Raw genomic sequence first — 445,464 nt, 5'->3', positions numbered from 1 at the left:
ATGCGTTCATGGGACCAGCACCGCCGCGCCAAGCCGGTCGAGCTCGGGGATGAGGCGCCCCTCATCGTCGGGGACGCCGACCCGTCGCGCTATACGCGCCGCGGCGTCAGCATCCGCTGGCTGGTGGGGGCGGTCACGACGGCCGTGACCTCCGTTGCGCTGATGGGCGGCGCGCTCGTTGCTGCACTCGACGGCCGTTATGTGGTCAACGCGGAAGCCGCCGTGCTTTCGCGCGAGGTGGTGGACGCGCCGCGCGCCCAGAAGGGCGACCGTGTCACGCCCGTCTATGAGGAAGTCTCCTCCCGCCGCATGATCGAAATCAGCACCATCGTCCGGCAGGGCGAGCAGGATCTCATCCAGAAGCGGCCCTATGCCGTGATCAATGCATCGCTGGTTCTGGACAAGAAGGAGATCGGCGACGTGCCGGCCTTCGATGCGCGCAAGCTGCAACAGCGGGACGACACCTCCGAGGAAGGCGCGACGGACGCCATCTACGACAAGGCGGTCGACGGCGAGATCACCGTCAGCGTCTCGTCCTTCCCGCTCGAGCAGCCGGTCGTGTTCGACGATGCGGTCACCCTCGACGAGGATGAGATCGAGCGTCAGCTGCGCGATGAGCAATATATCGACAACATGCCGATGCAGATGCCGCTTGGCGATGCGGCCGGCTTCATCGACGACACGTCCGGCACGCCGGCCAACGTGACGATCGTGCCGGAGAATGTGTCCGAGCTGGTCAAGCGCAATGAGGACGATGAGACCGCCGGGTCTGGCGACGAGTTCATCGAGCTGGTCCAGCCGGGCGATACGTTGCAGAAGATCCTTCTGGGCAGCGGCGTCGGGGAAGCTGACGTCGATGCCATCAACGACATCCTTTCCAGGCTCGGTGTCGCCAAGCTGCGAGCCGGGCAGACGCTGCGCATCGCCTTCCGGCTGGAAGAGACCGACGAGGGCGCCGCGCGCCGACCCAGCCGCTTCTCCATCTACAAGGACAGCCGCCACGTCGCGACAGTGGCGATGACCGACACCGGCGAGTTCGTTCTGGGTGAAGCGCCTCCGGGGCCGGCACCCAAGGTGGAGGACGCGCAGGTCGCGACCTCCAAGAGCAACACGCCCTCGGTGTACAAGAGCCTCTACCAGACCGCAGTGAACCACGAGCTGCCCGAGAGCGTACGCGATACGCTGCTCGCCACCTTCTCGCTCGACCTCGACTTCAACAGCCAGGTCCGCCCGGGCGACAAGTTGACGGTGATCCACTCCCAGAAGGGCGGCGACTCCGAAGAGATCCTTTATGCCGCGCTGACGGCCGGGAGCGTGGAGCGGCGGTTTTACCGGTTCAAGGCGCCGGACGGGACGGTCGACTTCTACGATGAGGACGGACGCACCGGCGACAAGTTCCTGATGCGCAAGCCCATGTCCCGCGGCGTCTTCCGCTCGGGGTTCGGGCAGCGCCGCCACCCGATCCTGCGCCGCACGCGGATGCACAACGGCGTCGACTATGCCGCCCCCCGTGGCACGCCCATCTACGCGGCAGGTGACGGTGTGGTGAAGCAGGCGGGCTGGAAGGCCGGGTATGGCCGCTGGGTCTCCATCCGCCACGCCAATGGCTACGAGACCGGCTATGCGCACCAGTCACGCATCGCAAAGGGCATCAAGCCCGGCGTTACGGTCAAGCAGGGGCAGGTGATCGGCTATGTCGGGACCACCGGCCTCTCCACCGGGCCGCACCTCCACTTCGAGGTGAAGGTGAACGGGCGCCATGTGAACCCGCTGAAGATCCGCCTGCGCCGCGGGCGGGAACTGTCCGGCGCACAGCTTGCCACCTTCCAGGCGGAGCGGGAGCGGATCGACAACATCCTCAGCGAGGAATTCCCCGTCGCGAGCCGGTAGAATTCACGGGCCTGTCGCGGCGGCCATCTGCGGCCGCGACAGCGTGCCGGCGCGGGACCGGGTCAGCGGTAAAAGGCGTCCACCAGCCCCAGCGAGACGAACGGCACATAGGTCACCAGCATCAAAATGGTGAACAGGAGGATGATGAACGGCACGTTGGTGCGCGTCGTACCCCAGATGTCCGTCCGGGCGATGGAGCAGGCCGTCACCAGAACGCTGGCCACCGGCGGCGTCTGCTGGCCGATGGCGATGTTCAGCGTCAGGATGATGCCGAACTGCACCGGATCGATGCCGATCTGGTGAACCAGCGGCAAAACGATGGGCGTCACCAGGATGATGGCAGCCGCCCCGTGCAGGATCATCCCGAGGAAGAGCAGAAGCACGTTGAGCAGCATCAGGACGAGGATCTTGTTTTCCGTCAGCGAGACGATGGCCCGTGCAAAACGCTGCGGCGCTTCGGATTCGGTGAGGTACAGGCCGAGGACCGCCGACGTGGCGACCAGAAGCATCACCACCGCCGTCTGCGTCACGCCCTCGATGAGCGCGGTGTAGAGTTCGGTGAGCTTCACCTCGCGGTAGACGAGACCGCCGATGACCAGAGCTGCCACCACCGCAAGCCCGGCGCCTTCCGTGGCGGTGACGATCCCGCCGAAGATGCCGCCCAGAATGATGACCGGGAGGAGCAGGGCAGGCCCGGCCGCAACGAACGCCTTCCACAGGCGGCACAGCGAGAACGCCTCCTCGCGCGGCAGGTCGTAGCGCACGGCGAAATAGTAGCAGAGCCCCATCATCGAGAAACCGCCGATCAGCCCCGGCACCACGCCGGCAATGAAGAGCTGCGTGATGGAGGTGTCGGCCAGCGCGCCATAAAGGATCATCGGGATCGACGGCGGAATGATGATCGCCAGCGAGGCCGAGGACGACGTGACGGCGGCGGCAAAGCGCGGCTTGTAGCCCTTGCGCTTCATGGAGGGGATCAGCACCGAGCCGATGGCCGCGACGTCCGCGACCGCAGATCCGGAGATCTCGGCAAAGAACAGCGAAACGCCCACGTTCACCATGGAGAGCCCGCCGCGCACGAAGCCGATGAGCGCAGAGGTGAAGTCGATCAGCCGGCGTGAGATGCCGCCGGTGTTCATCAGTGCGCCCGCCAGAATGAACAGCGGGATGGCAATGAGCGGGAACGACGTTGCGCCGTCGAACACGGACAGCGCCGCATCGTAAAGGCCGGGCACGCCCTTGGAGATCACCACGCCCACCAGCGCCACGGCCAGAATGGCCACCGCAATGGGCAGATTGATGGCAATCAGCAGAAGAAGAAGAACAAGAATACCGATCGTGATCACGCGCGGGCCTCCGGCGTTTCAGCCTCATGGCGGGCGGCTCTGGCGAGTTCCTCGGCAATTTCCTCATCCTCCGAGGAAACACCGGCGCGCATCGTGGCCCAGGCCGCAGGGGCCGACAGAAGCGTTGCGATAATGAAGAGTGCGGCGCCGATCGGCACCACCGACTGGGTGACCGAAAGCGGCACGTCCAGCGAGATCAGCGTGTCCGTGCCCATCACCTGCAGGATGAACCAGCCGCCATAGCCAATGGCCGAAAACACCGCGATGACGATGATGTCGCCCAGCACGAACAGCGCGAAGCGGCCCCGGACCGGGAGGGCGAGAAGGAGACCCGGAAAGCCGAGGTGCCTGCGACGCAGGGCGGCCAGGGCTGCGCCATAAAAGGTCAGCCAGGCCAGCATGATCGACGCCACCTCGTCATACCAGACGAACGACGAGTTGAAGACGTAACGCGCCACGACGGCGGCAAGGACCACCACCGCGAGGGTGACGAGAAGCGTTATGGTTAAAGCCTCGAGGATGCGTTGCAGCACCTTGGCGACGGCGGACATGGAAGGCTCCGGCTGAAGGGACTTTGGATCCGGGCCGCCACCTCAAGGCGGCGGCCCGGCGAGGGTGTGCTAGCTGCCGTTTGCAAGGCCGATGGCGCGGTCGATCATGTCCTGACCACCGTCGACCTCTTCGGCGAATGCGGCGTAGACCGGCTTGGAAGCCTCCACGAACGCCGCGCGGTCGGCGACGTTGAATTCCATGCCGCCGTCGACCAGCTCCTTTTCGAGCGCCTCGTCGTCCGCTGCACCCTGCTCACGGGCCCAGGCTTCCATCTCGCGGGCGGTCTGTTCCAGAACGTCGCGGATCTCGGGGTCCATGTTGTCGTAGGTGCGCTTGCCCATGGTGGGATAGGCCGGGGAATAGACGTGCCCGGTCTTGGACAGGTATTTCTGCACCTCGTTGAGCTTGGCTGCCTCGATGTTGGTGTAGGGGTTTTCCTGCCCGTCGATCACGCCGGTCTGCAGCGCGGTGAAGACCTCGGAAAATGCCATCGGCGTGGGGTTCGCGCCGTATTCCTCGAACATCTTCACCCGCCAGGTGGATTTGGGGGTGCGGATCTTGATGCCTTCAAGGTCGGCCGGCGTGTTGATCGGCCGCTCGTTGTTGGAGATGTGGCGCACGCCATTTTCCCACACGGCCAGAACCTTGTAGCCGTTGCCTTCCACCGTGGGTGCAATGTCGGGCCAGAAGATTTCAGCCTCGATGCGGCCCATATGGTCGCGGTCGGCCACGAGGAACGGCATGTCGAACAGCGCGAACTGGTCCGAGATCGATGACATGATCGAAGACGGCAGGGAGATCTGCAAGGTGCCGAGCTTCAGCTTCTGCAGCATCTCCTGATCCTTGCCGAGCTGCGAGGAGTCGAAGAGCTTGACGACGGCCTTGTCGCCCAGCTTCTCGTTGGCGCGCTTGGTGAACTCTGCGGCGGTGCGCTGCTGCAGCGAGCCGGTCGCGGCCGAGATGCCGAAGACGATCTCTTCCTGTGCGGCGACCTGGGTGGCGAACGCGGCAGCGGCGACGCCGGCGAGAAGCGTTGTCCAGAGCTTCATGGGGTATCCTCCGTTGGGTCAGTTTGGCCCGGTCTTAGGTGCCGGGTTGTCTGGTTGAACTCAGGGTGGTGTCAGGCCGCGTCCCGTGCGCTGGCGGCAAGGGCGCGGACGTTTGCAAGCCGGTCTGCGGCTTCAGCGAACCCGTCCGGGTTCGAGCGGCGCGACAGGCGGGAGGCCAGTTGCAGCGCCTTGATGGTGGCGCCGGGGTTGGCCTCGCCGCTGCCGGCAATGTCGTAGGCGGTTCCGTGGGCCGGGGTCGCGATCCAGAACGGGTAGCCGCCAATCAGCGTCACCCCGCGGTCGAACCCGATCAGCTTCATCGCGATCTGGCCCTGGTCGTGATACATGGTCAGCACCGCATCGAATTCGCCTTTCAGCGCACGGACATAGACCGTGTCGGACGGGATCGGCCCATCCACCCGAAACTGCTTTTCCGCGGCCTTTTTCACCGCGGGGGCGATGATGTTGTCATCCTCGGTGCCGAAGTTGCCGCCGTCGCCGGCATGGGGGTTGAGGCCCGCAACGCCGATCTTCGGGTTGGCGATGCCGGCGCCCTCCATCGTCTGGTGGGTGAGGGTGATGGCGCGCAGCAGCCGCTCTTCGGTGATCAGCCCGGCGACTTCGCTGAGCGGCACGTGGGAGGTGACGCGCGCGTTCCACACCTCGTCCAGCACATTGAATTCGGAGCCGCTGACGTCGGTGCCGATGGCGCGCTTGATGAAGCCGATCTCGTCCACGTAGGACGGATCGCCAAGGCGCATCGCGTGCTTGTTGAACGGGGTGAAGCACACCGCATCGGCGGCGCCGTCTGCTGCAAGGCGCAGCGCAAGGTCGAAGTTGGCAAGGGCCACCGATCCGCCCGCCATGCTGGACGTTCCGGTCTCGATGGCGTCCATTTCGGCGTGCGCAAGGTCGAGAAAGGCGGCGCGGTCGAAGTGTGCGGGGTCGAAGTCCGGCAGTTCCAGCGCGGTGCCGGCCTGTTCCTCGCCCAACTGCCACATCCGCCGGTCGCCGATCACCAGCCAGTCCGCGCCCTCGAAGGTTTCTTCATCGCTGAGTGCCTTGATGGCGAGCTCGTTGCCGATGCCCGACGGGTCGCCAAGCGCGAGTGCGATCAGGGGGCGGTCAGACATCAGAACAGTTCCTTGTGCGTGGCCCGGCGCGGGCAAGTTTCGAGCGTCCCGGCAATGGCCGGGCAAAAGGGGGATCGGCGGAAGGAGGCAGTGGCGGACGCGGCGCGCGCTCCAGGCGCATCAAGCGCCATCGCGCAGCCTTGCGACCGCACATTTCCTCCCGTGATCGAATGCGGCATCTTGCGTGCCGTCGGATGGCCCTGAAGGCCTGTATACAGTATGCAGCTCTGTGGCGCCTCTGCAAGAGCGTGTGCGAAACTGTGGAGCGAAACATCTTGGACGGCGACATGACCACTGCGCAGAACAGACCGATCCGGCGCAGAACCTTGCACGAAGAGGTCGTGACGCGGCTGCGTGACATGATCATCGACGGCACCCTGGAGACCGGGAGCCGGGTGAACGAAAGCGAGCTTGGCCCTGTGCTCGGGGTGTCGCGCACGCCCTTGCGCGAGGCTCTCCGCACGCTTGCCAGCGAAGGCTTGATCGAGCTGGTGCCCGCCAAGGGGGCTGTCGTGCGCCGCTTCGGCGTCGAGGAAGTGGCCGGGATGCTGGAGGCGCTGAAGGCGCTGGAAGGTTTTTGCGCGCGCGTCGGCGTTGGCCGGTGTACCGACGCGGAGATTGACGCTGTCCTCGCCCTCCACGCCGACATGGTCGTGCGCTACGAGGCGCGCGAGCGGCTGGCCTATTACAAGCTCAACCAGTCGATCCACTCGGCCATCGTGGCACTGTCGCAAAATGCCAGCCTCTGCGAGATGCACGGCCTCCTTCAGGGCCGGCTCAAGCGGATCCGCTATCTTGGCAACCACGGGCCGGACAAGTGGGCCGAAGCCATGGCCGAGCACGTCGAGATGGCCGAGGCGCTTGCCCGCCGCGACGGAGAGGCGCTTGCCAAAGTGCTGGAACTCCACATGGAAAATACGCTTGAGCGCGTTCGCGCTGTCCTCTGACCCGATGGGGCGCGCGCCTATCCTTTCGCGCACGGTCAAGGCTCCGCTCCGGCGTTAATTATCTTCGTGTCGGTTGGGCAGGAGGTAGAGCCATGGGTGCAGGACCTGATTTCATCGTCACGGGGCCTGCAATGGCGGGAAGTCGTCTTCTGTCGTCGTGGCTGGCAGCGCACCCGCGCATCAGCCTCCCGGTGGAGACAGGGCCTTGCGCTCTCGCGCCGCCATCGGCCGAAGCGCCCGCCGCCGGCTTCCGGATGCTGGGCGAAAACTCGCGGGAATTGTTGCAGACGCCGGAAGCTGCATCCGCCATCGCAGCAGTGCGGCCGGACTGCCGTATCGTTCTGGTGCTTCGCGAGCCTGTGGCCCGCGCCTTCGCCCATTTCCGGCACCAGTTCCACATGGGGCTGGAAACCACGCACGACTTTGCCGCGGCACTGGCGCAGGAGGAATTGCGCCGGGCCAAGGGGTGGTCGCCGCTCCACCTTTACCGCGCCGGCAGCACCTATCTGGACGGGGTCAGGCGGTTTCGGCTGAATTTCGGGCCGGACCGGCTGTTGGTGATCCTGCACGAGGAGATCGAGACAAGCCCGGCCGCCACCTTCGAGAAGCTGTGCTTCTTTCTGGGTCTTTGGCCCGATGAGGTGGCGGCCAACGATGCCTGGCCGCCATCCGCTGCGGGCAGCGCCGGTGTTGCAGTCGGCGCTGTGTGCAAGGGCGCGCCCGAACCGGCGTGCGCACCAGTCGCCCAGCCGCTGCATCAGCGCGCCTGGGCCCGGTTTGCCCGGACCGTGCTGCCGGCGCGAGAGCCAGATCTCTGCCCCGGGGTAGCGGCAGCACTTGCCCGCAGTTTTGCGCCGCAGGTGGACGCCATCGAAGCGGAACTCGGCCTCTCGCTCGATCCGTGGCGCACCGCTCAGCCGGCCGTCGGCGGCGCCGCCAGTGCGGCGGGCGTCTAGGCGCGCATCTCAGCCGGCCCAGGCGGCCGGGGTTGGCAGAACGCCGATCAGCGCAAAGAACGTCCAGCCGAAGAGCAGGAACGCGAACAGGGCGTGGAAGATCAGCGTCAGTGTCGTCTGCACCGGCAGCATCATGGACCGGGTGATGTGCGGTAGCGCCAGCGCGGTCCCTGTGGACTGAATGGCGCGGTGCAGCCCGAACGCCTCGGCAACGCCGAAAGCCGACAGGGCGGCAAAACCTGTGGACACCATGGCCGGCGGAATGAGCAGCAACGCCGACGCAGGGCCGGAAACGGCAGTCGCGGCGAAAAAAAACACCCCGAGCATCAGTCCATAGCCAAGGTTCGCAAACACGGTGAGGGCGATATAGAAGCGAAACGTACGCGTCAGCTCCTGATGGACGGTGAATTCCTGGCTCATGGGACAACACTCCGGTCAGCCGTCGCGCAATCGTGACAGGGGGGTGGCTTGGCGCGGCGGGCATCCTCACTCTAAGTCAGCGGCATGAAAATGGGATGGATGATTTTGATGCTGCGCCATCTTGCCGGTCTGACTGCGGCTCTGGTCCTTGGCGCGCTTCCGGCTCTGGCTGCGCCAGCAGAGATGGCCGCGGACCATGTGGCGGCCGAGCTTGTGGTGCGCAACGCGGTGACCGCACCCGGCGAAAGCACCGATATTGCGGTTCGCCATGCGCTGGCTGACGGCTGGCACACCTATTGGCTCAACCCCGGCGATTCGGGCGAGCCGCCGATGATCGACTTCACGCTTTCCAGCGGCACCACGGCCGGCCCGGTGCTTTTTCCCGTGCCCGAGCGGCTGCCCTATCCGCCCTTGATGAATTTCGGCTACAGCGGCGAATTCACGCTCCTCACCTCAGTGCCGGTTCCGGCGGACTGGCCGGCGGGCGAACCCTACCGGGTGCCGGTCCGGATCGACTGGCTGGTGTGCGAAAAGATCTGCATCCCCGAAAGTGGCACGGCCGAGCTGACCATTCCCACGGGGCCGGTGTCGCAAGCCGATTCGGGCGTCGCGTTCACCTTCGTTCAGGCCGAGTGGGCCTTGCCGGCCCAGAGCGACATGGACGCTGCCTACTCGCGCGCGGACGGGACCATCTACCTCACGGTTCCGTCCGGCGAGGGGGAAGGTGCGGTCTTCTTCCCGGAAAAGCGCGGCCTGATCGACAATGCTGCCGAACAGACCAGCGTGGACGCATCGGACGGCGAGGGGTTCACCCTTGCCGTTGCGGCAGGGCGAGGTCGGCTCGACGGCACCTTGCGCGGCGTTCTGAAAACCGATGCGGGCGCCTGGTGGATCAGTGCTTCGGGCAAGGCCGATCCGGCGCCGGTTGCAGCCGTGGCGGTTGCGGGCGCGGCATCCGCACCCGGCGGGTCCGGCGGCGGCACGCTCGCGGCGTTGGATGACGCGGCGCCGCGGGTCGCGATCGGGCCGCTGGAGGCGCTGCTGTTCGCGTTTCTGGGCGGGCTGATCCTCAATCTCATGCCTTGTGTGTTTCCGGTGCTGGCGCTGAAGGTGTTCGGGCTGGTGGAACACGCTTCGGCGCCGTTTGCGCGGCGCGCGATGATAGGCGCTGCCTACACCAGCGGCATCCTGACGAGCTTTGCTGTCCTTGCCGGCGTCCTCCTGACCCTGAAGGGGGCGGGCGTTGCCGTCGGCTGGGGCTTTCAGCTTCAAAGCCCGGTGTTCGTCGGGTTGATTGCGGCGGCGATCTTTGCGGTGGGCCTCAACCTTTCCGGCGTATTCGAGATTGGCACCGGGTTGACCCGGCTCGGCGGGCGGGGGCCGCAGGACGGGGTGGCCGGTTCGTTCGCCACCGGCGTCCTTGCCACCATCGTGGCCACGCCGTGCACGGCGCCCTTCATGGCGGTTGCCATCGGGATGGCGCTGGGGTCGTCGGCAATGTTGGCGCTGGGCGTGTTCATGGCGATGGGCGTGGGGCTTGGGCTGCCGTTCGTGCTCCTGGCGCTGATGCCGGGGCTGTCGCGCCTCTTGCCGCGGCCGGGGGCGTGGATGGTCCGCTTCAAGCAGGCGCTGGCGTTTCCGCTTTATGCCACAGCCGCGTGGCTGGTCTGGGTGCTGGCGCAGCTCGTTGGGGTGGACGCACTGTTCGGCGCTTTCCTTGCGCTTCTGCTTGTGGCGCTGGCGGCGTGGCTTCTGGGTCTTGCGCAGCGGGGCGGGGGGCGCTCGCACCGCGTTGCCGCCGTTCTGGCCGGCATCAGCCTTGTGGCGGCCGGCGTTGCGGGCTGGCCCAGCGTTTCGGCCCGTCCGCCTGCCGTGGCGGCGACCATGGCCGGCACCACCGCCTTCACGCCGCAATCGCTGGAGGCGTTGCGCGGCAACGGCCAGCCGGTTTTTCTCAACGTCACGGCGGCATGGTGCATCACCTGCAAGGTGAACGAGCGGGTGGTGTTTGAATCTGATGCGTTCGAAACGCTGCTGGCCGACACCGGCACCACCATGATGACCGCCGACTGGACGCGCCGCGATCCCGACGTCACTGCGTTGATGGACGGGTTCGGTCGCGCTGGCGTGCCGCTCTACATCTATTATCCAGCGGCCGCTGCGCCTGAAGTGCTGCCGCAGATCCTCACAATCTCCGCGCTCCAGAGCGCATTCGCGACCAGGTAAGGCCCCGTGTTGAAGCTGAAACCCACCGCCATCGCAATCCTTGCCGCGCTGACCCTCCCGTTCGCCTCCGCGCACGCCGATCCCGTGCCGGATACCGCCAACTGGGACGCGGTCACCACGGCGGCCAGAGGGCAGACGGTGGACTGGTACGCCTGGGGCGGGGAAACCCATATCAACGACTATATCGCCTGGGTCGGCTCCGAGGTGGCAACGCGCTACGGCATCACCCTGCGCCAGGTGAAGCTCACCGACACCGCCGAAGCGGTCAGCCGCGTGCTGGCCGAAACCGTCGCCGGGCAGGATGATGGCGGCGCTGTGGATCTTATCTGGATCAACGGCGAAAATTTTGTCGCGATGAAGGAAAAAGGCCTGCTCCTCGGCGGCGAATGGGCCGAAGCGCTGCCCAACCGGCCCCTCGTTGACCTTGGCCGCTACGGCGCCGCAATCCTCACCGACTTCGGCGTGCCCGTGGAGGGACAGCAATCGCCATGGGGCCGCGCCCAGCTTGTCTTTATCTACGATACGGCGCGCACCGATCCGCCCCGCACGCTGGAGGGTCTCCTCGCCTTTGCTGCGGAAAACCCCGGCCGCTTCACCTATCCGCAGCCGCCCAACTTTGTCGGCACCAGCTTTTTGAAGCAGATCCTGCTGGACACCGTGCCTGACCCCGCCGTGCTGCGGGCGCCGGCTGGCGATGGCGCAGAAGCGCTGGTTCGCGACAACCTTTTACCAGTGCTGGAGCGGCTCCATCCCGATCTGTGGCGCTCCGCCGCCGTCTTTCCGCAGAGCGTTGCGGATCTGCGCCGTCTCTTTGCCGACGGCGAAATTGCGCTGGCGTTGACGTACAACCCGTCCGATGCCGCAGCTGCCGTGGCCGATGGCCTCTTGCCGCCGACGGCAGCCATCGGTGCGTTCGAGGGGGGGACCCTCGGCAATGTCCACTTCGTCGGCATTCCGCACAACGCCGGCGACAAGGCCGGCGCGCTGGTGATTGCCAACTTCCTCCTCTCGCCCGCCGCGCAGGCCCGCAAGGCTGATATCGCCGTGTGGGGCGATCCGTCCGTCCTCGACATTGCGGCCCTGCCGGCAGCCGAACAGGCCGCCTTTGCCAGTGCCCCGACGGTGGACGCGCCGACCCTTGCCGAGCCCCATGCCTCGTGGACGGCGATCATCGAGCGGGTGTGGGACGAGGCGTTCCTGTGAGCGTCGCCGCTGGCAAGAAGCCAGCGCCCCGGCCCGGCCGCAAGGCAGCGCCCCGCAGGCGTTCGCGCTACACCAGGGCCGAGGCCGACCTTCTGTTTGCACGCCTTGCCGATGCGTTGCCCGAGCCCAGGACCGAGCTTGAGTTCCACAATCCGTTCACGCTGCTGGTGGCGGTTGTTCTGTCCGCGCAGGCAACCGATGTGGGCGTCAACAAGGCAACGCGCGGGATGTTCGCGGTGGCCGACACGCCGCAGGCAGTCCTCGACCTTGGCGAGGACAGGGTCCGCGACCTCATCAAGACCATCGGTCTCTTCAACACCAAGGCGAAGAACGTGATGGCGTTGTCGCGTATTCTGGTGGACACGCATGGTGGTGAAGTCCCCGCCGACCGGGCCGCACTGGAGGCGTTGCCGGGCGTTGGCCGCAAGACGGCCAATGTGGTGCTGAACGAAGCGTTTGGCGAACCGACCATTGCGGTCGACACGCACATCTTCCGCATCGGCAACCGGCTCGGGCTTGCGCCGGGCAAGACGCCGGATGAGGTGGAGGCGGGCCTTGAGCGAATTGTCCCGGCGCGTTTCCTGAAAGGGGCGCACCACTGGCTCATCCTCCACGGACGGCATGTGTGCAAGGCGCGGCGGCCATTGTGCGAGGCCTGTGTTGTCTACGATCTTTGCAAGTCGGCCGAACGCCGGCCACCGGCGGTGGATGGCGCAATTTCAAAGGCCTGAGGCCTTGCCGGACGGTTGCCCGCGCGGCGTTCAGCGGGCATGGTGTCACGCATCGGCCGAACCGGCCCATGGCAATGCGGACCCTTCCATGACGCCACCAGTGCCGGAGCGCTTTGCGCTTTTCCTCGACTTCGACGGAACCCTTGTCGACATCACAGACCGTCCCGACGGCGTGCTCGTTGCCGACGGCTTGCAGTCCATCATCGAAAAGGTGGTCGACCGGGCAGATGGCGCGGTGGCCGTTGTCACCGGCCGCAAGGTGGCGGACGTCGACACGTTCCTTGCAATGCCCATCGCCGCGGCCGGCATGCACGGGCTGGAGCGCCGGCCGAAACCCGGCGCCGGCATCGACCATGCCCCGCCGCCCGAAGAGATCGCCACCCTGCGCGATCGCATCCAGGCGTGGGACGGATTGGGCGACGGCGTGTCCATGGAAGACAAGGGCGCAGGCCTTGCGATCCACTATCGCGCTGCTCCCGGCCGCGAGGACGAAGTGAAGGCGCAGATGAAGGATTGGGCCGAAGACCTCCAGACCCTGCACCTCATCCACGGCAAGATGGTGGTTGAGGCCAAGGGCAAGGGCTTCGACAAGGGCGTTGCGGTCGATGCCTTCATGGAGAACCCGCCATTTGCGGGCCGCACACCGATTTTCATCGGCGACGATACGACCGACGAAGATGGAATGCGCGCAGCGCAGGCCGCCGGCGGCTTCGGAATCAAGGTCGGCGAAGGTGAGACGTGCGCCAAGTACCGCCTGCCGGACGTGCCGTCCGTGCACGACTGGCTCAGGAATATTGCGGAGGGTTTATCTTGATGGGTGATGCGGCACTGCGGGCAGGGGGCTCGGCGCAATGAGCGACAACATGGCGCTCGGCATCATCGGCAATTGCTCGATCTCCGCGCTCGTGGATATCAAGGCCCGCATCGTGTGGTGGTGCCTGCCGCGGCCGGACGGCGACCCGGTGTTTCATTCGCTTCTCGGCAGCCGGGGGGAGTCCGAAGATGGCGCCTTCGCCGTCGAGATCGAGGATTATTCCCACTCCGAGCAGCACTACATCGAAAACACCGCAATCCTGCGGACCCGGCTGATCGCGCAGGACGGGTCGGCGGTGGAGATCGACGATTTCGCGCCGCGCTTCCTGTCGCGGGGGCGGGTCTTCCGTCCGGCGCAGATCGTGCGGCGTCTGCGCCCGGTCTCCGGCCGCCCGCGCATCCGCGTCGTGCTGCGCCCCCGGTTCGACTGGGGGGCCACCAAGCCGCAGATCACCTCCGGCTCCAACCATGTGCGCTATGTGAGCGACGGCATCACGCTGCGCCTCAACACCGATGCGCCGATCACCTACATCCGTGACGAGACGTTCTTCGTCCTCGAACGGGAGTACAATTTCTTCATCGGGCCGGACGAATCCCTGTCGGAGCGCCCCGGCAACATCGGCCGCGAATTCCAGGAAGAGACCGAATATTACTGGAAGCGCTGGTCGCTTCGCCTCGGCCTGCCGCTGGAGTGGCAGGAAGCGGTGATCCGCGCCGCCATCACGCTGAAGCTCTGCACCTTCGAGGAAACCGGCGCCATCGTGGCCGCCGTAACCACGTCCATCCCCGAAGCGCCGGGCTCCGAGCGCAACTGGGACTATCGCTACTGCTGGCTGCGCGATGCCTTCTTCGTGGTCCGGGCGCTCAACAACCTGTCCGACCTCGAGACCATGGAGAATTATCTCACCTATATCCGCGATATCATCGCGCAGACGCGGGGCGACCACGTTCAGCCGGTGTTCGGCATCGGGCTCGAAGCGGACATTGTGGAATCGATGGCCGACCTGCCGGGCTTCATGGACATGGGCCCCGTGCGCGTCGGCAACCAGGCGCACGAGCACTACCAGCACGACGTTTACGGCAACATCGTCCTCGCCGCCGCCCAGGCCTTCTTCGACAAGCGCCTCCTGCGGCAGGGCTCCATGGAGGATTTCCGGCATCTGGAGGTGATCGGCGACCGCGCCTACATGCTCCACGACAAGCCCGACGCCGGCATCTGGGAACTGCGGACGCGCGAGCGTGTCCACACCTCATCGTCCCTCATGTGCTGGGCTGCGCTGGACCGGCTTGCAAAAATTGCCAACCAGCTTGGCCTCAGCCCAAAGCACTGGCGCGCCCGTGCCGACGAGGTGCACGCCAAGATCTGCAAGGAAGCGTGGAACGAAGAGGTTGGCGCCTTTGTCGAAAGCTTCGGCGGCGAGAGCCTCGATGCCTCGCTTCTGCTGATGGCCGAAGTCGGCTTCCTCGACGTGCACGATCCCCGTTTCGTCGCGACCGTCGAGCGGATCGGCGAGCGGCTGCGCCGCGGCAACCACCTTTACCGTTACGATGCAGCGGATGATTTCGGTCGCCCCGAAGTCGCGTTCAACGTGTGCACCTTCTGGTACATCGATGCGCTGGGCCGGATGGATCGGCGTGACGAAGCCCGCGAAATCTACGAAACGATGCTGTCCTGCCGCAACCACCTCGGACTTCTCTCGGAGGACGTGGATCCGCACACGAATCAGTTGTGGGGCAACTTCCCGCAGACCTATTCGATGGTTGGCATCATTAACGGTGCTGTACGCCTGTCCCGCCGGTGGGATAAGGTAATCTGAAGAGACACGGCCGCGCCGTAGCAGATCTAGAGGCACTGGGAGTCATGAATCGCATCGTCATCGTGTCCAACCGGGTTGGGCCTCTCACGGACACCGGCCGCGCCGGCGGGCTTGCCGTCGCGCTGGTCGACGTGTTGCGCGAGCGGGGTGGCTTGTGGTTCGGCTGGTCCGGTGAGGTCTCCGAGCAGGGCACTTACGGCGCGCTGAAATTCACCGAGGAAGGCACCGTCTCCACCGCCACGATCGACGTGGCGCAGGTGGACTACGATGAATTCTACGCAGGCTTTGCCAACCGCGCGCTGTGGCCGACGCTCCACTACCGCCTCGACCTGACCGACTTCGACCGCCGCCTGGAGGAGGGCTACCGCCGCGTCAACGAGCGGTTTGCCGCCCGCCTCGTGCCGCTCCTGCGGCCCGATGACATCATCTGGGTGCAGGACTACCACTTCTTCCTTCTGGGCGAGATGCTGCGCGCCGCCGGGGTCAAAAACCCCATCGGCTTCTTCCTGCACATCCCGTTCCCGGTGCCCGAAGTGCTGACCGCGCTGCCCAACCACAAGAAGATCGTGCACGCGATGCTGTCGTACGATCTCATCGGCTTTCAGACCACCAACCACCTCGCAGCGTTCGAGCGTTACCTGTTCGAAGAGGTGGGCGGCTCGCGCGAGGACGATGGCGCGATCGCCGCCATGGATCGCCGCGTCCACGCCGCAGCCTTCCCCATTGGGATCGACGCGGAGGCTTTCTCCAAGTTCCCCGAATCCAAGGAGGGCGGCGAGAACCTTGCCCTCGTTCGCGCCGAGCTGGACGACCGCAAGCAGATCGTCGGCGTCGACCGGATCGACTATTCCAAGGGTCTGCCGGAACGCTTCACCGCGTTCGAGCGCCTGCTGGAGCTTTACCCCGAGCATAAGGGCGAGGTCTCGCTGCTCCAGATTGCGCCGCCGTCCCGCTCCGAGGTGCGCGCCTACTCGCAGATCCAGCGGTTGCTGGAAGGCCTGTCCGGCCGCATCAACGGCCGCTTCTCCGACCTTGACTGGACGCCGATCCACTTCATCACCCGCTCGTTCCCGCGCCGCTCGCTGGCCGGCATCTACCGCGGCTCGGCCGTCGGCCTCGTCACGCCGCTGCGCGACGGGATGAACCTGGTTGCGAAGGAATATATTGCCGCGCAGGACCCAGAGAATCCGGGCGTTCTGGTGCTGTCCCGCTTCGCCGGCGCGGCGGAGGAGATGAGCGAGGCGGTGATCGTGAACCCCTATTCCATCGACGAGATGGCAGAGGCGCTGCGCACCGCAATCCAGATGCCGCTGGAGGAGCGCAAGGAGCGTTTCGAGATCCTCAACGACAAGGTCATGACCAACACCGCGACCACCTGGGCCCACGCGTTCCTGGACCGCCTCCTCGAAATCCACGAGCCGCCGGAAGACATCGAGCGGCAGGCGTTCTGAGCCCGGCGCCAGTCAGCCGAACGCGGCGACCAGCGCGTCCACAAATGTGCGCACCTTGGCGGTCGGCCGCCGGTTGGCGGGCGTAAGGGCGTTCATCGGACGGGCGGGCCCTTCGTGGTGCGGCAGCACGCGCACGAGCCGTCCAGACGAGATCTCGTCCGCGAGAACCAGCTCCGGCCCCAGCACAATGCCGAACCCTTCGCGCGCTGCATGGAGGAGGGTGCCCCAGTCATTGCTGCGCAGGCGCCCGCTCACCTTCGCTTCGGTCGACGTGCCGTCCCGCGAAAACACCCAGCGGCATGGCACCGATGGCGACCAGTACGCATAGTCGAGGCAATCGTGCGCCGCGAGCTCGGACGGCGCCTGCGGCATGCCGCGCGCCTCGACGTATGCCGGCGATGCGCAGGCAATCATCTTGTAGGGCCGCAGCGGCGTTGCAATCAGCGCGGTGCCGTTGACCGCGCCAATGCGGATCAGAACGTCAAAGCCGTCTTCCATGGCATCCACGTAGCGATCGCTGAGGGTCACTTCGGTCTCCACCCCCTCGTGCCTTGCCAGATACGCAGTCATCACCGGGCCGAGACAGCGGGTGCCGAAGCTCACCGGCGCGCTGATCCGCAGGAGCCCGTGGGGACGCCGGTGCATCTCCTGGGCAATGGCGTCGGCCGCCTCGGTCTCCGCCAGAATGTGCTTGCACCGCTCGTAGTAGGCTCGCCCCACGTCGGTCAGGTTCTGGCGCCTTGTGGTGCGGTTGAGGAGTGTGGTGCCGAGCCGATCTTCCAGCCGCGCCACGTGCTTGGCGACCATCTGTGCGGAGAGGCCCGTCGCCGAGGCCGCCGATGCGAAGGAGCCGAGATCCACCGCCTTCACGAAGACGCCCATGCTGGTCAGTCGATCCATTCCCAACGCTCCGTTGTTTCTGCCCAGTGATTTGCGCCATTTATCTCTATTTCGCACGCAATCATAGTCTCTTCACACAGAGGGACACAGACATGAAAATCGGAATTCTGGGCGCAGGCTTCGTCGGCCGCATTCTCGGCGAGGCGGCCATTGCGGCGGGCCACGAGGTGATGATTGCCAACTCGCGGTCGCCTGAAACGCTCTTCAGCCTGAAGAACATCCTGGGTGCCGAGGTGGGCACTGCCGAGGATGCGGCAAAGTTCGGCGAGCTGGTGATTGCAGCGGTGCCGCTGACGGCCTGCCGCAGCCTTCCGGCGGACGCGCTCCGTGGCAAGATCGTGATCGACGCGATCAACTACTACCCCGGGAGAGATGGCGCTATTCCGGCGCTCGACACCGGCGCCGAGACCACCAGCGAGATGCTTGCGTCGGCGCTGCCCGGTGCCCGCGTGGTCAAGGCGTTCAACTCGATCATGATGATCGATTTTCACCGCGACGCCCGGAAATCGGGCGCGCCGGACCGGCGTGCAATCCCGATTGCGGGGGACGATGAGGCCGCAAAGGCGGAGGTCGCCGCGCTGATGGACGCGCTTGGTTACGACGCATACGACGCGGGGCCGCTCGCGGAAGGCTGGCGTTTCGAGCGCGATCGGCCGGCCTATTGCGCCGCTCTCGACCGCGATGCGCTGGCGAAATCGCTCGCCGCCACCACGCGCGAAAGCTGGCAGGTGGCCGCCTAGTTCGCCGCCGGGTGCAGCGCCTCAGAGTTCGGGGAGCTGCACCCGGTCGTCGATCCCGCACAGGATCGTCAACAGTGCCACGCGCACCCACATCCCGTTGCGCTCCTGCCGCCAGTATTTGGCGCGCGGGTCCTGGTCGATGGCCGGGTCCAGCTCGTTGCGGCGCGGCAGGGGGTGAAGGATCGCGCAGCTTTTCTTCAGCTGCGGCAGGTGGCCCGCCGTCAGGTGATAGGCGCTGTGATCGTCCGACCGGACGGCGCCCGGCGCGTCGTACTCGTCCTGGATGCGCGTCATGTAGATTGCATCGGCCGCGGCAATGGCGCTTTCGAACGCGGTGGTTTCCTCAAAATCGACGTTGGCGGCCTTGAGGTCGGCGCGCAGATCCTCTTCGATCCGAAAGGCGGGCGGCGACGCGAACAGGATCTTGACGCCCGGGTAGTTGATCAGAAGGCGAGCGAGCGAGCGGACCGTACGGCCGCGCTTCAAGTCGCCGACCATGCATATGGTCTTGCCCTCGATGCCGCCTTCCAGCCGCAGGCTGCGCGACAGGGTGTAAATGTCGAGGAGGGCCTGTGTCGGGTGCTCGTCCGGCCCGGAACCGGCATTGATGATCGGCACCGGTCGCGGCGTTTCGTCCAGCATGGTTGCGATCCGCTCGCAAAGGCGCGGGATCGGCGAGCGCATGATGATGAGGTCGACGTAGGACGAGAAGGTGCGCAGAGAATCTTCGACGCTCTCGCCCTTGCGCTCCGATGAGGTGGACGCATCCCGGATCTCGGACGCGGTGATCCCCAGAATGTGGCAGGCGGACTGGAACGACAGGAACGTGCGCGTGGACGGCTGGGTGAAGTAGAGCATCGCCCTTTTGTGAGCGAGCAGGCTCTGGAGGTACACCATGCCCTCGCGGCTCTTGTCGAACCGGCGGATGGTTGTGGTCAGCGTGACCAGATAGTCGAGAAATGGCCGGTCGAACTGGGCCGAGGACAACACATGGCGCAACGGTGGCCGGGTCGGGGAAGGGCTATCCATCGCGGAACCTCATGTCTTGCGCGGGGAGACGCATAGCCGACCGGGCGCCGGTCGCGCTACTGCCGAAAGCAATTGTGCGTGCTCATCCGCTGGTTTTCGCGCACTGGCGGTTCTGGCAGCGCCTTGCTGTGGGGCGCATGGCTGGCGCGAGCGCAAGCGGGTTGCGCGGCGCGGGCGCCATCCCCATTGTGCGACCAATCCGGAAAACCGGCGCATCCAGAAGGCACAAAGCATGCTGCGTATCGTCATTGCCCTCGCCATCGCGGCCTTGCCGCTCGCTGCCGCGGCGCAGGATGTGCCAGCCTCGCGGGCGGAAATCTCGCTCAGCTTCGCGTCGGTGGTAAAAGCCGCGGCGCCCGCCGTGGTCAACGTTCAGGTGGCCGACACTGGCGAGGGGCGCAACGTCTACCAGGGCGACCCGTTTCTGGAGCGGTTCTTCGGCCGCCGGCGGCAGCAGCGGCAGACATCGGCGGTGGGCTCGGGCGTAATCGTCGACCCGTCCGGCCTCGTTGTCACCAACGCCCACGTTGTCGGCAATGCCAAGGAGATGACGGTCAGCTTCAACGACCGGCGCGAGTATGGCGCAACGCTCATCCTCAAGGACGAGCGGACGGACCTTGCGATCCTGAAGATCGAGGCCGATGGCCCGTTTCCCGCGGTCGAATTCGCGCCCACCAACGGGCTTGAGGTGGGTGACCTGGTGCTTGCCATCGGCAACCCCTTCGGCGTCGGCCAGACGGTGACGCAGGGGATCGTATCGGCAGTCGCCCGCACGCAGGTCGGCGTCACCGACTATCGCTTCTTCATCCAGACCGACGCTGCCATCAACCCCGGCAATTCCGGCGGCGCACTCATCGACATGGCGGGCCGTCTGATCGGGATCAACACCGCCATCTACAGCCGTTCCGGCGGGTCCAACGGCATCGGCTTCGCCATTCCGGCGGACATGGTGAACCTTGTCGTCAGCTCAGCCGCCGAGGGGCGGCGGGTCGAGCGCCCCTGGTTCGGCGCACGCCTTCAGAACATGACGCGGGAGCTTGCCGAGCAATATGCGCTGAAGCGGGTGAGCGGCGTGCTGGTGGTCAGCGTCATGAAGGACGGTCCGGCGCAGGAGGCGGGCATTCGTGTTGGCGATATCGTGGTCGGCCTTGCCGGCGAGGATGTCAGCGATCACGACACGTTCGGCTATCTGTTTGCCACCCGCGGCGTGTCGGGCACGGTGGATATCGAGGTGTTGCGCGGCGGCGAAGTCCGCACGTTCGCGCTGGCGCTGGAAGTCCCGCCCGAAACCGTCGCGCGGGACGAGCGGCGCCTCGATGGCGGATCGCCCTTTGCCGGCTCTGTGGTGATGAACCTTTCGCCCAAGGTTGCAGACGAGCTCAACATGGAGCTTTCCGCCGAGGGGGTTGCACTGGCCAAGGTGGACCGCGCGTCGATTGCCGAGCGCGTTGGGTTCAAGCGCGGCGACATCGTCTTGGAAATCAACGGCCGCAAGATTGAGACGACCGAGGCGCTCGACGCCATCACCATGCGGCGCCAGCGCTATTGGGACATCATCATCGAGCGGGACGGCCAGAAGCTGAGCCTGGTGCTGGGCAGATGAGCCTGTTCGAGGCAGCCGGGCTGGAAAAGGCGGCCCCGCGGCCACTGGCCGATGCGCTGCGGCCGCAGTCGCTGGACGAGATCGTCGGCCAGCCGCATCTTCTGGGACCCGACGGGCGGCTGACCCGCATCCTGCGCGGCGAGGAGATCGGTTCTCTGGTGTTCTGGGGCCCGCCCGGCACCGGCAAGACCACGCTGGCGCGCTTGATGGCGGCCCGCGTGAAGCTGGAATTCGTGCAGGTCTCCGCCATCTTCACCGGCGTTGCGGACCTGAAGAAGGTGTTCGAGCGCGCGCGCCATTCCCGCGCCGTCGGCCGTGGCACGCTGCTGTTCGTGGACGAGATCCACCGCTTCAACCGGGCCCAGCAGGACGCGTTCCTGCCCGTGATGGAAGACGGCACCATCACGCTGATCGGCGCCACCACCGAAAATCCGTCCTTCGAGCTCAACGCGGCGCTGATGTCCCGCGCGCAGGTGCTGACCTTCCGCGCGCTGGAGGCTGATGCACTGGGCACGCTCCTCACCCGCGCCGAGGGCGAACGCGGTCCGCTGCCGCTCAGCGATGAGGCGCGCGACAGCCTCATCCGCATGGCCGATGGCGATGGCCGCGCCATCCTCACCCTGGCCGAAGAAGTCTACCGCGTGGCAGCGCCGGAAGAGCGCCTGTCGGCCGACGATCTGCAGGGCCTTCTGCAAAAGCGTGCCCCGGTCCACGACAAGGACCGCGACGGCCACTACAACCTCATCTCGGCGCTGCACAAGTCGGTCCGCGGGTCGGACCCCGATGCAGCGCTCTACTATCTCTGCCGGATGCTGGAGGGCGGGGAAGACCCGCTCTATCTCGCCCGCCGCCTTGCGCGGATGGCGACGGAAGACATCGGCCTGGCCGATCCCCATGCGCTGACCCTCGCCATGGCCGCCAAGGACAATTACGACTTTCTGGGCTCGCCCGAGGGGGAGCTGGCGCTTGGCGAGCTGACGATCTATCTGGCGCTCGCGCCCAAATCGAATGCTGCCTATACCGCCTACAAGGCCGCCCGCCGGTTCGTGAAGGAGGCGCCATCCATGCCGCCACCGGCCCACATCCTGCCCGCGCCCACCAAGTTCATGCGCGAGGAGGGCTACGGCGCCGGTTACGAATATGACCACGACAGCCCCGAGGCCCTGTCCGGCCAGCGCTATTTTCCAGATGGTCTGGACGATCAAGTCTTCTATGAACCGACCGCTCGGGGTATAGAAGATAGCTTCAAAGAGCGATTGCGAGAAACGCGTGCCAAGCGGGCACAACGCGCCGGTGCGTCGGCGCAGACGAAAGCGAACGGTGAGTGATGTCTTCTCTGGTTGAGTTCCTGACGCTGTGGGCCGTGGTCTGGGCCGTGACCTTTGCTCTCTACATCGGCTTCGGGATTGTGGTTCAGCTTTATATCCACCGCTATCCGGAGCGGCGCATTCAGGCGAGCCGGCGCGGTGAGAAGCGCAAGTGGAAGGAGATCCGCCAGAGCGCGTGGTCGCTCACCGCAACGTGCTTCTGTCTGGCTGCCGGCCTTTATGCGCAGTATCGCGGGTGGACGCTGTTTGCGCCGCTCGACCTGTCGTGGTGGTCGGTGCCGCTGATGTTCGCGGTTTCCATCGTGGCGTTCGACACGTGGTTCTACTGGGGCCACCGGCTGATGCACTGGCCGCCGCTCTACAAGCATCACCAGTTCCACCACCGCTCCGTGGCCCCCACGGTGTGGTCGAACTATTCCGACACCATCGTCGATGCGTTCGTGATGCAGAGCTATTATCTCTGGGCGCCGCTGATCCTGCCGATCCCGGCGGTGGTGCTCATTGTTCACCGTCTGTACGACCACTTCAACGGCATGATCGGCCATTGCGGCTTCGAATTCGCGGCCTCGAAGTGGACGCGGATTCCCTCACCGATGGTGTGCACGCTGTTCCACGATCAGCACCACTCCCACTTCAAGACCAATTACGCGAACTTCTTCTCGTTCTGGGACCGCGTGATGGGCACCATCGACAAGGAATACGACAGCGGCGTGAAGAAGTGGTCCAAGGACGAGGCACCCGCCAAGGCCGAAGACGCCCACCCCGCAGCCGGCTGAGGACCCCGATGCCCGGCAATATCAGTCCCATTGCGATCGGGCTTCTGGTCGCCCTTGGCGGTGCCATCGGCGCGTCCATGCGCTTCTGGCTGTCTGTCACGCTGGCGGAGTTTCTGGGCACCCATCTTCCGGCGGCGACCTTTACCGTCAACGTGGCCGGCAGCTTCATCATCGGCTTGTTCGCAATCCTGATTGGCGGCAACCAGACGCTGACAGCCTTTGCTATGACGGGCATTCTGGGCGGGTTCACCACCTTTTCCACTTTCTCGCTGGAGACAGTGCGGTTACTGGAAGAGGGGCGGATCGTGCATGGTCTGGCCTACGCGGGCGCCAGCGTGGTCACCTGCGTGATTGCAGCGGCACTTGGCATGGCGGCCGCCCGCGCGCTCAGCTGACCGGCCACAACAGCACGCGACAACACTGGAGCAGTTCATGAGTGAGGCCCCGCGCGTCCAGCACGTCGAGGTTGGCGACGACGACGGGGGGCTGCGCCTCGACCGCTGGCTGCGCCAGCGCTTCCCCGACGTGCCGCTCGGCGCCTTGTCGAAGGTGGTGCGCACCGGGCAGCTCCGGGTTGATGGCTCGCGCGCCAAGATGGACACCCGGCTTGAGGCGGGGCAGAGCGTCCGCCTGCCGCCAATCACCGCCGGCGAGCGCATTGCGCGGCCGGTGGCCGAGGGCGATGCCGGCGCGCTGGAAGCCATGGTCCTGCACCGCGACCAGCAGCTTGTGGTGCTGAACAAGCCGTTCGGCCTGGCCGTGCAGGGGGGCTCCGGCCTCAGCCGCCACATTGACGGCATGCTGGAAGCCTGGCGCGACCGGAAGGGCCGCAAGCCGCGTCTCGTCCACCGGCTCGACCGGGACACCACCGGCGTTCTTGTGGTGGCACTCACCCGTTCTGCCGCCGCCGCCCTGTCGGAGAGTTTCAAGGGGCGGGATGCGCACAAGACCTACTGGGCGGTCACGCGCGGCCACCCGGTGCCGGCGGAGGGAAAGATCTCCACCTGGATGGCGCGCCACCCCGAGGATGGCGAGCGGATGTATGTGCCGCCAGCGAAGACCAAGGAAGCGCAGCGCGCGACCACAATGTACGAGACGCTCGACCAGTCGGGCCAGTTCTCGCTCCTGCAGCTGGAACCGGTTTCCGGCCGCACGCACCAGCTGCGGGTCCACTGCGCCCACATCGACGTGCCGATCCTCGGTGATCCGAAATATTTCAACGTCGAGAACTGGGCGCTGCCGGGCGGCCTGCAGAACCGGCTGCACCTGCATGCACGGCGGATCGTGCTGCCGCATCCCGCGGGCGGCACACTGGACGTGACGGCCCCGGTCTCCCCGCACATCACGCAGACGTTCAACGTCCTCGGTCTCTCGCCGCAGGGGTGAGCCTCGCCCGCTGGCGCCGCTCATGCCGGCGTGTGCGGCAGTTTCCGGACGGACTGTGCAGGTTCGCAGGCATTGGCCGCGATATATGCGTGGACGTCGGCCGATGGCATCGGCCGTCCGAACAGGAAACCCTGGCCGTGGGTATACCCGGCCTCCCTGGCGAATTGCAGCTGGGCATCCGTTTCGATCCCCTCGGCGACCGCGGAAAGTTCCATCAGCGTGCACATAGTCGCGATGGTCTGGAGCACCTTGTCCACGTTCTTCACCTTTCCGAGAAGGTTGAAGCAGCTGCGGTCGACCTTCAGCGCGTCGAACGAGAACGTCCACAGGTAGCTGAGGCTGGTGTAGCCCGTGCCGAAATCGTCCAGCGCAATAGCGCAGCCGAGGGCATGAAGATCTGCCAGCTGCGCTTCGACAGGTTTGGTATCCGCGATGAACAGCGACTCCGTGATTTCGAGCATCAACCGGTCGGCCGGCAGGTTCGACGCGGCGAGGGCGGTCTTGACCGTGGCCACAACATCGCTTGAGAATTGCTGGGCGGACAGGTTCACCGCAATCGACAATGGCACCGACCATGACGCGGCTGCTTCGCACGCCCGGTTGAGGGCAAGGGTGCCGAGCCGGTCCATCACGCCAAGCTCTTCTGCGACGGGGATGAACTCGGCAGGCGAGATGAAGTTGCCGGTCCCTTCGCGCATGCGCAACAGCGCTTCGAAACTGACGAGCGAGCCGTCGCTGAGGCGATGCACCGGCTGGAAGTAGATTTCGAACTCGTCATTTTCCAGCGCTTGCCGCACCAGCAGGCGCAGCGTGTTCCGATGGCGGACGGTCTCATCCATCCCTTGCTCATAAAGGACGGACCGGTCGCGGCCGGACTGTTTGGACCTGTAAAGTGCCGCCTCGGCAAAACGATGAAGGGTGACGGCGTCGATCGCGTCGTCGGGGGCGATCGCAGTGCCGAGGCTCGCGGTGACATCGACCGGCAGGTCTTCCGCCTGATGCATTTCGCGGATCGTTTGCACCAGCCGGTTGGCGAAAGCGCTGGCATCGTCAGGCGAGGTGACGCCCATCTGGATGACGCCGAATTCGTCGCCGCCAAGGCGCGCCACGAGGTCGGTGCAGCGTGTCTTGGATGCGACCACATCAGCGACGCGGTGGAGAAGGTGGTCCGCCGCCTCGTGTCCCATAAGGTCGTTGACGGTCTTGAAGCCGTCCAGATCAATGAGGTGCAATGCGATCTGCCGCGGCTTTTCCGTCACCGTGGCCAGCCGCTCGTGCAGCGCATCATTAAAGACGCCGCGGTTGGCGACCCCGGTCAGCGTGTCAAACCGGGCCAGCCGCAACGCTTCGGCATCAGCCTTCCGCCGTTTGCGGTAAAGGTTGGCCGTGGTCAGCGAGTGGGCCATCGTGAGCACACCGCCGATGGCAAAGAGTGCCGCAAGCCAGCGCCACAGGTAGAGCAGCCCCGACCGCTCGTGCGTGATATCGATGTAGATGCTGACGAGGCCGGGCTGCTTGCCGCCGAGGGTGACCGGCAGATGGATTTTCGCATACCACATGGGATATCCGGGCAGGGTGCTGCCGTAGACACTCTCGGTAACAGGTTCACCGTTTCTCAGGCGATCGAGCAGGTCAGCGTCGCTGCTTTTCAGCGACGAACTCTCATGGTCGACAAGGTTGCCTGAGGTGAAGCGAAGGTTTCCGTCAAGATCGTAGATCTTGAATTGGAGGATCGTTTCAATGCCACTGATCGCATGCAGATAGGCAAGGTCAGTTTCAGAAATCGGCTCCTCACCCAGCATGCTGGCGAGGTTGACGTCAGTGTTTTGTAGCAGCGCCTCAGAAAAAATCTTCGCTTTTGACGTCGCATCCTGCTCCAGAAGGCTCTGGATCATCCTCAGTGAAACTGAAGCGGCTGCAATAACAGTGACGCACACAATCAGGCAGAAAAGTATCTGAAAGAAATAATTTGATAGACTCGACAAAATTATCGGTCGATCATTGCTGAGTGTTGGTTGCGATTTCATGTTTAACGATAAGATTAATTATCGAGGCTGGCCGCGCTGGTCTGACGACGAACACCTCGAAATATTGTTGCTGCACTTCCGAATGACTGGAGCGCATTGGCCGCGGATGCAAGCATAAATCTGCTTCATCAGGTCAACTTAGCGGCCGGGCTGATCAATTTACGTGGACGAAGCGGCCAGAGCCACTAAAAATTACAGCCTGCGCAATGGGTTAAGGCCGTTCTCGTCCCGAGCGTCGCTTTTGCGTCGCTCGATTTCGGTCTCTGGCAGCGGGGCCAAAAGCACCGGATCGTCACATTTGGGCGGGCTGCCGCAGACCGATACCGGCCGCGGCAGCACGTCCGGTCAGGAAACGGCGTTTGCGCGCGTCATTGAAAAGACAGCGCCGACGCTCGGCCGGCAGGTGACCTGGTCGCTGGCGGTCAGCGTGCAGTCGGCCGTGCGCAACTCATTGGTGACGACGGACGTCCAGGTCAGGGCAAGGCCGGAACCGGTGCTGGTATACCGGCCGTCTGCAACCAGAACATCGCCATTCTGGCGGTGGCGGGAATTGAAGGCGCCGTCGGCGAAAGTTGCGACGAAAACACCGTCGTTGGACACCCAGCTGCCCTCAACAATCTCGGCTGGGCCGCGCGACTGGCAGCCTGCCAGTGCGGCGGCGGCACATAGCATCATGATCGAAGCACGCATGGTTTGCTTTCCCTGCTGGACAGTTGGTTTGTGCGAGAAATCAACGTGCCGCACTGCACGGGAGAGCGCAACGCCTCGGCTCGAGTTTGAACCGAAAGCCGCCGCTTTCGCGCCCGGCACAGGGCAACTTTCCTTTGTGGGCGCGCGATGACAGGCGCGAGGGCACCGCTTTCAGGTCCGGGAACAATTCTCACGAGAAATTATCAACCGAGTGGCATATGATCTGCCTGTATTATGGTTGAGACAGATCAAACGCCCGGGGCAAAGTCCGATCATGGCTGATTCGAGTTTTCGTCGGAACGGCGCCACGCCTTCCCCGGCATCGACCCTGCGTAACGCGGCAGGGCCATTTCCGGTGGAGGCGGAAGTTCTCGTCATCGGTGCGGGTGCGTGCGGGCTTACCGCCGCGCTGGCCGCCGCTGCCGAAGGCGCCGAAGTGCTGGTGCTGGAGCGCGACGCCGTGCCCTCCGGCTCGACAGCATTGTCCGCCGGGCTGGTGCCAGCCGCCGGCACCCGCTGGCAGGCCGAAGCGGGCGTGACCGACACCGCAGCCTTGCTGCATGCCGACATTCAGGCCAAGGCCAAGGGGCTTGCCGACCCTGCGGTGCTCGACGCTGCCGTGGCTGCCGCAGGGCCCGCCATCACGTGGCTTGCCGACGCGCACGGGCTGCCTTTCGAGCTGATCGACGGATTCCTTTATCCGGGCCACAGCGTGCGCCGGATGCACGCCATGCCGGAGCGCTCGGGCAGTGCGCTGGTGGACCGCCTGCGCACCGCTGCCGAAGAGGCCGGCATCACCATCGTCACGTCTTCGCAGGCCACATCCTTGCTGATGGACGGCGACCGGGTGGCCGGCGTCGGCATCACGCGGCCGGACGCCGAGGAGGACATCGGCTGCCGCCAGCTCATTCTTGCCTGCAACGGCTATGGCGGAAACCGGGCATATCTGGAGCGCCACATCCCGGAGATTCTGGGTGCCCTGTGGTTCGGCCACGATGGCAACGATGGCACGGCGCTCGACTTCGGCGAGGCGCTGGGCGCCGACATGGGTGATCTGTCCGGTCATCAGGGGCACGGCTCCGTCGCGCATCCGCACGGGATCCTCATCACGTATGCCGCCATCACCGAAGGTGGTTTTCAGGTGAATGCGGCCGGCGCGCGCTTCAGCAACGAGGCGGCCGGCTACTCCGAGCAGGCCGCGAACGTTCTGGCGCAACCGGGCGGCACGGCGTTCACCATTTTCGATGGGCGGATTGCGGACATTGCCCGCCAGTTCGAGGATTTTCAGCGCGCCGAGGCCGCCGGCGCAATCACGACGGCAAGCTCGGTTTCAGCGCTTGCGCAGGCGTGCAAGATCCCACAGGACACGCTGGAGGCGACCATGGCGGCGATAGCCGGCGCCAGGCAAAGCGGGGCGCCTGATGCCTTTGGCCGGACCTGGACCAGCCCGCCGCTTGGCGCACCTTACTGCGCCGTGCGGGTGACGGGTGCGCTGTTTCACACCCAGGGCGGCCTGCGCACCGACGGAACGGCCCGCGTCCTGCGCGGCGGGCAACCGATGGAAAACCTGTTTGCGGCGGGCGGTGCGGCCGTTGGCGTTTCCGGCCCGGCGGCGTCCGGCTACCTTTCCGGCAACGGGCTTCTGACCGCGGTCGCCATGGGGCGGGTGGCCGGGCGTGCGGCGGCTGGCAGCTGACGTGCCGCGCTTCGTTCCGCAAACGCCTGCGGGTTGCCACCTCCGCCCCGAAGTCGCTACGTCGCCACGGAGCGGCAGTGCCGCCTGGTCCCGTCAGGCGGTGCGACAATTGCCGAATTCCTGAGCGCGCCACAAGCGTCACCCCCGAGGCTCCATGACCGGATCTGATCCGACTGCCACTGCCGCCGCTGCGCGAATTTCGCCGCTGGTGCTGATACTGGCGCTTGCCATTGTCCCGGCGGTGGGACTTGGCATTGCCCGCTTTTCCTATGCGCTGATGCTGCCTGACATGCAGGCGGACCTTGGCTGGTCCTATGCGCAGGCCGGGTGGATGAACACCACAAACGCGTTTGGCTATCTGGCTGGCGCACTTCTGGCAGCCGGGGCCGCTAGGCGTTTCGGAGCAGCGATGGTCACCGTTTACGGGCTTGGTGCGTGCGTGCTTTCGCTGGCGCTGTGTGCCGTCCTGCGCGATGACACGCTTCTCAACCTCGCGCGCATTCTGGCGGGCCTTGGTGCGGGCCTTGCCTTTGTGGCCGGGGGCGTTCTTGCCGCCGAAGCCGCCATGCGCGATCCGGCGAAGGCGTCTTTCCTCCTCGGCCTGTTTTACGCGGGGCCGGGCTTTGGCATCGTCGTGTCAGGCCTCACCGTGCCCTTCGTTCTGGCCGGGGCGGGGCCGGGGTCATGGCCCTACGCCTGGGGCGCGCTGGCGTTGCTGTCGGCCCCTCTTGCGTTGGTTCTGGTGCTGGCGCTGCGGGTCGATACCGCAGCCAAAGCCAGCGCGCGGGTAAGCGTGCGGCTCTTCCCGATGGGCTCCATGCTGGCGGCCTATTTCCTCTTCGGCGTCGGTTATATCGCCTACATGACATTCATGATTGCGTTCGTGCGCGACCAGAGCAGCGCGGCGGCCCATCAGGCTCTGTTCTGGGTGGCCATCGGCGGTACGGCGATAACATCGCCGTGGCTGTGGTCGGGCGTGTTGCGCCGGCTGAAGGGCGGCCATGCCTTCAGCCTCCTGTGCAGCCTCACGGCGGCTGCCGTCAGCCTGCCGCTGCTCTGGCAGGGACCGGCAGCGCTGCTGGCGTCTGCGGCGCTCTTCGGCTGCACCTTCTTTTCGGTGGTGGCCTCCACCACCGCGTTCGTCCGGCGCAACTACGCGCCCAGCGCGTGGGGCGCCGGCATTGGCGCAATGACCGTGGTGTTCGGCATCGGCCAGATCCTCGGCCCCGCCGCGGTTGGCGCCGTAAATGACTGGCGCGGCGGGCTGTCGAGCGGGCTGGCTGCTTCCGCGGCACTTCTGTTTCTGGCAGCGCTTGTCAGCCTGACCCAGCGGGACTTTGCGCCTGCGCCCCAGCCACCGGGCGCTGGCTGACGGGAGCTTGTCGCGCGGCGTTCGGGATGCCTTCGTAGACGATGGAATCCGCGTTCGTTTCAGGTCGGAGTCAGGCCTCGCTTTCCTGCACCTCGGCGAAGTAGCGGCGGCGGATGTCGGCAAGGTCGACGCTGGGCTCGGGAATCTTCATCGCCATCGCCTCCAGCTGTTCGCGGATGATCCGCGCGATGACGAAATCGCGATACCATTTCTTGTCGGCGGGGATGATGAACCAGGGCGCGTGGTCCGGGCTGCACCTTGAGAACACGTCCTCGTAGGCGCTCACATACGCGTCCCAGAAGTCTCGCTCGGTGTAGTCGGCGACGCTGATTTTCCAGTTCTTGGCCGGATCGTCGAGCCGCTTTTCGAAGCGTTCGAGCTGCTCCTGTGGCGAAATGCAGAGATAGAATTTGAGGATGCGCGTCCCGTTGTCGAAGAGCAGCTTCTCGAAATTGTTGATGTGGTCGAACCGGGCCTGCCAGACCGGTTCCGGCGCAAGGTCCTTCACCCGCACCACCAGAACGTCCTCGTAGTGCGAGCGGTTGAAGATGGAGATCCCGCCGCGCCGGGGGGCGTGCGGGTGGATGCGCCACAAAAAATCATGGTCGCGCTCGATCTCGGTCGGCACCTTGAAGCTGACCACATGGCACCCTTGCGGGTTGAGTGCGGGTGAGAGGCGGCGGATCGTACCGTCCTTGCCCGCGGCATCCGGCGCCTGAAGGCAGATCAGAAGCCCCTGTTTGCCTTCGGCATAAAGCGCATACTGAAGCTCTCTGATCGCAACGAGGTCAGCCGCGTGGGCTGCCTTCGCCTGCTTTTTTCCGTCAGCCAGACGGGTGTCGGCAGGATCGATATCCCCGATCCGGATCTTGCCGTCGGGCGGAACGCGAAATTGCTGCGTGAAAGATTGAGCCACGTTGGATCCTTGCCTCCCGGAACGCCATCGAAACTACCCTATCGCGTTTCGGCCGCGCTTTGGCGCCTCGCGAAATTTGCCGGCGTGCGTGCCGGAGGCCTCAGCCGGCGGCCTGCCTCGGGCGCCTGAAGGCGGTGGATGCTTTCTGCCAGCGCCAGGCGGTCTGGAGGATCGTATCCACCGAGGACAGCCGCGGGGCGGGAAGGAGGGCGGAGGCCCGCGCCGTGTCCGCAATCAGGGCGGGCGGGTCGCCGGGGCGCCGTTCTGCGCGCTGCACGCGGATCGTGCGGCCGCTGACACGCTCGGCAGCGGCGATGAGTGCGCCGACGGAGATCCCGTGTCCGGTGCCAAGGTTGAGCGTTTCGCCGATGCCGCCCGCCAGGAGGTGGCGCAGCGCAGCCACATGGGCTGCGGCGAGATCGCTGACGTGAATATAGTCGCGCACGGCGGTGCCGTCAGCCGTGTCATAGTCCGTGCCGAAGACCGAGATGGCGTCCTGTTCGCCGGCAGCGACCGCCAGAAGCCGCGGAATGAGGTGGGTTTCGTGGTCGCGGCATTCGCCGATCTCGCCCTCTGGATCGGCGCCGGCAGCATTGAAATAGCGCAGCACCATGGCGGGCAGCCCGTCAGTTGCTGCCATTGCGGCGACGAGCTTTTCGGCCTCCAGCTTGGTTGCGCCGTAGGGGCTGATCGGATTTGTGGCGGTGCGCTCGTCGATCATCGCGCTGGCTGGTGCACCGTACACGGCACAGGTGCTCGACAGAACGAACGGCACGTTTCCGTGGCGCCGTGCCGCGTCCATCACGCTGAACGAACCACCGACATTCACCCGGTGGTAAAGGTGTGGCTTGTTGACCGATTCGGAGACCACCGAAAGCGCGGCAAAGTGCAGGACGCCCACCGGGCGATATTTTGCGAAGACCGCATCAAGGCGCGTTGCGTCCAGAATGTCGCCGTCTTCAAGCGGGCCCCAGCGAACCGCGAAACGGTTGCCGGTGGACAGGTTGTCGTAGGTCACGGGGATGAAACCCGCCTGAGCGAGGGCCTTGGCGGCGTGGCTGCCGATATAACCGGCGCCGCCGGTGACGATGACGTGCTGTTTCATGGTCGATCCTTTGTGGGCTGGTTGTCAGACGGCGCCGCGGCCGGTGATCACGGCACGGGCGGTGAGCGCGACGAGCATCAGGTCGAGCATCAGCGAGCGGGACGCGGCGTATGCGCTGTCGAGGGCGATCATCTTCGTGAAGCTGACTTCGGCGCGGCCGGCGACCTGCCACAGACCCGTGAGGCCCGGCTTCACGCCAAGGCGGGCAAGGGCCTCGGGCGGATAGGCCGCCACCTCCTCGGGAAGGCCGGGGCGGGGGCCAACCAGGGCCATTTCACCGCGCACGACGTTGATGAGCTGGGGCAGCTCGTCCAGCGAAAGGCGGCGCAGGAACCGGCCGACACGGGTGACGCGGGGGTCGCGCTTCAGCTTGAAGCAGACCCCGGCGCGGTCGCTCTGCGCCAGCAGCTCTGCCCGCCGGGCCTCCGCGTCCACATGCATGGAGCGGAACTTGAGGACGGTGAAGGGGACGCCGTTCTGGCCGATCCGGGTTTGCCGGAAAAGGACGGGCCCTTTTGTTTCAAGCTTGATCGCAGCGGCTACGCCGGCAAGGACCGGGGCCATCGCCAGAAGTCCGCCGCCGGCAAGGGCAAGGTCGAGGAGGCGCTTGCCGCCCACGGCGCCCACCTTGTCCGCATCACCCGCAACGCGGGCGGCAACGGCACGGGCCACGAACGTGGCGTTGCCGATGAGGTAGCGTTTTGCAAGACGCTTCGGGTCCAGGAGAAGCCGGTGGATCCACTCGATCCCGGTGCGGCGCATCCACTTCGGAGCGCGGCTGACGGAGCCGGACCAGAAATCGAACTGTGCGCCGACACCCATCACCAGCCGCGCATCGAGCCGGTGGCGATTGCGCGCCACCCACAGATCCTGAAGCGGAACCCCGAAAGCCACCAGCACGATGTCGGCGCCGGAGGCATTCACCTGCGCAATGACAGCATCGCTTTCGTCTGCGGCGAAATAGCCGTCGCGGGTGCCTGCGACCTTGAGGCCATCCACAATCCGTGCGGCGTTGGCAGCGGCTGCGTCCGCAATGCCCGGCCGGCTGCCGAGGAAGTAGATGGAGAGGCCGCGCGCTGCAGCTTCGCGGCATAGCGGCAGGAAGAGATCCGTGCCGTTGAGGTTCGCCTCGAAGCGCTCGCGCTTCAGCTTGGCGGCAAGAGAGATGCCGCTGCCATCGGGCAGCAGATGGTCGGCCCGGCCGAGCGCCCAGCGATAGGCGGGGTCTCCGGCTGCAACGTTGACCACGTGGGCGTTGACGAAGGCTGCGGTGCGGCGTGCGGTGCCTTCCAGAAGGGCCTGCACAGCATCGGACTGCGTAGCGTTGGTCAAGTCGAGACCGAACAGACGAATGGTGTTGGATTTGTTCATGACAGCGCCTTCCTGATTGGATGGCGCCATTGTTCAGCTTTGGCCCGGTTGCTGGTGGTTCCCGGCGCATAACTGATTGTGACATGCGGGCAGGGGGCGCCCCCAACCGGCGCACCGGATGTCCCGGCCGGCCCGTGCGCTATACCGCCGAATAGGCGCGATACGCTGCCGGTGTTATTGGTAAAGGCTAGGCGAACGTTTCGGGGACACTCTATGACTGGTGGTCAGATCAAAGTGGTATGGGCGCAGCCATGAAAATCCTCCTTGCCGACGATCACGAGCTTGTCCGCGACACCATGCGTGCTTTTCTGGAGCAGGAGCCGGGTCTTCACGTCACCGTTGCGCCCGACTTCGACACGGCGGCCAAGATCATCACCAGCGATGGGCCGTTCGACCTCGTGATTCTCGACTACCAGATGCCCGGCATGCATAGCCTCGAAAGCCTCAAAAAGGCCAAGGAGCTGAATTTCAACAACCCGGTGGCCATCATCTCGGGATCAATCCCTCGCTCCGTGGCGGAAGAGGCGCTTGCCGCCGGTGCTGCCGGCTTCCTTCCCAAGAGCATGGCCGCCAGCTCGCTGGTGAATGCCGTGAGGTTCATGGCATCGGGCGAACAATATGCGCCGGTGCGCTACCTCACCGAAAAGGAAGAGGCGCCCGTCAACGAGGTGGCGGCCAAGCTCAGCCCGCGGGAATTGCAGGTTGTCCGTGGCCTCTTCAAGGGACAGTCCAACAAGGAGATCGCCCGCGATCTCGATCTCCAGGAAGTCACCGTCAAGCTTCACGTCAAAACCTTGTGCCGCAAGCTCGACGCGCGCAATCGCACCCAGGCGGCGATGATCGCAAAGGACGCCGGCCTGCTCTGATCGCAGGGCGCGGCAATTGAAAACACACGGCGCTTTGCGGTGCGCCAGTTCGCGCGCGGGCTGCCTATACTTGCGCATAGAGCAGCGCGCCGGTTGCACCTTTTCGCCGTCCTCCCGCGCGCACACAGCGCCAGCCTCCACCCGTAAACCAGTCATGCATTTGACAGGGGTGGCTGATGAACACGCATGTGACGACGGCAGGATTGACGGCGGCGAGCGAAAAGGTGGCCGCCCCTGCTGAGGCCAGGGCAATGCCTGCCGCCAAGCGCAGTGTCGGACTGCGGATCTGGCGGGGGGCGTTGTCGTCCCTCACCGTGGCGCGGGTGTTCCGCGGCGGGCGCGTTGGCGACAGGGGCCGCCTGCCGCGCTACCTGATGGTGGCGTTTCTGGCCGTCTGCGGGCTCTGGGGTCCGATCGTCGCCTACGTCACGCTCGCGCCGGTGCGCTACACGTCCGAACTCGCGCTGATCCTGCCGGGGGCCGGTGCCCAGAGTTCGGTCACCGTGTCGGACATCGGGCAGGCGTCGTCAGCGGCCGCCTCGCCCTATTCCAGCTCCGCCGTCAGCCCGACCGTCACCTACAAGAGCCTTTTGATGTCCCGCGTTCTGGCCGAGCGCGCAGCGGTCGCGCTGGGCGTGACGGCGGCTGAGGTGGGGGCGCCGAAGGTCAAGCTTCAGGACCTGACGAGCCTCATCAAGGTCAGCATGAAAGGCAGCAGCCCCGAAGATGCGCATGCAAGGGCGAGCGCCATGCTGGACGCGCTCCTGGCCGAACTCGACACGCTGCGCAGCGACGAGATCCAGCGGCGCGAACAGTCCACCCAGCTGACGATCGGGCAGTACAAGGATGCGGTGGAGAGCATTCAGCGCCAGATCAGCGCCCTCCAGGCCGAATCCGGCCTGATTTCCGAGCAGCAGTACAAGGACATCGTTTCCGTCAACGAGCGGGTGCGCAAGGAACTGGCCGAAGCCCGCGCGGCGCTGACCACCGTGGAGCATCAGGCCGGTTCGCTGGTGGATCTTCTGGGCACGGGCGCTGATATGGCGGCCAGCACGTTGCGCCTTCACACCGATGCCGAATTCAAGTCGCTTGCCGGTGCGGCCGCGCAGGAGTCGGCCCTGTTCGCGGCAGCCGCCAGCCGGTTCGGCAAGAACCACCCCGCCCGCGTCAACGCCGATCTGCGTTTTCGCGGCACGCGGGCCCGGATGGTGAGCCGCGGCGTGACGCTGACCGGAATGACCCCCGATGCCATCGACAGGCAGATGGACAACCTTGGCGATGGCGAGCGGATTGCGCTCCTCTCCCGTCTCATCTCGTTGACGGCGGAAGAATCGGGGCTCCGCGCCAAGCTCGAAACACTCCAGGGCGAGCTTGACGCCGGCGAGCGCCGTGCCCTGGCTCTGGTGGACACAGCCTCAAAGCTCGACAGCCTGCAGCGGGACTACAAGGTGGCCGAAGCCGTCTTCGCTTCGGCGCTGGCGCGCACCAACACGTCGCGCGCCGACGTGTTCGCGTCCTACCCCATGGTGCAGGTGGCCGAACCGCCGACCATGCCCTGGTCGCCGTCCTCGCCCAACATCATCATCGCCATTGCGGCAGGCGTTGCCGGCACCTTCATGCTGATCTTCGGTCTCATCCTCGGGTGGATCCGCCGGCCGCTGATCGACAAGCTCACCACCCTTGCGGGCGACGCCAATGCGTAATCTCAACCCCGCCGAGAGCATCGTCTTCTGGACGCTTGCTGCCACCTGGCCGCTCTACATGCTGGGCGCCCTCTACATCGTCGGCCCCGTTCTGGCCTGGAGCCTTGGGGGTCTTGCCTGCCTCGCGCTCTTTCTGGGGCCCGCCATGCGTCGCGACCTTCGCGTTGCCGGCACCGTTCCGCCGGTCGTGTGGGCCTGGCTCGGCGGGATGGCGCTGATGCTGGTCGCCCTTTGGCTCGGCCACATCGGCGAAGGCCTCGGCCTTGGCCAGACCATCAAGTCCACCATCGGCTGGGCGAAGGGCTGGGGCATGCTGGCGCTCCTCATCCTGGCGGGGGCGGTGCTGCCAATCCGCCGCATCGCCGTGGTGCGGGCCCAGAGCGTGGTTGCGCTGATCACGCTGCTGCTGCTGCCGGCCATGCTGGCGGCGCCGTTCATCGGCTTGCCGGAGCGGATCTTCGTGTCGCCGCTCAAGGCGGCAGGCGGGCCGGGGCCGGAATATTTCACCGTCTACCTTTATACGCTCGACCCCTCCACGTGGACGCCGCGCTGGCAGTTCTATGCGCCCTGGTCGCCCTTTGCCGGCCTCCTCGGCACGGTGATCGTGATGATGGCGCTGGAGGAAAAGCGCTGGCAGTGGATCGCGATCGGCATACTTGCCGGTCTTGCGATGATCCTCCTGTCGAAGTCGCGCATGAGCCTTGTGGCGCTGGTAGTCTGCACCGTCGGTCCGCGGATGCTGCCGCTGGTTGCCAAGTCGTTCGCCTGGCAGATTGCAGCGGCCGCCATGGCGTCTCTGGCGGTTTTCGGACAGGCGCTGTTGCAGATGGTGCAGGGGGCGGTCGGCGCGTTCAAGTCCGCCCGGGCGGACTCGACGCGGGTGCGCGAAACGCTCCAGCGCATCGCCTACGATCGCTGGCAGACAGAGGCCGTCTGGTTTGGCCATGGCACCGTTCAGCCCGGCCCGCATATTGTCGAGTACATGCCCATCGGCAGCCATCACACCTGGTTCGGCCTTCTGTTCGTCAAGGGCGTAACCGGGGTGCTGGCGCTCATCGTCCCGTTCGTCTGGCAGCTCTGCCTGGCGCTGGACGACACGGTGCGCAATCCCCGGCGCGGCCGCCTGCCGCTCGGCATCATGCTGGCGCTGACCATTCTCACCTTTGGCGAGAACCTTGAGATCGAGGTCTATCTCCTGTGGCCGGCGATCCTCATTCTCGGCATCCACGCCCGCGAGATTGCCGCCGACCGGGTAGCGCGGCCTGTCCGCAGTGGCAGCGACCCGTTCAGCACGGCGCCGACTGGCAGTGCGCCTGCGTGCTAGTTGCTCCCCTACCACCGGTGAGCACACCTTCGTGGGTGTTTCGCCAAGGGCGCTGCTGGAAGCGGCCGGTGCGCAAGGGGCGTCACCGCGCGCCATTGCCCTCAGCGGCTATGCCGTCGACATTCCGAGGATCGACAGTCGCGATCGCGAGGCGATTGTGGCCTACAGTGTCCACGGGGAAGCGATGGCTTTGCGCAAGCGGGGGCCATTTTGGATCGTGTATCCTTGGGGTGGGTGGCGAGGTTTCGGACAGAGGTCATCTATTTGCGCAGCGTCTGGCAGCTCAGGACGCTGGACGTTGTCTGCTAGGAGCGAAGATGGACGAGAACGGTTCAGGGTCTGACACCCGCGCGAGGACCACGTTTGGGCGCCGGATCCGTCTCACCGTCGCTGCCATCGTGCTCATGGTGGTGGTTGCGCTGTCGGTATTCAGCGCGGAAATCTATCAGCAACTGAGAAGCCTTCAGGCGACCTCGCGCGACAATGTGCAATGGTCGATGGCGCAGCTTGAGGTGGAATACCTCATCTTCCAGGACATCGTCCACGAAGCCGATGAGGGCGAGGCGACCCTCGCCGCAGTCCGCCGCCGGTTCGACATTTTCTACAGCCGCGTCGACATTCTGGCCAACAGCGACGTGTTTGCGGTGCTGACCGCGGACCCGGAGAACGCAAGGAGCCTCAGCGCCATCCGCAGCTGGCTGGAAGAGACCGTGCCGCTGATCGACGGTCCCGACGATGCATTGGGCGCTGCGCTCCCCAACCTCGACGATGCCGTCCAGGCGCTGCGTGAGCCGATCCGCCGCATTTCCCTCCAGGGTGTCCGTCTGTTTGCGGAGGCTTCGGACAAGAGCCGGGATGCATTCTCGGCCCTGCTGTTTCAGACGGCGGCCATTGCGGGCGTCCTCATTGTCAGCCTTGGCGTTCTTCTTGGCCTGTTCATCCGCCAGAACCGGATCTCGATGCGCCGCGCAGAACAGCTCAGGCTGTCTGCCGAGCGTTTCGAGCAGACCATCAACGGTTCGCTCAACGCCATTGTGGTGACGGACGAGGCGGGCACGGTGGTGGGGTTCAATCCCGGCGCGGAACGCACCTTCGGCTATTCGCGCAACGCGGCGCTTGGCACCAGCATCAGCGCGCTCATTGTCCCGCAGCGGCACCGCGCAGCCCACGCCGCTGGCATGGAGCGCTATCGTACAACCGGCAAGGGCAACATCATCGGCAAGGGCCGGGTGGAGATCGAGGCGCGCCACGCCGACGGGCACGAGTTCATGGTGGAGCTGGCGCTGGCGAGCACAAGCGGGCCGGAGGGCAAGCGGTTCGTGGCCTATCTTCGGGACATCACCGAGCGCCTGCAAAACGAGCAGGATCTCACCGAGGCGCGCGACAAGGCGCTGGCGGCGGCACGCTCCCGCTCCCAGTTTCTTGCGGTGATGAGCCACGAAATGCGCACGCCGCTGAACGGCGTTCTGGCCGTGCTCGATCTTCTGGGCGAAACCCGGCTTGACGGCAAGCAGCGCGAATTCGTCGAAACCGCCATCGCATCGGGCGAGATCCTGCAACACCACATCGACGATGTTCTGGATATCACCCGCATCGAATCCGGCCAGTTGACGTTGCAGCCGAAGCCTTTCGACCTGGCTGCGCTGCTTGAAGAAATTGCGCGGATCAACCGTCCGTCAGCCGAGGCGCGCGTCAACACCATTTCCGTCAAGGCCGATCTGCCCGATGGCTTCGTGCTGGCCGACCGGCACCGCATCACCCAGCTCCTCCTCAACCTTGTCGGCAATGCGGTGAAATTCACCGAAGGCGGCCGCATCGAGATCCGCGCAGGCCGCGCCGGCGGTGAGGCGCCGGGCGTGTTCGACATTGCGGTCAGCGACAGCGGCATCGGGATCGACGCGGGCGACATGGAGCGTATCTTCGACGACTTCGTGACGCTGGACCCGTCCTACCGGCGCAAGGCGGCCGGCTCCGGCCTTGGTCTTTCCATCTGCCGGCGGATTGCCCGCGCCATGGGCGGCGAAATTCTGGTGGAGAGCCAGATTGCGCGCGGAAGCCGCTTCACCCTGCGGCTGCCGCTGGAGTTCGTTGCTGCCGAGGCGCCGTCCGCGCCACTGTTGCTGCACGATCCGGACGCGGCGCCGATCCGCACCGAAGCGCTGAAAGTGCTTCTGGTGGAGGACAACGAGACCAACCGCTTTGCCGCCCGCGAAATGCTGCGCCGGGAAGGGTGCGAGGTGACGGAAGCCAAGGACGGACTGATCGGCCTCAGCCTTTCGGAGCGCCAATGCTACGACCTCATCTTGATGGACATTTCGATGCCCCGTCTCGACGGGATGGAGGCGACCCGTGCCATTCGCAAGGGCGATGGGGCGTCCGCCGCGTCGCTCATCATCGGGTTGACGGCCCATGCGCTGCCCGAAGAGCAGCGCAAGCTGCGTGAAGCGGGGATGCAGGCCTGCCTGACCAAACCCCTGCGCGTGCGCGCCCTGCGGGAAACGCTGGAAGAATATTTCCCTGCCGCGGCGCAGCAGCCACCCGATCCCGAGCCGACCCCGCCGCCAGAGCCTGAGGAGGGCGAGGACCCCGTTCTGGAGCCCGAAATCATAAGCGAATTGCAGGGCGCGCTGACGCCGGCAAAACTCACGAAATTCATTGCCAAGTACCGCTCGGAGCTTCTGGCGGTCGCGGCGGAGCTTCACGCAGCGGGGGAGGACCTTGCCGTCATCCGGGCGCTGGCGCACCGCGCGGCGGGTGCCGCTTCGCTCATCGGCGCGGAAGGGTTGAAGGCAATTTTTGCCACGCTGGAAGATGTCGCCATAGACAATGAGGCGGAGTTTATAGCGCCGCTTCTGGAAGAGCTGGACAAGACAATCCCGGTCGTCTTCGCCGCGCTTGACCGGCTGGACACCGCGCCCCCGGACGAAACGGCGCCTACCGGCTGATCCCGAGGATGACGGCCGGGGTGGCGGCGGCACCCAGCGCCCGGGCCACTTCGGTGACGCTGACGACGGTGCTGTCGTAGCAGGCGATGGAATCGTAGGGCATCAGATACGGGTTGTAGCTGTCCCGGTCGGAGCGGCGCAGCAGATCTTCGATGTCGCGCTCGACCACAATGGAATCGCCGGTCACCGGGTCCCGGCTGAGCAGGATGGCCGAACGGTTGGCATTGGTGAGCTTTGCGCCGCCATAGCAGTTCATGCCGAACACCGCCTGGATGAAGCGCGTGCCGTAGCGCAGGTCCGTGGTGTCCTTCGACACGGCGGCCAGCGCATTCGCATCCGCCGGTTGCGAGAGGTTGGACATGTAGACCTTGATGCCGGGCGGCGTGACCGAAGACGGCCGGGCAAGCTCCGGCTGAAAACATTCAAGGCTACGCACCTCGATCTGGTCGCTTTCCAGAAGGATCGGATCGTTGAACGGGCGGCCGAACATGGCGGGCCGCACGTCGATCTTGCGGACCTCGCCAGCGCGTCGCAAAATCACCTGCTTGAGGTCCGCATCGGGCCGGACGCCGCCGGCCGCCTGGAGCGCGGCCGACAGGCGCCGCGAGCCGGCCACCGCGCCGATGGCGCTCTGCCGCGTGCGGTCGATGTCGCTGCCGGACACGGCGCCGACCGTCACCGCGTTGGGTTCGAATACCGCGCCGGAGACGAACACCCGCGCTGCCGCAAAGTCGGCCACGCGCACGGAAATCCGCGGCGCTTTCTCGTAAAATTCCTCGGCGACGAGTTCCTGGGCAATGGCCCGCTCCACGGCCTGCACCGTCCGTCCCTTGGCCGAAATGGCGTCGATGTACGGGAGTTTCAGCGTGCCGTCCTGGGACACCTCGTAGGATCCGGTGAACGTTTCGTCGCTGGCAATGGAGACGGTGAGAAGGTCGCCCGGCGTCAGGTGCTCCACGTCCGGATAAACGGTGGTGGCGCTGCGGCCGGCAGCAATGCCGACCCCGGATTCGCATCCCACCTGCTTGGAGACGACGGGTTTTGCGGTTTTCGGCTTTGCCGCGTCGCGATATTGGGGCTGGTAGCCAAACCCGTCAGACACCGGCTGGATGTTGCTGATCGTGTCCAACGAAGAGCAGCCTGCAACCACAGCGGCAACGCATGCAACGCTCAGATCCGCAAAGCCTTTACGCCACATAACAACTGTCGCCTTCATTTGCTCCAGGATGAAGCGTTACCATGTTCGGCGATGCCACTTAATGCGCTATTGACGCGCCGCGCCGCCAAACATCCCGAGACCTACCCTAAAGTGTAGTCCGCGCGCCAACGGGCACTTTCCGCTGTGCGTGCGCGCGCCCCGCCAATTGTTCCGCAAGTGCATAACTCTTTGCAGCGGAGAGCCATGGGGGCGGGCCGCACGGCAGCGGAGTGCAGCAGACATGACAAGGTTCCCGGCATCGGTTGAAGCCCTTGCGCTGCCGCCCGCGGCGCGCCGTCTGGCCGGCCATGTGGCAGCCTACGCCGCATCCGAAGTGTTCGCCAAGGCCTCGCGCCTGCTGACCGTGGTCGCCATGGCACGGTGCCTCGATGCCGGCGCGATCGGCGTTGCCGCCGCTGCCCTGGCCACCGGCGAAATCATGAAGGCGCTTGCCGAAAACGGTGTCGGCCAGCGGGTGATCGCAGCCCCGGCCGAAGATCTGGACGCAACGGTGAACGGCGCGCGCCGGATCTTCTGGGCGTGGTGCATTGCGCTGGCGCTTCTCCAGTGCGGCGTTGCGGGCGTGCTCTACCTTGCAGGCGGAAATGCGCTGACCGCGGGCCTCATCGCGCTTCTCGCCCTTGAATATCTGATCATGCCGGCAGCCCTGGTGCAGTGCGCGCTGGCAATGCGCGAAGGCAAGCTGCGGCAGACCGCAATCATTGCCGGTGCGCAAAATGTGGGTGCCAACGTGGTGACGGCGCTGCTGCTCATCGTGTGGCCGAGCCCGCTGGCCGTGGTGGTTGGCAAGCTCTCCACCGCGCCTTTGTGGCTGGTGGCCATGCGACGCCTGCGGCCGTGGACGGCCTCCGCCGCCCCCGCGCTGCCGGTGCGTGCCTTTGCGGGCTTCGTGCGGGCTGCCGTTGCCATCGAGCTGGTGCGGGCAGCCCGCCAGCAGGGCGACAAGCTGATCATCGGCGGCGTTCTGGGTCTGGACGCGCTGGGGGTTTATTTCTTCGCCGTCAGCGCAGGGCTTGGGCTGGCGACCTCGTTCAGCACCGCGCTGTCCACGGTGCTCTTTCCGCACCTCAGCCACAGCACCGACCGCGGGGCCGATGCCCGCCGCGCCACGCTCCTGTCGGTTGCCTTCATCGCCCCCGTCGTTTTCGCCCAGGCGCTGATGGCTCCGCTTTATGTCCCGCTCGTTTTCGGGGCCGGGTGGGGGGATGTCGCACCGCTGGTGTCGATCCTCTGCCTTGCTGCAATTCCGGCGGTCCTGTGGGCTGTCACCGCGCAATATCTCAGGGCCGACGGGCGCATCAACCAGGAGTTCGTCCGTGCCGCGCTGCTGGCTGCGGTGATGACCGTGGCGACGCTCGCCGCGGCCCCTTACGGCCTCACCGCCGTGGCCTGGACCATCCTGATTGCCGCAACGGTCAGCCACGCTGCGGTGTGCCTTCCCCTTTTGATTGCCACGCCGAAGCTGCCGCTGCGCCTTGCCGCTGCAACCGCACGCTGAAGGAGACCGAAATGCCGAAATTCTCCGTCATCATCCCCGCCTACAACGCCGAAGCCACCCTCGGCGAAACGCTGGACTCGCTCATCGGCCAGACCTTCACGGACTGGCACGCGGTCATCCTCGACGATGCCTCCACCGATGGCACCGTTGCGCTTGGCGAAGCCTTTGCCGCGAAAGACGAGCGCATCAGCGTCGTTGCCCTTGGCAAAAGCGGTCCGAGCCGTGCGCGCAACATCGGCGCCGCTCAGTTCGCCCGCGCCGACTGGCTCGCCTTCCTCGATGCGGACGACATCTTTGTGCCGGGCAAGCTGGCACGGCTGGCAGCGCTCACCAGCGGCGCGGATGCAGCGGATGCCTTTTACGGTCGCGTCGCTTTTTTCCGCGGCACCCCGCAGAGCGCGAAAACGGTGTCGAAGGTGCGTGCCGAGGCGCTGACGCCGTTCGATCTGCTTTGCGAAAACCCGGTCTGCACGTTGTCCAATCTGGTGGTCCGGACCAGCATCTTCCGCGACATCGGCGGGTTCGACCCGAAGGTCGTGCATGGCGAAGACGTGGAGATGATGATCCGCATGGCCGCCGCCGGTGGCCGGATCGAGGGCGTGGACGAAACGCTCGTCTACTACCGCGCCAGCGACGGCGGCCTGTCTGCCGACTTGCAGGCCATGCGTGCCGGCTGGCAGGCGGCGGCCAACACGGTTGGCGCCCTTGGTGTTGCCATTGCCCCCCGCGCGCTCGCGCAGGCCGAGGCGATCCACCTTCGCTATCTCGCCCGCCGCGCGTTGCGGGTGCGCACAGGCCGCTTCACTGCGCTGAAGCTGGCGGCCCGTGCGGTTCGTCTCAGCCCGCCTGCTTTCTTTTCCGATCCCCGCCGGGGTGCGCTCGTTCTTATGGCCGCCTGCGCCGAACCCTTCCTGCCCGCGGCCGCCCGCCGCCTGGCCTTCAACCATTGACCGAGGAGCCCACAATGACCTTCCCCAAAGCCTCCATCGTCGTGCCGGCCTACAACGCGGCAGCGACCCTCGCAGACACTCTCCGCTCACTCCTGGCGCAGACCTTTCAGGACATGGAAATCGTCGTCGTGAACGACTGCTCCACCGACGACACCCTTGAAGTGGCTGCCGCATTCGACGATCCGCGCATCCGTATCGTGTCCCAGCGCAATCGCGGCCTGTCCGGCGCCCGCAATGGCGGCATTGAAGCATCGCGCGGCGCCTATATCGGCTTTTGCGATGCGGACGATCTGTGGCTCCCAGAGAAGCTGGAGCGCCATGTGGCCCACCTTTCTGCCAACCCCAACCTCGGCCTCAGCTACGCAGGCTCGGAGATGATCGACGGGGCGGGCAAGCCTCTCGGCGTTCGCCAGTCGCCGCGTCTCACCGGCATCACGGCGGCGCACATCTTCTGCCGCAACCCTGTCGGCAACGGTTCGGTCGCCGTGTTCCGCCGCGAGGCGCTGGATGCGATCCGCTACCGCCCGCGGCACGAAACCGAGCGGGACTGGTGGTTCGACGAGACCTTCCGCCAATCCGAAGACATTGAAGCGTGGATGCGCTTTGCCCTGACGGCCGATTGGGACATTGCCGGCATCGACGGCCATCTCACCTTGTACCGCGTTCACACCGGCGGCCTGTCCGCCAACATTCACTGCCAGTTCGAAAGCTGGACGCGGATGCGGGCCAAGGTGGCCGACCTGTCGCCCCGGCTGGACGCATCGCACGGCGACCGCGCCGCGGCCTACCAGCTGCGCTACCTCGCCCGCCGCGCCGTGAAGATGGGCGATGGCGCGGCCGCGCTCGGCCTCATTGGGCAGTCGCTGTCCGCCTCCACCCGGCCGCTGCTGGAGGAGCCGGTCAAGACCGCCGTGACCGCCGCGGCTGCCATCGTTCTCGCCATTGCCGGACGCGACCGTTTTGCGGCCGTCGAAGCGCACATTCTTTCCGCCCGCACCGCCTGATCCTCAGAGCCAGAAAGACACAGCCATGAAATATGCCGTCGCCCACCTCATCGATGATGCCTCTTTTGGCGGGATCAACCGGATGCTCGCCCACCTCGAAGCCACCTCGGAAGATGGCGCCGTTTGCCACCGGATCGTCCGGGTCCGGCGCGGGCAGATGAACCTGCCGCAGATGCAGGCCGACGTGGTGGTCTCGCACCTGTCGACCTCATGGTCGAACATGCCGCTGTTCACCGCGCTCCGCGCCGCCTATCCGGACCAGCCGCTGATCCATGTCGAGCATAGCTACTCGGAGCGTTTCGCAGCGTTGAACGTCACCAGCCGGGCGCGGTTCGGCGCGCTGCTGAAAAGCGCCTACGCCCTGTTCGACAGGGTTGTGGCGGTGAGCGAAGCGCAGGCAAACTGGCTGGTGCGGCGCGGCTTTGTGGCGGAGCAAAAGCTGCACGTCATTCACCCCTGCGTCGACCTTGAGCCCTTCATGGAGGCTGCTTCAGCGCCGGCCCCCGGCCGTCGGATCGTCGGCGCGCTCGGCCGGTTCGACACCCAGAAGGGGTTCGACATCCTCATCAAGGCGTTCCGCGCGTTGCCGACGTCGGACATGACGCTTCATCTTTATGGCGACGGTCCGGAGCGGGAGGCTCTGGTGGCACTTGCGGCCGGTCAGCCCAACATCGTGTTCAAGGGGTTTGCCGCCAACCCGGCAGAGGCGATTGCAGAGTGCGACGTGATTGCGATGCCGTCGCGGTGGGAGCCGTTCGGCCTGGTGGCGCTGGAGGCGCTGGCCGCCAGCCGCCCCGTCATCTGCCCGCGCGCAGACGGGATGGCGTGCCATCTCGTCGCCGGTGCCATCGACGTGCAGGAGAACACGCCGGGCGGCTGGGCGGCCTGTCTGGAAGAGGTGTTTTCCGTGCCGGCCGACATCGTCGACGGAGAGCGGGTCGCATCCGAGGCGATGGCCTCCTTCGAGCGCGAGTGGACAGAGCTTCTCCAGTCCGTCACGCCCAGCGCCTCGCCCGTCGCACCGGGGGCGATCACCGGGTTTGCCGCCGCAACTCGCCAGGATTTGCACGCAGGGTGAGGGGCGGGGCCGTCCTTTGGCCTCGCTGCAACACTCCGGGCGCGCGATGCATTGGCTGCAACACCGGGTCTAGATTTCTGATGTGACGCTGATAGCGTGACGGTCACGAAAAATCACGCTTCCGGGGGCCAGGGTGGGCTGCAACTGCACTTCACGGGGACGGTTGTTTTCAACAGTCGCCGCGCTTTTGATCGTCTCCGCGCACGCGACGTCAGCGTTTGCGCAAGCACCGGGCGGTGTGCCCTGGGCAAACCCCACCACTGCGGCAGAGATCCAGGTTGCCATCGATCAGGCGCTGATTGCCAAGCGCATTCCCGGCGCCGCAGTCTCCATCCGCCAGGGTGATGTGCGGTGGACGTCGAATTCCGGCACGGCGAATGTCGCAACCGGCGCCCCGCCAACGGCCGGCACCATTTTCGCCTACCGCAGCGTGACCAAATCGTTCGTCACCACGGTCGTTCTGCAGCTGGCGGAAGAGGGGCTTGTCGGGCTCGACGATCCGGTCGGCAAATATGTCAGCGGGGTGCCGGGCGGCGACGAGATGACGATCCGCGAGCTTGCGCAGATGCGCTCGGGGCTCTTCAACTACACGCGGTCGTCCGCCTTCATCACGGAGTTGCTGGCGGACCCGGGCAGGGCCTGGACCGCCGAGGAACTGCTCTCCTACGCCGTCGACCAGCCGCTCGAGTTCGAGCCTGGCACCTCCTACGAATATTCCAACAGCAACACCGTGCTCCTTGGCCAGGTGATCTCGGCTGCCACAGGCAATGACTGGTCGGAGGAGGTCCGGCGCCGGATCTCCAGACGGCTGGGCCTGAGCTCGGTGGTCAATCAGGGCGCGGGCGCGATGCCGACGCCGAACGCCGTTGGCTATGTCGATGCCGGTGATGGCGAGGGCCCCCAATCGCTTTCCGACTTCAATGCGTCCGGCGCCGGGGCTTCGGGCGCTTTGGTGGGGGTCCTTTCGGACCTGGAGCGCTGGGGCAAGGCGGTGGGCAGCGGAGAGCTGATCGACCGGCGTGATTTCGTCGAACGGCTGAAATCGTTCGGCTCCACCGCGGCCGATCCGCAAAGCCCGGAATATGACAGCTACGGCTTCGGCATGGGCGAGATCTCCGGCTATATCGGGCACACCGGCAACGGTCTCGGCTTCGAGGCGCTGGTGATGTACGACCGGGCGAACGACCGCACGATCACCATTTTGCTGAACGCCAGCAATCCCGGCGACGGGAACGCGCCGGCCGACCTGTTCAAAGAGCTGCTGGATGTTCTGGACTGGACCGAACCGGACACCCAGCGTCAGGTCGCGGGCAATCGCCGGCGCGTGGTTGTCGACGCCGGCACCGTGTGGACCGGGCTCGTCAGCGGACCGTTTCGCACCCGCGCCGCGGTCTATGCCGACGATGGCGGTTCCGCCACTGCAAATGGCTGGGTGACGCTGGAGCCGATGCAGGACTATGTGCCTGCCATCTATGTTGGCGATGGCCGCGTGACGCTCGGCCGTGGCGGCGACATCACTGCCTCGACCGGCGGCGACGGCGCTTTCCTGGCCGCACCGCAGGGGACCGCCTCACTCTCCCTTCGCAACGTGAACATCATGATGGCTGGCGACGAGGTCAGCGGCATCGGTGTCGATGCGCGGGACAACGCGGTCGCCGAGCTGATCGACGCCAACATCAAAGGCACGGCGCTGGCGGGCCTTCATGCGGGCGGCAATGCGCCCGCGACGATCCGGGGCAAAGGCGTCGATGTCGACCTTTCCAGCGGCGATGGCGTGTGGGTCGAAGCGGACGGCTCGGTCGATCTCGCGGACAGCCGGATTGCGCTCAGTGGCGCCGGCATGGGCCTCAATGTCTCGGGCGTCGACGGCGCTGCGAAAATGCGGGGGACGGACCTTGCCGTCGAGACCATTGCGCCGGGCAGCTATGGCGTGCTCGCCTACGGGGCGGGGGCCGATGTCGCGCTCAACGGCGGCTCAGTGATGACGCGAGGCGCTGATGCCCACGCCATCGTGCTGGGCGAGGGGGCGCAGATCGCCCTCGCCGGGTTGGACGTTTCTGTGTTGGGCACGTCTTCGGCGGCGGTCGCGGCGCTCTCTCCAAACGGGCTTAGGCGCCGCCGCAATGCCGCCCGACCATTGACGCAAAATACGCTCTCCCTGACCGACAGCACGCTTTCAGCGTCGAACGGCCCGGTCGTCATGGCAGACGGAACCGCGTTGGCGCTGACGGCGTCCGGTTCGGCGCTGAACGGCGCGATCACCCGCTCCGCCAACGCCCGCATCGACCTGACACTGGCGGACGGCAGCGCATGGATGCTTCCCGCCGCCGGGACGGGGCTGCGTTCGCAGGTCGACAATCTGGTGAATGCCGGGAGCACGGTTGCGTTTGCGCCGCCGGCCGGCGCTGGCTTCCAGAGCCTGACCGTCGGCAATTATGCCGGTGCCGGTGGCGCGCTGGTCATGAACGCGCAGCTGGGGGCAGGGGGCGCGGCCGACCGCCTCATCGTCGATGGCGGACTGGCACGCGGAGAGACCCGCGTTGTTCTGGCGCCTTTCGGCGATGGTGGGCTCACCAAGGGCAACGGCATCAGGCTGATCGAGACGGCCAATGGCGGTCAGACGACGCAGAGCGCGTTCACCCTCGCAAACCGTGTCGCAAGCGGCGCGTTCGAATACGGGCTTTACCGCGGCAGCGCAGCGCGGCGCGACGACTGGTACCTGCGTTCGACGCATGGCGGCATGACCGGACCCGGCGCGCTGCCCGATTTCAGGCCGGAAGTTGCCGTGGATACCGCGCTCCCCGCCATCGCTTCGCAATATGGTCTTGCCATTCTCGGCACGCGCGACGAACGCATCTCGGCCCGTTTGCCGGGCAATCATAGCACCGCCTGGGGCCGCGCGATCGGTGAGACCGGCAGCCGGGGGGGCGGCGGCGGCACCGCGGCGGAGCGGCTGAACCGCTTCCGGAACGACGGGCCGGGCTACGATTATAATCTCGCAGGGTTTCAGGCCGGCTATGATCATCGCCTGTCGCAGCCGGGCGACACGGTGCAAAATCTGGTCGGCTTTTATGTCGGCTCGGGCCAGATCCACGGCACGGTGGATGCCGTCTATGATGGCCCGGCCGGCAAGGTCTCGATGGACGCCTATTCATTCGGCGCCTACTTCAACCATGAGCAGGCAAGCGGCTTCCGTCTCGACGCCGTCCTCCAGGGCACCTTCTACGACAACGCCCGCGCGCGCTCGAACCTCGGCGAAACGCTGGAGAATGATGGCTTCGGCATGATCGGTTCTCTGGAGGCCGGCTACCGTTTCGACCTTGGCGAAGGCTTTGCCGTCGAACCGCAGGCGCAGCTCGTCTATCAGATGCTCTCAATGGACAATGGGGCAGACAGCTACGGGCGCATCAATTTCGACGCGGCGAACGACGTTTTCGGCCGGATCGGCGCACGCCTGAGCCGTGACTGGACGCTTCCGACAGGCGAAGTGTTGACTGGCTGGGCGCGGACAAATCTCTGGCACGCTTTCGGCGATGGTTCGCAGGTCACATTTGAGGGTCTCGGCGGCGCCAATCCCGTCTCGTTCGATTCGGGGCTCGGCGGGACCCGTGTGCAGCTTGGCCTCGGCGCGTCGATTGCATTGTCCGACAGGGTGAGCCTCTTCGCGTCCGGCGACTATGATGTCCGGATCGATGATTATTCGGGCCACGCGCTTGGCGGGCGGATCGGCGCCACCGTGCGCTGGTAGGGCTGTTGCGGCTTTCGAGTGCGCCCACCGCGCATCAAGGGCCCGCCGGCCAGGCTTCCTGAAGGCGTCGCCTATCCCGCTGACGGTCATGGAGCCTGCTTTCCGGAAGCCCGGCGGAAGGCTCGGACATGGGCTCAGTTGTGTGGCTTTAGCAGGGAACGTCATCGCGAGGGAGACCCGCGCATCTCTGCCGCTGCTTTGGCCGGTCCGTCGCTCCTAGGCATAAATATTTTCTGTGATTGCGCCAAATACATTCGAATCAACGGAATGTAGGGCGTCATACATGCTCGGTATGGAAATCAGCGACTTTCCGGTAATAATTGAAGAGTGTAGTCGCCCCTCGTACACATCGCTCCACAACCGCTTCTGGCAACGACTCGATCAATGTGCACAAATATTTCCACGCAGCAGGATCCTGCGGTTGAAAGACGGATCTTGCGACCTCCGGAAAGAGCTTGCCAACCCTCTTGAAGAGGATACCGCCGCCGATGGCGGAGCCGTGAACCACATAAAGGGCGCCGAGAAGTTCCGGCTCGCCCTCGATCAGCGCGCCACCATCGGCCAGCGACGCCTCGTTTCTGCGGTCTGACTCCATGCGCAACACTGACAGGCGGTCCGCTAGCGACAGCTCCGGCCAGATGGCACGTCGTGCACGCTCGGCCTCAACAATTTCGATCGCAGCGAAAGACACGGCAGCGCACGCTCTCAGCTCGTCGATTGTCAGGTCCGCTGCCAGCAACCGCGACAGGAGCGGGTGGCGATGAAGGCCCTGATGCAAATCCTCCGTGGCGGCGCGAAGACGGTGCCGGACACTATTGTTCGAGCGGGCGCCTGAACTTGTCATTGTGCGGACTTGGGCAGTTCGAGCACGAATTTTGCGCCGTCATTGCAAGACGTGTCGAGAAAAATTCTGCCGCCGTGCAACTTCGCGATCTCGGCGCAGATCGACAAGCCGAACCCGGACCCTTCGGCATCGCAGTCGTGCACAAGGCGTTTCGATGGCTCGAATATTCGCTCCGCATAGATATCGGGAATGCCGGGTCCGTTGTCCGTGACAACGATGAGGTGATGAGAGTCCGTTTCTTCGGCTTCGACTTTCAACCGAAGCGGGCTATCGGATTTTGCGTATTTAAGAGCATTTCCGATGAGGTTGAGGAAGATCCTGACCAGAAGGTCTGGCGCGCAGTTGCAAACCGGGAGCGTGCCCGTCGTGATACTGGCGTCCGCCAAGCGGATGTCCTGCTTCATCAACTCGCAGGCATCAGCCACCAGTGTCGCGAGGTTCACCGGCTCGAAAGTCGGAGCCTGCTCCCGAAGCACAGACATTTCGAGCAGGCTTTCGGTCAGTCGCTGTAATTTTCGCGCTTGTAGCGCCGCCAATTCGCGATGCTCCCTGATACTGTCCTCATCGCCCTTGTCTTCTTCCATCCAGGTCAGTGCTGATGTAATTCCGCGTAATGGCGACTTGATATCGTGGGCCGCCATGTGTGCGAACCGGCGCAGGGATGCGTTCTCATCTCTCAAGAGAAGCTGTGACGAGACAATGTCGAGAAACTCCTGGAAGATTTCGCGGGCGGCCTGGAGTTCAGCTTCCTTCCACGGAAGGCTCTGGTCTCTGTGCTCTGCGATCCACCTGTCAAAGGATTGTCTTGGCCCGAGCGTCAGCCCGGTTTCGGGATCGGCAATCACCTTCGCATCCGGACGCCCCGCCCAGGCAATCCGCCGGGTGATCGGGCCGCGAAACCAGAGAAGCTGACACACCCGGTGCACCACAATCGGTTGCGCAAGAACTCCGCAGGCAACATCCTTATATTCTGCCGCTGCCGGATATTCGTTTTGTAGAGAAATCGTCTGAAATTGATCTTTGCCGCTTGTGTTTTCATTTATCCAGCGCATCAGATCGCGGATAAAGCTGTCCGGCGGCGTCTCGCCCGATGTGTAGAGATTTTGACCGAACAGAAAGGCAAAGCCATCAGCCCGCAGGAAATTCCGCAGGACCGGAACCAGCGTGACAACCACATTCTCGATGTTGCCGGTCTGACGCAATTCTGCGGCGAACTCGCTTTCTATCCGCCGCAGCTGGGTAATCATGTTGGCGGTTTCGGTGCGCTGTGTCTGATCGTATCGCAGCATGAGGGCGGTCGAGATTTCCTGCGCGAGCGACCAGCTGTCCGGCGGCACGGCAAGCATTTCGCTATGGTGGCAGGCTATCAATCCCCAAAGCTGACCGTTGTTGATGAGATTACAGGAAAACGAAGTTTCAGCGCCCATGTTACGAAGATAGGCAGTGTGCATGGTCGATACTGCGCGACTTATCGACCACGTCATATCCAAAACGCTTGCGTGTTCCGCCAGCGCTTGAAGCGCGACATTCTCGTCACTGGCCGTGCCGATGAAACGGTACGGGATGATGGTCATCAAATCTCTGACCTGCTTTGGAATGTCAGTATCGGGAAAGTGCATTCCCGCCATTGATGGCAATCGGCCCGTTCGGGCCTCGGCGATGACGGAACCCGACCAGTCAGGCAGGAACTTGAAGATCTTGACCCTGTCGATCTCCGTGAGTTCTTGCACTGCGGTCGCAGCAAGATGAGAAGCAATTGCAAAGCTCTCGGCTCCCATGATCTTGGAGCAGGCCGAACCGCAGCTGCGCAGGCGTTTGCGCAAGACTGCCGGCGATGCAGTATCGCTGCGGATGAACTCGATAAAGCGGTGTCCAGCGTGCGTATGGGTTACGATATCGTAGACCGCGCTAGAAGATTCGATTTGCGTGTCCAGGATTTCGTGCGCGACCTGGTTTGACCGATCGAGATCGGCGACCCGCGCGGCTATCTCAGGCGACAGAGAATTAAGAGGAGTGCCGAGAATTTCCGTTGCCGAAAGGCCGAAAAACGCATCAATATTTTCCGATGCTCCGCAAATAAGACTGTCATCTTCCACCAGAACAATCATCCCGGTGCCCTGCTGGATTGTCCCGCAGAGATGAACCTGTTCAAGATCACAGTCGCTTAGCGAAACATTTTCCGTCCGCTCGAAAAAACGGGAGAGCGATAGGGCCATTTCACACCTCGGATCTTTGGGTGAGGGGAAGTATTGACTTGATACAGGCTGCCCCAGATCGAATTATGTTGAGCGATTTTATTTTAAGTCTCGATAGTTATTCAAATAAAACTGGATATGAATTATTAAAATGCGGGTTTCATTTCAAATATTGTCGAGTACTTGAAAATTGCACTATTCTAAATATTATTCCTTGATTCTAATATAGATTGTATGTGAGAATTGAGTGTTTCAGGCATGAATGGTTTCGAAATGAGCGGCGCTTTTATTTCACCCATCTCATCTTTGCTATATCCGGTGAATCCGGACATATAGATGATCCCGATATCCGCCCATGAATCACGGATTTTCCGAGCCAGTTCAAATCCATTCATTCCATCGCCGAGGTGTATATCGGTCACCATAACGTCTATACTGTCTTCGTCGTTGACAAGGCCGATACATTCTTCTGCTGTGCCAGCCTCGACGAGCTGGTATCCAAATTGTTCCAGAGTTAAAGCCATGCCCGACCGCAATATGATGTCATCCTCGACAAGAAGAATCCGGGGCGCGCTCTGCGGGTTTTCGGCAGTAGCGTCGCGCGAAACCCGAAGCGGGACCGTGGGGGGAGGATCTCGCCGCTCAGCCACGGCGCCGGGCAATGTGAACGACACCTTCGTGCCGCGCCCTTCCTCGGTCACGAGATCGAATTTGCCGCCAGCCTGCTGAACGAAGCCGTACACCGTCGACAGGCCAAGGCCTGTCGACGTGCCCCTGGGCTTTGTGGTGAAATACGGGTCGATCGAACTGGCGGCGACATCTGCCGCCATGCCGGGTCCGTCGTCTTCGACGGCAAGCAAGTAGGCGGAGTGCGCCTCGGCCTTGCGGGCAGAAATCTTGATCTGGCTGCCGCGCCCTGAGCTCTGGATGGCATGGCGCGAATTCAGGATCAGGTTTACCAGCGCATGCTCCAACTGCTTTGGATCGCACAGAACCTGAGCGTCTTGATCGTCAATGTCTTTTCGGAGGGCGATGCCGGTGCCGAGGAGGCTGGTGACCGACGCGCTCACGGACTCGATCATTTCGGCGAGGGGGCAGGGTTCGGCGGTTCCCGGCCGGTCGGCCGCGAATGCGGTCAACCGATCCGTGAGCCTGGCGCCTCCCTGCAAAGTCCCCATCGCCGATGTCAGGCGGGCCGCGATCGGTTCCGGCAGCGCGGCCAACGGCACGGAGGCCAGCGTGTATTGCACGGATGCGAGGAGGTTGTTGATGTCATGGGCAATACCGCCGGCAAGCTGCCCGAGAGCCTCGAGGCGCCCGCGGCGCGCTTGTGACGCGCGCTCTTCTTCTGCGGCGCGGCGTTCCTCCGCCTCGGCCAGAGCTGCTTCAATGCTTGCGTTCAGCTTCTCGGCCGTGAGGCCGGCCTTGCTGAGGTAGTTGGATGCGCCAAGGCGGATGGACGATGCCGCCAGATCCTCCGAGCCGCTGCCGGTCAGAAGCAGGATCGGGCAAAGCGGCGTGCTGCGCTGGACCTGCGCGATGAGATCGAAACCTGTCTCAGCGCCGAGGAAATAATCGACGATGATACAGTCGAACGGGGTTGCCTCGGTCTTCGCGACTGCGTCCGCCGGCGTTTGCGCCCATGTCGCTGTGTGGCCACCCGCTGCCAGCAACGAACGGACGATCTCGAACGAGTCTTCCTCGTCGTCTACGACCAGGATATCTGCCATGTTTCGGTCCTTAATGCGGCGGCGCTGATGCAGGATCGGGAGTGGCGAGTGGCAACGTCATCGTGAACGTCGTCCCTTCGCCGAGCGTGGAATTGCAGGCGATCTCACCTCTGTGTTTCGCGATAATCCGGTGACACGTCGCGAGGCCGAGACCGTTGCCGGCTTTCGTCCCGCTGCGGATGAAAGGGTCGAAGATCTTCGGCAAAATTTGCGCCGGGATACCGATCCCGTTGTCGGCCACGCTGACCTTTGCAAGCATCCCGTCTTCGCGGGCGGTAATCTCCACCCGCGGCGCCGATTGACCGCGGAATTTCAAAGCATTGGCAATCAGGTTTTGAAGAAGCTGCACAAGCAAGATCTCATGCCCGCTCACCTTTGGCAGTGCGCCGATCGCGACTTGCGCGCCGGAACCATGGATCTCGGCTGCAAGGTTGGCGATCGCGCTTTTCGCGACGTCTGCAAGCGCCACCTCGCTTGCTTCACTGCTGCGCTCCACACGCAGGTACGAGGACAGGGCTTCGATCAGCGCAGCCATTCGCTCCGTTGTCCGGCACGCCCGGCGCACTCTTTCGCGCGCTTGTTTTTCGTCACCCCCGTCAAGCAGAGCGATGGCTTCATTGCAGTAAAAGTCGATTGCCCTGATCGGCGATTGCAGATCGTGAACCATCCGGTCAGCGAACGTTTCCAGCTCCTGCCGAACCTCATCCAGTTCAATTTGTTTCCGGTTTCTGGAAACAGCTGACGTGACCAATGTGCCTATGGTCTGTGCGGATACTTCGCGTTTGGGAAGATAGTCCATCGCGCCGCGTTTCAGGGCCTCGGACGCAGTCGCCTCATCACCTTGTCCGGTGATCATGACCACAGCGGCACCAGGCCAATGATCGAGAACCGACCCCAGCGCGGCGAGGCCGTCCAGTTGTGGCATCGCGAAATCGAGGAAGACGACATCCATTGCCGCGCCGGCATGGCTGGTGATCGCAGCGTTGACGGCGTTCGCCTCCGATATTTCACTGGCGGGCAGCGCATGGCCGAGCGCGCGGCGGACCGCGATCCGATCTGCCGAGTCGTCATCGATGATGAGGATGCGCATCGAGCCCATCACGATGGTGCATGCGGCGCCGGCTTCTGAACCAACATCCAGAACTCATCCAGCGTATGCGCAAGCCGCAGGAAGTCGCCGCCAGCGTCTTCCTTGACGATGTAGCCAGCGACGTTGTTTTCGTAGGCGCGGTTGATGTCATCGACGTCGCGCGATGTGGTGAGCATGAAGACGATGTGTTTTCTGAAATCATCATGCTCGCGCAAGGCGGCGACAAATTCGTGCCCATCCATCCGCGGCATGTTGATGTCGACAAGGAGGACGAACGGTGGCTCGATGCGGGTTTTCGGATGGGTGCCGTTCAGTATCTCAAGTGCCTCCACCCCATCGCGGGCTCGCACGATGGGGTTGGATACACGCGCCGAGCGGAAGGCGCGGGTAACGGCTTTCGCATCTCCGTCGTCGTCATCGACAAGCATTACCGTGAGGAACGAGGGGTCTAGATTCGCCGGTTGAGGGGTCATGCAGCCACTCCTGGAGTATCAGCATTGTCTTGTTGCCTGGGCCAGCTGAACTGGACGGCGGTGCCGCGAACGCCATCGGACTCCACCGTGATCGTGCCACCCGCGAGCGCGACGTATTTTTTCACCATCGCGAGACCGAGCCCGCTGCCTTCGACCTCGTCACGCGGCCGAAGTGTCTGGAACATTTCAAAAATCTTGGTTTGATATTCGGGTGCAATGCCCGGCCCGTCGTCGGCAACGCGGAAGATGTAGTTTTCAGCACTTGCAGAAATGCTGACGCTGATATTGCCCTCGGTTCCATCGTGATGCTTGAGGGCGTTGGTGATGAGATTAAGCAGTATCATTTTCAATGGCATCGACGGGATCCGGATATTCTTGAAATCGCCCTGCCGCTCGATCGAAAACCCGTCGTGCACGTTGGTGAGTTGAAGCACTTCGTCCATCAGCTCCTCACCAGTGATCTGGCGGATCGGCAGCGTCGCACGCCCGATCCTGCAGTAGGCCAGAAGGTCGTCGAGCAATTGCTCCATGCGGTGCACACGTCCTCGCAAGAGGTGCATGGTCTCTTTGGTATCGTCGGTGAGGTGCGGCGCGAGATCCTCTTCGAGCCAGCGTGATGCATTGTCGATGACGCGGAGCGGCGCTTTCAGATCGTGCGATGCAATATAGGCAAACTTTTCGATCTCGGCATTCGAGCGCTCCAGATCGGCCGTGACCCGGTCAACCTTGGCATCTGCGGCGTGTCGGTCTGTGATGTCGTGCAGGATCCCGACGAAGGTGACCTTACCGTCCGCCTTGACCGAAGAGAGCGATAGTTCCAGCGGGAATGTCTCGCCGGTGTTCCGGCGCCCTTCAGCAATTGCTTTGCTTGCCGAGAAGAATTCTTTTTCGCACGGCTTCGTGCCTGCTGCGATCAATGCTCCGGCAGAGGGGATCACGGCTTCAATGCTGCGACCCACAAGGTCGAATTCACCAAGGCCGAACATCCGCAGTCCAGCGGGGTTGATGTCGAGTACCGTGCCCGATGCATCTACCGTCAGGATACCGTTCGCGGCGCCATTGAAGATGATCGACTCCCGGTGGTTCACGCGCATCTGCTCAAGTGCATCTGTGCAAATATGCAGGTCAGCTGCGCAGACTTTGCGTCTCCGGTGACGGTCAGCTTCAGCGGAACCACGTTTGCCGCACCGGATGGTGTTTCTTTGCGCAGGACGCAAAATCGCCGGGTGAGCCGCGCGGCGCGGTGCGCTGCGATAACAATGGACGCAATGGCAGTGGCAAGTGCCAACGAGATGTTGTTGCGCAGCGAACTGCTGGTATCACGCAGGAGCCTTGCGCTTGGCATCGTCGCCGCCGAGCGCAAGTGGCGGAGGGGTGCTCCGTCACTGAAGGCAATGGTTTCGCGGCTCACTGCCATGTCGCCATCAATCGAGCTGCCTTGGGGAGGCTGTTCGCCGCTGAGTCCGGCCAAGAGCATTGGCAGCGCCCTGTCAGTTGGACCGGGCGCCATCAGCGGAGGCGCATTTGCGCTCTTGCGAGTCAGGTGAGCGCTGCCGTCACTGGCGACGGCAATCTCCTTTTCGGGCGCGCTAAAGCTTGTAACGGTTTGATGCAAAATCTCCTCACGGTCGACGTACGCCAAGATCGCACCGGACTGATTTCCGGTTCGGTCGAAGAACGGTAGCGCCACTTGCATCGCCGGCCCGGCACTGGTGGGCGACACGATCTCAACACTACCGACCTCAGCTTGGGCCAGACTTGTGGCAAGCCGGATTGCGCTTTCGGGTGCCTCCCCCTGCAATAACGCCGGTGGCGGTGGATCGGTCTGCGCGCCGCCACTTCGCATGAGGACGATGCCGCCGATATTCCCAGCGAATTCAATCAATCCTTGCTGCGTGTAATACGGGTGCAGAAAATGACGCAAAGAGACACTTCGGCTATGCGCGTCCGCAGCGGCTCCTCCGTCGAACCGCCTTGATGATGGATACCGTCGTGCTGGCGTGTTGTATGAATGGTGTAATTTTTTACTGCGGTGGTGTAGTAAAACGGAGCGTAACTCGCCACTTGTAGTATGTTATCGTCAGTATTTTGTTCATGATGTAGAATATATATTCAAGTTATCTAATATGAAATCGTATTAGAAATATTTTTTCATGATTCTATTTTTAATTTAATCATAAAAATTACTACGCAAACCATACCTTGTGTGAAGCTGGTAGCTGTTACGCTTATCATGGCAGTAGAATTATTACTTTACCTGTTGGAAAAATTTTTAATGAATGTTGTATTAATTTAATTATGAGAGATTTTAGCATCGCTTCTAACAGTGCGCGATCTTGCTGACCCGATGCCGTTGGATTTCGGCGGCGTCCAGCGCAGACTGATCTTCACAAAAGCCCTTCGCGCTCCGTTCGCATCTTCGAGGGAATCCCTCATCAGGCGATTTCTCATACCGGCGTGCCTGGTGGATGATCTTTCGGATCCAAGGCTGGAAGCAAAGCGGTCGGTGTCGTCGATCAAGACGTTTCAGGTGTTGCAGCAAGCATCGACGATGGCCTCGATCTCGGGGAGCAGGCGAAGGTTGAGCTGTCGTTCTCGCAGGTGCAGCCAGCCTCGCTCCATGGGGTTCAACTGCGGCGAGGTGGGCGGCAGCGGCACCAGGGTGATGTTGCGCGCCGCGACGAGAGCCCTTGCGCTGCAGGAGGCGCAACAGGCTCTGGGGCGTCACCCTCTTGCCGAACCGCTTTTTGATGGAGGCGGTGAGGGCCGGCAGTGTCCAGCTTGATACGCCGTCGACGTTGGGATCGCGACCTTGGAAGATCGGCGCGGCGAGAAGCGCCAGCTCACCCTTGCCAAAGCCAGGCCGCCCGGTCCGAAACGGTCGAGAAGACCCGCCAGACTTTCGGTGTTGTACCTCGTCACCGCATCGCGCAGCGCCTGACGCTCGATGTTGGCCGCGACGGCTGCATAGGCGCGGCTCATCCCATCAAGCGCATTGGCCATCGCCAGCGCTTTGTCCATGTCCGGCCCTCGCGAAGCGTCCGAGCGGCCCAAGCGAACCAGAGCCGAGACGCCAGACCGCTATCGAGCCAGTGGGAAGGCGCGCTGGTTTCAGAAGATGAAGTCGGCGTCCTGGAAGTGCGCTGCGGTCGCGTTGAGGACGTCGATGCGGTGAGGGTCCGCGGTGCCGTCGCCATCGAGATCGATCGTGTCGGTGATGCCGTCGCGGTCGAGGTCGAGCGTGATGCGGACGCGGTCTTCGCGCTGAACGAGGCTGAGCTGATCGAGCGAGACCTTGCCGCCGTTGAGTGCGCGTAGGGCGCGCAGATCGATGAGATCGAGGCCGTCGGCGACCGGCTCGTCGCCCGCCGTGTCCTCAAAGTCGAAGATCTGGTCGAAGCCGAACGCGCCGCGGGCGACGAAGACGTCGGCGCCCGTTCCGCCGGTCAACGCGTCGTTGCCATTGTCGCCGAACAGCAGATCATTGCCAACGCCGCCGTTCAGGACGTCGTTGCCCGCGTCGCCGAAGATCCGGTCATCGTCGCCCTCACCATAGATGAAGTCGCGGCCGTCATCGCCTTTCAGGGTGTCTTCGCCGTCGCCGCCGAAGAGCCTGTCCAGCCCCTGACCACCGTTGAGGAGGTCGTCGCCCCCGTCGCCGGAAAGCGTATCTCTTCCGTTCGCGCCGACAATCCGGTCTTTGCCCTGACCGCCGTTCAATGTGTCGTTTGCACCGCCGCCGTTGATGCTGTCGTCGCCATCGCCGCCGTCGATCAGGTCGAAGCCGGATCCGGCAACGATCACGTCCGACCCGCTGTCACCGTTCACGGTGTCGTCACCGGCCGAACCCTTGAGATGGTCCTCGCCGGCACCGCCATTGATGAGGTCGTTGCCTCCGCCACCTTTAAGGTCGTCGTTCCCGGCAGCGCCGAAGATGCTGTCATCGTCCCGGCCGCCGGCCGCCACGTCGTCGCCGCGGCCGCCCTGGATGAAGTCCCACCCCGCACCGCCGACAAGCCTGTCATTGTCGTCGCTGCCGCTCAGCGTATCGTCGCCCGCCTGGCCGACCAGATCGTCATCGCCGCCGTGGCCGAAGAGGCGATCCGCTCCGGCAAGACCGCGCATGACGTCTCCACCGAAGTCACCATGAAGGACATCGTCGCCAGACGTCCCGGTGCCGGTGAAGTTGTCCGTCTTGTAGGAGTTCCGGGTCTCTCCGGTCTCGAAGGCGTCGATATCCTCGAAGGTGCCCTCGAATGTCTCACGTTCCTCACTGAGAACGATATCGAAGCCGGCCTCGTCGAACACGATCGCGCCCGCGTCCTCGATATCGGTCGCAAAGACGGGGTCAATCGCGAGGATGCGTCCGGGCGTCCAGGTCTGTGTCTCGGTCCCGTCGCTCGTCGTGCGCGTGATCGTGCGCTCGTCAGCACTTCCGGCAGCGCTGATGATATTGCCGTCCGCGTCCGTTTGCGCGGTCGCCCATGCGGCCCGCGTGACAATCGTTTCGCCGAGATAGCGCTGTTCGGCCACGTTGTAGCGGAAGAACACGGAGCCATCGAAGGCAATCGTGTTTTCGCCGCTGCCGCCCGCGATTGCAGCGTTGCCAGCACCGACCACGAAGATGTCATCGCCCGCGCCGCCGTCCGCGATGTCGTCACCCAGAACGGTGATGACGTCGTCGCCGCCACGCCCGTGCACGGTGTCGGCGCCGAGGCCGCCGTGCAGAGCGTTCCCGAGGGCATCTCCGTGAATTTCGTCGTCGAGGAGGGTGCCGATCACGTTCTCGATGCTGACGAGGTGGGCCTCGATGAGGTCCGAACCGATCCGCCGGGCCAAGCCCGTCTCGAGGTCGACATCGATTGCGGCGAACCGCTCGGTGCTGACGACCTCGGGCTGGGTCGCATCCGTGCCGGGCGCACTCAGCGCGAAGGACGCGGTGTCACGACCGAGACCGCCGTGGAGGTAGTCCACGCCGGACACCTCGCTGGTCTCGGGAATATTCCCGCCATGCAGCAGGTCGTCGCCGTCTCCGCCGTAGAGCTCATCGGTGCCCGCGCCGCCATAAAGAACATCGTCACCCGACGCGACGCCGGCGCGTGTCACGACATGCTCCGCGGCGGCGTGGTCGACGGCGGTGACGCCCCGTCCCAGAAGCGGCCCGTATTCGGTCGCCCGTTGGCCCAGCACATAGAGGAATGCCGAGGAGGGGGCGCCGGGCGTCGGTGCGGCAATCGCCCCGTCGTCATCGCGCGCGGCAGCGGCAACGATCTCAGCGTTCGTGAGGGGGCCTGACGTGACGCGCACCCCGTCGATGTCACCGTCAAAATTCTGTCCGTAGGCCTCGTTGTAGGCCCCGATCGTGATGTTGCCGTTGGCGGTCAGCGGCGTTCCGACGATGCCTTCCGTCCGCATCACCTCCACCCCATCGACGAAGGTGGTGAGCGTGCCGGTGTCGCCATCGAAGCGGGCTGCGAGGTGGTGCCGCTCACCGTCATCGATGCGCGGGCCACCTTCCTGGATCACGTTCGGCCCGTCGAAGCGCACGTGCGTGACGCCGTTGCGCACGAGAAGGGAGAAGGTCTGCGCGCCGTTTCCGGAGGGCGCTGTGACGACACGGTTGTACTGGTCGTCGCCGTCGACGGTGCTGATCCAGGCTTCGACCGTCCAGCTTCCGGCGAGATCGTCGGCGAAGTCACCGTCGACATTCAGGAACTGGCCGCGGGTTGCGGTTGCCTCGTTCGCCGACAGGCCGGAAAGGCCCTCCAGAGTGTCGTCGCCGCCACCGCCGATCAGCTGGTCGTTGCCACTCACCAGCGTGCGCACATCGTTGGAGGGATCGTCGTCCGAGAGGTCGCCCGGGATCGCAGTCTCGCTGCGCCGCGCGCCGCTGAGCACGTCCCCGAAATCGTCCGTGCCGATCGCAATCTCGAAGCCGGAGATGGTGGCGTCGATCGAGGCCGGGTCGTCGTTGTTGGTGATCGTGCCGGCGTCGAGGTCGATGACGACGCGGGCTTCCGACTGGTCCCGGATAATATTCCCGCGGAAAACGATAGAGTTGTTGTACTGCCCCGTGATAATGTCGAGGCCGCCGTCATCGCCGCCGGACACCGCATCGCCGCTGATGTGGGACGCGCCGCCCACACCGTCCTTGAAGGTCACGATGTCGTCGCCCGTGCCGCCATAGACGGTGACGATGCCGTCATTATCGGGCCCGACCTGCGGAAATGCGGCCCCCAAGACGTCGATGATGTCGTTGCCCGCGCCGCCGAGCGCCGTGCCAGAGCCTTCGAGGTCGATCTCGTCGTCCCCGGTGCCGCCGTCGAGCGTGCCGACGAATGCGCCTTCGCCGCGCAGGAAGTCGTTGCCGCCGCCGCCGCGCACCGTGTGGGCGTAGGGGTTGGCGAGGTAATCGTCGCCATCGCCGCCGATGATCGTGCCGAAGCCCCGTGCGGAGGCGGCGATGTACTGGTTGACCTCTGGATCGGCGGGGTCGTCGAGCAGGGTGCCGTTGGCATCCACATCGCCGCTGTAGCGCTCGTCCACCGCGATGACGTTGATGTCGCCGTTCCGGCCCTGACGGGACACCGTCCAGCGCACGCCATCCTGTTCCGACAGGTCGAGCGTGTCCTCGCCATCGCCGAGGATTTTGGCTTTCTCATATTGCGCGTTGCCGCGCCAGGTGCCGATGACTGCATCCTCGGACGCGAGCCGGAGGCCAATATGGACTATGTCCGACCCGGTGCCCGTATCGACGAGGCCGCGCGCCTCCTCGATGCGGATGATGTCGTCACCCTTGCCGCCGACGAGACCGCGCATCGATGCCCGGCCGGTGCCGCCGTGGAGCACGTCGCCGGCATCCGATCCGACCACGGTCTCCACGTCGACCAGCACATCGGTTCCGACGAGCACACCGTCGACATATCGCTCGACGAGCCGCGTGACGTGGCCGTCTTCGTCGATCGCGCCTTCCGAGAGGAGCACGATCGATTCCGACAGCGCCGCGCGGGTGATGACGGGCGCCTGTCCCGCCTCCTGGAGTTCGGCCTTCAGGTCCGGATTCTTCGCCAGGACGCCTTCCCAGGCCCGGACGGCGCTTTGGGTCGGCGTTGACGCGCCGCTGCCCCTGAGGTCGGTGCCGTAGATGACCGTGTCGTCGCCGTCGCCACCGTCGTAAAGGTTGCCGCCGGCGCTGCCGTCATCGTCATCGACCAGCGTGTCGTCGCCGGCCCCGCCTTCGAGAAAATCGACGCCGGTGCCGCCGCTCAGAAGGTCATCGCCGCTGTTGCCGATCAGCGTGTCGTCACCGCCGCGCCCGACCAGAACGTCGATGCCCGTGCTGATGGGGTCGCCGCCGAGCGGCGCGTCGATCCGCGCACTGCCGCGCAGCAGGTTGGCGCCATCGTCCCCGTAAATGCGGACGAAGTCCCGGGCGCCCTGGTTCGCGATCGAGGCTTGTGCGTTCTCCACCGAGATGAGGCTGCTGAAGACCGACGGTTGCCCCCCGCGCCGATCCTCGATCGAGCCGTCATAACCGGTCCAGCCGGGAGGGCCGCCATCGGCGAGATCTATGATGACGTCGGTGGCGGTGACCCGCGCCACGACGGTGTCGTTGCCGGCGCCACCGCGGATGTCGTCGGTGCCGCCGTTGCCGCGCAGGAGGTCGTCGCCGTCGTTGCCGATCAGGTAATCGTTGCCGGTCCCGCCGGCGAGGAGGTCGTTGCCCTCGCCACCGAAAATCGTCGTGCCCTCGGTTGCGCGGCCGAAGATGTACTGCTCATCGGTTCCCGCCGAACCGTTGAAGGTGCTCGCGCTGTCGTCGACGAACGTCACCTTGTCGAACAGCTCGTCGATGGTCAGCATCAAGTATTCGTTGCCGAGCGCGTCGCTGTCGCCCAGGAAAATGACCTTCTCGATGCCGATCAGCGTGTCGGTGCCATCGAACGACGAGCCCTCGATAGGGGAGACCTGCCTCATTTCGACGTGCTCGACGCCGTCTACCATCTCGCGCTCAAAGCGGTACTGGATCAGCGGGCCGGTGAAGACGGCGATGTCCTCGTGCCCGTCGTCGGGGTCGGCAGCATCGTCCACCACCTCCACGTTGTCGCCCGGCACGGCCGCCGTTCCGAGCGGCGTCAGCGTGTTGCCGTCGCCAATCAGTGTGTCGTCGCCGATCCCGCCATAAAGGAGGTTCAGCCCGCCGTAGGAGGTGATGATGTTGTCGTTGTCGTCGCCGATGAGGATGACATCGTGGATCGCGATGCGGGGGTTGTCCGGGATCGGGCTCGCGATGCTGGCCGACAGGTTGTCGTCCCCGTCGCCATCCTCGGCACGGTTGCGGAAATTCTCGATCTGGTCGGAAATGATCTCCATGGCAACGCCGCCGCCATCGGCGTTCAGTTCGCCGACGAGACGCCGGACGAAAGCGTCTGCCTCGCCTTCCACCGCATCGACCACGCCGGTCAGCTTGTTCTTCACGTCATTAGCGAACTGACCGATGCCGAACGGGTCGTTCTGGCGCGGGGTCGGGTCGTCGCCCGCCTCGGTCTGGGTCGGGTCGGTGTCCCAGTCCGTGCTGATGATCTTCTCGTCACGGTCGTGGTCGTACTTGGACGAGGCGAAATCAAAACCGTTCAGGAAGTCGATCGCGCCGAAGATATCGCCGAACTCGAAATCTTTGATTTCGTCCAGCGGCTCGGTGATCTTATCGGCGACGGCATTGATCACCTCGTCGATGCGAAGCGTGTCGAGCACGAAGTCGATCACCGGATCGACGGTCACCGACGCGATGAGATCGACTGCACCGAGCAAAGGTTCGATCGGTTTGATCACCGAATAGACCGCCTGGAGCGGCCCTCTCAGAAATGCGAGCGCCTCGGTCACCTTGCCGAAGGTTTGCTCGACCTCGATGATGAAGTTGAAGTCGCCTTCCGGCAGCGGCTCCAGAAAATCGTTCACCTGCGCCTTGGCCGCATCGTACGCGCCGTTCACCTCCGCCACGAGGCTGAGCGGGATCTCCACCAGGGCGCCCAGCGCCAGCACCGGTTCGTCGGCGAAGGTGTAGGCCTTGCCGGTGATATCGGACACTTCGGCGAACGCGGCCTGGGTCTCGTCGATCTGGCCCTGTGCGTCGGCAAGTTCGGCGTCGAGGCTGCGGAACAGCGCGGTCGCCTCGTCGACCTTTTCGTAGACGCCGCTGTCCTCGATTTTCCGTGCAAGCTTGTCGATATTGCCCGCGATTTTATCGACCGTGCTCTCGACGGCCTTCAGCATGTCGCTGCCGATCCTGGCGGCGTTCTTGAGCGGCGGCGCCTTCTCCATGATCTTGAAGACGAGCTGCAACTTGTCGATATCGTCGGCGAAGCTGCGCGTCTGGCTGGCAAGCGAGTCGATCTTCTCGATCATGCGGTCCATGGCGCCGAGCGTGTCGATCGCCGTCGCGGCCACGCCGCGAACTTCGCCGATGTTGTTCGAACTCCGGCTCAGCTCCGCATCGAACGCCGCGATCTTGTTGGCTGCCGCCTCCGCCTCCGCCGCCCTTGCATCGTCCACAGTCGTCGCGCTCAAGGTCGAACTCCCGGCCGGTGGTCAGGTGCCCGCGGGGCGGCCCATGTATTCGTGGACGTGATCTGGGGCAGAAATCCGCGTGGCGAGGCCAGTGGCATGACCCGCAAAGAAGCGGGGAGTCTGGCGCTGCATCGAGTGTGAATACATTCTTGGGTTGGGAGCGTCAATGGCGAAACGCGTAGTCTTGGCAGATACAATTGCTGTGCTCGCCAGAATACTTGATCCTAAAAATCAAGAATACTTGCATCTCCGGATGGCGCGATTCCCGACCGACTTGCAACTGATTGATCGGAAACTCCTTCTGGACTTGGCGAAGGGCGATCTCGATAAGAATGAAGGCGGCGTTGCAGGCTGGCGGGCGGGAACCATGCGCCGACGGCCTTCAGAGCTTGCGAGCACGCCACCGTTCGCAGCCTCGCGTTGCTACCGAAATTTCCTGCTGCCGGGCCCCCGGCCACATAACGTCACAGAGGATCCCGCGCTTCGCGTGCAACGTGGATCAGCGGCTCATGGCTATGCCTGCATCGCGTAAATCGCGAAGTCCAAGCGCAGATGCTGAACCCGATCTGGGCTGCGTCCAGCCAGCTTTACGGCAATTGCGATGTCTTGGAATTGAATGGTGCGCCGGAAGGGATTCGAACCCCTGACCCCCAGATTCGTAGTCTGGTGCTCTATCCAGCTGAGCTACCGGCGCATTTCCTGGAACCGCGTTGGAGCGGCGCGGGGCAGCGCCCCGTGGAGCGCTTCTGTAGCCTTGGGGCCGGATGATTGCAAGCGCGCGCCACCGGCTTTTTCACCCGGCTGTGGAAACTCTTTCCCGCTGCGGATGAAGGGGGACGGCGCGCGGCTGGCTTCAGCTGGCGGGCATCCGTTGCCTGGCGGCATCGAGGGCCGCGGGGAGGGCCTCATCGAGCACGGCGAGCATGGCCGCAGGCGCCGCGCTGATGCGAATGCAGCGGTCCTGCGGCGCCACGAATGGCATCCGCACGAAAACGCCTTCTGCGGCGAGGGAAGCGACCAGGGCACGCGAAAAATCGCCGCCTTGCCCGGTGTCGAGAGCGACGAAGTTGGTGGCGCTGTCGATGGCGCGGAGGCCGTGGCGGGCGCCAATCTCGGCAATGGCGTCGCGCGCGGCCGAAACTTCGGCAATGACGCGCAAAAGGTGCGCCCCGTCGCCAAGGGCTGCCAGCGCGCCTGCCTGCGCCACCCGGTTGACGCCGAAATGGTTGCGCACCTTGTCGAACGCGGTGGCAATTTCGGGTGAGGTGATGGCGTAGCCGATCCGGGCGCCGGCCATGCCATAGGCCTTGGAGAATGTGCGCAGGCGAATGAGGCGCGGGTGCGCAAAATCCATGGGAAGGCAGGCTGCAACGGGCGCAAACTCGCCGTAGGCCTCGTCGAGCATCAGAATGGTGGGTTCGGGCAATGCGTCCAGAAAGCGTGCGATCGCGTCCGCGCCATGCCACGTGCCCATGGGGTTGTCCGGGTTGGCGAGGTAGACGAGCGGTGCGCCGGTTTCGCGAACGGCAGCCAGAAGACTGTCCGGGTCCTCGCGGTCGTCGCGGTAGGGGACGAGGACGGGGGCCGCGCCAAAGCCGGCCACATGGTAAAGGAGCGTCGGGTAGGCGCCCTTCGAGGTGACGACCGGGGTGCCGTCACCGGCGAAGAGACGAACGATGATCTGAAGCAGGCTATCGATGCCTTCGCCAATGCCGATCCGCGCGGGGGCGACGCCGTGGTGGGCGCTGAGTGCCTCGCGCAGATCGTGATTTTCCGGATCGCCGTATTTCCAGACCTCGCCGGCCGCGGCCTGCATGGCCGCAATGGCCTCAGGGGAGGGGCCGAACGGGCTTTCGTTGGCCCCAAGCCGGACGCGGAAGGGAGCGCCGCGCGCCCGCTCCTGCGTCTCGGGGCCGACAAACGGCACGCTGGACGGCAAGGACGCCGCCAGCGGCGTGAACGGCAATCCGGTTGTCATCAGCCTAGTAGCGGTAGGCTTCGGACTTGAACGGTCCGTCCTGGCCGACGCCGATGTAGGCGGCCTGCTCGTCGGACAGCTTGGTGAGCGTTGCGCCCAGCTTGGCAAGGTGAAGCTCGGCCACCTTCTCGTCGAGGTGCTTGGGCAGGACGTAGACCTTGTTCTTGTAGTCGCCTGCGTTGTTCCAAAGCTCGATCTGCGCCAGCGTCTGGTTCGCGAACGACGCGGACATCACGAACGAGGGGTGCCCCGTCGCATTGCCGAGGTTCACCAGGCGCCCTTCGGACAGAAGAATCATCCGCTTGCCGTCGGGGAACTCGACGAGGTCCACCTGCGGCTTGACGTTCTTCCACTTCATGTTGCGCAGACCCTGAACCTGGATCTCGTTGTCGAAGTGGCCGATGTTGCAGACGATCGCCATGTCTTTCAGCTTGCGCATGTCGTCGACGTTGAGGACGTCCTTGTTGCCCGTCGCGGTAACGACGATGTCGGCGCGGGGAGCCGCATCGGACAGCGTGACGACCTCGAAGCCGTCCATCGCGGCCTGAAGCGCGCAGATCGGGTCGACTTCCGTCACCAGCACGCGGGCGCCGGCACCGGCCAGCGAAGCGGCGGAACCCTTGCCCACATCACCGTAGCCGCACACGATGGCGACCTTGCCGGCCATCATCACGTCGGTGCCGCGGCGGATGGCGTCCACCAGCGATTCGCGGCAGCCATACTTGTTGTCGAACTTCGACTTGGTGACCGAGTCGTTCACGTTGATGGCCGGGAAGGGGAGTTCGCCCTTCTTTTCCATCTGGTAGAGGCGCAGAACGCCCGTCGTGGTCTCTTCGGACACGCCGCGGATCGCGTCACGGCAGCGCGAATAGAAGGTGCCGTCCTTGGCGATGCGCTTCCTGATCGTGGCGAAGAGGGCTTCCTCTTCCTCGTTGGCGGGGCTGGAGAGGACCGATTCGTCGGTCTCGGCCTTGGCGCCCAGCATGACGAGCATGGTGGCGTCGCCACCGTCGTCGAGGATCATGTTGCAGGTTTCGCCGTTGCCCCAGTCGAGGATGCGGTCGGCGTAGTCCCAATATTCCTGGAGCGTTTCGCCCTTGATGGCGAACACCGGAATGCCGGCGGCGGCAATGGCGGCTGCGGCGTGGTCCTGCGTGGAGAACACGTTGCAGGAGGCCCAGCGCACATCGGCGCCAAGGGCTGCCAGCGTCTCGATGAGCACAGCCGTCTGGATCGTCATGTGCAGCGAACCGGCAATGCGCGCGCCTTTCAGCGGCTGCGCCTTCGCATTTTCTTCGCGCACGGCCATCAGGCCCGGCATCTCGACTTCGGCCATGCCGATTTCGGTGCGGCCATAGTCGGCGAGCTCGATGTCTTTGACGATGTAGTTGGCGGCGTCGATAGCCATATGGATATTGTTCCCTTCGGATGCGTTGGGCGCTGTATAGGGGCGGATGGCCCCTCACGCAATGATATAAAGATATCATTATGACCATCGTTCCGCGCCGAGGGCCGCAGCGCGTGACGCAGTGCAGTAAAAGCGATATGGTTCGGCAACACTGGGGACGAAGTATGAGCGTAGTCGACGCGCAAATCGGAGCGATCCAGGCACCAGCCGGTCTGGTGCCTCGCCTCGATCCGCCCAAGGTCTTGATGGTACACCCGCTTTTCATGGCGGGGTCGTTCTGGTCGTTCGAGACCACATCGCAGATGTACGGCGCGGAATATCCGATGCCGCCTCTGGGTCTTGCGACTGTTGCCGCCATGCTTCCGCCCGAGTGGGACGTGCGCATCATGGACCGCAACATCGAGGAGGTGACCGAGGCCGACATTCTGGCAGTCGACCTCGTCATGACCGGCGGCATGCTGCCGCAGCGCATCGATCTGATGCACATGATCGACTGGGCTCAGTCGCTCGGCAAGAAGGTCTGCGTCGGCGGACCGGACATCATGTCCACCCCGAGCGCCTACGAGCATGTGGACTTTCTGGTGGTGGGCGAGGCGGAAAGCGTCATCGACCAGTTCATCGAAGCCTGGCGTGCCGGCTCGGAAGGTGCCCGTTTCGATGCGGAGAAGTTCAAGGCCGACGTGACCGCCTCGCCGATCCCGCGGTTCGACCTGCTGAACCGCCCTAAATATCTGCAGATGACTGTGCAATATTCGCGCGGCTGTCCGTTCATGTGCGAGTTCTGCGACATTATCGAGCTGTTCGGCCGCAAGCCGCGCACGAAGACCAACGAGCAGATCCTGGAAGAGCTGCAGGCGATCTACGATCTCGGCTATCGCGGCCACGTCAATTTTGTCGACGACAACCTCATCGGCAACAAGAAGGCGATCAAGGGGTTTTTGCCGCATCTCATCAAGTGGCAGGAAGACCACGGCAACCCGTTCGACTTCTCCACCGAGGCTTCGCTCAACCTTGCCGACGATTCGGACCTCATGACCATGATGTCCAAGGCCGGTTTCCTCGGCGTCTTCATCGGCATCGAAAGCCCCGATCCGGACGTTCTGAAAGCCACGCAGAAAAAGCAGAACACCAAGCGCGACATCGCGCAGAGCGTTCATCGCGTCTACGAGCACGGCATGTCCGTGCTGGCGGGCTTCATCGTCGGGTTCGACGAGGAAAAGGGCGCCGTCGGCGACGCTGTGGCCGACCTCATCGAGGAGGCCGCGATTCCGGTGGCCATGGTGGGGCTGCTATATGCCTTGCCCGAAACGCAGCTCAGCCGGCGCCTTGAAAAAGAGGGCCGGATGTACCCCCAGATGAGTTTTGAGGATGCGACCCGGTTCGGCACGGTCGACCAGTGTACCCTGGGCCTCAACTTCGACACCCAGCGCCCGCGCGAAGAAATCCTGAAGGACTTCCGCACCGTCGTTGCCCGCAGCTACACGCCCGAGGCGTATCACAAGCGCGTGCGGCGGATGACGGACCTGATGAAGTTCGAGCACGCCAACCTCGACTCCATGCGCTCCGGCGTCGTGAAGAACCTCGTGTTCGTGGTCCGGCTGTGCTGGGCGCTCGGCATCGTCGCCAAGGATGGCAAGCGCCTTTATTGGGGCACCTTGCTGCACGGGCTGAAAAAGGGCTCTGCCGCGTTCGACGCAGTGTTCCTGTCGCTGGCCGCCTACGCGCACCTCGGCCCGTTCTCCAAGACCGTGCTGAAAGCCATTGATGCCCGCATCGAAGAAGGCCGCTCGGGCCGCGATGCGGCTGCAGCCACAGCGTCCGTGCCGGTGCTCGCGGCCGAATGAGATCTGTGGGGCGGGGCTTTGCCTCGCCTCACGAAATCACGATGGCCGCATCCCGCAATGTGCCGGCGGATCGTCAGGGTTGGGGGTTGGTTTCGGGCTCTGACGCTGCCGCGGCAGGCGTGGCCTTGCCGCTCTCCAGGGCTTCGATGCGCCTTTCCAGCGCCTTCAGCCGCAGATCATAATCCACAAAACGGGCGCGGAAATCGGCGCGGATGCGCTCGATTTCGGCAGTTGCACCGGTCTCGGCCGGGGCAGGGGCAGCGCCGTCAGCCGGCGCGGTGTTCTGCGCCAGAACGCTGGCGGGCAGGACGATAAGGGCAGTGGCGAATGCGGCGGTGAGAAGGCGCATTGTGGTCTCCATCGGCCGCCCTGCGGCGCATTACAGCGCGGCGCGGACGCTTTCCAGCGTTGCGATGCGGCGGTCAAGCTCGTCACGGGTGGAGGCGTTTTCCAGCTTCTCGATGGACGCCTTTTCATCGGCGATGATCTCGTCGACGCGCGGTGCTGCATCGGCGGCGCCGACGGCGGCTTCGGCCAGAACGCTGCAGCCCTGCTGGTTCACGTCGCAGAAGCCGCCGTTGATGAAGATGCGCTGCGTCTCGACGTCACCGCCGGAGACTTCCACGATACCGGGGCCGAGCAGCGCCAGCAGCGGTGCATGGTTCGGCAGCACCTGGAACTGGCCTTCCGAGCCCGGAAGCGTCACCTGCTCGACCTCACCGGAGATCAGAAGCGCCTCGGGAGAGACAAGCTCGAAGTGGAATGTGGCCATCAGGATGTCGCCTTCGCTTTGGTCTCGGCTGCGGTCCGAATCTCAGTGCCGCAGAAAGGGCAGAAGCGGACGGCGTGGTCGTAAAGACCAAGGCCGCCCGGAGTGTCGACCATCGAAATCACCATGGTCGGCACGTTGTTGTCGTCCATAAAGATTGTCGGTTCCGCACCATTGCCCGGACCAGTCAGGACGTCCGCGAACGTCTTGCAGCACGGGACAATGGGCAGAGCCACCAAGCTTACGCCGCTTCAGCCAGCTGCTGGGCCTTCTCGGTGGCTTCCTCGATGGTGCCGACCATGTAGAAGGCGGCTTCCGGCATGTCGTCGTACTTGCCGTCGACCAGGCCGCGGAAGCCCTTGATGGTGTCGGCGAGTTCGACGAACACGCCGGACTTGCCGGTGAAGATTTCCGCCACGTGGAAGGGCTGCGACAGGAAACGCTCGATCTTGCGGGCGCGGGCCACGGTGAGCTTGTCGTCTTCGGACAGCTCGTCCATGCCGAGAATCGCGATGATGTCCTGGAGCGACTTGTAGCGCTGCAGCACTTCCTGCACGTCACGGGCGGTCTTGTAGTGCTCTTCGCCGAGCGTGGCGGCGTTGAGGAGGCGCGACGTGGAGTCGAGCGGGTCAACGGCCGGGTAGATGCCCTTTTCGGCGATCGAGCGGTTGAGCGTGGTCGTCGCGTCAAGGTGGGCGAACGACGTTGCAGGCGCCGGGTCGGTCAGGTCGTCGGCGGGCACGTAAATGGCCTGCACGGACGTGATCGAGCCCTTCTGCGTGGTGGTGATGCGCTCCTGCAGGGCGCCCATGTCGGTCGCCAGCGTCGGCTGATAGCCCACGGCGGAGGGGATGCGGCCGAGAAGTGCGGACACTTCGGAGCCGGCCTGCGTGAAGCGGAAGATGTTGTCCACGAAGAACAGCACGTCCTGGCCTTCGTCGCGGAAGTGCTCGGCGACCGTGAGGCCGGAAAGCGCAACGCGGGCACGGGCGCCGGGAGGCTCGTTCATCTGACCGAAGACCAGGGCGCATTTGGAGCCCTCGCCGCCGCCGGCCTTGTTCACGCCGGACTCGATCATCTCGTGGTAAAGGTCGTTGCCTTCGCGGGTCCGCTCACCGACGCCTGCGAACACGGAATAACCGCCGTGCGCCTTGGCGACGTTGTTGATGAGCTCCTGGATCAGCACGGTCTTGCCGACGCCGGCGCCGCCGAAGAGGCCGATCTTGCCGCCGCGGGCGTAAGGGGCGAGGAGGTCGACCACCTTGATGCCCGTGACCAAAATTTCCGACTCGGTCGACTGCTCGACGTAGGACGGGGCAGGGGCGTGAATCGGGCGGGTTTCGCTGTAGTCCACCGCGCCGGCTTCGTCGATCGGCTCACCGATGACGTTCATGATGCGGCCGAGCGTACCGGCGCCCACGGGCATTTCGATGGGGGAGCCGGTGTCGATCACTTCCTGGCCGCGCACGAGGCCTTCGGTGGCGTCCATGGCGATCGTGCGGACAGTGTTCTCGCCCAGGTGCTGAGCCACCTCCAAGACGAGGCGCTGGCCGTTGTTGTCGGTGTGGAGCGAGTTCAAGATGGCAGGCAGCTGGTCGTCGAACTTCACGTCCACGACGGCGCCGATCACCTGTTGCACTTGTCCGGTTGCGTTTGCCATGGGGCGGTGTCCTCGGGATGCTAACGTCTTGGGGTGCTCAATAACGGGTTCACAGCGGGACGCAAGACGTTCTGCGCGGAAACCCGTGCGTGAACGCCGGTTTCTGCGTGGCTGTCTGTGTCGCACCCCGCATGTGAACAGCGGCTCACGCACTCGTATCCGTCTTTCGGGGCTGTGCGCAAGCGCTGCCCCCGCCGCCCTCTGCCTCCTGTAATTCGTGTCGTGAGCCGCCGGCGGCACATCACTTTCGGCGGCGCCGGTTGTGCCGTCCGGATGCCGTACGCATCTATTCTTTTTATTGTTTGCGTAGGATTTTGAAAAATGGTGTTGACCGAATCTGCCGCAATTGACGCGGCGCGTTATAACCGGCGCAAAGCGCGGCTCCTCGGCTGGCGCAATGCGTATCCGCGCATCGCCGTTCATCTCGGTTTTGCAACCGGCACGGTGAGTGCCACCGCCTTTGCCCGCCATATTCATGACTGGCAGGCCGCCCAGCAGCCCGAACTCACCAGCGACGGGAAGCTCGGCCCCCAGAGCTGGCGCAGGCTCAGCGCAGCGCTCGGCCCTGTCGGTCCGGGCGCCCCGGTGCCGATCCCGGCGTGGCTCGGGCAAGGGACGGGCGCCGGCACAGAGGCTGCGGTGGCCGCGGCAGAACCGATACTCGAGGCGCCGGAGGTGCATGGCGATGGGCCATTGTGGATCCAGGTTGCCAATTTCCAGCGGTTGCGCTGGGAAGCGTCAGGCTCGACCGAGAGCGAGACGGAGTGGGACGAAGCTTATTTTCTGGCGGCACCGCGCTGGGGCGGGCGCACCCATGCCTTTGGCCAGGAGCGCGACAAGGCACGCTGGAAGGACGGCGACTGGTGTGCCGCATTCGTCAACTGGTGTCTTCACACGGCCGGCTACAGTCACACCGGCAGCGCGGGCGCCAACTCGTTTGCCAACCGGCGCTACTGGGAGTTCGATGCGCTGGAAGTGCCGCGGCGGGGGTGCATCGTCGTCCTTGCCGAGCGGGGCGCGAACCTCGGGAGCCACGTCGCCTTTCTGGATGATGAGCGCGATCTGCCGCACGCGCCGGGCGGCCGCGTGACCCGCGAGGCGCGGGATCACCCCGATCGCGATTACCGGCTTCTGGGCGGCAACCAGTCCGGCGGAATCATCAGCTCGCGCTGGGAGCCCCGGTGGCGCGATCTTCTTGCTGCGCGCGGGCGCAACGGCGTCGTCTCACCATACCTCTGGCCTGTGGACAACAGCGCAGGCACCTGCACCATGAGCACGATCCTGCCGACCCGGCAGGCCCATTCGTGCCACTTCGCGCCGCCCGGCGGGGCAGCCAGCTAGCGCAGCGTCTCGTCCAGCGCCGCATAGTCCGGCAGCGTGCAATCGAGCACCTTGCCGGCGCGGATGACGGTGCGGTCCGTCTGCGGGCGCGAAAACAGCTCGTCGTAGCGGCGGGCCTTGAACAGGACCAGATCCGCCGGGGCACCGGGGCCGATGGCGTCGCGGTCGGCGAGGCCCATGATGGCTGCCGGCGTTGCGTTGAAGGCCAGCGGCCATTGTCCCACCGGGTGGTCGAGGTGGAGAACGCGCGTGGCCTCGCGCCAGACCTCCATCATGTCGAGGTCGCCATAGGCATAGAACGGGTCGCGCGTGTTGTCGGACGCGATCGCGACCTTGATGCCGCGTGACGCCATCTCGTGCACCAGCGTGCCGCCGCGGATGCGCGGGGTGCGTTTGCCACCCGGCGTGCGGTCCTGAAGGTAAAGATTGCACATGGGGAGCGACACGATGGCGAGTGCGGCTGCGGCGACGGCATCCAGCGTGCGGTCCGCAACAGCGTCATCCATGGTCATCAGCGAACAGCAGTGGCCGCACGTGACGGTGCCCGAAAAGCCGATGCGCGTTGCCTCCGCCGCCACCGCGGAAAGGCCGTTGGACGCCGGGTCCAGCGTTTCGTCGACGTGAAAATCAATGTCGAGGCCGCGCGTTTCGGCCTCTTCCATCAACGCGCGCAGGCGCGGGACGAGGTCCGGCACGGGGTAAAGCACGGCACCGACAATGCCGCCGAACGCCGTCACCTTGTCAAACAGGGGCGCCAGATCTTCCGGCAGCGAATCGATGCCGATGAGGCTGGAGCCCTGAAGGGTGATCCGCCCCGCCCAGCGCTCGCGCATCTCGGCGAACACCGGCCACGAAACATCGTCCTGCGGCGGGGCGCTGTCGATATGGGTCCGCAGCGCCGCGGTGCCGTGGGCGTAGGCGCACTGGAGCGCAAACTCCATCCGGGCGGCAACGTCGGCTGCGGTCCAGCTGGCGTTCCTGTCCGCCTGCACCGCGTTGAGTGCCCCGAGGAATGTTCCGTCCGGGTTGGCCGTGCGCGGGGCGATGTGCCCCTTGTCGATGTGGGTGTGGAGGTCGACGAACGCGGGCACCACCATGCCGCCCGCGCAGTCGAGATCGCCCGCTTCGCCGCTTGCGGGCGTGACCGAGGCGATGGTTTCACCATCGACGACGATGTCGACGAGAGAGATGCCGTCTCCCGCAGCGCCCAGAAGCGGGGCCGGGACGGCAGCGTTGGTCAGTTTCAACGGCGCTCCTTCATGGCGCTTTCGTGCCATTTGCCGAGGATCTTCGCCGAGACGAGGCTGAGGATCACGTAGATGACCACGCCCGTGGCCGAAATCAGGATGAGGGCTGCGAAGAGGCGCGGGTTGTTCAGCCGGTAGCCGGCTTCGATCAGACGCGAGGCGAGCCCGGTGCCGACCCCGGCCGAGCCGGCGACGAATTCCGCCACCACCGCGCCAATCAGCGCAAGCCCGCCGGCAATGCGAAGGCCGCCCAGAAAATAGGGCATGGCGGACGGGATCTTCAGGTAGCGCAGTGTCTGCCAGCGGGTGGCGCCGTAGAGCCGATAAAGGTCCCTGAGGTTCCTGTCGGCCGAGTTCAGCCCCAGCGTGGTGTTGGACAGGATGGGGAAGAACGCCACGATCCACGCGCAGAGCAGAAGCTTTGCGAAGATGTTGCCCACATAGATGTTGATCAGCGGGAAGATGGCGACAATCGGCGTCACCTGCAGCACCACCGCAATGGGGAAGAACGAATATTCCACAATGCGCGACTGGGTGAGGGCGATGGACAGGGCAACGCCGCCAAGGGTGGCGAGCATCAGTGCCGCCAGCGTGATCATCAGCGTGTTGAGGAGTGCCGGGCCGAGGATCGGCCAGTCCGTCACCAGCGTCTGTGCCACCACCTGCGGGCGCGGCAGGATGTACTGCGGGATCTCGTTGATGGTGACGAGCATGTCCCAGCCGATGAGAAAGGCCGCCAGCACCAGAAGCGGCAGGCCGATCTTCAGCATCTTTTCGCGGCGGTGGCGGGCCGCTTCCCGGTTGGGTGCGGCGGGCAGGGCGGTGCCGTCCTCGGCCGGGGTCGCGCCTGTGGTGTCGGCTGCGCTCATGCTGCCATTGCCTCGTGCAGGGCGGTGGATGTCTCGCGCGCCAGATCGCCGTAACGCGTGGAGGTGCGGAAGGCTTCGCTGCGCGGGGCGGGTTCGTCCACGCCCACCTCGGCGGCGATGCGGCCGGGCCGTCCGGTCATGACCGCAATGCGGGTGGACAGGTAGACGCTTTCAAACACCGAATGGGTGACGAACAGCACCGTCCAGTTCCGCGCCTCCCACAGCCGCAGCAGATCGTCGTTGAGGCGGAAGCGGGTGATCTCGTCCAGCGCGGCGAACGGCTCGTCCATGAGGAGGATCTCCGGGTCGGTCGCCAGTGCGCGGGCGATGGAAACGCGCATCTTCATGCCGCCGGAAAGCTCGCGCGGGTAAGCGTCGCGGAAATCGGCAAGGCCGACGCTTTCCAGCGCATCCATCACCCGCTCTTCGGCGCCCTTGCGGGTGAGGCCACCCAGGCGCAGCGGCAGCCACACATTGTCGAATACGCGGGCCCACGGCATCAGCGTCGGCTCCTGGAAGACGAAGCCGACCGAATGCGCCGTTGCTGCAACCCGGATGTCGCCGTCGGTCGGTGTGTCGAGCCCCGCCACAAGCCGCAGGATGGTGGACTTGCCGCAGCCCGACGGGCCGAGCAGCGACAGGAATTCGCCGCGCGCGACGGAAAGGTCGACCTTTTCCAGCGCGCGCGTGCCGTTCTCGAACGTCTTGCCGACGCCGCTCAGGGTGATGATTGGCGTTGGCATCGACGCTCTCTTTCCTATTGGCCAGTCAGCTCTTTCTTGATGTCGAGCCCGACACCCTTGTTCACGAATTCGAGCGTGTAGATGTCCGAAATGTCGACACCATCGGGCACGACGCCGGCGGCAACCATCTTGTCATGGAAGGAGGTGAACTTTTCGTCGGTCATCGCGCCGATGCCGTCCGCCTCCGCTGTGCCGGATTCCAGAATGCCGAATTCCATCATGGAATCATGCGAGAAGGCCAGCTGCTCGTCGGTCATGTCCGGGTTTGCGGCCTGGATCAGCGCGTTGGCTGCGCTGTTGTCGCCGTACATGTACTTGTACCAGCCCTTGGCCGAGGCATCGACAAAGCACTGGACGACTTCGGGGGAGTTCTCCACCGTGTCGGCCATCGTCTCGACCGTGGTCGCGTAGCTGTCGAAGCCATAGTCGGCCAGAAGGAAGATGTTGGGCTTGAAGCCGCCCTCACGCTCCACGGCAAATGGCTCGGACGTCACGTAGCCTTGCTGCGCGGACTTCTTGTTGGCGATGAACGGTGCCGGATTGAACGTATAGGGCTGCCGCTGCGACGCCTCGAAGCCGTACTGGTCGATCATCCACTGATAGTAGGACTGGAAGCCCGGATCGCCGATGAAGAGCGTCGCATCCTTCAGGCTCTCGAACGTGTCGAAGCCTTCGTCAGGGTGGCTCATCAGGATCTGCGGCTCTTTCTGAAAATGCGCCGCGACCACTTTCAGCGGAATGTCCTGCTCGGCGGCGGAGAAGGCCTGGAGGAGGTTGCCGCCCATGTGAAACTGGATGCGGCCGGCCAGGAGCATCGCCCGGTTGTTCACCTGCGGACCCCCCGGCACGATCGTCACGTCCAGACCGCAAGCCTCATAGTCGCCATCGGCAATGGCCTGATAGTAGCCGCCGTGCTCTCCCTGAGGGAGCCAGTTGGTGCCGAATGTAACCGGTGTCAGGTCCTGCGCAGCGGCAGGTGCAAGCGTTGCGAAGATCGCAGCGCTGGCGAGCAGGGCAATGCGAGTCATGGTCGTTCTCCCTCAATGGCTCGTGCCGGCATGGATATCACCGGCCTATTGCGGTGCAAGGCACCACCTGTTGATTAGGTGGGCAAGGCACCATCCGTGCATCAAAAATTAGCAAGAGTCGTGCCGGTGCCGTGCCGGACGGCAGGCCCTCCAAGAGATATGCGCCATGAAATACCTGACACCCGGCACCATTCGCCGCCCGTTCGCCAATTATGCCCATGCGGTGGAGGTGCCGGCCGGGATGCGGCTCCTGGTGATGTCCGGCCAGCTCGGCATCGGGCCGGACGAGAAGGTGGCGGACGGCGCCGAAGCACAGACCGAGCGCTGTTTTGCAAACATCGCCGCAATCCTTGCCGAAGCGGGGGCGGACATGGGGGCGCTGGTGCGGATCAACGCCTATGTCGCGGGGCGCGAGCACCTCGCCGGATACATGGCCGCACGGGACCGGTTCGTGGCCGATCCCGCCCCGGCCTCAACGCTGATGATCGTCACCGGCTTTGCGCGCGAGGAATTTGTGGTGGAGGTGGAGGCCCTTGCCGCGCTGCCGCCACAGGCTGCCGGGGGTTGACCCGTCCGCAGCCGAGGATCAACACACGCTGAAGACGCGCGTTGACGAGAAAGGCTGCGGCAATGGCTCATCCAAGACCCTACTGGGCGGACATGACGTCCCCCGATTTCACCGTTGATACAAGCGGTTGGGTCGCCGTCATTCCCACCGCTGCCATCGAGCAGCACGGGCCGCACCTGCCAGTCGGGACCGACACCATTCTGGGCGAGGGCATGGTGAAGACCGTGGTCGACCGTTTGCCGGCCGACGTGCCGGCGACGTTCCTGCCGATCCAGACCATCGGCAAGTCCAACGAGCACATCAGCTACCGCGGCACGCTGACGCTGACCTGGGAAACCGCCATCAAGGCATGGCTCGAGATCGGGGCGAGCGCGGCGCGTGCCGGGATTCGCAGGATCGTGTTCGTCAACTCCCACGGCGGCAACACGTCGATGCTGGACATCATCACGCGCGAGCTGCGGGTGCGGTTCGACATTCTCGCCGTCTCCACCGCTTGGCTGCGGTTCGGCGACAAGGGGGTGATCGACGACCACGAGCGCCACATCGGCATTCATGGCGGGACGCTGGAAACGGCGCTGGTCCGCCATTTCCGGCCGGAGCTTGTTCGCGACGAGCATTTGCAGAATTTTGAGAGCGAGCAGATGAAACTGGTGGCCGAGCAGACCCATCTGCGCATCCACGGCACGCATTCGTTTGCGTGGAAATCGGGCGACCTCAACCCCTACGGCGTGGTCGGCGATGCTACCCGCGGCACCGCGGAAATGGGCCGTGAACTGGCCGATTACCATGCCGACCGGTTCATCGAGCTGCTGCGCGACGTGGCGACCATAGATCTTTCCGTCCTCAAATAAGCAAAAGCGCACGCGCTGGCGGCAGCCTCTTCTGGACGGCAGGCACAGCCTTTGCTTACTGTCAGCGCATATCAGGCATGCGTTTAAGTAAGCGCACGCGAAGCCAGGAGCATCATCGATGAACCGCTACCTACTGGGGCTATGTGCACTCGCTGCCTTCAGCAGCGCCGCTCTCGCCCAGGACGACGACGCGACATTCAAGTTCGCCTTCCAGGGCGAGCTGAAGGGTCTCGACCCATATTCGCTCAACGAAACCTTCACGTTGTCCATGCTGGGCAACGTCTACGAAGGGCTGACCCGGCGGGACGGTGACCTCAACATCATCCCCGGTCTCGCCGAGAGCTGGGAGGTTGTCGACGACACCACCTGGCGCTTCAAGCTGCGTGAGGGCGTGAAATTCCAGAACGGCAACGATTTCACCGCAGATGACGTGGTGTTCTCTGCCAATCGCGTCCGATCCGAAGGGTCCGACCTTCTGACCCGCATTCCGGCTGACGCCGAGTTCACCGCGGTGGACGACTATACGGTGGAAGTGAAGCTCACGAGCCCCAACCCGATCCTGCACTATGAGTGGGACACCTGGGGCATCATGGACAAGGAATGGACCGAGGAAAACGACGCGGTGAAGGTCACCTCCGCGTCCGACGAGAGCCCCAACTACGCGTCCCTCCACGCCAACGGCACCGGTCCCTTCAAGGTTGCCAGCCACGAAGTGGGCGTGCGCACCATCTACGAACCCAACACGGACTGGTGGAACTGGGACAACAAGGACTTCAACATCGAAAGCGTGGAATTCACGCCCATCGGGCAGGACGCCACGCGCGTTGCAGCGCTCCTGTCGGGTGAACTCGACCTCGTGTTCCCGATCCCGGTGCAGGACATCAAGCGCGTGGAATCGAACCCCGGCACCGAGGCAATGACCGGGCCCGAGCTGCGCACGATCTTCCTCGGCTTCGACCAGGACCGCGACGAGCTGACCACGTCCGACGTCAAGGGCAAGAACCCGTTCAAGGACGTTCGGGTCCGCAAGGCCTTCTACCAGGCGATCGACATCGAGGCGATCAAGCAGAAGATCATGCGTAACCTGTCGACCCCGGCAGCGCTCATGATCTCGCCGGCATTGTTCGCGCGATCAAACGAGTTCGAGCGCTACCCGTTCGACGTTGCGGCGGCCAAGGCGCTGATGGAAGAGGCCGGATATCCGGACGGCTTCACCGTCGGCATGGACTGCCCGAACGACCGCTACGTCAACGACGAGCAGATTTGCCAGGCTGTGGCGGCCATGCTTGCCAAGATCAACGTCAAGGTCGACCTCAACGCCCAGCCGAAGTCCCAGTACTTCGCCAAGATCCTCGCCTCCGGCGGGTTCGATACCTCGTTCTATCTCCTGGGCTGGACGCCGGGCTCGTTCGACAGCTGGAACGTGATTGCCAACCTCAACGGCTGCCGCAATGCGGATGGCACCGAAGGTGGCGCGTTCAACCTTGGGAATTATTGCAACGAGGAAGTGGACGCGCTGGCGGCCAAGATCCTGGAAGAGAACGACCCCACCACGCGTGATGACCTGATTGCGCAGGCCTACACGATCCTCAACGACGAGGTGTCGCACATTCCGCTGCACCAGCAGGGTCTGGCATGGGGCAAGGCATCGGACGTCGACGTCGTGCAGCGCGCCGACAACCAGCTCATGCTCTACCACGTCAACAAGTAGCCAAGGGCCGGGGGCGGCTACGGTCGCCCCGCCACCATGGGTCTTTTCACTGAACTGCATTCAATCGTGATCGCCGCGTTTTTGGCACGGATTTTCGCCATCAGCGGCCTTGCGACCCTTTTCTCTGGAGCTAGGGGCGTTTCGCCATGATCGCCTTCATCATCAGGCGCCTCGTTCAGGCCGTCATCGTGATGGTCGTCGTATCGCTGATCGCGTTCTTGCTGTTCCGGTTCGTGGGCGATCCGATCAACCAGATGGTCGGCATCGAGACCACCCCCGAACAGCGTGAGGCGCTGCGGGAGCGGCTTGGCCTCAACGAGCCCATCGTCATCCAGTTCGGCCGCTTTCTCGGGAAGGCCGCGCAGGGCGATTTCGGCGTCTCCTACCAGTTCAAGCAGCCGGTCTCCGACCTTCTGGGCTCGCGCCTTCCCGCCACGCTGGAGCTGTCGCTGGTCTCGGTGATCTTCGCGCTGTTCGTCGGCATCCCCATGGGCGTCTACACGGGGCTGCGGCGCAACTCGGCGCTCTCCAACGTGTTCCTCTCGGTGTCGCTCATCGGCATTTCACTGCCGCCATTCCTGGTCGGCATCCTGCTCATCTTCGTCTTTGCGGTAAATCTCCAGTGGCTGCCCTCGTTCGGCCGGGGGGAGGTGGTCGACCTTGGCTGGTGGACAACGGGCTTTCTCACCGTCAGCGGCCTGAAGGCGCTCATCTTGCCGTCGATCACCCTCGGCCTGTTTCAGATGACGCTGATCATGCGCCTGATCCGCTCCGAAATGCTTGAGGTGCTGCGGGCCGACTACATCCGCTTTGCGCGGGCGCGCGGCCTCACGGCCCGCGCCATCAACTTCGGCCATGCGCTCAAAAACACGCTGGTGCCGGTGATCACCATCACGGGCCTGCAACTTGGCTCGGTGATTGCGTTCGCCATCATCACCGAAACGGTGTTCCAGTGGCCGGGCATGGGGTTGATGTTCATCCAGGCGGTGCAGAACGTCGATATTCCGATCATGGCCGCCTACCTGATGCTGGTGGCCTTCCTGTTCGTCATCATCAATCTTCTGGTCGATGTGCTTTACGTGGTCGTCGACCCGCGCATCCGCATCACGGGGCGCGCGGCATGAAAGAGCCCACCGAAACCCTCGACGGCGAAGCTCAGGCCACGGCAGCCGCCGAAATGGTCCGTCCGCGCAGCTTCGTCACCCGCGCCATCCGAAGCGACATTGCCTACTCCTTCATCCGCTCCAAGCTTGCGGTGGTGGCGGCAACCGTCACGCTGGTGATCTTTCTGGCGGCCGCTTTCGCGCCGTGGGTGGCACCGCACGACCCGTTCGACCTTGCGTCCCTGTCGCTGATGGACAGCCTCATTCCGCCGATGTGGGAGGAGGGCGGCTCGCCGGACTATCTCCTCGGCACCGACGACCAGGGCCGGGACCTTCTGTCCGCGATCCTCTACGGCACGCGCAGCTCGCTGGGTGTGGGGTTCGCTGCGGTGGCATTCGCGGCGGTGCTCGGCATAACGCTGGGGCTGATTGCGGGCTATTTCGGCGGTTTCGTCGATACCATCATCATGCGCACCGCCGATGTGCAGCTGACCTTTCCGGCGATCCTGATTGCGCTCCTGATCGACGGGACGGCGCGCGGCCTCTTCCCGAGCCTCACGCGGGAGGATAGCGCGTTTTATGTGCTGGTCCTCTCCATCGGCCTCTCGTTCTGGGTGCAGTATGCGCGCACGGTGCGGGGCTCCACGCTGGTGGAGGCGGGCAAGGAATATGTGCTCGCCGCCAAGCTGATCGGCCTCCCCACCTGGATCATCATGCTGCGCCATGTGCTGCCCAACGTGCTCGGCCCGGTGCTTGTCATTGCCACCATCAACCTTGCACTGGCGATCATCACCGAGGCGACGCTGTCCTTCCTCGGTGTCGGCATTCCCTCCACCCAGCCCTCGCTCGGCACGCTGATCCGGATCGGGCAGGACTTCCTGTTCTCCGGCGAGTGGTGGATCACCATGTTTCCCGGCGTGATGCTGGCCATTCTGGTTCTGGCCGTGAACCTGCTTGGCGACTGGCTGCGCGACGCTCTGAACCCGAGGCTACGATGACAGTGCGCCTGATGGACGGCGGCATGGGCGAGGAGCTCTATCGCCGCATCGGCATGACAGGGCCGGACTGGTCCCCCCTTGCGGCGCTCAACCATTTCGATGTGGTGCGCGACCTTCACGCCGAGTTTCTGGAGGCGGGGGCCGAGGTGCTCACCGCCAGCACCTACGCACTCGGCCGCTGGCAGATGAACATGCAGGGCGTGGGCGAAATGTTCGGCGAGGCCAACCGCGCGGCCGTTGCGGCGGCCGAAGCGGCGCGCGAGTTGGTGAACCCCGCCGCGCTGATTGCAGGGTCTCTGGGCCCGGTGCGGGCGTCCTACGTGCCGTCCGCGGCACCGCCGGCGGAGGTGATCGAGCGCGAGGTGCTCGAACAGGCCCTCACCCTCGCGCCCTATGTCGACTTATTCTTGTGCGAGACCATGTCGAGCTCCACCGAGGCGATCGCCACGGTCAAGGCGGCGCGCGCCACGGGGCGCCCGGTGTGGGTCGCCTTCACGCTGAACGAGACCGGGCCGCCCTTCGTGCGCAGCGGCGAGCGTCTGGCCGATGCGGTCACGCTGGTGGGTGGCGGTGCGGAGGCCGTTCTCATCAACTGCACCGCGCCCGAAACCGTGGACATGGCCATCGCCGAGCTGAAGGCTGCGGCCGGAACGCGCCCGTTCGGCGCCTACGCCAACGCCTTCGTCCCGCTTGCCCCCGAAGACGGCTCGGGCGAAACCATCCACCACAGCGGCCTGCGCGTCGACATGACGCCGGACGTCTATGCCGCCCATGCCCGTGCGTGGATCGAGGGCGGCGCGACCATGGTTGGCGGCTGCTGCGGCGTCCTGCCGGCCCATATTGCCCGCATCCGCGACGACATCAGGGGCCGCCCATGACCGCACCTGCCGCCACCCCCGTCCTCTCCGTGCGCGATCTCAGGGTGGAGTTTCCCACCCGCAAGGGTGTGCTGACCGCCATCGACGGCATCGCCTTCGATGTCGCGCCCGGTGAAGTGCTTGGCGTCGTAGGCGAATCGGGTGCCGGAAAGTCCATCACCGGCACATCCATCATCGGCCTTCTCGACCCGCCGGGCCGCATTGCCGGCGGCGAAGTGCATCTGCAGGGCGAGCGGATCGACAACCTTTCGCCGCAGGAAATGCGCAAGGTCCGCGGCCGGCGGATCGGCATGGTGTTCCAGGACCCGCTGACCAGCCTCAACCCGCTCTACACCGTCGGACGCCAGCTCACCGAAACGATCCAGACCCACATGGGCCTTGGCCGCAAGGCCGCCGAGGACCGCGCCATCGCCCTCCTCGACGAGGTGGGCATTCCGGCAGCTCGCCGGCGGATCGATGCCTATCCGCACCAGTTCTCCGGCGGGATGCGCCAGCGCGTGGTGATTGCGCTGGCACTTGCGGCGGACCCGGTGCTGGTGATTGCGGACGAGCCGACCACGGCGCTCGACGTGTCCGTTCAGGCGCAGATCATCAACGTCCTCAAGCGCATGTGCGCTGAGCACGGCGCGTCGGTGATGCTGATCACGCACGACATGGGCGTCATTGCCGAAACGGCGGACCGCGTTGCCGTCATGTATGCCGGGCGTATTGCCGAGATCGGCCCCGTGCGCGATGTCGTCCAGCAGCCGCTGCATCCCTATACGGTGGGCTTGATGGGCTCGATCCCCAAGCTCGACCACGCGGATGCGCGCCTGCGTCAGATCCCGGGATCCATGCCGCGGCTCGACCGCATCCCCCCCGGTTGCCCCTTCAACCCGCGCTGCCCCAAGGTGTTCGACCGCTGCACGGTGGAGCGGCCGGAGCTGATCACGGTGGGCGCGTCCGCCGCAGCCTGCTGGCTCCACGAGCATGAGCGCGAGGCCGCCGCATGAGCGCCCCTTCCGACGACGACCTCCTCGTCAGGGTCGAGCACCTGTCAAAGACCTTCGACGTGTCGGCCCCCTGGCTCGACCGGGTGGTGGAGCGTCTGCCGCGCCAGCTTCTTCATGCGGTCACCGATGTGTCGTTTGCCATCCGCCGGGGGGAGACGTTTGCGCTGGTGGGAGAATCGGGGTCCGGCAAGTCCACCATCGCAAAGGTTGTGGTGGGACTGATCGGCGCCAATGGCGGCGCAATCACCATCGACGGTGTCACCATGGGCACGGACACCCGCGCGGTGCGCACGCTGCGCCGCCGGATGCAGATGATCTTTCAGGACCCTTACGCCAGCCTCAACCCGCGGATGCGGGTGGATGCCATCGTGTCGGAACCGATCCGCGCCTTCGGGCTCCACAAGGGCGATGCCGTGGCGGAGCGGGTCGGCGCGCTCCTCACGGCCGTGGGTCTCGATCCGCGCGACGGCACGAAATTTCCGCACGAATTTTCCGGCGGGCAGCGCCAGCGGATCTGCATCGCCCGTGCCCTCGCCTCCGACCCGGCGTTTCTGGTCTGCGACGAGCCCACCAGCGCACTCGACGTTTCGGTGCAGGCGCAGATCCTCAACCTGATGCGCGACCTGCAGGAAGAGTTCGGCCTCACCTATCTTTTCATCAGCCACGACCTTGCGGTGGTGCGGCACATGGCAAGCCGCATCGGCGTGCTCTATCTCGGCCGACTTGCCGAAATCGCGCCGGGCCGTCAGCTCTTTTCAGATCCGAAACACCCCTATACCCGGATGCTCCTGGATGCGGTGCCGGACCTCAACATGTCCGGCCGCGCCCGAACGCCGGTAACGGGCGAGATTCCCAACCCCATCGACCCGCCGTCCGGCTGCCCGTTCCACCCCCGCTGTCCGCTGGCAAACGACCGATGCCGCACCGAAGTGCCGGCGCTCCTGCCGGCGGGCGAGGGCGCCGTCGCCTGCCACGCGGTAGAAGAAGGCCGTGCCGCCGCCTGAGCCGCCGGCCTGCCCGTCCGATGGATCGAACGGCATTGCTGCGCGTTGCCTGTCTGTGTTCCCCCATGCTATCAGCCCGTCCCATGACGCACCGACGACGCCCCGACTGACCTTGGTTCCGTCCAGCCAACCGGCTGCCCGTCCGTCCGTTGTCGAGCGTCCCATGCCCCCTGATGTGCTGTTGCGGCCCGAGTTGCCGCGCGATTTCCCGTCCGTTGAAGCCCTTTACCGCGTCACGTTCGGCCCCGGCCGGCTGACGCGCACGGCCTACCGCCTGCGCGGGGACGATCCGCACGACATCGACGTCAGCTTCGTTGCGGAGCGGCGCGGGCTGGTGATTGGCGCGATCCGGCAAAGCCGGGTGCGGATCGGCGGTTCGCCCGCCTACATCCTGGGGCCGCTCGCGGTCGCGGAGACTGCCGCAAAGCAGGGGATCGGCCGGGCGCTTTTGCTGCGCACCATTGCAGCGGCGCGGGAGACGGCCGCCGAGGCCATCGTGCTCGTTGGCGATCCGCCCTTCTACGGGCCGTCCGGTTTCGAGCCTGCCGCGCACCTCGTCATGCTGCCGGGGCCGGTTGAGAAGCACCGTGTGCTGATGCTGCCGCTGAAACGCGCCTTGCGCGGCATGGTCAGCGGCGAAAGCTGGTAGGCGGAAGCCAGCGCCGGCACCACCACAAATTGTCGCAGATGCGCCACCTGACCTTAATTCATGTTAATATCCGAGCGTTTATTATAGCATTTGGAAATTGTCATGAGATTTTTGGCTTTGATTATTGCGCTGACCGTCGCTCTGCCGGCGGCGGGCGGAGCGCAGGTTTCGATTGCAGAAATCACCGCATTCGCCGCAAGATCGTCGGCATGCCTCACGATACCCGTTCAGGTTCCCGCATTTTCATGCGCTGACGGGTTCATCGTGCCAAAGCACATCAGCCACAAGATGTGTGCCCATCCCGAGGATCTGAACGGCAGATGCGTGGTCGACAGCCGGCTGGGTGTCCTGTCGCGCGGCAGCGGGAGCACTGGCGTCGACATCGTATTCTCGTGCCGCAAGAAAACCGGCGTGGATGAGGTTCAGGTTGTCAGCGGCGTCGCCGATCAGGACAAGCTGACGTTCCAGGACATTGCCGTCATCCAGCATGACCGTGCCACCGGCAACACGTGCTTCTATCAATATTTCGCGTCCGGTCCGGTCCCCGAGATCCCGATGGACCATAAGATTCCGGCGGCGATGCAACCGGAGGGCATGGAATTCTGGGGCAAGTTCAGCGGTTACGACATTTGCACCGGGTGCCACACCAACAATGCATTCGTGCGATCGCCCCACTACAATTTCGCGCTGCAGGATTTTTACGGGATTGCCGCAGGCTAGAAGACGATTTCGCGCCGGGGCATTGCGCACGATGTGACCAAGCCGCTGCTGCCGGACATCTATCAGACGCAGAAGTACAGGCCGCTCAACAGCAACAACGATGTCGTCTGGGTCGGGGCCGGGGACAATGGCTGTACCGGCTGTCATGGCATCGGGGCCGTCGCCGAGGGCAATGGTTACCGGATCGGCCGCGTGAACGCGCTGGCAAGCGGCACATCGCAAAGCCTCCGCGCGCGCAGGCCGTCACCCACGCAAAGCACCTACGACGACTTCATGGTCGGCAAGATCCGCGACGTGATCAGCAACGACTGCATCTCCGGTGGGGACGACCGGTGCGAGGCATGGCGGCGCGGCATCGCCAGAGCCGAACTCGCGGCACTGACGGCGTGTGCCGCAAATCCCGCCTCAAGCGGATGTGAGATCAAGGAGCCGCCGTTGGTGCCGCCGCACCCCGGCAACGGACTGAGCGCCAGGACCTATGATGGCAGGCCGGCCGATCCGACATCGATGCAGGGCCTGCATCTCATGAAACGCTACTCGTTGCAGACGGATGGCTGGTGCCTCAGCCCCGTTGACGCCACGATCGCGGATGGCACGCAGGTAAAGCAGGTGCTGTGCGAGGAAACCCGGAACAACAATTCCAAGAACTGGCTCTACGACAAGGACAGCGGCCTGATCCGAAGCGCGCAACACGCCGGAAAGTGTCTCGCTCTGAAGCCGAAATACATCGACCGAACCCGGCATGTTTCTTCTGACGAATTCTTCCGCGGCGCCGAACGGAATTATCATTATGGCAGCAAGTTGATTCTGCAGACCTGTGGCAACCGCGGACCCCACAACGACATCGAGATGGCATGGGTCGTCAGCGGGCAGAAGATCAGACTGAAGAACCGGAGCGGGACCTGCCTCAGCGGCGACTGGAACTACAGCCGCTTCGGAAGGAAGGTGACCGACGCCTATGGCGAACGGTGCTCGGCGCAGGGCAACGGGTCATTTTGGGTGCTGACCAAGGCGCTGACAATTGCGGATGCGCTCTGACGGCCCGCAACGCAGCGCGTCACGCGAGGGGCGTCAGCGCCCCTCGCGCCACCAGGTGCCGGAAACTGCGGCGAGCAGGATCGCAAGGCCGAGGAAGCCGGCGAACAGTGGGGTGCGGTCAACGCCGACCAGCTCGCTGGCCTCCGAGCGCTTGAGGCCCATCCAGTCTCCGCCCGCCATGGCCCGGCCGGGCGCGCGCAAGAGCACCCGCGGTGCCCCGTCGCCAGGGCCGACGCGGCGCACGGCACCCCGCGTGGCGGCGGCAATGGGGCCGAGCGCCTCAGTGTCGGAGCGCAGATCCTGGGCTTCAAGCGGGTTTGCGGGGCCGACGTGGCCCAGCGCGGTCAGCGTCCCGTCGGTGGCACGGTAAAGGCCCATGTCGGCCGCCTCGATCGACGCGCGCCACAGGCCGGGCGCTGCCTCTGCCAGCACGATTTCGGTTTCCTCGCCCGAAGGATCGGTGAGGGTGACGGGTTCTGCGGTTTCGGCCAGCGTCTGCCGTTCGATGAGAAGCGTGCCCGGCCCGGTCGTCAGCCGCAGCGCTTCTTCCTCAAGCTCCGGCTCCTTCATCAGCCAGTGCGACAGGCGGCGCAGGAGCTGAACGTGCGGGCCGCCGCCATCGTAGCCGCGCGCCCACAACCAGATGTGGTCCGACAGCATCATCGCCACGCGGCCTTCGCCTTCGCGCGACAGCACCACCAGCGGCGCGCCGTTTGCGCCGGTCATCACGGTCTCGCCACCCAGCTGCACGCTGTCGATCTGCCGGAACCAGCGGCTCCAGGTGGGGGGCTCGGCGTCGTCGCCGGGAAGGTCGCGGGTCACCGGGTGGCGTGCCCCCCGGTCGGACACTTCGGGGCGGAAGGGCTCTTCCACCACTTCGCCGGAGGGGGCGGCGGGCAAGGCAATTCCGAGCGGCGTGTTGTAGATGGAGCGCGAGCCGGCATAGTCCGGCCCGGCGGCAATCAGCACCGCGCCGCCATTCAGGACATATTGGGCGATGTTATCGAAGTAGAGCGCGGGCAACACGTTGCGGCGCTGGTACCGGTCGAAGACGATGAGGTCGAACTCGTCGATCTTCTGGCTGAAGAGTTCGCGCGTTGGAAACGCAATCAGCGAGAGTTCGTTGATGGGCGTGCCGTCCTGCTTTTCCGGCGGGCGCAGGATGGTGAAGTGGACGAGATCCACCGCAGCGTCCGACTTGAGGAGGTTGCGCCACGTCCGCTCGCCCGCATGCGGTTCGCCGGAGACCAGAAGCACGCGCAGATTTTCGCGCACGCCCTCCACAATGGCGACGGCGGTGTTGTTGACGGCGGTCAGCTCGCCCTCCACGGGCGCCACCTCGAACTGGAAGAAATTGTCGCCGCCATGGTCGATGGGCGCGGCAATGGACACGTCCTCGCCAATTTCCACCTCGCGCTCTTCGGCAAGGACGTCGTCCACCTTCACGGTGAGCGTTACCATTTCGCCCTCGGTGGCTGCGTCTTCCACCCGCACCACGATCGTCTGCATGCTGTCGACGAGGCCGAAGCGGGGGGCGGCCACGATCTCGACGCGGCGGTCCCGCTCGTCCGGCGAGCCGGTGATGAGAGCGTGGATCGGAGCGTCGAACGGCGGGTCGGCCGGAATGTCGTGGACCTGACCGTCGGTGATGAGGACAGCCCCGGCAATCCGGTCGGGCGGAACGTCGGACAGGAGGTCGCTGAGCGGGGTGAAGAGGACCGTGCCGTCGCGGTCGGGGGCGGGGCGGTCGATGGTGACGGTGCGCACATCGAGGCCGGGGGTGGCTTCGAGGCGGGCAAGCACCGAGGCGGCCATGGCGTCGGCGTCATCGGCCCGGCCGGCGGCACGCTGGCTCTGGCTGCGGTCGACCACCACGGCGACGACACCGTCCAGCGGTTCGCGTACCTCGCTCTGGAGCGCGGGGTTGAGGAGGGCGAGCGCGAACGCTGCCACGGCCAGAAGCCGGACCAGCGACCCGCGAACCCGCCGCGCAACGCCGAGTGCGCACAAGATGAAGCCGACCGCGGCAAAGATCGCGACTGCGGCAAACGGGATGAACGGCGCGAAGGTGAAGGCGGTGTTCATTGGCCAAGTCGCTCCAGCAGCGCGGGGATGTGAACCTGGTCGGCCTTGTAGTTCCCGGTCATGGTGTAGAGCGCGATGTTCACGCCCGAACGCATGGCCATTTCGCGCTGGTAGGGATCGTTGGGCACTGTGGGGAACATGAAGCCGCCATCGGGGGACATGGCCCAGGCGCCGGCAAAATCGTTGGCCGTGATGAGGATGGGCGAGACCGAATCGCCCGCCCGCGCCGGCCGGTCGCCGCCCGCTTCACCGGCAAGCTGCTCGACCCACAACGGCCCGCCGGACCAGCGGCCCGGAAAGTCCTGCAACAGGTAGAACGTCTTCGTCAGCACATGGTCCTGGGGGACGGGCTCCAGCGCCGGAATGTCGAGCCCGTCGAGAATGCGGCGGAGCGCCTGCGTGGCGCCGGTCGGGCTGTTGCTGATCGCAGCGCCTGCCTGATCGCGCGTGTCGAACAGGATCGTGCCGCCATTCTTCATGTAGGCGTCGACCTTGGCGATGGCGGTGTCCGACGGGCGCTCGGCGGCAGCGTCGATGGGCCAGTAGAGGAGCGGGAAGAACGCCAGATCGTCCGTCTCGATGTTGACCGCCATGGGGGCACCTGGCTCCACCGCGGTGCGGCGTGTCAGCTCCAGCGAGAGGCCGGTGAGGCCCGCTTCGCTGACGCGGTCCACCGCGGCATTGCCGGTGGCGACGTAGCCAAGGCGGGTGCGCAGCGAGGCTTCCATGGCAAAGCGCAAGGCAGCGTCGCTGTCGGCTGCGCTCGCGCTTGCGGCAGGCGGCGTCGGGACCGGATCGCCAGTTTGCGCGTGCGCGTCGACCGACAGGGTTGCGGCGAAGGCAAGCGCCAGCGCGGCGACGGCGCGGCGGCGGAACGCGCCCATCAGAAACAGGAGCGCCGCGGCATCCACCAGCAGCAGAAGAGCGGCGGCAGAGAGAAGCGCGCCGCGCAGCTCCGTCGGTCCCTCGCTGGTGAACGGAAGCACGGCGGCACCGTCGAAGGCGGCGGGCTGGAGGGCTGCCAGCCGCTCGCCATCGGCCAGGAGGTTGACGGCGCGGAAGGCGCCGTCGGCGCCGTAAAGGCCTGGCGGATGTTTGGGGCCGATCAGCGCGGCACCCGCCGGCAGAGGCTCCACCATGGGTCCCGGCGGAACGAGGCGGCCAAGGCCGTCCAGCATCCGGTATGGCGGCAACGCCGGGCCGGTCTCTGACGCGGGGCCCATCGCGGCCGAAAGATCCACCACCCGCCGCAGCATTTCGACGAAGCTTGCCGACAAAGGCAGCGTCGACCACGACGTGTCTGCCGTGACGTGGAAGAACACCACCGCACCCGCGCCCACCGACCGGCCGGTGACGAACGGCGTGCCGTCCGCCAGCGAGGCCCATGTGCGCTCGGTGACGGCAATAGAGGGCTCGGCCAGAAGCTGGCGGTTGACGGTCACGTCGGTGGGAACGGGAAGGCCGGCGAACGGGCCGTCTTCGTTGAAGTCGGCCAGCGGTTGCGGGTCGTTCCACGAGAGGGTGCCGCCCAGCGTCCGGGCGCCCTTGCGCATCGCGACGGGGACGAGATCGTCCATGCCGTCTGCGGTGCGGGGGCCGGCGAAGCGCACCAGCACGCCGCCTGCGTTGATCCAGCGGGCGAGCGCATCCTGCGTGGCGGGAAGGAGGTTGCCGACGTCGGTCAGCATGATGACGGAGGTGCCGGCGTCGATCAGCTCGTCCACCGCCGTGGGGAGGGCGCGGGCGGCAGGCTCGCGCAGGTCCGACGAGGGGGCGAGCGCTGCGTGCAGGAAATGGAGCGGCGACAGGAGCGGCTGCGCAAGGTCCGCCGATCCGCCGGAGATCAGCCCGACGGTGCGGCGGCGGAAGCGTTCGTCCAGCAGGCGCACGGCGGCGGTGTTGCGTGCGCCGTCCACGGACACGCGCACGGCGTCGTTGCGCAGCTCGGTGGGCAGCGCCAGCGTTGCGGTTGCGGTGGTATCGCCGATTGTGAACGGGGCATCGTCCGTCGCCAGCACGAAGCCCTTGGCGTCGAGGACGCTGACGCGGCGGGGAAGACCACCGGGGTCGGCGTCCGCAGTCAGCGTGACGTTCATGCCGTCGGCCGTGCCTTCGATGCTGGAGACGCCGATGATCCGTCCCGCGTCCGCTGCAAAGATCCGCACAGGTGTGGCGCTGGCGCCCGCGAGTGCTTCGAAGAAGGCGGTGTCGTCGTCAGGCTCGCCGGCAAGGCCGTCGGTCAGCCACACCGCGCCGCCGAACTCGGTTTCGGCGACACGCGGAGCGAGGGCGCCGCGGGCAGCGCGCCAGGGGTTCGGCGACAGGCTACGCAGCGCCTCGCGGGCGGCGCCTGCGTCCACCGCATTCAGCGGTGCATCGGCATTGGCTGTGGGCAGGATGACGATGGTGCGCGTGGCCGCCTCGGCCTGGTTGACGAGCCGCTCGGCGCGGTCCAGCCGCTGATCCCAGTCGTCTGCTGCGGCAAACGTGTCGTCGATGGCAATGAGCAGCGGGCCGTTGCCGATGGGGGCGGCGGTCTCCGGCCGCAGGATCGGCTGGGCCAGTGCGATGATGACAAGCGCTGCCAGCGCCAGACGGACGAGCATCAGCCACCACGGCGTGCGCGACGGTGTCTCGTCCCGTTTCATCAGGCGCATCAGGAGGCGCGTGGGGGCGAACGCCACATCCTGCGGTTTTGGCGGGGTCGCCCGCAGGAGCCACCACAGGACCGGCAGCAGGAGGAGCGCCCAGAGGACGGCCGGTGCGCCGAAGGCGAGAGCGGTCATGGCGAATACCTCATGCGGCGCGGGCGAGCGCCCCGGACTTTACACTGTGGTCGCAGATGCAACCCCTGATTACAACGGTCATGCGGGACGGTCATCTCCGGACAATGCTGCCCGAAGGGCAAGCAGCGCCGGCGCGGCGGACGTGTCGGTGTGGTGGACGATGAGGCTGGACCCCAGCCGGCGTGCCTGCGCGGCCAGCTCGGCCTTGTGCGCGGCCAGCGTGTCGCGGTAGCCGCTGGCCCACGCTTCCGCCTTGCCCACAAGGAAGGCCAGGCCGGACTCCGGGTCCACGAACCGCGTGCGGCCGCCGAACGGAAAACGCTCTTCCACCGGGTCGAGCACCTGCACCAGATGGGTTCGCGCCCCGCGGGCCGCCAGTGTGGTGAACACCTCGTCCCACTCGTCCAGCGGGTCCAGAAAGTCGCCGATCAACACAACGTCCGCGTTTCGGCGGATGGCGCCGAGCGACGGGCGTGCGGCGTTGGCGTCCACTTCCATCAGGTTTTCGGCAATGCGGTCGGCAGCGTTGCGGCGGGCGCCGGGGGGAGGGCCGCCCAGAAGGCCGATCCGCTCGCCGCCGCGACCCAGAAGGTCGGCAAGCGCCAGCAGGAGCACCACGGCCCGAGCCTCCTTGGACGCGGTGGCAAGGCGTGATCTTGCGCGCATCGAGGCGGTGCGGTCCACCCACATGAGAACGGTGTGGGCCGCCTCCCACTCACGCTCGCGCACCAGCAGGGTGTCGTCGCGGGCGGAGCGCCGCCAGTCGATCCGGCGGGCCGGCTCGCCGTACTCGAACGGGCGGAACTGCCAGAAGGTCTCGCCGGTGCCGGCGCGGCGGCGGCCATGCCAGCCGGCGGCAACCGACGCTGCAACCCGCCGCGCCTCGACCAGAAGGTCGGGCAGGTTGGCGGCCGCCTCCTTGGCGGCGAGCATGGCAAACTCGGGGGCGGCGCCGGTGTCCGTATCCGGGCCCGCGCGGCGGCCGAACATGGCTAGAGCCTCGCTGCAAGTTCGGTGATGATGCCCTTGATGGTGCGCCCCTCGGCCCGCGCGCCGTAGGTGAGCGCCATGCGGTGCTGGAGCACGGGCTCGGCCAGCGCCGAAACGTCTTCGCGCGACGGGGCAAGACGCCCGTCCAGCAGCGCGCGGGCTCTGGTCGCCAGCATCAGCGCCTGACTGGCACGGGGGCCGGGGCCCCACGCGATCTGGCCCGTGAATTCGTCGTCCTCTTCAGGCCGTGCGCTGCGCACCAGGTCGAGAATGGCCTCCACCACGCTTTCGCCAACCGGTAGCCGGCGAACCAGCGCCTGCAGGCCCATCAGCTCGTCGCGCGTCAGGACAGCGCGCGCCTCCGCATCGTCCATGCCGGTGGTTTCCACCAGAATGCGGCGCTCGGCGTCGCGGTCCGGATAGTCCACGTCGATCTGCATCAAAAAGCGGTCGAGCTGGGCTTCGGGCAGGGGGTAGGTGCCTTCCTGCTCCAGCGGGTTCTGCGTGGCGAGGACGTGGAACGGGGTCGGCAGCGCGTGGGGCTGGCCGGCAATGGTCACGAAGCCTTCCTGCATCGCCTGCAGAAGGGCGGACTGGGTGCGCGGCGACGCGCGGTTGATCTCGTCGGCCATCAGAAGCTGGGCGAAGATCGGACCCTGAATGAAGCGGAACGCCCGCTCGCCGTTATCGGCCTGCTCCAGCACTTCGGCGCCCAGAATGTCGGACGGCATCAGATCCGGTGTGAACTGGATGCGCCGTTCCTCCAGGCCAAGGACGGTGCCGAGGGTGGCGACGAGCTTGGTCTTGGCAAGGCCGGGCAGGCCCACAAGCAGGGCATGGCCGCCGCAAAGGACAGCGATCAGCGAGCGTTCGACAACATCACTCTGGCCGAAGATGAGGCGGTCCACCTCGCCCTTCGCCTCGCCGAGACGGTCGACGGCGGCTTCGGCATCGGCCGCGAGTGCGTCGTCGTTGCGCTCCAGAAGCACGGATTCGTTCATCAAGCATCCCTCCGAGAGCCCGAGCGGGGCCAACAACCGGGTCAGTAAAAGCAAGGGTCGCAGCGGCGTCGCCTAACCATTTGTCCATGGTGTGGCGTGCGCCGACGGGCGCATTACGTCGTGTTTGGTGTAGGGTCGCCGATCGAGGCGGCGGATGCAACGGAGGGATGCGGATTGACTGGTGCCGACGGGGCGGATGCCCACGCTGCGGGCAGGCTCGCAGATCTTCTCGCCCACGCTGGCGAACTGGGGGGGCGCGCAGCCCCGGTCCACCTGTGGGATCCGCCCCATTGCGGTGCGATTCCCATGCGCATCGACGCGGGCGGAACATGGCATTATGGCGGCTCCCCGATCCGGCGTGAGGCGATGGTGCGGCTGTTTGCCTCCGTCCTGCGCCGCGAGGCCGATGGCAGCATCGTCCTCGTCACCCCGGCGGAGAAAGTGGCGATTGTTGTGGACGACGCGCCCTTCCAGGCCGTGGAAATGGCCGTGGCCGGAGAGGGCGACGCCGCCGCCATCACGCTGCGCACCAATATCGGCGACCTGGTAACCGCGGACGCAGAGCACCCCTTGCGCCTCACCGAAGACGATGCGGGCGGTTTCGTGCCTTACGTGACCGTGCGCGGCGGGCTGGAGGCACGGTTTACCCGCCCGCTGGCGCTGGAGCTTGCTGACGAGATCGTGACCCATGAGGGCCGGGGCGGGATCTGGAGCGGCGGCAAATTCTTTCCCGTCCCGCAATGACGCGCGCCGATACCGCGCCCGACGGTCCCGTTGCCATCGGTGTGGCGGCGGCCGACCGCAGCGACCCGGTGATTGCCGAAATTGCCGCCCGCGCAGCCCGCCTTCTGCCGCCCGGCACCGCGCCGGACACCGCTGCTGCCCGGTTCGGCGACCATGTGCTGAACCCGTCCTTTGCCGGCAGCGGCACCCGCCCGCCGCGGGCTGCCGCCGTATTGATGGCGCTCGGGCGCGATGCGGCAGACGGCACCCCGGTAATGCTTCTTACCGAGCGCGCCACTCACCTTGCGGCCCATCCGGGGCAGGTTGCGCTGCCGGGCGGCAAGATCGAAGCCGGTGAAACGCCGGCCGAAACCGCGCTGCGCGAAGCCCACGAGGAGATCGACCTTCTGCCCGCTGCGGTGGAGGTGCTCGGCGTCGGGGACGCCTACCACACGCGCACCGGCTTTGTGGTGGTGCCGGTTCTGGGCCTTCTTGCGCGCCCTGCGACACTGACTCCGGCGCCGGGGGAGGTGGCGTCCGTGTTCACGGCGCCCTATCAACAGGTCATGACCCTTGCCAATCACCGCGAGGTTCGCGTCACCCGCGACGGTCTGGAGCGGACCTATTTCGAGGTCATGTCCGGCCAGAAGCGGATCTGGGGCGTAACCGCCGGTATCCTCCGCCTCATGCACGGGAAGCTCTACGGCCCATGATCCGCGTCATCATCACACAGATCGTTCTGTTTCTGCTGCCGTTTCTGGCGTTCTTCGTCTACCGCGTCGCCACCGAGGGGTGGACCGGTGCACGGGTCGCCGGCTTCGGCCGCGCCACCTTCTTTCTCATCATTGCCGGTGGCCTTCTGGTGGTGGCGGGCTTCATCGCCTTTGCCGTCCTCGGCGGGCAGGATCAGGGCGTTTATGTGCCCGCGCAGTACCGCGACGGCGTGCTCGTCCCCTCCGAAATGCGATCTCCTGACAATTGAAATGATTGTCAAAATCAATTGAAAGGAAACAATCGAACCACGGTGAGGTGTGTTGTTGCTCTCCCGTGGTATCGCGCCTAGTGTCCTGCAAGTAAAAGAACAAATGCCGGCTTGGCGTATCGTCATGGGTCGATCTTCGGCCCCTTGCCCGGCATCTGGTGCATGCGCGGCGTTGGCAAAATGGGCTTGGGTTAATGAATGAGTTCGCGCTTCCCGCATTCTGGCTGAACGGCGGTCCGTTGCGCAGCCTCCTCAAGGTGCTGAACCGGGAGGGCGAGGCGCGGGTGGTGGGCGGCGCGGTGCGCAACAGCGTGCTCGGCTTTCCGCCAGGCGACATCGACATTGCGACCGACCTGGCGCCGGAGCGGGTCGAGCGGGCGAGCCGCAGGGCCGGGTTCGCGGTTCACCCCACCGGCGTTGCCCATGGCACGCTCACCATTGTTGCCGAGGGCCAGCCCTTCGAGGTCACCACGCTGCGCGAAGACGTGGAGACCGATGGCCGGCACGCCACGGTGCGCTTCACGGACAGCTGGGAAGTGGACGCCATGCGGCGCGACTTCACTATGAATGCTCTTTACGTGGACGCTGAAGGCCACGGCGTCGATTATGTGGGCGGCTACCGCGACTGTCTGGACCAGCGGGTGCGCTTCATCGGCGACCCCGCCGCGCGGATCGGCGAAGACCACCTGCGCATCCTGCGTTTCTTCCGCTTTCATGCCTTCTACGGCAGCGGCGCGCCCGACGCCGAGGGGCTGGCCGCGGTGCGCGCGCACAAGGCGTCCATCGCATCGCTTGCGGTGGAGCGCGTCACCAACGAAATGATGCGGCTGGTCAAGGCGCCGGGCGCTGCCGACGTGATGGACGAGATTGCCGCAGAGGACATTCTCGCGCCCTTCTTTTCCGAGCGCCCTGCGGCAGATTGCTACCGGGCCCTGTGTGCTGCAGAGCGCAAGACCGGGCGGCCGCTCAGTGAAACGCTGGCATTCCTCTCTCTCGTCCGTTTCGACGGACCGGCGTTCGATGCGCTGGCGACCCGGCTCAAGCTTTCCCGGCGGATGCGCGGGCGCGGGCTTGCCGCCGTTGCGGCAGCGCGCGAGATGCCGCCCCGCTCGGTTCCCCACGTGCGTGCCCTCCTTTATGAGCACGGCGCCGACGCCTTCACCGATGGGCTGATCGTGGCGCTGGCCCTTGGTGCCGATGTGATCGACCTGCCGACCCTTCTGGCTGAGGCGCGCAAATGGGCGCGCCCGCGCTTTCCGGTCGGCGGGCACGACCTGATGGAGCAGGGCGGAGAAGGCGGCGCGGAGCTTGGCGAGCGGTTGCGGCGGCTGGAGCGGATGTGGCGCGACAGCGACTTTTCGCTGAACCGGCAAGCGCTCCTCGCGCTCGACCGGGAGATGGTCGACACCCAGGCGCGGTGACGCCGCCGTTTTGCACATACCGCCTTTGACCTTGGCCGGCCGGTGTGTGACACAATGGTCGCCGCCAGAGTGGGCGGTCATTTTGCCGTTTCGCCAGGTGCCCCAGCCATGACCGCCATTTCCGTCGACGCCATCCCCCCCGAAAACATCGTCAAGCAGGGGGCGGACTGGATGCTGGTGGCGCCCGTGCCGGACTCTCTGGCACCGGCGGCGGCCCGCTACTCGGTGGCACAGCGCGCCACCCTCAACCGCATTGTCGGCCTGCCGGAAGTGCGAGAGGAGCTGCTCGGCAACAGGCTCCGGCAAGACCGTGTGTGCATTGCCATCGTCGAGGGGCAGATTGCGGGCCTGATTTCCTACCGCATGGACAATGAGGGCTCGGTCTGGCCCGACCCGGCCCGCTACCGTGCCCATTTCGGCCCGCTCAGCGGTTCTATCCGTTATCTTCTGACGCAGGCTTCCCTGAAGCGCGGCGGCGCGGACGAACTCTATCTCGAAGGGTTCAAGGTGGACGCCATTGCGCGGGGCCGCGGGATCGGCAAGTCTCTCCTGCACTGGCTTGGCGACGAGGTGGTGCGCCGGGGCAAGCGCGCCTGGCTGACGGAAGCAAGCAGCACGGCTGACGCGGCAATCTACGTCTACAAGTCCGTCGGCGCGGAGATTGTGAAGACCATTTCGCTCGGGCCCCTCGGCTACGTGTTCGACCGGCACAAAATCGTCGTGATGCGCTGGACGCCGCCTGCCGATAAAAACGAAACCTGATTCAAAAATTCGCCGCAATTTAAGCGTGATTTGGACCGTACGGTCTGAATTGACGTTTTTAAATATATTGCGTGTCACGATGGATCACCAATATTCATCGTTCACCAAGAACGAGTGCGGTGAACGTCAATGAACTATTTCAAGACGGCTTTGCTGCTGGCCGGTTTGACAGCGGTCTTCATGGGGGTCGGCGCGGTGATCGGCGGTCAGCAGGGGATGCTGATTGCGCTTGCCGTGGCTGTCGCCATGAATGTCTACTCGTACTGGAATTCGGACAAGATCGTCCTGAAGATGCACCAAGCGCGGGAGGTCGACGAACGGACCGCGCCAGAATATTACGGCATCGTGCGCGAGCTTGCGGCCCGGGCCCAGCTGCCCATGCCGCGCGTCTTCATTCTGGACGAAGACCAGCCCAATGCGTTTGCCACCGGCCGCAATCCGGACAATGCGGCCGTTGCCGCCACCCGCGGCCTCCTCAAGCTGATGACGCGCGAGGAAGTGGCCGGCGTGATGGCCCATGAGCTCGCCCACATCAAGAACCGCGACACGCTGATCATGACGATCACCGCGACCCTTGCGGGTGCGGTCTCGATGCTGTCGAACTTTGCGTTCCTGTTCGGCCGCAACCGCAACAATCCGCTGGGCATCATCGGCGTTATTCTGGCAATGATCGTGGCACCGCTGGCGGCGATGGTGGTACAGATGGCCATCAGCCGCACGCGCGAATATTCGGCCGACCGTCTGGGCGGGGAAATCTGCGGGCGGCCGATGTGGCTGGCCGACGCCCTTGCCAAACTGGAACGGGGCCGGCAGATCCCCAACGACGAAGCGGAGGCCGTTCCGGCGACGGCCCATCTCTTCATCATCAACCCCTTGTCCGGCGCGCGGATGGATAGCTTGTTTTCCACACACCCCAATACGCAAAATCGTATCGAAAAATTGCGTGAATACGCGGCCGAGATCGGCGGCAAGCCTGCCTCTCTGAATGCGCCGTCCGGCCCGTGGAACCGCGGCGCCATCAAGAACGAGAAAAAGAGGCGCGGGCCTTGGGCATAGCGCCCGCCCCGCGGCGCCCCGGCAAGCCGCAGACATCGAGCGCCCGCCGCCCCCGTGCCCCGAAAGCCCTCGGGGGTGAGCCGCGCCGGGTTGCCGCCGAGATGGTTCTTGCCGTGTGCGAGGAAGAGGTGCCCCTGTCCGCCGTGATGGAGGGGGGGACCGACGCCGGTCTCTCCGGTCCGGACCAGGCGCTGGTGCGTGCCATCGTCCGTGCCACGGTCCGCCGCCGCGGCGACATCGACCATATCCTGTCCGCCCTCATGCAAAAGAAGCTGCCCAAGAAGGCGGGCATGGTGCGTGCCGTCCTGCGGATTTCGGCAGCCCAGCTCCTCTTCATGCGGCAGGCCGACCATGCCGCCGTCAACGTCGCCGTCGACCTTCTGAAATCGGACAGTGCGACCGGCGGCTTTGCCGGGCTCGCCAATGCCGTCCTGCGACGGCTCACCCGTGAGCGCGAGGATCTTGTCGCCGCGCTGCCGGTGGCGGCCAACACGCCGGACTGGCTGTTCAAGCGCTGGGTCGAGGCTTACGGCGCGGACGATGCCGCCGGGATGGCGCAGATCCATCGCACCGAGCCGCCGCTGGACCTTGCGCTTGCCCCCGGTGCAACGCCCCCGCCGGGCGCCATTGCGCTCCCCACCGGCGGCGTTCGCCTGGCGGCTGCCGGCGCGGTGGAACAGCTTGAGGGCTACGCCGATGGCGGCTGGTGGGTGCAGGACGTGGCCGCCCAGCTTCCGGCGCAGCTTCTGGGCGATGTCACCGGCCAGCATGTCCTCGACATGTGCGCAGCCCCCGGCGGCAAGACCATGCAGCTTGCCGCCGCCGGTGCGCGGGTGACCGCCGTGGAGGTGGATGCCGGCCGCGCCGACCGGCTGCGCACCAACCTTGCGCGGACGGGTCTGGCAGACCGGGTCGAGGTGCGCGTTGGCGATGCCGCCGCCATCGAAGGCACCTACGATGCCGTCCTTCTGGACGCGCCGTGCTCGTCCACCGGCACGCTGCGGCGCCAGCCGGACGTGGCATGGTCGAAGTCGCCGCAGGATATCGGCTCCGTGGCGCGCAGCCAGCGCGCGCTTCTGGCCCATGCAGCCACCCTCGTCGAGCCCGGCGGCAAGATCGTGCTTGCCACCTGTTCGCTGGAGCGGCAGGAGGGCGAGGCGCATCTGGGTTTCGTGCGGGTGCAGGTGCCGCAACTGCGGCTCGACCCGATCACGGAAGCGGACGGGATGGCCCACGCCTTTGCCACCGATGCCGGCACCTTGCGCACGCTGACTCACCTTCCGCTGCCGGGAACCGAAGGAATTGTCGGGCTAGACGGCTTCTTTGCGGCCCGCTTCGTGCGACAATAGCAAAAGCGTGCGCCGACCCCCGTTGCGGAGCGGCGCATAGGCGGCGAAAAGGTCGTCCATGATCGAGCCGTTCGACCAACCCGTTCCGCCTTGCAAGGCCCGTTGATGCGCCGCGTTCGACGGACCCATGTGACGCTGCCGGCGCTGGCCGGGCAGGCGATCCGCGTCAGCTTTGGCGCGGTGGTTGCCCGTGCGGGCGCCGCGCTGTGGCGGCGCACCCATTCGGTCGCGCCGCAGCGCATCCTGTTTGCGCCGGAAAGCCTTGCCGAATGCGATGCCGCGCAGTCGAGCGACATCTATGCCGGCGTGTTCCAGCTGGCGGGCGAGACGGTGGATACAGCCGGCGGCTCGCCATTCACCGCTCCGCCGCCCAGCGAGGAATGGGCAAAGGCGCTCCACAGCTTCACGTGGCTGGTGCATCTGGAGGCGACGGCGTCGCCGCTGTCCTCGTCCAACGCCCGCGCTCTGGTGGAGGAATGGCTGGTGTCGCGCGCGGCCAATGGACCGGCGGCGCAGGACCCCGCCGTGATGGCAGCGCGGCTCACGGCCTTTCTGGTGGAATCGCCGCTGCTCCTGTCGGGGGCGGAAGCCACCTTCCGGGCCGATTTCCTGCGCGCTCTCGGGCGGCACATGCGCAAGCTGGAGCGCCTGGCCGGCACCCTCGGCCTTTCCCTCACCAGGGCCGAGGTGCTGATTGCACTGGCGCTGGCCGGCACGGTGATTGCGGATCAGACGCGGCTGCAAAAGAGCGCGCTCGCCGCCCTTGCCGAAACGCTGGAGGCGCAGGTGTTGCCGGACGGGGGCCATGCCTCGCGCAGCCCGCAGGCGCTGGCCCGTCTCCTCACCACGCTCATTCCGCTGCGCGAGGCGCTGCTGCGCCGCCAGCAGCCGGTGCCGCCCCCCATCAACAGCGCCATCGACCGGATGATGCCGATGCTCCGCTTCTTCCAGCATGCGGACGGCAGGCTGGCTGCGTTCCACGGCGGCGCACCCACGCCGGACCACACGCTGGATGCAATCGAAAGCTTTGACGAGGTGCAGGGCCGCCCCACCGACAATGCCCGCTATAGCGGATTTCAGCGCCTGGAGGCGGGCGGCGGCGTGGTGTTGTTCGACACCGGCGTTGCCCCCCCGCCGCCCTATGCGCGGGAAGCCTGTGCCAGCGCGCTGTCGTTCGAATATTCCCATGAGGGGCAGACCCTTGTGGGCAACTGCGGCGCGCTGGGTCTCGTGCGGCCGCAGTGGGCGCGAGCGTCCCGCGCCACCGCTGCGCATACAACGCTTACGCTTGCCAACCGCTCCTCCGCGCGTATCCTCAGCCTGTGGCCGCTGACGCGCGTGTTCGGCCCGGTGCTGTTCGGCGGCCCGCGCAAGGTGGATGTGACGCGCGATGCCCTCTCCGCCGCTGCAACGCACGATGGCTACCACACCGCCTTCGGCATCACGCACGAGCGGACGCTGGTGCTCTCCGGCGATGGTCTCTACCTCGAAGGCACCGACAAGCTCATCGGCAACGACCGTCTCGCCGGCGCCAAGTTTGCCGTGCGCTTTCATCTGGGCGCCGGCATCCGCGTGCGTCTCGACAAGCCGCGCCGCAACGCGATGCTCCACATGGAAGACGGCGCAATCTGGCTCTTCACCCTCGACAAGGGGCCGGGGCTTGCCCTCGAGGAAAGCGTTGTCCTGACCCCGCAGCGCAAGCTGCGCCGCACTGCACAGGTGGTCATCGCTGGCAACACGTTGACCGATGACACGATCCGCTGGCACATCGCCCGTCATGCCGCACCGCTTGCGGACGATGAGACCGACGACGCCACCTGACCCGCACCCGCCACCAGACTCAAGGCCATTTTGCCATGACGCACGCAGCGCCTGTCCGCCGCGCCCTTCTTTCCGTTTCCGACAAGGCGGGGCTCGATGCGTTCGCCGAGCGGCTCGAACGCCTCGGGATCGAACTCGTCAGCACCGGGGGGACGGCCAGGGCGATGCGTGACGCCGGCCGCGCCGTCACCGATGTCGAGACGCTCACCGGCTTTCCCGAAATGCTGGACGGCCGGGTAAAGACGCTGCATCCCGGCATCCACGGCGGCCTTCTCGCCAACCTCGACGAACCGTCACATCGCGCAGCGCTGGAGGGGGCGGGGATTGCCCCCATCGGTCTGGTGGTGAGCAATCTTTATCCGTTCGAGGCGGCGATCGCCGCGGGAAAGGCCCCCGCGGCGCTGGTGGAAACCATCGACGTGGGCGGCCCCTCGATGACCCGGGCCGCGGCAAAGAATTTTGCCCACGTCGCCATTGTGGTCGACACCGACGATTATGGCGTGGTGGCCGATGCACTGGAGGCGAACAACGGCACCGTTCCGCTGGCGCTCCGCCGCCGGCTTGCCGCGAAGGCGTTTGCGCGCCTCTCGGCCTATGACGCGGCGATTGCCAGCTGGCTTGCCACCACCACCGCGGACGATGACGTGGCGGTTGACCACACCGTGTGGCAGGCCTTCGGCGGCAAGCGGCTCTCGGCGCTGCGCTATGGCGAGAACCCCCACCAGTCCGCCGGGCTGTACGGCGATGGCGGCACCGGCATTGCCTCTGCGCGGATCGTGCAGGGCAAGGCGCTGTCCTACAATAATATCGCCGATGCGGACGCCGCCTGGTCCGCCGCTGCCGACTTTGCGGACGCAACGTCCGTCGTCATCGTCAAGCATGCCAACCCGTGCGGGATCGCCAGCGCCGCAACATTGGCCGAAGCCTATGAACGTGCTCGCCAATGCGACCCGGTCTCTGCCTTTGGCGGCGTTGTTGCGCTGACACGAATGCTGGACGAGGCGACCGCCAGGGCCATTGCGGCCATTTTCACCGAGGTCATAATTGCGCCGGATGCCGATGAAGCGGCCCTCGCCGTGCTCGCCGCCAAAAAGAACTTGCGTGTTCTCCTCACCGGCGCAGCGCCCTCAACGGCGGCTTCGACGGTGAAAACCGTCACCGGCGGCTTCCTCCTGCAAGGCGCGGACCTCGGCGTCCCGGAGGCGTTGCCGGTGGCGACCGACCGCACGCCGACCGCCCAAGAGATGGAAGACCTCCGTTTTGCCTGGCGCGTGGTCAAGCACGTGAAATCCAACGCCATCGTCTATGTGAAGGACGGGGCGACCGTGGGCATTGGCGCCGGCCAGATGAGCCGCGTGGATGCCGCCCGCATCGGCGCGTGGAAGGCGGCCGACGCTGCCCGTGAAGCCGGCGAGCCCGAGCCCCGCACCAAGGGCTCCGTTGCCGCGTCCGACGCTTTTTTCCCGTTTGCAGATGGGCTCGAAACCATCGTCGAGGCGGGGGCAACGGCGGTCATCCAGCCGGGTGGCTCCATGCGTGACCAGGAGGTGACGGATGCAGCCAACAAGGCCGGTATTGCGATGGTGATGACCGGAATGCGCCACTTCCGCCACTAGGCTTGGCGGCCGAGGGGGCCGTGCCTTGAAGCTCCCTCGGTTTCTGAATCTCCCGCGGAGCGGGTGCCCCTGCTTGGCTACTTCTGGCAGCGCGGGCACCAGAAGGTGGAGCGGCCGGTCTGCACGATCCGCTCGATCACGCCGTCGCAGGTCTCGCGCGGGCAGGGGTGCTCCTCGCGGCCGTAGACCGCGAACGTGTGCTGGAAGCGGCCCAGCGAGCCGTCCGCCGTCACATAGTCGCGGAGCGACGAGCCACCGGCGGCAATTGCGTCCTTTATCACCGACAGGATCATCTCGGTGAGGATGATGAGCCGTTTCGACGGGGATCCATCGCGGCGGACCAGCGTGCCGGCAAGCCGCTTGGGGGACAGCTTTGCCCGCCACAGCGCTTCGCAGACATAGATGTTGCCAAGGCCCGCGATGATCCGCTGGTCGAGCAGCGCCGCCTTCAGGCTCGTCACCTTGCCGGCCAGGGCTTTGGCCAGAAGCGGTGCGGTCAGCGCGCCGGGGAGGGGTTCCACGCCCATGCCGGCGAAGTGCGGGTGGGCGGCGAGCGCCGCCGTCTCGCACAGGCTCATGAAGCCGAAGCGGCGCGGGTCGTTGTAGATGATGACGCGGGGGCCGAGCGACAGGCGCACATGGTCGTGCGCTGCAATTTTGCCCTTGGGGTGGGCGTAAACGCCGATGGGGTTGAAATCGTCCACCCGGAACGCGCCGGACATTCCCAGATGCATGATCAGCGACACCCCGTCGTCGAGATCCGCGACCAGATATTTTGCGCGACGTCCGAGGGTTTGCACGGTGCGGCCGGTGAGGCGGGCGGCAAAATTCGGGGGGAAGGGGAAGCGCAGGTCGGCGCGGGCGAGATGCACCGCGTCGATCGGCTGGCCTTCCATCACCGGGGCAAGGCCGCGGCGGACGGTTTCAACCTCGGGAAGTTCAGGCATGACGGGCTCGCCTGTTGGCAGGGCTGAGGGTTGCGACCAAGCCGCATGGAGTTGCGCGCCGCAAGGCGCTAGGAGTGGCACGGAGCGAGAGAGGGAAGCGCATGGACGGCGGCAACGATAGCGGCATGAAGGCTGGCGAGGCGAAGACAGGCACGGGCGAAACGTCCTTCGGGTTCAAGACGGTGCCGCTGGAGGACAAGCAGGGTCTGGTCAACACCGTCTTCGATCAGGTGGCAAGCCGCTACGACATCATGAACGACGTGATGTCCGCCGGCCTCCACCGCCTGTGGAAGGACGCGATGGTGTCGTGGCTGTCCCCGCCGCACCATCCCCGCGCCCCGTTCCGCGTGCTAGACGTTGCCGGCGGCACCGGCGACATCGCCTTTCGCATCGCCAGGCGCATGGACGGCAACGCCGAGGTGGTGGTGTGTGACATCAACCCCGAGATGCTGCTGGTGGGCGCCGAGCGCAACCGCCGCCGCTTGAGGCCGACGACGCCCTGCGTCTTCACCGCCGGCAATGCGGAGGTGCTGCCGTTGCCGGACCGGAGCGTCGACGTCTACACCATTGCGTTCGGCATCCGGAACGTGACGCGGCGCGACAAGGCGCTCGCCGAGGCCCATCGCGTCCTGAAACGGGGCGGGCGGTTCATGTGCCTTGAATTTTCCAAGGTCGACCTGCCGATCATGGACAAGGTGTACGACGCCTATTCCTTCAACGTCATTCCGCCGATGGGGCAGATGATTGCCGGCGACGGCGAACCTTACCGCTATCTGGTGGAGAGCATCCGCACGTTCCCCAACCCCGGCCGCTTTGCCGCCGAGATCGAGCGGGCGGGCTTCGGGCCGTGCGCGGTGCGGATGCTGTCGGGCGGCGTCGCGGCAATCCACTCGGCCTTCAAGCTCTGATGAAGCTCGCCCCCGTCCTGCGGCTTCTCCACGCCAACTTCGTCCTGGCGCGCGAGGGGGTTCTCGGCATCGTCCCGGTGGAGGAGGCGCCGCCCGCGGTGCGCTTTGCCGTGCGCATGGGCCGGATCATCGAGCGGCGCGGCGCGAAGAAGGCCGACATGGCCGCCCGCCTGTCCCGCGCGCTCGACAGGCTTGGGCCGTCCTACATCAAGCTCGGCCAGTTTCTTGCGACCCGCGCCGACGTGGTGGGCGAGGACGTCGCCATCGAGCTTGCCAAGCTGCAGGATCAGGTGCCGCCGGTGCCGGACGAGGCGGCCCGCCGCGAGATCGAGCTGGCGCTGGGCGCCCCGGTCGACACCCTGTTCGACGACCTTGGCAAATGCGTCGCCGCCGCCTCCATCGCGCAGGTCTACCACACGCGTCTGACCGACGTGACGGGCACCCGCGACGTGGCGGTCAAGGTGCTGCGCCCCGGCGTTGCCCGCCGCTTCGAGAAGGACCTCGAAAGCTACTACGTCGCCGCGCACTTCATGGAAAAATACGTGAAGTCCGCCAAGCGGCTGCGGCCGGTCGCGATTGTCGATACGCTCGCCGAATCGGTGCGCTTCGAGATGGATTTCCGGCTGGAGGCCGCCGCGATTTCCGAGATGGCGGAGAATTCGGCGCAAGACCCGCGCTTCCGCGTGCCGACGGTGGAGTGGTCGCGCACCTCGCGCAACATCCTCACCATGGAGTGGATCGACGGCATCAAGATGAGCCGCGTGGGCGAGCTGCGCGATGCCGGCTTTGACCTGCCGGAGCTCGGCCGCGTTGTCCTGCAAAGCTTCCTGCGCCACGCGATGCGCGACGGCTTCTTCCACGCCGACATGCACCAGGGCAATTTGTTCGTGGAGAAGGACGGGACGCTGGTGGCGGTGGATTTCGGCATCACCGGCCGCCTCTCGCGCCACGAGCGCGGCATCCTCGCGCAGATTCTCTACGGGTTCATCACGCGCGATTATCGGCGCGTGGCGGAGCTCCATTTTCGCGCAGGCTATGTGCCCGAAACGCAGGATGTGGACCTGTTTGCACAGGCGCTGCGGGCCATCGGCGAGCCGATCCGCGACGTGACGGCGGCGGACATTTCCATGTCCCGCCTTCTGGCGCAGCTCTTCGAGGTGACGGAGATGTTCCAGATGGCGACCCAGCCGCAGCTCATCATGCTGCAGAAGACCATGGTGGTGGTCGAGGGTGTGGCGCGCTCGCTGGACCCGCACCTCAACATCTGGAAAGTGTCCGAACCCGTGGTGCGGGACTGGATGACCGCCGAACTTGGCCCCGCCGGCACGATGCGCCGCGTGCAGGATTCTGCCGGCGCGCTGGTGGAAGCGGTGCTTCAGGCGCCCGAGCTTGCCAAGCGGGTGGACCGCCTGTCGCGCGATCTCGAGCATGTGCTGGAGAAAGGGGTCCCGATTGCGCCGAAGTCGGTGTCCGGTCTCGGGCGGTATGCTGCGGCACGCTCCGCGCTGCGGGTGGCAGCACTCTGGGTCATCGCGATCTCGCTCATCTTCATCGCCTACGGGACGCTGAGTTGAACTCTTGCAGATGTGCCGGCCCGGTCAGCCGGGTCGCAGAGCTGGACTTCGTCTGGTCTGGATGTGGCCAGAACAAAAGTAAAACATCAGATCAGCGCCAGTAAAAATGGTTTGCGCAACCCCTCGAAAACTCGTGCATTTTAGGCAAAATCCAATCCATTAAGAAAACGCTAACCCTCTCGAGCCAGAATAAACCCGTCTGGCGGGCACTGTGTCCGCAAACAACATGAAATGGCGGGTCCCATGTGGTTCATCGCAGATCTGTTTGAGCGTTACACGACGAGGGTCTCCAAGACCTTCCTGAAAATTGCCGCCATGGAAGCCGAGGCGAACAAGTCGGCGCTGGAGAAACAGCGGGAGGAGCGGGAAGCCCGCAACCTCGAAAGCCCGGCCCGTGCGCTGCTGATGCGCGATCCGCTCAGCGGCAGGCGCGACGAGATCAAGGCCGCCGAGCAGGCCGCACTGGCAGCGTCAGCACCGCGGTCGATCCCGGTGATCCCTGCCGACGGCGAAATGCCCATGGGCGTGCGCGGCGATGTGGTGCTGGCATGGGCCGAGCGGCTGACGTCTGCCGAGCGCCGCGAGATCCCGGCAATGCTGGAAAAGCTGCGCAAGGACAAGAAGGTCCGCGTGCCCGAGTTGCAGATGATCTGCGCCAAGGCGCTCGGCGAAGCGCCGCAGCTTCGCAAGAAGCCCGAACACCTTGCCGCGCTCAAAGCGCAATTCGGCCCGGGCGAGCGCGTTCGGACCGCAGAAGCGGTTGAGCTTCAGGCTGCTGCCGGTTAAAGAGGCAATTAACGCCTACCCAGCGGCCACGACGCCATTCACAACCCCGTCGCAAACCGTCTATGAGGGGCGCGACGGGAGACAGATGCTCCCAATCGTTCGAACACCAGGGAGCGCCGAATGCGCGTCTATTACGATCGCGATGCCGACATCAATCTCATCAAGGGCAAGAAGATTGCCGTTGTCGGTTATGGCAGTCAGGGCCATGCCCACACTCTGAACCTGCGCGACTCGGGCTGCCCCGAAATCGCCGTGGCACTGCGCCCGGGCTCATCCTCCGCCAAGAAGGCCGAAGCCGAAGGCGTGAAGGTGATGTCCGTCGAGGACGCTGCCAAGTGGGCCGACGTTGTCATGATGCTGACGCCGGACGAGCTCCAGGCCGATATCTACAACGAGCAGCTCGCCCCCCACATGAAAGAGGGCGCCGCGCTCCTGTTCGCGCACGGCCTCAACGTGCACTTCAACCTCATCGAGCCGCGCGCCGACCTCGACGTGCTGATGGTCGCCCCCAAGGGCCCCGGCCACACCGTGCGCTCCGAATACCAGCGCGGCGGCGGCGTCCCCTGCCTCATCGCCATCGCGCAGGACGCCTCCGGCAACGCGCATGACCTCGGCCTTGCCTACGCCTCCGCCATCGGCGGCGGCCGTGCCGGCATCATCGAGACCACTTTCAAGGAAGAGTGCGAGACGGACCTCTTCGGCGAGCAGGTCGTCCTTTGCGGCGGTCTGGTCGAGCTGATCCGCGCCGGCTTCGAGACGCTGGTGGAAGCCGGCTACGCGCCCGAGATGGCCTACTTCGAGTGCCTGCACGAAGTGAAGCTGATCGTCGACCTCATCTATGAGGGCGGCATTGCCAACATGAACTACTCCATCTCCAACACCGCCGAGTATGGCGAGTACGTCACCGGCCCGCGCATCGTGACGGCCGAGACCAAGGCGGAGATGAAGCGCGTTCTGGAAGACATCCAGTCCGGCACGTTCACGCGCAACTGGATGCTGGAAAACAAGGTCAACCAGACCTCGTTCAAGGCCACCCGCGCCAAGAACAACGAGCACCAGATCGAGACCGTCGGCGCAGAGCTGCGCGCGATGATGCCGTGGATCAAGGAAAAGGCGCTGGTCGACAAGGACCGCAACTAGGCCGCAGCGCCACGAAAAAAGCCGGCCCGATCAACGGATCGAGCCGGCCATTGATGGAAAGGCGGTCCCTGCCGGGGCCGCCTTTCTTCGTGGAGATCAGCGGGCGCGGAGGCGGTAGCGGGCGCGCTCGCGCTTTGCACCCTTTTCCGGCGCACGGGTGATCATCGACATGTTGATGATCCCTTCGCGGCCGTTCCTCGGCGCGCGCAAATTGATGTTGACGTCCTTGCCGTCCTGCACGAACCCGGTCTGGAAAAACCCGTCACGCGCTGTTTTCTTCGCGATCAGCGTGGGGTAGTTGCACCCGCCCGCGCCGCATTTGCCTTCTAGGATGAGGCGGTAGCCTTCGGGCGCAAACGTGCCGTCGGCCAGGGTTTCGCTGCACTGATATTCCACGGTGGCCGCGGTGACCTTGTTGTCATCACCCTTGTTGACGCGGAACTTGCCGCCTTCGCCGAACGCACCTGGGGTGCAGGCCGCATTTTGCGCCTGTGCGGGGGCCGTGACGGCGAGGGCAGCGGCAAGGGCTGACAGCGCGAGCACGCCGCGCAACGTATGAGCCTGACGCATGGATTGAAAACTCCTTGATTGCGCAAAGCGCAGTGGACCGCGCCTCATTACATGGCCGACGGGGCCGCGTGAAGCGTCCCGTCGTCTGCCGCAGGCCTACGCAATACCGGTGCTGCGATTGTAATGAGGCGCCCGCGCCACCCCTAGAACCGGCTTGATGAACGGGAGCGAAACGGGCGGGGCGCGGGAAGCCCTGGTGGCTCAATCTCTGGGTGAAGCGGGCCTGCGCCGCGGGTGCGAGAGGGTGAGGCCAGTGGCAATTGCGCTGTCGCCGAAGCGGGCGCGCAGCGCGTCCATCGCCCGCTCGGCCTGTCCGAGGCGGGTTGAGTGGGGATCGAAGAGGTCCGCCCCGTCGGCCTGCACATCGCTGGTGAGGTGGGTCACGCCGATGCCGATCAAGCGGTAGCGCGTGCCCTCGGGCTCGGCCGCCAGCAGCGCCTTGCCGGCCGTAAAGATGCGGTGCGCCATGGCGGTGGGGGCCGACAGCGTCTCGGCGCGGGTGCGGCTGCGGAAATCGGGCGTCTTCAGTTTCAGCGTGATGGTGCGGCCGGCAATCTCGCCCGCTTTCAGCCGCGTGGACACCTTTTCGGAAAGGTGGCGCAGGAGGGCCAGCAGCGTCTGCCGGTCAGAGAGGTCGGCGTCGAAAGTCTGTTCCGCGCTGACGGACTTGCGCTCCGACGACGGGTCCACCGCGCGCGTGTCGATGCCGTTTGCGAGGCGGTGGAGGCGGGGGGCGTCGCTGCCGATCCGCCGCATCAGGTCTTCCATCGAAAGGCGCTGGAGGTCGCGCACATGGGTCACGCCGGCCTTGGCAAGGCGGGTTGCGGCCGCCGGTCCGACACCGGGGAGGCGGGTGACGGGTTCACCGGCAAGGCGCGCCATGGCGTCCGACTGACCGATCACGGTGTAGCCGCGCGGCTTGTCGGCGTCGGACGCAAATTTCGCCAGAAACTTGTTGGGGGCCAGCCCGACCGACACCGTGATGCCGACGTCCGCTTCCACCTCGCGTGCGAATTTTGCCAGCGTTGCCGCCGGCGGCGCGCGGTGGACGCGGGTGGTGCCGGAGAGGTCGAGGAACGCTTCATCTATGGAGAGCGGCTGCACCAGCGGGGTGAGCGCCTGCATCCGGCGGCGCACCTCGCGGCCGGCGGTCACGTATTTTTCGAAGTTGGGGCGGATGACCACCGCGTCCGGGCAGGCCTTCAGCGCCTTGAACATGGGCATGGCCGAATGGACGCCATGGATGCGCGCCAGATAGCAGCAGGTGGAGACGACACCGCGCCGCCCGCCGCCCACAATCACCGGCACATCGGCAAGGGACGGGTCGTCCCGCTTTTCCACCGAGGCGAAAAAGGCATCGCAATCCACATGGGCGATGGTGAGGCTTGCAAGGTCGGGATGCGCGATCAGCCGCGGGCTGCGGCATTGCGCGCACCGCTCGTCCGGGTCCTGTGCCGCGATGGTGAAACAGTCGCGGCAAAGGCTGCTCATCCGGTCAGGCCCAGTCGCGCGACGTGCGGGGCGGCCAGTCCTCGTCCTGGGCCGGCTTGTCCAGAAGCTGGCGCGCCTCGACAATATCCTGCGGCGAGAGATCCTGCGCGTCGGCCACGGCGACGAGCAGCTTCTGGTCCTCCAGCACGAAGTCCAGAACGCCGGCGGTGAAGCCGCGCGTGCCGGCCGCCTCTCTCAGTGACGACGGGTCCAGCCCGGTCAGCGCGAAGAAGCGCGACAGGACGCGCTCATCGGTGGCGAAGTGGGAAAGCGCCGCAATTGCGATGGTGCCGGCGTCCGGCACGTTGACGGACCTTGACCTCATCGACGTTGACCCTGAGAAGGTATGCGTTCCCGCGTGCGCAGATCTGGAGACCGTATGGCACACCGCGTGCTCATCGTTGAGGACAACGAACTCAACATGAAGCTCTTCCACGATCTGCTCGAAGCGAGCGGAATGACCATACTCATGACGCGCAACGGTATCGATGCGCTGGCGGTTGCCAAGCGCGAGAAGCCGGACCTCATCGTGATGGACATCCAGCTTCCTGAAATGTCCGGCCTGGAAGTGACGGAGACGATCAAGTCCGATCCCGATCTCGCGCCGATCCCGGTGATCGCGGTCACGGCGTTTGCCATGAAGGGCGACGAGGAGCGCATCCGCGCCGCCGGTTGTGAAGCCTACCTGTCGAAACCGATCTCGATCGACCGGTTCATCTCGACGGTGAAAGCGTTTCTGCCGCCTACTTGATTTTCGCTTCGCGGAAATCGACGTGCTTCTTCGCAACGGGGTCATACTTCCGCTGGACGATCTTGTCGGTCATCGTGCGGGTGTTCTTTTTGGTGACGTAGAAGAAGCCGGTGTCCGCGGTGGACTGGAGCTTCACTTTGATGGTGACGGCCTTGGCCATTGTCGTCTCTCCGGGACCGCGGTGCGGCCACTCGCTTAGGTGAATGCGGAAACCTTGTCTGTGGTTCGCCGCGGCTCGGAAGTCAAGCGCCCGCGCCCTAGAAGCCGGTTCTTCCGGTCCTGAAGCACGCGAATGCCACATATCCGGCGAACAGGGCCGCAATGGCATAGGCAAAGCCGTTAGGCGGATAAAGGTCGAGGCTGGCGCCCAGCGACACCGGACCGATCAGCATCCCGAAGGCATACATCATCACGAAGGCGGCGTTGGCGGACGCAAGGTCCGCGCCCTTGAAGCGCGCGCCGAGGTGGACGAGGCCGACAGTGTAAAGCCCCGCCACAATGCCGCCGGTGATGAAGAGGACGACGAGGAGCACCGGGTAGTTGTCCGATACGAAGGGCATCAGCCCGGCGCCCACGGCACCGACAGCGCCGCAGATGATGAGGAGGAGGCGCCGGCTCATCCGGTCTGCAAGGTAGCCGATGGGGATCTGCGACAGGACGTTGCCGGCTGCAATGGCCGATACGAGGACCACCGCGCTCTCCCCGGTCAACCCCAGAGAGGTGCCGTAAAGGGGGAGGATGGCCGCGCCACCCGATTCCACCGCGCCGAACACCAGCGCGGCGAGGAGGGCGAGCGGCGCCAGCGCGAAGAAGCGCCAGATGCTGCCGTGGGAGCCGCCGGGGAGGACCGGCTGGCGGTCCGTCACCAGCATCACCGGCACGGCGGCGATGAGAAGCGCGACGGAGCCGATGGCGAACGGGGCAATACCGTCCGTGCCGACCAGCGCCAGGATCAGCGGGCCGATGGAGATCCCAACGGACAGGAAGGCGGTGTAGATGCCCACCACCAGCCCGCGCTTCTTCTCCGGCGCCAGCGAATTGATCCAGAATTCGGTGAGCGCGAAGATGATGGTGGCGGTGGCCGAAAAGATGAAGCGCAGCGGAAACCACAGCGTGAACGAGGTGATGAGATAGAACCCCATCAACGTCGCCGACATGGTGAGGAAGCTGGCGATGATCAGCCGCGCGGTGCCGAAGCGTTCGGCCATCTGGGTGACGAACGGCAGCACGGCGATGGCGGCGACGCCGGCGGTGGCGGTGTTGATGCCGATCATCGACGGCGAGACGCCGCGGTTTTCGAGCACGACCGAGAGGAGGGGAAGCGAGAGGCTGAGCGCCATGCCGACCCCGGTGATGCCGCTGATAACGGCGGCGAGCGCAATCTTGTCCGTGCGCGTCACCCCGCCTGCGTCTGCGCGGGGCGGTGCACGGTCCTGGCTCGTGTCGGGGGGCGATTGCTGGTCCATCAGAGGGGTCGGCGCATCCATTGGAATTCGTATGTCGCTCAATTTTTAGGCGGATGCCAGTGATGGCTGCGCCAGCCGCGCGTCGTCGTCAGAGAATTGTACGGGTAAAGCCGGTCCGTTCCCAACGGTAAAACGGGACGGATCCGCCGGGCTGTAATGCAGGGTCTTCGGCAAGGCGGTGTTCCAGATCATCCAGTACGGTGAGGGTGATGGCCGGCAGCGGCATCGCCTTCGCCTCGTGGATAGGCACCCATGCTATATCTTCGAGCTCGGCGTCCGCGCCAACGACCGCAGGGTCGATATCAGCGATCGTGTCGCGCCAGGCCAGGAAGAACCGCGTGTCGTACCGGCGCGGCCGCCCAGGCGGTGTGACCGCGCGGGCGATGAAGGCAAGGCGCGACAGGTCGAGCGAAAGGCCCCGTTCGGCAAAGCCGGCAAAGGGCTTGCTGCGCGGGACGGCATCAGCCTGCGGCCGCGCAATGAGGACGCCGGTTTCCTCGAAGGTTTCGCGCAACGCGGCAATCCCGAAGGCGCGGGCTCGGGCCGGCCGGTGCCTTGCGCCGGCATGGGCCGCAAGTTGCCTGTGGGTGTCTTCATGGAACGACGACGCGACGGGGACGCGCGCATCGGTCGCATCCACCCGTCCGCCGGGGAACACGTACCGCCCCGGCATGAAGGTGTGGCGCATGCTGCGCCGGCCCATCAGGACGCGCGGGCCATCGGGATCGTAGACGATGAGGCTCGCGGCATCGCGGGGCCGCATGGTGGGGTGCTTCTGGTTGCGTTCAGCGTCCGATACGCGGCCGGAGAGCGTTTCCGCCCCGCTCACGTCCAGCGTTCGCTGTCGGCTCCGAAGCCGTGCATGCCCTTGGCCCACTGGAACCCCACGAGACCGCCCTTCACCGGCCGCAGCAGTGCCAGCGACAAGATGACGGTCATGGGCAGGAAAATGGCCGCGTGCTGCCACAGGGGCGGATGGACGAAGATCTCGTAATACAGCATCAGCCCCACCACCACGTGGCCGACGATGAAGCAGACGATGTAGGGCGGCGCGTCGTCCGCGCGCTGGTGGTGCAGTGCCTCGCCGCAGCTGGGGCAGGTGTGGCGGATGGCGAGGAAGCCGTCGAAAAGCGGGCCTTCGCCGCACCGCGGACACTTGGCGGATGCGCCCCGTTGCAGGGAGCGGAGCATGGAGCGTGGCATCATCTGCGGCCCTTTCGCGATGGCGGTTTGCGGCGGCCCTGCGCCGGGCGGGCGCCGCGCGCGCGCCGGATGCTGGGCCCCGCATCGTGATCCACAATTTCAAAGCGGAGGGCACCGGAGAAGGGCGCCGCTTCCAGAAGTCGCACGTTGACGGTGTCGCCCAGACGGTAGGTGTGCCCCGAAGCTTCGCCTACAAGCGCGTGCGACGCCTCTTCGTAGATCATGTACTCCGACCCCAGCGTGGAGATGGGGATGAACCCGTCGCCCCCGGTGTCGGCCAGCTTGATGAAGAGGCCCGACTTGGTGACGCCGGCAATCCGCCCGTCGAACGTGGCGCCGATGGATTCGGCAAGCCAGCCTGCGATCAACCGGTCGGTGGTTTCGCGCTCGGCAATCATGGAGCGGCGCTCGGTGGCGGAGATTTCCGAGCCGATCTGCGCCAGCGCGTCGACCTCGTGGTCCCGGAGGCCGTCCTTGCCGAGGTCGTGGGCGCGAATCAGCGCGCGGTGGACGATGAGGTCGGCATAGCGGCGGATCGGCGAGGTGAAGTGCGCGTAGCGGCGCAGGTTGAGGCCGAAGTGGCCAAGGTTGTCCGGCGAATATTCCGCCTGGCTTTGCGAGCGCAGTACCACTTCGTTGACGAGCTGGGCGTTGGGCGTGCCCTCCACCTGCGCCAGAATGGCGTTGAAGTGCTCGGGGCGCAGGCGCGTGCCCTTGGCCAGTTTGATGTCGATGGTGGACAGGAACTCGCGCAGGGCGTCGATCTTGTCGAGGCTCGGCGCATCGTGGACGCGGTAGAGGAGGGGGAGACGCACCGACTCGCACAGCTCTGCTGCGGCGACGTTCGCCTGGATCATGAACTCTTCGATGAGCTTGTGCGCGTCGAGCCGTTCCGGGACGATGACACGCGCAACGTCGCCATCCGGCGTCAGCGCGATCTTGCGCTCCGGCAGGTCCAGCTCCATCGGCTGGCGGTGTTCGCGGCCGCGCCTGGCACAGGCATAAGCCTCGTAAAGGGCGTTGACCTGGGGCGCGATGTCGGACGGGGCACCGTCGGCAATGGCTTGCGCTTCGGCATAGGCGAGCTTGCGGGCCGAACGCATCAGCACGCGGTGGAGCGTGTGCTTGCTCTGTCGCCCGTCCCTGGCGAACCAGATGCGGATGGCCATTGCGGGCCGCGCCTCGCCTTCACGAAGCGAGCAGAGGTCGTTGGAGATGCGCTCGGGCAGCATCGGCACGACACGGTCGGGGAAGTAGGTGGAGTTGCCGCGCAAGCGCGCCTCCACGTCCATCAGCGAGCCGGGGGTGACGTAGGCCGCAACGTCCGCAATGGCGACGGTGACGATGTGGCCGCCCTCGTTGTGCGGGTCGGGTTCGGCGAAGACGGCGTCGTCGTGGTCCTTGGCGTCGGCGGGGTCGATGGTCACGAACGGGATATCGCGCCAGTCTTCCCGGCCCTTCAGCGTAGCAGGTTCTGCGGCTGCGGCTTCTTCCAGCACCCGCTCGGGGAACCGGTCCGGAATGCCGTGGGCGTGGATTGCCAGGAGCGAGACCGCCTGCTCGGAGCCAACCGGGCCAACCACCTCGACAATCTTGGCGAAGTGCCCGCGGGCGGGCTCGATGCGCACCAGCGTGTTGTCGGCAATGTCCTTTACGGCGGCCGCGTCGACGGACCAGATGTCGCGCTCTTTCTTGGTCACCGGCGTCAGTTGCGGCTTGCCGCCGATGCGCTCCAGCACGGCCAGCGTCTGGGCCGGGCGCCGCTCGATGACCTTGACGACCTTGCCCAGCGGGCGGCCATCCTCGGCGTACTGGATGCGGGCGAGCAGCCTGTCGCCCATGCCCGGCGCGGGACCCTTGCCGATGAGGATGACCTTGGGGCGCGGGCCGTCGCCGTCCCACGAGGTGGGCTCGGCCACAAGGTCGCCATCGGCGCTTTTCGCGACCACCTGAAGGAGCGCGACGCGAGGCAGCTCGCCTGTCTTCTGGATGTGCTTGCCGTCCTTGGTGAGGACGCCATCCTCCGCCATCTCGGCCAGGAGGTGCTTCAGGAGGATACGGTCGCCGCCCTTGATGTTGAAGGCGCGCGCGATTTCCCGCTTGCCGACGCGGCCGGGGCTTTCGGCCACGAACCGCAGGATCTCTTCACGGGATGGGAAATGTTCTTTGTTCACAGCCCCTATGTGTGCCTTGAAAGCGCCCGCGTCGAGGGCCTTCTCAGCAACACTGCCGTTTCAATCGTGCAGGGCGTTCGCCGGTGTCAGACACTGGAGCATCGGTTTCGGCGGGAATAAATGGCGCCGCCGCCGGCGGAGAGGCCGGATGTGCCGGTCGGCCCCTCTACGCGCTTCGCAGGCCGGATCGGACAAAGGGGCGGCGCCGGCCCTTGCAGGACCTGGCGCCGCGTTGCGTATCCTCAGAAGGGCAGGTCGTCGTCATCCGCCGCATCATCGCCGTCCTTGGGGGCAGCCTTCGCGGGCGACGCCTTTTTTGCGGGCGGTTTTGCGGCGGCCTTCGCAGTGCCGGCCTTGGCAGTCTTCGGCTTTGCCGCTGCCTTGGTCTCGGCCGCCTTGGCGGTCTTCTTTGCGGCTGGCTTCTTGGCTGCTGCCTTTTTCGGGGCAGCCTTCTTCGCCGGCTTCTTGCCACCCTTGGCGGCCTTCGCCTCCAGGAGCGGAAGGGCTTCGGCCAGCGTGATGGCCTGCGGATCGGTGCCCTTGGGGAGTGTCGCGTTGATCTTGCCCCAGTTCACATACGGGCCGTAGCGGCCCTCGCGCACGTTCACCGCGCCGCCCTCGGGGTGGTCGCCCAGCGCCTTCAGCGCGGCAGGGGTCCGCGAGAAGCGGGACTTGTCGCTGGATTCGGCAATCACCGTCACTGCACGGTTGAGACCGATCTCGAACACGTCCTCCACACTTTCCAGCTTGGCGTATTTGCCGCCGTGCAGGAGGAACGGTCCATAGCGGCCGATGCCGGCCTGGATCGGCTCGCGCGATTCGGGGTGAAGGCCCACCTCGCGCGGCAGGTCGATCAGCGACACCGCCTGTTCCAGCGTCAGCTCCTCCGGCTTCCACCCCTTGGGGATGGACGCGCGCCGGGGCTTTTCGCCTTCCTCCGCCGGCATCTCGATATAGGGGCCGAAACGGCCGGTCTTCAGCGAGATTTCGAGTTGCAGCTCGGGGTGAAGCCCCAGCACCTTGGGGCCGGTGTCGACCGCTTCGGCGTTGGGGTCCTCGCCCAGCTGGCGCGTGAAGTTGCACTCCGGGTAGTTGGAGCAACCGATGAACGCGCCGTAGCGGCCATTCTTCAGCGACAGCTGGCCGGCCTTGCACAGCGGGCACTCGCGCGGCGGCGAACCGTCGTCCCGCGCGGGGAAGATCAGCGGTGCCAGATCCTCGTTCAGCGCGTCCAGCACCTCGGTGGTGCGGACTTCCATCACCTCGGCAATCTGGTGGGAAAAATCGGTCCAGAAATCGCGCAGGACCACCCGCCAGTCGATCCGGCCGTCGGACACCGCGTCGAGCTTTTCTTCCAGATCGGCGGTGAAGCTGTACTCCACGTACTTCTCGAAGAAGGATTCCAGGAACGCGGTGACGATCCGGCCCTTGCTGCCCGGCACCAGACGCTTCTTGTCGATGATCACGTATTCGCGGTCGGCAAGGGTGGCGAGGGTGGCGGTGTAGGTGGACGGGCGGCCGATGCCGAGCTCTTCCATCTTCTTGATGAGCGTCGCTTCGGTGTAGCGGGGCGGGGGCTCGGTAAAGTGCTGGGACGGCGTGACTTTCTTGCGGTCCAGCTTGTCCTCGGCGCGCATGGCGGGGAGGCGGTTGTCGTCGTCATCGTCGTCGGTGACGTCGTCCGCGCCTTCCATGTAGGCCTTGATGAAGCCCTCGAACACCATCACCGAGCCGGTGGCCCGCAGGCCCACGGTCTTGCCGCCCCTGTCGGCGTCAATGTCCACGGTGGTGCGCTCGAACTCGGCGGACGACATCTGCGAGGCGACCGCGCGCTTCCAGATGAGGTCGTAAAGGCGCGCTTCGTCGTTGCCGAGCCGCTTGCGCATTTCGGAGGGTTTGCGCGCAACGTCGGTGGGGCGGATGGCTTCGTGGGCTTCCTGCGCGTTCTTTGCCTTGGTGGCGTAGTAGCGCGGCTTTTCGGGCAGGAACTTGTCGCCATACTCGGTGCCGACGATCTTGCGGATGGCGGAAATGCCCTCCGGCGCCATCTGCACGCCGTCGGTTCGCATGTAGGTGATGAGACCCGTGGTCTCGCCGCCAATGTCGATGCCTTCGTAAAGGCGCTGGGCCACCTGCATGGTGCGGGCGGACGAGAACCCGAGCTTGCGCGAGGCTTCCTGCTGCAAGGTGGAGGTGGTGAACGGCGGCGACGGATTGCGCTTCTGCGGCTTGGCCTCGACCGATGCGACGCGGAAGGCGGCATCGTTCAGGTGTCCGACGACGGCCTGCGCCTCGTCCTCGGTCTTGATGCCGAGCCGGTCGACACGCTTGCCGTCCAGCGTTGCCAGCCGTGCGTCGAACTCGTCTCCGCCCGGCGTCGAAAGCGTCGTGATGACGGACCAGTATTCCTGCGGCTTGAAGCGTTCGATCTCCGCCTCGCGGTCGCACACCAGCCGCAGCGAGACGGACTGGACGCGGCCGGCCGACCGCGCACCCGGCAGCTTGCGCCACAGAACGGGGGACAGATTGAAGCCGACAAGATAATCGAGCGCCCGGCGGGCACGGTAGGCGTCCACCAGGTCGCCTTCGATGGCGCGCGGCGAGGCCATCGCGTCCAGCACGGCCTGCTTGGTGATGGCGTTGAAGACGACGCGTTCGACCGGCTGGTCCTTCAGCGCCTTCTTGTCCTTCAGCACCTGAAGGACGTGCCAGGAAATCGCTTCCCCTTCGCGATCAGGGTCGGTTGCGAGGATCAGACGGTCCGCGCTTTTGACCATTTTGGCGAGGTCTGTCAGCCGCTTGGCCGACTTCGCGTCCGTCTGCCAGACCATCGCAAATTCATTGTCCGGATCGACCGAGCCGTCTTTGGGCGGCAGATCACGCACGTGCCCGTAGGACGCGACGACCTGATAGTCGCTTCCCAGATATTTGTTGATGGTCTTGGCCTTGGCGGGCGATTCCACCACAACAACATTCATGCGCTAGGCCCCCGGTTCGGAGCACGCACATAGAGGTGCCTGACCGCTCGTGCAAAGGGGGGGAGGGCAATTCGGGTTGCTGATGCCGCCGGAACACCGGAAAAGCAACCATAGAGTGCAGGAAAATACCCGGCAAGGTTGAGGTCAGCTACGATTGCAAAGATTGCGTCGTCGTTGAACGGCCTGCGGTCGTCGCGGGATCGGTTCCTCGCGCAGACCCCGATAAGGAGGCAGCGTTTCACATGAGTGCTCGTGGGCAGAACAAGGTACAGCTCGAAGTCTCGAAACACATGAACGCGATGTCGCTGACCAGCAGCGAGGCGGCCAGCTATATCGAATCGATGTGCTCGGAGCTTGCGGGCCTTGCCGATCGCGGCGGCCTCGGTTTCCTCGCCTACCTTCTGGAAGTGGCGCGCGAAGAGGCGCTTCTCCACTGCGACGGGGGTGGCGAGCCGCTGGTTCTCCACGGTGAGCTGCCGCCGGGTTGATCCTGCGGCACAGCCTGAAGCGGATCATATGGCCTTTGCCGCGACCCGGTTGCGGCGGATCCCATCAAGACCGGCGCGGGCGCGCTACGGGCATTCGCTATGGTCGAGGAAGCGCCGTTTCACCCAGCCGTGCTGTGCCTCGCCGTCGCCATAAAGGGCGACCGGACACCAGCGCGCGCCGAGCGGCAGATTGTCCGGCCCACAGTGGGCAAACTCGGCCATGTGCACGTCAAACAGGCTGGACTGTGTATTTTCGCCACGCGGCAGTGCGTCGAATGCGACGATCGGCTGATCCCGCCAGCTCAACGTGGCGACCACTGGAGAATCCGCGCGCGGTTCGAGCCGGACCTTCAAAGGATCGTTCGGCCCGACATTGACGGTGTAGCAGCCGAAGCCGGATGTCGCGCTGGCGCCGGACGAAACCGCCAGCGCCGCAAGGATCGTGACCATGAAAAGATGGGCTCGCTGCAAAATGTTCGCTCCTCTCAGACAATGAGGGCAGCAAAGCGCAGTCCGCCTGAACGAAGGCTGACCGCGCGAATGCGCGGCAAGCGCCAGGGCTATTCCTGCGTCAGCGTGAAGATGGCAGCCCGCAGTTCGGCAATGCCCCCGCCCTTGGCAGCAGAGGTGGCGAGCACGACCGGGTGGGCCGCGGCGCGCTTGCGCAGGCCCTCGGTGACTTCGGCGCGGATCTTCTCGGTGGCCGGCGTCTTGTCCGCCTTGGTCAGCACGGCCTGGTAGCTGATGGCCGCTTCGTCCATCACGTCCATCGCTGCCTCGTCCACCGCCTTCAGCCCGTGGCGCGCGTCGATCAACAGGTACACGCGGCGCAGGCCCGGCCGTCCGCGCAGATAGTCGAACACCAGCCGTGTCCACTGCGCCACGTCCGCCTTGGGGGCCTTGGCGTAGCCGTAGCCCGGCATGTCGACGATCACCGGCCCGACCCCATCGTCGCGCGCAAAGATGTTGAGCGAGCGGGTGCGCCCCGGCGTGTTGGACGCCTTGGCGAGCCCCTTCTGGCCGGTGAGCGCGTTGAGGAGGGTGGATTTGCCGACATTGGAACGCCCCGCAAAGGCGACCTCCGGCGGTCCTGCCGGCAGGAGGTGCTCCATGGCATGGCACGCCCGCTGGAAGGCGAAGGGGGCGGCAAAAAGAAGGCGGCCCGCTTCGAGCGCGGCCGCCTCCGCTTCGGCTTCTTCGGGGCTGAGCGGGGTCGCCGGGGGCGGCGCGAACGCCGCTGCCCCGGTTACCGGCTCTTCGTCAGGCGCCACCGTCAGGTCGCGCCCTTCTTCTGCTTTTTCTTGAACACGCCCGTCAGGTTGTCCCACAGCTCCACCTTCACGCCCTGGCGGCGCATGATCACGTATTGCTGCAGCACCGAGAGGGAGTTGTTCCACGCCCAGTAGATCACCAGACCGGCCGGGAAGGAGGCGAGCAGGAAGGTGAAGAACACGGGCATCCAGTTGAAGATCATCGCCTGCGTCGGGTCCGGCGGCGCCGGGTTCATCTTCATCTGCACCCACATGGTGAAGCCCATGATGAGAGGCCACACGCCGACCATCAGGAACGCACCCACAAACGGCACGGTGGACGGGTCGAACGGGATGAGGCCGAACAGGTTGAAGATGGACGTGGGGTCAGGCGCCGAAAGGTCGTCGATCCAGCCGAAGAAGGGTGCGTGGCGCATCTCGATCGACACGAACAGCACCTTGTAGAGCGCGAAGAACACAGGGATCTGGATCAGGATCGGGATACAGCCGGCAAGCGGGTTCACCTTTTCCTTCTTGTACAGCTCCATCATTGCCTGTTGCTGCTTCATGCGGTCGTCTTTGTACCGCTCGCGCATCTTCGTCATCTCAGGCTGAAGACCCTTCATCTTCGCCATCGATTTGTAGGCCTTCTGGGCCAGCGGGAAGAAGATGAGCTTCACCACAACGGTTGCAATCAGAATCGCGACGCCGAAGTTGCCGACATGGCTGTAGATAAACTCCAGCAGGAAGAACATCGGCTTGGTGATGAAGTAGAACCAGCCCCAGTCGATCATGAGGTTGAACCGGTCAACGCCGACCGTGTCCTCGTAACCCTGAATAATGCGGTACTTCTTGGCACCGGCGAAGACGCGGTTGACCGCTTCGCCGGTGGCGCCGGGCGCAACCGTCACGGCTTCGGCCAGGTAGTCCGCCTGGTAGGACGCTGCCGCGGCGCCGGCGGGGGCGTCATAGAGGAAGCGCGGCGTGAAGCTCTTGCCGGGGTCCGGAATGACGGCGGTCGCCCAGTATTTGTCGGTGAGGCCGAGCCAGCCGGCATCCGACTGTGGCAGTGCCATCACAGGGTCGTCTTCGAGGCCGCTATAACCCTCCTGGACGAGCCCTTCCTCGCCGATCACGCCGATATAGCCCTCATGCAGAATGAAGAATTGCGCGTGATCCTCCAGCCCGGTGCGGCGCACGCGGCTGTAGGGGTAGAGCGAAATCTCCGCGTCGGTGTTGTTCTCGACGGTCTGCCGCACGGTGAAGAGGTAGTGCTCGTCCACTTCGATGGTGCGGCGGTACACGATGCCGGCGCCGGTGTCGTAGACAAGGGTGATCGGCGTGTCGGGGGTGAGCGTCTCACCCTGTTCCAGCGTCCACTCGGTGTTGCTGTCGGGGACGGGGGCGCCGCCGGTGGCGACCCAGCCCGTCTCGACGAAGTAGGGGTAGGCGCTGCCGGCCGGGGCGAGCAGCGTGACCGTCGGGCTCGAGGGGTCCACGGTGACGTGGTAATCCTTGAGGTGGAGGTCATCGAGCCGGCCGCCGATGAGGCGGATCGAGCCGGTCACCATCGGCGACTGGATCTTCACCCGCGCCGAGCTTTCGGCCGAAGCGATCGCCGCAGTCGGCGCAGGCACGGCAACGTCACCGGCGGCGGGCGCTTGCGGCACCCCCGGAATCGCCTGATCACCCGGCGCCGCGGGAACCTGTCCGGGCGCGCTGCCCGTCGGGTTCTGCTGGGCTTGGATCTGCGCGGCTTGCTGGGCTGCGCGTTCCTCCTCCATCTGCGGCTGGATGAAGAAGAATTGCCATATGATGATGACCGCCAGCGATAAGCCGACGGCCAGGAACATGTTGCGATTGTCGGCCATTAACTCTGCCTGTCCGCGTCCCGTTGGAGTTTCTTGCCTGCCGCGCTGAGTGCTGCCGCAAGCTCGGATGCGAGCCCTTCATAGGGCGTCGCCAACGCCGCCCGACGCGCGATGATCACGTAGTCGGTGGCGCCCTCGAAAGCCGCGGGATGGTCCGCCGCCAATGCACGCAAACGCCGCTTGATCCGGTTACGGACCACGGCGTTGCCGGTTTTCTTGGTCACGGTAAAGCCGACGCGCGCAGGCGCATCGTCCTGGCGGCGGACCGCCTGGAGCGTGAATGCCTCCCGCCCGACGCGGACCCCCTTTGCGGCGCGCTTGAACTCGGCGCGGCGCTTCAGGCGGTCCACGCCGGTCCGGCAAGGCTCACGCGCCGTTTTCAACCGCTGACTTAAGCGCTGAGCTTCTTGCGGCCCTTGGCACGGCGCGCATTGATCACGCGGCGACCACCCACAGTGGCCATGCGCGAACGGAAACCGTGGCGACGCTTGCGCACGATCTTGCTCGGTTGATAGGTACGTTTCATCGTTTCCTCTCGGCCTGGCGCTCTTTGCCAGTCTCGCTTTCGGTATCGGCGGAAATAAAAAGAGGGCGCACTTCCACGCCCAGACACCACGCCTATAGAAATGGCGGCGCGCCGTGTCAACGCAAGGCCGGCATCTGCTTGCCGTCACGAGCTGTCACGCAACGGTGAAATCCCGCGAGATCCTGTGTCCTTGCCCGCCGCCGCATGCCGCATCACTGTTAAAAGGCGGCGTGGGAGTTCTCCGGCGCGATGGAGCGGGGTGCACGATGGCAGACAATGGCGGCACTCAGCTCGGCGCGGAAAGCCGCAGCAACGGGTTTGCATGGCGGCGCCTGTGGCCGCTGGGGCTTGTCGCGGTCATCCTGGCGGCAGGCTATGCGCTCGGGCTCCACAGGTTTCTGTCGCTGGACACGATCATCCGCGAGCACGCCACGCTGAAGAATTGGGTGTCTGAAAACGTGTGGACTGCCGCTTTGTCCTATGTGGCCGTCTATATTGCCGCAGTGGCGGTCTCTTTTCCGGGCGCCAGCCTGTTGACGCTGGTGGGCGGCTTGATGTTCGGCCTTATTGCGGGCACGGCGCTGACCGTTCTGGGGGCGACCGCCGGGGCTTCCATCATCTTTCTCATCGCGAAAACGTCGCTCGGCGCTTCGCTGCGCAAGCGCGCCAACCGGTTCGTCGATCGGCTTGCCCGAGGCTTTGAAGAAAGTGCGTTTCTTTATCTTCTGTCCCTGCGGTTGCAGCCGATCTTCCCGTTCTGGCTGATCAATGTCGCGCCCGCCATGTTCAATGTGTCTCTGGGGACCTACGTGGCTGCGACGGCGATCGGGATCATTCCGGGCACGGCTGCATATGTTCTCCTGGGCGACGGGCTTGGCGCGGTCATTGCGGCGCAGGAGGCGGCCAACCCCGGTTGTGCGGCCGCCGGCAACTGCGCGGTGGACCTCGGCGCTCTGGTCTCCCCTGTGATGATTGCGGCGCTCGTGGCGCTATCTCTGGTGGCCCTTGCACCGGCGCTGGTCCGGCGCTGGCGCCGCAACGGAAGGAACCAGACCTCGTGACCATCACGCCGGATATCTGCGTTATCGGAGGAGGGTCCGCCGGTCTGACGGTGGCCGCAGCCGCCGCCAATTTCGGCCACAAGGTCGTGCTGGTGGAACGCGGCGCGATGGGCGGGGACTGTCTGAATTATGGTTGCGTGCCGTCGAAGTCGCTGATTGCAGCGGCGCGGCATGCGGCGATGGTACGCGATGGCGCAAGGTTCGGCGTCAACGCCGAGCCGGAGATCGACTACGGCGCCGTCCACCGGCACATCCACAGCGTCATTGCGTCAATTGCACCGCACGATTCGGTGGAGCGGTTCGAGGGCCTCGGCGTCAAGGTCATCAAGGCCGAAGCCCGGTTCGAAGACGGGGAAACCGTGGCGGCGGGGGACACGCAGATCAAGGCGCGGCGGTTCGTCATTGCCACCGGATCGCGCCCGCGAATGCCGGCGATCGACGGGCTGGCCGCGGTGGACCCCCTCACCAACGAAAGCGTGTTCGATCTGACGGCGCTGCCCGAAAGCCTTGCGATCATCGGCGGCGGGCCCATCGGCGCCGAACTTGGCCAGGCCTTTGCGCGGCTGGGGGCAAAGGTCACCGTCATCACTTCAGGGGCCTTTCTGGCGAAGGAGGACCCCGATGCGGCGGCCATCGTGCGCGCCCGGATGGAGGCCGAGGGCGTTGGCATTGTGGACCATGCCGCGGTGGAACGCGTGAGCGGCGACCCGTCGGCCGCGGTGCTGCATCTGCCCGGCGGGCGCACGGTGGCGGCCGCGCGCGTGCTGGTGGCGACCGGCCGGCTGCCGAATATCGAAAGTCTCGGCCTGCAGGCGGCAGGGGTCGCGACGCATCCGGGCGGCATTGTCGTCAACAAGGGGATGCGAACGGACAACCGGCGAATCTACGCCATCGGCGATGTGACCGGCGGCCCGCAGTTCACGCATGTTGCCGGGCACCAGGGCAGCCTTGCAGTCCGGTCCATCGTGTTCCGCCTGCCGGTGTCGTTCGATGCGGACGCGATGCCGCGCTGCACCTTCACGGCGCCGGAGCTGGCGCAGGTGGGCCTTTGCGAAGCCGAGGCGCGCGAGCGGTGGGCGGATGCCTCGGCCTACACCGCGCCCCTCGGCGGCAACGACCGGGCGCGAGCCGACGGCGAGACCGAAGGGTTCGTCAAGCTGGTGCTGAACGGCAAGGGCAAGCTGGTGGGGGCAACCATTGTCGCACCCCACGCCGGCGAGATGATTGCCACGTACACGCTGGCGCTTGCCGGCAAGGTGTCGCTGCAAACCGTCGCCGGCCTTGTGCTCCCTTACCCGACGTTAAGCGAGGCGGGGAAGCGGGCCGCCGTCAATCACTTCGGCGAACGGCTCGACAAGCCGTGGCTGAAAAGGGCACTGTCGATCCTCAAACGAATTCCCTGATCACGCGGTCGGCGCTGTGCCGGCAGCACAAACCGTGATGATGTCCAGCCCATGGGCGATCTGCGAACACCAACCGCCGGACCCCGAATCGGGCTGGGATCGAAGCTGCTGCTTCTGACGATCATGTTCGTCATGATCTGCGAAGTGCTGATCTTCGTGCCGTCCATCGCCAACTTCCGCAACAACTGGCTTGCGGACGCGCACCGCAATGCCTCGGTCGCGGCCGCCATCATCGCCGAAACGCCGGATGTGCCCGAACAGCTGAAGATGCGCCTTCTCAGCGCCACGAACACGCTCGCCATCACCCACCGCGACGGGGACCGCCGCCGTCTTCTGGCCATGAGCGCGCCGCCTGCCATGGTCGAGCGGCACGTCGAGCTGGGCAATGTCAGCATCTTCCAGTCCATCGTCGCGGCATTCGAGACGTTGGCGGCCACCGACGGGCGCATCATCCGCATCAGCGCCATGCCCTACGGGCGCAGCGAAGAGGTGGATGTCATTCTGGACGAAACCGCCCTCAAGAATGCGATGCTGGCCTATTCGGTCAACATCCTCGGCCTGTCTCTGGTCATTTCGGTGGTGACGGCAATGCTCGTCTACATGTCGCTGCGCTGGCTCTTCGTGCGGCCGGTCAAGCGGCTCGCCACGGCCATGGCGGACTTTGCGGACGACCCTGAGGATGAGCTGCGGATGATCGTGCCCAGCCGCCGCAATGACGAGATCGGCGACGCCGAGCGCAGCCTTGCCGACATGCAGCAGCAGCTTGCGGACACCATTGCCGAGCGCAGCCGTCTTGCCGAGCTTGGCCTTGCGGTGTCGAAGATCAACCACGACCTGCGCAACCTTCTGGCCTCCGCCCAGCTCTTCTCGGACCGGCTGGTGACGGTGCGGGACCCGACGGTGCAGCGCTTCGTGCCCAAGATCGTGCGCGCACTGGACCGGGCGGTGGGATACACCAACGGCGTTCTGGCCTATGGCCGGGCCGGGGAGGCGCCGCCGTCCCGCCGGCTGATCGACGTGGCGCGCCTTGCCACCGATGTGGGGGAAGTCCTCGGCCTCGATGTCGATCCGCAGATCGAGTTCCGGGTGATCGTCGAGGACGGGATGGAGATCGACGCCGATCCCGACCAGCTCTACCGCGTTCTCCTCAATCTGTGCCGCAATGCGCTGGAGGCGCTGGAGAGCAACTCCCACGACGCCGTGGTCCGACGGCTCGCGGTCGCGGCCGAGCGCGCAGGGTCGGTGGTGCGCATCGTTGTGTCAGACACCGGACCCGGCGTGCCGGACCGCGTCCGTCAGACCCTGTTTCAGCCCTTCCAGGGCAGCGGGCGGGTCGGCGGAACCGGGCTCGGGCTTGCCATCGCAGCGGAGCTGGTTCGCGCGCACGGTGGTTCGCTGGTGCTGCTGGACACCGGGGCGGGGGCGTCGTTCGAAATCACCATTCCGGACCGGCCGATCGATTTCGCCTCGGCGCGGCGTGCTGCCAGCGCCTGACGCAAGGCGGCTGGAGTTGAGCCTGCCTCGAGCGCTGTTGGCGCGTGGCACGGCCCCCGTTGCGAAACCTTGTCAACCGGATGCGCCTCACCTATACGTGGCGCACCCGCACCCCTGGAGGCGGGGCGCGCAATTTGCGCGCAAAGGTCGACGCCATGCGTCGGCCTTATTTTTGCACCTAGGAGAGCACTATGGCTGAAGGCTTTGCCCTAAAGGCTGCCGTGCGCGAACGGACGGGCAAGGGGGCCGCGCGCGCACTGAGGCGTGAGGGTCTTATTCCCGCCGTGATCTACGGCAACAACGAACCGCCGGTCGCAATCGCGCTGCCGCACAAGGAAATGTCGCTGGCGCTGTACGCAGGCGGCTTCCTGACCAACGTGTGGACGCTTGATGTTGACGGCCAACCGGTTCAGGCGCTGGCGCGTGACTTCCAGCGCGAGCCGCTGAAGGACCGTCTCGTCCACGTCGACTTCCTGCGCGTCGACGCAAAGTCGCGCGTGACGGTGGACGTGCCGCTGTCCTTCGTCGGCGAAGAAGAATCGCCCGGCCTCGAAGAGGGTGGCGTGCTGAGCATCATTCAGCACAACGTGTCCCTGATCGCACCGGCGACCCGCATTCCGAACGTGCTCGAAGTGAGCGTGGCGGGCAAGCAGATGGGCGATACGCTGACGAGCGATGATCTCAGCCTGCCGGCGGACGTCGAGTACGCGATGCACGACTACGAGGCGTTCCCGATCGCGTCGATCACGGCGCCGGTCGAAGAAGTGCCGGAAGAAGATCCCGAAGCGCCCGATGCACCGGAAGTGGAGGGTGAAGAGCCCGCCGAGGGTGAAGCGGCCGAGGGTGAATCTGCCACGGACGACGAAACCGAGAGCTGACGCTAGAATGGTCGAGGCCGCATCATGCTGAAACTGTTTGTCGGCCTCGGCAATCCCGGCGGGACGTATGCCCGCAATCGTCACAATGTCGGCTTCATGGCCATCGACCGGATTCACGAGCGGTGGCGCGGCGGTCCCTGGCGCAGCAAGTTCCAGGGGCAGGTCGCCGAAGCCACCATCGACGGTGTCCGGGTCATGTTCCTGAAGCCACACACCTACATGAATGAATCGGGACGCGCCGTGATCGACGCGTCCCGTTTCTACAAGGTCGCACTGGCCGACATCATGGTCGCGCACGACGAGATCGACCTTGATCCCGGCAAGTTCCGCATGAAGACTGCCGGCGGCACAGGCGGTCACAACGGCCTCAAATCCATCACCGCGCACATGCGCGACGGGTACCGCCGCCTGCGCATCGGCGTCGGCCATCCGGGCCGCAAGGAAATGGTGCCAAGCTACGTGCTTCACGATTTCTCGCGCAGCGACGACGACTGGCTCGAGCCGTTGCTGGACGCGTTCGCCGACGAGGCGCCGCTGCTTGCCCGCGGCGAAGATGCCAAGTTTGCCTCCAAGGTGCACGAGCGCCTTGCCGGCACCCGCGCCCCGGCAAAGCCGAGGCCCGCGCCGGACCTGCCCCCGCAAACCCGTGCGCCGGAGAGCGCGCAGGACAAAACCGCGTCCCGGCCGTTCTCGGTGCTGGCGCATCTACTTCGGAAGTAAAATGGGATTCAAATGCGGCATCGTGGGTCTGCCGAATGTCGGCAAGTCCACGCTTTTCAACGCCCTCACCAAGACGGCAGCGGCCCAGGCGGCGAACTACCCGTTCTGCACCATCGAGCCGAACACCGGCGATGTTGCGGTGCCCGACCCGCGCCTCTCGGCCATTGCGAAGGTCGCAAAGTCGGCAAGCATCGTGCCGACGCGGCTGACCTTCGTGGACATTGCCGGCCTGGTGCGCGGCGCGTCTTCGGGCGAGGGGCTTGGCAACCAGTTCCTTGCCAACATCCGCGAGACGGATGCCATCGCCCACGTCCTGCGCTGCTTCGTTGATGACGACATCACACACGTCGCCGACGAGATCGACCCCATTGCGGATGCCGAGACCGTCGAGACCGAGCTGATGCTGGCGGACCTTGAAAGCCTGGAGCGCCGCTCCGTCAACGTGCGCAAGAAGGCACAGGGCGGCGACAAGGAGGCCAAGGCCGAGATCGTGCTGATGGACGGCGCGCTGGAGCTCCTGCGCAACGGTCGCCCGGCGCGCGAGCTTGATCTGGCCGCCGAAGACGTGCGCGCCTTCAAGATGCTGAACCTCCTCACCTCAAAGCCGCTCCTTTACGTCCTCAATGTGGACGAAGCGTCGGCCGGCACCGGCAACGCGCTGTCCGAAAAGGCAGCCGCCATGGCGGAGGCCAGCGGTGCCTCGTGGGTGGTGATTTCGGCGGCGATCGAAGCCGAGATTGCCCAGCTTCCGGCGGACGAGCAGGCCGAGTTCCTGGAAACGCTGGGTCTTGAAGAGCCGGGCCTCGACCGTCTGATCCGCGAAGGCTACGGCCTTCTGGATCTCATCACCTACTTCACCGCCGGGCCCAAGGAAACGCGCGCCTGGACCATTCGCCGGGGAACTGCCGCGCCCCAGGCTGCCGGCGTGATCCACTCCGATTTCGAGCGTGGCTTCATCCGCGCGCAGACCACCGCCTACGCAGATTATACCGGCCTTGGCGGCGAAGCGGCGGCAAAGGACGCGGGCAAGGTGCGCGACGAAGGCAAGGAATACCGGGTTGCGGACGGGGACATCATCTTGTTCAAATTCGCCACGTAACCGGGAGAAGCGCGATGAGTTTCGGCGACAAGCTCAGGCGGGCCATGCGCCTTGCGAGACAATCAGTCCGTCTTCTCGCAGGGTCGCCGGGGCTTCTTGTGTTGCCGATCGCCAGCGGCGCCGTTCTTCTCCTGATCATCGCAGCGTTTGCGGCACCGATCATCGCAAACCCCGAACTGCGTTCGCTTCTGGATGGCGACGGCGCGGACACCGAGATTGCCGACTACGCACTTACGTTCGCCTTCTACCTCGTCGCGTTCACGGCGATGAACATTTTCAACACGGCGCTGGTCCACGCGATCCTCTCCCGCTTGGACGGCGGCACCGCTTCAGCGGCACAGGGCCTGCGTTTTGCGATGACACGCTTGCCGCAGATCTTCATGTGGTCGCTGCTGAGTGCCACCGTCGGGGTGGCGCTCAGGGTGATGCAGGACAAGGCGGGGGCGCTGGGCGGCATCGTTGGCGGCCTTGCGGGGCTTGCCTGGTCGGTCGCCACCTACTTTGCCGTTCCCGTGCTGGCGGCGCAGGGAACCGGACCGCTCGAGACCGTGAGCCGTTCGGCCGCCATCTTGCGCAAGACATGGGGCGAATCGCTGGCCGCCAACATCGGCGTCGGCATCATCATGGTGGTGCCGGTGCTGATCCTCATCCTGGCGTTTGCGGTGGCTGCTGTAACCTTGCCGGCGGCGGCGCTGATTGGGGTTGGCGTTGTCATCGGCGCGCTGTTTGCCCTGGTATTGCTGGTGTCCAGCACGTTGTCGGTGACGGTGCGCACTGCGCTTTACCACTACGCGGTCACCGACAGCACACCCCCGCAGTTCGATAAGGCCGATTTCGAGCAGGCCTTCGTAAAAAAGTAGCGGCACCGGCTTTCAGGGCTGGCTAACGATATACATTATCATATATTGTATATCGTCAGTCAGGAGAGCCGCGATGCGCACTATCCCCATCAACGACCGTCTTGCCGTGGCAGCGCAGCCTGCCATCGCGGAGATTGCCGGTCTCAAGGCGGCCGGGTTTGCCGCCATCATCAATTCACGTCCCGACGGGGAGAGCGCCGAACAACCCGGCAACGCAGCCGAAGCGGAAGCGGCTGACGATGCCGGGCTCGGCTACGCCTTCGTCCCGGTCCGGCCGGACGAGATCACCGAGGCGGACGTGCGCGCGTTCCAGAGCGCAATGGCAGCCGCCGACGGCAAGGTGCTCGCACACTGCGCCAGCGGCATGCGCGCGCTCATCTTGCACACGATCGGCGAAGTTCTGGACGGCCGGATGGACCGGGGCGACATCGCCGCATTCGGCGCCCGGCACGGCTTTGACCTCAGCGCCGCGGAGCGCTGGCTGACCCGCCATGCGGCTGCGGTGCCGCGGGTCCGCGGCTTCTTCGACCCGCGCACCTTCAGCATCCAGTATGTGGTCAGCGACCCGGAGACCCGGCGCTGCGCCATCATCGACCCCGTGCTGGACTACGACGAAAAGTCCGGCTCCGTCGGCACCATGAATGCCGACGCCATTCTCGCCTACATTGCCGAGGAAGGCCTCAGCGTGGAATGGATCCTCGACACCCACCCCCACGCCGACCATTTTTCCGCCGCCTCTTACCTGAAGGGCAAGACCGGTGCGCCCATTGCCATCGGCGAGCGGGTCACGGATGTGCAAGCTGTGTGGTCAGACCTCTACAACATGCCCGGCCTTGCCTCCGGCGGTGCCGATTGGGACCGGCTCTTTGCCGATGGTGAGACATTCCGCATCGGCAGCATGGAGGCCAGCGTTCTGTTCTCGCCCGGCCATACGCTGGCCTCGGTCACGTACCTGGTGGGCGACGCCGCCTTCGTTCACGATACGCTGTTCATGCCTGACAGTGGCTCGGCGCGGGCCGACTTTCCGGGCGGAAGCGCGCAGGCGCTGTGGCATTCCATCAACCGGATTCTGGCTCTGCCGCCTGAAACGCGCCTCTTCACCGGGCACGACTATCAGGAACGCGGCCGGCATCCGCGGTGGGAGAGCACGGTGGCAGCCCAGCGCGCGCGCAACGCCCACGTGGCTGGCATCGACGAGGCCGCCTACACCGCGTTGCGCAATGACCGCGACAAGACGCTCCCCATGCCGCGGCTCATCTTGTCTGCGTTGCAGGTGAACACGCGCGGTGGCCGCCTTCCGGAGCCTGAGGACAACGGGCGCCGCTACCTCAAGATTCCGCTGGATGCGCTGGAAGGCGCGCGCTGGTGACGGGCCCCGGCGCGCTCACCCGGACCGATATGGCCGAGCGGGCAGACGCTGTGGCAGCTCTCCTCAAGACATTGTCCCACCCGGTCCGCCTCGTTCTGGTCTGCACGCTGGTGGACGGCGAATTCTCCGTGGGCGCGCTGGAGGAACAGCTCGATATTCACCAGCCGACGCTGTCCCAGCAACTGGGCGTCCTGCGTGAAGCCGGCATTGTCGAAACGCGGCGCGAGGCCAAGCAGGTGTTCTACCGCCTTGCCGAAGCGAAGGCGGCACGGCTCGTCTTTGCGCTTCACGAGATCTTTTGCGAACCCGGAGAAAAATCATGACCGCAGACTATTTCTACGGCCTGCTCGGGGGGCTCCTCATCGGGGCATCCGCCTCGGTGCTGCTGGTGTTCAATGGCAGGGTGGCCGGGATCAGCGGCATCTTCGGCCGCCTGATCGGCAGCGCCCGCTCGCTGGAAAACGCCGCTTTCATCGCGGGGCTTCTTGCAGGTCCGGCGCTCTACCTTCTCGCCTTCGGCGGGTGGCCGCAGATCAGCATTGCGGCGTCATGGCCCGTGCTGGTGCTGGCGGGTCTGCTGGTGGGGTTCGGGACGCGCCTCGGGTCGGGCTGCACGTCGGGACACGGCGTGGTGGGGCTGGCGCGGCTGTCGCGGCGGTCGATGGTTGCGACGGCGGTGTTCCTCACTGTCGGGGTCGTCACGGCAAGCCTGATGGGGGCTCTCGCATGAGCATTCTTGCGCGTCTTGCCGTGGCGCTGGTTGCCGGAGCGCTGTTCGGCTTCGGCCTTTCGGTGTCGGACATGGTGAACCCCGCCCGCGTCCTTGCTTTTCTCAACGTGACCGGCGGCGCGTGGGACCCGACACTCGCCTTTGTGCTGGCCGGTGCCATTGCTGCAGCCATCCCCGGCATCCTTCAGCAGCGGCGGCTCGCCCGTCCGTTGACCGGGGGCGATTTCGGGTTGCCCGAAACCCGCAAGGTGGATGCCCGGCTGGTTGGCGGCGCGGCCATGTTCGGTCTCGGGTGGGGGCTGGCCGGCTTCTGCCCCGGTCCGGCGCTCGCCGCATTGTCCCTTGGCACGGTGGAGGTTGCCGTGTTTGTGGCGGCGATGGCGGCGGGCATGGTGCTTTTCGCGTTCACCGCCGGCCGCCGCGCCGGCTAGACCAGAATGTCGGCAGGCTCCTGCGCGCCGACGTCGAACACGCGTTTGTAGCGGGCGATCTCGTCCGCCGGCCCGGTGGCCTTGTTGGGGTTGTCCGACAGTTTCACTGTCGGGCGCCCGTCGGCGGACACCGCCTTGCACACGATGCTGAACGGGGAGAGCGCATTGTCCGCCACCAGCCCGCGAAAATCGTTGGTGAGGAAGGTGCCCCAGCCAAACGAGATCCGCGTCCGGTCGTGGAAGCGCGCGTGCAGGGTCTCGATCGTTTCAACGTCGAGACCGTCGGAAAAGATGATCCGCTTGTCGCGCGGGTCCTCGCCGCGCTCCACCCACCAGTCGATGGCCTTCTGGGCGGCGGTGGCGGGATCGCCCGAATCGATGCGCACACCGGTCCACCGCGCCAGCCAGTTGGGCGCTCGCTTCAGGAAGCCGTCGGTGCCGAACGTGTCGGGCAGGATGATACGCAGGTTGCCGTCGTGCTCGTCGTGCCAGTCTGCCAGCACGCGGTAGGGGGCTTCGGCCAATGCCTCGTCGCTGTCGGCAAGGGCGGCGTACACCATGGGCAGCTCGTGCGCGTTGGTGCCGATGGCTTCCACTTCGCGCCGCAGCGCGATCAGGCAGTTGGATGTGCCGATGAAGGCGGGGCCCAGCCCCTCCATCATCGCCTGCACGCACCAGTCCTGCCACAGGAAGGAGTGGCGGCGGCGGGTGCCGAAGTCTGCGATGGAAACGCCATCCAGCGCCTTCAGCCGCTCGATCTTCTCCCACAGCTTGGTCATCGCGCGGGCGTAAAGGACCTCGAGTTCGAACCGGCCGAGCCTGTTGAGCACGGCGCGGGAGCGTAGCTCCATGAGGGTCGCGAGCGCGGGGATTTCCCACAGCATCACCTCGGGCCAAAGCCCCTCGAAGGTGAGTTCGTACTGGCCGTCCCGCTTCTCGAGGTTGTAGGGCGGCAGGCGCAGATTTTCGAACCACTCCATGAAGTCGGCGCGGAACATCTGGCGCTTGCCATAAAAGGTGTTGCCGCGCAGCCATGTGCTCTCGCCGCGCGAGAGGGAGAGGGTGCGGATATGATCGAGCTGTTCGCGCAGCTCGCCCTCGTCGATCAGCTCGGCCAGCCGCACGTCCTTGGAGCGGTTGATGAGCGAGAAGGTGACACGGGTGTCCGGCTTGTTGCGGTAGACCGACTGACACATCAGGAGCTTGTAAAAGTCCGTGTCGATCAGCGAACGCACGATCGGGTCGATCTTCCACTTGTGGTTATAAACCCGTGTCGCGATGTCGGTCATGGGTCCTCCCGCAGATGCGCCCGGTCCTCCATACGCGATGATTCGCCAGGGGGGAAAGCGGCTTGCTCGGAAGAGCGCCGGATTGGCCGCCCCTCCGGACCGCGGCGGCCGGGGATACCGGCTTGCCCGCACCGCCAGGCAGCGGCTCAGCGGATCTCCATCTTCACCTTGCCGACGCCTTTGTTGACCATGCCGATCTTGGCGGCGGCGCCCTTGGACAGGTCGAGAACGCGGTTGCCCACGTAGGGGCCGCGGTCGTTGATCCGGACAACCACGGAGCGGCCGTTGTCCGGGTTGGTCACCTTCACCTTGGTGCCGAAGGGAAGCGATTTGTGGGCAGCGGTCATCGCATGCATGTTGAACCGCTCCCCATTGGCGGTCTGCCGGCCGTGAAACCGTGCACCGTAGTAGGATGCGACGCCGGAAAGGGTTCTTGCCGAGGCGTCCGGAACCAGAAGGGTGGCCGGGGCGATGAGCGTCAGGGCAAAGAGGGTCGCGATCGTGACGGGCTTTGCGAGGAAACGCATGGAGCACATCCTTTTGTCGATTGTTCGGGTGGCCGATCCCGGAAGCGCCAACCTAGGATCAACGTCCTATCCGTTTGCGGCCTGTTGCGCCTTTGCCAGCGCGCTCCGCCCGGCGCTACGCTTTGGGCGCATACGTGCCTCCCACGTTAAGTGATTTTAACTTGCGGGCCTTGCGCCGGGAACACTCTGCGGAAGGGCGAACTTCCGGCCGATTTCAATCAAATTGCGATAATCAAAGGAAGATTTCGTTTGTACCGATACCCGCGGCGGCAGCTTCACCGCCTGCGGCCGCCGCGCGGGTGCGGCAGATTGCACACATGAATTTTGGCCGTGGATCGGCTGGCGCGGCAACAATATGCGCGGTGTGAACGAAAAACCCGTTCGGAAAGGCGCGAGTGATTTGCGCTGGGCTTCGAGCCGAGACGCATCGCGTTCGGTGCGTGCCGATGCCGCCGCTTCGGATGCGCCACAGGATTTCAGCCAGGCTCCGAGGATGGCTTCGTTTTCGGCACTGCGGCGCGACGGCGTCGATAGGGTCGAGATTGGTCGGGGCAAGTTTGCTTGAGTTTCCGGCACTCCAGGAACGGGGAGGTAACGGAGGGCTTATTGCTTGCCACCACCGCGAGACTGGATTGTTTCCAGCCGGTGCTCTGCCGCGGACCCCGTGAAGCGTTGAATGTCAGCGGAGTATGTTCGAACTCGTGCGGCGCACGTTGCTCGGCGATGCGGCTGCAATGTTGGCAAAGAGATCGAGGGATGGCTGGATGGCGGCGATGGGCCGGTTGCTGCACCCGGATGAAGAGATGGTGAAGCACGGGGCAAAAATGGTGGCCGGGATCGAGCCCGTCACTGTGAAGCCGCCGCAATTACGCGGCGCTGGCTGAGAGCGCATCTGGCCTGCGGAGATGCGGCTCCGGATGGGATTGCGCGCGAACCGGGCGGCGCGCGGTCACGCATCCGCCATCAGGCGCGCGGCTGCGGATTGACCGCAGCCGTGGTGCCGGCCTTCAGGCGGCGGCAGCGACCCGGGCGAGAGCGCACTGGGACCACAGGTCCGACAGGGCGTGGCACAGGTGGTCGATGTCTTCGTCGGTGTGGACCGGCGAGGGGGTGATGCGCAGCCGCTCGGTGCCGCGGTCCACCGTCGGGTAGTTGATCGGCTGGACGTAGACGCCGTGCTGGTCGAGCAGGAGATCGGAGATCCACTTGCACTTGGCCGCATCGTTCACCATCACCGGGACAATGTGGCTGGGGTTGTCCAGCATGGGAATCCCGATGGCCTTCAGCCGCGCCCGGACCTTGGCGACCACGCGCTTCTGCGCCTCGCGCTCGGCATCCGACGCTTTCAGATGTTCGATGGAGGCACGAGCCCCGGCGGCAACGGCCGGCGGCAGCGCAGTCGTGAAGATGAAGCCCGATGCGTGGGAGCGCACGAAGTCACAAAGATTCTTCGAGCCGGCAATGTAGCCGCCGACCACACCAAACGCCTTGCCGAGGGTGCCTTCGATCACGGTCAGGCGGTCCATCAGGCCTTCGCGCTCGGCAATGCCGCCGCCGCGGGGGCCGTAAAGGCCAACGGCGTGGACTTCATCGAGGTAGGTCATGGCGCCGTACTGGTCCGCCACATCGCAGATTTCCTTGATGGGGGCGATGTCGCCATCCATCGAGTAGACGCTCTCGAACGCAACCAGCTTCGGACGGTCCGGGTCGGCCGCGGCGAGCTTGCGGGCCAGATCTTCAGGGTCGTTGTGCTTGAAGAGGTGCTTTTCGGCGCGTGAGTGGCGGATGCCTTCGATCATCGAGGCATGATTCTTGGCGTCGGAGAAGACGATGCAGCCGGGCAGCTTGGCCGCCAGCGTCCCGAGCGCAGCCCAGTTGGACACATAGCCGGAGGTGAACAGCAGTGCGGCGGCCTTGCCATGCAGGTCGGCGAGCGATTGCTCCAGCTCGACATGATAGTGGTTGGTGCCGGAAATGTTGCGGGTGCCGCCGGCGCCTGCACCGCACTTGTCCAGCGCCGTGTGCATTGCCTCGAGGACGGACGGGTGCTGGCCCATGCCCAGATAGTCGTTCGAGCACCAGACGGTGACGTCCTTGGCGCCTGCGCCATCGGTGTGGCGTATCGCACGGGGGAAATTGCCACGGTGCCGTTCAATGTCGGCGAACACACGGTAGCGGCCTTCGTTGCGCAGCTCGTCCAGGCTGTTCGCGAAATGGGTTTCGTAGTCCATTTGTCCCCGTCCTTGTCTTTTCTCTAATTAACCGAAAGTCCGGATCGCGCCAACCTGCCGCGACTGCATAGCGCCCTTGCCGGCGCGCCTGTCCGCCGACCAGAGGTCGAGCGCAGACAGGGGCGTCAGCATGAGCCAGTGCTCGGCAACGCCGAGGCTGACGAGGGTTGCAATCAGGATCGCGGCTGTAGCTTGATCCGGGCTTGTCACCGGATTGAGACCGCTGCGTAGAAGAAGAGCCGCAGCGATGGTTGCGCAAACTACTGTGAACGGGAAGAAAGGGTTCATGTCGCGTTTGCGAAAGTGTTGTGACAGGTGCTGAACACCGGCCGGCAGAAACTCGGTGCAAAGGTTTCGCACACCGAGAAAGAGGTTGATCTTGGAACTGGCGCGCATCACCCAGAGTGCGCCAAATGTCGCAGCCGCCGTCGGATTGGGATTGCCGCCGGTTGCCACGACCAGAACGAGGAGGGTGCCCACAAGGGCCGCCTCATGCCAGACAATCGCCTTCAGCGCCGACCAGGCGCGGGCGCCGATCCGGTCCGACGCGGGCGCCTGGTCGATCCCGAGGATCGCGCCGGTGAGGAAGCAGATCTCGAACACGGCCCAAAGCCCGATGCCCGCCGTGAAGCCCACATAGGCCGCATGCACCGAAGGCTCCTGCGCCGACATCACGGCCAGAACCGCAGAGACGACGGCGAGCACCAGAGCCACCGCATTGAGCGCCGGCTTCGGCATCCCGCGCACCATCCACAGCAGCACCTGTGTGGTCGAGTACCACACAGCCAGCACGTAGATTGCGGCGAAGGCGAGGTTCATCGCGCTACCAGACCGGCTCTAGGCGGCTGGAGGCAGGGGCCACGTTGGGCTTCGCGCGATGGCAGTAGAGGCGCACGAAAATGGCGGCGACCCGCGCAACCAGAAGGCCCTTGCGCACCTTGCCGACGGGGCCCGAAAGGGTCGCCATCTTCTGGTTGATACGCGACATGCTTTCAAAGCCGTTGCGGAACACTTCGGAGTCGGTGTCCAGCGTCAGCGGGAAGACCTGCTTGGTGATCTCGCTGGTGAGGCGGAAGACCTTCATGTCGTAGTCCGTCGGGTCGACGCCGAGCGCCTCGTGGAAGGCGGGGCGCACATGGTCGCGCACATACATGGTGGAGTAGACGGCCAGCAGGAAGAAGCGGATCCAGTATTTGTTGGCGCCCTTCAGGATGTGCGGGTTGGCCTTCATCAGCAGTGCGAAGGCTTCGCCGTGGCGAAACTCGTCGTTGCACCACTCCTTGAACCATTTGAAGATCGGATGAAAGCGCTTGTCCGGGTGCTGTTCCAGGTGGCGGTAGATGGTGATGTAGCGCGCGTAGCCGATCTTCTCGGACAGATACGTCGCGTAGTAGATGAACTTCGGTTTGAAAAAGGTGTACTTCTTCTGCTTGGTCAGAAAGCCGAGGTCGACCCCGACGCCAGCTTCTTTGAGCGCATCATTGATGAAGCCGGCATGGCGCGCCTCGTCGCGGCTCATGAAGCCGAACAGCTCGCACACGTCCTTGTTGGTGCCGCGCTTCTTCATCTCCTTGTAGAGCACACAGCCGGAGAATTCGGCGGTCAGCGAGGAGACCAGAAAGTCAATGAACTCGCGGCGAAGCTCGGGCTCCAGCGCGTCGAAATCGATCTTGTCCCACTCTTCGTTCTTCTTGAAGTGGCCCTTGTTGGGGTCGGCGCGCAGCTCGGCGATCAGCGCGTCCCATTCTTCGCGCACCGGCGTCACGTCGAGCTTGTCCATCTCGTCGAAGTCGGTGGTGTAGAAGCGGGGGGCGAGGGTGGTGGTCTCGGTGGCGGCGCGGGTGGTATCGTTCACCTCGCGGACGGGGCGTGCGGCGGTCACCGGCGGACGGACGGGCGCGTTCATGCTGCCACCTTTTCAGAAAACGAGAATTCGCAGAGTTCCATGAATTCCAGGTCGCCGGTGAGGCGGACCCAGAAACGCTCGATCATTGTCGCGCGCACGATCGTGGCCTGGCGCTCTTCCGAGGCGACCTCGCCGTAGGGCACGCGGATGTCGCTGCCGTGGACGATGATCTCGTCGCCGGGCTCGGCGTTGATGCCGTCCGGCAGGACGACATGCGCGTGCAGGCTTTCGAAGGTGTGACTCACCTCCACAGTGCACGGCACTGTCAGTTTCGTCTTGAAGGCGCTCAGCATATTACTCCCCAGCGTTATGCGTTGCGAACGTTGGCATCAGCGATGCAAAAGCGATTGTGTTGTCTGAACCGAATGCACGCAAATCTATTCGTGCCCCGGTTTGCGGGTCGGCAATCGCAAACCGGCCCTGCTGATCTTCAGAAATCACGAATGGCTCTTCAGGCCCAATCTTTTGTACGTGCCTCTGGCGCGCGAGGGCGCGCAAAACGCCGCGGATGAAACCATGGCTGTCGGGCGCCAGAATGGTGGTGCCCGCGTCGGAGACAATCGAGATGCCGCCATCGGCGGTGTCGTCGACCGTGATGAGGACGATCTGGCGCGGCTCGTCCGGCGTGGCCGGCAGGTGCGGCGTTCCCACCATCAGCACGGAGATGACCACCGCCGTCAGCGACAGGCTGACAAGGGCGAACACCATGCGGAGCGTGCCTTTGGGGATGAACGGATCTTGCTGCGCCATGATTGTCTTCCTCAAGCTGCGACGGATTTCACCGAACGCACCGGCGCGGAGACACGAAGCTCCGGCGCAGTGCGGCCGTGGGAGGCTGCAAGCGCGTTGGACAGGATACGCGCCACGCGCTCGCCGTCCTTGATCCCGCGCAACATCGGCTCGGGCCGGGAGATGCGGAACGGGCGGGCGTGGGGCCACAGCACAAGGTAGCCAAGGCCGCCGGTTTCGGCCATGGACAGCGCGATGCCGCCGGTGCCGAGCGTGGTGTCGCGGTAGTTTGCCGACAGGATCTGCTTGAACGGCAGGTTGACGCTCATGGTGAGCGCAACGCCGATCCGCATCACAACGCGGCGGTTGGTGATGGTGTAGCGGGTGGACCGGGCAGTCACCAGCGCCAGCACGGCGAGGAGACCAAGGCAGACGCCGAACACCACCATCAGCACGGTGGCACTGCCGAAGGCCGCACCAATCCCGCCGCCGTCATAAATGGTTGTCCCGACCCGCCAGACGAGGATCGCGAGGCCATAAAGCGCAATGGCCCGCACGTGAAAGACATCAAGCGCGAACGCCTTCCAGTCCGGTGCGCCCGACCACAGGACGCGTTCGCCCTCGGGCAGTGCCTCGGGCAGGCCCGGCGTCGGCTCGTGGTCAAAGTCGTCGTGTGCGGCGATCTCGTCGCGTTCGGCGCTCACAGGAGGGGTTCCGAGCGGGCGCGGGTCGCGTAGAGCTCACCGGCGGAGAAGTAGGCCATGATCTTGTCCTCTTCCAGGAGTGTCACCTGTCCGGGTGTCTTGATCCGCGGCACGTCGGCGAACTGGGCCGCCGTGATCGACGGAGTCGACACCTGCGAGTAGAGGCCGGCGATGGTGGCCGTGGTCATCGGCATCAGCACGGTGTCGATGTTGCCTGCGGTGACGTGGGCAGGCTCGGTCACAACCGCGATAGCGGCATCGCCGGTTGCGGTGTCGACCGCAATGGCAGCTTCCGTTTCGACCCCCGCGGGGGCAGCGTCCGTGGTGGTTTCCGCCATCACCGACGGGTCGAGCCGGACTTCGATGTAGCGAACCATCAGCTCGGAACGGTCGACCCACATGTCTTCCACAATGCCGGCCGGCATGCCGTCAGCACCGACGACTTCCATGCCGCGCGGGTCGTAGTCCACGTCGGACACCCAGTGGTCGGGCAGAAGGCGCATGGGCACCAGCTTCACTTCGTTCTCGGAGGTGAGATCCACATGGTCCTGGCGCATGACCCAGGCACCGGGGCCGACACCGGCGGTCAGCGGGTTGCCGATCGGAACCAGCGGCGAGCCGGGGAAGGGTGATGCCGGCACGGCGTTGACCACTTCGGGTTCAATTTCGGTGTGGTCGGGCGCAAGGTGCACGTCGCCGTTGGGCATCAGGAAGGTCTTGGGCGCGGGGATCCAGATGAGCCCGCCGCGCTCACGCTTGCCGGTGATGTCGTCGACCAGCGGAAAACCTTCGCGGCGGTTCTCGCGGAAAAGGTAGAACAGCAGCGCAAAAAAGAACAGCCAGAACGAGTACAAGATGACGAGGGTGAAATCGATCCCCTCAGTAAGCACGCCAAAAGGTTCCATGAGACGTCTCCTCTAACCAGGGATTTCTGTCAGCCCAAGGCGTGACGAAATGTTGGACCCGTAGCGCGATAACGGGCCGATGATGGCAAGCGCTACAAAAAGCAGCGCGATTTCGATGTGATAGACCACGCTGTAGCCAGTGGCCGGCGAGGCGAGCGCTTCACCCAGCGCGCCGGATGTGGCGAGGGCGCCGATGCCGTCGCGCAGGGCACCGCCGAGCGCGACGCCGATGCCGGCGGCGGCCGCCTGCGTGGCGCCCCAGGCCCCCAGCGCAAGGCCGGCGGTCCGCTTGTCGGTCTCGTTCATGGCGGCCGACAGTGTGCCGACGCCGAACAGGCCGGCGCCCACGCCAATGACGGTGATCCCGACGCGGAAGAGCGCTGCCGAGCCGAACGGATCGGCAAAGATGACGAGGACGAAGCCGAGAACGCCGGCGAGAAGGCCAGCGGCGGCCGAGCGGTGCGTGTCGCGCCCGCGGGAAAGCCGGCGCGCCGCAATCCAGATGCCGACGAGCGTGCCCGCGGCCATCAGCGCCGTCAGCTCCGTGGTGGCGCCGACCGAAAGGCCGAGCATCTCGCCGCCATAGGGCTCGAGCAGAACGTCCTGCATGGAGAAACCGGCCGTGCCGACGCCAAGCGCCAGCAGGAGCCGCCGCGCCCGGCGGTTGGACATCAGCCGCGCAAAGGAATCGCCAAAGCGTTCGCGCTGGCGGTTGTGGGCGGTGCGGGCCGGATCGCGGACCTCCTGCTGCCACACCGCCACCACGTTGAGGACCACGGTGATGACCGCCGCGCCCTGGATCACCTGGATCAGCTTGAGCGGCGTGAAGTCCGTCAGCGCCTGGCCGAAGCCGAGCGCCGCCAACAGCATTCCCACCAGAAGCATGACGTAGAGGAGCGCGACGACGCGGGGGCGCGTCTCGTCGGTTGCAAGGTCGCTGGCGAGCGCCAGACCCGCGGTCTGCACGGTGTGGAGCCCGGCGCCGACCAGGAGGAAGCCGAGCGCAGCAGCGCTATAGCCGACCCAGAGCGGGGCATCGCTGTCGGTCAGCACCAGAAGCGCGAAGGGGAGAATGGCAAAGCCGCCGAACTGGAGGAGCGTGCCGAACCAGATGTAGGGCACCCGCTTCCAGCCGAGGAAAGAGCGGTGATTGTCCGACTTGTGGCCGATCAGTGCCCGAAGCGGGGCAAACAGCACCGGCAGCGCGACCATTCCGGCAACAACCCCGGCGCTCATGCCAAGCTCGACGATCATCACCCGGTTGAGCGTGCCGGTGAGGAGCACCAGCGCCATGCCCACCGTTACCTGAAACAGCGACAGGCGCAGAAGCCGGCCCAGCGGCAGGCTTTCCGACGCGGCGTCGGCAAACGGCAGCCAGCGCGGATCGATCGCCTCGAAGGGGATCCGCAGCCGGGGCAGGCCCGTACGCTTCTGGCCGGTCGTTCCGCTCACCGCTTCACCAGCTCCATCAGTTGCGATTTGTAAAAACCACGCGAGACGCGCAGCGTCCGGCCGGGCGTGAAATCCTTCAGGGCCGGCGTTGCCGCGATCGCCTTGAGGAGACGTGCAGGCGGCACCGGCGCGATGGCGGGCGCCCGGTCTCCCCGCGGAAACAGGCCGCCCACGGCGTGCATCGCCATCAGCATCGGCGTGCCCGGCGCAATGGTGAACACAATGGACCCTGTGACCCGCGGCGCCCAGGCCGACAGCGCCTCGATGATGTCGGGCAGCTCGTAGTGGATGAGGCTGTCCATCGCGACCACATGGGTGAACGGCCCGTCAGGTGCAGCGGACATGTCGCCGGCGCTGAAGGCGATTTCGCCGGGGCCGGCCGTGGCACCCGCAGGCACGGCCATTGCGGTGCGCTCGCGCGCGATCTCGATCATGGTCGGCGACACGTCGATGGCGGTGACGGCTGCGCCGCGCTCGGCGGCGGCAACCGCCAGCGCGCCGGTGCCGCAGCCGGCATCCAGCAACTGCGCGCCGGAAAGGTCGTCCCCGAGCGTTGCAAGGATGGCGGCGCGCATGTCGTCGCGGCCCGCGCGCACCGTGGCGCGGATCTTCGACACCTTCTCGTCCGAGGTGAGCGCGCGCCAGGCATCGGCCGCGGTGCGGTCGAAATAATGCTCCAGCGCGTCACGCTTCTGCGCGTAGCTCTTGCCCGGGTCGGGGAGGGTCATGGCGTTGTCCATGGCGATCAATCAAAGCCCAGAAAGTCGAAGATCTCGCGGTCCTTCATCGGCTTGGGATCGCACGGCTCGACGCCTGCCATCAGCCGCTCGGCCAGCTGAAGATATTCCTGCTGCACGGCGATGATCTCGGGGTCATCGCCCATCTCGAACAGGGTGGATTTCTTGAGGCGCGAGCGGCGGATGGCGTCCACGTCCCGGAAGTGGGCAAGGCGGTTGAGCCCGGCCACTGCATTGAAGCGGTCGATTTCGTCGGTGTCGGCGGAGCGGTTGGCGATCACGCCGCCAAAGCGCACGTCGTAATTCTTGGACTTGGCCTTGATGGCGGCCACGATGCGGTTCATCGCGAAGATGGAATCGAAATCGTTGGCGGTGACGACGAGCGCCCGGTCGGCATGCTGGAGCGGGGCTGCGAAGCCGCCGCACACCACATCGCCCAGAACGTCGAAGATGACGATGTCGGTGTCTTCCAGAAGGTGGTGCTCCTTCAGGAGCTTCACCGTCTGGCCGACGACGTAGCCGCCGCAGCCGGTGCCGGCGGGCGGGCCGCCAGCCTCGACACACATGACACCGTTATAACCCTCGTAGACGAAGTCCTCGGTGCGCAGCTCTTCGGAGTGGAAGTTCACGCTTTCGAGCACGTCGATGACGGTCGGGACGAGGCTCTTGGTGAGGGTGAAGGTGGAATCGTGCTTGGGGTCGCAGCCGATCTGGAGGACGCGCTTTCCGAGCTTTGAAAAGGCGACCGACAGGTTGGACGACGTGGTCGACTTGCCGATCCCGCCCTTGCCGTAGACGGCGAACACCTGGGCTGTGTCGATCTTGTCCGCCGGGTCGAGCATGACCTGGACGGAACCGTCGCCGTCACCATCGAGCGGGATTGGATTGCGGATTTGAATGTTCATGCAGCGACCCCTTCGAGGCGGTCTTCGATTTCATCGGCAGCCGCTTCGAGAGCGGCGAGGGTGGCTTCATCCGGCTGCCAGTATTTGCGCTCGGATGCTTCGAGGAGGCGTGTTGCGACCTTCTGGGCAGCGGCCGGATTGAGCTTGGTCAGCCGGTCGCGCATGTCCTCGTCGAGCATGTACGTCTCGGTGAGGCGCTCATAGACCCAGGGCTGGATGCCGCCAACGGTGGCGGACCACCCCATGGTGTTGGTGATGGATGCCTCGATCTGGCGCACGCCTTCGTAGCCGTGCTTCAGCATCCCCTCGGTCCACTTGGGGTTCAGCGCGCGGGTGCGGGTCTCCAGCGCGACCTGCTCGTCCAGCGTGCGCACCTTGGCGTCGCCGTGGGTCTGGTCGGAGATGTAGACCGGGACGGGGCTTCCCTTGGCGCGGGTGACGGCGCGGGAGATGCCCCCGAGGCTGTCGAAATAATGGTCGACGGTGGTGACGCCGAGTTCGACCGATTCAAGGTTCTGGTGCGCCGCCGACACGTTCTTGAGGACCGACTGCAGAAGCTCGGGGCGGGCGGAGGGCTTGCCCTTCACGCCGTAGGCAAAACCCTTGCGGCTGGTGAACATCTCGGCCAGCTCGTTCTCGTCTTCCCACTGGCTGGACGTGACCAGCTGGTTGACGTTGGCCCCATATGCCCCTTCGGCGTTGGAGAAGACGCGCAGTGCGGCAGTCTCCATGTCGCAGCCATGCTCGGCGGCGTAGGCGAGGGAGTGGCGGCGGATGGCGTTCTCTTCCAGCGGCTCGTCGGCGGTGGCGGCGAGCAGCGCGGCTTCGGCGAGGAGACGCATCTGGAGCGGCAGGAGATCGCGGAAGATGCCCGAGAGGGTGAGCATCACGTCGACACGCGGCCGGCCGAGGCGTTCAAGCGGGATCAGAGCTGCGCCGGCGATCCGGCCGTAGCTGTCGTAGCGCGGCTTGGCGCCCATCAGCGCGAGGGCCTGCGCAATCGGCGCACCCTCGGACTTGAGGTTGTCCGTGCCCCAGAGGACCAGCGCAATGGTTTCGGGCCAGTCGCCGGTCTCTTCATACTGGCGGTCGAGGATGCGGATTGCCTGCGCCGAACCGTCCGCGAGGGCGAAGGCGGAGGGAATGCGGAACGGGTCGAAGCCGTGGATGTTGCGGCCGGTGGGCAGCATTTCGGGCTTGCGGATGAGGTCGCCGGCGGGACCGGGCGCCACGAAGCGGCCGTCGAGCGCGGTGATGATGCCGGTCATCTCGGCCGGGTGGCGCAGCATCGCGTCCACCGCCACGAGCTGCTCCAGCACGGCCTCGCGGTCGACCGCGGGCTTGCCGTCTTCCTCAAGCATCGCGTCAGGGTAAGGCATCCCGGCGTGGGGGATTGCCTTGGGCCCGGCCGTGCGGGCCTGCACCGGGTTGACGTCCTCGGCGGCAATGGCCGTGGCTGCGGCAAGCCAGTCGCCGCCATGGTTGGCGTTTGCCATTGCGGCAAGGAGGCCCGCGCGTCCGGCCTCTGCCATCGGCGCGCCGATGACGTGGAGACCGTCGGGGATCAGCGCCGTCTCGTACTCGTGCAGGCGCGCAACGAGGCCGTTGATCTCGGCTTCCGGGTAGGCCCATGGCGGATCTGCCGGCGCAAGGTCGAGCGCTGCGGCCTGGGCCTGCAGGGTGTCGGCCAGCATGTCGGTGCGCTCGGCCGTGGGCAGGCGGCGCCAGTGGTCGAGCGAGGCCTTGAGGTCGGTGAGGCCGCGGTAAAGGCCGGCCTCGGTGATGGCAGGCGTCAGGTGGCTGACGAGCGTTGCCGCACCGCGGCGCTTGGCGAGCATCCCCTCGGACGGGTTGTTGGCTGCGTAGATGTTGATGTTGGGGAGCGAGCCGATCAGGCGGTCCGGCCAGCACTCGCCGGACAGGCCGACCTGTTTGCCGGGCATGAACTCCAGCGCACCGTGGGTGCCGAAGTGGAGGACGGCATCGAAATTTTCGCCAAGGTGCCGGTAGAAGGCGCTGAAGGCGTGGGTGGGCGCAAAGCCGCCTTCGAAGAGAAGGCGCATGGGGTCGCCCTCATAGCCGAACGCCGGCTGCACACCCACGAAGACGTTGCCGAACTGTGCGCCATAGACGTGGATGGTCGCCCCATCGGTCTGGTGCTTGCCGGGGGCGGGGCCCCAGACAGCTTCAATCTCGTCCAAATACGGCTCCGACGCGACATGGTCGTCGACCGCGATGCGGTGGCCGACATTGGCTTCGGCGCCGAACTTTGCGGCGTTGCCGTGGATCACCTTCTCGCGCAGCGCGTCGACCGATGCCGGCAGCTCCACGGTGTAGCCTTCGGCTGCCATTGCGTGGAGCGTGTTGAACAGGCTCTCGAACACCGAGAGGAAGGCGGCGGTGCCGGTCGCGCCGGCGTTCGGCGGGAAGTTGAAGAGGACCGCGGCGATCTTCCGGTCGGCCCGCTCGCTGCGGCCAAGGGCGATCATCCGCGAGACGCGGCCGGCAAGGCGGCTGGCCCGTTCGCGGTGGATGACCATCTCGTTGCAATCGGTGCAGCGGCCGCCGAACACCTGCGGGTTGGTGGCACCGTCAAGCTCCGGGATTGCGACCATCATGGTCGCCTCCACCGGGAGGTAGCCTTGCGCGTTGGCCGACCAGTCCTGGACCGACTGGAACTCCAGCGGCTGGCAGACCATGTAGGGCACGCCCATCTCGCCCAGAACTTCGGCGGCGGCTTCCGTGTCGTTGTAGGCGGGGCCGCCGACCAGCGAGAAGCCGGTAAGCGAGACGATGGCGTCCACCGTCGGCTTGCCATCCGCATCGCGGAAATAGGCGTCGATGGCGGGACGGTTGTCGAGCCCGGCGGCAAACGCCGGCACCACGGTGAGGCCTTGCGCCTCAAGCTCGGCGATCATCCCGTCATAGTGGCCGTGGTCGCCCGAAAGCACATAGGCGCGCATCAGAAGGAGGCCGACGGTGCCGCCTTTTGCCAGCTCGCGGGCTCTGGCCGGTATCGCGTAGGCGCCGGCCTTGCCGCCATTGTGGTCGGTGAGGCAGGTTTCGCCGCTGGCCGGCACTGCGGATTTGCGAGCGGGGGCGCGTGAAGCGGCCCGCACGGCCGCCACGTCGGCCGAAATCGTGCCTGCAACGCGCGGGTGGTAGAGGCCGACGTCCGGGTATTCGACGGGAGGCTTGGCGTCCAGCGCATCGCGCAGGCTGGCGCGCGGGCCAGCGGCGTAGCGGCTGATGAAGTGCGTCATCATGCCGGTGATGTTCTCTTCGGAACCCGCCAGCCAGTACTGCATGCCGATGAAGTAGGCGCGCACGTCCTGCGCGGTGCCGGGGATGAAACGCAGCATCCGCGGCAGGCGGCGCAGCATCTTCAGCTGCTTGGCGCCGGACGACTTGTTCGGCTTGTCCGAGCCGCGCAGCTTCTTCAGCATCCGGATGGCGGCCGACTGCTGGCCGCCCATCTCGAACTTGCCGATGCGGGTCTGGCGGATCACTTCGCCGGCGCACATGAACGAGATCACCGCATCGCAGTCAGCCCGGCGCGCCTCGATGGCGGGCAGGATTGCGCTGATGTGCTCGTCGAGGAACAGCATGGTCGCGATGATGATGTCGGCGTTCGCCACATCGCGCTTGGCAGCATCCAGAAGGCGCGGGTTGTCCTGCCAGGCGCCAGCGGCATGGAACGAGACTTCGAGGCCAGGGATCGATGCCCTCAGCCGCTCTTCTGCCCGCGAGACGGTGCGTGCAAGATGGTTGTCCAGCGTCACGATCGCGACGCGCACGGGTGTGGCGTTAGCGGCCGAAGTGAGCTTTAGCATCGTACAATGTCTCGACTGTTATTGCGGACAGGCCTTTTTCGGCCGCGAAGCGCTCGGTGTTCTGCCGCGCGCGACCGCGCACGAAGAACGGGATCTTCTTCAGTTCCTTTTCTGCCGACGTGTCCCAGGACGGGCCGACTGTGATGGCACTCTCCGACGACGCCAGCTGAGGTGCGGGCTGGGGATCCGGTCTCGGCTGCGGCGCGTGCGCGGCAAGATGGGAGGCTCCTGCCTCGTCGGAGAATTCGAAGTCCTCGCGAAACATCGTGAGGAGATGCTCTTCAAGGCCCATCGTGAGGGGATGGACGAGGGTGTCGAAAAGGACGTTGGCGCCCTCGAATCCCATCTGCGGCGAATGGCGGGCCGGGTAATCCTGGACATGGACGGGCGCCGAGATCACCGCGCAGGCAACGCCGAGGCGCTTGGCGATGTGGCGCTCCATCTGCGTGCCGAGCACCATTTCCGGCTCGGTGGCCTCAACGGCGCGTTCCACGTCGAGATAATCGTCGGTGATGACGGCTTCGACGCCCATCTCGGTGGCGAGCGCGCGTACCTCGCGGGCATATTCGCGGGAGTAGGTGCCAAGGCCGACCACCTTGAAGCCGAGCTCGTCGCGGCAGACCTTGGCGATCGCCATGGCGTGCGTGGCATCGCCGAAGACGAAGACGCGCTTGTCGGTGAGGTAGGTGGAATCCACCGAGCGGGACCACCACGGCATCCGGCTTTCGGCGTCTTCCAGCGCGGGGGCGGGGTCGACACCGGCCAGCTCGGCAATTTCGTTGATGAAGGCGCGGGTGGCGCCGACGCCGATGGGCACGTTTTTCGTGCGCGGCTGGGCGAAGGTCTTCTCCAGCCAGCGGGCAGTGGTTTCTGCCGTTTCGGGGTACATCACCACGTTGAAGCCGGCAGCGGGCAAGCGCTGGAGATCCGACGGGCGGGCCGTCAGCGGCGCAACCACGTTCACCTTGATGCCGAGCATGGCGAGAATGCCGCGGATTTCCTTCAGGTCGTCGCGGTGGCGGAAGCCGAGCGCGGTCGGACCGAGGATGTTGCAGGTCGCCTGTTCGCGGCCTTCCGCGGTTGCCGGATCGCACAGGGTGCGGGCAAGGCGGTAGAGCGTCTCGGACGCGCCGAAATTCTCTTTCTTCTGGTAGCTCGGCAGCTCCAGCGCGATCACCGGGCAGGGGAGAGCCAGCGCCTTGGCAAGACCGCCGGGGTCGTCCTGGATCAGCTCGGCGGTGCAGGACGCGCCGACAATCATCGCCTGCGGGCGGAACCGCTCGTAGGCATCGCGCGCAGCATCCTTGAAGAGCTGTGCGGTGTCGGAACCGAGGTCGCGCGCCTGGAAGGTGGTGTACGTCACCGGCGGGCGGTGGTCCCGCCGCTCGATCATGGTGAAGAGAAGGTCGGCGTAGGTGTCGCCCTGCGGTGCATGGAGGACGTAGTGGAGGTCCTTCATGCCGGTTGCGACGCGCATGGCGCCGACGTGGGGCGGTCCTTCATAGGTCCAGAGGTGAAGTTTCATACGGCCAGCCTCTCGGCGCGGCGCAGCGGGCGCGCGAAAAGTTCGGCAAGGTCGCCGGCCTGCTCGAAGCCGTGGATCGGCGAGAACACCAGCTCGATCGCCCACTTGGTGGTGAGGCCCTCGGCCTCCAGCGGGTTGGCAAGGCCAAGGCCGCAGACCGTGAGGTCGGGCCGCTCGGCGCGGATGCGGTCGAGCTGCTTGTCCACGTCCTGGCCTTCGCTGAGGCGGGCGGAGGCGGGCAGGCGATCAAGCTCGGCGGCGAGGTGCTTCTGGTTGATGTAGGGCGATCCCACTTCGATGGGCTCCATGCCGCATTCTTCGGACAGGAAGCGGGCGAGCGCCGGCTCCAGCTGCGAATCGGGCAGGAACGAGATGGTGCGGCCGGCGAGGAATGCGCGCTGACGGGCGACCGCTTCGCGTGCCCGCCGCTCCGGCGCCGCAATCACCGCCTCGAACCGCGCCTTGTCCACGCCGAACGCCTCGGCTGCGGTGCGCAGGAACTCGCGCGTGCCGACGGCGCCGAACGGGAACAGGCACGGCAGGTGCGTGGCCCCGCGTGATTCCAGCGCTTGCGCCGTGGCGGTGAGGAAGGGCTGCAGAAGCAGGAACTGCGTGTTGGCGCCGACCTCGGGCAGCGCGCCTGAGCGGCGCGGCGGCAGGACGGTGACGTTCTCGATCCCCATGTCGGCAAGGAGGCCGGTGAGCTGGTCTTCCACGATGTCCGGCAGCGCGCCGACCAGCATCAGGTTCTTCGCATCCGTCGCGGGCAGGGTCGGCACCATGGCGGCAAGGCAGGCGTCCTCGCCTTCGGTGAACGTGGTCTCGATGCCGGAGCCCGAATAAGAGAGGACGCGGGTCTCGGGGAAATGGGTGACGTTGAGGCGTTCGGCAGCCTTCGCAAGGTCGAGCTTGATGACCTCGGACGGGCAGGAGCCGACGAGGAAGAGGAGCTTGATGTCGCTGCGGCGGGCGAGAAGCTCGGCGACGACGCGGTCGAGTTCGTCGTTGGCGTCGGCAAGGCCGGCAAGGTCGCGCTCGTCGATGATGGCGGTGCCGAAGCGGGGCTCGGCGAAGATCATCACGCCGGCGGCGGACTGCAGGAGGTGGGCGCAGGTGCGGCTGCCCACAACAAGGAAGAACGCGTCCTGGATCTTGCGGTGCATCCAGATGATGCCGGTGAGGCCGCAGAACACCTCGCGCTGGCCCCGCTCGCGCAGGATCGGCCGGTCGCAGCCACTGTCCGGGGTGGGGGTACGGGTCGGTGCATTCATGCTGCGCGCACCTTGCCGAGCGCGGCAGTGCGCGCTGTCTCGGGTGCCGTGCGCCGTGCAAGCGCCAGCTTCCACAAAAACTGGCCGGCGTTGATGAGGTACGCCGCGTAGGCGGCAAGCGCGACGGTGAGCTGCGTCGCGGGCGTGCCGATGCCGGCAAACAGCATGGCGCAGTAAGCAAGATGCAGCGCGATCACGCCAAAGGAGAACACGTCCTCCCAGAAGAAGGACGGGGCGAACAGGTACTGGCCGAAGACGACTTTCTCCCAGATCGCACCGGTGACCATGATGGTGAGGAGCACACCCGTCTTGATGAGGACGGAGACTGCGGCGGCGCCGTGCATCGTGCCCGTGGCGAGCGAATACAAGACAAGAGCGAGGCTGACGAGGAAGACGAGAAACTGCAACGGCGCGAGCAGCGCCTGCACGGTGGTCCACCGGGTGGCATCGCGGCGGGCACGCTCTTCCGGCGTATAGATTGCCCTGATCTTGGCCGGACCCTTGCCCATCCGGCGGTCTGCGGATGAGGCGGCTTCGCTGCCCAGGTCCGCATTTTTGCGGTTTGCCATCGTCCCCCCAGAGGCGCCCATGGCCGGGTCGCAGAGACTGTTTCGTGTACCTATTAACGTATGATGGTTGGCCGATAACTGTCAACTGGAGTTGACGTCCACGGCCTGTGACACCGTGCCATCAGCGTACACCGAGAATAATGTGTCTATAAATATTGACACTGTGAATTTGTATGGGCAATCTGCCGCTCGATGGGCACGCGGCCTCACTTGCCGTGCCGCCCGAAAATTTTGTTTCCCGTCAAACTGCCGACCGCAATTTGTTGGACCGACGGTGTGAAGCCTCTAGGCTGCGGAATGAAGCGAGCGCGCAAGGGATGCTCGTAAGGAGGGCTCATGCCGCTCGACTTTTCCGGCGAAACGACTGCAGGCACGGACGGAGCAGCCCCGTCCGAAGCTTGGCGCGGCGAGTTTGCGCGCACGATCGAGAACCACATCGTTCCACAGCTTCTGACGCTGTCCGGCAATGCCGCTGCTGCAGTACCGCGACCCACTGCCGACGTGGTTGCCGCTGTGGCCGATGCCGCGGTGGACAGCGACCGCGAGACAATCAACAGCTGGGTCATCGACTATATCGATTCGGGCGGTTCCTACGCCGATGCGCTGCTCCACCTGATTGCGCCGGCGGCACGAAAGCTCGGAGAAGACTGGAACGTCGACAAGCGCGACATTCTGGATGTGAGTGCAGGGATGTTGTGTCTGCACGCCGTGGTGTCGGCGATCTCGGCGCGGTTCTTTACCATCGCCATGCCGGACCGGCGGATTCTGCTGGGGCCGACGCCGGGGGAAACCCATGTTTTCGGCCTCGCCATCGTGGAGCATCTGTTCCGGATGGCGCAGTGGGAAGTGGACTACCGGCCCACTGCGGACGGCGAAAATCTGATCAAGGCCGTCAAAGGGCAGTGGTTCGGCCTGATCGGGCTTTCCCTTTCGGGAGATACGTTGGTAGAGGAGGCCGCGCGGGTCGTGCGTGCAGTGCGGGATCGCTCGTTGAATCGAAACCTGAAAGTCCTGGTCGGGGGCCCTGCATTCTTGCGACGGCGGGAATTGTCCACATATATAGGCGCAGACGCAGTCGCCATCGATGGCCCGGACGCAGTGAAGATCGCGAACAGGTGGATTGCGGATGGTGTTGTCGGGCGGGCCACATGAGCCCCGTGCTGTCGTCTGGCCCGCGTCTTTTTCATCAGACGCTTTGTAAGGAGAACTGAGGCGGATGGACGCGCAACGCGGCGGAAGTCCCATCTTCTCGGCCAATATTGGTGCATTCGAGGCAATTTCCGCGAGTGGAATAGCATCGCTTGTCACGGCCGCCTCCGACCTGGCCCTTGTGCTTGATAGCCAGGGAACGGTGGTTGACGTCTCGATTGGCGACCCGGACATGCCGCGCGCCATGTTCGAGCACTGGCCCGGAAGCCGGTTCAAGGACCTGGTGACGGTGGAAACTCGCGAAAAGGTTGAGCGTCTGCTGGCGTCTCTGCACGACACCCAGTCGCTCAAGGTCCATGTGAACCACCCGCGCCAGGGACAGATCGACCTGCCGATCCTCTATACGGTTCACGGGCTCGAAAACGGTTTTATTCTTGCAATCGGGCGGGACATGTCGCCGGTTGCATCTGCGAACAGGCGCCTTGTTGCAGCGCAGCGCAGTGCCGAAGTCGAGTACACCAAGCTGCGCGAAGCCGAATCGCGCTTTCGCGAATTTTTCCACCTCGCGCAGGAGCCGGCGCTCTTCATCGACGAGGACGACCGGATCAGCTCCGCCAATCACGCGGCCAGCGCAGCCTATTCGCGTCTGCCGCGCCTTGTGGGGCGCCGCGTGGTCGAGGTCGCCCGCGGCGCCGACCGCAACACGCTGGCCGCCGAGCTTCACGAAGTTCGCCGCACGCAGACGCCGCGCTCGGTGTCGCTCGGGATCGGGCGGATCATCCTGGCACCCGTGCGCTCCAACCCCGGTGCAATCGTCTGGCGCTCGCGCGACCCGGCGGACCGCGTGGACGAAGCCCAGGATCAGCTGGTTCGCCTGATCCACACGATGCCGGACGGTTTTGTCACCACCGACAAGCATTTCTCGATTGTCGCCGCCAACGAGGCGTTCGCGGTGATGACCGAGGCCGGCAGCGTGCGCAATCTCATCGGCACCCCGCTCGACCGCTGGCTGGGACGGCCTGGGGTCGACCTTTCGGTGATTCGCGCTGCGCTGAATGATGCCGGAACGCTGCGGGCCTTCGCCACGGTGGTGAAAGGGGACATGGGCCAGCTGCAGGATGTGGAAGTTTCCGCAACCCGCATAGAGGACACCAAGGGCGAGTTCATCGGCCTTTCGATCCGCCAGGCCGCGCTGCCCGACCCGCTGCTGCCCGCTCGCTCGGCCCAGCAGCTGACCGAACTCGTTGGCAGGGTGCCCATCAAGTCAATCGTGCGCGAGACCACGGACCGGATCGAGCAGATGTGCATCGAGGCCGCGCTGGAGCTTTCAGGCGACAACCGCGCCTCCGCGGCCGAGCTTCTCGGCCTCAGCCGCCAGAGCCTTTATGTGAAGATGCGCCGCTTCGGCATTGTCGATGCGGACAGCGGAACGGCCTGACACCCGCCCGTCGCCTGCCGTCCATCGTTCTCCGTCATCAGCTCCCGGGCGCGACGCGCCACCATGTCCGCACCCTGATGCCGACAGCGAACCTTCTTCATCATCCCGCCAGCAAGAGCCGCGCGTAAGAGCGGACGCAGGCCTTGGCCTGCGCCCTTCACATGTTAGTGGCTGAAATCAGGCTTTCGCGGCGCCGTCGCCGTCCTTGACCGGCTTCACGATCCTGAGCAGATGCGCCGTGTCCTTGAGGAAGATCTTAAGGTGAGCGCCGGGTTTGCGCCTTACGAGGCGTTTGTTCATGTATGCCTCGAAGGTCAGCTGCTGCACGTCCGGGTCGGCACACATGGTCACGAAGCGTTCGCGCCGCTTGTCGTTGGCGTACCAGAACCACTGCATGATGCCGAGCACCATGAAGACGCGCCCGTGCGCCTTCATGAAACGCTTGCGGATGTTGGCCAGCGCGCGGGGCTGGCCGGCGAGGGCGCGCAGACCTTCTTCGGCCGCCATTTCGCCGCTCGCCATCGCATAGTAGATGCCTTCTCCGGAGGCGGGGGCCACAACGCCGGCGGCATCGCCAATCACCACCACGTCGCGTCCATTGTCCCACTTCTTCAGCGGTTTCAGCGGAATGGGTGCGCCTTCGGTGCGGGTGGTGACGGCGGTGTCGAGCCCGGTGGCAACGCGAAGGTCGCGCACCGCGCCGCGCAGCGAAAACCCCTTGTGCGCAGAGCCGACGCCGATGCTGGCGGTCTTTCCGTGTGGGAACACCCAGGCGTAAAAGTCGGGTGAGAGCTTGCCCTGATAGTAGACCTCGCAGCGCTTGGCATCGAAGGCGGGGCCATCGGCGGGCGATTCGATGATCTCATGGTACGCAAACACCGACTTGGTCATCGAGCCGTTGAGCGCCTGCTTGGCGACCGCCGAACGGGCGCCGTCCGCGCCGATCACAAGGCGGGTCTTGATGGCGACTTCAGTGCCGTCGGCATCGCGGTAGCGCACCAGAGGCTGGCCGTCGCTGCGGTCGATGGCGAGGTAGGTGCCCTTGACGCGGCGGGCGCCGGCTTCGGCGGCACGGTTGCGCAGAAACTCGTCGAACACGTCACGGTCGACCATGCCCACATAGCCGTTCTCGATGGGCATATCGACGGCGCGATCGGAGGGGGAGATCATCCGCGCGCTGTCCACCTTGGCGCAGATCAGCGCGTCGGGAATTGCATAGTCGCGGATGGCGCGGGGCGGGATCGCGCCGCCGCACGGCTTGATCCGCCCGGCCTTGTCGAGGAGCACCACGGAGGCGCCCGAACGGGCCAGATGCTCGGCTGCGGTAGCCCCGGCAGGGCCGCCACCGACAACGATCACATCACAGGTCTCCATGGTGCTCTCCATTTGTTTTCAGGCGGTTCTTGGTGTCCGCGTTTCAATTGGGGTGGCCGGGGCGGCGGCCCCGCGCGAGATCCTGAGCGCAAGGAGAGCGGCGGCAACGAACAGCACCCCTTCCACGGAAAAGACGACGGCAAATCCCGGCATCGCCCCGGCAGCCGCGCTCGCGACATCGAGCAGCGCGGCGCCCAGAAACAGGCCGACGCCGAAGCCGGTGGCCTGCGCCAGACCGAACGCGCCAAGGCGGGTGCCCTCGCGGTGCTCCTTGCCCATCCCGGACAGGCCGAACATGGAGGCGACGGCACCGCCGGCAAACATGCCATTGGCAAAGCCGAACAGAGCCACGTTGAAGACGATGGGCCAGCCCTCCGGGTTGAGAGCGCCCAGCGCCAGACCGCCGAGGCCGGCACCCGAGAGCAGACACCCGCCAACCGTCATCCCCACAAGCGCGCGCGGCGCACCGAGGAGAAAGCGGCCGAGGACGGCGGACACAATCAGGCCGAGCGCGATGGCGCCGCGGTGATAGCCCGAAATGGTGGTGGATTCGCCAGCGTCGTAGCCGAATGCGGTGCCGAGATAGGTCTCCAGCACCAGCTCCTGCATGTTGTAGGCAACCATCGAAACGAAAATGAAGATGGTGAAGGTGCGCGTCGCCGGCTCATGCCAGATGGTGCGCACGGCGCCCACCACATGGGCAACGCCGAAGGGCTCGCGCGTGGTCTTCTGTGCGGTCTTGCGCCGCTCCAGCCCGATCAGCATCAGGAGGCCGCCGCCAAAGGCAATGGCCACCACCCATACGCTGACAATCACAAGCTGCTCGAACGAGAACGGTGTCATCGCCTTGCCGCCGATGGTGGCCGCAAGCGCAATTCCGAAGATCATCAGGAGCCAGATGATGGTGGCGGCTGGCGCGCGGCGGCGCGGATCGATGCTTGTGGCGACCAGGGCGAGGATTGAGGTGCCGCTGGCGGCAACGCCGAACCCGACACCGGTGTATGCGGCAAGGCCCGCGGCAAATCCCAAAAGCCGGTTGTCCGCCATGATGGTGATCGACCAGGAGGCCGCAACGCTGGAAAGGCCGAGGACGAGGAGGCCGAGTACGATGAACGGCGTGCGCAGGCCCAAAGCATCGGATGCGTAGCCGACCACCACGCGGCTGACCTGGCTGGCATAATACCAGCCGACGAGAATGCCGGCGCTGAGGGCGAGAAGGCCGAGTTCGTTCTGCATCACGCGCGGCAGAGTCGTGATCGGAATCACCGTCATTGCGCCCATGGACGCCTGAACGAGCCCCATGCGCGCGATATTGAGCCAGGCGAGGAGGGCGCTCATACAGAAAAATCGCTGACATGGAATGGACGGGAGGGAATGTCAGGCGAGGCTGACGCAACAGTGCGCTGGCACCAGATTACGTGCGAACGAAATTCCAATCCTGCAGCGCGCTGCGGCAGAGGGATGGTGGGTATGGTCACGCGCAAAGGCGTCAACTCCAGCTGACACTTTGCACAATAGCGGCAGCATGCGGGCCGGTCCATGCTCAATCTGCGCCTTCGACCGCGACAATCGGCTGCGTGAATTTTCCTCTTTAGAAGAATTTTAGTTTTGAACCAAAGCCCGTCTGGAGTTATTCTAATTTGGAGGGCAACGCGAGTCGCCCGTAATAGACGAGGAACTACCATGCCTAGGACGATCATTCGCGGCCTTTCCCGGCGCCAGTTCATGGGCGCAACGCTCGGCGTTGCCGCTGCTGCGATGGCGACGACGAAGGTCAATGCGCAAGCTCTCGAGAAGTCCGCAGTGCAGTACCAGGAAGAGCCCAAGGGCGAGCAGAACTGCGCAAACTGCGCCTTCTTCGTGCCGGGTGCAGACGCCGCAGCAATGGGCTCCTGCCAGATGGTCCAGGGTGAGATCCATCCGGACGGCTGGTGCGCCATCTGGGCCCCCAAAGCCTGAGCCACTCGGCCCCACAAGCTGACGGCCACAATTTCTGAAGCGGCGTGGGTCCTGGACCCGCGCCGCTTTTTCGTGGGCGGCGCCGTCAGTCCTTGCCGCTGTCCTCGACCATTTCGATGGCATCGCCTTGCCAGCCATCGGCATCGCGCCGGGGCGACACGAGCGGTTGCTCCGCCTCGCCGGGGTCGGGCCGGTTCACCGGCTTGGCGTTGATCATGTGAATGTCGCGCTGCGGATACGGGATCGACAGGCCGGCTGCGGCAAAGCGGTTGCGGATTGCGGTCAGCACGTCACCGCGCACACTGAACAGCGAATATTCGCCCCTGAGGTCGCCGTAGTAGCAGACCCGAAGGTTGACGCTGTTGTCGCCGAACTCGTCCACCGTCACCAGGGGGGCGGGGGAGGGCACGATGCCAGGATGCTCATCGAGGATCTTGGTGATGAGCGCCACGGCCTCTTCGGGCGCGTCATCGTAGGAAATCCCCACCGTCAGAAGCACGCGCATCAAGGAGTTGGACCGCGTCCAGTTGGTGAACGTGTCCGACACCAGTGCGGAGTTTGGCACGATCAGCTCGAATTCGTCGAACGTTTTCATCCGCATCGACCGGATGCCGATCTGGCTGACCGTGCCCGACGTGGTGCCCACCGTCACGATATCGCCAATCCGCAGCGGCCGCTCCACCAGGAGGAGAAGGCCCGAGATGAAGTTGTTGACCACGTTCTGCAGGCCGAAGCCGATACCGACGCCAAGCGAGGCGGCAAACACCGTGAGGGTGGTGACGTCGAAGCCGATGGCGGAGAGCGTGAGAAGCACGCCGATGACGATGACGACATATTGCGCAAACACCGACAGGCTCTGGCGGATGCCGATGTCCTTGAGGTTGCCAAGGAAGACCGAGTAGGCAATTCGCCGGCTCCACGCGCCGGCCCAGAAGACGAAGGCAAGAGCAAGCGCCAGAAGCACCAGACTTCCGAGCGTATACGGCGTGGTGCTGATGCTGAAGATCTGGTAGCGCCAGGCCGCAAGACCCTCCTTGATGAAAATCGTCTCCGTCGTCCACTCGAACATGTTGACGGCAACGACGACGGTGAAGGCGGCCAGCACGACCGACCCCAGAACCTTCGCCGGTCCAAGGAAATTCTGGCGGACGAAGTAGGCGCGCGCCGGATCCCTCTCGCGGATCCGCAGCGCCATGCCATCCAGAAGATCGTAAAAGATGCCCAGGAACAGGGCGAAGCCGGCGCCGATTGCGATTGCCGTCGCCAGATCTTCCAGCATGATGGCCGCAAGCTGCGTGTACCCGGCAAGGCCGGCGACGCCGGTGGCAATGAGTGCCGAGGGTGGCACCAGCGCCATGAGGCTCGCAATGATGCTGCGCACGCGCGACCGTCCGCTATCCTTGCCTGACTGGGCAAAGAAGATGACGAACAGCAGCATGGGCATGCCTGCCAGCACGAACACCGAATAGGCGAGCCGGTTGATCGCAAGTTGCGTGGAGGGGAGCAGCGGCACCTCTTCAAGCAGGATGTACGCAACGACCACCACTGTCGTCAGCACCATGGCAACGGCGGTGGCCCGGCGGATCAGCTTGCCGATGCCGCCCGCGCCCGTGCCGCGCCGGTTGACGATCACCGCAGTGAGGTCCTGCAGCGATGCGGCCGCCGGCGGGATCAGCAGCAGCGTCGTGATGGTGGACGCTGTTTCCGACGAGATGGCGAACAGCTTGGTAAACGTGAACCAGAGAACCGCGGGGACGAGCCAGAAGAGGTTGCGCCGCAGGACCTCCAGCGGAATTTCCGTCGCGCTCGTGGCGTCGGCGCTGATGAAGCGCTTGAGCAGGCGCTGGCGCAGCCAGATGATGGTGCCCAGCAGCGCCAGGGTTGCCAGAAAGAAAATGCCTATGCTGCGCGGCAAGGCAACGGTAACCGCGGTCCGGACTTCGGCAAGGCGGGCCCGGTAGATGGCGGCAAACTCGCCGGGAAGCTCGAGCACTTCGGCCATGATCCGGTCGCGGCCCTGCCGGTCCGTGCGCGCGGAGCGCCGCTGGAACAGGGTTTCACGGTCGCGCACCGAGCGCTCGCGCGCCAGACGCTCCACCAGCGTCCCGATTTCCTCGCGGATCGTCTTGATCTCGCCGTCCTGTTCGTTCAGCAGCGCGCGCAGGCGTTTGATCCGCTCGCTCAGCTCCTTGATCTGATCGTCTGGCGTGTCCTGAAGGATCTGGCTGAGATCGCGCAGCGCCTCGCGGATCGTCTCGTTCACGACAATGCGGCGGGCAAGGTCGCCGGACGTGACGCCTAAAAGGTCAATGGATTCCGAAAACAGGCGCACCGGGATCGCCTGCTCCTGGATAAGCGGCGTGATGCCGCGCACCTGCGCCCGGGCGGTCACGATGGAAATGTCGGTCTGCCGCGCGTTGGAACGCAGGATCACTTCGTCCGCGCGCACCCGCTCGGCATTGCGCTCGGCAACGGCGTTGGGTGAGGCATCGAGAATATTGTCCGCGTCGGCGTCGAGGGTCATCGCGCGCTGGCTCAGCTCCGCAACCAGCTCACGCAGCTTGCTGAGCAGAGCGGCATCGCTGGAGGTGGCCCCGGAAATCAGCACATCCAGCCGCGCGGCGCGCTGGGCAATCAAAAGCTGCTCGTTGTGCCAGTTTACCGAGTCGAGCGTCGCCGCCCGCAGGGCCTGAAGTTGGCTGAGGGCGGCTTCGGACGCCTTGCGCTGGCGCTGGGTGATCTCCAGCGCTTCCGCGTCCACCACATATTGCAGCGTTTCGCTGGGATTCCCCAGAACCACGCTCTGCCGGACGATGGATCCGCTGATTGCAGCAATCTTGCTGTTCAGCGTCTCGATGCGGTGGTCGATGTTGAGGATCCGGGTGCGGGCAATGTCCACCTCGAACTGCGCCTGACGGAGATCCTCGATGGTGGAGATGGGGCCATCGTTGCTGAGGGTGCCGAGCCGATCGGCAATCCGCCGGTTCTCCGCCACCTGCCGCTGCACCGCGTCCTTCAGGCTGGCGACCGACTGCTCGGACGCCTGGACACCGGCCTCCAGCGCTTCCAGATCGGGGGTCTGCGCGTGCGCAGGCGCCAGCGCGCCGGTCGCCAGCACCGCCATCGTGAGCGCCACGGCGCGAGCGAATTTCAACAAAGAGAGTGGCCTGCAAGACTGCATCAAAGGGACTTCCGACGTTGCCGGTACGGCTTACGAGGCGAGGTGTGGCGCGTCGGCCAGACCCTTGTGGCACATTCCGCGGCGCGGGTTTAGAACGGCGCGCCGCTTCATACAATACGGGGACCGCCGGTGCCCGGACTGGGGCTCATATGCCCAGCAAAGGGGTTGACTGATGCGTATCCTGATGGTTCTGGCGCTTTTGTGCGCGACGACTGCAGGCGGTAAGGCGGCGTCCCTCACGCTGTCGTGCCTCGATGTGGGACGTTCCCTAGCCGCTTGCCAGAGTGCCGCGGCCGACTTTGCAAAATTGACCGGTCACACCGTCCGCGTGGTGAAGGCGGATGCTGTCGGCCGGTCCGCGCTGGAGCGCTACCAGGCGCTGTTTTCGGTGGAGAGCCCGCGCATTGATGTGCTGCAATATCCCGATGGCTGGGGGCCGACGCTCTCTGGCGACCTTGTGGAGCTGACCCCGCTCACCGACGCGGCAGCCTATATCGGCGGATCGTCCGCGGCGTTTCGCGGACGGCGGATCGGCTGGCCGCAGCATTTGGGCATTGTGGTGCTTCTGGTGCGCAGCGAAGTGGTGGGCGAAAACGTGAACGTGTGGTCGAGGCTGCGCGAACAATTGCTTGTGGCGCCGACCGACGGCGCTTCCGGCCTCTCGCTGGGGGCAGCCGATCCCACATTGTTTGCGTTCTTTCTGGACTGGATCTACGGCCTTGGCGCCAATGACCTAGGCGACCGGGCAACCGTGGAAAATGCACTCGCCGTGCTGTCCGAGCTGGTTGGGACCGTGGCCCGCCCCGGGGCTGCCGGTGCGAGCGCCGCGGATGGAACGGCGCAGTTCGTGGACGGTCAATCCGCCGCACTCCTGACCGGCTCCGCCCGCGCCAACAGGGTCGAGGACACGGAGAGCGCGGTCAATATTGCCGCCAGGGCGCTGCCGCGGCCAGAAGCGGCCGAGGCGCCGGTGCTTGCGACTGTCTGGTATGCCGGCGTTTCGCGATATTCGGCGGCGCCGGATGCGGCAGAAGCGCTCGCGGCCTATCTCGCTTCACCGCAGACGCAGGCAATGGCCGCCAAGAATTTCGGCCTTGCGCCCACCTATCGCGCGCTCTACCGCGATCCGGCGGTGCGTGACGCCGGGCCGATCCTTGCGCAGATTGCAGACGTTGCCGCCAACATCCGCACCTTGCCGGTGAACGTCTACGGCCTCAATTTTCTGGATCTTGCCGACAGTGTGGCGGAAACCGTGCGCGGCCTTTTGCGCGGCGAAGTGGATGCAGCCTCGGCGAGCGCCTCCATTGCCCGTGCCGCGCGCCGTGCTCAACGTCTGACAGAGTGAGAGTTGCCATGACCCCGTTTCGTGTTTGTCTCGCCGCCACCCTTCTGACGCTGCTGCCCGCCGGCATGGCGGCGGCGCAGTCGCCGGAGACGCCCGGCGCCGCGTCCGGCTCCATGCCGCTCCGCCCGGCTGCGTCTGCGCCCGCCACCGCGCCAACGGCAGAGCAGGGTGCGGCGCAGGCGCCCGCCCCGGAGGCTGCCGGACAGGCCGAAGCACCGCAGGTGTCGTCAGGCCCCATGCAGCTCCGGCCGAACGTAGAGGCCGATGCGGCAGTGCCACCGGCATCCGAGGACGCCGCCGCCGCCAAGCGTTTGCCAGCCGCGCCGTCCGAGCCGCCCGCCACGACCGCAGCGCCCGCCGTCCCGCCTGCAACGGCAGACGCTGCGGCGCCCGAGGTTGCGCCGGTCAACGCTGCGCCGGCGGGAGAGGCGGCACCGCCGCGCGAGCGGCGTTCGCTCCTGGTGGGCATCAGCGACAATGCGCCGCCCTTCAGCACCACCAGCCGCTTTGGCGTGCGCGGCGGGTTCGACGTGGAGGTCACCCTTGCGATCTGCCTTCGTCTGGAAGCCGATTGCCGGCTCGTCCCCTTGGTGCCCAGTGAAATGTCCGCAGCGCTCAAGGACCGGCGGGTGGACCTCATTATCGCGTCCAGCGGAGGGATGGACCGTGTTGCGGACGTTGCTGCCTTTTCAGTGCCGTATGTGAGCCTCGTCGCGCTTTATGTGGTTCCGCGCGAAACGACCAAGGACCTCGAAACCGAAGAAAGCACCAGATACGCTGCCGTGACGGACACGATCTACGCGCAGTATCTGACAGAGATCCACAAGCGCCCCGGCGCCGTGCGCCTTTATGATCAGGCCTCCGAAATGTGGATCGACCTTGCGCTCGGCCGCATCGATGCCGCGCTGGCAACTGCGGTCACCGCCCGGAAGGATTTTCTGAGCACCCCCATGGGGGAGCAGTTCCGCCTGTCCACCGTCCCGGTGAAGGACCCGTCTGTCGGAGCGCGGGAGGCCGCGTTCGCAGTGCGCCGGAACGACACCACGCTCAAGAACGATCTCGACGTGGCGCTCAAGGACTACCTCGCCTCCACCGAGTACAAGGAAACGCTGTTGCGCCATCTGGGTGGGGGCCTCGCCAATCCGCCGCAGCCCGCTCCCGCTGCGACCGGGGGTTGACAGCCGCCGGAACGATTTTGCGAGGTGCATCATTGGTGATTGGTTCCAGCGGAACGTAACAGGGCCGCTGCGCAAATCGTTCAGCGAAAGAAAGCCTTAGCGATGGCCAGGCAGTCAAGATCATCCAGCATCAAGGATGCGGACACCTACGAGGCGCTCCGCGAGGAAGGCGCCTCCAAGGAAAAGGCCGCGCGGATTGCCAACAGTCGCGCCAGAGGCGACGAGCCGTCTAAGAAAGGCGGCAAAGCCGACCCCTACGAGGCGTGGACGCGGGATGCGCTGTATCAGCGGGCAAAGGAAATCGGCATCGACGGTCGCTCGAAGATGAACAAGGCGGACCTCATCGATGCACTGCGCAACCACTAGCGGGCGGCGCGATCCGCTGTTCGGGACCGCCGGCTGGCTGTCACCCGGTCCGCGGCTCGTGTAGAGACAGCCGGTGAGTGAATTTGACCCCCAGTATGGCACGCCCGTGCCCCTGCGCCCCGGCCTTCAGCGGCTGACAGCGCCCAACCCAAGCCCCTTCACCGGTGCCGGCACCAACAGCTACATCATCGGCACCGACTGTCTGATGGTGGTGGACCCCGGCCCGGACAGCGCGGAGCATGTGGCCGCCATCGTGCGTGCCGTGGCCGGCCGGCCGGTCAGTCATATTCTCATCACCCACGCCCACCGCGACCATGTGGATGCCCTGCCGGCACTGCGCGCCCGGATCGATGCGCCAACCGTCGCCGAAGGCCCGCACCGCGCCTCCCGCGGGCTTCATCCCGGCGAGGCCAACCCGTTTCTCGGCTCGGCCGACATGGCGTTCGTACCCGACATCATAGTGGCGGACGGCGATGTGCTGGACAATGGCGAGAGCACGGTGACGGCGCTCGGAACGCCCGGCCACACCGCGAACCACCTTGCATTCGGCTACGAGGACGTGTGCCTCACCGGAGACCATGTGATGGGCTGGTCCACCACGGTGATTGCCCCGCCCGACGGGTCGATGAAGGCATACATGCGTTCTCTGGACCGGCTGCTGGAGATCCCGCACACCCGGTTTTATCCCGGCCATGGCGATAGCATCCTGGAGCCGCGCAAATCGGTCACGGCCATGCGCAGCCATCGGCTGATGCGCGAACGGGCGATTCTGGAGCGGCTGCACGGCCCTGACCGGACGGTGGCGGCGCTGGTAGCGTCGCTTTATACGGGGATCAATCCGAAGCTGAAGGTGGCGGCCGGTCTTTCGGTGCTCGCCCACCTTGAAAAGCTTGCCGAAGAGGGGCGGGTGCGCGCCGACGGTTTCGGCGTTACGGCCACATGGGAGCCGGGCTGAGCGCCCGGCCCGTTGTCAGCGCTGGATCAGCGTGCCGGCGCCGCCGTCGGTGAACAGCTCCAGCAGGACCGCATGGGGCGTCTTGCCGTTGAGGATGACGACGCCTTCCACACCGCGCTCCAGCGCCGCAATGCAGGTCTCGACCTTGGGGACCATGCCGCCTGAAATGACGCCGGATGCCATCATCCGCCGCGCCTCGGCAACGGTGAGTTCCTTGATGAGCGTGCCATCCTGGTCGAGCACCCCGTCCACGTCGGTCAGGAAGAGGAGGCGCGTTGCGCCCAGCGCGCCGGCAATGGCGCCGGCGAAGGTGTCGGCGTTGATGTTGTAGGTCTCGCCGTCGGCGCCGGAAGCGACCGGGGCAATCACCGGGATGATTTCCTGGCGCGCCAGAACGTCCAGCACATCGCGACGCACCTCGACCGGCTCGCCGACGAAGCCGAGGTCGACGACCTTCTCGATGTTGGAATCCGGATCGCGCGTGGTGCGCTTCAGCGGTTCGGCGAGGACCATCCGCCCGTCCTTGCCGCAAAGACCCACAGCCCGCCCGCCGGCGCGGTTGATGGTCGACACGATCTCCTTGTTGATGGAGCCGGCCAGAACCATCTCGACAATCTCGACGGTGGCCTTGTCGGTCACGCGCAACCCGTCGCGAAACTCGGACTTGATGTTCAGCCGGTCCAGCATCTGGCCGATCTGCGGCCCGCCGCCGTGCACCACCACGGCATTGATCCCCGACAGGGTGAGAAGGGTGATGTCCTCGGCAAAATCCTTGGCGAGTTCCGGGTCGCCCATGGCGTGGCCGCCATATTTCACGACGATGGTGCGATCATCGTAGCGCAGCATGTAGGGCAGCGCTGTCGCGATGATTTCGGCACGCAGCGGCGCGTCGGCCTGGATCTTGTCGGTCATGAGCTTGAGCCTTCTCGGACGGGCAAAAACCGATATGGCCTCAAGGGAATGGTTGCAAGGGCAGCGCTCAATCCCCCGGCGGAAACAGGACGGGATTGAGAAATTGCGCCATCCGCGCATTGGATCGTTCGCGCACGGCCTCATCTGCGCCGATCAGGTAGCCGTCGCGGTTGAGGCAGAGGCCCAGCATCGCCGCGCGCGCCACGGGCCCGTCCATCACGAAGAATGTGTTCTCGTCACGCGCAGCCCCGTCGCGGCCGACGCGGAAGCGGCAGTCGGCAATGTGGGCGGGCGCGCGCCAGTTGCGGCCGCGTCCGTCCCAGCGGTGACGGGCATCGTAGCGGGTGATTTCCACGGCGCTCCCGCCGCGTTCCAGATCCGCGGCGGTGGCAATGCATTCGTCGGGGTCGATGATGGCGTCCTGTTCGCCCCACAGCATCAGGAGCGGGGCGCCGGTGGCCGTCACGTCCTCGAACCTTGCGATGCACGGGCCGTAGAAGGCGACGTGGGCGGCGAAGGGCTGTGCCCCGTAGGCATCCACCACCTGCCGGTAGGCGGCATAGGTTGCGCTCATCCCGCCATAGGAGAAGCCGATGATGGCAATCCGGTCGCCGTCCACGTCCGGCCGGGCGGCCAGCCAGTCGCGGGCGGCGAAGGCGTCAGCGAGCGCCATTGCCTCGGTGACGTTGACCAGCCGTTGCATGAAGCCGCCGCCATTGCGGGCGCCGAACACGTCGACCACCGCCACCGCGACCCCCTGCGCCGCAAATTCGCGCGCATACCGCCCCTCGCGCGCGGACGACACGCCGCCAGCGCCATGGAGAAGCACCACCGCAGGCGACGGCTTGCCGGCACTGGCCCCGACGGCAGGCGTGAAGGTGACGCGCGCCTCCGTTGCCGGCGCATTGCCGAGGGCAGCATCGTAAAGCGCAAAGGGGCTGGTGCTGCGCACCGCAATGCGCTCGCCGGATGGGCCATCTGCCGGCCACGGGCCGCTTTCAGCCAGCTGCGCCGAGGCGGACGCCACCGCCAGCAGCAGAGCGACAGATGCAAGAGTGGCGCGAAAGATCATGGCAAGGCTCCCTTGAAAGGGTGCTGCCACCGTGCCGCCGGGCCGGTCAAATCAAACCGCCGGACTGCGCCAATCCGCCTCGACAGGGAAAAGTGCGCTCGGCCGATCGCCAACCACCCTCTCATTTCGGCGGAGCGGGCACATTCACCGCTCCGCCGCTGCCTCGAATACCGAGGGAGCCGGCGAGGCACGGCCTTTACCGGCCGTGCCCCAAACGCAAAACCCTACTTGGAGCGCTCAAGCCGGGCGAGCAGCGCCGATGTGTCGTAGCGGTTGCCGCCCATCTTCTGCACATCGCCGTAGAACTGGTCGACAAGGGCCGCCACTGGCAGCCTTGCCCCGTTGCGGCGGGCTTCTTCCAGGCAGATGGACAGGTCCTTGCGCATCCAGTCGACCGCGAAGCCGTGGTCGTACTCGTCGGCGTCCATGGTCTTCCAGCGGTTTTCCATCTGCCAGGAGCCGGCGGCGCCCTTGGAGATCACCTCGACGACCTTCTCAATGTCGAGACCGGCGGTCTTGCCGAAGTGAATGCCTTCCGACAGCCCCTGCACCAGCCCGGCAATGCAGATCTGGTTGACCATCTTGGTCAGCTGCCCGGCGCCGGTGCCGCCCATCAGGCCGACCATCTTGGCGTAAGCGTCGATCACCGGCTTGGCCTTGTCGAACACGTCCTGGTCGCCGCCCACCATCACGGTGAGCGCACCATTTTCGGCGCCGGCCTGCCCGCCGGAGACCGGGGCATCCAGAAAGCCGAAGCCCTTTTCGTCTGCGGCTTCGCGCAGTTCACGGGCAACTTCGGCGGAGGCGGTGGTGTTGTCGATGAAGATCGCACCGGACTTCATGCCGTGGAACGCGCCGTCGTCGCCGATGGTGACGGCTCTGAGGTCATCGTCATTGCCGACGCAGCAGAACACGAAGTCCTGCCCTTCGGCAGCTTCCTTCGGCGTCGCCTTGGCGGTGCCGCCATGCTCGGAGGCCCACTTTTCGGCCTTGGCGTGGGTGCGGTTGTAGACGGTGACCGTGTGCCCGGCCTTCTTCAGGTGGCCGGCCATGGGATAGCCCATCACGCCGAGCCCGATGAATGCGACATTCGCCATAGTGTTGCGCTCCTTGCTTTTCTTGTTGGTTTAGCCGAACGCGCCGGCGTTGTCAGGCAATCGCGCCGAGGCCCTCCGAAAGATCGGCAACCAGATCCTCCACCGCCTCGATGCCGACCGACAGGCGCAGGAGAGCCGGCGGCATGTTGGTGAACGCCGGTTCGATGGAGTGGCGATGCTCGATCAGCGTCTCGACACCGCCCAGCGAGGTGGCTCGTTTGATGAGTTTCAACCGGGACAGGACCGCCAGCGCTTCACTGGCGCCGCCCTTCACGTCGAACGACATGAGGGAGCCGAAGCCGCCCTGCATCTGCCGGCTGGCCAGCGCGTGGGCGGGGTGGCTCGAAAGCCCCGGCCAGCGCACGGCTGTGACGGCAGGGTGCGCCTCCAGCCAGTGCGCGATGTGGGCGGCATTGTGGTTCATTGCCGCGACGCGGACGGCCAGGGTGCGCATCCCGCGGGTCAGAAGGTAGGCGTCGAAGCTTGACAGCACCGCGCCTTCCATCGCCCGCAGCGAAAGGATGCGCTCCCACGTTTCGGATTTCTCCCGGACGCAGAGGGCACCGGCGAGTACGTCCGAATGACCGTTGAGGGCCTTGGTTGCCGAATGCATGACAATGTCGGCGCCAAGGTCCAGCGGGCGGGTGAGGATCGGCGTTGCCGCGGTGGAATCGATCGCAAGCAGGGCACCGGCTTCGTGGGCGATCTCGGCGGTGCCGGCGATGTCCACCACGGCAAGCCACGGGTTGGACGGGGTCTCGATGACGACGAGGCCGGGCTTCGCCTCGGCGCAGACCCTGCGCAGTGCGTCGAGGTCGCCGGCGGGGAAGCGGACGACGGTGCGCCCTTCCGCGGCATAGGCTTCGCCCAGCTTCTGGGTGCCGTAATAGGTGCCGTCCTGCAGGGCAATGGGGCCTTGGGCCGCGCGCATCACGGCCGCGATCGCGGCAAGGCCGGAGCCGAACAGACGGGTTTCCGCGGCGCCTTCGAGGGCGTTCAGCACCGCCTCCGCCTCGCGCACGGTCGCGTTGTTGTCGCGGCGGTAGATGTCGCCGGAAGCGGGGAGGCGATAGGCATCATCGCGCTCGAAGGTGGTGGACGTCTCGATGGGGCCGACGGTGCCGCCGGTTGCCGTGTTGATCTGTCCGTTGGCCTGGGCGGCGATGGTTGCCGGGCGGAAGGGGGGCTTCATCAGTCGAGCGCATCCTCGCCGCCCATGTTCGGGCGGCTCTCGGGGGTGAGATGGCGCGTCAGGCGCCGCTCGAGGACATTCCACACCCGGCGCAGCGTCTCAACCAGAATGAGGTAGAGGGCAGCGGCGTAGAAGTAGACGTCGAAGCGGAAGGTGTCGGAGTAGGCAAGGCGCGTTTCGCCCAGAAGGTCGTAGACGGTGACGACGGAGGCGACGGCCGAGCCCTTGATCATCAGAATGATTTCGTTGCCGAACGGGCGCAGCGCATAAAGCGCCGCCTGCGGCAGGATCACCCGGAGGAAGGCGATGCGGCGGCGCAGCCCAAGGGCGGCCGCGCCCTCCCACTGGCCGTGCGGGATCGCCTGGATCGCGCCGCGGAACACCTCGGCCTGATAGGCGGCGGTGTTGAGGGTGAAGGAGATCAGGGCGCAGTTGAACGGCTCGCGCAAAATGCCCCAGAGGCCGACATCGCGCCAGAAGCCGGAGAACTGGCCGGCGCCGTAGTAGATAAGGAAAAGCTGGGCGAGCAGCGGCGTGCCGCGGAAGACCGCAATGTAGAAGGTGGTGAACCACCGGAGCGGCCACAGCTTCGACATCTGCCCCGCGCACACCAGCGCGCCGAGGAGGGCGCCAAGGCCAACCGAGATGACCACGAGTTGGATCGTGACCCAGAAGCCGTCGAGAAGATCGTCGCCGTAGTTGGCGAGAATGTCCGGGAGAAAATTCATCGCGCGTAGGCCTTTGCGTAACGCTTCTCAAGGAGCGCGATGACGGCCATCGAGGCCAGCGAAATTACGAAATAGATGCCGATGGCAACGGCAAAGAAGAAGAACGGCTCCTTGGTGGCCCCGACCGCGATGGAGGTCTGCCGCAGGAGATCCGGCAGGGCGATGACGGAGACCAGCGCAGTGTCCTTCAAAAGGACGAGCCACAGATTGCCGAGGCCGGGCAGGGCGATGCGGATGAGCTGCGGCAGGATCACCTTGCGCATGGTGGTGAAGCGCGAAATCCCGAGCGCATCGGCAGCTTCGGTCTGCCCCTTGGCGATGCCGCCCAGCGCCGCCATGAACACCTCGGACGCGAACGAGGCGGACACAGCGCCCAGCGCAATCATGCCGGCGACGAAGGAGGAGACCTCCACGTAGGCGTCGGAGAAGAGGCCGACGAACCACGCCAGCAGCATCGAGAAGCCGTAGTAGACGATGAAGAGGGTGATCAGCTCCGGCAGGCCCTTGAACACCGTGGTGAAGGCGGTTGCGCAAAAGCGCAGGACCGGGCGGTCACTGCGGCGGGCCAGCGCCAGGAGGAATCCGCCCACAAGGCCGATCGGGGCCGTGGCGAGCGCCAGAAGCAACGTGATCCTGAGGCCGAGGAGAAGCTCGTCGCCCCAGCCGCCGGGGCCGAAGCGCAGGAGCCCGAACAGGCTGTCATCCATCGCGGGGAAGCTCCAAGGAGAGGGAGGGACGCTGGCGCGCCCCTCCGGCCGGGATGGCTAGTCGCCGTAGACGTCGAAGTCGAAATACTTCTTCTGGATCTCGTCGTAGGTGCCGTCGGCGCGGATGGCGGCGATGGCATCGTTGAACTTGCCCTGAAGCTCGGCGTCGCCCTCGCGGATCGCAACTCCGGCGCCGGCGCCATTGATCTCGGGGTCGGTCTTCAGCGTTGCGAGGATCTTGCAGCAGGCGCCGTCCTCGCTGTTGATCCAGTCGGACAGGACGACGACGTCGTCGATGGCGGCGTCGATCCGGCCGGACGCGAGGTCGAGCTTGTATTCTTCGGGCGAGCCGTAGCGGCGCAGCTCGGTGTCGGCGAAATGCTTCTCGGCGTAATTGGCGTGGGTGGTGGAGGACTGCGCGCCCATCACGATGTCTTCCAGCGCTTCCGGGGTGGCTTCGGTCAGCGCGGAGTCCTTCAGGACGGCGATGGCGGGCGGGGTGTTGTAATATTTGTCGGTGAAGTCGACCACTTCGTCACGCTCTGCCGTGATCGACATGGAGGCGATGATGGCGTCGAACTTGTTGGCGCGCAGGGCAGGAATGATTCCATCCCAGTCCTGTGCGACAAAGGTGCATTCAGCATTCATTTCCGCGCACAGCGCTTTCGCGATATCCACATCGAAGCCGATGAGATTGCGGTCAGAATCGTAGTAATTGAACGGCGGGTAGGCGCCTTCGGTGCCGATCCGTAGCTGCGTTTTGTCCTGCGCTGCGGCGGGTACTGCGATTGCAGCGCCGAGCACTGCGGCGATCAGTAGTTTCATTGGGGCCTCCAAAATGTCATGTGGCGAAAGTCTTTATCGTTCCCGGAGCCGATGCAAGCGGCAGGCCGCACCATTTGCGGACATGGTTTCTATTGACGATTGAGGCCGGGGACCGTATGTCCCATCCTCCACAACAAGAAGGCAGTGGCCCGTTCGCTCGGTAAATCAGCCGGGCGTTTTTGTGCGGGACCGCAGCGAGACAGGACAGACAGAAAAATGTTCGCAGTCATCAAGACCGGCGGCAAGCAGTATCGCGTGTCGGACGGAGACCAGCTGAAGATCGAAACCGTGAGCGGCGACGCCGGCGACAGCGTGTCGTTCGGCGAAGTGCTGATGATCGGCAATGGCGACGACATCACCGTCGGCGCGCCGTTCCTGAGCGGCGCCACCGTGACGGGCGAGATCGTCGACCACATGCGCAACAAGAAGATCATCATCTTCAAGAAGCGCCGCCGGCAGAACTCTCGCCGCAAGAACGGCCATCGCCAGCATCAGACGGTGGTGAAGATCACCGGCATCAACCCGGCCGCGTAAGGAGAATTTCGCATGGCACATAAAAAGGCAGGCGGTTCATCCCGCAACGGTCGCGATACCGCAGGCCGCCGTCTCGGCTTCAAGAAGTTCGGCGGCGAGGCGGTCATCCCCGGCAACATCATCGTGCGGCAGCGCGGCACGCGCTGGCATCCGGGCGACAATGTCGGCATGGGCAAGGATCACACCCTGTTCGCGCTCGTCGAAGGCAACGTGGCGTTCCGCAAGAAGCTCGGCCGCACCTACGTTCTGGTGAACCCGGTTGCTGCCAACGACGACGCATCCGCAGCCCCGATGGCGGCTGAGTAGATGCTGAAGGTCGCGGCAGGTTTTTTGATCGTCGCGGCCACCTGCATTTCTGCGGCGGCGGACAGCTACAGCGTGAGCGACGTCGGCTCTTTCGAGAGCCGGTCCGCCTGCATGACCGCCGCCCGTGAGGTGCTGACCGGTGTCGCCGCCGAACGCGGCGGCACGATCGAGGAGCTGTCCCGCTCCGTCGCCGCGTTCGATCTCGGCAGCGTCGATGCGGACGTCTATGTCGCCTGTGTGCCGCTCGAAGGCACCTCGGGAGCCACCCGCGGGTTCCTGTCCACATTCCGCCCGGGCGAGGATGCCGGCGCGCTCCACGACATGGTGCGCGACCTCTTCAACCCGGACATCTGACAGCCGGCGCCGTGACCCGGTGCCTGGACGAGGGCCCGAAATGACGATCGTGATCCACCACAACCCGGACTGCGGCACCTCGCGCAACGTGCTCGGCATCATCGAGGCGTCGGGCGAGACGCCTGTGGTGGTCGAGTATCTCGCCGCCGGATGGACCCGCCCGCAGCTTCTGGCGCTCTTCGCCGCAGCGGACATCACGCCTCGCGAGGCGCTGCGCATTTCCAAATCACCGGCCGAGGCCATGGGCCTGACAGACCCCGCGGTCAGCGATGATGCGCTGCTGGACGCGATGGTGGCGCACCCGATTCTGGTGAACCGGCCCATCGTCGCCTCGCCCAAGGGTGTGCGGCTGTGCCGCCCGAGCGAGGCGGTGCTTGACCTTCTGACCCGTTTGCCGCCTGGCCCGCTTGCCAAGGAAGACGGCACTTTATTGATTGATGAGACCGGCCAGAGGGTCGGCTGACCCCCAAGGATGCGCCGTGAAGTTCCTCGACCAGGCCAAAGTCTATATTCGCTCCGGCAATGGCGGGGCGGGCGCCGTGTCGTTCCGGCGCGAGAAGTTCATCGAGCACGGCGGGCCTGACGGCGGCGATGGCGGCCGCGGCGGCGACGTGTGGGTCGAGGCGGTCGAAGGCCTCAACACGCTGATCGACTTTCGCTACCAGCAGCACTTCAAGGCCAGCGCCGGGGTGGGCGGCTCGGGCCGCAACCGCACCGGCGCCAACGGCGATGACGTGACCTTGCGCGTTCCCGTCGGCACCGTGGTGCTGGACGAGAGCAAGGAACGCGTTCTGGCCGACCTCACCACGCCCGGCGAGCGGGTGCGCCTGCTTGCGGGCGGCAATGGCGGTTTTGGCAACCAGCGTTTCAAGTCGTCCACCAACCGGGCGCCGCGCCGGGCCAACCCCGGCCTCGAGGGCGAGGAAATGCCCATCTGGCTGCGGCTGAAGCTGATTGCCGATACCGGCCTCGTCGGCCTTCCCAACGCCGGCAAGAGCACGTTCCTGTCCGCCGTCACCGCCGCCACGCCAAAAATTGCGGACTACCCGTTCACAACGCTGCATCCGCACCTCGGCATTGCGGAAGTCGACTCGCGCCGTCTGGTGATTGCGGACATTCCGGGCCTCGTCGAAGGCGCCAGCGAAGGCATCGGCATCGGCGACCGTTTTCTGGGGCACATCGAGCGTTGTGGCGTCCTTCTGCATCTGGTGGACGGCACCAGCGAGGACGTTGTGGGCGACTACACCATCGTCAACGACGAGCTGCAGGCCTACGGCGAGGGCCTTGCCGAGAAGCCGCGCATTCTGGCGCTCTCGAAGTGCGATGCCGGCGACGAGCTGGATGAGAAACGCATTGCGCTGGAAGAGGCCAGCGGCCTCGGCGTCATGATGATTTCGGCCGCCACCGGGCTCGGCATGACCGAGATGCTGCGTGCGCTGCGCAAGGTGATCGACGCCGCCCGCGGCGAGCCGGCGCCGGAGGCCGCGGCGAAGGCAGAAGCGCCGTGGCGTCCCTGAGCGAGGCCCGTTCGTCGCTCGACTGGCTGACGGGCGCCCGCCGTATTGTGGTGAAGCTGGGCTCCGCACTGCTGGTGGACGGCGAGGGCAACGCGCGCCGCGAATGGCTGGCAACGCTTGCCGCCGACCTTGCGGTCCTGCACCGGCAGGCGGAGGTGGTTGTGGTGTCCTCCGGTGCCATCGCGCTTGGGCGCACGCCCATCGGCTACGGTCCGCGCCCGCTGCGGCTGGAGGAAAGCCAGGCGGCCGCTGCCGTCGGGCAGATTGCGCTGGCCGCCGAGTGGTCCGCCGCTCTGGCGCGCGAGGGGATGCGGGCCGCTCAGGTCCTCCTCACCGTGCGCGACACCGAGGAGCGACGCGCCTACCTCAACGCCCGCACGACGGTCGCAGAGCTTTTGCGCGCCGGCGTCGTCCCCGTCATCAACGAGAACGACACCATCGCCACCAGCGAAATCCGCTACGGCGACAACGACAGGCTGGCCGCCCGCGTCGCCACCATGATTTCTGCCGACTGTCTGGTGCTCCTCAGCGACATCGACGGCCTCTACACCGCCCCCCCGGCCACCGACCCGGGCGCACGCTTCATTCCCGACGTGCCGCATCTGACGCCGGAGATCTTCGCGATGGCGGGGGATGCGGCCTCTGTCCTCTCCCGCGGCGGGATGAAGACGAAGGTGGATGCCGCGCGCATCGCCACCGAAGCTGGCGTCGCCATGGCAATCGCGTCCGGCCGGGTGCCGCATCCCCTGGCGGCCATCCGGAATGGGGCTCGCGCCACGTGGTTCCACCCCCGCACCGATCCCGTCACCGCGCGCAAGATCTGGATTGCAGGGTCACTGACTGCAAGAGGGGCGTTGCGGCTGGATGCGGGCGCGGTGGCAGCGATCCAGCGCGGCCGCAGCCTTCTGGCGGCCGGGGTCAGCGCGGTGGAGGGTTCTTTTGCGCGGGGCGATGCGGTGCGGCTGCTCGATCCCGGCGATCACGAGATCGGAAGAGGGCTCGTCGCCTACGATGCGGACGACGCCCGCTTGATAAAGGGACAGAAAACCGATTCTATCCCTTCAGTTGTGGGCAATCGAGCGCGCACAACGATGGTTCACCGAGACGACATGGCGCTGCATGGGGCGCTTCGGGAGGAAACGTGACGCTGCAAATGGCTCCGACAGAGGGCTCCGCGGCCGAAATGGTGGCTGTGATGGGCGCGCGCGCACGGGCCGCGCAAACCACACTGGCGCTCGCCAGCGGCGACCAGAAGCGCGCAGCACTGGTTGCAATGGCCGCTGCAGTGCGCAGCGCCGCACCGGACATCCTTTCTGCCAATTTTGCCGACCTCAGCGAGATGGATCCCAACCCTGCCTTTCGCGACCGCGCGAAGCTGGACGATGCGCGGATCGAGGCAATTGCCGGCTCGTTGGAGGCGATTGCCGATCTGCCGGACCCTGTCGGGCGGATGCTGGCATCGTGGGACAGGCCCAACGGTCTCCGGATCGAGCGGGTCTCGACCCCGCTCGGCGTGATCGGCGTCATCTACGAAAGCCGCCCCAACGTCACCGCTGATGCCGCTGCGCTTTGCGTGATGGCGGGCAATGCAGTGATCCTGCGGTCCGGTTCGGAGACTGTGCGCTCGGCGCGGGCCATTGCCGCTGCAATCCGCGCGGGGCTCGATGCGGCGGGGCTGCCGCAGGATGCGGTCCAGCTGGTGCCAACCCGTGACCGTGCCGCGGTAGGCGCGATGCTCGCCGGCGCCGACGGCACCATCGACGTGATTGTTCCGCGCGGCGGTCGCGGCCTTGTGCTGCGGATGCAGCGGGAAGCCCGTATCCCGGTGTTCGCGCACCTTGAAGGGCTGTGCCATGTGTTCCTCCATGGCGCCGCGGAACCTCAAATGGCGCTCGATGTGGTGCTGAACGCCAAGATGCGTCGCACGGGCATCTGCGGTTCGGCCGAAACGCTGTTGATCGACACGGCCTTCCTTCCCCACGCCGTCCCGGTTCTTGAAGCGCTGCAGGATGCCGGCTGCGAGCTGCGCGGCGACCGGAGCATCCGCGACGTCCTGCCGATGGCTGAGGCGACAACGCAGGATTTCGCCACCGAATATCTGGCCCCGATTATTTCGGTGGCCGTTGTCGACGGGCTGGACGGGGCGCTGGCCCATATCGCGCAATATTCGTCCAACCATACGGACGGGATCGTCACCGCCGATCCGGAGGCCGCTGCGCGCTTCCTGAACGAGGTGGATTCGGCAATTGTGGTCCACAACGCCTCCACCCAGTTCGCCGATGGCGGCGAGTTCGGGATGGGCGCCGAGATCGGGATCGCCACCGGGCGTTTTCATGCCCGTGGCCCGGTCGGTCTGGAGCAGCTCACCACCTTCAAGTACCGCGTACACGGCGAGGGGCAGACGCGGCCGTGACACGGCGCCCTGCGTTCTTGTGAGGCAGCGCGGCCGGATCGGCCCGGAGCCGGTTGCCGATGCCGCTGCGCTGCGCGTTCCGCTGGTCGGGGCGGGGCAGTGCGTCGGCCTCTTCGGCGGTTCGTTCAATCCGCCGCACAAGGGGCACCGCCATGTGGCGCTGACCGCGCTCCACCGCCTTTCGCTGGATGCGGTGTGGTGGCTGGTGACACCCGGCAATCCGCTGAAGTCGCAGACAGGCCTTGCGCCGCTTGCCGACCGGGTTGCCATGGCGCGTCGCAGAGCGCGTCATCCGCGCATGAAGGTGACAGCGTTCGAGGCGGCCATCGGTACGCGGTACAGCGCCGACACCATCCGCTTTCTCGAAAGCCGCTATCCCACGGTCCGGTTTGTGTGGCTGATGGGCGCCGACAATCTGGCCGACTTTCACCGCTGGCAGGAGTGGCGCGAAATCATGGGGCGGGTGCCGGTGGGCGTGGTGGACCGGCCGGGCGCCTCGCGTTCGGCGCTTTACGCGCCCGCGGCCCGTGCCTTCGCGGCATCCCGGCTGCTGGAGGGCGATGCCGCCGCATTGCCGTTTCGCGCACCCCCGGCCTGGGTGTTCCTGCACGGGCCGCTGGAGCCGCTCTCCTCCACAGTTCTCAGGGCGCAAACGAAGGTATTTCAGGCTGCGTCTTGAAACAGCCATAGACAAAAACCTATCTTTCTTGCAGACGCAGCACGATTCTCTGCGTTGCATCTGATGTGACGATTTGCGGAGAGGGCCGCATTTTACGAAAGGAAGCCCCGCACACATGGCATTGACGCCTGATGGGATGGCAGACGCCGCCCATGTTGAGCCCACCGGCATTGCCGACCAGCTCACCGTCGTTCTCGACAGCCTCGAAGATTCGAAGGCCGAGGACATCGTGCCGATCGACGTGACCGGCAAGACACCGCTTGCAGACCACATGGTGGTCGCCTCCGGCAGATCACATCGCCACGTCGGCGCTGTGGCCGATCACCTTTTGCGCGACCTGAAGGACGCTGGCGTGAAGAGCGTCCGTGTGGAAGGCCTCAGCGCAGCAGACTGGGTGCTGATCGACACCGGCGACATCATCATTCACGTGTTTCGTCCCGAGGTCCGCACCTTCTACAATCTTGAGAAGATGTGGCAGATTGACACCTCCGCCGCGGTGGAGCTCGTGGTCTGAACATATTGCTGCTCGCCGTCGGCAAGGCGGCGGGTCCGGAAAAGACCTTGACGGAGCGCTACGTGGAGCGCGCCGCAAAGGCCGGTCGCGCCATGGGCCTCACCGGGTTCGACGTGCGCGAATTGCCGGACGGTGACGGCCCGACTCGGGCCGACCGTGAGGCTGCGTCAATCCTCGCCAAGCGGGGCAGGGGCGTTCTCGTCGCGCTCGACGAGCGCGGGAAGGCGCTGACCAGCGAGGAATTTGCGGCGTTCCTGCAGGGCTTTGCGGATGATGCCCGCGACGTGACGTTTGCCATTGGCGGCGCCGATGGCCACCCGCCAAGCTTGCGCCAGGCTGCCGATCATGTGTTGTCGCTGAGCACGCTGACATTGCCGCACCAGCTCGCAAGGGTCATGTTGGCAGAACAGATATACCGGGCCGTCACCCTATGCATCGGGCATCCCTACCACCGCGTCTGACTGTCCGGGCAGCCCTTGCCGCTTCGGTGCGATGGCTGGCGGTCGTGCTCGCGCTGGGCCTTGCCGTCCCGTGGGCTCACGCACAGCCCTTGCCGCAGGACGAGGCGGCGCGCGAGCGCGAGCAGCTCCTCACGAGGCTGGAGCGCCTGCGCGAGGAAACCGAAGCGACGCAGGCGCGCGCCAACACCCTCGGCGAAACGCTGGTCGACCTTGCAGGCGACGAGGCCAAGCTGCGCCAGCGGCTGGACGAGAGCGGTGCGCGGGTCGCAGTGCTGGAGGGCCGCATTGCCAGCGACGAGGTGGCGCTGGAGGACCTTTCGAGCGATCAGGCCGCCATCCGGCACAAGCTTGCCGGCAAGCGCAAGGAGCTCGCCACCGTGCTGATGGCCTTGCAGCGGCTTGGCCGCAGCCCGCCGCCCGCTCTGTTTGCCTCCGCCGATGGTCCGTCCGACGTGGTGCGCGGCGCCATTCTTCTGAACGCCGTCATCCCGGGCCTCGACGCAGAAGCCCGCGAACTCACCGAAACGCTGAACGAAGTGGCCCGACTGGAGAGCGACGAGGAGTCGCGCTGGGCACGCCTGCGCACCGACCTTTCGGACGTGACCGAAGAGCGCGACCGGCTGGCGGCACTGGTGGAAGAACTCGGCCGCCGCCGCGCCCTTTCGCTTTACGAGCGGGACAGGGCGAGCGCCGATCTGGCGCGGCTTGCCGAGGAGGCCGATTCGGTCGAAACGCTGCTGGAACGCCTTTCAAAAGGTGGAATAGAGGCGCCCGAGACGTCCGGCGTTCCATTTGCCGACAGGCGCGGCAATCTCCCGCCCCCGGTGGCGGGAACGGCTGTCAGCCGCTATGGCGACCCCACGGCCACCGGCGCAGTGGCGACGGGGCGGACAATAGCGGCGCTGGCACAATCCACAGTTTTCGCCCCCATGCCGGCGACGGTCCTTTATGCTGCGCCATTTAGAACCTACGGCCACGTCTTGATCCTGGATGCGGGGGATGGCTACCATATGGTTCTGACAGGCCTTGCGGAAAGTTTCGTGAACGCTGGCGCAAGCGTTAAGGCTGGTACACCGCTGGGCCGTATGGGGCTGCGGGCCGGTCGGACCGCTCTTGCCGACGCGGCCGGTGCGCCTGATGCGGTGACCCGTTCGCGACCCTTACTATATGTTGAGTTGCGCCGAGACGGTATGGCGATTGATAGTCACGGCTGGTGGCGTGATCACGGCCCCGATGGTGGAAGGACTACTGAATGATCCGTCGAATTGGACTGGTGCTGACCGGCGCGGCCTTTGGTGCAGCGTCGATGCTTGCGATAGCGGACCCGGCACATATCCTGTCGTTGTCCGCCAAGGCGGCATCGACGGAAACGTACCGACAGCTCGATCTGTTCGGCGACGTGTTCGAGCGCGTGCGCGATGACTACGTGGAATTGCCCGATGAGAAGGATCTCATCGCCAATGCCATCAACGGCATGCTGTCCGCGCTGGACCCACATTCCAGCTACATGCCGCCCGACGATTTCAAGGACATGCAGGTTCAGACCCGCGGCGAGTTCGGCGGCCTTGGCATCGAGGTTACCATGGAGGGCGACTACATCAAGGTGGTCACCCCCATCGACGACACCCCGGCCTTCGACGCCGGCGTGATGGCAGGCGACCTCATCACCAAGCTTGATGGTACCGACGTTGCCGGCCTCACCCTTGCCGAAGCCGTCGAGAAGATGCGCGGGCCGGTGAACACCGACATCGTGATCACCGTGCGCCGTGAGAACGTCGACGATCCCATCGAGATCACGATCACGCGCGACATCGTGCGCATTCAGTCGGTCAAGTGGGAGAAGCAGGGCGACGACGTCGGATACATCCGCATCTCGCAGTTCAACGAGCGGACCGACAGCGGCGTCAACCGCGCGATGGACGAGCTGACCAAGGACATCGGCGAAGACAACGTCAAGGGCTACATCCTTGACCTGCGCAACAACCCCGGCGGCCTGCTCGACCAGGCAATCTCGGTGTCCGACGCGTTTCTGGAGCGCGGGGAGATCGTTTCCACCCGCGGCAAGGAAGGCGCCTCGACGCGCCGCTACAGCGCGGAATCCGGCGACATGGCCGAGGGCAAGCCGGTGATCGTGCTGATCAATGGCGGCTCGGCCTCCGCGTCCGAAATTGTTGCCGGCGCGCTGCAGGACCATCGCCGCGCCACGGTGATCGGTACGCAATCCTTCGGCAAGGGTTCGGTGCAGACCATCATCCCGCTTGGCGCAAACGGTGCGATCCGGCTGACCACGGCGCGCTACTACACCCCGGCCGGCCGCTCGATCCAGGCCAAGGGCATCGACCCCGACCTGCAGGTGGTGCAGGAGCTGCCCGAGGAATTGCAGGGCAAGGTCGAGGCGCGCGGCGAAGCATCCCTGCGCGGCCATCTGGTGGCTGAGGACGGCGAGGAGGAGGAGCGTTCCGGTTCCTTCGCCTACGTCCCCCAGGACCGCTCCGAGGACCAGCAGCTGCAGTATGCGCTGGAACTCCTGCGCGGCATCAAGGTCAACAAGGTGTTCCCGCCCAACCCCGAAGAGGGCGTGCCGAACTGAGGCATCACGCCGGCGGACTTGCCCCCAGATAATCACAGCGACAAAAAGGCGGGCTTCAGGCCCGCCTTTTTTATGCGCCGGCCCGAGCGGGCAGGGCGCCGCGGGATGAGTTTTCCGCGCGCGGCAGTGGAGTGGGCCGGGTTTTCCCGAAGGTGGGGGACATCGTGCATGGATCTTGCTACGCCTGTGGATGCGCGGTCGCTGGCGCGGCCGGACGCATGAACGAGATGCAGCAAGACGAGGTTTGGAATGCGGGTTGTTCTGATTGGCGCGCTCAACGGTGCCGTTGCGGTGGGGCTCGGTGCCTTCGGGGCGCATGCCCTGCAGGGGCAGCTCACGGGTGCCAACGCTGAAATTTTCCAGACAGCGGTCTACTTCCAGGCCTTCCACGCAGCGGTGCTGGTCGCGATGGGCGCCCTCAAGGGGCACGTGCTCGATGGCCTTCTGATGGCGTCGTCCTGGGCCATCGCCGTTGGCGTGCTCTTGTTCTCGTTCTCGCTCTATGGGCTGGCCATCGGTGCTCCGGCCGGGATTGGCGTCGTCACACCAATTGGCGGCGGCCTTCTGATCATCGGCTGGCTGCTGCTTGCCGTCGCGGCCGCCCGGCGCATCTGATATCGGGCGCGCCCTTTCGGGGCGCGCTGCCAGCGCGAAGAGGCGCCCGAACAAGATCGGGCGCGGTACGGGCGAGCGATGGACAATCGCTCGTCATCGCGCCGCGCTGAGCGCCTCGTGCCGCTTGCTCTGGGCAACGCTCGGTCCGCTGTAGATGATTCGCGCTCGTTTCAGCCGTCGACCGGCCGCCAACGCTGCATGCGCAGCTCAGGTGGCTGACATGGCTTCAGATGCGCGTGATTGTGCTGGTGCCGCAGGGGAGGATTGAACTCCCGACCTCACCCTTCATACCACTTCGGCTTTCGCCGCCGCACGGAAGGCCCGTGCGTTCGTGGTCTGGACTATCCCTTCGCCCGCTCTCCTGAGGAGAGGGAGGGCGCCGCCCGTCTAGTCTCTACACCGTCCCGCCGTGGCGGGCTTGGCTCGGGATTGGCAGCGGAAGCAGCTTTCCCCGAATTTGAGCGATTTACACCACACGGTTTCCCGTGTGGGAGGCAATGTTGTTACCAAGGGTGCGCTCTACCACTGAGCTACTGCGGCAACGGGGCGGTGACTAGCAGTTCGAATCGGCGGCGTAAAGTGGCAAGCGCAACTCTGTGAATTTGCCTGTGGTAAAACCGGGTCAAATGCAGGGGAGGCATGCAAAGGTTGAATACCTTCATTTTCATACATGAAATTTGCCTGGATCGGTCATATTTCCGTTTAAATTGATCGTCGGATAGCTCCACAGCGCGGGATTATCCTATATGCTAATCATACAAATTCAGCCGTACAGCCGCTGATTGGGATATGTAACCGATTTCCGCACCACTTGGTGACAAAAAGACAATTGACGTTACGGTTGATAATAGTCAAATTGCCGCTGCAATCACTGGACGAAACCAGCCAAATGCCTGCCGAAAATACCGGGACAGATAAAATCATACATTGAAAATCTACCGTAGGTACTCTAGGGTTCTGTTCCTCTGCCGAAGGCTCCCCCTAGGTTGAGTGCGGACGTGTCGTCCGCCCCTCGATTGGGTTGTTCGTGTATGATTGCATTAGGTTTCTGTGGTTCGGTGTGTTGGGGGCACAGTTGACTATGGCGCTTAGCAAGATCGAACGGGGAACTATCGTGGAAAAAAACGCCGCAGGCGAAGCTATTGCCGGTGAAGCCAAACGCGAAACGCCAGTAACCAACCAGCGGTCAGCCAATTCTGTTGACAGCCATGTTGGCTCGCGTGTGCGTCTTCGCCGGCTTGAGCTTGGCCTGAGCCAGGAAAAACTTGCAGACCAGCTCGGAATTACGTTCCAGCAGGTGCAGAAGTATGAACGTGGCACCAACCGGATTGGCGCAAGCCGCCTTCACCAGATCGCAATCGTGCTGGAAGCGCCGATCACCTATTTCTTCGACGGAGCGACCCAGCCGAGCGCATCCGCGCTGAAGACCAACGAATCGCCGCTGTCCCAGGCGCTGAGCGATCCGGCGACCGTGCGCCTTGTGCGGGCCTTCGCCAGCATCACCGATCCCCAGCTCAAACAGAAGGCCGTCGGCATCATCGAGGCCATCGCCTTCACCGCGGTCCCGTCGGCCACCGAAGGCAGCTGAACGCGGCGCACCGGCCTTGATGGCGCCAGCCTTGCCGGGCAGGCCGAACGGCCGGTAGTGCGCTCCGCCCAAAAGTGCTAGATCCGCGTGAAAAATCCGGACCGAGCACCAAAATGAGCCAGACACGCACCGAAACCGATTCGTTCGGCCCCCTTGAGGTTCCCAGCGAACGCTACTTTGGGGCGCAGACCGCGCGCAGCCTGATCAACTTCAAGATCGGCACCGACACCATGCCGCCTGCAATGATCCGGGCGCTCGGGGTGATCAAGAAAGCGGCTGCCCTTGCCAACAAGGAAGCCGGGAACCTCGATGGCCGCATTGCAGATGCCATCGCCGCCGCCGCCGAAGAGGTCATCGAAGGCCGACGGGACGAGGACTTCCCGCTGGTCATCTACCAGACCGGCTCCGGCACCCAATCCAACATGAATGCCAACGAGGTGATCGCCAACCTTGCGATCGAGCGCCTTGGCGGCACCATCGGTTCCAAGGACCCGGTTCACCCCAACGACCATGTGAACCGCTCGCAGTCCTCCAACGATACATTCCCCACGGCCATGCACATTGCGGCGGTGGAGGAGGTCACGCACCGCCTCATTCCCGGCCTCACGCACCTGCGTGACGCGCTCAACGCCAAGGCCGAGGAATTTGCCGACATCATCAAGATCGGCCGCACCCACACCCAGGACGCGACACCGCTGACGCTTGGCCAGGAATTTTCCGGCTATGTCGCCCAGCTGGACTTTGCGATTTCCGAGGTCAGGCATGTGCTGGACGCGCTCTACCCGCTGGCGCAGGGCGGCACGGCGGTCGGCACCGGGCTCAATGCCAAGCCGGGCTTCGACGTTGCGGTTGCCCGCCAGATTGCGGACATCACCGGGCTGCCATTCGTGACCGCACCCAACAAGTTTGCGGTGCTGGCAGCGCACGATGCTTACGTGGCGGCTCACGGCGCGCTCAACACCGCCGCCACCGCGCTGTTCAAGATCGCCAACGACGTGCGCCTTCTGGGCTCCGGCCCGCGTTCGGGCCTTGCCGAGCTGTCCTTGCCGGAGAACGAGCCCGGCTCGTCGATCATGCCCGGCAAGGTGAACCCCACCCAGTGCGAAGCGCTGACGATGGTCGCCTGCCGTGTGTTCGGCAACCAGACCACGGTGACGGTGGCGGGCAGCCAGGGGCATTTCGAGCTGAACGTCTACAAGCCCGTGATGGCGGACGCGTTCCTGCAGTCGGTCCGCCTTCTGGCTGACGGTGCGGTGAGCTTCACCGACAAGTGCGTGGTGGGTATCGAGGCCAACCGCGAGCGGATCCAGGACCTGATGGCCCGTTCGCTGATGCTGGTGACCGCCCTTGCGCCGGAGATCGGCTACGACAACGCGACCAAGATCGCCAAGCTTGCCCACAAGAACGGGACGACGCTGCGCGAGGAGGCCGTCGGCGGCGGTTTTGTGTCCGAAGAGACGTTCGACCGCGTGGTGCGGCCGGAAAAGATGATCTCCCCGGCCTGATTCGGAGAAGACCGGTGGCCGACATCGTCAATCTGCGCACCGCGCGCAAGCGCAAGGTCCGCGCCGAAAAGGCGACTGAGGCAGCCGAGCGCCGTGTGCAGTTCGGCGAAACCAGAGCGGCGCGCGAGACGCGCCGCGACAACCGGAATGACGCCGATGCCCGCCTCGACGGCCACAAGCGCGAACCGTGAGCGCGCTTGAAAAACGCTCCGTGGTCCTTCGCGGCCACGCCACCAGCGTCGCGCTGGAGCCTGAGTTCTGGGATGCGGTGGATGCGTTGGCGGTGGCGCGGGGGTTGTCGCTCGCTGCGCTGATGGTGGCGGTCGACGACATGCGCGAGGAAGGCTCGCTCGCCTCGGCGCTGCGGGTCGCAGCGCTTGAGTGGGCGCGCGGCTGACGGACGGGACAGGACCGCCCGCCGGATGTGCGCCTAGCGGTCGGAAATCTCCCAGCGCGGGTTTTGCCACGGGGCAGCGTTCTGGGCGGCCAGCGGCGCCCGGCCAAGCACCATGTCGGCCGCCTTTTCGCCAACCATGATGGACGGACCGTTGAGGTTGCCATTGGTGATCCGCGGGAAGATCGACGAATCGATCACGCGCAGACCGTCCGTCCCGATCACGCGGCACTCCGGGTCCACGACGGCCATCGGATCGCGGGCAGAACCCATCTTGCAGGTGCCGCAGGGATGGTAGGCGCTTTCGGCGTGATCGCGGATGAAGGCGTCGATCTCATCGTCGCTGACAACGCCGGCGCCGGGCTGGATTTCCTTGCCGCGATAGGGGTCGAACGCGGCCTGGCCGAAAATTTCGCGCGTCAGGCGGATGCAGTGGCGGAAGTCGCGCCAATCTTCCGGTTCGGACATGTAGTTGAAGACGATGCGGGGTGCCTCGGCCGGATCGGCCGAACGCAGCGTGATTGCCCCGCGCGAGGGTGAGCGCATCGGCCCCACATGGGCCTGGAAGCCGTGGCCTTCGGCAGCGGCCTTGCCGTCGTAGCGGATGGCGATGGGAAGGAAATGATACTGGATGTCGGGGTAGGGGACGCCCGGTGCGGAGCGCAAGAATGCGGCGCTTTCAAACTGGTTGGACGCGCCGAGCCCGCTTTTCAGCAGGAGCCATTGTGCGCCGGCAAGGGCTTTGCCGACGAGGTTCCAGTGCTTGTAAAGGGTGATCGGCTGGGTCGCCGCCTGCTGGACGTAGACCTCCAGATGATCCTGCAGGTTGGCGCCGACGCCCTGCCGGTCGGCAACCACATCGATCCCGTGCTCGGCCAGATGCGCGGCAGGGCCGACACCGGAGAGCATCAGGAGCTTGGGCGAGTTGATGGCCGAGGCGGAGAGGATCACCTCGCGCCGCGCCCGAATGATTTCGGTGGTCCCCCCGCGCGTGACCTCGACGCCCACCGCGCGTCCGTCTTCAATGACCACACGCTGGGCAAGGCAGCGGTGGATTGCCACGTTGTCCCGCTTCAGCGCTGGTTTGAGGTAGGCGTTGGCGGCGGACCAGCGGCGGCCCTGCCACACGGTCTGCTCCATGGGTCCGAAGCCTTCCTGCTTCTCGCCATTATAGTCCGCTGTCAGCTCGAAACCTGCCTGGCGGCCGGCCTCCACAAAGGCATGAAACAACGGGTTCTGCCGGGAGCCTCGGGTGACGTGAAGGGGACCGTCGGTGCCGCGCCATTCCGGATCGCCGCCATGACCCCCGTCATGCCAGTGTTCCATCCGCTTGAAGTAGGGGAGCACGTCGGCATATCCCCAGCCGGCAGCGCCGGATTCGGCCCAGTGGTCGTAATCGTGCGCATGGCCGCGCACATAGACCATGCCGTTGATGGATGACGAGCCGCCCACCACCTTGCCGCGCGGTGTCGCGAGGCGCCGTCCGCCAAGGTTCGGCTCCGGTTCCGACGTGAAGCCCCAGTCATAGCGGTCCATGTTCATGGGGTAGGACAGGGCGCCCGGCATCTGAATGAACGGGCCGGCATCGCTGCCGCCATACTCCAGCACCAGGACGGAGGCGCCCGATTCGCCGAGGCGCGCGGCAAGCGCGGAGCCGGACGAGCCGGACCCGACGATCACGAAATCAGCTTCCATCAGCGGGCTGCCCGCAGGCTCAAGCGGCTTCCTTCGCAAGACACAGTGTGACGTACTCCTCAACAAGGTCGATGGCCTGACGGGGGTCCGGGGTGTGCGCATCGAGGGCAGCGCGGATGTAGAACCCGTCGATCATGGCCGCGGTGCCCTCGGCGATGCGCCGGGCGGCCGGTCCCGGCGTGAGCTGGCGCAGGGCATAAACGAGGTTGGCATCCAGCCGCCGCGCGTAGATGGACAGAAGCCGCGCCGCTTCCGGCGTCCGGTGCGCCTGCACATAAAAGGTGAGCCAGGCCATCACGGTGGCCGGGTCGAACTGTTCGGGGCTGAAGCACCCGTCCACAATGGCGCTGATGCGTGCCCGCGGACCGGTTGCCGTGCGGTAACGGCGCCGCACGCCCTGGCCGAATTCGTCCAGAATGCGGCGCATCGCGGCGATGAAGATCCTGTCCTTCGAGCCGAAATAGTGGTGCGCGAGGGCTGGCGACATGCCGGCGCGCTTCGCGATCTGCTGCACCGTCACGTCGAGTGAACCGGCGGCACCCACCTCGGCAATGGCGGCGCGGATCAGCGCATCCCGGCGCAAAGGCTCCATTCCAACCTTGGGCATGGTCACTTGCTTTCCTGCCGTTGGCACCCTTGGATAGACAGGAGCTGACTATTCGCTTTTAATTGACTGATCAATCAAAAACCATCGCAACCGACTTTCGGGAGAACCCATGTCAAAGAAGATTGCCGTCCTGTCCGCCCTTGCCGCGGCTCTGCTGGCCACCAGCGCCCACGCGCAGGACACCTGCGACAGCGTCACCTTTTCCGACGTGGGGTGGACCGACATCACCGCCACAACAGCCCTGACGCAGACCGTCCTGCAGGCGCTCGGCTACGAGGTGGACGTGAAGGTGCTGTCCGTGCCCGTGACCTACGCGTCGCTGGAGCGCGGCGACATCGACGTGTTCCTCGGCAACTGGATGCCGACCATGGAAGGCGACATTGCCCCCTACCGCGAGAAGGGCACCGTGGAGACCGTGCGCGCCAACCTCGAAGGGGCCAAGTACACGCTGGCCACCAACGCCGCCGGCGCTGCACTGGGCATTGAAAGTTTCGGCGATATCGCCAGCCACGCCGATGCGCTGGACGACGAGATCTACGGCATCGAGCCCGGCAATGACGGCAACCGCCTCATCCTCGACATGATCGAGAAGGATGCGTTCAGCCTGAAGGATTTCGACGTGCGCGAATCCTCGGAGCAGGGAATGCTGGCCCAGGTGGCGCGCGCCACCGAGCGGGACGAGCCGATCGTGTTCCTTGGCTGGGAGCCGCATCCGATGAACGCCAACTTCAAGCTCACCTACCTCACCGGCGGTGACGACTTCTTCGGCCCCAACCTTGGCGGCGCAACGGTCTATACCAACGTGCGCAAGGGCTTTGCGGACGCGTGCCCCAACGTCTACGCGATGCTGGAAAACCTCGAATTTTCGCTCCCCATGGAAAACGAGGTGATGGCCTCCATCCTCGACAATGGCGAAGATCCCGACGTTGCCGCCGAACTCTACCTCAAGGCCAACCCCGGCGTTCTGGACGGCTGGCTGAAGGGCGTGACCACCGCGGATGGCGAGCCGGGCCTTGCTGCCGTGCAGCAGACTCTCGGCCTCTGATCGGCTGAGGAGGCCAGCCCATGTCCCTGTTCGAAAACAGCGAAATTCCCATCGACGATGCGGCCGAGGCCGTGTTCGGATGGGCCAAGATCCACGGGCGCGTCTTCTTCGACGCGCTTTCCGATGGGTTGAGCGCGATGATCGACGGGGTTTTGGCCGCGTTCGAAGCGGTGCCGCCACTGGTGCTGATTGCGGCGGTGGTGGCGCTGGCGGTGCTTCTCCACCGCTCGTGGAAGGTGCCGACCATTGCCGGGCTCGGCCTCCTCTTCATCCTCAACCAGGGCTATTGGACCGAAACGCTGGAAACGCTGACGCTGGTCATTGCCGCCTGCATCGTGTGCATGGGCATCGGCGTGCCGATCGGCATAGTGGGGGCGCGCAAGCCGAAGCTTTATGCGGGCCTGCGCCCGGTGCTTGACCTGATGCAGACCCTGCCGCCGTTCGTCTATCTCATTCCGGCCATCGTGTTCTTCGGCATCGGCATGGTGCCGGGGCTGATTGCAACGGTGATCTTCGTCCTGCCGGCGCCGATCCGGCTGACGGAAATCGGCGTTGCCTCCACGCCCAAGCCGCTTGTGGAGGCGGCGGAGGCGTTTGGCGCCACCTCGTGGCAGCGGCTTGTGAAGGTGGAGCTGCCCCATGCGCTGCCGCAGATCATGGCCGGCCTCAACCAGACCATCATGCTGTCGCTCTCCATGGTGGTGATTGCCGCTCTGGTGGGGGCGGACGGGCTTGGGGTGCCGGTGGTGCGCGCGCTCAACCGTGTCGACACCGGGCTCGGGTTTGAAAGCGGAATTGTGATTGTGGTGGTGGCCATCATTCTGGACCGGATGCTGCGTGTGGAGCGCCGTTCATGAGCGACGCCCTGCGGTTCGAAAACGTCTCCATCGTGTTCGGGGACGATCCCGCGCGCGCGCTTGCGCTGGCGGATGCCGGGAAAAGCCGCGCCGAGATCCAGGAGGAGACCGGCGACGTTCTGGGCGTCCACGATTGTTCGCTGTCGGTGAAACCCGGCGAGATCGTTGTCCTCATGGGGCTGTCCGGCTCCGGCAAGTCGACGCTTCTGCGGGCGGTCAACGGTCTCAACCCCATCTCGCGCGGGTCGATGCTGGTGGACGGCGGCGACGGGCTCGTCGACATCGCGGCCATCGACGCTGCCACGCTGCGGCGCGTCCGCCGCTCACGGGTCGCCATGGTGTTCCAGCAATTCGGGCTGATGCCGTGGCGCAACGTGATCGACAACGTCGCCTTCGGGCTGGAACTCTCCGGCATGCCCCGTGCAAAGCGCGAGGAGACGGCACGGGCCCAGCTCGACCTCGTCGGCCTTTCCGATTGGGCGGACCGGCCGATGACCTCGCTGTCCGGCGGCATGCAGCAGCGCGTCGGCCTTGCCCGCGCATTCGCCACCGATGCGCCGATCCTCCTGATGGACGAGCCGTTCTCGGCGCTCGACCCGCTCATCCGCGCGCGCCTGCAGGACGAGCTGCTCGATCTTCAGGGCAAGCTCAAGCGCACCATCGTGTTCGTCAGCCACGATCTCGACGAGGCGTTCAAGATCGGCGACCGGATCGCGATCATGGAGGGCGGGCGGATTGTCCAGTGCGGCACGCCAGGCGACATCATGCGCAACCCGGCGGACGATTATGTTGCGGCGTTCGTTGCCAACATGAACCCGCTCACCGTCCTGCGGGCGCGGGACATCATGCGTTCCGGCACCGCGCCCGTAGGCGCGCCGGAAGCTGCCCCCGGCGACCTTGTGGAGCCGCTGATGGACGCGATCGGTGGCGGGCAGACCGTAAGTGTCGTGGACGGGGGCCAGCCGGTCGGCATGATCGACGCCGCCGACGTGGTGGCCGCGCTGGCGCCGGGCCGGCCGTCCGCAGAGCCGCCAGCAAACGGCTGAGCGCGCGGAAGACGCCGCTTACCACAGGCTGTAGCTGAAGAGGCGCGCAGCACTCTCGGGTGTAGCGCGGGCAATGTCGTCCAGCGTCACGCCGTCGAACGGCGCCCAGGCCGCGGGCTCCGCCGTTTCGGCGGCGGGTCGGGCCGCTTGCGTGCGGGTGGTGGCGGGCGTGTACAGGAAGCCTTCGTCAAGGTCCGGCGCGGCGGGGATCGCCCAGTAGTCCGCGCTGGTTTCGGCTGGCGCGGCTGTTTCTGCGGCGGCGGGCGCTTCAGCCGGCCCCCCGCGCAGTTCGCGAATATGCGACGCACTTGCGGCGCCGTTTGATACGATCATGATCGACATCAGTCTGCATTCCGGTCCGTGGCATGAATGCCCTGGAGCCTTAATGCCGGGACCGGGTGGTGGATCCCGCGAACGCCGCGAAAGCAGCTATGGCGCCGACTGCGCGGACAGCGCAGAGCGGCGCCGGAATTTTCAGGCAGCGTCTGCGCGATGCGCGGTCGCCGCGGCCGGATAGGTTGCGGCAATCATTGTCCGCGCCAGCGCGTTGTAGGCGAGGGTCCAGACCGCGATGGTTTCTTCATCGGCGCCGAATTGGCGGCGCAGCGCAAACACAAGCGCCTCGCCCACGGGCGGATAGTGCGCGGTCTCCACGCCGTAGGCGACGTGGCGGCGCGCAAGATCGGTAATCACCGGCAGCAGCGTGTCGAACTCGTGGAGCCTCGCAACCACCACGCCAAGGGTGCTCACCATCTTCTGGCCCTGCCGGTGCATGTCGTTCTTGAACATTGCCTCCGTATGCGGAGCGATCTGGAACAGGCGCTCATAAAAAGCAGCGGCAAAGATTTCCGGCTCCTTCGAGACAGCCTTGAAGCTGTGACGAAGAACATCAATTTGCGATTCTGAAAGCATGGGAATTCTGCTCCTTCTTGGCTGATCCGATGCGGTAAGAAGTGTTCGAATTTCCAGAATCAATTTTTCGAATATCAGAAATATTGGTTCCGAATATCGCGTTGAAGTGCATCCGAAAGGTGTCGATCAGGTTTCGAACTCTGGTGAGCTGAACGATGTCGGGGTGGACATGAAGCTGTAGTGATCGCACCAGCTCCGGCCCGCCGCTGCCGACGCGCCGTAGTGTCGGATCGCCGGCGGCAAGGCACATGGGAAGGAGCCCCTTGCCCAGTCCCGCGCGGACCGCCTCGCGCAAAATCATCGAATCGGTGGCGGAGAGGGGGCTCGCGGCGTCGCAGTCCTGCCCGCTCTCCCAGCGGTCGGGCGCGCGGGCCGGACCGTCCTCGTTGCGGTGGCACAGCATCGGCGCACTCTCGGCGCAGATGTCGGACCGGGCGTAGACGGCATAGGGCGCGTCGCCGAGCGTGATGCAGAACTCATTCTCCCGCGGCGGTGTCTCGAACCACAGGGACACCGTGGGAAGGCCGGTTGGCAGGTCGATCGGCGGGCGCGCGGCGATGAGGCGGAGCGAGATGCCGGGATGCGCGGCCTTGAGAAGTGGCGCGCCGACAGCGGCGATCTGTGCAATTGCCCAAACGTGCCCCGCAACGCGCACCGCGCCGGATGCAGTGCCGAGCGCCGCGATCTCCTCTTCCAGAAGGAACGTGCGGTGCTCGATCTCCGCCGCGCGGGACAGCATCGCCCCGCCTGCGTCGGTGGGCACCATGCCGGCTTTGTTGCGCGTGAACAGGATCGAGCCCAGCGCCTGTTCCAGCGCGTTGATCCGCCGGCTGACCGTGGCGGGATCGACCGAGAGTGCTTCGGACGCCCGTGCGATCGAGCCCGCCCGGCCGACGGCCAGCGCGACGCGAAGGTCGTCCCACGTCATCGCGTGGAGGGCGGAGGCGAGCGCGGTTCGCGCACCGCCGGAGCGCTGGGGGGTCGTCGCTGCGGCCCGCTTGCGCGGTGTCATTGCATGGTCCGTCACGGCCAATCCATCCAAGGTTCAAGCAATATCGGATCGTTGCGCCGCTTTGCTTTGCAGGGCTGGCGCTCGTGAAGGGGTAGTCACTTGAAAGAATCTATTGAATAGGCAAGGTTGCACAATGACCCTGCAAAATTGCATAGACGTTATTTGTGCCGCTCGACTGGAATGATCTGAAGATCGCGCTTGCCCTGTCGCGGAGCGGATCGCTGTCCGGTGGTGGCCGCGCACTGGGGCTCGACCAGTCCACGGTCGGCCGGCGGCTTACCGCGCTGGAGGCGGCCGTTGGTGCAACCCTCTTCGTGCGCACCCGTGCCGGGGTTGCCGTGACCGAAGCCGGCCAGCGACTGATCGATCTTGCCATGGAGGTGGAAAGCCGGGTCGGCCAGCTTTCCGAGGTGGTGGGGGAAAGCGAGCGGGGCGCGAGCGGCGCCGTGCGGATCGACGGCGTTCAGTGGGTGCTCGACCGTCTTCTTGCGGTCGGCCTCAAAACGCTGGTGGACGACAATCCGGGCCTGACGCTGCGCGTGTTCGGTGTTGAGCGGAGCCCGGACGTCTGGCCGGGCGAACCGTGCGTCGGCCTGTGGTTCGAACAGGCGCCCCGCGGCGGCGCCTTCGGCATCAAGCTCGGCGGGGTCGACCACGCGGTCTATGGACGGCGGGGCGGCAGCGCGAACGGGACGGCTGCGCTCACCGGCGGCCAGGGGGCCGTGCCTTTCGCCGGCGGCGCATCCGCAGGCCCCGGTCAGCCGCGGCTCGTCGTCAACGCGCTATCGGCATTGCTGTCCGCGCTGTGCGAGGGGCAAAGCAACGTCACCGCCATTTTGCCAGTTTGCCTGGGCGACAACCGGCGCGAGCTGGTTCGGCTGTCCGGCCCCGGCGAGACGGTCGTGCGCGATCTTTATCTGCACGTTCATCCCGATACGATCGGCTCGGCGCGCGTTCAGGCAATTGTCAGGTGGTTGCGCGCTGTCTTTCCGAGCGCCTTCTGAACAGATTCGCTAAAACATGCATTTTCTGGTCTATGATCTGCATCACCGCCGCAAATACTCAACCGAGGAGAGTGCGCCGATGTCGATGACCTCTGCCGAGATCGAGACTTTACGGGCCAGCCTGCGCCGATGCATCCGCCGCAAGATCGAAGTCACGGACATCTTCTACGATACCCTCTTCGAGATCGCACCCGAGACGCGGCCGCTGTTTGGCTCGGACATTGTCGGCCAGACCGAAAAGACGATGCTGGCGCTCGGTGCCATCGTCAGCCAGATCCACGACATCGACGCTTTCGGCCCGCTGGTCTCCGATCTGGCGCGCCGCCACATCGACTACGGCGTGAAGGCCGAGCACTATGAACATGTCGGCGCTGCGCTGCTGAAGACGCTCAACGCCGTGTTCGGCGAAGAATTTTCGCCAGAGGAAGACGCTGCCTGGCGTGCTGCCTACGACCTCATGGCTGCGGTCATGATCGCCAGCGCCTATCCGCGCCAGCCCGTCAGCGCCTGATCCGGCGCGCGGACGGCTGCATCGGCGCACCGGAGCCGTGCAGCGCTGCGCGTTCCGCCGCGCCCGCGACGGGGCCACCTCCCGCCTTGCAAATGGCAAACCAGCGGGAGTGACCAGACATGAGCATCATCAATGGCGACCAGAGCGCCAACGAACTCCACGATACGGACGAAGCCGATTCCATCTACGGCATGGGCGGGCGGGATACGATCTTCGGCGCTTCAATGCCGGAGCCGCTCGGGCAGGACGCTGACTTCTTCCACGGCGGCGGCGGCATCGACACGCTGAGCTACGAGAACTCGACCGTCGGCGTCCTCATCGACGATGCGGTTGGCGAAGTCACCCGCGCCGGAGGCGGTTCGCAGGAAGACCATTACATCTCCATCGAGGAATTCATCGGCAGCCAGTTCAAGGACACGTTCGACGGTAATGATGGCAACGACGTCTTCGAGGGGCTGGGCGGAGACGATTTCATCTTCGGCTTCAACGGCGACGACAGCCTTTCGGCCGGCGCCGGCGATGACGAGGTGTTCGGCGGTGGCCACAACGATACCATCGAGGGCGGGGCCGGGATCGATACGGTCTGGGGCGGCAATGGCCTCGACGAGATCTACGGCGGCGACGACGGCGATTTTCTGTACGGCGAGAACGGACGGGACTTCATCGACGGCGGCGACGGCGAAGATCTCATGATGGGCGGTGACGGCCGGGACACCCTTCATGGCGGCGGCGATGACGACAAGATCGAGGGTGGCAGCGGAAAGGACGAGATCTTCGGGGGCGACGGCGACGATTCCATGCACGGGTCGGCGGGCGACGATTCCATGTTCGGCGACGATGGCAAAGACACGCTGAAGGGCGGCAGCGACGACGATTCGCTCTACGGTGGCGAGGGCGACGACTCGCTGGTCGGTGAGGATGGCGACGACCTCATCGAAGGCGGCTTCGGCGACGACATCCTCGAAGGTGGCGCGGGCACCGACACCGCCGTGTTCGACTTTGCCGATGGTATCGGCGTCTACATGGCGTCCCAGAACGGCGTTGCCACGAGCGACTTCGGCGGCACCGACAGCATGATGGACATCGAGAATGTGCGAACCGGCTCAGGCGCCGATCATGTCGAGGGTTATGGCGCCGACAATCTGCTCGAGACCATGAGTGGCGACGACTACGTCGACGGCGCGGCGGGCAACGACACCATCGACCTCGGCCGCGGCGGCGACGAAGGTTATGGCGGCGACGGCAACGACGTCATTCTGGGCGGCAAGGGCATTGATACGCTCGAGGGCGGCGCGGGTGATGACACGCTCGACGGCGGCGGACAGCACGACAGCCTGCGCGGCGGCGACGGCGACGACCGTCTCATCGGCGGGACCGGTGGTGGCAAGGACCTTCTCATCGGCGGTGAAGGGGCGGACGAGATCGTGGGCGGCGGTGGTGCCGACACCATCCGCTACGAGGCAGGCGATATCGGCGTCGACGTCATCTCCGGGTTCAGCCTGGGGGTCGACGAGCTTGAGTTCTCGAACGACTTCTTCCTTTTCCCCGTCGTGAATGACGCGCAATACGACATGCTGCTGGAAGCCCACACCGATCCGGCGACGGGCGACGCCGTGCTGCGCGCCTTAAGCTCGGTCGGCTTGCACGATATTGCCCGCTTCGAGGGGATCGATGCCGCAACGATCAACGATGCCATCGTCACCGGCGAGCTTTTCGGCGAAGATTTCCTCGTCTGAGCCGCTCTGAACGGGTGGCTGTTGCCGGCACCATCTGCGCGTCCCCCGCAGGGACTTTGAGCGCCGCCTGGCCATTCCCGGCCAGGCGGCGCTTTCGTTCGTTCGCCGCCTGAAGAGCGGCATCGGCGCAATCGACCCGTGCGCGAACAACCGTTCCGTGGCCGCTGTCGCAGCGCCACGTGGAAGTCGTCAGACACCATGCAACGGATTGATACCCCATGAGCATTATCAACGGCACACGATACGACGATGTCCTCTACGACGGTTTGGGCGAGGACGAGATTTCAGCACGCGGCGGCAACGACCTCATCATTGCCAGCGCGACGGCCGAGCCCGCAGCGCAGGGGCCGGACTTCATCAACGGTGGCGGCGGCTTCGACACCCTGAGCTATCAGCTCACCGACAAGATGATGTGGATCGACATGGAGGCGGGCGAATCGCGCCGGCTGGCCGGCGCGGGCGACTACAAGGATTATTTCGAGAACATCGAACACGTCATCGGCAGCTCGAAAAGCGACCACATCACCGGGAGCAGCAAGTCGGACGTCATCGACGGATACCACGGGGGCGACAGGATCGAGGCCGGAGCCGGCGCGGACGAGCTGGACGGGGGCGCGGGCAGCGACACCATCTATGGCGGTACGCAAAACGACACCGTAGACGGTGGTGTCGCCGGCGACGAGATCTACGGCGAAAACGGCCACGACAGTCTCTACGGCGGAAACGGCAGCGATTTCATCGGCGGCGGCAACGGCAACGACCAGGCTTTCGGCGGCAACCACAACGACGCTATCAACGGCAACGAAGGGCGGGACTCCCTGTTCGGCGAGAGCGGCGTCGATACGCTGCACGGCGGTGCGGGAAAGGACCTCGTCGACGGTGGCGACGGGGACGATTCGCTGTTCGGCAACGACGGCAACGATTCCATCGAGGGCGGCGCCGGCGATGATGTCATCAACGGCGGTGATGGCATCGACACCGCCGTCTTCGATTTCAGCGACGGTGTTCTCGTCACCATGGCTGATGTCGGAGACGGCACCGCGGTTGGTGCGTCGAGCGGCGCCGACACCTTCAGCCTGATCGAGAACATCCAGACAGGGTCGGGGGCGGACGAGGTTGTCGGCAACGGCAACAGCAACGTTATCGAGACGGGGGGCGGGGCTGACATTGTCTCCGGCATGAACGGTCACGACCGGATCAAGCTCGGCAACGGGGGCGATACGGCGAGCGGAGGCAACCACAACGACACGCTTCAGGGGCAGGGCGGCTCCGACGAGCTGTCCGGTGACGCGGGCGAGGACACCGTCAACGGCGGCTCGGGCAACGACCTGGTGCGCGGCGGCGACGGGGACGACCTCGTCATCGGTGCATCCGGCAAGGACACGCTGGTCGGCGGCGAGGGGGCGGACGAGATCAACGGCGGCGGCGGGCGCGATACCGTGCGTTACGAGTATGGCGATGTCGGGCTCGACGAAATCGTCAATTTCCAGGTTGGCGTCGACAATCTCGAATTCTCGCAAGACTTCTTCGTGACGCCCAACCCGTCGCTCGAGCAGCTGGACTGGCTCCTCGAGGCCATCCCCGATGCGGGGACGGGCGACGCGATCCTGCGCGCTTCCACATCCATCGGCAGTCAGGACATTGCCCGTTTCGACGGGATCGACGCTGCGACAATCAACGATGCGATCACTTCGGGCACGTTGTTCGGCGACTTTTGATCGACTGACCGAACTCACCGGCGCCGCCGGGCCGTCCAGGCGTTTCTGCGCCTTCGTGTCCGGCGCTCGTCTTGGGGTGACTGCATCCTTGCATCGCGCCCGTGCGTGGAACGCGGTTCCGCATTCCGCCCGCAAGTTCCACGTCCAAACTGTCAGCAAGCGGACTTTAGGACATCAACGCCATGAGCATCATCAACGGAACGAGCAGCGCCGACATCCTCTACGACCTTGAGGGAGCGGATGACATTTCCGCACGCGGTGGAAACGACACCATCTACGCCAACGGCCCACTGGAGTCCCCGGTACAAGGCGCCGACACCATCGACGGCGGCGGCGGGTACGACATCCTGAGCTACGAGTTTTCCCATGTCCCCCTGTTCATCGAGGGGCCTGACCAGATCGTGCGCCGCGGCGTCGCTTCCGGCGGATGGGACTTCTACGACAACATCGAGCAGATCAACGGCAGCAACTTCGACGACCACTACAACGCGACCAACGGCGACGAGGTATTCTACGGCCTTGATGGCAAGGACACGGTCTACGCAGGCAACGGGGCCGACTACATCGACGGAGGTGACGGGGACGATTCGGTTTTCGGCGGCGGCCACAACGACACCATAACGGGTGGGAGCGGCGAGGACACGCTGTATGGCGAGGCCGGTCACGACACCTTGTACGGCAACAATGACAACGACTGGCTGATCGCTGGCAACGGGAATGACCGCGCTTTTGGCGGGAGCGGCAACGACACGCTGATTGGCGGACAAGGACGCGATACGCTGCGCGGCGGGGATGGTGACGACACGATCCATGGCGGCGAAGGCAAGGACCTGGTCGTGGGCCAGGATGGCGACGACGCGCTCCATGGGCAGGACGACAATGACACGTTTGTCGGCGGTGCAGGCGACGATTCCGTCTACGCCGGCGATGGCGATGATTTGATCGAAACTGGCGCCGGCAACGACTCCATCAATGGGGGCAACGGCAACGACACGGCTGTGTTCAACTACAGCGCAGACGTCTCGGTTCACCTCTCGGGTACTCTGGAAGGGCTCGTGTTCGCCGGCGCCCAGGGTGTCGATACGATCGACTATGTGGAAAACATCCGCACCGGATCCGGCGGCGACTTCGTGCTCGGCGATGCGTGGGCGAACATCATCGAGACCGGCTCTGGTGACGATGTTGCATCGGGTGTTGGCGGGGACGACCTGTTCGAGCTCGGCACCGGCGACGATGAGGGCTACGGCGGAGAGGGCAGCGATACGCTCCTGGGCGAAAACGGCGCTGACCTGCTGGACGGCAACGCCGGCGAGGACACCGTCAACGGCGGCGGTCACAACGACGAAGTGCGCGGCGGCGACGGCGACGATCTGCTCCGCGGTGGCAGCGGCCATGATACGCTCGTTGGCGGCGAGGGGGCGGACGACATTGCCGGCCAGGGTGGACGCGACACGATCCGCTACGAGAACGGCGATTTCGGCCTGGATGTCATCCGCAACTTCACGCTTGGGATCGACACGCTGGAATTCGCGGATGACTTTTTCCTCTTCACCCCGGAGGTGCCCGCGCAATACGACTTCCTGTTGGAGGCCGAAGCCGATGCCGTCACCGGGGATGCGATCCTGCGTGCGCAGACGGACGACGGACCGAGATATATCGCAACCTTCGAGGGGATCGACGCCGACACCGTCAACGTCGCAATCATTTCCGGCGAACTCTTCGGCGAAGATTTTCTGGTCTGACCGGCGGTGTTTCCGCCGGTCAGGACGGTTCCTTCAGCAGCGGGTAGGCGACCGCCGTGAGGTGGGAGTTGATCCGCTGCAACTCGCGCAGGAGATCGAGGTGGATGCGCGAGGAGGCGACCGAAGTCTTCACGCCGCTGGACAGGCGCATCGCATGCCGGCGCTGGCTTTCCAGCGTGTGCGTGCGAAACCGTCGTTTGGCGGTGACGAGATCCTGCGCACGGCGCTTGTCGCGCGACAGGAAGACGGCCTGCGCGTGCCGGAAGATGTCCGACAGCTCGGACGTCAGGCCGTCCAGCTCGTTGGCGCCGTCGGGCGAAAATTCCAGCCCGGTTTTGCGCTTGCGCTTGGCAAGATCGGTGATGTTGCGGGTGATGATGTCCCCCACATGCTCCAGATGGGTGATGAACTCGAACAGCTCGAACCAGCGGTTGCGCTCGTCTTCGTCGAGGTCGTCTAGCTTGATCGAGGCCATGTAGAGCGTCACTTCGCGGTAGAGGCGGTCGACGTCGGCCTCCAGCGCCTTGATCCGGGCATCCGCTTCCGGATCGCGGAACAGCTCCGAAATCCCGCCGATCATCCCGAACACGATGTGCGCGACCCGCGAGGTCTCGTTTGCGATGTTGAGGAAGGCGGTCTGCGGACGCGAGACGTCCTCCGGCGCCAGGAACATGTGCCCCGTCACCCGGTCGGGATCGGCGGCGATCACGACGGGGGGCAGGAGCACCTGCACCACCTTGGCGACGATCCCCACCAGCGGCAGAAGGAGAATGCCGGCCGTGACGTTGAGCGCGAGGTGCGCCAGCACCACGTGGGTGCCGGCATATTGAACCGGGGGCAGGGCCGCGAGTGCCGGGACGCTGAGGAGCAGCGCGCCGATGGCAACGCCGATCAGGCGCAGGCCCACCGCGCCGAGGAGGAGCTGGCGGGCGCGCCCGCCCAGCGTCCACCCGCTGATGAGGGCGGGGAGAGCCGCGCCTGCGTTGGCGCCAATCACCATCCACAGCCCGCCATCCTGCGGCAGGCCACCGTTGGCGACCAGCTGCGCAATCATCAACACCACCGCAATAGACGAGTGCATCAGCCAGGTGAGAAGCATGGTGACGATGACAAGCGCCAGCGGTTCGGCCGACAGGATGCGCATGATGTCGCGCGCCGCATCCCCCGCGGCCAGCGCCTGCGTGGCGCTCGACAGGAGCGTCAGCGCCGTGAGGATGAACGCGAAGCCGAGCGTGATCCGGCCGACGTGCTTGCCCCGCCGCCCGCCCGAGGCGGTGAAGGTGACGAAGCCGACGAAAAGAAGGAGAGGGGCGAGCACCTTCACGTCGAGGTTCAGCATCGCGACCGCGAGGCTGGAGCCGACTTCCGCGCCAAGCGCCGTGGCGAGCCCCGCTGGCAGCGTCAGCACGCCGCCGGCGCAGAAGCTTGCCGCCATCAGGCTGACCGCAGTCGCCGACTGGAGCGAGAAGGCAGTGCCGATGCCGAGCCCGAATGCCGAGAACCGCCGCCCCGTCAGGACGGCGACGTGCGCCTCGATTCGCGAGCCGAACAACCGTTCGACGCCGGTGCGTACCGTGCGAATACCCCAGAGGAGGAGCGCAACCGCGCCCGCCAGATTGACGAAAATCTCCAAGCCTAGCCGAACCATTTCTGTGGAAGCTGCGCGTGCGATTTGCCGGGAGACGAGCACAGCGTTCTGTGAATCACGAGAGATGACAGAAGAAAGACATACGCAATATGTGCGTCTATTTCCAATGAAATATGACAACAAGGGTTCCGGCGAAACGGTCGGGTCTGAAAAAATCAGCTAATGCCGTGCCTTTCGGGCCGTCACAAAAAGGCTTGCTCTTTATGACGTTTTTATGACAGTTCCATTTTCGGGACTGGCGCCTGCTTCAACCCGCTGGCAGGGTCCCCAAGACTAGGCTTGGCGCAAAAAGCCGGCCAACCGGAGGACTTATGAAACGCTTACTCGCCGCCGCGCTTACGGGCGCTGCCCTGATCGCAACGCCCGCCCTCGCGGATTTCACGCTCGACGCGCGCTACAACGACGCCGACGGCGACCTTGTGGCCGACGTTCCGACCGATGCTGCCGACCTGCTCGATCCCGGCACGCTTATCTTCGCCTACACCCCGGTCGAGGACCCGGCCGTCTACGCCGACGCCTGGTCCGACTTCCTGACATACCTCGAAGAGCAGACCGGCAAGAAGGTCCAGTTCTTCCCCGTGCAGTCGAACGCAGCACAGATCGAAGCGATGCGCGCTGGCCGTCTGCACATTGCGGGCTTCAACACCGGCTCCAATCCGCTGGCAGTCGCCTGCGCCGGGTTCCGCCCCTTCACCATCATGGCCGGTGCTGACGGGTCCTACGGCTACGAGATGGAAATCATCACGTATCCGGGCTCCGGCATCGACTCGGTCGAGGACATCAAGGGCAAGGAGATGGCCTTCACGTCCGAAACGTCCAACTCCGGCTTCAAGGCGCCCTCGGCCATCCTGAAAGCCGACTACAACATGGAAGCCGGCACCGACTTCGAGCCGGTATTCTCCGGCAAGCACGACAACTCCATCCTCGGCGTTGCCAACAAGGACTACCCGGCCGCCGCCATCGCCAACTCGGTGAAGAAGCGGATGCTCGACCGTGACGTGGTCAACGAAGATCAGCTGAAGGTTCTTTACACCTCGCAGACCTTCCCGACGACCGGCTACGGCATGGTCTACAACCTTAAGCCCGAGCTGCAGAAGCAGATCGAAGACGCGTTCTTCAGCTTTGACTGGGAAGGCACGTCGCTTCAGAAAGAGTTCGAGCGCAACGGCGAAGCCCAGTTCATTCCCATCACCTTCCAGAAGGAGTGGGAAGTGATCCGCAAGATCGACGAAGCCAACGGCGTTTCGTACGACTGTCAGTAACCACAGCACGCCGGGCGGTGATTGCCGCCCGGCGGCCCGGCTCTCGACTGGAGACCTCAATTGCTCAAGATCGAGCGCCTGACCAAAACCTACAAGACCGGCGACAAGGCCCTGAAGGATGTGACCGTCTCGGTCCCCTCGGGCGAGGTCGTCGGCCTTATCGGCCCGTCCGGGGCTGGTAAATCCACCCTGATCCGATGCATCAACCGGCTGGTCGAACCGACCTCGGGCACCGTGCATCTGGGCGACCTCAACGTTACCGGCCTGTCGCGCGGCGACCTGCGCCGTGCGCGCCGCCGGATCGGCATGATCTTCCAGGAATATGCTCTGGTGGAGCGGCTGACGGTGATGGAAAACGTCCTGTCCGGCCGTCTCGGCTATGTGCCGTTCTGGCGTTCCTTCACGCGCCGTTTCCCGCAGGAAAGCGTCGACAAGGCGTTCCAGCTTCTGGAGCGGGTGGGCCTTGGCGAACACGCCGACAAGCGCGCCGATGCCCTGTCCGGCGGGCAGCGCCAGCGTGTCGGCATTGCCCGCGCCCTGGAGCAGGACCCCGAGCTTCTGCTGGTCGACGAACCCACCGCCTCGCTCGACCCCAAGACCAGCCGCCAGATCATGCGCCTGATCCTCGAGATCTGCGAAGAGCGCGGGCTGCCGGCCATCATCAACATTCACGACGTGGTGCTGGCGCAGGACTTCACCCAGCGCCTTCTCGGCCTGCGCGCCGGTGAGCTGGTGTTCGACGGTCCGCCCTCCGCGCTCGACGAAGCGGCCCTCACCAAGATCTACGGCGAGGAAGACTGGACGGCCATGCGCCGCCACGCCGCCGAAGACGCCAAGGGCGACGCCCTGACCGAGCGCGAAATGGCCGAGCGGCTGGAGGGCCTCGCGTGACGACGGCGCCCGGCCGTGTCTGGCGCCGTCCGCCGATCCTCGTCAAAAGCCTCAAGTGGCGGATCATCATCTATGGCGGTCTGGTCGCCTACCTCATCGCGGCGATGGCCTCGGTGGAGGTCGACTGGATGCGCGTCTATCTCGGGCTGGAGCGGGGGTGGCGCTTCATCTACGGCTTCCTCCAGCCCGATTTCACGTCGCGCTGGAAGGACATCAGCCAGGGTCTGATCGAAAGCCTGACGATGACGGTCACGTCCACCGTGGTGGGCGTTCTCATCTCCATCCCGATCGGCATTGGCGCGGCGCGCAACCTTGCGCCGCTGCCGGTCTATGCTGTCTGCCGTGCCATCATCGCCCTATCGCGTGCGCTGCAGGAGATCATCATCGCGATCCTGTTCGTGGCGATGTTCGGGTTCGGCCCGTTTGCAGGCTTCCTCACGCTGGCCTTTGCCACAATCGGCTTCCTCGCCAAGCTTCTGGCCGAAGACATCGAGGACATTGACGCCAAGCAGGTGGAGGCGGTCCGTGCCACGGGCGGCTCCTGGTGGCAGATCGTCAACTATGCGGTGCAGCCGCAGGTGATGCCGCGCCTCATCGGGCTGTCGCTCTACCGGTTCGACATCAATTTTCGCGAATCGGCGGTGATCGGCATCGTGGGGGCCGGCGGCATCGGCGCCACGCTCAACACCGCCATCGACCGTTACGAGTTCGACAGTGCCGGTGCGATCCTTCTCATCATCATCGCAATCGTCATGGTTGCCGAGTACGCGTCGAGCGGCGTGCGAAAGTGGGTGCAGTAGCGTGCCGAGTTCAACGGTAAACGGCGTCCCGGTCTGGCGGCAGCGCACAACCAAGCAGTCGCTCGCCATCTGGGTGGGCTGGCTTCTTCTCGTCGCGCTCTTCGTGTTCTGCTGGCAGGTGATGACCAAGGACACCATCTGGGCGTTCGTCGACGATGCGCCCCGGCAGGCGGCCGACCTTGCCAGCCGTATGTTCCCGCCGCGCTGGTCCTACATCAACAAGCTGTGGCTGCCGTTGTGGGACACGCTCAACATCGCGTCGCTGGGGACGATCCTGGGCATCATCATCGCCATGCCCGTCGCCTTCATGGCGGCGCGCAACACCACGCCAAGCACCACGTTCGTGCGGCCGATTGCGCTGTTCATCATTGTTGCCTCGCGGTCGATCAACTCGCTGATCTGGGCGCTGCTGCTGGTTTCCATCATCGGCCCCGGCGTGCTGGCCGGCGTCATTGCCATCGGCCTGCGTTCCATCGGGTTCGTCGCCAAGCTGATGTACGAGGCAATCGAGGAAATCGACGCCAAGCAGGTGGAGGCCGTGCGGGCGACCGGCGCATCCGCCTCGCAGGTGATCGATTACGCCATCGTGCCGCAGATCCTGCCGAGCTTTTTCGGCGTGGCAGTGTTCCGCTGGGACATCAACATCCGCGAATCCACCATCCTGGGCCTCGTCGGCGCCGGTGGCATCGGCCTTCAGCTGCAGGCTTCGCTCAATGTGCTGGCCTGGCCGCAGGTCACGATGATCTTCGTGGTGATTCTCGCCACCGTCGTCGTGTCCGAATGGGTGTCGGCCAAGGTACGCCACGCGATCTCCTGACCGCGGGGCTGGCGCCTGAACGCGGCGCTAGCCGGTGCCTGCTGCGAGCAGCGTGGCGCGTGCCTTTTCAAAAACGCCGGCAAGGGCGCCGTCCAGTTCGTGGCGCTCCACAGCGTCGCCTTCCCCCACGGTGATGTGGTCCAGCGTCTTCAGCACCGGCGCCCTTTCGAGCTCTTCCACAAAGCGGTTAAAGATGGCCGCATTGTGCACGAACGGCCCGGTCAGAATGATCCTGTAGGGAAATAGCAGGCGCGCCAGGTTGGCCGTCAGGCGGACCACTTCGCTGGTGGCCGCTTCCATCTCCGGAACCGACAGCAGATCGAGGTCGCGCGCCACGGGCCGCAGCTCGGCCTCCGTGGCGGGCATGCCGGCAAAGGCTTCGCGCAGCTTCGGCCCCAGAGACCAGAGGGCCGCAATGGTTTCGAGGCAATCGGTGTTGCCGCAGGTGCAGGTGCGGCCACGCGCGCTGCCGAGCCGCCAGTGGCCGATTTCGCAAAAGCGCCCCTGCGTGCGGTTCACGATGGCGCCTTCGGTGTAATACGCAGCGCCGATGCCGTAGCCCCAGTGGAGCAGGAGGACGCTTTCACGCGACTGCGCGGGGCTTGCGCTTGCAAGGCGTCCGATCAGCTCGGCATCGAGGTTGCGCACCAGCGTTACCGTATGGCCGAGCGGGGCGAGCGCCGCCGCAATATCGAGGTTGCGCACCTCCGGCCAGCGCGAGGTGAAGCACCACAGGTGGCGCGGCGCATCCAGAAGGCCGGAGAGCGAGCAGATGATCGCCACCACCTCCACGCCCTTCGGAAATTTGGCCTTTATCGCGCGCGCCAGCCGCAGCAGCGTCGCGGCCATATCGGCATTGTTGGTGTTGTGCGGCGGTTCGGCCGTTCGTTCGGCGATGACGTTGCCGGCCATGTCCACGGCCTTGGCAGCAATGCTGCGGCTGGTCACCTGAATGAAAATAGCGCCGAAGCGCTGGAGGTTGTAGACGAGCGTGGCTGCGGGACGCCCGCGGCCCTGCCGCTTGACGATGCTTTCGCGCAGCAGCTCCTTGGCCACCAGCTCGCCCACATAGTCCGACACGCTGGTGGAGCGCAGGTTCAGATGCGAGACGATCTCCCCTCGCGTCGACGCCCGGCCGGTGCGCACAAGGTCGAGCACGGCGGCAAGCTCGCGCGTGCGGGGGAGCCCCATGGGCACCCCTCTACCTGAACAGCGCCGGCAGCGTCAGCGACAGCGCCGGGACGTAGGTGACGAGCAGCAGAACCACCACCATCGCGCCGTAAAAGGGCAGGAGGCTGCGCACTGTCCGCTCCAGATTGATCCGCGCGATCCCGCAACCGACAATCAGTGACGTACCCACCGGCGGGGTGCACAGGCCGATCCCGAGGTTGAGGATCAGGATGATCCCGAACTGGATCGGGTCCACGCCCACCTTGGTGACGATGGGCAGGAGGATCGGCGTCAGGATCAGGATGAGGATCCCCATGTCCATCAGCATGCCGAGGATGAGCAGAAGGACGTTGATGGACAGGAGCACGAACGCCTTGTTCTCGGAGATGGCAAAGATTGCGTCGGCCAGCAATGCCGGCACCCGGAGGTAGGACAGCAGGAAGCCGAACACCGAGGACGTCATGATGATGGCGGTGACGATGGCAAGCGTGGTGAGGGTGGTTGCAAAGATCCGCCCGATGGCCCGCCGGTTGAGGCTGCGGTAGAAGAAGGCGGTGGCGAGCACTGCATAGACCACGGCAATGGCCGCCGATTCGGTGGCGGTGAAGATGCCGGTGAGAATGCCGCCGATGATGATGACGATGGTGAAGAGCCCGACCAGCGCATTGCCGATCACCTGCAACCCCTGGCGCATGGTGTAGCGGGCGCCGACGGGGTGGTTCTCCTTCACCGCAACGAACCAGCAGATCACCATCAGCGACAGGCCGAGGAGCACACCCGGCACATAGCCCGCCAGAAACAGCGTGCTGATGGGCAGCCCGCCGGCCGCCAGCGCATAGAAGATCATGTTCTGACTGGGCGGGATCAGCACCCCTTGCACGGAGGAGGTGACCGTCACGGCCACCGAGTAGCCGGCGGGGTAGCCGCTTTTGGTCATGGCCGGGATCATGATGGAGCCGATGGACGCGACGTCGGCCACGGAGGAACCGGAAATGCCGCCGAACAGCGTGCTGGCGACCACGTTGCCCTGGGCAAGCCCGCCGCGCAGACGGCCCACCAGCACGTCGGCGAGCTTCACCAGCCGGTCAGAAATACCGCCTTCGCCCATGATGTTGCCGACCAGAATGAAGAACGGCACGGCCAGAAAGGTAAAGGTGTTGAGCCCGTTCACCATCCGCTGCGCGACCATCAGGAGCGGCAGGCCGAGATAGAGCGTTGTGGCGAGCGACGAGATGCCGAGTGCGAACGCGATCGGAACGCGCAGCCCCATCAGGAGCAGGAAGCCGCCGAGCAGCAGCGCAATGCCCATGTAGTCAACCGGCATTGAGCGGCTCCATGGCGGTGATCGGCGCGTTGCCGAGTTCACGCAAGAGAATGTTGCTGATGGCGTTGAAGGTGCCGAGCGCACCGCCCACCAGCGTCGGAACGTAAAGCCAGGCCTTGGAGAGGCTGGATGCGGGAAGGAGCTGCTTGCCGGCCAGCGCCACAAGGTCCTGCCCGTAGACCACCACCACCAGCATGAACCCTGCGGTGAGGAGCTGGGCCATGAAGTCCAGAGTGAGGGCGAGGGGGTAGGGGAGCATGTCGCGGAAGAAACTGATGGCGACATGCTCGTGCCGGCGGATGCCGACCGCAATTGCCAGCATCCCGAACCAGATGAGGCAGAGAAGGGCGACCTCCTCCGACCAGCTGGTGGGGTTGTTCAGGACAAAGCGCAGGAACACCTGCAGGCAGGTGATCGCGGTGATGACCACCAGAAGGGCATAACAAACCCAGCTTGCGACGACGTTCAGACCGTCAACGAAGCGCGCAAAATGTCGTCGCAAGGCCGTTACCCTTCCTGCTTGTGCCCGGAACCGCCTGCTACTCGGCCTTCACGGCCTTGATGCGCTCGATCAGAGGCGCAAGGTCGGGAAATTCGTCGTAGATCGGAGCGACGGCGGCCTGGAACGGGGCGTTGTCGATCTCGGTCACGACGGAGCCTGCGGCCTCAACGGTCTTTCGGGCTTCCGCGTTGGCAGCGCGCATGGCGTCCCGCTCGAACATGGCGGCTTCCTTGGCAGCCTTAGAGATGGCCTCCTGCTGGTCGGCAGGCAGCCCGTCAAACTTTGCCTTGTTCATGATGAGGATGGCGGGCGGGCTGAGGTGACCGTCCTCCACGTAGTTGGGAGCAACCTCGTAGTGGCCTGACGTCTGGTAGGACACATAGTCGTTCTCGGCGCCGTCGATCACGCCGGTCTGCAGCGCGGAGTAGACCTCACCGTAGTTCATCGGCGTCGGCACGGCGCCCAGAAGCTCGACCATGCGGATGGAAATCGGTGCCGGCTGCACGCGGATCTTGAGACCCTCGAGGTCCTCCAGCGATTTCACCGGCTTGCCTTCGACGGTGTAGAACGAGCGCGAACCGGCATCCATGAACTCGAAGCCGACGAGGCCGACATCGGCAAGGTCGGCGCGGACTTCGTCGCCCACATCACCGTCCAGCACGGCGTATTTCTGGTCCCAGCCGCTGAAGATGTAGGGGAGGGTCGTGACGCCCATGGAGGGGCTGACGTTGGCCAGCACCACAGCGTTCACGCGAGACAGGTCGACGATGCCGGCCTGCGCCTGCTCGATCGTCTCGGGCTCCTGGCCAAGCTGGGCGCCGGAGAACACCTGAACGACAACTTCGCCGTCGGTATATTCCTTCACCAGATCGGCGAATTTGTGCATCGCCTCGGTGACCGGATTGCCTTCCGGCTGGTTTTCCGCAAGGCGCAGGACGGTTTGCGCCGAAGCGCCGCCGACCATCAAAGACGTGCTCAGTCCGGCCGCGAGTAGAGCGGTGATATAAGCCTTCACAACGAGATCCCCCTTGTATTGGTTAAGGGCAGTATTCGTCCTGCAATCACAGCCGTCAATAATTTAGAACGGATTGTGATTAAAAATATGGTTTGTGCGCGTCGTGGGCGATTGACCGGAATCCGGGGGTGTGGCTAATTTCCGGTCAACTTCTGTTCAGAAATTAGGGTTGGGAGCCTTTATGCAATTCATCGTGCATGAGGATGGTGCGGCACTGGCAGCGGCGGCCGCTGCGGAGGGCGCTGTGGCCATCGAGGCCGCCATCGCGAAAAAGGGCGCGGCTGTCGTCGTGCTCGCCACAGGTGCCAGCCAGTTCGCGATGCTGGCCGAGCTGGTCGGGACAGACATCGACTGGGGCAAGGTGACCGTCTTCCACCTCGACGAATATGTCGGCCTCGGGACCGACCATCCGGCCAGCTTCCGCGGCTACCTCAATGAACGGTTCGTGGCCCGCGTGCCGGCGTTGCGCGAATTTCTGGCCGTGGAAGGCGATGCGCCCGACATTGACGCGGAGATCGCGCGGCTGAATGCGCGGCTTGCCCCGCTGGAGGTGGACGTGTGTTTCGCGGGGATCGGCGAAAACTGCCATCTTGCGTTCAACGATCCGCCCGCCAATTTCGAGGTCGACGACCCCTATATCGTCGTCGAGCTGGACGAGGCGTGCCGCCGCCAGCAGCTTGGCGAAGGCTGGTTTCCCGATCTTGAATCGGTGCCGAAAACCGCCGTTTCCATGAGCGTGCGGCAGATCATGAAGGCAAAGAAGATCGTCCTGTCCGTGCCCGATGAGCGCAAGGCAAACGCCGTGCGCCATGCGGTGGAAGGCGAGATCGGCAACCTTTATCCCGCCTCGGTACTCCAGAACCATCCCGCAGCCACACTCCACCTCGACCCGCCGGCGGCCTCGCTTCTGGCCGGACGAAAGGGGTGAGCGCTTTCGTCGGAGACGGGCTGTTCGACCTTCAGGTCAACGGTTACGCCGGTGTCGACTTCAACGATCCATCCATCGGCCCGGCTGCGATGGATATTGCGCTGGAGGCCATGCGGGCCGCCGGCGTGACGGGGTGCCTACCCACCATCATCACCGCCCACGAGGGCGAGCTGGTCGAGCGTTTCCGGGCGCTCGACGCGGCGGTGACCGGGAGCCGCCTCGGGGCAGAAATGGTGCCGGGCTACCATCTGGAAGGGCCGTTTCTCAATCCGGACGACGGCTACCGCGGCGTTCATCCGGCGGCCGCCATGGGCGATCCGGACATTGCGCTGGTCGACACGTTGGAGGCTGGCCTGTCGCGGCCGATCCTGCTCGTCACGTTTGCGCCGGAACGGGCGGGCGCCGCCGCCTTTGCCCGCGCTCTGGCGCAGCGGGGCAAGGCGATGGGGATGGCCCATTCGGCCGCCGGCTTTGCCGATGTGCGCGCGGCAGCGGACGCGGGGCTGACGCTGTCCACCCACCTTGGCAACGGCCTGCCGCAGACCCTGCCGAAGCTGGAAAACACGTTCCTTGCGCAGCTGGCCGAAAAGCGGCTCACCGCCTGCGTCATTGCCGACGGGCATCACATGTCGCCGGATGCCCTCTCGGCGATCGTGGCACTGAAGGGAACGTCGCGGACCATCCTCGTCACCGATGCGGTGCTGGCGGCGGCCGCGCCGGCCGGGCACTACCGCTTTGCCGGGATGGACGTGAAACGCACCGATGCGGGGGCGGTGGTCCCGGCCGAAGGGGCGAACCTTGCCGGCTCCGCGCTGACGCTAGATGACGCGGTGCGCAACGTGGTGCGCTGGGGGGTTGCGGACCTTCCCACCGCCGTTGCCATGGCAGCTGCGCAGCCGCGGGCAGCCTTGCAGGTTGCGCTCGACCACCACAGCATCAGACTGGATCCGGGCCGCGTTGCGTGGAGCGACGCGCTGGAGCCTTCGCCGGCAGCGTGAGCCGCCGCCGGCGAAAGCCCGATCAGTTGGCGACGCTTTGCGTCACCACGGCGTTCATCAGCGCAAGCTGGCGGCTCACGATGGTTGCCTTGCCCGCGCCGTTCTTTTCCAGCGCCTGACAGTAGGCACCGCCCAGATCCACCACGCGATTGGTGGTGGTCGCATCGGGGTTGCTCGCATCGTACTTGGCAATCAGGTCGCCGACGGCGGCATCGTCAAGGGTCGATGCGGCGGCCATGGTCTCGATTTGCCCGCGGAGCGCTGCGCTGATGCGGTCTGCCGGCACGTTGGGGCAGGTGTCGGCCATTGTGGCGCCGGGGGTGCTGCTGGTCACGTTGCGCAGGCCTGCCACCATGTCGGGCCGGGCGTTGGCGGGCGCGTCGTTGCCCCAGGACGTGCGCACATGGTTGGCGAGCGCGGCGATCTGCTCATTGCTCAGCGAATCGCGGAAACTCGGCATGGCGCCATAATCGCCCATCGGTGCAATCCCTTCCAGGAGCACCGAAATCACGTTGACCGGCGAACGGGCGAGCACCGCGCCGGACCCCACCAGAGACGCAGCGACGCCGGGCGCACCCTCGCCGTCCGCACCGTGGCAGGTAACGCACTCGCCCTCGAACAGGCCGGCCCATTCCTGGCGCAGCGCCGGTGTGATTTTCACCTCTTCGGGCGCGGACCGCTTGTCGTCGGACGGCGGCTGATCCTTCATGTAGGTGGCGATGGCGTGAACGTCGCTGGGGGGGATTGTGGCAAGCTCGCCCAGAACTTCGGCCATGGGGCCGACGGCCACGTGGTTCATGCCGTCATTGCCGTTGAGGAAACCTTCCAGCCGGGCAACGTCCCAGTCGGCGATCACTGAATCGGGACCGTCTGAAATGTCGGGTGCATACCATTCGGCAACGCGCGAGCCCTGAAGTGAACGTGAGGTGATCGGCCCGCCCACAGCATCCCGGGGCGTGTGGCACGCGCCGCAGTGCGACAACGCCTCCACCAGATAGGCGCCGCGGTTCCAGACCTCGCTCTTGGTGGTGTCGGGCTGGAACCGACCTTCGGTGAAGAACAGCATCTGCCAGCCGAACACGCTCGCCCGCACGTCGAACGGGAAGGGGAGCTGGTTGACGTCGACACGATTGTTCACCGGCTCTACGGTCTGCATGTAGGCCCACAGGGCGTCGATGTCGTCGTCGGTCATCTTGGTGAAGTGGACGTAAGGCATGGACGGGTAGAGGGGGAGCCCGTCCTTCTTCACGCCGCGGCGCAGCGCACCCTCGAAATCGTCGCGGGTCCACGTGCCGATCCCGGTTTCCTTGTCCGGGGTGATGTTGGCGGTGGCCATGTCCCCGAACGGCGTCGACAGCACGGTGCCGCCGGCGAAGGGTTTGCCGGAAGGTCCGGTGTGGCACGCCGAGCAGCCGGACGCGTTCGAAACGAGTTGGCCCGCCTCGACAGATCCCGAGTCGGCCGCCATCGCGCCCGGACTGGCGAGCAGCGACGCAGAAAGCGCGGCCGCGATGTGGGTGAACATTCGTCTCGTCTTCATTTTTCATCCCCTCAAGTGCGGCGTGCTGATCGCGCCGGCACGTTCCCCGTGCCTGTGGATGAGCTAGGCCTGACGCCCGGCTACCTTCAACACGAAGCCGATTTTCCGCTTATTCGCCTTGTTGTATCAAGTTAAATATAGGTATCGGGGCTGTCTCGGAGCTGTAGCACCCTCTGCCGTCAACCAGATATTGCCGCAATAGCCGTTTGATTGAGGCTCGCGTCCAATGTCGCTTGTCGCGTGCAGCCATCAGCAGACGGACCTCAGCGGCGGCGGGCGTGTCGGCGCGGGAGAGTTGGTCAGGTCAGTGTTTCGGCCAGATAATCCACGAAAGCACGCACCCGCGCCGGAAGGTTTGGCCCGCCGGCAAACACGGCGTGGATGATCTCCTCGTCGCCGGGGTTGTATGCCTCGAGTATGCGGACCAGACGGCCGTCGGCCAGCTCTGCGGCCACACTGAAGGTGCCCACCCGCGTGATCCCCACCCCCGCTGTGGCGAGCTGGCCAAGGGTTTCGCCGTTGTTGGCCTCGATGTTTCCCCGGACGCTCAGGGCATAATCGCGCCCGTCCCGGCGGAAGGGCCAGATGGGCTCGGCCCGGCGGAAATTGAACCCAAGGCAGTTGTGGCCGTGAAGGTCCTCCGGAACCAAAGGCGTCCCATGACGGGAGAGATAATCCGGCGAGGCGACCACGGCACGGCCGGAAACGCCGAGCTTGCGTGCCATCAGCGCGCTGTCGGCCAGAGGGCCGAAGCGGATGCCGACGTCGGCCTGTCCGGCTGCAATGTCCACCAGGCGGTCGCTGAGGTTGAGGTCCACCAGAATATGCGGATAACGCCGCGAAAATTCGCCCAGCAAAGGCACGATGCAAAGCCGCCCGTGGGCCTGCGAGGCGCTGACGCGCAGTCGGCCCCGCGGTGCGCCCCGGTCGGCAATGGCCTGCTCGGTGTCATCGAGATCGGCCAGAATGCGGCGGGCTGCGCCGAGATAGGCCTGCCCCTCCGCCGTCAGTGTCAGCCTGCGTGTGGTGCGCAGGATGAGGCGCACGCCAAGGCGCTGTTCGGTGCGGTCCACGCTGCGGCTGACCGCTGACGGGGTGAGGCCCAACGCCCGGCCGGCGGCCGAAAAGCTCCCCTTCGCGGCCACGGCAACAAACATTTCCAGCGCGCGGGTGCGGTCGACCGGCGGGTCCGTCTTTGCGTTCAATTCAAAGATCCTTGGCTTTTGCCCTCCCTACTGCGGGCGGGCTGCGGCGTCCATCTTGGCCGGGAAGCAAATTTCCCTGCGGAGAATCAAATGGAATACCGGCAACTTGGCCGCTCGGGCCTGCGCGTTCCGGCTCTCAGTTTCGGCGCTGGCACGTTCGGCGGCAGCGGGCCGCTCTTTCGCGCCTGGGGCACAACCGACGCGGCGGAAGCCCGCCGGCTGGTGGACATCTGCATCGAAGCCGGCGTCACCCTGTTCGACACCGCCGACGTCTATTCTGACGGCGCGTCGGAAGAGGTGCTGGGCGCGGCGATCAAGGGGCGGCGCGGTGAGGTGATGATCTCCACCAAGACCGGCCTTCCCACCGGCGACCGGCCGGGGGACTGGGGCGCGTCGCGCGGGCGGTTGATCGGCGCGGTCGAGGCCGCGCTCCGCCGCCTCGGCACGGACCACATCGACATTTTTCAGCTCCACGCGCTGGATGCCTTCACGCCGGTGGAAGAGCTGCTGTCCACGCTGGATGGGCTGGTGGCTGCCGGCAAGGTGCGCCACGCGGGCGTGTCCAACTATCCCGGCTGGCAGCTGATGAAGGCCCTCGCCGCCGCCGACCGACACGGCTGGCCGCGTTTCGTGGCGCACCAGGTGTACTACTCGCTGATCGGCCGCGCCTACGAGGCGGACCTGATGCCGCTGGGCGCGGACCAGGGCGTCGGCGCGCTGGTGTGGAGCCCGCTGGGGTGGGGGCGCCTCACCGGCAAGGTTCGCCGCGGCAGTCCGTTGCCGGATGGCAGCCGCCTGCACGAAACCGAACAGTTCGCCCCGCCTGTCACGCAGGAACACCTTTACAATGTCGTTGATGCGCTGGATCTGGTGGCCGAACAGACCGGCAAGACCGTTCCCCAGATTGCGCTCAACTGGCTTCTCACCCGTCCGACCGTCTCTTCGGTCATCGTCGGTGCGCGCAACGAGAGCCAGCTGCGGCAAAATCTCGGGGCAGTGGGCTGGTCGCTCACTGCCGAACAGATCGCGCTTCTGGACAAGGCCTCCGATCAGCTGCCGCCCTATCCGCACACGCCCTACCGCCAGCAGGAAGGCTTTGCCCGCCTGAACCCGGCGCTGGTCTGAGAGAAGTTCGCGACATGAAGATCAATCTACCGCTTGTCGCCCTCGCCACGGGGGCCTTCGGCATTGGCGTGACCGAGTTTGCGCCCATGGGGATGCTGCCGGTGATGGCGGCCGACCTTGGCATTTCGATCCCCGCGGCGGGCCTTCTCGTCAGCGCCTACGCCATCGGCGTTCTGGCGGGGGCACCCTTGATGATCCTCACCACCGGCCGGATGCGCCGGCGCAGTTTGCTGATTGCGCTCGCCGGCATTTTCACCGCCGGCAACGCCCTTTCCGCCGTGTCCGGCAGCTACGAGCTTCTGGTCATGTCGCGCTTGATCACCGCGCTCAACCACGGCGCGTTCTTCGGCGTGGGCGCGGTGGTTGCGGCCGGTCTGGTGACACCGGACAAACGGGCCGCGGCGGTCGCCACCATGTTCATGGGGCTCGCGGTCGCCAACGTTGTCGGCGTGCCGCTTGCCTCCTATGTGGGCGAGGCGATCGACTGGCGCACGGTGTTCTGGGGGATTGCCGCGCTTGGCGTCGTCACCATGGCGGCGCTGCGGTTCACCTTGCCGGACGCGCCGGCGCCGCAGGCGGGCAACGCGCTCGCCGAGCTCAAGGTCCTGTCGCGCGGATCGGTTCTGGCCGCGTTTGGCCTGACGGTGCTTGGCTCCAGCGCGATGTTCACCGTCTTCACCTACATCGCCCCGATCCTCCAGGGCGAAACCGGCGTGTCGGCCATCATGGTGTCCGTGATGCTGGTGATCTACGGGCTCGGCCTTGCTCTCGGCAACTGGCTCGGCGGCTACTTTGCCGACCGCTCGGTGGACATGACGCTGGCGGTCGCGCTCGGCAGCGTCAGCGTCATCCTCTTCGTGTTTGCGGGGCTGATGCACTACGAGGTCGCCACCGCCCTGATCATGGCGGTGTGGGGCGTCGCCACCTTCGCGATGATTGCACCGATGCAGATGCGGGTGATGGGGGCAGCGGCCGATGCGCCCAACCTTGCCTCCGCGGTCAACATCGGCGCCTTCAACCTTGGCAACGCCATTGGCGCGGCTCTGGGCGGCGCGGTGATCTCGGCGGGGCTTGGCTACCCCGCCGTGTCGCTGACCGGGGCCGTGATGGCGGCGCTCGGCCTTGCCGCCGTGTTCCTCACGCGCGAACGGGCGCCGCAGCCCGTCCTTTGCGACAGGGCGGCCTGAGGTTCAGGCGGCCTTGCGGGTGGCCCACCCGGTCACCCGCTGCTCGATCAGCGAGAAGATCACGTAGAGCGTGACGCCCATGACGGAGAGGACGCCAAGCCCCGCAAACACCAGCGGCACGTTGAACGAGGCGGAGGCCACCAGCATCATGTTGCCGATGCCGCGGTTGGAGGCCACCGTCTCCGCAATCACCGAGCCGACGAAGGAGAGCGTGATCGCCACCTTCAGCGAGGCGAAGAAATAGGGCATCGACCGCGGCAGGCCGACATTCCACAGGATGTCGAGCTTGGACGCCTTCATCGACTTCATCACGTCTTCCAGCTCCGGCTCCACGGTGGCGATCCCTGTCGCGACGTTCACCACAATGGGGAAGATGCAGATGATCATGGCCGTCAAAATGGCAGGCACGGTGCCGGCGCCGAACCACAGGACGAAGATCGGCACCACCGCCACCTTGGGGATTGACGAGATTCCGACGAGCAGCGGATAGGCCGTGTCGAACGCCAGCTTCGACGACCCGATGAGAACGCCAAGCGAAAGCCCGATGACGACACCGAACGCAAAACCGACCAGCGTTGTGTAGAGCGTCTGGTAGGCGTGGGGGGCGATGGCCGGGGCGTACTGGATGAACGTCGCGTAGATCTCTGTGGGCTTGGGCAGCACCAGCGACGAGATGTTGAAGAGCCGGCACGCACCCTCCCACACCACAAACACGCCGACGATGAGGATTGCCGAATAGATCTTGCGGCGGACGGTGTCGTTCATGCGGCAGCTCCCTGCGCGGCGCGCGGCAGGGGCCGCGCCGTCCCGGTGGGGGTGCGCACGATGAGGGCGCGGAGATCCTGCACGATCTTCGTAAAATCGGCCTCGAAGGTGATGTCGAGGCTGCGGGGGCGGGCAAAGTCGATGGCGCGGTCCTCGAGGATGCGGCCGGGGCGGGGGCTCATCACGATGACGCGGTTGGCGAGGAAGGCGGCTTCCCGCAAATCATGGGTGACGAGGAGGACGGTGGAGCGCCGCTCTTGCCACAGGTCCTGGAGGGTAAGCCAGAGTTCCTCGCGGGTGAACTGGTCGAGCGCGCCGAAGGGCTCGTCCAGCAGCAGGAGGTCCGGTTCGTGGACCAGCGCGCGCGCAAGGTTGGCGCGCTGCTGCATCCCGCCGGAGAGCTGGTAGGGGTGATTGTCGGCAAAGTCGATCAGGCCGACGTGCTCCAGAAGCGCGTCCACCCTGTCGCGAAACTCGCCGTTCTTCTTGGCGCGGTATTCTCCGCGGAAGGGCTGCACGATCTTCAGCGGCAGCATCACATTGGCGCGGATCGTCTTCCACGGCAAAAGCGTGGACGACTGGAACGCCATACCGACCCGCACCGGGTTGGCGCCAAGCTCCCGCCCGCCCGAAAATACATGCCCGCCCGAGGGGGCGAGAAGCTCCGACACGATCTTCAGGATCGTCGACTTGCCGCAGCCGGACGGGCCGACGAGGGCGACGAAATCGCCCGCCGCCACCTTGAGGTTGGTGGGGGCCAGCGCGGGGGTCGCCTTCTTGCCGCGCCCGTAGGTGACGGACACGTCGTCGAACTGGATCAGCGGGTGGTCTGTCGCGGGCGGGCGGGGCGGTTGCATGGGCAAACCTTCAGGCCGGGTGAGGGCACACGGCGGTTGCGGGGTATTGGGTCAGAGCGCGGCCCAGCCGCCGTCGACAGGAATGTCGACGCCGGTCAGCTGGCGCGCCCTGTCGGACGCCAGGAACAGCGTGGCGGCGGCAATGTCCTCGTCGGTCGACACGCGTTTCAGCGCATAGTCGGCGGCGTGGCGCTCGGCGGCTTCCTCTTCGGTGATGCCGAGCCGGCGGGCCATTTCCGGCACCACCTTGGTGCGAAAGCGCGGCCCGTCGACCATGCCCGGTGCCACGCAGTTGACGTTGACGTTGTCGCCACCAAGCTCGATCGCAAAGCTCTTGGTCAGACCGCGCAGGCCCCACTTGGAGCTGGAGTAGGCGAGCCGCCCGGCCTTTCCCTTCATGCCGAAGGTGCCGCCGACATTGACGATCTTGCCGAACTTGCGCCCCTGCATGTGCGGCGCCACGGCGCGGATCATGTGGAACGGCCCGCCCATGTTGAGCGAGACGATCTCGTCATACTCCGCGGCGGTTGTCTCGGTGCCGGTCTTGCCGATGGGGCCGGTGCCGCCGGCGACATTCACCAGAATGTCGATCCGCCCGAACGTCTCCACCACCGATGCCACCGCAGCGTCCACCGCCGCGGCATCGGTCACGTCACAGCCGACGACCTCCACGCGGCGGCCCATGGCGCGGCACTCCTCGGCAACCGGGGCGATGGCGTCGGTGTCGCGCCCGAACAGCGCAAGGTCGACGCCCTCTTCGGCAAAGGCGCGGGTGATTGCCGCGCCCATCCCCTTGGCAGGTCCCGTGATTACGGCGACCTGCCCCTGCATGTGTAGTTCCATGGTTCAGACCAGTTTGTAGATCCGCTCGTCTTCCGGCGGAAGGAACGCATCGGTGTAGATTTCGGAGATTTCCGGCGTACGCGGAAGGTCGTTCGCTTCGACCACAATGTCGATGGCTTTCTGGAACCGCTCGGGGTCGACGCTGCCGAGGCCGAGCTTGGCGACCTCGGGGTGGTTCATCTCGTCGGCGAGCGTTGCGAGGAGGCGCTCCTTCTCCACCGCCTTGTTGATCAACGGCTCGCGCGCGGCGACCGCCTCGACCCCGGCGTCAATGTCGGCCAGCGTGTCGGCAATGGCGCGGTTGATGGCGCGCACCAGGCCCTTCACCACCTCGGGCTGCTCCTCGGCCATCTTCTTGGGCACGATGATGCCGTTGGAATAAAGGTCCATCCCGTAGTCGCCGTAGGAGATGAAGCGGATCTCCTTGTCCGGGTCCATGCCGGAGAGCTTGGCGGAGAAGCGGATGGTGTTGACGTAGCCGAACACCCCGTCCACCTGGCCGGACTTCAGCATCTGTTCGCGCAAATTAGGCTGGAAGTTGGTGATCTCGATGTCCGAAGTATCGAGCCCCGCGACCGACGTGAAGGCAGGCCACAGCTTCAGCGCGCCATCGTTGGCCGAACCGCCGAGGAGCTTGCCCTCAAGGTCCTTCGCGGTCGTGATGTCGCTGTCGGCCAGCACCGCCACGGTGAAGGGCGGCTTGTTGTACATCTGGTAGACGCAGATGGGCGCTTCGTCGGGCTTGAGGGCGGCGAGCTGGATGAGGGCATTCACGTCGCCGAAGCCGGTGTCGTAGGAGCCGGACGCGACGGCGCCCACGGCAGCGCCGGAGCCGTTGCCCTGGTCCATCTGCACTTCGATGCCGTATTCCTCGAAATAGCCCTTGTCCTGCGCAATAAAGAACCAAGCCTGCGGGCCCTGGTAGCGCCAGTTGAGGATCATGCTGATCTTTTCGAGATCCGCGGCGAGGGCGGCCTTGAAGCCTGTTCCGGCGAGGAGGCCGGCGGCGGCTGTGGTCTTGAGGAGAGAGCGGCGCGTAAGAGACATCGATGTTCCTTTCAGCGGGCGAAGGGGCGGCAACAGAAGCGAGGATCGGGCCGGTTTTGGCGGTGAGGCCGCCGCGCGTCCCCGCCAGAACGATGGTCACGGACCGTGGCGGAGTGCGGCATGGGCGGATGATGGCTGGTGTGCGTGTTGCTGTCTTCTGCTATGAAGTGCGCAGTCCGTTGTCCAAAACGCGACGCCGAGGTCGACCGTGCGCCATCTCACCACCTTCCGCGTAATTGACGTTGTGGCGCGCACCGGCTCCATCCGCCGCGCGGCGGAATCGCTGGCACTGACCCCATCGGCGGTGCAGCGCCGGGTGAGCGGGTTCGAGACCGAAATCGGCCAGCAGATCTTCGAGCGGCTGGCGACGGGGGTGCGCCTCAACGCAGCCGGCGAGCTGGTGGTCCACCACATCCGCGAAGAATTTGCCGGCACCGAGCGCCTGCGCTCCCGCCTTTCGGACCTTGAGGGCGTGCGGCGCGGCCACGTCTCCATTGCCTGCTCGCAGGCCCTGGCGCCGCACTTCCTGCCGGACGAAATTGCCGCCTACCGCGCTGATTTTCCGCAAGTCACGTTTGACGTGCGGGTGCTCGACCATCTTGCCGCCATCGACGCGGTGGAGGATTATTCGGTCGATCTCGCGCTGGTCTACGGCGTTGAAGACATGCCGGCGATCGATATCATCGCCGCTGTCCGCCAGGATATCGCGATGGTGGTTGCGCGCGATCATCCCCTCGCGGGTGCTGGCGAAGCGCGGTTGCGGCATCTTCTGGATTATCCGCTGGCGCTGCCTTTGCGCAGTTTCGAGGGGCGGCGGCTGCTGGATCGCTCGATGGCGCGCAAGGGGTTTGCGGTGGCGCCGCAGCTGGAAAGCAACTCGTTTGAATTCCTGAAAGCCTATGTGGCGCGCACCGATGCGGTGACGATCCAGATCCCGGTCGGGGCGCCGGACCGCGGCGGCGATGCGCCCGTGGTGTCGGTGCCCATTGCGGAGCGAGACCTTGCCCCGGGCATGTTGACGCTGCGCCAGTTGAAGGGCCGCACCCTGTCGGTGGCCGCAGCCCGTTTTGCCGACCAGATCCGCGCGACCCTCCAGCAGCGCTTCGCCGCGTAGCAGCAGGGTTTCCCGCCGCGCGAATTTGACTTGGCGAAGGCGGCTCCTCTGCGATGGATGGTGGCGGCAAGCTGGCTATCCGCAGGACTTCGCCACCTCTTCAGCGAGCCTTGCCACGTTGTCGCGTGCATCCAGAACCGCCCAGTCGCGCGGGCGGCCGGCGCTGCGCTGCTGGGCGCGCAAAACGCTGATGTCTGCATCGGATGCATCGCCGGTGCGCGCAGCCACGCGTGCCGCCAGGGTGTCGGCCGGTGCCTCCAGCCAGACCCCTGTGAAGGGCGCACCATGCGCCGCTGCAAGCGCGCGGACGGCGTTGCGTTCGGCGTCTTCGGTAAACGTTGCATCGACAATTGCCGGCCAGCCGGCACGCAGCGCGCGGGCGGCATCGACCCGCATGCGTTGGTACACGCGCCGGGTCTCACTGGCACAATAGGCTGAGGGCGGCAGCGGCGTTTCCGGCAGAACCCCGGCCAGATGCTTGCGCGTGGTATCGGAACGCAGCACCACGGCAGAAAGCCGCGGGCAAAGCGCCCGTGCGAGCGTCGTCTTGCCCGTGCCGGAAAGGCCGCCAATGGCCACAAGGCGGGGGACGGGCGACCGCAAGACGGCAGCTTCGGCGGCTTTGATGGCGGGCGCCGGATCGCGCGCCTTGGTGACGGCAACCAGCGCGCGCACCATCGCGCGCAAACCCTTGAAAAGCGGCAGCAGGGCCAGCCCGCCATAATCGCGCGTCCACTCCAGGTAGCGGGAGAGGAGCCGGCTGGAGAGATCGTCACGGCCGCGCTGCTCCAAGTCCACCAGAACGAACGCAAGGTCGTGGAGCACGTCGATTGTCGCCATCGTCTCGGCAAATTCGAGCGCGTCGAACGGGGTCGGCTTGCCCTGCCACAGGCAGATATTGGAGAGATGCAGGTCGCCGTGGCAAAGGCGCACGAAGCCGTGGCGGGCGCGGGCCTCCAGAAGCCGGGCATGGCGCGCGATCAGCGCGTCGGTCGCGCCTGCCCACGCGGCCACAGCGGTTTTCAGCGCGGGCGTGGTGAGCTGCCCGGTCAGGTCTTGCGCCAGCTGGGCGGCGAGCGCTCGCATGCTGGCAACCTGATCGGGCCGCCGCCGGATGGAGGCGGCCCGGTGCAGCGCTGCGATGGCGTCCGCGGTGCCGTCGATCTGGGCGGGGGTGACGGTGCCCGCATCCACCATGGCATCCAGCTGTGCGTCTTTCGCAAACCGGCGCATTTCCACCACCCAGTCCACCGGAACGCCGTCCCCGCCAATGGCAAGGTGCTCGCCGCTGGTGACCGGCCGCACGCCGAGATAGATGTCCGGCGCAGTGGCTGCGTTCCGCCGCACTTCCTCGCGGCAATAATGGGCGCGCTGCGGGACGGTGGAATAGTCCACCACGCTCCAATGCCGTGCCTTCTTGAGCTTCAGCACCCGCTCGCCAGCCAGAAAGATGTGCGATAGATGGGTTTCGATGTGCTCGGGCATCACGCCGTCATGCGCCGCGGGGCTGGCGAGAAATGCCACCACCGCATCCTGGCCCGTCGCCGGCGCGGAAGGTCGTGCGGGATCTTCCATCATCCGTCCTTGCAGCGCCTGCCGCGCTGGCGGCCTGTTGCGGCAGGGCGACCGAAGGCGCCCGCCGGCAGCATCATCAATGCGACATCAGGAGCGGGCGGTCCGCCGTTTCCATCAGGTCCCGGGTGGCTCCGCCGAGAAGCATCTGACCGATGCGCGAATGACCGTAGGCGCCGCTGACGACGAGGTCGGCGTTCATGTCGGCGGCGTGGGTGAGGAAGGCGCTCGCAAACCCGCGATCCTCGCCGGGGATCGCGTTGACGGACACGGCAATGCCGTGCCGCGCGAGCATTGTGGCAAGGTCCGCGCCCGGCACCTCACCGTGCCTGGCCGTCGACACGTGCGGGTCCACGGTGACCACATGAACATCGTCCGCAGCCAGCATCAGCGGGATGGCGTTGGCAACAGCGCGCGCGGCCTCGGCCCCCGCGTCCCAGGCAATGGCAACGCGCTGGCCGATCCCGGTGAGCGTACACCCCGGCGGGCAGATCAACATCGGCTTGCCACTCTCGAACAGCGTCGTATCGAGCAGCTGGTGCCAGTTTCCCTCGGTGTTCCGCTGCGGAAAGATTGAAATGTCGGCGTAGCGCGCATGGCGGGCAAATTCGGCACCGGCGAGACCGCCAGGGCGCAGCGTCGCGCGAACCTCGAACGAGCCTCCCAACCGTTCCAGCTTGCCCCGGATCTCATCGGCGCCGGCTTTCAGCTCGTTGCGGGCGTCTTCCAGGTCCAGCCCGTAATTTGCGGCTGGCACGTCGATCATGCTGGCGTAAGGCACTGAGGGTTCGAGACCCACCAGGAGCGCCACCAGATGCGCGTCGCGCTCTGCCGCAAAGGCTGCGGCAGCTTCCACGAGCGACCAGCCGGGCTCAGTGTTTTCGGCATGTACAAGTACGGTCTTGAACGCCATTTCATCACCCATCTTCCTGTTCGGGATTGCAGGATGGATTGTCTGGCGGGTCATTTCGTTGACGATCGTCAAAACCCCGGACGGGGCGGGACCATAAGCACGACCACCAATCCGTCGGCTGACAGGAAACGAGACCATCCATGCGACTGACGCGCTACTTCCCGATCCTCTCGTGGGCACCACAATACACACACAGCGCGTTTGGAGGCGATCTGCTGGCCGCGATCATCGTGACCATCATGCTGATCCCCCAGTCGCTCGCCTATGCGCTGCTCGCCGGACTGCCGGCAGAGGTGGGGCTCTACGCCTCAATTCTGCCGCTGGTGCTGTACGCGATCTTCGGCACCAGCCGGGCGCTTGCTGTCGGGCCGGTCGCTGTCGTTTCGTTGATGACGGCGGCCGCGGTCAGCCAGGTGGCGCCGCAGGGGTCGGCGCAATATCTGGAAGCCGCCGTGGTTCTGGCGCTCATGTCGGGGCTTCTTCTGGTGGCGCTGGGGCTGTTCCGCCTCGGCTTCATCGCCAACTTTCTGAGCCATCCGGTCATCTCCGGCTTCATCACCGCATCGGGCATCATCATTGCGGCAAGCCAGTTGCGGCATATTCTCGGCATCAGCGGGGGCGGCTACAACCTCCTGGACATTGTCCGCTCGCTCTGGGCCGATCTGCCCGCCACCAACTGGCGCACGCTGGTCATTGGCGCCTCGACGCTGGTCTTCCTGTTCTGGGTCCGCCGCGGGCTGAAGCCTCTGCTCGAACGCGCCGGGATGCCAGCCGCCGCCGCAGCCGCGGTCGCCAAGACCGGGCCGGTGTTTGCCGTCGTCATCAGCACCGCGGCGGTCTGGTTGCTCGATCTCAACGCTGCCGGCGTCGCAATTGTGGGCAGCATTCCCACCGGGCTGCCAGAGCCGGCCGTGCCGCGCTTCGACCTTGACCAATGGCTGACGCTGGCCGGCGCGGCGGCGCTGATCTCTGTCATCGGCTTTGTGGAGTCGGTTTCCGTGGCGCAGACGCTGGCCGCCAAGAAGCGCGAGCGGATCGACCCGGATCAGGAGCTGATCGGTCTTGGCGCCGCCAACATTGCGTCAGCCTTTTCCGCCGGCTACCCCGTGACCGGCGGCTTTGCCCGCTCAGTCGTCAACTTTGATGCGGGCGCGCGCACGCCGGCGGCCGGGGCCTATACCGCCGTCGGCATCGCGGGCGCGACGTTGTTTCTGACGCCACTTCTGTACTTTTTGCCCACCGCAACGCTGGCCGCCACCATCATTGTCGCCGTCACGTCGCTCATCGACTTTGCCATCCTCAAGCGCACCTTCGCCTACGCCAGGGCCGATTTTGCGGCAGTGGCCATCACCATTCTCGTCACTCTTGGCGTGGGGGTGGACATGGGGGTCACGGCGGGTGTGCTGACCTCGCTCATCTTGTTCCTCTACAAGACCAGCCGCCCACACGTTGCCGTTGTCGGGCTGGTTCCGGGCACGCACCATTTTCGCAATATCAACCGGCACGAAGTCATCACCAGCCCTGCGGTCCTCAGCCTCAGGATCGACGAGAGCCTCTATTTTGCCAACAGCCGCTTTCTGGAAGACCGGGTGTTGAAGGAGGTGGCCGACAACAAGGGCCTTCGCCATGTGATCCTGATGTGCTCGGCGGTAAACGAGATCGATTCCAGCGCGCTGGAATCGCTTGAGGCAATCAACGCACGGCTGAAGGACATGGGGGTGAAGTTCCACCTGTCGGAGGTGAAGGGCCCGGTCACCGACCGTCTTCACCGCACGCACTTTCTGGACGCGCTGACCGGACAGGTCTTTCTCTCCCAGTACGATGCCGCCACCGCGCTCGACCCGGCCCTCCTGTCGATCCCGCCGGGCGGAGAGGACGTTGTCGTCTGACGTTTTGTGGCGCGTCGGGCGTGCGCAGAAGTGGCAGCGTTCGCGCGAGCAGGGATGGCCGGGGCAGGGGCGGCGGCAGGCTGTGCCCGTGCGCCGCCCGATTGTGACTGCGGGAGAGCCGGTTCAGAAGAGGAAGTCACCTGCATCGAGGTCGGCCGCTGCAAAGCCCATAAGCGTGATCGTGTTCCCGGCGCCATCGTCGATCACGGCATTGCCGCCGACGCTGGACAGATGATTGTTGGCAAGGTCCGAGAAATTGCTGATCGAATCAACGTCGACCAAAATGATTTTTTCGGAATTGGCGTCGTCAAAATCGCTGATCCGATCATCGCCAAAATTACCGCCGAAAAAGAAGCGGTCGGAGCCATCCTGCCCGATGAGGACGTCGTCGCCGGCTTCGCCTTCCAGCCGGTCTGCATCATCGCCGCCGACGAGGCGGTCGCAGCCGGCGCCGCCGAACAGATTGTCTTCGCCGCTGCCGCCGATCAGCCTATCAGCGCCACCATCGCCGCGGAGCGCGTCGTTGCCGCCGCCGCCGTTCAACCGATCTTCGTCGTTGCCGCCGAAAAGACTGTCATCGCCGTCATTGCCATTTAGAACGTCTTCGCCATCCTCGCCCCGGATTGCATCGTCATCTGCGCCGCCCGCCAGAGTATCGCTGCCGCTACCGCCGCGCATAAAGTCGTTGCCACCGTCACCGAGCAGCCTGTCGTCGCCGCCGCCACCCAACATGTTGTCCGCGCCGCCGCCGGCTTCGACGACCTCGTCTGCAGCCCCGCCGCTGAAAATATCATCCCCATCGCCCAGGTCGATCAGACCGTTGACGAAGCCGCCGCCAGCAGCCTTGTAGACATCCTCACCGGCGCCGAGCAGCACGTCGCCGTGGATCGAGCCGCTGTTGAAGACGCTGAAGGTGGCGTCAAGGTCGAGGTTGCTTCCTGTCGGCTCTTGGTCTGCGACAGATGCGTTCAGGACGGCAAGGCGCAGGCCGTTGTCGGGATTGAACTCGCCGATGATGACCCCGTCGTTCACGAGGACGTTGCCGGTCCCTGACGATGCGACTGCGGCGGAGAAACCGCCACTGTCACTGCCGTAGCCATTCGAGCCACCGACGACTGTACCCGTCGCGGTAATATTGATCTCGGTGTCGTTCGATCCCGTAAGGGCGAAGATGCCGCCGTCGCGGGCGTACACGCTGCCGGCCACCGTAATGCGATTGCCGCTGCCGGCGGCGCGAATCCCTTCCGCGCCGTCGCTGTCGAGGCCGGACACCTGCCCCGTCGCAGTGATGACGAGTTGATCATTGCCGTTGAGACTTGCCCCGATGGAAGAGCCGATCGCAGTGCCGGCCACATAGACGCGGCCCGCATTTGCTGTGAAAGTGATGGCGGTCGTCGCCTGGGCAATTCCTGTTGCCGTAATGTAGCGGGGCTCGTCGCTATCGACCAACACCGAACCTTGGAGTGAATTGATTATAATAGTCAATTTAAGTCCTCACTGAACTCGGGAACCATACTTTAGGACGATAGTCCGTCAGTTAGACGAAATCTACCACGGGATCATCACATGTGACCGGAGCAGTTTGACCCGCGGAATATTCCGGGACTGCTCAATGTGAGTTGAGACGAAAAATGGTCATTCGTGGAGCGCGCGTTTCCTCCGACCAGACATTTCTAGCCGCTTTATAGAAACAATATATGGAATTATGACGCTTAGGGCAGTTCATTGTTCCATGCACATGTGATGTGAACAGCGCCGCGCGACGGAATATGCGTGGATTGTCAGGGCAGGGTCGGCAACCAGAAAAGATGGCTCCTCGCCTCGTGCCGACTTCAGCCGACCTGAGGGGGAACTGCTTCACCGGCAGTCGTCTGTTCGCTGAATGTGAGGGGCGGTTCGGGTGGTAGCGGAGGAGGGACTCGAACCCCCGACACGCGGATTATGATTCCGCTGCTCTAACCAGCTGAGCTACTCCGCCGGACCGGATGCGGCGGAATAACCGCATGGACGGGCCGAAGTCAACCGGCCTTGGTGTAGGTGAGGAGAGTTATCATCCCCATTGGCGGCAAAGGCTCGTTTCCCACAAGGTCGAGGCCGGGAACCGACAGCAATCCTTCGACCGGAAGCGAGGGGTTCCAGCCGAGCTTTTTGCCAAACGGGCCGAGCAGCCTGTCCGTCACCTGCCACGGACCGGACTTCGCCTCGAAGTGGCTTGCCACAAGGATCGTCCCGCCCGGACGGGTGACGCGCGCAAATTCCGACAACACCTGCCGGGGGTCGGGCACCGCCGTCACGGTGAACATGCAGATCACGCCGTCGAACGCATTGTCGGGAAAGCCGAGCGTCATCAGGTCCATCTCGGCGATGGCCTCGACGCCGGGAAGCGTGCTGGCGCGCTTGCGGGCGATCTTCAGCATGTCGTGGGACAGGTCGACACCGACGAGGCTGACATTTTCGCCATAAAGGGAGAGCGCCGAGCCGGAGCCGACGCCAGCCTCCAGAAAGCGGCCGCCGATGGCGTTGACGCGTCTGGCCGCCACCTTGCGCGCCGGCACGGTGGGGCTAGCGATGATTTCGTAAACCGGCGCCCAGCGGGCGTACGCGGACTTGACGTGTTTGCCTTCGACGGCGCTGGTCTTTGATACGGTCATGGAGAACTTCAGGCGGGGGCGAGGGAGGAGATGGAAGCCGGTGTGCGCTCGATGAAACCGCCGCCGAGGACTTCGGCGCCGTTCGATGCGCTGTCATAAAGGACGCAGGCCTGGCCGGGCGCCACGCCTTCTTCTCCGCCCACCAGGTCAACGGTGAACACGCCATCGGTGATCCGCGCAATGCCGGGGCGGGGCGGGCGCGACGACCGGACCCGTGCAAACACGGCGCGCTCTTCACCCTCCCCAAGCGGCTCGGCAAGCCAGTTGGGATCGCGCAGCGTGACGGTGTGTGTGGCGAGCGCCTCGCGCGGGCCGACAATGAGCCGATGGCGCGGCGCGTCGATGGCGATGACGAACAGCGGATCGCCAAGCGCAATGTTGAGTCCGCGACGCTGGCCCACGGTGTAGTTGATGACACCCTCGTGGGTGCCAAGCACCCGGCCGTCCACATGGACAATATCGCCGGACTGGGTGGCATCCGGCCGCATGGCGGCGACCACGCGGGCATAGCGCCCGTCGGGCACGAAGCAGATGTCCTGACTGTCCGGCTTGTCGGCCACCACAAGGTCCATTTCGGCGGCAAGGGCGCGCACCCGGTCCTTGGGCATGTCGCCCAGGGGAAAGCGGACGAACTCAAGCTGCTCAGGCGTGGTGGCGAACAGGAAATAGCTCTGGTCGCGCCGCTCGTCGTGCGGGCGGTAGAGGCGGCGCCGCCCATTCACGGTGCGGCTTGCCACATAGTGGCCTGTGGCCAGCGCAGAGGCCCCCAGCGTGCGGGCGGCGGCCAGAAGGTCGGTGAACTTGACCGTCTGGTTGCACGCGATGCAGGGCACCGGCGTTTCGCCCCTGGCGTAGGCGTCGGCAAACGCTTCGATCACACCTTCGTGGAAGCGGCTTTCGTAGTTCAGCACGTAGTGCGCAATGCCCAGCCGGTCGGCGACCAGACGGGCATCGTGAATGTCGCTGCCGGCGCAACAGGCGCCCTTCTTCTGGGTGGCTGCGCCATGGTCGTAAAGCTGCAGGGTCATGCCGATGACGTCGAAGCCCTCGGCCGCCAGCAATCCGGCGACGACGGAGGAATCGACGCCGCCCGACATCGCGACCACAACGCGGTGGTCCTGGGGGCGGCCCGGCAAGTCCAGGCTATTTGTCTCAATCGCGCTCATAAGGCGTTAGCTAGGCGCATTCGTGGCAAACGGCAACATCGTCGGGATTAGGCGGCTGTTAATGACCGGGGCGCTTTAGTCCCGTTGTCAAGTTTGTGCGTTGCGTATCGAGTCCATCATGTCCGAGTATCCACAGCCCCGTTACCGCTATGTCATTGGTCCCGACGGGACGCCATTGACCCTCGCGGACCTTCCCCCGCCCAACACAAAGCGTTGGGTGATCCGGCGCAAGGCGGAAGTTGTGGCGGCCGTGCGCGGCGGTCTCCTGTCCATCGAGGAAGCGTGTGACCGTTACACGCTGACCATCGAGGAGTTCCTCAACTGGAACGCCCTGATCGACCGGCATGGTCTGGCCGGGTTGCGCGCCACCAAGGTGCAGCACTACCGCGGCTGAGCTGAAATAAGACAATGCGAATCGCCCGCCGGCAAACACGGTTTCCGGCGGGCGATTGCGTCAGCGGGCAGCGATCCGTACGTCTTCCGCCGCAGGGTCCCGGTGTTCCAGCACCATCTTCTCCACGGTGCGCATGGCGCCGGCGTCCGCATCGTAGGTGCGGCGGGCAAGGCGGATGGTGCGGTCTGCCGTGTCGATGTCGCAAAGCGCATAGCCGGCGGCTGCGTGCTTGGACCCGTCCGACGAGGCGGACGGCACGCCGATCATCGGCGCTGCGCCGCGCGGCGTGTCCAGCCGTGTGACCGACCATTCGTGATTGTGCCCGAACAGCACCAGATCGGCGCAACCCTCTGACAGGATGCGCGACACCTCGGCGTGGTCCGACAGGCCGCGATGCCCGGTGGCGAGCTCATCGTCCGGCGGATGGTGAATGAGAATCACCTTGTAGGCATCATCCACACGGTCGAGCAGGGTGGCGAGGCGCTCGCGCTGGGTCACGCCCACCCGGCCGCGCGCCGAAAGGGGCGGGGTTGCCACAGCGGTGGAAATGCCGATGAACGCCACATCCCCCCGCCGCCGCAAATAGGGGAAATTCTGCACCCCGTCGTCGCCGGACATGTAGGGCGCCCAGGCCGCCTTCGCCGCCTTGAGGGCGCCGGGCACGTAGGCATCGTGGTTACCGGGCACCAGGCTCACCTTGTCTGGCGGCCCGAGCCGCGCCAGCACCGAAGCTGCCGTTTCATATTCCTGCGGCAGAGCGATGTTCACCAGGTCTCCGGTGACGCAAACATGATCGACGTTGCGGCTCTTGATGTCGCCGATCAGCGCCTCGAGGATCGCTTCATCCAGCGAGCCGCGCCGGTTGCGCAGCCAGTTCAGGTAGCCGAACACGCGCTTGGACATGAGCGCCGTGACTGGCGGACGCGGCAGGGGGCCGAGATGGAGGTCGGACAGATGAGCAATACGGATTCGGGACAACGAAGGCACTCCAAAGCCGGTGCGGAGGCGGTGTGTTCCAACCTTGGTGCAGCCTGGCGCGCTCCGGCGCAAGCCATGGCCCGTTCAGGTGGCTGATCCGCGGGGGAAAATAATCTGGCGTCTGCGCGCGCTGGTCCGCCCGCCGGTGACCCTTGGCGTGCGGATAATGGTGATCGACGCGGCAGACCGGATCGTCCTTGTTCGCCACACCTATACTGCGGGCTGGCACTGCCCCGGTGGCGGCGTCGACCCGCACGAGAGTGCGCGGGAGGCCGCCGAGCGGGAGCTTTGGGAGGAAACCGGTCTGCGGCTGGACGGTCCCGCCGAATTTTTCGGGTTCTATTTCAACAAGGCGCTGGAGGGGCGGGATCATGTGGCGCTGTTCGTGAGGCGGCTGCCTTACCAGCTGGCGCCGGACATGCTGCGGGCGGAGGCGGGCGAAATTGCCGAAGTGAACCTCTTCCCGGTGGGCAGTTTGCCGCAGGGGGCGGGCGCAAGTCTCAATCGCCGCCTTGCCGAGGTTCTGGATGGCGCCCCCCGTACCGAGCTTTGGTAAAGCCCCAACCGCCTGATTTCGCGCTGTGAAACCGATGGCGCGGGCGGTCGCGAGTCTGTTGCCGATAGCAATCAGAGGTTAGGACAGTTGTCATAATTTAAAGTTTAGTCGCGGTCTTTCGTGAGTTAAATTGCGGAACGATCCCGATTTTTAGGCATTCTTCCCCCAACGACCCGGTGAGATGCCGGATTGGACAAGACCTCTGGAAGGAAACAATATGTATAACTTCGCAAAGATCATTGGCGCAGCTGCTGTAACCCTGCTTATCGCAGCTCCCGTCCAGGCGCAGACCGCAGCTGAAATGGTTCGCGACCACGACCTCAACCAGGATGGCCTGCTGGACAATGACGAGTTTGGCGGCCTCTTTGCCGACCGCAGCGACTATCGGACGATCGACGCCAACCAGGACGGCATGATCGACGAGAACGAGTACAATCGCAGCGTGATGATGCGGTATGACGCGGACAAGGACGGCATGCTCAACGAAGAAGAGTATGGCGCGTTCGACAACGACGGCATCTTCAACCGCTAAGCCATCGCCGAACGCCGGGAGACCGGCACTGTCGACGGCAAGACGCCGCCCGGACCTTTGTCCGGGCGGCGTTTTTGCGTGGGGCGGCCTCTGGCCGTTCAGTCCGGCTGCGTGGCGGCCGACGGTTCGGCGGGGCTTGATGCTGCGCCGCTCGCCGCAGCTTTCCTCTGGCGCTCCGCAAGGTCGAGCTTGTGGTTGGCGACCCGCGCGTAGGCGTAGCGGATCTTGGCGGCGAATTCCGGTGAGGCTTCGGCCTTTGCGGCCAGACTGTCGGTAATTTCGGTGACCAGCTTCATCCCCTTGTCGGCCGAGAGCGAGAGGAGCGCAATGTCGCCCCCGGCCTCGATCATCAGCCGCGCGGCATCCGCAGAGCCCCAGCGTTTCTCCACCGCATCCATGGCGAGATCGTCGCTCACCACAACGCCGTCAAAGCAGAATGTGTCGCGCAGGATGGTCTGGATTGCGACGGGCGACAGCGATGCCGGCAGGTCGCCGGGGCCTGTCACGCCGTCCAGCTCCAGATGGCCGATCATCACCATGTCGGCTTCATCTTCATCAATCAGCGCCTGAAAGGGTTCAAGCTCGACCGGTGACCATGTGCTGGTCAGGTCGATGGCGCCGATGTGGCTGTCGGCCCGCGAAGAGCCGTGGCCGGGAAAATGCTTGAGCGCGGTGGCGACGCCGGCGGCATGGTGGGCATCGATGAACGCCTCGGCGTAGCGCTCCACCGTCTCCGGATCGTCGCCATAGGCACGGCCGAACTGGGCGATCACCGGGTTGTTGGGGTTGATTGACAGGTCCACCACCGGGCCGAAATTGGCATTGAAGCCGAGGTCCGCCAGCGCTTCCGCCATCTCGTTATAGGTCTTGCGCGCGTCTTCGATGCTGCCTTCGGCAACGTCGGCGGCGGAGGGGGTATCGGGACCGCCTTCGCTGGGGCGAAGGCGCATCACGGCGCCGCCTTCCTGGTCCACCGCAATCATCGCGGGCAGGAGCGGATTGGCTGCGACGAGGATCTCGTTGACGCCCCGCGTCTCGTCGGCGGATTTGATGTTGTGACGGAAGGTGAGGACGCCGCCGATCTCGGAACGGCGCAGCGCGTCCTGCGCAATGGCGACCCCGGCCGAATCGGGCGCCGAGCCCGAATAGCTGACCACCAGAAGCTGCCCGATCATCTGGCGCAGCGACAGTTCGCGCAGCGGACGCGGCAGCCTTGTCCATGACAGGGCAGGGTCCGCAGGCTTGCAGTCCGTTTCGGGCACGATGTAGTGCGCCGGCCTCGTCTGCGGCACTGCCACAAAGTCCTCCGGCCGTTCGATCAGCCCGTCGATGGGTGGCCACGGGATGCGCGCTTGCGCAAACGCCGGAACGGCAGTGAGCGTAAGCGATGCAGCCAGCACGGCGGACGCGGCACGGCGAATAGGCGTTGCGGGCATGACGGCGACGGCCATCTCATGCGCCTCCTTGGAAATCTGCGGGACCGGCGGGCCGGGACCCGATAGCAGCCCAAGTTGGTGAATGCGAATGGTTTCCTGAACCTTACTCCGCGGCAGCTTGTCCCCGTTCGCTTTGATAGCGGTGGCGCGGTTTCGCCTTCAGCTTGAGATCCTTCATTTCCTGACGCGCCCTTGGTGCGTTGCGGAACGCCTGATCGCGGCCGGCAGCATACTGGGGCGGGCAGTCCACATCGGTGACGCCGTAGTCCGCCGCTGCCAGCAGCGTGAAGTAGGGGTTCACCAGGTGCGGACGGGCGAGCGCGACGAGGTCGGCGCGGCCAGCGGCAAGGATGGTGTTGATCTGGTCGGCGCTGGTGATCGTGCCCACCGCCTGGGTAGCGACCTTTGCCTCCGCGCGCACCTGTTCGGCAAACGGGGTCTGGAACATGCGGCCGTAGATTGGCTTCGCCTCCGGCACGGTCTGCCCGGTCGACACGTCGATCAGGTCGACGCCGTGGGCCACGAACGCCTTGGCAATGTCCACCGTGTCGTCGCCGGTGATGCCGCCCTCGGCCCAGTCGGTCGCCGAAACGCGCACCGACATGGGCTTCTCGGCCGGCCACACGGCCCGCATTGCGTCGAACACTTCCAGCGGGAAGCGGAGACGGTTTTCCATTGATCCGCCATACGCGTCGGTCCGGTGGTTGGTGAGCGGGGAGAGGAAGCTGGCGAGAAGATAGCCGTGCGCGCAATGCAGCTCGATCATGTCGACGCCCATGCGGGCGCACCGTTCGGTCGCCGCCACAAACGCGTCGCGCACGCGGTCCATGTCGTCCCGCGTCATTTCCCGCGGCTTGCCGGAGTGGCCGAAATAGGGAAGCGCGGAGGGGGCCAGCGTTTCCCACGCTCCCTCATCGAGCGGCTCGTCCATCCCCTCCCACATGAGCTTGGTGGAGCCCTTGCGGCCGGAGTGGCCGAGCTGGATGCAGACCTTGGCGGCCGAATTGGCGCGGATGAAATCGACCACCCGCTGCCAGGCCGCTTCTTGCTCATCGGTATAAAGCCCGGTGCAGCCTTTGGTGATGCGGCCCTCGTCGGTCACGCAGACCATTTCGGTATAAACGAGACCTGCACCGCCCATGGCACGCTGGCCGTAATGGACGAGGTGGAAGTCCTGCGCCACGCCGTCCACTGCGCTGTAGGTGTCCATCGGCGACACCACCACGCGGTTAGGCAGCACCATACCGCGCAGCTTGAGGGGCTGGAACATCGGCGGCTTGGGGTGTTCGAGGTCCACGTCGAACCCTGCGTTGGCAACGTCCCTGGCAAAGTGCGCGGTGATCTCTTCCACGAACTCCGGGGCGCGCAGTTCCAGGTTGTCGTAGGTGATGGCCTTGGCTCTGGTCATCAGACCGAAGGCGAACTGCACCGGGTCCATATTCCAGTAGCGTTCGAGCCGTTCGAACCACACCAGCGACACGTCGGCGGAGTGCTGCGTCTTCTCCACCTCCTCGCGGCGGCCGGTCTCGAAGGCGGCGAGCGCGGCCGTCACGTCCGGTGTCTTCTTCACCGCCTGCGCCAGCGCAATGGCATCTTCCATCGCAAGCTTGGTGCCCGAGCCGATGGAGAAGTGCGCCGTCGCCTTGGCATCGCCCAGGAGCACGATGTTGCCGTGGGTCCACCGCTCGTTGCGGATCATCGGGAAGTTGCGCCACACGGAGCGGTTGGTCTGAAGGCCGTGGCCGTCGAGCGCCTTGGCGAACACGTTTTCGAGGTACGCTGCGCTTTCTTCCTCGGTCTTGTCCTTGAAGACGCGGGCGTAGGTCTCGGGGTCGGTCTCCATCACCCAGGTCGATGCGCCGGGCTCGTACTGGTAGGCGTGCGCGATGAACAGGCCATCGTCATTGCGCTCGAAAAAGAAGGAGAATGCGTCCAGCTCCCGCGTCGAGCCCATCCAGGAAAAATGGTTGGGCCGCAGGTCGGTGGACGGCTTGAAATGCTCGACGAAGTGCTCGCGCACCACGGAGTTGATGCCGTCTGCGGCGACCACCAGATCGCACTCGTCGGACAGCTTGAGGATGTCGTCGATGGAAAGGTCGGTCTCGTTGCGGATCTCGATGCCGAGCTGGCTGGCGCGGAAGTTGAGGAGCTCCAGCAGCGTCTTGCGCGAACAGCCGCAGAAGCCGTTTCCGCCGATGCGATAAACTTCATCTTTGAAGTAGACTGCCACGTCGTCCCAGTAAGCGAAGCGGCTTGTGATCAGCCGGTAGCTTTCCGCATCGTGATTCTCGAAATTCTGAAGTGTTTCATCTGAAAAAACCACGCCAAAGCCGAACGTGTCGCTTGGACGGTTGCGCTCGTAGATGGTGATTTCGGCGGCAGGGTCCGCCAGCTTGTGGAGAATCGAGAAGTAAAGACCCGCTGGGCCGCCGCCGATCACTGCAATGCGCATTGTGCCTCTCCTTCGCTGACCGAAGTATTTTAGACTTGAAGGAATAGCACGACAAGGGCACAGTGTCCCCATGACAGGCCATGTTTTAATCACTGGCGGGGGAACAGGCATTGGCCGCGCGGTCGCAGCTTCGATGGCGCCCGCGCACGCCGTCTCGCTGGTCGGTCGCCGTGCCGCGCCGCTGGACCAAACTGCCTCCGGTCTGCGGGAGGCACGCGGCTTTGCTGCCGATGTGACGGACCCTGCCGCGCTGGCCGAAGCCGTGCGCGCTGCCGAAGCGGCCTTCGGGCCGGTCACCGTGCTGGTCGCCGCCGCCGGCATTTCGCAGACCGCGCCTGTCGCGAAAACCGCGCCGGAAATGCTGCGGCGGATGTTCGCGGTCAACGTCGAAGGGGTGCTGAACGCCATCCAGCTCGTGCTGCCGGGGATGACCGACGCAGGCTTTGGCCGCATCATCGCCGTTGCAAGCACGGCCTCCCTCAAGGGCTACGCCTACGCGGGCGGATATGCTGCGACCAAGCATGCGGTGCTGGGGCTCATCCGCTCGCTGGCGCTGGAAACCGCGAAGACCGGCGTGACCGCCAACGCCGTGTGCCCCGGCTTTGCCGACACCGAGATGACGGCGGCCAGCATCGCCAACATCACCGCCAAAACCGGCCGCAGCGACGATGAAGCGCGTGCTGCACTGGCGAAGAACAACCCCATGGCCCGGCTGATTGCGCCGGACGAAGTGGCAGACGCGGTCCGCTGGCTGGCAGGCCCCGCTGCGGCATCGATCACCGGGCAGGCCATTGCGGTTGCCGGCGGCGAGGTGATGTAGATGGACCAGCGCGTCGCCCCCGAAAGTCGCGCAAGCGAGGGTGCCGATGCGCTGCGGCTGTGGCTGCGCCTGTTTGCCACCGCCAACCAGGTGGAGGCCGAACTCTCCCGCCGCCTGCGCGCCGAATTTCAAATGACGCTGCCGCGGTTCGACCTGATGGCCCAGCTCGCCAAGGCCGGGGAGGGCGTGACGCTGGGCGAACTCTCCCGCCGCCTGATGGTCACCAACGGCAACGTGACGGGCCTTGTCGACCGACTTGCCGAAGACGGCCTCGTGGAGCGCAAGGTGCGCCGTGCCGACCGCCGGTCCGCCACCGTGCGCCTGACGCATGAGGGCGCCCAGCGATTCGCGGACATGGCGAAGGTCCACCGCGGCTGGATCGAGGAGTTGTTCGACGGCGTCGACCCCGAAAGCCGCACCCACCTTTCAGCCCTCCTCAAGACTGCACGCGACAGCGTGGCGGAGCGAACATGAGCGACCGTTTCAACATCACCCTGCCGGTGGCCGATTACACCGCCCGGCACTTTGCGCTGAGCGTGGACGGCAAGGTCGCCACCATCACCCTCAACCGGCCGGACAAGAAGAACCCGCTCACCTTCGAAAGCTACGCCGAGCTGCGCGACCTTTTTCGCGCGCTGCAATACGAGCCGGATGTGAAGGCGATCGTCCTCACGGGCGCAGGCGGCAATTTCTGCTCGGGCGGCGACGTGTTCGAGATCATCAAGCCGCTCCTCGACCGCGACACCAAGGGGCTGATGGAATTCACCCAGATGACCGGCGATGCGGTGAAGGCGATGCGCGCCTGCCCGCAACCCATCGTGTCCGCCATCGACGGCGTATGCGTTGGCGCGGGCGCGATCCTCGCCATGGCGTCCGACATGCGGCTCGGCACGGCGGACGCCAAGGTGGCGTTCCTGTTCAACCGCGTCGGCCTTGCCGGGTGCGACATGGGGGCCTGCGCGATCCTGCCCCGGATCATCGGCCAGGGCCGCGCGTCCGAACTCCTTTACACCGGCCGCGCCATGGGCGGGGAGGAGGCCGAGCGCTGGGGCTTCTTCAACCGCCTCTGCGACCCCGCCGACGTTCTCGCCGAAGCGCAGAAGCTCGCCGCGCGCCTTGCGGACGGCCCCACCTTCGCCAACGGCATCACGAAAAAGATGCTGCACATGGAATGGGCGATGGGCGTTGACGAGGCCATCGACCAGGAGGCCATCGCGCAGGCGCTCTGCATGCAGACCGAAGACTATGCCCGTGCCTTCCGCGCCTTCGCCGCGAAGGAAAAGCCGGTCTTCGAGGGCAACTGATGAGCACCGCCGACCCCCGCGCCGAAACGCTGTCCTGGCCCTTCTTCGAGCCCGCGCACCGCGCGTTCGCCGAAAAGATCAGCGCCTTTGCAGAGGGCGAGGCGCTGGCGCTGACCGACCATCACGATGTGGACGGTTCCTGCCGCAAGCTGGTCACAGCGCTTGGCAAGGCGGGGCTTCTCGGCGTCACGGTACCCCAGGATGCGCCGCTCGACGTGCGGACCCTTTGCCTTGCCCGCGAGACGCTGGCCGCAAAGTCCGGCCTCGCCGACTTCGCCTTCGCGATGCAGGGCCTTGGCGCCGGCCCCATCGGCCTTGCCGGCACGGACGAGCAAAAGGCCCGCTATCTGCCCAAGGTCGCAGCCGGCGAATGGATCGCGGCCTTTGCGCTCACGGAGCCGAAGTCCGGCTCCGACGTTGCCGCCATTGAGACCGCCGCCCGGATCGAGGGCGACGAGGTGGTCATCGACGGCGAGAAGACCTGGATCTCCAACGGCGGCATTGCCGACTTCTACGTCGTCTTCGCCCGCACGGGCGAGGGGGCGGGCGCGCGCGGCCTCTCCGCCTTCATCGTCGATGCCGATACGCCGGGCCTCACCATCGCCGAGCGGCTGGAGGTGATCGCGCCCCATCCGCTCGCCCGGCTGAAATTCAGCAATTGCCGCATTCCGCTGGCGAACCGGCTCGGCGAGCCGGGCCGGGGCTTCGGCCTAGCGATGGCAACGCTCGACATCTTCCGCTCCACCGTTGGCGCCGCAGCGCTGGGCTTTGCCAGAGCCGCGCTGGAGGCGACGCTCACCCGCGCCCACGGCCGGCACCTCTTCGGCGCGCCGATGGGCGAGCTGCCGCTGGCGCAGGCCGGCATCGCCGAGATGGCGCTCGGCGTCGATGCCGCCGCGCTACTCGTCTACCGCGCCGCATGGACCAAGGACATGGGCGCGCCCCGCGTCACCCGCGAAGCCTCGATGGCCAAACTCTTCGCCACGGAGACTGCGCAGAAGGTGATCGACACCGCCGTCCAGCTCCATGGCGGCGACGGCGTGCGCTCTGGCACGAAGGTTGAAGAGCTCTACCGCGAGATCCGCGCGCTCCGCATCTATGAGGGCGCGTCGGAAGTGCAGAAGATCGTCATAGCCCGGGCCGCACTCGCAGCGTCTCTTCCCGCGGCACCAGCCACAAAGGCGGCCGAATGAACCGGACCGGTCTTGTCGACCATTTCGCGCGCGACAACCTCCCCCCCATCAAGTCCTGGCCCGTTTTCCAGGGCCTTGAAGACCTTGCCTATCCGGCACGGCTCAACTGCGCCGTCGAGCTGATCGACCGGCACGTCGAGGAGGGGCGCGGCGACCGTCTTGCCGTCCTCGGCGACGGCGTGCGCTGGACGTTTGCCGAACTCGCCGCACAGGTGAACCGCATTGCCAATGCGCTGACCGCGCGCGGCATGGTCTCCGGCAACCGCGTCATGCTGCGCTCGGCCAACAACCCGATGATGGCCGCCGTCTACTTTGCGGTGCTGAAGGCGGGCGGCATCGTGGTTGCCACCATGCCGCTCCTGCGCGCCAAGGAACTGGGCGTGATGCTGGACAAGGCCGAGGTCTCCCTTGCCGTTTGCGACGTGAAGCTCCGTGCCGAAATGGAGAAGGCCGCCGAAGGCCGCGCCTGCGAGGTCATCCTGTTTGGCGATGCTGAATTCGACGGCGAGGTCGCCGCCGCGTCGCCCGAGTTTGCGCCCTGCGACACCGCGTCGGACGACGTGTGCCTGATTGGCTTTACCTCCGGCACCACGGGCATCCCCAAGGGCACGATGCATTTCCACCGGGACATGCTCGCCATCTGCGACTGCTACGCCGCCAAGGTGCTGAAAGCGGAGCCCGACGACCGGTTCATCGGCTCCCCGCCGCTCGCCTTCACCTTCGGCCTTGGCGGGTTGGTCCTGTTCCCCTGGCGGATCGGCGCCGCGGCCATCCTCATCGAGAAAGCCGCGCCCGATGCGCTGATGGAGGCCGCCGCAAAACACGGCGCCACCGTCATGTTCACCGCGCCCACCGCTTACCGCGCGATGCTCGCCAAGCTCGGCGAGCACGATCTCAGCGGCCTTCGCAAATGTGTCTCCGCCGGGGAGGCGCTGCCCCGCGCCACCTGGGACGCATGGAAGGAAGCCACCGGCATCACCATCCTCGACGGGATCGGCGCCACCGAGCTTCTTCACATCTTCATTGCCGCGCGTGAGGACGAGGTGCGCCCCGGCGCCACCGGCAAGCCCGTGCCGGGCTTCGAGGCAAAGGTGATAGACGAGAGCGGTGATCCGGTGCCTGACGGCACCCCCGGCCGCCTTGCGGTGCGCGGCCCCACCGGCTGCCGCTACCTGTCGGACCCCCGGCAGGAAGAATATGTGCGCAATGGCTGGAACGTCACCGGAGACACCTATATCCGCGATGAAGATGGCTATTTCTGGTATCAGGCGCGCTCGGACGACATGATCATCTCGTCCGGCTACAACATCGCCGGCCCCGAGGTGGAGTCGGGCCTTCTCACCCATGCCGCCGTTGCGGAAGCCGGCGTCGTCGCCGCGCCCGACCCCGAGCGCGGCCAGATCGCGAAAGCCTATGTCGTGCTGAAACCCGGCCACACTGCCGACGCCGCCATGGCGAAGGCCCTGCAAGACCACGTGAAGGCCGAGCTCGCGCCCTACAAATACCCCCGCGCCGTCAAGTTCGTCGAAGCGCTGCCCCGCACCGAGACCGGCAAGCTCCAGCGCTTTGCCCTGCGCCAGCGCGCCGCCGCCGAAGCGGGCGCGGCATGAGCGATCTCGTCCGCGCCGTCCTGCCGGACGGCTGGCCCGCCCCGCGCGGTTACGCCAACGGCACCGTCACCGACGGTCCGCTCGTCCACGTCGGCGGTCAGATCGGCTGGCGGCCCGACGGCACGTTTCCGGACGGCGGCCTGTTGCCCCAGATCGAGCAGGCGCTCACCAACATCGTCGCCGTGGTGGAAGCTGCTGGCGGGACGGTGGAGGGCATTGCGCGCCTCACCTGGTACGTTACCGACATGGACGCCTACCGCGCCAGCCTCAAGGATCTCGGCCCGGTCTACCGCGCCGTGATGGGCCGCCACTTCCCGTCCATGGCGCTGGTGCGCGTGGTCGAGCTGGTCGAGCGCGAAGCGATGGTCGAGATCGAGGCTGTCGCGGTCCTTCCCCGCGGCTGACTACTCCGCCGCGATCAGCGCCTTCGCCTCGGCGTCATAGGCGGCGCGAAGGCGTGTCGCCTCGGCGCGCGCCACCGCGATATTGCCCATCCGCACCGGCCCGTAACCCTTGATGCGGGACGGCCAGCTTGCCAATGCGGCGGCGTCGTCCATCCGTGCCGCCGTCACCGTCGAAACGATGTGCGCCAGAGTTGCCTCGTACTCGGCGAGAATCGCACGGTCCTCCCGGCGCTCGGGGTTATAGCCGAACACATCGAAGGGCGTGCCGCGCAGGCGCTTCATGGCGGCGAGCAGCGGGAACGCTTTTCTTAGCCATCCGCCGAACGCCATCTTCGCGGGCCGGCCCGTCTTCGGGTCGGTGCGGGAGAGGGCGGGCGGGGCAAGGTGGAAGGTGAGGCCGTCGTAGCCGGCAAAGGCGTCGCGAAGCTGCGCCTCGAAGCCGCCGTCGGTGTAGAGGCGGGCGACTTCGTATTCGTCCTTCACCGCCATCAGCCGGTAGAGTTCTTTCGCGGCGGTTTCAGTCAGTCGCGCGCCCGACGGGCCGGCGGCCTTGCGCACGGCGTCGATCCGGTCCCGGTAGCGGGCGGCCCAGGCGGCATTCTGGTAGGCGGTGAGGCTCGCCACGTTGCGGGCAATCCGCTCGTCCAGCGTCTCTGGCAGCGTGCGGTGGGGAAGCGGGGCAACCCGCGCTGCATCGAGCGTTGCAGCAAAGCGCGCCGGGTCGGCAACCGACAGGCGGCCAAGGCGGAAGGCGGCGATGTTCATCGCCACCGCTGCGCCGTTGAGGTGGATCGCTTCCTCCAGGCTCTCCGCCGAGAGCGGCAGCGCGCCGGACTGGTAGGCGGCACCCAACACGATGGAGTTTGCGGCGATGGTGTCGCCGAAGAGGGTGCGCGCTGCGCTGGTGGCGTCGAACGCATGGATCGTCGCGCGGTCGGCGAGCGCCTGCACGATGCGGCGGGTGGGAAGCGAGAAGTCCACGTCGCGCGTGAATTCGCCCGGCAACTGCTCGTGCGTGTTGGCGATCACCGTTGCGTGGGGGCCGAGGGCGGCCAGCACCTTGGCCCCGCCGGCCACCACAATGTCGCACGCCAGCACCGCCGAGGCGCCGCCCGGGCCAACGCGGATGGTGGTCACATCCTCGCGCTTTTTCGACAGCTTGATGTGGGAGAGGACCGCGCCGCCCTTTTGCGCCAGCCCCGCCATGTCGATCACGCCGGCGCCAAGCCCCTCAAGGTGCGCCGCCATGCCGATCACCGCACCCACGGTGACGACACCCGTCCCGCCGACGCCGGTGACGAGGATTCCCATTGTCCCTTCGAGCGGCGCGCGGACGGGGTCGGGCAGATTGTCCGGCACGTGGGGCGTTTCGGCCTTCTTCAGCCTGGCGCCGTGGACGGTGACGAAGCTGGGGCAAAAGCCCTTGAGGCACGAAAAATCCTTGTTGCAGACGGACTGGTCGATCTGCCGCTTGCGCCCGAACGCGGTCTCTACCGGCTGCACCGCAACGCAGTTGGACTGGACGCCGCAATCCCCGCAGCCCTCGCACACACGCTCGTTGATGAGAATGCGCACGTCGGGGTCCGGAAAGGTGCCGCGCTTGCGGCGGCGGCGTTTTTCGGACGCGCAGGTCTGGTCGTAAATCATCACCGATACGCCGGAGACTTCCGCGAGCCGCTCCTGCACGCCGATCACGTCGTCCCGGCGGTCGACGGTGACGTGGCCCGGTACGTGGCCGTATTTTTCCGGCTCGTCGGACACGATGGCGACGGCGTTGGCGCCCTCGGCCGCCACCTGCGCGGCAACGTCGAGCACGGTGAGGCCGCCGTCGTGGGTCTGGCCGCCTGTCATCGCGACGGCGTCGTTGAAGAGGATCTTGTAGGTGATGTTGACGCCGGCGGCGGCGGCAGCGCGAAGCGCCAGCGAGCCCGAGTGGTTGTAGGTGCCGTCACCGAGATTCTGGAAGAGGTGCTTGCGGGTGGAGAACGGCGCCTCGCCGATCCACTGCGCGCCTTCGCCGCCCATCTGCGTAAAGCCCTCGGTCTGCCGGTCCATCCACAGGACCATGAAGTGGCAGCCGATGCCGGCCGCGGCCCGGGCGCCCTCCGGCACGACGGTGGACGACGAATGCGGGCAGCCCGCGCAAAAATAGGGTTTTCGCACGGCGATGGACTGGGTGGCGCCGAGCCGCGCCGTCAGCGCGTTCACTTCGGCGAGCGGGCCTGCGACGCGCTCTGCGCCACGGTCCACCAGCCGCCGGCCGATCTCGGCGGCAACGTGATGCGCCTCCAGCGCGCCGGGGGCGGGGAACAGCGTGGTGCCATCCTCGGCGAGCTTGCCGATGATGGTCGGCGCATTGGCCGTGCCGTATAAAATGTCCTTCATCTGCGGTTCGATGAGGCCGCGCTTTTCCTCCACCACGATGATGGTTTCGAGCCCTTCCGCAAAGGCGCGCACATCCTCGCGGGCCAGCGGCCAGGGGCAGCCGACCTTGAGGAGGCGGATGCCGAGATCGGCGCAGGCGACCTCGTCGAGCCCCAGTGCGTCGAGCGCTTCCAGAACGTCGAGCCAGCTCTTGCCTGTGCCGACAATTCCGGTCCGTGCCCGCGCGCCGCCCGAATGGACGACGCGGTTGAGGCCGTTGGCGGACGCGAAGGCGATGGCGGCGGGGAGCTTGATCTGGTGGAGCCGCGCCTCCTGCTCCAGCGCGTCGAAGCCGGGGCGGATGTGAACGTCGGGCAGCGGGCCTGCGGGGAGGCGAATCGCGAGCCGGTCGGCGCGGCCGTCGATGGAGGCGGTGGATTCCACCGTGTCCTTGACGCATTTCAGGCCGACCCAGACACCGGCGTAGCGGCTCATGGCAAGGCCGAGGAGGCCGAAGTCGACGATATCCTGCACGCCCGACGGGGAGAGCACGGGGATGACGGCGTTGATCATCCCGAATTCGGACTGGTGGGCGGTGGTGGAGCTTTCGCAGGTGTGGTCGTCACCCATCAGCGCCAGAACGCCGCCCAGCGGCGAGGTGCCGGCAAGGTTGGCATGGCGCAGCGCATCGCCGGAGCGGTCGACGCCAGGGCCCTTGCCGTACCAGAGCGAGAACACGCCGTCATAGCGGTTTTCGCCGGACAGGTGCGTGGTCTGCGTGCCCCAGATGGCGGTGGCGGCAAGGTCTTCGTTGATGGCGGGCTGGAACAGGATGTCCGGCCCCAGAACCTTTTTCGCGCGGCCGAACTGCTGGTCCAGCGCCCCCAGGGGTGAGCCCCGGTAGCCGGTGATATAGCCCGCCGTGTTGTGGCCGGCCGCCCGGTCGCGCGCCTTCTGCGCCAGAACCAGGCGGATCAGCGCCTGCGTGCCGGAGAGGAACACGGTCTCCTTGCCCAAGTCGTACTTGTCGTTGAGGGAAACCACCCAGCGCACTCCCGATCGTCTTGTCTGGAACGAGTCTATCGTTGTCGCGCCGCGAACCGCAATGCGCCTGTGGGCCTCACCTGTGGCAGGCGGGGATCAGCTCCGGCCGGTACTCGAAATGCATGGTGTCGTAGTGGTACCAGCGGCCGCCCCAGATGAAGCAGTGCTTTTCGAAGACCTCGACAATCTCGAGCGGGATGCGGTTGCTGTAGGGGATTGCGCCGCCGCCGGTGTGCCCTGCCCAGCGCCAGTAATCGGAGTATTTCGTGTTGATGTCGACCGCTGCGCCAAAGGAGTGGACGCTGAGGCGACTGGTGCCGGCAATGGCGCGCCAGTTGAATGCACCGCCGGGCGGCACGAGGTATTTGTGGAACTGCGGCGGCAAGCGTTCAAGATCGCGCGAGATGGCGGCGATCCGCTTGTCGACGCCGAAGCGTGTTGTGACGGTGAGGCTGCCGCCGCCGAGCCCCGGCACGAATGGGACGCGAGCAAGGTCGTCCCGCACCGCAGCCTCGGAGCCGCCATAAAGCGCCTTGAAGAAGGCGTCGCTGCGCACGCGGCCGGGGTCTTCGCCGGGGGACGGGGTGCGCGCGCCTCGGCGGGCCAGCGGGTAGGGGGTGGAAAGCATGTCCTCGACGTCCGCATCGGTCAGCTTTTCGGCAGGCGTTTTCGCCCGGCCATCGTCCCACACCACCCGCTGTCCGTTTTTGAAGACTATGGCGTTGCCCTCGAAGCGGAAGGCGCCGGGATAGGCCGCCAGCAGCACCGCCTTGCCGCCTGTCACGCCAGCGCTGCGCTCACCGCCGGACTGGGCTCTTGCCGGCGTATCGGGTGCGATCGGCAGTGTGGCTGCCGTGCATCCCACGGCCGTCGCGCAGATGGCAATGGCAAGAATGCGAAGGCGCGCAATCAGCCCTGTCGGGGCCACGGCGGATGGCGGCGGCGGATTCGTCATGAATATATTCCGTTTATCCGGGCTGGCGATCGGGTCGGCGGCTTCGCACCTATTGTCAGAGATGCGCGGCATGACAAGAGCGACCATCCCGCAATTTGAGCGGAGCGCAGCGTTGCTGTCGATTTACTGCCCCGAGCAGTCTGGCTTGAGAAACAAACATAGTCTCAGCGGAGCAGGGTTTTTGGGAACGGCGAGCGATGTTAAATCTAGTTTCATCTTTGCTCTGAGATTTCTTGTGAACGCTGGATGAACAATGGATTAAACCGTTTTAAGGATAATTTTGTGACTTGAGGACGATATTCCGTTAGGGTATTCGATGACCGATGTATCAAGTCAGAAACTGGTTATCCGAGCGAATTGCCCCACTCCACGCCGAAGTGGACCGGCGGGCGAGCGGATTCGACATCACCACAAAAGGCGGTGCGGACTCGTTGATGCGTTTCCTCTCGATCGGGATCCATGACCTGGAAAATGGCCTTGATGCTGCCGGCGCCGCAACCGTGTTGTCCGAGTACAAGGCGCGGGTGCGGGCCCATCTGCTGCCGCGTCCGCTCGACCGGAAGCCTGTTTCCCTTGGCAGCGAGGCCGAGGTGTGGGGCGCGCTCTATGTGCTGGAGGGGTCGCGCCTGGGTGGGCGATGGCTTGCCAATCGCTCCGAGCACTTGAGAATAAATGCCTTCTTTGCGAAAGATGAGCCTGTGTTCTGGCCGACCTTCCTGTCGCGGCTGGAAAAGGCCAACGCGTACGGCGTTGACCGGATGGGTATGCTGGCCGGTGCCGAAGCGGCGTTTGGCGCGTTCCTGCGGGTGGCCCCCGATCAGAACGCTGCCAGTGGATTCGTGGCGCCGGTCGGGGTCGGTGCAACTGCGGAGCTGATGGCATGAGCCAGGCCTTGAAAATAGATATCCAGCCAGCAGACCTGAGCGCCTGCGACAGGGAGCCGATTCATCTCCTGGGGCGGATCCAGAGTTTCGGAGCGCTGATCGCTGTTTCGCTCGACTGGATGATTGTCCACGTCAGCGACAACATCGAATCGTTCTGCGGCGTTGCACCGGACGATTGCCTCGGCATGCCGCTGGCTGATTTTCTGAGCAGCGACGCGCTTGCCATCTTGCGCGGACGCAGCGCCGCAGCAGAAGATTCCGGCACCTCCGAGCGGATCTTCAATCAGCCCATCTTCAGTGATGGGCGCCTGTTCGATGCGGCCGTTCACCGCTCACACGGCCTCATTGTCATCGAGGTTGAGCCATCCGCCGGCGGTGACGCCATTGTGGAGGTGGTCGGCCTCGCACGCTCCATGACCGGGCAGATCCGCGCTCGCAACGCGCTGCCCGAATTTCTGGAGGCCGCGGCCCAGCAGGTCCGCCGGGTGACGGGTTTCGACAGGGTCATGGTGTACCGCTTTGCCGAAGACGGCAGCGGCGAGGTGGTCGCCGAGGCGCGGTCGGGCCGTGCGGACAGCTTTTTGGGATTGCGCTATCCCGCGACGGATATTCCCAAGCAGGCTCGCGAACTCTACGTGCGCAACCGCTTTCGTCTGATTGCGGACGTGACCGATCCCTGCGCCAATATCGTCCCGGCGCTCTCGCCGCAGGGCGAGGCGCTGGACTTGTCCAACTCGCTGCTGCGCGCCGTCTCTCCCGTCCACATCGAATATCTCAAGAACATGGACGTGGGCGCGTCCCTCTCGATCTCCATCGTGATCGACGACAAGCTCTGGGGCCTCATTGCCTGCCACCACCTGACGGCGCGGCAAGTGTCCTTTCACAAGCGCACCGTCGCCGAGCTGTTCGGAGAATTGTTCTCGCTCGAGCTTGCACATCGCCTCCAGCAGATTGCGATGGAGCACCGTATTGCCGCCGAGGCCATGCACGACCGGATCATGTCCGTCGTGTCCATCGACGGCACGCCCATGGACAACCTGTCGCCGCATCTGGGCCGCATCTGCGAGGCGGCCGGGGGCGATGGGGTCGGGCTGTGGATCGACGAACAATATGTGAGTGAAGGGCTGGCGCTGACGGCCGACGAGACGAAGCCGCTGGTGCGTTTCCTGAACCGTGCCGCGGCAGCGAGGGTTTACGCAACCGATCACCTGTCTGCCCACTATCCTCCCGCCCTTGCCTTTGCCGGGCGTGTTTCCGGGTTGCTGGCCATCCCGGTATCACGCAGTCCGCGGGACTATCTCATCGTGTTCCGGCGCGAGCTGGTCCACACGGTGACCTGGGCAGGCAACCCGAACAAACCGGTGAACAATGCGGCTGGCGACGCGCGGCTGTCGCCCCGCAAGAGCTTCGAGGCGTGGAAGGAAAACGTGCGCTGCAAGAGCTTGCCTTGGAGCGCTGCCGAACTGCGTACCGCAGAGGCACTGCGGATCACGCTGCTGGAAGTGATTGTCCGCTCCATCGACCATATCAGCGAGCTGCGCCGCCGCTCGCAGGAGCGGCAGGAGCTTCTGATCGGCGAGCTGAACCACCGCGTCCGCAACATGCTGAGCCTCATCCGCGGCGTGGTGGCGCAGACGTCGTCCACAGCGACCTCGGTGCCGGAATTTTCTGCGGTGCTGGGTGGACGCATCCAGGCGCTGGCCCGCGCGCACGACCAGCTTACCCAGGAAAAGTGGGGCAACGCATCGCTGCGGACGCTGGTCGAGAACGAGGTCGAGGCTTACGCGTCCGACCGGCATGAGCGTGTCATTCTGCAGGGGCCGTGCGTCATGCTCACCCCGACGTCCTATACCTGCATTGCGCTCGTCGTTCACGAAATGGTCACGAACTCCGTGAAATACGGCGCGCTTTCCAGTAAAGCTGGCGTCCTGACGATCCGCTGGGCGTGCAGTGCTGAAAACGGTGATCTCACGATCGACTGGGACGAAAAAGGCGGTCCGCCCGTAAATGCACCGACCCGCAAGGGATTCGGGTCCGAATTGATACACCGCGCCATTCCGTTCGAGCTTGAGGGGACTGCGGATATCGACTTTGCGCCGACTGGCTTGCGTGCGAAGTTTACTGTCCCCGTCAGGTTCATGGGCGATGCACTGCCGAAGGGCGAAACCGACATGCCTGAAACAGAAACGAGGCCTGCTGGCATGAGCGCGCAGATCGACGTAAAGAGCGCCGCCATCTTGCTGGTGGAAGACAACGTCATCATCGCGATGGATGCCGAGATGATGCTGATGGGCATGGGGTTCGGCGAGACGATTGTTGCCAACTCATCCAGCCAGGCCATGGAAGAGCTGGACAAGCACGCGTTCGCCTGTGCGGTGCTCGATATCAACCTTGGCAACGGCGACTCCATTGCCATTGCAGAGGCGCTTGCGGCCAAGGGTGTCCCGTTCATTTTCGCCAGCGGCTACAGCGACGCCGCGCTGCTGCCGGCATCCATGAAAACCATCCCGATCGTGACCAAGCCCTACGCCGCCACCAAGATTGCCGAAGCTCTGGAAAGCGCAGGCGCGCGCCTCAAGTAGCGGGCGCGCCTGTCGCTGCCGACCGCGTGGTTGCACCAAAACCACTGGCCGGTTTTCTCTTCAAATCGTCATTCGCCTTTGCCAGCCTTCCGGCCTATAAGCGGCCGCCGGAGGTACCCCAATGCTTGGGCGTTTTGAACGGCTCGTCGATCCCTATCCCAGCCGTGAACCCACCACGCCGCCAGGCGAATTCTGGCCGTTCGTGTGGCATTATTCGCGCGATGTGTGGCCTTGGGTGCTGGTCATGGCACTCGCCGCTGCGGCCATCGGGCTTGGCGAGGCGTTCCTGTACGGCTTCATGGGCACGCTGGTTGACTGGCTGACCGAGCGGGACCCGGCCACATTGATGGCCGAGGAGGGGTGGACGCTTGCCTTTGTGGGCGCCGTCATCCTCATCGGCCTGCCGGGGCTCGTCCTCTTCCAGACCGCGGTCGTGCACCAGACACTCGCCGGCAACTACCCGATGCTGGTGCGCTGGCTTGCCCACCGACAGCTGCTGCGCCAGCCCGTCTCGTTTTATGCGGACGAGTTTGCCGGCCGCATTGCCACGAAGGTCATGCAGACGGCAACGGCGGTGCGCGACACCGTTCTGCGCATCTTCGACATTTTCGCCTATGTCCTCGCCTACTTTGTGGGAATGCTCGCGGTTGCCGCGCAGGCCGACTGGCGGCTGATGCTGCCGATGATCGGCTGGGCCGTCGCATACGGCATCATGCTCGTCTACTTCGTGCCGCGCCTTGCCAAGGTGTCCGAAGCGCAGGCCGATGCCCGTTCGCTGATGACGGGCCGGATCGTCGACAGCTACACCAACATCCAGACGGTGAAGCTGTTCTCCCACGCAAGGCGCGAGCGCGATTATGCGCGCGAGGCGATGGACGACTTTCTCGTCACCGTGCACCGGCAGATGCGGCTCGTTTCCTGGTTCAACGCTGCCAACTATGCCACCAACGCGGTGCTTTTGTTCACCATCGGCGCGCTGGGCGTTCATTTCTGGCTGCAGCAATCCATTTCGCTTGGGGCCTTTGCCGTATCGCTGACGCTGGTGCTGCGCCTCAATGGCCTGTCGCACTGGGTCATGTGGGAGATGACCATGCTGTTCGAGGCGGTGGGCACCATTGCCGACGGCAAGACCATGCTGGCCAAGCCCCCCACCGTGAACGACGTTCCCGAAGCGCCGAAGCTGACGGTGGGCGCCGGCGAGATCCGCTTTGACGCGGTGCACTTCCATTACGGCAAGGCATCCGGCGTGATCGAGCATCTGAACCTGACCGTGCGCGCGGGCGAGAAGATCGGCCTCGTCGGTCCGTCCGGTGCCGGCAAGACCACGCTGATGAACCTCCTTTTGCGCCTCCACGACGTGGAGTCCGGCACCATCACCATCGACGGGCAGAACATCGCCACCGTCGAGCAGGAGAGCTTGCGCGCCGCAGTCGGCGTGGTGATGCAGGAGCCTGCGCTCCTCCACCGCTCCATCCGCGACAACATCGCCTATGGCCGCCCCGGTGCCACGGACGAGGACGTGCGCGAGGCCGCCCGCCGCGCCAACGCGCTGGAGTTCATCGAAGGGCTGACCGACATGAAGGGCCGCCGCGGGTTTGACGCCCATGCCGGCGAGCGTGGCGTGAAGCTTTCGGGCGGTCAGCGCCAGCGCATCGCCATTGCCCGCGTGTTTCTGAAAGACGCGCCGATCCTGCTTCTGGACGAGGCCACCTCGGCTCTGGATTCGGAGGTGGAGGCGGCCATTCAGGAGAGCCTGTTTGCGCTGATGGAGGGCAAGACGGTGATTGCCATCGCGCACCGCCTGTCCACCATCGCGTCGCTGGACCGGCTGGTGGTGCTGGACAGCGGGCGCATTGTGGAAGAAGGCCGCCACGGCGAGCTTGCCCAGGCGGGCGGGCTTTATGCGCGGCTGTGGTCGCACCAGTCAGGCGGCTTTCTGGCAGACCGGGTGGACGCGGTGGTCGAGGCGGACGCTGCGCAGTAAACGCCAGCGGGGCGGGGCAGGGCTCAGGCCCGTGTCTCGCCCGGCCCGCGCAACTGGCTGGCCTTGGTGCAAACAGCCAGCCCGATCCTGCTTGCGGCGGGACGGGACCTCACTGATTGCCGAAGCAACCACCCATCATGCATGATCGTTGTCGGTTCAGTCATTGGCCAGATTTTAGGGGGTGATCATCGTCGAATGTTATTCGAGATCGCTATAGCGGAAAAATGTTTAAATGTATTTCCGGTTTGTACTGCGAATATTTTGATAGATACATTGAATTTTTTGATTTTTTAGTGATTCCGATCAAGCGTTGGCGCTGCCGGGAGCAGAGGCTGAAATGCATGTCAGGCAATTTGCAGCGCCGCATTTGGAAAAATGTGTAGTGATTGCAGCACTTTCGTGCCGCCGCCAAGCCAACTGACAGGTTGTCAAAAGCACGTCCGATGGCGTTTTGGATTGGCAATCCCTCCATTCGAAGACTATAGGCGTTGCCTGCCTGCCGTGCGGGTATGCCAGAATCACAACGGCGTTCGACGACAGACCTGCCTTGCGCCCTGTGCGCCTTTGCGGGCTCGAACGTTCCGGGGGACTTGATGCGACTGTTCAGCGGCCTGACCCGCCGCCCGTCGAGGGCGGGGTACACACCGTCCGGACAACGGACTGTGCGCGACGGTCAGGACAAGATCACCTTGTGCGGCCGGCCGGGTGACCGCTATTTCGAGCGCGTCAGTCTCAAGCGCCGCTCCGAGCGCATCCTCATCGACATGCTGGACCGCGGAGTGCGCAGGGAGGGTGTCGCCCTCGATGTGGGGGCGAACATCGGGCTCACCGCCGTCACCATGGCAAGGCGCCTCAAAGGTCCGGTCTATGCCTTCGAGCCGCATCCCGAAACGTTCAGCCTCCTTCGCCGCACGCTGATTGCCAACAAGGCGGACAACGTATCCCCCTTCAACCTTGCCCTTGGCCGGGAGCAGGGTTCGTTGCCCTTTTTCGTGGACCCCGATTCCAGTGCAAGCCATCTGGTGATGCCGCATACGCTTGGCGCCGATGGCAACGTGAATGTGGATATTTCCACGGTCGACACCTTCGCGGTTCCGCTCGAAGCGCCGGTCAATTTCATCAAGATCGATGCCGAAGGCGCGGAAGAGGACGTTCTGGCGGGCGCGCGGCTGACGATTGCGCGCGACGAGCCGAGCGCGTTCATCGAGTTCAACCTGTTCACGCTGATGACGGTGGGGGACAAGAACCCGCGCGACTTCCTGCAGATGCTGCGCTGCCTGTTCCGGTACGTCTACCGCTTTTCCGAAACCGGTGCGTATCCAATCCAGACCGATCCCGAAGCGGTGGGGTTCCTGCACGACCTCTTGATCAACGGCCACACCGCCAGCGATCTGTTCTGCACGTTCGATCCGCTTTAGCACCCGGTTCGCGGGTGTGCGACGAGGCGACGCTGGCCCGCGCCATGCAATCGAACCGGGACAAGCGTCCGCATCGGCCTATATCAACGCAATGTCCAAAAACCGAACCGCCGACCGTTCCCCGCCGCCCGCCACCGGACGGATCAGGCTTCCCGACACCGAGACGCTGGGCCGCGACCCGTTCTCGGGCGTTTTTCGCCGCTTCGAAACCCTGATCGATCCGTTCGCGCCCTATGCCGACCAGCGCCCTCCGGCGGACCTCGTGGCGTTTTTGCGCTGGGGTCTGGGAGACGTGCGCTGGCCGGTCATCGCGTTCGGCGTCGTGTCGCTGGCGTTCGGTGCGGCGGAGGCTCTGGTCTTTTTCCTGATCGGCGGGCTGGTCGACCGGGCGGTGGCGGCCGGGCCTGACGGCATCTTCACCTCGGAGCTGTGGTGGCTGGGAGGGCTGGTGTTTGCGGTGGTGGTCGCCAAGCCCGTCACCCAGCTGTGCCAGAGCGCGCTCACCTCGCTCACCCTCGGCCCCGGCATTCACCAGCAGACCATCTGGCGCCTGCACAGGCACACGCTCGGCCAGGCGATGCAATTCTTCGAGGAGGATTTTGCCGGCCGCCTGTCCCAGAAGCAGATGCAGACCGGCAACGCGCTGATGAGCGTCACGTCCGACACGCTGTCCGGCCTCGGCATGCTGATGGCCTACCTCGTCACCATGGCGCTGCTGCTGTGGTCGGCCGAGCCATGGCTTGGCGTCGTGGTGGTTTTGTGGGCGCTCGCCTTCGCCTTCGCGCTGCGCTGGGGCGTGCCGCGGGTGCGGGCACGCTCCAAGGCACGGGCGGCCGCGCGCGCCAACGTGTCCGGCCAGTTCGTCGACAGCATCAGCCACATGAAGACGGTGAAGATCTTTGCCCACGCCAAGCGTGAGGAGACCGCCGCCCGCGACGCCATCACCACCTTGCGCGAGACCAGCCTCGCCTTCGGCCGGGCGATGATGGCCATGCGCGTCTTCATCGTGCTGATGAATATCGTCGTCACACTCCTGATGATCTTTGGCGCCCTGTGGTTTTATGCGGCGGGGGAGGCCACCGTCGGCGTCATCGCCATGGCCTCGATGATGACCATCCGCCTCACCGGGATGAGCAACTGGATGGCCCAGTCCGCCCTCAGCATCTTCGGCGAGCTGGGGACCATCGAGGATGGCGCTGCCACCTTGTCGCCGCCACACGACGTGGTGGACGCGGCGGACGCGGTGGACCTTGGCCGCCCGCGCGGCGACATCCGGTTCGACGATGTCACCTTCCGCTACGGCCGGCCCACCGGGGGGGTCCACGGCCTGACCTTCCACGTGAAGCCGGGCGAAAAGGTTGGCCTCGTCGGCCGTTCGGGCGCCGGCAAGTCCACCGCCGTGGCGCTCCTCCTGAGGCTTTACGATATCGACAGCGGCGCCATCACCATCGACGGGCACAACATCGCGGATCTGACGCAGGACAGCCTGCGGCTTGCCGTCGGCACGGTCACGCAGGAAACTGCGGTGTTTAACCGGTCGGCGCTCGCCAATATCCGTTATGGCGATCCGGGCGCCACCGAGGAGGCAGCGCACGCGGCGGCACGCCGGGCCCGCGCGCACGACTTCATCGGCCACCTTGCCGATTCCAAGGGCCGCACCGGCTACGAGGCCCACCTCGGCGAACGCGGCGTGAAGCTGTCCGGCGGCCAGCGGCAGAGAATCGCGCTCGCCCGTGCGATTCTGAAGGACGCGCCGATCCTCGTTCTCGACGAGGCGACGTCCGCGCTGGACTCCGAAGTGGAGGCCGAAATCCAGGATGCGCTCAACGAGGTGATGCAGGGCAAGACTGTGGTCGCCATCGCGCACCGCCTTTCCACCATCGCCGCCATGGACAAGATCATCGTCATCGACGATGGCCGCGTGATCGAAGAAGGGCCGCACACGGCACTTTTGGCGCGCGGCGGCGTTTACGCTGATCTGTGGTCGCGTCAGTCTGGCGGTTTTCTGGGCGCCGAGGCGGCGGAATAGGCAATTGCCGTTTATGGTGCGGCATTGCGGCGGACATGAGCCGAGGGCTCGACGATCGGTGATTGATGGACGACATGCCACCCGGAGAACCGGCTGAAACCAAGGCCGTGCCTGACCTCGCAGCCATTGCGCGGGAAGGGCCGCGCTGGGCGATCATCGGCATCTTCCTCATCATGCTGGTGGGCGCGCTGGGCTTTGCGCGTCCGTTTCTGGTGCCGGTGGTGCTGGCGTTCCTGTTGACGCTGGTGTTCAGCCCGGTGCGCCGGCTGCTCGACCGGCGGCTCCCATCGGTCGTGTCGGCGCTTCTCATTGTGGGAACGCTGCTGGTGGTGCTCGCCGGGGGCGTGGTGCTCCTGTCCAAGCCCATCGCCACCTGGATCGACGATGCGCCGCGGCTTGCCACCACCATCGAGCTGAAGCTGCGCAGCCTGCGGGGCGCTGCCGAAACCGTGGTGGAGGCGGGTGAGAAGCTGTCAGAGATCGCCAGCGGGGCCGCCGACACGCCGGCCGGAACCGTGGTGGTCCAGAACGACGACAGTATGGTGGCGTCGATGGCGCTCCTGGCACCGGGGGTGGTCGCCCAGCTCGCCTTCGTTCTGGTGCTTCTGTTCTTCCTGCTTTCGTCCGGTGACATGATCTACGAGAAGATCGTGCACGTCATGCCGACGTTCCGCGACAAGCGGCACGCGATCCGCATCGCCTACGACATCGAGCGAAAGCTCTCGACGTATCTGTTCACCATCACCGTCATCAACGCGGCGCTCGGCGCCACCATCGGCCTCGTGATGTGGGCGCTGGGGATGCCGAGCCCGCTCTTGTTCGGCGTGATCGGGTTCGCCTTCAATTTCGTGCCCTATGTCGGCGCGTTTGCCGGCGGCGTCATTGCGGCGGCCGTCGGGCTCGTCAGCCTCGACCACCTCAGCGAGGCGGCAATAGCGGGCGGGGTCTACCTTGTCCTCACCACAGTGTTCGGGCAGTTCATCACGCCCTATTTCGTCAGCCGGCAGCTCCGGCTCAATACCGTGGTGGTGTTCCTGTCGGTCGCCATGTGCGCGTGGCTCTGGTCTGTCGTCGGGATGCTGATTGCAACGCCGCTGCTGGTCACCGTCCGCGTGTTCTGCGAGCACATTCCGCCGCTGGAGAATGTCGGCAGCTTCCTCTCCGCCCGCGGCGCCGAATCGGCCACGGACGAAGAGGCGGACGAGAGCGCAGCGTAGCGGCGGGCTACGCTTCGACGATCGGTTCGAAGCCGCCGTAGATCATCCGTTTGCCGTCGAACGGCATCGGGTTGGTCGCCGAAGCAAACAGCGGCTCGTTCATCATCTTCTCCATCGCGGCGTTTGAGGTTGCAGCGTCCGGCCACACGATCCAGGACAGGACGACAACCTCGTCGTCCTTGCGCATCACCGCCGTGTTCATCGAGTTGGTCTCACCGTCGGGCACATCGGCGCCCCACGCCTCCATCACATGCAGTGCGCCCTCGGCCTTCAACCAGTCGGCCGCGAGGCGGGCGTAGCGGATATAATCCTCCCGCCGGCCTTGCGGCACTGGCGACAGGCAGCCCTGAATGTAGGTCATTGGTCGTTCCCTTCGTGAGCGCGATCAGCGGGCATCATCGGTGCTCCATTCGCGGTTGAGGAGGAGGGCGAAGTAGCGGCCGAGATGGTCCACGCTCTCGACCGCGGGGGCGATGTCTCCTGCGGCCTTGGCAAGAATGAAGGCCCCTTGCAGGACGGCCTGGGTGTGCCGTGCGAGGCTTGCGGCCGAGAATTCGCCGGTGCGGCCGGCTGCGGCGAGGGCGGCGTCAACGTCCGCCTCCAGCGTTGCCGCATGGTCGAAGATTGCAGCGGCGCAGGCGGACCGGATCGCGTCCGACTGGTAGGCCTCCTGCGCCACTGTGCCTGCGTAGCAGGTGATTTCTTCAAGCGGGCCACAAAGGATTGCGCGGCGAAAGCCGATGTAGGCGAGCACCCGGTCGGCGGGGTTGGCGTGCGCGTGGTAAGGTGCGCCTTGAAAGAGGGCACCTGTCGTCTCCGACCAGTGGGAAGCTGCGGCAGCACACAGCGCATCCTTGCTCTCGAAATGGTGGAAGAACGCGCCCTTGGTGACGCCGGCTTCCGCGCAGAGTTCCGCTACCGACGTAGCGGCAAACCCTTTGCAGCGGACAATTTTGATTGCCGCATCGAGGAGGCGCGTCCGTGCTGTCTCACGGCCGACGGTGGCGGATAAAGCGTTCATGCGCCAAACATACCGACTGGTTGGTATGGGAGTCAATCGTGCGCTATCGTTCAGCGTTCATGCGCGATTCAGCGATGAAGATGGACGGGCTTTGCCGTGGCTGTGAAAACTTGTATAGGAGCCTGCCGCGCACAAGGCTCGCACAAGCCCTGCCGCGCGCCGAGCCTCCGCAATTCTGGATCACGGACGCTCGAGCCGCAGGTTTCTTCACGAAGAAGCCGGCGACCCGAACTGAGGACGTGCCCGCATCTGACGGGCAAAGAGGGAGCATGACGATGACAAAGGTGACGCTTATTCCGTCCCCGGCTGGCCAGCCGAACATCGCCACCCCCACCCGCGCGCCCCGTATGGCGCCGACCGAGGGTCTGTACCGCGCCGACAAGGAACACGATGCCTGCGGCGTCGGCTTCATTGCGGACATTCACAACCGGCCGACCCACGCCATTGTGGAGCAGGGCCTGCAGATTCTGGTGAACCTCACCCACCGCGGTGCCGTGGGCGCTGACCCCGAAATGGGCGACGGCGCCGGCATGCTCACCCAGCTTCCGGACGCGCTGCTGCGCGAAGAGGCCGAGGCGCTCGGCTTTACCCTCCCTTCAGCTGGTAACTATGCCGTGGGCATGGTGTTCATTCCGCCCAAGCGCGAGGAAGAGCTGAAGCGCGTGGTGGAGGACGTTTGCGCCGCTGAAGGCAACCCCTTCCTCGGCTGGCGCAAGGTGCCGGTTGATTCCACGGCCATTCCGCCGTCGGTCCAGGCGTCCGAGCCAAAGATCTGGCAGTTCTTCATCGGCTGCGGCGACGAGGTGTGCGACCCCGAAACCTTCGAGCGGCGCCTCTTCATCACCCGCAAGGTGATCTCCAACAAGGTGTTCGACGGGCGCCCGCCTGCGCAGATCGGCTTCGTCATCTGCTCGCTGTCGTGCCGCACGGTGGTGTACAAGGGCATGTTCCTCGCCCACCAGCTCGGCGCCTACTACGAAGACCTGCGCGACGAGCGCTACGTTTCCGCGCTTTCACTTGTCCACCAGCGCTTCTCCACCAACACGTTCCCCTCGTGGGGGCTCGCGCACCCGTACCGGATGGTCGCCCACAACGGCGAGATCAACACCCTGCGCGGCAACGTCAACTGGATGGCGGCAAGGCAGGCGACGGCCTCGTCCTCGCTTTATGGCGAGGAAATCTCCAAGCTGTGGCCGATTTCCTATGAGGGCCAGTCCGACACCGCGTGCTTCGACAACGCGCTCGAATTTCTCGTGCAGGGCGGCTACTCGCTGACCCACGCCATGGCGATGCTCGTGCCCGAGGCATGGGCCGGAAACCCGCTCATGGGCGAGAAGCGCCGCGCATTTTACGAATATCATGCCGCGCTGATGGAGCCGTGGGACGGCCCCGCCGCCATCGTCTTCACCGACGGCCGCCAGATTGGCGCGACGCTCGACCGCAACGGCCTGCGCCCCGCGCGCTACTGCGTCACCAAGGACGGCCTCGTGATCATGGGGTCGGAAGCCGGCGTGCTGCCGATTGACGAAGACCGCATCGAGAAGAAGTGGCGTCTCCAGCCCGGCAAGATGCTGCTGATCGACCTCGAAGAGCACCGCATCGTCTCCGACGAGGAAATCAAGCGTTCGCTCTCCACGCAGTTCCCGTACCGCGCATGGCTCGACGAGACGCAGATCGTGCTGGAAGACCAGCCGACCGTGCGCGCCCGTGCGCCGCGCACCAACGAGACCCTGCTCGACCGCCAGCAGGCCTTCGGCTACAGCCAGGAAGACCTGAAGCTCCTGATGTCTCCCATGGCGATCACGGGCCAGGAGGCGCTCGGCTCCATGGGCACCGACACGCCGCTCTCGGTCCTGTCGGACAAGTCCAAGGTGCTTTACACCTACTTCAAGCAGAACTTTGCGCAGGTCACGAACCCGCCGATCGACCCCATCCGCGAAGAGCTGGTGATGAGCCTGGTGTCGTTCATCGGCCCGCGCCCGAACCTCTTCGACATCGAGGGCCTGCAGGATCGCAAGCGGCTTGAAGTGCGCCAGCCGATCCTCACCAACGACGACCTGGAGAAGATCCGGGAAATCGGCGATATCGGCGACAACCAGTTCCACACCCTCTCGCTCGACATCACCTACGCCGCAGAGCGCGGCGCCGAGGGCATGGACGCGATGATCCAGCGCCTGTGCGAGCGCGCCGAAAAGGCCGTGCGCGACGGGTACAACATCATCATCCTGTCGGACCGGCTGATCTCCCGCACCCGCATCGCAATCCCGGCGCTTCTCGCGACGGCAGGCGTCCACCACCACCTCATCCGCAAGGGCCTTCGCACCTCCGTCGGGCTTGTTGTCGAGTCGGGCGAGCCGCGCGAAGTCCACCACTTCGCGGTGCTGGCAGGCTACGGCGCCGAGGCGATCAACCCCTACCTCGCGTTCGAGACACTGGTGGAGATCCACCACACCTTCCCCGAGGAGGTGGACGACCAGGAGGTTGTCGAGCGCTACATCAAGTCCATCGACAAGGGTCTTCTCAAGGTGATGTCCAAGATGGGCATCTCCACGTATCAGTCCTATTGCGGCGCGCAGATCTTCGACGCGGTGGGCCTTTCGTCCGAGTTCGTCGACAAGTTCTTCTTCGGCACCGCGACCATGATCGAGGGCGTCGGCCTTGCCGAAGTCGCCGAGGAGACCGTGCGGCGCCACACCATCGCCTTCTCCGATGACGTGATCCTGGCACGCGGCCTGGAAGTCGGCGGCGAGTACGCATTCCGCACCCGCGGCGAGCACCATTTCTGGCAGGCCGACACGGTGGCGCAGCTTCAGCACGCCGTCCGCCTCAACGATGCCACCAAGTACGAAGACTATTCGCGCATGGTGAACGAGGAATCGGGTCGCTACTCGGTCCGCGGCCTGTTCCGCATCAAGGACGCCGCGGAGATGGGCCGCACCGCCGTCCCCATCGACGAGGTGGAGCCCGCGGCCGACATCGTGAAGCGTTTCGTCACCGGCGCCATGAGCCTTGGCGCCATCTCCAAGGAGGCGCACGAGACGCTGGCGCTGGCGATGAACAAGATCGGCGGCCGCTCCAACACGGGCGAGGGCGGCGAGGACCCGGACCGCTTCCGCAAGCTCCCAAACGGCGCGTCCAAGCGCTCGGCGATCAAGCAGGTGGCATCGGGCCGCTTCGGCGTGACGACGGAGTATCTCGTCAACGCCGACCAGATCCAGATCAAGATGGCCCAGGGCGCCAAGCCCGGCGAGGGCGGCCAGCTCCCCGGCCACAAGGTAGATGCTGTCATTGCGCGCCTGCGCCACTCCACGCAGGGCGTCGGCCTCATCTCGCCGCCGCCGCACCACGACATCTACTCCATCGAAGACCTCGCCCAGCTGATCTTCGACCTGAAAAACGTGAACCCGGCGGCTGACGTCTCGGTCAAGCTCGTCTCCGAGGTTGGCGTCGGCACGGTGGCGGCCGGCGTTGCCAAGGCACGCGCCGACCACATCACCATCGCAGGTTTCGACGGCGGCACGGGCGCCTCGCCGCTCACCTCCATCAAGCACGCAGGCTCGCCGTGGGAGATGGGCCTTGCCGAAACCCACCAGACGCTGGTCGCCAACGGCCTGCGCTCCCGCGTTGCCGTCCAGGTCGACGGCGGGCTGCGCACCGGGCGTGACGTCTTCGTCGGCGCGCTGCTGGGTGCTGACGAGTTCGGCTTCTCCACCGCGCCGCTCATTGCGACCGGCTGCATCATGATGCGCAAGTGCCACCTCAACACCTGCCCGGTGGGTGTCGCGACACAGGACCCTGTCCTTCGTCGTCGCTTCAAGGGCCTGCCGGAGCACGTGATCAACTTCATGTTCTTCGTGGCCGAAGAAGTGCGTCAGTATCTGGCCGCCGCCGGCTTCCGCTCGCTGTCCGAAGCGACGGGCATGGTCGACGTGCTCGACCAGCGCCGCCTCGTGGACCACTACAAGGCCCGCGGCCTGGACTTCCGCAAGGTCTTCGTCGGCTCCGATGCACCGCATGACGAGCAGCGCCACACCGAGCTGCAGGAGCACCCGATCGCCACCGTGCTCGACCGCGAGCTGATCGCCCGTGCGCGCCCGGCCATCGAGGACGAAGAGCCCGTCACCATCGACATGGCGATCAACTCGGTCGACCGCACGGCGGGCGCCATGCTGTCGGGCGAAGTCGCCAAGGCGCACGGGATGGAAGGCCTGCCGGACGGGACCATCAACGTGAACCTCACGGGCACCGCCGGCCAGTCCTTCGGCGCATGGCTTGCCCACGGCATCACGCTCAACCTCACCGGCGATGCCAACGACTATGTGGGCAAGGGCCTGTGCGGCGGACGGATTGTTGTGAAGCCGCGGCCGGACACCTCCATCGTGCCGTCGGACTCCATCATCGTCGGCAACACCGTCATGTACGGCGCAATCGCAGGGGAGTGCTACTTCTCGGGCGTTGCGGGCGAGCGGTTCGCTGTGCGCAACTCCGGCGCCATTGCGGTGGTGGAAGGCTGCGGCGACCACGGCTGCGAATACATGACCGGCGGCGTGGTGCTGGTGATCGGCCAGACCGGCCGCAACTTTGCAGCCGGCATGTCCGGCGGCGTCGCCTATGTGCTGGACGAGGCTGGCGACTTCAAGCGCCGCTGCAACCTTGCGATGGTGGAGCTGGAGCCGGTCGCGGAAGAGGACATGCTCCTGGAGCGTCTCCACCACCATGGCGGCGACCTCGAGACCAAAGGCCGTGTCGACATCACCGACGACATGAACCACCACGACGACGATCGCATCCGCGCGCTGATCACCACCCACATCAAGTGGACCGGGTCTGCCCGCGGCCAGATGATCCTCGACAACTGGGACGAGTACCGCCCCAAGTTCGTCAAGGTCATGCCGGTCGACTACCGGCGGGTTCTGGAAGAGATGGAAGCCCAGCGCCTGGGCGTTGCGGCGGAGTGATCCGCCGCACTTGAGGGAGGGCGCCATGGGCGAATTTCTATTGAACAGCGTCCTCATCGGGATCGGCGCCACTGCCATCTTCGATGTGTGGGGGAAGGTGGTGGCCGCCGTCGGTCTGCCTGGCGCCAACTGGACCATGGGCGGCCGCTGGTTCGCCTATATCCCGCGTGGCAGGCTGGTCCATGACGGCATTGCAAACAGCCCGTCGCTGGCGGGCGAAACCGCCGTCGGCTGGGTGATGCACTACGTCACCGGCATCGTCTTTGCCGCAGCGCTCCTTCTCATCTGGGGCGTGGGGTGGGCCGACGCGCCGACGCTCGGCCCCGCGCTGATTGTCGGGGTGACGACCGTTCTCCTCGGCTGGTGCGTGATGAGCCCGGCCATGGGCGGCGGGATCGCAGCCCAGAAGCGGCCCGACCGCTGGACGGTCCGCGCGGTGCAACTGACCGCGCACGTGGTGTTCGGCTTCGGGCTGTGGCTCACCGCGCTGGCTCTCGCAGCGCTCTGACCGGAGCCCCATGAACTACCGCCACATCTACCACGCCGGCAATTTCGCCGACGTCCTCAAACACGCCGTTCTGGCGCGCCTCGTCGGCTACCTCTGCCAGAAGCCCAAGCCGTTCCGCGTGATCGACACTCACGCCGGCCTCGGCCTCTACGACCTTTCCGCCGACGAGGCGCAGCGCACCGGCGAGTGGCGCGACGGCATCGGCCGGCTTCTCGGTGCGGACCTGCCGGCGGAGGCCGCAGCGCTGCTGGCGCCGTACCTCGATGCCGTCGCCGCCTTCAACGCGCCGGGTGACATGACCGCCTATCCGGGCTCGCCGGTTCTGCTGCGGCAACTGCTCCGGCCTGTGGACCGGCTTTCCGCCATAGAACTTCACCCCGACGATCATGCCGTGCTGGCGGACCGGTTTGCCGGCGACCATCAGGTGCGGGTGACGCGGCTTAACGGGTGGCTGGCGCTGAAAGGACATCTGCCGCCCAAGGAACGGCGCGGGCTGGTGCTGGTGGACCCGCCCTTCGAAGAGCCCGGCGAATATACCCGCCTTGCGGACGGCCTCGCCCTTGGCCACCGCCGCTTTGCCGGCGGCACGTTCTGCCTGTGGTATCCGAAAAAGTACGGCGCGCCGATCACCGCCTTTCACATGGCGCTGGCGGCAACAAAGATCCCCAGCATCCTGTGCGTGGAGATGGATGTGCGGCGGGGCGAGACCGGGCTTGAAGGGTCCGGCCTAATCATCGTCAATCCGCCCTATACGCTGGAGGCGGAGCTTGCGGTCCTGCTGCCGCCGCTCACCCGCATTCTGGCGCAGGACGACAGCGCGTCCCACGCCGTCTTCTGGCTCGCGCGCGAAGCCTGACGCGTCCGCGTCAGGCGCCGGTCTCCACCGCAATGCGCACAAGGTCGACCCGCTCCACAACCCAGATCACGGATACCCCGATTGCAACGGCGGCCGCGCCATAGCGGGCATAATTGTCCAGCCGGCCACTGACCCGGTGGAGAAGGACGAGCAGCGCAAAGGCCGGGACCACGATCATCAGCTGGCCGATCTCCACGCCGAGGTTGAAGGCGAGAAGCGACGCAAAGAGGTTCGGCGCGTCCGGCCCCAATATGTCGTGGAGGACGAACGAGAAGCCGAAGCCGTGGAGAAGGCCGAACGCCCCGGTGATCAGCACCATGTGCTGTTGCCGTCCGGGCCGCAGCGCCAGCACCGCCACAAAGATGATCGAGAGTGCAATGGCCGTTTCGATGGCTGGCGTGAACCAGGGTGCCGCGGGCACGAAGCCCAGGAAACCCGCAATCAGCGTCACCGAATGGCCGATGGTGAAGCCGGTCACCTCCCACAGGAGCACGCCGACCGAGCGGGCCGCGGCCACCAGGCAGAGGACGAACAGCACATGGTCCGGCCCCTCCAGAATGTGGTGGATGCCCTGGAGCACGAACGTCGTCACCGCATCGAGAAGCGAGCGGTTGAGCACTACCGGCGTTTGCAGCTGGCCGTCGACCGTGAGGATCCGCGCCGTCCCGTCCAGCGTATCGATAATGTGATTCTGGACGGCAGCGCCGCCGGTCAGCGGCAGGGGCGGCAGGGTGCTCGCGGTGGACAGGCTGCCCGCGCCGTCCACATCCTCCAGGAGGATTTCCACCTCAACAACAGACTGGTCGATGGGCAGCGGATCGGCATCGTTCTGCCGTTCGGCGGCGATGCTTGCGGCGGCTTCGGCTGCGGTGGCAAAGGGAAGGACCTCAAGGTCGCGGTGGATTGCGGCGCGCTCGGCCCGGCCATCCACGGCGCGCCCGTCCACCTGGAACGTGTAGCCGCTGGCGATGAACGCGGCGAAGGCGACCGGGTCAGCGTCGATGGCGGCGGTATCGAACAGGGCCGCGCCGGTCCCGCTTGCTTCACCGGCCACAAAGGGGGCGACCAGCGGTGTTGTCGCGGGGTGCCCGGTCTGGCCGTCCACTGCAGCCGCATAGAGGAGCGGTCCCGCAATGCGCATGTAGATCCGCATGGCGTTGTCGTCCCGCGCCACCACAATCACGCGGTTTTCGGCCGAAAGGTCGAAGTGGGCGTCGGTGGCGGCTGGCATCATCAGCGCAGCCAGAAGGGTGACGAGCACGACCAGCGATACCGGCAGCCTGCGTTTCATGGGGCCTGTCCTATGTTTGGCGGCGGTCGCCGCGCGCGGCCCCCGCATAGCAGACCCAACGCGCCTATTTGATGGCACATTGCCCTTTTTTCGGCGCCTCGCGGCGCCGCACCTTGCACCTCGACAGGCTCCATCCTGTGATATATCAAATCCCAGCATAATTTCGGGGACGGCACGCTTGGACGAGAATGCGCAGGACAGCACGCAGCCGTTGCTGATGCGGCTCGATCCGGCGGCCCGCGTCTCGCTTCGCGATCACGTGCGTCAGGCGCTGCGCATGGCGATCATTGCGGGGCAGTTTGCGCCGGACACGCGCCTCAACGAGCGGGCGTTGGCCGAGGCGCTCGGTGTCTCCACCACGCCGCTCAAGGAGGCACTGCGCCAGCTGGAAGCCGAAGGCCTGATCGAGGTGGAGCCGCGCAAGGGTCTGGTGGTGCGCTTCGACAAGGCATTCGCGCAGGAGATGATCCTTGCCCGGGCGGCGCTGGAAGCGCCCATTGCCGCCCTTTGTGCCGAGCGGATCGACCCGGAGGGCCGCACCGGACTTGGCGCGACCGTTCGGCTGATGGGCGAGGCGACGGACGCCATGGATGTGGAACGGCTCATTGTCCTCAACGAGGCGTTCCACGGCGAAATCCACCGCATATCCGGCAGCCGGCATCTGGTGCGGATGGTCGCCCAGCAGCAATTTTATGATGACACCGCCCGCCGCGTGATCCACCGGCAGGCGGCCGACAGCGCCAGGGCGCTGGAGGAACACCGCACCATCTGCGAGGCAATTGTCGCAGGCGATGCGGCCGGCGCGGCGGATGCCATGCACAGCCACGTCCGCCGCTCCGGCGACCTCTACATGAATTCCGTCTTCACACCGAAAGGGGCTGATCTTGCCTGCGATTGAAACCAGATTGGCCCTGTCCCAGATTTCCGGCGTGCCGGTCACCGTCTATTCCGCCGATGGCGCGGTGGACGGCAAACGCTCCGCCGCCATTGCCGCGCAGATTGCGCAAGCCGGGGTGAAAAACGTCATCGCCGCCGGCAACACCGGCGAATATTTCTCGCTGTCGGCAGACGAGATCCGCACGCTTCACGCCGCGGTCCCCGAGGCGGTGGACGGCAAGGCGCTGGTGACGGCCGCCGTCGGCCGCGCGCTGGTGGAGGCCAAGGCCAGCGCCCGTGCGGCCATTGCCGACGGGGCAGGGGCCATCATGGTCCACTGGCCGACCGACCCGTTCGCCGGCCCGGCCGACAAGATCGACTACTTCCTCGACATTGCCGAACACGCCACCGTTCCCGTGGTCGCCTACCTCCGGTCCGACGAGCCCGGCCTTGCCAACATGATCCGCCTTGCCGAGCACCCCAACATTGCCGCCATCAAGTACGCCAACGCCAACATGATGATGCTGGCGGATGTCATCCGCGCCACAAGACATTGCGACACGCTGTGGGTCTGCGGTCTCGCCGAAGGCTGGGCGCCGCCGATGTATGCGCTGGGCGCGAAGGGCTTCACCTCCGGCCTCGTCAACGTCTTCCCCGCGCTTTCGCTGCGCATCTTCGCGGCGCTGGAGGCGGGCGACTACGCCGCCGCGCGCGCCGACATCGACGAGGTGGTCGATTTTGAAAAGCTGCGCACCCTTTACAACAACGGCGCCAACGTGACCGTGGTGAAGGAGGCGCTGGAAATCCTCGGCCAGCCCGCCGGCCCCGTCCGCCTGCCGGGCGTGCCGCGCCTGAAGCCGGACGAGCGCAAGCGGCTCGAAGACCTCGTCGCCCGGATCAAGGGCCTCGCGGCTGCGGCATAAGACATTGGGGCATCCGCCGCACCCGAACTTGCTGCTACAGTAAATTATTCGCGGGGGATGACCCTGCCCACCAGAACCGCTGGACGAAAATGACCGACAATAAAAAGACCTACGAGGAACTCCGCTCTGCCCGCTGGATGGCACCCGACGACCTGCGCTCGTTCGGCCACCGCTCGCGCACCATGCAGATGGGCTACGGGCCGGAGGACTGGGAGGGCAAGCCGGTCATCGCGATCATCAACACGTGGTCCGAAGCCCAGCCCTGCCACATGCACTTTCGCGACCGTGCGGAGTGGGTGAAGCGCGGCATCCTGCAGGCGGGCGGCTTCCCGATGGAGCTTCCCGCGCTGTCGCTGTCGGAAAGCTACGTCAAGCCGACCACCATGCTCTACCGCAACATGCTGGCGATGGAGACCGAGGAGCTTCTGCGCTCCCACCCCGTCGACGGCGCGGTCCTGATGGGCGGTTGCGACAAGACCACGCCGGGCCTTGTCATGGGCGCAACCTCCATGGGTGTGCCGTTCCTCTTCATGCCCGCCGGCCCGATGCTGCGCGGCAACTATGCCGGCCAGACGCTGGGTTCGGGCACCGACGCGTGGAAGTTCTGGGACGATCGGCGCGAGGGCCTCATCGGCAAGGAAGAGTGGACCGGCGTGGAAGGCGGCATTGCCCGCTCCTACGGCCACTGCATGACCATGGGCACCGCCTCCACCATGACGGCAATTGCCGAAGGCCTCGGCCTGACGCTTCCCGGCGCGTCCTCAATTCCCGCCGCTGACGCCAACCACCAGCGCATGGCCGCCGCCTGCGGCCGCCGCGCCGTGGAAATGGTGTGGGACGACCTGACGCCGGACAAGGTCATCACCCCCGCCGCCGTCCGCAACGCGGTTGTGGTGGCGATGGCGACCGGCTGCTCCACCAACGCCATCATCCATCTCATCGCCATGGCGCGCCGGGCCGGCGTTCCGCTGGAGCTCGACGATCTCGACCGGATCGGCCACGACGTGCCGGTGATCGCCAACGTCCGCCCGTCCGGCAAGGGCTACCTGATGGAAGATTTCTTCTACGCCGGCGGTCTTCGCGCGCTGATGAACCAGCTCGGCGACAAGCTCGACCGTTCGGCCATCACCGTCAGCGGCAAGCCGATGGGCGAGGGCCTCGAAGGTGCCAAGGTCTACAACGACGACGTGATCCGCCCGCTCTCCAACCCCGTCTACCACGAGGGTTCGCTGGCGGTCCTCAAGGGCAACCTCGCGCCCGACGGCGCGGTCATCAAGCCCGCCGCCTGCGATCCGAAGTTCCGCGTCCACAAGGGTCCGGCGCTGATCGCCGACAGCTACGACGAGCTGACCAAGATCGTCAAAGATCCCGACTACCCGATGACGCCCGACACCGTCCTCGTCCTGCGCAACGCCGGCCCTCAGGGCGGACCGGGGATGCCCGAATGGGGCATGCTCCCCGTGCCGCAGGCCCTCATCAAGCAGGGCCACCGCGACATGGTGCGCCTGTCGGACGCGCGCATGTCCGGCACCTCCTACGGTGCCTGCATCCTCCACGTGGCACCGGAGGCCTATATCGGCGGCCCGCTGGCGCTCCTGCAAAATGGCGACATCATCGAACTCGACGTTCCCAACCGCACGCTCAACATGGCGGTGTCCGACGAGGAGCTGGCGGCGCGCCGTGCGGCCTGGGTGCCGCCCGAGCCCCGCTACGGCCGCGGGTACGGCGTGATGTTCTCCAAGCACATCCAGCAGGCCAATGACGGCTGCGACTTCGACTTCCTGACGACCGACTTTGGCGAAAAGGTGCCGGAGCCGGAGATCCACTGAGGCGTCCGGGTGGAGCGCGGACCGGGGCTTCGGCCCCCTTTTCAGGACATGGACAGATGAATGTGATGGCTGACGCCGAACGCGAACGGCTCATTCCGGCAAATCCGATGCAGGCGGGCCTTGCTGCGGGGCGGGCAACGCGCGACCGGATTGCGCGCGTAAGACTGTCGCTCGCCGCGCTGCCGCTGCCGAACCCGATTTCGGACGCCAAGGTGCTGACCGGGCGGCAGAAGCCGCTCACCGAAGTTGCCATGCTGTTTGCCGAAATCACCTCGGAGGAGGGGCTTGTCGGCCTCGGCTTCTCCTACTCCAAGCGCGCTGGCGGGCCTGGTCTCTTCGCCCACGCAAGGGAGATCTGCGACAACCTCATCGGCGAAGACCCGAACGACACGGCGCGCCTCCACGAAAAGCTGTGCTGGGCGGGTGCCTCCGTCGGCCGCTCCGGCATCGCGATCCAGGCCATCGCCGCCATGGACATTGCGCTGTGGGACATGAAGGCCAAGCGTGCCGACCTGCCGCTCGCCAAGCTCCTCGGCGCCTACCGCGATGGCGTGCGCTGCTACAACACCTCGTCCGGCTTCCTGTCCTCTCCCATCGACGAGGTGAAGGAGAAGATCGACATCGCGCTGGCCAAGGGCATCGAGGGCATCAAGATCAAGGTCGGCCAGCCGGACCCGATGATCGACATCGAGCGGCTTGAGGCGGTCCGCGCCCACATCGGCGGCTCGCGCCCGTTGATGATCGACGCCAACCAGCAGTGGGACCGCGTCACCGCGCTCCGCTTCGGCCGGATCGTCGAGCCCTTGAACCTTGAATGGATCGAGGAGCCGCTGGACGCCTACGACGCCCAAGGCCACGCCGATCTGGCGCGCGAACTGGCCACCCCCATCGCCACCGGCGAGATGCTGGCCTCCGCCGCCGAGCACGCCGAGCTGATCCGCCTCAACAGCGTCGACTTCATCCAGCCCGACGCACCGCGGGTCGGTGGCATCACGCCGTTCCTGAAGATCTGCGCACTGGCGAGCGAGAAGCGGATGCGCCTTGCCCCCCACTTTGCGATGGAGATCCACCTCCACCTCTCGGCTGCCTATCCGCACGAGCCGTGGGTTGAGCATTTCGAGTGGCTGGAGCCGCTGTTCAACGAACGGCTCGAGATTTCGGACGGGCGCATGTGGGTGCCGGACCGTCCCGGCCTCGGCCTCACCCTGTCCGATCAGGCGCGGGCCTGGACCAGTGCCACCCACGAAGCCAAAAAATAACAGGGCACGAACGTGTCCGCACCCAAGGGGAAGCAAAACGCCATGAGTCTGGTACTGGATACCCCAGCCCGCGCCAACACGCCGGTGATCCGCCTCGACCCGGCCGACAACGTCGTTGTCGCCCGCGAAGAGATCGCCGAGGGCACGGCAATCGCGTCCGAGGACCTGACGACGCGCGGCACGATCCCGCTCGGTCACAAGATTGCGACGCGCGCCATCGCCAGGGGCGAGGCGATCCTCAAATACGCCACCGTCATCGGCTTTGCCGGCGAAGACCTTCAGCCGGGCGACTATCTCCACACCCACAACGTGCTCAACGGCAACGTCGCCAAGGACTATCGCTACGGCGAGGACTACCGCGGGGCAGAGCTTCTGCCGGAGGCCGAGCGCGCCACATTCATGGGCTATGCTCGCGAGGATGGCCGGGTCGGCACGCGCAACGTCATCGGCCTGTTCGTCACCGTCAACTGCTCGGCCACCGTCGCGCGCAAGGCCGCCGCCTACTTCGACGCCGACCGGCTGGAAGCCTACGAAAATGTCGACGCCGTGGTGCCCTTCATCCACGAGCAGGGCTGCGGGATGGAGCTGACCGGCGAACCCATGGACCTTCTCCGCCGTACCCTCGGCGGCTACATCCGCCACCCCAACATGGCCGGTGCCGTGGTCCTGTCGCTCGGCTGCGAGCGCAACAACCTGCGAAAATTCTTCGACGAAGAGAGCCTGTCGGCCGGCAAGATGCTCCACACCGTGACCATGCAGGAGGTCGGGGGCACCAAAGCTGCCATCGACCGCGCCAAGGCCGCCGTGAAGGAGATGCTGGTGGAGGCCAACAAGGCGCGCCGCACCCCCCAGTCCGCCCGCCACATCAAGATCGGCCTCCAGTGCGGCGGCTCGGATGGCTTCTCCAGCCTTTCCGCCAATCCGGCGCTGGGCAAGGCTGTGGACATTCTGGTCCGCCACGGCGGCACTGCAATCCTGTCCGAAACGCCTGAGCTTTACGGCGTGGAGCACACGCTGACGGCGCGCGCCCGCAACGAGGCCGTGGGCCGCAAACTGGTCGAGCGGGTGGAGTGGTGGCTGGAATACACCAGGGGCCGCGACACGCAGATCAACGGCGTCGTCTCGCCGGGCAACCAGGATGGCGGGATCGCCAACATCATCGAAAAGGCGCTGGGCGGGGCCAAGAAGGGCGGCTCCACGGGTGTCGAAGCGGTCTACGAATACGCCGAGACGGTTGACGCGCAGGGGCTCGTCATCATGGACACGCCGGGCTTCGATCCCGTGTCCGCGACGGGGCAGATTGCCGGCGGGGCCAACCTCATCTGCTTCACCACAGGGCGCGGCTCCTGCTTCGGTTCCTACCCGGCGCCGACCATCAAGCTTGCCACCAACTCGCCAATGTACAGCCGGATGGAAGGCGACATGGACATCAATTGCGGCCCTGTGGTGGACGGCCTCAAATCGCTGGACGAGATGGGCGAGGAGATCTTCGAAAAGATCCTCGCCGTTGCCTCCGGCGAACCCTCCAAGAGTGAAGCCATGGGCGTTGGCGAGGAAGAGTTTGCGCCCTGGCCCATCGGCGTGACGGGGTAACGCCGCCAAAATGAGCCATCACCGGCTGATGGGGCCGGGGCGGGTGGCGCGCCATGGCGTCACCCGCTGAAGCTGATCAGTTGCCTTCGCTGCGGTTGGCGATCATCCGCTCGAAATCTGCCACGCGGGAGGCGGTGACGGAGCACCGGCAATCCTCAACGTAAATGCCCGCGATGGTCCCGCCGTCGGCCAGCGCGCCTTCCGCGCTGCAGGTGGCATCGCGAAAGCCGATCCAGTCGTTCTGTGCCTTCCGCAGCGCTGCCTTGTCGGCATCTGCGTTGCTGTTGAGGTCGTAGAGTGCCACCACCTTCGGCCAGAGGGCGTTCAGCGCATCGTCGGCCCGGGCCGTTGCCTTGGCGTTGCAGGCCACAATGTCGGCCGTGGTCATCGCGTCGGCGCAATCGGCCTCGCTGTCGCACATGTCTGCCGCGCTGGCGCCCACTGCACCCGCCACCAGCATCATCGCCGCCATGACACTCGTTCTCATGGAAATTCCTCCATTCGCCTCGTGGATTGTCCGGACTCGACCCGGTACGGTTCCACACAAAAGCGGAGGGCGGCCCCATGCGCAACGATTTCGGCCAATTCGACTTCGGCCTCGGCGAAGATCTCGACATGCTGCGCGACCAGGTTCGCACCTTTTCGGCCGACAGGATCGCGCCAATTGCCGCCGACGTTGACCGCAACAACGAATTCCCGATCCACCTGTGGCCCGAAATGGGCGCCCTCGGCCTCCACGGCATCACGGTGGCCGAAGAGGAGGGCGGGGCAGGCCTCGGCTACCTTGCCCACTGCGTCGCGATGGAGGAAGTCTCGCGCGCGTCGGCCTCGGTTGGCCTCAGCTATGGCGCGCACTCGAACCTTTGCATCAACCAGATCGCCCGCAACGGCACGCCGGAGCAGCGCGCCCGCTACCTGCCGCGGCTGATCTCGGGCGAGGCGGTCGGTGCGCTCGCCATGAGTGAGCCCGGTGCCGGGTCCGACGTCGTCTCCATGAAGACCCGCGCCCACAGAAAAGGCGACCGCTACGTCCTCAACGGCTCCAAATTCTGGATCACCAACGGCCCCGTCGCCGAAACGCTGGTGGTCTACGCCAAGACCGACCCGGACGCCGGCTCCCGCGGAATCACCGCCTTCCTGATCGAGAAGGGGTTTGCCGGCTTCACCACCGCGCAGAAGCTCGACAAGCTCGGCATGCGCGGCTCCGACACCTGCGAGCTGGTGTTTCAGGACTGCGAGGTGCCGGAAGAAAACGTGCTCGGCGCGGTCGGCAAGGGCGTCAACGTCCTGATGTCCGGTCTCGACTATGAGCGCGTGGTGCTGGCGGCCGGGCCGCTCGGCATCATGCAGGCCGCACTCGACGTGGTCTTCCCGTATGTGCACGAGCGAAAGCAGTTCGGCCAGCCCATCGGCACCTTCCAGCTGATGCAGGGCAAGCTTGCCGACATGTACGTCACGATGAACGCCTGCAAGGCGTACGTCTACGCTGTGGCCCGCGCGGCGGACGTCGGCCGGGTCACCCGGGAGGATGCTGCCGGCGCGATCTTGTACGCGGCGGAGAAGGCCACGGCGGTTGCGCTCGACGCCATCCAGGCCCTGGGCGGCAACGGATACATCAACGACTATCCGACGGGCCGGTTGCTGCGGGATGCCAAGCTTTACGAGATTGGCGCGGGGACGAGTGAGATCAGGCGGATGCTGATCGGGCGCGAGTTGTTTGAGCGGAGTGGGTGAGGGGGCTTCATCACTTCAAGGTTGGAATAGAAATGTGGTTGGCCGGAAAAATCATTCGTTAAATGGTTTTTTACACGCTTTCTGATCACGAGGTTCAGCGGCGTGCCGGGCAGCCGGCACCCGATCTCAGGCAGCGAGCCGTTCCGCCCCTTGTGAATGCAGCGCCCTGAGTCCCTCCAACTGACGCCGACAATGGGACTGAATGGATCGTCTTATAGATTTTCGCGTGCCAAGTAAATTACGCCGGCAGGCCTGCCATAGAACTTGTGTCGAAAGTCGCCAATCCTGCGACCGGTGAACGCTCCGGCGATGTTCACTGCAACGCTCCCCTCGGGTCTGGCGATTGTACGATGTTCTTCTGAAGGACAGTCCAGCCTCGTCACAGATAACAATGTTATTTCTCTCGTAAAAATGCCTGCACTTACGGCTAGCACCCAACGGAGAAATAAATGCGCAGGTTACTTGCGGCTACGATAATTGCAGCGTTCGCATCGGGAGTTGCCGCGGAGCCTGCGCCGGAATGGACACTCGACCGATGGGTTCCCCCTTACGAGTTCGCCACCGAGGCGGCGAAGGTCAACTACTCCCCCCTGACGCGTGCGTCGAAACCGTGGAAGCTCTGCGTCCTTTTCCCCCATCTCAAGGATGCTTATTGGGTTGCCACGAACTACGGCGTGATCGCGCATGCGCGCCGGATCGGGGTCACCGTCGACCTCTTCGAAGCCGGCGGATATGGCAACATCGACAAGCAGCGCAGCCAGCTCGATACGTGCGTCAAGGGTGGCTACGACGCCATCCTCGTCGGCAGCGTCTCGTTTGACGGACTAACGCCGGCGATCGTCGAAGCCGCGAAGACAAAGCCCATATTCGCCACCGTCAACCAGGTGCTGCCGGCGGGCTTATCTGGCATGGCGGCCGTCAACTGGATCGATATGGGGCGCTCCGCCGGTCGCTATTTTGCAGAGCGCTTCCCCAAGGGACGGTCTCGCCCGGTCAAGATCGCCTGGCTTCCCGGCCCCGAGACGGCGGGGTGGGTGAAGTTGACGGATCAGGGCTTCCGCGAAGAGATCGAGGGGGCAGCGGTCGAGGTCGTCGCGATCAAGTATGGCGACACCGGCGCCGATGTTCAGCTCGGCCTCGTGCAGGATGTCCTGGAGGAATATCCCGACATCGACTTCATCGCGGGCAACGCCGTCGCGATCGAAGCCGCGATGGCGTTGGTGCGCCAACGTGGCCTCAAGGGCAAGGTCGGGCTCGTGGCGGACTATTTCACCCCCGCAATCTATCGCGGCATCCGGCGCGGCATCGTCGCCGGCGCGCCGACCGACAGCGCTGCTCTCCAGGGCACATTGTCGGTCGATCAGGCGGTCCGCTTCCTCGAAGGTAACTCAGCGGCGGACCATGTCGGGCCGATCATCTTCAACGTGACGGCGGCCAATGTGCGGGCGTTCCCGCGCCTTCAGTCCCTCGCGCCGCCTGACTTTCAGCCGACCTACAGCGTTCAGTGAGCGCCTGACTGTCGTCCCGATCCATCCTCACGTTCCACAGCGCACGTCGGCGGCTAGGGGCAGCCCGGTCTCAACGCGCCGAACCAACAAGGCTGGCCTTCCATGAAATCGATCTCCGTCCGTTTCGGATTGATCCTCAGTTTCGGCTTCCTCGCGTCGATGGTGCTTGCGGCCTCTGCGCTCAGCGTCGTCAACCTCAGGCTTCTCGCAACCAGCGAAGAGCGTGTGATCAAGAACGAGCTTCCCTCACTCCTTGCCGCCCAGAGCCTTGTGGCCAAAACTGCGGAACTCACCCGGATCGGCGGTGCTCTCGCCGCCGCACAATCACTGCGCGCGACCGATTCGGCGGAGACGAGGCTGCAGGCGGCGATCAGCGACATGGACAGGCTCCTCGAAAAGCTGCGTACGTTGAGCGAAGGGGCGCCGGAGGTTGCCCGGTTCGGCGACGCTGCAAGGCACTTCACAAACCTGATGACCGACTTCGCGAGCGCATCGAGGCGCCGTGTCACGCTCGAGATCGCACGCGATACTGCGTTCGCCGCCACGACAGCCGAGGTCGGTCTGCTGTACGAACAAAGCAGTTCGCTGATTGCGAATGCGTCCAGCCGCGTCAGCAACGCCCTTTCCTCGGTCTACGACGTGGAGGACGACCCGGCCAGGATCGCGGGCGTGCTCGACACTCTGGACATCGTTCTCGACGTCGACCTTTTCAATCTCGGGCAGATGCGCAGTCTCGTCATCAAAACCCTGACGCTGCCCGCAATGCTCGATGACCTGTTGCTGGTGGATCGCGAAGCGCTCGACCCTATTGCGGCCGACGTCGAAGCGGCGCTTGTCGCGATCGGTCGAAGTATCAGATCGATCCCTGATGAGGCCCTTCAGGCGCAGATGCGCACGACCTTCGATCGCATCCGCGCGTCGATCGATCCGGCCGGCACCGACACGTTGATCCCCGTGGTGAAGGCGCTCGGTGACCTGACGGAGGAGCTCAAGGGCTTCGATGAGCGTCTGCTCGCGGCCAACATGGAGATCGAGGAGAACGCCAACCAGATCGCCGCCGAACGCACCGAATCGATCGCCGCTGCCCAGGCCTCGGCAGAGCGATCCTCGGAGACGGTCCAGACGGTGATGGTGCTCCTCGGTCTGGGCGCGCTGCTTGCTTCGGCTCTGATTGGCTACTTCTACCTCCACCGCCGGATCCTGCGGCGCCTGTCCGTCATCACGACGACGACCCGCCGCCTGGCAGACGGCGAGAGCGATATCGAGGTGCCGAAGGCCGAAGCCGACGAGCTCGGGCAGATGGCCGCGGCGCTGCGCGTCTTCAAGGCAAACTCGCTCGAGAAAATCAGGTTGGAGGCCGAGCGCGCGGAGGCGACGAAGCGCGCCGAAGAACAGCAGCGCGTCGCTCGCGAAGAGATCGCCTGCCAGTTCGAGGCGAGTGTTCTCGCGATTGTCGAGAACGTGTCCAGCGGCGCGATCGAAATGAGGGACAGTGCGCGTGGCACCAGTGACCGGGCCAGCCGCGCCCAGCAGCGCGCCTCCGACGTTGCCGACAAGTCGGATTCAGCATCCGAGAATGTGGGGCGGGTTGCGGCCGCAGCAGAGGAGCTCAGCGTCTCGATCCAGGAGATCGCAGGTCAGGCCAATCGCTCCGCAAGCGAGTGCAAAACGGCGGTGGACGCTGCGATGTTGGTGCGCGACAACGTCAACGACCTGCGCGAGGCGTCGGGGCGCATCGGCTCTATCGTCGGGCTGATTTCCGACATTGCCAATCAGACGAACCTTCTGGCCCTCAACGCCACCATCGAGGCCGCCCGCGCGGGAGATGCGGGCAAGGGGTTCGCGGTGGTGGCGTCCGAGGTCAAATCACTCGCGTCCCAGTCCGCCGCCGCGTCGAACGAGATCGGCGGCCAGATTTCCGGCGTTCAGGCGCGGATAACCACGTCGGTGGATTCCATCCAGGCCATCGCTGAGACGATCGAGAAGCTGAATACGGTTACCCTGTCCATCTCATCATCGGTCGATCAGCAACGCGCGGCAACGACCGAGATTTCAAGCAACATCCAGCTCGCCGCGCGCGGCTCGAGCGACGTCACCGACATCGTGCGCGATATGGCCGGCGACATCTCGGCGACCGGCGACAGCTCGGCACAGGCAGTCGATTCCTCGACACGCCTCGCCGACCAGTCGCTGGCGCTGCGACGGGAGGTGACAACATTCCTCGGCAACATGCGAGCGGCCTAGGGAGTGGCCCCATTAATGATCGGTCTAATTTTATCGTTTCGGATCGACCCGTGATTGGGAGGGGGGCATGGACCTGCACAACCTGACGGACAGGGAATGCGCGATCGCTCTGTCGCTCTTGCCGACCAGGGTGCGCGGTGTGCCGCGTGTTGACGACCGGCGGGTGATCAACGGAATTTTCCGGCGGTTCCGCTCCGGCACTTTGTGGCGGGATATTCCGGAGCGTTACGGCGCGAGGACAAGGCTCTACAATCGCTTCGAAAGATAACGGGCTGCTGGGATCTGGGATCGCATTCCGGATGCGGTCCCGGACAATCACGACAGAGACATCCTGATCGTCGACCGCGCCTGCGACACGAACGCGATCCGAGACCATGCCGCATCGTGCGGCGTATGGGCCAACATGCCGCCAGGGGTCATCTGCAAGGATATCTTCCCGTTCAGCCCGGTTAGCTACCGCTACCGCAATCTGGTGGGGCGCTTGTTCAACCCCATCAAACAATTCCGTGGTCTTACCACCCGCTATGACCGCCGCCCCAACAACTTCCTCGCCGCGCTCAAGATCGCTGCGAGCCGCATCTGGTTAAGCGGTAAATGAATCCATTGCCTGATCGAGTGTCGGACACTAAAAAAACGCGCATATTATTCAGGTCTTCTCTAGATATTTCGCCTGGCACATAACGTGATCATCACTCTGAACGAGCAATATAAAATAACTCAATTTGCCTAGGCGCTCGGCGAGATCAACATCATCCGCGCCAACACCCCGCAGGCGAAGGGGCGTGCGAAACGAGCGAACAAGACGCTGCAAAACCGGCTTGTGGCCGAGCTGCGGCTGGGTGGTGTCAGCACAATCGATGCGGAGAATGCGTTCATTTCCGGGTTTGTTGAAGGCTTCACTGCCAGCTTCGCCATGGAATCCTGCAGCCCTGAGGGGTGCCCATCGGCCACTACGAAAAGTGGGAGTTCTGCCATGTCCTCGAAGGCCACTCCGTCATCGCGGAGGAGGGGGGAGAGGCGCGGACCGTGAGAGCCGGCGACAGTTTCATCCTGCGTCCAGGCTCCAAGGGCACGTGGGAGGTTATCGAGACCACCACCAAGGAATACGTCATCAAGCTCTGAGCGAGACGGCAGCAAACGCGGCACGCTTTCCCGGACCATGCGCACCGGTGGGTGGGGGTGATGGTTTGTGTCCGGTGACAGCCGGCGATGGGTGCGCCGCCAGAATTAGGTGCTTGGCGCAGCGTCGAGTGCGGCGCGGATTTCGGCGTAGAGCGGAATGTCGGGTCGGTGGGCCGCGGAGCCACTACCGAGCAGGGGCATGAGGGCGTTGGCAATTTCGGAAAGATCCGTGATCGCTCCATCACCGAAGTCGTGAAGGGCATAGAGGATTTCGGTGCAAATCCGCTCTTTCAGGGCCAACCGCTCAGACACATCAACCTCCGGAAACCAGCTATACACTGGATATTAACAATCGAAGGTTGTGTAAAGGTGCAAATCCGACCTTGCGTCGTATTTCTGCCAAATTCGAGGCGTTGCGCCGTAGTTTCGCCGCATTGCCTTTATCTTCGGGAGGCCAGAGACAGGAGAACTACTACAAAACCACAAATGATGGATTTTGTGTTAGTGTAAAACGGTATTGCGACCGTTCGTCTATGCCTGCGGCCACCAGTAAAGGCCCGCTGAATTTAACCCCGGACAAGTCGCACTCATTTTCCGCGCATATGAAATCAGTGCGACGAATGGGGCCGGGCAGAGCCTGGCGTGAGTAATGAGCCAGATTCGGCGTTTGGGAGTTGATGCACGGATTGCGGATCAACTCACGCAGCCTCAGCATTTGTGCAAATTAAAGTTGCGGCTAACGCCGTGGTTTTCTCGCTTCTGCAGCCTCAATCTCAAGTTCTTCCGTTCGTTCCAGAACGAATCGCATCAGTTCATTTGCCATCTTGCGACCCGTAGCGCTGCACGATGTCTTGAAGCGCGTATGAAGTTCGGCAGGAACATCGAGGCTTAGACGTTTCGTCGACGGTCGATCCGATGGCAACTGCTCAAATTCCGCGTATTCAGAGGCCATATCACTGCGGGATTTATGGAGCCGTGTACTATGCTCAGTGTTCGTGACCATGTTGTGAGCGACCTTTTGCAAATAAAAATGAATGACTTGCGTCATTGAGCGTCTGTGTGGCGTCGTGCAAAGACTTGAGCAAGGAGGCAAATAGATGTCAAATGTAAAAATATGCAGAATTCGCGTTATTAGTTATGTTGAAACGGTGAAAATTAAGTTCCCACATATGTATTTTTTGATTTTTGGGGACTTATTCGCTTGGAAAATTCAACCGAAGGCGGTGTAAGCTTGTGGTGCCATTTTCGAAAGGTTGAAATACAGCCGAAAGTCATGGCGGCGCTGGCAACGCGATACATAAGGGCGTGTGTGTATGAACTACATCAACACCAAGTACCAAAGCCTATCCGGTGAAAGATTCGACGCCGAGTTTTGCGATGTTCCGTTGCAAATCCCTGACGAGAGCGTGCGGGTCGAATGGGGGCGCCTCCTCGCCGTTTTCTTCGGTGAGGCACGGGCCAGCAGCAGCCCCTGGCCGTTCGCGCAGGATATGACGGTGGAATTCCTCACCGTCATCGTCGGCGGCCTCGTCCGATCCGACACCTTCCGCCAGCGCATCAGCCATTTCGAGACTGCGCGTCAGATCGCCGGCTACCTGGAGCGGCTGGATCAGGACAGCACGCTCCGGTGCACCATCGAGGCAGAGATCCAGGCGCTGATCCCGAAATTTCGGGCAGAGGTCGCCCAGCCGCCGATCGCAGCGCGGAACAGGCGCGATGCCGGCGATGGCCGCTGTGTCGTCACCAACCCGCTGGAGCACGGGGGCGGCATCGTGGTTCTGGCAAGGCCGCCGTTCCCGCTGGAGCTGAAGACCCTGCACGGCGAGACCCTGCGGATCGATCGGACGGTATTCATCCACCCCTGACCACGCAGCGGATTGCCAGAAAAAAGAAGGGCGAGCCGCCGCAGCAGCTCGCCCTTCAAACATCGCCGGGATGCTGGCCCTGAGGCCGCAAATCGCCTAGCTGGCGGAGATGCCCATCTCCTTCTCCAGCCGGGCCGCAACGCTGTCGAGGAAGCCGGTGGTCGATTCCCACTTCTGGTCGGCGCCGACGAGGAGCGCGAGATCCTTGGTCATGTGGCCGCTCTCGATGGCGCCGACCGTGGCGGTCTCGAGGGTGCGGGCAAACTCCATCAGCGCGTCATTGTCGTCGAGCTTGGCGCGGTGGGCGAGGCCGCGGGACCACGCGAAGATCGAGGCGGTGGAGTTGGTGGAGGTCTGCTCGCCGCGCTCGTGCTGGCGGTAGTGGCGTGTGACGGTGCCGTGGGCGGCTTCCGCTTCCACCGTGTCGCCGTCCGGCGTCATCAGCACGGAGGTCATCAGGCCGAGCGAACCGAAGCCCTGGGCCACCGTGTCGGACTGGACGTCGCCGTCGTAGTTCTTGCAGGCCCAGACGTAGCCGCCGGACCACTTCATGGCGGAGGCGACCATGTCGTCGATCAGGCGGTGCTCGTAGGTGAGGCCCTTCTTTTCGAACTCGGCCTTGAATTCCTTCTCGTAGATCTCCTGGAAGATGTCCTTGAAGCGGCCGTCATAGGCTTTCATGATCGTGTTCTTGGTGGACATGTAGACCGGGTAGCCGCGCAGGAGGCCGTAGTTCAGCGAGGCGCGGGCGAAATCGCGGATCGACGGGTCGATGTTGTACATCGCCATCGCAACGCCGGATTCCTTGTAGTCGTACACGTCGTGGACTTCGGGCTCGCCGCCTTCGGGCTGGAAGGTGAGGGTGAGCTTGCCGGGGCCGGGGACCACAAAGTCGGTCGCGCGGTACTGGTCGCCGAAGGCGTGGCGCCCGATGATGATCGGCTTGGTCCAGCCCGGCACCAGCCGCGGCACGTTCTTGCAGATGATCGGCTCGCGGAAAATCACGCCGCCAAGGATGTTGCGGATCGTTCCGTTGGGGGAACGGTACATCTTCTTGAGGCCGAATTCTTCCACCCGGGCTTCGTCCGGGGTAATGGTCGCGCACTTGACGCCGACACCGTGGCGCTTGATCGCGTTGGCCGCATCGACGGTCACCTGATCGTCCGTGGCATCCCGGTGCTCCATGCCAAGGTCGTAGTATTCCAGATCGATATCGAGGTACGGGTGGATCAGTTTATCTTTGATATATGCCCAAATAATGCGGGTCATCTCATCCCCGTCGAGTTCAACGACGGGGTTCGCCACCTTGATCTTCGCCATACCAGGACCTTACGTTCGGAAATAATCGTCTCGCGGCGGATGCCGCGTGCTCGGCACGGCTTAGCATGACCGGGGACGCTGATAAAGTTGTGACGTCCACAGGCGTGGCCCCGCCGGCGATCATTCTGGCCTCACCCCAGCTTGGCGAGAATATCGGCACAGCCGCCAGAGCGATGGCCAATTTCGGCGTGACCGACCTGCGTCTCGTCACCCCGCGGGACGGCTGGCCGAACGAGCGCGCCGGCGCAGCCTCCGCAGGCGCCAGCCATGTCATCGACAATGCGCAGGTGTTCGACACGCTCGACGATGCGATCGCCGACCTCAATTTCGTCATCGCGACCACGCGCCGGGGGCGGGACATTACCAAGCGCGTGGAAGGCCCCGCGGACGGTCTGGCCGAACTGTGCCAGGTGGCGGCCGCCGGCAACGCGACGGGTATCCTGTTCGGCCGTGAGAAATGGGGGCTGGAAAATGACGAGGTGGCCCGCGCCAACATCATCGTGACGTTCCCGGTGGATCCGGCGTTCGCATCGCTCAACATTGCTCAATCCGTCTTGCTGATGAGCTATGAGTGGCGCCGCGCGGTGCATGGGGTGGCGCCGAGCCCGCCGCCGCAGCATCCGCCGGCCACGCGCGAGGATATTGCGGGCCTGTGGGAGCATCTGGTGGCGATGCTGAAGCCGAAAGGCTATTTCCGGCCCGAAAATCTGGCCGACAAGCTGTCGCGCAACCTGCGGCTCGTCCTGTCCGATGCCAATTGGGACCGTCAGCAGGTTCGCACGATGCGCGGCGTGCTGGCGCATCTGGACCGAACGACGCCCGCAGGCACCGGCAAGCGGGATGCCGCCGCCAAGCGGGAGGCGTCCAAGCCGAAGCTGCCGCCGGAAGACTGAGCGGCAGCCGGCGCTGTCAGCCGTGCGCTGCGGAGAGGCGCGCGTTGACCTTGCCTGTCGTTCTGAAGTCGGCGGTGATGACGCCGGGGCCGGACACGGTGGGTGCCGTGTGCGTGCCTGTCGTGATGATGCAGCCGGCGGGCAGGGTGTGCCCGCGGTCGATGACGAAGCGCACCAGAAATTCCAGGACTTCGATGGGCTTGGGGCGCATGTCGGCCGGAAGGGCCGGGACGGTGGTGCCATCGCCAAGGCGCATCAGGACGTCGCCTTCGGCGGCGCCGGAAAATTCGCCGAGGTCCAGCAACGGGCCGACCACAAGCGCACCGCAGGAGTTCATGTCCGCAATCACGGCCTTCGCGCCCATGGACGGCTTGTCCGTATAGCGGCTGTCGGCCACCTCGATGGCAAGGCGGACACCGGCGAGCCGGTCCACAAGATCGCCGCCGGAAAGCGGGGCGGTAATTGCGCGGCGCAGTTCCAGCGCAATTTCCGCCTCCACCTCCGGCCGATAGAAACGGCCGGAGGGAAACACGGTGTCGGCGGGCACGATCATCCCCTCCAGAAGAGGGGCGACCGTGGGCGCTTCGATCCCGGCTGCGGCCTGCGCCCTGGCCGTGGTCTGCGCCACCTTCCAGCCGACAATGGGCTTGCCGATCGCCTCGCGCACGGCGTCCTGCAACGCATAGGCAGCGTCCACGGTCTGGGGCGGGGACTCGAGAGCCTCGAGCCGCCCCTCGCCGCGAAACGCCGCGGAAAGGCGTTCGGCATCCACCATCACGGCAGCGTGTAGGCGGTCTTGACGGTGGTGTAGAACTCCGCCGCGTACCGGCCCTGTTCGCGCGGGCCGTAGGAGGAGCCCTTGCGGCCACCGAACGGCACGTGCGGATCGACGCCTGCGGTGGCGAGGTTCACCATCACCATGCCGGCCTCGGCATTGCGCTTGAAGTCGGACGCATATTTGAGGCTAGTGGTGCAGATGCCCGACGACAGACCGAACGGGGTGTCGTTGGCAAGGGCCAGCGCCTCGTCATAGTCCTTCGCCTTCAGCACGGTCGCGACCGGGCCGAAGATTTCTTCGCGGTTGATCCGCATGGAATTCGTCGTCTCGGTGAACAGCGCCGGCTGGAGGTAGAAGCCCGGCGTCTCGCGGTTGAGGATGTCACCACCCCAGGCGAGGTTGGCGTTGTCCTCGTTCTTGCCGATGTCGATGTATTTGAGATCGGTTTCGAGCTGCTTCTGGTCGACCACGGGGCCGATGTGCGTGCCCTTCTTGCGCGCGTCATCGATGGAGAGCGACTTCAGCTTCTCGATGGTTGCGGCCACGAACTTGTCGTGAATGCCTTCGGTCACGATCAGGCGCGAGGAGGCGGTGCAACGCTGGCCGGTGGAGAAGTATGCACCGTTGACGGCGCAGTCGACCGCGATGTCGAGGTTGGCATCGTCGAGCACGATGAGGGGGTTCTTGCCGCCCATCTCAAGCTGGCACTTGCGCATGTGCTCGGCGCACTTGGCCGCCACGTGCTTGCCGGTGGCAACCGAGCCGGTGAAGGAGATCGCGTCAATGTCCTTGCTGTCCAGCATCGCTTCGCCGACGACCGAACCGCGGCCCATGACGAGGTTGAGGACACCGTCCGGCAGGCCGGCGCGCTTCAGGATGTCGGCGATGGCCCAGGCGCAGCCCGGAACGAGGTCGGCCGGCTTGAAGACGACGGTGTTGCCGTAGCAGAGCGCCGGCGCAATCTTCCACGCCGGAATGGCGATGGGGAAGTTCCACGGCGTGATGATGCCGACGACGCCCATCGGCTCGCGCGTGATGTCGATCTCGACACCGGGGCGGATCGAGGGGAGCGTGTCGCCTGCAAGGCGCATGGTCTCGCCGGCGAAGAAGTCGAAGATCTGCCCGGCGCGGCCGGCTTCGCCGATGCCTTCGGCCAGCGTCTTGCCTTCTTCGCGGGCCAGAAGGTCGCCAAGCTCTTCCTTGCGGGCGAAGATCTCTTTGGCCGCAGCGGAGAGGACCGCGTGGCGCTGCGACGGGTTGGAGCGGGCCCAGGCGTGGGACGCGGCCTTGGCCGCTTCAATGGCCTTCAGCGTCTGCGCTGCGTCTGCCTTGGTGTAGCGGCCGACCACATCGTCGGTGTTGGACGGGTTGATGTTGTCCGAAGCGTCGGGCCCTTCGGTCCACTCGCCGCCGATGAGATTTTGGTGAAGGTCCATTTAATTCTCCAGACTAATTCCAGTTGCCCTAGCACCTAGACCGTCGCCCCTTGTTATTCAACGCGTGGCGGCCGGAACAATCGTGACGCTGGTGGTCTGCCGGTAGGGTTTGTCAGGCGTCGCGATGATGTTGCCGAAGCTCGGATTGTTCACCGTATCGGGGTAGTTTTGCGCCTCCAGCGCAACGCCGGCGAACGGGCCGTAAACAATTCCGTCATGCCCCGCCGTCTCAAATTGCGGCAGCGTGAAGCCGGAAAAAACCTGTAGCCCCGGCCGGTCGGTCGTCATCGTCAGGACGTAGGCGTCGGTCTCCAGCCGGCAGGCGGGCGCGCCATCCAGGCAGAAATTGTCGTCGATTTTCTGGTCGCCGATCTTCTTGGGCTGGCGGAAGTCGAGCGGGGTGCCGTCCACCGGGGCAAGTTCGCCGGTGGGGATCAGACCGTCATCCACGGCTGTGGTGTGGCCGGCTGGAATTGTCATCACGTGTTCGGCGAGCGGCGCGCCGAGGCGGTAATAATTGTGCTCTGCGGGCGCAATGGGCGTCGGCCGGTCCGGCACGGCGGTGATGTCGAACGTCACCGTGTGGCCATCCAGCGAAATGACGTAGGTGAAGTCGACGTTGCCGGGATAACCCATGGCACCGTCGGGACTTTTCAGCGTCAGGCGCACGCTCTTGCCGTCTTCCTCCATGGTCCAGTGCTGGCGGCCGATGCCGTCGCTGCCGCCATGAAGGTGGTTGCCGTTCTGGTTCTGGTCGAGCTGGTAGGTGGTGCCGTCCATTGTGAACCGGCCATCGCGCACACGATTGGCGATCCGCCCCGCCAGAATGCCGAACGACCGCTTGTTGTCGGTGTAGGGGCCGATGTCGTCAAAGCCGAGAATCACCGACTGCGTCTTGCCGGTGGCATCGGGCACGCGCCAGTCGCGCATGGTGGCGCCGTGGGACAGAACGCTGATGGCAACGTCGCCATCGGTCAGCGTTGCCTCGTAGACCGGCTTGCCGCCGATGGTGCCGAAGGTTTTCATGAAAAATCAGCCTTTGCGGGCGGTGGCGAGGAGGGCGGAGGCGCCCATCATCATCCCGCCGCCGATGCGGTTGAAAAGACGGCCCCGCCGGGCGACGGCATCCGCGCGCCGCAGCTGCGACCCGGCGAAAGCGTAAAGCGAGGCCATGGCAAACTCGATCACGAGGTAGATCGCGCCGAGGGTGTAAAGCTGCCCGGCCGCCGCCTCTGACGTGTCGACGAACTGGGGGATGAAGGCGGTGAACAGGAGGATCGCCTTGGGGTTGGTGATCGCAACCGTAAACTCCTTGCGCAGAAGCTTTGCCGGCGCGAGGTCTTCGGCGGCAATTTCGGCCGCCGGCGCCCGCCACATCCTGAAGCCGAGGTAGGCAAGGTACGCAACGCCAACCCATTTCACGATGCGAAATGCGACCTCCGACGCTGCGAGCAGCGCGCCAAGCCCGGTGGCGACGGCAATCAGCAGAAGCGCGAACGCCGCCATTCGGCCGAACAGGCTGAGCATGGTGCGCCGACACCCGGCCTTGAGGCCGTGCATCAGCGACAACAGATTGTTGGCGCCGGGTGTTGCCGCAACCAGCATGGCTGCGGGGATGAAAACCGCAAGAACGGCGGCGGTGACGGTCATCGGATCGGGCGGGCGTTCAGGGTGCGGTCGAGGTCGCCGTCGAAACCGTCGCCGGTGAACGTGCCGCCCTGGAAAAGGTCGCCCACGGGTTCTGCCGGGATCTTCGCCTGTTCGGCCAGCGCGTGGTCGCGGTGGTCTTCGGCGTTGTGCTTCGGCTCGTAGCCAAGCGAGTGGGCGGACGTGTTGTCCCACCACGTGCGCTCGTTGTGGGAGGCGCCGTAGACGATGGCGTGGTGGATTTCGGGATGTTCAAGGCCGATTTCGATGAGCTGGACGAGGTCCTCGGGGTGCAGCCAGATGGACAGGCGGCGAATGTCCAGCGGGGCAGTGCCCACATTGCCGATGCGGATCGACATGCAGCGCATGCCGTGCTTGTCGGCAAACAGCGAGCAGATCGCTTCGCCGAACGCCTTGGACACACCGTAAAGGCCGTCCGGCCGGACGGCCTGGTCGATCCCCACCCGGCGCCGGCGGGGGTAGAAGCCCATGGCGTGGTTGGACGACGCGAAGATGAAGCGGTTGACGCCCTTCTCGTGGCAGGCGGTCAGAATATTGTAGAGGCCGTCGATATTGGGCCGCGCCACAGTCTCCCAGTCCGCCTCGACGGACTGTCCGCCGAGATGGATGACGCCATCGGCACCGTCCACCAGCGCGGCCATGGCGCCAGCGTCGGTCAGGTCGGCCTGATGCCATTCCTCGTTGGGGCCAAGGTCCGCGGGAGCGGCGCCACGGTCGGAGAGGCGGAGCTTGTAATTGGTGCGCAGCAGCGGCCGGATCATGCCTGCAACGCCGCCGGATGCCCCGGTCAGAACAATGGTCTTCAACGCTTCTCTCCCGCCCAACTTTGTTTGCTGAGGACTATGCCACTCCCAGCGCCGCTGCAAACGCCCCGGCGTCTGATTTCTGCAGCAAGCGGGGGGCGGTCCGCCGATGACAGCCAGGAGCGGTCACGCCCCAACGCCCTCGGCCACCGGGCAGGCGAGATTCCACACGGCCCGGAATGCGCGCCGGGATGCTCGCGGATCGCCAATGCGGGCGCCTTGGAGCCTCACTGCCGGGGATGGGCAAAACGCGAAATTAGGCCTTGGCGCGCAGGCGCAAAACCACTATGTCATCCCCTCGCACCGCGATGCGCCCTTCGTCTAGCGGTCAGGACGCTGCCCTCTCACGGCGGAAACAGGGGTTCGATTCCCCTAGGGCGTACCACGCTGCGGCTCTTCTCGGGGAGCCGCGCATCCCCCGGCATTGATAGCTGCCCGGCAGCATTGCAGGTTCGGCCACACCGTTTCGGCTTGCCCGTTCACTTTCATCCTTCGCTACGGTTGCCAATGCGCGGCTTTGCCCATGGGCGCGCCGTTGTGTCGGCGCTGGCGAAGGCGGCAATCGCGTCCCGGTGCTGGAGCGTCAGGTCGAGATCGTCCCATCCGTTGAGAAGCTTGGTGCGCCAGATCGGGTCGACCTGGAAGGGGTGAACCTCGTTTCCTGCCGTGATGGTGCGCGCTTCAAGATCCACCGTCATCGCCCTCGCGCCGCCTTCGATGTGGGTGAGCAGCGTCTCCGCCACATCCTCGCTCACCACGGCGGGAAGAAGGCCGTTGTTGACGGCATTGGAGGCGAAGATGTCGCCAAAGCTCGGCGCAATGACCGCGCGGATGCCGCCATCGGCCAGCGCATACACGGCAGCTTCTCGCGAAGAGCCGCAGCCGAAATTGCGGCGGGCGACCACAATGGCAGCGTCCGCTCGTGCCGGATCGTTGAGGGGGAAGGCGGGGTCGAGATTGCCGTCGCCATCGCGCCGGACGTCGTGCAGCAGCACGGGGCCGTAACCCTCGGCGCGCGTGCGGCTCATGAACCGTGCGGGAATGAGCTGGTCGGTGTCGATGCTCGAATAGGGCAGCGGGCAGGCCGTTGCGGTGAGTGTGGTGAACGGCGTCATGCGGCAGGTCCGGCGGTGGTGCGGCCGGCCAGCATCGGGCGAACGTCGGTGAGGTGTCCGGTCACGGCCGCTGCGGCCACCATGGCCGGGGACATCAGGTGCGTGCGCGAACCCGGCCCCTGCCGGCCCTTGAAGTTGCGGTTGGTGGTGGAGGCGCAGCGCTCGCCGGGTGCCACGATGTCGCCATTCATGCCGACACACATAGAGCAACCCGACTCCACCCAGGTTAGCCCCGCCTCGGTGAAGATTGCAGCGAGACCCTCTTCCTCTGCCTGCCGCTTCACCGGGGTGGAGCCCGGCGAGACGATGCCCGGAACGCGCGCCTTGCGGCCTGCAAGAACGGCAGCCGCCGCGCGCAGATCCTCGATCCTGCTGTTGGTGCAAGAACCGATGAAGACGCGGTCCACCGCAATGTCCGTCAGTGGCTGGCCGGCGGTGAGACCCATGTAGTCGATTGCCTCGCGCGCATGGTTGGCGCGGCCGGTGTCGCCGAGCCGGTCCGGCACGGGAACGGAGCCGGTGACAGGCAGCGCATCCTCCGGGCTGACGCCCCACGTGACCACGGGGACGATATCGGCCGCATCCAGCACGATTTCGCTGTCGAAGGCGGCGCCATCGTCTGTGGCAAGGGCGAGCCACTCCGCGCTGGCGGCGTCGAAGGCTGCGCCTTCCGGCGCAAACGGGAGGCCCTTCAGGTAGGCAAGGGTGGTTGCATCCGGTGCCACCATTCCGCAACGCGCGCCGCTCTCGATGGAGAGGTTGCACAAGGTGAGGCGGCCTTCCATGGAAAGCGCCGCAACCGTGCTTCCGGCATATTCCAGCGCGTGACCGCGGCCGCCATCGGCGCCGATGGTGGCAATGATCGTCAACGCCAGATCCTTGGCGCTGGTGCCGGGCGCCATCTTGCCGTCGACGCGGATGCGCATTGTCTTCAGGCGCTTCTGCCACAGCGTCTGCGTGGTCAGGACGTGTGCCACTTCGGATGCGCCGATGCCGAAGGCCAGCGCGCCGAACGCACCGTGGGTGGAGGTGTGGCTGTCACCGCAGACCATTGTGAGGCCGGGGAGGGTGAGGCCCTGCTCGGGGCCGACGACGTGCACAATTCCCTGCCGCCGGTCGTCGAGGCCGAAGAGGGTGATCTTGCTCGTGGCTGTGTTGGCGCTCAGCTTGTCCACCATGCCCGCCACCTGGGGGGAGGCGTTGGCCAGGTTGCGGGTGGCGGTGGGCACATAATGGTCGGCAACGCCGAAGGTGAGGTCCGGCCGGGCGACAGGATCGCCGCGCTCCTTCAGCCGCGCGAAGGCGTGGTGCGATCCCTCGTGCACGAAATGGCGGTCGATCCACAAAAGGCTCGCCCCGTCTTCACGCGTGGTGACGACGTGGGCATCCCAGACCTTGTCGAAAAGCGTTCGTTGCTGCACCCGCGCTCCCCCCGGTTCGCCGCTATTGTGTGCCGCCGTCTGCCCGGCGGCTGCGGCGCTCACCCGGCCGCTGGGGCACCGAGAGCCGCACGGCCTGATTTTAGGACCCAATCTGCATAGTCGGCGACGGCTTCTCTTGCGGGCATGAACGAAAACCCGAAATCGTCCCTGAGGGCCGTGCCGCTCACCGGGTTGCGCACCGCGTCCACGTTGTCGTTGAAGGCGATGTCCGAGGTTCCGCCTTTCAGCGCCGTGTCGATCGGCTGGCCGGTGCGTTCCGACAGCGCGTCCGCCAGAAGGCGGGGATGCCAGATCTCGCTGGCGCTGATGTTGTAGACCGTGCGCGGCAGGTCGCTCGCCGTGGCAAGGGTCAGAAGGGCGCGGGCGACATCGCGGCTCGACGTCCAGTCCCGCGCGCCGCCTTCCGGCATTCCGGCGGGAAGGCCGTCCAGCGCACGGCCGGCCAGCTGGAACGGCGCGCTCAGCGTCTCGCGCACCCCGGTATCGTGCTCCCAGGGGCCGAACACCGCGACAATCCGGCCGATGGCAACATCCAGCCCGTGCTTGCGCTGTGCAGCCATCACCAGTCGCTCGCAGGCCAGTTTGGTGAAGCCGTAGAGGCCGGCAGGCTCCGGCGGCGTCTCCTCCGTCACCGGCGCCCTGAACGGGGCCAGGCCGTAAACCGCCACGGAGCTTGGATAGATGAACCGCGAAACACCGGCGGCGCGGGCGGCATCCATCACGTTCTGTGTGCCGACCACGTTCACGTCGATCACCGTTTCGGCCGGCGCCAGCGTGCTCGCGGGCCCCAGCGTGATGGCAGCGGCGTGGATCACCTGCGCCACGTCGTGCCGGGCGAAGGCGTCTGTGAGTGCCTTCTGGTTGCGCACGTCGGCTGTCACCACGTCCAGCGTACCGGGAAGGTTCTGAAATGCCTTCAGCGCAGGGGCGAACAGCGGCCGGTCACTGAGCGCGCACACGGTCTGCCCCGCGCTCAGGGCAGCTTCCAGAATGTTGAGGCCGACGAAACCGCCGGCGCCTGTCACAAGGAGGGTCAACGTCGAGGTTCCTTACGGCGAGAACCGGCAGCGAGCGAGGCGGGCCGCTGGACCGTGGTCCGTTGTGGTGGAAGGGCGCCGGATATGGTGCGCCCATGCGCGAAAAGATGCTGACGAAGCATAGAGCGGTTGACCCAGCCTGTCACTCGTTTGATACAGGTTCTTGCATTAACCGTATGCCGCCTGGTTGGCCCCGGCCGGAGAACCTGCTTGAGAATTGACCTGTCACAGCCGCCAAGCCTGCGCCGTTCGGCGGACGGAATACAGCATGAAGCGCCCCGGGCCGGGACAGCCCCGCGTCGCAAATCCTGCGGCACAGTGGTTGGAACCGCAGGTCATTTCAATGGCACGCGCGCAGCAAGCGCGGCACGGCCAGCCCCATGCCGCAGGCAGAAGCGCAGCGCCGGCCTGACGCGCTCGGCGCCGCCGCAACACACAGGAATTTTTCCATGAATTTGCGTGCGCGAATCCGCGAGGACCGGCCGATCCTCGCACCCGGGATCAGCGATCCGCTGACCGCCTCCATCGCGGCGGCAACCGGCTTCGAGATGCTGTACCTCTCCGGCGCCAACATCGCCTACACGCGCCTTGGCCGGCCGGACATCGGCCTCGTCTCCATGAACGAGGTGGCCGAGGTGATTGCGCAGGTGCGCGACCGGGTGGAGACGCCGTTCATCGTCGATGCCGATACCGGCTACGGCAATGCGCTCAACGTTCAGCGCACCATGCGCCTGTTCGAGCGGGCCGGCGCTAACGCGCTCCAGTTCGAGGACCAGACCTTTCCCAAACGCTGCGGCCACCTGCGCGACAAGTCCATCGTCCCGTCCGCAGAGATGGTGGGCAAGATCAAGGCTGCCGCCGATGCGCGCGCCAGCGAAGACACGCTGATCGTCGCCCGCTCCGACGCTCTGGCGGTGGAGGGAATGGCCGCCACCATCGACCGGGCCGAGGCCTACGCGGAAGCCGGCGCCGATGTTCTCTTCATCGAGGCCCCCGCATCGCGCGAGGATCTTGCTGCGGTGGCCGCCAGAATGGCCCCGGTGCGCCCGCTGATCGCGAACATGGTGGAAGGCGGGATGACCCCCAACGACAATGTCGACAATCTCGCCGCGCTCGGTTTTCGCATCGTGATCTTTCCCGGCGGGATCGTCCGCGCGATGGCCCGCACCGCGCGCGATTATTACGCCTCGCTGCACCAGAACCGCACCAACGCCCCGTTCCGCGACCGGATGTTCGACTTCAACGGGCTGAACGAGCTGATCGGCACGCCCGAGATGATTGCGCTCGGCGAACGCTATCAGGCGCCGAGGACTGAGCCGGCCGGGGAGGAAGGCGCGTGAGCCCGCTCAACCCCGTCACGCTCGCGGTTCTCAAGGGGCGGCTGGAGCAGATCGTCGACGAGATGGACGCGACGCTCTACCGCTCCGCCTTCAACCCCACCATTGCCGAAGCCAAGGATGCCTGCCACGGCATCTACCACCCTGAGACCGGCGACACGCTGGTGCAGGGCTCCGGCGGCTTGCCGATCTTCGTCGGCGCCATGGCGTTTGCCGTGCGCGCCGTCATTGCCAAGGTCGAGCGGGAAGGCGGCCTCGAGCCCGGCGATACCTTCGTTTTCAACGACCCTTACGATGCCGGCACCCACCTCAACGACTTTCGGCTCGTGCGGCCGATCTTCCGCGATGGCGCCCTTTTCTGCTGGATGGCCTCGGTGGGGCACTGGCTCGATATCGGCGGCAACGTCCCCGGCGGCTACAACCCCAAGGCCACGGAGAGTTTTCAGGAAGGCGTGCGCATTCCGCCGGTCAAGCTGATTGCGGGCGGCAAGCTGAATGACGACATCATCGGCATTCTGGAGGCCAACGCCCGCGTTCCCATGTCCAACTGGGGCGACCTCAACGCCCAGCTCAACGCGCTGGACCTTGGCGAAAAGCGCCTGAACGGCCTTCTGGACGACTACGGAACGCCAACGCTGACCGCCGCCTTCGACGCGTTTTCCGACCGTGCCGAAGCGCTGATGCGCGCCGCCATCACCGCAATTCCGGACGGCACCTACGCGTTCGAGGATGTGCTCGACAATGACGGCATCACCGACGACATGCTCACCGTGGCGCTGGACGCGACGGTCGCAGGCGACCGGATGACGCTGGATTTCTCCCGCTCCTCCGGCCCTGCGCGCGGGCCGATCAACATTTCCCGCTCCACCACCATTGCGGCCTGCTACGTGGCGCTGAAGCACATCTTTACCGATGTGCCCGCCAACGCCGGTTGCCTTCGCCCCATTGATTTCATCATCACCGACGGCTCGCTTCTGGGCGCAGGGCCGCCCAAGCCGGTGGCAGGCTATACCGAAACGATCCTGCGGCTGATCGGCGTGGTGTTCGGCGCCGTCGCGCAGGCCGACCCCGCGCGTGCGCTGGGCGGTCCGTTCGGCACCATCAACGCGCTGTCCCTGGCCGGGCACCGGGACGATGGCTCCCGCTGGGTAATGTTCTCCTTCTTCGGCGGCGGCCTTGGCGGCAGCCCGCAGTCCGACGGGCTCAACCACGCCAACAACCCTATCTCCACCGCCACCATCCCGCCCGTGGAAATTCTGGAAGCCGCCTATCCGGTGTTGTTCTCCCAGTGGGCGCTGCGGCCGGATTCTGCGGGCGCCGGCACCCACCGCGGCGGCGTCGGCGCGATTTACGAGGTCGAGGTGCTGACGGACGCGGAAGTTTCGCTTCTGGGCGAGCGCGGCAAGGCGGCTCCCTTCGGCGTCGCGGGCGGCACCGAGGCTGCCAAGAACCGGTTCTCCTGGGCGAGTACCGCCGGTGAGGGCACGCCGCCGATGGTCTCGAAGGTCACCGGCGTCGAGGTTGCGCGCGGCGGCCGCGTCCGGCTCGAAACACCGGGCGGTGGCGGCTGGGGCAACCCCCTGGCGCGCGATCCGGACGCCGTGGCGCGCGACGTGGCGCTCGGCTTCGTCTCGGCCGAGACCGCGCGGGAGACTTACGGCGTCGCGCTTGCCGGCGGGGCGGTGGATGCGGCGGCGACGGCCACCTTGCGGAAAGGGCAGAACGCGTGAGCGACCCGAACACCACCGTTGGCGTCGATGTCGGCGGCACCTTCACCGACCTTTTTCATTTTGACGAGACCACGCGCACCTTCCGCACCGCAAAGGTTCCCTCCAACCGCGGCGACGAGGCGGCCGGATTTCTGGCAGGCCTTCAGAGTTTCGGTGCTGTGGCGGATCTCGCGTCCGTGGTGCACGGCACGACGGTGGGGACCAACGCGCTTCTGGAGCGCAAGGGCGCGCGGGTCGGCATCATCACCACGGCAGGCTTTCGCGATGTGCTGGAAATGCGCCGCAGGGACCGCAAGTCCACCTGGGGTCTCAGCGGCGATTTCATGCCCGTCGTCCCGCGGGACATGCGCCTTGAGGTGAGCGAACGGACGTTGGCAAGCGGCGAGATCCGCACCGCGGTCGACGTTGCCGCCGTGCGCGATGCGGCCGAAACGCTGCGGGACAAGGGTGCCGAGGCGCTGGTGATCGTGTTCATCAACGCCTACGCCAACCCCGCCAACGAGGACGCCGCGCTGGAGGCTGCCCGCGACGTCTGGCCCAACGAGCATGTGGGCTGCTCCTCTGCAATCCTCCCCGAGATCCGCGAGTTCGAGCGTACGTCGACCGCCACGCTCAACGCCTATCTTCAGCCCGTTGTGGGCAACTATCTCGCCAAGCTGGAAGCGGCGCTGGCCAGCCAGAATTTTGACGGCCGGTTTCACATCGTCCAGTCCAACGGCGGGGTGATGTCCACCGCCATGGCGCGACGGATTCCGGCGCGCACGGCGCTGTCCGGCCCCGCCGCCGGCGTGATTGCGGCAGCCGCCATTGCCGAGGCCGCGGGCTTTCCGGATGTCGTCACCGGCGACCTTGGCGGCACCTCGTTCGACTGTTCGCTGATCGTGGCCGGCAAGACCGCACTCAGCGCACAGACCACGATCGACTTCGGCCTCGTCATCCGCAATCCGATGATCGAGATCAACACCATCGGCGCGGGCGGCGGCTCCATCGCCCATGTGGATGCCGGCGGCCTCCTCGAAGTGGGGCCGGAGAGCGCAGGCTCCGTGCCCGGGCCGGTCTGCTACGGCGCCGGAAATGACAGGCCGACCCTCACCGATGCCAACGTGGTGCTCGGCCGGATCAACGCGGACAAGCCCATCGGCGGCGCGCTGAAGCGGCTCGACGTGGAAGCGGCGAAGGTGGCCATCGACACCCACGTTGCGCAAAAGCTCGGCCTGTCGGTGATGGAAGCTGCCGAAGCCATCGTGAAGATTGCGGACTCGAAGATGGCCGGCGCCATCCGCCTGATGTCGGTGGAGCGGGGCCACGAACCCTCCCGCTTTGCCGCGGTGCCGTTTGGCGGGGGCGGGGCGCTTCATGCAGGCGCGATGATCAAGGAGGTCGGCCTCAAGGCGGCGCTGGTGCCGCGCTATCCGGGTGTCACGTCCGCGCTGGGGTGCATCATTGCCGATATCCGGCACGATCAGGTGCAGACGCTCAACATGCAGGCGCTGGGCCTCGATGCCGCGGCGCTGGGCGCGCGCATGGCCAGCGAAGCTGCCAGCGCGCACGCGGTGGTGAAAGACGCGCGCCTTGCCATGGAGCGGATCGACACCGTCTTCGAGCTCGACATGCACTATGTCGGACAGACCCATACGCTCGCCGTTCCCATTGATGCCGCTTACGACGGTGGCCCGGTTTGCGTCACCGAAGACATGGTGAAGGCGGCGTTCGAGGCAGCGTATCAGGCAAGCTTCAGCCGTCTTCTGCCGGGTGTGCCCATGCGCATCGTCAACCTCAGAACCACCGCCATCGGCGTGCGCCCCCGGTTCGACCTTGCAGCGCTTGCGCCCACCGCCACCGGCACCGTGGAGGCCGCGCAGATCGGCACCCGTCCGGTGTGGTTCGACGGCGCGTGGCACGACACCGCCATCTACGCCCGGCTCGACCTCCCTGTCGGCAGCCGGATCGAAGGCCCTGCCATTTTGGAACAGCCGGACGCCACAACCGTCGTCGATCCCGACCTTTCGGCGCGGATCGACAAATTTGGCAACCTCATCATGGAGCCGAAATGAGAGACACTGCACTCCTGATCGTCGACCTGCAGAATGATTTCGTGCATCCGGACGGAGCCTATGGCCGCGCCGGTCAGGCCTCGCCCGAAATTGCCGCGCTGCCGGGACGGGTTAAGCCGCTGGCCGACCTTGTGCGGCAAAAGGGCGGCGTTGTGGTCTCCACCCAGTTCACGCTGGTGCCGGGGCGCGGCGGCGAGCCGATGATCGCCCCGCACCTCAAGAAACTGCGGCCCTTTCTGGCAAGCGGCGACTTTGCGCCCGGCTCGTGGGGCAACCAGCTGGTCGACGAACTGGGGCCGGCGGACTTTGCGGTCGAGAAGATCGCCTACAACGCATTCTACATGACCCGGCTCGACTGGGTTTTGCGCAAGAACGACATCACGCGGCTTCTGGTCTGCGGCATCGTCACCAACGGCGGCGTCGCGACCACGTTCCGCGAAGCGCACGTTCGCGAGTTCGACGCCATCTTGCTGGAAGACGGCTGCGGCGCCTTCTCGGTGGAAACCCACCGCACTGCAGTGGATGCGCTGCGGCCGGTGGGGCGCGTCGCGTCCATCGCCGAAATCAGTGCGGAGATCGAAGCGGGGTGAGCGCCGATGTGGACCAGGGCAACGCGATGATCCTGGATGCCGCCATCACCCGCGCGGTCTCCCGCCCTTGAAGGCGCCGGCACGCTGCGACGTGGCCATCGTGGGAGCGGGGGCGTCCGGCGCGGCGGCGGCCTGGCGGCTGGCCTGCCGCGGCCTTGATGTTGTGGTGTTCGACCGGGGCGGCTGGTGGCAGCCCGAGACCGCGCCATCGCAGGACGACGACTGGGAGTGGCAGCGGCTCGGCCCGTTCAGCCCCAGCCCCAACGTCCGCAAGCGGGCCGATGACGATCCGGTCGACGACCGCAACAGCGCGATCAAGGCTCTGGTGGTGTCCGGCGTCGGCGGCGCCACGGTCATGTGGTCGTGTCACATGCCGCGCTTTCATCCGTCGGATTTCCGCATGCGGACGCTGGATGGTGTGGGCGACGACTGGCCGGTCGATTATGAGGAGCTTGCGCCGTACTACGCGCTGAACGAAGCGCACATGGGGATTGCCGGTATTGCGGGCGATCCCGCCTATCCGCCAATGCCGCCGCGCCAGACCCCGCCAGTCCCGCTGGGGCCGGCGGAACAGCACATGGCGGCAACGCTGGACCGGCTCGGCTGGGCGTGGTGGCCGGCTGACCTTGCCATCAACACCGCCCCCTATGGCGAACGCGGGGCCTGCAACAATTGCGGCCCGTGCGAGCTGATGTGTCCGCACCGGGCAAAGGCGTCGGCCGACGTGGTCTATGCGCTGCCAGCGCTGCGCAGGGGCGTTCGTTTCGTGACCAACGCGCGCGTCCACACTGTAAGCCTTGCACCGGACGGGCGGGCCGATGGCGTCATCTGGACCGCCGCCGACGGCGCCGAACACCGCATCAGCGCTGAAACGGTGATCCTGGCTGGCAACGGCATCGAAACGCCGCGCCTTCTTCTCAACTCGCGATCCGCCGGGCACCCGGACGGGCTTGCCAACCGCTCCGGCCTTGTGGGCAAGCGGCTGATGCTGCACCCGCTGGCCCGCGTGACCGGCCGCTTCGAAGACGCCGTTGGCGGGCACCGCGGCATCACAGCAGGCGGCATCGTCAGCCACCAGTTTTATGAGACGGACCGCACCCGCGGCTTCGTGCGCGGCGTGAAGCTTCTGGTGATGCGCTCCCACGGGCCGCTTCTCACGGCACTGGGCTCCACCTTTGCACCCATCCCATGGGGGCATGGCCACGCCGCCCGCTTCGAGGCGGTGTTCGATCACACGCTGGCGGTCTCGGTTTGCGCTGACGATCTGCCGGAGGAGGGCAACGCCGTAACACTCTCACCGGACATGGTGGATGCCGCCGGCCGCCCCGCCGCCGCCATCCACTACCGGGTGGGTGACAACAGCCGCCGCGCGCTCGACTTCGGCCTGGCACGGGGCGCCGAGCTTCTGACGGAAGCCGGGGCGGTGGAGCTGCAGAGCACGCCGCACACGCCAAATGCAGGCTTTCACCTCATGGGCACGGCGCGGATGGGCGATGACCCCGCCACCTCGGTAACAGACCGCTGGGGCGCCACCCACGACGTGCCGAACCTCTGGATCGTCGACGGCAGCCTGTTCGTGACCGCGGCGGCGCTCAACCCCACCCACACCATCCAGGCGCTGGCGCTGCGCGCAGCTGACCGGATTGCCTCCACCCGCCGGAGGGCGTGAGCCGCGCCCGTCGTTCAGGCGCACTGGCTAGCGCTGTGCTGCGTGCAGGGGCGCGGGCCGGCGTTTTTTCTGGCGCACGATCAGCCAGACGCCGCTTGCGGTGATGAGGCCCATCCCGGCCACGGCCATGGGCGTCGGCCACTCGGCGAACACATACCAGCCGATCAGCGCTGCCCAGATGAGCCGCAGGTAATCGAGTGCGGCGACGCTGGTTGAGGCCGAAAGGCGGTAGGCAATGGTGAGAAGGTATTGCAGCGCGCAGGCGAGGACGGCAATCAACCCCACCAGCACCCAGGTGTGCGGGGCCTTCAGCGCCGTCCAGTCTTCCGGCGTGGCGGTGAGAAGGGCAAGAATGCCGAAAACCAGTGTGCCCAGCGCAGCGTAGTAGAACAGGACCGCAAAGTGCGTGCTGGCGGCGGGCATCCGGCGGATCGCGATAATCATGCACCCGGTGAGGAATGCGCCCAGAAGCACGACCAGCGAGACGCCGGAAAACGCCTCCCCGGCAGGCTCCAGCGCCAGAACCGTTCCCAGAAAGCCGACGCCTACGGCGGCAAACGCTCCGGCACCCGCCTTTTCCGACAGGAGCGGAATGGCAAGGAGCATGACGAAGATGGGCGTGGTGAAGTTGATGGAGGTGACCACCACCAGCGGCAGGAAGCCGAGCCCGTAGTAAAAGCACGCCATCGAGGTGAGGCCGAACAGGGCGTGCCAGAAGTGGGCCTTCTTGTCGGCCACGACAATGGCGCGGCGGTTGGATGGCCAGAGCAAGAGCGGCAGGAAGAACGCCAGCACACCGGCCGAACGGAGCGCCATGGTCGAAATGGCACCAAGCCCTTCTTCGGCCAGCAATTTCACGCTCATTCCCATCAACGGAACCACAATGGTGGTGCCGAGCATGGCAAGAATGCCGAGCGCCGCGTCGCTCAGCGGCATTTTTCGCGGCGGGGCGGCGGCTGCGCCGTCCGGCGGTGGAGGGCTCACGGGCCGGTCCGGCGCCAGTAGGGCGCGCGCTGGCGGACGGTCTCGATCAGCTTCTCGTCAAAGGGCGGGAGGGCGTAGCCCTCCGGCTGGGGCGGACGCGCGGGGTAGGCGGTTCGGGTCTCCACCACCCTGCGCACGCGAACATCAGTGTAGTAGGCGCCGTAGGCCAGGACGAGGAGTTGGGCGAAGGCATCCGCTTCGGCCAGCTCCAATTGACGGAGCGCATCCGTCTGCCGGGGTTCCGGCAGGATGTCGAAGTCAGCAGGGAGGCTGGCAAGGCTTGCTGCAAGCTCGGCAGCCTTGCCGCGCTCATCGGCGAGAGAGCGCACGGCAGTGGCGAGGCCGAGCGCTCCGGCAGCCGGCCAGCCGCGCGCGCTGTCGCCCGGCAAGAGCCGGTCGAGCACGATGGCGAGGCGGTCGGTCATCGCGCTCTCATCGGGCAGGCATGCGCCGGCAGGGACGCGGCGGGTGGCACCCGTCGCTCAGTCCGGCACCTTCTGGTCGACCCAGCCCTTGCCTTCCTTCATCTCCTTCATGGTCTTGCAGAAAGCCTCGAATGCGGGAATGCCGGCGGGCAGTGCTGCCATGAAGGCGGCCTCGTAGACTTCGTCCCACGTCGCGCCGTTCTGCACAGCACGCACGGCCGCCCATTCGCCGCCCTCGCGGTCGCCCTTCACTGCGGTGGTGACGCCGACCAGCACCAGATAGCGGGTCTTCAGGTCCAGCGCGCGGCCTTCGGCCTCGCCGAACAGGGTGAAGGAGGCGAGATTGCCGTAGCGGCGCAGAAATTCGGGGTTGAGCTCGGCAAGCGCATCGTGGAGCGGCAGCGTGTACCCGCGCACCGAGCGGATCTTTTCGAGTTCGGCTTCGCCATCGGGGGTCATGGCCATGGTGGTCGTCCTTCGTGGTTGGAAATTCAGATCGCGCGGGCGGCAAGCTCGCCTTCGCGGATCGCATCGTTGACGCGGCGCGGCGCCATCGCATCGCCGATGAGATGGAGGTCGAGGCCGCCGGTGCCGTCGAGGTCGTGGAACACCGCGTCCTGCGCCTCTGCGCCGACCATCATGACGACGGCCTCTGCCGCGTGCTCCGAGGTTTCGCCGGTGTAGGCATCGCGCAGGGTGGCGGTGCCGCCGGAAATCTTCACCAGCTCCACGTCGGGCACGAAATTCACGCCAAGGCCGCGCAGCATCTTGTGGACCTTGCCCCAGTCGCGGCTTGAGGCGAGGTCGGGCGAGGCCTGCCCGAGCTGGGTCGCGAATGTCACCTTCGCCCCTTCGCGGGCGCAATATTCGGTGACAACGGCGCCCTGCCGCCCGCCGAGGCAGTCATAGACCAGCACGTTGGCGGGAAGTTTCGGCCGCGTCTCCAGAAGCTCGATGTAGGAATAGACGTTGGGACCCTCGGCCCCCTCCACGCTGGTGCCATCGACCCAGTGTTCGGGCCGCAGCGGCGACCAGCCGTGTTTCAGGCCCCTGGCACCGGCGGCGACCACCACGGCATCAAAGCCCATTTCGCTCAGCATGGCGGCATCGGCGTGGGTGTTGAGGCGGACCTCGGTGTTGGTCTCGGCAAGGCGGTCGATCAGCCAGTCGACGATCTGCACCAGCTCGCGGCGCGACTGGGCCTCGGCCCAGAGCCGCACCTGCCCGCCAAGCTTCGCCCGTGCTTCGAACACCGTGACCTGATGGCCGCGCCTGGCGGCGGTCAGTGCCGCTTGCAGGCCAGCGGGGCCACCGCCGACCACGGCAACGCGCTTGCGCTTGTCGGCCATCTGCCGCGTATCGTCGGACAAATGCGTTTCGGCGCCGGCGGCGGGGTTGTGGATGCACGCAATCGGCGCCTGCGCGAAGATCGACGACATGCACCAGTTGGCACCGACGCAGGGGCGGATCGGCTCGGCGTCCGCATCCTTCGCCTTGGCGACCCAGTTGGGGTCCGCGATCAGCTGGCGCGCCATGCCGATGATCTCGCACTTGCCATCCACCAGATATTGCTCGGCCTCGGCGTGGGTGACGATCCGGCCGGCGCCGATCACGGGCACCGACACGGCGTTGGCGATCTGCTGGGTGGCGGGAAGCTGGTAGCCGTGGCCCTCGGGGCTTGTCGGGTAGATCAGCATCCGGTTGATGTAGGTGCCCTGCGAGACCGAGAAATAATCGACGTTGCCGGTGGCCTCCAGCCGCTGCGCAATCTCGGCCCAGGCCTCCGGGTGGTTGCCGCTGTCGTGCCCGTCCTCACCGTTCATCCGCACGCCGATGACCATGTCGTCGCCGACCTCTTCGCGGGTCGCGGCGAGGATCTCCTCGACGATGCGCAGGCGGTTTTCCAGCGAGCCGCCATAAGCGTCGGTGCGGTTGTTGATGCCCGGCGACAGGAACTGGTTGAGAAGATAGCCGTGCGCCATGCCGGCAACTTCCACGCCGTCCAGTCCGCCGACCCTCGCGTAGCGGGCGGAGAGGCGATAACCCTCGATGATCTCGGCAATGTCGGCGCCGGTCATCACATGCGGCATCTCGCGGTAAACGGCGCAGGGGGCGGCGCTCGGCGACCACACCGGCAGCCCGTTGGCGACCGAGTTCGTCTGCCGCCCGCGGTGCCACGGCTGCATCAGGAGGAGCGCCCCCTCCGCCTGCACGGGCGCTGCAATCTTGCGATATTGTTCCACCATCCGCTCATCGAACGCGAACGCCTTGCCCTTGTAGGGCTGCGTTGTGGGGTGGACAGCCATCGCTTCCATGGTGATGGCGGAAACGCCGCCCCTGGCGCGCGCCACATAGTAGCCGACGTGCGCGTCGGTGAAGAGGTTGTCCTTCACCAGCAGCGTGGCATGGGCGAGCATCCAGGCGCGGTTCTTCAAGGTCCGCGGGCCGACCTTCATGGGGCTCAGCAGCGTTTTGTACGGGGAGCGGGGGGCAATGGCTTGCACTTGTTTTCGGTCCTGTTGTCGCGGGCGTCCTAGAGCGAGAGGCGGTTCTCGCCACTTTCGATGCGCAGGCAGGCGGCGCGGCGCCCGTCCGGTCCGGCGGGAATGAGCTTTGGAAGTTCGCGGCGGCAGGCGTCGATCGCCAGCGGGCAGCGCGAGGAAAAGCGGCACCCTTCAGGCAGGTTGATCGGGCTTGGCACTTCGCCCTCCAGCACGTGGCGGGAGAGTTTTGCGGCAGGGTCCGGCGGCAGGTGCGCGGAAAGAAGCGCCTGCGTGTAGGGGTGCGCCGGATCGTTGAAGACGGTGGCGGCGGGGCCTTCCTCCACCACCGTGCCGAGGTAGAGGACGACGATCCGGTCCGACACCAGCTTCACCGTGCCAAGGTCGTGGGAGATGAACAGCATCGCCACCCCAAGCTCGGCGCGCAGCTTTGCCAGCAGATCGAGAATTCCGGCGCGGACCGAGAGGTCCAGCGAGGACGTGGGTTCGTCGAGCACGATCAGCGCCGGGTCGGTGGCGATGGCGCGCGCGATGCAGACCCGCTGGAGCTGCCCGCCCGACAGCTCGGACGGCGCGCGAGACAGGAATTCGATGGGAAGCTGAACACGCTTTGCGAGCTCCTCCACCTTCTGCCGACGGGCGGAGCGCGAGAGGTCGGTGTGGAGCACCAGCGGCTCGCCGATCTGCCGGCCAACGGACATGCGCGGGTTGAGGGCGCTCCACGGGTCCTGAAACACGATCTGCATTCGTGCCCTGAGTGCGCGGAGGTCGGCAGCCTTGAGGCCGGCAAGGTCGGCGCCCTCCACCGCGACCTTGCCCGAGGTCGCGCCCAGCAGCGACACCGCAAGGCGCCCGATGGTGGATTTACCGGACCCCGATTCGCCGACCATGCCGACAATCTCGGACGGGCGGATGGAAAAGCTGACGTCGTTGACTGCGTGAACGGTCTTGCCGCCCGCCGGGAAGTGCTTGACGAGGTTCTCTACATCGAGGATCGGGCGGGCGCTCTGCGTGCCGGTTGCGGCGGCGGTCAAATCGGCTCTCCCTTGAGCGTTTGGGCAAAGTGGCAGAGCGCGCCGTGGCCCTCGCCAAGCTCGGCCATGGGCGGAGCCGTGCGGCACAGGTCAGTCTCGCGCTTGCAGCGGTCGCGGTAGTGGCAGCCGTCCGGCAGGTTGTAGAGGTCGGGCGGGGCACCGCCGACGATGCTGCCGGTGCCGAGCCGCAACCGCTCCGGCGTCGCCGACAGGAGTGCGCGGGTGTAGGGGTGGCTGGGGTTGGCGAACACGTCTGCCGTTCGGCCGCGCTCCACAATGGAGCCGGCGAACATCACGGCCAGCTGCTCGCAATAGTGCGCCACCACGCCGAGGTCGTGGGTGATGATGATGGCGCCCATCTGCCGTTCCAGAACGAGCTTGCGCAGAAGATCGAGGATCTGGGCCTGGACGGTCACATCGAGGCCAGTGGTGGGCTCGTCGGCAATGAGGAGGCGCGGCTCGTTGACGAGCGCCATGGCCATCAGGACGCGCTGGGCCATGCCGCCGGAAAGTTCGTGCGGCCACGCCTTCATCCGGTTTTCCGGCTCGGGGATGCCGACGGCGGACAGCATCTCGATCCCGCGCGTCCAGGCGGCTCTGCGCGACATGGTTCGATGCGCGCGCTGGATGCGGACAAGTTGCCGGCCGATCTGGCACAGCGGGTCCAGCGAGGTGCGCGGGTTCTGCACCACGAGGCCGATCTCGTTGCCGCGCAAGGTGTTCATCTCGCCGGGCGGCAGGGCGAGAAGGTCGCGCCCGCCGAACGCGGCGGTGCCGCCGACCACCCGTGCCGGGGCACGCAAGAGGCCGAGCACGGACTGCGCGGTGAGCGACTTGCCCGCGCCCGTTTCGCCGACGAGGCCGACAATTTCGCCGCGTGCCACATCAAACGAGACGCGGTTGAGGGCGCGGGCCGTGCGGATCTCGTTGTCCAGCGTACGGGCAACGAAGTGGGTTTCGAGGTTCTGGATCGAAAGGAGCGTGGTCATCACTTCACCCGCCGCGGGTTGAGGAGGTCCTGCGCACCGTCGCCGAGCATGTTGAGGCCGAGCATCATCAGCATCAGGCCGAGGCCGGGGAAGAGGGCGACCCACCATTGCCCGGTGACCATGAACTCTGCGCCCTGGCGGATCATCACGCCCCATTCCGGCGTCGGCACCTGGATGCCGACCCCCAGAAAGGCAAGCGCTGCGGAAATCCGCACGGCCCACGCCGCGCGCACGGCCGACTGTGCCATCGCCCCTTGCATGGTGTTGGGAAGAAGGTGGACGAGGACGATCCGCCATGTGGGGTTGCCCGCCGCCCGTGCCGCCTCGACCATGGTGGACGAGCGCAGCGCGAGCACTTCGGAGCGCACGACGCGGGCGAAGATCGGGCTGTCCAGAACGCCGATTACCAGCACGACGTTCAGCACCGAGGGTCCGGCGGCGGCAACGACCGCCAGCGCCAGAATGATGGAGGGAAACACGCGCAGCGCATCGAAGATGCGCATCGTGGCTTCGTCCAGCGTGCCGCCCACATAGCCGACCCAGAGGCCGAGCGGTACGCCGATCAGCATCGAGAGCAGCACCGCAGGCACCGCGATGGCGAAGGCGTAACGGGCGCCGTAGATGACGCGCGAGAATATATCCATGCCGTTGCCATCAGTGCCGAACCAGAACGTGGCGCCGGGTTCGGCAAGGATCTGCCGCGGGAACGCCTCGATGGGGTTGTATGGCGTGATCCACGGGGCAAGGGCAGCCGCCAGCGCAAACAGTGCGATGATGGCAAAGCCGATGGCGCCGGTGGGGCTGCGCCGGGCAATGCCGGCGATGCGGCCGAACGGGTTGCGGCGGCGGGGGATCGCGGTGTCGCTCATGCCGCCTCCACGTTGCGCGGCTCCAGGATGACGACGCAGAGGTCGACGATCAGGAACACCACCACCGAGAAAAGCGCCAGAAACAGGACGTAGCCCTGCACTGCCGCAAAGTCGCCGGAGACAATGGCGTTGAGGCCGTATTGGCCGAGACCGCCCCAGGCAAACACGAACTCGATGAGAGATGCCGTGCCGATGAGCCCGGTGATCTCGCCGCCGACGAACGTCAGCACCGGCACGGTCGCGTTGCGCATCACGATCTTGCGCACCGTGCGGTCCGGCAGGCCGCAGGCACGCGCATAGCGCACAGCATCGCCGCCGAACACGTCGAGCGCGATGGCGCGGGTGTGCTTGATGATGGGGGCCGCCGAGATGATCGCGATGGCGATGACAGGCAGGACGAGGTGGGCGGCGGCCGAACGGGCACTTTCCATGTCACCGGCAATCAGGCTGTCGATCAGGTAGGAGCCGGTGATGCGCTCGGGCGGGAACACCATCATCCCGATCCGCCCGACACCGGGCGGTGCCCAGCCAAGGAGGTAGAAGAACACGAAGAGAAGCACGAGCCCCAGCCAGTAGGTGGGGATCGAGAAGCCGACGAGCGACACCGCGCGCGCTGCCTGGTCGAACCACCCGTCAGGCCGTCCGGCGGCGTGCATCCCGGCCGGAATGCCGATCAGCGCGCCAAGGCCGATGCCCAGAAACAGAAGCTCCAGTGTGATGGGAATGCGCTGGAGAATATCGGTGAGCACGGGCCGGGAGGAGATCCAGCTGCGACCGAGGTCGCCCTGGGCCACGTTGCCCAGATAGATCCAGAACTGGGTCAGAAGCGGCTGGTCGAGGCCGAGGTCGCCGCGGATCATGTCGATCTGTGCCTGCGTTGCCGTGGGGCCGGCCAGCATCTCCACCGGGTCTTGCCCGCCGAGCCGCACCAGCATGAACGTGAAGAACACGATGCCGATGAGGAGCGGCAGGATGAAGACCACACGCCGGAGGAGGAAACTCTTGACTGACATCGGGAATGCGCTGCCGCGGGCCTATTGGGCGCGCGTCAGGTCGGCCCAGCGCTCGTGATTGTCGGGGTGAAAGACCCAACCCTCGATGTCAGGCTTCATCGCCTCGAACGTCTTGGGGTAGGCGACCATCACCCACGGCGCATTCTCGACCCAGACTTTCTGCGCCTGCTTCACGAACGCAAGGCGGCTGTCGCGGTCAGGCGTTGCAATCACCTGTTCGACCAGTGTGTCGAACTCCTCGTTCTTGAAATCGCCGCGGTTGGAGACGCCTTCGGTGTGGGCCAGCAGATACAGCGTGTAACCGGGATCGAGGACGATGGGGCCGCTTTCGTAGACGAAGAAGGGCATGTCGCGCACCGCGGGCGCCGAGCGGGAGCGCATGTCAGACCCGGTGAGGCGCACAGGCTTCACCGTCACGCCAACCTTGGCGAGCTGGGCGGAGAGCTGGATGGTGAACGGCTCCAGCCACCACCAGAGATCGGAATACAGAAGCTCGATTTCGAGCCCGTCGGCGTAGCCGGCTTCGGCGAGAAGTTCGCGCGCCTTTTCGGGGTTGTAGTTGTAGGGGAAAGAGCTGTCGTCGTAGCCGTCCACAAAAAGCGGGACCACGGACTTTGCGATGTCGCCTTCTCCGCCCAGCACCGAATCGATCATCAACTGGCGGTCGACGCCGTAGTTCAGCGCCTGCCGGACGCGCAGATCGTCGAACGGCGGGACGTTGGGGTTCATCCAGGCGGCCATCATGGCCTGTCCGGGGGCGTCCATCACCTTCACGCGGTCATCGTCAATGAACTCGTTGACGAGCTGCTGGGACGGCCGGTCGATCCAGTCCACCTGACCGGAGAGGAGCAGCGTTGCCCGGCTCGCGGCGGAGGGGACTTCCCGGTAGATCACCCGGTCGAAATAGGGTGTTTCGCCGTAATAATTGGGGTTGGCGACGAACAGTGCCACCTCGTCGGGCCGCACTTCGCTCAAGGTGTAGGGGCCGAAGCCGGCGGTGTGGTCCACCAGCCATTCGATGGCGAAGGGGTCCGCCTCGGTGGCGTGGGTCTTCATCTCCGTGCTGTCGTAGATGCCGGGCACATAAAGCGTCATCGTGTTGAGGAAGATCGAGCTGGGTGCCTTGAGGTTGAACGCCACCTCGTAGTCGGAAACCGCCTCCACCGTGTCGACGTTGGCGACATTGCCGATGAAATTGCCGGTGCGCTTCTGTTCGCGCGACTTTTCCCAGGACCAGACCACGTCGTCCGCGGTCAGCTCGTTGCCGTAGGGGCTCATCACCCCTTCGCGCAGCTTGAAGACGTAGCGCGTGCCGTCGTCCGACACGGTCCAGCTTTCGGCAAGGCTGCCTTCGATCACGCCGGGGTCCAGCACCTCGCGGCCATTCTCGTCGGTCTTCCGGCCATATTTTGTGAGGTTCTCGTAAATCTGCGGGACGACGGCCTGCGTGCCGGGGCGCAGCGCGTCGCCGTCGAAACCTTCCGGCACATCGGTGGCGGCAATGACCAGCGTTTCGGCAAGGGCGGGCGCTGCGGTTGAAAGCGCGGTGGCGGCAACGGCGGCGAGAAGGGCGGCGCGGAGTTTCATGGCGGTGTGGTCCCTGGGGCTGGCGCGGCAAAAGGCGGACGGGTCGGGATGGCGGCGGCGCGGGAAGGCGCCGCCGCCAGCATGCGCTATTCCTCGATGCTGAGGTCGGCCCAGCGTTCGTGGTCGTCCGGGTACGGGGTCCAGCCGACGATGTTGGGGGACATCGCCTCGAACACGCGCGGGTAGGCGACCGTCAGCCACGGCGCTTCGGCCATCCAAAGCTCCTGCGCCTGCGTCATCAGGGCGAGCCGCTTGTCGCGGTCCAGCGTCTGACGGGCTTCGTCGATCAGCGCATCAAGCTCGGGGTTGCTGTACTTCATCCGGTTCGACACGCCATCGGAGTGCGCGAGGAGATAGAAGGTGTAGACCGGGTCGAGCACGATCGGCCCGTCCTCGAACACAAAGAACGGCATGTCCGATGTGCCGGGCGAGCCGCGCGAGCGCATGTCGGAGCCGGTGATGCGGATCGGCTTCACCGTCACGCCGACGTCGGCAAGCTGGCTGGCGAGCTGGATCGAGAGCGGCTCCAGCCACCACCACAGGTCCGAATAAAGAAGCTCCACCTCGAAGCCGTCCGGGTAGCCGGCTTCGGCCAGCATCGCCTTCGCCTTCTCCGGGTCGTGGGTGTAGTCGAAGAAGGACGGATCGTACCCGTCGACAATCGGCGGAACGAGAGAATCGCCCGTATCGCCGGTGCCGCGCAGAACGCTCGCCATCAGCTCTTCGCGGTCGATCGCATAGTTGAGTGCCTGACGCACCTTCACATCGTCGAACGGCTTGAAGGTGGGGTTCATGCGGGCAGCCAGCATGGCGCGACCGGGGGAGTCTTCCACCTTCACGCGCGGGTCGTCGCGCAGGTCGACCACCTGCTGGATCGACGGACGGTCGATCCACTGCGCCTGGCCGGAGAGGAGAAGTGTTGCCCGGCTGGCGGCGGACGGCACCTCACGGTACATCACCCGCTCGAAATAGGGCTTTTCGCCGAAGTAGTTGGGGTTGACGGTAAACATCGCCGCCTCGTCGGGCCGCACCTGCTGCAGGTGGTAGGCGCCAAAGCCGGCGGTGTTGCTGGCCAGCCACTCCAGCGCCCACGGGTCGTCCTCGGTGGCGTGGCTCTTCACCTCGGTGGAATCGTAGATGCCGGGCACATAAAGCGTCAGCGCCGACAGGAAGATGGAGCTGGGCGCGCCGAGGTGAAACTCGACCTCGTATTTGGACTTGGCGTTCACACTTTCCACGTTGGCCACGCGGGCGATGAAGTTGCCGGTGCGCTTCTGGTCGAACGACTTGTTCCACGACCATTCCACGTCGTCGGCGGTCAACTCGTTGCCGTAGGGGCTCATCACCCCTTCGCGCAGCTTGATGGTGTAGGTCAGGCCGTCGTCCGACACCGCGTAGCTTTCGGCCAGATGCGGCTCGATCACCGACGCGTCGAGGTACGGGCGCCCGTCGCGCTCGGTCCGGCCGTAGCGCATCAGGTTTTCGTAAACCTGCGTCACCACGCTTTGCGTGCCGGGGCGCAGCGCATCACCGTCGAAGCCTTCGGGGACCGCGGGGGCGGCAATCACCAGCGTCTGCGCCTGTGCCGAGCCCGGAACAATTGTGGTGAGCGCCGTTGCGGAGAGGAGGAGGGCCGATAAAGCGGCGGCCTTGGCGTATTTGATCATGTCGTCGCCTCGTCAGGTTTTGAGGGAGTCGGGGCCGATGGTGCCGGTCAGCACCGGTACGCGGTACTCGGGACGGATCATCTGAAACATGTCGACCACGTCGTAGGCGTGGCGGATGGAGCGGCCGCCGACGGGGTCTTCGATCTCGAACTCCCAGCGGGAGCCGAAGCCGAGACGCTTGTCGACGCTGACGATGGTGCCGCAGAAGGCAACGGTGTCCTTCTGCGCAAAGCCCGGCGCGCGGTCGGCCAGCATCGCCGCAATGTCCTCGGGGCGCAGGAAGGCATCGACGCCCACCTCCTGGTAAAGCCGCCCGTCCACCCAGGAGCGCAGGATGCACTGGTCCCAGGTGTCGGCAATCTCGGCGAACGGCCACACCGTGGGCGCGATCACGTTGGCGCAAGCCTGCTTGGAATAGGGAATGGACGCCTTTTCGAGGAGGCGGTCGGTGTGGTCGGAGCCGACGCCCACATAAAGCTGGTCGGCGAAAATGAGGACGATCTCCACCTCGCCGGAAGTTTCCCCGGTGTGGACCTCCACACGGGTCCCGGTGGAAAGGCCATCGACCGCCATGGGGTAAAGGCGCGGGGCCGGCACATTGGTGGCGATGGCAACGCCGTGGAGCGCCACCTCGTCCTGGTGGAGCTTGGCGACGGCGGGGTCGCGCGTGGCCGACCCCATGTTCATGACGGCCGCAAGGTCCAGCGAAAGCGGCGCGGTGGCCCCATCTCGCGATTGGGCGGTGAGGTCGAGTGTGCGGCTCAAAGGGCTTGGCTCCCGTAACGGTCGAGGTCGAGGGCGAGTAGGGCGGGGTCATCACGCATGCCGCGGCCGCGCTGGCGCATCCAGATGCGTTTCAGAACGCGGCGCTTGGTGCCGTCGTCGGAAAAGGCAAGGCGGCCGTGGAGCGTCGCAAGGTTGTGGGTCAGAAGCAGATCGCCGGGCTCCAGCGTGTAGGTCCAGACGATCTCGTCGCGCTCCAGCAGCGCATCGAACCAGTCGAACGCGTCGCGCTCGGCGTCCGTCAGCGGTGCGCCGGCGAGCTTCTGGCCAGGCTCGATCATCACACGGGCGTAGTGGACGTGCAGTTCGCCGTCCTCGGTGTCGAAAATCGGCTTTGCGATGGTTTCGGGGCCTTCGGGCCAGGTGTGCAGCCGCGGCGGCAGGAAATGCCACGCGCGGTGAAAATGGGGCAGGAGATCCGGCCGCTCGGCAACGATGGTGCGGTACAGCGTCTGGCCGGACACCAGCGTGCTCTCGCCGCCAGCTGCGGCATTTTCGGCGCACAGGAGGCCCAGATAATCCGCCGCGCGGCGTTCCAGGCAGCCATTGTCCGAGTGCATGGCGGAGCGTTTGGCGGTGGCGCCGATCCGGATCGGGTCGGTGGTTTCAGCGCCGGTGTTGGTGACGGTGAAGATCCGCCTGTCCGTGGCAATGCCCTGCCGCATGATGCGGCCGAGATGATTGCCGATGGCAAAGGCGACAATGCTGGCGTCCTCCCCGGACAACCCGTCCACCGCAAGGCCGCGCAGAACGGTCACGCCGGAGCCGGTGTCCAGCTCGGCGCGCAGCTGGGGCGCCATGGCGGCCAGCGCGGGGAGGAGGGTGTCTTCGGTTTCCACCGTGTCGAGCGTCAGCCCCTGCCGGCGCAAACGCTCAAGCATCCGGGCAATTTCCGCGTTCAATGCTGCGGGGACCGGGCGGACGATCTGGTCGGCGCGGGCGTCGAGGTCGGCGCGCGTCCAGTCCCGGCCGGGAACCGGGTTGAATGCCAGCGGAACCGCTGCCGGTGCGATGCGGGCGTCGTTTGCGAGGGCCTCAGACATTGTTCACCGCTGCTCCGTTCGCACGCTTGTTGCAGTTTCTTGTATTAAACTTAGTACAAGGCTATGATGGTGCATAACGGAAAGTCAACATGGCAATCGCACCGATCGCAGACGCCAGCGCGAATGACCCTTCCAGCCGGTTCAGTGCCGCGCTGGCCCCGATTGCCGTGGGCCGGACGGTCTTGCGGAACCGGATTTTCGTGCCGGCGCACACCACCAATTTTGGCCATGCCAACCTGCCGACTGACAGGCATGCAGCCTATCACAGGGCGCGCGCCGAAGGCGGCGTTGCGCTCATCATCTTCGAGGGCATTCGCGTTCACCAAAGTTCGCTCGGCCGCGCGCAAGGGGTGAACGGCTACGAGGATGCGGCAGTGCCGGCGTTCGCAAGGGTGGCCGATGCCGTCCATGAGGGCGGGGCGAAGCTGTTCGGCCAGATCATCCATCTCGGCCGCCACATCGACGGCAACTTCACCCGCACCGCGGCGTGGAGTTCGTCGCCAACGCCGTGGACGACGACTGCGCCCCCGCCGCACCCGATGAGCGAGGCGGAGATTGCAGCGGTGGTGGACGGTCATGTCCGCACGGCGCTCAACATGCTGGAAGCCGGTCTCGACGGCATCGAGCTGCAGATGGCCCACGGCCATTTGCTGCAGCAATTCCTGTCGCCCGCGGTCAACGTGCGGACCGACCGCTATGGCGGCAGTGCTGACAACCGGCTCCGGTTTTCGCTGGAAACCCTTGAAGCCGTGCGCGCGGCGGTGGGCGATGCCACGCTCGGCATCCGCATCAGCGCGGACGAGTTCCTGCCCGGCGGCCTTTGCCTTGAAGACATGACGCGGATCGTCCGCCAGCTTGCCGGCGCGGTGAAGGTGGACTTCGTCAACGTCAGCCATTCAGCCTATCACGGCAGTGCCACCATCTCGATGCAGATGGCCGACATGGCCTTTGCGAACGATGCGTTCCGCCACTTTGCGCCAGCCATCAAGGCTGCCTTGTCGGACCTGCCGGTGCCGCCGCCGGTGATGGCAGTCTGCAAGTTCCGCACGATGGACGAGGCCGAGGCGGCGATTGCTTCGGGCGGGACAGACATGGTTGGCATGGCGCGTGCCCACATTGCCGAGCCTGCCCTTGTGGCAAAGAGCCGGGCGGGCCGGGACGCCGAAATCCGCCCCTGCATCAACTGCAACCAGGGGTGCGCGGGCTTTCTGGCGCTGAACCTTCCCATCACCTGCCTCACCAACCCCGCCACCGGCCGCGAGATGCTGGCCGCCCCACAGCTTGCGCAAGGGGCAGCCCGGCGCGTTGTGGTGGTGGGGGCGGGGCCTGGCGGGTTGGAAGCCGCCGCCACGGCGGCAGAGCGCGGCCACGACGTGGAGCTGTGGGATGAAGCGCCAGCCGTCGGCGGCGCGCTGGCGCGCGTGGCGGCGATGCCGCTGCGGGCCGATTTTGCCCGCCTCCTCGAATATCAGGCAGCAAAGCTCGACCGCACAGGCGTGACGCTTCGCACAGGCCACGCCGCAACGGCGCAGGCTTTGCGCGCGGCCGGCGCCGATGCGGTGATCCTGGCGACCGGGGCCGCGCCCCGCGCGCTGGCGCTCGAAACCGGCGCGGCGATGACCGTGGAAGCGGCCATGGACGCAGGGTCAGCGCTCGGCCGCAATGTGGTGCTGGAGGACAGGCTCGGCACCTGGACTGTGGTTGCCGTTGCCGAATGGCTGGCGGATCGCGGCCACACGGTCACGCTTCTGGCGCCCACCGGCGTGCCGGGGTGGACCATTTCGGTCTATTCCAGCTTCGCCCTTCGCCAGCGGCTGAAGGACAAGGGCGTTGCCATCCGTGCGCTGGCCACACTCACCGGCTTTGCGAACGGCACGGCGACAATCACGGACCTCTCCACCGGAGCCAGCCAGAACCTCGACGGCGTGGACGCGGTGGTCGCGCCGGTCCACGGCGTTCCGCGCAATCAGCTGGCAGCCGAGCTGGCCGGAGCCGACCGGCCCGGGGAGAATGCCTTGCCGGTCCACGTCATCGGCGATGCCGAGGCACCCCGCACGGCGCTTGAAGCCGTCTTCGAAGGCCATCAGGCCGCTTCCATGCTCTGACCGTTTGCAGGCACCACAAGAGGACCACATGGCGACACCCCATCCCCTCGACACGGCCGCCGAACTCGATTTCGTGCTGGCCTTGCGCCGCCGCTGGGCGGACCGGCTCTACTCCGCCCTGCGCGCCGAGTATGACGACGCCACCGCCAGCGCACCGCCAGAAAACCGCGCCGCCGCAGGCGAGGCCGCTCAAACGCTGTCCATCTACCCCTGGTTTGCATGGATGGAGCGGGGCTCGCAGAAAATGCTGTGGCGTGCGGTCGAAAGCGCGGTGGCGGATATCGCACCCATCCAGCCGCCGCACGCGCCCGCCGGAAGCCTGACGCTCGACCCCGACCTTGCAATGCCGTCCTGGTACACCGACTGGGACATTCATGTGCAGCCCGGCGGCGTGTGGCAGAGCGACATGTCGGCCCACACCTACGAGCTGGGGGCAAAGCTCGTCATGCTGGGCGGCAACGACGACTACACCTTCCACCGCGCCTTTGTTGACACGTGTCTCGGGCCGCTGCACGGGCAGAAGGTGACGCGGCTGGTGGATCTCGGCTGCGGGTTCGGCAAGTCCACCTGGCCCATGAAGCGCGCGTTTCCGGATGCCGAGGTGATCGGCATCGACCTTGCTGCGCCGTGCCTCAGGATGGCGCACCAGAAGTCCGAGGCGCTGGGCCTTGCCATCGACTACAGACAGGCCGATTGCCGGAAGACAGAGCTGGCGGCAGGGTCGGCCGATCTGGTCGCTTCCACCATGCTTCTGCACGAAGTGCCGCGCCCGGTTCTGGAGGCGACCATTGCGGAGGCGGCACGGCTCCTCAAGCCCGGCGGTCTCTTGCGGATGCTGGACTTCCAGTTCACCGGCGATCCGTTCCGCGATCACCACATCGCCTGCCACGGGGCGCGCAACAACGAGCCGTTCATGCCCGGCGCCATGAGCGCGGACACGGTGGCAATGTGTGAGGCGGCGGGGCTGAAGAATGCCGGCTGGCGCGCGTTTGACGAGCGGGGCGCCGGCCGCCTCGATGCGCTGGCCTGGCCCGAGCGCACGGAGTGGCATTTCCCCTGGGCTGTGCTGGAAGCGGAGAAAGCGTCATGAGCGGAGAATTGAAGGAGCTGAGCTTCTTTGCGGATCCCGACATCGACAAGCTCGCCGCGCTGGTGTTCGACCTGGCGGCGCAGCTGCATCAGGAGCGGCAGCGGCGCATGGCGCTCGAAACGGTGCTGACCCGGTCCGCAAGCGTTGACCCGGAAGCGTTGAAGGCGCTGGCCGGCGACGCGGCGTTTACCGCCGACGCCCGCGCTGCGCTGGACGCGGCGCAGGCCCGGCTCTTCGACATTCTGGCCGAGCGAGGCGACCGGCGGACGCCGCTGCGTGCCGGGTCGCGCAGCGTACCGCAGGCCTCACGCGGTGGTTGACACTGAATGGTTGCTTTTGGCGGCCGAAACCGCCAAACCCCGCTCCCGGCCGCCACGCTGAGCCGCCAGGGTCCAGGAGGGACATTCAAGGTGAGGCTTTCCACAGACCCTCTGAAGACGCAGAAGGTCTATCTCGTCCTGCGTGACCGCATCGTGGCGGGGGAACTTGAACCGGACGCGCGCCTGCCCGGCGAGCCGAAGCTTGCCGGCGAATTCGACGTCTCGCGTGTGACCATCCGCCGGGCGCTGGCCCGCCTTGCCGAAGAGGGGATGATCGAACGCCGGGCCGGGTCCGGCACCTTCGTCACCCGCCAGCCGGCCAAGGTCCGTGCGCTCATCACCGATGTGGCCAATGTCTTCACCGGGCTGATCACCATGGGCCGCACCACCAATGTGCGGCTGATCTCGTTTGAATACATAAAACCGCCGGAGCCGGTGCGCGTGGCGCTCGGGCTCAAGAGCGGTGAAGTCGTCCAGCGTTCGGTGCGCGTGCGGCTGGTGGACGATCAGCCATTTTCCTACCTCACCGCGCACGTGCCGGGGCGCATCGGTTCGGTCTACTCCGAGAGCGACCTTGCGAAGATGCCGCTTCTGGAGCTGATGGAGCGCTCCGGCCTCAAGACCGAGTTCGCGCGGCAGGACATCAGCGCGGTTCTTGCCGGCCCGGAAGTGTCCGAAGCGCTGGATGTGGACACGGGGGCGCCGCTCGTCTCGTTGACCCGCGTTGTCTACGGGCCAAACAGCGAGGGGATGGAGCACCTTCACGCGCTCTACCACCCCGAGCGGTTCACCATGCAGATGGAGCTGGTGCGGGACGGGGAAATCGGCTCGCGCCAGTGGCGGCCTTCGCCGGCCACGGCGCGTCCCGTGCGCCGCACCACTCCGCGCAAGCGCAGCTGAGGCCCAGCCACGAAAAAGCCCCGCCGCTTGGGAAAGCGGCGGGGCTCATCATCAGGCCCTGAGGGCGTTGATGCCTATCAGACGTGGTCGCTGACGCGGTCACCGACCAGGGTGTCGGCGCGGCCGAAATAGGCGCCAATGCCGGCTGCAAGAAGACCCATGACCGAGAGCAGGGTGAGCATCAGAGCTGCTGCCGCAATGGCTTCGCTGGTCTGCTGCGCGGTTTCCACTGCCTGCTGGCGCGCTTCTTCAACAGCGTTCTTGGCGGTTTCGATCGCCGAGTTGACGCTTTCGCGCACGTTGTTGACGATGCCTTCAGCTTCCGCCGGGGTGATGCCGAGACGGTTTTCCAGAACGGTCATCGCCTGGTTGGCGTCCTGTTCGTTCAGGATTGCGTTCGGGCCTTCGACCATCTTGTCGAAGAATGCCTCGATGTCAGCACCGGCGTCGCTGGGGGTCCGCAGGATGTCGCCGAGCGTCTGGCGTGCTTCTGTGATCGCTGCCTGCTGCTCCTGCTGGCTGAACACGTTCCGGAAGGCGGCTTTCGCTTCGCGGCGGATGTTCGCCTCGGTGATGCCTTTTTCACGCAGCGTGGTCTGAACTTCCTGCGGGAGGGCATCGATCGAGAGGCTGTCCACGATGTTGGACGGGTTCGGCAGGGACAGATCATCCGGCACGACGGCGCGGGTAACACTGCCAACAGCGCCTGCGGTCTTGCCGATGGCGTTGCTTGCTGCACCGAGCATGGCACCGCCGCCTGCGATGGAGACATAGGCGAACACGATCGTCGTCACGGCCCAGACCGACACGCCGTGCAGGACGGACGCGGTGGTGCGGGGAATGCCGGCCAGACGTGCAGCGATGTAACCGCCGGCGCCGAGCGCGATAAGCTGGGTGACCACGACGTAGATGGCCGACGTGATGCCCATCCCGGAGGTGGGATCTGCGTCATAAAGCGGGTCGAAGTTGGCCGCGCCGATGCCGATGCCGAGCGTCGTGAACAGGATCATCAGCGCGGCAGTGGCCACGCAGCCTGCGCCGATGGCGCCCCAGGACACGCGCCGCGCGATCGCGCCGGTGGCAACGGCGCCGAGCGGTGCCGATGTGTAGGTTTCGCTCATTTGAGTTCCTTGTGCATGTTTCTTCCCATCGCGGCAGATGGTGACGCCACCCGCCCGCCACGACACTGAACTGTGGTGCGGTTTGCGAGGCGCTGAGTTCTGAAATAATCCGGTCAGGACACCGCGGGTGTGTCCGTGCCCGGCAGCGAGCATTGTCACTCACTAATCTTTGAACGCAGCGTTTGTTCCCACCGGTTCGGAAACAATCCCTAGCGCGAAGGGGCAGGCGGGGCTGGTGTCAGCTGGAAAGCGGCAGCCAGATCCACAGCGCGACGAGGGTCGCCAGAAGCACCGGCGGGGTCAGCACGACGCCGACCTTGATGTACTGGCCCCATGTGATCCGCTGGCCCTTGCCGGCGAGAACGTGCAGCCACAACAGGGTTGCCAGCGAACCGATGGGCGTGAACTTCGGCCCCAGATCGTTGCCGACCACATTGGCGTAGATCATCAGCTCGCGGGTGAGGGCGGGCACGTCGGCCTGGTCCACCGCAAGCGCGCCGACGAGTGTTGCCGGCATGTTGTTCATCACCGAGGCGAGGGCGGCCACCACAAAGCCGGTGCCCACGGTGGCGGCGAGGGTGCCCTGCCGGCTCAGCCATTCCAGCACGCCGGCGGCAATGTCCGTCAGACCCGCGTTGCCGAGGCCGTAGACCACCAGATACATGCCGATGGAAAAGAGCACGATCTGCCACGGCGCGCCGCGCAGGACCTTCATCTGCGGAACGACGGCGCCGCGCCCGCCGGAGGCCCAGCGGCCGGCAATGGCCATGAGGATCAGCGCAGCGGCGCCGGTGACGAAGGCAATGGGCACACCCAGCGGCCCCGTCACGAAATAGGCGAGGAGCAAGAGGCTGAGGAGCGGGAAGGCGGCCCGGAAGACCGCGCGGTCGCGGATGGCATCGCGGGGCGCTTCCAGCGAGGCCGTCTCGTAGGTTGCCGGGATGGAGCGGCGGAAATAGAGCCAGAGGACCAGAAGCGTTGCCGCCAGCGAGACGAGGTTCACCGGCACCATGATTGCGGCGTAGCGACCGAACGAGATGTCGAAATAGTTGGCGGTGACGATGTTGACGAGGTTGGACACCACGAGCGGCAGGCTGGTGGTGTCGGCCACGAAACCGCACGCCACCACAAAGGCCAGCGCGCCGGCCGGCGGCACCGAAAGGCGCAACATGATGGCAAGGACGATCGGGGTGAGGAGCAGCGCTGCACCATCGTTGGCGAACACCGCCGCAATTGCCGCGCCCAGAAGGACGATCAGCGGAAACAGGATGTGCCCGCGTCCGCCGCCCCAGCGCGCCACATGAAGCGCCGCCCACGCGAAGAAGCCGGCTTCATCCAGAATGAGCGAGATGATGATCAGCGCCACGAAGGTGAACGTGGCATCCCAGACGATGTCCCAGACGACGCCGACGTCCGCAAAGCCCACCACGCCGGTCGCCAGCGCCACACCGGCGCCTGCAAGAGCCGACCAACCGATGCCCAGTCCCCTGGGCTGCCAGATGACCAGAACGAGAGTGGCAATGAAGATCGCGAACGCGAGCATGTGGAAGCAACCTCGGTCGCGTTGGGGGGATTGTGACAGCGCCCCCTCATTCCATGCGATTGTGAAGGCTGGATGACACACGGCCGCTGTTGGCGCGCGGCGCGGGCTGTGTCACACGCCTGTCACGCGCACGGCGCTAGGGCCGCGGGGAGGGTCGTGTGGATGTGTTGGAGAGCCGCGGGTGGCACGCCCTAGGGGAGTCGAACCCCTCTTTCCAGAATGAAAATCTGGCGTCCTAACCGATAGACGAAGGGCGCATCACTCGCGGCAGGGCGGTTTATAGGCAGGCATGGTGATTGAGACAACCCGGGTCACGCACCCGAATGACGGAAAACGCGAAAATTTCTGCGATGCAGGACCGGAAGGGCGGCCGGCCGGCATCAGTTTGCGCGGCCTGACCAAGCGTTTCGGCAAGACGGCCGCTGTGGATAACGTGACGCTCGATATCGCGGACGGAGAATTTTTTGTGGTGCTCGGCCCGTCCGGCTGCGGCAAGAGCACGCTGTTGCGGCTGATTGCGGGGCTTGAGACGGCAGACAGCGGCACCATCAGCCTTGCCGGCGCACCGGTGGCCGGAGACGGCCACAGCGTGCCGCCGGAGGGACGCAGCGTTGCGGTGGTGTTTCAGTCCTACGCGCTGTGGCCGCACATGAGTGTGCGCAAGAATGTCGCCTTTCCTGTGGAAAGTGGGAATTTCTCCCGCAAGGACGCGGCTGCCATTGTGGATGGTGCGCTGAAGGCGGTGGCGCTGGAGCCGTTTGCCGAACGCAAGCCCGCGGGCCTGTCGGGCGGTCAGCAGCAGCGCGTGGCGCTGGCCCGGTGCCTTGCCTCCCGTGCGTCCACGGTGCTGATGGATGAGCCGCTCGCCAACCTCGATGTGCATCTTCGCGCCACCATGGAAGACGAGCTGGCGCGGGTTCACGCCGCATCCGGCGCAACGACGCTCTACATCACCCACGACCAGCGCGAGGCCATGGCGCTCGCCACGCGCGTTGCCGTGATGCAGAGCGGGCGCATCCTGCAGGTGGCCGCCCCGCAGGCGCTTTACGAGCGACCTGCGAGCGAGCCGGTCGCCCGCTTCATCGGCCGCTCCACCATTGTGGACGCAACGCTGCGGGACGTGAACGGCACGATGGCAACGGCGGACGCTGGCGGTGCCACCTGGCCGGTGGCGTGCGAGGCGGGCACATCGGCGGGGCCGGCGCGGGTGGTGATCCGGCCGCACCATGTCGTGTTTTCGCAAGACGGGCCGCTTTCGGGCACGGTGCAGCGCACGGCCTACCGCGGCGGCATGTTCGAAATGTATGTGGACACCGGCACGTTTTCGATTGCAGCGGAAACCCGTCAGCCGCCGGGGGATGGGCCGGTGCGCCTCGGGTTCGCCGGGGGCTGGGCCCTGCCGCCGGGTTGATGCCGGGCGCCTTCCGAAAATGCTACAGTGCAGACAAGCCGGCCCGAACGAGGAGACACACCCATGCGCGTGACGATGCCACTGGATCACGTCCTGATCCTGCATGACGATCTGGGCACCGCCGTCACGGGCCTGCACCGCCTCGGCTTCCGCCCCACGCCGCCCGGTTACCACGGCGATGCGCTTGGCACCGAAAACGTGACCATCATGCTGCCGGACAGGGAAACCTACTTCGAAATCATGGTGGTGCGGCAGCCTGCCGATGCCAACGCGGACAAGCGGGCCTTTTTTGCAGCGCGCGGGCGCCATCCATTCGGCGCCGCGTTCAAGGGCGAGGCGGCGGCAGCCCATGGCCGCTTTGCCGAACTGGGCATCGAACAGGGCGATCCGGTCGACTTTTCACGTCCGGTGGAGCTGCCGGGCGGGCAGCGGGAGGCCTCGTTTTCCATCGCGCCGATGCGCGCCGGTGCGTTGCCGGCGCTCTACACCTTCGTCTGCGAGCACCATACGCCGGACGTTGTCTGGCGGCCTGACTATCTGAAGCATTCCAACGGCGCCGGCGCACTCACCGACCTGTGGGGCCTTGCGCCGGATCCCATGGCACTGGCCGGCGCCTGGCGCGCGCTTTACGCAGACAGCGTAACCGAGGATGCGGACCGCCTCTCCGTCGCCACGGGAACCGCCCGGATCACGATGCTGTCACCGGCAAGATGGGCTGCCATGTTCCCGTCTGTCGCGGCGGATCCTGCGGTGCCCGGTTTCCATGCGGTGGGCTTCAGGGTCGCCGCGCTGGACAGTCTGCGCACGACACTGGCGGCACAGAACGTCGCGTTCGTTGACGGTGGCGATACGCTTGTGGTGGCCGACGAATACGGAATTGGCGCGGCCGTTGTGTTCGATGACGGGGCAGGACCCCGCGGTGCAGCCGGGCTTGGCTGAAACGGACTGTGAAGCTAGAAGCAAGGTGCCGGCTCAGAAGGCTGGCGATGCTCACGGAGTAACAGTGCCGATGCCGATCGAGGTCACGAACCAGACACAGCGCGGCGTGGCCGTGGTCAAGGTGGACGGCCGGGTCGACAGCGTGACGTCGCCCGAGTTCGAGGCCGCGGCGATCGCGCTCGTCGGCGAGACCGGCACGCCGATGGTCCTCGACCTTGGCGGCGTCCACTACATCAGCAGCGCGGGCCTCCGGGTTCTTCTGAAGCTCAACAAGCGGATGCGCGCCCAGTCCCGCGAATTCGCGCTCGCCGCCATGCGCCCCGATGTTGACGACATTCTGGTTCTGACCGGATTCGACAAGCTGTTCGAGCGGTACGGCACGGTGGCGGACGCCGTTGCCTCGCTCAGCCTGGACACCGCATGAGACATCAAGCGAGCGGGCCGCGCGGGATTTGCGGGCGTCGGAACGCGCGGTGGCCCGTTTCACGCAGCCAGCGTCGGGGATGTTGAGGACGCCAATGGCATTTCATTTCGGCTCGTTCACGCTCAACGTCGGCCAACGCAGATTGCTGGATGGGGATACGTTCATTCCCGTTGAACCCAAGGTGTTCGACGTTCTCCACTTTCTCCTGCAGAACCGTGAACGTGTTGTGGCGCGCGAGGAGCTGCTGGCGCACTGCTGGCCCAATGCGGTGGTGAGTGACGGCACGCTCAGCCGTTGTCTCAGCCGCATCCGCCTTGCTCTCGGCCAGCCGCGGGATGCGGACGTGCCGATCCAGACGCTGCACGGCGTCGGTTACCGCTTCGTCGGCAACGTGACGACCGATGACGCGCCGCAGCGACAGGGCACGCCCGATGTCGACGAGCCGGCGGCTGCCGCGCCGCTGGCCGAGCAGGTCAGCGGGCCGGAGCGCCGTTTCGTGGCCATCGTCGACATCAGCTTTGCGCCGCTGGGCGGCAGCATGGTCGACCGGTCGGGCGATCTTTTCGACTTTCTTCAGCAATGCCGCGCCATCGCCATGCACCATGCCTGCGTGATGGTGGGGTCGCTGGGGTCCAACTTCATCATTCAGGCTGGCTACCCGGCGGCGCTGGAGCAACCGGCCCTCGTGGCAACAGCCGCCGCAAACGCCTGCCTTGCGCGGGCCGACGAGCTGGAAATCGTCATGCGCGCCGGCGTCACATCCGGCCGTGCAATTCTCGGTCCGGTGTCCGACAGCGATGATGTGACCGCGCTTCTGGGTGTTTCGCCCCTGCGGGTGACCGGCCCGCTTGGCACCCAATCCGAAATCTTCCTGGACCAGCGCACCGCCGATCTGGTGCGCGATGGAGCCACCTTTTCCAAGGTGACGCGGCAGCTTGCCACCGGCGAAGACGCGGACTTGCTGCGCCTCGACAACGCTACCCCGGTGCTGGATGCCGTTGGCGCGGAGGACGCGGTGTTCGTCGGCCGCGACCACGAGCTCCTTCAGCTCGAGGCGGCGTGGCGCAAGACCAAGGCCGGGCACGGCCAGATCGCGACCATCCTCGGCCAGGCGGGGATCGGCAAGAGCGAGCTGGTGAAGCGGTTCATCCACCGTGCGGGGCTTGCGGAAACGGAGGTTCTGGTCGGCCGCTGTTCTCAGCACCACAGCAACACGCTGTTTTATCCTCTGCTCATTCTGGTGCGTGCGCTTCTGGGCATAGACCTGCGCACCCCGCGGCTGGAGGCGCTCACCAAGATCGAGCATTATCTGGAGGTGACCGGCAGGCCGGCGGAAGACCATTTGCCGATGCTCGCCTCGCTCCTGACCGTGACTGCCGCCGACAGCGAGCTTTCCGCCCTGCGGCTCAGTCCGCAACGGCGCTACGAGCGAACCATGGAGACCATTCTCCTGATGATCACGGCAGCGGTGGAAGCGCGCCCGCATGTCCTGTGGATCGACGACATGCAGTGGGGCGACCGGGCCACCAAGGAAACGCTGCGGGCGCTGATCGAACGCTTTTCGTCGCTTCCGCTGATGATCGTCCTGACCAGCCGCACGCCGGTGGAAGACGTTGCCGACCACGGCCGCACTGCCTTGGAGTTCAAGCTGTCCCGCCTGACGCGGAGCCAGAGCCTGAAGCTCCTCGGCAGCCTGGAAGAGGAGGCGGGGCTGCCGGCCCGCCTGATCGATACGATCATCGGCCGCAGCGACGGTGTGCCTTTGTACCTGCGCGAAATCACCCGTCTTGCCGGCTCTCGCGGATCGGCGGCAGCGGGGGGCGCGGTGCTGGCGCCGGACCTGGTGCCGGACAGCCTTCAGGGGCTCCTCCTCAGCCGCCTTCTGGAATGCGGCACCGCGCGCCCGCTGGCCCAGTGGGCTGCGGTGGTGGGGGAGGAATGCCCGCGCCCGCTCCTTCAGATGCTGAGCGAACTGGGGGACGCGGAATTTGACGAGGCGATGGAAAAGCTCACCGCCCACGACATTTTTGAAGAGGACCAGTTTTCCGCGCACCCCGCCTACAGCTTCCGCCATGTGCTGATGCGCGATGCGGCGTATGGCTCGATCGTGCCGCAGGAAACGCGGCAGCGGCACCGCAAGGTGGCCGAAACGCTGGAACGCAATTTCCCTGAAATTGCCGAAACCAAGCCGGAGCTTGTCGCCGTCCAGTACGAAGCATCCACCCGGCCCGAACGGGCGGCACGCTACTGGCAGCTTGCCGGCCAGCCGGGCGGCGATACCTGACCGGATCGAAGGTTAATTGGTGCGGGTCCGGCTGAACTTGATGCGGACAGCGCGCTTCCAGGAAGGCCCGCAAACTAAGCTAGCTCTTGCTATTTGCCTTTAACATTTTGCTAATGTTGCTGCTCTGGCTCACAACACATTGGAGCCTGCGGGCGTCGCAGGGAACCTTAGATGACACTTCTGAAATCCGTGCTGTCCGGCGGCGGTCCGAAAACCAGCCACTCGCATGTGGTGAACGGTCTCGGCCTTGCCATTGTCGGTGGCACGTATGCTGTGGGCGACGTTCTGCCGGGTGACCAGGATCTGGGAGAGAAGTTCGGTGTTTCGCGCAGTGTGTTGCGCGAGGCGATGAAAACCCTTGCCGCCAAGGGCATGGTCGTTCCGCGCACCCGCATCGGGACCCGCGTCACCGACAAGCGCCTGTGGAACTACCTCGATGCCGATCTTCTGAAGTGGCATTTCGAGTTGGGGGTGGACGAGAATTTCATCCGCCACCTTTACGAAATGCGGCTTGCGCTGGAGCCGTCGGCGGCGCGTCTCGCCGCGCAAAACCGCGAAGACGGCGACGCTGCGGCAATTCTGGCGCTGGCCGACCGGATGCTGGAGCCGCACACCACGGAGAGCTTTGCGCTGGTCGACCTTGAATTTCACCGAGCGGTGTTCGAGGCCACAAAGAACCCGCTGCTGCATTGCACGGGCAATGTGATCGAGGCGGTGCTCATGAACGTCCTGCAGAACTCGTCGCCGGCGTCCGACCCGGCGGAGACTGTGCGGGTGGCCGGCCGCCACCGGGCGCTGGGCGAGGCCATCGAGGCCCGCGACGACGACGCCGCCGAAGCGGCGATGCGCGTCGTCATCATGCACGGCTGGAGAGGTGGCCCGGAGGCCACCTGACCGCACCGCGCACCGGGTTCTAGCTGTCGCCGTCGAGGGCGCGCTGGAGATTGATCGCCGCCGTGATCAGCCCAAGGTGCGTGAACGCCTGCGGGAAATTGCCGAGACCCTGGCCGCTCGGCCCCGTCTCCTCGGCATAAAGGCCGACATGGTTGGCAAAGCCCAGCATCCGCTCGAAGATCAGCCGCGCCTGATCGCGCCGCTCCTCGTTGTGCCACCCGGCCCGCGCCAGCGCGTTCACCAGCCAGAACGTGCACAGGTTGAAGGTGCCTTCGGTGCCCTGAAGCCCGTCCGACGTATGCTCGTGGTTGTAGCGGTAGACCAGCGAGTTGGCGACGAGGCCGCCTTCGCTGGGTGACTTCATCACGGCGTCCAGAAACCGGTCGGTCCGTTCCTCGCTGGGCGACAGGAAGCCGGTGATGATCATCATCAGGTTGGACGCGTCGATGGCATCGCTGCCGTAGCTCTGGAGGAACAGGCCGCGCTTCTCGTCCCAGCCCTTCTCCATCACCTCGTTGTAGATGGCGTCGCGCGTTTCGGTCCATTTGAGGAAGTCGCAGGGGAGGGAGCGGTCGGCGGCGATCTTCAGCCCGCGGTCGATGGCGACCCAGCACATCACCTTGGAATAGACGAAGTGCTTGCGCCCGCCTCGGGTTTCCCAGATGCCCTCGTCGGGCTCCTGCCAGTGGTCGATCACGAAGTCGACCAGCTTCACCACGGTCTTCCATCCGTCGAAGCCGATGGGCTTGATTTCGCGGTTCAGCAGGAAGAGCGCATCCATCAGCTCGCCGTAGATGTCGAGCTGGAGCTGGTTGTAGGCGCCGTTGCCGGTGCGCACGGGGCGCGAGCCCATGTAGCCGTCGAGGTGGTCGAGCGTCTCTTCCTCAAGGTTCGAGCGGCCGTCGATGCCGTACATGATCTGCAGCGACCCGTCGTCGTTGGGGTGCTGCGCCACGTTCTGCAGGAACTCGGCGAAGGCGACGCACTCGTCCATGAAGCCGAGGCGGGCAAGCGAGAACACCGTGAACGCAGAATCGCGGAGCCAGGTGTAGCGGTAGTCCCAGTTGCGCTCGCCGCCGATCTCTTCCGGCAGGCTGGTGGTGGGCGCGGCGACAATGGCGCCGGTGGGTGCGTAGGTCATCAGCTTCAGCGCCAGCGCCGAACGGTCGACGATCTCGCGCCAGCGGCCGCGATAGGTGCTCTGGGACAACCAGTTGCGCCAATATTCGACCGTGGCCCTGAACGAGGCCTCGCAGTCGACGTCGCTCATCCGGTGCGGAATGTCGGCCTCATCGACGAACTCGCGCAGGATGAAGGTGGCGCTTTCGCCCGCATTCAGCGTGAAATTGGCGGTGACGGCGCCGCCTTCCACGGCCAGCGGCACGGAGGATACCAGCGCAAGGCCGATGCCTTCGGACCGGAAGACCGCGCCTGCGTCCTGAATCTCCACCGTATGGGTGTCGCGCGAGAAGTTGAACGCCGGGTGGCAGGACATGTGCAGGTCGATGGAGCCGCGCACTGCGGTGACCTTCCGGATTACCTGCCGGTGCGAGCTCTTGTAGTGGGAGCCGTCACCCACCGGCATGAAGTCCACCAGCTCGGCAGCAGCCAGAGGGAGCAGGAAGCGCGTGACCAGCACGTTGGTATCCGGCCAGTAATTCTGCCGGTGGTTGGTGTTGGCCTCTTCAACCGGGCTGATCTGGAAGAAGCCGCCCTTCTGATCGTCGAGCATCCGGGCGAAGACGGAGGGCGAATCGAAACGCGGCAGGCACAGCCAGTCGATCGAGCCATTGAGGTTGACCAGCGCGGCGGAATGCATGTCGCCGATGATGGCGTAGTTATCAATAGGTTGGTACGCCATTGAGGCTCGTCCCCTTCGTCTCGTTCAATTGACGTGACACGGTAGTGGAACGCGCCCCGCGATGCGAGACGACCTGACAGACGAACGGAGATCCAGATGTCCAGCAACGGACCTTTCAACACGACGCTTCCGAACTATCGCAGCCAGCCGCAGCTTCTGGAGGGGCAGGCCGCGCTGGTGACGGGCGCCAATTCCGGCATCGGCCGCGCCGTCGCCATCGGTCTTGCGCGCGCCGGTGCCAGGGTCGCCGTCAACTGGGTCGTCGGCGAGGAGGCGGCCAACGACGTGGTCGCGGCCATCGAGAAGGAAGGCGGCAAGGCCGTTGCCGTCTACGCCGACGTGTCGAAGGAGGACGACGTTGCCGCGATGTTCAAGACGGCAATCGAGGCACTCGGCACCATCGACATTCTGGTTCCCAACGCGGGCCTCCAGCGCGACGCCAAGGTGACCGACATGACGCTGGCCGAGTGGCAGAAGGTGATGGACGTGAACCTCACCGGCCAGTTCCTGTGCATCCGCGAGGCGGTGAAGGAGTTTGACCGCCGCGGCGTGAAGCAGGAAGTGTCGGTGGCGGCGGGCAAGATCATCTGCATGAGTTCGGTGCACGAGGTGATCCCGTGGGCGGGGCACATCAACTACGCGGCCTCCAAGGGCGGCATCCAGATGATGATGAAGAGCCTAGCGCAGGAGCTGGCGCCGCGCCGCATCCGCGTCAACGCCATCGGCCCCGGCGCCATCCGCACCCCCATCAACACCGACGCCTGGAACACCCCCGAAGCCTACGACAAGCTGATGGAGCTCGTCCCCTACAACCGCATCGGCGAGCCGGAAGACATCGCCCAGGCGGCAATCTTCCTCGCGTCCGACATGGCGGACTATATTACGGGGGTGACGCTGTTCGTGGACGGCGGGATGACGTGTTATCCGGGGTTTGCGGAAGGGGGGTGAGGGGGCCGCTTGCCGGCTCCCCCGGACTGGTTGCCACGCAATCGCGATGCTGTTGACGAAACGACAAATCTAGTTATATCGTGATCTATGGACAGAACACGACAGACGGCGCAGGCCCTGGCCGCCCTCGGGCATGAAGTGCGGCTGGAGATTTATCGGCTGCTCGTTCGCGCGGGCCATGATGGGCTCAATGTGGGCGACATCGGGGCGCAGCTGGGGCGGCCGCCGTCGACCCTTGCGCACCACCTGTCGGCGCTGGTCGCCTCCGGGCTGGTGGCGCAGGAGCGCCGCGGCCGCGAGGTGATCAACCGCGCAGACTACGATGTGATGAGCCGGACCGTCGCCTTCCTGACCGACCAGTGCTGCACCGGCGTCACCCTCGTCAAAGACGATGCCGCCTGATGAAGAGCCGCGTTTGCACGTCCAACATAACGACTTTACTAGAGGTATCGTGATGATGACTGTTACCGATCTGAACACCCGTGCGATTAGTGCCGGTTTCGTGCGCCGGGTGGGGCCGGGCGTGCGCATATGGCTGGTCTCCGCGGCTCTGCTTGCCGCAATAGCGCTGTTCAGCCCTGCGCAGGGGGCGGCAAGCGCGGTCTTCACGGCGCAGAGCCTCGTGAACACCGCGCCCTACCTGCTGCTCTCCATCCTCATTGCGGCATGGGCACGGGCAACGGGCGCCGATGGTCTCATCGCCCGCGCATTTACCGGTGCGCCGGCTGTGATGATCCTGCTGGCAGCCCTTGCAGGCGGCCTTTCGCCATTTTGCTCGTGCGGGGTCATCCCGCTGATTGCCGCGCTGCTGGCGATGGGAGTGCCGCTTTCGGCCGTCATGGCGTTCTGGCTGGCCTCGCCGGTGATGGACCCGTCGATGTTCATGATGACGGCGGGCCTGCTCGGAAGTGAATTTGCCGTGGCAAAGACGATCGCCGCGGTCGGCCTCGGGCTGTTCGGCGGCTTTGCGACACTCGCGATCGTCCGGATGGGGGGGCTGGCCGAGCCGCTGCGCGAGGGCGTCGGCAACGGCGCGTGCGGCGGATCCATCGTGCGGACCCGCAAGGATGTGGTGTGGTCCTTCTGGCACGATGACGCGCGGCTTCGGCAGTTCTGGCGGGAGGCGGGCAGAACCACACTGTTCCTGGGCAAATGGCTGACGCTCGCATTCCTTCTGGAAAGCCTGATGATCGCGTACCTGCCGGCCGACCTTGTGTCGTCCGTCGTCGGCGGCGCGGGGATCGTGCCGATTGCTGCGGCAACCGTGGTCGGTGTGCCAGCCTACCTCAACGGGTACGCGGCGCTGCCGCTGGTGTCGGGCCTGATCGAGCAGGGGATGGCCCCTGGCGCTGCGCTGGCGTTTCTGGTTGCCGGCGGCGTTACTTCCATTCCGGCGGCCATCGCGGTCTTCGCGCTCGTGAAGCGCACCGTGTTTGCGCTCTACGTTGCGCTGGCGCTGACGGGTTCGTTTGCGGCCGGGCTCATCTTTCAGGCGGTGGCGTCCTGAAACGGGATCGCCTCGTTGTCAGCATCGGCCACCGGGTCAGGGACAAACAAAAACGGCGGGGCCAAGGCCCCGCCGTTTTGCATTCTTTGGCCCATAAAGCCGAAGCCTAGTTGTAGGCCGCCTGCGGAGAGCGGCCGCGGCCTTCGCCGCGCGACGCGCCCTGGGGGCGGCCGCCGGGGCCGCCGGGGCGGCGGTTGCCACCACCTGGACGGCGGCGGCTGTTGCGGGACGGGCCGCTGCGGTCCGGCTCGTCGGCGAGGAAGCCCGCCGTGGTGCCGCCGGCGCGGGTCAGCGGGATGTTGGTCAGCCGCTCGATCGCACGCAGGAGCTTGCGCTCTGCCGGATCGCACAGCGAGACCGCAATGCCGGTGGTGCCGGCACGGGCAGTCCGGCCGATGCGGTGGACGTAGACTTCCGCCACTTCCGGCAGCTCGTAGTTGAACACGTGAGAGATGTTGTTCACGTGGATGCCGCGGGCTGCAATATCGGTCGCGACCAGAATGGGCGTCTCGCCCTTCTTGAAGTCGTCAAGCGCACGCTCACGCTGGTTCTGGCTCTTGTTGCCGTGGATGGCGACAGCGCGCAGGCCGACATTGTTGAGGTGCTTGGTCAGCTTGTCCGAGCCGTGCTTGGTGCGGCAGAACACGATGGCGCGCGTCACGTCCGCTTCGGTCAGAAGCTTGGCGAGCACGTCCTTCTTGGTCGACGCGTCCGCTGCAATCACCGACTGCTCGATCTGCTCGATCGGGCGGGAGACCGGCGCAACGGCAACCTCTGCCGGGTCCTTCTGGAACTGCGCGGCGAGACCACGGATCTCGTTCGGCATGGTGGCCGAGAGGAGTGCGGTCTGGCGCGAACGCGGCACCTTGGCGAGGATCTTCTTGATCGGCGGCAGGAAGCCGAGGTCGAGCATCTGGTCGGCCTCGTCGAGCACCACGAACTTGGTGAGCGACAGGTCGATGGCGCCGGTCTGCAGGTGGTCGAGCAGACGCCCAGGCGTTGCGACGACGATATCAACGCCGCGTGCCAGATTGCGGATCTGCGGGCCGGGCTTCACACCGCCGACGACGACGGTGAGCGAAGCGCGCATGAACTTGGAGTAGCGGCGGATTTCCTCGGCGATCTGCGTGGCGAGCTCGCGGGTCGGCGTTAGTATCAGACCGCGGCAGGACTTGGAGGCCGGGCGGCCGCCGTCTGCGTGGATCTGGTTGAGGAGCGGGAGAACGAACGCGGCGGTCTTGCCGGTGCCGGTCTGCGCGGTGCCCAGAACGTCGCGGCCTTCGAGCAGCGGCGGGATCACCTTCGCCTGAATGGGCGTGGGGCTCTCGTAGCCTTCGGCAGTGACGGCACGCAGAAGCGGCTCGGCAAGGCCGAGGTCGGTAAACTTGGTCAAATTAAATCTTTCGTCAGCCGTGGCACACACTGAAGTGCAGCGCAGCGGCATGTCTTCGGCGATGGAAGCTTGCGTAGATCAGCTGCCTTGGATTGACGCACCCCTACGGGCACCCTTCCCGGCAACGATCCGACGACACAAACCGACGACCACGACGAGAAGCTTGCATTTGCCAGACGATAATCGACCGTCCACGCGCAAACACTGTTCGGTAGATAGACGATGCCCCCTGTTGCCGCAAGGTTTTGCGTGGGATCCAGACCCCCCGCGGATGCATTGCACGAATGCCGTGGCGGTCAGGCCGACAGGCGTGCCGGGTCGAAGGGGGCAAGGTCGACGGCGCCGCTGTGGCCGTCGACGAGGAGGCACGCCATCGCCTCGCCGGTGGCCGGACCATTCAGAATGCCCCAGACGCCGTGGCCGGTTGCCACAAACACATCGGCGACACCCGGCACCTTGCCGATCAGCGGCAACCCGTCGGCGGCCATGGGACGGAAGCAGGCCTGCCGCGCGATGATCCATTCCGGCGTCAGGTGCGGGGAGAGGGCGGCGCACAACCGTTCCAGCTGTGCGCTGGCGGCAGGGTCGGGTTCCACGGCGGCGGCGTGGGCCGGCAGCGGCGGTTCGCTCGAAATTGCGCAGACGTAGGTGGTGCCATCGGCGCGCGGAAAGATCTCAGGCGAGAGGATGGCGCCGGTCTGGTCGCGGCATTGCAGAAAGAGCGCCTCGGGCGGAATGTCGCCGCCGGTCTGGAACACCAGACTGTGCCCTTTCACCCCGAAGACGGGCGCAACGGGCGCCCCTTCCACAAGATTTGTCCAGGGACCCATGGCAAGGACGGCCTTGTCGCAGGCCATGGGCTGGCCGTCGACCTCAACGGATTCAAGAGCACCTGCGCTGTGGGAGACCCGCGTGACCTCGCCGGCCAGGAGGGTGGCGCCCGCGTGGACGGCAGCGCGCATCAGCGCGTCGGTCAGGGCGCCGGGGTGAACCTGCGCAGTGTCCACCGGAAGCCCGATGGTCTGTGTGATCTGCACTTCGGGCGACATCCAGCGGGCGGGTTTGTCGATCGCGGGCGCCGGGCGGGCCGCGATGCGCATGAAATCAGCGGTGCCGGCATAGGTGGTCAACCCGCGATAGCCCCAGGGGCTAAAACCCTCCGCGGCCAGTTCTGCGTGCAGTGCGAAGCTGCGCCGGGCAAGCTGTTCCACCGGCGTACCGTCACACCAGTCCCGCGCAAGAAAGCCGCCGGATTTGCCTGACGCGGCTGCGGCCACGCCGGTGCGTTCCACAACGGTGGTGCGCACCCCGCGGCGGGCCAGAAACAACGCCGTTGCCGCGCCAATGATGCCGCCGCCGCAGATGATGACATGCATGATCGCCAGATCCTGCTGCAGGAGATGGGTGCAATCATCTGCCCTGGATTTGCCGGCAAAGTCCATAAGCTGGTGGAATCTGCCGCAATCTCCGCGAAAGCGCCCGTGTGTATTCGATTCGGCTGTCGCGACTTCGTTTGTGCGAGTGGAGAGATTCTGGATGAAACATGAACACGAGATGGTCGCCGCTGCGTCATCCTCGCATGGCGCAGGGCGTGCTCGCTTTCAATTGTTTCGGAATATCAGCATCTCGAAAAAGTTTGTCTTTGCTTTCGCCACTCTTCTCGTCCTGACAAGTTGTGTCAGCGCGTTTGTCATCATGCAGCTGCAACTGGCACAGACCAGTTCCGCAAAAATGGACAGGATGGCGAAGTTGGCGCTCGCGCTGGAGCAGAGCTACAACGCGCTCAGCCGTCAGGACAGTTATCTGGTCGAGCACTTCATCGCGCCCGGCCAGGATACGAGCGAGCAATATGACAAGCTTGTTGTCGTGTTTACAGAGCGGATTGCCACTGCGCTTGCTCTCACTGAAAATTACCCCGCCCTGAACCGGCGCATCCGCGAAATTGAGCAGCGCGGTGTCAGCTGGCGCGAGACATTCGCGGACGGCCACTTCGAGCCGGAAGATGTTCGGTTGGACCGGGACGAGATTGTCGTCGCAGCGGAGGCCGCCGGCTCTGCGGTGCGCTCGATTCTGACACTTGTGGACGAAGTGATTGCCATCTCGCTGGCCGAACTCGCCGAGCTGGACGCTCAGACCGAGGCCGCGAACCGCAGCTCGGAGCTTGCCACATTGCTGGGTGCCGTGGGCACCTTCGTGATGGCGATCGGGGTTGGCGTGGCGCTGATCTTCAGCATCGCAAGGCCTGTCCAGCGGATGACCGCCGCGATGAACGCGCTTGCCGCCGGTGACCGCACCATCACCGTTCCCGAGCGCGACCGCCGGGACGAGATCGGTGCGATGGCAGGCGCCCTGCAAATCTTCAAGGATGGTGCGGACAAGGTGATCGCACTGCAAGAGGAGCAGCGGGAAGCCGAAGCGCGTGCGGCGGAAGAGGCCCGGGAGGGCCGCCTTGAGCTGGCGACGAATTTCGAGCGCTCCGTCGGCTCCATCGTTGAACAGGTTTCGGGGTCGGCAGAAACCATCCAGGACACTGCGCGCTCCCTTGCGAGCACCGCTGAAGACGCAGAGGAGGAGGCGACAAGCGCCGCCGGGTCCACGCAGGAGGCATCGAGCAACGTCGAAATGATCGCCAGTGCCTCCGAGGAGCTGTCGTCATCCATCTCCGAGATCAGCGAGCAGGTGAACCAGTCGGTCCGCACCATCAACAGCGCGGTGGACGAAGCGCGCAGCATGGATCAGGAAATGGCGGCTCTCGCGTCGGCGGCGCAGGAAATCGGCGCGGTGGTCAGCCTCATTTCGGACATTGCGAGCCAGACCAACCTGCTGGCTCTGAACGCCACCATCGAAGCTGCGCGCGCGGGCGATTCGGGCAAGGGTTTTGCCGTCGTCGCCTCCGAGGTGAAGAACCTCGCCATGCAGACGAGCCGAGCCACTGAAGAGATCACCGGCCGTATCACTGGCATTCAGGACGCCGCGCGCACCTCTGTCACGGCAATCCAATCCATCGGCAACACGGTCGGCAAGATCAACGAGATCGCCTCCAGCATTGCCGCAGCGGTGGAAGAACAGACGGCGGCTACGGCCGAAATTGCCCGCAATGCGCAGCAGGCGTCCGGCGCGACAATGTCGATGAACACGTCAGTCGCCGACGTTCAGGAGGGCGCCCGGAAGACCGGGGAGGCGGCCAACCGAATGCTGGAGGCCGCAGCCGGCCTGACGAGACAAGAAACCGAACTGCGCAAGGAAGTTGCGATATTCCTTCAGGCTGTGAAAGAATAGATCGCGGAGCAAGACCTTCGAGGCTCGTTCTCGCAGGTAGACGGTGCATGCTTCAAACTTCATGCACATAATGCAGGCGAGCTATAATCAGCGTCGTCAGATTTGCAGAAAATCGTCGCAGCCTTGCAAATGACCACCTTTGCCCCTTAACCGTCCTTTGGACAGCAAAGCTTCAATCTGTGTGGGCGTGGGTAATTTATATGGCGTATTCGATGGGGGTTCCTCAGTCGATGGTTGTCGGAGCGGCAGTGGCGCGCCGCACCATCGGGACGCTTCTTCTGGCTCTGGCTTGTATTGCGGCGGTCGCCCACGCATCCGCCCAGGCACAAGACACTGAGCAGAGCCCCGCCTCCGAACCTGCCACTGTATCAGACCGGACCGTAGCCCCGGCGGTGCAACCGACCGTTCAGGCCAATGGCGTTGTCGACCCGCTCGACACCATCTCGCCGCTTTCGCCTGCGCCCGTCTCATCGCCGCGGCAAACCTTTGTCAGCTTCCGATCGCTGGCACAGGGGGCGGCCGACTCCCTGATGGCCGCATTTGACGTGTCGGCTGATAACGACGCCATCTTCGACACCCCCGAAGTCCTGGAGCTCAAGGATCAGGCGCTGGATCGTCTGGCGCGCGCCACCACCACGTTGGACCTGTCGCAGGTGCCTCCGGCAACCCGGCGCACAGTCGGCGTCAATTCGGTCCTTCTTCTGGAAGAGGTGATGGACCGGATTGTGCTGCCCGATCTTGCGTCGATCCCCGGGAGTGCAGAGGTTGCGGAGGGCGCAGCCGCCACCGGCTGGACCGTGCCCGGCACACAGATCCGCATGGTGCGCAGCGAAAGCCCGTCGGGTGAGCCGGAGTTCCGCTTCTCGCCCAGTACGCTTCAGGCGCTGCCGGAATATTATGCACTGGTGCAGGATTCGCCCCGGCTTTCGGCTGACGCGATCGACTTTTATCAGCACTTCGTCACGGGTCCGGGCTTGTCGACGCCTATCGAGCTTTACCGCTACGTGCTGCAGCTGCCGCCTGCCATGCTCAAAAACTACTATGAGCAGGCGCTGTGGCAGTGGATTGCCCTTGTGGTCATTACGGCGGTGACTGCGGCGCTTGTTGCCGGGCTCCTGCGCTGGGAGGTGCGGCGGGCGCAGTCGATCAGTCCGCTGCGCCGGGCCTTTCACCGTGTGTTCGTACCGCTGCTCATCATTGCGACGCTCAGTATCTACCACTGGGTGGTCGATGAGATCATCAACCTCACCGGAGCCGTGCTGGCCTCGTTCGAGCTGGCGATCGAGCTTGCGGATGCGTTCGCTTTCGCACTTCTTGCGGTGTTCCTGTTCAACCTTGTTGCGGCCCTCGTCATCGCATCGCCGCGGTTCAAGCAGGAAAGCCTGGACGCCAGCCTGATCCGCCTGCTTCTGCGGGTGATCGGCATCATCTTTGCCGGTTACATCCTGTTCCTCGGTGCGCGGGACGTGGGTATTCCGGTCTACGGCATTGTTGCCGGCCTCGGTGTCGGTGGTCTTGCCATCGCGCTTGCGGTCCGCCCGACACTGGAAAATTTCATCGGCGGCATCATCCTTTATGCGGACCGGCCGGTGAAGGTGGGCGACTTCTGCATGTTCGGCGACCAGCTGGGCACTGTGGAGGCCATCGGGTTGCGTTCCACCAAGGTGCGCGGCCTCGACCGCACCCTGATGACGGTCCAGAACTCCGACTTCGCCCAGATGTCGATCACCAATTTCACCCGGCGCGACTCCAACCTTGTGCACACCACCGTCGGCCTTCGCTACGGCACGACGCCTGCGCAGATGACGGACGTCTGCGCCGGGCTCGAGGCGATGCTGAAGGCCGACGACCGGGTCAAGGACGATACGGTGCGTGTGGTTTTCCGCAGCTTTGGCGAATACGCGCTGAACGTGGAAATCTGGGCTTACGTGAAGAGTGCGGACTGGACCGAATTTCTGCGCATCCAGCAGGAGCTTCTGATCGGCGTTCTGAAAACCGTCGAGGAGTCCGGCAGCAGCTTCGCGCTGCCCTCGCAGATCAATTACGTCACCGGCGATACGCCAAACACAGGGGGCACCGCACCGGCGGGGCCGGGCGCGGGCCCGCCCGAGCTCTTCAGCCAGCTTGCAGCCGCTGGCCGCCGCTGACGCCGCGGTCGTCGCTGCGACCTGCCATCCTCAGGGGATGGCAGAGATGATCAGGAAGGTTGCGAACAGCACGAGGTGGACGCCGCCTTGCAGCACGGTGGTACGCCCGGTTGCGAGCGTTAGCGTGGCGGTGAAGAGGGCCAGTGCCAGAAGCACGATGTCCGCCGAGTCCAGCCCCAGCGTCAGCGGGATGCCGAGCGCCAGCGCGGTCATGGCGACCGCCGGAATGGTGAGCCCGATGCTGGCCAGCGCCGAGCCCAGCGCCAGGTTGAGGCTTTGCTGAAGGTTGTTGCTGCGCGCCGCGTTGAAGGCGGTCACGCCTTCGGGCATCAGCACCACGGCGGCGATGATGATGCCGACGAACTGGCTCGGCAGGCCCGCTGCCGCAACGCCGCGCTCCAGCGCCGGCGACAGCCCCTTGGCGATGAGAACGATGGCCACCAGCGCAACGATGAGCAAGAGCAGGCTGATCAGTGCCGCTCTGGCCGATGGCCTTGCGTGCTCAACCTCGTGCGCGGGCGCATTGGGATCCAGAAAATAGTCCCGATGGCGGAACGACTGGACGAACAGGAACAGGAGATAAAGGAAAAGCGAAACCGCAGCGACGCCGATCAGCTGCCACGTCGAATAATGGGGGCCGGGTTCGGCGACGGTGAAGTTCGGCAGGATCAGCGCAAGCGTCGCAAGCGTGCCGAGCACGCTGAGCGTGCCGCTGGCTGCGTTCACCCCAAAGCCCTGTTCGTGGTGGCGCAAGCCGCCGGCCAGGAGGCAGAAGCCGACAATGCCCGTCAGCACCAGCATCACGGCAGCAAACACGGTATCGCGCGCAATATCCGAGCCCGCCTCCGGTTTGGCGAGCATGATGGAGATGATCAGCGACACCTCGATCACGGTCACCGCAACGGCGAGCAGCATGGAGCCGAAGGGTTCACCGATGCGCAGTGCGATCATCTCGGCATGGTGCACTGCGGCGAACACGGTGCCGCCCAGAAGGGCAGCCGCCAGAATTTCGACAACACCCAGGTCCGACGGGATGATGTGCATGAATTCCAGCACGGCAAACACCATGGCGGCGACGGGGACGACCAGGACCCAAACGGGATTGGAGTGCGCGGGAATGGTTGTTGTCGCGGCGGTCACGCCTGAAATCCTCGTACGGTGGCCGTGATCGTCGCAGCCATCACGGCGGCGCCGTGACGGCGGGTAAAACAACGCAGCCCGGCGGGCCGGGATTGCGCAACAAACGGGGCTTCACCGCGGTTGCACAAGGTCTTTGACGGTTGCGTAGCGCAGTTCATCTGCCAATCGAGCCTTGCAATCATGGCCCGCAAGTCTGGTCCGAAAGTTCAGGCGTTATCACTGGAGATGCTGGCCGGTTCAATGCCGCAATCTTAAAAAACAAGATCAGCTTTCGCTTTCGCGGGCCTGCTCGGCCAGGAAGCGAGACAGCCGCTCACGCACCGCATCGGCCTCACCGGGCCCCCAGTGGCGAAAGCCCTGACCGCTGCGCATGCCAAGGTGCCCCGCATCCAGATGCGCCTGCAGGGCGGGATGGATGCCGGCGGTGTTGTCCAGCGCCGGCGCAATGGTCGCCTGAATGTCCGCGGTCAGCTCAAGCCCCACCAGATCGCACTGCTCCATGGGCCCCAGCACCGACATGCGCCGCCCGAAGCCAAGCTTCACCACATCGTCGATGGTCTTTGCGTCGCAGACACCGTCCGCAATCAGTGCCATCGCCTCTCGCTTCAGCGCGTGGTGCAGGCGGTTGCCGATGAAGCCCGGCACATCCTTGCGCACATGCACCGGGTGCCGGCCGACGGCTTCCAGCACGGCCATTGTGGGGCCGATCGCGTCGCCGTTGATGCCCTCCACCTCGATCACCTCCACGAGCGGAACGAGGTGCGGCGGGTTCCAGAAATGGGTGCCCACCATGCGGTGCGCGGTTTCAAAGCCGTCGCAGATGGCACTGATGGGGAGGGCTGAGGTGTTGGAGGCGAGGATGGCGTCAGCCGGTGCGTGGCGCTCCAGAGCGGCAAAGATCTCGCGTTTGAGCGGCAGTTTTTCGGGCGCGGCCTCGAAGACGAAGGCCGCGCCAGCAGCAGCGTCCGCCAGTTCGGCGCAAAGGCGCACGCGGGCCGGCGCACCCTCGCCCTTGCCAAGGAGGCTGGAAATGGCGGCAAGCCGCTCCGGGGCTGCGGCCAGCGCCTCCGGCACCGGGTCGTGCAGTGCAACATCATAGCCGTTGGCGGCAAACAGCCATGCAATGCCGTGGCCCATCAGGCCGGCTCCGATCACGCAGATGGTGGTCCGGTCGGCTGTTTCGCTCTGCATTGCGCGTTCGCTCATGGGTGGGGGATGGGGTTCACGCTGGCATGTGCGAGCGCCTGCACGCCGCTCAGCGGCAGGCATGGCCCGAAATCGGCGTTGATGCCCAGCGCTTCGTCCAACCGGCCCTGATAGGCGCGGCGGCTGATCTCGGTGGCGCCGAACTGGGACAGGTGATCGGTGATGAACTGGGTGTCCAGCAGCGTGAAGCCGCCGCGGTTGAGCCGCGCGACCAGATGCACCAGCGCCACCTTGGACGCATCGCGCACGGTGGAGAACATCGATTCGCCAAAGAACGCGCCGCGCAGGCGCACCCCGTAAAGGCCGCCCACCAGCTGCCCGTCGAGCCAGGTCTCGATGGAGTGGGCGTGACCCATTTCGTAGAGGCTCGAATAAAGCTGGCGGATGCGCGCGTTGATCCATGTGCGCTGGCGGCCCGGGGCAGGGGCCGCACACCCGTCGAGCACGCCATGAAAGTCTGAATCGACACGCACCTCGAACCGATCCTGCTTCACAAGCCGCGCAAGCCGGCGCGGAATGTGGAACTCGTCCAGCGGGAGAACGCCCCGGCGCTCAGGCTCGATCCAGTAAAGGCCAGGGTCCTCCGCCGATTCGGCCATCGGAAAGATGCCGCACGCGTAGGCTTTGAGCAGGACCTCTGGCGTGATCTCCAGGACAATGTTGTCGGCCCCGCTCATATGGCCTCACTCCTTGGCGAGAAACTTTTCGAGCCAGTGAATATCGTAGTTGCCTGCCAGAATATCCGGATTCTGGATAAGCCGGCGGAACAGCGGCAACGTCGATTCCACACCGTCGACCACGAATTCGTCCAGCGAACGCCGCAGCCGCATCAGACACTCGCTGCGGCTGTTGCCGTGAACGATCAGCTTGCCGATCAGACTGTCGTAATATGGCGGAATTTTGTAGCCCTGATAGACGGCCGAATCGACGCGCACGCCAAGACCGCCCGGCGGGTGGTAGTGGGTGATGGTGCCCGGCGAGGGAATGAAGGTTTCCGGGTGCTCGGCGTTGATGCGGCACTCGATGGCGTGCCCGTGGAAGCTGATGTCGTCCTGCCGGATCGTCAGCGGCTCGCCGGATGCCACGCTGAGCTGCGCGTGGACCAGGTCGAGCCCGGTGATCATTTCGGTGACCGGGTGCTCCACCTGCAGGCGCGTGTTCATCTCGATGAAGAAGAACTCGCCATTGTCGTACAGGAACTCGATGGTGCCGGCACCGCGGTACTTCATGTCCTGCATGGCCTTGGCGCAGGTGGCGTAGATCTCGGTGCGCTGCTCCTCGGTGAGGGCGGGCGAGCGGGCCTCTTCCCACACCTTCTGGTGCCGGCGCTGGAGCGAACAATCACGCTCGCCAAGCGCCACGGCGCCGCCCTGGCCATCGCCCAGAACCTGAATCTCGATGTGCCGCGGCGTGGCGAGATAACGCTCGAGGTAGACTTCGTCGTTGCCGAAGTTGGCCTTGGCCTCGGCCCGCGCGCGCGCAGCGGCCTGGACCACTTCGTCAGGCCCCTTGGCAACGGTCATCCCCTTGCCGCCGCCGCCGGCGCTCGCCTTGATGAGGACCGGATAGCCGACCTCTTCAGCAACCCGCAGCAGCTCTTCGTTGGAGCGGATCGCGCCTTCGGAGCCGGGGACGACCGGGATGCCGAGCGCCTTGGCGGTGCGCTTGGCTTCGATCTTGTCGCCCATGATGCGGATCTGCTCCGCCGTCGGGCCGATGAAGATGATGCCGTGGGCTTCCAGAATATCCGCGAAACGGGCGTTCTCGGACAGGAAGCCGTAGCCCGGGTGGACCGCGTCGGCGCCGGTGATCTCACATGCGGCAACGATGCTCGGGATGTTGAGATAGCTTTCCGACGCCTGGGGCGGGCCGATGCAGACCGATTCGTCGGCAAGGCGCACGTGCATGGCGTCGGTGTCGGCGGTGGAGTGGACCGCGACCGTGGCAATGCCGAGCTCTTTGCAGGCCCGAAGCACCCTGAGCGCGATCTCACCGCGGTTGGCGATGAGGACTTTCTTGATCATCGTCAGCTGATCGCCAGGAGCGGTTCGCCGTACTCGACCGGCTGGCCGTCTTCCACGAACACCTCGCGCACCGTACCGGCGACGTCGCAGATGATCTGGTTCATGGTCTTCATCGCTTCGACGATCATCACGACCTGGCCTGCACGGACCGTATCACCCACTTCGACGAAGGGGCGGCTGCCGGGTTCGGAGGCGCGGTAGGCGGTGCCCACCATGGGGGAGATGACGGCGCCTTCGGGGCGGCCGGCGGGGGCTGACCCGCTGTCGGTGCGCGCGGCGACGGGGGCTGCCGCGGCCGCTGGCATGGCAGGAGCCGCCTGAACGGTGACCTGCCGCGTGACACGAAGCTTCGAGTCGCCTTCGACGATCTCGATTTCGCTCAGGTCATTCTCGTGGAGGAGGGCGGCAAGCGAACGGATTGCTGCCTCGTCGATGTTGGATTGCGCCATTGTTGTTATGCGCGAACAGACGCGCAGTACCCCTTTGTTACCAGCGCGAATGCGCCTCGCGCATCCGCTCGATCACCTTGTGCCCATGCGCTCGCAAATCGCAAGCACGGCCAGCCTGTATGACTGGCTGCCAAACCCCATGATCACGCCCGTCACCGCCGGCGCGATGGCCGAGTGGTGACGGAAACTCTCCCGTGCATGGGTGTTGGACAGATGTGTCTCAATCACCGGCACGTCCATACTACGGATCGCATCATAAAGCGCGATTGAGGTATGCGTGTATGCGCCAGCATTGATGATAACGCCAACAGCGCCTTCATCCACAGCCTGTTGGAGGAATGTGACCAGCTCGCCTTCCACGTTGGACTGGCGCGTGACAAGCCCCAGCCCGTTCTTTTCACACAAGGCCCGGCAATCATTCTCGATGTCGGCAAGCGTTTCGTGGCCGTAGATGGCGGGTTCGCGCGTGCCGAGCCGATTGAGGTTCGGCCCGTTTATGAGGTGGATTGCCCGCATGGTGGCGCCTTCAGCAGGTCGTCTCGCCGCAGCGGGCGGTGTTGATGTGCTCTTTCAGCTCGTCGAACCCGACGGCGCCGTGCGCCACCTTGTTGCCGATCACATAAGCCGGTGTGCCTGAAAGGCCGAGCGCCTTTGCAATATCGTAGCTTTCCTGCATGGCGCTGCGGACGGCCTCGGAGCGCAGCTTGCCGGCCAGCTCGTCGCGCGGCAGGCCCATCTCTTCGGCGATACTGAGGGCGAGTTCACCGTTCGCCGGGTTCGCGGGTGTGCCTTCGGAAAGAAGCCGGTCGTGGAATTCGGGGTAGGCTTCGGGCTTCATCTCGTTGACGAGGACCGACACGGCGGCGGCTTCCACGGAGGGGGGGCCGAGGACCGGGAATTCCTTCATCACGACGCGCAGATTGGGGTCGTCCGCAATGAGGCGTTCGAGGTCTTCCATGGCACGCTTGCAGTAGCCGCAGTTGTAATCGAAGAACTCGACCAGCGTGACGTCGCCATCCGGGTTGCCCATGATGGCGCCATGCGGCGAGTTTTCAAGCGCATCGCGGTAGGTCTGCAGAGAAGTGACAACGGCGGCATCCTGCTCGGCCTGCCGGCGCTGCTGAAGGATGGTGTAGGCCTCTTCCAGCAGTTCGGGGTTGGTCAGGATGTAGTCGCGGACGATCTCTTCCACATCTGCCCGTGCAAGGGGCTCCTGCGCAACTGCCGCGGTGGCAGACATGGTGAGCAGTACTGCAAAGGCTGCGCGCAACATGGGTAACCTCATTGACGTGTGTGTGTTGCTTGTGACTAGCGCGCGGCCGTTCTCCACAGAAGGAGAAAGCCGCGCGCTGCGCTCACAATCGATTGATGCAGCGATCCGGGGGAAGCGCCCGCTCAGAAGAACGAGCGGCGCTGCCACCAGCCGCGACGCTGTTTCGGCGCGTCGGCTTTCGCCTCCGGCGCAGCCTTGGGCGGGGTTTCGTCCTCGGCGTCCGCCTCGGCTTCATCCTCGGCGGCAGCGCCGTTGCTGGCGTCGGCCTCCGCAGTCACCTCGACGATCTCGATTTCTCGCACGGGGCTTGCGGCAACCGGGGCGCTCTCGGGCTCCGCGGCGGCTTCACCTTCGGTTTCGCCCTCGGCGGCCACCTCGTCTTCGCGACGATGGCGACGGCCACCGCGGCGACCACGGCGGCGGCGGTTGCGGCGGCTATCGTCGTCGCCGTCACTGTCGGCATCGCTGTCGTCGGCGGCGCTGGCATTCTCGCTGTCGCCATCGTCGTCGCTTTCGGAGACAGCGGCCACCGGAGCGCTGGTTTCAGCCGGTGCGTTGTCCTGCGCCGCCGCGTCGCGGTTCTGGCTGTCGGACGAATTATCGCCCTGCTGGTCGGCATTGTTGTCGCCGCCGCCACCACCGCGGCGCCGCCGGCGCCGACGCCGCCCGCGCGACGAACGCTCGCCGGACCCTTCGGCCTGCGTCGTCTCTTCGGCAGCGCTCGTGGTCTCGTCCTCTTCGTCGTCGCTGGAATCGTCGTCCATCTCCACGGCGTCGGGCGCAATCTGCGCGGTCGGCTGGGCGATGGAGGTATCGCGGTCCGCGATGTCGCCGTTGACGATCTCCATATGCTGGCCGGAGAGGTTCTCGTCGGCGTGAACGCCGATGGTCAGGCGGAACCGCTCCTCAAGCCCGTTCAGATGGGTGCGCTTCTGGTTGAGGATGTAGAGCGCCACCGCCGACGATGTGCGGATGGTGAGATGGTGATCGGAGTGCTTGAGGAGGTGCTCCTCCAGCGCGCGCAGGCAATAGAGCGCCACCGACTGGGTGGAGCGCACATGGCCCGTGCCGCCGCATTCCTCGCAGGTCACCATCGAGGTTTCGACCATGCCCTGGCGGATCCGCTGGCGGCTCATTTCCATGAGGCCGAACGGGGAGATGCGGCCCACCTGGATCCGCGAGCGGTCCATCTTCAGCGCATCTTTCAGGCGCTTCTCGACGGCGCGGATGTGGCGCTTGTCATCCATGTCGATGAAGTCGATCACGATGAGGCCGGCAAGGTCGCGCAGACGCAGCTGGCGGGCCACTTCGTCGGCGGCCTCCAGGTTGGTCTTGTACGCGGTATCCTCGATGTTGCTCTCTTTGTTCGACTTGCCCGAGTTGACGTCGATGGCAACCAGCGCCTCGGTCGGGTTGATGACGATGGAGCCCTTGGCAGGCAGCGTCACCGTGGGCGAGAACATCGCGTCCAGCTGCGATTCCACACCGTAGGCGGTGAAGACCGGCGTTGCCTCGCGGTAGGGCTTCACGTTCTTGGCGTGGCTGGGCATCAGCATCTTCATGAAGTCCTTGGCTTCACGATAGGCCGTTTCGCCCGACACCTGAATCTCCTCGATCTCCTTGGAGTAAAGGTCCCGGATGGCGCGTTTCACGAGGTTGCCTTCCTCGTAGACCAGCTCCGGTGCGATGGACTTCAAGGTGAGGTCGCGCACGCTCTCCCAAAGGCGGATGAGGTATTCGAAGTCGCGCTTGATCTCGGTCTTGGTGCGGGCTGCGCCTGCGGTGCGCAGGATGATGCCCATGCCTTCGGGCACTTCCAGCTCGGAGACGAGCGACTTGAGGCGCTTGCGGTCCGCATTGTCGGTGATCTTGCGGCTGACGCCGCCGCCGCGGTTGGTGTTGGGCATCAGCACCGAATAGCGGCCGGCGAGCGACAGGTACGTGGTCAGCGCAGCGCCCTTGGTGCCGCGCTCTTCCTTGACCACCTGCACCAGCAGGATCTGCTTGCGCTTGATGACTTCCTGGATCTTGTAGGTTTTGCGCGGGGCGCGGCGGCGGCGCTCGGGCACCTCTTCCAACGCGTCGTCGCTGCCCATGGAGGTGAGGTTTTCCTCGGCCTCGTCACCGGAATCGTCATCGCTGACCTGCGGGTCGGCAAGGCCGGTGTCGGACTTCTTGGTGGTGGCCTTGCGGGTCCGCGGCTTCTTGGCCGGGGCGGCATCGTCCGTTGTCACCTTGGTGGTGCGGCGGCGGCGCTTGGGCTTTTCCGGCTCGGCTTCGGGTTCTGCCTCGGCTGCCGCTTCGGTTGCCGGGGCGCTGTCGCCCGCAGCCGCTGCGGTGTCGTCCGCCGGTCCGTTGTCCTTTGCCGGTTCGGCCGGAGCGGCGCTCGACTCGACGGTTTCGGGCTCGACGCTCTCGACGGCGGCGATGGCGTTGGCGCCGTCTTCGGTCACCGGCGCCGCGTCCGCTTCGCGCGCTGCGTCATCGGCGGGCGTGTCGCTCTCGGCGGAGACCGCGTCGTCGCTGCTGCGCGACGAATTGCGCGAGCGGCTGCGGCGTGCTTTCGGCTTGGGGGCGGGCTCGGGCGCTTCGTCTTCTTCCAGCTCGGCGAGGAGAGCCTGCCGGTCCGCCAGCGGGATCTGGTAATAGTCCGGATGGATTTCGGAGAAGGCGAGGAAGCCGTGGCGGTTGCCGCCATATTCGATGAAGGCGGCCTGGAGCGAGGGTTCGACCCGCGTCACCCGCGCCAGGTAGATGTTACCGCGAAGTGGACGCTTGCTCGCGGCCTCGAAGTCGAAGTCTTCCACCTTCTTGTCGCGCAGGACGACCACACGGGTCTCCTCCGGGTGGATCGCATCGATCAGCATCTTGTTGGACATTGAAGTGCTCCTGCGCTCGCGAGGCGCGGCGGACGATGTCTCCGCACGGCGCGTTCAAGCGAGCTTGTCTGTTCTGACTGGAAGCGCTGCGCTGGCGGCCCGTCGAAGCGGGCGCCATCTGCGGCGCGAAGAAAAGCGGGGCGTCCCGGAGGGCGGGACCCGCAGGAAAAGGCGGCCGTGATGCGGCGCGCTTTGGGAAAGCCAGGCGCGACGTGCACGCGGCAAAAACGGGAAGGGCGCGCAAACGCACCACCGAAAGGTCGAAACCAGCGGCGCAGGCAAGGTGCGGGAAGGCCGCCACCTTTATGCTGCGGGCTTGGGTTTGGACCATCTTGTTGTCGTCCTTTCGCGCCGAAGTGCTGCGCAAGGAAGCGGCAGGGCGCCGCCAAAACTGTAAATTGCCAGCCTCCGCAGTGCCGGATCACGGCCTGTCGCAAAGCTGGCGGGATCGAAAATTCCGCCGGGGGACAATCATGCGCGGGAATGCGACGTTTGCCCGGACCTTGAGTCTTTAACGCAAGGGGCTTACCGCAAGGTATCGAGAAAGTCAGGTCTTCACAATACGATTTGTATGCAGCGGCACGCAATGACAAGCGACCGGCACCTCGTGCGACACTTTCCTAACCAAATTGCGGCTCAATACGGGCGAGGCGAACCTTCCGCGGCGCGTTCACCTGCGGTTTCGCCTCGTATGTTATAAGCACGCAACGTCCTGTTGGAGTTCAGATGGTTCCGAATCGGCCCGTTGCCAGTCTGGCATCCGTATTCCTGCTCTTTGCAGCCGTGCTGTGCAGTGTTGCCGCCAGCCCGGCGGCTGCAGACGTGCGGGCCTCCGCCGCGGCATTCAGTGCCAACGCGGATGCCACGCGATTCGTGCTGGAGCTTGACGGCGAGACATCGCACCGCGTGTTCGTGGTGGACGAGCCGGCGCGGATGGTCATCGATTTTGACGGGGTCGCCTTCGAGCTGGAGGAGGCCGTCAGCGGCGCCGGCGTCGTGTCGGGCTGGCGCTATGGCCCCCTCGGGCCAGACACCAGCCGCATCGTCTTCGACCTGAACCAGCCGGCGCTTCTGGCGCGGGACTTTTTCCTGCCCGCCATGGCAGGGCGTCCGGGCCGTCTGGTGCTGGACATGAAGCGCGTCAGCCAGGCCCGCTTCGCCGCAGCCGCGCGCAATGCAGTCGCCAATCTCAACGCGCCGCTGCCTGCGGTCGACCCGTCCGACGAGATCGTGGTCGTGCTTGATCCCGGTCATGGGGGGATCGACCCCGGCGCCGTGGCCCGCGACGGCATTCTCGAAAAGGAAATTGCACTCGCGTTCGCCAACCGGCTGCGCGACCACCTTGAGGAAGTCGGCGGCCTGACGGTGCATCTCACCCGCAGCGACGACCGCTTCCTGTCACTCAACCGCCGCATCCGGATTGCCCGTGCGTACGGCGCGGACCTGTTCATTTCCATCCACGCCGATGCAGCCCCGCAGGACTATGTGGAGGGCGCCACAATCTACACCCTGTCGGAGCGGCCGTCCGATGCGCAGGCTGCCGCGCTGGCCGCGCGCGAAAACCTGGCCGATCAGGTGTCCGGTGCCGTCGAGCCGGACCTTCAGGAAGACGTCAGCGGCATTCTGGCCGATCTGATGCGCCGCGAAACCAAGGCCTTCAGCCTCACCTTCGCGGACAATGCGGTGGGTGCGCTCGCCCCCGTGATGAAGATGAACTCCAACCCGCACCGCTACGCGCGCTTCCGCGTCCTGATGGCGCACGACATGCCTTCGGTCCTGCTGGAGCTTGGCTACCTGACCAACGAGGACGACGCCCGCCGCCTCAAGGATGTGACGTGGCAGGACGACGCAGCGATAGCCTTGCGTGATGCTGTCGCGGACTTTTTCAATCTGCCGCTGAACGGGCGGCAGGTCGGGCGGGCCGATGCAACTCGCACCACTCAGTAACACGGGGATCTGTGCAATGCGCTTGAAGCTCACGGCCATTTCCAGTACCCGAACTGTCCATGGGACAAGCGACGGGCGGCACTGCGAAGAGACGCGGGCCGTACGCAGAGCCGGTGGGCGCAAACGGAGCGCCCGGGCCGCAACCCTTCTTGGAGGCGTGTGACCGTGATTAGACTTCTTGTCGGCTTCCTCGGCTATCTGGTTTCAATTGGTTCCGTCATGGGAATTCTGGTTGCCGCTGGTATCGGCATTTACATCGCCCAGATGTCGAGCAGCCTGCCCAGCGTGAACAAGCTGCGCGACTACGAACCCCCTGTGATGACGCGCATCCATGCCGCCGATGGATCGATGGTGGCCGAATATTCACGCGAGCGGCGGCTGTTCCTGCCGATCCAGGCAATTCCGGTGCGCATCCGCGATGCGTTCCTGTCGGCCGAGGATTCGGGCTTTTACGAGCACTCCGGTGTCGACCCGCAGGCGATCATCCGCGCGCTGCTCACCAACCTGCGCAACCGCGGGTCGGACTCGCGGCCCGTCGGCGCCTCCACCATCACCCAGCAGGTGGCCAAGAACTTCCTCCTCACCAACGAGGTCAGCTACGAGCGCAAGGTGAAGGAGGCGATCCTGTCGCTGCGCATCGAGGCCGCTTTCTCCAAGGACGAGATCCTGGAGCGTTACCTCAACGAAATCTATCTCGGCCTCGGCGCCTACGGCGTTGCCGCCGCAGCGCTCGTCTACTTCGACAAGTCGGTCCACGAACTGTCGCTGGCGGAAACCGCGTACCTTGCCGCGCTCCCCAAGGCGCCCAACAACTACCACCCGTTCCGTGAGCCCGAGCGCGCCATCGAGCGCCGCAACTGGGTGCTGGAGCGGATGATGGTGGACGGCGTCATCACGCCCGAGGAACACCGCGAGGCGGTGGCCGAGCCGCTGCGCGTCAAGCCGCGCGGCCGGTCGCAGTTCTTGTTCGCGTCGGAGTATTTTGCCGAAGAAGTCCGCCGCGAGCTGATCGACCTTTATGGCGAGGACAGCCTTTATGGTGGCGGCCTGTCGGTCCGCACCTCGCTGGATCCGGAGCTGCAGGAAATGGCCCGCAAGGCACTGATGGACGGTCTGACGAAGATCGACATTCAGCGCACCGGCTGGCGCGGTCCGGTGAAGGAGCTGGAGAACTTCACCGCCGATGCAGACTGGGGGCCGGTCATCGACGCGGTTTCGCCGCTGGCTGACGTGCCGGAATGGCAGGTGGCCATTGTCCTTTCCGTCAATGGCAATGAGGCCGACATCGGCCTGCGGCCGGGGCGGGAAGTGTGGGGCGCCATTTCCACCAGCCGGGACCGCGGTCGCATCACGTCGGCGGACATTCCGTGGCGGCGCGGTACGCGCGACGGGTCGGAGCGCTACCGCGGCATGAGCCGTGTGAGCGACTTCGTGTCGCCCGGCGATGCCGTCTATGTGCAGAAATCACCCGAGGGCGGCGACCGCTGGACGCTGCGCCAGTTGCCGAAGATCCAGGGCGCCATTCTGGTGATGGACCCCCACACGGGCCGCGTGCTTGCCCTTCAGGGCGGCTTCAGCTTTGCCGCGTCCGAGTTTAACCGCGCCACGCAGGCCTACCGGCAGCCGGGCTCCTCGTTCAAACCGTTCGTCTATGCCGCAGCGCTCGACAATGGCTACACGCCCGCGTCCGTCATCCTCGACGGGCCGATCGAAATTGTTGCCGGCAACGAGATCTGGCGGCCCAAGAACTACGGCGGCAAGTTTGCCGGTCCGTCGACCCTGCGCGTCGGCATCGAACGCTCGCGTAACGTGATGACCGTGCGCCTTGCCAAGGACATGGGTATGCCGCTGGTGGCCGAATATGCCGAGCGCTTCGGCATCTATGACGATCTGGGCCTGTTCCTGCCCATGTCGCTCGGCGCGGGCGAAACCACCGTCAAGCGGCTGGTCGGCGCCTACTCGATCATCGCCAATGGCGGCCAGCGCCTCCAGCCGACGCTGATCGACCGCATTCAGGACCGCCACGGCCGCACCGTGTTCCGGCATGACAACCGCCGCTGCGACAGCTGCAATGTGCTCGCCTGGGACCAGCAGACCGCACCGACCCTGATTGACGAGCGCGAATATGTGCTCGACCCGATGACCGCCTACCAGATCACCTCGATCATGGAAGGCGTGGTCCAGCGCGGCACGGCAACCCGCGTCAAGGCACTGGGCCGTCCGGTCGCCGGCAAGACGGGCACCACCAACGACGAGAAGGATGCCTGGTTCGTCGGCTTCACGCCGGACATGGTGGCCGGCGTCTTCGTGGGCTACGACGATCCCAAGCCGATGGGCCGGGGCGCCACCGGCGGTCAGCTCGCCGCGCCGATCTTCCTTGAGTTCATGCAAAATGCGCTGGATGGCTCGCCGGTGGTGGATTTCCGCCCGCCCGAAGGCATCAAGCTCATCCCCATCGACCGGGTGTCCGGCCGCCAGGTCTCCGGTTCGGGCCCCGGTGTGATTCTGGAAGCGTTCAAGCCCGGTACCGCGCCCGGCGACACGTTCTCGATCATCGGCCTCAACGACAATGCCCCGGCAGAGCGCCGCATCACGCGCGAATCGGAACGGGCGGTTCTGTCCGGCACCGGCGGCCTCTACTAGTATGCGGGCCGGGGCGTGACCGGACGTCTCCGCCACCCGGTGGCCCTGGCCTTGCTGGCCTTGGCCGTGCTTTCGAGCGCGGTCCCGGCCATGAGCCGGACGGGGGACCGAGGCAGTCTGTGGCGCCAGCTTGACGATGGCGCGTTGCAGACAATCTTGCGCGGCCACCCGACCGAGGGCGTCTACAATGACGGGATGCGCTTCTTCGAGGAGCTGCGCGCCGACATGACGACGCAATATCAGGACGACAAGTGGAAGACGGCGGGTGTCTACCGGATCGAGAACGGCGAGATATGCTTTGCCTACGACCAACCTATGGATACTGGCTGTTTTGAGGTCTGGCAGCGCTCGGAAAACTGCTTCGACCTGTATTTCACCGGTCCGCGCACCACGCCCAACGCCAGCTACATGAACCGCCTCACCGGCACCGGCTGGGACGCAAGGTTCTGGCTGGCCGACCGCCCCGCAACCTGCCCGGAAGCAGGCCTCGCCTGAAGCCCGTTTGATTAGCAGGGTTAGGACGCAGGCTTTCCATCACTCTGGTCATGCTCGCAAATCGAAACTGCCGGATTGACAGGCATATCGCGCACTATGGCGGTAACGATAGCATCGTCGGTTATGCCCTCATGCGTGCAGCAATTAGTCGGTGGTGAACCGCAAGCGGATTTGATGTTGGCCCAGCCGACGCAATCGCCAGAGCTGTCTTCACGAAAGCCGGGCCCACCTTTGCAGCCGCAGCCCTTGCAGCCCGCCAACGCGGATGGCAGGGAGAGTTGCCATCCGAACGCGAGTAGCGTTAGACAAGCCACTAGAGTTGGACGGGCAAACCGCATCGACACTTCGCCTCTGTCACGTCAAATATTGCCTTAATATAAAGCTCTCAATCAACATCTGAGCAAGGAGTATCCGTTGAGAACCGAGACGGAAAACCTCGTCGACGAAATCAAGCAGGCCGTAAGCCTGCTGAGGAGGCATCTTTGACTGGGACAACGCCCAGAAACGCCTCGAAGAGCTGAACGCCAGCGCCGAAAACCCCTCGCTGTGGGATGACCCGTCGCGCGCGCAAAAGCTGATGCAGGAGCGCCAGTCGCTCGAAACGCAGATCAACACCATCAACGGCATCGAGCAGGAGATGAACGACGCCGTCGAGCTGATCGAGCTTGGCGAGATGGAAGACGACCAGACCGTCGTCACGGACGCCGAAGCCGCGCTCCTGCAGCTGAAGAAGGACCTCGGCAAGAAGCAGATCGCTGCGCTTCTGTCCGGCGAGGCCGACCGCAACGATGCCTATATCGAGGTGCATTCAGGCGCCGGCGGCACCGAGTCCCAGGACTGGGCGTCGATGCTCCTGCGCATGTATGTGCGCTGGGCGGAGGCGGCTGGCTTCAAGGTCAACACGCTGGAATATCAGGACGGCGAAGAGGCGGGCATCAAGTCCGCCACGCTCGAAGTGAAGGGCGAGAACGCCTATGGCTGGCTGAAGACCGAGTCCGGCGTCCACCGTCTCGTGCGCATTTCGCCATACGATTCGGCGGCGCGCCGGCACACCAGCTTCGCTTCGGTGTGGATCTACCCGGTGGTGGACGACACCATCAACATCGAGATCAACGAGAGCGAAGTGCGGGTGGACACCTACCGCGCCTCCGGTTCTGGCGGCCAGCACGTCAACACCACCGATTCGGCCGTGCGCCTCACCCACACGCCAACCGGCATTGTGGTGGCGTGCCAGAACGAGCGTTCACAGCACAAGAACCGCGCCACAGCGTGGGACATGCTGCGCGCCCGCCTTTACGAAGCCGAGCTGAAGAAGCGCGAGGACGCGGCACAGGCCGAGGCCGATTCCAAGACGGACATCGGCTGGGGCCACCAGATCCGCTCCTACGTCCTTCAGCCCTATCAGCTGGTGAAAGACCTGCGCACGGGCGTTGAAAGCACCTCGCCGGACGATGTTCTGGACGGCGAGCTGACACCCTTCATGGAAGCCTCTCTTGCCCAGCGCGCCTATGGCGACGAGGGCGACGTCGCCGACATCGACTGACCCCGGACAGGGCGGCTACCGGCACATCCGGTAGCCGCCCCGTCGGTAGGCCCGGTCGAGGTGGAGATGGTCGGCATGGGCAGCGTTGGTGCCGGGCCCGATGACGGTGGTAAAGATCGGGCAGGCTCCCTTTCGGATCTCTGCCTGAAATTTCCGTTCCGGCGAATTACCCCTTCGAAGGGACACCGGCACCGTTTCGCCGCTGGCAAACGTCACGGCGGAAATGTCGATGGCGTTGGCGACCGCATGCTCGCTGAGGCGGTTGCTGCGGCCATTCCCGCGCCTCGTGCGGCAGTGGTAGGAGGCCGCCACCCGCACGCTGGTCACGGCAGAGCGCATGTGGCGCGCCGCGGCGGGGACCACCACGCTGTTCAGCCACGTTGCCGTGGCGCGGGCGGCATCGCAGCGCATGGTCGCGTTGGTGGAAAATTTGATCCCGCCCACCGCCGAAATTTCGAGCGGTGTTTCGGCGCCGCACTTTCCCTCTGCAATCTCGCCGCGCGGCCGGAAGTCGACCCCGGCTTGCTTCAACGCGGCGAGACAGGCGCGGTCTTCGGCTGCCGTCATTGTCTGGAGCGGGCCCTTGATGGGGGCCTGCGGCGCTGCAGCGAGCGCAGCCGGCTTCGCCTTGCGGGCCGGAGGCGGCGCGGGCTTCTTGCGCGGGAGTGGCGCGCCTTCGGCGGGCGGAGGGGCTTGCGCTGCTGCCGTCGTCACCGGCTCCACCACGTTGGTCGGCTCCGCTGCCGGGGCAGGGCGGGGGGAGGCCACGGGAACAGGACGCCCTGGCCGTTGCGGCTCCGGCAACTGCGGCGCGGTGGCTGCCTTTGCGAATGGGCCATCCGGCTTTGGCGCGGGCAGAGGCTGCGCACCGGCCGCTGCGGCTGCCAGAAGTGCAAGCGCGCCAACGCATGCCCGGATCAAATTGCATTTTGCAAATGCCGTGAGACCCGGAACGCGGCGTGTCATGTGCGGATGGTTTCCATCGGCCGGTAGAAGCCCGGCGTGAGGCATGCTGCGGAGCGAGCCTTGTCGTTGAACGGCGGCTTCAGCCCGCCGCGGAAGTGGCGACGTACCATGGCGTGAAATGTCGGCTCCGCCGCAAGGCCCTGCCGGTCGCAAAGATAGCGGAACCAGGCGGCCCCCACATAGACGTGGCCTTTCTCATCCTCGTAGATCCGGTTGAGGACGGCGGCCGATTCGGTATCGCCCAATGCGGTGAATTTTGTGACCATGGACGGCGTCACATCCAGTCCGCGCGCTTCCAGCACCAGAGGCACGATGGCAAGCCGCGCCAAAAGGTCGCCCTCGGTGGCCTCTGCCGCCTCCCACAGCCCGTCGTGGGCCGGATGGTCGCCGTAGACGGTATCGAACTCTGCCATCCGCGCTGCCAGAAGTGAGAAATGCCCTGCCTCCTCAGCGCCGACGCGCACCCAGTCGTCGTAGAAGGAGCGCGGCATCTGCACATGGGCAAACCGGCCGACAATGTCCCATGCGAGGTCGATGGCATTCAGCTCGATGTGGGCAATGGCATGCATGAAGGCGGTGCGCCCGGCGGTGGTGCCAAATCCGCGGCGGGGCACGTCACGCGGCGGCATCAGGGCAGGGCGCTCCGGGCGGCCGGGCCGCCGCGGCATTGGCGGGTCGAGCAGCCCGCGCGAGAGCGAAAGCGTCCGCCCGCGCCATGCGGCCGCGGCAGCGCGCGTCAGCGCCACCTTGCGCTCAGGGTCCGCCGCGCCGACGATCCGCGCGGCGGCCTCCGCGAGGGACTGGAATGCGGGCGCTCCCACCGGCTCGCCTAAAGCTCCTGAACCGCCTTCAGCACCGCTTCGGCGTGCCCGGGCACCTTCACCTTGCGCCACGCCTTGGCAATGGTGCCGTCCCTGGCGATGAGGAATGTGGAGCGCTCCACCCCCATGTATTTCCGCCCGTACATGGATTTTTCCTTCCACACCCCGTAGGCGGTCGCAACGTCGGTGGTCTCGTCGGACGCGAGGGGGAAGGCGAGGTCGTACTTCGCCTTGAATTTGTCGTGGCTGGCCACCGGGTCAGGCGAAATGCCGATAATCGTCACACCGGCGTCCAGAAATTCGCCGTAATGAGCGTTGAAGGCTTCGGCTTGTTTGGTGCACCCGGAGGTGTTGTCTTTCGGGTAGAAATACACGATCACCGGCGAGCCGCGGTGGCTGGCCAGCGCGATTTCAGACCCGTTGTCACCGGGGAGGGTGAAGTCGGGAGCCTGGGTCCCTTCGCCGGGTTCGTTCATAAGCCGTTTTCCTTGCTGAGAGGATCATCATCGTCTGATACGAGGCGCGGGGGGTAGAGTGAAGTGGCTCGCCGCGCAGGTCCACGGCTGCTGTGCAACCCTTCACAGGAGATCTGCTCCATCCGCGCACCGTCATCTCTTCTGCTGCTGCCGGAACTGTCGCTCCGGCCGCGCCGCAAGACGCTGCTCATTGCCGGCATGGCTGCGGTGGTCGTGTTCGCGGTGGTGCGGGTATCGCTTTCACCGGTGAGCATCCCCGTCTCCGGCTGGATTGCCGAACGGCTGACGTCCGCCCTCGGCGCGCCGGTCTTTCTGGGGCCGGTGGGCGTGCAGCTGGAATTCGGTGCCGTGGCGCTCACGGTGGATGATGTGCGCGTGCGCACAGACGTCTATTCCGCCTCCATTCAGCGGATCAGCGTGTTGCAGGGCTTTACCGGACGGTCGGTGCGGCTGAAGGGGCCAGCCGTGCGGCTCGATCCCTCACAGGGTCAGACCGGCAGCCCGCCACCGGTGCCCCACCCCGATGCCGCCATCCAGGCCTTGGATGCAGGCCTCGGGGCGATCGGGACGCTTGCGCGCGAAAACGGGCTTCATAGCCTCAACGTGGAAGATGGCCGCCTCGACATCGTGAGCGCAGGGCGTCCCATCAACGAAGCGCGGGTGTTTCAGGCTGTCAGCGCCGATTTTCAGCTTTCCGACCCTGCCGCGCTCAGCGGCCGCATCGAGGCCGTGGGGGCGGACGGGACCGTCAGCACCTCGGTCACCCGCATGCGTGACAAGGGTGGCGCGCGCACCCTGACGCTCGCCCTCAACGGCATGACGCCGAAGGATATCACCCGCGTTCAGCCGGTCCGGTCCGGCCTTGCCATCGATGCTGCGTTCACCGGCCGCCTGTCGGAAGACGGCGCGGTGATGGCGGCGGACCTCGACGTCAGCGTCGGCCCCGGTGTCTTCGTGTTCGGCAAGGACCCGCCACGCGCGATTGATCGGGCCGGGTTCACGCTGACGCGGGCAGACGACGGCGCCAGCTTCCGCCTTCACGGCGCGCAGCTCGATGCCGGAAACACTCATGTTGCGCTGGCAGGCACCCTTGTGCCGTCCCAAGACCCTGCCGCGATGTGGGACTTTTCGCTGGAGACGAGCGAAGCCATCTTCGATGCGCCGGACGTCAACCTGCCGCCCGTGGTGCCCTCCGCGCTGACTGCCGTGGGCCGGCTCGATCTTGAGGGCCGGGCCATCCACTTCGACGCCGTGCGTGCGGCCGCGCAGAACGGCAGCTTCGACGGCATCTTCACCTTCGATTATTCGGAGAAGGGGCCGACCTTGACAGGGGCCGCGCGGATCGGACCGTCCACGATTGCGACGCTGCTGGGTGCGTGGCCGCCGGTTGTGGCGCACGAGCCGCGCACTGCCACGTTGGAGACCGTGCTTGGCGGTATGGTCGGCGGGGCCGAGTTCCAGTTTGCGCTGACCCCGCTGGAACTCGACGGCGACCCTGCCACCAACGACATGATTGAGGGTGGCCTTTCGGTGGATCTGAGTTTTGTGGGCGCCACCTTTGCAACGCCGGAACTGCCGGTGGCCGTCGGCAAGGCAAGCGGTGCCATGCGCCTGCGCGACAAGGCGTTTTCGGTGCGCATCGACCGCGGTGTGATCGGCGCGGGCGAGGGCGGCACCATCGCGGTATCGGACGGGCGCTTCACAATTCGCGACCTTGCCGCGAGCCCGCCCGAAGCCAACCTCAGCGCAACCCTGGAGGGGCCGGTGTCGGCTGTGGTGAGCCTTGCTCACGAGCTGAAGGTGCCGGAGCTGAAGAAGACACCCCTGACCCCGGACGATGTGGAAGGCACGATCAAGGCGACCGTCAGCCTCAACACCCCCCTTGCCGACGATGTGCCCGACGAAGCGCGCCGCTGGTCGATCGATGCGCGGCTGACCAATGCCGGCTCGAAGGTGCCCATTGCGGGGCAGACGTTTACCGATGCCAACGTGGAGGTGCTGATCAACCGGCTGCGCCTTGCCGCCCGAGGCCGCGCCAAGATTGACGGGCTGACGGTAGACGTGAACTACTCGGAGATCTTCGATGGCGAAAAATCGGGCGCGGCGCGGTTCGTCCTCACCGACAAGGACCGGCGGGCGCGGGGCTTCGACACCGGCGCTACCCTGACCGGTCCGGTCACTGTCACGCTGGAGCAGGGCGCGGAGGAGACGAACAGCTTCACCGCCGACTTGACCGAAGCTGCCGTGGCGCTTCCCGTCTACGCCAAGCGGGCCGGGACGACGCTGACGGCAGCGGGAGACGTGCGCGGCGAAGCGCCGGAACTCAGCATCGACAATCTGCGCGTGACCGGCCGCAACGTGCGCATAGAGGGTGCGGTGGACGTGCGCGATGGCGCCCTGGCGCGCGCTTCGTTCGGCACGTTTGCGCTGGCCGAAGGCGATGACGCACGTATTGAAGTGAGCAAGGACGGCAACGGCCTCACTGCAACTTTCGACGCTGCACAATTCGACGCGCGCCAACTCCTGAAGGGCCTGAAGACAGGCAGCACGGCGGGCACGAAGCCGCAAAATCCCGGTGCGGACAGCCTGGGGCCGCTGACGGTGAATGCCGATGTGGCCCGCCTGCGCATTTCCGATGTCAGCACCGTCGCCGGTCTTACCGTTGCGGCGCGGTATGCCGGCAACCGCGTTCAGAAGCTGTCGGCCTCCGGCAAGCTGGACGACGTGAATGCCGGCTCGTTTGCCGTGGAAATCGGCGCTGCGGAAAATCGCACCCGGCGCATGCAGGTCGATATTGCCGAGCTGGGCCGGCTCCTCTCCGCGTTCGACATCTACAAGCGGATGCGCGGCGGCCGCACCAAGCTCGATGCCCGCCTGGACGATGACGGGGTGATCTCCGGCCGGCTGGTTGCCGATCAGTTCGTGCTGACAAACGAAAAGAGCCTTGAGAAGATCCTCCAGCAGGCCCGTGCCAGCAACGCCAGCATGAGCGCTACCAGCGGGACGGCCCGTGTGCGCTCCAATCAAGCGATCGACGGCATGTCGTTTGAGAGGCTGGCGGTTGATTTCACCAAGCGGGGCGACATCATATCCGTCAACGAGGCCATCGTGCGCGGGCCGATCATGGGGGGCAGCGCCAGCGGCGTGGTCGACCTTAGCAAAAAGTCGGTGTTGCTCAACGGCACCCTGATCCCGGCATACGGCGTCAACAATCTGTTCGGGCGGGTGCCGCTGGTGGGGACCATCCTTGGCGGTGGCAACAAGGGCGGCCTGTTCGGCGTGACCTTCCGCCTGGTCGGCCCCATCGACAATCCGCAGCTGGTGCTCAACCCGATGTCGGCAATCGCACCGGGCATCTTCCGCAAGATATTCGAATTTCGCTAGGCGGTGCCGGTTGCCAGCGTGCCGATGTAGGGCGGCAGCGCAAAGGCGGCACGGTGGATTTCGGGTGTATAGTAGCGGGTGGCGATCCCCGCAGCCGCGTAGCGTGTCGCCAGCGTTTCCAGGGCGGGCGTTGCCGCGGCCGGCTCTGCGGGGAGAAGGCCGTGTGCCATCGGCCCGCCGGTGTAGCTGGGCACGGTGGACAGGAAAAACTCACGCGCCGGAAAGACCGTCCTCAGCGTCTCTGCGTGGCTGGCGAACCAGCCCGGCGTCAGAAACGGCATGCCGCTCTGGGTGACCATCAACCCGCCGGGGGCAAGGGCTGCCTTGCAGGCGCGATAAAACGGCGGCTGGAAGAGAACGGCGCCGGGCCCGACAGGATCCGGCGAGTCCACAATGATCACGTCGAACCGGTCTTCGGTTCCGGCAACGAACGCCGCCCCGTCGGCAATGACGACGCGAAGCCGCGGGTCATCGAACGCGCCAGCTGAAATGGCAGGAAACTCGGCGCGGCACAGGTCGACCACCGCACCGTCGATCTCCACCAGCGTTATTGATGCCACGGCGCGGTGACGGAGCACTTCGCGCGCAATGCCGCCATCGCCGCCGCCCACGATCAGGACACGCCGCACCGCGCCATGCGCGAACAGGGCAACGTGCGCCATCATCTCGTGATAGATGAATTCGTCCCGCTCGGTGACCTGCACGGCACCGTCGAGGATCATCATCTTGCCGAACGTGGGGTTCTGAAACACCGCAAGGTCTTGCGTGCTGTCGACCATGCGGATCCCGCCGACGGCTTCGTAGAACGTGCGAAACCCCGCATCCTCGTTGATGGTCTCGTCCACCCACTCGCGTTTGCCGCGCATGGTAGCCCCCTCGTTCGGCGTGGCGGCCGCTCAGGCGAGCGGCTGGCCGATTTCGGTGCGGATGGTGCCAAGCCCGTCGATGCCGCCGGTCATCACATCGCCGGCAGAGACTGCGGCAACACCGGCTGGCGTGCCGGTCATGATGAGATCGCCGGGGGCCAGCGCAATGGACGCCGAAAGGTATGCGATGGTGTCAGCCACGGGCCAGATCAGCTCCGCCAGGTCGGCGTCCTGCCGGATCTCGCCATTCACTTCAAGGTAGATGCGACCCTTCGAGAGGGACGGCACATCCGCAATGGGCACCAGCGGCGCGATGGGGGCCGAGTTGTCGAACCCTTTGGAGAAGTCCCAGGGGCGGCCCATCTTCTTGGCGACGGCCTGCAGGTCACGGCGGGTCAGGTCGATGCCGACGCCGGCGCCCCACACCACGGACATCGCATCATCCACGGAGATCGCGCGGGCAGGCTTGCCGATGGCAATGACGAGTTCAATTTCGTGATGCATGTCGGACGTGTCGGGCGGGTAGGGAACGCTGACGCCGGTGTCGACAACAGCGTCGGCCGGCTTGGTGAAGAAGAATGGCGGTTCGCGGTCCGGGTCGTTGCCCATTTCGCGGGCGTGAGCGGCATAATTACGGCCGACACAAAAGATGCGCCGCACCGGAAAACGGTCTTCCCGGCCGCTGACTGCGACCGAGGCCTGCTGCGGCGGTTCGATGACGTACATTCGGCAATCCTTGGCTGTATCCTGCAAAGGCTCCACCCGGATGGGCCTTGCATTCTGCGCTTCTAAACCATTTTTGACGGCGGTCATCGGGTTCGGCACGGAAAAAGCAAATTCCGGCGCGCAGGACTGCAGAAGGACAACACCGGTCGAAACCGTCCGAAGGGCGGTGTTGCGCTGGCGATGTTACTTTTATCACTCTACCCTAAATGCTACCTGTCGAGTCTCGGAGCATCTCTCAAGCGGCGGCGCGGAACCGTCTTCTAGTATCGTCGGACGGTCGCATAGCGGTAGGAACTTGATTTTGATCAAGTATGTCCAATGTGCGAGCCGGGCCTCAATTCGAGTGAGAAATCTGTTGATTCAAGGGCTGTGATGGAAGAATTTTATGCCAAAGGCGAAGTTTCTGAAAAAACATCGCGCCCTGATGACGATGACCCGCTGGCCGATGGCCCGGCCGGAAGTCGCAGTCGTGGCGTCCAGTCGGTCGAAATAGGAATTAAACTACTGGTTGCTCTGGCGCGGGGTGGCGGCCCCATGTCGCTTCGCGACCTGTCCGCTGCTGCATCCATGTCACCGGCGAAAGTGCACAGGTACATGGTCAGCCTCATGGAAAGCGGTATGGTCGACCACCAGCGCAGTGGCAGCTACGACCTTGGCGCGCTGGCCCGCGAGATCGGCATGGCAGCGCTCGTGCGGGTGGAAGAGGTCAGCCGCGCTTCGGAAAAATTGCCGGAGCTTGTGGAGCGCAGCAACGCTGCAGGCGTCCTCACGGTGTGGACGGATCTCGGCGCCATGGTGGTGCGCTGGGAACGTCAGCGCGCACCGCTTTCGACCATCATGTCCGTTGGCTCGCAGATGCCGGTTGTCGACTCCGCGACAGGCCGGGCATTCGTCGGCCACCTCCCGGACCATGTGGTTCTGCCGGTGCTGATGGCCGAAGCACCGCACATGACGCACGACCTTGCCGCCATGCGCGCGCAGGACAATGACGGGACCATCTATCGAAACGACGAAACCATGTTGCCAGGTTATTTTTCCTTGGCGCGCCCGTTACTGGACTATCATGGGCGGGCGATGGCAGTGGTGACGCTGATCTCCAACCGGCGGAGCCTCATCATCCGGGACGGTCCGGTCGAGCGGATGCTCCGGGAATTCTAGCGCCCGTTGCAGCAACCGCAGCTGTTTCGGACAGGAGGCGCTGGCGCCGATCAGGCGATATTGAGAACGCCCTTGTTGTCGAGCGAGAGGCCGTTGATGCCTTTGCGCGCGGCGAACACCTCCACCGGATGGACGAGGAAAAGCCAGGGCGGGTCTTCCACCAGCCGGTCCAGCGCTGCAGCGTAGGCCTCGCAGCGGTCATCGTCGTCAACGGCGCGGGCGGCGGCCTCGATCAGCCGGTCGGCGGCGTCATTGTGGTAGCCCTGCCACCAGGTGCCTTTGCGGATGGCGGATACCTTGTCCTGCAGGATCCGGTACGTGCTGTGCGGCGAGGAATCGAACAGCGCCAGATCCCCCATGTCGCCTTCGCCGATCTGCCGGGCGTAGGCCGGACGGTCGGTGATGAGGTCCACGGTCACGTCAAAGCCTGCGGCGCGCAGATCGTCCGCCACGGCTTGTGCAATTTCCGGCGCTCGGTCGGGCATGTGGGTTGGGGTGCGCAGTGTCACCACGGGGCGCTGATCGCCCACAATGCGGCGCGCTTCGGCAAGGTTATATGGAAAAGGCGGCACCCTGCGGTTTGCCATGCCGTGGTGAAACGGGCTCACCACGGTTGAAGCCGGCGCCGCGCGACCGTGAAACACGTCGCGCACAAGCCGGTCCCGATCCACCGCAAGGTTGGCGGCACGCCGCAATTCCGGATCGGCGAACGGACCTTTTCGGCAATTGAAATAAGCCATTACCGAAAGCGTATTCAGCGCCTCTCCGAATATGAGCGACGGGACGGTGACAGGTGGACCGGGCACGCGCTCGAGATTGAGCGCGGCGTCGACTGTGCCGTCGGTCACCGCGCGCAACCGTGCTGCAGCATCCGGCATGGCGCGAAACGAGAGCCTCCGCCCGCCAGCCTCAAGCACCGTGTGCTCGCCAGGCGCCAGCATTTCAACCCGCCAACGGCCGGTGCCGATGGTGCCGTGTCCGTTCTCGTCGGCCCGCGCCACGAAAAATTCCGAGAATATCTCCGGAAGGTCGGCAAACGGCGCGGCCGTGTCGGCCTCGACAACATTGTCCGACGGTGCGCTCAGTGTCGTGCCCGCCAGATAGTCGGCATACGCCCATGTCATGCCGAACCCGTCTCGGGAAACCAGAATTGCCTCGATGAATGCCAGAATGTCGGCGGCACGGCAGGGTTTGCCGTCGTGGAACGTGGCGCCCGGCCGGATCTCGAAGCGCCAGCGGCGGCCGGTGCCGTCGTGCGTCAGGCGATGAAAGAGGCCGGGACCGACACGCCCGTTCGACCAGGTAAGCAAAGGCTCCAGCGCAAGCGTCTTCAGCGTGAGGAGGGACGCGTCGTCCGTGCACCGCTCGGGCGGCACGAAGTCGACCTTTTCGAGCGCGATTGTCAGGTCCATGCAGGTTCCGATGGCAGGGCGCAGGCGCTGCGGGCCGCAATGGCCGCGAAGGCGCCGAAAGAATGGGACGAATAAGACACAATTGGTTGCAAGAAATCCAATCGGCGATCTGTTTTATTGCACAAAATGCTGTCTGGACTGTACGGCGGCCGCCACGTGGGTTTCGACTGTCGGCCCCAGCACAACCGCCCCATGGCGTGACTTATCCGGAAGGCTTCTCCGATGGACGACTTCAGCATCACCGATTTCGCCAGCGCGCGGACGGCCGGTGCCGATGCGCTGCGCAAGCGCATCGAGCACCATCTGGTGTTCTCTTTCGGCAAGGACCGCAATGCTGCGCAGCTGACGGACTGGCGCCTTGCCCTGTCGCGCGCAATCCGTGACGAGGTGGTGGTGCCGTGGTTCGAGACCACAAGGCGCGTCTACCGGCAGGACGGCAAGCGGGTCTATTATCTCTCGCTGGAGTTCCTGATCGGGCGTCTTCTCCATGATGCCACGGTCAACCTCGGCCTTGAGGACAAGGCGCGCGCTGCGATGGAATCCATCGGCATCGACTATGACCGCGTGGTGCTGGACGAACCGGATGCAGCCCTTGGCAATGGCGGCCTTGGCCGGCTGGCGGCGTGTTTCATGGATTCCATGGCCTCCATCGGCCTTCCGGCGTATGGATACGGCATCCGCTACGACCACGGGCTGTTCCGTCAGGGTTTCGACCATGGCTGGCAGACCGAGGAGGCAGAGGACTGGCTGGCCCAGTCGCACGTGTTCGAGTTCGAACGGGCGGAGGCTGCCATCCCCGTGGGGTATGGCGGCGAGGTGGTGCCGGGGTCCGGTGACAGCGCCAGATGGAACCCGGCCGAAACGGTGATCGCGGCGGCCTACGACACGCCGATCCCCGGCTGGCAGGGCAAGTGGGTCAACACCTTGCGCCTGTGGGCCGCCCAGCCCACACGGGCGTTCGAGCTGTCCGCCTTCAACCGGGGCGAACATGTGGCGGCGGCAACGCCCGCCATCCTGGCGCGCACGATCAGCCGCGTTCTTTATCCGGACGATTCGACCCCGCAGGGGCGCGAGCTGCGGCTGCGACAGGAATATTTCTTCACTGCCGCGTCGCTGCGCGACATTCTGCGCCGGTTCGAAAAGCAATATGGTGACCTGTCGTTGCTGCCCCACAAGGTGGCAATCCAGCTCAACGATACCCATCCCGCCATTGCCGGTCCCGAGCTGATCCGCCTTCTGGTGGACGAGCGCGGTCTCTCCTTCGATGCCGCCTATGACATCGCGTCCGGCTGCCTCAACTACACCAACCACACCTTGATGCCCGAAGCGCTGGAGCGCTGGTCCTATGACCTGATGCGCCATGTGCTGCCGCGCCATATCGGCCTGATCGAGCGGATCGACGAGCGCCATGCCAGCGACTGCGCGGCGAAGGGGCGCACGATCAGCGCCGATGTCCGCGCCATCGACCATGGCGAGGTCCGCATGGGCAATCTCGCCTTCATCATGGCACGCCGGGTCAACGGGGTTTCCGCGCTCCATACCGAGCTCGTCAAGCAGACGGTGTTCGGCGAACTGAACGATCTGCATCCGGACCGCGTGGTCAACGAGACCAACGGCGTCACCCCGCGCCGGTGGCTCTACAGCTGCAACCCGCCCCTTCGTACGCTTCTGCTGGACACGATCGGCGACCGCTGGATCAGCGATCTGGAAGCCCTTGAAGCGGTCGCGCCATATGCCGACGACGCTGCGTTCCGCGAGCGGTTCGCCGCCGCCAAGCGGGACAACAAGCGCCGCCTCAGCGACTTCATCGCCCGCCGCTCCGGTGTCGCCATCGACCCGGACGCGATGTTCGATGTCCAGATCAAGCGGCTCCACGAATACAAGCGGCAGCTCCTCAACATTCTGGAGACCGTCGCGCTTTACAATGAAATGAAGCGCAACCCTGCGGCAGACTGGACCCCCCGCGTAAAGATGTTCGGCGGCAAGGCGGCGCCGGGCTACCAGATGGCCAAGCTCATCATCAAGCTTATCAACGATGTGGCCGCTGTGGTGAACACGGATGAAAGCCTGGACGGGCGGCTGCGCATCGTGTTCCCGGCCAACTACAATGTTTCCATGGCCGAGCGCCTGATCCCGGCCGCGAACCTTTCCGAGCAGATCTCCACGGCTGGGATGGAAGCGTCCGGCACCGGAAACATGAAGTTTGCCCTCAACGGCGCGCTCACCATCGGCACCCTGGATGGCGCCAATGTGGAGATTGCCGAACGGGTGGGGCCGGAGAACATCTTCATCTTCGGCCTCAACACCGGCGAGGTGGCGGCGCTGCGCGGGCACTACAACCCCGGCGAATTCATAGAGAACTCACCACGCCTGCGCGAAGTCCTCGGCCAGATCGAAACCGGCGCCTTCTCGCCGGACGATCCGGGTCGCTTCCACCAGCTCACCGACAATCTCCGCCATCAGGACTGGTTCATGCTGTGCGCGGATTTCGACGCCTATTTCGATGCCCAGCGCCGGGTCGACGCGGCATGGAAGGACCCGGCTGCATGGGTGCGAAGCGCAATTCTCAACACGGCGCGGTCGGGCTGGTTCTCGTCCGACCGCACCATCCGCGGCTATGCCCGGGACATCTGGGGCGCTGACCCTTCGGCCTGATCCGGCGCCATGACCGGACGCCGCTGCGCGCCGGCTTTCTTGTTGGCAAGGCGAGGGATTTCCTCCCTCGCGCACCCTCCATCTCGCCGATGCGGCCTTCGGTAGCAAACGCACCAAGCAGAAAGCCCCGGAAACGCTTACCCTTGGCGCATGACCATACGCCGCCACAGATTCCAGACGAAGTGCTTTGGCCCGACCATCAACGGGATAATGACGAAGCGTGCCGAGCTATACCGGACGCGGCAAGAAGCCCGTGCCGCCCTGGTGGAGTTGGACGACGACATTGCCGCGATGGACCGCACGTTGCGCATCCTCGGCTATGAGCATGACCCCGACGACGCCATGCCCACCGTGGCGCAGAACCCCATGTTCAAGCGCGGGCAACTGCGGCGGCTGATATACACGACGCTGCGCGAGGCAGGGCCGCTGTCATGCCGGCAGATCGCGGAGCGCATCAGCGGGGCCGACGGCAAGGAGTTGAGCGCCGTCGCCAAGCGGGTGGATCGGTCGCTGTACAAGGCGTTTCAGCGTGGGCAGTTGCAGCGGCAGAAGGCGCGGACGGGGGAATGGGTGTGGTTTGGCGGTGGCATTGAAAATTAAGTCTTGACTCCCTATCGTGATTCGCAAGCCATCTTTGGAGTAACTAATCGTGCCGCATGATTCAGCTGCAATCGCGAATGAATTTCTTCGTCTTGCAAACGCGGAAGGCAATGGCCTGACGCAGATGCAGCTGCAAAAGCTTGTATACATCGCGCACGGATGGTCCCTGGCGCTGTTGGGGACCCCTCTGGTTAACGATAGGATTGAGGCGTGGGACTACGGTCCAGTCATCCCGAGCCTGCGCGCAGAGCTTCGCAGTTACGGCAGGAGCGCCGTCAGCGAGCCGATCCGGAAGAGGGGACTCGGTTGGGCGCCCAAGACTGTATCATCGAATCTCTCCGATGATGAGGTCGCGCTTATCCAGCGAGTTTACCAATCTTACGGCCATATGAGTGGTGAAACTCTCTCTCGGATAACGCATAAACGTGAAACCCCTTGGAGTAATGCGTTTAGCCGCGGGCAGAATACAACCATTAGTGACGATGAAATCGTTCGCCATTACAAGTCACTTATTAGCAACCGCAATGCCACGTAGGGCTGATATATTTGACGCAATTAAGAAGGTCGCGCAAGAGCAAGAATCTAAGGCAGCTGAAGAAGGCCATAGTCTAGCTTTTTCGCTTGAGGCAAATGACGCGGAGCTTGCTAAGCTTACGGAAGATTTAGCGGAAATTAAGTATAACCGCAGTGCGCGAGCTAGAAATCAGAAATTTGTGGAACGATGCCTAGCTATATATGCGCTAGGTGTGTTCGTAATTTTGTTATTGAGCGGCTTTAAAATCGGTGGCTTTATATTAGCGGACGGGGTGCTAATAACGCTCGTCGGTAGTACAGCGGCATCCGTTATAGGATTAGCAGTTATTGTGAGCCGCGGTGTTTTCGGCGGGGCGACATCACCTACCGCTGCCAGTACCCAGCCCAAGCCCGGCTCACCGGCGAAGTGAGCGCGTTGCGCAGCGTCTTCCGGAAAGCGGTACCGTTGTCCACGCGGCGGTTGTCTTCCTTCCAAGCGGCCTCGTTGGCGTATTGGTAGAGGTACTGCGCGGACACGCCGTGGTGCTGCCCGACAACCATGCGACGCAGGCGGGAGAAGAACGATTCAACCTGATTGGTGCAGCTCTCAGGGGTGCTGTAGGCGATGGAGTGGTTGATGCGGCCGACCGTCCAGCCAGCATGCAGGCGATCCCAATGGGAAGCCTCGTCAGCGTGCATCGTCGCCATGCGGGACACGATGTGCTGCGCGATGTCCACGCCTTCGCCTTCCTCGCGGCAGATGAACGGGACCACGCGCCCGCCGCGCTCACGGAAGGCGACCACGACGCGGCGCTTGCCGGTCTGATGCTCTTTCAGGCGGCGGTCAACGCGATCCTTCTTTTCGTTCGCCGGGCGAATGTGACCGCCGAAGTAGGCGCCATCGACTTCAACGTCACCTTCAAGCGGGGTCTCCTGGTCAATCTCAGCGGACAGCGCCTCACGCAGCTTGTGAGCCAGCACGAAGGCCGTCTTGTACTGGACGCAGAGGTCACGGGAGAGCTGGAGCGCGAACACGCCCTTCACCGCGTTCACGAAGATTGCGATGGCGCCGAGAAGGTCGGTGAAGTCCATCTTGCGGCTGGCGAAGATCGTGCCGCTGGTGACGCTGAACTGGTGGCGGCACTCAGCCTGACGGCACTTGAACTTGCGGCGGGTGGTGATGCTGTAGGCTTCAACTGAACCGCAGCGCGGGCACACCGGCTTGCCGTCGTTCTCAGACCAGCGGATCGCGCAGAACGTCTCGTATGCCTTCTCTTCGCCAGCCCTGTAGATGTCCTTCAGGCGAAGGGTGCGGGCCGATGCGGAGAGGAGGAAGTGCTGTGCCATTTGTCTGTCTCTGCGTTACCTATGTAACGTATGTAGTACGTTGACGTACTAGAGACAAGGGCATACGTATCGCAAACGTCACTTTTATCGCGAGGACGATGCGGCATGGCAGAGCGGACAGACTGGGAAGCCCGCGTGGCGAACCTTCTAAAGGCGGAGTTGAAGAGGAAGGGTGTGACCTACAGCCAGCTTGTCGAAAAGCTGGCTGAGATCGGCGTTGAGGAAAAAGAGGTTAACGTGCGAAACAAGCTATCGCGCGGGAAGTTCACCGCTGCGTTTATGGCGCAGTGCTATGAAGCCATTGGATCTAATTCGATCCGATTAGTTGATTAAACGTGGACCGCAAGACGCTAAAGGCACTAGCAATTGTCGTACTGTGTGTGTTTGTGCCAATCGCAACCTTGACGATTGCCATTCTATACGAGGCTTGGTCCAAGCAGGATGGCGTAGCAGTAGGCGGAAGCCGCCAAGCCAGCGACCAACATTCCCCATCCGTAGGTCCAACGGAAGAACAGCGCGAGTCCGACCCCGGCGCCCGCGCCAATAAAGCCTACAACGAACAACAATTTGACGATGAGCGGGACTGGCGCGATCTTGCGGCTCAGGAGTCGATGGCTCGCGCCGCGGATTTGATGCTGTGGATTACAGGCGCGACTCTGGCTGCCACTGTCGCGGCAGTGTTTTTTGCCGGATGGGCAGCTCGTGCCACAGACCGCACCGCCAGAATTACCCGCGAAATTGGGGTCGCCCAGACGCGCGCCTATATCGGCGTTCCAGAAGTTACAGCTGTGGTCCGCGATATCGACGGAATCGGGCAAACAATTTCTGTTATAGTGACTTTGGGCAATACCGGCCAATCGCCAGCTATTAACACTAGATTCGAAGTTACCCTTAGCTGCCCAAGCGTATTCCCGACGCTTTTTATTATGGGGCGGAGGCTTGTTTACGGAAGGGACATAACAGCTGGCGAGCGCGGGGTTGAGATGTTGCGAAAAGAAAACTTCCCGATTCCCAAGGGGATGAAGGGGAATTATCCGGGCGACCACCCGATCTTTAGGGTTAATGGTGAAATCGAGTATGACACGGTATTTGAAACAGTGCCCGCGACCATTTTTGAATTCTCGGTCGACCTCGTCTATCCGCCCAACGAAGTGACGGGCCGCCTGCGCGTGCGTCCCAGCGCTGGCCTCACTCACCCAGACCCCAAGAACAACTAGCGCCCACATCACTGCCGCACCCTTGGTGCGCTTGCTACCTAACACCGCGCCGATGGGCAGGGGTTCAGGCCATTCAGCTGCTTCGCATCTGCCTGTTCTGATCCCCTTTGCCAGCGTTGGGCGGCCCGCGACGGCGTCAAGGTGCCGTCCTCGCCATGCTCGCCTTCGGCTGTGCGTGGCTCCGGGCGGCGCCTTGACCCCGCCGCAGGCCTTGTCAGACCGCTGCGGTGCCGGCTTCCAGAGCCTCGAAGCGGGCGAGGAACCGGTCCGCCGCCTCGCCGGTCGGCCAGGGCGTCAGAAGCGGGGCAAAGCGTTCCGGCTCAATGGCGGGGCGGCCGAAGATGGCGTCGGCCTCGGCCGGTGTGAAGCCGGCTCTTGCCGTGGCTTCGAGGTGGGCGGCAATGCGGTCGGCTGCCTTGATGGCCGCCTTGCGCGCCCCGGACGGATCAGCCGGGACGGAGAACCGGAGGAAAATCGCCGCTTCCAGCCGGTGTTCGACGCTTTTGTAGGATTCGCCGATAGCCGCCTTGAAGGGGGAGATGAGATCGCCGACGACGTATTCCGGGGCGTCGTGGAGGAGGGCGGCAAGGCTTTCCATCGGGGTTGGTGCGGACGTGATTGCGGGCATCAGCGCCTCCACCAGCAAGGAGTGCTGCGCCACGGAAAAAGGCCAGTCGCCCGTGGTCTGGCCGTTCCAGCGCGAGACGCGCGCAAGGCCGTGCGCAATGTCGCGGATCTCGATGTCGAGCGGCGAGGGGTCCAGGATATTGAGGCGGCGGCCGGACAGCATGCGCTGCCAGGCGCGGTCCGGCGCCTCTGCTGCCCGGCGGGTGCGCCGCGGTCTGGCGCTAGGCCTCATCGCTGCCTGCCGTGCGGCCGAGCACGAACGGGGCGCCGGGGGGCGGGGCGAGGCTGAGCGCTCTGCCGTCCGCTTCTGCCGTCCCGTCGGTTCGATCGATCCGGATCAGCGCAAGTCCGCTGTCGCCGTCGCTGACGCCCATCCGGCCGACGGCGCGGCCATCCAGCGTCAGCGCGGTGCCGGGGGCGGGCAGGGGCGCCTTGCCCGAAACCAGCACCGTGCGGCGGCGGGCGGTGCCGCGGTGGCGCATTCGGGAGACCACCTCCTGGCCGACAAAGCAGCCCTTGTGGAAGTCGACGCCGCCGGTGAGGTCCATGTTGGCATCGTGGGGAAAGGCGTCACCCAGCGGAAAGTCGATCACGGCGTCCGGCACGCCGGCGCTGATACGCGCGCGGGTGTAGGCGCTGAGCGCGTCGCCTTGCGGTGCCGCATCGGCGGTGAGGAGGCGGTTGAGGAGGTTGGAGCCGCGGGGGTCGGCAATGCCTTCGTCCGCCGAGATGGCAACGTGCTCGCCCGTCAGCGCAACGTCCACCGCGGCGCGCAGCTTGTACATGGTGAGACGGCGGACAAGGTCGTCGGCAGCCTCTGCCGGCACGTCCAGCGCGAAGCCGTTGCCGCGGCGAAAGACCATCATGTCGGTGAGGATCTTGCCCTGGGGGGAGAGGAGCGCGCCGTAGGCAAGGGCACCGTCTTCCAGGCTCTCGACCTGGACGGTGAGGAGTCCGTCCAGAAAACGGGCACTGTCTGCGCCGGAAACGGAGATGACGCTGCGGCCGGGAAGGGCGGAAATCATGGCGGTTACTCGATGTCACCGGCGCTGAAGTAGCGCACGCGGCCGTCGGGTGCGATCCCGACGCGGTAGAAGGTGTAGCGCCCCTGCCGCTGGATTTCCTCCACGTCGGCCGAGGTGAGGATGCGGTAGACGTCCACCATGTGGGGCGGCTCCAGCGCATCCAGCGGAACCTCCGCAAAGTAGGGCCACACATAGGTCAGCGTCGACCCCTTGCCGACCGCGACGTGGCCGCTCTCCAGGATTTCCGCCAGAATCGCCAGGATCTCCCGGCCTTCGTCATCGCCGGACTGGAGGCGCAGCGCCTCCACCGCGGCCGGCATGTCGCCGTAGCCGCCGACGATGGGGGCAACGCGCTGGCTGGCGAAGATCTCGCGCAGCGCATCGATCTCGCCGCTCATTGCGGCGGCCAGCAGCGCGGTGCGGGCGGCTGCCACGGCGGGCGGCAGGTCGGTCTCGCCGGTGCGCAGGTCCGCAAGTCCGGCGCGGGGCTCCCGTGGCACATGCGTTGCATCATAATCGGCAGAATGCCCGTCGAATTCCTCCCCACCATCTTGTGCCGGCAAAATGCTTTCCGTCGCTCCGCCGGGCGCGGTGTCCAGCGTGAACGGCAATGTTGCGCCGGATCGGGGGGCATCGGCCCCGGTGTCGAGCTCGACTTCGGGCGAGTAGGCGAGCGCTGGAGCGGATGCTGCTGCGATTGCTCCCACAAAAGACAGAACCAATAGTGGTCTGCGGGGGTTGGGCAATGGGGAGTAGAAACTCCGTGCGCAATCGCGCAGTCTCCCCACCCTGCGCCGCAACGGCGACAGTCCTCTTGCAGACGGAAATGCCAAATTGACGCCCCTTGCGTTCATCGCTCTCGGGATTCTCGGGGGTGTTTTTGTGACGGCCCCGCTTGGTCCGGTCAATGTTCTGATCATGCAGCGCGCTTTGCGTTACGGGTTCGTGTCGGGCCTTGGCGCCGGCGTGGGTGCTGCGCTTGCCGACGTGGTGTTTGCCAGTGCCGCCGCCTTTTCGGTCTCCACCGTCAGCGGCTTCATCGAAGGGCATTCGCGCATCATCCAGCTGGTCGGCGGGCTGATTGTGGGGTTCATCGGTGCGCGCATCCTGTGGCGCCAGCCGGGGTTTGACAAGCCGCTGCCCGAAGAGACGCGGCGTCGCAGCGCGGCCGAAATGTCGGTGGGCACGTTCTTTCTCACCATCTCCAACCCCGCCACCATCTTCGGCTTCGTGGCCTATTTCAGTGCGCTCGGAGAGTGGGCGCCGGACAAGGGCGACTATGTGGGCACGGGGCAGATGGTGCTGGGCGTCGCCATCGGGACGCTGGGGTGGTGGTGCGTCCTGTCCGGCGCCGTGACCAAGATGCGCGTGCGCCTCAACGAGACGATGATTGCCAAGTTCAACGTGATTGCCGGGGCGCTTCTCCTCGGCTTCGGTGCGCTTATATTGGGGCGGCTTTCGGTGACGTATTTCGAGGTGATCTGACATGTGCGGCCGCTTCCAGCTGACCATCCCGCTGGAGATGATGCGGGAGATCTTTGCGGTGGCCAATGACACCGCGCCCTATCCGCCGCGCTACAACATTGCGCCGACGCAGCCGGTGCATGTGGTGCGCTCGGTGCCGGGCGGGCGCGCAGTGACCTTGATGCGGTGGGGCCTTTTGCCGCCGTTCGTCAAAGACCCGAAGGATTTTCCCCTCGTCATCAACGGCCGGTCGGAAACGGCGGCGGAAAAGCCCACCTTCCGCAACGCGCTGCGGCGGCGCCGGGCGCTGCTTCCCGCAACTGGTTTTTACGAATGGTTGCGCGAAGACAACGGGAAGCAGCCCTTTTTCTTCGAGCCGGAGGCCCCCATCGCCCTTGCCGGTTTGTGGGAAACCTGGATGGGTCCCGATGGCGAGGAGCTGGACACTGTCGCGGTGCTGACCGCAGCTGCCGAAGGCGTCCCGGCAGAGTATCACGACCGGATGCCGCTCACCGTCCCGCGCAAGAATTTTGGCGACTGGCTGGACCCTGCCAACGACCAGGGCGAGAAGGCGCTCCTCCTGACCGAGAAGGCCGCGTTCACCGCGCGCCCCGTCTCGCGAAAACTGTCCAACGCCCGCAACGAGGGGCAAGCGCTGATGACGCCCGATGCGCCCGAACCGCCGGCTCCCCCGAAGGACGAGGAGGAGCCGCGGCTCCTCTGACTATTCCAGAGGCAGGATGCGGCCGGGGTTCATCCGGCCGTCCGGGTCGAGCGCGGACTTGATCTTGCGCATCATCTCCAGCTCCAGCGGGCTGCGCACGGTGGGGACCAGCTTTGCCTTCAGCCGGCCGACGCCGTGTTCGGCCGCAATGGAGCCGTGGTGCTTGGCGACCACCGCGTGGACTGCGGTGTTCAGCTTGTCCCATTGGGCAAGGAAGGCGTCCTTGTCGGCGCCTTCGGGCTGGGTGAAATTGAAGTGGATATTGCCGTCGCCCAGGTGGCCGAACGGCACCGGGCGGCAGCCGGGGATCGCCTCCAGCGCCGCCGCCGTGCCTTCGGCCAGAAAGGCGGGCAGGGCGTGGATCGGCACTGAAACGTCGTGCTTGATCGAGCCGCCCTCAAAGCTCTGCACTTCGGACAGAAGCTCGCGCAGGCGCCAGAAATCGGCAGCCTCGGCAATGGACTGGGCCACCAGCGCATCGTTGGCAACACCTGCCTCATAGGCCGCCATCAGCGCGGTTTCCAGCGGCTCGCGCATGGGGCGGTCGGGCGAGAAGGTGCTGGCCTCGATCAGCACCACCCATTCGGGGATCGTCTCGAACGGGTTGCGGGTGCCGGCCCCGTGGCGCAGCACCATCTCGATGCCGAATTTGGGGATCAGCTCGAACGCGGTGATCGCCTCGCCCAGCGTCGACTGCACCATGCCGAGCAGCGTGAGCGCGGCGGCAGGGTCCGCAACGCCCACCATCGCAACGTCCCGCGCAGTTGGCAGCGGGCGCAGCTTGAGCATGGCGCGGGTGACGAGGCCAAGCGTCCCTTCGGCGCCGATGAAAAGGTGCTTGAGGTCGTAGCCGGTGTTGTCCTTGCGCAGGGCACGAAGGCCATTCCAGACGCGGCCGTCCGCCAGCACAACTTCGAGGCCCAGCACCTGGTCGCGCATGTTGCCATAGGCCAGCACGCCCGTGCCGCCGGCGTTGGTGGAGATCAGTCCGCCAATCCGCGCCGAGCCCTCGGAGGCAAGGGAGAGGGGGAACAGCCGGCCGGCCTCTTCGGCAGCCGACTGAACGTCGGCCAGGATCGTGCCTGCGCCGCACAGGAGCGTGTTGCCGGCGGGATCGACGGTTTCGATTTTCGTCAGCCGGTCGGTGGAGATCAAAAGCTCCTCGCCCGATTCGGACGGCATCTGCCCGCCCACCAGGCCGGTGTTGCCCGACTGCGGCACGATGGCCACACCAAATTTGGCGGCAAGGCGAAGCGCGGTGGCGACGCCTTCGGTGTCGGCCGGCCGCACCACAAAGGGCGTCGCCCCGTGGTAAAGATGGCGCCATTCGGTGAGGTAGGGCTGCATCGCGTCACGGTCCGTCACCAGCGCGCTGTCGCCGAGCTCCGCGGAGAGAGCCTTGCGCAGAGCGTCGAAGTCGGGCTTGTCGGTTGGGATGTGTGACGTGATGGACATGGGCTTGGCTCTTAACTCGTGGTCAATCTTGCGAGGGAGGAGGGTGATGGCTATGACGGCACCCATTAGGGCATATCTTCGGCCCCGTCCCAAAAGGTTGGATTTCCATGACTATTGACTCCGGCATTCTCGCGGGAAAGCGCGGTCTGATCCTCGGAGTCGCGAACAACCGGTCGATCGCGTGGGGAATCGCGAAGGCCGTGGCGGATCACGGCGCCAAGCTCGGCCTCACCTACCAGGGTGATGCGCTGAGAAAGCGCGTTGAGCCGCTCGCCGCGACCCTTGATGCCGACGTGTTCGGCCACCTAGACGTCACCGACCCGGCCTCCATGGACGCCGTGTTCGACCGCGTGAAGCAGGAATGGGGCGGTCTCGACTTTATCGTCCACGCCATCGCCTTCTCCGACAAGAACGAGCTGACCGGCCGGTTCATCGACACGTCCGCCGACAATTTCCACAAGTCGCTCGCAATCTCCTGCTACTCGTTCGTCGACATCGCGCGCCGCGCGGAGCCGCTGATGAACGAGGGCGGCTCGATGCTGACGCTCACCTATTACGGCGCCGAAAAGGTGATGCCGCACTACAACGTGATGGGCGTTGCCAAGGCCGCTCTCGAAGCGTCCGTGCGCTATCTCGCCGCCGATCTTGGCCCCCGCGGCATCCGCGTCAACGCCCTGTCGGCCGGCCCGATCAAGACGCTGGCCGCCTCCGGCATCGGCGACTTCCGCTACATTCTCAAATGGAACGAGTACAACGCGCCGATGCGCCGCACCGTCACCATCGAGGAAGTGGGGAGCGCCGCGTCCTATCTCGTGTCGCCGATGTCGTCGGCCGTCACCGGTGAAGTGCACCACGCTGATTCGGGCTACCACGTCGTCGGCATGAAGGCCGTGGACGCGCCGGACATCACCAAGGCGGTCGCGGAAGACAAGAGCTGATGCTGCCACAGGGCGTGCGCCTCATCCACCTCAGGCACGGTGAAACGGACTGGAACGTGGAAGGGCGCCTCCAGGGCCAGCTCGACATTCCGCTCAACGACACCGGGCGCGGCCAGGCGCATCGCAACGGCCGTACCCTGCGCGACTGGCTGGCCGCGGAGGGGATTGCGCCGGACACGCTCGACTTCGTGGCCTCGCCGCTGTCGCGCTCGTGCGAGACGATGACCATCGCCCGCACCGAGCTCGGCCTCGATGGCAACTTTGCCACCGACGATCGGCTGAAGGAGATCGCGTTCGGCGAATGGTCCGGCTTCACCTACGAGGAGCTGAAAGAGGGCGGCCAACGCGAGCTGGTGAAGGCGCGCAAGAAGGACAAATGGGCGTTCCGGCCCCCCGGCGGCGAGACCTATGGCGAGCTTGCCAGCCGCATTGGCGCGTGGCTCGAAACCATTGAGCGCGACACCGTTGCCGTCACCCACGGCGGGGTGTTTCGCGTGCTACACGGCCACCTGTGCGACCGGCCGTGGCACGAGGTGCCGGGCCTGCCTGCGCCGCAGGACCGGTTCTCGGTGTTTGCGGACGGCACCGTCGCGCTGATCTAGAAGGGCGCCCATGTCGCACAACACGTTCGGCCACCTCTTCCGCCTCACCACCTTCGGCGAGAGCCATGGCCCCATGATCGGCGGCGTGGTGGACGGTTGCCCTCCCGGCATCGTCCTGTCGCTGGCGGCAATCCAGGCCGAGATGGACAAGCGCCGCCCCGGCCAGTCCCGCCACACCACCCAGCGCCGCGAACCGGACACCGTGCGGCTCGTCTCCGGCGTGCTGGACACGGACGACGGGCTGGTGACCACCGGCACGCCGATCACGGTGCTGATCGAGAACGTGGACCAGCGCTCCAAGGACTACACCAACATTGCCGAGCGCTACCGCCCCGGCCATGCCGACTATACCTACGACGCCAAATATGGCCTGCGCGACTATCGCGGCGGCGGGCGCTCCTCCGCCCGCGAGACCGCCGTGCGGGTCGCTGCCGGCGCCATCGCCCGCGCCGTGGTGCCCGGCGTAACAATCCGCGGCGCGCTGGTGGAGATGGGCGGCGACCGTGCCGAGGCGCGTCAGTGGGACGCCGTGCGCACCAACGATTTCTTCTGCCCCGACCCCGATGCCGCGCGCCGATGGGAGGCAAGGCTCGACGCTGCCCGCAAGGCCGGCTCGTCTCTGGGTGCCGTCGTGGAGGTGGAGGCGTCCGGCGTTCCGGTGGGGTGGGGCGCGCCTCTCTACGGCAAGCTCGATCAGGATCTCGCCAGCGCCATGATGTCCATCAATGCCGTGAAGGGCGTGGAGATCGGCGAGGGCTTCAACGCTGCCCGCCTCTCCGGCGAGGAGAACGCAGACGAGATGCGGATGGGCGCGGACGGGCCTGCGTTCCAGTCCAACAAGGCGGGCGGTGTGCTCGGCGGCATTTCAAGCGGTGCGCCTGTGGTGGTGCGCTTTGCGGTGAAGCCGACGTCCTCGATCCACACCGCGCGCCGCTCGGTCACCCGCGCCGGGGCGGAGGTCGACGTGTCCACCACCGGCCGGCACGACCCCTGTGTCGGCATTCGTGCCGTGCCCGTGGGCGAGGCGATGATGGCGCTGGTTCTGGCGGACCATTTCCTGCGGCACCGGGCGCAGACCGGACGCGGCGGCCCGGTCTGGCCAATCGTCTGAAGCGGCCGGGCGTGTCTGCCCGGCCTTGATGCTCAGCGGCCCGCGAAGACGGCCTTGTCGAGCACGCCATGGACGCCGAAATTGCCGTCCACCACCTGCGTGACGCCAAAGTCTGTCGCGACCGACATCAGCGAGATCGCCTCGTCTTCCGAAAGCCCGTAGTTGGTCATCATGAAGGTGCGCATCTTGCGGAACGCATCCCGCATCGCAAGGTCCACTGACGACTTCGAGTAGATCTCGCTTTGGGCCGTGTCCCCCAGTTCGGCGAGATAGTCGGGATAGGAGAAGCCGTGGACGACATATTCGCCGGCGGTTTCCAGTAGCGGAAAGTCGAGCCCTTCCACCGGGGTGCCTTCGAGGTCGGCGGCCTTGTGGAGGGTGACACGCACCAGCCCCGTCAGCGAGGTCTCGATGGCGGTGCCGGCAAGCTCTGAATCGCCCTGCGCCGCATGCGGATCACCGGCTGACAGCAGCGCGCCCTCAACCGCGATGGGGTAGTACATTGTCCCGCCGGGGCCGACGCGCCAGTTGTCGATGTTGCCGCCGAACGAGGACGGCGGGATCGAATCGACAAAGTCAGGCCCCGCCGGTGCAACGCCCATGGTGCCGAAGTGCGGGCGGATCGGCACGCGCACGCCTTCCAGCACTTCATGGTTTTCTTCCACGGTCGAATGGTCGACCGGCACGCCGGGGTAGTCGATCAGTTCGTGGACCACGCCGTCGGGGTCGGTCTGCGGTGTCCAGCGGAAGCTGTAGGCGGCCTTCGCCCAGTTCTCGTCACCAGTGGCGTCGAGTTCATAAATGGTGATGACTTCGCGCGGCTTCGGCTCTTCGATCATGTCGTTGTAGTGGTAGCCCCACCACGCGGCGGCATTGGAGCCGAAGGTGCGGCCGGCATAGTCCGGGTTGCCGGACGGGCGTGGCGCGAGGTCGAGGATGTCGACCTGAAGGACGTCGCCGGGCTCGGCGCCGCACACATAGATCGGGCCGGTGAGGATGTGAACGCCGAAGCCTTCACCCGCGCCGCGGCCGTGGATCGAGGCGTCCATCGGTCCTGCGCCGCGCCGCTCCACGCCCTTTTTGCCGGGCTCCCAGGCGAACACGCTCTCGGCGCCGGGGTCGCCCTCCACCATCCGCGATGCATCGTCGTAGGCGTGGTGGGTCAGCGTCTCGATGGTGACGAGGTCGCCGGACCTGATGACGGCGGACGGCTCCAGCCCCTTGGAGAAGTAGCCCCAGTGCACGGTATCGGCGCTGGCGGGAATTGTGTGGTGGCTGGCGGTTTCGGCGGTCGCCCCGCACGCTTCGGGCGGTGTGCCCTGTGCATTGGCATGCCCTGTGGCAAGGACGCCGGTCATCAGTGCGATCACGCAAGTGGACCGCATGAGGCCGGAAGTTGAGGTCTGTTTCATTGGTCTCTCTTTCTTGGTCGCAAGAATATTTGCAAAAGAGAGGCCACGATGACCGGGGGGCGGCCGCACGGCCGGATCGGGGCACGGCCTGCGCTCTCGCGCGTCTCGACTGTCGATCTGAGGCGTGCCGGCGGGCGCCGGGGCAATCTGGCGCTTGGCACCGTGGCGCGCTATCGCCTATGTCGAGCCAGTGCTTGGTCGAAAGGGTTCATTTTGAGCGACGTGAACACACGGGTGGCGGCGGCATTGCGCGCCTTCGAACGCGGTGAGCTGGTGGTCGTCACCGACGACGACGACCGGGAGAATGAGGGCGACCTCATCTGCGCAGCCTCCCTCGCCACCCCGGAAATGATGGCGCTGATGGTGCGCCACACCTCCGGGATCATCTGTGCGCCGATGACGCGGGACGCGGCCCGCCGACTGCACCTTGCCCCCATGGTCGCCGACAATGACGCGCCGCTCGCAACGGCTTTCACGGTCTCGGTCGACGTCAAGCACGGGCTCAACACGGGCATTTCGGCGGAGGAGCGCACCAACACCGTGCGCAGCCTTGCCAACCCCAATTCCGGCGCCAGCGATTTCGTGCGCCCCGGCCACGTCTTTCCGCTGGTGGCACGGGACGGGGGCCTGCTGATCCGCTCCGGTCACACGGAAGCTGCGGTGGACCTTTGCCGCCTGTGCGGGCTGCCGGAGGTTGGTGTCCTGTCCGAGCTCGTCAACGATGACGGGACCGTCATGCGCGGGCCGCAGGTGAGCGAATTTGCAAGGACGCACGGGCTGGCCGAGGTTTCGGTCAACGACCTGATTGCCTGGCGCCAGCGGACCGAACGGCTGGTCGAGCGGGTGGTGGACGAAACGCGCACGCTCGCGGGTGGCACGGCGCGGGTCGTCTCCTACGCCACAAGGTTCGACCCGATGCAGCACGTCGCCATTGTGGTTGGCGACATTCGCGACGGGGCGGACGTTCTCGTTCGCATCATGCGCGAGTCTGTGGTGGAGGACATTCTGGGTGAAGCGGCGCCCAGGCGGATGCTCGACCGCATCTTCGCCGACGGGCGCGGTGTGATGATCTACCTGCGCGACGGGGCGACCGGCGTTGCGGCTGCCGACCCGGACGAGGGCCACGAAAGTGCGCAAAGCCGCGAGCGCGAATGGCGCGATGTCGGCCTCGGCGCCCAGATCCTGCGCGACCTTGGCGTCAATTCCATCGTTCTGCTGGCCTCACAGGATCGCCGTTACGTGGGGCTGGAAGGGTTCGGCATCACCATCACGGGCACCAAGTCGGTGGACGGCTGATGGACGCGCAGGTTCCGTTCCCGGGCAGCGGTGGCGGCGGTGGCGACGGCAACGGTGAGGGCGGTGTGCCGAAGGCCTTCGCCGTAGGATACCGGCCCCATACCGGCGACATGATGGTCTATGGCGGCGCGATGATGACGCTGGTGGGGGTTCTGGCGGCGGTGGTCCACGGCTCGCCCGTGTTCTTCATCGCCAGCATCGTCGGTTCGCTCTGCGCGCTGTACTTCCATCCGACCCTCGACCTGAACACGCCTCAGCTCGGTGCCGACACCGAGGGCATCTTCATCGCCCGTTTCGGGATGATCCCGTGGAGCGAGATCGCCGAAATCGGTGTCCGGCACCGGGCGCTTCGCACGATGCATCTGTCGACGCTGATCGTGCAGACCCGGCGGCCGCTGAAGGAGGCGATCGCCGTGCCGGACCGGATCGGGCTCCTCGGACGGCTGTGCGCAGCCAACGCCCGCCGCAAGGGCGGCGCCATCCACGTGACGCTGCATACGCTGGGGCTGCCGGCTGATGCCATCGGCGCGCGCCTCGCAGCCCTCCAGGCCGCCAGCCACTGAAACGCATTGTGCAGCGGCGGCGGGCCGGTTCGTCTGGCGCGGCCATCATCGCACATTGGTTCTGCCTTTCGGCTGTTGCGACGCGCATTGATCCGCCCGTGCCGAGGTTCGGGATACTCCGTTTTTGATTTTCTCAGACTTAGGCCGGCGTTCCGACTGACGCTTCGCGGGTTCGACCAGGCCCATCAAGGCGCAGCCTGCGGGCTGTGATGATGCTTCAACAAAAAAAAGGCGGCGCTTCGGGGCGCCGCCTTTTTCGTGTCTTCCGCGCTGGTCCGGCTGATCAGGCGAGGCGGCCCGCCGCGTGCGCCAGAAGCGTGTAGAGCTTGCCGTCTTCGCTCATCAGCGTGTCGCGGCGGCGGCGGCCGGAGGTGTCGGCCCGGCCGGCATCCCCGATCACGATCTCGAACTCGTCCACATACCGGTCGACCTCGCTGCGGAAGTCGCGGTCGCGCTGGTAACGGCGGCGCACGTCTTCGAAGGTCTGCTGCCCGTCGAGGGTGTAGAGCTGACGCGAGAAGATCTGCCGCTCGCCGCGGTTGAAGCGCGCCCAAAGGTCCCGGTAGACGCCGTCTTCAACCGCTTTGGCGGCGGAGCGGGCGAGCCGTGAGATACCGTTGCCATCGGCGGGACGGGCACTGTCCTGCGCGTCGTCGACATGGCGGCCGCGGCCGTTGGTGGCCGGCGCTTCGGCCTCTGCAAAGCGGGTGCGGCCGTTGGGTTCGGCGCGGCGCATTTCGGTGCGCTCGCGGCGGCGGGCAACGGCGTCGGTGTTGGCCTCGATGGGCTCGCCGCCGCCAGTGTGGCGCGCAACTATGGCACCAAGCTCACGCACCGCATCCAGCTGGTCGGTGACGGCGCGGCGCAGTGCATCGGCATTCTGCACCGTCTCGTCCGGCAGTTCGAGCACGGAGCGTTCCAGCGCGTTCCGGGTGGTCTCGAACTCTTCCTGCACCGAGCGGGCCGACTGACGCATCTCTTCGGTTGCCTCGGTGAACCGCTTGGCCACCTGCTGCAGGGCCTCGACCATGTCGGCGGCGACGGCCTCGTTGGTCAGGCGCAGATCCTCGCGGATCCGGTCCGCATCGGCGCTTGCCGCCTCGTGGAAACCGGCAAGCTGGGGGCCGATGGCGCTGGATGCCTCTTCCAGCGTGCGCTCCAGAAGATGACGCGCATCGTGGGCCCGCTCTTCGGTCGAGCGGAGCTGGGCATCCACCTGCTCGGTGAAGGCGCGCATCAGGCTGTCCACTTCTTCGGACTTGCCCATCAGCGTGGTCGACAGCTCTTCCAGCCCGCGGCGGCGGTTTTCCATCCGCTCGTCAAAGGTGGAAGCGTCCTGGTCGAACCTGTCGACGGAGGCGGCGAGGAACTTGCTGTCCCGCTCGATCCGGTCCGCAATGGCCGAAAGATCACGGAGCGAGGCATCCGAAGTGTCGCGCAGCTGCGAGGCCTGGCGTGCCATTTCCTCGGCCGTCCGGTCGGTGTCGGCCAGCGAGCGGTCGAGCACAGCCTTCAGGTCGTCACCGCGGGTGGCAAGATTGCCCTCCATGTCGGCGAGCGTGGCACCGACCGAGCCCAGCATCTCGTGGAGCGACTTGTTGGTGTCCTCCACCCGCGACAGGGTGCCGCCGAGCTCGTCGATCAGGGCACGGTGCGTTTCGCGAAGTTCCGAGATGGCGTTGCCACCACGCTCCGCCAGGGCGTTGAGGAACTGGTCGCCATGCTCGTCGATGACGACGCGCAGGTCCGACAGGCTCGCCGCCGCATCACGGGCCACCACCTGCATCGCCTCCGTGGTGCGCGAGCCTTCCTCGGCCAATGCATGGTGGGCGTGCTTCATGGTCTCGGTGATCTGGTTGCGGGTGTTCTCTGTCCGCTCGTCGATCATGCCGAGAAGCTGGTCGAGCGCATCGACCATCGCCTCCTGCATCAGCTTGCCGCCGGATGCGACCTCGCCGGACATGGATGCCATGGTCTCGGCCAGCATCCGGTTGACCGCACTGGTCTCCTCGGAAAGCTGCGTGGAGATTTCGCGCATCGGGTCGAGCACATCGCGGCGGGCAGCGTCGACGCTTTCGCGCAACGAGACCTGGGCGCGCTGGCCCTCGGCGCTGAGGCCGTCCGAGACCGTCTCCACCGCATCGCGGGTGAGGGCGGTGATTTCGTCGAGCCGGGCTGCGAAGGCATCGTTGATGGTCGCCTGACCATCGGACAGGACGGTGGAGATGGAGCGGGCGCGCTCCACCAGAGCCTGCGAGACTTTCTCCACGCGGCCGTCCAGCGCATCTTCCATGGCGTCCAGCCGCTCGGTGAGAACGGTGGCCACCTCGGCAGCGTGCGTGGTGAGCGCGCTGACCACTTCGGTGGAGCGCTCGTTGACGAGCTCGTCGTAGCGGGAAATCGCTTCGGTGAGCTCGCCGGAGACAGGCACCGCACGGTCTTCGATCAGCGCGCTGAGGCGGGAGATGTCGCCCGCAATCGTATCGCGGATCGTGTCGACACGGGCGGCGAACGCATTGGCCTCGTTGTCGAGACTGACGCGGATGGAATCGCCGCGCTCTGCGATGATGTCGGCGATGGAGCCGGCGGAGCGGTTGATTTCCTCGGCAGCGCTGGCTGCGCGGTCCGTTACGGCGTTGGCGATCTCGGCGCCGGCGCGGGCCAGGGTCTCGGCAATCTCGCCGCTATGGCGGCGCATGGCGCCGGAAATGTCCTGCGCGCTGTCGCCGAGCGTGGTGCGGGCAATCTCCGTCTGCTCGCGCATGTTCTCCTGGAAGGCCTCGGTGGAGGACCGCAGCAGTGCGTCCAGCGACGCGCCTTCGGTGACGATCGCCTTCTCGATGCGCTCGGCAGTCCCCTCGATGCGCAGCGCAAGGTCTGCGCCGTCGCCGGTGAGGGATTGCGCGATGGCACCCTGGAAGCCCTCAAGCCGTTCGCTGAAGCTGTCGATCCTGAGGCCGATGTCTTCCACGAGGCTGGAGCCGGACCCGGCGACCACATCGGCCACGCGGTCGACCTCGCCGGAGATGCGCTCCACCAGCGTGTCGGTGCGCGTCGCAAGCTGGTTGCCGGCCACCTCGGTCCCTTCGGTGAAGGTGCGGTCCAGTGCCTCGTTGAAGGAGATCAGAGTCTTCTCGAAGGTGCTGGCGTGGCTCATGAAGCTCTCTTCAAGGAGCTGCTGACGCTCCTTGAGGAGGTTTTCGGAGCGGTCGGCCTGGGTGAGCAGGGTTTCGGACAGGGCGGTGGATGTCTGCGCCACGGCGTCGGTCAGACGGTCGCCAAGGGCGCCCATGGAGCTTTCGATCTGGTCGATCTGGGCCAGCACCGAATCCTGCAGCTGGGTGGAGGTGCCCTGAAGCGATTCGCTCATCCGGTCGGACAGGTGGGAAAGCCGCTCCTCGGATTCGTTCATCCGGCCGTCGAAGCTTTCCAGCATCGCCGTGGTGGTGGACTGGACGGTGCCCGACAGCGTCTCCGACAGGATGTGCAGGCGCTGCTCCATATCGTCGACCTGGCGGCCGATGGTGTCGCTGAACTGGTTGGAGGCACTGCCCAGAACATCGGTCAGGCGGTCGCCCAGCGTGTTGAGGGTCACCTCGATCTGGTCGGCGCGGGTGATCAGCGTGTCGCTCATCGCGCCGGACGAGGTGGTGATGGCATCAGTCAGACGATCGCCGAGGACGCCGAGGGTGGACGAAACCTGGTCCACCTGGGTGATGAGCTGGTTGGACAGCTCTTCGGAGGCGCCTGCGATGGCGCTGGCGGCAATGGAGCCACCCTGGGCGATGGTGGCGTCCAGCTCGCCGACCTTGGATTCCAGCGAGGCGACCACCCGCGAGGCGGTCTCGGTCATCCGCTCGTCGACCATTGTGGCCCGCAGCGTGATGGTCTCGCCGGCGCGTTCGGCGCTGTCGGCCACTTCGCGTTCCATGATCGACATGCGCTCGCCCACCGTGGTGGAGATGTGCTGCGATGCGGCGTCGACGCGTCCGTCGATCTCGCTGAGGCGGCCCTCGATCATGCCGCCGATGCGCGAAGCGGCATCGGACAGCGTGGTGTCGAGGTGGGTGAGGCTGTTGGTGACGACGCCCGTGAGGTTCTCGCCGGCCAGCGCCATCTGGTCGGTGACGAGGGTGAGGCGGGCGCCAACCTCGTTTTCCAGGGTCTGCGATGCCGTGACGAGGGTGGACTCGATGGTGGCGAGCCGCTCGTCGACGATGGTGACCACCTCTTCGGAGGCGCGGGTGAGGGTGGTGTCGATGCTCGCGAGCTGCTGGTCGAACGTGGCGGTCAGCGTCTCGTTGGCGCGCGTCAGCTCGGTGGTGACCGCACCGGAGCGCTCCGACATGGTGTTGATCAGCGTCTCGGACGTGCGGCGCATCGTCCCGTCGGCTTCGCCAAGATGCGTCTCGACGCTTTCGATCAGCTCGCGCGAGGAGCGCTCAAGCGTTCCGTCGATGCCGGCCATGGAGGTTTCGACCAGGCTTGCGAAGGTTTCGGACGCGCCGGTGATGATGTTCTCGATGGCTTCCAGCCGCTCGTCGAGCGTGGAGGTGAGATTTTCGGCAGCATAGGACACCGTGGTGTCCACGGTGTTCATCCGGTCCTCGACCACGTTGCTGAGGCGCTCGACCGACATGTTGACGGTGCCGTCCAGCGCGCCCATGCGGGCGGTGATGGTGTCGTCGAACTTGTTGCTGGCTTCGGTGATGACACCGGCGAGGCGTTCCATCTTCTCGTCCAGCGTGATGGTCAGCGTGCCGTTCACCTCGTTGATGGCATTCGAGACGTCCTCGCCAGCTGACATCAGCACCTTGGTGACGTCCTCGGCGCGCTCCAGGACCGTGTCGGCCATGGACGAGCTGGTGGCGGTGAAGCTCTCGGTCATTGCGGCGGTGCGGTCGGCGAGGGTGTCGACCATCTCCTGGCCGACGCGGCCGAACTCGTCGGTGATTTCCTTGGACTGGCCGACGATCGAGTCGATCAGGATGTCCGACGTGGAGCGGATCGTCTCGGACGCGGAGCCTGCTTCGGCCTGAAGGCTGCCAACCAGATATTCCGCAGTGGAGCGGATCGTTTCAACGGTCTGGCCGGTTTCGGAGTGGAGGCTGCCCACCAGCGTCTCGGAAGCGGACTTGACCGCAGCGATGGTCGCCTCGGACTGGTCGTTGATGGCGTTGATCAGCGCTTCGACGAAGTGCTGCAGGGCGTCGGCCTGGGTCTGGCTGACGGTTTCGAGGCGGCCGGCCACGTCGGTGCCGGTGGAGGTGAGGCGCTGCTCCAGCTCCTGGGCGCGGTCGAGCAGCTTGGTGACGAAATCGTCGCCGGTGTTGGCGAACGAATCGAGCAGGGCCTGACCGGATGAATTCAGGTTCTCGGTGATCCGGGTGCGTTCGGTCTCGAAGCTGGTGCCGATCTTGCCGGTGGTTTCGGTCAGGCTTTCCAGCACGGTGGTGCGCAACTCGCCGATGAGGGCGGCGAGGCCGGTTTTCGCAGCGTCCAGCTCGTCGCGCATCTTGTCGGAGTTGGCCATGAGCATCTGGCGCTCGGCCACGAGCTCTTCGAAGAGGGCGCGGATCTTGGCCTCGTGGTCACCGTACGAGCGCTCCAGCGCTGCGACTTCGCGGTGGACGAGCACTTCGAGTTCGGAGGCACGCTCCAGCGCCTGCTCGATGCCGTCGCTCATGCCGGCGACTTCGCGGCGGATTGCCTGGCCAACGGTGGCGACGCCTTCGCTGGCGTTGACCTCCGGCTCGGTGAGGCGGCGCGCGATCTCGCCCATGGACTGGGCGCTGAGCTGCAATTCGTGGGAACGGCGCGACATCGACGCAATCATCATGAAGAGGATGATGGGAGCGATGGTGGCCGCAATGACCGCAAAGGCGGCGGGGGAGGTGGCGAACGCCAGAAGGCCGGTGGAACTGGCGGCGACGAAGAAGATGGTGGCGCCGAGGGCAGCCCACACCAGCGAGGCGAAGAACGCGACGCCGAACGTGGCGGCACCGCGGCGCCTGCCTTCGGCCGAAGCTTCGGCGAAGCGGGCGCGATCGTCATTGGCGGCCGATTTCTGGCGTGCTGCGATCCGGTTGCGGCGGCGACGCAGGCGCGACTGGGGCGAGGCATCCGGCGCATCGTTGGCAGGGGTCAGCGCATCGTCCGCATCGTCCGCATCGTCCGCGTGGATTGGACCGGAATCGCCCACGGATGGGCCGATCAGGTCGTCTCCGAGCAGCGCATCGTCGATTTTGCGGGCAAGGTTGCCTTCCTCCGCGTCCACGGGATCGAGATTGAACTTCAGCGCTTTCTCGACGGCTGTCAGCGCTGCATCAGAAGCATCAGAGCCGGGTGCTTCCGAAGAGCGGGTCGGGTCAGTGGCCATGTTCATCGCCTCAGTGGATACGCTACATCGCGTCGAACGACATTGTTCGCCGCCGGGATGGTGCCTAGCCCCAGGACAGGCACCGGTTGTTTACACAAGCTGTCTGCGGCATTCGCGCTGCTGGCAAGGAGCGCCACAGTCAGTCGTTAACAAATCGCTAATGCCATACTCTAGATACTCAAACAAGAAAGCCAATTGGGGGGACGGGCGTATGGTTAATTCTGTTAACCCTTGAGCGGATTTGAATAAAATTGCATCAATTGATCCGCTGTTCCGTCCTTACCTGGCCAAGAGCCGCACGAACCGTCGGTCGCTTGACGCAGCCTGCCCATCTTGTATGTCGCGGCGTTAACCGCGCGAGGGACCATGGCAGCAATCAAGTTCATTACGCATGACGGCGAAGAGCACAAGGTGGAGGCCGAACCCGGCTCCACGGTGATGGAGGCGGCAGTTCGCGCCATGGTACCCGGCATCGAAGCCGAGTGCGGGGGGGCCTGTGCTTGCGCCACATGTCATGTTTATGTCGAGTCAAGCTGGCGCGAAGCTGTCGGCGGGCCGTCTCCCATGGAGGAAGACATGCTCGATTTCGCCTACGAAGTGGGCGAAGGCTCCCGGCTTTCCTGCCAGATCAAGGTGACCGACGCGCTTGACGGATTAACCGTCAAAGTGCCGGAACGGCAGGCCTGAAACGATGGATCATCTGGCCGCACACCCCATTGAAACCGATATTCTGATCGTCGGTGCAGGGCCGGTCGGCCTTTTTGCTGTGTTCGAGCTGGGCCTGTTCGACATGCGCTGCCACCTTATCGACATCCTGGACCGGCCAGGGGGGCAGTGTGCAGAGCTCTATCCGGAAAAGCCGATATACGATATTCCGGCGTACCCCTCGATTTCGGCCCAGGGCCTCGTCGACCGGCTGATGGAGCAGATCGCCCCGTTCGAGCCCCAATTCCATTTCGAGCAGATGGTCAGCGCGCTCACCCGGATGGATGACGGCCGTTTTCTGGTGGAAACCGACATCGGCACCCACTTCAAGGCGAAGATTGTCGTGATTGCGGCCGGTGGCGGCTCGTTCCAGCCCAAACGCCCGCCCATTCCGGGCATCGAGCCCTATGAAGGCACCGGCGTCCACTACTCGGTGCGGCGGATGGACGATTTCCGCGGCGAGAACCTCGCCATTGTCGGCGGCGGCGACTCCGCGCTCGACTGGGCGCTCAACCTTCACCCCATCGCAGGCCGCATCACCCTCATCCACAGGCGCGACGAGTTCCGCGCAGCGCCCGACAGCGTCAACAAGATGCGGGCGCTGGTGACGGCCGGCGAGATGGACCTCGTCATCGGCCAGGTCTCCGGCCTTGACGGAGACGACGGCGCGCTCTCCGGCATCACGGTAAAGACGGCGGACGGCCCGGTGGCGCTTCCCGTCACCAAGATGCTGCCATTCTTCGGCCTCACCATGAAGCTCGGTCCCATCGCGGACTGGGGCCTCAACCTGGAATCGAACCTCATCCCGGTGGATACCGAAAAATTCGAGACTTCGGAGCCTGGCATTTTCGCCATCGGCGATATCAACACCTATCCGGGCAAGCTGAAGCTCATCCTGTCCGGTTTTCACGAGGCGGCGCTGATGACGCAGGCGGCCAAGCGGATCTGCGCTCCCGGTGAGCGGATCGTGTTTCAGTACACCACCAGCTCCACCAAGCTGCAGAAAAAGCTGGGCGTCGCCTGATGCCCCAGTTCGACAGCAACGGCGTCACCATCGACTATTCGGACGACGGGGAGGGGCCGCTGATGGTCCTTGTCCACGGCTACGCCTCCAACCGCACCATCAACTGGCACAACACGTCGTGGGTGAAGACGCTGACCGGGGCCGGCTACCGGGTGGTGGCGCTCGATAACAGAGGCCACGGCAAGTCCGAGAAGCTCTACGACAGCGCCGCCTACCAGACCGGCGAGATGGCTGCCGACGTGGTCAGGCTGCTCGACCATCTGGGCGCGGATACTGCGGTGGTGATGGGCTATTCCATGGGCTCGCGGATTGCCGCCTTCACAGCGCTTGCGGCGCCGGAGCGCGTGAGCGCGCTGATCCTGTCCGGCCTTGCCAGCAACCTTGTCGACGGGGTGGACGGCGGCGCGGAGATTGCCGCAGCCATGGAAGCCGGCAGTGTTGCGGACGTGACCGACCCCGGCGCCAGAGCCTTCCGCGTGTTTGCCGAGCAGACGAAGAGCGACCGCAAGGCGCTGGCCGCCTGCATCCGCGCATCCCGCCAGACGCTGAGCGAGGCGCAGGTGCACGAGATCACCGCCCCGACACTGGTGGTGGCCGGTGATAAAGACGACATCGCGGGATCTGCCGAGGGCCTGGCGGCGTTGATGCAAAATGCCGAGCCCGTTTCCCTTCCGGGGCGCGACCACATGACCGCGGTGGGCGACAAGGGGCACAAGGAGGCGGTTCTGGCCTTCCTCAAACGGCACTGAACGAAGGTTTGATCGGACCAGAGGTTGCGAAATGGCCAAAGCGACCGAATATAGGCAGCGAGAGCCGGGGGAGACGCCATGAGCGAGCAGGCCGTCGCACTGTCGCACCACGATCCCGTCTGGCGGATCGTTCGGGAAGACGCGGAGAGCATTGCGCGGCATGAGCCGGCCCTTGGCGGGCTCGTCCATGCCACCGTGCTCGATCAGCCGTCGCTGGAAGAGGCCATTGCCGAGCGCGTTTCGGCGCGGCTTGCGGATGCTGCGCTGCCGGCAACCCACATCCGCCACGCCTTTGCCGATGCGCTCGACGATCAACCGGAACTTGCCGACATTTTCCGCGTCGACATGGTGGCCGTGCGCGACCGCGATGCTGCGTGCGAGCGGCTCATCGAACCGCTCCTATATTTCAAGGGGTTTCATGCGCTGACGGCGCACCGTGTCGCACACTCGCTGTGGACCCGCGGCCGGCGCGATTTCGCACTGATGCTTCAAAGCCGCATGTCTGCCGCGCTCCAGGTGGATATCCATCCAGCAGTGCCGATGGGCCGCGGCATCTTCATCGACCATGGCACCGGCATCGTCATCGGGGCGACCGCGCGGGTTGGCGACGATGTGTCGATGCTGCAGGGCGTCACCCTTGGCGGCACCGGCAAGGAGCGGGGCGACCGCCACCCGAAAATCGGCCGCGGCGTGCTGATTGGTGCCGGCGCCAAGGTTCTCGGCAACTTCTCCATCGGCTCGTGCTCGCGCGTTGCGGCGGGTTCTGTGGTGCTTCAGGCGGTGCCGCCCTGCGTGACGGTGGCCGGCGTTCCTGCCAAGGTCGTGGGTGAAGCCGGGTGCCAGGAGCCTTCGCGGTCCATGCACCAGATCCTCGCGGACCTCTCCCAGCGCTGATCTTCTCTTCCGCGCGCTGTTGATTGCGCGGGGCCATTCGGGCAGCGTAAAATCCAAACCCATCGCACGACCGCGGCGGGGCGCCGGGGCTGTTTCCGGCACCGCGCTCTCGCCCACGGCCTCCGCACCTCGCGGCAGACCGGACCGTGCATGCCGCATGAAGCGGCAGACCAAGGAGTGACTGTGGACAAGAACGAAATCGCGAAGCTCGAAGCATACATGCGCGCGAAGTTCGCGAACGATGCGCTAAATATCCGAGCCCGGCCGCGCAAGGACGATTCCGCGGAAGTCTATCTCGGCGAGGAATTCATCGGCGTGATGTACCGTGACGAGGACGAGGGCGAGCTGTCCTGGAATTTCACGATGGCGATCCTGGAAATGGACGTCGAAGGCGCCTGATCCGTGCCCCTTTACAGCCTGGACGGGGTCGAGCCCGATATTGCGCCCGGCGCATGGGTTGCGCCGACGGCCGTCCTGATCGGGCGCGTCCGTCTGAAAGCCGGCGCCTCCGTCTGGTGGAACGCCGTGCTGCGCGGCGATAATGAGTGGATCGAACTTGGCGAGGGCGCCAATGTCCAGGACGGCGTGGTGTGCCATACCGACATGGGCGCGCCGCTCACCATCGCGCCGCGCGTGACCGTGGGCCACGCGGCCATCCTGCATGGCTGCACCGTGGGTGAGGGGAGCTTGATCGGCATGGGCGCCACCGTTCTCAACCACGCGATCATCGGCAGCCAGTGCCTGATCGGCGCCAGCGCGCTGGTGCCCGAGGGCAGGGAAATTGCACCTCGGACGCTTGCGGTCGGCGCGCCCGCCCGCGCGGTGCGTGAATTGAACGATGCGCAGGTGGATGCCATTGCAGCCGGAACGGCCCGCTATATCGAGAACGCGCGCCGCTACACTGCCTCCTGCCGTGAAATTTGAGCGGGCCCCGATGCCAGTGCGCATGACACCTGACCAGATGCCGGCGGCCCGGCGAAAGCCCTCCGGCACGGACTGGACCGCGGCGTGAACCACATTCCGAACATTCCCCGCCAGGACGAGCCGCCCCGCTGGCAGCGCCCATCCGAGCCGCCGCCCCCGCCTCAGCCGCCGCGCGGACGCGAGCCGATGTTCACCATGCCCACTTCGGTCATCGTGATGATTGCGGTGCTCGGCATTGTCCATGCCCTGCGCTCGCAGCTCTCGTTCGAAGACGATATTGCGGTGCTCGCCTGGTTCGCCTTCATTCCCGCGCGGTATGCCAGCGCCTGGTCGCAGCTGCCGGGCGGCCTTGCAGCGGATGTGTGGACATTCGTCACCTATGCGCTGCTCCACGGTTCGGTGCTGCACATCGTCACCAACGCCATCTGGCTCCTGGCATTCGGGTCGGCGGTGGCCCGGCGTTTCGGCGCATGGAGGTTCTGGGTGTTCTCCGCCGTGGCAGCTGCGGGCGGCGCTGGTCTTCACCTTGTGTTTCACTGGGGCGAGGGCATCCCGGTGGTGGGTGCTTCCGCAGCCATTGCCGGGCTGATGGCGGCGGCCACCCGTTTCGTCTTCGACCGGGACGGACCGCTGGTGTTCGGCAGCGGCGGAAGCGACGCGAAATTCCTCAAACCGGCACGGCCGCTGCTGGTTACGCTGCGCAACCGGCGCGCGCTGGCCTTCATCGTCATCTGGTTTGCCATCAACCTGGCGGTCGGGCTCGGCAGCTCTTACGCCGGCGGGCTATCCATCGCGTGGGAGGCCCATCTGGGCGGCTTTCTGGTCGGCTTGCTTGCGTTCCGCTTGTTCGATCCGGTTCCGCGTTAGGCAGATCTGCAAAATTGGGAGTACAATATCCCATAATCTGAGATTGCAGGGAGTGGCCCCAATGACCGTAAAGGCAGTTCTGAACGAGAAGGGCGGCAGCGTTTTTTCCATGTCGCCGGACGCAACCCTTGCCGATGTCGTGCGTGAGCTGGCAGCGCGCAAGGTCGGCGCCGTGCTTATAACCGAGGGTGACCATCTGGCCGGCATCCTGTCCGAGCGCGATGTGGTGCGCGTTCTTGCCAAGGCCGGCGCCGATGCGCTGAAAACGTCCGCGTCCAGCGTGATGACGGCCAAGGTGGAGACCTGCGGCCTCGACGACATGATCGACGACGTGATGGAGCGCATGACGTCATCGCGCTTCCGCCACATGCCGGTGGTGGACGGTGGCAGCCTGGTGGGCGTCGTCTCCATCGGCGATGTGGTCAAACGCCGGATCGAGGAAGCGGTGCGCGAGCGCGACCAGATGCGCGAGTACATCCACTCGATCTGAATTCGACGGGGGCGCCGGCGCCTGAGGCTGCGCCCCGGCGTCCGCCACCTTCAGCTGTCCGGCTTCAGCGCGCGTTCTGCCGTCACGGTGCGGTAAAAGCAGCTGCGCGCGCCGGTGTGGCACGCACCGCCGTCCCCGCCCACGGTTACGCGCAGGACCAGCGCGTCCTGATCGCAGTCGACCAGAATGCGCTGCACGGTCTGCAGCTGGCCGGAGGTCTCGCCCTTCTTCCACAGCTTTGCGCGCGACCGGCTCCAGTAGTGGGCAATGCCGGTCCGCAGCGTTTCGTCCAGTGCGGCCTCGTTCATGTGCGCCACCATCAGGATGGCGCCATCCCCGTCGTCCTGCGCTATGGCGGTGACCAACCCCGCGGCATCGAATTTCGGGCGAAAAGCGGTGCCGTGCTCCTGCAGCGTCTTGTCGTCGGCAGGGGGGGAGAAGTGGGACATTTCAACTCGTCTTTCGCAGGCCGGTGGGACGCTCTATATATCGGGGGCGCCCGGAGGATGTCATGCTCAGCGATCTCTACAACGAGAAGATCCTGGCCCATGCGGCCAACATTCCGCGCCTTGGCCGTCTGGACAATCCGGACGCCAGCGCGACACACCGCTCGCGCCTGTGCGGATCGCAGGTCACGGTGGATCTCGTGATGCGCGATGGCCGTGTCGCGGACTTTGCGCATGACGTGAAGGCGTGTGCGCTCGGTCAGGCGTCGTCCGCCATCATGGCGCAGACCGTGATCGGCGCCACCACCGAGGAGCTGGAGGCGCTGCTGGCCACCATGACCGCGATGCTGAAGGAGGGCGGGCCGCCGCCCGAAGGCAAGTTTGCAGAGTTCGCGTGTCTCGCGCCGGTGGCCGAGCACAAGTCGCGCCATGCGTCCACGCTGCTCACCTTCGGCGCCACGCTGGAGGCGGCAAAGCAGGCCGCGCTGCATCAGGCGGCGTGAGGCCGGTTGCGGCGGCACTGCGGGGCCTCGTCTTCGCCTACCGTGTGACGCTGAGCCCGTTGATCGGCCGCCAGTGCCGCTATTTCCCCACCTGTTCGGAATATGCCGATGAGGCGCTGCGCCGGCACGGCGCGTGGCGTGGCGGCTGGCTGACGCTGGCGCGGATCCTGCGCTGCAACCCGTTCGGCGCCTCGGGTTTCGACCCCGTGCCGGACCTGCCGCCGGATGCGGCGCGCCGCCCCTGGCGCCACGCCCGCTGGACCGGCCGGCATATCCCGCCAGAGCAAAGGCTGGACCTTTAAGCTCGCACCGGGCGCCGCGCGGGTTTACACGGCGCCTTGCGCACCATTAGGACGACGAAAGCTTACCTGCATTTGTAGGCAGCGAGTGGGCACAGAGAGAGACCATGATCACCATCACATTCCCCGACGGCGCCTCCCGCGAGTATGCGGCCGGCACCACGGGCGCCGAAATTGCGGCGTCCATTTCCAAATCGCTCGCCAAGAAAACTGTCGCGATGAAACTGGACGGCACCGTGGCCGACCTCTCCGACAAGATCGAGCGTGACGCGACACTCCATTTCATCACCCGCGCCGACCCCGAAGCCGTGGAGCTGATCCGCCACGACGCCGCGCACGTGATGGCCGAGGCCGTGCAGAGCCTCTACCCCGGCACCCAGGTCACCATCGGCCCGGTGATCAAGGACGGCTTCTTCTACGATTTTTACCGCGATACGCCCTTCACCACCGACGATCTGCCCAAGATCGAAGCGAAGATGCGCCAGATCATCCAGGCGAACGCCCCGTTCACCAAGGAAGTCTGGTCGCGCGACAAGGCACGGCAGACCTTCGCCGACATGGGCGAGGATTTTAAGGTCGAGCTGGTCGATGCGATCCCCGAGGACCAGAACCTCAACATCTACCGTCAGGGCGAGTGGTTCGACCTTTGCCGCGGGCCGCACATGGCCTCAACCGGCAATGTGGGCGATGCGTTCAAGCTGATGAAGGTGGCGGGCGCATACTGGCGCGGCGATTCGAACCGGCAGATGCTGACGCGCATCTACGGCACTGCCTGGCCGGACAAGAAGGGCCTCGACGCCTATCTCCACATGCTGGAAGAGGCCGAAAAGCGCGACCACCGCCGCCTCGGGCGCGAGATGAACCTCTTCCACTTCCAGGAGGAGGCACCGGGCGCCGTATTCTGGCACGAAAAGGGCTGGCGCGTTTTCCAGGACCTCGTCAACTATGTGCGCCGGCGCAACGAAGCCGCCGGCTACCACGAGGTCAACACGCCCGAGCTGATGGACATTGCGCTGTGGGAGGCTTCCGGCCACGCCGAAAAATTCGGCGACCACATGTATCTCTCCACCACGCCGGACGAGCGCACCTACGCCATCAAGCCGATGAATTGCCCGGGCCACGTCCAGGTCTTCAAGAACGGGCTGCGCTCCTACCGCGAGCTACCGCACAAGGTGGCCGAGTTCGGCAAGGTGCACCGCTATGAGGCGTCGGGCGCGCTCCACGGGCTGATGCGCGTGCGCGCCTTCACCCAGGACGATGCGCACGTGTTCTGCACCGAAGAGCAGATCGCCGCCGAATGTCTGAAGATGAACGACCTCATCCTCTCCATCTACGAGGATTTCGGCTTTCACGACGTCATCATCAAGTTCTCCGACCGGCCGCCGGTGCGCGTTGGCGAGGACCATGTGTGGGATCAGGCCGAGAAGGCGCTGGTGGACGTCCTCAACTCCACCGGCCGCAAGTGGTCCACCAACGTCGGCGAGGGCGCGTTCTACGGGCCGAAGCTCGAATACACGCTGCGCGACGCCATCGGCCGCGAGTGGCAGTGCGGCACCATTCAGGTCGACCTCAACATGCCGGGCCGCCTTGGCGCCTTCTACATCGGCGCCGACGGCGAGAAGCACACGCCCGTCATGCTGCACCGCGCGATGGTCGGCTCGCTGGAGCGTTTCCTCGGAATCCTGATCGAGAACTTTGCCGGCCACATGCCGCTGTGGCTGTCGCCGATGCCGGTCGCCGTCTGCACCATCGTGTCAGAGACCGACGACTACGCGCTCGAAGTGGTTGCGGCGCTGAAGAAAGCCGGGCTGGTTGCCGAGGCGGACCTGCGCAACGAGAAGATCAACTACAAGGTTCGTGAGCATTCCGCCGCCAAGGTGCCGGTGATTCTGGTTGTGGGCGCACGCGAGGCGGAGGAGGGGACGGTCAACATGCGCCGTCTCGGTTCGCGCGACAGCAAGACCATCGCGCTCGACGACGTGGTGAAGATGCTGGCGGACGAGGCGACCCCGCCCGACGTTCGCCGCGAGCGCGCGGAAACCCAGCGCCCCGGTCCCGCCGAGCAGCGGATCGACGTGGTGGAGGTGTTCGAGGGCTTTGTCGTCAACGACGGTGCGGAGGGTCTGTCGTCCGACGTGTTCGAAACGCGCGAGGAGGCGCTGGAGACCGCACGCCGCATCCTCGTCGAACGCGGCGGCGGGATTGCCGTGGTGTCCACCCTTGCGGGCGAGACGACCCGCGTCGACGTCGCCGTCTGACACTCAGATCCACGATCACCCGGCACGCATCTGTGTGCCGGGCAACCTCTGCACTTGACGACTGCGTTGATCCGCCAGAACAATGCGGGAACAAATTCGGAGGTGTTGATGGCTGATCTGGCGGACTATCGTGCAAAATCGGGGCGGCTCGTGCCGGTCTACACCATCGAGGTGCAGACGCTGGCGGAGGATACTGACAGGATCCTCGATGCCGTGATGACGGTGCATCCGCTCAGGTTCGGCCGCTACCAGCGCAATGCCAGCATTTCCGCACCGGGCAGGGAAACGGCCCAGCCCGAACCCGGCTCCACCACAACCACGCATGTGGACGGGTTCGCGGCCGGCACCACCGAGACCTACCCCATGGTCGAGCTGAAGATCTCCATCGACCGTGACGCCCAGGCGCTGGAAGCGGTGATGGACGCCATCATCGGCGCCCACCACTACGAGGAGCCGGTGATCTTCGTGCGCGAGGACTGGGCAAGCCGCGCCGCCTATGACCCCAACAGCAACAATCCCAACAGGTGGTGGAACAACGGGCGCGGACTTCCGGCGCGGATTGATTGATTGCAGCACCACACTCCTGACAGAATGGTGTCAGGAGGGGTGTGGCATCACGGGTCCAGGCAACACCAGCAAGGAGAACGCCAGTGACCATTGAACACCGCATCGTCTGGGCCGAAATTCCCGCCGCCGACTTTGGCCGCGCCAAGGCTTTTTACGCCGCCGTTCTCGGCGAAACGCTCATTGACGAGGAGGGCGGGCCGAACCCGATCGCGCTGCTCCCCTATGGCGGCAAGGGCGGCCGCTCGGCCAACATCTACCCCGGCACGCCCGCAACGGCCGGCGCCGGACCGACCATCCACCTTGCGGTGGAGTGCAAGCTTGCCGAAGCGATGACCCGCATCAAGGGCGCCGGCGGCCAGGTGGTCAGCGACGTCATCACCATCCCGGCGGGCAGCTTCTTTTATGGCATCGACACCGAGGGCAACTCCATCGGCATCTTCGAGGGCTGATCGATGCGCAGGGCCGACCGCCTCTTCCAGATCGTGCAATATCTGAGGGGCGGCCGGCTCGTCACCGCGGCATCGCTCGCAGCGCGGCTGGAGGTCAGCGAACGCACCATCTACCGCGATATTGCCGACCTCCAGTCCACCGGCGTGCCGGTGGATGGCGAGGCGGGCGTCGGCTACGTCATGCGCGGCGGCTTCGAGCTGCCGCCGCTGATGTTCACCCGCGACGAGATTGTCGCGCTTGTCGCGGGGGCGCGCATGGTGCGCAGCTGGGGCGGGATTGCCATGGCGCGCGCGGCGGAGGAGGCGCTGGTCAAGATCGAAGCGGTGATCCCGCAGGGCGACCGCGGGCGGGCGCTGGAAGCCAAGATCTTTGCCAATGGCTACGGCATGAGCGAGGCCGTGCGCGCCGACGTGGACACTGCCGAACGGGCCATCGAAGACAGCGCCGTTCTCGCCTTTGCCTATACGGATGAGAATGGCGCTGCGACCACCCGCGAAGTCCATCCGCTGGGCCTCTGGTTCTGGGGCAAGGTGTGGACGCTGGTCGCCTGGTGCGAGCTCAGGGACGATTTCCGCATGTTCCGGCTCGACAGGATCGGCCAATTGCACTTGGCTGGGCGAACGTTCAAGAAGTCCCCCGAACGTGCACTCGCCACCTTCATGCGCCAGCTCGAAACCTGCCAGCGTGAGCGGCCCCGCCCGATAACGCCGCCACGGGAAAGCGACCCTTGATGAAAACCACGTTCCTCGGCAGCACCGGCCTGCGCGTTTCCGAATATTGCCTCGGCACCATGACCTTCGGCACGGAAACAGGATGGGGCGCCGACGAGGCTGAGGCGCAGCGCATCTTTGCCGCCTACACCGATGCCGGCGGCAATTTCATCGACACCGCCAACGCCTACACCGGTGGTACTGCGGAACGGATGGTCGGCAAGTTCGTGGCCGGAATGCGCGACAGCTACGTGATCGCGACCAAGTACACCATCTCCGAGGACAAGGCCGACCCCAACGGCGGCGGCAACCACCGCAAGAGCCTTGCCCGTGCCATCGACGCCAGCCTCAAGCGCCTCGGCACCGACCACATCGACCTTTATTACGCCCACATGTTCGACGGGTTCACCCCCATCGAGGAGGTGATGCGCGCGCTGGACGACGCGGTGCGCGCAGGGAAGATCCTGTACGTCGGCCTGTCGGATTTTCCGGCGTGGATGGTTTCGCGCGCCGACCTTTATGCCGAGATGGCCCGGCTCACCCGGCCGGCCTGCATCCAGATCGAGTACAACCTTGCCATGCGCGAGGGGGACCGCGAGCTGGTCCCCATGGCCGACGCGCTCGGCCTTTCGGTGCTCGACTGGTCGCCGCTGGGGGGCGGGGCGCTCACCGGCAAGCTGGTCCGCCCGGACCCTGAGGAGAATTACGAAGGCCGCGTCGCCACCTCCGCCGTGGCCCGCACGTTCGACAAGTACAAGTCGGACACCGCCAACCGGCTCGTCAGCGTGCTGATTGCCTGCGCCGAGGAGATTGGCACCACGCCGGCCCGTCTGGCGCTGGCCTGGTTGCGCGCAAAGTCCGACATGCACATTCCGGTGGTGGGCGCCCGCTCTGCCCGGCATGTGGCAGACAATCTGAAAGCGGCTGACCTGATTGTGCCGGAGGACGTGATGGCCGTGCTGGAAGAGGCAAGCGCGATCCCGCTGGGCTTCCCCACCGCGTTTATCCGCAACGGGCAGCAGGCCTGGTTCGCGGACCAGCCGCAGCGGCTCGACCCGCGCGCTCGTCCCGTCGGCCGCCGCTTCCTCGGCCTTTGACCGGCGTGGACGCGGTTTCTGCGCCACTTGTCTACCAGCGTGCCACGGGCGATGTGCGCATCACGCTGGACGACGATCGCGGCCGGCCGCGACTTGCGCGCTCCTACCAGTCCGGCTCCGGCAAGCTGCGCTTTCCGCGCGTTGCGTCCGGCATGGAAGCGATGGTGCTCAACACCGCCGGTGGCCTTGCGGGAGGCGATGTGTTTTCGCTTGAGGTCGATGTCGCGGCCCACGCGCTGACCACCTCCACCCAGGCCAGCGAGCGGATCTACCGCGCCGAAGGCGGACGGGCGAGCGTCGTCCAGACACTGCGCGTGGCGTCCGGCGCAACACTCCGCCACATGCCGCAGCCGACAATCCTGTTTGACGGCTCGGGCCTCACCCGCCGCACCAATGTGAATCTGGAGGAGGGAGCGCGCCTCACATTCTGCGAAGGCATGGTGCTTGGCCGGCAGGCCATGGGCGAGACCGTCAACACCCTCCACTTGCGCGACTGGACCGAGGTGCATCTGGCCGGAAGGCTCGTCTTTGCCGATGCCGTGCGCCTCGACACGGCGGACCTTGCGCGAACCGGCAACCCGGCGCTGCTGGGGGACAACCTTGCCTTCGGGCTGGTGCTCCACCGCGGTCCGGACCTTGCAGGGGCGCGGGACAGTCTTGCAGCGGTGCTCCGCCATGGCGGCGCGAGCGTTGTGGCGGGCATTCTGGTCGTCAGACTGCTTGCGCCTTCGCATGGTGCGCTACAGGATGAACTGGCGCGTGTCGTCACCCACCTCAGCGGCGCGCCACCGCCCCGCGCCTGGCAACTCTGAAGAGACCGACCCATGAACCTTTCCCCCCGCGAGAAAGACAAGCTCCTGATCGCCATGGCAGCCGAAGTTGCCCGAAAGCGCCGTGAGCGGGGCGTCAAGCTGAACTACCCCGAAGCCATCGCCCTCATTTCGGACTTTGTGGTGGAAGGCGCGCGAGACGGTCGTTCGGTGTCCGACCTGATGGAAGCCGGCGCCCGCGTCCTCACCCGCGACGAGGTGATGGACGGCATTGCCGAGATGATCCACGACGTGCAGGTGGAGGCGACCTTCCCGGACGGCACCAAGCTCGTCACCGTCCACGAGCCGATCCGCTAGAGCGAGAAACGCTCTAGCGCTCCACCGCTTCCAGAAACGCCATGATCGTCCGGTTGAATGCGTCCGGCCGCTCGACGTTCGACAGATGGCCCGCCCCGTCCAGCACCGCGACGGTGCTGCCCGGAATGCGGGCCGCAATCTCCCGCGCCATGGATGGCGGCGTGATCCGGTCGTGCTGGCCGGTGAGAACCAGCGCCGGCACGCGCACATTGTCGAGCTTGGGTGTCATGTCGTCCTCCACCGAGCCGGTCACGGTCTTGATGTAGCTTTCCCGCCGGACGGCGCCCATCGAGGCGGTCAGGAGCCCGAGCGTTTCGGCGTCGGTGGGATCGCCGATCAGCGTGCGCGCGATGGCCGGCGCAAGTTCATCCATTGTCGCGCCCGCCAGAAGTGGATCGCGCCGGCTTTGCACAAAGCGCTTGCGCACCTTTTCAGGATAGTGGCCGAAGCCGAGGTGGGTGTCGCACAGCGTCAGCGAAGCAACGCGCGCCGGGTGCGCTGCATGAAAGTGCGCCGCAATTCGCCCGCCCAGCGAGAGGCCGACCAGATGCGCCGTTGCCGCGTCCATCCGGTCCAGAACGGCGGCAAGATCGGCAACGGCGTCCGCAAAGCGGAACGGGCCGTCATAATCGTCGCTTTCGCCATAGCCGCGGGCGTCCCAGCCTAGTGCGGTAAATTTTTCAGCAACTGCGGGAAGGTTGCCGCGCCAGTTCGTGCGATTGCCGCCAATTCCGTGAAGGAAAACCACAAGCGGGCCGCTGCCCTGCCATTCGATCGCAATGCGCGGGCGCGCGCCCACATGGTCGAACGCCATCAGCCCGCAGGCCTTGCGAGCCGCACACCGCTGTCTGCCGCAAGGACCGGTTCCTTGAACGCCATTGTCGTCTCCGTCTTCGCTCGGGCCTTGCCGCAGTTGGTGGGGCCCGTCTGCCGGTGGCATGGCGTTCACGGCCACCCATCAGGCGGATGTGCCCCCCGGTGCCATCGGCAACCTTCTCCTTCAGGCGCGGCATGGGCCTATTGAGGCCGCACTGCGGCAAGCGGGCAGTGTCAGGCCCCGGGCGCGGGGATGCTTTCGTCAAACGGGCCGACCGTGTGGTGGTCTGCAAGGAGGAAGCAGTCTGCCACGTGGGCAAGGGGGGTGACGTCCACGTCGCTTCGCCCGGCGCGCACGAGACCGGCAAACAGCGCGTAAAGGTTTGCGTATTCAGTCTCCGGCTCGTCCACCAGCACCGTGCCGTCGTGGGACAGGATCGCGCCGCCTTTTTGCATGTGGAAGGTGCCGGCCCCGGTCTCCACCACAATGTCCCAGGTGGGCGGGTCGGGCTGGTCGAAGCTGGCGTCGCAGTGGATCTCGACGCCTTCGGTGTCCTTGAACAGCACTTGCGCTGCGATGGGCTGCGCGCAGTTGGACGGGGTTTCGAACCTTGAGGACACCGCGCGGAACGGCCGGGGCAGAATGTAGGTGAGGATTGAGAATGCGTTGATGAGAGGGTCGAACACGCCGTAGCCGCCGGGCTCCCAGATCCAGCTCTGGCCGGGATGGTACACGCGCACGTCCTCGCGCCAGGTGACGTTCACCCTGGTGGGCGGGGTGGAGAACAGGCGCTGGCGCAATGTCTCCACGCCGGGGGCATAGCGCGAATGCCAGCTTGCCAGCAGCGTCACCCCGGCGTCTCTCGCCGCCGCCTCCAGCGCGTGCACCTCCGACACGGTGACCCCCGGCGGTTTCTCCAGAAAGACGTGCTTGCCGGCGGCGATGGCCTCGCGTGCCATGTCGAACCGCGGTTCAGGCGGCACGCACAGCACCACCGCTTCAATCTCCGGCGACCCCTCCAGCATATCTGTGAGGTTGGTGTAGCTGGCGATGCCGGGGAGGGTGCCGTGGCGGCTTGCAGCGGCCACGAGGGCAAGGTCCGGGTTGCTCTCGATGGCAGGCACGTGCGCCTTGCGGGCAATCGCCCCGATTCCGACCAGTCCGAGTTTCAGCATCGGGAAATCTCCGTCCTCGCGATTTGGCGATCCATGCCCCGCCTGAGCCGGCCGGGAAAGACCCGGCTGACAGACCATGCCAGACTTCTTCTGACAATCCGGCGCATCCGGCGGCGGGTGCACACCGACTGCGCCTGGCGATTGTGGCTACACGGTCCCCGGCAGCATGTCGTTCTTGAGGCGCCGGAGGCGCCACATGGAGCGTTCGAACAAGGTCGTGATATCGAGGAGGGCGAGGCGGACTGCTGCCGGGGGGCCGTCCGAATCCGCAAGGAACCGCTCGCGCACACCCGCAACGCTGTTGCCGCGCTCGGCGACCAGGGTGGCCAGCATCTGGCGCAGCTCGGTGTCGTCCGGCGTTTCCAGCGCGTCGAGCAGGACGAGGCGCGCCGTATCCGCAGCCTCCATCACCGTCAGCCTGAAATCGTCCACCACCGGGCCGCCGCGCGGCGCAAACGACGCCAGCTCGCCAAAGGTGAACGCAAGGTCTTCGAGCTGGTGCTGGTTTTCGAGGCGGGTGTGCAGCCGGTCGGCAAACTCGGCATCTGCCGGGTCGCTGGCGATCGCCTTCATGTAGGCGTTGATCTCCTTCAGCACCGCGTTGATCCGGTCGCGCTCCACGGCGGCAACCTCGACACGGGCATCGGGGTCGCTGTTGCGGCCGACATCGGAAAGACGCCCGATGAGATTGAGCACCCGTTCCTGTTCGCGCTCCACCAGCGCAAGCGCCAGCACCGGGTTGCGCAGAACGTGGTCGTCCAGATACATCGCCCGCCCTGCGGCAGCGCCCGCATCCTCCGGGTAGCGCCGGGCCAGCCACCGGCCCAGCGGCCCGGAAAAGATGAACGCCACCACCGCCGCCACCAGATTGAACATGATGTACGCGGTGACCACCTGCAGCCCCGGCGACGGGACCAGATATTTCAGGGCGGCCAGCACCAGCGGCACATCCCCCCAAACCTCGATGAAGAACAGGGGGAGGAGAACGATCGCGCCAAGGAAGTTGAAGATGACACTGAAGCCTGCCACCTGCCGCGCCGCCCCGCGCAACTGGACGCTGAGGAGCGCCAGGGACAGAGAAGACCCGATATTGACCGCGTAGGTGAGCATGATCGCGCTCTCGTAGTTCAGCAGCCCTTCCCGGTAGAGGGACATGGTGAGGATCGCGATTGCGACTGAGCCCTGGACGAGGACGGCAAGGATGGTTCCCCCCACCAGAGCGAGAAGGGGCGACGATCCTGCGGTGGTGATGGCGCTGGCGAAATCGGGATCGTCGGCAAAGGGCAGGGCGCCGGTGTTGACGAGGTCGAGGCCGAGAAACAGGAGCGCCGCGCCCAGCAGCACGCCGGTGACATGCCGCAGCGACGGGAACTGCTCCGTGGCAAGGATGTAGCCGGCGACCCCGAGGACGAAGAGGACGCCAGGCCGGATGTTGAGCGAGGCGAAGAGCGGAAGAAGCGTCCCGCCCACGTTCCCGCCGATGATGATCGGCAGAGCCGAGCTCAGATTTATCATGCCGGCCGAGAGCAGGCCGACGCAGATGAACGTGATGCCCGCAAGACTTTGCGATACACCGCCGACGACGAGGCCAACAGAAAACGCGCGCACCCGGTTGTTGGTGGCATTGCGGATCAGTGACTGGACGCGGCGGGTGGCAAGACCCCGAAGGTTGGCCCCGAGAAGATGCACCCCGTACAGGAAAAGACCGAGCCCGGCGATGATTTCCATGAACGAAGTCAGCATAGACAGTGCAACCTTTGAAGGATCAATTTCGGGCGCCGGATGCGGCCGGCCCGGATGAACGAGCGCATCCTTTAACCCTGCGCAAGTCTGACCTGATGTAAAGATTAGACTTTCCGCGTACGTGACATTGTACACGCCCCGCTGGCGCATGCGCACGCCCGGATCCGCAATGGCTCACCAACCGATTTATTCTACCAGGGATCCGGCTGCTGTTTTCCTTGATTAACGACAGCGTTATCGTCCGGCGCCAATTCGTCCGATATTTCATTTGCCCGTCGTTAAAACCCATGGTTTAGGTCCGGCGACGTTCGTCCCGGCTGTCGATGTTATCGTTTGCATCCTGCGGACCGGGCGCCGAAACACGAGGGGAGGACCCAATGAAGAAGACAATCATTCTCGCCGCAGCTGCGGTTGCTGTGGCTGGCGCGGCGACAGCGCCCGCTTTCGCCCAGGACAAGGGCACCATCGGCATTGCGATGCCCACCAAGTCGTCGACCCGCTGGATTTCCGACGGCGATTCCATGGTGAAGCAGTTCGAGGAAGCCGGCTACGAGACCATTCTCCAGTACGCCGAAGACGACATTCCGACCCAGCTCTCCCAGGTGGAGAACATGCTGGTGCGCGGCGTCGACGCCATGGTGATTGCCGCCATCGACGGCACCACCTTGTCCAACGTCCTCGCCAATGCGGCTGCCATGGATGTGCCCGTGGTCGCCTATGACCGCCTCATCCGCGATTCGGGCGATGTCAGCTATTACACCACGTTCGACAACTTCAAGGTTGGCGTGCAGCAGGCCCAGTCCCTGGTCGACGCGCTCGACATGGACAATTGCGACCCCTGCAACATCGAGCTGTTCGGCGGCTCGCCCGACGACAACAACGCCTTCTTCTTCTACGACGGTGGCATGAGCGTGCTGCAGCCGCTGATCGATTCGGGCAAGCTGAACGTGAAGTCCGGCCAGACCGGCATGGACGTGGTCGGCACCCTGCGCTGGGACGGTTCGGTCGCTCAGGCCCGGATGGATAACCTCCTCAGCGCCTACTACACCGACGACACCGTGGACGCCGTGCTCTCCCCCTACGACGGCCTGTCCATCGGCATCATCTCCTCGCTGAAGGGTGTCGGCTATGGTTCGGGCGATCAGCCGATGCCGGTGATTTCCGGCCAGGATGCGGAGATCCCGTCGCTGAAGGCCATCCAGGCCGGTGACCAGACCTCCACGGTGTTCAAGGACACCCGCGAGCTGGCCAAGGTGACCGTTGCGCTGGTCGACGACATCCTCAACGACCGCGAGCCCACCATCAACGACACCGAAACCTACGACAACGGTGTGAAGGTGGTCCCGTCCTACCTTCTTGAGCCGGTGTCGGTGACGAAGGACAATATCGAGTCTACCGTCATCTCCAGCGGTTATTATACAGCTGATCAGCTGAAATAATTGCGCCATGGCCGGGGGCGCCGACTGTGCGCCGCCCCCGGTCTTTCGACCACCCGTGCCGATGGGCGCGAACGTGCCTTTTGGGAGTGACCGGTGAGCGTTGCGGAACGGATAGAGCCAGAAGCCGACACAATTCTGGAGATGCGCGGCATCACCAAGCGCTTCGTCGGCGTCACTGCGCTGAGCGATGTCACGTTTTCGGTCACCCGCGGCGAGATCCACGCCGTGGTCGGCGAAAACGGCGCCGGCAAGTCCACGCTGATGAAGGTGCTGTCCGGCGTTTACGGCCACGGCAGCTACGACGGCGAGATCATCTACGAGGGCGAGAGCCAGAAATTCCGCTCGCTGGCCGAGTCCGAGAAGGTCGGCATCGTCATCATCCATCAGGAGCTGGCGCTGGTGCCGCTCCTGTCCATTTCTGAAAACATCTTTCTGGGCAACGAGCAGTCCTCCCGCGGCGTCATCGACTGGAACGCCACGCACAAGCGCACCGCAGAGCTTCTGGCGCGCGTCGGCCTTTCCGAAAATCCGCGCACCCGCGTCGGCGACCTTGGCCTTGGCAAGCAGCAGCTCGTCGAAATTGCCAAGGCGCTCGCCAAGGACGTGAAGCTTCTCATTCTGGATGAGCCCACCTCCAGCCTCAACGAAGCCGACAGTGCCGCGCTCCTCGACCTGCTGCTGGAGTTCAAGGCCAAGGGGATCTCCTCGATCCTCATTTCCCACAAGCTCAACGAGATCGAGAAGGTGGCCGACACCGTCACCATTATTCGCGATGGCGAGGTTGTGTCGACGCTGGCCGCTCACGGCGGCGAGGTGACCGAGGAGCGGGTGATCCGCGACATGGTCGGCCGCGACCTGTCGGACCGCTTTCCCCAGCGAGACCTCGACCGGCCGCTGGGTGAGGTTCTGTTCGAGGTCCGGAACTGGACCGTGCACGACCCCGCCCACCCCGAGCGCCGTGCGGTCGACGATGTATCGCTCAACGTGCGCGCTGGCGAAATCGTCGGCATCTCGGGCCTGATGGGGGCAGGGCGGACCGAACTTGCCATGAGCCTTTTCGGCGGCACCTACGGGCGCAACATTTCGGGCGAGGCCTTTATCGGCGGCGAGCGGCTCGACACGTCTTCGGTGCACCGGGTGGTGGATGCGGGCCTTGCCTACGTCACCGAGGACCGCAAGCAGTACGGTCTGGTGCTGGACGATTCCATTCAGCGCAACATCCCGCTGGCGCGGCTGGAGGGGGTGTCCGACAACGGCATCATCTCCGACGCCAGGGAGCTGGCCGTCGCCCGCGAATATCGCGACAAGCTGAAGATCAAGTCGTCCTCCGTGCGGCAGGCTGCCGTCAATCTTTCGGGCGGCAACCAGCAGAAGGTAGTGCTGTCCAAGTGGCTCTTCACCGAGCCCAAGGTCCTGATCCTCGACGAGCCCACCCGCGGCATCGACGTTGGCGCCAAGTTCGAAATCTACACGATCATCCACCAGCTGGCGGCGGAGGGACGGGCGGTGATCGTCATCACGTCCGAGCTGCCGGAGATCCTCGGCGTGTGCGACCGGGTCTATGTGATGAACGAGGGCAGGTTTGTGGGCGAGCTGCCGATCCGCGAGGCCAGCCAGGAAAAGATCATGCAGATGATTATCCGCGCGTCCCGATGATCGCGCTGGCAAGGCCGTCCGATCTTGGCCTGACTGCCCTTTCCGGCGACTATGGCGTGGCACGGCTGGCGGACGGCGCCGGTGTGCCGGGCTGGCTGGCCGGCGAGGGGGTGTTTGCCCTGGTGGGCGACGGGTCTCTTACAGCGGTCTGCCGGTCCGACCGCATTCCCGCCGGTGTGGAGCAGGAGGGGCCGTGGGCCGCTTTCCGCGTCACCGCAGCGGGGGCGCTGGATGCGCCGGGCGTCGTGCGGGCCGTGACCGCGCCGGTGGCCGAGGCAGGGCTTGGCATCTTCGTCCTCTCCACCTTCGAGCGCGATGTGGTGCTGGTGAAGACGGCAACGCGCGAGGCGGCATGTGCCGCCTGGGCGGACGCAGGGTTCAAGCTTCAGGAGGCGGACGAATGAGCATCGAATTTCTGGTGACGGCGCTGGTGGTGGTGCTGCTCCCCGGCACAGGGGTGATCTACACGCTGGCGATCGCGCTGGGCCGCGGCTTTCGCGCGTCGTGCATTGCAGCGCTCGGCTGCACGCTGGGGATCGTGCCGCACATCTTCGCCTCCGTGGTGGGGCTCGCGGCGCTCCTTCACACCTCGGCGACGCTGTTCCAGGCGGTGAAGATCCTCGGCGTCCTCTATCTCTTCTATATGGCATGGGGCATTGCCCGCGAGGGCGGCGCGCTGTCGGTCAAGGCGAACGCTGCGCCGGTGCGGGCTGTCAGGCTGGTGCGCGACGGGATCTTCCTCAACGTCCTCAACCCCAAGCTCTCGCTCTTCTTCCTTGCCTTCCTGCCGCAGTTCGTGCCGGCGGATGCGGCGCGGCCAACTCTGGAGATGCTGGGGCTGGCCGCTGTGTTCATGGCGATGACGTTCGGCGTTTTCGTCCTTTATGGCGCGGCTGCCGCGCTGGCGCGCGACTATGTGCTCTCGCGCCCTTCGGTCATGCGCTGGCTGCGCCGCTCGTTCGCGGCAAGCTTCGCGCTTCTCGGTGTTAAACTCGCGCTCTCCGAGCGCTGAACGGATGATTTAGGGACTTAATGATGTCGCAAGAGGTGGCAGGCAAGATGAGCGGTGACAGCCGCGGCGCGCTCGCGGCAGGATTCCTGCGCAATCACATGCGCGAGTACGGGATTCTGATCGCGCTCATCGTCATCATGGCGTTCTTCCAGATCGCCACGGACGGCATCTTGCTGCGCCCGGTGAACCTCACCAACCTCGTCCTGCAGAACTCCTACATCATCGTCATGGCGCTGGGGATGCTGCTCGTTATCGTCGCCGGCCACATCGACCTTTCGGTCGGCTCGGTGATGGGCTTCATCGGCGCGCTCGCCGCCGTGATGATGGTGACCTACGACATCAACCCGCTGGTCACGTCCGTCGTCTGCATGGCGGTGGGCTTTGCCATCGGCGCGGCGCAAGGTTACTGGATCGCCTACTTCAAGATCCCGTCCTTCATCGTGACGCTGGCCGGGCTCCTCATCTTCAAGGGCGCGATCCTGCTCATTCTGGGCGGCGCCTCCATCGGCCCGTTCCCCAACTTCTTCCGTCTCCTGTCCACCGGCTTCCTGCCCGACGTGTTCGATGCCACGCGCTTCAACACGCTTTCCTTCCTCATCGGCGCCGGCGTTGCGGTGCTGGTGTTCGCGTTCGCGATGAAGCAGCGTTTCTCCGGCGAGGGCGATCAGGACGAGCCGACCGCGCTGTTCGTCGGCCGCCAGCTCCTGGTGGCGGCGGCGCTCATCTACCTGTCCTGGCTGATGGCGAACTTCCGCGGCTTGCCCAACGTCCTGGTGGTGATGGCGATCCTGATCGCGATCTATTCGTTCATCACCAACAAGACCACGGCCGGCCGGCGCGTCTATGCCATCGGCGGCAACGAGAAGGCGGCCAAGCTCTCCGGCATCAACACCGAGCGGCTGACCATGCTGGTGTTTGCAAACATGGGCATGCTGGCGGCGCTCGGCGGTCTCATCTTTGCCGCGCGCCTCAACGTGGCGCAGCCCAAGGCCGGGCAAGTGGTGGAGCTGGACGTGATTGCCGCCGTGTTTATTGGCGGTGCCTCCATGCGCGGCGGCGTCGGCACCATTCTGGGTGCCGTGGTGGGGGCATTCATCATGGGCGTCCTCAACAACGGCATGTCGCTGCTTGGAATCGGGATCGACTACCAGCAGATGATCAAGGGCCTCGTCCTGCTCGCCGCCGTCATCTTCGACGTGCTCAACAAGCGCGACGGCTGACAACGAACCGGCTTGCGCGATGGCGAAGCGTATAATATACGCTTCGCCATGACTGAATTACGCCTCAACGACACGCAGCGCACCGCGCTCGATGCGCTCATCGCTGCCACACGGCCGCTCAGCGCCTATGATGTGCTGGATGCCCTGCGCGCAACGCGCCCCACGGCCGCGCCGCCAACGGCGTACCGCGCGCTGGAGCGGCTGATCGGCCTTGGCCTTGCGCACCGGCTTGAATCCATCAACGCCTACGTTGCCTGCTGCGCCGAACATACCGACGCATCGCCCCTGTTCGCCATCTGTGATGATTGCGGCCTGGTGGACGAGGTGAGCGACCACGATGCGGTGGCATCGCTGTCGGCAAGCGCCGGCCGGAGCGGTTTCGCGCCCAAGAAATCCGTTGTCGAGCTGCATGGCGTATGCGCCGGCTGCCAGCGGGGCGCAGCGTGAAGCCTCTCCTACTGGCAGGCATTGCCGAGCGGCTGGTGCTGGCCGCCGTGTTGGCAGTGCTCCTGTGGGCGCTGTTTGCCTGGGCCATTGCATGAGCGCGCCAATCACGCTGTCCAACGTCACCCTCGGCTACAACCGGCATCCGGCAGTCCATCACCTGACGGCCAGTTTTCAGCCAGGCTCGATGACTGCGCTGGTCGGCCCCAATGGCGGCGGCAAGTCCACGCTCCTGAAGGCACTGGTTGGCGAGATCAAGCCGCACACCGGAAGCATCGAAGGGCCGCCCCGAAAGAGCGTCGCCTACCTGCCACAGCTGAGCGAGATCGATCGCAGCTTCCCAATCGGCGTCCTTGAAGTTGTCGCCATGGGCCTCTGGGCGCGGGCAGGGGCCTTCGGCCGCCTCAAGGCTGCGGACCGGGAGCTGGCGCGCGGCGCGATGGCAGCGGTGGGGCTGTCCGGCTTCGAGCGGCGGCAGATCGGTGCCCTGTCCGGCGGGCAGATGCAGCGGGTGCTGTTTGCGCGGCTCCTCCTGCAGGACTGCGAGGTCATTTTGCTCGACGAGCCCTTTGCCGCGGTGGACGAGCGGACCATCGAGGACCTTTTGGCAATTGTCGGAAAATGGCATGCCGAAGGCCGCACCATCCTCACCGTGGTCCACGACATCGACCTGGTGCGCCGTGCCTTTCCGCAAACGATGCTGCTTGCCCGCGAGCTGGTGGCCCATGGCCGCACCGCGGACGTCTTGTCGCGCGAAAACATCTCGCGCGCCCGCACCGTCGGGGAAGCGTTCGACGACCATGCCGATTTCTGCCGGCGGGCTGCATGAGCCTCGACATCGTTTCGCCCTTCGTCGAGTTCGCGTTCATGCGGCGGGCGCTGGTGGGTTGCGTGGCCGTGGGCCTTGGAGCAGCGCCCGTGGGGGTGTTCCTGATGCTGCGCCGCATGAGCCTCACCGGCGATGCCATGGCCCATGCCATCCTGCCGGGCGCGGCGGCGGGCTATCTGCTCGCCGGGCTGTCGCTGTCCGCCATGACCGTTGGCGGCCTCATCGCCGGCATTCTGGTGGCGCTCGCGGCCGGTGCGGTCAGCCGCACCACCATCTTGCGCGAGGATGCCAGCCTTGCCGCCTTCTACCTCATCTCGCTCGCCATCGGCGTGACGATGATTTCCGCCGGCGGCAACAATCTGGATCTGATGCACATCCTGTTCGGCTCCGTTCTGGCGCTGGACGACGATGCGCTGATCCTCCTGTGTGCCATCGCAACGCTCACCCTTCTTGCGCTTGCAGTCCTCTACCGCCCGCTGGTGATGGAATGCCTCGATCCGCATTTTCTGCGCGGGGTCAGTCGCCTGTCGTTCGTGGCGCATTTTGGTTTTCTGGCGCTGGCGGTGGTCAACCTTGTGGGGGCTTTCCATGCGCTGGGCACGCTGATGGCGGTTGGCATGATGGTGCTGCCGGCCGCATCCGCGAGGTTCTGGGCGGTCAGCGTCGGTGCGCTGGCGGCCGTGGCGGTGCTGTTCGCTCTTCTTGCGAGTGTGGCCGGCCTGCTCCTTTCCTTCCACTTCAATCAGCCGTCGGGCCCTGCGATCATTCTGGTCCTCGGTGCGTTCTACGTGGTCTCGCTCCTGTGCGGACCCCACGGCAGTCTGGCGGCGCGGTTCTGGCCGCGCTCGCGTCACCTGGAGGCTTAACGCCATGAAATTTCTTTTGAGCGCGGTTGCCGCGTGCGCGCTTCTCGGCGCATCGGCCGCTTCGGCTGAACCGCTGCGGGTGGTCGCCACCATGCCCATTCTGGCCGACATGACGCGCAACGTGGCCGGCGACCGGGCAAACGTCACCTCGCTGGTCGGCGAAACCGGAGACCCGCATGTGTTTCGCCCCGCCCCACGCGACGCGCAAAGCATTGCCGAGGCGGACCTTCTGGTCGTCAACGGTTTGCAGCTGGAAGGCTGGATCGACCGCCTGAAGGACAGTTCAGGCTACGAAGGCCCGGTGGTTGTCGCCACCGCCAACGTGGAACCGATCCCCGCCGACAGCGATGGGCACGACGCCCATTCCGATGAGCATGCGCACGAGCATGAAGCCCACGCTGACGAGCATGAGCACGACGCAGATGAGCACGGCCATGAAGAGCACGCGGAGCACGCGCATGAGGCCGAAGCGCACGCGGACCATGCCGAAGACCACGGTCACCACCACGGCGCGTTCGATCCGCACGCCTGGCACAGCCTTGAAAATGGCGCGCTTTATGCGGCGGTGATTGCCGACGGGCTGATCAGCCTCGATCCGGAAGGTGCTGACATCTACCGCGCCAACCTTGCCCGCTATGTGGCGCGGATGGAGGCGCTGCACGAAGAAATTGCGGCCACCTTTGCGCAAGTGCCGGACCGCAACCGCCTGATCGTCACCAACCACGATGCGTTTGCCTATTTCGGCCGGGACTACGGCCTGCGCTTCGAGGCGCCGGTGGGGCTCAGCACCGATGCCGAACCCTCGGCAACCGACATGGCCCGCATCATCACCGAAATCCGGGCCGACGGCGTGAAGGCGGTGTTTCTGGAGGCAGGGTCCGACCCGCGGCTGTCGCGGCAGATTGCCGCCGAAACCGACGCGCGCATCGGCGGGACGCTCTACGCAGGCACGCTGTCGGGACCGGACGGGCCTGCGTCCAGCTACCTTGCAATGATGGCGCACAATGCGCAGACCATCGCAGCGGAAATCGGTCCGCATAGTTGACGGTTGCAGAGACCGCACACAGGTGGAGAGGATGAGCCGGATGTCCGTTCCCACCATCCCGCGGCGCACTGCGGACGATGACCATCGCAGCGCGCCCGGCGGGCGTGTCTGGGCACCCGCGCCATCGCGCTGGCGCGCCTGGGTGAGCGCTGCGGTGGCGGCCGCCGCGTTCTTCGCGCTTGCCATCGCCCTTTCCAGCGGCCTCGGCCTTGTGGACCTTGCCCACTGGGCCGGCGCCCAGAAGCGCGCCTTCTACGACATGATCACGCAGCTCATGGGGATGAAGGACAACGCGTTTTCAGCCTCTGTGGCGCTGATTGGCGCCTGCCTCGCCTACGGCTTCATCCACGCGGCGGTGCCGGGCCACGGCAAGTTCCTGATTGCAGGGGCGGGGCTTGCAAGCCGGATGACCATGGTCCGCCTTGTGGCGTTGTCGGTGCTGGCGAGCCTTGCGCAGGCGGTGACGGCAATCGTGCTCGTCTATGGCAGCTTCTCGCTGCTCGACATCACCGCAGGCTGGGCCCAGATGGCCACCGACATGGTGCTCGTCCCGGCAAGCTACGTTGCGGTAATCGTCATCGCGCTGGTGCTGATCCGGCGGGCGTGGCGCGGCATGAGCGTCTGGTTCGACGCTGCGCCGGAGGCGCCGGCTGGCCACGCCCACCACGATCATGACCACGCCGGCCACGACCATGAAGACGGCTGCGGCCATCGCCACGCGCCAACGCTGGCGGAAGCGGAAGCCATTCATTCGTGGCGCGACGCGCTGATGCTGATCGTCGGCATCGGTTTACGGCCCTGCACGGGGGCTGTGTTCGTGCTGGTGGCCGCGTGGCGGCTCAACCTGGTCTGGGTGGGAGTGGCGGCCACGGTGGCCATGGCCATCGGCACCGGAGCATTCATCAGCCTGGTGGCCGTTTCGGCCGTCAGTGCGCGAGGCGCGACACTCCTTGCCAGCGGGGCACGGTATACCCGCTATGCGATCCCGCTCATGCAACTTCTGACCGGAGTCGCGATTTTTCTAATCGCTGCGGCGTTTCTTGCCGATCAATTGAACCTTGTTTGATCAGCTAAGATTATTCTCCTTTTCGCGAAGCTGAATGGTTGCTGAAATCGAATCAGGAACCTTTCGTCGCGGCGCTCATTTCTTTGACAGCGGCCACCACCCTGCGCCGCCCGTTCGATTGCAGTGTGCAGGTCAGCCACTGGGAGATGGGGTGGCATAGTCGCAACTTTACAGGCGAGCGGCGGCCCCCCGCGCTTTGATCGGAAGCGGGACCGAGCAGCAAAGGCGGACGATGACGCAGAGCGAACTGAACCAGAGTGTCGAAGCGAAAGCCCAGAGCTTCGGCGGCGGTGGCTTTTCCAAGCGCGACCTTCTTTACGCGGCGGCAATGCTTGGCATCGACGGGCGATCCCGGATGACGATGGAGGAACTTTCCGCCAGCGTGATCAAGGCCCTGCATAACGGGATCGACGATCAGGTCCGTCCGCAGATCGAAAGCATCGCCCGCGCCATCACGGCCCATGCGCCGGCCGTCGGTGTGCGCCACAACGCAATCTGACCGCACGGCCCGGCCTTGCGAATACGCGCAGCGAGCCAGTGCCCGGACATGAAAAAAGCGCCGGCAGGAAACTCCTGCCGGCGCTTTTTTCGTTGCGCGGCCCGCAAGGGCTGCTGGCAAAGCCTGCTTCTAGCTTGCCGGCTCCATGAGTGACGGCATCACCGCGCCGGACACGTTGGGCGTCACCTTGACCGTATCGGCGTAGATGATCGGCTGCACGTACTGGAGGAGCGGGATCACGTAGGCGTTGTCGGCAATCATCTTGTCGATGGCCTTCCAGCCTTCGATCCGCTTGGCCTCGTCAGCCTCACCCCAGAGCGGGATGATTGCCTCGATCAGCTCCTGACCATCCCATACCGAGTGCGGCGAGGGGCCGAACATGGCAAAGCCGGTGGAGGTGGCCGGGTCGCCGATGGCGTTGCCCCAGTTGTAGAACGCCGCCGGGGCCAGAGTGTCGGCCGCGCGCAGCTCGTAGTGCTTGGCGATCTCGTAGACCTCGATGTCGGCCTCGATGCCGATCCGGCGCCATGCGCCGACAATCGCCTGGATCATCTCGTAGTCTTTGGGCTTGAAGCCGCGCGTGGTCTGGATGGTGAACTTGACGGGGTTGTCCGGTCCGAACCCGGATTTCGCCAGCAGTGCCTTGGCTTGCTCCACATCGTACGGCACTTCGATGGAGGCATCGTAGGCGTCGTATTCAGGCGTCTGCAGGGTCGAGATGGGGACGCCGTAGCCCGACAGAAGGCGGTCGATCAGCAGGTCCTTGGGGACCGACATGGCGGCTGCCTTGCGCACGTTCTCGTCCAGCATCGGGCCGACATCGTTGAGGAAGATCATCGCAATGTCCGACACCGGCGTGGTGACGCCGGACAGGCCATCCTTCTCCTTCAGCCGGTCGAATTCCTCGTAGGGCATGTCGAATGCCACGTCCGAGGCGCCGGATTCCACTTCGGCGACGCGCGAGGTTGCGTCCGGAACGAACTTGATGATGACCGTCTCGTACGCCGGTGCACCGCCCCAGTAATCGGCGTTGGCCTTCAGCCGCACGAAGGCGTTTTGCTGGAACTCGTCCACCATGTAGGGGCCGGAGCCGATGGGCTTTTCGGCAAAGCCTTCCGGGCCGACTTCCTCGTAGTAGGCCTTGGGCAGGACGTAGCCGGTGAGGAAGGCCATCCACTTGAATAGGGTCGGCTCGTATTCCAGCACATCGGCGGTGATGACGTTGCCGTCGATTGCAAAGTTGCCGACCTTGGACCAGACGAACTGGATGGGGTTGCCGGTTTCCGCAGTGCCCGCACGTTCCAGCGACCAGACCACATCCTCGGCCGTCAGCGGATCGCCGTTGTGCCAGGTCACGCCATCACGCACGACCATCCGGATCTTGGTGTTGTCGTCGGTGAAGCCCCATTCGGTGAGGATGCCGGGTTCGATGGCCAGCGCCGGAGACTGGCCGATGAACTGGTCGAACACAGAGCGGTAGATGCCCTGAATGGTGGGATTGACCGCCGAGGGTCCAACGGTCGGGTCCCAGGACGGGATCGACACGTTGTAGGCGATGGTGAGGGTATCGTCGTCCTGCGCCGCAGCGGGCAGCGTGGGGCCTGCCGCAATTGCGGCGGCAAGGCCGAGGGTGAGCGCGCCTGTGGCAAGCGCGCGCCGGGTCAAAGCCATGGTCGTCCTCCATCCCGGGGCGGTGGCGCCCCGAATTTTGTTTCAGACTTCAAATTATGGAAATGCAACGACCGTGCCGTGTCAATCGAACGTTTGACACCAGCGTAAAATGCCTGGGCGGCGCGCTCAGAAGTTCTCGAAATCGTCCTGGGTGAGCAGCGTCGCATCGCGGCCGATGAGGCGCGCCAGCGTTTCGCCTTCGTAGCGGATGGCGCTGCCTTGAAAATCCAGATCGCGAAATCTGATGCCCTCATCAAGCGAGAGGAAGTCCCGCCGGAAGCTCCAGTCCCCGATCAGAAGGTTGGTGTTTGTCTGGAGGACGAAGAAATCCTCATCGCCGTGACCGCCTCCGAAGACGCGGTCGACACCGCCCTGGCCGAAGATCGTGTCGTCTCCCTTGCCGCCGCGGACGACATCGTTGCCGGCACCGGCATACAGGAAGTCATCGCCGTCGCCGCCGGAAAGACGGTCGCGGCCTTTGCCGCCGTGAACGGAATCATCGCCAGCGCCGCCCGCAAGCCTATCGTTGCCGTTTTCGCCATAGATCCGGTCGTCGCCGTTCTGGCCGCTGATGAAATCGTTGCCGGCGCCACCGAATGCAAAGTCATCGTCGTCACCTGCAAAGATCGTATCTCTGCCTTGATTGCCGCGTACCGTATCCCTGCCGGCCTCGCTGATGATCAGATCATCGTCAAAACCGCCATAAAGGTTGTCGGCGGACCGTCCCGCGCGGATGGTGTCGTCGCCTGTTCCGCCCTGAACGATGCGGGCGTATGACGTGTAGATCAGATCGTCGCCGGCATCGCCATAGGCAATGCTGGCGCTTCTGGCGTTGAGCGTGTCGTTCCCGTCGCCACCGAGGACAACATCATTGGAGGTGGCGTAGATGATGTCATCACCGCCGAGGCCCGCAATGGTGTCCCTCCGCCTGTCGTCACCGTAGAGCGTATCGTCGCCTTCGGTTCCTTCGATATAGGCGGGCGGAAGACCGGCGCGGTGGTTGACCATGATTACGCATTTACCTCTGAAACTAGCCGAAATACTGGCGGAATAGTATCCTTATACCTCCGCCGCGCAATAGTATATTGCAGAAAAAAATCAGTCCGCCGCGCCCTGGCCGACCGCCTTCTTGGTTGCCGTCAGCGTTTTGATACGCGCCCTGTAGGCTCGTTTCAGACAGGGCGTGCGCGCCCCGCAGGCGGCCCGGTCCTTCAGGAATTCTTCCTGGCTGTCGCGGGTTTCGCCGGACACACCCATCATGGCGTGGCTCATGATGTCCTTGTAGAGGGCAGCCATCTCGTCATCGAGGGCGGAGAGCTCGCCGCTGTTGCAGACGGCTTTCTCGTCCGCCGTGCTGGCCTTGGCGCAATCGAAGCTTTGCGCGGCGGCCGGAGCGGCGGCGAACATGAACGCTGCAAGTGCGCAGAAGATGATCCTCGGCATCGGGCCCTCCAGTTGTGATGGCGTACAGTGTAGCCTTGGCCAAAGCCCGCGTCGCCCCCGGCGCGGTCAGCGGCCGGTAATGCGCTTTGCGCCGAGAAATCCGGAGCCAGCGCCAACGCCCGCACCCGGCCAGGTGGACGAGCCGATCATGTGCAGGCCTTTCACCGGGCTTGTGTGATCGGCCATGCCGACGGCGGGGCGGAAGAAGAAATTCTGCCGCAGATGATGGCTGCCGCCGATGGAATCGCCGCCCACGAGGTTGGGATTGGCGGCCTCCAGATCGTCCGGCGAATGCACCGTGCGCGCCAGCACGTGGGCGCCGAAGCCGGGCGCCTCCCGTTCGATCAGCGCCATCACCCGGTCCGCCATCGCCTCCTTGATGCCGCTCCACGGCCCCGGCGCAATCTCGCCGCGTGTATCGCCGGTCACAACCGAGGGGACGACGCGCACTTGCACCCACAAGATGTGCTTGCCCGCCGGTGCGCGGGACGGGTCGACGGCTGTGGGCTGGCCGACCACGATGCCGGGCTCTGCGGGGAGGCGGCCCTCCATCGCATCGGCGTAGGTGGTGGAAAGGCCCGCCATGGTGGGTGCGAGGTGCACATAGGCAAATTTCTGCAGCGCTTCGCCGGCCCGCCAGTCCGGCAGGGCATCGCACGCAATGTGGATCATCATGGTGCCGGGGCCGTGCCTGAAGCCGGCGAGCGCCCGGTCGGTGGACGTCTTGCCGGTGGAGCCGCCGATAAGCGAGAGAAGGGCGGACGGCGTGACGGAGGCGAGCACGGCCTCGCGCGCGCCCAGCGTCTCGCCACTTGCAAGGCGCACGCCCGTGGCGCGCCCGCCAACCACATCAATGCCGGTGACGGCGGTGCCGGTGCGCACCTCACCGCCCGACGCGGCGAAGAGGCCAGCCATTGCCTTTGGCACCACATCCGCGCCGCCCTTGCCAAGGGCCATGCCGAATGCCTGGTCCGCCATCGCCTCCAGAAACGGGAACATCGCGCCGCCGGACGCATCGGGCGGAAAATCGAGGTGCATCCCCCACGGCGCCAGAAGGGCCTTCACCTCGGGCGACGTGAAGTTGGCGTCCAGAAAATCGCGCGGGCTGGAAAGGAGGAGGCGGATCGCATCGAACGTCCACGTGCGGCCCTTTGCACGCAGCGTGCGGTAGAGAAGCGCACCCAGCGAACGAAGCCGCATCGGCGCGCCGAGAATGCCGAAATAATGCGGCGCATCCTCGCCAAAGGCGGCCGTCATTTCGCGCCAGCGCGCAGCATCCGCTTCGCTGAAAGCGGCGATGCGCGCGGCCGTTGCCTCCGCATCGGTGGAAACGCCCAGCCAGCGGTCGCCGAACGGGCTGGCAAAACAATCGGTTGCCGGAACGCAGTCGAGGCCGTGGGCGCCAAGCTCCTTGCCGTAGGTCTGCGCAAAGGGGGAGCCGGCAAACAGCGACAGGTTCATGGCATAAAGGTCGTGCCGGAAGCCGGGGAGGGTAATTTCCTCGGTGGCAATCGCCCCGCCAAGGCGCGCATTGCGCTCCACCAGCGCAACCGACATGCCCTTGCGGGCAAGGTGGATGGCGGCGGCAAGGCCATTGTGGCCGCCGCCGATCACGACGGCATCGTAGCTGGTGGTCAAGGCGCATCTCCTCATCGCGAACCGCCCCATCAAGTGGAAAGGCGACGGTGGATGCAAGTGCATGTATCGCCCTTCCCACGATTGCCATGGAGGCGAAGTCGGCAGTAACGTCGCCGCCGCAACGTGGAGAATGGCATGTCAGCACTCAAAGAATTGGCCGACGGATTGTTGTCGGGAAACGTCGAGGTTGTGGATCTTGCGGCGCCGCTGGGGCCGGACACACCGCTCCTGAAGCTGCCGCCCGAGCTGGCGGTCGACACCCCCAAGATCGAGATTCACAAGATCTCCGAATATGACAGCAATGGCCCGTTCTGGGCGTGGAACTGGCTGAAGATCGGCGAGCACTCCGGCACCCACTTCGATGCGCCGACCCACTGGATCACCGGCAAGGACTACGCCAACGGCACCACCGACCGCCTGCCTGTGCAAAAGGTCGTCGCCCCGGTTTGCGTGATCGACTGTTCGGCCGAAACCGCCAAGGATCCCGATTTCCTCCTCACCGCCGACGGCGTGAAGGCGTGGGAACAGGAGCATGGCGAGATCGAGCCCGGCTCCTGGGTTGTGATGCGCACCGACTGGCACAAGCGCAACGGCTCGGAAGCCGAGTTCCTCAACGCGGACGAGACCGGCCCCCATTCGCCCGGCCCCACGGTCGACTGCATCGAGCACATTGTGGCGCGCGGCGCAGCGGGCTGGGGCACCGAATGCATCGGCACCGATGCCGGGCAAGCCGGCGGCATGGAACCCCCGTTCCCCGCCCACAACATCCTGCACAAGAACGAGCGTTACGGCCTTGCCAGCCTGTGCAATCTCGACAAGCTGCCCCCCAAGGGCGCCATTCTCATTGTGGCGCCGTTGAAGATCGTGAACGGCACCGGCAGCCCCGTGCGCGCTCTGGCGCTGGTTTCGCGCTGAGCGGCGTGACGCGCTGACTGCGCTGGCCCGGCACAAGCCGGGCCGCAACGGCCGGGACGGGCGGCCAGTGGAGGGAACGGACTTGGCGCTTTACGATCACATCATCATCGGCTCGGGCATCAATGCGCTGGTGTGCGCGGCGATCCTGTCCCAGGGGAGCCGCGTGCTCGTGCTGGAGCGTGAGACGGTGGTCGGCGGCACCATGCGCACCGACCAGCTGGCGGACGGGTTCACCTACGATCCGCTGGCGGCAACCTTCGTGCTGTTCCACGCCTCGCCGGCATTCGGCGCGCTGGAAAAGCCGCTCGCCCGCCACGGCGCGACCTTTTCGAAGACCGACCGGCCCACCGGCGTCCTGACATCCGATGGCCGCTCGCTGGTGTTGAAGACCGACCGTGCCGCAAACGCCGAAGCGTTCGATGCGCTCCACCCCGGCGACGGGGCGCGCTATCTGGCGGAGATGGGCGGGATCGACCGCAATGCGGAGCTTTTGTTCGGGCTCTTCAACAACAAGCTGATCGGCTGGAAAACAGCCCGCCTCATGGCACGCAAGGCGGTGACGATGGGCCCGCGGGGCCTCGGGACATTCTTTGCCCATGCGCTGACCACCAACCGGCGCCGCCTCACCAAGACCTACCAGTCGGATCTGGTGCAGGCGCTGTTCGCGCCATGGCCGCTGCATGCCGGCCTCAACCCGGAGCAGCCTTTTTCGGGGCAGATGGGCGCGGTGATCGCCTACGCGCTGGAGGCGATGGGGGCGCCCGTCGTGACCGGCGGCGCGGCACGCGTGCCGGAAGCGCTGCGGGCAATGATCGAGAGCGGACGCGGCACGGTGCGCACCGGCGCCGACGTGGAGGCAATCCTGCCGGGCTCTGACGGGCGTGCAGTGGCCGGCGTGCGCCTTGAAGGCGGCGAAGAGATTTCCTGCCCCTCGATCATCTGCTCGGTGACACCGACGCAGCTTTACGGCCGCCTCCTGAAAAACTGGGATCTGCCGCCGGCGGTGTCTGAAGAAACTGCCCGCTACCAGTACGGCAAGGGCAACATGCAGATCCACTACGCGCTGGACCGCCCGGTGGAATGGGCTGACGCGGCGCTGAAAGGCGTTCAGCTCCTGCACCTCACCGATGGTGTCGACGCCGTGTCCAAGGCCAGCAACGAGGCGGAGCGGGGCATGTTGCCGGCGCGTCCCACCGTCTGCGTCGGCCAGCCTTCTGCGGCTGATCCGTCCCGCGCCCCGGACGGCAAGGCTGTATTGTGGATCCAGCTTCCCGAGTGCCCCACCACCATCAAGGGCGACGCGGCGGGCACCATCGACACCCCGGCCGATGGCACATGGACCGAAGCGGTGCGGGAAGCCTACGCGGACCGCGTGGAGGCCATGATCGAGGCGCATGTGCCGGGCTTCCGCGATACGGTGGTGGCGCGCAAGGCCATGTCGCCTGCCGATGTGGCCGCGACCAACATCAACCTTGTGGGCGGCGACCCCTATGCGGGCTGGTGCGGGCTCGACCAGTTTTTCCTGTTCCGGCCGATGCCGCAGCACACCAACCAGAAGACAGCCGTGGAAGGCGTTTACATGATCGGCGCTGCCACCCATCCGGGACCGGGCCTCAACGGAACCTCTGGGTTCCTTCTGGCCAACGATCTGAAATCGTGAGCGAACAGCCCGCCCCGACCGGCTCCGAGGCGTCGCCGCCTGCGGACATGGCCGATGAACCGGCGCTGGCCGATGTCGGCCTCGACGCGTTCGCGCCCTACCTCATCAACCGCATCTCGGCTCGCTACAACGCGGATATGGCCGCAATCCTCAAGGAACACGGGCTGACCACGGCAAAGATGCGTGCGCTGGCGGTCTTGCGCGTGCATCCCGGACTGACGGTGAACGAACTTGCCGTCTATGCGGTGATGGAACAGTCCACCATGAGCCGCACGCTGGATGCGATGGAGGTTGCGGGGCTCGTCGAGCGCAACCTGCGGCCGGATGACGGGCGCGTGCGCGAGGTGGCGCTCACCGAGGCGGGGTCTGCCGCATTTGCCGCAGCCTGGCCGCTCATGCGCGAGCAGGAGAGGCGGATGCTCGGCGGGCTGGACGACGCCGCCCGCGACGCCTTTCTGGAAACGCTGCGCTCGGTGCTGGCCAATATCCGCCACCACCCGTTCTGACTGGCGGCGCGCGCAGCGGGCTGCGCCGGCTGCAAAAACCGGTTGACGCCGCGCAGCGGCACCGCGAAATCCGGTTGCACCAAGACGGCCGATACCAGCCTTGCAAAGCGCTCATTCCGCGCACTTGTACTGCGTGGAACGCTGATCATCTGATAACGTTAATCGCATTCGGCACGCTCGCTCTTCCCGAGCCCGGCGCATCCACGAACAATGAGATCTTTGCATGAGCGAAACTGACGCGACCCTCGGGACCACCGAAACGCGAGTCTCCGCGCCGCAGGTGATGCGCCGCTCGCTCATCCGCGAGGGCCGGCCCTTTCCCATCGGTGCTGCGTGGGACGGCGTCGGCGTCAACTTCGCGCTGTTTTCGGCCAACGCCACCAAGGTGGAGCTTTGCCTGTTCGACATCGACGGCAAGACCGAGCTGGAGCGCATCCGCCTGCCCGAGTACACCGACGAGGTGTTCCACGGCTATCTGCCCGAAGCACGGCCCGGCACCACCTACGGCTACCGCGTCTACGGCGAATACGCGCCGGAGGCAGGCCACCGCTTCAACCCCAACAAGCTGCTTCTCGACCCCTATGCCCGCCAGCTCATCGGCCGGCTGAAATGGGATGACAGCCTGTTCGGTTACACCCTCGGCCACCCCGACGGCGACCTTTCGTTCGACGATCGCGACAGCGCCGCCTTCATGCCCAAGTGCCGGGTGATCGACCCGGCCTTCACCTGGGGCGCGGAGCGCAAGCCGTTCGTGCCGTGGGACCAGACCATCGTCTACGAAACCCATCTCAAGGGCTTCACCGAGCGTCATCCGGATGTGCCAGAGGCAATCCGTGGCACCTTCCAGGGCCTCGCCCACCACGCGACCGTCGCCTACCTCAAGCGCCTCGGCATCAGCGCGGTCGAGCTTTTGCCGATCCAGGCGATCGTCGATGACGATTATCTGGTCGCCAATGGCCTCTCCAACTATTGGGGCTACAACACCATCGGCTTCTTTGCGCCGGACCCGCGCTATCTCGGCACGCCGTTCGTCAACGAATTCAAGGAGATGGTTGCAGCTCTCCATGGTTCGGGCATCGAGATCATTCTCGATGTGGTGTACAACCACACCCCCGAGGGCAACGAGCTCGGGCCGACGCTGTCGTTCAAGGGCATCGACAATGCCAGCTACTACCGGCTGATGCCGGACAATGCGCGCTACTACATCAACGACACCGGCACCGGTAACACGGTGAACCTGTCGCACCCGCGCGTCCTGCAGATGGTGACGGATTCCTTGCGTTACTGGGCGGACGAGATGCGCGTCGACGGTTTCCGCTTCGACCTTGCGACCATCCTTGCCCGCGAAACCTACGGGTTCGACGAGGGCGGCGGCTTCCTCGACAGCTGCCGGCAGGATCCCGTGCTGTCGTCGGTCAAGCTGATTGCCGAGCCGTGGGACATCGGGCCGGGTGGCTACCAGGTCGGCCAGTTCCCGCCGGGCTGGGCGGAGTGGAACGACAAGTTCCGCGATAACGTGCGCGAGTTCTGGAAGGGCGACGAGGGCATGGCCGCCGATCTTGCCAAACGGCTGACGGGCTCCGGCGACCTTTTCGACAAGCGTGGCCGCAAGCCGTTTGCCAGCGTCAACTTCGTGACGGCGCACGACGGCTTCACCCTCAACGATCTCGTGTCCTACAACGAGAAACACAACATGGCGAACGGTGAGGAGGGACGCGACGGCCACTCCCACAACATCTCGTGGAACCACGGGGTGGAGGGGCCGACGGACGACCCGGAAATCACGGCACTGCGAGAGCGGCAGAAGCGCAACATCCTCGCAACGCTGTTGTTCTCGCAAGGGACGCCCATGCTCCTCGCGGGCGACGAGATGGGCCGTACCCAGGATGGCAACAACAACGCCTACTGCCAGGACAACGAAATTGCCTGGCTGGACTGGGACGGCCGTTCCGAAGACGACCGCGCGCTGACCGCGTTCACCCGCAAGCTTATTGTCCTTCGCCGCACCTACCCGATGCTGCGGCGCAACCGTTTTCTGACCGGCCAGAACAACCCCGAACTCGACGTGAAGGACGTGACGTGGCTCGCGCCCGACAATTCCGAAATGTCGAGTGAGAACTGGGACGACCCCAACACGCGCTGCTTCGGGATGTTGCTGGACGGCCGGGCGCAGCCCTCCGGTATCGTCAAGCGCGGCGAGGATGCCACGCTGCTGATGATCCTCAACGCCTATCACGACGATGTGGGCTTCATCCTGCCAGAGGTCACAGGCGGCACCGATTGGCTCTGCCTGGTGGACACCACGCGCCCCGAGCTTGAGGACCCGGAAACCCTCAAGTCCGGCGAAACGTGCAACGTGACCGGTCGTTCGCTGATGTTGTTTGCGCTGGACACTGCCGGCCACGCCAAGTCGCAGACCCGCAATGCGGAAAGTGGCCTGCATGATGTGGCCTGGGACCAGCAGTCGGGCGCCTGAGCCCGTAGGCCTAGGTTGCGGCTCTTCCGCTTTTACCCAGGCCGTGCGGCTGACGCGTCGGCATGATCATCGCGAAAAAGTCCCGCCAGTGACGCGCTGGCGGGACATTTTTTTGGGGGCGAGTGCCGTGTCCGGGTCCGACCGGCGGGCGGTCCCAGCGCGCCGGTCAGACCCGGCGCAGCACTTCCAGGAAACGGTCGGTTTCGCGGCCAAGATTGTCGTTGGCGGACGAGACCGCTTCGGCCGATTGGCTGAGCTCCTGGGTCGCCGCCATGTTGGCCTCGGAGAAATTCTCCACCTCCTGAATGGTCGTGGTTGCGTTCTCGGCGCCTTCAGCCGCGATCTGCGCATTCCGGCTAATCTCGCTGGTGGCGACCTGCTGTTCTTCGGCAGACGCCGCCACGCTGACGAACACTTCGTTGATCTCCTCGATCACCCGCGACACGTTGGTGATGCCTTCGGTGACGTTTGCGATCTGCTCCTGAATGGCGCTTGTCTGCTCGCTGACCTTGGCGGTGGCCTGCCCCGTCTGGACGGCGAGGTTCTTCACCTCGGTGGCGACCACCGCAAACCCCTTGCCGGCCTCGCCGGCGCGGGCGGCCTCGATGGTGGCGTTGAGAGCAAGCAGGCTGACCTGGTTGGCAATTTCCGAGATGGTCTCCACCACCGTGGAGATGTTGCGGCTGGCGGCCGAGAGCGTTTCAGCCCGGCTTGCGACATCCTTGGCAACGCTGGCAGCTTCCGAACTGCGGCGGGACGACTGCGTCATCTGGGTCGAGATCTCGCTGATGGAGGCGGACAGTTCCTCCGCGGCGGACGCAACGGTCTGGACGCTGCTGGATGCAGAGAAGACCGCTTCCGAGCCGGATTTGAGGTGCGTGCGTGTTTTCTGCACGCCGTCGCCGATATTGCCGATGCGGCTGCGCATGGCGCTGAAGGTCTCGTTGATGTCATGGACGGTTCGACGAACGTCGTCCTCGATCTCGTTCAGCCGCGTCATCTCTGCCGTCACGACGCGCCACGACAGGACCGTTCCGCTGTAAACGCCATCCCGGTCGAACAGTGGGGCGACGTAAAGGTCGAAGAATTCGAGGCCCTTGAAGTCGATCATGCCGCGCCAGGGGAGGTTGCTGGGATCGCTCAGGATGCGCCGCTGACGTTCCGGGTTTTCGTGGAACATGTCGATGGAGCGGCCCATCATCTCGTCGGGACCGCAGGGGAGATGGTCGCGCAACTTTTCGAGAACGCTTTTCGCCGCGTCGTTCATGTAGGTGATCTTGAAGTCATTTTGCGGATCGGCAAGCATGACTGGCAGGGACATGCCGTTCACCATCTTGGTCTGTGTGTCCACAGCAGCCAGCGCCGGACGCAGCTGCGCAACGCTGTCCCACATCCGGCCAAGTTCGTCCTTTGCGTTCTTTTCGCGGACGGCAAAGCGGGTTTTGAACTGGGCCAGATCGTCGAGGGCGGCGGTGACGGCGCGCAAGGGGCGCGACAGGGTCTGGATTTGAATGAAGCCGATGGCGGTTAGAAGGAGGAGGCCTGCAACCAGAACGACGATGCAGAACACGACCATGCCGGCGATGGTCCCTTCGGTTGCGTCGTTCAACGCAGCCTCTTCGACCAGCAGAAGCTCCGCCACCTGATCGAGCTTCTCGATGATTTCGGTCTTCACCGCGCCGGTTTCCTGCCCCAGCGTCGTCTTGAACTCCTGGCTGATGTCGCCCAGCGCATCCAATTTCGTGCGGTAGTTTTCGAGGCCGTCCTGATAGGTGCTGGCGGAAACGGCCGCGCCTGACTGGGATGCGAGCAGCGCCATCCGCGGGGCCAGCGCCTGCGCCTCGGACAGATAGTCCCGCGCGGTGGTGAGCGATGCCGGGGTGCCAGCCGTCAGGAAGCGCTGGACGGAGAGGCGGGACTTGAGGAGCAGAGCTTCGACGGCGCGCATTGCCTCCATTGCTTCGGGGTTGCTGGCTGCGTTCGCGGTGTCGATGGCTTCGGTCAAGTGGGCCGTCAGGCTGTTGCCGGTGGTCTCAAGGGTTGTGACGAGCACGCTGCGCTGCGCTTGAAGTTCGAGCGTGCGCGCGACATTGATTTCAAACCGGTCAAGCAGGCCCGCGATCTCGGCGAGCAACGGGCTGGCTGCCTCGCTTGTCACCCCGCGTTGAACATGTGCGCGCTCCCGCTCCATTTCGCGCAGCGCTTCGTGCACGGCCTGCATCCGGTCGTTGGACGGTGTAACCCGGTAATCCAGGATAGCCGCCCAGGCCTCGGCAAGCCGTTCTTCCAGCTTGATGACATGCAGGTTCTCGCTGGCCGCTGCCTCCAGCTTGGTAAAATTGTCCGCGATATTGCGCGCGCGCTGGTAGCTCAGGCCCTGCGACAGGACGAACAGCATGAAGATCAGGAGCACTGATGCGACGATCTTGGTCGATGTGGTGATGTTGTTGAGGAGGTTTGGCGCGCGGCCGAATGTCGACTCTGTGCTCATGCTCGTTCGGCTCCCGTTGAGGCTCAAACCTCAGTAGCGGACGAGCCTTGCGCGAAAGGTGCGGCGCGGACGGGGACGATGCGATAGACGGACGCACAACCGGCGGCAGCCACCGCGATGGTAGCGGGCCTAGAGCCGTGCCCAGCCGCGGTTGGTGAGCTGTTCCTGCGGCTGGAACCGCGTCTTGTAGGCCATCTTGTCGGAGCCATCGACCCAGTAGCCGAGATAGACGTAGGGCAGGCCGAGCGCTGCAGCGCGCGCCACGTGGTCGAGAATCATGAAGGTGCCGAGGGAGGTTGCCACCTCGTCCGGCTCGTAGAACGAGTAGACCATCGACAGCCCGTCGGACAGAACGTCGGTCAGCGCACAGCCCAGCAGCGCACCGCGGTTGTGCCCCGTGCCTGGTGCCCGGTACTCGAAGACGCGGGTATCGACGTGGGTGTCCTCGACCATCATCGCATAGTCGAGCACGGTCATGTCGGCCATGCCGCCTTCGGCGTGGCGCGTGTCGAGATAGGCGCGAAACACGGCGTATTGTTCGGACGAGGGGAGGGCCGGGCGCTCGATCCGCTCGATGTGATTGTTGGTCTTCACCACCCGTTTCAGCGACCGGGTCCAGTCGAACTCGTCCACCACAACGCGGACCGAAACGCATGCCCGGCACCCATCGCACGCCGGCCGGTAGGCGATGTTCTGGCTGCGGCGGAAGCCGCCTTGGGTCAGAACGTCGTTCAGGCCTTCGGCGCGCTCACCCACAAGATGCGTGAAGACTTTGCGCTCGAGCCGTCCGGGAAGGTAGGGGCACTGGGACGGGGATGTCAGGTAGAATTGCGGGTGCTCGGTCAACCGGCGGACGGTGACGCGGCGGCGCTGCCGCGGCGGCTTGTCCAGGCTGACGGCGGCGGTCTCCCGCGCATCGTCACCGGCGGTTGGGTCGGCCGACGCATCGAGATTCGAGCCATTGGCGAAGCGGTGTTCAGATTTCATCATCCAATCCGCTCAGCTCCCTCTCTGTTTCGACCTGCGATCAACCTGACCACATCAAATACCGTACCACCATGGCGCCACAAGCGAGAATGTGCCCCACAGTAGCAAAACGAGGGGCCCTCCGGCGACCATAAAGTCGCGGTAGCGATAATGCCCCGGTCCCATGACCAGAAGATTGGTCTGATAAGCGACCGGTGTTGCAAAGGAGGCGTTGGCCGCAAGGATCACCGTGACGACGAAAGGCTCGGCCGGCAGACCGAGCCGGGCGGCAACGCCGATGGCGATGGGAGTGAACAGCACCGCCGCGGCATTGTTGGTCAGGATGTTGGTGGTGAGCGCGATGATGATGAAAAGCGCCGACATGACAACAGGCGGCGGCGCATCGGCCAGCGCCGTGAGGAGCCCGTTCGCCAGAATTTCCGCACCGCCGGTCGCCTGAAGCGCCGTTGCGGAGGCAATGGCGGAGGCAATCAGCATCACGATGCGGCCGTCGATCACACGCGCCGCCTGCCGGGTGTTGAGGCAGCGTGTGGCCAGCATGGCGAAGGCGCCCATCAGCGAGGCAACCACAATGGGCACCAGCCCGGTCGCCGCCAACGCCACCACCGAGGCGAACACGGCCAGCGCTATGGGGGCACGCTGCCGGGCAGGGATGTCGACCGCGGTCCAGTCGATCAGCAGAATGTCGCGGTTGCCGCGAAGTTCATCGATGCCCCGCCGCGGTCCGGCGAACAGGAGCACATCGCCGGCCTCCATGCGGATATCGGCAAGTGGCATCCGCGGCATCCGCGAGCGCCGCTCGATGGCAAGGACGACGCAGCCCGTGTCGCCGCGCAGACCCGATTGCGAAATGGTCCGCCCGATCAGGCGAGAACCGGGGGCAACCAGCGCTTCGGCCAGCGTGACGACGCCGGGCGGCCGGTCGTCTTCGGCATCGCGCAGCACGCTGCCGTGACCGGCCAGTGCCCGCTCCAGAGCCGTGCGGGTTGCCGCAACGATCACCACGTCGCCGGGCCGCAGCGTGACGTTCTCGAACGGCGGCAGGAAAGGCCGTTCGCCGCGCTGGACCAGACGGACCGTCATGTCGCGCAGCTGAGGGAACATCCCGGCGTTGGCGGTGGCGCCCACCAGCGGGTGCCCCGCCCGGATCGGAATTTCGGCAATGAACTGCTTGCCGGCGCCGGACTGCATGGCCTCGGCCATGGATTCGCGCTTGCGCAGCAGAAACGGCACCACGCCCAGCACATAGACGAGGCCGACGGACGCCAGGATCATCGCCAGCGGCGTGAAGGAGAAGAACGACAGGTCCACCGCGCCCGCCTGCCTTGCCACGTTGGCGGCCAGAAGGTTGGTCGAAGAGCCGATCAGCGTGGTCATCCCGCCAAGGATGGTGACGAACGACAGCGGCATCATCACCCGCGCGGACGGCGTTTTCATGGCGTGGGCGAGAGACGCGATGATGGGGATGAACATCACCACGACGGGTGTGTTGTTCAGGAATGCCGAGAGTGTCGCGATGATCAGGAACGTGCCGACCAGCCCGACGGCCCCCAGTTTCCTGTTGATGCGGACAATGTAGAGCGCCGGCCGTTCCAGCGCATCGGTGTGAAAGAGGCCCTGACCCACCACCAGAAGCGCCATCACGGTGATGAGGCCGGGGTTGGAGAAGCCTTCCAGAATTGCTGCAGGCCCCAGCGTGCCGTCCTGCGTCGGCAGGGCGAAGGCCACGAAGACGAGGAGGTATGAGGCGATCACGCCGAGGCTGATTGCTTCGATCGAGTAGCGCTCGGTGGCGTAAAGAAACGTGGAGATGGCGATGATGACGAGAGTCGCCGTCATCGCGAGGTCGCTTTCCATCAATGGGCGGCTCGGTCCATGGATCGTGTCCCTTCTGTAAGGCGGCGTTTCTTGCCGATCCTGTATGCCACTGTCAAAGACATAGCCCGCCTGGGCCTTGTATCAGAAGCCGCCGTCTACATGGCCCGTGAGGCGTGCGGCAAGCCCGGTCGCCTGCACAGCGGCAACCACGCGGGCAGTGTGGCTGTCGTCCCGCGTCTCGATGACGAGGCGGATCGAGGTTTCTCGAGCAAGGTGGGTGAGGTCCAGCCGGTTGTGCGAAACGTCGAGAATATTGCCGCCGGCGGCTCCGATTGCGGTGGTGAGTCGGGCCAGAAGGCCGGGCTCATCGGCATAATTGGCCTCCAGCGAAATGATGCGGCCCTGCCGCGCTAGCTCGCGTACCATGATCGAGGCCAGAATGCGCGGGTCGATGTTGCCGCCGCACAGGACAAGGCCGACATTCTGGCCGGCAAAGAACGAAGGGTCCGCCAGCATGGCAGCAAGGCCGGCCGCGCCGGCGCCTTCGGCCATGGTCTTCTGCAAGGTGATGTAGGCGTTGACGGCCCGCTCCAGGTGCGGCTCGTCCACCAGCACGATCCGTTCCACGCGCTCGTCGATGATGGGAAGGGTGCGCGTGCCCACGGTCTTGACCGCGATGCCCTCGGCTATGGTGGAGCCGCCGCATTGCCCGTCGCGCCGCTCCAGCGCGGCAGTGGCGGACGGGTAGAGGGCAGCCTCCACGCCGATCATCCGCACGCCGGGCTTGATGCCTTGTGCGGCAATGGCGGTGCCGGCGATCAGCCCGCCGCCGCCGATGGGCACCACTATCATGTCCAGATCCGGCGCGGCGGCCATCATTTCGAGGCCGACGGTGCCCTGGCCGCGGATGATGTCGTTGTCGTCATAGGGGTGGATCAGCGTCAGACCGTCCCGTGCCACCAGCTCGGCGCAGTGAATGGCCGATTCGGCGATGGTCTCGCCTGCCAGAACCACCCGCGCGCCATGGGCTTCGGTGGCGGAGACCTTCACCATCGGCGTGCGTTCCGGCATCACGATGGTGGCGCGGATGCCAAGGCGGGTGGCGTGGTAGGCAACCGCCTGCGCATGGTTGCCGGCCGACATGGCGGCCACCCCGCCGTCCCGCTCCGCCGCGGTCAGCGAGGCAAGCTTGATGAAGGCGCCGCGCTCCTTGAACGAGCCCACCGCCTGCATGTTCTCGTACTTCACCCAGACATTGGCGCCCGTGAGCGCAGACAGGCGCGGGGCGGGCAGACAGGGCGTCTGGATGATAACGCCATCCAAGAGCCCTGCGGCATCCTGAATGGTCGCCAGCGTCACCGCCGGGGCGCTGTCGGCCACGGTGTCAGCCGGCGGCAAGGGCGCGCGCCACGCGCGGCGCGTGGTAGGTGAGGATGCCGTCGGCACCCGCGCGCTTGAACGACATGAGGCTTTCCATCACCGCCTTGTCGCCGTCGATCCAGCCATTGGCCGCCGCGGCCTCGATCATCGCGTATTCGCCCGAGACCATGTAGGCGAAGGTCGGCGCGCCGAGGCGCTCCTTGATGCGCCAGACAATGTCGAGATAGGGCATGCCGGGCTTGACCATGATCATGTCGGCGGCTTCGGCAAGGTCGATCTCGGCCTCGCGCAGCGCTTCCAGGCCGTTGGCGGGGTCCATCTGGTAGGTGCGTTTGTCGCCTCTGAGCGCGCCGGACGCGCCCACCGCATCGCGGAACGGACCGTAGAAGGCGCTGGCATACTTGGCGGCGTAGGCCATGATCTGGACGTGCTCGTAGCCCTCCCGGTCCAGCGCCTTGCGGATTGCGGCAATGCGCCCGTCCATCATGTCCGACGGGGCGATGATATCGCACCCTGCCGCCGCCTGATTGATGGACTGGCCGATGAGCTGGGCAATGGTGGCGTCGTTGAGGATCTCGTCGCCAGCCATCACCCCGTCGTGGCCATGGCTGGTGTAGGGGTCCAGCGCCACGTCGGTCATGATGCCCATGTTGGGAGCCTTGGCCGAAATCTCGCGGCAGGCGCGGCAGACGAGATTGTCGGGGTTGAGGGCCTCGGAGCCCATTTCGTCCCGCTTGTCGGGTCCGGTGTAGGGGAAAAGGGCGACGACGGGGATGCCGAGCGCGGCAGCTTCCTCGGCCGCAGCGCCCGCCTCGTCCACCGAGTGGCGCACGACGCCGGGCATCGAAGGCACCGGCTCGCGCACGCCGGACCCTTCGGTGACGAAGATCGGCCAGATCAGATCATCCACTGTGAGCGTGTTTTCGCGCACGAGCCTGCGCGACCAGGCGGTCCGCCTGAGGCGGCGCATCCGGCGCCCCTTCAGGATTTCGATCATGTCGGGGGCAAACTGCCGGCGGGCTTCGAGGTCCATGATACGCGCGTCCCAAGGGTTTTTCTGACGTTAGAATAATTCGTGCCGTCCCGTCCATGCATCTGCCGCACCGCAGGCAACAGGCGGGAGTTGACGGGGCGGGCTGCGCCATGGAACGTCCCGGCCAGCGGAGTAGCGCGATGGAATTCGAGTTCACCGAAGAGCAGCAGGCGATCAAGGCGATGGCGGCCGATTTTGCGGCCGAACGGATTGCCCCGTTCGCCGCCGCCTGGGACCGGGACTGCACGTTTCCGGTGGACGTTCTGCGCCACGCGGCCGCCCTTGGCTTTGCCACCATGTTCGTCAGCGAAGCCCACGGCGGCTCCGGCCTGACCCGGCTCGACGGGGCGATCGTGTTCGAGGAACTTTCGCGGGCCTGCCCGTCCACGGCGGCCTACATTTCCATCCACAACATGGTGGCGGGAATGATCGAGCGGTTCGGCACGCCCGCGCAGCACGAGGCCCACCTGCCGGCCCTTGCCACCATGGAGCGCCTTTCCGCCTACTGTCTGACCGAGCCGAACGCAGGCTCCGACGCTGCCTCGCTGACCACCCGGGCAAGGCGCGATGGCGATGACTATGTGATCGACGGCGCCAAGGCGTTCATTTCCGGCGGCGGGCGGGCCGATCTTTATGTGGTGATGACGCGCACCGGCGGCGCGGGCGCCGGCGGCGTCACCGCGCTGCTGGTGGAGGCCGGCACGAAGGGGCTCTCCTTCGGCGCGCAGGAAGAGAAGATGGGATGGCACTCCCAGCCCACGGCCGCTGTGATGTTCGATGAATGCCGCGTGCCGGCGGAAAACCGCCTTGGCGAAGAGGGCGACGGCTTCAAGATTGCGATGACGGGGCTGGATGGCGGGCGCATCAATATCGGCGCGTGCTCGCTGGGGGCGGGCGCAGCGGCCCTCGACCATGCCTTACATTATGCCGGCGGGCGCCAGCAGTTCGGCCGGCCCATTGCCGATTTTCAGGCGACCCAGTTCAAGCTGGCCGATATGAGGACCGAGCTTGAAGCGGCCCGGCTTCTCCTCCACAAGGCGGCCTCGGCCGTGGAGCGGCGCACACCGGACGCAACACCGCTGGCCGCGATGGCCAAGCGCCTTGCAACGGACACGGGGTTTGCGGTGGTCAACACCGCCCTTCAGATCCACGGCGGATACGGCTATCTGCGCGACTACCCGCTGGAACGGCTCCTGCGCGATGTTCGCGTCCATCAGATTCTGGAAGGCACCAACGAGATCATGCGCGTCATCATCGCCCGCCACCTCCTCAGGGCGTCCAGCCAGTGAGCGACATCCGCTTCGAGACGGTCGGCCGTGCCGGCCTCATCACCCTGTCGCGCCCCAAGGCCCTGAATGCGCTGTCCGAGCCGATGGTCCTCGAAATGAGCGACGCGCTGGACGAATGGGCCGATGACGACCGCATCCACCGCGTTGCGATCCGGGCCGAGGGCAAGGCGTTCTGCGCTGGCGGCGATGTGCGCGATGTTCACCAACGGCGGGCAGGGGCGCTCGATTTCTTTGCCGCCGAATATCAGATGAACACGCGGGTGAAGCAGTTCCCCAAACCTTATGTTGCGCTGATTGACGGCATCTGCATGGGCGGTGGGGTTGGCGTTTCCATGCACGGCACACACCGGATCGCCTCCGAAAACATCGTCTTTTCCATGCCCGAAGTGGGGATCGGCCTGTTTCCGGACGTTGGGGCGAGCCATCTCCTGTCTGCCCTTGCGGGCGAGGCGGGCATGTATCTGGCGCTGGCCGGCGCTCGGCTGGGGCGCGACGATGCGGCAGCGCTCGGCCTTGTCACGCACCCGACCTTGTCGGACCGGCTGGACGATGCGCTCGACCGCACCGCCCATGCCCGCGACCTCGACCGCGCGCTGGACGAGCTGCCCGAGCGGACAGCGCCGCGAGACCCGCAACAGGCTGCGGTGATCGAACGCTGTTTCAGCGGCACTGGCGTTGGCGCCATTCTCGATGCGCTGGACGATGTTGCCACCGGCAAGGCTGCCACCGAAAATGCCTTCTCCGAAGCCGAGAGGGATTTCGCCAAATCGGTCGCCGCCACAATCCGCACCAAATCACCCACCAGCCTTTGCGTGACATTCGAGGAAATCCGCCGCGCCAGAGGTCTGCCGTTCGAAGACGCCATTCGCACCGAGTTTCGCATCGTGTCGCAGATCATCGACGGGCACGACCTTTATGAGGGGATCAGGGCCGTTCTGATCGACAAGGACCACGCGCCCCGCTGGTCGCCGGCCACGCTGGACGGTGTCGATCCGGAATTCGTGGAGGCGCACTTTGCCGAGCCCGGCCACGGCGATCTGCATCTGCCGTCCGGGCAGAGCCAGCCTGCGAGCCCCACGGTGCCCGCACGATGACGGCAGGAGACGGCAAGAAGGCCGACCCCGCCGAAAAACCGAACGACGACAAGACACCGGACGCACCAACGTCGACCGAGCCCCCTGAGGCGCTGGACGAAGCCGGGGCGCCTGAAGCGAAGGCGCCGGACGCCGCGGAAAATGCGGACCGCGATGCGCCCGAAAACAAGGCCGAGGCGGAAAACGCGCCTGCCGGGCAGGCGATCCCCGTGCAGATGCAGATGGTGCCGCGCAGCGAGCGTGCGCGCTACGAAAGCGCTGCCAGCCGCATTGCCAAGCTCCGCAAATCTGTCAACGCCGGTGCAGCCCAGCAAAAAGACGAGCCCGCGGAGGAAACCGGTGCAGCGCCCGAAACGGGCACTGAGGCAGCCGCCGAACCGCCGCCCGCTGCCGAAGCGCCGAAGGCGGCCGGCACTGTGCCGGTGCCCTCGCAGGAAACCGCCGCGCCCGCCCAGCGCCCGCCGCGCGCGAAGGCCGGGCCTGCGCCGTCGTCCGGCCCATCAAATGCGGTGGTGCCGGTCAGCCCCCCCAAGGGGCGCCCCACCGCGCCAGCCAAGGCCCAGCGCCCCGCGGCGGAGCGAACCGGCCGCCCGGCGCAGCTGCCAGCGACGACCACGCCGCCGCAGGCGCCCCGCAAGGCGCGTCCGGCCCCAGGGCGCGTTGCCTTGCCGGCGCCGGCTCTCAGCGAGCCGGAATTTGCTTCGCCGGCCCGCGCGAAATCCAGGTGGGATCTCGGCCGATCGCGAACGCGGATGTCGTCCTCCCGCGCGGCGATCCTGTCGATGACCTCCCAGGAAGCGCCGCTGGAGGCGGCCGAAGAGGAGGAACGCGATGCGCTGTGGCTGGTTCAGGCCAGTCTCATGCGGCTCGTCGGGGTGGCCTGGCTTGCGGTCACGGTGCTGATCTGGGGCCGGCTGATCGGCTATCTGGATGCCAATCTCACCATCGCCTGGCATGCGCCGGAAGGACCGTGGCTGGCGGTGATGGTGTCGGCGGTGCTGGCGCCGGTGGTGTCCATCGGCCTGTGGCTTGCCGCCAGCTGGGGCATTGTCGTCTGGCTCGCTGCCGTCGCGCTGGGCATCTACGCCTTCAGCATCGCACCCATCGGCACGGTGCCCCTCGGCATTCCGGGCCTTGCGGCCAATATCGTCGGCCTTGTGGTCGTGTGCGCGCTTGCTGGCCTCAGAGCCTGGCGCGACCGGGATATCGACGACTAGGCTCCGGATCCAATCAGGGCTGAGCCTGCGTTGCGCGGCCTTGAAAACCCGCCGGGTTTCCTGCGTCCACGCGCCTTGCCACGGCAAGCCGAAACGGCGCGCAGGCCTTGCCCTGATTGGGTCCGGAGCCTAGGCCGCAGCGCCGTCTGCCGTTCGCACCGCATCCATGAAGGCGCTGACGAGGTTTTCGCTGAGGCCCGCCGCATCGCGCACGCCGGAGCAGATGTCGAGGCCGTAGGGGCGGACCGTGCGGATCGCGTCGGCGGCATTGTCCGGGTTGAGCCCGCCTGCCAGAAACACCGGGCGCGCGGCGGCACGGACGCACCTTGCGCTCACCGCCCAGTCGTGACGGCGGCCGGTGCCGCCCAGCTCATCGGCGCCGGGGCGTCCTGAATCGAGAAGAAATGCGTGCGGCCGGTCAGCGTAGCGGCCGATCAGGGCCGGCGCGTCGTCCCCCTCCACATGAATGACCTGCACCCGGCGCAGCCACGGTGCTTCTGCAGCCAGTGTGTCGTGCACCGCAGGGTCGACATGCCGCACAATTTGCACGGTGGTGATACCGCAGCGCCGGGCATGGGCGAGGATCCCGCCGGCGGTCTCTTCGGAGGTCAGAAGGAACGGGGTGACCGGCGGTGGCACCTGACCTGCAATGTGGCGCACGGTGTCGTCCGCAATCACCCCCGGCCCGGTCGGCATGGCGCCCACGAGACCCAGCGCATCGGCGCCGGCAGCAAGGGCGATGCCTGCTTCGGACGCTGACGAGATGCAGCAGATTTTGACGCGGGTGCGGGTCATGATGGTGGCTGCGGTGCCACGGGCGGCACCGCAGCCGATCGCTCAGTGTCGCTTCAAAAGGTGCCAGGTGAGCGGCAGGACCGCGCTGGCCAGTGCGATCTTGAACACGGCGCCCAGGAGGAACGGCGTCACGCCAAGTGCCAGAACGTCCTTGTCGAACCCGATCACGGCGCCCAGCCAGAGCACGCCGGTGCCCATGATGATGGCGGTGCCAAGCGTCATGGCCAGCAGCGTGGTGGAGACGCGGCGGTCCCACTGGCGCTCGGCGAGGAACCCGGTGACGACGGCGGCAAGGACGAAGCCGAGAAGATAACCGCCCGTCGGCCCCACCATGTAGGCAAACCCGATGCCCCGCTCCGGCGTGCCGGAGAAGACGGGAAGACCGGACGCACCTTCGGCGAGATACAGAAGCACGGTCGCGCCACCGAGGCGCCAGCCGTAGGCCATGCCGATCACCAGCACCGCAAAGGTCTGCATCGTCATCGGCACGGGATAGAAGGGGACGTGGATCTTGGCCGAAAGCCACAGGGCCAGCGAGCCGACGATGGCAAGCGTGATGTTGCGTACAAGCCCCTGCGACCAGACGCGGTCGGCAAGGAGAGTCTGACTGGGGTTCATCGATTGGTCCTCAATTCGGGGCGCCCTGGTACGGGCCGCGGCAGAAGGCGGCTGCGCACAATGCGCGCATCCTCACCTGTGGCGCAACGATGGGCCTGTTATCAAGCCCCACCGGCGCATCCGATGCCCAAGGTGGCGGCGATAACGCGAAAAGACGATGGGATAGGCTCAGTCGCGGCGGCGCCGACAATAAAGCTCCAGCCGGTGGCGCACCACGTCATAGCCGAGTTCCGCCGCAATTTCGGCCTGCAGCCGCTCGATCTTGTCGGAGCGGAATTCCACCACGTCGCCGGTGTCCACGTCGATGATGTGATCGTGATGGTCTGCCTCCGCCGTCTCGAAGCGGGACGGCGTGCCTTCGAAAGTGTGGCGGTGGACAATGCCCTGTTCTTCGAGAGCGGCCAGCGTGCGGTAGATGGTGGCCAGCGACACGGACTCGTCGATGTCTCTGGCGCGGCGATGCAGCTCGGTTGCATCCGGGTGGTCTTCGGCTTCGGCCAGAACGCGCAGGATGGCTGCCCGCTGGCGCGTGATCCGCACGCCTTCGGCCCGCAAGGCGTCTTCAAGTTTCCGCGCGGATTCAGCCTGATCGTTCATGGGGATGATTTAGGCGGGATTGGCCGGAAAAGGAATTGCCGAAGTGGCCCCAACCCCATTCGGGTGCAGGCGCGGTTGGGCACCGGGCGGGCGGCCCCTGTCACAAACCCATCATCGAGCGGCGCTAGGTTCCCCGAAATTCTGTGAGGGGACCCATGAAAATCAATCACTTGGCGCTCGGTGCTGCGCTTCTCGCCACGACGGCGCTCACCACAAACGCCCATGCCGACGCGTTCAACCGCATTGCATCCTTTGCGGTCATGCAGAATCTGCCGGACGAGGCAGACCCGATGACCGAAACGTCGCCGGAAATCATCGACGCCACCGAAGACGGCATGATGCTGGTCTATTCGGATTCCCCCCTCGGCGCGATCGGCATGATCGACATCACCGACCCGGCCGCCCCCCAGCCCCGCGGCGCCGTGATGCTGGATGGCGAGCCCACCTCCCTCGTTCTCTCCGCCGGCAAGGCGTTCGTCGCCGTCAACACCAGCGAGAGTTTTACCGCCCCCTCCGGCATCCTGAAGATCGTCGACCTCGCGTCCGGCACGGTGACGGAGAGCTGCGACCTTGGCGGGCAGCCCGATTCGGCGGCAGTGGCGCCGGACGGCACGTTTCTCGCCATCGCCATCGAGAACGAGCGTGATGAAGACCTGAACGACGGCGCCATCCCGCAGATGCCCGCCGGCTCGGTCGCCATCATTCCGCTCGAAGACAACACCCCCGACTGCGACAACATGGTCCAGGCCGACGTGACCGGCCTTGCGGACGTTGCTCCCGGCGATCCCGAGCCCGAGTTTGTGGACATCAACGGCAACGGCCAGATTGTCGTGACGCTGCAGGAGAACAACCACATTGCCGTGCTCGACCGCACCGGCAAGGTGCTCAACCACTTCTCCGCCGGGGCCGTTTCGCTCGATAACGTGGAGACCGCGGAAGAGGGCGCAATCAATTTCGCCGGTTCGCTGGCGGACGTGAAACGCGAGCCGGACGCGGTGAAGTGGCTGGACAACGACACCTTCATCATCGCCAACGAGGGCGACTATGAGGGCGGGTCGCGCGGCTTCACCGTCTTCAACATGGACGGGACCGAAGTGTTCGATTCCGGCCTGTCGTTCGAATATGCGGTTGCGGCGGCGGGGCACTATCCGGAAAAGCGCTCGGGCAACAAGGGTGTCGAGCCGGAGGGTCTCGCGGTCGGCACGTTCGGCGAGACGCAGTACGCCTTCGTCCTGTCCGAGCGTGGCTCCATGGCAGGGGTCTACACGGTGGCGGACGGCGTGCCGACGCTGAAGCAGCTCCTCCCGTCGGGCATTGCGCCTGAGGGGGCGGTGGCGATCCCGGCGCGCGGCCTGTTCGTCACCGCCAACGAGGCCGACCTCGGCGAAGACAACGGCCCCCGCGCGCATGTGATGATCTACGCGCTTCAGGATGCAGCGCCGGTGTACCCGACAATCGCGTCGGCCACCAAGGGCGACCTGCCGCCGATTGCCTGGGGCGCGCTGTCCGGCCTTGCTGCCGACGATACGGCACCGGCGAGGCTCTATGCGGTGACGGATTCGTTCTATTCCACGAACCCGCAGATCCTGGTCATCGATGCCGCCCAGACGCCGGCGGCCATCGTCGATGCCATGACCGTCACGCGTGACGGTGCCCCGGCCGAAAAGATCGACCTCGAAGGCATCAGCACCGACGGTGAAGGCGGCTTCTGGCTGGCATCCGAAGGGCGGACCGACCGGGAGATCCCTCACGCGCTGCTCCATGTGGATGCGAGCGGTGCGATCCTCGAAGAGGTGGCGTTTCCCGATACGCTGCTGGCCAACGAGATCCGCTTTGGCGCCGAAGGCGTGACGAAGATCGGCGAGACGCTGTGGATTGCCATGCAGCGCGAGTGGAAAGACGACGAGAAGGGCCTCGTCAAGCTCGTCAGCTACAACCTTGAAAGCGGGGCCTGGGGCGCGGTGCACTATCCGCTCGAAACGCCGGAGACCGGGTGGATGGGCCTTTCGGAAATCACCGCTGACGGCGAGCGCGTTCTGATTGTCGAGCGCGACAACCAGATTGGCGGCAACGCCCGCGTAAAGCGCCTTTACAGCGTGCCGACTGCCGAGATGGTGCCGGCCGAGCTGGGCGCAAAATTGCCAGTCGTGAACAAGACGCTGGTGCGCGATTTCCTGCCGGACCTTGCCGCCTACAACGGCTACACGGTCGACAAGCTTGAGGGCTTCGCCATCGATGCCAACGGCAAGGCCTACGCCGTCACCGACAATGACGGGACGGACGATTCCTCCGGCGAAACCTTTTTCTGGTCCTTCGATCTGAAATAGAACGCCGCCGGTAGCCTCGTGATTGGCACATAAGACTTGCCACGGGTGCGGGCCATGGACAATAATCGTCCATGGCCCGCATTGCTTATTGCTTTATTGCTCTGATCTTTGGCGGTTTTCTGCTCGCGACGGCTTCTGAGAGCCTTGCGCAGAATGCCAAGGGCCTTGCGCCGTTCGTTCCGCCGCCGGCCAAGGAGGGGTTTGCATACCCCGATTGCTATTGCACCGACACCAGGGGCCGAAGGGTGGAGATGGGCGAGCGCGTCTGTCTTTCCGTCAGCGGGCGCAACCGGCTGGCGCGTTGCGGCATGTCGCAAAATACCCCGGTCTGGCGTTTCGAGCGCGAAAGTTGCCCGCTGTCCTGACGGCGCGTCTGGCCTCCGCGGTCAGCCGATACCTGTGACGGCGCGGAAGAGCTTGCGCGCCCGAGACAGCGGCGTTGCCGTCTGCTCCTCAAGTTCCAGCAGCGTGTTTTCGGCATTGGCGATGAACGCATCGAGCGCGGCTTCAATGCGCGCCAGCTCGTCCGGCTCGAAAGTCGTGAGGCTTTCCGCCGGCACTGCCTCGTCTGGCGCAATGTCGAAGGCCTGGATGTCGATGTCGAAATTGCGGGAGAGCCATTCGCAATCGCTGCGGGAGGCGGCTGTGACGTTGTCCATCATCGTGCCGGTGAGGCGGTAGGGCGGCCCGGAAATTCCGGTAAAGACCGGCAGGAGCAGGCGCATCGGCGTGTCGTGCCGCTGGAAACTGATCGAAAAGCCGTCATGGAAGCGGTGCATGACCGGATCGTCGAAACGGGCGGCAAGCGAAGCCGGCACATCTGCGGTGATTGCGTTTTCGCGAATGCATGCGTTGAAGACGGACAGGGCCTTCGCCGCGGTGAGGCTCATGGCGGTATTGCGCCGCTCCGTGCGGTGTGCGGCGGCGGGGGCGGGGTCGAGGCCCATCAGCGAGACCACGGTCTGAAACACGTCGCCGCCCACCAGCGTCGACGGGTGGTAGGGCGCCAGATGCAGCCGCTCAGGCCCGAAGTGGGCGAGCATGTGCTCGAAACGGCGTTCATATTCGGGGAGCGGCAGGCGTTCTTCGAGGCGGCCGAGCGACATGCCGCCCTTCAGCCGCTGCTGGCTTGCGCTCTGCGCAAAGGAGAGCGGCGGACGCAGGAGCGCGACGATCTCCACCGGCGCAAAGGACGGGGCCGCAGCCTCGTCCAGCCGGCGAAGCCCGTCAGGGGACAGGTTCACCGCCGTTTCGCTGGACAAAAGCACATGCTGCCGCTTTTTCGCAGCGCGCTCGAGGAAAGCGTCGAAGGCGTGTTTCAGGTCGTCCGGCGCATAGCCGCGCGGGCGATGGCTGACATCCTCGCGCGGTTTGGCCGGCTCGTCCATGAACAGCGAGATCGTGCCGAACTTGTGGTTCTGGTAGAACGCCCGCGGGTAGGCGATGCCGAGCCGTTTCAGCACCCGCGGATGCTTGCGGCAAAATGCCTGCACCGCGCTGGAGCCGGTCTTGTGCATTCCGGCATGGACGACGAATTTAGGGCGCCCGGCGCCCCCGCCACTCATGGGTGATGCACCGGATCGCCCGCGGTTTCAGGCGGCATTGCGCTGCCGGTTCGGCTCGCGCAGGAGCGTGCGCACGGCGTTCTCGATAATCTGCATGCCGACGTTGCCGCCGAGCGACATGATGCTTTCGGGGTGAAACTGCACGGCAAGCATCGGCTCGTCGCGGTGCTCGATGGCCATGACGGCGCCGTCATCGCTTTCGGCCACCACGGTCAGAACGGACGGCAGTCGGCTGCGGTCGGCCACCAGCGAGTGGTAGCGGCCGACCACCACCTCGCCATCAATGCCATCAAACAGGGCGCCGTTGCCGCTGAGGGTGATGGCGGATGCCTTGCCATGCATCGGCACGTCGAGCTGGGAAAGCTCACCGCCGCAAGCTTCCACGATGGCCTGAAGCCCGAGGCAGACGCCGAAGAGCGGCAGGCCGCGTGCCTGCACGAGGCGGATGCCGGCGGTGCAGTCGAAATCGGCCGGGGTGCCGGGGCCGGGCGACAGGACCACAAGATCGGGTCCGAACCGGTCCAGCATGGCGGCGGTGAGCGGCGCGCGCACGGTGGTCACATCCAGCCCGCACCGGCGCAGATAGCCGCCCAGCGTGTGAACGAAGCTGTCGTCGTGGTCCACCAGCAACGCGCGGCGGCCGGTGCCGGGCGGTGGCAATGTGGCTGCGGCGTCGGCCGCGCCGGTATTGCCGCGGATGGCGGCGCGCATGGCGGACGCCTTCAGCACGGTCTCGCGCTCTTCGGCTTCAGCATCGGAGTCGGCGAGTACGGTGGCACCGGCGCGCACGTTGGCGATCCCGTCCTTGATGTGGACGGTGCGCAGCGTCAGCCCCGTGTTGAGGTCTCCGTTGAAGTGCACGACGCCGACGGCACCGCCGTACCAGGCGCGCGGACTGCGCTCATGGTCCTCGATGAACTGCATGGCGCGGCGTTTGGGGGCGCCCGTCACCGTCACCGCCCAGGCGTGGGAGAGGAAGGCATCCAGCGCATCGCGGTCCGGCAGGAGGGTGCCTTCGATGTGATCCACCGTATGGATGAGGCGGGAGTACATCTCGATCTGGCGCCGGCCGAGGACGCGGATGGAGGCGGGGTCGCACACGCGGCTCTTGTCGTTGCGGTCCACGTCGGAGCACATGGTCAGCTCCGTCTCGTCCTTTTCGGAGTTGAGGAGCTTGCGGACCTGCGCCTCGTCCTCGATGGCATCGCGCCCCCGCGCGATGGTGCCGGAAATGGGGCACGTTTCCACCCGCGCTCCGGTCACGCGCACGAACATTTCAGGCGAGGCGCCGACCAGATATTCCCCTTCGCCAAGGTTGACGAAGAAGCCGTAGGGCGAGGGGTTGATCGACGACAGCCGCTTCATGATTTCGGACGGGGCATCGGACAGCGCGTCACGGAAGACCTGACCGGGCACCACCTCGAAGAGGTCACCGCGCGCAAAATGCGCGAATGCGCGGCGCACGGTCTCGGCATATTCGCCGGGCTCGTGGTCGTTCTGCACGTGGTTGGCGGCAACGGGACGCGGCGTCGGCTCGCTGTTGGCGGCCCGGCCCTCGGTGCTTTCGCCGCCAAAGGAGAATTCGAAGCGGGCAAGGGTGGCCTGGCGGGCGTGGTGGTCCACGGCCAGAATTTCATCCGGCAGGTAGAGGACCATGTCGCGCTGGGTGGCGGGGCGGTCGAGTTTCGCGTCGATGGGGTCGAACTGGAAGGCAAGGTCGTAGCCGAACGCGCCGACGAGGCCGAGCTGGCCGTCCGCCTCGCTGGCGAAAAAGTCCCGCAAGGCCCGCAGTGCGGTGAAGACAGAGGGACGGCGGCTGCGGTCTTCCTCGGTCATGAGCGCGCCGTCCGGCTCCGGCACGGTGGTGGCGACGCTGTTCACACCCTGGATCGCGGTGAGCCCGGCCCCCTCGAACGCGGCGCGGGCGGCCGCCAGAAGCGGCACGCCGCGGTCGTTGAGGGCGGTGGCGGTGACGGTGCGGCCGCGGCTTTCCACGGCCAGCGGCGGGCTCGCCAGTGCAAACTCCCACCGCGTGTAGCGGCCGGGGAACTCGTAGCTGGAGGCCAGCGCAACGCCGCGCTCGGTGTCGAGACGCTTCAGCCAGCGAAGAAGCGCGCCATCATACTCGGTTTGATGGTCCTGCCGGCGGACGAGGACGCCCCCGGCCGTCTCATAGCTCAGTGCGCGCATGACGGGTTTCCCACGGTGGGCCGCGTCGCAGCGCGCGCCCGGATCCGCGGGGACGCTGAACGGGACGCGCCCCGTTGTCAACGCGGTGGTGCTGTTGCGCCGAGATCAGATGACGAAGGGCACCGGATTGAGCGCGTCCTCCGGGGTGGGGGCGGTTTGAATGCCAAGGGCAACGGGCACCTCGTAGAGCCGGCCGGGGCCGAACCGCGGCAACCAGTCCCGCAGTTGCGGGGAGACGGCCTTGACCACCGGGACACCAAATTCGGCGCGCGTGAGGTCCACCGCATAAAGATCGATCCCCTTTTCCGCGAAGGTGCCCAGAAGGGTGTCCCAGCGCGTTGCCGGAGTGGGGTCGGTGGTGCCCACCCCGGCAAGCGCGGGGTCGGCGAGGGCATTGGTGGACGCTGACCATGCCAGAAGCGGCGGGACGGGCGGCGGGTTCGGTGCACGCTGCGCCTGCCGCATCAGCGACAGGTTGATTTCGCCCTGAAGGAGTTCGAGCGTTGCCGAGCGCACGGCGTCGGCCGGATCCAGCGCGGCGGCCGCACCGATGGCGGGGGCGCTGCCATCGGACCGGGCCGAAAGCGCGACGATGGCCGGCACCCCCAGGTCGCTGGGGAGGGCAAGGTGCCAGGTCTGCCGCCGGCGCGCTGCCAGAAAGGCGGCAAGGTCGGCGGGGAGGGCGGCCGCCGCCGCATCCACCGCAAGCCGCTTTGGAATGAGGCGGTTGTACCACCAGATCGCGACGCCATCTCGCTCCACCAGCTCCAGTGTGCCGTGGCGTGCTGCGTCCGCGCGCGTCCCGCGGAGCGCCGCGCCTGAGGACGATGAGAACACCGGAGGCAACCCGTCGCGAACATCTTCCCCGAACAGGACCGACCGGGCGGGGAGACTTGTGCGTTCGTTAGCCAACAGACTCTGCGCAACCACGCGTCTCGCGTGATGCGGCGGTGTAAAATCTATGGTTGATAACGCGGCGGTGGCCGATTGCAGCTCGGCGCGTTGCCTTGCACTGAAATTGGTGAGCTCCAGCGTCGAGGCAGTGGCATCTGTGTCGTTTTGGCTTTCATTTATCCGCGGATCGTTGTCCCACCCTGAGATGAGACACGCGCGCTCGATGGCTTCAAAAACACTGTAAATAGCGGAATTATTGGCGGAAAATGCGCGGCCAGCGGCTGCTCTCCAATCGATCATCCAGGCTGGCGCTGCTGGCTGGAGCCGTTTTGGGAAGCAAAAATGAAAGTGAGCCGGGCAATCTTCGATCAGATATGAAAAGCGCTCGAGCTCAAACGCTTGATTTGGAAAATCAACTATAGGTATAGTGACTGCGCTGCCGGACACGCTCCAGCGGTCAACAAAAGCGAACAGGTCATCATTCATGTTCTACGAAGCAAAAATCGACTGCGATCCTTTTGATGTCGCAGATCATCTCGAAGGTTTGGTTAAGCGCGATCAGCGCGGGGGGAATATGGCGAGAATTGCGGTCAACCGTTCGGCGGTCCCGGCCATCGGCAAGGCATTTGGCGAGGCGGCGAACGATCCGCTACAGCGCGAAGCGTTTCGCAATGACCCGGAATCCTATCTGAAGGCGGCCGGCGTCGCGCCCAAGGACCTGGAAGGGCTGAAGATCGTGCTTCACGAAGACGAGGACGACACGATCCACCTCGTCCTGCCCAGTGCGGTGGATCAGAACCGCCTGCGCGCCAACGACCACGAATATCTCAAGATGCTCGGCACCATGGCGGTCCTGGGGTGCCTGCGCCCTCTCAGCTGAGCGCTGCCCACCGTTCGCCGGCCAGTGTGCTAGTGCGCACTGGCCGCGACGCCGGCTCTTTCCAGTGAGGCAAACATGCGCCGCCGCGTGGTGTCGTCCTTGGTCATGTTGGATTTGACGATCCAGCGCGACAGGGCGGCAAGGTCGAACGACCGGGGCGGCTCCAGACGGCGCAGTTCGCGCTCGAACTGGACGCGGGCTTCGGCGATGCCGGTCTCGTCGCCGCGCTCTTCGTTGGCGGCCACGGCGAGGAGCGATGTCTGGATGTTCACCGGGGCTCGGTTCAACCGGCGGACGCATTCCTCCAGGTCGCCCGAGAGATAGGCGATGGTGGCGAGGTAACTGTGAAAGTAGGCTGGTGCATATCGGCCCGAAATGTTCATCGCCCTTGCCGCAAGGTCCCGTGCGGTTTCCAGATGGCCGCAATAGGCATGCCCCTCCGCAGCCGAAATCAGCGTTCGGTTGGAGTAGGGTTGCAGGGAAAGTGCGTTCTGAAAGGCTGCCAGCCCACGACTATGCTGGCCGGACTGAAGTTCCAGCCATCCGGCGATGCTGTGATTGAACGGCTCGAGTGGATCGAGGCTGAGGGCACGCTCGACGCAGTGGCGCGCCTTGGCGAAGCTCAGCTCCTCATTTGCGAACAGGACCGGTGAGTAAAGGTTCCGCTTCATCGTGATCGCGCCGATGGACGAGTGCACAAGACTGAACCGGGCCCCGTCCGGGCTTGCCGCAAGATCTTCCAGGATTTCGAGCGCCACCTGGTCGCCCTGTGTCGTGAACGTCTGCAATTCCCGGTAGGCGCTCAGCCACCTTGCAAACACGGTCCCTGGCGGCAGGGCCTCGTCGTTGAGGATGTCACGTTCGATTGTGTTGATGGCAGTCGCGATGGCCTCTTCGGTGCGCGAGCGGTCGGCCAGCAGATCCTGATCCAGCCTGACACAAGACACGGTGTTCATCCGCCGCGTATTGACGCAGCGCAGGTAGAGCGACCGCACATTCGGTTCGTTCCACAACAGCAGCCGGTAATCGTGATCCGGTTTATCCGGGTCGATCCCGATCTGCTGGACGGATTGCCCGGTTTTCTCGCCAGCTGCCGTGTTCTCGCCGAAACCTGAAAGGTCCTCGTAGGCGCGGATCGAGCGGAACCGTGCAAGCTGGCACATCACCTCGGACTGGGCGAAAGTGAAGAGATCCGCCGAGGTCTGGATGCCTTGCGGGCGCATCAGCATCACGGTCGGCGTGCCGCGGTCAGCCTCCGGGTTCCGCGAAGCCGTGCTGCGAAACTCGACCGTCGCACTCGAGGCTGCAATGCCAAGCCCCTCAGCTTGCGCGATCAGGCGGCGCGGCACCGGCATGTCGAGGTCGCGCAGCGCATTGCCCAGGGCGCGATACTGCCGCGCGGCTGCCACAACGTTGCCGATCCGCGCATACTCGCCGATCAGCATTTCGCCCGCACGATGGTCGGCCGGCTCGATCCGCAGCATCAGCTCACACAGGGCGATCAACATGTCGGAGCGCGTGTCGAGCGGCTCATCGGCCAGCTGGTTCAGCGCGTCGGTCAGGTAGTTGTGCGAAAAGTGCAGCGTTTGTGCACGGTACTGCGAAACCCAATCGTCAAAATTGATGGCGCCGTTTTCCATGCCGGCGAGGGGTTCGCCGGTCCAGTACGTGAGCGCTTCCCTGAAGCCGCTTGTTGTGCGGCGGCTGATTGCCGCGTTGAAGCGGGCGACATCCACCCGGCTCGGATCGCCTGCGAACCAGACGCTGCTCCGGTCTCGCGCAATCAGCGAAGCCGTCCAGGGGTTGCCGCCAATGACGCTGAGGCATTTGCGCAGCGAGCCTCTGGCCTGCGCCTCGTCCACGTCCCCCCAGAGCAACGCGCTCAGCTGGCCCCGATCAATGCGTCTTGCACTGTTGGCGGCCAGATATACGCAAAGTGCGTGCGATTTACGCGATGGGAAATCGATGCCGCCATTGAGGGTGAACACCGGCTGTCCCAGAAGCTGAACCCTTACCGCGCAACGCTCCATCACAACTCGCTTTCATCGAGACATTAATTCTGCCATCGGGTTGCCATATTCGAGGCACGCCTCGGCAGAACCTGTCAATTTTGTGGCCAATTGATGCCGGTTTTCCGAAAGGCAGGCTTTGCCGGTCATCAAATGCAAGCAATTGCAGTCAGATTTCACTTTCACGATGAAATCACGATGCCACATTACAAAGGCCATGCAAACGCTACGAAAGCGGAGATCAAAATGAATGCGCCGACAATTATCGGAAACAATTCCAACGATGCGGTCATGCCGGACGACTACGAGGTGCTGACCCGTCTGCTTGAATATGCCATGGCCGAAGCAGACCGCCACGGCGAGGCCTATTGCGCCGCATTGATCTCGCGTGCGGTGGACGCGCTGTCGTCTCAGCCCCGCGAGATCCAGAGCACTGCGATGCCGTCAGGCAGAACATTGCACAATCTCTTATAGGGCGGCAAGAATTTCCACAATTCGTAATTCTAGACCCAATTTGCAAATCCGTA

General features: G+C 65.4%; 388 protein-coding genes, 4 tRNA genes and 5 pseudogenes. 217 read left to right on the top strand and 180 right to left on the bottom strand.

The annotated features are described in order from the left end of the window. Entirely contained in the window at positions 1–1,890 is a 1,890-nt protein-coding gene (locus tag RDV64_RS22690; RefSeq protein WP_309197246.1) for a M23 family metallopeptidase, read from the top strand. A gap of 62 nt (positions 1,891–1,952) precedes the next feature. Here the strand turns inward: RDV64_RS22690 and RDV64_RS22685 are convergent, their stop codons facing one another. The 4 genes from RDV64_RS22685 to RDV64_RS22670 form a co-directional block, all read right to left on the bottom strand. Next, positions 1,953–3,236, bottom strand: a complete 1,284-nt coding sequence (locus RDV64_RS22685; protein WP_309197245.1) for a TRAP transporter large permease — start codon at positions 3,234–3,236, stop codon at positions 1,953–1,955. Then, a complete protein-coding gene (locus tag RDV64_RS22680; RefSeq protein ID WP_309197244.1) occupies positions 3,233–3,787 on the bottom strand; it encodes a TRAP transporter small permease in 555 nt (184 codons plus the stop codon). Before RDV64_RS22680 ends, RDV64_RS22685 begins: the two co-directional genes overlap by 4 nt. 69 nt (positions 3,788–3,856) lie before the next feature. Next, on the bottom strand, positions 3,857–4,837 hold the full coding sequence (locus RDV64_RS22675; protein ID WP_309197243.1) for a TRAP transporter substrate-binding protein: 981 nt from the start codon (positions 4,835–4,837) through the stop codon (positions 3,857–3,859). A gap of 71 nt (positions 4,838–4,908) precedes the next feature. Continuing rightward, a complete protein-coding gene (locus RDV64_RS22670; protein ID WP_309197242.1) occupies positions 4,909–5,970 on the bottom strand; it encodes a 4-hydroxythreonine-4-phosphate dehydrogenase PdxA in 1,062 nt (353 codons plus the stop codon). A 287-nt stretch (positions 5,971–6,257) separates the two neighbouring features. Between RDV64_RS22670 and RDV64_RS22665 the strand changes: the two genes are divergently transcribed. Then, positions 6,258–6,917: a GntR family transcriptional regulator gene (locus RDV64_RS22665; protein ID WP_309197241.1), complete on the top strand. Its 660-nt coding sequence runs from the start codon at positions 6,258–6,260 to the stop codon at positions 6,915–6,917. A 92-nt stretch (positions 6,918–7,009) separates the two neighbouring features. Continuing rightward, positions 7,010–7,873: a sulfotransferase gene (locus RDV64_RS22660; protein ID WP_309197240.1), complete on the top strand. Its 864-nt coding sequence runs from the start codon at positions 7,010–7,012 to the stop codon at positions 7,871–7,873. 9 nt (positions 7,874–7,882) lie between these two features. Here RDV64_RS22660 and RDV64_RS22655 read toward each other — a convergent pair whose 3' ends face one another. Next, entirely contained in the window at positions 7,883–8,293 is a 411-nt protein-coding gene (locus tag RDV64_RS22655; protein ID WP_309197239.1) for a hypothetical protein, read from the bottom strand. A 108-nt stretch (positions 8,294–8,401) separates the two neighbouring features. Here RDV64_RS22655 and RDV64_RS22650 point away from each other — a divergent pair, with 108 nt between their 5' ends. The 6 genes from RDV64_RS22650 to RDV64_RS22625 all read left to right on the top strand — a co-directional run bounded on the left by RDV64_RS22650 (position 8,402) and on the right by RDV64_RS22625 (position 16,534). Beyond that, a complete protein-coding gene (locus tag RDV64_RS22650; protein WP_309197238.1) occupies positions 8,402–10,519 on the top strand; it encodes a protein-disulfide reductase DsbD domain-containing protein in 2,118 nt (705 codons plus the stop codon). A gap of 9 nt (positions 10,520–10,528) precedes the next feature. Next, positions 10,529–11,722, top strand: a complete 1,194-nt coding sequence (locus RDV64_RS22645; protein ID WP_309197237.1) for an ABC transporter substrate-binding protein — start codon at positions 10,529–10,531, stop codon at positions 11,720–11,722. Further along, positions 11,719–12,453, top strand: coding sequence for an endonuclease III (nth, locus tag RDV64_RS22640; protein WP_309197236.1), 735 nt, complete (start codon positions 11,719–11,721; stop codon positions 12,451–12,453). Before RDV64_RS22645 ends, nth begins: the two co-directional genes overlap by 4 nt. A gap of 88 nt (positions 12,454–12,541) precedes the next feature. Beyond that, on the top strand, positions 12,542–13,267 hold the full coding sequence (gene otsB / locus RDV64_RS22635; protein WP_309197235.1) for a trehalose-phosphatase: 726 nt from the start codon (positions 12,542–12,544) through the stop codon (positions 13,265–13,267). A 37-nt stretch (positions 13,268–13,304) separates the two neighbouring features. After that, complete coding sequence (locus RDV64_RS22630) at positions 13,305–15,083, top strand: glycoside hydrolase family 15 protein (RefSeq protein ID WP_309197234.1); 1,779 nt, start codon at positions 13,305–13,307, stop codon at positions 15,081–15,083. 44 nt (positions 15,084–15,127) lie between these two features. Continuing rightward, positions 15,128–16,534: a trehalose-6-phosphate synthase gene (locus RDV64_RS22625; protein WP_309197233.1), complete on the top strand. Its 1,407-nt coding sequence runs from the start codon at positions 15,128–15,130 to the stop codon at positions 16,532–16,534. A 12-nt stretch (positions 16,535–16,546) separates the two neighbouring features. Here RDV64_RS22625 and RDV64_RS22620 read toward each other — a convergent pair whose 3' ends face one another. Then, positions 16,547–17,434, bottom strand: coding sequence for a LysR family transcriptional regulator (locus RDV64_RS22620; RefSeq protein ID WP_309197232.1), 888 nt, complete (start codon positions 17,432–17,434; stop codon positions 16,547–16,549). A gap of 92 nt (positions 17,435–17,526) precedes the next feature. On the opposite strand from RDV64_RS22620, the gene RDV64_RS22615 reads away from it, so the two are divergent. Continuing rightward, positions 17,527–18,174 (top strand): NADPH-dependent F420 reductase, encoded by a 648-nt coding sequence (locus RDV64_RS22615; protein ID WP_375143783.1) that lies wholly within the window; start codon positions 17,527–17,529, stop codon positions 18,172–18,174. A gap of 21 nt (positions 18,175–18,195) precedes the next feature. On the opposite strand, the gene RDV64_RS22610 is transcribed toward RDV64_RS22615, so the two are convergent. Beyond that, positions 18,196–19,203: a hypothetical protein gene (locus tag RDV64_RS22610; RefSeq protein ID WP_309197230.1), complete on the bottom strand. Its 1,008-nt coding sequence runs from the start codon at positions 19,201–19,203 to the stop codon at positions 18,196–18,198. 232 nt (positions 19,204–19,435) lie between these two features. Between RDV64_RS22610 and RDV64_RS22605 the strand changes: the two genes are divergently transcribed. From RDV64_RS22605 to RDV64_RS22585, 5 genes are read left to right on the top strand one after another with little or no spacing between them, the layout of a single operon-like run. Further along, positions 19,436–20,806 (top strand): Do family serine endopeptidase, encoded by a 1,371-nt coding sequence (locus RDV64_RS22605; protein WP_309197229.1) that lies wholly within the window; start codon positions 19,436–19,438, stop codon positions 20,804–20,806. Then, positions 20,803–22,134, top strand: coding sequence for a replication-associated recombination protein A (locus RDV64_RS22600; RefSeq protein ID WP_309197228.1), 1,332 nt, complete (start codon positions 20,803–20,805; stop codon positions 22,132–22,134). Before RDV64_RS22605 ends, RDV64_RS22600 begins: the two co-directional genes overlap by 4 nt. Next, the gene (locus RDV64_RS22595; protein ID WP_309197227.1) at positions 22,134–22,910 is read left to right on the top strand and encodes a sterol desaturase family protein; all 777 of its coding nucleotides are present in this window, start codon (positions 22,134–22,136) and stop codon (positions 22,908–22,910) included. The genes RDV64_RS22600 and RDV64_RS22595 overlap by 1 nt, the downstream gene beginning before the upstream one ends. A gap of 8 nt (positions 22,911–22,918) precedes the next feature. After that, positions 22,919–23,305 (top strand): fluoride efflux transporter CrcB, encoded by a 387-nt coding sequence (gene crcB / locus RDV64_RS22590; RefSeq protein ID WP_309197226.1) that lies wholly within the window; start codon positions 22,919–22,921, stop codon positions 23,303–23,305. A 37-nt stretch (positions 23,306–23,342) separates the two neighbouring features. Continuing rightward, on the top strand, positions 23,343–24,296 hold the full coding sequence (locus tag RDV64_RS22585; RefSeq protein ID WP_309197225.1) for an RluA family pseudouridine synthase: 954 nt from the start codon (positions 23,343–23,345) through the stop codon (positions 24,294–24,296). A 20-nt stretch (positions 24,297–24,316) separates the two neighbouring features. Here the strand turns inward: RDV64_RS22585 and RDV64_RS22580 are convergent, their stop codons facing one another. After that, on the bottom strand, positions 24,317–26,323 hold the full coding sequence (locus RDV64_RS22580) for an EAL domain-containing protein (RefSeq protein ID WP_309197224.1): 2,007 nt from the start codon (positions 26,321–26,323) through the stop codon (positions 24,317–24,319). Between the two features lie 345 nt (positions 26,324–26,668). Continuing rightward, positions 26,669–27,133 (bottom strand): hypothetical protein, encoded by a 465-nt coding sequence (locus tag RDV64_RS22575; protein WP_309197223.1) that lies wholly within the window; start codon positions 27,131–27,133, stop codon positions 26,669–26,671. A gap of 154 nt (positions 27,134–27,287) precedes the next feature. On the opposite strand from RDV64_RS22575, the gene RDV64_RS22570 reads away from it, so the two are divergent. Continuing rightward, on the top strand, positions 27,288–28,709 hold the full coding sequence (locus tag RDV64_RS22570; protein ID WP_309197222.1) for an FAD-dependent oxidoreductase: 1,422 nt from the start codon (positions 27,288–27,290) through the stop codon (positions 28,707–28,709). Positions 28,710–28,863: 154 nt separating this feature from the next. Continuing rightward, complete coding sequence (locus tag RDV64_RS22565; protein ID WP_309197221.1) at positions 28,864–30,081, top strand: YbfB/YjiJ family MFS transporter; 1,218 nt, start codon at positions 28,864–28,866, stop codon at positions 30,079–30,081. A gap of 70 nt (positions 30,082–30,151) precedes the next feature. Here the strand turns inward: RDV64_RS22565 and RDV64_RS22560 are convergent, their stop codons facing one another. From RDV64_RS22560 to RDV64_RS22550, 3 genes are all read right to left on the bottom strand, one after another. Further along, positions 30,152–30,997 (bottom strand): PPK2 family polyphosphate kinase, encoded by an 846-nt coding sequence (locus RDV64_RS22560; protein WP_309197220.1) that lies wholly within the window; start codon positions 30,995–30,997, stop codon positions 30,152–30,154. Positions 30,998–31,097: 100 nt separating this feature from the next. Next, positions 31,098–32,102, bottom strand: a complete 1,005-nt coding sequence (galE, locus tag RDV64_RS22555; protein WP_309197219.1) for a UDP-glucose 4-epimerase GalE — start codon at positions 32,100–32,102, stop codon at positions 31,098–31,100. Positions 32,103–32,126: 24 nt separating this feature from the next. After that, positions 32,127–33,473, bottom strand: a complete 1,347-nt coding sequence (locus RDV64_RS22550; RefSeq protein ID WP_309197218.1) for a WecB/TagA/CpsF family glycosyltransferase — start codon at positions 33,471–33,473, stop codon at positions 32,127–32,129. Positions 33,474–33,724: 251 nt separating this feature from the next. On the opposite strand from RDV64_RS22550, the gene RDV64_RS22545 reads away from it, so the two are divergent. From RDV64_RS22545 to RDV64_RS22530, 4 genes are all read left to right on the top strand, one after another. After that, a complete protein-coding gene (locus RDV64_RS22545) occupies positions 33,725–34,339 on the top strand; it encodes a response regulator transcription factor (RefSeq protein ID WP_309197217.1) in 615 nt (204 codons plus the stop codon). 176 nt (positions 34,340–34,515) lie between these two features. After that, entirely contained in the window at positions 34,516–36,042 is a 1,527-nt protein-coding gene (locus RDV64_RS22540; RefSeq protein ID WP_309197216.1) for a hypothetical protein, read from the top strand. Beyond that, a complete protein-coding gene (locus RDV64_RS22535; RefSeq protein WP_309197215.1) occupies positions 36,035–37,366 on the top strand; it encodes a hypothetical protein in 1,332 nt (443 codons plus the stop codon). The genes RDV64_RS22540 and RDV64_RS22535 overlap by 8 nt, the downstream gene beginning before the upstream one ends. A 317-nt stretch (positions 37,367–37,683) precedes the next feature. Beyond that, on the top strand, positions 37,684–40,311 hold the full coding sequence (locus RDV64_RS22530) for an ATP-binding protein (protein ID WP_309197214.1): 2,628 nt from the start codon (positions 37,684–37,686) through the stop codon (positions 40,309–40,311). Here RDV64_RS22530 and RDV64_RS22525 read toward each other — a convergent pair. Continuing rightward, positions 40,301–41,440 carry a polysaccharide biosynthesis/export family protein gene (locus tag RDV64_RS22525; RefSeq protein ID WP_309197213.1) on the bottom strand — a complete coding sequence of 380 codons (1,140 nt, stop codon included), beginning with the start codon at positions 41,438–41,440 and terminating at the stop codon, positions 40,301–40,303. The two genes, RDV64_RS22530 and RDV64_RS22525, sit on opposite strands and share 11 nt — an antisense overlap. A 310-nt stretch (positions 41,441–41,750) precedes the next feature. Between RDV64_RS22525 and RDV64_RS22520 the strand changes: the two genes are divergently transcribed. The 5 genes from RDV64_RS22520 to RDV64_RS22500 all read left to right on the top strand — a co-directional run bounded on the left by RDV64_RS22520 (position 41,751) and on the right by RDV64_RS22500 (position 49,808). Beyond that, positions 41,751–43,028, top strand: a complete 1,278-nt coding sequence (locus RDV64_RS22520; protein WP_309197212.1) for an oligosaccharide flippase family protein — start codon at positions 41,751–41,753, stop codon at positions 43,026–43,028. An 11-nt stretch (positions 43,029–43,039) separates the two neighbouring features. After that, positions 43,040–43,978: a glycosyltransferase gene (locus RDV64_RS22515; RefSeq protein ID WP_309197211.1), complete on the top strand. Its 939-nt coding sequence runs from the start codon at positions 43,040–43,042 to the stop codon at positions 43,976–43,978. A gap of 14 nt (positions 43,979–43,992) precedes the next feature. Further along, positions 43,993–44,982: a glycosyltransferase family 2 protein gene (locus RDV64_RS22510; protein WP_309197210.1), complete on the top strand. Its 990-nt coding sequence runs from the start codon at positions 43,993–43,995 to the stop codon at positions 44,980–44,982. A gap of 25 nt (positions 44,983–45,007) precedes the next feature. Next, a complete protein-coding gene (locus RDV64_RS22505) occupies positions 45,008–46,060 on the top strand; it encodes a glycosyltransferase (protein WP_309197209.1) in 1,053 nt (350 codons plus the stop codon). 238 nt (positions 46,061–46,298) lie between these two features. Beyond that, complete coding sequence (locus RDV64_RS22500) at positions 46,299–49,808, top strand: autotransporter outer membrane beta-barrel domain-containing protein (protein ID WP_309197208.1); 3,510 nt, start codon at positions 46,299–46,301, stop codon at positions 49,806–49,808. A 277-nt stretch (positions 49,809–50,085) separates the two neighbouring features. Here the strand turns inward: RDV64_RS22500 and RDV64_RS22495 are convergent, their stop codons facing one another. From RDV64_RS22495 to RDV64_RS22455, 10 genes and pseudogenes are all read right to left on the bottom strand, one after another. Further along, positions 50,086–50,652 (bottom strand): biliverdin-producing heme oxygenase, encoded by a 567-nt coding sequence (locus tag RDV64_RS22495; RefSeq protein ID WP_309197207.1) that lies wholly within the window; start codon positions 50,650–50,652, stop codon positions 50,086–50,088. Beyond that, positions 50,649–52,868, bottom strand: coding sequence for an ATP-binding protein (locus RDV64_RS22490; RefSeq protein WP_309197206.1), 2,220 nt, complete (start codon positions 52,866–52,868; stop codon positions 50,649–50,651). The genes RDV64_RS22495 and RDV64_RS22490 overlap by 4 nt, the downstream gene beginning before the upstream one ends. Before the next feature lie 179 nt (positions 52,869–53,047). Continuing rightward, positions 53,048–54,577 (bottom strand): response regulator, encoded by a 1,530-nt coding sequence (locus RDV64_RS22485; RefSeq protein ID WP_309197205.1) that lies wholly within the window; start codon positions 54,575–54,577, stop codon positions 53,048–53,050. Between the two features lie 10 nt (positions 54,578–54,587). Then, positions 54,588–55,667: an ATP-binding protein gene (locus RDV64_RS22480; RefSeq protein ID WP_309197204.1), complete on the bottom strand. Its 1,080-nt coding sequence runs from the start codon at positions 55,665–55,667 to the stop codon at positions 54,588–54,590. 8 nt (positions 55,668–55,675) lie between these two features. Next, positions 55,676–56,140: a response regulator gene (locus tag RDV64_RS22475; protein ID WP_309197203.1), complete on the bottom strand. Its 465-nt coding sequence runs from the start codon at positions 56,138–56,140 to the stop codon at positions 55,676–55,678. Further along, complete coding sequence (locus RDV64_RS22470; RefSeq protein WP_309197202.1) at positions 56,137–57,228, bottom strand: ATP-binding protein; 1,092 nt, start codon at positions 57,226–57,228, stop codon at positions 56,137–56,139. The genes RDV64_RS22475 and RDV64_RS22470 overlap by 4 nt, the downstream gene beginning before the upstream one ends. Then, positions 57,225–58,064 carry a hypothetical protein gene (locus RDV64_RS22465; protein ID WP_309197201.1) on the bottom strand — a complete coding sequence of 280 codons (840 nt, stop codon included), beginning with the start codon at positions 58,062–58,064 and terminating at the stop codon, positions 57,225–57,227. Before RDV64_RS22465 ends, RDV64_RS22470 begins: the two co-directional genes overlap by 4 nt. Positions 58,065–58,666: 602 nt before the next feature. Continuing rightward, a pseudogene (locus RDV64_RS23915) lies at positions 58,667–58,822 on the bottom strand (transposase); the annotation flags it as partial. A gap of 42 nt (positions 58,823–58,864) precedes the next feature. Next, a complete protein-coding gene (locus RDV64_RS22460) occupies positions 58,865–59,161 on the bottom strand; it encodes a helix-turn-helix domain-containing protein (RefSeq protein WP_309197200.1) in 297 nt (98 codons plus the stop codon). Positions 59,162–59,251: 90 nt separating this feature from the next. After that, entirely contained in the window at positions 59,252–65,707 is a 6,456-nt protein-coding gene (locus RDV64_RS22455; RefSeq protein WP_309197199.1) for a LamG-like jellyroll fold domain-containing protein, read from the bottom strand. Between the two features lie 166 nt (positions 65,708–65,873). Here RDV64_RS22455 and RDV64_RS22450 point away from each other — a divergent pair, with 166 nt between their 5' ends. Beyond that, positions 65,874–66,239, top strand: coding sequence for a hypothetical protein (locus RDV64_RS22450; protein WP_309197198.1), 366 nt, complete (start codon positions 65,874–65,876; stop codon positions 66,237–66,239). Positions 66,240–66,324: 85 nt separating this feature from the next. Here the strand turns inward: RDV64_RS22450 and RDV64_RS22445 are convergent. The 3 genes from RDV64_RS22445 to ahcY form a co-directional block, all read right to left on the bottom strand. After that, positions 66,325–66,401: transfer RNA gene (locus RDV64_RS22445), tRNA-Arg, on the bottom strand. 159 nt (positions 66,402–66,560) lie between these two features. Continuing rightward, positions 66,561–67,685, bottom strand: coding sequence for a pyridoxal phosphate-dependent aminotransferase (locus tag RDV64_RS22440; protein ID WP_309197197.1), 1,125 nt, complete (start codon positions 67,683–67,685; stop codon positions 66,561–66,563). A 4-nt stretch (positions 67,686–67,689) separates the two neighbouring features. Then, complete coding sequence (gene ahcY / locus RDV64_RS22435; RefSeq protein WP_309197196.1) at positions 67,690–69,093, bottom strand: adenosylhomocysteinase; 1,404 nt, start codon at positions 69,091–69,093, stop codon at positions 67,690–67,692. A gap of 164 nt (positions 69,094–69,257) precedes the next feature. Here ahcY and RDV64_RS22430 point away from each other — a divergent pair, with 164 nt between their 5' ends. After that, a complete protein-coding gene (locus RDV64_RS22430; RefSeq protein WP_309197195.1) occupies positions 69,258–70,937 on the top strand; it encodes a B12-binding domain-containing radical SAM protein in 1,680 nt (559 codons plus the stop codon). 73 nt (positions 70,938–71,010) lie between these two features. Here RDV64_RS22430 and RDV64_RS22425 read toward each other — a convergent pair whose 3' ends face one another. The 4 genes from RDV64_RS22425 to atpD all read right to left on the bottom strand — a co-directional run bounded on the left by RDV64_RS22425 (position 71,011) and on the right by atpD (position 73,366). Continuing rightward, positions 71,011–71,286 carry a hypothetical protein gene (locus RDV64_RS22425; RefSeq protein ID WP_309197194.1) on the bottom strand — a complete coding sequence of 92 codons (276 nt, stop codon included), beginning with the start codon at positions 71,284–71,286 and terminating at the stop codon, positions 71,011–71,013. A 30-nt stretch (positions 71,287–71,316) separates the two neighbouring features. Then, positions 71,317–71,709 (bottom strand): ATP synthase F1 subunit epsilon, encoded by a 393-nt coding sequence (gene atpC / locus RDV64_RS22420; protein WP_309197193.1) that lies wholly within the window; start codon positions 71,707–71,709, stop codon positions 71,317–71,319. Further along, positions 71,709–71,858, bottom strand: a complete 150-nt coding sequence (locus tag RDV64_RS22415; protein ID WP_309197192.1) for a hypothetical protein — start codon at positions 71,856–71,858, stop codon at positions 71,709–71,711. The genes atpC and RDV64_RS22415 overlap by 1 nt, the downstream gene beginning before the upstream one ends. A gap of 89 nt (positions 71,859–71,947) precedes the next feature. Continuing rightward, positions 71,948–73,366, bottom strand: coding sequence for a F0F1 ATP synthase subunit beta (gene atpD, locus RDV64_RS22410; protein WP_309197191.1), 1,419 nt, complete (start codon positions 73,364–73,366; stop codon positions 71,948–71,950). A 321-nt stretch (positions 73,367–73,687) separates the two neighbouring features. Here atpD and RDV64_RS22405 point away from each other — a divergent pair, with 321 nt between their 5' ends. Then, a complete protein-coding gene (locus tag RDV64_RS22405) occupies positions 73,688–74,707 on the top strand; it encodes a hypothetical protein (protein ID WP_309197190.1) in 1,020 nt (339 codons plus the stop codon). Here RDV64_RS22405 and RDV64_RS22400 read toward each other — a convergent pair. From RDV64_RS22400 to RDV64_RS22385, 4 genes are all read right to left on the bottom strand, one after another. Continuing rightward, on the bottom strand, positions 74,704–75,984 hold the full coding sequence (locus RDV64_RS22400; protein WP_375143782.1) for a cytosine deaminase: 1,281 nt from the start codon (positions 75,982–75,984) through the stop codon (positions 74,704–74,706). The genes RDV64_RS22405 and RDV64_RS22400 overlap by 4 nt on opposite strands. Further along, complete coding sequence (locus tag RDV64_RS22395) at positions 75,951–76,724, bottom strand: ABC transporter permease (RefSeq protein ID WP_309199578.1); 774 nt, start codon at positions 76,722–76,724, stop codon at positions 75,951–75,953. The genes RDV64_RS22400 and RDV64_RS22395 overlap by 34 nt, the downstream gene beginning before the upstream one ends. 95 nt (positions 76,725–76,819) lie before the next feature. Further along, entirely contained in the window at positions 76,820–77,566 is a 747-nt protein-coding gene (locus RDV64_RS22390) for an ABC transporter ATP-binding protein (protein WP_309197188.1), read from the bottom strand. Between the two features lie 14 nt (positions 77,567–77,580). Further along, positions 77,581–78,594 (bottom strand): ABC transporter substrate-binding protein, encoded by a 1,014-nt coding sequence (locus RDV64_RS22385; RefSeq protein WP_309197187.1) that lies wholly within the window; start codon positions 78,592–78,594, stop codon positions 77,581–77,583. A 166-nt stretch (positions 78,595–78,760) separates the two neighbouring features. Between RDV64_RS22385 and RDV64_RS22380 the strand changes: the two genes are divergently transcribed. From RDV64_RS22380 to RDV64_RS22330, 11 genes are all read left to right on the top strand, one after another. Continuing rightward, positions 78,761–79,162 carry a RidA family protein gene (locus RDV64_RS22380; protein WP_309197186.1) on the top strand — a complete coding sequence of 134 codons (402 nt, stop codon included), beginning with the start codon at positions 78,761–78,763 and terminating at the stop codon, positions 79,160–79,162. Between the two features lie 62 nt (positions 79,163–79,224). Further along, positions 79,225–80,013, top strand: coding sequence for a creatininase family protein (locus tag RDV64_RS22375; RefSeq protein ID WP_309197185.1), 789 nt, complete (start codon positions 79,225–79,227; stop codon positions 80,011–80,013). Positions 80,014–80,131: 118 nt separating this feature from the next. Further along, positions 80,132–81,724, top strand: coding sequence for an ABC transporter substrate-binding protein (locus tag RDV64_RS22370; protein WP_309197184.1), 1,593 nt, complete (start codon positions 80,132–80,134; stop codon positions 81,722–81,724). Between the two features lie 146 nt (positions 81,725–81,870). Next, a complete protein-coding gene (locus RDV64_RS22365) occupies positions 81,871–82,848 on the top strand; it encodes an ABC transporter permease (RefSeq protein WP_309197183.1) in 978 nt (325 codons plus the stop codon). 53 nt (positions 82,849–82,901) lie between these two features. Further along, positions 82,902–83,825, top strand: a complete 924-nt coding sequence (locus RDV64_RS22360; protein WP_309199577.1) for an ABC transporter permease — start codon at positions 82,902–82,904, stop codon at positions 83,823–83,825. Continuing rightward, positions 83,822–84,703: a homocysteine S-methyltransferase family protein gene (locus tag RDV64_RS22355; protein ID WP_309197182.1), complete on the top strand. Its 882-nt coding sequence runs from the start codon at positions 83,822–83,824 to the stop codon at positions 84,701–84,703. The genes RDV64_RS22360 and RDV64_RS22355 overlap by 4 nt, the downstream gene beginning before the upstream one ends. Further along, the gene (locus RDV64_RS22350) at positions 84,700–85,695 is read left to right on the top strand and encodes an ABC transporter ATP-binding protein (protein ID WP_309197181.1); all 996 of its coding nucleotides are present in this window, start codon (positions 84,700–84,702) and stop codon (positions 85,693–85,695) included. The genes RDV64_RS22355 and RDV64_RS22350 overlap by 4 nt, the downstream gene beginning before the upstream one ends. Beyond that, positions 85,692–86,699: an ABC transporter ATP-binding protein gene (locus tag RDV64_RS22345; protein WP_309197180.1), complete on the top strand. Its 1,008-nt coding sequence runs from the start codon at positions 85,692–85,694 to the stop codon at positions 86,697–86,699. The genes RDV64_RS22350 and RDV64_RS22345 overlap by 4 nt, the downstream gene beginning before the upstream one ends. 163 nt (positions 86,700–86,862) lie before the next feature. Next, positions 86,863–87,348 carry an N-acetyltransferase gene (locus RDV64_RS22340; protein WP_309197179.1) on the top strand — a complete coding sequence of 162 codons (486 nt, stop codon included), beginning with the start codon at positions 86,863–86,865 and terminating at the stop codon, positions 87,346–87,348. A 264-nt stretch (positions 87,349–87,612) separates the two neighbouring features. Beyond that, positions 87,613–88,068, top strand: a complete 456-nt coding sequence (locus RDV64_RS22335; RefSeq protein ID WP_309197178.1) for a hypothetical protein — start codon at positions 87,613–87,615, stop codon at positions 88,066–88,068. 33 nt (positions 88,069–88,101) lie between these two features. After that, the gene (locus RDV64_RS22330; RefSeq protein ID WP_309197177.1) at positions 88,102–89,106 is read left to right on the top strand and encodes a hypothetical protein; all 1,005 of its coding nucleotides are present in this window, start codon (positions 88,102–88,104) and stop codon (positions 89,104–89,106) included. 33 nt (positions 89,107–89,139) lie between these two features. Here RDV64_RS22330 and RDV64_RS22325 read toward each other — a convergent pair whose 3' ends face one another. The 4 genes from RDV64_RS22325 to RDV64_RS22310 form a co-directional block, all read right to left on the bottom strand. Beyond that, a complete protein-coding gene (locus RDV64_RS22325) occupies positions 89,140–91,191 on the bottom strand; it encodes a hypothetical protein (protein WP_309197176.1) in 2,052 nt (683 codons plus the stop codon). Continuing rightward, positions 91,188–93,977: a DUF4159 domain-containing protein gene (locus RDV64_RS22320; protein ID WP_309197175.1), complete on the bottom strand. Its 2,790-nt coding sequence runs from the start codon at positions 93,975–93,977 to the stop codon at positions 91,188–91,190. Before RDV64_RS22320 ends, RDV64_RS22325 begins: the two co-directional genes overlap by 4 nt. A 78-nt stretch (positions 93,978–94,055) precedes the next feature. Beyond that, complete coding sequence (locus tag RDV64_RS22315; protein ID WP_309197174.1) at positions 94,056–94,967, bottom strand: DUF58 domain-containing protein; 912 nt, start codon at positions 94,965–94,967, stop codon at positions 94,056–94,058. A 2-nt stretch (positions 94,968–94,969) separates the two neighbouring features. Further along, positions 94,970–95,968, bottom strand: coding sequence for a MoxR family ATPase (locus RDV64_RS22310; protein WP_309197173.1), 999 nt, complete (start codon positions 95,966–95,968; stop codon positions 94,970–94,972). A 174-nt stretch (positions 95,969–96,142) separates the two neighbouring features. Between RDV64_RS22310 and RDV64_RS22305 the strand changes: the two genes are divergently transcribed. The 9 genes from RDV64_RS22305 (at position 96,143) to purH (ending at position 105,698) form a co-directional block, all read left to right on the top strand. After that, on the top strand, positions 96,143–96,712 hold the full coding sequence (locus RDV64_RS22305; RefSeq protein WP_309197172.1) for a DUF1285 domain-containing protein: 570 nt from the start codon (positions 96,143–96,145) through the stop codon (positions 96,710–96,712). Beyond that, the gene (locus RDV64_RS22300) at positions 96,709–97,404 is read left to right on the top strand and encodes a CoA pyrophosphatase (protein ID WP_309197171.1); all 696 of its coding nucleotides are present in this window, start codon (positions 96,709–96,711) and stop codon (positions 97,402–97,404) included. Before RDV64_RS22305 ends, RDV64_RS22300 begins: the two co-directional genes overlap by 4 nt. After that, a complete protein-coding gene (locus RDV64_RS22295) occupies positions 97,401–97,673 on the top strand; it encodes a DUF6111 family protein (protein ID WP_309197170.1) in 273 nt (90 codons plus the stop codon). The genes RDV64_RS22300 and RDV64_RS22295 overlap by 4 nt, the downstream gene beginning before the upstream one ends. 194 nt (positions 97,674–97,867) lie before the next feature. Beyond that, entirely contained in the window at positions 97,868–99,094 is a 1,227-nt protein-coding gene (locus RDV64_RS22290) for a CCA tRNA nucleotidyltransferase (protein WP_309197169.1), read from the top strand. Between the two features lie 108 nt (positions 99,095–99,202). Then, positions 99,203–99,856, top strand: coding sequence for a GNAT family N-acetyltransferase (locus tag RDV64_RS22285; RefSeq protein WP_309197168.1), 654 nt, complete (start codon positions 99,203–99,205; stop codon positions 99,854–99,856). A gap of 129 nt (positions 99,857–99,985) precedes the next feature. Further along, positions 99,986–100,912 carry a zinc metalloprotease HtpX gene (htpX, locus tag RDV64_RS22280; RefSeq protein WP_309197167.1) on the top strand — a complete coding sequence of 309 codons (927 nt, stop codon included), beginning with the start codon at positions 99,986–99,988 and terminating at the stop codon, positions 100,910–100,912. Next, positions 100,903–102,261, top strand: a complete 1,359-nt coding sequence (locus RDV64_RS22275) for a transcription antitermination factor NusB (RefSeq protein ID WP_309197166.1) — start codon at positions 100,903–100,905, stop codon at positions 102,259–102,261. The genes htpX and RDV64_RS22275 overlap by 10 nt, the downstream gene beginning before the upstream one ends. Before the next feature lie 105 nt (positions 102,262–102,366). Then, positions 102,367–104,082, top strand: a complete 1,716-nt coding sequence (locus tag RDV64_RS22270; protein WP_309197165.1) for a heparinase II/III family protein — start codon at positions 102,367–102,369, stop codon at positions 104,080–104,082. Between the two features lie 35 nt (positions 104,083–104,117). Then, positions 104,118–105,698: a bifunctional phosphoribosylaminoimidazolecarboxamide formyltransferase/IMP cyclohydrolase gene (purH, locus tag RDV64_RS22265; protein WP_309197164.1), complete on the top strand. Its 1,581-nt coding sequence runs from the start codon at positions 104,118–104,120 to the stop codon at positions 105,696–105,698. A gap of 77 nt (positions 105,699–105,775) precedes the next feature. Here the strand turns inward: purH and mutM are convergent, their stop codons facing one another. Further along, a complete protein-coding gene (gene mutM / locus RDV64_RS22260) occupies positions 105,776–106,645 on the bottom strand; it encodes a bifunctional DNA-formamidopyrimidine glycosylase/DNA-(apurinic or apyrimidinic site) lyase (RefSeq protein WP_309197163.1) in 870 nt (289 codons plus the stop codon). A 125-nt stretch (positions 106,646–106,770) separates the two neighbouring features. On the opposite strand from mutM, the gene ubiE reads away from it, so the two are divergent. The 4 genes from ubiE to ilvC all read left to right on the top strand — a co-directional run bounded on the left by ubiE (position 106,771) and on the right by ilvC (position 111,053). Further along, positions 106,771–107,553, top strand: coding sequence for a bifunctional demethylmenaquinone methyltransferase/2-methoxy-6-polyprenyl-1,4-benzoquinol methylase UbiE (gene ubiE, locus RDV64_RS22255; RefSeq protein WP_309199576.1), 783 nt, complete (start codon positions 106,771–106,773; stop codon positions 107,551–107,553). Beyond that, on the top strand, positions 107,553–109,127 hold the full coding sequence (ubiB, locus tag RDV64_RS22250; protein WP_309197162.1) for a 2-polyprenylphenol 6-hydroxylase: 1,575 nt from the start codon (positions 107,553–107,555) through the stop codon (positions 109,125–109,127). Before ubiE ends, ubiB begins: the two co-directional genes overlap by 1 nt. 243 nt (positions 109,128–109,370) lie before the next feature. Next, the gene (locus tag RDV64_RS22245) at positions 109,371–109,913 is read left to right on the top strand and encodes a hypothetical protein (RefSeq protein ID WP_309197161.1); all 543 of its coding nucleotides are present in this window, start codon (positions 109,371–109,373) and stop codon (positions 109,911–109,913) included. A gap of 120 nt (positions 109,914–110,033) precedes the next feature. Continuing rightward, complete coding sequence (gene ilvC, locus RDV64_RS22240; protein ID WP_309197160.1) at positions 110,034–111,053, top strand: ketol-acid reductoisomerase; 1,020 nt, start codon at positions 110,034–110,036, stop codon at positions 111,051–111,053. Between the two features lie 96 nt (positions 111,054–111,149). On the opposite strand, the gene RDV64_RS22235 is transcribed toward ilvC, so the two are convergent. From RDV64_RS22235 to RDV64_RS22225, 3 genes are all read right to left on the bottom strand, one after another. Then, positions 111,150–111,623, bottom strand: a complete 474-nt coding sequence (locus RDV64_RS22235; RefSeq protein WP_309197159.1) for a hypothetical protein — start codon at positions 111,621–111,623, stop codon at positions 111,150–111,152. 201 nt (positions 111,624–111,824) lie between these two features. Further along, the gene (locus RDV64_RS22230) at positions 111,825–113,114 is read right to left on the bottom strand and encodes a DNA polymerase IV (RefSeq protein ID WP_309197158.1); all 1,290 of its coding nucleotides are present in this window, start codon (positions 113,112–113,114) and stop codon (positions 111,825–111,827) included. 4 nt (positions 113,115–113,118) lie between these two features. Beyond that, the gene (locus RDV64_RS22225) at positions 113,119–113,439 is read right to left on the bottom strand and encodes a DUF3572 domain-containing protein (protein WP_309197156.1); all 321 of its coding nucleotides are present in this window, start codon (positions 113,437–113,439) and stop codon (positions 113,119–113,121) included. Between the two features lie 54 nt (positions 113,440–113,493). Here RDV64_RS22225 and RDV64_RS22220 point away from each other — a divergent pair, with 54 nt between their 5' ends. Continuing rightward, on the top strand, positions 113,494–113,865 hold the full coding sequence (locus tag RDV64_RS22220; RefSeq protein WP_309197155.1) for a response regulator: 372 nt from the start codon (positions 113,494–113,496) through the stop codon (positions 113,863–113,865). Here RDV64_RS22220 and rpmG read toward each other — a convergent pair. The 6 genes from rpmG to topA form a co-directional block, all read right to left on the bottom strand. After that, positions 113,858–114,025, bottom strand: coding sequence for a 50S ribosomal protein L33 (gene rpmG / locus RDV64_RS22215; protein ID WP_309197154.1), 168 nt, complete (start codon positions 114,023–114,025; stop codon positions 113,858–113,860). The genes RDV64_RS22220 and rpmG overlap by 8 nt on opposite strands. A 97-nt stretch (positions 114,026–114,122) precedes the next feature. Continuing rightward, positions 114,123–115,352, bottom strand: a complete 1,230-nt coding sequence (locus RDV64_RS22210) for an MFS transporter (RefSeq protein WP_309197153.1) — start codon at positions 115,350–115,352, stop codon at positions 114,123–114,125. A gap of 67 nt (positions 115,353–115,419) precedes the next feature. Beyond that, a complete protein-coding gene (locus tag RDV64_RS22205) occupies positions 115,420–116,160 on the bottom strand; it encodes an NUDIX hydrolase (RefSeq protein ID WP_309197152.1) in 741 nt (246 codons plus the stop codon). After that, entirely contained in the window at positions 116,157–116,537 is a 381-nt protein-coding gene (locus tag RDV64_RS22200; protein ID WP_309197151.1) for a DUF983 domain-containing protein, read from the bottom strand. Before RDV64_RS22200 ends, RDV64_RS22205 begins: the two co-directional genes overlap by 4 nt. Further along, entirely contained in the window at positions 116,534–118,708 is a 2,175-nt protein-coding gene (gene rnr / locus RDV64_RS22195; protein ID WP_309197150.1) for a ribonuclease R, read from the bottom strand. Before rnr ends, RDV64_RS22200 begins: the two co-directional genes overlap by 4 nt. 242 nt (positions 118,709–118,950) lie before the next feature. Beyond that, positions 118,951–121,686, bottom strand: a complete 2,736-nt coding sequence (gene topA, locus RDV64_RS22190) for a type I DNA topoisomerase (protein WP_309197149.1) — start codon at positions 121,684–121,686, stop codon at positions 118,951–118,953. 242 nt (positions 121,687–121,928) lie between these two features. Between topA and RDV64_RS22185 the strand changes: the two genes are divergently transcribed. Continuing rightward, the gene (locus tag RDV64_RS22185) at positions 121,929–122,174 is read left to right on the top strand and encodes a hypothetical protein (RefSeq protein WP_309197148.1); all 246 of its coding nucleotides are present in this window, start codon (positions 121,929–121,931) and stop codon (positions 122,172–122,174) included. Between the two features lie 84 nt (positions 122,175–122,258). On the opposite strand, the gene RDV64_RS22180 is transcribed toward RDV64_RS22185, so the two are convergent. From RDV64_RS22180 to rpmH, 5 genes are all read right to left on the bottom strand, one after another. Next, positions 122,259–122,645 carry a hypothetical protein gene (locus RDV64_RS22180; protein WP_309197147.1) on the bottom strand — a complete coding sequence of 129 codons (387 nt, stop codon included), beginning with the start codon at positions 122,643–122,645 and terminating at the stop codon, positions 122,259–122,261. Positions 122,646–122,734: 89 nt separating this feature from the next. Further along, positions 122,735–123,445, bottom strand: a complete 711-nt coding sequence (yihA, locus tag RDV64_RS22175) for a ribosome biogenesis GTP-binding protein YihA/YsxC (RefSeq protein ID WP_309197146.1) — start codon at positions 123,443–123,445, stop codon at positions 122,735–122,737. Positions 123,446–123,447: 2 nt separating this feature from the next. Then, the gene (yidC, locus tag RDV64_RS22170; protein ID WP_309197145.1) at positions 123,448–125,295 is read right to left on the bottom strand and encodes a membrane protein insertase YidC; all 1,848 of its coding nucleotides are present in this window, start codon (positions 125,293–125,295) and stop codon (positions 123,448–123,450) included. Then, the gene (rnpA, locus tag RDV64_RS22165; RefSeq protein WP_309197144.1) at positions 125,295–125,645 is read right to left on the bottom strand and encodes a ribonuclease P protein component; all 351 of its coding nucleotides are present in this window, start codon (positions 125,643–125,645) and stop codon (positions 125,295–125,297) included. The genes yidC and rnpA overlap by 1 nt, the downstream gene beginning before the upstream one ends. A gap of 41 nt (positions 125,646–125,686) precedes the next feature. Further along, positions 125,687–125,821, bottom strand: coding sequence for a 50S ribosomal protein L34 (gene rpmH / locus RDV64_RS22160; protein ID WP_309197143.1), 135 nt, complete (start codon positions 125,819–125,821; stop codon positions 125,687–125,689). A 266-nt stretch (positions 125,822–126,087) separates the two neighbouring features. On the opposite strand from rpmH, the gene RDV64_RS22155 reads away from it, so the two are divergent. The 11 genes from RDV64_RS22155 to RDV64_RS22105 all read left to right on the top strand — a co-directional run bounded on the left by RDV64_RS22155 (position 126,088) and on the right by RDV64_RS22105 (position 135,866). Next, positions 126,088–126,882 carry a TVP38/TMEM64 family protein gene (locus RDV64_RS22155; protein ID WP_309197142.1) on the top strand — a complete coding sequence of 265 codons (795 nt, stop codon included), beginning with the start codon at positions 126,088–126,090 and terminating at the stop codon, positions 126,880–126,882. Continuing rightward, the gene (locus RDV64_RS22150) at positions 126,879–128,285 is read left to right on the top strand and encodes an FAD-dependent oxidoreductase (protein ID WP_309197141.1); all 1,407 of its coding nucleotides are present in this window, start codon (positions 126,879–126,881) and stop codon (positions 128,283–128,285) included. The genes RDV64_RS22155 and RDV64_RS22150 overlap by 4 nt, the downstream gene beginning before the upstream one ends. A 51-nt stretch (positions 128,286–128,336) precedes the next feature. Next, positions 128,337–129,779, top strand: a complete 1,443-nt coding sequence (locus RDV64_RS22145; protein WP_309197140.1) for a HAMP domain-containing sensor histidine kinase — start codon at positions 128,337–128,339, stop codon at positions 129,777–129,779. A 191-nt stretch (positions 129,780–129,970) separates the two neighbouring features. After that, positions 129,971–130,657 carry a 50S ribosomal protein L25/general stress protein Ctc gene (locus RDV64_RS22140; RefSeq protein ID WP_309197139.1) on the top strand — a complete coding sequence of 229 codons (687 nt, stop codon included), beginning with the start codon at positions 129,971–129,973 and terminating at the stop codon, positions 130,655–130,657. A 24-nt stretch (positions 130,658–130,681) separates the two neighbouring features. Continuing rightward, complete coding sequence (gene pth / locus RDV64_RS22135; protein WP_309197138.1) at positions 130,682–131,377, top strand: aminoacyl-tRNA hydrolase; 696 nt, start codon at positions 130,682–130,684, stop codon at positions 131,375–131,377. Between the two features lies 1 nt (position 131,378). Further along, positions 131,379–132,476 carry a redox-regulated ATPase YchF gene (gene ychF / locus RDV64_RS22130; RefSeq protein WP_309197137.1) on the top strand — a complete coding sequence of 366 codons (1,098 nt, stop codon included), beginning with the start codon at positions 131,379–131,381 and terminating at the stop codon, positions 132,474–132,476. 14 nt (positions 132,477–132,490) lie between these two features. After that, entirely contained in the window at positions 132,491–133,336 is an 846-nt protein-coding gene (locus tag RDV64_RS22125; protein WP_309197136.1) for a DUF6159 family protein, read from the top strand. A gap of 73 nt (positions 133,337–133,409) precedes the next feature. Then, positions 133,410–134,705, top strand: a complete 1,296-nt coding sequence (blh, locus tag RDV64_RS22120) for a bifunctional sulfur transferase/dioxygenase Blh (protein ID WP_309197135.1) — start codon at positions 133,410–133,412, stop codon at positions 134,703–134,705. 29 nt (positions 134,706–134,734) lie between these two features. Then, a complete protein-coding gene (gene bigR / locus RDV64_RS22115) occupies positions 134,735–135,028 on the top strand; it encodes a sulfite-sensing transcriptional repressor BigR (RefSeq protein WP_309199575.1) in 294 nt (97 codons plus the stop codon). Next, entirely contained in the window at positions 135,025–135,435 is a 411-nt protein-coding gene (locus RDV64_RS22110; protein ID WP_309197134.1) for a YeeE/YedE family protein, read from the top strand. Before bigR ends, RDV64_RS22110 begins: the two co-directional genes overlap by 4 nt. Next, complete coding sequence (locus RDV64_RS22105) at positions 135,432–135,866, top strand: DUF6691 family protein (RefSeq protein WP_309197133.1); 435 nt, start codon at positions 135,432–135,434, stop codon at positions 135,864–135,866. Before RDV64_RS22110 ends, RDV64_RS22105 begins: the two co-directional genes overlap by 4 nt. Here RDV64_RS22105 and pncB read toward each other — a convergent pair. The 3 genes from pncB to RDV64_RS22090 form a co-directional block, all read right to left on the bottom strand. Beyond that, a complete protein-coding gene (pncB, locus tag RDV64_RS22100; protein ID WP_309197132.1) occupies positions 135,863–137,155 on the bottom strand; it encodes a nicotinate phosphoribosyltransferase in 1,293 nt (430 codons plus the stop codon). The two genes, RDV64_RS22105 and pncB, sit on opposite strands and share 4 nt — an antisense overlap. A 146-nt stretch (positions 137,156–137,301) precedes the next feature. Continuing rightward, positions 137,302–137,682 carry a septal ring lytic transglycosylase RlpA family protein gene (locus tag RDV64_RS22095; RefSeq protein ID WP_309197131.1) on the bottom strand — a complete coding sequence of 127 codons (381 nt, stop codon included), beginning with the start codon at positions 137,680–137,682 and terminating at the stop codon, positions 137,302–137,304. A 156-nt stretch (positions 137,683–137,838) separates the two neighbouring features. After that, positions 137,839–138,237, bottom strand: coding sequence for a hypothetical protein (locus RDV64_RS22090; protein WP_309197130.1), 399 nt, complete (start codon positions 138,235–138,237; stop codon positions 137,839–137,841). A gap of 134 nt (positions 138,238–138,371) precedes the next feature. Here RDV64_RS22090 and RDV64_RS22085 point away from each other — a divergent pair, with 134 nt between their 5' ends. Beyond that, on the top strand, positions 138,372–138,566 hold the full coding sequence (locus tag RDV64_RS22085) for a hypothetical protein (protein ID WP_309197129.1): 195 nt from the start codon (positions 138,372–138,374) through the stop codon (positions 138,564–138,566). A gap of 123 nt (positions 138,567–138,689) precedes the next feature. On the opposite strand, the gene hemA is transcribed toward RDV64_RS22085, so the two are convergent. The 14 genes from hemA to bchF are packed head-to-tail and all read right to left on the bottom strand — an operon-like array spanning position 138,690 to position 154,389. Next, a complete protein-coding gene (gene hemA, locus RDV64_RS22080) occupies positions 138,690–139,913 on the bottom strand; it encodes a 5-aminolevulinate synthase (RefSeq protein WP_309197128.1) in 1,224 nt (407 codons plus the stop codon). 27 nt (positions 139,914–139,940) lie between these two features. Further along, positions 139,941–140,732 carry a putative photosynthetic complex assembly protein PuhE gene (gene puhE / locus RDV64_RS22075; protein ID WP_309197127.1) on the bottom strand — a complete coding sequence of 264 codons (792 nt, stop codon included), beginning with the start codon at positions 140,730–140,732 and terminating at the stop codon, positions 139,941–139,943. Positions 140,733–140,736: 4 nt separating this feature from the next. Beyond that, on the bottom strand, positions 140,737–141,819 hold the full coding sequence (acsF, locus tag RDV64_RS22070) for a magnesium-protoporphyrin IX monomethyl ester (oxidative) cyclase (protein ID WP_309197126.1): 1,083 nt from the start codon (positions 141,817–141,819) through the stop codon (positions 140,737–140,739). Further along, on the bottom strand, positions 141,816–142,112 hold the full coding sequence (locus RDV64_RS22065; protein WP_309197125.1) for a hypothetical protein: 297 nt from the start codon (positions 142,110–142,112) through the stop codon (positions 141,816–141,818). Before RDV64_RS22065 ends, acsF begins: the two co-directional genes overlap by 4 nt. A gap of 1 nt (position 142,113) precedes the next feature. Continuing rightward, entirely contained in the window at positions 142,114–142,569 is a 456-nt protein-coding gene (gene puhC / locus RDV64_RS22060; RefSeq protein ID WP_309197124.1) for a photosynthetic complex assembly protein PuhC, read from the bottom strand. Positions 142,570–142,580: 11 nt separating this feature from the next. Next, entirely contained in the window at positions 142,581–143,252 is a 672-nt protein-coding gene (gene puhB, locus RDV64_RS22055) for a photosynthetic complex putative assembly protein PuhB (RefSeq protein ID WP_309197123.1), read from the bottom strand. Continuing rightward, positions 143,249–144,157: a photosynthetic reaction center subunit H gene (puhA, locus tag RDV64_RS22050; protein ID WP_309197122.1), complete on the bottom strand. Its 909-nt coding sequence runs from the start codon at positions 144,155–144,157 to the stop codon at positions 143,249–143,251. Before puhA ends, puhB begins: the two co-directional genes overlap by 4 nt. A gap of 12 nt (positions 144,158–144,169) precedes the next feature. Then, entirely contained in the window at positions 144,170–145,576 is a 1,407-nt protein-coding gene (locus tag RDV64_RS22045) for a BCD family MFS transporter (protein WP_309199574.1), read from the bottom strand. Between the two features lie 29 nt (positions 145,577–145,605). Beyond that, positions 145,606–146,337, bottom strand: coding sequence for a magnesium protoporphyrin IX methyltransferase (bchM, locus tag RDV64_RS22040; RefSeq protein WP_309197121.1), 732 nt, complete (start codon positions 146,335–146,337; stop codon positions 145,606–145,608). Between the two features lie 17 nt (positions 146,338–146,354). Next, positions 146,355–147,251: a ferredoxin:protochlorophyllide reductase (ATP-dependent) iron-sulfur ATP-binding protein gene (gene bchL / locus RDV64_RS22035; protein ID WP_309197120.1), complete on the bottom strand. Its 897-nt coding sequence runs from the start codon at positions 147,249–147,251 to the stop codon at positions 146,355–146,357. Continuing rightward, positions 147,248–151,084, bottom strand: coding sequence for a magnesium chelatase subunit H (locus RDV64_RS22030; RefSeq protein ID WP_309197119.1), 3,837 nt, complete (start codon positions 151,082–151,084; stop codon positions 147,248–147,250). The genes bchL and RDV64_RS22030 overlap by 4 nt, the downstream gene beginning before the upstream one ends. Beyond that, positions 151,059–152,609: a ferredoxin:protochlorophyllide reductase (ATP-dependent) subunit B gene (gene bchB, locus RDV64_RS22025; protein ID WP_309197118.1), complete on the bottom strand. Its 1,551-nt coding sequence runs from the start codon at positions 152,607–152,609 to the stop codon at positions 151,059–151,061. The genes RDV64_RS22030 and bchB overlap by 26 nt, the downstream gene beginning before the upstream one ends. After that, positions 152,606–153,880, bottom strand: a complete 1,275-nt coding sequence (locus RDV64_RS22020) for a ferredoxin:protochlorophyllide reductase (ATP-dependent) subunit N (RefSeq protein ID WP_309197117.1) — start codon at positions 153,878–153,880, stop codon at positions 152,606–152,608. Before RDV64_RS22020 ends, bchB begins: the two co-directional genes overlap by 4 nt. Then, positions 153,877–154,389: a 2-vinyl bacteriochlorophyllide hydratase gene (gene bchF / locus RDV64_RS22015; RefSeq protein ID WP_309199573.1), complete on the bottom strand. Its 513-nt coding sequence runs from the start codon at positions 154,387–154,389 to the stop codon at positions 153,877–153,879. The genes RDV64_RS22020 and bchF overlap by 4 nt, the downstream gene beginning before the upstream one ends. Before the next feature lie 396 nt (positions 154,390–154,785). On the opposite strand from bchF, the gene RDV64_RS22010 reads away from it, so the two are divergent. Then, on the top strand, positions 154,786–155,601 hold the full coding sequence (locus RDV64_RS22010) for a cobalamin B12-binding domain-containing protein (protein WP_309197116.1): 816 nt from the start codon (positions 154,786–154,788) through the stop codon (positions 155,599–155,601). Between the two features lie 64 nt (positions 155,602–155,665). Further along, positions 155,666–157,036 (top strand): transcriptional regulator PpsR, encoded by a 1,371-nt coding sequence (gene ppsR, locus RDV64_RS22005; protein WP_309197115.1) that lies wholly within the window; start codon positions 155,666–155,668, stop codon positions 157,034–157,036. 177 nt (positions 157,037–157,213) lie between these two features. Here ppsR and RDV64_RS22000 read toward each other — a convergent pair whose 3' ends face one another. Then, positions 157,214–158,410, bottom strand: coding sequence for a geranylgeranyl diphosphate reductase (locus RDV64_RS22000; RefSeq protein WP_309197114.1), 1,197 nt, complete (start codon positions 158,408–158,410; stop codon positions 157,214–157,216). Positions 158,411–158,428: 18 nt separating this feature from the next. Further along, positions 158,429–159,748, bottom strand: a complete 1,320-nt coding sequence (locus RDV64_RS21995) for an MFS transporter (RefSeq protein ID WP_309197113.1) — start codon at positions 159,746–159,748, stop codon at positions 158,429–158,431. Positions 159,749–160,093: 345 nt separating this feature from the next. Here RDV64_RS21995 and RDV64_RS21990 point away from each other — a divergent pair, with 345 nt between their 5' ends. Then, positions 160,094–160,369 carry a high-potential iron-sulfur protein gene (locus RDV64_RS21990; RefSeq protein WP_309197112.1) on the top strand — a complete coding sequence of 92 codons (276 nt, stop codon included), beginning with the start codon at positions 160,094–160,096 and terminating at the stop codon, positions 160,367–160,369. Between the two features lie 85 nt (positions 160,370–160,454). Here the strand turns inward: RDV64_RS21990 and RDV64_RS21985 are convergent, their stop codons facing one another. Beyond that, positions 160,455–163,505 carry a mechanosensitive ion channel domain-containing protein gene (locus RDV64_RS21985; RefSeq protein ID WP_309197111.1) on the bottom strand — a complete coding sequence of 1,017 codons (3,051 nt, stop codon included), beginning with the start codon at positions 163,503–163,505 and terminating at the stop codon, positions 160,455–160,457. A 217-nt stretch (positions 163,506–163,722) separates the two neighbouring features. Here RDV64_RS21985 and RDV64_RS21980 point away from each other — a divergent pair, with 217 nt between their 5' ends. The 4 genes from RDV64_RS21980 to RDV64_RS21965 all read left to right on the top strand — a co-directional run bounded on the left by RDV64_RS21980 (position 163,723) and on the right by RDV64_RS21965 (position 167,394). Continuing rightward, a complete protein-coding gene (locus RDV64_RS21980) occupies positions 163,723–164,895 on the top strand; it encodes an extracellular solute-binding protein (protein ID WP_309197110.1) in 1,173 nt (390 codons plus the stop codon). 8 nt (positions 164,896–164,903) lie between these two features. Further along, positions 164,904–166,073 (top strand): transporter substrate-binding domain-containing protein, encoded by a 1,170-nt coding sequence (locus RDV64_RS21975; RefSeq protein ID WP_309197109.1) that lies wholly within the window; start codon positions 164,904–164,906, stop codon positions 166,071–166,073. 102 nt (positions 166,074–166,175) lie between these two features. Continuing rightward, positions 166,176–166,439 (top strand): Rho termination factor N-terminal domain-containing protein, encoded by a 264-nt coding sequence (locus tag RDV64_RS21970; protein WP_309197108.1) that lies wholly within the window; start codon positions 166,176–166,178, stop codon positions 166,437–166,439. Positions 166,440–166,512: 73 nt separating this feature from the next. After that, complete coding sequence (locus RDV64_RS21965; protein WP_309197107.1) at positions 166,513–167,394, top strand: MBL fold metallo-hydrolase; 882 nt, start codon at positions 166,513–166,515, stop codon at positions 167,392–167,394. A gap of 15 nt (positions 167,395–167,409) precedes the next feature. Here RDV64_RS21965 and argB read toward each other — a convergent pair whose 3' ends face one another. The 7 genes and pseudogenes from argB to RDV64_RS21930 all read right to left on the bottom strand — a co-directional run bounded on the left by argB (position 167,410) and on the right by RDV64_RS21930 (position 173,927). Continuing rightward, a complete protein-coding gene (gene argB, locus RDV64_RS21960; protein ID WP_309197106.1) occupies positions 167,410–168,306 on the bottom strand; it encodes an acetylglutamate kinase in 897 nt (298 codons plus the stop codon). A 67-nt stretch (positions 168,307–168,373) separates the two neighbouring features. Continuing rightward, complete coding sequence (locus tag RDV64_RS21955) at positions 168,374–169,378, bottom strand: alpha/beta fold hydrolase (RefSeq protein ID WP_309197105.1); 1,005 nt, start codon at positions 169,376–169,378, stop codon at positions 168,374–168,376. A 224-nt stretch (positions 169,379–169,602) separates the two neighbouring features. Next, a pseudogene (locus RDV64_RS21950) lies at positions 169,603–170,481 on the bottom strand (NAD(P)-dependent oxidoreductase); the annotation flags it as partial. A gap of 46 nt (positions 170,482–170,527) precedes the next feature. Continuing rightward, positions 170,528–171,667, bottom strand: coding sequence for a PLP-dependent transferase (locus tag RDV64_RS21945; protein WP_309197104.1), 1,140 nt, complete (start codon positions 171,665–171,667; stop codon positions 170,528–170,530). Then, a complete protein-coding gene (locus tag RDV64_RS21940; protein WP_309197103.1) occupies positions 171,667–172,395 on the bottom strand; it encodes an ABC transporter permease in 729 nt (242 codons plus the stop codon). The genes RDV64_RS21945 and RDV64_RS21940 overlap by 1 nt, the downstream gene beginning before the upstream one ends. Beyond that, entirely contained in the window at positions 172,392–173,102 is a 711-nt protein-coding gene (locus RDV64_RS21935; RefSeq protein ID WP_309197102.1) for an ABC transporter permease subunit, read from the bottom strand. Before RDV64_RS21935 ends, RDV64_RS21940 begins: the two co-directional genes overlap by 4 nt. A 57-nt stretch (positions 173,103–173,159) precedes the next feature. Beyond that, complete coding sequence (locus RDV64_RS21930) at positions 173,160–173,927, bottom strand: transporter substrate-binding domain-containing protein (protein WP_309197101.1); 768 nt, start codon at positions 173,925–173,927, stop codon at positions 173,160–173,162. Between the two features lie 216 nt (positions 173,928–174,143). Between RDV64_RS21930 and rplU the strand changes: the two genes are divergently transcribed. From rplU to RDV64_RS21845, 17 genes are all read left to right on the top strand, one after another. Next, a complete protein-coding gene (rplU, locus tag RDV64_RS21925; protein WP_309197100.1) occupies positions 174,144–174,461 on the top strand; it encodes a 50S ribosomal protein L21 in 318 nt (105 codons plus the stop codon). Positions 174,462–174,473: 12 nt separating this feature from the next. Continuing rightward, on the top strand, positions 174,474–174,767 hold the full coding sequence (rpmA, locus tag RDV64_RS21920; RefSeq protein ID WP_309197099.1) for a 50S ribosomal protein L27: 294 nt from the start codon (positions 174,474–174,476) through the stop codon (positions 174,765–174,767). Beyond that, entirely contained in the window at positions 174,768–175,121 is a 354-nt protein-coding gene (locus RDV64_RS21915) for a hypothetical protein (RefSeq protein WP_309197098.1), read from the top strand. It abuts the gene before it with no gap. A 40-nt stretch (positions 175,122–175,161) separates the two neighbouring features. Then, entirely contained in the window at positions 175,162–175,584 is a 423-nt protein-coding gene (gene arsC, locus RDV64_RS21910; RefSeq protein WP_309197097.1) for an arsenate reductase (glutaredoxin), read from the top strand. A 16-nt stretch (positions 175,585–175,600) separates the two neighbouring features. After that, entirely contained in the window at positions 175,601–176,638 is a 1,038-nt protein-coding gene (obgE, locus tag RDV64_RS21905; protein ID WP_309197096.1) for a GTPase ObgE, read from the top strand. Beyond that, positions 176,635–177,783 carry a glutamate 5-kinase gene (gene proB, locus RDV64_RS21900; RefSeq protein ID WP_375143844.1) on the top strand — a complete coding sequence of 383 codons (1,149 nt, stop codon included), beginning with the start codon at positions 176,635–176,637 and terminating at the stop codon, positions 177,781–177,783. The genes obgE and proB overlap by 4 nt, the downstream gene beginning before the upstream one ends. Positions 177,784–177,791: 8 nt before the next feature. Beyond that, positions 177,792–179,051, top strand: coding sequence for a glutamate-5-semialdehyde dehydrogenase (locus RDV64_RS21895; RefSeq protein ID WP_309199572.1), 1,260 nt, complete (start codon positions 177,792–177,794; stop codon positions 179,049–179,051). Positions 179,052–179,070: 19 nt separating this feature from the next. Then, positions 179,071–179,730 carry a nicotinate-nucleotide adenylyltransferase gene (locus RDV64_RS21890; RefSeq protein WP_309197094.1) on the top strand — a complete coding sequence of 220 codons (660 nt, stop codon included), beginning with the start codon at positions 179,071–179,073 and terminating at the stop codon, positions 179,728–179,730. A 136-nt stretch (positions 179,731–179,866) separates the two neighbouring features. Beyond that, on the top strand, positions 179,867–180,244 hold the full coding sequence (rsfS, locus tag RDV64_RS21885) for a ribosome silencing factor (RefSeq protein WP_309199571.1): 378 nt from the start codon (positions 179,867–179,869) through the stop codon (positions 180,242–180,244). Between the two features lie 5 nt (positions 180,245–180,249). Continuing rightward, positions 180,250–180,705, top strand: a complete 456-nt coding sequence (locus RDV64_RS21880; protein ID WP_375143781.1) for a 23S rRNA (pseudouridine(1915)-N(3))-methyltransferase RlmH — start codon at positions 180,250–180,252, stop codon at positions 180,703–180,705. Positions 180,706–180,749: 44 nt separating this feature from the next. Then, positions 180,750–181,961 (top strand): peptidoglycan DD-metalloendopeptidase family protein, encoded by a 1,212-nt coding sequence (locus RDV64_RS21875; RefSeq protein ID WP_309197093.1) that lies wholly within the window; start codon positions 180,750–180,752, stop codon positions 181,959–181,961. Beyond that, the gene (locus tag RDV64_RS21870) at positions 181,958–183,295 is read left to right on the top strand and encodes a S41 family peptidase (RefSeq protein WP_309197092.1); all 1,338 of its coding nucleotides are present in this window, start codon (positions 181,958–181,960) and stop codon (positions 183,293–183,295) included. The genes RDV64_RS21875 and RDV64_RS21870 overlap by 4 nt, the downstream gene beginning before the upstream one ends. A gap of 249 nt (positions 183,296–183,544) precedes the next feature. Further along, positions 183,545–183,910 (top strand): DUF423 domain-containing protein, encoded by a 366-nt coding sequence (locus RDV64_RS21865; protein ID WP_309197091.1) that lies wholly within the window; start codon positions 183,545–183,547, stop codon positions 183,908–183,910. 1,114 nt (positions 183,911–185,024) lie between these two features. After that, the gene (locus tag RDV64_RS21860; RefSeq protein WP_309197090.1) at positions 185,025–185,498 is read left to right on the top strand and encodes a helix-turn-helix transcriptional regulator; all 474 of its coding nucleotides are present in this window, start codon (positions 185,025–185,027) and stop codon (positions 185,496–185,498) included. Between the two features lie 113 nt (positions 185,499–185,611). Next, positions 185,612–187,003, top strand: a complete 1,392-nt coding sequence (gene fumC / locus RDV64_RS21855; protein WP_309197089.1) for a class II fumarate hydratase — start codon at positions 185,612–185,614, stop codon at positions 187,001–187,003. Between the two features lie 14 nt (positions 187,004–187,017). Continuing rightward, entirely contained in the window at positions 187,018–187,194 is a 177-nt protein-coding gene (locus RDV64_RS21850; RefSeq protein ID WP_309197088.1) for a DUF4169 family protein, read from the top strand. Further along, entirely contained in the window at positions 187,191–187,400 is a 210-nt protein-coding gene (locus tag RDV64_RS21845) for a ribbon-helix-helix domain-containing protein (RefSeq protein WP_309197087.1), read from the top strand. The genes RDV64_RS21850 and RDV64_RS21845 overlap by 4 nt, the downstream gene beginning before the upstream one ends. Before the next feature lie 33 nt (positions 187,401–187,433). Here RDV64_RS21845 and betA read toward each other — a convergent pair whose 3' ends face one another. Together betA and betI are read right to left on the bottom strand one after the other, a co-directional pair. Next, the gene (betA, locus tag RDV64_RS21840) at positions 187,434–189,092 is read right to left on the bottom strand and encodes a choline dehydrogenase (RefSeq protein ID WP_309197086.1); all 1,659 of its coding nucleotides are present in this window, start codon (positions 189,090–189,092) and stop codon (positions 187,434–187,436) included. Positions 189,093–189,111: 19 nt separating this feature from the next. Beyond that, positions 189,112–189,699, bottom strand: coding sequence for a transcriptional regulator BetI (betI, locus tag RDV64_RS21835; protein ID WP_309197085.1), 588 nt, complete (start codon positions 189,697–189,699; stop codon positions 189,112–189,114). A 109-nt stretch (positions 189,700–189,808) separates the two neighbouring features. Here betI and RDV64_RS21830 point away from each other — a divergent pair, with 109 nt between their 5' ends. Genes RDV64_RS21830 through choV form a run of 3 tightly spaced genes read left to right on the top strand, consistent with a single transcriptional unit; the run spans position 189,809 to position 192,647 of the window. Then, the gene (locus RDV64_RS21830; protein WP_309197084.1) at positions 189,809–190,744 is read left to right on the top strand and encodes a choline ABC transporter substrate-binding protein; all 936 of its coding nucleotides are present in this window, start codon (positions 189,809–189,811) and stop codon (positions 190,742–190,744) included. A 20-nt stretch (positions 190,745–190,764) separates the two neighbouring features. Further along, on the top strand, positions 190,765–191,601 hold the full coding sequence (gene choW / locus RDV64_RS21825) for a choline ABC transporter permease subunit (protein ID WP_309197083.1): 837 nt from the start codon (positions 190,765–190,767) through the stop codon (positions 191,599–191,601). Next, positions 191,598–192,647 (top strand): choline ABC transporter ATP-binding protein, encoded by a 1,050-nt coding sequence (gene choV / locus RDV64_RS21820; protein ID WP_309197082.1) that lies wholly within the window; start codon positions 191,598–191,600, stop codon positions 192,645–192,647. Before choW ends, choV begins: the two co-directional genes overlap by 4 nt. Before the next feature lie 18 nt (positions 192,648–192,665). Here choV and RDV64_RS21815 read toward each other — a convergent pair whose 3' ends face one another. The 3 genes from RDV64_RS21815 to RDV64_RS21805 form a co-directional block, all read right to left on the bottom strand. Beyond that, complete coding sequence (locus tag RDV64_RS21815) at positions 192,666–192,980, bottom strand: hypothetical protein (protein WP_309197081.1); 315 nt, start codon at positions 192,978–192,980, stop codon at positions 192,666–192,668. 141 nt (positions 192,981–193,121) lie between these two features. After that, positions 193,122–193,559, bottom strand: coding sequence for a globin domain-containing protein (locus RDV64_RS21810; protein ID WP_309197080.1), 438 nt, complete (start codon positions 193,557–193,559; stop codon positions 193,122–193,124). Then, positions 193,537–194,586, bottom strand: a complete 1,050-nt coding sequence (locus RDV64_RS21805; protein ID WP_309197079.1) for a LysR family transcriptional regulator — start codon at positions 194,584–194,586, stop codon at positions 193,537–193,539. Before RDV64_RS21805 ends, RDV64_RS21810 begins: the two co-directional genes overlap by 23 nt. A gap of 149 nt (positions 194,587–194,735) precedes the next feature. Here RDV64_RS21805 and RDV64_RS21800 point away from each other — a divergent pair, with 149 nt between their 5' ends. From RDV64_RS21800 to RDV64_RS21780, 5 genes are all read left to right on the top strand, one after another. Continuing rightward, complete coding sequence (locus tag RDV64_RS21800) at positions 194,736–195,575, top strand: LysR family transcriptional regulator (protein WP_309197078.1); 840 nt, start codon at positions 194,736–194,738, stop codon at positions 195,573–195,575. Positions 195,576–195,654: 79 nt separating this feature from the next. Beyond that, the gene (locus tag RDV64_RS21795; protein WP_309197077.1) at positions 195,655–196,086 is read left to right on the top strand and encodes a globin domain-containing protein; all 432 of its coding nucleotides are present in this window, start codon (positions 195,655–195,657) and stop codon (positions 196,084–196,086) included. 119 nt (positions 196,087–196,205) lie between these two features. Beyond that, complete coding sequence (locus RDV64_RS21790) at positions 196,206–197,822, top strand: calcium-binding protein (RefSeq protein ID WP_309197076.1); 1,617 nt, start codon at positions 196,206–196,208, stop codon at positions 197,820–197,822. Between the two features lie 218 nt (positions 197,823–198,040). Continuing rightward, positions 198,041–199,540, top strand: coding sequence for a calcium-binding protein (locus RDV64_RS21785; RefSeq protein WP_309197075.1), 1,500 nt, complete (start codon positions 198,041–198,043; stop codon positions 199,538–199,540). A gap of 182 nt (positions 199,541–199,722) precedes the next feature. Next, positions 199,723–201,282 (top strand): calcium-binding protein, encoded by a 1,560-nt coding sequence (locus tag RDV64_RS21780; protein ID WP_309197074.1) that lies wholly within the window; start codon positions 199,723–199,725, stop codon positions 201,280–201,282. A 19-nt stretch (positions 201,283–201,301) separates the two neighbouring features. Here the strand turns inward: RDV64_RS21780 and RDV64_RS21775 are convergent, their stop codons facing one another. After that, entirely contained in the window at positions 201,302–202,915 is a 1,614-nt protein-coding gene (locus RDV64_RS21775; protein ID WP_309197073.1) for a Na/Pi cotransporter family protein, read from the bottom strand. Positions 202,916–203,241: 326 nt separating this feature from the next. Here RDV64_RS21775 and phnD point away from each other — a divergent pair, with 326 nt between their 5' ends. From phnD to phnE (RDV64_RS21755), 4 genes are read left to right on the top strand one after another with little or no spacing between them, the layout of a single operon-like run. Then, positions 203,242–204,192 carry a phosphate/phosphite/phosphonate ABC transporter substrate-binding protein gene (gene phnD, locus RDV64_RS21770; protein ID WP_309197072.1) on the top strand — a complete coding sequence of 317 codons (951 nt, stop codon included), beginning with the start codon at positions 203,242–203,244 and terminating at the stop codon, positions 204,190–204,192. A 60-nt stretch (positions 204,193–204,252) separates the two neighbouring features. Next, positions 204,253–205,083, top strand: coding sequence for a phosphonate ABC transporter ATP-binding protein (gene phnC / locus RDV64_RS21765; protein WP_309197071.1), 831 nt, complete (start codon positions 204,253–204,255; stop codon positions 205,081–205,083). Further along, a complete protein-coding gene (gene phnE / locus RDV64_RS21760) occupies positions 205,080–205,883 on the top strand; it encodes a phosphonate ABC transporter, permease protein PhnE (RefSeq protein ID WP_309197070.1) in 804 nt (267 codons plus the stop codon). Before phnC ends, phnE (RDV64_RS21760) begins: the two co-directional genes overlap by 4 nt. Before the next feature lies 1 nt (position 205,884). Further along, positions 205,885–206,700, top strand: a complete 816-nt coding sequence (phnE, locus tag RDV64_RS21755) for a phosphonate ABC transporter, permease protein PhnE (RefSeq protein ID WP_309197069.1) — start codon at positions 205,885–205,887, stop codon at positions 206,698–206,700. Between the two features lie 27 nt (positions 206,701–206,727). On the opposite strand, the gene RDV64_RS21750 is transcribed toward phnE (RDV64_RS21755), so the two are convergent. The 4 genes from RDV64_RS21750 to RDV64_RS21735 are packed head-to-tail and all read right to left on the bottom strand — an operon-like array spanning position 206,728 to position 210,711. Next, positions 206,728–207,891, bottom strand: a complete 1,164-nt coding sequence (locus RDV64_RS21750) for an ROK family protein (RefSeq protein WP_309197068.1) — start codon at positions 207,889–207,891, stop codon at positions 206,728–206,730. A 10-nt stretch (positions 207,892–207,901) separates the two neighbouring features. Next, complete coding sequence (locus RDV64_RS21745; RefSeq protein WP_309197067.1) at positions 207,902–209,194, bottom strand: TRAP transporter large permease; 1,293 nt, start codon at positions 209,192–209,194, stop codon at positions 207,902–207,904. Continuing rightward, positions 209,184–209,696 carry a TRAP transporter small permease gene (locus RDV64_RS21740; RefSeq protein ID WP_309197066.1) on the bottom strand — a complete coding sequence of 171 codons (513 nt, stop codon included), beginning with the start codon at positions 209,694–209,696 and terminating at the stop codon, positions 209,184–209,186. The genes RDV64_RS21745 and RDV64_RS21740 overlap by 11 nt, the downstream gene beginning before the upstream one ends. Before the next feature lie 37 nt (positions 209,697–209,733). Then, positions 209,734–210,711, bottom strand: a complete 978-nt coding sequence (locus RDV64_RS21735) for a TRAP transporter substrate-binding protein (protein ID WP_309197065.1) — start codon at positions 210,709–210,711, stop codon at positions 209,734–209,736. A gap of 181 nt (positions 210,712–210,892) precedes the next feature. Between RDV64_RS21735 and RDV64_RS21730 the strand changes: the two genes are divergently transcribed. Next, positions 210,893–211,639: a glucosamine-6-phosphate deaminase gene (locus tag RDV64_RS21730; RefSeq protein ID WP_309197064.1), complete on the top strand. Its 747-nt coding sequence runs from the start codon at positions 210,893–210,895 to the stop codon at positions 211,637–211,639. Then, positions 211,636–212,637, top strand: coding sequence for an N-acetylglucosamine-6-phosphate deacetylase (locus tag RDV64_RS21725; RefSeq protein ID WP_309197063.1), 1,002 nt, complete (start codon positions 211,636–211,638; stop codon positions 212,635–212,637). The genes RDV64_RS21730 and RDV64_RS21725 overlap by 4 nt, the downstream gene beginning before the upstream one ends. 22 nt (positions 212,638–212,659) lie before the next feature. Here RDV64_RS21725 and RDV64_RS21720 read toward each other — a convergent pair whose 3' ends face one another. Both RDV64_RS21720 and RDV64_RS21715 read right to left on the bottom strand, forming a co-directional pair. Beyond that, the gene (locus RDV64_RS21720) at positions 212,660–214,177 is read right to left on the bottom strand and encodes a cytochrome c (protein WP_309197062.1); all 1,518 of its coding nucleotides are present in this window, start codon (positions 214,175–214,177) and stop codon (positions 212,660–212,662) included. A 299-nt stretch (positions 214,178–214,476) separates the two neighbouring features. Further along, entirely contained in the window at positions 214,477–215,334 is an 858-nt protein-coding gene (locus tag RDV64_RS21715) for a LysR substrate-binding domain-containing protein (RefSeq protein ID WP_309199569.1), read from the bottom strand. Positions 215,335–215,472: 138 nt separating this feature from the next. Here RDV64_RS21715 and RDV64_RS21710 point away from each other — a divergent pair, with 138 nt between their 5' ends. Together RDV64_RS21710 and RDV64_RS21705 are read left to right on the top strand one after the other, a co-directional pair. Continuing rightward, a complete protein-coding gene (locus RDV64_RS21710; RefSeq protein ID WP_309197061.1) occupies positions 215,473–216,507 on the top strand; it encodes an aldo/keto reductase in 1,035 nt (344 codons plus the stop codon). Positions 216,508–216,521: 14 nt separating this feature from the next. Beyond that, positions 216,522–217,694 carry an MFS transporter gene (locus tag RDV64_RS21705; RefSeq protein ID WP_309197060.1) on the top strand — a complete coding sequence of 391 codons (1,173 nt, stop codon included), beginning with the start codon at positions 216,522–216,524 and terminating at the stop codon, positions 217,692–217,694. A 3-nt stretch (positions 217,695–217,697) separates the two neighbouring features. On the opposite strand, the gene RDV64_RS21700 is transcribed toward RDV64_RS21705, so the two are convergent. The 4 genes from RDV64_RS21700 to RDV64_RS21685 are packed head-to-tail and all read right to left on the bottom strand — an operon-like array spanning position 217,698 to position 221,206. After that, positions 217,698–218,459 (bottom strand): ABC transporter permease, encoded by a 762-nt coding sequence (locus RDV64_RS21700; RefSeq protein ID WP_309197059.1) that lies wholly within the window; start codon positions 218,457–218,459, stop codon positions 217,698–217,700. Further along, positions 218,456–219,316 carry an ABC transporter ATP-binding protein gene (locus RDV64_RS21695; RefSeq protein WP_309197058.1) on the bottom strand — a complete coding sequence of 287 codons (861 nt, stop codon included), beginning with the start codon at positions 219,314–219,316 and terminating at the stop codon, positions 218,456–218,458. The genes RDV64_RS21700 and RDV64_RS21695 overlap by 4 nt, the downstream gene beginning before the upstream one ends. A 51-nt stretch (positions 219,317–219,367) precedes the next feature. Continuing rightward, positions 219,368–220,159, bottom strand: a complete 792-nt coding sequence (locus RDV64_RS21690) for an SDR family oxidoreductase (protein WP_309197057.1) — start codon at positions 220,157–220,159, stop codon at positions 219,368–219,370. Between the two features lie 3 nt (positions 220,160–220,162). Then, a complete protein-coding gene (locus RDV64_RS21685; RefSeq protein ID WP_309197056.1) occupies positions 220,163–221,206 on the bottom strand; it encodes an ABC transporter substrate-binding protein in 1,044 nt (347 codons plus the stop codon). A gap of 208 nt (positions 221,207–221,414) precedes the next feature. Here RDV64_RS21685 and RDV64_RS21680 point away from each other — a divergent pair, with 208 nt between their 5' ends. Further along, on the top strand, positions 221,415–222,320 hold the full coding sequence (locus tag RDV64_RS21680; protein WP_309197055.1) for a LysR family transcriptional regulator: 906 nt from the start codon (positions 221,415–221,417) through the stop codon (positions 222,318–222,320). 75 nt (positions 222,321–222,395) lie between these two features. On the opposite strand, the gene RDV64_RS21675 is transcribed toward RDV64_RS21680, so the two are convergent. Together RDV64_RS21675 and RDV64_RS21670 are read right to left on the bottom strand one after the other, a co-directional pair. Beyond that, positions 222,396–223,898 (bottom strand): AAA family ATPase, encoded by a 1,503-nt coding sequence (locus RDV64_RS21675; RefSeq protein WP_309197054.1) that lies wholly within the window; start codon positions 223,896–223,898, stop codon positions 222,396–222,398. Between the two features lie 73 nt (positions 223,899–223,971). After that, positions 223,972–224,817, bottom strand: a complete 846-nt coding sequence (locus RDV64_RS21670) for a universal stress protein (protein ID WP_309197053.1) — start codon at positions 224,815–224,817, stop codon at positions 223,972–223,974. 128 nt (positions 224,818–224,945) lie between these two features. Here RDV64_RS21670 and RDV64_RS21665 point away from each other — a divergent pair, with 128 nt between their 5' ends. Then, positions 224,946–226,694, top strand: coding sequence for a sulfate permease (locus RDV64_RS21665; RefSeq protein ID WP_309197052.1), 1,749 nt, complete (start codon positions 224,946–224,948; stop codon positions 226,692–226,694). A 123-nt stretch (positions 226,695–226,817) separates the two neighbouring features. On the opposite strand, the gene RDV64_RS21660 is transcribed toward RDV64_RS21665, so the two are convergent. The 4 genes from RDV64_RS21660 to mnmA form a co-directional block, all read right to left on the bottom strand. Then, positions 226,818–228,143 carry a calcium-binding protein gene (locus tag RDV64_RS21660; protein ID WP_309197051.1) on the bottom strand — a complete coding sequence of 442 codons (1,326 nt, stop codon included), beginning with the start codon at positions 228,141–228,143 and terminating at the stop codon, positions 226,818–226,820. A 452-nt stretch (positions 228,144–228,595) separates the two neighbouring features. After that, positions 228,596–228,672 (bottom strand) — tRNA-Met (locus RDV64_RS21655). A 40-nt stretch (positions 228,673–228,712) separates the two neighbouring features. Then, entirely contained in the window at positions 228,713–229,345 is a 633-nt protein-coding gene (locus RDV64_RS21650; protein WP_309197050.1) for a class I SAM-dependent methyltransferase, read from the bottom strand. Positions 229,346–229,353: 8 nt separating this feature from the next. Beyond that, positions 229,354–230,502: a tRNA 2-thiouridine(34) synthase MnmA gene (gene mnmA, locus RDV64_RS21645; RefSeq protein ID WP_309199568.1), complete on the bottom strand. Its 1,149-nt coding sequence runs from the start codon at positions 230,500–230,502 to the stop codon at positions 229,354–229,356. A gap of 127 nt (positions 230,503–230,629) precedes the next feature. On the opposite strand from mnmA, the gene RDV64_RS21640 reads away from it, so the two are divergent. Beyond that, complete coding sequence (locus tag RDV64_RS21640) at positions 230,630–230,905, top strand: DUF1153 domain-containing protein (RefSeq protein ID WP_309197049.1); 276 nt, start codon at positions 230,630–230,632, stop codon at positions 230,903–230,905. A 60-nt stretch (positions 230,906–230,965) separates the two neighbouring features. Here the strand turns inward: RDV64_RS21640 and RDV64_RS21635 are convergent, their stop codons facing one another. After that, complete coding sequence (locus tag RDV64_RS21635; protein ID WP_309197048.1) at positions 230,966–231,883, bottom strand: metallophosphoesterase; 918 nt, start codon at positions 231,881–231,883, stop codon at positions 230,966–230,968. A gap of 88 nt (positions 231,884–231,971) precedes the next feature. Here RDV64_RS21635 and RDV64_RS21630 point away from each other — a divergent pair, with 88 nt between their 5' ends. Beyond that, entirely contained in the window at positions 231,972–232,439 is a 468-nt protein-coding gene (locus RDV64_RS21630; protein ID WP_309197047.1) for an NUDIX domain-containing protein, read from the top strand. A gap of 217 nt (positions 232,440–232,656) precedes the next feature. Beyond that, positions 232,657–232,971, top strand: coding sequence for a hypothetical protein (locus tag RDV64_RS21625; RefSeq protein ID WP_309197046.1), 315 nt, complete (start codon positions 232,657–232,659; stop codon positions 232,969–232,971). Positions 232,972–233,069: 98 nt separating this feature from the next. On the opposite strand, the gene RDV64_RS21620 is transcribed toward RDV64_RS21625, so the two are convergent. Both RDV64_RS21620 and RDV64_RS21615 read right to left on the bottom strand, forming a co-directional pair. After that, entirely contained in the window at positions 233,070–234,422 is a 1,353-nt protein-coding gene (locus RDV64_RS21620; RefSeq protein ID WP_309197045.1) for a glycoside hydrolase family 3 N-terminal domain-containing protein, read from the bottom strand. An 88-nt stretch (positions 234,423–234,510) separates the two neighbouring features. Then, positions 234,511–236,859, bottom strand: coding sequence for a bifunctional salicylyl-CoA 5-hydroxylase/oxidoreductase (locus RDV64_RS21615; protein ID WP_309197044.1), 2,349 nt, complete (start codon positions 236,857–236,859; stop codon positions 234,511–234,513). Between the two features lie 70 nt (positions 236,860–236,929). Here RDV64_RS21615 and RDV64_RS21610 point away from each other — a divergent pair, with 70 nt between their 5' ends. The 6 genes from RDV64_RS21610 to RDV64_RS21585 are packed head-to-tail and all read left to right on the top strand — an operon-like array spanning position 236,930 to position 242,190. Continuing rightward, the gene (locus RDV64_RS21610) at positions 236,930–237,679 is read left to right on the top strand and encodes an SDR family NAD(P)-dependent oxidoreductase (protein ID WP_309197043.1); all 750 of its coding nucleotides are present in this window, start codon (positions 236,930–236,932) and stop codon (positions 237,677–237,679) included. Then, complete coding sequence (locus RDV64_RS21605; RefSeq protein ID WP_309197042.1) at positions 237,680–238,153, top strand: MarR family transcriptional regulator; 474 nt, start codon at positions 237,680–237,682, stop codon at positions 238,151–238,153. Further along, complete coding sequence (locus tag RDV64_RS21600) at positions 238,150–238,983, top strand: enoyl-CoA hydratase family protein (RefSeq protein WP_309197041.1); 834 nt, start codon at positions 238,150–238,152, stop codon at positions 238,981–238,983. Before RDV64_RS21605 ends, RDV64_RS21600 begins: the two co-directional genes overlap by 4 nt. Then, positions 238,983–240,176, top strand: coding sequence for an acyl-CoA dehydrogenase family protein (locus RDV64_RS21595; RefSeq protein ID WP_309197040.1), 1,194 nt, complete (start codon positions 238,983–238,985; stop codon positions 240,174–240,176). Before RDV64_RS21600 ends, RDV64_RS21595 begins: the two co-directional genes overlap by 1 nt. Beyond that, a complete protein-coding gene (locus tag RDV64_RS21590) occupies positions 240,173–241,786 on the top strand; it encodes a benzoate-CoA ligase family protein (RefSeq protein WP_309197039.1) in 1,614 nt (537 codons plus the stop codon). Before RDV64_RS21595 ends, RDV64_RS21590 begins: the two co-directional genes overlap by 4 nt. Beyond that, the gene (locus tag RDV64_RS21585; RefSeq protein WP_309197038.1) at positions 241,783–242,190 is read left to right on the top strand and encodes a RidA family protein; all 408 of its coding nucleotides are present in this window, start codon (positions 241,783–241,785) and stop codon (positions 242,188–242,190) included. Before RDV64_RS21590 ends, RDV64_RS21585 begins: the two co-directional genes overlap by 4 nt. On the opposite strand, the gene RDV64_RS21580 is transcribed toward RDV64_RS21585, so the two are convergent. Both RDV64_RS21580 and RDV64_RS21575 read right to left on the bottom strand, forming a co-directional pair. Then, positions 242,191–245,598 (bottom strand): indolepyruvate ferredoxin oxidoreductase family protein, encoded by a 3,408-nt coding sequence (locus RDV64_RS21580; protein WP_309197037.1) that lies wholly within the window; start codon positions 245,596–245,598, stop codon positions 242,191–242,193. It lies immediately after the preceding gene. Positions 245,599–245,674: 76 nt separating this feature from the next. Further along, positions 245,675–246,553 carry a M15 family metallopeptidase gene (locus RDV64_RS21575; protein WP_309197036.1) on the bottom strand — a complete coding sequence of 293 codons (879 nt, stop codon included), beginning with the start codon at positions 246,551–246,553 and terminating at the stop codon, positions 245,675–245,677. 323 nt (positions 246,554–246,876) lie between these two features. Here RDV64_RS21575 and RDV64_RS21570 point away from each other — a divergent pair, with 323 nt between their 5' ends. From RDV64_RS21570 to RDV64_RS21545, 6 genes are all read left to right on the top strand, one after another. Then, the gene (locus RDV64_RS21570) at positions 246,877–247,437 is read left to right on the top strand and encodes a hypothetical protein (protein ID WP_309197035.1); all 561 of its coding nucleotides are present in this window, start codon (positions 246,877–246,879) and stop codon (positions 247,435–247,437) included. Then, a complete protein-coding gene (locus tag RDV64_RS21565; RefSeq protein ID WP_309197034.1) occupies positions 247,434–250,019 on the top strand; it encodes an HWE histidine kinase domain-containing protein in 2,586 nt (861 codons plus the stop codon). Before RDV64_RS21570 ends, RDV64_RS21565 begins: the two co-directional genes overlap by 4 nt. A gap of 121 nt (positions 250,020–250,140) precedes the next feature. Then, positions 250,141–252,003, top strand: coding sequence for an ABC transporter ATP-binding protein (locus RDV64_RS21560; protein WP_309197033.1), 1,863 nt, complete (start codon positions 250,141–250,143; stop codon positions 252,001–252,003). Positions 252,004–252,665: 662 nt separating this feature from the next. Further along, a complete protein-coding gene (locus tag RDV64_RS21555) occupies positions 252,666–253,421 on the top strand; it encodes an FkbM family methyltransferase (RefSeq protein ID WP_309197032.1) in 756 nt (251 codons plus the stop codon). Positions 253,422–253,512: 91 nt separating this feature from the next. Continuing rightward, positions 253,513–255,450, top strand: coding sequence for an ABC transporter ATP-binding protein (locus RDV64_RS21550; protein WP_309197031.1), 1,938 nt, complete (start codon positions 253,513–253,515; stop codon positions 255,448–255,450). A 107-nt stretch (positions 255,451–255,557) separates the two neighbouring features. Beyond that, positions 255,558–256,667, top strand: coding sequence for an AI-2E family transporter (locus RDV64_RS21545; protein WP_309197030.1), 1,110 nt, complete (start codon positions 255,558–255,560; stop codon positions 256,665–256,667). 7 nt (positions 256,668–256,674) lie between these two features. Here the strand turns inward: RDV64_RS21545 and RDV64_RS21540 are convergent, their stop codons facing one another. Beyond that, on the bottom strand, positions 256,675–257,028 hold the full coding sequence (locus RDV64_RS21540; protein ID WP_309197029.1) for a DUF1428 domain-containing protein: 354 nt from the start codon (positions 257,026–257,028) through the stop codon (positions 256,675–256,677). Positions 257,029–257,052: 24 nt separating this feature from the next. Next, positions 257,053–257,688, bottom strand: coding sequence for a TetR/AcrR family transcriptional regulator (locus RDV64_RS21535; RefSeq protein WP_309197028.1), 636 nt, complete (start codon positions 257,686–257,688; stop codon positions 257,053–257,055). A gap of 269 nt (positions 257,689–257,957) precedes the next feature. Between RDV64_RS21535 and gltB the strand changes: the two genes are divergently transcribed. Genes gltB through RDV64_RS21520 form a run of 3 tightly spaced genes read left to right on the top strand, consistent with a single transcriptional unit; the run spans position 257,958 to position 264,010 of the window. Next, complete coding sequence (gene gltB / locus RDV64_RS21530) at positions 257,958–262,646, top strand: glutamate synthase large subunit (RefSeq protein ID WP_375143780.1); 4,689 nt, start codon at positions 257,958–257,960, stop codon at positions 262,644–262,646. Between the two features lie 25 nt (positions 262,647–262,671). Continuing rightward, on the top strand, positions 262,672–263,154 hold the full coding sequence (locus RDV64_RS21525) for a DUF2938 family protein (RefSeq protein ID WP_309197027.1): 483 nt from the start codon (positions 262,672–262,674) through the stop codon (positions 263,152–263,154). A 10-nt stretch (positions 263,155–263,164) separates the two neighbouring features. Then, the gene (locus RDV64_RS21520; RefSeq protein WP_309197026.1) at positions 263,165–264,010 is read left to right on the top strand and encodes a 23S rRNA (adenine(2030)-N(6))-methyltransferase RlmJ; all 846 of its coding nucleotides are present in this window, start codon (positions 263,165–263,167) and stop codon (positions 264,008–264,010) included. A 10-nt stretch (positions 264,011–264,020) separates the two neighbouring features. Here the strand turns inward: RDV64_RS21520 and RDV64_RS21515 are convergent, their stop codons facing one another. Beyond that, positions 264,021–265,301 (bottom strand): HupE/UreJ family protein, encoded by a 1,281-nt coding sequence (locus RDV64_RS21515; RefSeq protein WP_309197025.1) that lies wholly within the window; start codon positions 265,299–265,301, stop codon positions 264,021–264,023. A gap of 178 nt (positions 265,302–265,479) precedes the next feature. On the opposite strand from RDV64_RS21515, the gene RDV64_RS21510 reads away from it, so the two are divergent. From RDV64_RS21510 to RDV64_RS21490, 5 genes are all read left to right on the top strand, one after another. After that, the gene (locus RDV64_RS21510; protein WP_309197024.1) at positions 265,480–266,199 is read left to right on the top strand and encodes a GntR family transcriptional regulator; all 720 of its coding nucleotides are present in this window, start codon (positions 265,480–265,482) and stop codon (positions 266,197–266,199) included. A gap of 7 nt (positions 266,200–266,206) precedes the next feature. Beyond that, complete coding sequence (locus RDV64_RS21505; RefSeq protein WP_309197023.1) at positions 266,207–267,100, top strand: dihydrodipicolinate synthase family protein; 894 nt, start codon at positions 266,207–266,209, stop codon at positions 267,098–267,100. An 89-nt stretch (positions 267,101–267,189) separates the two neighbouring features. Beyond that, complete coding sequence (gene araD / locus RDV64_RS21500; RefSeq protein WP_309197022.1) at positions 267,190–268,929, top strand: L-arabinonate dehydratase; 1,740 nt, start codon at positions 267,190–267,192, stop codon at positions 268,927–268,929. Positions 268,930–268,994: 65 nt separating this feature from the next. Then, positions 268,995–270,188, top strand: a complete 1,194-nt coding sequence (locus RDV64_RS21495; protein ID WP_309197021.1) for a mandelate racemase/muconate lactonizing enzyme family protein — start codon at positions 268,995–268,997, stop codon at positions 270,186–270,188. A 42-nt stretch (positions 270,189–270,230) separates the two neighbouring features. Beyond that, positions 270,231–271,781, top strand: a complete 1,551-nt coding sequence (locus tag RDV64_RS21490) for an altronate dehydratase family protein (RefSeq protein WP_309197020.1) — start codon at positions 270,231–270,233, stop codon at positions 271,779–271,781. A 76-nt stretch (positions 271,782–271,857) separates the two neighbouring features. On the opposite strand, the gene RDV64_RS21485 is transcribed toward RDV64_RS21490, so the two are convergent. Beyond that, positions 271,858–272,268 carry a lysozyme inhibitor LprI family protein gene (locus RDV64_RS21485; protein WP_309197019.1) on the bottom strand — a complete coding sequence of 137 codons (411 nt, stop codon included), beginning with the start codon at positions 272,266–272,268 and terminating at the stop codon, positions 271,858–271,860. A gap of 77 nt (positions 272,269–272,345) precedes the next feature. On the opposite strand from RDV64_RS21485, the gene RDV64_RS21480 reads away from it, so the two are divergent. The 6 genes and pseudogenes from RDV64_RS21480 to RDV64_RS21455 form a co-directional block, all read left to right on the top strand. After that, the gene (locus RDV64_RS21480; RefSeq protein ID WP_309197018.1) at positions 272,346–273,515 is read left to right on the top strand and encodes an isovaleryl-CoA dehydrogenase; all 1,170 of its coding nucleotides are present in this window, start codon (positions 272,346–272,348) and stop codon (positions 273,513–273,515) included. 449 nt (positions 273,516–273,964) lie between these two features. Then, positions 273,965–275,023, top strand: a complete 1,059-nt coding sequence (gene torT / locus RDV64_RS21475) for a TMAO reductase system periplasmic protein TorT (protein ID WP_309197017.1) — start codon at positions 273,965–273,967, stop codon at positions 275,021–275,023. A gap of 225 nt (positions 275,024–275,248) precedes the next feature. After that, positions 275,249–277,267, top strand: a complete 2,019-nt coding sequence (locus RDV64_RS21470) for a methyl-accepting chemotaxis protein (protein WP_309197016.1) — start codon at positions 275,249–275,251, stop codon at positions 277,265–277,267. A 67-nt stretch (positions 277,268–277,334) separates the two neighbouring features. After that, positions 277,335–277,865, top strand: a pseudogene (locus RDV64_RS21465) (transposase). 153 nt (positions 277,866–278,018) lie between these two features. After that, a pseudogene (locus RDV64_RS21460) lies at positions 278,019–278,154 on the top strand (ISNCY family transposase); the annotation flags it as partial. Positions 278,155–278,218: 64 nt separating this feature from the next. Then, positions 278,219–278,389 (top strand): annotated as a pseudogene (locus tag RDV64_RS21455) (cupin domain-containing protein); the annotation flags it as partial. Between the two features lie 105 nt (positions 278,390–278,494). Here the strand turns inward: RDV64_RS21455 and RDV64_RS21450 are convergent. Then, on the bottom strand, positions 278,495–278,701 hold the full coding sequence (locus tag RDV64_RS21450) for a hypothetical protein (RefSeq protein WP_309197015.1): 207 nt from the start codon (positions 278,699–278,701) through the stop codon (positions 278,495–278,497). Between the two features lie 1,073 nt (positions 278,702–279,774). Here RDV64_RS21450 and RDV64_RS21445 point away from each other — a divergent pair. Beyond that, on the top strand, positions 279,775–280,254 hold the full coding sequence (locus RDV64_RS21445; protein ID WP_309197014.1) for a hypothetical protein: 480 nt from the start codon (positions 279,775–279,777) through the stop codon (positions 280,252–280,254). A 96-nt stretch (positions 280,255–280,350) separates the two neighbouring features. Here RDV64_RS21445 and RDV64_RS21440 read toward each other — a convergent pair whose 3' ends face one another. Further along, entirely contained in the window at positions 280,351–281,574 is a 1,224-nt protein-coding gene (locus RDV64_RS21440; RefSeq protein ID WP_309197013.1) for an NADP-dependent isocitrate dehydrogenase, read from the bottom strand. A 65-nt stretch (positions 281,575–281,639) separates the two neighbouring features. On the opposite strand from RDV64_RS21440, the gene RDV64_RS21435 reads away from it, so the two are divergent. After that, positions 281,640–282,467, top strand: a complete 828-nt coding sequence (locus tag RDV64_RS21435) for an RNA methyltransferase (protein WP_375143779.1) — start codon at positions 281,640–281,642, stop codon at positions 282,465–282,467. Positions 282,468–282,483: 16 nt separating this feature from the next. Here RDV64_RS21435 and RDV64_RS21430 read toward each other — a convergent pair whose 3' ends face one another. From RDV64_RS21430 to RDV64_RS21410, 5 genes are read right to left on the bottom strand one after another with little or no spacing between them, the layout of a single operon-like run. Then, positions 282,484–283,242, bottom strand: coding sequence for a fumarylacetoacetate hydrolase family protein (locus RDV64_RS21430; RefSeq protein WP_309197011.1), 759 nt, complete (start codon positions 283,240–283,242; stop codon positions 282,484–282,486). Continuing rightward, positions 283,242–284,681, bottom strand: a complete 1,440-nt coding sequence (locus RDV64_RS21425) for an aldehyde dehydrogenase family protein (protein ID WP_309197010.1) — start codon at positions 284,679–284,681, stop codon at positions 283,242–283,244. The genes RDV64_RS21430 and RDV64_RS21425 overlap by 1 nt, the downstream gene beginning before the upstream one ends. 57 nt (positions 284,682–284,738) lie before the next feature. Continuing rightward, a complete protein-coding gene (locus RDV64_RS21420; RefSeq protein ID WP_309197009.1) occupies positions 284,739–285,707 on the bottom strand; it encodes an aldose epimerase family protein in 969 nt (322 codons plus the stop codon). A 6-nt stretch (positions 285,708–285,713) separates the two neighbouring features. After that, on the bottom strand, positions 285,714–286,331 hold the full coding sequence (locus RDV64_RS21415; protein WP_309197008.1) for a LysE family translocator: 618 nt from the start codon (positions 286,329–286,331) through the stop codon (positions 285,714–285,716). After that, positions 286,328–287,155 carry an NAD(P)-dependent oxidoreductase gene (locus tag RDV64_RS21410; RefSeq protein ID WP_309197007.1) on the bottom strand — a complete coding sequence of 276 codons (828 nt, stop codon included), beginning with the start codon at positions 287,153–287,155 and terminating at the stop codon, positions 286,328–286,330. The genes RDV64_RS21415 and RDV64_RS21410 overlap by 4 nt, the downstream gene beginning before the upstream one ends. Positions 287,156–287,462: 307 nt before the next feature. Here RDV64_RS21410 and RDV64_RS21405 point away from each other — a divergent pair. Then, positions 287,463–287,537, top strand: a tRNA-Glu gene (locus tag RDV64_RS21405). Positions 287,538–287,637: 100 nt separating this feature from the next. On the opposite strand, the gene leuD is transcribed toward RDV64_RS21405, so the two are convergent. The 3 genes from leuD to RDV64_RS21390 are packed head-to-tail and all read right to left on the bottom strand — an operon-like array spanning position 287,638 to position 290,746. Next, positions 287,638–288,267 (bottom strand): 3-isopropylmalate dehydratase small subunit, encoded by a 630-nt coding sequence (gene leuD, locus RDV64_RS21400; protein ID WP_309197006.1) that lies wholly within the window; start codon positions 288,265–288,267, stop codon positions 287,638–287,640. Continuing rightward, the gene (leuC, locus tag RDV64_RS21395) at positions 288,264–289,688 is read right to left on the bottom strand and encodes a 3-isopropylmalate dehydratase large subunit (protein WP_309197005.1); all 1,425 of its coding nucleotides are present in this window, start codon (positions 289,686–289,688) and stop codon (positions 288,264–288,266) included. Before leuC ends, leuD begins: the two co-directional genes overlap by 4 nt. A gap of 59 nt (positions 289,689–289,747) precedes the next feature. Then, positions 289,748–290,746: an NAD(P)-dependent oxidoreductase gene (locus RDV64_RS21390; protein ID WP_309197004.1), complete on the bottom strand. Its 999-nt coding sequence runs from the start codon at positions 290,744–290,746 to the stop codon at positions 289,748–289,750. Between the two features lie 449 nt (positions 290,747–291,195). Here RDV64_RS21390 and RDV64_RS21385 point away from each other — a divergent pair, with 449 nt between their 5' ends. The 5 genes from RDV64_RS21385 to RDV64_RS21365 all read left to right on the top strand — a co-directional run bounded on the left by RDV64_RS21385 (position 291,196) and on the right by RDV64_RS21365 (position 298,126). Beyond that, complete coding sequence (locus tag RDV64_RS21385) at positions 291,196–292,086, top strand: isocitrate lyase/PEP mutase family protein (protein ID WP_309197003.1); 891 nt, start codon at positions 291,196–291,198, stop codon at positions 292,084–292,086. Further along, positions 292,083–293,813, top strand: coding sequence for a hydantoinase B/oxoprolinase family protein (locus RDV64_RS21380; protein WP_309197002.1), 1,731 nt, complete (start codon positions 292,083–292,085; stop codon positions 293,811–293,813). The genes RDV64_RS21385 and RDV64_RS21380 overlap by 4 nt, the downstream gene beginning before the upstream one ends. Beyond that, on the top strand, positions 293,810–295,867 hold the full coding sequence (locus RDV64_RS21375; protein WP_309197001.1) for a hydantoinase/oxoprolinase family protein: 2,058 nt from the start codon (positions 293,810–293,812) through the stop codon (positions 295,865–295,867). Before RDV64_RS21380 ends, RDV64_RS21375 begins: the two co-directional genes overlap by 4 nt. Next, entirely contained in the window at positions 295,864–296,457 is a 594-nt protein-coding gene (locus tag RDV64_RS21370; RefSeq protein ID WP_309197000.1) for a cysteine hydrolase, read from the top strand. Before RDV64_RS21375 ends, RDV64_RS21370 begins: the two co-directional genes overlap by 4 nt. Positions 296,458–296,548: 91 nt before the next feature. Continuing rightward, positions 296,549–298,126, top strand: coding sequence for a GMC family oxidoreductase (locus RDV64_RS21365; RefSeq protein ID WP_309196998.1), 1,578 nt, complete (start codon positions 296,549–296,551; stop codon positions 298,124–298,126). Positions 298,127–298,153: 27 nt separating this feature from the next. On the opposite strand, the gene RDV64_RS21360 is transcribed toward RDV64_RS21365, so the two are convergent. The 12 genes from RDV64_RS21360 to RDV64_RS21305 form a co-directional block, all read right to left on the bottom strand. Next, the gene (locus RDV64_RS21360; protein WP_309196997.1) at positions 298,154–299,110 is read right to left on the bottom strand and encodes a DMT family transporter; all 957 of its coding nucleotides are present in this window, start codon (positions 299,108–299,110) and stop codon (positions 298,154–298,156) included. After that, positions 299,107–299,535, bottom strand: a complete 429-nt coding sequence (locus tag RDV64_RS21355; RefSeq protein WP_309196996.1) for a hypothetical protein — start codon at positions 299,533–299,535, stop codon at positions 299,107–299,109. The genes RDV64_RS21360 and RDV64_RS21355 overlap by 4 nt, the downstream gene beginning before the upstream one ends. 57 nt (positions 299,536–299,592) lie before the next feature. Then, positions 299,593–300,000, bottom strand: a complete 408-nt coding sequence (locus RDV64_RS21350; protein WP_309196995.1) for a carboxymuconolactone decarboxylase family protein — start codon at positions 299,998–300,000, stop codon at positions 299,593–299,595. A gap of 26 nt (positions 300,001–300,026) precedes the next feature. Further along, positions 300,027–302,039 (bottom strand): FAD-dependent oxidoreductase, encoded by a 2,013-nt coding sequence (locus RDV64_RS21345; protein WP_309196993.1) that lies wholly within the window; start codon positions 302,037–302,039, stop codon positions 300,027–300,029. Between the two features lie 29 nt (positions 302,040–302,068). Continuing rightward, on the bottom strand, positions 302,069–303,070 hold the full coding sequence (locus RDV64_RS21340) for an ABC transporter ATP-binding protein (RefSeq protein WP_309196991.1): 1,002 nt from the start codon (positions 303,068–303,070) through the stop codon (positions 302,069–302,071). Beyond that, positions 303,067–304,059: an ABC transporter ATP-binding protein gene (locus tag RDV64_RS21335; protein WP_309196989.1), complete on the bottom strand. Its 993-nt coding sequence runs from the start codon at positions 304,057–304,059 to the stop codon at positions 303,067–303,069. The genes RDV64_RS21340 and RDV64_RS21335 overlap by 4 nt, the downstream gene beginning before the upstream one ends. Then, positions 304,059–304,928: an ABC transporter permease gene (locus RDV64_RS21330; RefSeq protein ID WP_309196988.1), complete on the bottom strand. Its 870-nt coding sequence runs from the start codon at positions 304,926–304,928 to the stop codon at positions 304,059–304,061. The genes RDV64_RS21335 and RDV64_RS21330 overlap by 1 nt, the downstream gene beginning before the upstream one ends. Continuing rightward, the gene (locus RDV64_RS21325; protein ID WP_309196987.1) at positions 304,925–305,941 is read right to left on the bottom strand and encodes an ABC transporter permease; all 1,017 of its coding nucleotides are present in this window, start codon (positions 305,939–305,941) and stop codon (positions 304,925–304,927) included. Before RDV64_RS21325 ends, RDV64_RS21330 begins: the two co-directional genes overlap by 4 nt. Before the next feature lie 21 nt (positions 305,942–305,962). Continuing rightward, entirely contained in the window at positions 305,963–307,528 is a 1,566-nt protein-coding gene (locus tag RDV64_RS21320; protein WP_309196986.1) for an ABC transporter substrate-binding protein, read from the bottom strand. Between the two features lie 86 nt (positions 307,529–307,614). Then, complete coding sequence (locus tag RDV64_RS21315) at positions 307,615–309,195, bottom strand: ABC transporter substrate-binding protein (RefSeq protein ID WP_309196985.1); 1,581 nt, start codon at positions 309,193–309,195, stop codon at positions 307,615–307,617. A 12-nt stretch (positions 309,196–309,207) separates the two neighbouring features. Beyond that, on the bottom strand, positions 309,208–309,960 hold the full coding sequence (locus tag RDV64_RS21310; RefSeq protein ID WP_309196984.1) for a DUF2848 family protein: 753 nt from the start codon (positions 309,958–309,960) through the stop codon (positions 309,208–309,210). Beyond that, positions 309,957–311,021, bottom strand: a complete 1,065-nt coding sequence (locus tag RDV64_RS21305; RefSeq protein ID WP_309196983.1) for a TauD/TfdA family dioxygenase — start codon at positions 311,019–311,021, stop codon at positions 309,957–309,959. The genes RDV64_RS21310 and RDV64_RS21305 overlap by 4 nt, the downstream gene beginning before the upstream one ends. Positions 311,022–311,110: 89 nt before the next feature. On the opposite strand from RDV64_RS21305, the gene RDV64_RS21300 reads away from it, so the two are divergent. The 4 genes from RDV64_RS21300 to RDV64_RS21285 all read left to right on the top strand — a co-directional run bounded on the left by RDV64_RS21300 (position 311,111) and on the right by RDV64_RS21285 (position 315,436). Then, entirely contained in the window at positions 311,111–313,126 is a 2,016-nt protein-coding gene (locus RDV64_RS21300) for an FAD-dependent oxidoreductase (protein ID WP_309196981.1), read from the top strand. A gap of 28 nt (positions 313,127–313,154) precedes the next feature. After that, positions 313,155–314,216 carry a class I SAM-dependent methyltransferase gene (locus tag RDV64_RS21295; RefSeq protein WP_309196980.1) on the top strand — a complete coding sequence of 354 codons (1,062 nt, stop codon included), beginning with the start codon at positions 313,155–313,157 and terminating at the stop codon, positions 314,214–314,216. Further along, positions 314,213–314,536 carry a hypothetical protein gene (locus RDV64_RS21290; RefSeq protein WP_309196979.1) on the top strand — a complete coding sequence of 108 codons (324 nt, stop codon included), beginning with the start codon at positions 314,213–314,215 and terminating at the stop codon, positions 314,534–314,536. Before RDV64_RS21295 ends, RDV64_RS21290 begins: the two co-directional genes overlap by 4 nt. Positions 314,537–314,626: 90 nt before the next feature. Further along, on the top strand, positions 314,627–315,436 hold the full coding sequence (locus RDV64_RS21285; RefSeq protein ID WP_309196978.1) for a GntR family transcriptional regulator: 810 nt from the start codon (positions 314,627–314,629) through the stop codon (positions 315,434–315,436). A 77-nt stretch (positions 315,437–315,513) separates the two neighbouring features. Here the strand turns inward: RDV64_RS21285 and RDV64_RS21280 are convergent, their stop codons facing one another. From RDV64_RS21280 to RDV64_RS21270, 3 genes are all read right to left on the bottom strand, one after another. Then, entirely contained in the window at positions 315,514–316,557 is a 1,044-nt protein-coding gene (locus tag RDV64_RS21280) for a hypothetical protein (protein WP_309196977.1), read from the bottom strand. Positions 316,558–316,795: 238 nt separating this feature from the next. Continuing rightward, on the bottom strand, positions 316,796–318,100 hold the full coding sequence (locus RDV64_RS21275; protein WP_309196975.1) for an arsenic transporter: 1,305 nt from the start codon (positions 318,098–318,100) through the stop codon (positions 316,796–316,798). Between the two features lie 182 nt (positions 318,101–318,282). After that, positions 318,283–318,357, bottom strand: a tRNA-Glu gene (locus RDV64_RS21270). A gap of 35 nt (positions 318,358–318,392) precedes the next feature. On the opposite strand from RDV64_RS21270, the gene RDV64_RS21265 reads away from it, so the two are divergent. The 5 genes from RDV64_RS21265 (at position 318,393) to RDV64_RS21245 (ending at position 324,052) form a co-directional block, all read left to right on the top strand. Beyond that, positions 318,393–319,511, top strand: a complete 1,119-nt coding sequence (locus RDV64_RS21265; protein WP_309196974.1) for an ABC transporter ATP-binding protein — start codon at positions 318,393–318,395, stop codon at positions 319,509–319,511. 63 nt (positions 319,512–319,574) lie between these two features. Then, positions 319,575–320,450, top strand: a complete 876-nt coding sequence (locus RDV64_RS21260; RefSeq protein WP_309196973.1) for a VOC family protein — start codon at positions 319,575–319,577, stop codon at positions 320,448–320,450. A 70-nt stretch (positions 320,451–320,520) separates the two neighbouring features. Continuing rightward, positions 320,521–320,874: an STAS domain-containing protein gene (locus tag RDV64_RS21255; RefSeq protein ID WP_309196972.1), complete on the top strand. Its 354-nt coding sequence runs from the start codon at positions 320,521–320,523 to the stop codon at positions 320,872–320,874. Between the two features lie 94 nt (positions 320,875–320,968). Further along, a complete protein-coding gene (locus RDV64_RS21250) occupies positions 320,969–323,158 on the top strand; it encodes an AAA family ATPase (RefSeq protein WP_309196971.1) in 2,190 nt (729 codons plus the stop codon). Between the two features lie 171 nt (positions 323,159–323,329). Next, a complete protein-coding gene (locus tag RDV64_RS21245) occupies positions 323,330–324,052 on the top strand; it encodes a FadR/GntR family transcriptional regulator (RefSeq protein ID WP_309196970.1) in 723 nt (240 codons plus the stop codon). A gap of 19 nt (positions 324,053–324,071) precedes the next feature. On the opposite strand, the gene RDV64_RS21240 is transcribed toward RDV64_RS21245, so the two are convergent. Next, positions 324,072–325,913, bottom strand: coding sequence for a glycoside hydrolase family 15 protein (locus RDV64_RS21240; protein ID WP_309196969.1), 1,842 nt, complete (start codon positions 325,911–325,913; stop codon positions 324,072–324,074). Positions 325,914–326,009: 96 nt separating this feature from the next. Here RDV64_RS21240 and RDV64_RS21235 point away from each other — a divergent pair, with 96 nt between their 5' ends. The 3 genes from RDV64_RS21235 to RDV64_RS21225 all read left to right on the top strand — a co-directional run bounded on the left by RDV64_RS21235 (position 326,010) and on the right by RDV64_RS21225 (position 328,368). Beyond that, positions 326,010–326,861 (top strand): SDR family oxidoreductase, encoded by an 852-nt coding sequence (locus tag RDV64_RS21235; protein ID WP_309196968.1) that lies wholly within the window; start codon positions 326,010–326,012, stop codon positions 326,859–326,861. 87 nt (positions 326,862–326,948) lie between these two features. After that, complete coding sequence (locus tag RDV64_RS21230) at positions 326,949–327,263, top strand: metalloregulator ArsR/SmtB family transcription factor (protein ID WP_309196966.1); 315 nt, start codon at positions 326,949–326,951, stop codon at positions 327,261–327,263. A gap of 52 nt (positions 327,264–327,315) precedes the next feature. After that, entirely contained in the window at positions 327,316–328,368 is a 1,053-nt protein-coding gene (locus RDV64_RS21225; protein WP_309196965.1) for a permease, read from the top strand. Between the two features lie 106 nt (positions 328,369–328,474). Here RDV64_RS21225 and RDV64_RS21220 read toward each other — a convergent pair whose 3' ends face one another. Both RDV64_RS21220 and RDV64_RS21215 read right to left on the bottom strand, forming a co-directional pair. After that, a complete protein-coding gene (locus RDV64_RS21220) occupies positions 328,475–329,761 on the bottom strand; it encodes a DEAD/DEAH box helicase (RefSeq protein WP_309196964.1) in 1,287 nt (428 codons plus the stop codon). A 296-nt stretch (positions 329,762–330,057) separates the two neighbouring features. Further along, entirely contained in the window at positions 330,058–331,137 is a 1,080-nt protein-coding gene (locus RDV64_RS21215; protein ID WP_309196963.1) for an FAD-dependent oxidoreductase, read from the bottom strand. A 28-nt stretch (positions 331,138–331,165) separates the two neighbouring features. Here RDV64_RS21215 and RDV64_RS21210 point away from each other — a divergent pair, with 28 nt between their 5' ends. Together RDV64_RS21210 and RDV64_RS21205 are read left to right on the top strand one after the other, a co-directional pair. Then, positions 331,166–333,040 (top strand): methyl-accepting chemotaxis protein, encoded by a 1,875-nt coding sequence (locus RDV64_RS21210; RefSeq protein WP_309196962.1) that lies wholly within the window; start codon positions 331,166–331,168, stop codon positions 333,038–333,040. A gap of 248 nt (positions 333,041–333,288) precedes the next feature. Next, positions 333,289–335,187, top strand: a complete 1,899-nt coding sequence (locus tag RDV64_RS21205) for a mechanosensitive ion channel family protein (RefSeq protein WP_309196961.1) — start codon at positions 333,289–333,291, stop codon at positions 335,185–335,187. Between the two features lie 30 nt (positions 335,188–335,217). On the opposite strand, the gene RDV64_RS21200 is transcribed toward RDV64_RS21205, so the two are convergent. From RDV64_RS21200 to RDV64_RS21165, 8 genes are all read right to left on the bottom strand, one after another. After that, positions 335,218–336,255 (bottom strand): calcium:proton antiporter, encoded by a 1,038-nt coding sequence (locus RDV64_RS21200; protein WP_375143843.1) that lies wholly within the window; start codon positions 336,253–336,255, stop codon positions 335,218–335,220. A gap of 336 nt (positions 336,256–336,591) precedes the next feature. Further along, a complete protein-coding gene (locus RDV64_RS21195; protein ID WP_309196959.1) occupies positions 336,592–337,518 on the bottom strand; it encodes a 3-hydroxyacyl-CoA dehydrogenase NAD-binding domain-containing protein in 927 nt (308 codons plus the stop codon). 11 nt (positions 337,519–337,529) lie between these two features. Beyond that, positions 337,530–338,210: a leucyl/phenylalanyl-tRNA--protein transferase gene (gene aat / locus RDV64_RS21190; protein ID WP_309196958.1), complete on the bottom strand. Its 681-nt coding sequence runs from the start codon at positions 338,208–338,210 to the stop codon at positions 337,530–337,532. Between the two features lie 6 nt (positions 338,211–338,216). Next, positions 338,217–339,563, bottom strand: a complete 1,347-nt coding sequence (accC, locus tag RDV64_RS21185) for an acetyl-CoA carboxylase biotin carboxylase subunit (protein WP_309199566.1) — start codon at positions 339,561–339,563, stop codon at positions 338,217–338,219. Next, positions 339,560–340,006: an acetyl-CoA carboxylase biotin carboxyl carrier protein gene (gene accB / locus RDV64_RS21180; RefSeq protein WP_309196957.1), complete on the bottom strand. Its 447-nt coding sequence runs from the start codon at positions 340,004–340,006 to the stop codon at positions 339,560–339,562. Before accB ends, accC begins: the two co-directional genes overlap by 4 nt. Before the next feature lie 72 nt (positions 340,007–340,078). Beyond that, entirely contained in the window at positions 340,079–340,522 is a 444-nt protein-coding gene (gene aroQ / locus RDV64_RS21175; protein WP_309196956.1) for a type II 3-dehydroquinate dehydratase, read from the bottom strand. Positions 340,523–340,532: 10 nt separating this feature from the next. Then, positions 340,533–341,246, bottom strand: a complete 714-nt coding sequence (locus RDV64_RS21170; protein ID WP_309196955.1) for a DsbA family protein — start codon at positions 341,244–341,246, stop codon at positions 340,533–340,535. A gap of 155 nt (positions 341,247–341,401) precedes the next feature. Then, positions 341,402–344,158 carry a ribonuclease E/G gene (locus RDV64_RS21165; protein WP_309196954.1) on the bottom strand — a complete coding sequence of 919 codons (2,757 nt, stop codon included), beginning with the start codon at positions 344,156–344,158 and terminating at the stop codon, positions 341,402–341,404. A 726-nt stretch (positions 344,159–344,884) separates the two neighbouring features. Here RDV64_RS21165 and RDV64_RS21160 point away from each other — a divergent pair. From RDV64_RS21160 to prfB, 4 genes are all read left to right on the top strand, one after another. After that, positions 344,885–346,105 (top strand): N-acetylmuramoyl-L-alanine amidase, encoded by a 1,221-nt coding sequence (locus RDV64_RS21160; RefSeq protein ID WP_309196953.1) that lies wholly within the window; start codon positions 344,885–344,887, stop codon positions 346,103–346,105. Between the two features lie 219 nt (positions 346,106–346,324). After that, positions 346,325–348,748, top strand: coding sequence for a penicillin-binding protein 1A (locus RDV64_RS21155; protein ID WP_309199564.1), 2,424 nt, complete (start codon positions 346,325–346,327; stop codon positions 348,746–348,748). Positions 348,749–348,838: 90 nt separating this feature from the next. After that, entirely contained in the window at positions 348,839–349,243 is a 405-nt protein-coding gene (locus RDV64_RS21150) for a hypothetical protein (protein ID WP_309196952.1), read from the top strand. Positions 349,244–349,657: 414 nt separating this feature from the next. Further along, positions 349,658–350,786, top strand: a protein-coding gene (gene prfB, locus RDV64_RS21145; RefSeq protein WP_375143778.1) for a peptide chain release factor 2 whose coding sequence is annotated in 2 segments (ribosomal slippage) — positions 349,658–349,726 and positions 349,728–350,786 — 1,128 coding nt in all. Because the reading frame shifts where the segments join, the coding sequence is not laid out codon by codon here. Positions 350,787–350,801: 15 nt separating this feature from the next. Here prfB and RDV64_RS21140 read toward each other — a convergent pair. The 3 genes from RDV64_RS21140 to RDV64_RS21130 form a co-directional block, all read right to left on the bottom strand. Beyond that, complete coding sequence (locus tag RDV64_RS21140) at positions 350,802–351,554, bottom strand: extensin family protein (RefSeq protein ID WP_309196950.1); 753 nt, start codon at positions 351,552–351,554, stop codon at positions 350,802–350,804. A 194-nt stretch (positions 351,555–351,748) separates the two neighbouring features. Beyond that, complete coding sequence (locus RDV64_RS21135) at positions 351,749–352,573, bottom strand: ferritin-like domain-containing protein (RefSeq protein WP_309196949.1); 825 nt, start codon at positions 352,571–352,573, stop codon at positions 351,749–351,751. An 8-nt stretch (positions 352,574–352,581) separates the two neighbouring features. Then, positions 352,582–353,049 (bottom strand): peroxiredoxin, encoded by a 468-nt coding sequence (locus tag RDV64_RS21130; protein WP_309196948.1) that lies wholly within the window; start codon positions 353,047–353,049, stop codon positions 352,582–352,584. Positions 353,050–353,112: 63 nt separating this feature from the next. Between RDV64_RS21130 and RDV64_RS21125 the strand changes: the two genes are divergently transcribed. Beyond that, positions 353,113–356,433, top strand: a complete 3,321-nt coding sequence (locus tag RDV64_RS21125; RefSeq protein ID WP_309196947.1) for an AsmA-like C-terminal region-containing protein — start codon at positions 353,113–353,115, stop codon at positions 356,431–356,433. Here the strand turns inward: RDV64_RS21125 and speE are convergent. Together speE and RDV64_RS21115 are read right to left on the bottom strand one after the other, a co-directional pair. Beyond that, positions 356,430–357,299, bottom strand: coding sequence for a polyamine aminopropyltransferase (speE, locus tag RDV64_RS21120; RefSeq protein WP_309196946.1), 870 nt, complete (start codon positions 357,297–357,299; stop codon positions 356,430–356,432). The genes RDV64_RS21125 and speE overlap by 4 nt on opposite strands. A 30-nt stretch (positions 357,300–357,329) precedes the next feature. Then, a complete protein-coding gene (locus RDV64_RS21115) occupies positions 357,330–358,025 on the bottom strand; it encodes a fumarylacetoacetate hydrolase family protein (protein WP_309196945.1) in 696 nt (231 codons plus the stop codon). A gap of 318 nt (positions 358,026–358,343) precedes the next feature. On the opposite strand from RDV64_RS21115, the gene RDV64_RS21110 reads away from it, so the two are divergent. Further along, positions 358,344–359,183, top strand: a complete 840-nt coding sequence (locus RDV64_RS21110) for a helix-turn-helix domain-containing protein (protein ID WP_309196944.1) — start codon at positions 358,344–358,346, stop codon at positions 359,181–359,183. 50 nt (positions 359,184–359,233) lie between these two features. On the opposite strand, the gene RDV64_RS21105 is transcribed toward RDV64_RS21110, so the two are convergent. After that, a complete protein-coding gene (locus RDV64_RS21105; protein WP_309196943.1) occupies positions 359,234–360,595 on the bottom strand; it encodes an ABC transporter substrate-binding protein in 1,362 nt (453 codons plus the stop codon). A gap of 222 nt (positions 360,596–360,817) precedes the next feature. On the opposite strand from RDV64_RS21105, the gene RDV64_RS21100 reads away from it, so the two are divergent. The 3 genes from RDV64_RS21100 to RDV64_RS21090 all read left to right on the top strand — a co-directional run bounded on the left by RDV64_RS21100 (position 360,818) and on the right by RDV64_RS21090 (position 364,385). Beyond that, positions 360,818–363,250 (top strand): glycogen/starch/alpha-glucan phosphorylase, encoded by a 2,433-nt coding sequence (locus RDV64_RS21100; protein ID WP_309196942.1) that lies wholly within the window; start codon positions 360,818–360,820, stop codon positions 363,248–363,250. Positions 363,251–363,460: 210 nt separating this feature from the next. Further along, positions 363,461–363,850 carry a hypothetical protein gene (locus RDV64_RS21095; RefSeq protein WP_309196941.1) on the top strand — a complete coding sequence of 130 codons (390 nt, stop codon included), beginning with the start codon at positions 363,461–363,463 and terminating at the stop codon, positions 363,848–363,850. Positions 363,851–363,899: 49 nt separating this feature from the next. Next, positions 363,900–364,385 (top strand): type II toxin-antitoxin system antitoxin SocA domain-containing protein, encoded by a 486-nt coding sequence (locus RDV64_RS21090; protein WP_309196940.1) that lies wholly within the window; start codon positions 363,900–363,902, stop codon positions 364,383–364,385. A 362-nt stretch (positions 364,386–364,747) separates the two neighbouring features. On the opposite strand, the gene RDV64_RS21085 is transcribed toward RDV64_RS21090, so the two are convergent. Next, positions 364,748–365,710: an IS1595 family transposase gene (locus RDV64_RS21085; RefSeq protein WP_309196939.1), complete on the bottom strand. Its 963-nt coding sequence runs from the start codon at positions 365,708–365,710 to the stop codon at positions 364,748–364,750. 105 nt (positions 365,711–365,815) lie between these two features. Here RDV64_RS21085 and RDV64_RS21080 point away from each other — a divergent pair, with 105 nt between their 5' ends. Continuing rightward, the gene (locus RDV64_RS21080; RefSeq protein ID WP_309196938.1) at positions 365,816–366,043 is read left to right on the top strand and encodes a DUF6471 domain-containing protein; all 228 of its coding nucleotides are present in this window, start codon (positions 365,816–365,818) and stop codon (positions 366,041–366,043) included. A gap of 2 nt (positions 366,044–366,045) precedes the next feature. Continuing rightward, a complete protein-coding gene (locus tag RDV64_RS21075) occupies positions 366,046–366,927 on the top strand; it encodes a hypothetical protein (protein ID WP_309196937.1) in 882 nt (293 codons plus the stop codon). Positions 366,928–367,141: 214 nt separating this feature from the next. On the opposite strand, the gene RDV64_RS21070 is transcribed toward RDV64_RS21075, so the two are convergent. Genes RDV64_RS21070 through RDV64_RS21060 form a run of 3 tightly spaced genes read right to left on the bottom strand, consistent with a single transcriptional unit; the run spans position 367,142 to position 369,301 of the window. After that, positions 367,142–367,786 carry an HD family hydrolase gene (locus RDV64_RS21070; RefSeq protein ID WP_309196936.1) on the bottom strand — a complete coding sequence of 215 codons (645 nt, stop codon included), beginning with the start codon at positions 367,784–367,786 and terminating at the stop codon, positions 367,142–367,144. Beyond that, positions 367,776–368,579 carry a folate-binding protein gene (locus RDV64_RS21065; protein ID WP_309196935.1) on the bottom strand — a complete coding sequence of 268 codons (804 nt, stop codon included), beginning with the start codon at positions 368,577–368,579 and terminating at the stop codon, positions 367,776–367,778. Before RDV64_RS21065 ends, RDV64_RS21070 begins: the two co-directional genes overlap by 11 nt. 5 nt (positions 368,580–368,584) lie before the next feature. Further along, positions 368,585–369,301 (bottom strand): hypothetical protein, encoded by a 717-nt coding sequence (locus RDV64_RS21060; RefSeq protein ID WP_309196934.1) that lies wholly within the window; start codon positions 369,299–369,301, stop codon positions 368,585–368,587. A 160-nt stretch (positions 369,302–369,461) separates the two neighbouring features. Here RDV64_RS21060 and RDV64_RS21055 point away from each other — a divergent pair, with 160 nt between their 5' ends. Together RDV64_RS21055 and RDV64_RS21050 are read left to right on the top strand one after the other, a co-directional pair. After that, complete coding sequence (locus RDV64_RS21055; RefSeq protein ID WP_309196933.1) at positions 369,462–370,064, top strand: LysE family transporter; 603 nt, start codon at positions 369,462–369,464, stop codon at positions 370,062–370,064. A gap of 1 nt (position 370,065) precedes the next feature. After that, the gene (locus RDV64_RS21050) at positions 370,066–370,767 is read left to right on the top strand and encodes an SOS response-associated peptidase (RefSeq protein WP_309196932.1); all 702 of its coding nucleotides are present in this window, start codon (positions 370,066–370,068) and stop codon (positions 370,765–370,767) included. On the opposite strand, the gene RDV64_RS21045 is transcribed toward RDV64_RS21050, so the two are convergent. Continuing rightward, on the bottom strand, positions 370,768–372,222 hold the full coding sequence (locus RDV64_RS21045; protein WP_309196931.1) for an FAD-binding oxidoreductase: 1,455 nt from the start codon (positions 372,220–372,222) through the stop codon (positions 370,768–370,770). Positions 372,223–372,329: 107 nt separating this feature from the next. On the opposite strand from RDV64_RS21045, the gene fabI reads away from it, so the two are divergent. Genes fabI through aroC form a run of 3 tightly spaced genes read left to right on the top strand, consistent with a single transcriptional unit; the run spans position 372,330 to position 374,873 of the window. Next, complete coding sequence (fabI, locus tag RDV64_RS21040; RefSeq protein WP_309196930.1) at positions 372,330–373,160, top strand: enoyl-ACP reductase FabI; 831 nt, start codon at positions 372,330–372,332, stop codon at positions 373,158–373,160. Then, positions 373,160–373,762 carry a histidine phosphatase family protein gene (locus tag RDV64_RS21035; RefSeq protein WP_309196929.1) on the top strand — a complete coding sequence of 201 codons (603 nt, stop codon included), beginning with the start codon at positions 373,160–373,162 and terminating at the stop codon, positions 373,760–373,762. The genes fabI and RDV64_RS21035 overlap by 1 nt, the downstream gene beginning before the upstream one ends. 10 nt (positions 373,763–373,772) lie before the next feature. Further along, positions 373,773–374,873, top strand: coding sequence for a chorismate synthase (gene aroC, locus RDV64_RS21030; RefSeq protein WP_309196928.1), 1,101 nt, complete (start codon positions 373,773–373,775; stop codon positions 374,871–374,873). A gap of 32 nt (positions 374,874–374,905) precedes the next feature. On the opposite strand, the gene RDV64_RS21025 is transcribed toward aroC, so the two are convergent. Then, positions 374,906–376,285 (bottom strand): acetamidase/formamidase family protein, encoded by a 1,380-nt coding sequence (locus RDV64_RS21025; protein WP_309196927.1) that lies wholly within the window; start codon positions 376,283–376,285, stop codon positions 374,906–374,908. Between the two features lie 213 nt (positions 376,286–376,498). Here RDV64_RS21025 and ribB point away from each other — a divergent pair, with 213 nt between their 5' ends. Both ribB and RDV64_RS21015 read left to right on the top strand, forming a co-directional pair. Further along, positions 376,499–377,581 carry a 3,4-dihydroxy-2-butanone-4-phosphate synthase gene (ribB, locus tag RDV64_RS21020; protein WP_309196926.1) on the top strand — a complete coding sequence of 361 codons (1,083 nt, stop codon included), beginning with the start codon at positions 376,499–376,501 and terminating at the stop codon, positions 377,579–377,581. Beyond that, on the top strand, positions 377,581–378,144 hold the full coding sequence (locus RDV64_RS21015) for a hypothetical protein (RefSeq protein WP_309196925.1): 564 nt from the start codon (positions 377,581–377,583) through the stop codon (positions 378,142–378,144). The genes ribB and RDV64_RS21015 overlap by 1 nt, the downstream gene beginning before the upstream one ends. Positions 378,145–378,427: 283 nt before the next feature. Here RDV64_RS21015 and RDV64_RS21010 read toward each other — a convergent pair whose 3' ends face one another. Continuing rightward, on the bottom strand, positions 378,428–384,523 hold the full coding sequence (locus RDV64_RS21010; protein ID WP_309196924.1) for a hypothetical protein: 6,096 nt from the start codon (positions 384,521–384,523) through the stop codon (positions 378,428–378,430). A 366-nt stretch (positions 384,524–384,889) separates the two neighbouring features. Here RDV64_RS21010 and RDV64_RS21005 point away from each other — a divergent pair, with 366 nt between their 5' ends. The 8 genes from RDV64_RS21005 to RDV64_RS20970 all read left to right on the top strand — a co-directional run bounded on the left by RDV64_RS21005 (position 384,890) and on the right by RDV64_RS20970 (position 390,176). Next, positions 384,890–385,210: a 2Fe-2S iron-sulfur cluster-binding protein gene (locus RDV64_RS21005; protein WP_309196923.1), complete on the top strand. Its 321-nt coding sequence runs from the start codon at positions 384,890–384,892 to the stop codon at positions 385,208–385,210. Positions 385,211–385,214: 4 nt separating this feature from the next. After that, the gene (locus RDV64_RS21000) at positions 385,215–386,252 is read left to right on the top strand and encodes an NAD(P)/FAD-dependent oxidoreductase (RefSeq protein WP_309196922.1); all 1,038 of its coding nucleotides are present in this window, start codon (positions 385,215–385,217) and stop codon (positions 386,250–386,252) included. After that, positions 386,252–387,001, top strand: a complete 750-nt coding sequence (locus RDV64_RS20995) for an alpha/beta hydrolase (RefSeq protein ID WP_309196921.1) — start codon at positions 386,252–386,254, stop codon at positions 386,999–387,001. Before RDV64_RS21000 ends, RDV64_RS20995 begins: the two co-directional genes overlap by 1 nt. Positions 387,002–387,079: 78 nt before the next feature. Continuing rightward, positions 387,080–387,895 carry a serine O-acetyltransferase gene (cysE, locus tag RDV64_RS20990; protein ID WP_309196920.1) on the top strand — a complete coding sequence of 272 codons (816 nt, stop codon included), beginning with the start codon at positions 387,080–387,082 and terminating at the stop codon, positions 387,893–387,895. 183 nt (positions 387,896–388,078) lie between these two features. Continuing rightward, complete coding sequence (locus RDV64_RS20985; RefSeq protein ID WP_309196919.1) at positions 388,079–388,294, top strand: DUF3126 family protein; 216 nt, start codon at positions 388,079–388,081, stop codon at positions 388,292–388,294. 3 nt (positions 388,295–388,297) lie between these two features. Beyond that, positions 388,298–388,819, top strand: a complete 522-nt coding sequence (locus RDV64_RS20980) for a gamma carbonic anhydrase family protein (protein WP_309196918.1) — start codon at positions 388,298–388,300, stop codon at positions 388,817–388,819. A gap of 84 nt (positions 388,820–388,903) precedes the next feature. Continuing rightward, the gene (locus RDV64_RS20975; RefSeq protein WP_309196916.1) at positions 388,904–389,686 is read left to right on the top strand and encodes a rhomboid family intramembrane serine protease; all 783 of its coding nucleotides are present in this window, start codon (positions 388,904–388,906) and stop codon (positions 389,684–389,686) included. Positions 389,687–389,747: 61 nt separating this feature from the next. Then, the gene (locus RDV64_RS20970) at positions 389,748–390,176 is read left to right on the top strand and encodes a CBS domain-containing protein (protein ID WP_309196915.1); all 429 of its coding nucleotides are present in this window, start codon (positions 389,748–389,750) and stop codon (positions 390,174–390,176) included. Between the two features lie 50 nt (positions 390,177–390,226). On the opposite strand, the gene hisI is transcribed toward RDV64_RS20970, so the two are convergent. Next, positions 390,227–390,625: a phosphoribosyl-AMP cyclohydrolase gene (gene hisI, locus RDV64_RS20965; RefSeq protein WP_309196914.1), complete on the bottom strand. Its 399-nt coding sequence runs from the start codon at positions 390,623–390,625 to the stop codon at positions 390,227–390,229. A 62-nt stretch (positions 390,626–390,687) separates the two neighbouring features. On the opposite strand from hisI, the gene RDV64_RS20960 reads away from it, so the two are divergent. From RDV64_RS20960 to RDV64_RS20920, 9 genes are all read left to right on the top strand, one after another. Beyond that, positions 390,688–391,125 (top strand): iron-sulfur cluster assembly scaffold protein, encoded by a 438-nt coding sequence (locus RDV64_RS20960; protein ID WP_309196913.1) that lies wholly within the window; start codon positions 390,688–390,690, stop codon positions 391,123–391,125. Next, complete coding sequence (gene yidD, locus RDV64_RS20955; protein ID WP_309196912.1) at positions 391,122–391,427, top strand: membrane protein insertion efficiency factor YidD; 306 nt, start codon at positions 391,122–391,124, stop codon at positions 391,425–391,427. The genes RDV64_RS20960 and yidD overlap by 4 nt, the downstream gene beginning before the upstream one ends. 104 nt (positions 391,428–391,531) lie before the next feature. Beyond that, positions 391,532–393,682: a threonine--tRNA ligase gene (gene thrS, locus RDV64_RS20950; protein ID WP_309196910.1), complete on the top strand. Its 2,151-nt coding sequence runs from the start codon at positions 391,532–391,534 to the stop codon at positions 393,680–393,682. 108 nt (positions 393,683–393,790) lie between these two features. Further along, positions 393,791–394,249, top strand: a complete 459-nt coding sequence (locus RDV64_RS20945) for a hypothetical protein (RefSeq protein WP_309196909.1) — start codon at positions 393,791–393,793, stop codon at positions 394,247–394,249. A gap of 83 nt (positions 394,250–394,332) precedes the next feature. Continuing rightward, complete coding sequence (locus tag RDV64_RS20940; RefSeq protein WP_309196908.1) at positions 394,333–394,698, top strand: VOC family protein; 366 nt, start codon at positions 394,333–394,335, stop codon at positions 394,696–394,698. Between the two features lie 3 nt (positions 394,699–394,701). Further along, entirely contained in the window at positions 394,702–395,430 is a 729-nt protein-coding gene (locus RDV64_RS20935) for a YafY family protein (RefSeq protein WP_309196907.1), read from the top strand. Further along, positions 395,430–396,506 carry an aldo/keto reductase gene (locus RDV64_RS20930; RefSeq protein WP_309196905.1) on the top strand — a complete coding sequence of 359 codons (1,077 nt, stop codon included), beginning with the start codon at positions 395,430–395,432 and terminating at the stop codon, positions 396,504–396,506. Before RDV64_RS20935 ends, RDV64_RS20930 begins: the two co-directional genes overlap by 1 nt. Positions 396,507–396,511: 5 nt before the next feature. Beyond that, positions 396,512–397,318, top strand: a complete 807-nt coding sequence (locus tag RDV64_RS20925; RefSeq protein ID WP_309196904.1) for an urease accessory protein UreD — start codon at positions 396,512–396,514, stop codon at positions 397,316–397,318. 12 nt (positions 397,319–397,330) lie between these two features. Then, positions 397,331–397,633 (top strand): urease subunit gamma, encoded by a 303-nt coding sequence (locus RDV64_RS20920; protein WP_309196903.1) that lies wholly within the window; start codon positions 397,331–397,333, stop codon positions 397,631–397,633. Positions 397,634–397,646: 13 nt separating this feature from the next. Here RDV64_RS20920 and RDV64_RS20915 read toward each other — a convergent pair whose 3' ends face one another. The 3 genes from RDV64_RS20915 to RDV64_RS20905 form a co-directional block, all read right to left on the bottom strand. Continuing rightward, positions 397,647–398,447, bottom strand: coding sequence for an alpha/beta fold hydrolase (locus RDV64_RS20915; RefSeq protein WP_309196902.1), 801 nt, complete (start codon positions 398,445–398,447; stop codon positions 397,647–397,649). A gap of 236 nt (positions 398,448–398,683) precedes the next feature. Then, positions 398,684–399,625, bottom strand: a complete 942-nt coding sequence (locus RDV64_RS20910; protein WP_309196901.1) for a Gfo/Idh/MocA family oxidoreductase — start codon at positions 399,623–399,625, stop codon at positions 398,684–398,686. A gap of 147 nt (positions 399,626–399,772) precedes the next feature. Further along, on the bottom strand, positions 399,773–401,368 hold the full coding sequence (locus RDV64_RS20905) for a Na/Pi symporter (protein WP_309196900.1): 1,596 nt from the start codon (positions 401,366–401,368) through the stop codon (positions 399,773–399,775). Positions 401,369–401,745: 377 nt separating this feature from the next. Between RDV64_RS20905 and chvE the strand changes: the two genes are divergently transcribed. From chvE to RDV64_RS20850, 11 genes are all read left to right on the top strand, one after another. Further along, positions 401,746–402,807: a multiple monosaccharide ABC transporter substrate-binding protein gene (chvE, locus tag RDV64_RS20900; protein WP_309196899.1), complete on the top strand. Its 1,062-nt coding sequence runs from the start codon at positions 401,746–401,748 to the stop codon at positions 402,805–402,807. A 141-nt stretch (positions 402,808–402,948) separates the two neighbouring features. Then, positions 402,949–404,463: a multiple monosaccharide ABC transporter ATP-binding protein gene (gene mmsA, locus RDV64_RS20895; RefSeq protein ID WP_309199563.1), complete on the top strand. Its 1,515-nt coding sequence runs from the start codon at positions 402,949–402,951 to the stop codon at positions 404,461–404,463. Continuing rightward, complete coding sequence (locus tag RDV64_RS20890; protein ID WP_309196898.1) at positions 404,460–404,867, top strand: ACT domain-containing protein; 408 nt, start codon at positions 404,460–404,462, stop codon at positions 404,865–404,867. The genes mmsA and RDV64_RS20890 overlap by 4 nt, the downstream gene beginning before the upstream one ends. Beyond that, the gene (locus RDV64_RS20885) at positions 404,864–405,475 is read left to right on the top strand and encodes a LysE family translocator (RefSeq protein ID WP_309196897.1); all 612 of its coding nucleotides are present in this window, start codon (positions 404,864–404,866) and stop codon (positions 405,473–405,475) included. The genes RDV64_RS20890 and RDV64_RS20885 overlap by 4 nt, the downstream gene beginning before the upstream one ends. 23 nt (positions 405,476–405,498) lie before the next feature. After that, positions 405,499–406,695 (top strand): multiple monosaccharide ABC transporter permease, encoded by a 1,197-nt coding sequence (gene mmsB / locus RDV64_RS20880; protein ID WP_375143842.1) that lies wholly within the window; start codon positions 405,499–405,501, stop codon positions 406,693–406,695. A gap of 48 nt (positions 406,696–406,743) precedes the next feature. After that, positions 406,744–407,142, top strand: coding sequence for a transcriptional repressor (locus tag RDV64_RS20875; RefSeq protein ID WP_309196894.1), 399 nt, complete (start codon positions 406,744–406,746; stop codon positions 407,140–407,142). Between the two features lie 91 nt (positions 407,143–407,233). Beyond that, positions 407,234–407,968 (top strand): zinc ABC transporter ATP-binding protein AztA, encoded by a 735-nt coding sequence (gene aztA / locus RDV64_RS20870; RefSeq protein WP_309196893.1) that lies wholly within the window; start codon positions 407,234–407,236, stop codon positions 407,966–407,968. Then, positions 407,965–408,834: a metal ABC transporter permease gene (locus RDV64_RS20865; RefSeq protein ID WP_309196892.1), complete on the top strand. Its 870-nt coding sequence runs from the start codon at positions 407,965–407,967 to the stop codon at positions 408,832–408,834. Before aztA ends, RDV64_RS20865 begins: the two co-directional genes overlap by 4 nt. A gap of 4 nt (positions 408,835–408,838) precedes the next feature. Beyond that, a complete protein-coding gene (locus tag RDV64_RS20860) occupies positions 408,839–409,879 on the top strand; it encodes a metal ABC transporter solute-binding protein, Zn/Mn family (RefSeq protein WP_309196891.1) in 1,041 nt (346 codons plus the stop codon). A gap of 40 nt (positions 409,880–409,919) precedes the next feature. Beyond that, a complete protein-coding gene (locus RDV64_RS20855) occupies positions 409,920–410,945 on the top strand; it encodes a hypothetical protein (protein ID WP_309196890.1) in 1,026 nt (341 codons plus the stop codon). Positions 410,946–411,177: 232 nt separating this feature from the next. Further along, positions 411,178–411,444: a hypothetical protein gene (locus RDV64_RS20850; RefSeq protein ID WP_309196889.1), complete on the top strand. Its 267-nt coding sequence runs from the start codon at positions 411,178–411,180 to the stop codon at positions 411,442–411,444. 129 nt (positions 411,445–411,573) lie between these two features. Here the strand turns inward: RDV64_RS20850 and RDV64_RS20845 are convergent, their stop codons facing one another. The 4 genes from RDV64_RS20845 to RDV64_RS20830 form a co-directional block, all read right to left on the bottom strand. Beyond that, entirely contained in the window at positions 411,574–413,115 is a 1,542-nt protein-coding gene (locus RDV64_RS20845) for an ABC transporter substrate-binding protein (protein ID WP_309196888.1), read from the bottom strand. Between the two features lie 126 nt (positions 413,116–413,241). Continuing rightward, the gene (locus tag RDV64_RS20840; RefSeq protein ID WP_309196886.1) at positions 413,242–414,123 is read right to left on the bottom strand and encodes a calcium-binding protein; all 882 of its coding nucleotides are present in this window, start codon (positions 414,121–414,123) and stop codon (positions 413,242–413,244) included. 90 nt (positions 414,124–414,213) lie between these two features. Next, a complete protein-coding gene (locus RDV64_RS20835; RefSeq protein ID WP_309196885.1) occupies positions 414,214–414,558 on the bottom strand; it encodes a lysozyme inhibitor LprI family protein in 345 nt (114 codons plus the stop codon). A 66-nt stretch (positions 414,559–414,624) separates the two neighbouring features. Next, a complete protein-coding gene (locus RDV64_RS20830) occupies positions 414,625–416,196 on the bottom strand; it encodes an NAD(P)/FAD-dependent oxidoreductase (protein WP_309196884.1) in 1,572 nt (523 codons plus the stop codon). A gap of 135 nt (positions 416,197–416,331) precedes the next feature. Here RDV64_RS20830 and RDV64_RS20825 point away from each other — a divergent pair, with 135 nt between their 5' ends. From RDV64_RS20825 to glgX, 4 genes are all read left to right on the top strand, one after another. Beyond that, a complete protein-coding gene (locus tag RDV64_RS20825) occupies positions 416,332–417,111 on the top strand; it encodes a cyclase family protein (protein WP_309196883.1) in 780 nt (259 codons plus the stop codon). Between the two features lie 82 nt (positions 417,112–417,193). Then, complete coding sequence (locus RDV64_RS20820) at positions 417,194–418,771, top strand: NAD(P)/FAD-dependent oxidoreductase (RefSeq protein ID WP_309196882.1); 1,578 nt, start codon at positions 417,194–417,196, stop codon at positions 418,769–418,771. After that, complete coding sequence (locus tag RDV64_RS20815) at positions 418,768–419,277, top strand: MarR family winged helix-turn-helix transcriptional regulator (protein ID WP_309196881.1); 510 nt, start codon at positions 418,768–418,770, stop codon at positions 419,275–419,277. The genes RDV64_RS20820 and RDV64_RS20815 overlap by 4 nt, the downstream gene beginning before the upstream one ends. Positions 419,278–419,500: 223 nt before the next feature. Further along, a complete protein-coding gene (gene glgX, locus RDV64_RS20810) occupies positions 419,501–421,753 on the top strand; it encodes a glycogen debranching protein GlgX (protein ID WP_375143777.1) in 2,253 nt (750 codons plus the stop codon). 166 nt (positions 421,754–421,919) lie between these two features. Here the strand turns inward: glgX and RDV64_RS20805 are convergent, their stop codons facing one another. From RDV64_RS20805 to hemB, 5 genes are all read right to left on the bottom strand, one after another. Continuing rightward, on the bottom strand, positions 421,920–424,244 hold the full coding sequence (locus tag RDV64_RS20805) for a methyl-accepting chemotaxis protein (RefSeq protein ID WP_309196880.1): 2,325 nt from the start codon (positions 424,242–424,244) through the stop codon (positions 421,920–421,922). Positions 424,245–424,373: 129 nt separating this feature from the next. Beyond that, positions 424,374–425,090, bottom strand: coding sequence for an arginyltransferase (locus tag RDV64_RS20800; RefSeq protein WP_309199560.1), 717 nt, complete (start codon positions 425,088–425,090; stop codon positions 424,374–424,376). Positions 425,091–425,285: 195 nt separating this feature from the next. Next, positions 425,286–427,088: an SLC13 family permease gene (locus tag RDV64_RS20795; RefSeq protein ID WP_309196879.1), complete on the bottom strand. Its 1,803-nt coding sequence runs from the start codon at positions 427,086–427,088 to the stop codon at positions 425,286–425,288. Positions 427,089–427,190: 102 nt separating this feature from the next. Next, positions 427,191–428,447, bottom strand: coding sequence for a threonine ammonia-lyase (locus tag RDV64_RS20790; protein ID WP_309196878.1), 1,257 nt, complete (start codon positions 428,445–428,447; stop codon positions 427,191–427,193). Beyond that, on the bottom strand, positions 428,434–429,462 hold the full coding sequence (gene hemB, locus RDV64_RS20785; RefSeq protein WP_309196877.1) for a porphobilinogen synthase: 1,029 nt from the start codon (positions 429,460–429,462) through the stop codon (positions 428,434–428,436). Before hemB ends, RDV64_RS20790 begins: the two co-directional genes overlap by 14 nt. Positions 429,463–429,602: 140 nt before the next feature. Between hemB and RDV64_RS20780 the strand changes: the two genes are divergently transcribed. The 3 genes from RDV64_RS20780 to RDV64_RS20770 are packed head-to-tail and all read left to right on the top strand — an operon-like array spanning position 429,603 to position 433,062. Then, the gene (locus tag RDV64_RS20780) at positions 429,603–430,751 is read left to right on the top strand and encodes an acyl-CoA dehydrogenase family protein (protein ID WP_309196876.1); all 1,149 of its coding nucleotides are present in this window, start codon (positions 429,603–429,605) and stop codon (positions 430,749–430,751) included. Continuing rightward, a complete protein-coding gene (locus tag RDV64_RS20775) occupies positions 430,748–431,845 on the top strand; it encodes an enoyl-CoA hydratase/isomerase family protein (RefSeq protein WP_309196875.1) in 1,098 nt (365 codons plus the stop codon). The genes RDV64_RS20780 and RDV64_RS20775 overlap by 4 nt, the downstream gene beginning before the upstream one ends. Further along, entirely contained in the window at positions 431,842–433,062 is a 1,221-nt protein-coding gene (locus RDV64_RS20770) for a hypothetical protein (RefSeq protein WP_309196873.1), read from the top strand. The genes RDV64_RS20775 and RDV64_RS20770 overlap by 4 nt, the downstream gene beginning before the upstream one ends. A gap of 129 nt (positions 433,063–433,191) precedes the next feature. Here the strand turns inward: RDV64_RS20770 and RDV64_RS20765 are convergent, their stop codons facing one another. From RDV64_RS20765 to RDV64_RS20755, 3 genes are all read right to left on the bottom strand, one after another. Beyond that, positions 433,192–433,857: a phosphoribosylanthranilate isomerase gene (locus tag RDV64_RS20765; protein ID WP_309196872.1), complete on the bottom strand. Its 666-nt coding sequence runs from the start codon at positions 433,855–433,857 to the stop codon at positions 433,192–433,194. Positions 433,858–433,899: 42 nt separating this feature from the next. Then, entirely contained in the window at positions 433,900–434,475 is a 576-nt protein-coding gene (locus RDV64_RS20760; protein ID WP_309196871.1) for a biotin transporter BioY, read from the bottom strand. Between the two features lie 168 nt (positions 434,476–434,643). Then, complete coding sequence (locus RDV64_RS20755; protein ID WP_309196870.1) at positions 434,644–435,072, bottom strand: Fur family transcriptional regulator; 429 nt, start codon at positions 435,070–435,072, stop codon at positions 434,644–434,646. 155 nt (positions 435,073–435,227) lie between these two features. Here RDV64_RS20755 and RDV64_RS20750 point away from each other — a divergent pair, with 155 nt between their 5' ends. Together RDV64_RS20750 and RDV64_RS20745 are read left to right on the top strand one after the other, a co-directional pair. Continuing rightward, complete coding sequence (locus RDV64_RS20750) at positions 435,228–437,399, top strand: esterase-like activity of phytase family protein (RefSeq protein WP_309196869.1); 2,172 nt, start codon at positions 435,228–435,230, stop codon at positions 437,397–437,399. 71 nt (positions 437,400–437,470) lie between these two features. Then, positions 437,471–437,764: a hypothetical protein gene (locus RDV64_RS20745; protein ID WP_309196868.1), complete on the top strand. Its 294-nt coding sequence runs from the start codon at positions 437,471–437,473 to the stop codon at positions 437,762–437,764. Positions 437,765–437,785: 21 nt separating this feature from the next. Here the strand turns inward: RDV64_RS20745 and RDV64_RS20740 are convergent, their stop codons facing one another. From RDV64_RS20740 to RDV64_RS20730, 3 genes are all read right to left on the bottom strand, one after another. Beyond that, positions 437,786–438,964, bottom strand: a complete 1,179-nt coding sequence (locus tag RDV64_RS20740) for a hypothetical protein (protein ID WP_309196867.1) — start codon at positions 438,962–438,964, stop codon at positions 437,786–437,788. Positions 438,965–438,991: 27 nt separating this feature from the next. Further along, the gene (locus RDV64_RS20735; RefSeq protein ID WP_309196866.1) at positions 438,992–441,154 is read right to left on the bottom strand and encodes an anthranilate synthase component I; all 2,163 of its coding nucleotides are present in this window, start codon (positions 441,152–441,154) and stop codon (positions 438,992–438,994) included. A 105-nt stretch (positions 441,155–441,259) separates the two neighbouring features. Then, a complete protein-coding gene (locus RDV64_RS20730) occupies positions 441,260–442,348 on the bottom strand; it encodes a YcaO-like family protein (RefSeq protein ID WP_309199559.1) in 1,089 nt (362 codons plus the stop codon). A 184-nt stretch (positions 442,349–442,532) separates the two neighbouring features. Between RDV64_RS20730 and RDV64_RS20725 the strand changes: the two genes are divergently transcribed. Further along, positions 442,533–442,928 (top strand): hypothetical protein, encoded by a 396-nt coding sequence (locus tag RDV64_RS20725; RefSeq protein ID WP_309196864.1) that lies wholly within the window; start codon positions 442,533–442,535, stop codon positions 442,926–442,928. Positions 442,929–442,957: 29 nt separating this feature from the next. On the opposite strand, the gene RDV64_RS20720 is transcribed toward RDV64_RS20725, so the two are convergent. Next, a complete protein-coding gene (locus tag RDV64_RS20720; protein ID WP_309196863.1) occupies positions 442,958–444,805 on the bottom strand; it encodes a bacterial transcriptional activator domain-containing protein in 1,848 nt (615 codons plus the stop codon). 246 nt (positions 444,806–445,051) lie between these two features. Between RDV64_RS20720 and RDV64_RS20715 the strand changes: the two genes are divergently transcribed. After that, complete coding sequence (locus RDV64_RS20715) at positions 445,052–445,411, top strand: hypothetical protein (RefSeq protein WP_309196862.1); 360 nt, start codon at positions 445,052–445,054, stop codon at positions 445,409–445,411. Positions 445,412–445,464: the final 53 nt, after the last annotated feature.

The sequence above is a fragment of the Acuticoccus sp. MNP-M23 genome (assembly GCF_031195445.1).
Classification (GTDB): domain Bacteria; phylum Pseudomonadota; class Alphaproteobacteria; order Rhizobiales; family Amorphaceae; genus Acuticoccus.
The sequence above is the reverse complement of the archived record's forward strand: the minus strand, read 5'-3'. Positions and strand labels throughout refer to the sequence as shown.

Excerpts from the sequence above, each read along its gene's own strand:
- RDV64_RS22690 (WP_309197246.1), top strand. The coding sequence starts at position 1 with ATGCGTTCATGGGACCAGCACCGCCGCGCCAAGCCGGTCGAGCTCGGG.
- RDV64_RS22680 (WP_309197244.1), bottom strand. The coding sequence starts at position 3,787 with ATGTCCGCCGTCGCCAAGGTGCTGCAACGCATCCTCGAGGCTTTAACC.
- RDV64_RS22675 (WP_309197243.1), bottom strand. The coding sequence starts at position 4,837 with ATGAAGCTCTGGACAACGCTTCTCGCCGGCGTCGCCGCTGCCGCGTTC.
- RDV64_RS22670 (WP_309197242.1), bottom strand. The coding sequence starts at position 5,970 with ATGTCTGACCGCCCCCTGATCGCACTCGCGCTTGGCGACCCGTCGGGC.
- RDV64_RS22665 (WP_309197241.1), top strand. The coding sequence starts at position 6,258 with ATGACCACTGCGCAGAACAGACCGATCCGGCGCAGAACCTTGCACGAA.
- RDV64_RS22660 (WP_309197240.1), top strand. The coding sequence starts at position 7,010 with ATGGGTGCAGGACCTGATTTCATCGTCACGGGGCCTGCAATGGCGGGA.
- RDV64_RS22655 (WP_309197239.1), bottom strand. The coding sequence starts at position 8,293 with ATGAGCCAGGAATTCACCGTCCATCAGGAGCTGACGCGTACGTTTCGC.
- RDV64_RS22650 (WP_309197238.1), top strand. The coding sequence starts at position 8,402 with ATGCTGCGCCATCTTGCCGGTCTGACTGCGGCTCTGGTCCTTGGCGCG.
- otsB (WP_309197235.1), top strand. The coding sequence starts at position 12,542 with ATGACGCCACCAGTGCCGGAGCGCTTTGCGCTTTTCCTCGACTTCGAC.
- RDV64_RS22630 (WP_309197234.1), top strand. The coding sequence starts at position 13,305 with ATGAGCGACAACATGGCGCTCGGCATCATCGGCAATTGCTCGATCTCC.
- RDV64_RS22625 (WP_309197233.1), top strand. The coding sequence starts at position 15,128 with ATGAATCGCATCGTCATCGTGTCCAACCGGGTTGGGCCTCTCACGGAC.
- RDV64_RS22620 (WP_309197232.1), bottom strand. The coding sequence starts at position 17,434 with ATGGATCGACTGACCAGCATGGGCGTCTTCGTGAAGGCGGTGGATCTC.
- RDV64_RS22615 (WP_375143783.1), top strand. The coding sequence starts at position 17,527 with ATGAAAATCGGAATTCTGGGCGCAGGCTTCGTCGGCCGCATTCTCGGC.
- RDV64_RS22610 (WP_309197230.1), bottom strand. The coding sequence starts at position 19,203 with ATGGATAGCCCTTCCCCGACCCGGCCACCGTTGCGCCATGTGTTGTCC.
- RDV64_RS22605 (WP_309197229.1), top strand. The coding sequence starts at position 19,436 with ATGCTGCGTATCGTCATTGCCCTCGCCATCGCGGCCTTGCCGCTCGCT.
- RDV64_RS22600 (WP_309197228.1), top strand. The coding sequence starts at position 20,803 with ATGAGCCTGTTCGAGGCAGCCGGGCTGGAAAAGGCGGCCCCGCGGCCA.
- RDV64_RS22595 (WP_309197227.1), top strand. The coding sequence starts at position 22,134 with ATGTCTTCTCTGGTTGAGTTCCTGACGCTGTGGGCCGTGGTCTGGGCC.
- crcB (WP_309197226.1), top strand. The coding sequence starts at position 22,919 with ATGCCCGGCAATATCAGTCCCATTGCGATCGGGCTTCTGGTCGCCCTT.
- RDV64_RS22585 (WP_309197225.1), top strand. The coding sequence starts at position 23,343 with ATGAGTGAGGCCCCGCGCGTCCAGCACGTCGAGGTTGGCGACGACGAC.
- RDV64_RS22580 (WP_309197224.1), bottom strand. The coding sequence starts at position 26,323 with ATGAAATCGCAACCAACACTCAGCAATGATCGACCGATAATTTTGTCG.
- RDV64_RS22570 (WP_309197222.1), top strand. The coding sequence starts at position 27,288 with ATGGCTGATTCGAGTTTTCGTCGGAACGGCGCCACGCCTTCCCCGGCA.
- RDV64_RS22565 (WP_309197221.1), top strand. The coding sequence starts at position 28,864 with ATGACCGGATCTGATCCGACTGCCACTGCCGCCGCTGCGCGAATTTCG.
- galE (WP_309197219.1), bottom strand. The coding sequence starts at position 32,102 with ATGAAACAGCACGTCATCGTCACCGGCGGCGCCGGTTATATCGGCAGC.
- RDV64_RS22550 (WP_309197218.1), bottom strand. The coding sequence starts at position 33,473 with ATGAACAAATCCAACACCATTCGTCTGTTCGGTCTCGACTTGACCAAC.
- RDV64_RS22545 (WP_309197217.1), top strand. The coding sequence starts at position 33,725 with ATGAAAATCCTCCTTGCCGACGATCACGAGCTTGTCCGCGACACCATG.
- RDV64_RS22540 (WP_309197216.1), top strand. The coding sequence starts at position 34,516 with ATGAACACGCATGTGACGACGGCAGGATTGACGGCGGCGAGCGAAAAG.
- RDV64_RS22535 (WP_309197215.1), top strand. The coding sequence starts at position 36,035 with ATGCGTAATCTCAACCCCGCCGAGAGCATCGTCTTCTGGACGCTTGCT.
- RDV64_RS22530 (WP_309197214.1), top strand. The coding sequence starts at position 37,684 with ATGGACGAGAACGGTTCAGGGTCTGACACCCGCGCGAGGACCACGTTT.
- RDV64_RS22520 (WP_309197212.1), top strand. The coding sequence starts at position 41,751 with ATGACAAGGTTCCCGGCATCGGTTGAAGCCCTTGCGCTGCCGCCCGCG.
- RDV64_RS22515 (WP_309197211.1), top strand. The coding sequence starts at position 43,040 with ATGCCGAAATTCTCCGTCATCATCCCCGCCTACAACGCCGAAGCCACC.
- RDV64_RS22510 (WP_309197210.1), top strand. The coding sequence starts at position 43,993 with ATGACCTTCCCCAAAGCCTCCATCGTCGTGCCGGCCTACAACGCGGCA.
- RDV64_RS22505 (WP_309197209.1), top strand. The coding sequence starts at position 45,008 with ATGAAATATGCCGTCGCCCACCTCATCGATGATGCCTCTTTTGGCGGG.
- RDV64_RS22495 (WP_309197207.1), bottom strand. The coding sequence starts at position 50,652 with ATGACAAGTTCAGGCGCCCGCTCGAACAATAGTGTCCGGCACCGTCTT.
- RDV64_RS22490 (WP_309197206.1), bottom strand. The coding sequence starts at position 52,868 with ATGGCCCTATCGCTCTCCCGTTTTTTCGAGCGGACGGAAAATGTTTCG.
- RDV64_RS22485 (WP_309197205.1), bottom strand. The coding sequence starts at position 54,577 with ATGGCAGATATCCTGGTCGTAGACGACGAGGAAGACTCGTTCGAGATC.
- RDV64_RS22480 (WP_309197204.1), bottom strand. The coding sequence starts at position 55,667 with ATGCGCATCCTCATCATCGATGACGACTCGGCAGATCGGATCGCGGTC.
- RDV64_RS22475 (WP_309197203.1), bottom strand. The coding sequence starts at position 56,140 with ATGACCCCTCAACCGGCGAATCTAGACCCCTCGTTCCTCACGGTAATG.
- RDV64_RS22460 (WP_309197200.1), bottom strand. The coding sequence starts at position 59,161 with ATGGACAAAGCGCTGGCGATGGCCAATGCGCTTGATGGGATGAGCCGC.
- RDV64_RS22450 (WP_309197198.1), top strand. The coding sequence starts at position 65,874 with ATGGCGAAACGCGTAGTCTTGGCAGATACAATTGCTGTGCTCGCCAGA.
- RDV64_RS22440 (WP_309197197.1), bottom strand. The coding sequence starts at position 67,685 with ATGACAACCGGATTGCCGTTCACGCCGCTGGCGGCGTCCTTGCCGTCC.
- ahcY (WP_309197196.1), bottom strand. The coding sequence starts at position 69,093 with ATGGCTATCGACGCCGCCAACTACATCGTCAAAGACATCGAGCTCGCC.
- RDV64_RS22430 (WP_309197195.1), top strand. The coding sequence starts at position 69,258 with ATGAGCGTAGTCGACGCGCAAATCGGAGCGATCCAGGCACCAGCCGGT.
- RDV64_RS22425 (WP_309197194.1), bottom strand. The coding sequence starts at position 71,286 with ATGCGCCTTCTCACCGCCGCATTCGCCACTGCCCTTATCGTCCTGCCC.
- atpC (WP_309197193.1), bottom strand. The coding sequence starts at position 71,709 with ATGGCCACATTCCACTTCGAGCTTGTCTCTCCCGAGGCGCTTCTGATC.
- RDV64_RS22415 (WP_309197192.1), bottom strand. The coding sequence starts at position 71,858 with ATGGACGACAACAACGTGCCGACCATGGTGATTTCGATGGTCGACACT.
- atpD (WP_309197191.1), bottom strand. The coding sequence starts at position 73,366 with ATGGCAAACGCAACCGGACAAGTGCAACAGGTGATCGGCGCCGTCGTG.
- RDV64_RS22405 (WP_309197190.1), top strand. The coding sequence starts at position 73,688 with ATGGTGTTGACCGAATCTGCCGCAATTGACGCGGCGCGTTATAACCGG.
- RDV64_RS22400 (WP_375143782.1), bottom strand. The coding sequence starts at position 75,984 with ATGGCACGAAAGCGCCATGAAGGAGCGCCGTTGAAACTGACCAACGCT.
- RDV64_RS22395 (WP_309199578.1), bottom strand. The coding sequence starts at position 76,724 with ATGCTGAAGATCGGCCTGCCGCTTCTGGTGCTGGCGGCCTTTCTCATC.
- RDV64_RS22390 (WP_309197188.1), bottom strand. The coding sequence starts at position 77,566 with ATGCCAACGCCAATCATCACCCTGAGCGGCGTCGGCAAGACGTTCGAG.
- RDV64_RS22385 (WP_309197187.1), bottom strand. The coding sequence starts at position 78,594 with ATGACTCGCATTGCCCTGCTCGCCAGCGCTGCGATCTTCGCAACGCTT.
- RDV64_RS22380 (WP_309197186.1), top strand. The coding sequence starts at position 78,761 with ATGAAATACCTGACACCCGGCACCATTCGCCGCCCGTTCGCCAATTAT.
- RDV64_RS22375 (WP_309197185.1), top strand. The coding sequence starts at position 79,225 with ATGGCTCATCCAAGACCCTACTGGGCGGACATGACGTCCCCCGATTTC.
- RDV64_RS22370 (WP_309197184.1), top strand. The coding sequence starts at position 80,132 with ATGAACCGCTACCTACTGGGGCTATGTGCACTCGCTGCCTTCAGCAGC.
- RDV64_RS22365 (WP_309197183.1), top strand. The coding sequence starts at position 81,871 with ATGATCGCCTTCATCATCAGGCGCCTCGTTCAGGCCGTCATCGTGATG.
- RDV64_RS22360 (WP_309199577.1), top strand. The coding sequence starts at position 82,902 with ATGGTCCGTCCGCGCAGCTTCGTCACCCGCGCCATCCGAAGCGACATT.
- RDV64_RS22355 (WP_309197182.1), top strand. The coding sequence starts at position 83,822 with ATGACAGTGCGCCTGATGGACGGCGGCATGGGCGAGGAGCTCTATCGC.
- RDV64_RS22350 (WP_309197181.1), top strand. The coding sequence starts at position 84,700 with ATGACCGCACCTGCCGCCACCCCCGTCCTCTCCGTGCGCGATCTCAGG.
- RDV64_RS22345 (WP_309197180.1), top strand. The coding sequence starts at position 85,692 with ATGAGCGCCCCTTCCGACGACGACCTCCTCGTCAGGGTCGAGCACCTG.
- RDV64_RS22340 (WP_309197179.1), top strand. The coding sequence starts at position 86,863 with ATGCCCCCTGATGTGCTGTTGCGGCCCGAGTTGCCGCGCGATTTCCCG.
- RDV64_RS22325 (WP_309197176.1), bottom strand. The coding sequence starts at position 91,191 with ATGAACACCGCCTTCACCTTCGCGCCGTTCATCCCGTTTGCCGCAGTC.
- RDV64_RS22320 (WP_309197175.1), bottom strand. The coding sequence starts at position 93,977 with ATGACCGCTCTCGCCTTCGGCGCACCGGCCGTCCTCTGGGCGCTCCTC.
- RDV64_RS22315 (WP_309197174.1), bottom strand. The coding sequence starts at position 94,967 with ATGTTCGGCCGCCGCGCGGGCCCGGATACGGACACCGGCGCCGCCCCC.
- RDV64_RS22310 (WP_309197173.1), bottom strand. The coding sequence starts at position 95,968 with ATGAACGAATCCGTGCTTCTGGAGCGCAACGACGACGCACTCGCGGCC.
- RDV64_RS22300 (WP_309197171.1), top strand. The coding sequence starts at position 96,709 with ATGACGCGCGCCGATACCGCGCCCGACGGTCCCGTTGCCATCGGTGTG.
- RDV64_RS22295 (WP_309197170.1), top strand. The coding sequence starts at position 97,401 with ATGATCCGCGTCATCATCACACAGATCGTTCTGTTTCTGCTGCCGTTT.
- RDV64_RS22290 (WP_309197169.1), top strand. The coding sequence starts at position 97,868 with ATGAATGAGTTCGCGCTTCCCGCATTCTGGCTGAACGGCGGTCCGTTG.
- RDV64_RS22285 (WP_309197168.1), top strand. The coding sequence starts at position 99,203 with ATGACCGCCATTTCCGTCGACGCCATCCCCCCCGAAAACATCGTCAAG.
- htpX (WP_309197167.1), top strand. The coding sequence starts at position 99,986 with ATGAACTATTTCAAGACGGCTTTGCTGCTGGCCGGTTTGACAGCGGTC.
- RDV64_RS22270 (WP_309197165.1), top strand. The coding sequence starts at position 102,367 with ATGCGCCGCGTTCGACGGACCCATGTGACGCTGCCGGCGCTGGCCGGG.
- purH (WP_309197164.1), top strand. The coding sequence starts at position 104,118 with ATGACGCACGCAGCGCCTGTCCGCCGCGCCCTTCTTTCCGTTTCCGAC.
- mutM (WP_309197163.1), bottom strand. The coding sequence starts at position 106,645 with ATGCCTGAACTTCCCGAGGTTGAAACCGTCCGCCGCGGCCTTGCCCCG.
- ubiE (WP_309199576.1), top strand. The coding sequence starts at position 106,771 with ATGAAGGCTGGCGAGGCGAAGACAGGCACGGGCGAAACGTCCTTCGGG.
- ubiB (WP_309197162.1), top strand. The coding sequence starts at position 107,553 with ATGAAGCTCGCCCCCGTCCTGCGGCTTCTCCACGCCAACTTCGTCCTG.
- RDV64_RS22245 (WP_309197161.1), top strand. The coding sequence starts at position 109,371 with ATGTGGTTCATCGCAGATCTGTTTGAGCGTTACACGACGAGGGTCTCC.
- ilvC (WP_309197160.1), top strand. The coding sequence starts at position 110,034 with ATGCGCGTCTATTACGATCGCGATGCCGACATCAATCTCATCAAGGGC.
- RDV64_RS22235 (WP_309197159.1), bottom strand. The coding sequence starts at position 111,623 with ATGCGTCAGGCTCATACGTTGCGCGGCGTGCTCGCGCTGTCAGCCCTT.
- RDV64_RS22230 (WP_309197158.1), bottom strand. The coding sequence starts at position 113,114 with ATGAGCAGCCTTTGCCGCGACTGTTTCACCATCGCGGCACAGGACCCG.
- RDV64_RS22225 (WP_309197156.1), bottom strand. The coding sequence starts at position 113,439 with ATGAGGTCAAGGTCCGTCAACGTGCCGGACGCCGGCACCATCGCAATT.
- RDV64_RS22220 (WP_309197155.1), top strand. The coding sequence starts at position 113,494 with ATGGCACACCGCGTGCTCATCGTTGAGGACAACGAACTCAACATGAAG.
- rpmG (WP_309197154.1), bottom strand. The coding sequence starts at position 114,025 with ATGGCCAAGGCCGTCACCATCAAAGTGAAGCTCCAGTCCACCGCGGAC.
- RDV64_RS22210 (WP_309197153.1), bottom strand. The coding sequence starts at position 115,352 with ATGGATGCGCCGACCCCTCTGATGGACCAGCAATCGCCCCCCGACACG.
- RDV64_RS22200 (WP_309197151.1), bottom strand. The coding sequence starts at position 116,537 with ATGATGCCACGCTCCATGCTCCGCTCCCTGCAACGGGGCGCATCCGCC.
- topA (WP_309197149.1), bottom strand. The coding sequence starts at position 121,686 with ATGAATGTTGTTGTGGTGGAATCGCCCGCCAAGGCCAAGACCATCAAC.
- RDV64_RS22185 (WP_309197148.1), top strand. The coding sequence starts at position 121,929 with ATGAGTGCTCGTGGGCAGAACAAGGTACAGCTCGAAGTCTCGAAACAC.
- yidC (WP_309197145.1), bottom strand. The coding sequence starts at position 125,295 with ATGGCCGACAATCGCAACATGTTCCTGGCCGTCGGCTTATCGCTGGCG.
- rpmH (WP_309197143.1), bottom strand. The coding sequence starts at position 125,821 with ATGAAACGTACCTATCAACCGAGCAAGATCGTGCGCAAGCGTCGCCAC.
- RDV64_RS22155 (WP_309197142.1), top strand. The coding sequence starts at position 126,088 with ATGGCAGACAATGGCGGCACTCAGCTCGGCGCGGAAAGCCGCAGCAAC.
- RDV64_RS22145 (WP_309197140.1), top strand. The coding sequence starts at position 128,337 with ATGGGCGATCTGCGAACACCAACCGCCGGACCCCGAATCGGGCTGGGA.
- RDV64_RS22140 (WP_309197139.1), top strand. The coding sequence starts at position 129,971 with ATGGCTGAAGGCTTTGCCCTAAAGGCTGCCGTGCGCGAACGGACGGGC.
- pth (WP_309197138.1), top strand. The coding sequence starts at position 130,682 with ATGCTGAAACTGTTTGTCGGCCTCGGCAATCCCGGCGGGACGTATGCC.
- ychF (WP_309197137.1), top strand. The coding sequence starts at position 131,379 with ATGGGATTCAAATGCGGCATCGTGGGTCTGCCGAATGTCGGCAAGTCC.
- RDV64_RS22125 (WP_309197136.1), top strand. The coding sequence starts at position 132,491 with ATGAGTTTCGGCGACAAGCTCAGGCGGGCCATGCGCCTTGCGAGACAA.
- blh (WP_309197135.1), top strand. The coding sequence starts at position 133,410 with ATGCGCACTATCCCCATCAACGACCGTCTTGCCGTGGCAGCGCAGCCT.
- bigR (WP_309199575.1), top strand. The coding sequence starts at position 134,735 with ATGGCCGAGCGGGCAGACGCTGTGGCAGCTCTCCTCAAGACATTGTCC.
- RDV64_RS22110 (WP_309197134.1), top strand. The coding sequence starts at position 135,025 with ATGACCGCAGACTATTTCTACGGCCTGCTCGGGGGGCTCCTCATCGGG.
- RDV64_RS22105 (WP_309197133.1), top strand. The coding sequence starts at position 135,432 with ATGAGCATTCTTGCGCGTCTTGCCGTGGCGCTGGTTGCCGGAGCGCTG.
- pncB (WP_309197132.1), bottom strand. The coding sequence starts at position 137,155 with ATGACCGACATCGCGACACGGGTTTATAACCACAAGTGGAAGATCGAC.
- RDV64_RS22095 (WP_309197131.1), bottom strand. The coding sequence starts at position 137,682 with ATGCGTTTCCTCGCAAAGCCCGTCACGATCGCGACCCTCTTTGCCCTG.
- RDV64_RS22085 (WP_309197129.1), top strand. The coding sequence starts at position 138,372 with ATGTTCGAACTCGTGCGGCGCACGTTGCTCGGCGATGCGGCTGCAATG.
- hemA (WP_309197128.1), bottom strand. The coding sequence starts at position 139,913 with ATGGACTACGAAACCCATTTCGCGAACAGCCTGGACGAGCTGCGCAAC.
- puhE (WP_309197127.1), bottom strand. The coding sequence starts at position 140,732 with ATGAACCTCGCCTTCGCCGCAATCTACGTGCTGGCTGTGTGGTACTCG.
- acsF (WP_309197126.1), bottom strand. The coding sequence starts at position 141,819 with ATGAACGCGCCCGTCCGTCCGCCGGTGACCGCCGCACGCCCCGTCCGC.
- RDV64_RS22065 (WP_309197125.1), bottom strand. The coding sequence starts at position 142,112 with ATGCTGAGCGCCTTCAAGACGAAACTGACAGTGCCGTGCACTGTGGAG.
- puhC (WP_309197124.1), bottom strand. The coding sequence starts at position 142,569 with ATGGCGCAGCAAGATCCGTTCATCCCCAAAGGCACGCTCCGCATGGTG.
- puhA (WP_309197122.1), bottom strand. The coding sequence starts at position 144,157 with ATGGAACCTTTTGGCGTGCTTACTGAGGGGATCGATTTCACCCTCGTC.
- bchM (WP_309197121.1), bottom strand. The coding sequence starts at position 146,337 with ATGACCCTCCCCGACCCGGGCAAGAGCTACGCGCAGAAGCGTGACGCG.
- bchL (WP_309197120.1), bottom strand. The coding sequence starts at position 147,251 with ATGAACATTCAAATCCGCAATCCAATCCCGCTCGATGGTGACGGCGAC.
- RDV64_RS22030 (WP_309197119.1), bottom strand. The coding sequence starts at position 151,084 with ATGCTAAAGCTCACTTCGGCCGCTAACGCCACACCCGTGCGCGTCGCG.
- bchB (WP_309197118.1), bottom strand. The coding sequence starts at position 152,609 with ATGAAACTTCACCTCTGGACCTATGAAGGACCGCCCCACGTCGGCGCC.
- RDV64_RS22020 (WP_309197117.1), bottom strand. The coding sequence starts at position 153,880 with ATGAATGCACCGACCCGTACCCCCACCCCGGACAGTGGCTGCGACCGG.
- bchF (WP_309199573.1), bottom strand. The coding sequence starts at position 154,389 with ATGGGCAAGGGTCCGGCCAAGATCAGGGCAATCTATACGCCGGAAGAG.
- RDV64_RS22010 (WP_309197116.1), top strand. The coding sequence starts at position 154,786 with ATGCCGCTCGACTTTTCCGGCGAAACGACTGCAGGCACGGACGGAGCA.
- ppsR (WP_309197115.1), top strand. The coding sequence starts at position 155,666 with ATGGACGCGCAACGCGGCGGAAGTCCCATCTTCTCGGCCAATATTGGT.
- RDV64_RS22000 (WP_309197114.1), bottom strand. The coding sequence starts at position 158,410 with ATGGAGACCTGTGATGTGATCGTTGTCGGTGGCGGCCCTGCCGGGGCT.
- RDV64_RS21995 (WP_309197113.1), bottom strand. The coding sequence starts at position 159,748 with ATGAGCGCCCTCCTCGCCTGGCTCAATATCGCGCGCATGGGGCTCGTT.
- RDV64_RS21990 (WP_309197112.1), top strand. The coding sequence starts at position 160,094 with ATGCCTAGGACGATCATTCGCGGCCTTTCCCGGCGCCAGTTCATGGGC.
- RDV64_RS21980 (WP_309197110.1), top strand. The coding sequence starts at position 163,723 with ATGCGTATCCTGATGGTTCTGGCGCTTTTGTGCGCGACGACTGCAGGC.
- RDV64_RS21975 (WP_309197109.1), top strand. The coding sequence starts at position 164,904 with ATGACCCCGTTTCGTGTTTGTCTCGCCGCCACCCTTCTGACGCTGCTG.
- RDV64_RS21970 (WP_309197108.1), top strand. The coding sequence starts at position 166,176 with ATGGCCAGGCAGTCAAGATCATCCAGCATCAAGGATGCGGACACCTAC.
- argB (WP_309197106.1), bottom strand. The coding sequence starts at position 168,306 with ATGACCGACAAGATCCAGGCCGACGCGCCGCTGCGTGCCGAAATCATC.
- RDV64_RS21955 (WP_309197105.1), bottom strand. The coding sequence starts at position 169,378 with ATGATCTTTCGCGCCACTCTTGCATCTGTCGCTCTGCTGCTGGCGGTG.
- RDV64_RS21945 (WP_309197104.1), bottom strand. The coding sequence starts at position 171,667 with ATGAAGCCCCCCTTCCGCCCGGCAACCATCGCCGCCCAGGCCAACGGA.
- RDV64_RS21940 (WP_309197103.1), bottom strand. The coding sequence starts at position 172,395 with ATGAATTTTCTCCCGGACATTCTCGCCAACTACGGCGACGATCTTCTC.
- RDV64_RS21935 (WP_309197102.1), bottom strand. The coding sequence starts at position 173,102 with ATGGATGACAGCCTGTTCGGGCTCCTGCGCTTCGGCCCCGGCGGCTGG.
- RDV64_RS21930 (WP_309197101.1), bottom strand. The coding sequence starts at position 173,927 with ATGAAACTACTGATCGCCGCAGTGCTCGGCGCTGCAATCGCAGTACCC.
- rplU (WP_309197100.1), top strand. The coding sequence starts at position 174,144 with ATGTTCGCAGTCATCAAGACCGGCGGCAAGCAGTATCGCGTGTCGGAC.
- rpmA (WP_309197099.1), top strand. The coding sequence starts at position 174,474 with ATGGCACATAAAAAGGCAGGCGGTTCATCCCGCAACGGTCGCGATACC.
- RDV64_RS21915 (WP_309197098.1), top strand. The coding sequence starts at position 174,768 with ATGCTGAAGGTCGCGGCAGGTTTTTTGATCGTCGCGGCCACCTGCATT.
- arsC (WP_309197097.1), top strand. The coding sequence starts at position 175,162 with ATGACGATCGTGATCCACCACAACCCGGACTGCGGCACCTCGCGCAAC.
- RDV64_RS21895 (WP_309199572.1), top strand. The coding sequence starts at position 177,792 with ATGGCTCCGACAGAGGGCTCCGCGGCCGAAATGGTGGCTGTGATGGGC.
- rsfS (WP_309199571.1), top strand. The coding sequence starts at position 179,867 with ATGGCAGACGCCGCCCATGTTGAGCCCACCGGCATTGCCGACCAGCTC.
- RDV64_RS21870 (WP_309197092.1), top strand. The coding sequence starts at position 181,958 with ATGATCCGTCGAATTGGACTGGTGCTGACCGGCGCGGCCTTTGGTGCA.
- RDV64_RS21865 (WP_309197091.1), top strand. The coding sequence starts at position 183,545 with ATGCGGGTTGTTCTGATTGGCGCGCTCAACGGTGCCGTTGCGGTGGGG.
- fumC (WP_309197089.1), top strand. The coding sequence starts at position 185,612 with ATGAGCCAGACACGCACCGAAACCGATTCGTTCGGCCCCCTTGAGGTT.
- betA (WP_309197086.1), bottom strand. The coding sequence starts at position 189,092 with ATGGAAGCTGATTTCGTGATCGTCGGGTCCGGCTCGTCCGGCTCCGCG.
- betI (WP_309197085.1), bottom strand. The coding sequence starts at position 189,699 with ATGCCCAAGGTTGGAATGGAGCCTTTGCGCCGGGATGCGCTGATCCGC.
- RDV64_RS21830 (WP_309197084.1), top strand. The coding sequence starts at position 189,809 with ATGTCAAAGAAGATTGCCGTCCTGTCCGCCCTTGCCGCGGCTCTGCTG.
- choW (WP_309197083.1), top strand. The coding sequence starts at position 190,765 with ATGTCCCTGTTCGAAAACAGCGAAATTCCCATCGACGATGCGGCCGAG.
- choV (WP_309197082.1), top strand. The coding sequence starts at position 191,598 with ATGAGCGACGCCCTGCGGTTCGAAAACGTCTCCATCGTGTTCGGGGAC.
- RDV64_RS21815 (WP_309197081.1), bottom strand. The coding sequence starts at position 192,980 with ATGATCGTATCAAACGGCGCCGCAAGTGCGTCGCATATTCGCGAACTG.
- RDV64_RS21810 (WP_309197080.1), bottom strand. The coding sequence starts at position 193,559 with ATGCTTTCAGAATCGCAAATTGATGTTCTTCGTCACAGCTTCAAGGCT.
- RDV64_RS21795 (WP_309197077.1), top strand. The coding sequence starts at position 195,655 with ATGTCGATGACCTCTGCCGAGATCGAGACTTTACGGGCCAGCCTGCGC.
- RDV64_RS21790 (WP_309197076.1), top strand. The coding sequence starts at position 196,206 with ATGAGCATCATCAATGGCGACCAGAGCGCCAACGAACTCCACGATACG.
- RDV64_RS21785 (WP_309197075.1), top strand. The coding sequence starts at position 198,041 with ATGAGCATTATCAACGGCACACGATACGACGATGTCCTCTACGACGGT.
- RDV64_RS21780 (WP_309197074.1), top strand. The coding sequence starts at position 199,723 with ATGAGCATCATCAACGGAACGAGCAGCGCCGACATCCTCTACGACCTT.
- phnD (WP_309197072.1), top strand. The coding sequence starts at position 203,242 with ATGAAACGCTTACTCGCCGCCGCGCTTACGGGCGCTGCCCTGATCGCA.
- RDV64_RS21750 (WP_309197068.1), bottom strand. The coding sequence starts at position 207,891 with ATGGGGCTCCCCCGCACGCGCGAGCTTGCCGCCGTGCTCGACCTTGTG.
- RDV64_RS21745 (WP_309197067.1), bottom strand. The coding sequence starts at position 209,194 with ATGCCGGTTGACTACATGGGCATTGCGCTGCTGCTCGGCGGCTTCCTG.
- RDV64_RS21730 (WP_309197064.1), top strand. The coding sequence starts at position 210,893 with ATGCAATTCATCGTGCATGAGGATGGTGCGGCACTGGCAGCGGCGGCC.
- RDV64_RS21720 (WP_309197062.1), bottom strand. The coding sequence starts at position 214,177 with ATGAAGACGAGACGAATGTTCACCCACATCGCGGCCGCGCTTTCTGCG.
- RDV64_RS21715 (WP_309199569.1), bottom strand. The coding sequence starts at position 215,334 with ATGTTTGTTGCCGTGGCCGCGAAGGGGAGCTTTTCGGCCGCCGGCCGG.
- RDV64_RS21710 (WP_309197061.1), top strand. The coding sequence starts at position 215,473 with ATGGAATACCGGCAACTTGGCCGCTCGGGCCTGCGCGTTCCGGCTCTC.
- RDV64_RS21705 (WP_309197060.1), top strand. The coding sequence starts at position 216,522 with ATGAAGATCAATCTACCGCTTGTCGCCCTCGCCACGGGGGCCTTCGGC.
- RDV64_RS21700 (WP_309197059.1), bottom strand. The coding sequence starts at position 218,459 with ATGAACGACACCGTCCGCCGCAAGATCTATTCGGCAATCCTCATCGTC.
- RDV64_RS21695 (WP_309197058.1), bottom strand. The coding sequence starts at position 219,316 with ATGCAACCGCCCCGCCCGCCCGCGACAGACCACCCGCTGATCCAGTTC.
- RDV64_RS21690 (WP_309197057.1), bottom strand. The coding sequence starts at position 220,159 with ATGGAACTACACATGCAGGGGCAGGTCGCCGTAATCACGGGACCTGCC.
- RDV64_RS21685 (WP_309197056.1), bottom strand. The coding sequence starts at position 221,206 with ATGTCTCTTACGCGCCGCTCTCTCCTCAAGACCACAGCCGCCGCCGGC.
- RDV64_RS21675 (WP_309197054.1), bottom strand. The coding sequence starts at position 223,898 with ATGATGGAAGATCCCGCACGACCTTCCGCGCCGGCGACGGGCCAGGAT.
- RDV64_RS21670 (WP_309197053.1), bottom strand. The coding sequence starts at position 224,817 with ATGGGTGATGAAATGGCGTTCAAGACCGTACTTGTACATGCCGAAAAC.
- RDV64_RS21665 (WP_309197052.1), top strand. The coding sequence starts at position 224,946 with ATGCGACTGACGCGCTACTTCCCGATCCTCTCGTGGGCACCACAATAC.
- RDV64_RS21650 (WP_309197050.1), bottom strand. The coding sequence starts at position 229,345 with ATGACCGTATCAAAGACCAGCGCCGTCGAAGGCAAACACGTCAAGTCC.
- RDV64_RS21640 (WP_309197049.1), top strand. The coding sequence starts at position 230,630 with ATGTCCGAGTATCCACAGCCCCGTTACCGCTATGTCATTGGTCCCGAC.
- RDV64_RS21625 (WP_309197046.1), top strand. The coding sequence starts at position 232,657 with ATGTATAACTTCGCAAAGATCATTGGCGCAGCTGCTGTAACCCTGCTT.
- RDV64_RS21620 (WP_309197045.1), bottom strand. The coding sequence starts at position 234,422 with ATGGCCGTCGCCGTCATGCCCGCAACGCCTATTCGCCGTGCCGCGTCC.
- RDV64_RS21615 (WP_309197044.1), bottom strand. The coding sequence starts at position 236,859 with ATGCGCATTGCAGTGATCGGCGGCGGCCCAGCGGGTCTTTACTTCTCG.
- RDV64_RS21610 (WP_309197043.1), top strand. The coding sequence starts at position 236,930 with ATGACAGGCCATGTTTTAATCACTGGCGGGGGAACAGGCATTGGCCGC.
- RDV64_RS21605 (WP_309197042.1), top strand. The coding sequence starts at position 237,680 with ATGGACCAGCGCGTCGCCCCCGAAAGTCGCGCAAGCGAGGGTGCCGAT.
- RDV64_RS21600 (WP_309197041.1), top strand. The coding sequence starts at position 238,150 with ATGAGCGACCGTTTCAACATCACCCTGCCGGTGGCCGATTACACCGCC.
- RDV64_RS21595 (WP_309197040.1), top strand. The coding sequence starts at position 238,983 with ATGAGCACCGCCGACCCCCGCGCCGAAACGCTGTCCTGGCCCTTCTTC.
- RDV64_RS21590 (WP_309197039.1), top strand. The coding sequence starts at position 240,173 with ATGAACCGGACCGGTCTTGTCGACCATTTCGCGCGCGACAACCTCCCC.
- RDV64_RS21585 (WP_309197038.1), top strand. The coding sequence starts at position 241,783 with ATGAGCGATCTCGTCCGCGCCGTCCTGCCGGACGGCTGGCCCGCCCCG.
- RDV64_RS21575 (WP_309197036.1), bottom strand. The coding sequence starts at position 246,553 with ATGACGAATCCGCCGCCGCCATCCGCCGTGGCCCCGACAGGGCTGATT.
- RDV64_RS21570 (WP_309197035.1), top strand. The coding sequence starts at position 246,877 with ATGTATCAAGTCAGAAACTGGTTATCCGAGCGAATTGCCCCACTCCAC.
- RDV64_RS21565 (WP_309197034.1), top strand. The coding sequence starts at position 247,434 with ATGAGCCAGGCCTTGAAAATAGATATCCAGCCAGCAGACCTGAGCGCC.
- RDV64_RS21560 (WP_309197033.1), top strand. The coding sequence starts at position 250,141 with ATGCTTGGGCGTTTTGAACGGCTCGTCGATCCCTATCCCAGCCGTGAA.
- RDV64_RS21550 (WP_309197031.1), top strand. The coding sequence starts at position 253,513 with ATGTCCAAAAACCGAACCGCCGACCGTTCCCCGCCGCCCGCCACCGGA.
- RDV64_RS21540 (WP_309197029.1), bottom strand. The coding sequence starts at position 257,028 with ATGACCTACATTCAGGGCTGCCTGTCGCCAGTGCCGCAAGGCCGGCGG.
- RDV64_RS21535 (WP_309197028.1), bottom strand. The coding sequence starts at position 257,688 with ATGAACGCTTTATCCGCCACCGTCGGCCGTGAGACAGCACGGACGCGC.
- gltB (WP_375143780.1), top strand. The coding sequence starts at position 257,958 with ATGACGATGACAAAGGTGACGCTTATTCCGTCCCCGGCTGGCCAGCCG.
- RDV64_RS21525 (WP_309197027.1), top strand. The coding sequence starts at position 262,672 with ATGGGCGAATTTCTATTGAACAGCGTCCTCATCGGGATCGGCGCCACT.
- RDV64_RS21520 (WP_309197026.1), top strand. The coding sequence starts at position 263,165 with ATGAACTACCGCCACATCTACCACGCCGGCAATTTCGCCGACGTCCTC.
- RDV64_RS21515 (WP_309197025.1), bottom strand. The coding sequence starts at position 265,301 with ATGAAACGCAGGCTGCCGGTATCGCTGGTCGTGCTCGTCACCCTTCTG.
- araD (WP_309197022.1), top strand. The coding sequence starts at position 267,190 with ATGACCGACAATAAAAAGACCTACGAGGAACTCCGCTCTGCCCGCTGG.
- RDV64_RS21495 (WP_309197021.1), top strand. The coding sequence starts at position 268,995 with ATGGCTGACGCCGAACGCGAACGGCTCATTCCGGCAAATCCGATGCAG.
- RDV64_RS21490 (WP_309197020.1), top strand. The coding sequence starts at position 270,231 with ATGAGTCTGGTACTGGATACCCCAGCCCGCGCCAACACGCCGGTGATC.
- RDV64_RS21485 (WP_309197019.1), bottom strand. The coding sequence starts at position 272,268 with ATGAGAACGAGTGTCATGGCGGCGATGATGCTGGTGGCGGGTGCAGTG.
- RDV64_RS21480 (WP_309197018.1), top strand. The coding sequence starts at position 272,346 with ATGCGCAACGATTTCGGCCAATTCGACTTCGGCCTCGGCGAAGATCTC.
- torT (WP_309197017.1), top strand. The coding sequence starts at position 273,965 with ATGCGCAGGTTACTTGCGGCTACGATAATTGCAGCGTTCGCATCGGGA.
- RDV64_RS21440 (WP_309197013.1), bottom strand. The coding sequence starts at position 281,574 with ATGGCGAAGATCAAGGTGGCGAACCCCGTCGTTGAACTCGACGGGGAT.
- RDV64_RS21435 (WP_375143779.1), top strand. The coding sequence starts at position 281,640 with ATGACCGGGGACGCTGATAAAGTTGTGACGTCCACAGGCGTGGCCCCG.
- RDV64_RS21430 (WP_309197011.1), bottom strand. The coding sequence starts at position 283,242 with ATGGTGGATGCCGAACGCCTTTCCGCGGCGTTTCGCGGCGAGGGGCGG.
- RDV64_RS21425 (WP_309197010.1), bottom strand. The coding sequence starts at position 284,681 with ATGGACCTTCACCAAAATCTCATCGGCGGCGAGTGGACCGAAGGGCCC.
- RDV64_RS21420 (WP_309197009.1), bottom strand. The coding sequence starts at position 285,707 with ATGAAAACCTTCGGCACCATCGGCGGCAAGCCGGTCTACGAGGCAACG.
- RDV64_RS21415 (WP_309197008.1), bottom strand. The coding sequence starts at position 286,331 with ATGACCGTCACCGCCGCCGTTCTTGCGGTTTTCATCCCCGCAGCCATG.
- leuD (WP_309197006.1), bottom strand. The coding sequence starts at position 288,267 with ATGACGCCGTTCACCACACTCACCGCAACGGCCTGCCCGCTGCCCTAT.
- RDV64_RS21385 (WP_309197003.1), top strand. The coding sequence starts at position 291,196 with ATGAATTTGCGTGCGCGAATCCGCGAGGACCGGCCGATCCTCGCACCC.
- RDV64_RS21370 (WP_309197000.1), top strand. The coding sequence starts at position 295,864 with ATGAGAGACACTGCACTCCTGATCGTCGACCTGCAGAATGATTTCGTG.
- RDV64_RS21355 (WP_309196996.1), bottom strand. The coding sequence starts at position 299,535 with ATGACCGACCGCCTCGCCATCGTGCTCGACCGGCTCTTGCCGGGCGAC.
- RDV64_RS21350 (WP_309196995.1), bottom strand. The coding sequence starts at position 300,000 with ATGGCCATGACCCCCGATGGCGAAGCCGAACTCGAAAAGATCCGCTCG.
- RDV64_RS21335 (WP_309196989.1), bottom strand. The coding sequence starts at position 304,059 with ATGACCACGCTCCTTTCGATCCAGAACCTCGAAACCCACTTCGTTGCC.
- RDV64_RS21330 (WP_309196988.1), bottom strand. The coding sequence starts at position 304,928 with ATGAGCGACACCGCGATCCCCCGCCGCCGCAACCCGTTCGGCCGCATC.
- RDV64_RS21325 (WP_309196987.1), bottom strand. The coding sequence starts at position 305,941 with ATGTCAGTCAAGAGTTTCCTCCTCCGGCGTGTGGTCTTCATCCTGCCG.
- RDV64_RS21320 (WP_309196986.1), bottom strand. The coding sequence starts at position 307,528 with ATGAAACTCCGCGCCGCCCTTCTCGCCGCCGTTGCCGCCACCGCGCTT.
- RDV64_RS21315 (WP_309196985.1), bottom strand. The coding sequence starts at position 309,195 with ATGATCAAATACGCCAAGGCCGCCGCTTTATCGGCCCTCCTCCTCTCC.
- RDV64_RS21305 (WP_309196983.1), bottom strand. The coding sequence starts at position 311,021 with ATGTCTGAGGCCCTCGCAAACGACGCCCGCATCGCACCGGCAGCGGTT.
- RDV64_RS21300 (WP_309196981.1), top strand. The coding sequence starts at position 311,111 with ATGGCAATCGCACCGATCGCAGACGCCAGCGCGAATGACCCTTCCAGC.
- RDV64_RS21295 (WP_309196980.1), top strand. The coding sequence starts at position 313,155 with ATGGCGACACCCCATCCCCTCGACACGGCCGCCGAACTCGATTTCGTG.
- RDV64_RS21290 (WP_309196979.1), top strand. The coding sequence starts at position 314,213 with ATGAGCGGAGAATTGAAGGAGCTGAGCTTCTTTGCGGATCCCGACATC.
- RDV64_RS21280 (WP_309196977.1), bottom strand. The coding sequence starts at position 316,557 with ATGAGCGAAACCTACACATCGGCACCGCTCGGCGCCGTTGCCACCGGC.
- RDV64_RS21275 (WP_309196975.1), bottom strand. The coding sequence starts at position 318,100 with ATGCTCGCGTTCGCGATCTTCATTGCCACTCTCGTTCTGGTCATCTGG.
- RDV64_RS21260 (WP_309196973.1), top strand. The coding sequence starts at position 319,575 with ATGCGCGTGACGATGCCACTGGATCACGTCCTGATCCTGCATGACGAT.
- RDV64_RS21255 (WP_309196972.1), top strand. The coding sequence starts at position 320,521 with ATGCCGATCGAGGTCACGAACCAGACACAGCGCGGCGTGGCCGTGGTC.
- RDV64_RS21250 (WP_309196971.1), top strand. The coding sequence starts at position 320,969 with ATGGCATTTCATTTCGGCTCGTTCACGCTCAACGTCGGCCAACGCAGA.
- RDV64_RS21245 (WP_309196970.1), top strand. The coding sequence starts at position 323,330 with ATGACACTTCTGAAATCCGTGCTGTCCGGCGGCGGTCCGAAAACCAGC.
- RDV64_RS21240 (WP_309196969.1), bottom strand. The coding sequence starts at position 325,913 with ATGGCGTACCAACCTATTGATAACTACGCCATCATCGGCGACATGCAT.
- RDV64_RS21235 (WP_309196968.1), top strand. The coding sequence starts at position 326,010 with ATGTCCAGCAACGGACCTTTCAACACGACGCTTCCGAACTATCGCAGC.
- RDV64_RS21230 (WP_309196966.1), top strand. The coding sequence starts at position 326,949 with ATGGACAGAACACGACAGACGGCGCAGGCCCTGGCCGCCCTCGGGCAT.
- RDV64_RS21225 (WP_309196965.1), top strand. The coding sequence starts at position 327,316 with ATGATGACTGTTACCGATCTGAACACCCGTGCGATTAGTGCCGGTTTC.
- RDV64_RS21215 (WP_309196963.1), bottom strand. The coding sequence starts at position 331,137 with ATGCATGTCATCATCTGCGGCGGCGGCATCATTGGCGCGGCAACGGCG.
- RDV64_RS21200 (WP_375143843.1), bottom strand. The coding sequence starts at position 336,255 with ATGGTGTTTGCCGTGCTGGAATTCATGCACATCATCCCGTCGGACCTG.
- RDV64_RS21195 (WP_309196959.1), bottom strand. The coding sequence starts at position 337,518 with ATGCAGAGCGAAACAGCCGACCGGACCACCATCTGCGTGATCGGAGCC.
- aat (WP_309196958.1), bottom strand. The coding sequence starts at position 338,210 with ATGAGCGGGGCCGACAACATTGTCCTGGAGATCACGCCAGAGGTCCTG.
- accB (WP_309196957.1), bottom strand. The coding sequence starts at position 340,006 with ATGGCGCAATCCAACATCGACGAGGCAGCAATCCGTTCGCTTGCCGCC.
- aroQ (WP_309196956.1), bottom strand. The coding sequence starts at position 340,522 with ATGCGGGCAATCCACCTCATAAACGGGCCGAACCTCAATCGGCTCGGC.
- RDV64_RS21170 (WP_309196955.1), bottom strand. The coding sequence starts at position 341,246 with ATGTCTGCCACCGCGGCAGTTGCGCAGGAGCCCCTTGCACGGGCAGAT.
- RDV64_RS21165 (WP_309196954.1), bottom strand. The coding sequence starts at position 344,158 with ATGTCCAACAAGATGCTGATCGATGCGATCCACCCGGAGGAGACCCGT.
- RDV64_RS21160 (WP_309196953.1), top strand. The coding sequence starts at position 344,885 with ATGGTTCCGAATCGGCCCGTTGCCAGTCTGGCATCCGTATTCCTGCTC.
- RDV64_RS21155 (WP_309199564.1), top strand. The coding sequence starts at position 346,325 with ATGGGAATTCTGGTTGCCGCTGGTATCGGCATTTACATCGCCCAGATG.
- RDV64_RS21150 (WP_309196952.1), top strand. The coding sequence starts at position 348,839 with ATGAGCCGGACGGGGGACCGAGGCAGTCTGTGGCGCCAGCTTGACGAT.
- RDV64_RS21130 (WP_309196948.1), bottom strand. The coding sequence starts at position 353,049 with ATGAACGAACCCGGCGAAGGGACCCAGGCTCCCGACTTCACCCTCCCC.
- speE (WP_309196946.1), bottom strand. The coding sequence starts at position 357,299 with ATGCGCGGCAAACGCGAGTGGGTGGACGAGACCATCAACGAGGATGCG.
- RDV64_RS21115 (WP_309196945.1), bottom strand. The coding sequence starts at position 358,025 with ATGTACGTCATCGAACCGCCGCAGCAGGCCTCGGTCGCAGTCAGCGGC.
- RDV64_RS21110 (WP_309196944.1), top strand. The coding sequence starts at position 358,344 with ATGTGCGAGCCGGGCCTCAATTCGAGTGAGAAATCTGTTGATTCAAGG.
- RDV64_RS21105 (WP_309196943.1), bottom strand. The coding sequence starts at position 360,595 with ATGGACCTGACAATCGCGCTCGAAAAGGTCGACTTCGTGCCGCCCGAG.
- RDV64_RS21100 (WP_309196942.1), top strand. The coding sequence starts at position 360,818 with ATGGACGACTTCAGCATCACCGATTTCGCCAGCGCGCGGACGGCCGGT.
- RDV64_RS21095 (WP_309196941.1), top strand. The coding sequence starts at position 363,461 with ATGACGAAGCGTGCCGAGCTATACCGGACGCGGCAAGAAGCCCGTGCC.
- RDV64_RS21085 (WP_309196939.1), bottom strand. The coding sequence starts at position 365,710 with ATGGCACAGCACTTCCTCCTCTCCGCATCGGCCCGCACCCTTCGCCTG.
- RDV64_RS21080 (WP_309196938.1), top strand. The coding sequence starts at position 365,816 with ATGGCAGAGCGGACAGACTGGGAAGCCCGCGTGGCGAACCTTCTAAAG.
- RDV64_RS21070 (WP_309196936.1), bottom strand. The coding sequence starts at position 367,786 with ATGAGGCCTAGCGCCAGACCGCGGCGCACCCGCCGGGCAGCAGAGGCG.
- RDV64_RS21065 (WP_309196935.1), bottom strand. The coding sequence starts at position 368,579 with ATGATTTCCGCCCTTCCCGGCCGCAGCGTCATCTCCGTTTCCGGCGCA.
- RDV64_RS21050 (WP_309196932.1), top strand. The coding sequence starts at position 370,066 with ATGTGCGGCCGCTTCCAGCTGACCATCCCGCTGGAGATGATGCGGGAG.
- RDV64_RS21045 (WP_309196931.1), bottom strand. The coding sequence starts at position 372,222 with ATGTCCATCACGTCACACATCCCAACCGACAAGCCCGACTTCGACGCT.
- fabI (WP_309196930.1), top strand. The coding sequence starts at position 372,330 with ATGACTATTGACTCCGGCATTCTCGCGGGAAAGCGCGGTCTGATCCTC.
- RDV64_RS21035 (WP_309196929.1), top strand. The coding sequence starts at position 373,160 with ATGCTGCCACAGGGCGTGCGCCTCATCCACCTCAGGCACGGTGAAACG.
- aroC (WP_309196928.1), top strand. The coding sequence starts at position 373,773 with ATGTCGCACAACACGTTCGGCCACCTCTTCCGCCTCACCACCTTCGGC.
- RDV64_RS21025 (WP_309196927.1), bottom strand. The coding sequence starts at position 376,285 with ATGAAACAGACCTCAACTTCCGGCCTCATGCGGTCCACTTGCGTGATC.
- RDV64_RS21015 (WP_309196925.1), top strand. The coding sequence starts at position 377,581 with ATGGACGCGCAGGTTCCGTTCCCGGGCAGCGGTGGCGGCGGTGGCGAC.
- RDV64_RS21010 (WP_309196924.1), bottom strand. The coding sequence starts at position 384,523 with ATGGCCACTGACCCGACCCGCTCTTCGGAAGCACCCGGCTCTGATGCT.
- RDV64_RS21005 (WP_309196923.1), top strand. The coding sequence starts at position 384,890 with ATGGCAGCAATCAAGTTCATTACGCATGACGGCGAAGAGCACAAGGTG.
- RDV64_RS21000 (WP_309196922.1), top strand. The coding sequence starts at position 385,215 with ATGGATCATCTGGCCGCACACCCCATTGAAACCGATATTCTGATCGTC.
- RDV64_RS20995 (WP_309196921.1), top strand. The coding sequence starts at position 386,252 with ATGCCCCAGTTCGACAGCAACGGCGTCACCATCGACTATTCGGACGAC.
- cysE (WP_309196920.1), top strand. The coding sequence starts at position 387,080 with ATGAGCGAGCAGGCCGTCGCACTGTCGCACCACGATCCCGTCTGGCGG.
- RDV64_RS20970 (WP_309196915.1), top strand. The coding sequence starts at position 389,748 with ATGACCGTAAAGGCAGTTCTGAACGAGAAGGGCGGCAGCGTTTTTTCC.
- hisI (WP_309196914.1), bottom strand. The coding sequence starts at position 390,625 with ATGTCCCACTTCTCCCCCCCTGCCGACGACAAGACGCTGCAGGAGCAC.
- RDV64_RS20960 (WP_309196913.1), top strand. The coding sequence starts at position 390,688 with ATGCTCAGCGATCTCTACAACGAGAAGATCCTGGCCCATGCGGCCAAC.
- thrS (WP_309196910.1), top strand. The coding sequence starts at position 391,532 with ATGATCACCATCACATTCCCCGACGGCGCCTCCCGCGAGTATGCGGCC.
- RDV64_RS20945 (WP_309196909.1), top strand. The coding sequence starts at position 393,791 with ATGGCTGATCTGGCGGACTATCGTGCAAAATCGGGGCGGCTCGTGCCG.
- RDV64_RS20935 (WP_309196907.1), top strand. The coding sequence starts at position 394,702 with ATGCGCAGGGCCGACCGCCTCTTCCAGATCGTGCAATATCTGAGGGGC.
- RDV64_RS20930 (WP_309196905.1), top strand. The coding sequence starts at position 395,430 with ATGAAAACCACGTTCCTCGGCAGCACCGGCCTGCGCGTTTCCGAATAT.
- RDV64_RS20920 (WP_309196903.1), top strand. The coding sequence starts at position 397,331 with ATGAACCTTTCCCCCCGCGAGAAAGACAAGCTCCTGATCGCCATGGCA.
- RDV64_RS20915 (WP_309196902.1), bottom strand. The coding sequence starts at position 398,447 with ATGGCGTTCGACCATGTGGGCGCGCGCCCGCGCATTGCGATCGAATGG.
- RDV64_RS20910 (WP_309196901.1), bottom strand. The coding sequence starts at position 399,625 with ATGCTGAAACTCGGACTGGTCGGAATCGGGGCGATTGCCCGCAAGGCG.
- RDV64_RS20905 (WP_309196900.1), bottom strand. The coding sequence starts at position 401,368 with ATGCTGACTTCGTTCATGGAAATCATCGCCGGGCTCGGTCTTTTCCTG.
- chvE (WP_309196899.1), top strand. The coding sequence starts at position 401,746 with ATGAAGAAGACAATCATTCTCGCCGCAGCTGCGGTTGCTGTGGCTGGC.
- mmsA (WP_309199563.1), top strand. The coding sequence starts at position 402,949 with ATGCGCGGCATCACCAAGCGCTTCGTCGGCGTCACTGCGCTGAGCGAT.
- RDV64_RS20890 (WP_309196898.1), top strand. The coding sequence starts at position 404,460 with ATGATCGCGCTGGCAAGGCCGTCCGATCTTGGCCTGACTGCCCTTTCC.
- RDV64_RS20885 (WP_309196897.1), top strand. The coding sequence starts at position 404,864 with ATGAGCATCGAATTTCTGGTGACGGCGCTGGTGGTGGTGCTGCTCCCC.
- mmsB (WP_375143842.1), top strand. The coding sequence starts at position 405,499 with ATGTCGCAAGAGGTGGCAGGCAAGATGAGCGGTGACAGCCGCGGCGCG.
- RDV64_RS20875 (WP_309196894.1), top strand. The coding sequence starts at position 406,744 with ATGACTGAATTACGCCTCAACGACACGCAGCGCACCGCGCTCGATGCG.
- aztA (WP_309196893.1), top strand. The coding sequence starts at position 407,234 with ATGAGCGCGCCAATCACGCTGTCCAACGTCACCCTCGGCTACAACCGG.
- RDV64_RS20865 (WP_309196892.1), top strand. The coding sequence starts at position 407,965 with ATGAGCCTCGACATCGTTTCGCCCTTCGTCGAGTTCGCGTTCATGCGG.
- RDV64_RS20860 (WP_309196891.1), top strand. The coding sequence starts at position 408,839 with ATGAAATTTCTTTTGAGCGCGGTTGCCGCGTGCGCGCTTCTCGGCGCA.
- RDV64_RS20855 (WP_309196890.1), top strand. The coding sequence starts at position 409,920 with ATGTCCGTTCCCACCATCCCGCGGCGCACTGCGGACGATGACCATCGC.
- RDV64_RS20850 (WP_309196889.1), top strand. The coding sequence starts at position 411,178 with ATGACGCAGAGCGAACTGAACCAGAGTGTCGAAGCGAAAGCCCAGAGC.
- RDV64_RS20845 (WP_309196888.1), bottom strand. The coding sequence starts at position 413,115 with ATGGCTTTGACCCGGCGCGCGCTTGCCACAGGCGCGCTCACCCTCGGC.
- RDV64_RS20840 (WP_309196886.1), bottom strand. The coding sequence starts at position 414,123 with ATGGTCAACCACCGCGCCGGTCTTCCGCCCGCCTATATCGAAGGAACC.
- RDV64_RS20835 (WP_309196885.1), bottom strand. The coding sequence starts at position 414,558 with ATGCCGAGGATCATCTTCTGCGCACTTGCAGCGTTCATGTTCGCCGCC.
- RDV64_RS20825 (WP_309196883.1), top strand. The coding sequence starts at position 416,332 with ATGTCAGCACTCAAAGAATTGGCCGACGGATTGTTGTCGGGAAACGTC.
- glgX (WP_375143777.1), top strand. The coding sequence starts at position 419,501 with ATGAGCGAAACTGACGCGACCCTCGGGACCACCGAAACGCGAGTCTCC.
- RDV64_RS20805 (WP_309196880.1), bottom strand. The coding sequence starts at position 424,244 with ATGAGCACAGAGTCGACATTCGGCCGCGCGCCAAACCTCCTCAACAAC.
- RDV64_RS20795 (WP_309196879.1), bottom strand. The coding sequence starts at position 427,088 with ATGGAAAGCGACCTCGCGATGACGGCGACTCTCGTCATCATCGCCATC.
- hemB (WP_309196877.1), bottom strand. The coding sequence starts at position 429,462 with ATGGACCTCGAAGCCCGCCGGCAGTTTGCCCCCGACATGATCGAAATC.
- RDV64_RS20780 (WP_309196876.1), top strand. The coding sequence starts at position 429,603 with ATGGAATTCGAGTTCACCGAAGAGCAGCAGGCGATCAAGGCGATGGCG.
- RDV64_RS20770 (WP_309196873.1), top strand. The coding sequence starts at position 431,842 with ATGACGGCAGGAGACGGCAAGAAGGCCGACCCCGCCGAAAAACCGAAC.
- RDV64_RS20765 (WP_309196872.1), bottom strand. The coding sequence starts at position 433,857 with ATGACCCGCACCCGCGTCAAAATCTGCTGCATCTCGTCAGCGTCCGAA.
- RDV64_RS20760 (WP_309196871.1), bottom strand. The coding sequence starts at position 434,475 with ATGAACCCCAGTCAGACTCTCCTTGCCGACCGCGTCTGGTCGCAGGGG.
- RDV64_RS20755 (WP_309196870.1), bottom strand. The coding sequence starts at position 435,072 with ATGAACGATCAGGCTGAATCCGCGCGGAAACTTGAAGACGCCTTGCGG.
- RDV64_RS20750 (WP_309196869.1), top strand. The coding sequence starts at position 435,228 with ATGAAAATCAATCACTTGGCGCTCGGTGCTGCGCTTCTCGCCACGACG.
- RDV64_RS20745 (WP_309196868.1), top strand. The coding sequence starts at position 437,471 with ATGGCCCGCATTGCTTATTGCTTTATTGCTCTGATCTTTGGCGGTTTT.
- RDV64_RS20740 (WP_309196867.1), bottom strand. The coding sequence starts at position 438,964 with ATGAGTGGCGGGGGCGCCGGGCGCCCTAAATTCGTCGTCCATGCCGGA.
- RDV64_RS20735 (WP_309196866.1), bottom strand. The coding sequence starts at position 441,154 with ATGCGCGCACTGAGCTATGAGACGGCCGGGGGCGTCCTCGTCCGCCGG.
- RDV64_RS20730 (WP_309199559.1), bottom strand. The coding sequence starts at position 442,348 with ATGATCGATTGGAGAGCAGCCGCTGGCCGCGCATTTTCCGCCAATAAT.
- RDV64_RS20725 (WP_309196864.1), top strand. The coding sequence starts at position 442,533 with ATGTTCTACGAAGCAAAAATCGACTGCGATCCTTTTGATGTCGCAGAT.
- RDV64_RS20715 (WP_309196862.1), top strand. The coding sequence starts at position 445,052 with ATGCCGGTTTTCCGAAAGGCAGGCTTTGCCGGTCATCAAATGCAAGCA.